The sequence below is a fragment of the Butyrivibrio sp. AE2032 genome, assembly GCF_000702965.1.
Genome location: NZ_JNLF01000005.1, coordinates 1,950,586 through 2,386,647, shown reverse-complemented (window position 1 = coordinate 2,386,647; position 436,062 = coordinate 1,950,586). Strand labels below are relative to the sequence as shown.

Genomic DNA, 436,062 nt, shown 5'->3' with positions numbered 1-436,062 from the left:
TTCCGTTATTGGCCTGTCTATGAGCCTCCCCTTTGTCCTGAAGATAAGCTTACTGTTGGCTTCAGACTTTAATGCCAAAGCCACGGGGATCATGAACCTCAAAGTAGATCCGCTCTCATTGCAGTTGAAGATAAGAGTCTCAGACTCAGTATCCAGAAGAGTCTTGAGGCAGGATTTTGTCGCCTTTATATCGTCGTTATCCTCTTCATTGTCATCGAGATAATCCCCTCTGGCGCCAAGGATGAAATTTATGATAAGTTCCCTGTGATAGACCGACTTTGAAGGCGGTGCTTTGACTTTCAGATCAACGTTGTTACAAGCTATTCTCATACAGACAAAAACTCCAGGAACTCTTCTTTTGTCATCTTCTTTATCTCGGCACTGCCGATCTTATTCACAAGTATAACCGATAAGGTGTCGCCGCGTTTCTTCTTGTCGTTCATGGCGCCTTCGACTATAACTTCGGGCGTGATCTCGTCACTTACCGGGAGCTTATACAGCCTTAAGAGATCCTTCATCTTCTCTGCGTCCTCAGCAGAAAGAGTTCCCGCTCTGACGCATGCATCCATGATGATCCCCATGCCCTTGGCCACGCAGATCCCGTGAGGTTTTGTAAAACCGCTGTCGCGTTCGATGACGTGTCCCACGGTGTGACCGAAGTTCAGCGTCTGGCGTCTTCCGTTATCGTTCTCGTCTTCACCGACGACGCTAGCTTTATCAGATACGTTCATATAGACGATCTCTTCCAGAAGTTCCTCGTCAACCCTGATGCTGCCGTTTGCTTTTTCGAGCTTATCGAAAAGATCAAGATCCATTATGAACGCGTGCTTTGTGACCTCACCCATGCCTTCGGTAAACACGTCATCAGGAAGTGTCCTGAGGAACGAGATATCCTCCAGAACGAGTGTGGGCTGCCAGAACGCGCCGACCTGATTCTTCCCCATCGGGATGTCGATTCCGGTCTTTCCTCCGACTGACGCGTCGACCATCGCCAGAAGGGATGTCGGTATTTGGATAACGCTTATGCCGCGAAGGAATGTCGATGCAGCAAAACCTGCCATATCAGTCGTCACGCCTCCGCCCAGACCGATTACGATGTCGGTCCTGGTAAAGCCCGCTTCAGCCATCTTATTCCACATTCCGGCGATCTCGGTGATGTTCTTATTCTGCTCACCCGCGCCGAAAACATAATCTGTCACTTCAAATCCCGCGCCTTCAAGCTGATCATTGACCGTATCAAGATATAACGGCGCCACATTGGTCTCGGAAACGACCAGGGCTTTCAGCGCCTTGGGGCAGAGCTTCTTCGCCTCCGCGCCCAGCGACCTGACGGCGTCTATGCCAATGAGCACATCGTATTCCTTGGATGCGGCGCTGACATGAACGGTCCTCATATGCCGTCGACCTCCTCTTTGATCTGTCTGCCTTCATCGAGCAGATCGCGGAGTCCGTCAAAATCGTCCTCGACAAGAGCCTTCCTGTACTTGGCAAGCTCCTCCTGAAGATGATCGATCTCAAAGATCAGATTGTCCTTGTTTTCCATGAAGAGCTGGGTCCACATGGTGGGATTGAGCCACGCGACTCTTGTCATATCCTTGTAGGAACCCGCCGAAAATCCCTTGTGGTTCCTTGCAGAAGGACTCTTTATATATGCGTTGGATACAAGATGCGCCATCTGAGATGTGAATGCGATCATCTTATCGTGTTCATCGGCATGAGCGAGATGGAAACTTCCGAATCCGCACGGAGCAAGAAGATCTTTTACCCTGTCCAAAAGGAACATGTCGTCAAAGACGGGCGGAACGACGACCATGGGCGCGCCCTTGTACATGTCGCCTCTGGCATGCGTCATTCCCGAGAACTTCGTTCCAGCCATGGGGTGACAGCCGACGAAGAGGAAACCGTTCTCTTCAGCCATCTTGAAAGCCTTCTCGCAGACAAGTCTCTTCGTGCCGCAGGCATCTATTACCATGCCTTCTTTATTGAAGTGCTCCTTGTGGTTTTCCATCCATTCGATGGTGGCTTCCGGGTAAAGCGAGAGTATGACGAGATCGCATTTCCCGAGGTTCTCATCCGTCAGTTCATCATCGATGATGCCCTGCATCTGAGCCATCTGCGTAATACTCTTCGTACGGTTCCAGCCATAAACTGTGGCTCCCTCACCGTTCTCCTTATAAGCCTTTGCAAACGAGGCTCCGATAAGGCCTAATCCTACCACGCCGACTGTTATCTTCATTTGATATGCACTTCCTTTTCGAAATAATATACGTTCTTTAAACAAAAAGACGCTGACATATATCAGCGCCTGATCTATCACAGTATGCTTCTTGCTTTTGCGATAGCTTCCATTACTTCTCCGAACTGTACGGGTGTGAGCTGCTGAGCTGCATCGGAGAGGGCCTTTTCGGGATTGCAGTGAACTTCGATCTCGAGAGCATCCGCGCCTGATACTACAGCAGCCATGGACATCGGCTTGATGAGATTCGACTTGCCCGTAGCATGTGAAGGGTCACCTACGACAGGAAGGTGCGTGATCTGCTTCAATACTGAGATGGCACTTACGTCAAAAGTATTCCTTGTGTATGTCTCGTATGTTCTGATACCTCTCTCGCAGAGGATGACGTTGGGGTTGCCTTCGCTCATGATGTACTCGGCGCTCATGAGGAGTTCCTTAATGGTAGCCGAGAGGCCGCGCTTTAAGAGGATCGGCTTGCCTGTCTTGCCGAGGGCCTTTAAAAGGTCGAAATTCTGCATGTTTCTTGCACCGACCTGAAGGAAATCAACCTCTTCGAAAACCGGGATCTGCTCAGGGCTCATGATCTCGGAGCAGATGGGAAGACCCGTCTCCTTCTTAGCCTCAAGGAGAAGTCTGATGCCCTCTTCGTGAAGTCCCTGGAAATCGTAAGGTGAGGTTCTGGGTTTGAATGCGCCGCCTCTAAGGATCGTTGCTCCTGCCGCCTTAACGGCCTTTGCCGCGCTCATGATCTGCTCCTCGCTCTCTACCGAACAGGGTCCTGCGATGACTGCGAAATTCCCGCCGCCTATCTTTACTCCGGCTACATCAACGACTGTATCCTCAGGATGGAACTTCCTGTTTGCCTTCTTGAAAGTCTCCGAAACTCTCGTTACCTTCTCGATGATATCCAGACCCTGAAGCATGTCGATATCGATCGTCGACGTGTCGCCTATGAGACCTAATACCGTGCAAAACTCACCCTTGGACTCATTGACCTTAAGGCCTTTGCCCTCAAACCATGAGATGAGGCTCGAGATCTGTTCCTTTGTTGCCGTGTTCTTCAATACTGCGATCATGTTATTTATCTCCTTTTCAGGATCCTTACATCCTGTTTTTTAACTTCTTCATGCCTTGAACAAAAAACGCTGCGGGGTTATTTGCGTACCCTGCAGCGTTATTCAGATCAAGTGTATTGGTTCTTTTTGGCGCTAGCAAAAGTCGCTTTAGTTCGTCTCCCTAAAGTAGTAATAGTAGCTATACGCATAAAAGAAAACCGCAGTCTTCATAAGGATTCTCCTTAATTCAAAACTGCGGTTATTAAATCACACCTTCTTGCATATTGCAATAACTAATACCGAGCCGATAGGTATTATGCGAAATCTTCAAGTCCGGTCTTCTCGTGGATCAGCTCGACGACACCGTCAGGTTCCATGTCGAGCGCCACCGCGATCTCGTTGTTCATCCTGCTCCTCGCATCCGCAAGGGCACGCTCATCCTGGGCATTCAGATGCTTGCCTTCCTTGGCGAGCTTCTCGGCATGTCTGTTGATCAGGTATATCAGTCCGACGATGTCCTCCCTGCTGCCGTTGACGATAATGTCGGTAAATGCGATCTTGCGCTCATTGCGGTCTTCGATCCAGCTGCAGTTATCTATGGGGAGCTTGTCGATCAGAGCGATGGCCTCCTTCTTCGAAGCTACGGGTCTGATCCTGCTAACCTGAGCCTCGTTGTTGAGAGGCACGTATACATACTGGGATCTTGTTACAAAGAGAGGCTTTAGAACATAGTATTTCTGAGGTTTCTCTTTGAAAAAACTAATGTCTTTTATGTCGTCTATCTGGCAAACACCGCTGCCTGCATAAACAATATTGTCGCCTATCTTAAAGCCCATACAAACCTGCCTTTCATTAAAATTTCTAAAAAATTTTATACATTTTTCGAAAAAAGTATTTGTAAAAAATGGAATATGGTATATACTACTAGATTTATTTTAGCACGGTTATTTCAATCATGTGGTAGGCATTTTCTACAAAAATCGCTCTATTCAGAGGACTTTGTTTGACTTTGCCCAGGTTTTGCCCCACTCCCGGCAGGAAACCGGTCCGGAATTACAAAACCCAAACAAAAAACTCCGGCCCCGAACATTAAGTCCGGAGCCGTGAGCCGAAAGTCTTTTCAATTAGCCGTTCGCGTCAGTCTTTGTCGCAAGCTTCCTTGATGCGGTCGATAACGATCTCAAGAGCCTTGATGCGCGCATACTTCTTGTCGACGGATTCCAGGATGTACCATGGCGCAAACTCTGTCGATGTCTTCTTTATCATCTCGTCGATCGCCGTCTCGTACTTGTCCCATTTCTCACGGTTGCGCCAGTCCTCATCGGTGATCTTCCACTGCTTCTCGGGATTTGCCTGACGTTCCTTGAAACGCTTGAGCTGCGTCTTCTTGTCAATCTGGACCCAGAACTTGATGACGACCGCGCCCCAGTCGGTCAGTTCCTTTTCGAACTCGTTGATCTCGTTATAGGCGCGCTGCCAGTCGTTCTCCGAACAGAATCCTTCGATGCGCTCGACCATGACCCTTCCGTACCAGGTGCGGTCGAAGATCGCAATGTGGCCTGTCCTCGGGAGCCTTGTCCAGAATCTCCACAGGAAGTGTCTTGCCTTCTCGTGCGGCTCGGGGCTCGCGATCGGGAGCACCTCATATCCTCTCGGATCGAGCGCGCCGGTGATACGCTTTATGTTGCCGCCCTTTCCTGCCGCATCCCATCCCTCATAAGCGATGATGACGGGGATCTTCTTCCTGTAGAGCTTATTATGCAGGTCTCTTAATTCGTCCTGGAGTTTATCGAGTTTTTCTTCGTACTCTTCGTCTGTAAGCTCTTTTCCCTTCAGATCGACTTCCTTGAGCAGGGGCGTCTTCTTGAGCGGGAAAGTGTTCTGAAGGATCGGAGCTGCAAGACTCTTGTTCTTCAAAGCCGTCTCGATGCCCTGATTCAGGAATTCGAGAACCTGGAGTTCTGCAAACTTCTTGTCCTTGCTGTCGATGATGTACCACGGAGCCGTCGGATTGTTCGTATCCTTCAGATACTGGTCGTAAACATCCATGCACTCGTCGTAATGCTTGTTCTCATAGAGGTCGCCCTTGTCGACACGCCACTTGGTATCCTTGTCGTCCATGAGCTTCTCAAGTCTTTCCTTCTGCTCCTTCTTCCCGATCTGGAAGAAGAACTTCATTACGAGATAGCCGTTATCGACGAGGGTCCTTTCAGTCCTGTTTATAGACTCGATCCTCTCCTCGTATTCCTTGTCGCTCAGGAGATCCTCCATGACCTCATCCGTTATCTCCTCCATCCAGAAGGTATCGTAAAAAGCAAACTTGCCCTTTTCCGGGATCTCCTTCATGTATCTGTACAGGAACGGATACCGCAGATCTTCTTTCGACGGCTTAGGGAAAGTCTTTACCCTGAAGAATCTCGGATCGATATTCTTTATGATCTTACCGAGCACGCTGCCCTTTCCTGCCGCGCCCCAGCCCTCGAAAATTACCATTACGGGAAGTCCGGCTTCCTTTATCTTCATCTGTGCCACGAAGAGCTTTGCCCTTTCCTCTTCCAATCTCTTGGCAAATTCCTCGTCGTCCGGTTTCTCGACCTTAACAAAATCCTTGAGCATATGAGACCTCCGTTCCTGCGGCGCAAAGCCTTTATTCTATTGCTTCTTTTACTATAAAAACTCAGCCGCCGATTTTGAAGATGGGATTTGCATACTTTTCACGCCGGGTGATTGTGCATTCGGTGCGGTGACAAACAGTTTTCCGTAAATAGCACATACTTTCCGGGTGTGTTAGAATCCAAAATACCTGATAAGATAAGGTGACTTCATCCATGACACATAGTGGCAGTACCGCAAAAACCAGAATCCGTTTCATCGATACCGCACGCGGGATCGCCATCATCTGCATCATTTTGGGACACCTCGGCAGCGCATCGATAAACCGCGTTGTCTACACATTCCACATCCCGCTGTTCTTCCTTATCACGGGCTATTTCATCAGCACAAAGGCCTCTTTCTCCCGGTTTGCAAAGAAAAAGTTCCGTTCCCTCATATTGCCGTATCTTTTGACTTCGGCAGTAATAGTTTTGCTGGCGGCAGTCAAAGGACTGCTCACGGACGGAAACCTCACCGCCCCTCTTAAAGCATGGACCTTTGCAGCCTTATACGGTTCAGGCAACAATTACCAGGGACTGATCCAGATAAAGGGGATTGGCGCGATCTGGTTCTTATGGGCATCCTTCATCGCCGTCCTGATAATGAGGCTCCTTCTGAAAGCCGACTACAGGATCAGGATATTGGGTGTAATTACGGCATTTAACCTGGGATATCTGACCAGCCTTTACTGCTGGATGCCCTTCAGTTTGCAGCCCGCCCTATGCTCAGTCATATTCATCTATCTGGGATATGCATACCGCGGGATGGAAAGCACCCTGAAAAAACTTAACAGGGAACTGATCGCCGTCTTACTCATCCTCGCGCTCCTTATCTGGGTAACTTTCATCACAGGTTTCAGGTCATTTTGGATAGTCGACTGTGATTTCGGCAGAGGCATCATAGACATGATCGGATGCATCTGCGCATGCGCCGTTGTTTTCGCGGTCTCATATTTCACCGACAGATTCATAAGTCCGGTCTCCGCTGTATTGTCATTTCTGGGCGAGAACAGTCTTTTCATTCTCTGCGTCCACACTGTCGAACAGAACCTGATGCCGTGGAGCAGCATCCTCAACCTGATACTTCCGGGTGCGGCATCTCTCCCCCGCCTCCTCGTGCTGATCGCTCTCAAGCTCACGCTTGATACCGGTCTGGGCTGTCTTCTGTCAAGGATCCCTGTTGTCAGAAAGGCATTCGGAGTCTGAAGCCGCGGGGCACAAGATTGTATACAGAGTTTATGCGGGCTCCCGCCGTGTGTGCAAATGGCAAAGGGTGTTTGATTATGTTAGAATTCAGACACCCAAATCAACTGCAAAGAGATTCTCATAATGGAAACAGCGGCCCTAACTGCAGACAGATCTTCCAAAACCAGAACGCGGTTTATCGATATCGCCCGCTGTATCGGCATCATAGCGATCATCGTGGGTCATACGGGCGATCCCGGTATCCAGAGAATAGTTTACACATTCAACGTTCCGATCTTTTTCATGATAACCGGGTACTTCACGAATGATAAAACTCCTTTTCCCCGTTTTGCCAAACGCAAATTCCGGACTTTGATCGTCCCTTATCTTCTTACCTGTTTGGTTATGATACTGACAGCCCTGCTGACTGCTTCCCTGACCGGCAATGATGTCATCGGCGAAGTCAAACTGTGGCTATACGCTTCATTATACGGAGCAGGATACAATTGGACCGAACCTTTCTTCATTTCCTCCATCGGTCTTGTCTGGTTCCTTTGGGCCACTTTTTTCTCCAGCATATTTCTCAGACTTCTTCTCAAGACCAAGAGCACGATCCGCATCCTGCTGGTCATCACGGCATTTGCCGTCGGGTTTATCTCCAGTTACATAGTCTGGCTTCCCCTGAGCTTTCAGGCTGGTCTGTGCGGAATACTCTACATGTACGTCGGTTATCTTTTCGCAAATGCGAAGGACACCGCGGCAGGGTTCGGCAAAGAAACAAAAGCACTGCTGATTCTGGCTGCCTTTGCAATGTGGATCGCTTTCATCATTAATTTCAAGGGATTCTGGTTCGTTATCTGTGACTTCGGCAACGGAATACCCGACATCTTCGGGAGCATATGCGCCTGCATAGGCGTCTTTACCATTGCATTCTTTATAGAAAAGTATCTGAAGCATTCATCCAGGATACTTTCCTACATCGGCGAAAACAGCATCTTCATAGTTTGCGTGCATGCTGTGGAACAAAACTTCATGCCCTGGGATAACATAATCAATCTGATCTTACCCAATGCCGGCAAAGCGCTGAGCCTTTTTTTGCTCTGCATATTCAAACTCGTGCTGAGCATCTCTCTGGGCTGCCTGATCTCCAGGATACCGTTGATCAGAAAAGCATTTGGAATGAAATAAGCCCTGATCAGCCTATCCTGATCTCTTCGAGCAACGTCTCATAATCGAACTTCTCGAGTTCGATCTCTTCTCTTATTGATTCAGGATTAAGGGCGGGCAATACGGTGATGCTGTGCTCTCTCTTTTCACTGTGTTCGATCGAAAAAGAATTATCTTCCATAACAGAATCACCTTATCAAGTTATTTCCCGTATTCTACTACTACTTTTCCGGATTTTTACAAGAATTTTTGAAAAGTAATGCAAAGATAATATTACAGATCAGAACCGGTTTGCTAAAAAACTCCCGGAAGAACTTTGCCTTCCGGGAGTCATTCTTTTACTTGTTATAAGGCATATGCTTAAGATTATGCCTTGATACCCTTGCAGTCGTTTACATACTGTCTGATGGGGCCGATGTCGGTATACTTCGTGACGCCCTGGCCGTCGGCATCAGGGATAACGAGCACGGGCACATTGACTATCTCGAACTTCTTTGCGAGCTCAGTTTCGTCATCTGCATAGATGAGCTCATAGTCGAAATGCTGTTCATCGAACATTGCCTTTACAGCCTTGCACTTTGCGCATGTGTGTGTCGTGAAGAGCATCGGCTTTGTTACCTGTGCGCCGTCAATGGGCTTCAGCTCCGGGAGTTCCTTGGGCTCGGAAGAGCTTATCGTAACGGTAGCGGTTCTGGGCTTCATGTTGGAGTTGCATGTGTCATATGTCTGTCTGTCCTTGAATTCCTGGAGCTTACCGTCGTTCCAGTTCTTGATCGGACGATAGTAACCTGTGATACGGCTGTATGTCTCTGTAGCCTCACCGCACTCGGGGCAAGCCTTGACCTCGCCGGGGAGATATCCGTGAGCCGGGCAGATGGAATATGTGGGTGACAGAGTGTAGTAAGGCAGCCTGTAGTTCTCGGCGATCTTTCTTACGAGAGAAGCTGCAGCCTTCCAGTCAGGGAGACGCTCGCCCAGGAATGCGTGGAATACGGTACCTGATGTGTAGAGAGTCTGGAGATTGTCCTGAACGTCAAGAGCATCGAAGATATCAGCTGTATAGCCTACGGGCAGGTGTGAGCTGTTGGTATAGTACCATACGCCGGATGCATCGTTTGCAGTGATAATGTCGGGATACTGAGCCTTGTCGTGCTTTGCAAGACGGAAAGCTGTGGACTCTGCAGGTGTAGCCTCAAGGTTGTAGAGGTCGCCGTACTTCTCCTGATAGTCGGAGAGCTTTTCTCTCATGTGATTGAGAACGTCAGCCGTGAAGCGCTGTGCCTCCTCATGAGTGAGGTCCTTTCTGAGCCACTTGGCATTGAGGCATGCCTCGTTCATACCGACAAGACCGATTGTCGAGAAGTGGTTATTGAATGTTCCGAGGTAGTGCTTTGTATAAGGATAGAGGCCTTCCTCGAGGAGCTTCGTGATCATGTTCCTCTTGATCTTGAGAGATCTTGCGGAAACATCCATAAGATGGTCGAGCTGTCTGTAGAAATCTGCCTCATCAGTTGCAAGATATGCGATACGGGGAATATTGATCGTAACTACGCCGACAGAACCCGTGGACTCGCCTGAACCGAAGAAACCGCCGGACTTCTTACGGAGTTCACGAAGGTCGAGACGCAGACGGCAGCACATCGAACGTACATCGGAAGGCTCCATGTCGGAGTTGATGTAGTTAGAGAAATAAGGGATGCCGTACTTTGCGGTCATCTCGAAGAGGAGCTTGTTGTTCTCTGTCTCTGACCAGTCGAAATCTCTTGTGATGGAATATGTCGGGATAGGATACTGGAAGCCTCTGCCGTTGGCATCGCCTTCGATCATGATCTCGATGAATGCTCTGTTGACCATGTCCATCTCGGCCTTACAATCCTTGTACTTGAAGTCCATCTCCTTGCCGCCGACGATACAGTTCTGCTCTGCGAGGTCGTTCGGTACAGTCCAGTCGAGCGTGATGTTCGTGAACGGGCTCTGCGTACCCCATCTTGAAGGTGTGTTTACGCCGTAGATGAAGGACTGGATGTCCTGCTTTACCTGCTTATAGTTCAAGTGGTCGACCTTAACGAAAGGTGCGAGATATGTATCGAAAGAGGAGAAAGCCTGAGCGCCTGCCCACTCATTCTGCATGATGCCGAGAAAGTTGACCATCTGGTTGCAGAGTGTGGAGAGATGCTTTGCAGGAGCGGAAGTGATCTTGTTCGGGATACCGCCCAAGCCTTCCTGGATGAGCTGCTTTAATGACCAGCCTGCACAGTAACCTGTGAGCATGGAGAGGTCGTGGATATGGATATCGGCATTTCTGTGTGCGTCTGCGATCTCTTTGTCGTAGATCTCAGAGAGCCAGTAGTTTGCCGTGATGGCGCCGGAGTTGGAGAGGATCAGGCCGCCTACGGAATATGTGACTGTGGAGTTTTCCTTAACACGCCAGTCCTCGATCTTTACGTAGCTGTCTACGAGATTCTTATAATTGAGGAGAGCGGAGTTCATGTTACGGATCTTTTCGCGCTGTGCACGGTAAAGGATGTAAGCCTTAGCTACATCGTCGTAACCCATCTTCTGGAGCGTAACCTCGACGCTGTCCTGGATGTCCTCGACGCCTACCTTGCCGTCAACAGCCTTCTTCTCGCAGTCGGAAACCGCATTCAGGGCGAGCATATCGATAATCTGTGCGTTATACTCTCTCTTCTGTGCTATAAAAGCCTTCTCTATGGCTCCGCTGATCTTACTTAAGTCAAAGTCTACGACTTTGCCGTCTCTTTTTACGATTTGATACATGTTCCTCTCCTTAACTCTCTCCGCGTATCTTTGATTGCGGTATTATTTTTCTCGCATTTCCCAATGCCTTTTCCAATTCTCCGCGCGGCATCTCACCCAAACCTTCACCGTTCAGAAGATCTCCCGAATCAACGAAGTTCTGGAGGAAGTACTTCTCAGATCCTTCCACCTGCTTCGCGATCGTCTCGAAATCGTCCGCAGTGTGCAGGGGCGATACCACCGTCGTGCGGAACTCGTGATCGACTCCGCTCTCCTGTATCAGCCTGATGCTCCTCTTTATAAGAGAAGTGTCGAAGCCGCTGATACCGACTGTTTCCGCATACTTGTCAAAGGTGTTCTTGAGATCCATCGCAACATAGTCTACGTTCCCTTCAACCAGGATCTGTCCGAGCCTGTCAGGGAATGTGCCGTTGGTATCAAGCTTTACCTTGTAGCCAAGCGACTTGATCTTTGCGATAAACTCACCGATGTCAGAATGCAGAAGCGGTTCTCCGCCTGTGATCGCAACTCCGTCAAGGATCCCTTTCCTCTTGTTCAGGAAGGCGAAAAATTCTTCTTCGCTGATCCTGTAACTTTCCGGAGGGTTGTTCACCAGTGCCGGGTTGTGGCAGAAGGGGCATCTCAGGTTGCATCCGACGGTGAACACCGTACAGGCTACCGTCCCGGGGAAATCCAAAAGTGTTAGCTTCTGAAGTCCGCCGATGATCATGTCCCAATACCTCGCTCTTGAATTGAAAAATAGGTGCGAATGCGCTTCGGTTCTCTCGAAACGCTCTTAAAGATTACCTATATGTTGTGGTCGTGTCAACAGCAAAACCCAATATATTGTGCTTGTAATGTGATTGTAACAAAAAGCAGAAAAACTTGACAACCACTAGGGGTTCAGGGTTTTTCCGCATAAAAAAGCTCCCCGGAGGGAGCGAAAATGTAATATTACAATATCCTGAAACTGTCCCCAAAAGCGAACCCAAGATCAGATATCTCAGGTGGCGGGCACAAGATTCCATGTCGTTTCCGGATGTTCTTCAATGAACTCGTCATAACCTTCAGTATCAAACAGGAATGTATATTCGATGAAGTCGCCGGCCTTTATGCCTCCCTGCTCAGCATCCGAGACCAGGGCCCTGGACTGGCCGTGACATACGGAATACGTGCCGTTCTTATTTTCGAGAAGGACAAAGACCTGTGAATCATCGTAGGAAAACCAGTCGATCTTGACGCTGCCGTCAGAAACCGTCAGGAAGATATCATCGATCACGTCATCGTTTATTACCCTCATTCTGTATTTGCCGGCGTAACTGCTGATCTCGACAAGCAGTCCGTCGCCTTCAAAACCGCCGGCAGCGGGCTTCAGGTAATATCTGCCCTCACTGACCGGATTACGGGTACGCGGCAGCACTTCGCTGTAATATGCTTTGTATTCGTTTTTCCCTTCGACGAGAAGCTGTCTCAAAGTTCCGAGACCTGCCGCTGCAATGAGGAATACAAACACGCCGGCTATAAAGAATACCATCGCGGAACCACTTACGGTCATCTTGGCTTTTGCGGCTGCCTTCAGATCGATCTTCGACATCTTCTTTATCAACGCGGTAAGTCCGGCAACACCTGCCGGGATCATTACGGTCATATAGGAAAGCGTGTAGAAAGGTGCAGCTTCCCAGATAAGGTGGAACACATAGCCTCCGATAAATGTCAGGAAGAGCAGCATTGCGGGCGAACCGTTCCTGCTGCGCGCACTCTTTACCGCAAAGGACGCACCGCCCAGGAACATAAGGATCTGGAACACCTTAAGGAACGAAGCAGCGATCCTGATAACCGAAGGATCGGCCAGGAACCAGACAAAAGGAGAAGCATTGCTGTCCAGATAAGCATTCCTGCTGAAAAACTCAAACGCGCAGTGTGTCGGATCGGACCACTGGATAAGTATCTTTCTTGTATAGAATCCGATCGCATACTGGGGCTCGGCGAAAAACATCTGAATGCTCGCGGCAATATCCTGCTTTGCCGAAACGGCCTGAACGGAAGCGTCAAAACCGGATTCCGCATACGTGAGCGCATTATATCCGTTATACATTCCGGCCTCTTCCTGCATGCCCATGGCGATCCAGGAATACTTGGACGCGCCCGACGATACAGGTGTACCGGCAACGGCACCCACTATAAGATTCAGACCGGAGTTCAAAAGGACCGACGCAGCCAGTACCGCAACAGGTATATAAAGCTCTTTGAATCTGCGCTGCTTAAGGAGCTCTGCCGCAAGATATATCGTAACCGCTATGGAAAAGATAATGAAGTTATTCTTGATCACACACGCAATGGCGGCAAATGAGACCGCAACGGCAGTGCTCTTTACCCCGCCTTTCTTCGCAGCTATGGCGGCCGCATGCTTCATCGCCCTTACGGCAAAGAACATTCCGGGAATATCACCATATATTATCAGCACCTTCGCCTGGAATGGCAGGAACAGTAATCCGGCCGCCATCACCATGATCTGTGATTTTTTGGATAACCCGAACCTTCCGCCGATCTCGGCAAGATCGGAATAGATAAATGGGACCAGCACGGCATTTATCAGCATAATCAGCGCATTGTTGTAATGACCAGCGATTCCGCTTATCAGATACAGAACAACAGCCATGCCCGTGTTGTTGGGATATATGCCGAGATATCCGGGCGGAGTGAACGTTTCCTTCTCGCCCCACGAAAAACTGTATGCGGCTCTCTGGACTTCCAGCTGATCTTCTCTCTGCCCCATACCGAAGATGCCTACGGCAAAGATCATGCATTCGGCAAAGACCAGGATCTTCATCAGCCTCATTGCACGGTCGAAAGTTTCCTGCCCGTCTAACATGGATATCTTTCCCATCGCAGACGGCGACTTAAGAATCAGGATGCCGCATGCAAAGACTGCCGCCACCGCAACAAAAAGGAGCAAAAGGGGATTCAGGAACATTACACGTGCATAACCGATATCCGATATCAGTCTGTACGTGCCGGCAAAACACACAATCAGGAGATAAAAGCAGGCGGCAAAAGCCAGGACCGTGATCACGGTCTTATAAAAAGAAAACAGTTTGCTTTGACTTCCAGATTTGCCCATATACGAGGAATAATAAGATAATCAGGGATATATTGCAATTTTACACATCAGAAGACTTCAGTTTTTCTTCTTCTCTATCCGGTTGAACTGGGGTCTTACCTCAACTTCCGTGACAGCCGCACCCTCGCGCATACCGATAATGTTCTTCACGCACTCGGCAACATCTTCGGGGAGCAGGTAGCACCCTTCCTCTTCAGACGGTTTGAAATCCGCATTTCTGTAGAGTTTGGTGCCGAGCGTAAGATCCGGACAGACCGTAACGACTCTGACACCGGTCTTTCTCACTTCTTCAAAAAGGCTCCGCCCATAGCTCCGGAGTCCCGCCTTGAGCGCACCGTAAGCTGCGCCGTGGGTGTTGATCCTCGTCGACGTGACCGAGGCGATGTTTATCACCATGCCCTTGACGTCCTTGAGCTTCGGCAGGAGCGCCGATGTCAGTATCAGCGGAGCTTCCAGATCCACCCTGCACATTTCCTTTATCTGAGCCGGAGTATTGAACTCGGCAAGTCCGTAGTACGCGCTTCCGGCCGCATTGACCAGAATATCCACCCTCTTTATCTCCGATACCTTCGACAGTAGGATGTCCGTATCTCTCAGATCGAGAGAAAGTCTCTGTTCGAAGAAATCACAGCCTTCAGGGAATATCCTTCCGATGCCGTAGACTTTATAGCCTTCTTCGCTCAGCATCTTTGCTATCGCAAGACCTATTCCGGAGGAAGCTCCGGTTACCAGTGCCGTTTTCAATTCCATGTGAATATCTTCTCCCTTCCTATGTGTTCCCCCAGAAGTCCGCACATGAACTCCTGCATCTCCTTATCGGTATCAGGCTCATACTGGGCAACGCCGTCCCTGATAACATAAGGATACCACGCTGCCTCCGAATCAGGGTAAGCCTTTCTCATCTTGGACAGGAAATCCGCAGATATCCTGAACGTTCCGACACTGACGTCCGTAAGCTTTCCGGGATCTAATACCGACACCGTCTCATCCACAAGACGCTTATATGCATCTTTCCAGTCCGGTACCTTCATCATGGGATCGAAGCAGAGCCTTACTTTCGCTCCGTTTTCCATGGCTTTCGCAGCCGCGTTTATCCTCGCCCTGACAGGAGCGGCATTCTTCTCGTAACGCGTGACCACCTCTTCAGGCGACAGGGTAAACGCATAGATGACGTTCGATATGTTGTCCTTTATCTCCGGTGCGGCTTTTGTCCTGAGCTCGACCAGCAGATCTTCATGAGCCAGCGCCTCTTTTTTCCAGAAATCGGCATGTCCCGTCAGACCGTTCATCGCGATAAGATCGGTGTCGTAAGAGGCGCATACGTACATCGGTCCGTCTTTGAGTTTCTCCTCCACATCCTTTTCGTAATCATCGAGATTTACAAAAACGACAATATGGCCGGAAGGATACATTCCCTTGAGATAACAGTACCCGCAGTCAAACGGGCAGTTCATCATCGAGCTTGCATAATAGAAATTCTTCTGGCCGAAAGACTGACAGACCGGGGCTCCTTCGAACAGCCTGTTGCCGTCCCTTACGGCGATTATCAGCGCCTGATGCTCTCTTTGCAGAACGGCATTCTGCCTCTTTCTGTCGAAAACATCCTTATAGTGCTTTATCCGGATCACATGCACGTCCGGGAGCTTATCCAAGATCTCACGTGTCAGCGGGTAATCTTCCGCCCTTTCCTCAACGTAGACGCGAGTAAATCTCATCGAGCACCTCCCTTCCGGCCTTCCTGTCTCTGACAGGGATCCTGCCATCATTTCTCATCCTGTCCAGGATGCTCAAGAGTTCATCTTGCCTTCCTGCGGCAACGCAGTAATGCTCGATGTCTCTGAGTTCGTTTCTCATGTATTGGGAGAGTTTCAGTTCTCCGGCAACGCTCTCAGGCAGGAACTCATACGACTTTTCCGTGCTGAGCCCGGACATGATCTCCGCGATCTTTTTTATCTCACCGGAATGTCTGCCCATCAGTTCCGTTACTTCTTTCGGTGACGGGAAATCATCTCCGCTGTCCGAAACCACTTTATAGATGACAAGATTGGACGGCGGTATCACCTTCAATGCTTCTTCGCAGATCAACGCCGCTTCCATGTCGTACAGCATGCCTTCTTCAACCACGGTAACGACTTTATCCGAAGTGGTAAGCGGCATCTCTTCCGCATCCGTTTCAAAAAGTATGTCCGGATAGAACCGTCTGCCCGTTGCATCGGAGATCACCTGATCGATAAGATATCCCCTGCCCTTATTTCTTCCGGCGCAGATGCCTGCATTGAGGACAAGATCATTCGCTTTAAGTCCGATCTTCGATATCCTGTCCGAGGCCCGTCCGCCCGCGCCCGTTACGATCACCTCGCCCCGGATGCCGTTCAGTGCCGCGGCTTCGCATTTAAGAGCCGTAAGGATATATAACATGCATCTGACCTCTCTTTCTTTTGTAAATTATATTATATCGTGTTAATATTAGTCGTCTTACAAGACAACGGAGGTTTAATATGGACAGATTACTTACGGGCCTTCAGCCCAGCGGTTCACTTACGATCGGAAATTATGCGGGCGGTATCTCGCAGATCGTTAACTATCAGAAGGATTACGAGACATTTCTTTTTGTTCCCGACATGCACGCCATCACGGTCCCCCAGGATCCCGAGGCTCTTCACAGGAACATCATCAATGCCATTGCCATGTACATCGCATGCGGCGTCGATCCGAACCTCGAGAACATGCATATCTACATTCAGTCGGAGAATCTCTATCACGCAAATCTGTCCTGGATCTTCGAGTGTCACACGCCTCACGGCGATCTGACGAGAATGCATCAGTTCAAGGCCAAGTCAGCTCTTCACGAAGCTTTCACCGAAGGCCTTGTCACATATCCCGATCTTATGGCTGCTGACATCCTGCTCTACGACCCCAAGTACGTTCCCACGGGCATCGACCAGAAGCAGCACGTTGAGCTTGCCAGAAACCTCGCCATCAGGTTCAACAACCGTTACGGCGAGCTCTTCAGGATACCTGAGCCCCTCATCCCCACGATCGGAGCAAAGATCCGCGATCTTCAGAATCCGGAGCAGAAGATGAGCAAATCCACCGACAATCCGAAGGCTTCAGTCTTCCTTTCCGATCCCGAAAAGACGATCAGAAAGAAGATCATGTCCGCTGTCACGGATTCCGACGGCATCATAAAGTTCGACGAGGAGAACAAACCCGGCGTATCGAACCTCCTTACCATCTACTCCGTATTCACGGGTTCTACAATCGAAGATGCAGTCGCAAAGTTTGAAGGCGGCGGATACGGCGACCTCAAGAAAGCAGTTGCGGAAGCAGTCGTCAGCAAGGTCGTTCCTTTCCAGGATAAATACAACGAAGTAATGAACAGCGGAATCATCGATGACATCCTTGATGCAGGCCGCGACTACACGATCGAGATCGCGAGAGAAAAATACGAGCTCGTAAGAAAGGCAGTCGGTTTCGGCCGTATCTGATCCTTTCAGCAGATGAAAACAACAGCGCCGGGGTTATTATCTCCCCGGCGTTTTAATTTGCTTTGTTTTTCCAGATATATCCGCTCTTTATCACCGTCTCTATGTGATAACTTGCATCTCCAAGTGACGCGCGGAGCATTTTGATGTATGTATCCACTGCCCTGTCGTATCTTGCGAAATTCATTCCCCAGACGGCATCAAGTATCCTGTCTCTCGATAAGATCTGCTCCCTGTTTTCGACCAGGAACATAAGAAGATCATATTCCTTGGGAGATATCTCGATGCGCTTGCCCGATACGCTCACCTGTCTTTTCGCAGGTTCGATCTCTATCTCGTCCACCACTATGCGTCCGCTCTGCACGAGCAGTCCCCTGTAGCGGTTGATCAGGGCATTGATCTTAAGCAGAAGGAGCTTCATCGAATATGGTTTTGTAAGGTATTCATCAGCTCCGGTCTCATATCCTTTTTCAATGTCATTCTCGCTTACCAGTGCAGTAAGGAAGATCACCGGAACATCATAGCGGCTCCTTATAAACCTGCAGACTTCCCTGCCGTCCTTGCCTGGCATCATTATGTCCAGGATTATCGCATCATAACGGTTCTGCATGACCATCCTGCATGCGTCATCCCCGTCCCCCACCTGGTCGACTTCAAATCCGTTCTTTGTCAGGAACGCTGCCGTTATCGTCCTTAAGGACACTTCATCTTCCGCGATAAGAAGTCTGTATTTGCCTTCCGCCATTACTTAGCCTTTTTCATCTCAAACCAGAATGTGGTCTCTCCCGATCCGCTCTCTGCTCCGAACTTCGCCTTATGGAGCTCCAATATGCTCTTGTTGACTGCAAGACCCACTCCGTTGCTGCCCATACGGTCCGTGCGTGCCTTATCCTTCTTATAGAACAGATCCCATATCTTTTTCAGTTCTTTGGCACTTATGGTCTCGCCGTCATTGCTGATCCTGAATACCACATTGTTTCCTGAAGCCGAGACCTTGATCTCCGCCTTTTCCTTACCGTATTTTATCGCATTGGAAATGAAATTCGAGATGACCATGTTCATCATGTCCAGATCAGCCATGACATATAATTCCTCATCACCCTCTTTCGTGAATCCGAATCTTATCCCGCGCTCACGGGCAATGTGCTCAACACGGTCAAAACATGCTTTCGCAAACTCGAAAAGTTCCACTTTCTCAAGATTCAGTTTAACGTCACCGGAATCCATCGCCGAGATGTTCAGGAGCGTGGTAACCATCTTATTCATGTGGTCCACTTCATTGCTTATCTTCTCAGTTACTTCCGCACGGTCCTTTTCTTCCACGAGCTCCCAGTTCTCGATATAGGCCTGAGTCACGGCAAGCGGTGTCTTAAGCTCATGCGCAAAGCTTCTCGTGAGATTCCTGGTCCGCGCTTCAAAGTTCATTCTGTTGATGTACATCCTTCTCATCATGAATACAGTAAGCAGCATCAAAGCCACAAGCATGACAAGGATCAGGATATACACGTGTATGTAATTCGAGAATACGTAAGCCAGCGGATGGAACACATAAGCATCATATTCATATATGTCTATCTTATTTTCCGTGAGCGGAACTTCAAAAGATGAAGTTGCGATCACTAATGCATGCGATGTGATAAGACCGGTTTCAAATGCCGAGACATTATCGTTTGTGCTGTATTCATCTATCAGTTCATCGAATAATTCTTTTGCCTCACTGTCCAGTTCACTTTGTCTTTCGGTTTCTTCCGTGATCTGAACATCAGGTTCTTCTTCATCCAGAACCTGCGTTACTGTCATTACCGGTCTGGTAACGACGGTCACGTTATTATTCACTGTACTGACAGAGTATGCAATAACTGAATCCCCGACTTCCGTAACCACGATCTCTTCACCCAACAGAAAGACATCCATATCGTCTGTCACCGGCTCATTGCCGTTCACCTCTACGCAGAAACTGACCTGATGTACGTCACCTGCATTATCTGCGTCAGACGGTGTTCCGTTGTTATATACATAACGGCCGTAGTGTCCGATATCAGGATCTGTCCTGCTCGAAAGGTATCTGAATCCGTCGAATACGACCAGCGTATTCTGGCTGTCTTCGGTCCTGTCGATCTCTATCCGGCTTACGTCGAAATCTTCATCGTTACCGGTGACTTTGCTCACAAATCCGCTGTTTGCGTCATTCACCACGATCATTGTAAAGAGGATGCCGCCAAGCGCTGTTGCGACCAGAATCAACACACAAATCAATGCCGTGATCTTAATATAACTTTTTCTCATTTTCCCATTACCCCCTTGCGCTTGGCGTTTCCCATGCATCACTCGATATTTTGAGTATAAAACGCCGATGTGTAATCTTTATGAAAATGAGCAATATTTTTTATCAAGATCAAGGCCGTCCCGCTTTGCAGAACATGCAGGCGGGACGGCCCATCTTTTTTCTTATCCTATGTATCCCCTATCTGTTTACTCCACATGCCAGAGTCTTGCTCTGTCATATTCTTCGGGCAGCGGCTCCCAGTCTCCGTCTGAAACTTCGATGTACCACTGCATCTCGGAGCTGTCCCATTCCATCCAGCCGTAATCACCGTAATCGGAGGAGATGCCTTCGTACCAGTACTGCCAGGTATGGGTCTTTGTTGTGTTGTTGTACCAGAAATAGCAATCTGTTTCCGCGTCGTAGTAGCACTCGTACTTATCATCCCATTCGCAATAGCGACCGAGAGATCCAACATAATATCTATCCTGTACGGCTGTCGCTTCGTACGCACTCTGCCTTTCTTTCTGATCATTTAACTGCTGAACAAATTCTGCCGGCATGTCAGGAAGTCTGGCCAAAAACGCCTTTGCTTCTTCGGGATCGCAGGTACCCTTCGATATGATGAAGAATCCGAAAAATCCCAGCATCAGGAGCAGAATGGGAAGTTTGACTAAGAGATCGAAAGCATTGAGCTTTCCGGGATTTCCGCTGCCTGAACCGTAATCGCGACCGTTGTCTCTGAAATCATAATGAGTGGATGAACTTTTCTGTGAAGGTGGCATTGATCTATCCTCCTTATTCCAAAGGGCTTGACAGCCTGGGCAACGCGGCCCTTATCTCTGAGGCCCCGTCCCCTTTTCCTTACTCCACTTAAATTTTAGAAAACCCCTTGAGCACTGTCCATCTTTTTCGTATATACCAAATCGACAAACCGGATTTATCCGCAGATAATCCGGTTTGTCTTTAGTGCACTAAAATATCTTTGGCCGGTATGCTTCAGCTGTCCAGCAGTGAATACAATATCTTATATAACTGCACCGCATCTTCCTTTGAAAGTCTCACGCACGAGCCTACCTTCTCCGGGATGTCTTTTGCCTTGTTGTATAATGCCTTTCCTTCTTCAGTCAGCGTGACAACGACGACACGCTCATCCTCTTCGCTTCTTGTCCTTTTTATCAGACCCTGTTTCTCAGTATTCTTCAGCATGGGAGTTACGGTTCCCGTATCGAGCCTTAACCTCCTGCAAAGGTCGCTTACCTTAACGCTGTCCTCTTCCCAAAGTACAAGGAACATTATGTACTGGGTGTATGTAATACCCAGAGGCTTCAGATATGGCGTGTACAGATTCACCACTTTCCTTGCGGCCGCGTAGAGCGGAAAGCATAACTGTGAATCAAGCTTCATCGATTCTTTCGTCTTCATTCAGATTACCCCTTGTCTTCAGATAAGACTCTCGACAAATTCCCTGACTTCCTTCATGTCGGCTGTGGGTTCAAATCTCTTTACGACATTTCCTTCGCGGTCGACTATAAACTTCGTGAAGTTCCACTTGATCTCCGGATTGTTCTGATAATCCTTGTCGATCTTCTTGAGCATTGTATTCATGGCGAATGCCTTAGGACCTTTTCCGAAACCTGCAAAGCCCTGCTGTGACTTAAGGAACTTGAAGAGCGGAAGAGCATTCTCACCATTCACGTCGGATTTCTTCATCTGCGGGAACTTCGTGTGGTATTTGAGCTGGCAGAACTCTGCAACCTCTTCATCTGTTCCGGGAGTCTGGCCCGCGAACTGGTTGCAGGGCACGTCGATGACTTCGAATCCCTTGTCGTGAAGATCTTCATACATCTCCTCAATGGGCTTGTAGTGCGGTGTGAATCCGCAGCCTGTTGCGGTGTTGACGATGAGTATAACCTTACCTTCATAATCCTTAAGAGAGATCTCTTCTCCCTTGGGTGTTGGAACTGAATAATCGTAGATGGACATAACTGCGGTCTCCTTCCGTGTTTCATTTGATAAAATTATATTGTGCCAAATATAAATTGTCAACACTTTTTCTGCAAAAAATAGCGGGCATCCCGTTTTTCGGAAAGCCCGCTACAGTTATTGTAATATCTTTTAATTTAAGAAGCGCTAGTTCTCGTTCGGATAGACGAGTCTCCTGTCGGTATCAAACCACTCGGCTATCGTCCTGAAAGCCTCAACTATGAACTTGCCTCTCGGCGTGATCGAATATGTGCCGTCAGCATTCTCCTCGATCGTGCCTGTAACGATCTGCTCGTTGAAACGCTTTTCGAAAGCACCATAGTCTTCAACATATTTTGAAGTGAATACTTCTCCAACCGATTCCTGGGTGAATGTCTGATCGGAATTCTCCTCCATATAACTGAGCATGAAAACCGATACGGAACGCTCGACAGTAACCGGAACCAGCGTGAAGATGACCATATTCACGCAGCAAAAGATAACGAACATCATGATGATGTCCCTTATGGTGATAAAGCCCCAGAACTTTCTTACGATGCCCATGACGACCGCAGCGATGAGACCTGTTATGACGATGAACACGACGCCTCTGTACATGAGGACTTCCATGTTCTTAAGGATACCCGTATGGAATAATCCGATGAACATCGCCGAACATACGATATAGATGAGCGCGTATATTCCTATAAGCGCCGCTATACTTCCTGCATTACCGCTGCCCTTGCCCGTCTTAGACATTTCCATTCGCCCCGCTCTTTTTCTTTATTTCTTCCGCAGCCAGAGCCCTCGCCTTCTCGATCGGGTCAGCTATATATGCAATACCGCCGCTGCTGATCTGGATCGCAGTTCCGCAGAACTGGCAGAAACCCGTCGAATTTCTTCTGATGCGGTTGCCTGTTGCACCGCAGTTAGGACACTCGACCGCAACGCTGTCACGGGCGATCTCGTCTTCCAACATTGTTCTTCTGCGTCTTTCATTCTCTTCGGCTGCTTTTTCTCTCGATGCCTCAGCCTGAAGTCTTGCTCTTTCAGAAGCCGTTCTTGAACGCTCGATTTCCTGCTGCTTCAGGATGTGATCGCTTACTCTGAAACCAATCTTGATGAGATTGTTCAACCCTATCCCAAACATGAGCTTATCCTCCTGTTAATCTATTCTTACTCCAAAGGATATTGTACCATGTATGAGATCTCTCTTGCCAGTCTTGCGACAGGCAATCCGACAACGTTTGAGTAGTCTCCGTCGATCTTCTTTATCAGAAGAGCTCCCTTATCCTGTATGCCATATGCACCGGCTTTGTCGTAAGGCGAACCGCTTTTGCAATAATCCGAAATAAGCCACTTCTGGTAAAGATCCAGCGGGTTGAATTCGACACTGGTTACTTCGGTAAATGTGTTTTCGCCGTTGGCCGTGATAAGAGCAACGCCCGTTGCGACCACATGAACTTTTCCGGACATCGAACTGAGCATCCTCTCGGCATCCGGCCTGTCAACAGGCTTGCCGTAGATTACCCCGTCAAGGATTACCGAAGTGTCTGCCCCGATCACCAGATACCGTTCCTGTTCTTCCTCTGAGAGGAATTCGAAAACGGCCCTCGCCTTTAACAGAGCGAGATGTTCACTGACCTTAAGGACAGGAACACCCTTTTCCTCCATCTCGATCTCAGCTTCACGCTCATCAATATCGGCAGTGAACACTTCAAAATCTTCGGTGATCATAGACAGCAATTCGCGCCTCCTGGGAGACGCGCTTGCTAAAATAATCTTTTTGTTTTCTTTAAATATCTTACTCATTATCAGTTACCGGGCTTCGGCGGAGGTGCAAAGATCCCCGGAGGAACAACAGGTCCGGAAGAAGGAGTGAATGCCTCGATCTCGGCTTCGAGATCATCTATATCGGCATTGGAAGGTTTCATGGCAGCTGCGGGTGCTGCAGATACTGCAGGCTGAGCTGACTTAAACGGACTGGGTTCTGAAGCCTGTGAAGACTTGAACGGACTCGGATCAGCAGACTGCGCTGACTTAAACGGACTCGGTTCGGAAGACTGTGCCGACTTGAAAGCTGAATTTATGGGCTGGGCAGCAGGCTCCTTCGCTGGAGCGGAAGCTGCGGGCTGTGCAGACTTGAACGGGCTCGGCTCAGCAGACTGGGCTGTCTTGAAAGGACTCGGTTCGGTAGACTGTACAGGCTTGAAAGCCGAGTTTATCGACTGACCGCCGGCAGGCGCCTTGGCGGGAGCGGCTGCCGAAGGCTGCATTGCTGCTCTGAAAGGTGAGTTGCTGGGCTGCAGTTTCTCTTCACCGGAATCCTGTGTGCCGGACAGTGTTTCAGCCGGCTTTGCCAATCCGGAAGAAGGTGTGGCGGCAGCTCTGGGGAAACCTGAAGAAGGTGTTGCAGCGGCTCTCGGGAATCCTGACGAAGGAGTAGCGGATGCTCTCGGGAAACCTGACGAAGGTGTTGCTGCAGCTCTCGGGAATCCTGAAGATGCGGGAGCAGCCTTGGGAGCTTCTTCCTTCTTCTCTTCAGCCTTCGGTGCTTCATCAGCTTTAGGTGCTGCGGGAGCGGAAGGCGTTGCAGTTGCCTTCGGGAAACCTGATGAAGGAGTTGCTGCAGCTCTCGGGAAACCTGATGAAGGTGTTGCTGCGGCTCTCGGGAATCCTGAAGAAGGTGTTGCTGCAGCTCTCGGGAATCCTGAAGATGCGGGAGCAGCCTTGGGTGCTTCTTCCTTCTTTTCTTCAGTCTTCGGTGCTTCAGCTGCCTTGGGAGCTTCCTTCGGAGGGATTATGGACTTAGCAGGCTCTGCCTTGGGTGCGAAAGGTGTGGGCTTTGCATCATTGGGCTTTGCCTGAGGGATTATTGATTTTGCAGGAGCGTTATTCTGAGGCTGGACTGTCGTGAACTTTGCAGGTGTTCCGCCGAATCTGAATGTCGTCTCCGTATTGAGTTTCTCCTCTTCATCTGGCTCTGACATCAATGCATCAGGATCCTTAAGTGAAGACTGGGGAATGATGGACTTGTTCTCAGCTTCTTCCTTAACCTCTTCTTTAACCTCTTCCTTCTTTGCCTCTTCAACTGCTTCCTTTGCGGCTGCGGCAGCCATGGCTGCTGCAGTGGCAGGTCTGGTGTTGGCGGGTCTTGAAGGTGCTTCAGCGGGTGCGGTGGAAGCGGAACTTGCCTTTGATGTGACACTCTGCTGCTGCTTGAGTCTTGCTTCCATTGCTTCTGCGGAGGACTTCTTCTCGGACTTGCTCTGAGGAGCATCAGAAGATTTCTTATCCGACTTGGGCTGTACTGCAGCTGCAGCCTGGATGCCGCCGTGCTGTGCGCCCTTGATCGTATCGTTGAGTGAATCCTTAAAGCTGATAGATGTCTCGGGAAGGATGCCATTGCTGTCGCTCTCGAATCTTGCGTCCGGATTCTCGCTGAACAATGTATAAGCCTGTCTCGGATTCTCCTTGTGTGTGATCTTGTAGTAGAAGTCGACGAGCTTTGCAAGAGACTTGCTCATGACGAGCTTCGAAGCTGTCTTGACCGGTGCGTCGATACCGCTGATCTCATTAACATCCTTGAAGAACTCGCCACTGGTCTTGTAATCGCCGGCAACGATGTATCCCGCACCGGGCTCGCCCTTGTCTGCGAGTGTGAGCATCGCGTTTGCAACGTCTCTTACGTCGACGAATGCACGTCCGCCTTCCTTCGGAGGGATCGTACCGTTATTAAGATAACTGTTAAGGACCTTGTTGATCTCGTAATCTTCAGAATAGCCGGGGCCGATGATGAATGTCGGAAGTACCATAACGGCATTGAGCCTGTTGAGAGCCACCTTCTCCATTACGTAAGCGGCAGCCTCTGCCTTTGACTTAGCATACTCGCCGGCAACCTTGTTGCGGTCGAAGTGGATCGTGATATCCTCACCCTTTACTTCAGGATTGAGCGCATATGCCGAACTCAGATAAACGAGCTTGCCGACCTTGCGCTTAAGGCACATGTCAACGACGTTCTCCGCGCCGATAACATTAACTCTTCTCATCGTGAGATTCGTCTCATCAGACAGCGATACATACTCATCTGTGTGGAAAAGAACAGCCGATCTGGGATCTTCGAGTTCGAAAAACTCTCTCATGGAATCTTTGTCAGTGGATATACCATAACAGATCTCAATATTGGGATTATTCCTATACATTCTGGTATCAGAAAGCTCACTCATGAGGATCCTGACTTTTTCTCCGCGCTGGAGAAGCATACTGATAACAGTTTTTCCAAGTGCGCCTTCCGCGCCCGATACAAGATACTTAACCGACATACAATCTCTCCTTGATAATGCGTATGCTGTTGATAACCTATTTTAAATATAAGTATCCACGTTAATCATTTTACACTTTCGGAAACCTATGTGCAAAAACAAATGGAAAATGATTGTTGACATTTCTGTAACGCAGATATATTCTTATGTCACATTTCTGCTATGAAATGCGAACAATTGAATAACTCTAAAGGCTGTGACGAAGAAAGCCGCAGAGATTCGTTCAATACAGAGAAGTGCTATTTGCTGAGAGGCACATGACGATATTTGCAACAAGCTATCCCTTCCGAGCCGGCATTCCGAAAAGGATCTTCCCTAGTAGACAGTGCCCGTGATGCTGCGTTAATGCAAAGGAGTTGTTAGACTTCGTAAGTGGCAAACAGAAATGTTTGCAAATTGAGTGGTACCGCGGATTTTATTCGTCTCAATGTCCAAGAAGGATGTTGGGGCATTTTTTTTGCCCCGGCAAGGAACAGACAAGACAGATTGACAGAAAAGGAGAAAGCTTATGTCAACACAAAACAACAGCAGCGTGGAGTTCAAACTCCAGGAAGTTGCAGACAGAGTTCACGGCTTAAGACTCGACATGGGTCTAACACCTGAAGAGGTTGCATCCAAACTTGATATTTCGGCAGAAGAATACCTCAAGTTTGAAGAAGGCACCCAGGACTTCAACTTCACATTCATTTATAAATTTGCCAATCTTGCGGGCGTTGAGATCTCGGACATAATGGAAGGATCTTCCCCTTCCCTTAAGGAATACGCGGTAACCAGAAACGGTCAGGGCAGCCCCATCACAAGACGCACGGGCTACAAGTACCAGCGTCTTGCATCCAGGTTCAAGAACAAGCTCTGCGAGCCCTTCCGCGTTGTCGTTCCTTATTCCGAGGAAGCTTTGAATCCTCCCTACCACCTCGTATCACACAACTACCAGGAAATGAACATCGTCGTAAAGGGAACATTGAAGGTCATCATCGGCGATTCCTCCGAAGTCCTTCACGAAGGCGACTCCATCTATTTCGACTCCACTCAGCCCCACGGCGAGTTCGCTTTGGGCGGCGAGGACTGCGTATTCTATGCGATCATCCTGAATCCCGAGGCATGGGGCAAGGGTGAAAACTACACCACGCCTTACAATTCAGAAGAGATGCGCACCGACAACGTTACAAACGTTGATGCAGCAAACCTTGAAGATGCTGTTTACACACACTATCTCAATGGCATCCTTGACGAGAACGGCACACTGGTCGATGTCGACGTAAACGTTCCCGCATGCAAGAAGTTCAACTTCGCATTCGACTGCGTTGACGCTATCGCTGACAAGAACCCCGACAAGCTCGCAATGCTTTGGGTCGCAAAAGACTGCGTAACCGAGAAGAGATTCACCTTCGCTGACATCAAGAAATATTCCAACATGGCAGCGAACTACTTCAAGTCTCTGGGCATCGGCAAGGGCGACAAGGTCGTTCTCGTTCTTAAGCGCCACTACCAGTTCTGGTTCGCCATGATGGGCCTCGAAAAGTTAGGCGCCGTAGCAATCCCTGCCACCCACCTTCTCCGTGACCACGACTACGAATACCGTTTCAACGCTGCAGGCGTTAAGGCAGTATTTGTTACTGCAGATGACGATGCTGCAGACGAAGCAGAGAAGGCAGCAAAGGCATGCGGAGTTGAGACACTCATCCTCTGCAACGGTTCAAGACCCGGATGGCACGACTTCAACGAGGAGTTCAAGAACTGCTCTGACGTATTCGAGCGTCCTGCTGATTATGCATGCGGCTACGATCCGATGGTAATGTTCTTTACTTCCGGTACATCAGGCTATCCTAAGATGGCTCTGCACTCATATATGTATGCAATAGGTCATATCCCGACAGCCAAGTACTGGCAGAATGTTGATCCTAACGGTCTCCACTTCTCCATCTCTGATACAGGCTGGGGTAAGGCACTCTGGGGCAAGCTCTACGGTCAGTGGCTCTGCGAAGCACCTGTCTTCACATTTGACTTCGACCGCTTCAAGGCAGAGGAGATCCTGCCCATGTTCAAAAAGTACAACATCACTACATTCTGCGCACCTCCGACGATGTTCAGATTCTTTATCAAGGAAGACCTCTCCAAGTACGATCTGTCTTCACTCAAGTATGCCGTTACTGCCGGTGAAGCTCTAAACCCTGAGGTTTTCAACAAGTTCATGGAAGCTACCGGAATCAGGCTTATGGAAGGCTTCGGTCAGACCGAGACAACTCTCGTTATCGCTAACCTCGTTGGTTCGAAGATCAAGCTCGGTTCCATGGGCAAGCCCAACCCGCTCTACGACGTTAAGATCCTTGATCCCGACGGCAATGTATGCAAGCCGGGTGAGACAGGCGAGATCTGCATCAATACACAGAACTATCACCCGAAGGGACTCTTCCTCCAGTACTACCTCGCACCTGATCTTACAAACGATGCATGGCACGACGGCTGGTATCACACAGGCGATACCGCATGGATGGATGAGGACGGATATATCTCATATGTCGGTCGTACGGACGATGTCATCAAGTCTTCCGGTTACCGTATCGGACCCTTCGAGATCGAGAACGTCATCATGGAGCTTCCTTATGTACTCGAGTGTGCTGTTACCGGTGCTCCCGATCCGCAGGGCGTAAGAGGTATCGTCGTAAAGGCCACCATCACGCTCGTTAAGGGAACTGAGGGTACTGAAGAACTCAAGAAAGAGATCCAGCACTACGTTAAGGAGAAGACTGCTCCTTACAAGTATCCCCGTATAGTTGAATTCGTTGATGAACTTCCTAAGACATTCAACGGCAAGATCATGAGAAAGGCTATCAGAGCTGCTGAAGAGCAGAAGTGATCAGCAAAGCCTTTAAGAAGCTTTTAACCAGAGCGGCTCTATCGCGGAGCCGCTCTTCTTTTGTCCGGGTATGTTCCTCACGTCAAAGCGGCTGTCCCTTACAAACGGCCATAAGCAGTTATATGCCTCGACCGGGTCCTTGAATTCGGGCATCGGGAAATCGGATATGTCGAGCAGCATATTTTGTCCGGAGCAGCGCTCGAGAAGCAGGCAGTGCCTCTTGTCATAGATGATGAGATCGTCTATATCGCGCCTGTTCAGAACGGGTTTTCTTATTATCGGGAGCACGGAATTGTGCGGATCTATCACAACGCACGAGGCCTCCTCCCCCATATAAAAATCCAGTTCCTGTAAGACGGACTGCGCTTCCCGGTATAGATCCCTTATCGCCATCTGTATCCCATTCATCATGGCGCTCGAATAATCCTCTGCTATCCGGGCTCCGTATTTAAGAGCACAGAAGATCATCTTGTAGAGATTTATCTCAAGGCATCTGCTGTCCGTCAGGAAATAATCTGCGGTCATCTGCTGGACCTCGGCGCTGCTCCTCGCCGAGATTGTGGAAAAAAGATACTGCGCATCACTGAAACTGGTCACGATGTTGACTGCTCCGTCATCCGGGCCGTATGCTCTGCGGTCCGTTATGGAGGCAGGCACACGGCCCGACCTGAGAGCCGCGAGCACCGCGCACAGATAACCCTCAAACGTACCGTCATATGTATATCTCATGCCCTGCTCCGCCATGATCAGCACCTCCTGTTTTCCTTAGGTGCCGACATTCTATCACCGCGAACATATGTTTGTAAATAGTATTTTCCGTCCTTTTTTGACACGGTCCCATTATTCGTACAAGGCCCGGAAAAGGCGCAAAATAAAAGCCGTCCCACGAGCGGATCACCGCATCGGGACAGCTTTTCCTGACATGTTATTTATCTGTTTTACGGTTTGGGGAAATCCAGCTGCTTCAGCACATTCGCGATCTTTTCCTTGTCGCGCTTGCTTCCGTCAACGGAATAAGCCTCTATATAAACATTCTTGTTTACGTATATCCCGCCGTAAAGTTCGGTATCTTCTGCGAAATAAGTCTTATACATGTCACCGGCATTGAAAACGCTTAATTCCCTGCCGTCACCGAGTTCACCGTCAAACACGATATAGCCGCGCGTCCTGGACACGGAGCGCAGGTTATTACCGTCAAAGTCCCTGTTTTCGATGGCATCCTCAAAGTCTTTATAGAACTCCGTGAAATATGTCATCGCATCGTCTTTATCATTGAATCTGATATATGTAAGGACTATATCGCCGTCATCGTATGCGATAAGGTACTCCGTCCTGCCTCCGGAGATCTTTGCATTCTTTTCGCTGATCGTCTCATCTTCTTCAACGCCGGCAGCCTTATCAAGAACATCAATGAAGACATTCTCATCCTCTATGGGCTGAAATGACGCACAGCCCGAAAACAGGAACAGCGTTGAGCATGCAACAGCAGCAATAGTAAGAACGTGATGTCTATTCATGATCTGCCCCCTGTTATGAATGAGAATAATTTGATAATACGCCTCAAAAGAACCCATTTCAACGAACAGAACATCCTGATACCGCATCCGTGAAATGACAAAAAAAGGAGCTGCCAAATGACAACTCCTTATCAGATACTTAGCTATATCAGAAATATCAGGCGAGTTTTAATCTGTGATAGTTCTTCTTGCCCTTACGAACGATAGCCTCTCCGTTGGCATCGAAGTCGGATTCCTTGAGCTCATAGAACTGATCCTCAACGACATTATCGTTAAGGTATACACCCTTCTGCTGGATCATTCTCCTTGCTTCACCCTTGGACTTCATGAGACCTGCCTTAACGAGAGCATCGGCGATCTGCATGCCGGCATTAAGCTCATCGTTCGTGATCTCAGTTGTCTTCATGTCTTCAGATCTTCCTGCGTTCTCGAAAAGATCCTCTGCAGTCTTCTTTGCAATATTTGCTGCCTCTTCGCCGTGAATGATCTTTGTAACTTCGTAAGCGAGTCTCTTCTTTGCCTCGTTGATAGCTGAATCCTTAAGCTTTGCATACTCGTTGATCTCATCCATCTCGAGGAATGTTAGGAGCTTCATACACTTGATGACGTCAGCATCATCAACGTTTCTCCAGTACTGGTAGAAGTCGAAGACAGGTGTCTTCTCGGGATCGAGCCATACAGCACCCTTTGCTGTCTTACCCATCTTCTTGCCTTCGCTGTTTGTGAGAAGTGTGAATGTGAGACCGTAAACGGATTCACCCTTCTTACGGCGTACAAGCTCCATGCCTGCGAGAATGTTTGACCACTGGTCGTCGCCGCCGAACTCAAGATCGCAGCCGTACTTCTCGTGGAGGTAGTAGAAGTCGTAGCCCTGCATGAGCATGTAGTTGAATTCAAGGAATGAGAGGCCCTTCTCAAGTCTCTGCTTATAGCACTCAGCAGTAAGCATTTTGTTTACTGAGAAATGTGCACCGACTTCTCTTAAGAACTCAATGTAGTTAAGATTTCTGAGCCAGTCTGCGTTGTTAACAATGAGAGCCTTGCCGTCAGAGAAATCAACGACCTTGCCCATCTGCTTCTTGAAGCACTCAACGTTGTGGTCGATGGTCTCGACTGTCATCATCTGACGCATGTCGGTACGTCCGGAAGGATCGCCGATCATACCCGTGCCGCCGCCCATGAGAGCGATAGGTCTGTGGCCTGCCTTCTGCATGTGGCTCATAACCATCATCTGAACGAAGTGGCCTACGTGAAGTGAATCAGCTGTCGGGTCAAATCCGATGTAGAAAGAAACACCGGGCTTGCTCAATAACTCGTAGATCTCATCTCTGTGTGTTGCCTGTGAGAAGTAACCTCTCTCTTCAAGCACGTCGAAAACATTTCTGTACATATATTCCTCCAACAAATTGTTATCTCTTTTATCAAACACCGAGCTTGATATAGTCTATCGCAGCAAGTGCCGCAACCGCACCGTCAGCGCAGGCCGTCGTAAGCTGTCTTACCTTCTTGACTCTCGCATCGCCTGCAGCAAAGATTCCTTCGACATTTGTCTTGCAGTTCTCGCCTGCTTCGATGTATCCGCCCTGCAGTGTGACTAGATCCTTGAAATCAGCTGTCTTAGGCTCCTGTCCTATGGCAACGAAGAGTCCGTCAACATCGATAGTCTTCTTGCTGCCGTCTTCCTTGCTGATGACCTCAACGCCTGAGAGCTTGGGATCGCCCAAAAGGGTCCCGATCGTATAAGGCGTTACGATCTCAAGGTTCGGAAGCTTCTTTGCCGCTTCAACAAGCACATCCTCAGCCCTGAATTCGTTTCTGCGGTGTATAAGATATACCTTGTCCACGATACCTGCAAGATATATGGCATCTTCTACAGCAGTATTTCCGCCGCCGTTAACCGCAACTGTCTTGCCCTTATAAAACGAACCGTCGCATGTGGCGCAATAGGAAATGCCTTTGCCGAGAAGCTCGTCTTCCCTGGCGATGCCGAGATGACGGTTCGAAGCACCTACCGCGAGGATCACTGCCTTACAGGTATCGGTCTTTCCAGATTCGAGCGCAACTTCAAAGCCGGTTTCCGTTTTCGTGACCGAAGTGACCTTGTCAAACTCGAGCACGGCACCGAGGTTCACCGCCTGGTTGTATAAGTCCTGTGCAAAATCAAAGCCTGAGATCTTCGCAATGGCAGGATAGTTCTCGACTTCGGGAGTGTTTACGATCTGGCCGCCGTACATCTCGGCCTCGTAAAGAACGGTATCCATTCCGGCGCGTCTTGCATAGATCGCTGCCGAGAGTCCCGCCGGACCTGCACCTACGATGATGATGTCTGCCATATGTCAGCCTTCCTTTCCGTTGACGAGCATATCGAATCTCGCATGAGCCTCAGGATTCGTTCTCTGAAGCGAGAGCACCTTTCCCTCACGGCTTATGAAACAATGCTCGCTCGTTCCCGTACATCTTACCTGCTCTGTCTCCTTGTCGAAAACAGTGTATTTGATATCGAATCTCACACCCGTATATCTAGTGATCTCGGCCCTGATAACGACCGTATCACAATACTTTGCCATTGTCTTATACTTGGCGGTCAGACCTACGACGGGGCTTATGATCCCCATCTCTTCCATTCCCTTATATCCCAGACCAATCTCCTCAAAGAGCTTGGTCCTCGCTTCCTCGAACCACCTGATGTAATTAGAGTGATGGGTGACTCCCATCTGATCGGTCTCGTAGTACTGCACGAGATGCTCGCAATCGGTAATCGCAGCCATGCGAAAATGCCTCCGCCTATATAGATTTAAATATTTTATTTATGGGAGAGGCAACTGTCAAATATTCGCGGGCTTCTCAGGAAGAAGAAAACATATATAATTGCATCTATGGATACCGAACTCTTCATCTTGATCACGGACATAATAGGCACTGTCGCATTTGCAGTGTCCGGCGCCATGGCGGGCATCCGTAAAAAGATGGACATCTTCGGTGTCAACATCCTCGCGCTCCTCACGGCAACCGGCGGAGGCATAATCAGGGATATCGTAACGGGCTCCACGCCTCCGACAGCCTTCAAGAACCCTTTGTTTGTAATCATAGCGGCTGTCACCGCCAACATAACCTTCATATTTGTCTGGTGGGAACACAAGCACAAGAAGAACGTTTCGGAAAAGACACGCGCGATCTACGACAAGGTCTTTTTCTGGTTCGACACGATCGGCCTTGCGGCATTTACGGCTGACGGTGTTCACACCGGTCTTTTGGGACCTTTTGCTGGCAATGCCTTTCTCGTCATCTTCCTCGGCGTCGTAACAGGCGTCGGCGGCGGCGTCTTAAGGGACGTCCTCTCTTTGGAGATGCCTTACATCTTCGTAAAACACATCTATGCATGCGCCTCGATTGTCGGTGCTGCGGTCGTATATATCATCTACATGGTCACGGGATCTTCTGAAGCGGCGATGCTCGCCGGCTTTTTCTTTGTCTGTGCGATCAGATTCTGCGCGGCACACTACGGCTGGAATCTGCCGAAAGCATATAAAGACTGACCCTTAAAATTCAGGACCGGTACTAAAAGAGGTTATCTCACCACAGGCAAGATAACCTCTCCGTTGTTTTATCTTTGATCGCCGTATTTACGGATTTGTACAGTAACCAGACTTATCGAAATTATAGTTCTTTCCGTCGATCTTCCATGTCTCGTTCTTTGCATACCAGCCGTTCGAGTCGCCATACCACCAGCCCTTGGAATCCTTCTTCCAGGATGCCTTGTAAGTGTATGTCCACTTGCCGTCAGCATCGAGACGGTAACCGCCGCAGTACTCATTTGCGGCCATAGCGCCGTTTGTTTTGAAGAAATAGTACGTTCCGCTGATCTGTTTCCAGCCGGTTACCATCGCGCCTGATGATTCGAAGTAGTACCAGGTACCGCCGATCTGCTGCCAGGAGGTTCTCATCTTTCCGTTGCTGCCGAAGTAGTACCACTTGCCGCTGATCTGCTGCCAGTCCGTGCGCATCTTTCCGTTAGTTCCGAAGTAATACCAGACGCCGCCGATCTGCTGCCAGCCCGTACGCATCTGACCATTGGAACCAAAGTAATACCAGGCACCGTCTATCTGCTGCCAGAACTTGGCCATGACGCCGGTAACCGTATCCGCATAATACCAGCAATTACCGTCAAGGAACCAGCCTTTCTGAAGCACATTATCGGTGTAGTAATAATACTCACCGTTAGTGAGATACCACCCTTCCTTAACAGGTTTATACTTCATTTCCGCACCGTTAAGCGCCCACATCTGAAATCTGTATTCACCGTTAACGTAGAATTTCGTGTCATTGAAATCAGTCTTATAACCGTTTTTGGGTATGACCATCACTCTGAGGGCATAAGTCTTACCCTCTTCGAAAACATAGTCAGAGGTAAGATGCCAGTACGGATATTCATAAATATACCAGTAACAGAATACGACTTTGTATTTTGACGTATCGCTCGATACAGGAAACATATCAGGGCTTGCACCCACTACAGGCTTGGTTATGGTAATGTTTACGGAAGGCAGCAATTCCGTCTTCGACGTCCCGCAGGTAAACAGCGATTCCAGGGGTTCATAGTCATCAAGACCCGACCCGTATTTGTGAGCGATGTCGCCATTGATGTAAAAAACAGTATTATCATCAAATTTGTATCCATCCTTAGGATAAAATTTGATCCTGACAAAATATTCCTTGCCTTCTTCGAACCGGTCCGTGGATTCCATATGCGGATAGGGGCTTTGTCTGGGATACCAGTAATCAAGTTCAACATAATACTTATCAAGATCACACGCCACAGGCTTCATATCCGGCGCAGTTCCGTCCAAGGGTAAGTTGACGGTACATCCTGCGGTTGTTATCAAAATATCTGCCGTTTTCGCATTAACGGTATTGTCACCCGAAAGACCATGTATCAGAGCCGCACTCAACGCTGCAGTCAGAACAGCTGCAGTAATCTTTTTCCATAGAGACTTCGCCTTCATCTTATACCCCCTTAACATCATGTTTGTTTTATTATGCCTCAGATGATCCTTCATCCGGAACGGCCGTTATCTGATATGAAAAGATCAGTTGGAATCCGGAACTGCCCTGATTGCAGCCAGGAGCTCGTCAAACTCCTCGAAAGCCGGGATGTCCGGGTTGTCGGCAATGATCTTTTCGGTGCTCTTGAAAAGGAACCCTGCCTTCGATGCCTTGATCATGGCAAGGTCATTATATGAATCGCCTGATGCGATGGTGTCGAAACCGATCGACTGCAGCGCACGTACAGTGGACAGTTTGGAGTCAGTGATCCTCATCTTGAAGTCCTCGATCATGCCGTCTTCGCCGACTATCAGCGAGTTGCAGAAAAGAGCCGGATAACCGAGCTTTGCCATCAGAGGCATGGCGAACTGCGTGAACGTGTCGCTTATGATGATGACCTGCATGTCCTTCCTGAGTTCATCAAGGAATTCCTTCGCGCCCGGGAGAGGATCGATCTGGGCGATAACGTCCTGGATCTCCTTAAGACCCAAACCGTGCTCTCTTAAGATCCCGAGTCTCCAGTGCATGAGCTTATCGTAATCAGGCTCATCCCTGGTCGTGCGCGTAAGTTCGGGAATACCTGTTTTTTTCGAGAACTCGATCCATATCTCAGGTACCAGAACACCTTCCATATCAAGACAAACAATGTTCATGTTTAAAATCCTCCTTCGTCAGATCCTGGCGTATATAAATGAACCGGAATCATAGCCAAGGCCATACATTCCGAATATCAACGTTGCAACTACGAGCACCATAAATGCTGCCCACAAAAGAACTGTTCCCTTGCTCCTTAAGAAAGCGATGGCCGACTTGGGCTCGGCGTCTTCACTTGGAACGTACTTATATGCATCAACTGCGGCAACGAGCAGCACGGCAGCAATAAGCACGATGAGGTTTGAGAGGTTCATGCCCGAAGAGGAGAAATTCGCCCAGTTGAGAGCAGCGCCTCCCCTGCGGAAAATAGCGACATACATGTCGAGTGCATCCATGACCGTTGCCGACCTGAAGAATACAAAGCCCGTGAGCATAAGTATAAATGTGCGGACGGACTGGAATATCCTGAAATAGAGTTTGTCAGCACCGATCTTAGGACGGATGTTCTTGAAAAGAGGTTCGAAGATCATGCCGAGCACTATATAAATAAAATGCAGGATACCCGAACCGATGACATAGTTCCAAAGACCGCCGTGCCAGTAACCGACTGCGAACCAGAGGATGAACAGGGCAATATATGTTGGTACTTTCTTGCCGTTCTTCTTGCCGAACTTTGCCTTCGACCAGTCGCCAATCTTTATCAGCAGCTCGCTCTTGAGGATCGGATACATGAGGTAGTCACGGAGCCATGCTCCAAGCGTGATATGCCATCTTCTCCAGTATTCCTTGACTGTTTTCGAGAAGAACGGACAGTTGAAGTTCTCGGGCAGTTCTATGCCTAACATGTGGGATACGCCAATGACGACTTCCATGCATCCAGAGAAATCGCAGTAGAGCTGGATGGCGAAAAAGAACACGCCGATCGGCACATACCACCCGGTAAAGACCTGGTGGTCGCCGAAGACCATGTTGACCACGATCGCAGCGCGCTCGGCTATTACGAGCTTTTTGAAGAAACCCCACGCCACCCTGACGGCTCCGTCGGCGATGCGCGAAAAGGAGAACTTCACTTCCTTCGCCTTCTCGAACTCTGCCGAAAGCGAAGCATACGTATTCATAGGACCCGACATGAGCTGCGGGAAATATGTCGAGAACAGGAGCACCTTGAAGAAGTTCTTTTCGGGCGCGATCTTCTCCCATCTGCAGTCCAGTATGTAGCCTGTTGTCTGGAGGACGTAGAAAGACATTCCTACGGGGACCGCATAAAGGAAGAATGTATTCGTATCCTTTGTCGCGCCGAAAAGGAGATTTAATCTCTCAGCCGCAAGCCCGATTACGTTGTAGTACTTGACGGCACAGAGCAGCGCGATGTTTATCACCACAGTGATCACGGTAAAGACATTGCGGAAAGCATTGCTCTTCGAAGGACCTGCCAAAAGCCCTCCGATATAGCAGAGAACCGCGGATATCAAAACAAAGACCAGAGTGTAAAAGCCTAAGAATCCCGCAAATGCGAGGCTTGCCAACAACACCACCCAGATACGGAAGTTCTTGGGTACGACGTAGTAGAGCAGCAGTACTGCCGCGACAAAGACCAGGAAGAGCGAGGATACCAGCGACATCCGTGATTCCTTATGAGAGATGGGCGATTATCTTGTCTACCATCTCGCCGACGTTTTTTAGTCCCGTTGTCTCGCCCATCGTGAACTTGATGCCGAAGCATCTCTCCACAGCAACGATCAGGTTGATGTGCTCAAGCGAATCCCAGCCGTCGACATCGGATGCGACCGTGGAATCGTTTACCGTGATTTCCTCATCGTCGAAAACATCCTGAAACACTTCGTTAAGCTTGTCGTAGATTTCTTCTCTTGTCATTTCCTTATCTCCTTGCAAAGACGTTTTCCGTCAGTTGACCTTGATCGCGATGTTGCCGCTCTTGTGCGGTTCAGCGAGATCCAAAAGCCACTCCGTTGATCCGTCTTCTGTCTCGTTTATCTTTGTAAAGCCCTGGAGGGCGTAAAAATCACTGACCATTTTATTCTTTGCTGTCGGATAATAATAGCCTTTGATCTTTGTGATATTTCTTGATTTTGCCTCAGAGATGAGCTCATCCATCATTGCAAATTCCATACCGCGCTTTAACACCCTGCAGCTCATGAGCCACAGATCGATATGAAATACGCCGTCTTCCTCATGGCCGAAAGTTACCGCAACGACGCCGTTGTCGCCGAACTTGTCCTCGAGCCTTCCATAGAGCGTGATATATGAAGGGTCTGAAGCAAAAGACTCGATCTCGGCCTGGCTGCAGCGTTTTGTCGTAAGGTTGAACTGGTTGCTCTTGTTGGTAAGCTCTGCGATCCTCGCCATGTATACGGGTGAGAATGGCTTGATCTCGGCCTTCATTTCGAGCGACTTCAGATAATCGTCGTAGTTATCAAACGTTGCGGAAGCCTTTGCGCGCTCCATGTTTGCCTTGTACATTCCGCCGCGCTTGAGGTCTTCTTCTGATATCCCAGTGACCTCAAAGAAACCGTTCGAATCGATAACATCGATGTATGTCTCGGGAGCACCTACCTCTGGAACGGAAATGCCCGGGATCTGCGTCTCCACCAGAGCCCTCTCGACGGGGTTGTCGTCAACGAAGACGAAGCTGTCGGCGCCGATGTTGAGCTCCTGAGCGATATTGGAGATATTGCGGTCCTTGTTCTCCCAGTTGGCCTTAATGAGGATGAAGTCATCCTGCTTCAGCGTGGAATCGGGCCTTGCAAGGCCCGCCAGGGCATTCTCCTCGTCATTCTTTGAAGCGACGGTAAGAAGGATGCCCAGGTCCTTATGCGCCTTGATGTACTGCTGGAATTCGGTGAAGAGCTCGGACTCGGCATCCTCGTGACCTACCTTGATGTTCTCGGGTCCGTCATCTCCCACGATGCCGCCCCACAGGGTGTTGTCCATGTCGAGCGCGAACGCCTTCTTGTTCCGGCCGTAGACCGCCTTGATTATGTGAGCGAGATTGAATGCAAAGTCAGGTATCGCAGATACGCTCAGCGCATACTTATATCTGTACCAGTCGCCGGGATCTGCCCACTTCTTTATGCCGTATACGGCTGAGACGTAGTTAATGTCGTTGATGAAGAAATTCTGATGCGCCTGGGCGTATGAACAGAACCCCTCATTAAGCCTGTTTATGAAGTTGAGCCTTCCGTGGATATTCGTAAAGTCGCTGTTTCCGAGGAGCCTGTAAAACGGCTGCTCGAAATTATTCTGGATGACCGTGCACTTGTAGCGCTGCTCAAGAGCGCTCCAGATCTGCTCGAACCTTGCCATCGTCTCTTCGAGGAGTGTGTCGATCTGCTCGGCTGAATCCGTTACCTGAGGGAACCTTGCGATATTCCTTGTCGTTGTATGCACGAAAACGAGGTCCGGCTTGAACTCATCGAGTTCGGGATTGCCGAAAACGGCATCCTCATAGTATTTGTTGTATTCAGACTCATAGAACTCGGCCTTGATGCCGTAGTTCAGGAGGAAAAGCTCTAATATCAGTTTGATGTCGCTTGTCGTCGACCCGCCCAGTATGGCGATCTTCTTTTCGATATACCGGATCCCTTCCCTTGCCAAAAGCTCTCTTCTGATCGCCTTCTTCTTGCGAAGGATAAAATCGGAATCGTAAGGATATTCAAGCTGTTTCATCAAATGCCTCCGCCCTTAAGACCTTATATCAGGTCATGGATTGACACCATATAATAACATTTTTACGCCTTAATCACCTTATTAAAAGAAGAAGTTTGTATAATATGCAGTCTGTTGCATTATTTTTTGCGTGTTATAACTAGTAGCAGTGCAGATTTCCGGCAACTTTTTGAACACTGATTGGGAGTGACAGTTTTGGAAAACCTTTCATTTTTACTTGATATAGCTCTGATACTCCTTACCGCAAAGATATTCGGTATCCTGGCAAGGAAGCTCCACGCCCCTGAGGTCGTCGGAGAGATCATCGCAGGTCTTCTTATAGGACCTGCCGTTTTGGGCTTTGTCGACCAATCCGACTTCATCAACAAGATGGCCGAGATCGGCGTCATCATGCTCATGTTCGAAGCCGGTCTTTCCACCGACATGAAGAAACTCAAGCAGACGGGCCTCAAGGCAACAGCCATCGCCTGTGCAGGCGTCTTCGTTCCTCTCGTGCTCGGTGCACTTCTCTTTATGTGTTTCTACGGCTTCGGCCCTATCGGTTCCGAGCAGTTCATCAAGGGACTTTTCATCGGAACGATCATGGCCGCCACATCCGTCAGCATCACGGTAGCCGCACTCAAGGAGCTCGGTAAGCTCAGCAGCACCGTCGGTACGACCTTAGTAAGCGCAGCCATAATCGACGACGTCATCGGTATCGTCGTCCTCACATTCGTATTGAGCGCAAAGGGCTCCGGCTCTTCCGTATGGATCACGATGCTCAAGGCCATAATGTTCTTTGCGATCGCAATAATCACGGGCTTTGTCGTATACAAGGCCTTCAAGTGGCTCGATGCCAGATACGAACACACCAGGCGTATCCCGATAGCAGCACTCGTTTACTGCATCATAATGGCTTATGTCGCAGAAAGGTTCTTCGGAATCGCAGACATCACGGGCGCTTATGTAGCAGGTGTTGTCCTTTGCAACCTCCACGACGTCAAGTATGTTGAGCGCAAGGTCGACGTCAGCTCCTACATGGTATTTGCGCCTATATTCTTTGCAGGCATCGGCCTCAAGGTCTCCTTTGAGAGCATGAACCCGATGCTCCTGTTCTTCTCCGTTGCATTCGTTTTCGTCGCATGCATAGCAAAGATCATCGGATGCGGCACCACGGCAAAGATCTGCAGGTTTAACTGGAACGATTCTTTGAAGATCGGCATCGGCATGATGACCAGAGGCGAGGTCGCGCTCATTACAGCGCAGAAAGGTCTCAACGCAGGGCTCATCACCTCCGATTATTTCACGGCAGTCATCCTCATGATCCTCGTAAGTTCGATCCTCGCACCGATCCTTCTCAAGGTCCTTTATAAGCCAAAGTCAGCCTGAAGTAATATGTTAATATAGTTGCTATGGGAAAAGATGAGATAAACAGTTCGGCACTTGTTCCGATAGTAATACCCTCCTATGAACCTGATGACAGGCTCATTACATTGCTCAATGCTCTTAACGGAAAAGACATGGGTCCCGTTATCATCGTCAACGACGGCTCTTCTGAAGAGTACGATCACATTTTCGAACAGGCCGAAGCTCTCATCAAGGAACGCGGGGGCAGGCTCATATCATACCGCCCCAACCGTGGAAAAGGCAGAGCGCTCAAGACCGCTTTCGAATATATCCGCGACAATATGCCCGGCGCTTTAGGCTGCGTTACCGCCGATTCCGACGGACAGCATACTCCCGGATGCATCTCAGAGATAATATCATCACTTAAAGAACACCCTGACGATCTTATTCTCGGAGTAAGGGAATTCAATAAAAAAGAGATCCCCTGGAAGAGCTGGTTCGGCAATACCATCACCATCAAGGTCTTCGCCTATGTCTCCGGAATGAAAGTCAGCGACACCCAGTCAGGTCTCCGCGGCATTCCCTTCAAGTTCATGACCGAGCTCATCGACTGCAAGGGCGAAAGGTTCGAATATGAGACCATGATGCTCCTCGAGTGCGCCGGAAGATACGGACTCACGGAGATCCCGATCAAGACAGTCTACGATTCAAAAGAGAACCACCAGACTCATTTCGATCCTTTCAAGGATTCGATAAGGATATACAGGATACTGGGAAGGAAGTTCATCAAGTTCGTCTTTGCCTCCCTGTCGTCCTTCATCATTGACATTTTGCTTTTCCACCTTTTCGTACTCTGCTTCAAAGAAGCCTTTCCGCTGCTCTTCGTCTCCATCGCGACGGTCGGTGCGAGGGTCATTTCGGCAGTCTACAATTATCTGATAAACTATAAATTCGTATTCAGGAGCCGCGCCTCAAAAGGCGCTTCGCTCACCAAGTATGCACTTCTTGCTATCATCCAGATGTGTCTGAGCGCAGGGATCGTAAGCCTTATCGTCTTCCTTCTCCCGGTCATCAATGAGACGGTCATCAAGTGTATAGTAGACACGTTGCTGTTCCTCGTCAGTTATACGGTACAGCAGAAACTGGTCTTCAGTTCCAAAGAGAAGTGAGGGGTAATAGATGAAGATATTTGCCATAGCGGTATTCGTACTCATGTACGTGCTCATGATAATCCTGCCGAAGCGCCGTGCGATCGTTGCGCTGGCAGCGGCCGCCGTCATGCTGATCGGTCAGGTCCTGCCTTTGAGCAATGTTCTCCCGTCGATCGACTGGAACGTGCTCATGATGATATTCGGAACCATGGTCATCGTGGACTACTTCATCGAATCCAAGATGCCGAACAAGATAGCTGAAGCGCTCCTGAGGCTCTCTCCCAACGTCATGTGGGTCACGATCATAATGTCACTGTTCTCCGGCATTATTTCCGCATTCATCGACAACGTCGCCACCGTTCTCATGGTAGCGCCAGTCGGACTGGCCATTTGCAAAAAGCTGAAGATCAATCCTGTCCCCATGATAATCTCCATAGCCGTATCTTCGAATCTCCAGGGTGCGGCAACGCTTGTCGGCGACACCACCTCCATCATGCTTGCGGCAGCTGACCATATGAACTTCAACGACTTCTTCTGGATGGACGGGAAACTCGGAATGTTCTTTGCCACAGAGTTCGGAGCGCTTCTCACGATCCCGATCATGATGTTCCTCTTCAGGAAGAACCGCCAGCCGGTAACGAGCGACGAGCACACGAAGGTTACGGACTACATCCCCACGATCACGATGCTCGGACACGTCGTCCTTCTCATCATCGCCTCCTTTATCCCTGACACTCCGCCCACGACAAACGGCATCATCTGCATGGCATGCGGAATCCTTACGATAATCTGGGAACTCTTCAAGCAGAAGTCCACCAAGGGCATGGTCCATTCCCTCAAGGCTATGGACTACGATACAATGCTCCTGCTCCTCGGCCTCTTTGTCGTTATCGCTTCCATAAAGGAAGTCGGACTCATAGATGACCTCGCTAACCTTATCGCAGGTGTCGGCGGCAACAACAAGTTCGTCCTCTTCACGGTGGTCGTCTGGGGTTCGGTCATCATATCCGCTTTTATCGACAACATCCCTTATGTGGCAACGATGCTCCCTCTCCTCGCGAGCGTAGCTGCAGCCATGAACGTAGAACCTCACTTCCTGTTCTTCGGTCTCCTTGTCGGCGCCACATTGGGCGGCAACCTGACTCCGATCGGAGCATCCGCCAACATTGCCGGTGTCGGCATGCTGCGCAAGGAAGGCTATGAGGTAAGCTTCGGTGACTTCATGAAGATCGGTATCCCCTTCACTCTCACAGCAGTCCTCACAGGATATCTCTTCGTCTGGTTTGTCTGGACGCCCGTATAAGCCGGACCATGTAAAAAGGGTTATCTCAACACCGTTGAGACAACCCCTGACTTAAATACCGTTTTTCCTAAACTGTTCTCAGCCTTCCTCACCGTAAAATGCTTCATATGCGGCTTCAGCAAGTGTACCGCTCGAATTCGAGATAACGGTGCTGTCGGGAGCCAGGAGCCTGTAGCTTCTCTCACCCAGGGAGCCTATCGGCATCTGTCCGTCTATACCGAGGAGAATGTTATAAAAACAATCGGTAAGGACCGAGTCAAAGACTTCTCTAAGGAGCTCATCGCTTGCTCCGGCAGCCTTTAGTTTTGCGATCTGTTCGCCGGCAGGAGTATCGGCGCTTCCGAGATAATTCTCAAGGATGGCATCCTTTTCTTCCCTGGCAGCCTTGGCAAATAATAAAGCATCCATGATCGGTATCCTCCGATTTCACAGTTTTATATATTTTATCAAGAACCCGCCCCAATAGCAAAGATACCGTCAAAGTCCGCCCGGCGGAGTAACCTTCATGGCATCACAGACGGGACCGGTGTTCTTATCCAGATCTTTCTGCTCCGTTCCGAAACCGTAAACATAAAAAACCGTCTTGTCTTTGAGATAGACTCCCGTATTGGTAGTAAGGCTTCCGCTCTTGCCCTGCATGAGCGTATATGTGATGCCGTCCTCTTCAAAGGACTCGCAGACAAGGTCATCGTCGACCGAATCGATCTCGCCTAACATGTCGGACCACTCGTCTACAATTGCGGGATCCACGCCGAGATTTTCAAGTTCTTCTATCATCTCGTCACGGAGTCTTTTCATCTCCTCGTCATTTTCGAAGATCTTCTCTGCAAGCGCGGCGGAATAATATGAGATCTGGTCATAATCGACAGGAATGAATTCGGAATGAACAGAAACAGCTGATTCATAGTATTCTTCGGCATCTCTTTCCGAGCCGAATACCGCTGACACGAAGAAACACTCATAAACGCGTGAATCACGCATATCGCCGGTAACGAATACTGTCGCCTCTTCGATCGTATCAGAATAGAACATCGAGACATCATCAGTATAATCAAGGGCCTGTCTGACGTCTTCTTCGCCTTTTACCCTGATGCAGAAGCCATCGTCAAGGCGTGAGAGATCACCGTAAGTGTCGTTATAACCGTGTGAGAAATCGCGTGCGTTACCAAACATCCGTGCACCGGACTCTTTGGCATATTTCTCAAGCGAAGACGGACTCATTGGATCACCGGAAAACTTAAAGCAGCCGTTCAAAGACAGCATCACAGATGCCGCAAGGATAACCGATACCGCCGTCCGGAGTCTCTTCATCGTATTACTTCCAATCGTCAGCTGAGATTTTCCAGAAGCTCCAGCATAAAATCGCAGGATATCATGCCGATATAGGGCTTGGCGAGAAGCTTGTATTCTATATCCTCGGTCGCGATGTAACTGTCGTTTGAGAGCACCACGATCGCATCATCGACAAATCCCGTAAATACGGAAACGTACTCCTCCTCCGTTATCTCGGTTCCGTCCTTAAAATACTTATATGTGACCTGATATGTGTCATTATCGTAATCGTAGTCGTTATGGACTTCGCGGAGATACTGCGTGGTCTCATTCCACTGGTGATCGTATACGGAGGTGTAGTAACCGTACAGAACGTCCTCTCCGTGGATCGAGGAGACGATGAACTCATCATCAGTTACATAGAGCAGCGACTGTCCGCCGCTTCCGGCCATATAGATAACATTAGGGATATGGACCACTTCCATGGCTTCGCCAGCGTATTCGAAATATGAATACACAGAGATCTCTCCTACGGAACCGTCGCTGTCAGGCCTTTCCATCAGCACATAGAGTTCCGGGATGCCGTCACGGTTAATGTCGTAGAGTCCGCACGTCTTATCGGTACTGAAAGTATTCTCGATAGCCTTTATGGAAGCGCCGTTCTCTTCCAGGATCTGTATATATGCTTTTATCGCCCTGTCATAACTGTCGGAGAATGCTGTGCCGTCAGTTTCCGAAGGCCATGTGCCGGTAGTATCAGTCGGATCTGTTCCGGAAATGACCGGGAGTGAATAGACAAAACTGAAGACTTCACCGATATCCTTGCTCTTTGAGACTTTCCAGACACCGTGTTCATCAGTCTCAAATTCGATCTTTCCCTTGATCTCGATCGTATCCTCTGACGCTTTGAGGTCATCCATGACTTCGTCATAACTGTAATGCGTCTCGGCAAAGATGCTCTGCCAGTCGACCAGCTCGTAGGTTACCTTGGCAGAAGCCGTCTTATTCTCCATGTCGATCTTTATGTTTTCTTCCTCATAGCTGAACACGATAGTAGATGCTATGTATTCATAGATCTGGGCGACATCGCTGCCGGCTTGCTCAACATAAAAATCTTTATCCAGGAGCCGGGACAGATCTTTGTATTCCTGATCCTTTTTACTCCAGGTCGTATTTTCGCGTGCCTCATCCGGATCAAAAGTGATAACGCCGGCGATATAATCGTTCATCGACCTCTGCACCGAGAAAAAGGCATCCCTGTAAGCTGCTTCGTCATTGTTTCCCGTACAACCTGCAAAGACCGTCATGCAGAGGATCAATGATATTACCTTGCTTATCTTCATGGTTATCTCCTTCGAAATCAGTCCTGAACCCGTCAGATCAGCGACTCAAGATATTCTATGGCCTTGTCGTAGGTCATCATGTTCAAACGGGGTTTGGCGTTGAGCGGATACTCAACATCCTCGGCAAGAGGAGAATAGTTACTTGCGACCACTACCGTCGTTCTGTTGACGAAGTCCTTGAATATCGCGTTGTATTCGTCCTGTGAAATCGCAACGTCATCGTTCATGTAATACTCGTATGTGTTTATCTCGAGATCGTTAACGGGATCGTATTCATAATAGACATCACGTCTGTAATGGTCCAGGAGCTCCCAGTTGCTGAGCGAATAAACATCAGATTCGACATGGAAAAGGGCCTCCTCGCCGTGAGTGTAAGTAAGGATAAGTTCATCTCCGGTAATGTAGATGATGTAATATCCGCCGCCCTGCGCCTGATAGATGACATCGGGAATAGATGCACGGATGAATACCTCGCCCGAATAATCGTCATAAGTGCAGAAATGGAATATGCCGCTGTAATCTTCCGTATGCTCGGTGATGTAATACAGCTCGGGGACTCCGTCACCGTCGAGATCATAGATGCCTACAGGCTCAGTATTAAAAGAGTTCTCGATCTTCTCGATTCCGTATCTGTACTGATCGAGATACCAGAGATATTCCTTGACCGCCTGATCGTATATCACGGAGATATCCGCAGACTGTGTATCAGTCGGTTCAGTCGGGTCGGTCGGGTCCGTATCGGTGGGATCAGGATCCACCGGATCCGGCTGCACATCGATATAGGGGAATGTCTGGGTATAGGCAAAAACATCATAGAGATCATTGATCTTGGAGATCTTCCACTCACCGTCTGTAAGTTCGAAACTGAGCTTACTGTTGAACGACAGGATGTCTTTCGACTTCTTTACGTTCTTCAAGGCCTCATCGTATTCATAGTCCGAATCTTCATAGATGCTCTTCCAATCAGCGATCTTATATGTAACCTTAACCGAAGCTTTGGTGTCATTTATCTTGATGTCTTCGCTTTCATACTCAACGGAAACGGTCGCAGCAACGGCCTTGCAGACCTTGTATGCTGTCTCTCCGCAAGAATCTTTGTAGAAGCTTCCGTTCAGGAGCCACGCGGTCTCAGTATAAGCCGTATCATCCTCTTCCCAGTTCGTAAGCGCGGTTACGGCTTCGCCGTCAAAATTGCTCAGCGCCTCCGCATAATCCGAGATCAGACCTTCGATGGCCTCCTGGGATTTCTTCGAATCGTCACAGCCTGCAAAACCTGCCGCAAGAGCGACACACAATACCGATGCAATGATCTTTCTAAACTTCATATCTCTCTCCTATATCAGCCGAGTTATACCAATGATGTAATATATTCTACCGCAATTCCATATCCCCACATACTGTTTGCGGGTTTGGACATGAGTCCGTACTCCGGATCAGCAGAGCTCAGGACGAACTTGCGTCCTAGGACCATCTCCGTTCTTTCCGTGTAGTCCTTCATCGATGACATATATTCATCTTTCTGAATGTCCTCTCCGTTCAGAGTGTACCGGTAAATCTCAGCGCTCTCACCGGTATCGGGATCATATTCCTCTTCGCAAATGCGTTCAAATACCGCCATGCGGCTGAAAGCGGATACCTGATCCCACCTTGTATCATATACTTGGGAAACAACATTCAAAGTAAACGTCTCGCCGTGCGTCTGCGTTACGATAAGTTCGTTTCCTGTGGAATATAATATGTATTCTCCGCTTACCTGTCCGTTGTTAAGGATACCGGGAACACTCAACACTTCCAGTGCCCATCCCCTGTATTCACTATATGCATAGATATGGAGTGTTGCGGAATCAGAGTTATCCTTATCGTCATCAGCCGCGAAAAAGTAGAGTTCCGGGATCGTATCGCCCGTAATGTCGTAAAGACCAACCGGATTGATGCCGTAGATGTTCTCGACCTTCTGAATGGCTTCTCTGTTCTGCTCCAGGACAGCGATATAATCATCGGCTGCTTTAGAAAGAGTATCGGCAAATACAGTTCCCGTTGGATCGATCCCCGTCGGCGTTATGTCCGACGGCTCCGTATCAACAGGTTCTGTCTCAACGATATCCGGCTCGGTGGGATTTATCTCGGGTATTACCGGCAGTGCTCTCGTAAACTCAAAGAGCTCTGAAAGATCCGAGATCTTCGATATCTTCCAATCATTATCAGTCCCGGTGAAAGTAAGTCTTCCCACGTAACTGACAGTGTCTTTCTGAGCCTTAAGATTATCAATAAGCTCATCCATGCTGCCGCAGGGAACATCAAATACACTGTCCCAGTCTACGATCTCATATGTGACCCGAAGAATGCATCTGCCTTTATTGACCGTAAGATCATCGCTGTCGTAATCCATGGTGATGGTGGATGCGATATACTCGCAGACAGGCAGCAGATCGGTGCCCCATGTCTCTTTCGAAAAATCCGGATCCATGAAGCGTTTTATGTCTTTATATTCTTCATCATCCTCTTCGTAAGATGTAAGACCGAGAACTGCATCCGCATCAAAATCATTCAGGGCATCCACATATGCCTCAGTGAGCTGCGCAAGATCAGGTTCGCTGCTCTTAAGCACATAATTGCCGTAACATCCTGCAGAGCCTGCCGTCACGAGGACGCAGAGACATGCAGCTGCTGCCTTTTTAAGATCCATTTTTACCCCCATGCATACTTTAGCCGGCCTTAAGCCTGTTTAAGAGCTTTCGGCCGGCGTCAAGTCGCTTATTTACTTATGTTCATTGAGCTTGGCGATTATGTTCGGAAGCTCTGCATCCACCTTGTCATTATCGAGCTGGCAGGTACCCGCATTGGTATGTCCGCCGCCTCCGTACGAGAGGCAGAGCTCGCCGATATCGGTGGTGCCGTTCTTGTTTACGATGGACTTTCCGATCATGACTGCCGTGTTCTGTTTCTTGAAGCCCCACGCAACGTGGATGCTCATCTCCACCTCGGGCCACATGGCGTAGATCATGAACCTGTTGCCCGTGTAGATCGTCTCAAGAGGTCTTAAGTCGAGGACGGCAACCTTGTCATAGATCTTGACGTTCTCCTCAAGCTGCTTCTTGAAAAGCTCCTGCTGCTCGAAATACATGTCCGTGCGCTCTTTGACGTCCGGCAGCGCGAGAACCTGATCGATAGTGTGATTAGTACAGAAATCAATGAGCTCCATCATGAGCTGGTAATTTGAGATCCTGAAGTCATGGAAACGTCCGAGACCCGTTCTTGCATCCATGATGAAGTTCATGAGTACCCAGCCTGTCGGATTAAGGATCTCATCGACCGTAAAGTCTGCCGAATCGCCCTTGTCAACTGCTACCATGATCTCTTCCGTTACCGTCTTGAATGTCTCTGCTCCGCCGTAATAGTTATAAACGACTCTGGCAGCCGACTTCTCGCAGATGCAGATGTATTTATCGCCGAAAGCTTCCTTGTTGTTTCTCAAAAGTTCGCTCTCGTGATGATCGAAAGCAAGTCCGACCCTCGGGTCAAAGGGAAGGTTTGTCGTAATATCATTCTCGGTGATATCGACCTTGCCATCCTGAACATCCTTAGGGTGAACGAACTTGATGTCACCGATAATGTCAAGTTCCTTGAGGAGCATTGCGCAAACAAGTCCGTCGAAGTCACTTCTGGTAATGAGTCTCTTCTTTTCCATAAGGCTTTCCTCCCTGATCATTCCGGGGCCTGGCGGGGCTTCAGTTTATAAATGAAATTTTACAAAAAACCTTATTAAAATTCAATGCGGCGGGGCCTGCGGACAGCCCATTCCGCCCAAGATTTACAGTATATTAACCTTGACGCAACACTCTGCGGTAAGTATTGTAAGATTATTAGAGCATATAAGTTATTACCGGATGAGGGATAAAGACATATGAACAAGACATTAGCAAAGACCCTGACAGCTGCCCTCGCGGCGGCGGTCCTGATCCCGCTCCTGTGTTCCTGCTCGCTGTTCAGGAAGAACAAGCTTCTTCAGGCCGCAACGCTATTCACTGATTCGTTAAGATTCGGCGACTCCACTGAGATATTACGCAAGACAGACGGCCTCGGACGTGACTTCAAGAAGTCCTTCCGGGAAATGCTCGATGTCAGCACATATACCGATGAAGAGCAGCTCTATGCAGCGCATGTCATGAGTACGATCGTTGCCGGCATCGACGGCAGTTCCGTAAAGCTCGAAAAGGACAAGGCTTCTGTCGATATAAGCTACACGATAGCTGACGTGGCTGTCCTTGAGGGCGGCAATTTCGACGATGCCCAGGCTTTGGCTGATGCTGTCGACAAATGCGCCACAAAAGAGATAACCATCACAACTGAATTTGCTCTGGTCGAAAAGGAATGGTATGTGACAAACCTTGACGATAAAGGCTACACCGAGCTCTTCTCCTTCCTGGGCCACATGCCTGCGATCGGCAGGAATGCCCTCATCAACACGGCTAACCAGATCGCCCTGTCCGTAACCACGGATGACATAGCGCTCGCAGTAAACAACTCCGCTTCCGTCTCATCGCCAGACATGGTCAACATCCCTGAATACATGGCCGTACTTTTCGATGTCAACGGCGAACCAAGCGAGGAAGACACCGTATTCCGCGATGCCGTTCTCGACACCATGGAATATGAAGTTGACGAGTCCACCCTGACGATCGACGGCCTCAAGGGTTCCATAGTCATGCACATAACCATGGCGGACTATGAAGTCCTTGCGGGAAAGGAATTCAAGAAGATCATGGACATACCGGATGCCGTCAAAGCCTGTGACACCAAGACACTGTCCTACACCTGCGAACTCGTAAGGAACGGTTCGTCCTGGTATGCGGTAAATCTCGAATCAGAGGAATTCGCCGCTTTCCTAAGTTACAAGAAATTCTCCATTAACCTCAAATCAGTCGACGGAACCTACGAGGCTACAGTCGACATCACCGACAAGTTCGTGGCATATGTTGCCAAGGAATTCAACGTCAGCATGCCCTCCGATCTTGAAGGCAAGATCTATATCACGGCTACTCTCGAGCTCCAAAAAGGCGATTATAAAGTCACCATCGACCGCGATGCCTTCGTCAGCAACATCAAGACATTCGTGGAGACGAACATCGACAAGATCATCACCAACACGCTCGGAACAACTTCTTCCGTGAGCCTCAATGCAATGGCCAAGTTAGCCGGCTACAAGGACTATGCCGATATGAGACAGCAGATACTGGACCAGGTTACAGGCAGTCTTGAGACGGTCGATACATCCGGCCTTGAGAGCTCAGGCAAGTTCACCTTGAACGATGATGTCATCACCCTGAAGTCCGGTGCAGACATCATGACCGGCAACATCGACAACTACGGAGTCATCACCGTCACGGCACCGGTCAACGATGCAGATGCAAAAAAGCTTCTCGGTTCGGATACTATCAGCCTGCCGTTCAAAAAGGTCTGAAATCCCGTGGCGTTGAAAAAACTTATTTTATCGGGTCAGAGTTTTTCGGTAAGCCTGAAGATATCGCAGAAATGGTCATGTTCTTATGCTCTGAGAAAGCAGGATTTATAACCGGTGAAAACATCTGCATAGACGGCGGCATGACAAAACTTATGATCTACCATGGCGACCACGGATGGACATATGAAGGATAAGCAGTAAGACTTACATAAGGAAGCTTGCACCAAATAACGCCCTTTCAATAAACTGCCTGAGAGTTGCGGTCAACCCTCAGGCAGTTTCATCAGCAAGTCTTAATATAGACTGCGGTTATTCTATCCAATAACCAGCTGCATTAAATGTGTATTCAACACCGTCGATCTTTTGTGTGCCATTCTTAGCATACCAACCGGAAGTATCGCGGTACCACCAGCCTGTGGAATTATGCTTCCAGCTGGCTTTATAAGGATATGTCCAGGAACCGTCAGCGTTTAACCAATATCCTTCACGCCATTCAGAAGCTGCCATAAGGCCATCCTTCGCAAAATAGTAATACTTGCCGTTTATATACTGCCAGCCTGTCACCATTGCGCCGGAGGATCCGAAATACAGATATGACCCTTCGAATGACATCCATCCGGTGAACATCGCACCGTTCTCCTTGAAGAAATACGTTTTTCCGCCGTCTTTTAAGAATTCTGTATGCATCTTACCGTCGGAATCGAAATAATACCACTTTCCGGAGATCTGCTGCCAGCCTGTCTTCATGGCACCGTTAGTACCGAAATAATACCAAATGTCAGCAAAATAATATGTCTTTCCGATCTTCTGCCAGCCGGTCGCCATTTTGCCGTTATCCAGCGTATAGTACATGGTATTGCCGCCCTCGACCCAGCCCTTGTGCATTAATCCGTCATTCTCAAAGTAATACCATGAACCGTTTATCTTTTCCCAGCCGCTGGCGGGGTTACCATCCTGATCATAATAATACCAGTCACTGCCTGCACTGACCCAGCCTGTCTCGATCATCCTCTTAGGTGCTCCTACAGATGAAGGAAAACTTGCCATGTCCGTCACATATTTACCATTGTCATTCTCGGCTAAAATATATACAAAGTAGTCATCACCCCAGCCATTGATATCAAATCCTGAAGGCAGATCGAATGTTCCGTAGTTTACGATAGGCTCATAATCATAAGGGGTTGTATAATCATACTCTCCGCTTAAGGAACCATAGTAAAGGATATTAGCATTATTGGCATTACCGAACTGATAAAGCCTGTCTGTTATAAGAACAGACATGTTGTTTACTTTATACGCGTCATCTCCTGACAGAATATAGTATAAACCCACTGTTCTTCCTTCCATGACGGGTTGCCTGGTTTCTGATACTTTGACCTCGATATCATTATTTAAAACAGTGAGCTTATACTCAGCACCTATCTTGCCGGCTTTGCCTGAGACTGCTGTGGAAAAGAGTATGGAGTCCTTTTTGATATTTAAAGCGGGAGAGACATAGACAGAATCTTTATCCACATCACAAACATATATGGAAGAGTCTGCATAACCGGCCTGATTGGATTTCTGAGGAAATGCAGATCTGATCCACCAGAGTCCAAACTGATTATCAGAACCCTTAACAGACTTACGGTGATTATTAGCTGACCAGGTCTCATAATCAAAAGCTCGCCATGAAGCTAAATCCCACTTATTTCCATACAGCTCCCAGCCGGACTCCGGCGAATATCCGTAATCCTTATTTAGAATATCTGCTGCATCCAGAGCGAAAACATAATCACCTTTAAGACCAACCGTCTTCCCGTAAAAGAACGCTTCGAAAGAATCTTCGGGATAAGCTTTGCCGCCATCCTTTACGCTAAATGCGATTGCCCTGCTCTCATAATACGAAAAGGCTTCATCTACAAATGCATTATTCAGATAATAGCTTAAGCTGCTGTTTTCCCAAACATTGGATTTGCCGCTGTCAAAAGGCATCTTAAACAGGCATTCATCGCAGTCGAGAAGCATGGTTCTCGAACCGTAATCCGTTGTATCGGGGTCGAGCACCCTGAACCTGACCGGATAGCCTTCTTCATTACCGAAGTAAACATAGCTTCCTGCCCAGCCGGCATTCCTGTCTTCCGGTCTTACGGGACTTGCCATTCCATATGTCCCGAGCAGTGTATTTTCACTGTTCTTGCCCGGAGCTGACTGGTCTTCCCCAAGAGCCAGGACAGGCAGACCGCCCACGAACGAAAGACTCATCGCTGCCGTCATCACACCTGCGCCTATTTTTATTCCACGCGTGATCTTATTCATTTACTATACCTCCGATCAATATCCGGATATCAGTCTGATCAGCTGCAGCCGGATCATACACTGATATCAAACCTTGCAAAGGTTATCAAATAAATAATAATCAATCAGAGAATGGATTTACATCACCTGTTTGTACCATTTTTATCTGTTTCCACATATACAGACAGGATTCGTTTTATTTTTGCGTATAGTCAATAGCGGCTGGACGGAGTTTCTTAAGACTGCGTGGATCTATATATGTGCAGTACCATTTATCTTTATAGCTGTATATTTCATTGTGGATTATAGCCGTAAAATGAAATGCTTTGCTAAAGGAGAGTTTCAAGCCACTAATGTGACAGTTTCCGAGAAGGCATTCAACCGAGAATACCGCAATCACTATTATGCGGTTTATGTCAGTGGATTGTATGCAGATAACAAAGCAGTCAAAAAGAAGTTCAAGGTCTCAAGATGGATCTATAAATATGTGGAGTCCGGTGATAGAGCTTTAGTCATTAAATACAATTATAAGAAGTTGAAAGACCCCCTTGCTGATTTGGATTTCATTCCTGATATAGAGGACTGATTCAAGAGATTCGATTTATGGATTTGATATAATTCATTAGTAAGTACAGCATATAATCAGTTATATTTACAGAGGAATGCCAAAATGAATATTGAAGGTAATAGTATAAAGCGGATAGATTGCAGCGAGATTCAGAATTGTTTTTCATTTTGGGATTTCGAGAAAAACATAGAGAAAAGAAAAAGAATAGAGTTCGAGGTTGAGAACAATATCCGGATAATGTATGCCTATATTTTGAATAAAAGATATATTGCAGGCATGTCTTTGCGTCCGATGGATAATAGAACGATGTACTTATCATATCTGGCCGTGAATGAAGAATACCGTAATCAAGGGATAGGAAGCGAAATGATAAGGTATGCTTGTCAAACAAGTAAAAATATTGGGTTTTCTTATTTAATACTGAATGTGGATCACGATAATACAAGAGCCGGAAGTTTATATAAAAAACTCGGATTTTCCGAATTTAAGAACGACGGCAAAACGATCGTAATGTGTAAACAGCTTGATTAATCACGAATATTAGAATTAACCTACTGAACCTGAAAACAATTCCGGTACTTAAGCTATTCATCTCAAGCCATATTAAAAGAGGCATCTCAATCATTCTGAGAAAGCCCCCTTAATATTTTTAGTATTTTCCCGGATTATTACTTCTTGATGAGAAGTGACTCGCCTGTCATTTCCTTAGGCTGGGGAAGTCCCATGATCTCAAGGAGTGTGGGAGCGATGTCGCAGAGACGGCCGCCCTCGCGGAGGGTGTACTCGGGATCGTAGTTGTAAAGGATGAACGGAACGGGGTTCGTTGTGTGAGCCGTATGAGGCTGCATAGTCTCAAGGTTCATCATCTGCTCGGCATTGCCGTGATCAGCGCAGATGAAGAGAACGCCGTTCATCTTCTTAACTGCTTCAACAGCACCGCCTACACAAGCGTCAACTCTCTCTACTGCTGCGATAGCTGCTTCGAGAACACCTGTGTGGCCGACCATGTCAGGGTTAGCGAAGTTGATGATTACTACATCATACTTGTCAGAGCAGATAGCTGCGTCGAGTTTCTCGGAAACCTCAGGAGCGCTCATCTCAGGCTTGAGGTCATAAGTAGCAACTGCGGGAGAAGGAACGAGTGTACGATCCTCATCCTTGTTGGGTTCTTCGATACCGCCGTTGAAGAAGAATGTAACGTGAGCGTACTTCTCTGTCTCTGCGATACGGAGCTGCTTAAGGCCGTTGTCTGCAAGATACTGGCCGAGTGTATTAACGATCTCTTCCTTCTTGAAAGCGACGAACTTGTTGGGAATAAGCTCATCGTAGTCCTTGAAGCATACATATGTGAGGGGCATGAAGCCGTTTGCTCTCTTTAAGTACTTGATGCACTTTGTATCGGAAGCGTCACCGGGCTGAGCTGCGATATCCTCATCGGAGTAGCAGAAAGCCTTTGTGATCTCTCTCGCACGGTCAGGACGGAAGTTGAAGAAGATGACGGAGTCGTTGGGCTTAACAACGCTAACGGGCTTGCCCTCACCGTCAACGATGACGGTAGGAAGAACGAACTCGTCCGTTACGCCGCCGTCGTAAGAATCCTGCATAGCCTGAACGGGATCTGTTGCCTTGACGCCCTCACCCAGTACGAGTGAATCGTAAGCTGTCTGGATCCTGTCCCAGTTATTGTCTCTGTCCATTGCATAGTAACGGCCGGAAAGTGAAGCAACCTTACCAACGCCGATCTCAGCCATCTTGTCTACAAGTGCCTGGAGATAATCCTTGCCGGATGCCGGAGGCGTGTCACGGCCGTCGAAGAAAGGATGAACGTATACTCTGTCGAATCCTTCTCTCTTGCAGAGCTCAAGGATCGCATAGAGGTGTGTGTTGTGGGAGTGTACGCCGCCGTCGGAGAGGAGACCCCAGACATGGAGGTCGGAATTATTCTCCTTGCAGTTGTTGATTGCTCTTAACAGTTCTTCGTTCTTGAAGAAGACACCGTCTTCGATGTACTTTGTGATAAGTGTGAGGTCCTGGTAGATGATTCTTCCGGAACCGATGTTCATGTGTCCTACCTCGGAGTTGCCCATCTGTCCGTCGGGAAGTCCTACGGCAAGTCCGGATGCGTAACCCTTAACGAAAGGGCACTCAGCCATAAGCTTGTCGATAACGGGAGTATTTGCCATTGCAACGGCATTGTATTCCTTGTTGTCTGAAAGTCCGAATCCGTCAAGGACCATAAGTACTACAGGTCTGCGTTTCATATATGTTCTCCTTCGCAAAATTATTTTTTGGTGACAAACCGGTTGAGTCCGCCGTCATAGACAAAACCTGCATTTTCCAAAGTCTCCTTGATAGCCTCCTCATCTTCACCAAGCGAGGATGCAAGCTCGGACAAATCCGGGTAATTGTCTCTCAGCTGAGTGTTGATGTAGCTCAAAAGCATGAAAGGATCTTTGGGCAGTGCCATATGAAAACACCTCTAATCGTTTTTGCCGGCGCCATTATAGCACGATATCAGGTAAGTTGCTTATTTATAACAGGGTACATATTAAATAAAAAAGGAACCGGTTTCGGTTCCGTTTTAGGCTCTGATGATATACCGGACTCCGGTGGAGAACTGCCGGGTTATCAGGCAGCCCAGTTCTCGACAATAAGGCCTTTTACCCTCGAAAACTCTTCAACGTTATTCGTTACAAGCGTATAGCCCAAAGCTTTGGCATGCGCGGCGATCATTGTATCCAAGGGACCGATTGGTGTTCCTTTTTTCTCGAGATCAGAACGTATTATCCCGTATTCGTCTGCCGCAACATCATCAAAACTGACTATATCGATATTTGAAAGAAGCAAAGACAGCAAGGATAATAACATGAAAAAACAGTTGTAAAAAGATCAGGACTTGGAAAAGAATTCGGAATGTCGATGCTGTGGTACTGGATCAGTTATACGGCAGTAACTCTCATAGGAGTCGGTCACACGATCTTCAACGTCGCCGTCCTTCACATGGGTTCGATGGCTCAGGGACCCGGACTGGGAGAAGGCTACGAGATGACCAAGCCCTGGCACCCTCTCTATAACATCATCCTCTTCACGCTCTTCGGCTTCATCTATCTTCGCGGCCTCGCAGAGCCCACTTTCAAAAAAGCCCTCACCACCGGCGCTCTCTGGTCAGGCATGAGCATAGTCTTTGATCTCGTCGGCTGGGTCCTTATCAAGCATCCGTGGAGCCTTACGTTCAGGCAGTTCTATGTCGAGTATCAGCCGTGGATCACATTGGTCTACATCGCAATGTTCGTCGCACCTCTGCTGGGATACCGCATCCTTAAGGGAAAAGCCTCCAAAGCCGGCAGCCGCGAAGCAGTCAGCGTCAGCTGAAAACAAAACTAGGCTCCCTCAAGACCTTGGTGTCTCAGGGAGTCCATCCGTTTTCCAAAGCTTCGTTGAGCCTTGTATCGACTTCTGCCTGGGCTGCATCAAGGAAGACCTGTGGCTTGCAGTCCTGATATGCCAGCATGTACGAATCCCAAGTGGATTCGAAATTGCTGCTCATTATGACTTGGGGAAGCCACTGATGTTTGCATTCACCCATCTTGTAGTACGCAAGACCATACGGCGTATCCATTCCAAGCGTATTTGACCAGCTCCACATGGGGAACCATGGATATGATTTTTTCTCAACCGAACCGATCATATCAACAAAGTTTCCGGCACCGTATGCGTCAAGACAATTCCTTACAGGCTCCGGCAGGCCGGCCTTGTATTCACCCGGCTGGTCATCAGGCTTCATGCAGTTGATCCCGTCACTGCTCATGCCTCTCCACTGGGGCATGTATGCATACTCACAGATGTGATCTGTCTTGTATTCTGGATCCTTCCACTTCGCCCTCATCTCTTCGGTCCTGTAATATGTAAGATCGTCGTCAACATAGTAGTCAACGCCTTCGATGCCCCAGAAACGCAGATCGTGGATCTCCTGGCTCAAAAGATCGTTTAGGAATCTGAAAGCCAGATTGGGATCAGAGCAGCCTTCCGTAACGGCAATACCTCCCGAAACATTTATCTCCGCTCCGTATGAATGCCACAGCTGGTCCATACCTTCTTCAACGACAAGTCCCAGCGGCACATAGTCGCAGCCAATGTCAGACAGTTTGAAGGTGGAACCGTCCTCCGCTCTTCTGAGCTGGCCAAAACTGTCTCTGACGGAATAAATAAAATCCCACTGCTGGTCGCATAATCCCAATACCCTGCCGGTGCAAAGCTTGCTTACATATTCATCGTATGTCTGTATGGCAAATTCGGGATCCAAGACGCCCTTGCCGTATTCCTCGTTTAGCTTTTTGAAATACATCTTTGCCGCATCGGATGTATTGTAATCCATGACCTGCGGTTCGAGCGGCCCGTTAGATGTATCCACTATCACGCTTCCGTCGTTCGGGAATCCTGCAAGAAACTGCGGAGCGCTCTCCAGGCTGTAATATCTCCAGCTTTCGCAGATACAGGTATAAGGGATCACCTCTGTTCCGTCAGGCAGCACGGGATTTGCTTCCGCATATCTTTCAAGAAGATCGAAATACTGGTCTAGCGTCTCCACCTCCGGATAACCTGCCCATTCAAGAACGCGGGCCTGGATCCAGAAAGCCAGATAGTTGTGTTCGGTAGACGTGTCTTTCTGATTAAAGTTTTCGAAGACATTGGCCCAATAAATGTGGCCGTCATCTTTCCTGAACTTATCCCACTGCGCCTCCGAATAATAACTCTTCAGGTTTGGGTATATCTCAAGATATTCATCCCACGGGATGAGCGAACCGTTCTCGTAGAGAGCCTCGATCTCATCGCCTGCATAGACATAATCAGGGAACTCATCCGAAGCTATAAGGATATCTATCGCTTCTTCCGCAGTAAGTGCGGGCAGCCATGTCTCTTCCACACGGACGCCGGTCTTTTCGGCTATGAGTTCCTTTATCTCGTTACCGTATTCCTTTTTGGCGCCGGAAACAGTTATGAACATCGAGAAATCGGTGATCTGATCATCAGTTCCTGAGGTCGGCACAGCCGTAACATCCGGATCCGGAGGTTCTGACTGACTGCTGTTCCTGTGTTCGGGTTTAGTCCCGTCGACGTATGTGCGGCCGCCCTTTGAAGGCGTTGAGCAGGCGCATGCAGACAACGCCGTCGCAAAAACCAGAACGCCCGTGATCAACCTGCGGAATCTCTTCATAAATTATCTCCCGTTTATCCCGTTAAAAATCCTTTTCCCTCAAAACAGGATAACAAAAAGACATTACTTCCGCCACATCAGCTGCGGCCGGCAAGTTCCCAGAATGCGACCGCGCTCGCTGCCGCAGCATTTAAGGAATCCACTTCGTGGGACATCGGGATTATGACCTTGTAGTCAGCACTTCCGATAGTCTCAGATGTAAGTCCGTTACCCTCATTGCCTATCAGTACGGCAAGACGGGGCTCATCTTTGAGCCGGGGATCATCCAGCGTTATGGAATCCTCCACGAGCGCCAGAGCCGCAGTCTTATATCCGAGTGCTCTCAAAGTGCCGCAGACATCCTCTTTGCCAATAAACGTCCACGGGAGCTGGAACACCGTCCCCATGGAAACTCTCATTGCCCTTCTCTCCAGCGGATCGCATGTTCCTTCGGTAAGAAGGACGGCGTCGATGTCGAATGCCGCCGCACTCCTGAACACCGCGCCTATGTTGGTGGGATTAACGATATTTTCGAGCACCGCTATGCGCGAGCGTGAGCCGGATGAACTCTCCAGCACAGATGAAGCTGAAGGAAGTTCCGGTCTTGTCATGCAGCAGAGGATCCCGCCCGTAAGATGGTACCCCGTGATGTCCTCCATCACATCGGAAGGCGCACGGTATACTGGCACATCACCTACTCTCGAGAGCAGTCCTGTTACCTCATCCTTATCAAAAACGCTGCTGCTAACCAGCACCGACTCGGGCTTCATCCCTCCGTCCAGCGCGCGCCCAATCACCTTGCAGCTCTCGGCGATGAAAACACCTCCTGAAGGATCCCTGTAATGCCTCAGCTGAGGCTCTGACATGGATATATAGACGCTTATCGATGCATCATCGGAACTTGTGATATCGGTTATGTTCATGCCTTATTATTTCCATCGTTTTCTTCATCTGCGGATGCCTTCCCGGAAGCACCCATCAGCATGTCATAGGTAACACCGTATTTTTTCGCGATGTCCATCGCATAGCTAAGTCCCTCCGGAGGAGCTGTCTCGAGTCTGAAAGAACGGTTGCCGCCCTCGCTGTTGACTATGAGCGATGCCGCCTTATACACGGAATCTTTGGAGAATTCCGCAGCGTCAATACCCAGCTTATGCATATGCGTGTTGTAGATCGTCCGTGCGCCTTTTGTAAGAAGCGCCTTAACGGAATCGCAGGCTATGTAATAGCCCTCTTCAAAAGACGTTGTCGAGAAGGTCTCGTTCATGAGGAGGAGACTGTCTGACGTGATGCCCGTGAATATCTCCTTGAAACGGACGCACTCCTCGCCCAGACGACCTAGATCCATCGTCTTGTCCTCGTCTGCCGGGAAGTGTGTGTAGATGCAGTCTGCAGGCGCGAACTCAAATGAATCTGCGGGCACGTAAACTCCGCCCTGTGCGAGCGCGAAGAGCAGACCTATGCCCTGGGTGGATGTGGTCTTTCCTCCCCTGTTGGCACCCGTCAGGATGTAGATCGTGTGATCGTTGTCAAAGTTCAGGTCGTTTGCCACGATCTCCTTCGGGTCGGTCAGGTTCAGCGCGAGCTTGAAGTTATAAAATCCCTTCGCACACATCGACACATCGCCCTTCGGGATTGCCCTGGCCCTGCTGAGCTTGAAACCCTTTGTTTCCAGTCCGTTCATGAACTCAGCGAATCTGATGTAATAAACGAATTCGGGGATGATGTCGGCAATGATGCCGATAGCCATTTCCGAATATTTGTCGAGTGTCTTTCTGAGGTTTTTAACCAGAGTGTCGAGCATCCTGTTCAGGATGTTATCGAGGTAGAAAGTCGAGCTGGCTCCAGCATCGCCCTGCGTCAGCTGGGATATTGTCTGGTTGCGGACAAGGAAGCCGCCGCTCGTGGATGCAGCCTGGAACTTGGCAAGTCCCATAAACTGGTTCACGATGCCGCCGTCCTTAGCCGCATCGACCTGACGGTAATGCATGTCGCCGTTCCATTCGTTTCCTTCGTGTATCTTGTCTCCGCCCGATAAACTGTCGGCAAAATTACTTACTATGTTCGACTTCTTAAAAGGCTTGTTGTTTACGGATACCAGACCCATGCTTATTGCTTCGAGCCTCTGGTTTACGTTCACGCCGAGCGTTACGCTCTTGATCTCCGATGTGTCTATGCTCAGCTTTTCCAGGTCCTTTTTCAGTTCATTGAAATGAGCATCGTCATAGACCTCATCTATATATTCCTTAAAGCCTTTGAGACCGTCGGACTTTATCCTCTCGTCACTGAGACAGTCCTTGAGCGCGTCAACACAGGTGATGTAGTCACGGTACTGGTTCAGACGGTGCATCAGAAACCAAAGTCCCTCTATCTCGTCCTTGGATTTCCTTATGCCACCGAAATTCTTGTTGAAATCGATCTTGTCGAACAGTTCGACGAGTTTTTCCTTTACATCGGGAAGGTTCTTCAGGTCTTCAAATACAGCCTGCCTGTAGTTAGTCACTTCGGGAGAAGCGGTAAGATTGGACAGTATCTCGGCTATTACAACCTGCTCCTTGGGTTCTGATGTCACCTCTTTGCATATGACGTCGAGTCCCAGGTCGTGGAAAGAAGCGTCATCGAGTTTCTTCAGACTGTACTCTTTACCTCTCGGAAACAAGAGACTGAATTTGCGGTTACCGGACATGGCTGCCCCCCTTGGGATAAAAGATTATACAGGCGGCTTAACCGTCGCCCATATGCTTATAATACTCCTCCAGCCGAGGTCTTGCCGCAACATAATACCGCTCGAGCCTCTTATCGAAATGTTTCCCGAAGCTCTCCATCATGATCCTGTCAGCATCGTCAAAAGAGAACTTGTCCTTATAAACGCGCTTGCTTACCAGGGCATCGTAGACATCAGCGATCGCCATTATGCGCGCTTCGATCGGGATCTCCTCTCCCTTCAGACCTTCCGGATAACCGGATCCGTCCCAGCGCTCGTGATGGTAGTGGGCGACATTGACGGCAACCTTGTGGAACGCATCGTTATCCGTCCCCTCCAAAATAGAGTTGACGATCCGCGCACCTTCGGCTGCATGCTTTTTCATCTCTTCATATTCCTCGGGCGTAAACCTGCCGGGCTTTCTAAGCACCGCGTCATCGACGGCTATCTTTCCGAGATCATGCATAGGAGCAGCCTGGATAACGTTCTTACAGAACTCTTCGGTAAACCCTTCCCTGCCGAACAGCATCAGGATATTCTTTTTGTCTGAAGGCGCTTCCTTCTTCATCTCATCTATGAGAATACTTATTACATCGCTCGTACGCCTGATGTGGCCGCCTGTGGAATTGTCGCGGCTTTCAACCATGGTCGCCATTCCGAGGATGAGCCTGTTATGCATCTGCACTATGTGTTCTGTCTTCTCCGTTACCTCTGCCGACAGCTGATCGTTATAGTTCGAGAGGAGCTTCATATACTTTCTCGAATCGGTGTCATCGGTAATGAGGAACTGATAGCCGACCGTATGCTTTCCGTCGTACAGATAACTTATCGTAATAAGATAGATCTTGTCATCTGCTTCATAGTAAATACGGTTCTTGCTCTCGTCTCTTTTAAAGTCCTCGAGCCACTTGAGCGCCGTGTTCTTGATCTGAATGTATCTTCCGGCATAAGAGTCGACATTGATGTCGTTCAGCATCGGAAATACTTTTCTGGCCATCTCGTTCGAACCTAAATAGTTATCGTCGAAGTCGAATGACATGAATCCCGTGTCACCCTTGTTGACCAGCGTATCAACGCCAAGATCGGTAACATCGTAGAGCGATAATCTGTGTACGATAATGAGGTATATCACCTGCGCGAAAACATAAGACAAAGGCATCGCGTCGATTCCTTCAGGCAGGGACTTTCCAAGGAAATAACTTAAGAAAGAGATCGTCACAGGAAACATCAGCAGGATACTCGTTTTATTCGAAACATCCTTCTTTTTCACAATGCTGTATACCAGCACGATCGCATTGAGAATTACGAATAAAGATATAACTACATAGGTCAGCGTGTGGCCCCAGCCATATGTCTTGGTGAGCACACCCATTCCCTTATAGATGTCAAACGATACATTCTTATAAAACATCGGTGAATTGCCGATCGAGAGCACGAGCGAAAAGCTTGCAAGACAGATGAACGTCATCAGGGCGCTCATCCATCTCTTAAGATTTATGTGGCACAGTCCGAAAATGCTCTGGGTAATGAAGAGCGTTAAAAAACACCCGCCGATGTAGGCAAATTTCGTGGCCGCCAGCGCGGTGTCGAGATTTCTTGAATGGGCTAGAACCGCATAAGCAAGAGTCGCGATCGGGATGAACGCGAATATGAGTGAGATATGCACATCAAAATGCTTGTGCCAGATTGCGATATATATCAATGTCAGTATTACCGACAATCCGAATAATATCTCATAATACGCTGCCATTCTGCTGCCCCTCCGGTTTGAAAAAGTATTGCCTCAGCATCTCTTTTATGCTCCATGAAATGCTAAAGGAATAATGCCTTTTCAACTTTTATATTTTATCATTTTGTAAGCCTCAACGGCTTGTTTTTAATGCTTATTTACAAAGTGTTTTTGCGTTATATACACGCAATTAATCTGTCATGTTCCCAGGAACGCCTTTACGTCCCCGGCGATCCTTTCTGCTTCAAATTCGTATACGTAATGTCCGTACTCGAGCTGGACATATTTACCGTTTGCCGAAGCTGTTTTGTATAGCGCACTCCATTGTATCCCTGTATCAGTCAGCAAGTCCTGCCAAAAAACTTCTCATCGCATCTTCACACTTACCGGGTTCATTGATGTAAACGGAATGTCCGCAGTCGAGCTGAACCGTTGTGACATCAGTGATCTGAGCGGCATAGCCGTTCTCAAATTCAATCCATCCTTCCGTTACGGTCCCGTCTGAAACAATTAAAAGTGTAGGAACATCAGGAATTGCCTGGCTCTCGATAACCGTGCGGTCATGAACGATGTAGTTTGCCTCATTTGCAAATGTTTCATTCGAAAACCTGCTGCAAATAAGTGCCATTGCGCTCTTTGCTTCCTCATCCGTATAACCTTCAGGGATCGAAGAGCCTGCAACAAGTCTTGCGATCCCCGCATCCCTTACCACTCTCATCCAAAAATATGATTTGGATTCCGACGCTATCTGCTTCTCGTCATACATATCGTATGCGGCAGGGACTGCCATATCGAGACCGATTATCGCTTCCACTTCTTCAGGGAAGTTCTGCGCCCAGTAGACCGTCTCAAGTCCCGAATAGGAGTGCGGGCAAAGGATATAAGGTCCTTCAACGCCTGCCTTGATCAACGCTTCCCTGTCCTGCTCAACTCTCGTCTTGACGTCTCTTGATCCTTTAAAACCATCACTGTAGCCATACCCGAATTTCTCGATGACAACAACTCTGTAATCCTTCTCAAAACGGTCAATGAAATTCTTGTAATTGATGATCGGTGCACTGTCTCCCGAACCTGCCATGAATACCAGTGTGTGTTCGCCTTCACCTGAGACATATATACTCATGTCGTGACCGTCGACTTCCACCTTCTGTCCGTAAAGTTGGTTTTCGAGCAAATCCTTTTCGGAGGCCGAACAGATCCTGTTATATACGAATGTTCCGGCCAGGAAAACAACCAGGACCGCAACGATTCCGAGTATGACTTTTCCGATTACTTTCAATGCTTTTTTCATGTTATTTCTCCAAAAAATTACAGCCGGACAAATGCCCGGCTGCTTTTTTCTTAAACTTTCCTTTATTCCGAATCCTTATTCCCTGTTTTTCGGAGGCAATCGCCGAGCTCCCCCGAAAACACATCCAAAATCTGATCTCGGGGACATATGCTTGCACCTCCGATCTAAACTAACTGAGATTATCCGGACCGAAACTTTCCGGAAGGAGTTCACCTAATGTGAATTCCTTATAGTCACCGGCACTTTTGGTCAGGTATATCTTGAAAGAAGGTTCGCAGAATTCCCGCATCACCTGCCGGCATACGCCGCAAGGTGCGCAATACTGCAGCTCCCCGTCCCGCTTGCCGCCTGCGATCGCAATGGCAGCAAAATCCCTGTATCCTTCGCTCACAGCTTTTGCTATCGCTGTCCGCTCAGCGCATATGGAGGGGCCGAATGCGCTGTTCTCGATATTGCAGCCGGTAAAGACTTTACCGTCTTTCGTGAGGACCGCACTGCCCACGAGGAAATCCGAATATGGAGCATAACTTTCAGATCTCATGTCGACCGCCTTTTGGCAGAGACCGGAAATTGCATTTGCGTCGTTCATCTTTGAAGCCTCCTTAGAAGATATACCCTGACCATGAGTCAAGTGGCTTATGTCTATCCCTGATTCCATCCGGTGCGGCACCTTACATAAGATGCCGCCACCATCAGGAAGATTGCTTATCTGATCTCAATATTGCCTGCGTCGCACTCTATCTTGATAGTGCCTGCGCCTGTTCCTTTTGAAGTGTATGACTTTGAAGAAACGTTGCCGCCTATCTGGATCGAACCGAGATCGATCTCGCAGTCGATATCGTAAGAATCAATGTCTTCCACGTCTCTTACTACGACGTTACCGAAATCCGTCTCAACCTCAAGGTTCTGGAACTTTGTTGTTCTGATCTCGATGTTGCCGGCATTGGCTTTGAGCTTCATTACTGCTACGTCTGAGTCGCGGACTTCGATGTTTCCTGCATTTGAATCGATCTCGATCTTTGCGAAATTGCACTCTCTGAGGACGATGTTGCCTGCATCGAAATCGCCGTAGAAGTAATCTGCAGTAAGTCCGTTGATCTTTACGTCGCCTGCGTTGACGTCCATCTCGATCGAGCTTAAATCAACGTCAGTTCCGAGTACGATGTTAAGTGTGGGCTCGTTGATGGAATCTCCGATGTTCCATGTAAAGTGTGAGCCGCTCTGTGTAATAACAAGCTTGCCGTTCTCAAAGCTTACTTCAGGCTTAAGTTTTGCGTTGCCGCTGTAGTCAACGTTGATGAGTCCTGAACCTTCCCGGACTTCGAAATTTACGGAGCATGCAGCAAGGTTCATCTTGATGGAATCGATCTCATCATTCTTGCCGGAGTTGTCGTCCATTACATAAGTTGTTGCGACTGTCTCACCGCTATCTCCCTTGATGAATACGCCTGTGACGAGCGGGATCGCAAATCTCGTGAAGAATGTGAGTCCTACTACGACTGCTGCAACGATCGCGCATATGATGATGGGGGTCTTATTGACTCTTCTGTCAGACTTCGGAACGAATTCCTCGCTCATCTTTCCTGCTTCATTGAGCTGGAGAAGTCTGTCGTAACCGTCCATCTTTGTGTTAGCGGATGTAATGAGGAACACGCCGACAGCTACGAAAGCAAAGAACATTGCTGCTCCGAAATCCGAACTGACGTAAGGGATCTTATCGAATATGATCGGATTCAATACGCTCAGGATGCAAAGTCCGATACCAAATGAGGACATAAGTCCGTAAGAATGCTTGAAGTGCTTGCGCTCGTTTCTTACATACTCTGCGCTCTCAATGCTGAGCGAGCATTCTTTTTTCCTGACTTCGGCAAACTGCCTGTACATTGAACCGGAGAAGATGAAGAGTCCTACTGCAGCTGCGATCGATATAAACATTGCGCTGACTCCGAAAATATCTTCCGGAAGACCCAGTGCCTCTGCAAGGATGACGAAACCTACGCTGAAGATGCAGAGTGCGATTCCCAAAGGAGTGAGGATCGATCTCTTGCTCATCATTGTGATGTATTCCTTTACTCTGTCCATAGAGAGCATCGGCTTGTCTTCGTCGGGATTCTCTGTTACGGCTTCCTGGATCCCCAGTGACTCTGCGAGCTCATCGAGATTACCGAACTCTGAGATTACGATGCCGACTGCCTCGTTCTCCGTCTTGCCTTCGCTGATCAGCTCCTCATACTTGTCTTCCATCATCTGGAGGAGCTCTGATTTGGCTCTCCTGACTTCTTCCGTGTTAGGAAGATTGCGGAACATATTGTCCAAATAGTTTCTTATAGCGTTCATACGTGTCTCCCCTCATCTGCAATAAACTTTTCTATAACTTCCTTTGTGAGTGTCCACTCCTCACACTTGGCGCGGTAATGCTCCCTGCCGGCCGGTGTGATGCGGTAGTATGTCCTCTTCTTTCCACCTGCGAGATCATCATCCACGAATGATTCGATGAATCCGTTCTTCTCCATTCTCGTAAAAGCTGAATAGAGCGTGGTCTCTTTGATGATGTACTTGTCTTCGGACATGAGGCGGATCTGCTTTGAGATCTCATATCCGTAGGACGGGTCAGTCAGAAGCAGATATAAGATAATTATGTCGTTATATCCTCTGATGACGTCGCTGCTGATCTCTGCCATAATCTATCTCCTTCCATTTATTACGACTGTCGTTGCTACGGCTGCCGTTGCTATGACTGTCGTACTACGTCTGTCGTGGTAACTATAACACCGCCCGAAAATGATGTCAACAGGAAATCCGAAAATAGTCAGTTCTCTTTTCGGGACCACCCTGAAAGCTTTGCAACACTTATATCCCAAATCTTTATATACATATTTCCCGCGCGTTGTTATATTAAGTCCATATTCAAAAAAAATTGCGAAAAGAGGTACCGCCATGGAACTTTACGTAGACATCAGATTCCTTAACAACTCAGGTGACGGCACAAAGGAAAAGCCGTTCGGGACCATTTCCGAAGCAGCAGCGATCGCTAAAGCAGGCGATACGGTCCATGTGGCACCGGGTGTATACAGGGAATACGTTTCACCCGCAAACGGCGGTACTGAAGACGCGCGCATCACATATGTCAGCGACGAACCTTTAGGAGCAACGATCTCCGGCGCGGAACAGATCTGCAACTGGAAGCCCTACGACGGTGACGTCTGGGTATGCAGAGTCGATAACAAGATCTTCGGCGACTATAACCCCTACACGACTTTCTGCTACGGCGACTGGTATTTCGCAGGCAAGAACAGACACGTAGGATGCGTCTATATCAACGACAGAAGACTCTACGAGGCCGCTTCGGTCGAGGAAGTCATGAAGGCCCAGATCTACAAGTGCTCCTGGGTTCCCGAGGAATCAAAGTACAAATGGTATGCCGAAGACGAAGGCACAATGACGGCCATCTATGCCAATTTCGGCGGTCTTGACCCGAACAGCGAGATGGCGGAGATCAATGTCAGAAGAATGTGCTTCTTCCCTGCAGAAACCGGCAGGAACTATATCACCGTAAGAGGCTTCAAGATCTGCAAGGCAGCCACAAACTGGGCTCCTCCGGCGGCATGGCAGGAAGGCATGATCGGCCCTCACTGGTCAAAGGGCTGGATAATCGAAGACAACGAGATCTATTTCTCCAAGTGTTCCGGCATCGGTCTCGGCAAGTACTTAGATCCCGAGAACAACCACTACTTCACATACCAGCATCTTAAGAGCCCCACGCAGATGGAGCGCGACGCCGTATGCAGAGGCCAGTATCACGGCTGGCTCAAGGAAAACATCGGCAGCCACATCGTAAGACGCAATAACATCCACCACTGCGAACAGGGCGGCATCATCGGCAGAATGGGCGCTGTCTTCTCCATCATCGAAGACAACCACATCCACCACATCAACAACATGATGGAATTGGGCGGAGCCGAAGTTGCAGGCATCAAGCTCCACGCCGCAATCGACGTTGTAATGAGACGCAACCACATCCACCATTCCGTAATGGGCATCTGGACAGACTGGGAAGCCCAGGGCACGCGTATCACGCAGAACCTTCTCCACGACAACCAGAGACCGGCTTACGCTGCTCCTTTAAACGGCGGCATGGGCAGTGAGGATATCTTCGTAGAGGTAGGACACGGACCCACGCTCATCGACAACAACATTCTCCTTTCCGACGCATCTCTCCGTATCGCAACACAGGGTGTCGCCATGGTCCACAATCTCATCTGCGGCGCATTCACGTCCGTAGGCGCAGGCACGGACTGGCGCTACACACCCTACCATTTCCCTCACAGAACAGAGGTCATGGGCTTCATGACGATCCTTCACGGCGATGACAGATTCTATAACAACATCTTCTTCCAGAAGCATCCCAAGGAATCCCTTGTTTCCCGCTTCGAAGACGGCAGGATCGAGGAAGAGGAGCGCGTTGTCGGCACGCACGTCTGGGATCACTACCCGCTCTACGAGGACTGGATCAAGCAGTTCGACCTTGACAGCGACACGCCCGACATGATGAAGATCGCAAGAGCTCATTTCGACAAGCTCCCCGTATGGATCGAAGGAAACGCCTACCTGGGCGGTGCCCTGCACTTCTGCAAGGAAAAGAACTACCTCATGGACGACAAGAGCGAAGTATATGTCAACATCAGAGAAGATGGCGACAAAGCTTATCTCGACACAAACCTCGGAGATGTTATCGGCTCCTTTACCGCTTCCCTCATCGAGACGGACACACTTGGCAAAGTCTTCGAACCCCAGCAGAGATTCGAGGATGCCGACGGCAACGACATCGTTTTCGACACCGACTACTTCGGCGAGAAGCGCACAGATATAATCCCCGGACCGTTCGCCTCACTGGATCTCAAGGATAAGAACGTAGTGCTGTAACAAGCTGAACGCCGCCAATCTGGTTTATTCTTCCTTTTTGACGGTATGACTGGCACTCCCAATCTGAGCGAATACCGCCAGTTCATTCATTCTGGAGGCTTTAGCGGTTGGAAAACAGTAAGATATTCCGACTGCGGACCGCCATTTGTTATTAAAACACTGGAATGGCGGTTTCCGGAGGACAGACGATGGATAAGAAAACCGCCATTCTGCAGAATACGAGCAGAATGGCGGTTGTAAACTGATATTCTTCTTGAAAATATACCGTCAGATTGTTTAAAACATTCGGATTGGCGGTTCGCGAGGTGTTACCTTGGAGATAATCATCAGTTACAGTTTTATAAAGCCACACCAGAATACAAGTTTTGCTTTGAATTACGACTCCAACTTTCTTTTTGCGAATTAAGTCGAAATGCAGAGAGGGAAAATACACCTGAAACGCTGAGATTTTCGACTGATAATTCCTTTTTTTGAGAATAGTCGAAAAATAAAGGGCAATGAATCCGATTAAGAGACCAAATACACCTCTTGAACATCTCAATACAAGAAATCTTCATCGGTATCTTCGACTAAATTATTGCGTTCTTCGATTCAGTCGAAAAAAGTCTCAGAACAAGTCTATAACAGGCCTTCATTTTCGACTAAAACACTAACTTATAAAGAAAAGTCGAAAAATCTGCAGCACCTGCATTCTCACCGTCAAGCCACGACATATTCTTGTTTTGGCGGACAGTCTCTAATAGTGACCGGCCAAAACCACCTCAGGCATCCTGATATCAGTGGTTGCTGAAGACTATTATCTTATCCTTCGGGCCTATCTTAACGTTAAATGCAGTCTGGTCGCCGCCGAAAAGGACGATCCTGCCGTCCTGGTCGACCACACCGAGCACCATCGTGATATTCTGTTTTTCAGGCGGCTGATCCGGGTCGTATGTGGCATTGAAAACGCCCCTTATCAGCTGGTCTGCCGTGCATTCGCGCGGAAGCTCGCCGAAGAAATCCTTCGCCTTCTTTATGTATACTTCCTTGCTCTCGAAAGCGTCGCCGCAGTCGGTATCGTATACAAGGATATCCTGATAGAAATTGTAAATTGCGTCCTTCTCGCCTATCTGCGTGATCATCTTGCTTATGTATCTGTTGCTGATGACGACGTTTTTTACGCTGTAACTGCTTACGACGTCGTGGTGTTTAGGGTCATTGATCTCGGCGATGACGTCGATGCTTCCGACATCGAAATCAGGATCCGCCTCTACCTTATCGTTTATGATGTCCTGTACATAAACGAGGTTCGTGAGCATTCCGGCGTCGATCTCATCCTCGGGAACAAGATCGTCAGACAGTATGAGAACGCTGACGTCCTCTTCATTCATGCGGAGGAACTCATTGATCGAATCACAGATGAGGTCCTTCTCGAAGAGTTCCGCGGCAACGGTCTTTATGACAAACGGATACTGCTTGTAATGGTTCATCTTCTCAAGGTTCTTCTCGTCATCTATTACCACGATGCTCAGGAGCATCTCATCGGAATCCTTGTAGCCCCACTCCGAGATAAAGGATGCAAAGCCATTCATTATGTCGATGCACTTGCTGTTATGACCCAGGATAAGGATCTTTTTCTTTTCGAGCCAGAAATTCCTGTTGATGCTGATCGGAATCCCGGAGAGACTCTTTCTGGACTTCTCATTGATATCGCGCTCGTCCAGAGCCATGAAATACCTGTAATCCCTGCCGTTGTCGTTCCTTATGGTCAGCGGTATGACATTGTCGTTTTCTGCCAGGGTCTTTCTGATGAAGTCCACTTCGTCCTCACCTGATGAAGGCGCAGTGAAGAATGTCGCACCCTTATTGGAGAGCAGTTCGTTATAGACGATATTGAGCTCCGGCATCAGCGAGAACTGCGACATCAGTTCACCGAGGATCTGGTTGACCCTTATCGGCACGATATTGCACTTGCCGTCCACCTGCTTGCTCCTGATGATCTTCTGTACGAGATCCCAAGTCCAGTCGTCGGTGATCTCGACGATTATCCTCTGGTTATCCTCCGAGAAAGAAGCCGAGGTGATGTCCGAAACCTGCATCAGCGTCTTTATGGTCAAGGCATTGCCGTTGCCGTATTTGTCGATCTTCTCGCTGATGTTGTATTTGCATACCGTATCATTGATCTCTTCACCCAGGATTACGACGGCTGCCGCTCTCTGCAGCGAGATGTCGAAAAGCTGCTTCGAAGAGAATACATCTCCCTCCCTTACGATTATCGTAAGTTCATTCTTAAACCTGTGTCTGCGGCAGTAAAGCTTGCGCGACAGGAAGGATCTGTCCATGCAGCTCTCTTCCACCTTGATGTTCTCGCGCTTTACGGTCTCATGGAGGCGCTCGTCTATCTGCCTCTCCACTTCTTCTTTACCTGAGCTTACGAGCACTACGACTCTCTTGCAGGATCCGCTGTAGAGCATGTCGTTTACTATCTCGAGAGCCCTTGAATTCCAGTTGAGGATAACGAAATGATCAGAGATCTGAAGCCTGTGGTTGCCCGCGTTCGAATCTTCGATGAAGCTCGAGATATAGTTGGACATATAACCGATTACGGCACCGGTGAAAGAGATCATGCCGATGATGACGATGATTATGCAGGTGATCGCGATTATCGCATTCTGCGGGCCTATATCCTCAACTACATAAGCAATGCCGCCCGCATCGAGGATCATGTTGACCGTGTAGTACGCGGATTCCAGGAAACCCAGGTGTTCGGTACCCGTAAGCGACATGCGGCTGATGATAAACGCGGACAGAAAGATAAAAAGGATATTGAAGAACAGTATCGACAACAGTACGATCTGTCCCGGATTCTTAGCGAGTCTTATGCTGAACCATTCCTTCAATCTGCGCATAACGGCCACCCTCTATATATAAATTTTCACGGACTAAGTATCCGTCATTCTCTTAACGAGCATCTTCCTTATGTTAAAGAGCTGTCCTGCCTGCTCATCATTTTCGCTGTACATATCAAGTTCGCGTTCGACATCAGTATAATCGGTCTTAAGTTCCTCATCTGATTTGATTCCGTATTTCTTGCACATATCAAGATAACTGATACGGGCTATGAAGTATTCATATGAAAGAGCATTGCGGACGGTAATATTATAACGTGAATTCTTCAGCCATGCGCCTCTGATGCGGATCGCCTTGTTGTAATATGCTTCGGCCTCTTCGACCTCTCCTTTCTCAGCATATACCCTCGCTATGTTATACGTCAGAAATCCTGACCAGATCTGCAAAGCCATATCCACTTTGGAAGTAAGTTTAGAAGCTTCGAGAAAACAGTCAAGTGCCTTTTGAAGGTCTTCGGACTTCTTTTCGTATCCGTACAATCTCAGATAAACAAGTCCGAGATAATCGTAATAGACAACTGCCATCAGAGGGTTAATGTCCTTATGTTCCTCTGCGCGTTCGGAACTCAGATCCCTACGTATCTTTTTGAAACGGGATAACCTTTCCTGGTCACCGATATCCACCGTCTTAGCATTGGTGTATGCCGCCACACAGGATACCAGGTTCCTTGCAAACTCCAAAATTCCCGCATCACCATAGTATCTGATATCGGATCTGTGGTAATTATCGGTAAGTGCATCGACTTTGCTCAAATAATCAGCCGCTGCACGGGTCTTTCCGAATATCGGAAGAAAACCAATCCTTTCAAGGATATGGATACACTTCTCATCGTAATTCGGCAGAGCCTCACACTCCTCTTCCCAATATTTCAGGGTGTCCTTATAAAAATCCCATCCCTCAGTCGCAAGAGAATCCGGTCTGTTGCTGAAGATATTCTCATAATCGATCAGATACTCATCGCGTCTTAACAGGTTGTTGTAGCACGGGATATCATCTGACGTTGTTCCGTAATTTATTGATGATTTGCTGAAAGACAGGAGCTTTTCGATGACACTTCCGCAAACCGAATCAAACGAATCCTCATCAAATCTCTTGATCTCAAGGCTGTGCATATCCGACGGGAGCTCAAAATCCGCCTTGTTAGGATCAAAGTCGCTGAGAAGGATGCACCGTTCTCTTCCTATCTCAATCAGCGCCATTCCAAGCTCAAAAACAACATTCTGCCTCAGTCTTTGCGTTTTCCCGCCGTCCTTGTTGATGCTGAAGTCATCCTCGGTGAGAAAAGCAACACAGAATTCACTCCCCTTAAAGAGCGAGGTAACCTCAGCCAGCAGTTCACATGTCAGGATGCGTTCGTTTATGATCGTGGGCTTTATCGGATATCGCTTCTCTTCGGAAAGCTTCAGTATCCTTTCATTCAAGGCATCGGCATACTTTCTTCCGTGACCGCCGTAGATGATTGAGACATTCTTATAGGCCTGTATCATCTTTTCACCTCTTTGGAGGTCTTCTGTCCATCGTTCTTTTTACCGGCTTTTTCTGCTTTATCCTTGCCGTCATCATCACTTCCGGCATTCTCATCATTCTCGCCGTTTTCCTTATCTTCAGTATCCGAAGCTGCCTTTTTGTCCTTATCCTTCGCGTCATCCTTGCTGTTCATGATGCGGTCAAGAACACCCGAGAAATATCTGCCAAGCGTCTTGTCGATCTCGAAAACCTTGATTGCCTGGATGATGATGATCGCGAGCACGGGTCCCAAAAGGAATCCGGCAGGACCCCAGATGTATACGCCTGCCGCCATGGCGAAGAGCGTGACCAGAGGATGCATGTGCATCGATTTGCCGAGGATCGGCGGTTCTATGAAACGGCGTACCACCGTCATGACGATGAAACCGATGATGATAACCGCCGCGGAGATGTATTCTCCGTGGATAACAAGGTAGATGATCACGGGGATCATCGTGGCGCTGACGCCCAATACCGGCAGGAAGTCGATAAGAGCCGTGACGATGGCGAGTACGATGGCGTATTCGCGGAGACCGGCCAGATAGAATACTATGAACGATTCGGCCGCAGTTATGACGAACAGCACGAGATAACCTCCGAGCACACGGAAGACCATATATGCGAGTTCGTTAAGGAGTGTGAAAACTCGGTTGCGGAATTTGCGGTTCGGAGTATTTTTAACAAAGAACTTCATTACGGCGGGCCCGTCGTTGATGAAGTAGAAACCGCTCAGGATGATGCTGATAACAAAGAAAACGCCATAAGGAAGATTGCCGACGAGCTTCCAGAGCGCTGAAAGCGAGGAACTTATCAGCTGGGGGATGTTCTTTACGACCGTCTGTCCCATGTTGGTGACATTTTCCCTGAGGGATTCGGCCATCTCGGCCGTGAGGAAACCTCCGTTCTCGACACTGAAGCGGCTTATTACCTGTGTATCCAGTACCTCGGCGGGTTTGAATGTCTTTGAAGCCTCAGCTATGGCTATCAGCAGGCTGTTGGCCTGATATACGAGACCGATGCATGTGAGCACTATCAGGATGCATACGAAGATGTTGAGGATAACGTATACGACGAGAGCGGTCTTGGTGTGTGTTGACTTCTTCTTACCCGGTTTGATCTTGGTCGCATCCTTGTCGAAGAGCTTTGAAAGCGGCTTCGCGATAATGACCGACGTCTTGGCCAGAAGGAAACCGATGAGGAACGGCACCAGTATGACCACTACTATCCTTCCCACGTAAGCGAAGGCGACGATTATCGCCACCATTAGGATGAACTTGAGCATCGACATGACCGATGCGCGGTCTCTCCTGTATCTTTCTATGTCATTCATATACAATTATCCCTTTTATATTCTGACCCCGTCGAAAAGAAGCACCCAGAAGACCACACACACTATGATCCCCAGCACAAGTGTCAGATTGAATCCTTTAAAGAATCCTCCTGCCTTGCCTCCGTCCTTTTCATCGGGGAATTCGTTATCGCCGTAAACATCGGCACTGTATGCATTATGAAATTCCCCCAGCGCCTTTCTGAAGAAGGCCAGGAGGATCGCCGCAACGAAGATCGCCGGTACCGACGAATAGAAAAAAGTATTCGGAATATCGCTGTAGACTCTTATGGTCGTAAGATCGAGTTCGCCGACGATGCTCTCCATCAGGATCCCCGTAAATCTCGATCCGAGCAGCGCTAAGACCGGACCGTATATGTTCTCGGTGTTGTTGCGGAGTATGCAGAGCCACATGCCGATGAAGAATATTCCGACGATGTCCATGAAATCAAAGGAGAAGAGTGCGATAAGCAGAGGCACTATGACGTATGCCCAGCGCTTGTTCTTCTCTGAGAAACCCTGCCAGACAGCCCCCAGAAAGAAAAGAGAGATGCCGAATGCGGGAACTATAGTGTCTATGAGGATCGATAAGGCCAGAGTAAGCCCGTTTATCTCTTCAAGGTGGTAAAAAGCCGCCGGGAATACGATAGTGCCGCCGGTCCTGAGCCAGAGGGCGACCAAAAGGTTGTGGCATGAAGCCTTTATCAGATAAAGAGGCGCTCCTGACAGGAATGCCAGTATGAGCGCTCCGATGCCCGTGTATCTTCCCGTTATGTAGAGCCCGCCCTTTTCCGCGATCAGCACTGAAGGCAGGACAAATGCCATCATCACGAGCACCAGCACGATCACAGCACAGCCGATAAGTGATGTGGATGAGAACGGGAATACACCCGAGAAAAGGAATCTCAGCAAAAAGAATGCCAGAGCCATGCCGCATGAACCGAAGAATACCGGATATCCCCAGTTATAAGGCTTGGGATATTTGAATGAGTTAACGAAAAAATCCTTTACTGAACGAAGGACGTCCATCAGAAATACACTCCGAACAGGTTGATCGTCTGATACATCTTCTCAAAGAAGAACGGTTCCATGATGGCGAAAACGGCACATCCCAAAGCCAGGAAAGGTCCGAAAGCCATGTAATCCGGGTCTTCCGCGAAATGTATCTTCGCTTTTTCGCGCTGGATCTTGAGTTTTTCAGCCCTGGGATCATCAGCTTCGGCGATCCTCTTCTTCTCGGCAGCTATCCTCTTAGTCTTCCTTACAAGGAGCGGGACCGCAAAAATGAGAGCGGAGAAGATCGATACATAGATAAGTACTATAAGACCGTAGCATCCGGTGATGAGACCCGTAGCGACCAGGAGCCATACGTCTCCCATTCCCATGCCTTCCTTGCCGAGGAATGTTATCGAAAGGAAACCTATGAGCCAGATGACGCCGCCTCCGACCACGGAAGCTATAACCTTGTTCAATACCGGGATCCACCATTTGACATCGGGAGAGAACCATACCGATCCCTCAAGGACGTCGGCTGCAACCGACAAAAGGCCGCAGAATCCGATAAAAATGGTGAACTGGTCGGGGATTATCCTGTTGAGTTTGTCCGACATCATTACGAGGTTAAGAACAGGAACAACAAGGAAAATTACCGTCAGATGCATGGGTCTGAAAGTATCAATATAGACCTGCTTGCAGAAAAAAACTGCTACACAATAGCATATCGTGCAAAAACAGCATGCTATGAGACCCTCCGGGAAAGGTCTCATCCTCTTGGAAGGCCTGTAATCAGGATCTTCCGGGGTTACACCGTAATCCTGCAGCCATTTATCGGGAAAGATCCCGAAAAGATATGTGATCAGCGCACCTGCGAGCACGCCTGCCACTATGGCAAAAAGATAATAAAATGCAATATTCATAACATTTGAAGTTTAATATACCGTGCGGAAAAATACAAATATATGAAGGGAGCTGTAAATTAACAGTAAATTTCCTTCATTTTTGTTTGATTTCTCATCATGCCGTTGTCAAAAAAACACGCTGAAACAGGGCTTTTCAGGCTTATTTTGGCTAAAAAATCGAACTTATGTCAAAAAATTGCGAATGATACCCAATACTGATAAAATCAGACGTGAATTATCAGGAGGAAGTAGGTGTCCCAAGGATAAAAAAGGCACCGAAGACTTATCAAATGGCAACAATTACAGCAAAAGCTCTCGAACAGATGATGCAGTCACACGTCAGAGCTGAGACAGGTATGAGTCTCGAACAGGCAACACCCCGCGATTACTGGACAGCACTCTCAAAGAGTATCGTCGAGATCATCTCGGAAAACTGGATCGCAACAAGACACAAGTACAATCAGGGCCGTCAGGCTCATTATTTCTCTGCTGAGTTCCTCGAAGGCCGCTCGATGCTCAATAACCTCGTAAACTTAGGCATCTACGACCAGGCGAAGGACGCGCTCGCTTCCTTCGGTCTTGATATCACCGATATCCTTGAGGAAGAGACAGACCCGGCCCTCGGCAACGGCGGTCTCGGACGTCTTGCGGCATGTTTCCTCGATTCATGCGCAACACTCAACCTTCCTGTTACGGGTTACGGCATCCTTTACCGTTACGGCCTCTTCAGACAGGCCATCGAGAACGGCTTCCAGAATGAGTATCCTGACTCCTGGATGGAGCACGGTTACCCCTTCATCCTTCCCAGATACGACAGAAAAGTTAAGGTTCACTATTCCGATATCGACGTTTGGGCTATTCCCTGCGACCTTCCTATAACAGGTTACGGCACAAAGAACGTCAACCTCTTAAGACTCTGGAAGGCTGAGCCCGCTCAGGAATTCAACTTCAACCTCTTCAATTCACAGAGATTCGACGACGCCGTCATCGAGAGGAACAGAGTTCAGGACATCTGGAGAGTCCTCTATCCTAACGACACTTCATACGATGGTAAGGTTCTCCGTGTAAGACAGCAGTATTTCTTCGTTTCCGCTTCACTGCAGGACATCATCTACAGATATAAGAAGTATCACGGCGACGATCTCCACGATTTCGCAAAGTACAACACCATCCAGCTCAACGATACGCACCCCGTTGTCGCCATCCCCGAGCTCATGAGACTCCTCGTTGACGAGAACGGCATCCGTTGGGAAGAAGCATGGGAGATCGTTAAGGAAACATTCGCATACACCAACCACACGATCATGGCAGAGGCACTCGAGAAGTGGGATATCTCCATCTTCCGTTTCCTCTTCCCCCGTATCTACGAGATCATCGAAGGCATCAACAACCAGTTCCGTGCACAGATGTATGAGGCAGGCCTCTATTCCGAGCTCATCGACCGTATGTCTCCCTTGGGCGACGGCAAGATCCACATGGCTTGGATGGCTATCTACGGCTCCCACTCCGTAAACGGCGTTGCAGCCCTCCACACCGACATTCTCAAGAACGAGACACTCAAGGACTGGTACAACATCTATCCTGAGAAGTTCTCCAACAAGACAAACGGCGTTACCCCCAGAAGATGGCTCAGAACCTGCGATCCCGAGCTTGCAGCTCTCATCACAGACCTTTTGGGCAGCGACAAGTGGGTCACCGACCTCGATCAGCTCAAGCAGCTCGAGAAGTTCAAGGACGATGACAAGGTAATGAAGAAGTTCATTGCCATCAAGAAAGCCAATAAGAAGAACCTTTCAGAGTATCTGGAGAAGACAAAGGGCATCAAGCTCAATCCCAACTCCTGCTTCGACGTTCAGATCAAGCGTCTCCACGAATACAAGAGACAGCTCCTCAACGCCCTCTATGCTCTGAACCTCTATGACAGGCTCAAGGAAGATCCGAAGCTCGACATGCCCCCTGTTACGATCCTCTTCGCTGCAAAGGCTGCTCCGGGTTACTTCAGGGCAAAGGCCATCATCAAGTTCATCAACGAGATCGCAAAGCTCATCGACAGCGATCCTGACATGAAGAACAGGCTCAAGGTCGTATTTGTCGAGAACTACAACGTTTCCGTCGGCGAGAAGATGTTCCCTGCAGCTGATGTTTCCGAGCAGATCTCAACAGCAGGTCTCGAGGCTTCCGGTACGGGCAACATGAAGTTCATGATGAACGGCGCCGTAACCCTCGGTACTCTTGACGGAGCAAATGTCGAGATCGCAGAGTGCGTCGGAGACGACAACATCTACATCTTCGGCTGCCGTGCACAGGATATGGCCGCAACAAAGGCTTACTACAACCCGAAGTGGCAGTATGAGAACATCCCCGGCCTCAAGAAGTGCCTCGACAGGCTTGTCGACGGCTCATTCAACGATGAGGGAACCGGCATGTTCAACGACCTGTTCAACGGTCTCATCTACGGCTCCAACTGGCAGCCGGGCGATCCTTACTATGTATTGGGCGATTTTGACGACTACAGAAAGCAGAGAGACCGCCTCTACAAGGATTACCAGGACAACCTCGAGTGGGCAAGAAAGTGCTGGATCAACATCTGCAATTCCGGCAAGTTCTCTTCTGACCGTACGATCAAGGAGTACGCATCAGGAATCTGGAAGATCAAGCCCCAGAAGATCTGATCCCTGCAATAAAACCGATTTTAAAGGGCGTCCTCCGGGGCGCCCTTTTCGCGTCACAAATCAAAATTCCTTAAAGTATTATAAATAATGACATTTCGCACCGTTTTGTTGTATAATCTTCTTTAAATCTTTTAAGGAGGAACTTAAAATGCCCATATTCCAGGATGCGAAGGGAAAGAATATTTCCAACTTCCAGAAGATGATCGATGAGAAGAAAAATACTATCCGCAAGTATTACGATGAGATAGGTCACCTCTATTACGGACAATATAAGGACGTCAATGTAGACATGACCAAGGATATCAACGCCAGGTGCGAATCCATATCCAATCTCTACATCGAGATCGAAGACTTGAATGTTAAGATCCTCCGCGAGAGAGGCCTCAAGAAGTGTGCGGTATGCAGCACGGAGAACAACCTCTCCAACGCATTCTGCTTTAAGTGCGGCGCAAGATTTGACGATGCAGATGCGGTTCCTGCAGACGTCATAGCTCCTCCGAACGCTTCAGCAACCCCCTCACGCGCCTCAGATAACAAACCTGCTCCTGCAGCCACACCCGTTGAGGCCCAGACAGTAGTTACAGATGCGATAATCGAAGCACCCAAGGCTATCGAAGATACAACAGATGACAACAAGGAGGAATAAGGGAAAACATGGCACAGATCTTCGAACAGGAATCAAGAACATTTTCAGAGTACCTTCTGGTACCTAACCTCACAACAGAAAGAAACACACCGGATCAGGTAGACTTGTCCGCCCCTGTAGCAAAGTACAGAAAAGGCCAGGAAGAGTCCCGCCTCAAGATCAATATCCCCATGACTTCTGCCGTAATGCAGGCAGTAAGTGACGACGGAATGGCCATTGCCCTCGCAAGATGCGGCGGTCTGTCATTCATCTTCCAGTCACAGTCCATCCAGTCGCAGTGCGACATGATCAGAAGAGTCAAGAAGTACAAGGCAGGCATCGTCGAGTCCGATTCCAACCTCTCTCCCGAGGACGACCTCGCAAAGGTTATCGAGCTCCATGAGAAGACAGGCCACGGTACTGCAGCCGTTACAGAAGACGGCACAGCCGAGGGCAAACTCTTAGGTCTTGTTACGACACGTGATTACCGTGTAAGCAGACTCTCACTCGATACAAAGGTCAAAGAGTTCATGACCCCCATCGAAAAGCTCGTTACGGCTCCCGAGGGCACTTCCCTTAAGGAAGCTAACGACATCATCTGGGACAACAAGATCAACCAGCTCCCTATCGTTGATTCCGAAGGAAGACTCGTAGGTCTCGTTTTCCGCAAAGACTATGAATTCCACAAGGCTAACCCCAATGAGCTCCTCGATGCGGAAAAGAAGCTCATCGTAGGTGCCGGCATCAATACAAGAGATTACGAAGAGAGGATCCCCGCTCTGCTCGAAGCAGGCGCTGACGTTCTCTGCCTCGACTCCTCCGACGGTTTCTCCGTATGGCAGGAAAGAGCTCTCAAGTGGTGCAAAGAGCATTATCCCGATGCCATCATCGGTGCAGGCAATGTTGTTGACGCAGAAGGCTTCAAGTTCCTCGCTGACTGCGGCGCAGACTTCATCAAGATCGGTATCGGCGGCGGCTCCATCTGCATCACACGTGAGCAGAAAGGTATCGGCTGCGGCCAGGCTTCCGCTGTTCTCGCAGTTGCCGAGGCACGTGACAAGTATTTCAAAGAAACAGGCATGTATATCCCGCTCTGCTCTGACGGCGGTATCGTTCACGACTATCACATGGCTCTGGCACTCGCCATGGGAGCAGATTTCCTTATGCTCGGACGTTATTTCGCAAGATTCGACGAGTCCCCTACGAGAAAGCTCCTTGTAGGCGGCACATATGTTAAGGAATATTGGGGCGAAGGCTCCAACCGTGCACGCAACTGGCAGCGTTACGATGACGGCGGCAAGGGCGGCAAGATGGCTTTCGAGGAAGGCGTTGACTCCTACGTTCCTTATGCGGGCAACCTCAAGGACGGTCTCGACGTCTCACTTGCAAAGGTCAAGGCAACAATGTGCTCATGCGGATCTTCCTCCATCGAGGAATTCCAGCAGAAGGCCCGTCTGGTCGTAGTATCCTCCACATCCATCATCGAGGGCGGCGCACACGACGTTATCCAGAAGGAAAACGACAGAACAGCAAGATAATTAAAACATCGATATAAATCTATATAAAACGAGGAGACACAAAATGACTGAAGAAATCATCAAGAAGCAAATTACCAAGGAAGGTTACGACGAACTGCAGAACGAGCTTTCCGAGCGTAAGACAACCAAGAGAAGCGAGATCGCCGCAAGGATCGAAGATGCCAAGGCACAGGGCGACCTTTCAGAGAACTCCGAATACGACGAGGCGAGAGCCGAGCAGGGCGAGAACGAGTCACGTATCGAAGAACTCGAAGCTATCCTCAAGGCTGTTGAAGTTGTTGACGATTCCAACCTTTCAACGGACAAGGTATCCCTGGGTTCCACAGTAACCCTCCAGAACACCGCTACAAAGCAGGAATACAAGTATAAGCTCGTAGGTGAATCCGAGATCGACTTCAAGAAGAAGAGGATCTCCGAGAACTCCCCTGTAGGAAGAGCAATCTCCAACCAGAAGAAGGGCAAGACAGTATCCGTCTCCACACCTTCCGGCATCATCAAGTACAAGATCATCAAGATCGAGAAGTAATCCTGTACACCGCATTTTCGAAAACTAAAAAGATTAGAGAGTAACTATGGCTAAGAAATTCGTACCTCAGACAGAACCTTTAAGTGCAGAAGAGATCCAGGAACAGACCAGATTCCGTATGGAGAAGCTCAAAGCCCTCCAGGAAGCAGGCAAGGATCCTTATGAAGAGCTTACATACGACGTTACAAACCACTCGACAGAGATCACCGGCGACTACGATTCTTTCGCAGGCAAGACCGTCAGAGTTGCAGGACGTCTCATGTCCAAGCGCGGCATGGGTAAGGTATCTTTCTGCGATCTTTACGACCGCAGGGGCAAGATCCAGATCTTCACAAAGATTGACAACCTTCCCGAGGAAGAGTACAAGGCGTGGCAGAACCTCGATATCGGCGACCTGGTCGGTGTTGAGGGCGAGGTCTACATGACCGAGAAAGGCGAGGTATCGATCCTCACCAAGTCCTATAAGCTCCTCGCCAAGTGTCTCCATCCCCTTCCGAACAAGTATCAAGGGCTCAAGGACACTGATATCCGTTACCGTCAGAGATACTTAGACCTCATCGTTAATCCCCAGGTTAAGGAGACTTTCGAAAAGAGATCAAAGGTCATCAAGGAGATCCGTAACTTCTTAGCTGACAGAGACTTCATGGAAGTTGAGACTCCCCTGCTCGTTACCAACGCAGGCGGCGCAGCTGCAAGACCATTCACGACACACTTCAACGCTCTTGATATCGACTTAAAGCTCCGTATCTCCTTAGAGCTCTATCTCAAGAGACTCCTTGTAGGCGGCTTTGAGAGAGTCTTCGAGATCGGCAGAGTTTTCCGTAACGAAGGTATGGACACACGCCACAACCCTGAGTTCACTCTCATGGAGCTCTACCAGGCATACACAGACTACAACGGCATGATGGAACTCACAGAGTCCATGTTCCGCTATGTAGCAGAGAAGGTATGCGGCACAACGCTCATCAAGTACGGCGACCTTGAGATCGACTTCGGCAAGCCTTTCGAGAGACTTACAATGAATGATGCGATCAAGAAGTATGCCGGAATCGACTTCGATACCGTCGATGGCGACGAGGCAGCGAAAAAACTTGCTGACGAGCACCACATCGAATATGAGACATGGCATACCAAGGGTGATATCGTAAACCTCTTCTTCGAGGAATACTGCGAGAAGAACCTTCTCCAGCCGACGTTCATCATGGACCACCCTATCGCCATCTCTCCTCTTACCAAGAAAAAGAAGGGAGAGCCCGAGAAGGTCGAAAGATTCGAGCTCTTCATCAATACATGGGAAATGTGCAACGCTTACTCAGAGCTCAATGACCCTATCGACCAGCGCGAAAGATTCGCCGCTCAGGACGCTACAGCCGAAGCAGGCAACGATGAAGCAGACCACACAGACGAGGACTTCCTCAACGCTCTGGAGCTCGGTATGCCCCCTACGGGCGGTATCGGCTACGGCATCGACCGTCTCGTAATGCTCCTGACAGACAGCCCGAGCATCAGGGACGTCCTGCTTTTCCCGACAATGAAGGACATCAGCAAGTAACAAACCCGCAAATGCCCTAATTCATTGCGTTTGCAGATGTTAGTTATGACTAACTTACACCAAACTTACACCATTCGTACACCAATGTACCGGATTAAGGGCCGTTGACAGAAAAATTCGCATATTTGACTTTTTTCCAAAACCCTGAGATTCACGTCTCAGGGCTTTGTTTTGCGTTTTTTCAAGGCTTTCGCTTGGAAGTTTACGGGGTTTCATTTACTACCGTCTCGGTTTTTCCCGTGAAAGTAGTATTCTAGTGCCATTTTCTGATCCTCCCGTTTCCAAAATCGCACATTGGACGTCTCCTACTCTTCCGCCTATCCTTATGGTGAGAAAATGGAGGTATTAGTCATGGTCATCACATGGGCCGGGACTCTGGCAGTTCTCCTGAACAAACTCTGGAGAACCATATTCAGACCCGAGAGAATAGAAGACAGCTTTGAAAAAACGATCAAGCGCTACGGCGTCTATTACTTCTGCATTGACGATCTCCCGCTATGAAACGAGGAACCGTGGCTGAGGAAAGACCGGAACTTGTGCGCCAGTGGCACAGAAGCAACACCGTCTCCCCTGATAAAGTCTCCTGCGGCTCTCATATGAAGGTCCGTTGGATCTGCGACAAAGGTCATGAATGGGAAGCTGTCGTTAAGAACCGGACTCTTCTTGGCAGCGGATGCCCATACTGCGAACACCGGGCTGTCCTGAAAGGCTACAACGACCTGTCTACGGTCGCTCCGGATCTCGCCAAGTCCTGGTCACCCAAAAATTCGACAAAACCGTCCGAATACGCAGTTTCTTCTAATACTGTGGTCCTTTGGGTCTGTGAGAACGGTCACGAATGGAAAGCACGCATAGCTGACAGAGCTGAAGGACACGGCTGCCCTTACTGTGCAGGTCACAGAGTCTGGAAAGGATACAACGACCTCTCTTCCACTCACTCTTCCCTTTTATCCGAGTGGTCCGATAAGAATAAGCTCTCCCCTGATGCCATTACATATAAGAACCGTTCGAAGGTCTGGTGGCACTGCAGCAAATGCGGTAACGACTATCAGGCTGTTATCTACGCCAAAGCAAACGGCCGTGTCTGTCCTTACTGCGTAGCCGGAGCGATAAAGCGTATCAGAGAAAAGAGACAGGCTGAAAAGAAGATATCCAAAGATTTCGGAAATCTCCTCCCTCAACTTGCTGTCATCTACTATGCCGGGAAGCGCGAAATGAAGGTCGTAACAGACTCCGAATACCCTGTAGGGATACCGGTCAGCACTTATATTCCCAATCTCAGCCTGATAATTGACGTCTGTGATTTTCCTAAAGAACTCTATATTAAGGAATATATATGTAAGGTGAACGGTATAAAGTATGTAAGCATGCCTCGAAAACTACCTGAAGAAGAGATAATCAGCCGAGTCATCAAGGCTTTCTATGATTCTCATATCCACGTTCATGTCTCCCCTACCGAAGACTTGGAAACTATAAGAAAGAGTTATAAGCAATGGAGCCAAAAGCTTTAGAACGACAATCAATACGTAATAACAGTATCTTTCAGCTGATCAAAGGCTCTCTTGGCAATCTGTCTTACATCCGGATCAGAATCAGCAAAAGCAAGCTTCTTAACATACTGCTCGCAATGCTTAGCTTTTATCTTGGCAGCAGAGTCAGCAGCCGTAGCTCTAACTCTGGGTACAGGGTCACGTAAGAGCTCGATCAGACCCATGCCGGACTCATAAGTAGGGATCATGCCCAGAGCTATGGCAACAGTCACTCTTACTTCATCGCTGGGGTTGCTGCTATATTTGAGTACGCCGCCGAGTTTCTGCTTAGCACCCAGTTTCAGTATCTTTTCCTTTATAGCGTCTTCGCGTGCCATGGCCTATCTCTCTATTATTTGGTAATAGATATCATTAATTACTTGCGAAGCAAGGAATTAACTGATAAGCGTAGATTATCAGTTAATTACTTGCGAAGCAAGGAATTAACTGATAAGCGTAGATTATCAGCGCCTCAGCCAAGTCGAAAAATACCAAACAAAATACTCGAATAATACCAAATAAGCCCCTAATTTCTCAGAGGCCTTGGATCGTTATATTCAAGATTATCCCAACAATTATATTGTTCACTGAAATTTGTATCTATAATCCGGTCGCCTGTAACATTGCCATTCTCAACAGAATGGATCTTAAACTGATCAGGTTTCAGATTGCGACTCGATCTCGTACTTTCTCTTGGCTATCCTGTCTTCAAAATCTGCCACAGGAAGAGGTCTGTCAAAGTAATAGCCCTGAGCGATATCACATCCGTTACTTCTCAGAGTGTTAACGTGTTCTATGGTCTCGACGCCTTCAGTAATGCATTCCATTCCCAGCTGATTTGTCATCGACACAACATGCCTGAACATTATGTTGCTTATATCGTTGTCTTTACCGTATCCGTCAGGCAGAAAACTCTTATCAATCTTTAATGTATCCCACGGAATATCCTTGATCAGATTTAGGGAGGAATAACCAATACCGAAATCATCTATCGATATCGAGAAGCCCATATTGCTGAGTTCAGTCGCCATCCGCTTTAAGTCACTGAATTCGACCTCGGATGTGGATTCGGTGAACTCGATCTCGATCAGTTCATGAGGCAGATCGTAACGGTCAACGATCTCAGCAATCGTCTCCGGGAGATATGCGTTATAAATGTGCTTTCTTGAGAAATTAATAGATATCCTTATCAGTTTTCTGCCTTCGTCTGACCAGCGCTTCATGTCCCTGCATACGCATTCGAGCATATGGAAATCAAGCCTGCATATCTCACTTGTCTGCTCAAGAACAGGTATAAACTCCGCAGGCGGTATGATCTTCCCTGCATGGAACCATCTGCAGAGAGCTTCGGCACCAACGAGGCTGCCGTTTACCACATTGACCTTAGGCTGATAGAACGGGATGAATTCGTTTCGTTCGAACGCTTCAGGGAAATACTGCTGGACACGCATGCTCTTTTCCTTTTTTTCTAGGAACTTCTCATCGTAGAAAACGATATTATCCATACCGCCGGTCTGCGCGATACGATAGGCATTGATAATGCTGCCCATGATCTCATCTGCCCTGACTTCATGATCACTCGGAATACGGAAAAAGCCGGCACTGGTTGAAATATTTACAACCATGCCTTTGGGTGCTTTTGCTTCTGTCTCTGTAAGATAATTGATCACGGTCTTCGTCTTATCCACAGAACACATTCCCACGAAATTGTCTCCGCCAAGACGGGCAAGCATTCCGTCCTCGCCGATGATCTCTTTGAGTTTGTTGTAGTGATCTAACATGATGACATCACCGGCACTTCTCCCGAACTCGTTGTTAATCAGCGAGAAATGCCTCAGATTATAACGGAATACCAGCTTGTTCGCTGTCCGCTTATTTTTTACAACATCATCGAGATATTCTCTCCAGTTACGGAGGTTAGGATACCCTGCTTCATCATAATAAGCAAGTTCATAAACAATATCCCTCATCCTGTTGCGGCTCACAAAACTAAGGACCGTCCTCATTACAAGTTCGACCTTTGACCTCTCCTCTTCAGTCAATGGTTCTTCGTCAGGCGCCATATATGTGGTAATGGTTGCCCTGGACATTACGCTTGTAACAGTCCGCAAGGTAAGGATCTCGTTACCTTCTTTACCGGTATCGAAACAACATAACGTCTCGCCTGTACCTTCCTGCTCTTCCTGTTGATTCTTGTATACTCTGGTAACCGCCTTAGAAAGCCTGAACATCGAACATATCTCAATAAGAAGATTCTCTATATGTTCAATATCGATATTGTCTATATCCGTCATGGCAGATATTAGACGTTCAAACAACATTAAGAAATGGCATTCTTTATCCGAAACAGCGGAATGGATACACGCATCAGAAAATTCAGGAACATACCTATTCGTCCCCGTTGCTCTAGGAGCCCGTTTTGTTTTATCCGTCTTTTTATCAGTCATAAAGACCTCAGCGTCTTCTTACGAGTTTAGTCTTCTTCTCTCCGCTTCATCCATAAATTAATACTAACACAGAGAAACGTTGAAATGTTGTTTCTACAAAACCATGACCGATTATTCTTATTTGTATATACCAACTGATAACTGGCGAAAACCATAACTGTTCACAGATTTCAAAGTGACTAAATGAGAACTAAATTCTTTGTTTTCTTCGAGCTTTTTTTACAAGATACATTTCTGCATCTGCCTGTTGGATGAACTCAATCAGTGTATCAGACTTGTCCGGGATCGCATTTATAAAGCCGACACTTGCCGAAAGCTCATATGGCTTATTCATCTCTTGGTTTTTCCTTTCGAGTTCAGCATCAAATCTTTTCTTGAATATATCAGCAAAATTATCCCCACGGCCTATGATTACGAATTCGTCTCCGCCAATTCTTCCGCATACATCCATAGAGCCGCATGACAATTCAATAGTCTCTGACACGGATTTGATCGTAAAGTCACCCTCAGAGTGACCATAAGTGTCATTAATTATCTTGAGACCGTCAACATCGATGAAAATAACAGAGAGTGCCGCTTGAGCCTGAATACATTCTTCAAATATATATCCGGCATTGATATTAAATCCGTTTCTGTTATAGATTCCACACAGAGGGTCAAGCACATTCAGTTTGGATATAGTTTCTATAGCGTTGCCTATACTCATTGTTATTGTATGACAGTGATTGCTGTATATAGGAAAATCTGTGTTCGACATGATGTAATATCCTAATATACGTGGGCCAAAATGAAGCGGAATATAGTAACTGACCTTGCCGCTGGTCAATTGCTGTTCAGGATGGAGTTGTTTGCTCGGGAAGGATTTTACAGCACTTCTTTCGCCGTGATCCCAAATAAGCGGAGCAGTCATTGCTTCAGGATAATTACCGCCGTCGTCATAGGAAAGTGTGTTATATGTCTTCTCCCAGTTGCTTACAAGACACAGAGAAAACTCTCCGCAATCTATTGCTTCTAGCCATTTACAGATAGCATCAGAACATTCATCGATGTTCTTTGCGACAGCTAATGCTGCGATCAGTCTGTTAAGAATATGGATACCCATATATGTCCGTTCGATCTTTAATGCTGTCTCTTTTCTGAATTCCAGAGCGTTATCTCTGTTGTCAGGATTACATCCGCAACTCTCGGCAAAGACCGGTTCTGCATCCATTATCGTGCTGCGCGGACTCTTTTCTCCCTGCATAAGGGAATACAAAACCTCGCAAGCTTTTACACCTGAGGCATACAAAGGTCTTTTCACGGTTGTAAGAACCGGGAATGCATTACGAGCATTGAAAGTGTTATCGAATCCGGTCACTGCAACATCTTCAGGCACTTTAACACCATTCAACTGAAGCTTATTCATTGCAGTCAGAGCCATGCTGTCGTTAGCACAGACAAAAGCATCTGGCAAACTGATTCCGGAATGCATAAAGTCATCTATAGCCTTAATTCCATCATAGCTGCGGAATTGACCTTTATGAAGGCGTCTTTCATCAAATTCCAAACCGTTCTCAGAAAGAGCGTCACGGAAAGCTTTGTATCTCTCCTGAGCCTCAGGATTGGTTTCAGGGCCGGAGATATAATTGAACACTTTATAACCATGCTCATTTATAAGATGCTCCACCAATCTTTTCATTACGGCATAATTATCAATACTTACATCGTGGAACTCCTCATAGTCATTGCACTCGAAAATAACTGTAGGAATGTTTGCAGCTTTAACCTTATCAATGATCGAATTCCTTATATCCAAGTTTGAAAAAGTGTTTGTCAAAAGAAGTGCACCATCAAAACTCGCGAGCTGTGCCAGTTTGTATATGCTGTATTCTCCGTCATCAAATGAACTGTTTTCTACAACACCGCCGAAAGACGCAAAATACGAAATATTGATTGCATGATTTCTGGCAAATTCATTGATGCCTTTTATTATCTGATATGGGTATTCCTCATCCATACCGCAAACAAAGGCTGCTACATTAAATATCTTTTTCATATCATGCCTCCTAATCTAATCAAACCACTGCTTTTCAAAACTCTCCAGATCAACCGGTTTTGAAAAGTAGAAAACCTGATACAGCTTGCATCCCATAGCATATAATCTCTCAAATTGTTTTGCTGTTTCTACGCCTTCTATGAGAGTATCTACACCAATCTTCTTTGACATGTCTATAATACTGCGATTTTTCTCGACAAAGGATCCCTGCTGTATACTTCCTGCTCTACTTTTTCATTTCCTTAGGAATGCTGTAAAGCTCTTTATCAAAATGTTTCGCGGCATACAGGCTGTTGCCGGTTCCTGTGAAATAGAAAATCATATCTCCTCAGTCTTATCTGCTCATCTGCATTCAAGAATGATCTCTTTGATTTCTTCCCGTGACAGCTGACGGGCATTGGTTGTGGTGACATTGCATGTCGCCGCAACCGCGGAAGCTGTTTCTTCAGTCACTTCGATTCCTGCTTCAGAGAATGTCATCGGCAGTTCAAGACATTTTATAAATTCACGCAGTTTCGCAATGCCTTCCTTCGCGGTTTCAAGCTGTGTTTTTCCTTCCGGATCAACTTCCATGACATTGACCGCAAAGCGGGCAAACATTTCAGAACCAGCTTCAACAATATGGTCATAATAGACCGGCTGCAGGATTGCCAGCTGGCGTCCGTGCGCCGCATGGGTATAAGCTGCCAGCATGTTTTCAATGCCATGGGCCTGGAAATCGCCGGGCTTGCCTGTATAGAAGCTGAACGACTGGATCAGGGAGGAATCCCACATCAGATTGGAGCGGATCTCCATATTGTCAGAATCTTTCATTAATGCTCTTCCGTTGCGGATGATATTCTTCATCAGGGATTCATTGATCTCATCCCAGACGTTTGTTCCCTGGCCGAAACAGGTTTCCATGCAGTGGCTCAATGAGTCAAATACACCCGGTGTAAAGGTGTGAAGCGGAACTGACATCACATAGGCAGGATCCTCAATGACAAAGTCTGCGTACGGACCGACGAATGTTTTCTTTTCATGTGTCTTTTCGTTTGTACACGCTCCGAGATGGTCCATCTCAGCGCCGGCGCCGGAAATTGTCAGGACAACTGCATATTTTCCCATCTTTTCTGGAATATTGTGTCTGATCATCTCTTCGTCCCAGATATCTCCCTCAATCTCTGCGCCGGCAGCCATGATCTTGGTGCTGTCAACAACTGATCCGCCGCCAAGGGCAATCATGAGATCAATGTTTTCTTTTTTATACATTGAGATTCCTTCCAGAATCTTTTCATAGGAAGGACTGGAAGCGACTCCGCCGAATTCAAACACAGTCTTGCCGCATTCTTCCAGGGTTTTTCTGACTTCATCCAGGATACCGTTCCTTTTGACGGAACCGCCGCCGTAAACGATCATTATATTCTTCCCGTATTTTTCCATTTCCTTAGAAAGGTATTTCTTTACACCGCCTTCCTCGAAATAGACCTTGACAGGCATGTGATAAATAAAATTCTGCATTGCTGTTCCTCCTTTTTCAGTTACAGTACACTGTAGTGTACAGCTAGACCCTTTTTGATATTCTTTATGGGTTAAAATTATCTCTCTGTTTGTCGACTAAATTCGTGATTTATTCTTCCATCAAGAATTATGTATTACATTTCTCTTTCCACTATTGGCAGTTCCTCTTACTTCTTCGTGGTAAAAGTAATCTACGATTGTTGGATGTCCTTTCTCTACTCTCTCATACGGAGTTTCATTATCAACAAACCTGCAATCATACTTTTTAGCCAGCTCTTCTGCTTTCTTTTCCAACGCTTCAAAATAGCTGCGGTTCTTTTTGTTATAAATTTCGTCATACAGCGGCACCAGATCCGGATGTTTATCGGAAATGTATTTCATGATATCTGCCTTAAAACCTCCGCGAAGATTCAGATTCTCAAGCCATACAAGGTCACACTGATCTTTTGTCCTGTCTATGATTGCTTCTATATCCGTAATCCCCGGGAAAACGGGTGAAATGAAGCAAATTGTACGAATGCCTGCCGCATATACCTCTTTCATTGCAGCAAGCCTTCTTTCTATGCTTACTGCCGCATCCATATCATCTTTAAACTCTTCATCGAGAGTATTGATTGACCATGATACTGTAAGTCTGCTATTTTCATTGATCTCTTTTAGCAGATCCAGATCTCTTAGTACAAGGTCTGACTTTGTGCAGATAAGTATGTCCGCACCACTGTCCTTTAGTTCTTCCAGAAGTCTTCTTGTATTTTTATATGTTTCCTCTAGCGGATTATAACCATCCGTAACTGTTCCAATGATTACCTTCTGGCCGGCATACTTCTTTGGATTCTTTATTTCAGGCCAGTCTTTCACATCCATGAAAGTTCCCCATTCCTCCGTATGCCCTGTAAAGCGTTTCATAAAAGATGCGTAGCAGTATTTACAGGCATGGGGACACCCCACATAGGGATTCACCGAATATCCTCCAATAGGAGTATTCGATTTTGTCATTACACTTTTTGTTTCTATATGATTTACTTTGATTTCTGGTTGTTCCATATCCTCTGTTCCTCCAGCACTTTGTTAAAAGCATCCGGCATTTCCTGTATCATTTCTTCTCCCATAATCGGAACAAGATCTTCTTTCCAGAATACAGGAATGTTCAGTTCATGAGCCTGTTCTGTCAATGAATAAGCCCACCCGGGATCTGTTTTAACAGTCCTGCTCTTTGCACCTGTCATGGTTCCCACCACAATCCAGTCAATGCCTGTAAGATCAACCTTACCCGGATCATCGAACAAAGGCTCAAAGGTAACATGATATTTTTTTGCCTTCACATTGCTCCGCAGTGCATCAATACGCCATAACTCAGACTTTCTCGTAACTGTAACGCCAAACCATGCATTATCAAGATCTGTTTCAAAAGACAGAAGATCCGGTCGTTTGGTAAGAAAAAGAAACTGGTGCTGAGGATTCTCTGCTATCTTTTTAAAGACTTCCTCTCTCCATTCCTCATGCCAGCCCGAGAGATCGCTCATGCCAGTCAGCAGAAAATTCTGCGGCTTTTTCTTTTCCATCATACGAAGCTTTCCTTGAAAAAACTGTGGCTTTTCAAAATCATCTATGATGTGATAACGCCTCGTATTGTTTCTGGCATAGCAGTACGGACATCCAACAGTGCACCCTATAACAAGATTCATGTTCTGAATCTGATCTTTAATACAGATACTCATTTGTCACTCCATTCCTCAAGGTTTACCCTGATGCGGTTAAGATACTCTTCAAACTGAAGAATCTCTTTATCCGTAAAATCACGATAATAAATATTCCCCATCTCATTGGATACGAAGTCATAAGCTTCTTTAAGTTCTTTGGCTTTATCTGTGAGGAACAGAAGAGTTTTTCTCTTATCAGCTTCATCCGTTTTGCGGCTTATCAGTCCGTTTTTTTCCATCCGCTCAAGCATGGTCGTAAGTGAAGTAATTGCAAGTCCGCTTTTCTCGGAAATAGTTTTAATAGGAACACCATCTTCCTGCCATAAGACATAAAGAATCCTTCCCTGAGCTCCGTTAAATGCATCAATGTTTTTTTCTGCCAGTATCCTCTCAAATATACGATCACCCAGCTGTTTTATTTTTGTAACAAGAAATCCACCATTTGTCTTCATAATTTAATACTCCTATATCGTAGTTTATACTACGATATAGGAGTATTTGTGTCAAGCACACATATCATAACTTCCGGTATAACGCGCTAACACATTATCTCTACAAACTTGAATTTGTCAGCCTAATCAAGCGTTTTTCTCATATATGCAAATGAAAGATCGCTGGGACCTTGCTCCACCTTATATATCTTATAGCCTAGCTTCTCGTACAAGTTGATATTGATATAGCTTTTTGTACATGTATAAAGCTCAAAAGCTTTTGCCTGTGTCAGTTCTTCAACTGCTGTCATCAGGGCGGTCGCTATACCCCTGTCCCTGTGTTCCTGCGCAACCATAACACGACCGATTTCGATGTGATCGCCGTTCTCCCTGCATCTTACAGCACCTATTATTTTCCCTGAATCATCCCTCTTGATCAGGACTGTCCAGTTGATGAAGTCTGCGCGGTTCTCCTCATACGACTCCATCAGGGCAGGCACATTCCTGCTGTTGATCATCTCAGCTTCGCTTTCAAATGCACGCAGCTGGAGATCATACAGCTCTTTTATATCCTTCTCTTTAGTATACTCATAGTCCATTTTGTTTTCTCTTAATAATCCTAATCCGGTCTCAATCTTAGCTCTGTATCATCAGGAATCCTGATCCTGGCTTTTCTCCCGGTCTTTCCAGTCCATATCCATAGCCCCTACAAACGCCGATTTGTCTTAGTCTATTATCCTGTGTATTATCTGTACCAAGGACCGCCCTTGGATACGGTCATTATAACATGCCTATTCAGGCAAGCCTGACATCCCCATCTTAACCGTAAGATCGCCAAGGCTCTTATCAAATTGGGCTTTGGAGATGGCACCACGCTCCAAAAAAGCCTCAAGAGTTTTCTTCTGTTCCAGATATAACTGAATCTTCTTTTGTTCAGGAGAAAGCCTCTCCCATTCTGCCTGTTCCATATAAATATATTTCCTTAATAACAAATATCACCGGGAAGGTATTATAGCACCCTGCTGGAACCAATAATGACCCGGATATCCCCTCTGAAAGTGCCTAAACGGCACTTTTTTTATGTCTATTTGTCAGATTTAAGACTACTTATGTCAAATTTCAGACTTCTTCCAAAACGACCGTGCGTTTTTGCCCTCTCCCATTCCTTACGGGTGAAGGAACGCATAAAGCGAACCCCTTCACCGTACATTGACAACTGAATAAAAAGAACCGAAAGGTACGTTACTTGTATCGGCGTTAAAATACCAAGCCAAGTTGACTCCGACCTCGCGATGACCTCCCCCTCCCGGGGAGAGAGCGATAAAGGGGATGAGTCAGAATCGGGGTTGCACCCCGAGGGAGGCGATGACAGATACAAAGTGATAATGATACTTCTTCGTAGTCACAGGCCGAGCGTCGAAGCGGGGTTCTCCCCCGTGATCCGTCACACCCAATGAGCGAAGCGGGGATAAATTCCACCGGGTGGGGGGCCCTTAACCCCTCCCATGATCTCGTAGCCAGCAATGCGAGAGCCTCAGGTTTTCAAACTTTTTAAGAAATCTAATTCAAAGGAGGATTATTCTTTGGAAGATAAATGCAAAGTAATTGCCATCGCCAATCAGAAGGGCGGCGTCGGCAAAACAACTACTGCAGTCAACCTTGGAGTAGCCCTGGCGAATACAGGAAAAAGAGTACTGTGCATCGACTGCGATCCTCAGTCCAGTTTGAGCCGCAGCTGCCAGATAAGCGACGATCCTGATTCGCTCGACGTAACACTTTCGGAGCTCATGGAATATGAGATGACCGGAGAAGATAAGGATTATTTATTAATTAATAATGCTATAAAGCAGTTCGAGAGTATCGACCTTATCCCATCCAACATCAGTCTTTCAGGTACCGAGACCGCTCTGTTCAACTGTATGAGCAGAGAGTCCGTACTGAAAAGGACCATCGAGCCCCTCAGAAAGAATTACGACATTATCCTAATTGACTGCATGCCCTCACTCGGCATGATGACTATCAACGCGCTGGTCGCAGCTGATTCGGTCATTATCCCTTGTGAACCGTCGTTTCTGTCGGTAAAAGGTCTGGACCTTCTGCTTCATTCGATAGCAAAAATTAAAAGACAGATTAATCCTACCCTTCAGATCGACGGCGTACTCATGACCATGGTCGACTCCCGCACGATCAATGCCAGGGAGATCACAAGCGCTCTGCGTGATGCGGTCGGTCATAATATTAATGTATTTAATATAGAGATTCCCCGATCAGTCAGAGCAACCGAATGTCCAAATATGGGTGAAAGCATATTCGTCCATGATCCCGGCGGCAGAGTAGCCATGGCCTACGAAGAATTGGCAAAGGAGGTGATCAGCCTTGAGAGAAAAGCCCAAACTAAACTTAGGCCTCACGGCATACGATGATCTCTTCAAAGACAATCAGGAACTTGCTGAGGGCAAGCTTCCCAAGATCTATGACATCCCTATCGAGCTAATTGATGAATTCCCTGATCACCCGTTCAAGGTGAGAATGGATGAAGATATGGATCAGCTGGTAGAGAGTATCAGAGAAAGAGGTCTTATCACTCCGATTACCCTGAGACCAAAAGAAGACGGACGCTATGAAATAGTATCCGGACACAGAAGAAAGAAGGCTTGCGAAATCGCAGGCCTTTCTTATGTAAAAGCAGATGTCAGAGAAATGAGCCGCGACGAAGCCATAATCCTTATGGTTGAATCGAATCTGCAGCGCTCAGTGATTTTACCCAGCGAAAAAGCATTCTCATACAAGATGCGTTTGGAAGCTCTAAAACGACAGGGAAAGAGAACCGATTTAACTTTGTCTCCAGTGGAGACAAAGTTACGAAGTAGCGCTGTTATAGCCAAAGAAATGGGAGATAGCAGAGCTCAGGTTGATCGTTATATACGTCTCACCGAACTTGTCCCTGATCTCTTAGATTTAGTAGATGACGGGAAGATCGCCCTGCGCCCCGCAGTTGAACTATCCTTTCTTTCACATGACGAGCAGCAAATGGTCTACAAGCAGATAGAACTCTGCGAATGCACTCCGTCGCATGCTCAGACAATCAGAATGCGTAAGATATCGGAGAATGGCGGACTTAATGCGGCCATGATCGAAGACATCATGCAGGAAGAAAAGCCTAACCAGCGGGAAAAGGTATCTGTTCCCTACGGTCAGGTACGCAAGTTTATACCGGAAAGCATACCTTTCGAGAAAACCGGAGACTACATCGTGCAGGCTCTGGAGTTCTACCAGAAGTACCGCTCCAAGGTTCCCAATCTAAATAATAAAAACAAAACGAGGTAATTAAAAATGGAAAATCAGGAAATGTATGAAGTATCAGGCAACAACACTGAGCAGAAGGCCGTTGAGATGGTCAAGATCACATTTGCCCGCAAGCTCGCCCGTCAGTTCACTTCCAAGAACGACAAAGAGATGGTAGCTGTTGCTATCCCCAATGCGGATCCCAACGACAAGAGTCCCTGGGAGGAATTCGTTGTTCCCGTGACAATGGTCCACAGCGATCATTATGGCAGCAAGGCATTATGGGTCAAGCTCCCTGCCGACGGTTCCACTACACTTTCAAGATCCGAGAAGCCTTCCGCAGAGAACGGCGAATGGACAAGAACGGAGAGAACCGTTGACAACAAGACCTTGAAATCAATGGTCGAAGCTTACAAGCTCAAGCCTAAGACTCAGAACGCGAGATGACGAAGCAAAGGGGCGGTGCCAATAATAAACACGTGTAATGATGTGCGTGTGTGTTTATTAGCGCTCCCCTTCCTTCCCCCCATACCCCCTAACTAACCCTTTCAAGATTTATAAGATTAACCAGCTAAAAGAGAAAGTGTTAAGTCCTACGTAAGACAGCAGTAAACTTAGAGTATCAGGTTAGAAAGTATCCTGATGGTAAATCGCACATTTAACCTTTTGTGATTGCTGTTTTAAGATGCTGGTAACAGGTTATGAGATTGACAGACTTGAAGCATGAAATACTTGAGTCTTTAACTCTTATTAGCCGGGTATTCTTAAAGAAAAGGGGAAGATCGATATGAAGACCAGAGTAAAGGCGATTATCGGAATAACAGGAATTGCTCTTGTTGTAGGTCTTACGGGATGTAATGAGTATGATACACCCGAAGTTTCTTCTTTTAGCACAGTCATTACACAAGATAATACTTCAGAGTCTTTAAGAGAAAACGATGCTTCAGTTTCAAACGATACGGCTGAAACATCTTCTCTTATTTTGCAGGTAAACGGATCAGAATCGAAAAAGAACCCGGAAGTTAATAAACCGGATAAAACAAAAGTCACGGATACGGTTGAAGCTACAGAACCGACTGCTAATAATACCGAACGCGCAAGTAACACGCGTGAGGATGACACCGGTTCCTCACAAACAAATACGCGGACTACTGCAACTCCTTCTCCGAAACCTACCAAGGTTCCCGATGTCACAAATACGCCCAAGCCGACAGTGCGTGCAACTTCGACACCTACACCAAAGCCGGTTAATACGAACAAGCCTACGGCAACGCCGAAACCGACTTCGGCCCCGAAAGTTACAAACACACCTACGCCAAAGCCGACTGCGACATCAACACCCAAACCTGCTGCAACAAACACCCCGAAACCGACGGCAACTCCTACGCCTAGAGCTACGGCTACACCTAAGCCGACTGCTTCTCCGACACCAAGGCCTACGAATACGCCTACACCCAAACTGACGGCGACACCTACTCCGGAACCTACCACCACACCGACCCCCGAACCTACGGCTACACCTACACCGGAGCCAACCGCGACTCCGACACCTGTACCCGATCCTGATCCAGTAGCTGCTATCGTTGAAGTCAATTACACGGTCAGCGGTTATGACGATGACGGCAACGGAGACTTTGTTAAAGTGACCTTTACCAGAGAATACGTTGTTCAGCCGCTTTCAGACACGGAATATCATTCATACAATCCCTACGATTATGTTCTCTACGACTATCAGGAGGATATTGACGGTCTGTATGCGGAGTTCTACAGCGTATATCCTACGGGTGTCGTTTCAGGGTACTCTTCTTCACCGCACATCATCGGTTTTGTCGATGACTGATCAAAAGCTTATAAGTCCCGGCCGCTACAGACCGGGACTTATTCATTAAACCCAAAGTAAACCTCGCAATCTTTTGCGGGGTCTTTTTATTTCAAGAAAACAAGGAGGAAATCAGAATGAAGGATTCAACAAGAAAGATCATCCTTCTCGCTAACAAGGCCCGCAGCGCCATTGCCGGAAACCGCATCGCAAGGCGTGCCGTTTCCGCATTTGTCGCACTCTCGTTAGTCATCTCCCCACTCACGCCTGAGCTTGCAGTATATGCAGCCGAGAACGTGACACCGGACGAGACTATCGAGGAACAGACATCTGAACAGTCTGAGCCTGATGTAACTGAGGCTATCCTGCCTACAGAATCACTGGTCCCGGACTTTTCAGACTATGCCGTAGACGAGCCTGTTATCGTGGAGAATGATGAAGACATCGATGTTACCGATCCTTCGGACAGCATCGATACCACCGCTCCCCCCACAGAGCAGACAGAAGAAACTTCCGAGACATCTGCTGAAACATCAGAGTCAGCAGAAACAACGGAACCGTCTTCTTCTGAAACGACTGAGGTTACAGAGACAACACAGCCTGAGCCAACCGAAACAACAGTAGTTGATCAGCCTGTTGAGGAAACAAAGAGCAACATAATCAAGGCAGCTTCTGCTGACGAGTATTATGACCTCGTTTCCAAGCTCCCTGAAGGCTATCAGAGACTGATCGTCGACACTAAGGCTGATCTCTCTTCCCTCGTTTGCGCTGACGGTGTCTACTACGACGGCACTTATATCCTTGTCTTCGATGACTCAGACACGACAGCTTCTGCAATCGTTTACTGCGACAAGATGGGATACGAGTATGCAATCGACGGCACTCTCGGTGTTTGCGGTAATTTCGGTCCCGTGATCTCTTACGGCGCCATTAATCCCGCAGCAAAGACAAAGGTTGCCGTTATTGACACAGGTTCCAACCTCGCAAATGAGAGATACTCCGTTATCGGTGATGATGTTGCTGACCACAACGGGCATGGTACAGCCATGTGCGACTTCATCTTAAACGAGACAACTGATGCTTATATCATCTCCATCAAGGCGATCGGTGATGACGGCAGAGGCAATATGACTGATGTTTATGCCGCCGTACAGCTCGCAGAAGATCTCGGCGTCAGTTATATCCTCATGGCGATCTCTATCAGAGACAACGGTCAGTACGATGCATTCAGATCCCTGATCGAAAGCACAAAGGCAAAAGTGTTCGCATCCGCAGGTAATAACGAAGCAGATGCTTCCGGTTATCTCCCCGCAGGCGTTAAAAACGTAATGACCATTGGTGCTGTAAACAGCGATTCCATGCTGACCTTCTCAAATTACGGCACCTCAGTTGATTACTTTGTCATGAGAGCGAACTCTACTTCAGAAGCGGCAGCAACAGCTTTGGGCTGGTATATCAGAGATGCCGCAAACATGAAGGATATCCTTGGCTCTTACAGAGCATATAAGCCTTCAGGTGACGGATACTGCTATTACGTCGGCTCATCCGAATACTTCGTTACGGATTCACCCAGTTCAAGCGGTTCCGGTTATGAAGTCTATTCAACTGTAGATGGTTCAACAAGCACTTCTGACGATGACAACTGCATCGTTTACTACGACGACTATATCTCAGGTTGGGATAACCCGAACCAAAGAAGAATGTATGTCTACTACGAAGGCTCAAGCAATTACGATACCTGGGATAAGTCCGTATATTGTATTGAGTGGGACCAGACAAGTCCTGCAAGCGGCAAGGCATACTACAACTGCCACCCGAGCGTATTGAACCAGACAGTCAAGGTTGGAAGCTATACCGTTACAAGAGAGCAGTACTTACAGGCTATCTTCGCTTTCGGTCCCGGCGGCCGTTTATCAAGTTATGCAAAATCCTGGCTTGATTCGCACGACAAGTCCGGTGCTCTCAAGGATCACGGCACATACGGCAGATATATCCTGACTCATATCCTGGCTGATATGGCATTTGACGGTGAGACAACGACATCCTGGGGTTCTACCGCATGGATGAACCTTGTTGCAGACTATGCAAAGTATATCGTCAGTGTACGCATGGGCGGAACAACATTGTATTCTTCCGGTCATCCGTTACAGCTTACCGGTTGGTGGGTTCAGGTATGTGAGGCCGGACAGTATCCAGACAGTTTCCAGAAGATGGCGTTCGGCAACGTAACACTCACACCGATCAACACGCCTACTCCGACAAGCAGTCCCACACCGACTCCCACGAACAGCCCTACTCCTACACCTACAAACAGTCCGACACCTACACCGACCAATAGTCCTACGCCGACACCTACGCCTAAGGCATATGTTGCTGCAAGCAAATCTCTCGGCACGAACTATCAGCTCCTGAGGAACAGGACATACACGTTTGTACTCCGTGACAATACGGCAAATGCACAGGTTGCAACGGGTACCGCTAAATTCGATGCAAATGCTACGAACAACACGACTGTATCAGTAACATGGTCGAACATCGCTAGCGGATATACTTCCGCATCGAACAACAGAGTACAGGTCGTTCCCGGACACACATACGAAATTCGTGAGACAGTTACAAGTGTTGAAGGCCGTGCTCTTGATACACCTTCAGGCTGGTCAAAGAGCAGTGACGGCACATACTTCTACAAGACATTCACGGTAAATGCCGACAACACAACCACCATCACGCTTACTAACGACACGACAGTTCCGCTCACTCTTACAAAAGCGTCAACCGACACTTCCAAGACAAACGGAAACAGTGCTTACAATCTTGCAGGAGCAAAGTATGTGCTTGCAAAAGACACCGCGTTCTCAGCTTCCAGCACAGTCGGAACTTTCACCATGAAGGCGGACGGTTCTGCTGACAAGAACATCAATGTGGTATGCGGTACAACCTACTACCTCAAGGAGACAGAACCTGCTTCAGGCTATGATCTTGATACGGCTGTTTACAAGATCGTGATCGCCGCAAACGGTACTGCAACAGTTTCCGTACAGTCAGGCACTGCACCAAAAGCACCGACTTGTACTAACGGCAACCCCATCGTTATCGGAATCTTCGACAGACCGAAGGATACGCAGATCAGTCTTACCAAGGCTTCTGCCAACCCGGGTGTAACGAATAACAATAGCTGCTACTCCCTGAACGGTACAACCTATAAGCTCTATTCGTCAAAGGCTGATGCCAATGCGAACACCAACGCTTTAGCAACGTTCACGGTTAACGCAAACGGAGTTACTACAACAAAATACACGGTTACTTACGGCACTACCTACTATCTCAAAGAGACCGCAGCCGGCAAGGGATATGACCTCGACATGAATATCTATACCGTTACGGTAAGCACGGCTGGCGTTGTTTCCGTTGACAGGGGTGTCAAAACAACAAAGTCCGGTGATGTTTACTATATGAATATGACGGATATCCCGGGCCGTGACCCTCTTACCATTTCCTTAAGGAAGGTCGATAAGACAGGCAACGTTGTTCATAACGCATCTTTCTCCGGAGCCAAGTTCAGGATCTCCTACTACGCTCAGGACCTTGGTGCAAGCGGTAACAGCAATGCTGAAGCTACCGTAATTTATGAGTACACCTTGAGCGGAAGTTCCGCAACGATCAAGCTTTCCGATCTCCAGGCACTTACACCTGTCGGCGGAAACGATAAGAACTACCTCAAGAACCTCTCAGGCACACAGTATCCGTATGGCACGATCCGTATTCAGGAGATCGAAGCACCTGCCGGATATATGCTGAACGATCAGATCGTCAGGATCCGCCTCTTGGATGACGGAACTACTCCCCGTTATGTTGAGAACAACTCATCTTACGGCACGGGAAATAAGATGTACTGGGAACACCTCGCTGACGGAACAATGCAGCTCACTGAGCTTCCCGAAGTCGGATACTACTCTCTTACAAAGTCTCTTGAAGACAAGACTATCCGCTCTTCCGTCGCTGGCTTTAAGTTTGAACTCTACAACATGAGTTCTCAGGCAACTCCCGTACAGATCGCGACCGGTGTATCACAGTCAGACGGAAAAGTCCTCTGGACATATACGGTACCGAACTACTACTCCAACACCGATACGTCAAAACTCTTAACAGGAACAACGACATATAACCTCGAACTTCCCGCAACAGAGAAAAATGCTTCAGGTACTGAGGTAAACATTCAGTATCAGGTACGTGAGATCAAGAGTTCCGTTGCCATCGCATACGGAGCATCCGGCATTCCTTATACCTACTCAATTCCTGCAGGCTGGAACAATGCAGCCGATTACTTCTACAAGGCAGTAACGGTCAACAGCAGCTCCACGGTTAAACAGGACGGTATAGTAAACAACTACGAGTACACAGGAATCAATGTTAACAAGGTCGTACCTTCGGGCAATCCTTTCGACATGACCAAGGTCACCTTCAAGCTCTACAATACCGACAGCAACAAACTCATTGCCAATGGTTCTGTAGACAGCAAGGGCAACGTTACCTGGAACAGAGTCGACAAGACAGGTTTTGGCATCACTCCCGCTTCAAGCGTAAATGTCATAAACTTCCTCCCTCTCGGCCACTACCGCATTGAAGAGACCTGGGATAAGGAATATGTTGACGGTGTCCTCATTGAGGAACACAACAACAGCGGCTGGACAAAGACAGAAACGGCTACTGCTTACACCTATTCCAAGACACTCGATCTTACGGCTAAATCAAATAACGGAAAGATCACTGCTTTGGCTGTAGAAAACGAAAAGGACGTCCAGAAGTTCAACCTCACCAAGCAGGTCACTGCCGCAGGTGATGCTTCCACTGTTACCGCACAGCTTTACAAAGTAAACGGCGGCACTGAGACACTCATTGCTACGGGTACTGCAAAGACAAACGGTATTGGAACTTACGGTTTCACATGGACCTATTCCGGTAAACACACGACAGAAGATGGCCTTGATACTCTCATACTTCCTGTCGGAAAGTACCGAGTAGTTGAGCTCTGCCCTGTTACTTACTACAAGAACACGCAGATTCCTTATACCTACAAGACACCTGAGGGTTTTGCTTCCAGAACAGTCAACGGCAAGCTTCAGTTCTACAAGGACTTCGAGCTTAAGGCAGGAAGCTATGCAACTCTCAAGTCGACAGTAACCAATGTAAGGACTGAAGGCTCATTCAAGATCGTTAAGATGGAGCGCTCCGGTGAAGGCACAAACAAGACTTTCACATTCGAAGGAATATGAATACTATTTTGTTAATACTCAATTTGAAGAATACGGTGAAATAGTAGAAGCTCTTTTCCTAAAAGGACCAGGCGAACTATATGGTAACGCTTATGTCAAAGAATAAGCAAAGGTAAAGCTACACCTTATGTCCGAACATGATCAGCATGAAAACTTATTCTTCGCAATGGTTTTCGAGTTATCATATGAAAGATTCTTCGAAATAATTGAAACTTCAAAAGAGCCCCTTTCCTATCTCAGGAACGGGGCTCTGTAATTCAGTGTAATCCCCATTTTGCTGAATGAAAGCTTTACGGGTTTTAGAATTGCTTCATATTGATTTTTAAAGGAGTACCGCACTTTCTGCAATAGTTTGCATTCTCATTGTTTAATTCGCCGCATTTTATACAATTTGGCATCTCACACCTCCTAAATTATGTGCTATTCAATCGAAAAACGGTCTCTCTGTTAGAGGATAGGAACCGAGGTTTTTGTACACTCCTGAACTAAATTATGCAATTATATCAGCACCACTACGCCACATCTGAGCCCAGACATATGGGTCATGAGATTGCATCCACGTTGATTGGCTTTTGGGTGCAACCAGATCCCAATATTCCGGATAGACTGTTGGATTGTTTTTAATAAACGATTCCCGCACAGTATTTCTTTCATTATATATAGCACTGATATCTTTGTTTATTTGATCTTCATCTGAACCCCCACTCCTAACTTGTTGAATCTGTTTTTCATATACGGAGAGGATATTGCTTTCATCTAAAGCCTTGCGTAATTCTTCTACCTTTGGCCAAATTGCATCACAAATGTTCACAACATTAGCAAACCTTAGTTCAAAACCCTTGAGAGCATTCGCTAGTTCATCATTTGAAGCACGGACTTTTTTTACATCTGGATCCGACTCAGATAAATCAAACATCTTTATTTGTTGCTCAAGCGTAATAAATGAGTTTAAGACTACTCCTCTTTGTTCGTTATAGAAACTAATAGTCTTTCGATTTTGTTGAATCTCATCAGTATAAGTGATGTTAGGTAATGGCGGGATGACTTTTTTGCATCCACATTTACCGCAAAACGCCGTAATACGAAATTGTTTACATGTAGGGCAAATCCAAATCTCGTTCATAAAGACCTCCTGATAATAAGCATTCTTTAATTGCATTAAAATAAAAGCAGGTAAGCTGCAGCACATGCCCCATCTATGTCACCCTCATATTGACCTATCTGAGTAGCTGTAAAACCAATGCCCTCATAAATAAATCCGTTCTTACAAAACCCAATTAGTGTTCTGCAGGGACCGATGCCTTCGTATATCAATCCATTCGAATATGTTCCTTTTATGGTGTTAAACCAGCCTACACCACAATATATGGAACCATATAGATACTCGCCAATAGCAGTCTTATAGCATCCTACACCTTGATATATAATACCACCGTCAAAGGAACCTATTTCAGCAGAGGAGAAGACACCTGCCCCTTTCTTGATAATACCCAAGATAGTGTACTCTCATCGAAATAAAACTATTTGGCATAATAAGCATTGCAATCATTGGCTGCACTGGGATAATAGTACTCTCCATATTTGTTGCAGTACATTTCATTTCCTCTCCAAGAACCTGAACCATAATAGCAATTCTCACAACTATATGTTCCTGCAAAACACAGATCCTGTGGAAGTTTAATCTCTTTCGTTGTTTCATTCTTTTTCATTTTATCGTCCTCCTGATTTTGTTGTCTTTGGCACACGAAGTACGATGTTATCATTAAGCACTTCATACCAAACGATGATTTGTTTGTTAATGATATAAATTGGCATCAATATGCTGGGTATGTTATTCAGTTCTAACACTCGTCTAGCCATATTTACATCTTTTTGAGATAGTTCTCCACATCTCAAATGACTGTGAATAATACCTCTAAACTCAATTTGTTCCTTATTCCAAATCGATAGTTGGTGTTGAAGCTCATCAACATTTGGAATATAATCGTGTCTTCTTTCCTCCTTTCCTTTGTCATAATAAAATGAATCTATTACATTATCTTCTTTACTACCAATTAATCCGCCAGATTCATAGCATGAATTACTAAAGGAAGAGTAAATATCGCAGATTATATTTTGTGATACCAATAAGATTGCATTAGTTGAATCGTTACTCATTTTTCTCAAGTTGCTATGCTTTGGCGATTAAAATGTTCATTTCAATCTGTCAGATGATTCCATTTCTTAACTCTATCATAGATTTTATAAGATCATCCCAATTCCCTAAGGTGTTTGCCTTTTGATGTGCTTCGATTGATACATTAACTACATCACGTGCCTTTTGATGATTGCCTTCAAATTTGTATATATTACAAAGGTCTTCCATCGCAGTTATCATAAAATTCCATTCCCAAGCATTAAGAACAGAATTACCACTATACTTCTGGACTACTGAAGAACAATAATCGATGTTTTCGACTATGGATAAACCGGGTTTTGCCTCGCGTAAAACACTGTTTACAACGATCGGATCGTTACGTCCATGTCTATTATCGTAAATTTGTATAAACAAAGCTCTGCGGTTACAAGAAATCCCCCTCATAGTCTTGAATCTGCCTTCAGCAAACTGTTTAGCTACAGCTTCACATTTTCTCAAGTACTGGTAATATGCATCTCGTTTCTTTTCATCGTATTCCTCTTCCTTGTTTTCTGTTAGATAAAGAATACTTGCACAGTAGAAGAATGCAGTATTACTATAGATTTCATTTACTACCCTTTCGTCTATATCATATTGACGATATGTGGGCAATTGCTTCTGAAGCCAGTTGGCTCTTTTGTTGAGTTTTTCAAATCTCATCATTAACTCATAGTAGTCATTCCAAACACTAGAAGCATTATCATTATATTGCGCTCCTATTATCTCCTCATACTCTTTACATACATTGGAGTATTCTGCCTTATACTTCGCATATTCAATCTCAAAGGAATACTTTTTAATTCTGGACGCTGCCTCATCCAAGTAAGACTTGAATAATGGAATATCATTTCCGGTATCCTTATATTTTTGAGATAATTTGTATGCTTTATTTAATTGCTGAGATAGAGATGACCACTGGTTCTTTAATTCTTCTGGCGAAGCAGAGATATTGTCATTTGTGAGATGACTCCAATCATTAATAACACTGTTTTTGAGAGATTGATACTCTGCATTAGATTCCTTTTTTCCAAACAAACCCATATAAACACCTCTTTCAAAAGAAAAAACATACCCGCATCCGGGTGGAGCGTCTTTAGTAAACTAATCTTTATAGATCTAAATGAATATTAACTTTTCTTTATATATAGAAAATGTCTGAATAGTTAAGAAAATGAAAAATGTTCACGTATTATCTATTTTGTTAAAGACTAATAGCTCGATAGAGTTGCAAGGACACATTTTTAATATGTAATCAACTGCAACCTTAGCCATATAGATATCCTTTGCCGACAATTCTTCTTTATCCCAATGACTATGAATAATGCCCATAAATGCTATTTGCGATAGATTCCAATTAATTAGCAGTCCATTTAGCATATCGATATCAGGATTGTATTCTTTTGTATTGCAACACCTTCCCTCATCAAAGTGGAAGGTATCTATCAGTCCACATTTAGAACTCCCTAACAAACCACCAGTTTCAATCTCAACTGCACTCATTGATATAATAATTTCATCGAAGGCTTTACGCGATACACTTATCATAGAAATACTACTTTGTTTAAGTTTCGGTTATATTCAACATTTAATCCACATTGCCGGTCTGATACCATTATAACCATCAGGGGAACTTGTTCCTTTTCCAACCTCTCCTGTATATCCTACCCCCTTAACACTGTATGAATCGGTAGTACGAAGCATCCATGAACACCCCTCGCAGATTCTTTCTTCATCTCCGGTAAAATACGATAAAGCTTCTTCCTCTGATAGCAAAAATACCTTATCATTTGTGAAATGCGCTTCAACAATTGAATTATCATATCTTTTTATATTGCTATTAGGATTGTTTGTAACTAAAACTCGCTTCTTTTCTTCTTCGGTCAAAAAATTATCAAAGAATTCTCCGTTTAGCCATTTCCTAATATTACAATTCTCCCACATTGGGACATAATCAGAATCGTCTTCTGGCTTTATATCAAATAACCTTTCCCTAAATATATCTTTGGAGATAATAAGTGCACGATCATCTTTGACATCGAGAATTCTCCATTTTATTGAACCTCTGTGGGGATCAAAACCATACTCAATCTCATTTCCTTTTTTATAATCCGATATGTTTTCTTTTGTGTTCTCTCGAGTAAATCGCTGAATCCCAGAAGTGTCTACCCAAATAACCGGTCGAGCCGAAGGAGATTCAACAATCCCTTTCCTATTAACTAGTTCTCCGATATAATCGACCTCGTTACTATAAAAACATGCAGAATAATCAACATAACCCGGAGTTCTAAGCCACCACTTTCTCTTCTTACCGTAATCATTGGGAATTAAACGTGAAGCTTCACTTGCAGATAATATGAACACCTCATCAACTGTTGAATCACCACCAGTTGTTCCAAATAAGCTATTATCCTCAGATATAATTTCGGTGCTAATTATTCGGTTGCGTTCTTCTTCAGAGAAAACATTATCAATAAACTCTTCATTTAAAAATCTTCTAAGAGAGCACTTATCCCATGTTGAAGGAACCAATTCTTCATTATATGGCTGGCGATCCAAGAATGCATTGTATCCGGCATGACATATGGCCTCTATTTTCCCTTCTTTAATATCTATTACTCTCCACTTTATTTGACCATATGGAGTGAAGCGGCCATAAATGAACTCATCACCAATTTTTAAATCTGGAATAGCTTCTATATTCAGTCGTGCTATGGTCGGAGTAGATGCATTAAGATAATTGAAATCAAAGCTATTAGATTTTAAACCACACTTAATGCATTCAACGTCTTTCACATTATTAGAGTTAACAACAATTCTTGAACCGCAATTTATACATAAAAAGACATTTTCTTCTTTAACATCACATTCACTAAGTGTTTTATCAACACTTTCAATATCAGCTTGTTCAGGGCATTTGCTTCCGCATTTGGGACAATAATTTCCGTCGCATTCTTTTCCGCATTTGCATATCCAAGTTCCCATTTATAACCTCCTTTGGCTAATAAACTACATACACTGCTTTCAATATTCACCTTACTGATACTTAGAATACTCCTCCTGTAAAACCTCTGCCCAATGCTTTCTGGTTATATGGGAGTATGCAAATCTCAAAATGTTCATAGCAAATTCTATATTTCCGTCCTGCCGAGCAATATCAGACATAAAAATAGCCGATAGAGCAAAAATACCATCATCCATATAATCTTTTTCGAAATTAATATAGTCAGCATCATTGCAAGCTATATTCCAAGCATCAATAAAGTTCTTATTATCGCCAAAATTGTAATACAACAAACCTCTTAGCAGTTTGGCTTGTGTTTGATCTTCAACCCTTGGACCTTTAAGAATGTCCAAAGCTTTTTTATATCCATCTTTATAATTTGAATAATACTTATGAATTCCGGAATAATTTCCATCTTCATCTGGTTCGCTAAACCCCAAATAATCAATTGTAAAGTATTGTCGTGCCAACTTGTACCTGACATCAGAAAATAGTTTTTTGGCCACGTCATCATTCAAATAGTTTATTTGAGGATTATTCTGAGCTACACATAATAAGTCATAAGCCTGATGTTGAAGCTCAACTCCACATTCGGAAATAATCATACCTCTACTATCAAAAAAATATCCCAATGTCGTATATATATTGGAAAGCATAATACACAATTGATATGCATATCTGTCTTTTCCCGTCTTAGCATATATTGTTAACCATGCCAAGAACCCCATATCGGGTCTTTTAGAATCTCTTCTAATAGCCTCAATAAATTCCTGCTTTGAAGAATATTGTTCTCGGGGGTTATACCATGTAGAAAGCGGATTATCCCATTCATCTGGTGAAGCCTCATCATAAACAAACAAAGATATTCTTTTATAGTCTCCTTCACGCTTGGCAGCTGCTTCAAAAGAATAAACGGTTGCTAAACCTATTATTGAGTTTTGATTTGCAAGCCTAAGCATTAATTCATTTGCTTGTATTTGTTCAAAGCTTTCTGTTTTCAGCATGATTTGTATAATAGTAGCGCTTTTATCGATGTCAGATTTTGCTAACTCAACTATATTTGAATTGCAATTATGACATGCTACTTCCAAAGGATTAGTAGGTTTTCCGCATGCAGGACATTTTACTGTTTCAACGAAATTGCCACACTTATTGCAATACTTAATACCATCTTCATAAACCAGCCCACATTTAAGACATACCTTTGTATAATTACGGATATTGCTAGCACCGCATTTCATACAAAACTTATCTGTAGTTTTCATCTGCGCACCGCATTTTTTACACAATTGCATAAACACCCTCCCAATACAATTATTGAGTTATCAACAACAAAGAAAAATAAAATTTTTTTTCTTTTTGTAGTATAACAACAGAAAAAATAAAGATAAATACGTTTGCTCTATCATGTGGAGCATATAGGCAATTATTTACAGCATATTCACAAAGAGATAACCTAGTATTCATGTAATTAAATTGTTGTTTCATATTCATTCAATTATTTGCCACTTTTCATAATTGCCGGTATTGCCGTTTCTAACTGAATTTATATAGCACCGTTTGTTAAGCTCTACTAATTGTTTAATATGCCAATCAGGCATCAACAAACCAAATTCTCTACAAATTACTTGAAAAATAAGCCAATTGGGGTGGTAGAAAGGATTTTCCCAAATCACATTATCGTCTTTTCCAGACATTCTGAGAATGGCGGCAGCCACAGCAGGACTTCTTGATTCGCCAGCATCACAGCAAATATACAAATCTTGAATACAAATTGGAAGATTCTTTATAAAGCCTATTATTTCATTTGCCTGTTCTGAAGTTATTGCATTTGCCTGATTTCTGATTGTGGTATCAGCAAAAGGAACTACTATCGTATTATCCGGTAATAATTGCTTATATAAAGCGTTGTCATCAGAACAAATAATAACAGCAGTTGTTGTTAAATCAGTTTCAAACAATTGCCTTTTAAGAATAGCTTTAGGAAGAATATGCATATAATATTTGCTAACTTGTTTCATACTTCTTTTATTCTTTAGTTTTTATCACATTTATTTTTTCTGAGTCTGTTCCTAAATGATTTGCTCAATTTTATTGTATAGACAAGTATATTTATTGTCGATTGTTTTATCACGATGGTAGTGGCCAAAATACCAGTGTTTGAAACTCAGTTTGTAATTGAATTCCAGTTGATCAAAAAAGCATGTAAGATCGTCCGAATCGTAATGAAATGATAACAAGCAAGGTAGCAGAGATGTACCACAACAATGAGTAATAACATAATCAATTGTCATATTAATCCTCTTTAGGTTAGCTATTGATTCTTCAAGTTCTGCATCTGATGGCATTTCTTCTGGCCACCAAGATTGTCCCTCTTCTCGTCCGTATCTGTCAGTGGAAACAGCACCTCCCAAAGTGAAAAATGTCTGACCCTCTATAGTGAACATTTGTCCCCTCATTAAATGGAATACAGAACTTGACAGTTGATGAACCTTTCCTCCATGCCACTCTGTAACAGGATAAGAATTTAAAGCGCGGTGATTATCATGATTCCCATCAACAAATAACGTAGTGAAAGTTTTATCACTATACCAACCAATCATATCCTGATCCCGTTTTGTAAGTGTCCCGTCTGTTTGCGAATTATCCCAGCGAATACCTGTATCCCCTGCAATAATGAGATAATCATTCTTGGTTAAGCAATTCTGAACAGGCCAGTTTTCACGCTCCAGTTTTGAACGATCAACATAACCGTGTGTATCACCTGTAATAAATACGCTTGCCATTTTCTACCTTAAAAACTGTTTTTAATCATCTTCATTTATCCCAGGCCTTGCTTTGTATTCTTCAACATATGTTTTGTGTTCCTCTGTAAAACCAACATCGTCAAAGGATAAAACATATTCAGGATTATACTTAATACCCATTGCACGAGCGTATCGTTCCACAAATCTGTATACTGACACTGGTGGAAGGCACCGGCCAATTACATATTCTATAGAATAACCACCTTGCACATCACGCATTACTATAATTGAAACATACGGCTCATGAATACAAGAAACCCGACGCATTAGCAGAATCATAACATTACCGTTTACAAAACTATCTATGGAGTTAATCAAAGATAGCTGTAGTGCCACAGATTCGTCGATAACTTCTTGAACATGGGTTGCATTTAGAACAATATAGTCTGAGTCACTATATACCCAATTTTGATCTGCGTTATGCTTTTTTATTAGATCATCAGCCAATTTTATGTTTTCTTGATAATTGCGTATTGCTTTTATATGTTCGACTATTTCATTTATATAAACAGGCACAGGCGTTGAAATAAGACTTTTCGTTTTGATTTGTGATCTCACATAATAAAATTCCTTATACAAGGCATTTAATCTTTCATCTCCATATTCTCCCAAATACGAGTACAAGTCTTCATTAAAACTCTCGGTAATAGCCTGTCCATCATCAGAAATGCCGCGCAAATAGGACCATTGGCATGGCAACATGTTGACATTGACATATTCAGGAAATAATTCATATATGTTTTTAAACATAGAAATTGACTCATCAGAAAACAAATATTGAATCATAAAAGGTTTGTTCAACACCCTTATATTATCAATAGACAAATTTCGGCCAATAATTTCTTCCGGCGTTTCTGAAAGCAATGAAATTGATGGTATATGGTTTATATTTTCTGCAATTGTCGTAAGGTTATACCTATAAAACACTCCCTTGGGGCCAGATCGATGAGAGGCATAGTATATGTGTGATAGCAATACCCCAATTTGTTCTTTTGTATAATTTATAACTCCCCACGCAGGAAATACATATTGAATCTTTTTCAGAAACTCTTTGTATGCATCCTCATCACATTCGAGTTCAGAGTTAGTATACTTAAGATAATCTTCTTCTTCGCTCTCGCTCATACGATATCCCTGACGAATAATGAATCTTTTTACCGGATTGTCACTATTAAAATCCCATATAAACACAACAACATAATTGACACCCTCACTATTTCTGCATACGAACAGGAACACATAGATTTTAGTCGTATCCATTGTAGCGATGGCATACATATACTCCCCAAGGGCTGGTGAGCACTCCGAATATGTTGAAAAGTCGTTGCTATCTATCTCAGGACAGTCAAACAATAATCTGATGGGAATTATAATTGGTTTCATTTTATCTCTCCTTCAGTTTACGTTCTGGCATCAAACCAAGCTTCTCCCCCTGCTTCAAGAATGCTAGTCTTAAAAATAATAGCGTCAATAAGATCATCAAACACAACAACTACCGACTTATGCTTTTTAAGCATTTCCACGTTCTTTTTGATTGTATCCCCATTCTTTTTAGCTATAAGCTTAGCTATATTTCTTACCTTATCCTCCTTTTTGCAAGCCACATACACATGATGTAACTCCTGGTCCTTTTCGTAATCAGTTTTATTAATCTTGTCTTCATTCTCTCCTGCTTTTTCAGTTTCAGTAATAGCAGCAATCTGTTCATCAATTCGTCTGATCAAATCATCTATATTCTCGACTTCATCCAATTCATGAAGACTGTCTGAAAAAGGATTGTCATCTTCATTTTCAATAATACTTTGCTTACCAAAAAGAGATACGAATGGATCAAACTTAATGCTGACATTTTTACTTTCAACTTTTTCCTTTTGAATCTTCTCTGCTTTCTTTCTCCTTAAAAGCTTATGGTCGGCTTCTTTTATAATGTATTTTCCTTCTCCAATAACAACAATCTCTTCAGCATCAATTTCGTTTATAAGAGATTGCACCTTAGCTCTTGTTGCCGCATCACGGAGAATAGACTCTATAAGCCTATTACCAAATTCCGTGTTACCTTTTTTGTGCAAAAAGTCTCTCATATTGTCATTAACGGAGACCTTAATGTCCATCGAAGCGGAAATCTCATCAAGCCTCATGTCAATGATTCTGTCAATCGCATCATAAGAAAGTGGACCGTAGTTTACAATCAAGCCAAAGCGTCCTAACAGCTCAAAGGATGCACCTAACGCAATAATATCTTCTTTAGTAATCGGAGCGTAATGTTCTTTAACATGATCCGTTCTTTCAATACCAATGCCGAAGTGTTTTTCGAGATTTCTCTTCTCTCTTATCTCGTTAAATGAACCCATACATATAAAGAGTGTCTTGCTTGTATCAACATTGTCAATAATACATCCTTCAATTGGAAGAAGAAGCTGTCCCTGGATTTCTCTATTCACATTGTCACCATGGCTGGAATAGATTGGTGAAATTCTTTTATCGAATTCATCACCGAAGAGTATTCCTATTCCTTTTGATCTACCGCGCTTAAGACCCTGCACAAGAAATTCCGTATTATTTCCTGAGAAGCCTTCGCAAGTGATCTGATTCATATCAACAAGATCAACAACAAGCTTCGGAATTTCTTTTTGAAAGTATCTCTTGAGACATCTGTATGTCTCCGTTTTTCCAGAACCGGACGGACCTGCAAGAATAGCACTCTGCTTATTAAGCGGGAGATCCTTCGCAATATTGTACAGATAGTTATAAACACTAAAAACTATAAGACTAACCTCGGGCTGTCCTTGTACTACGCTTTCGACAGCCCTCATAAAGGAAATAAAAGGTGTTCTATCCACCCAAGACTTGATCTGGTCAATCAATTCAATTTCATCACTTAGCATAATAGACCCCAGCAGTTTCTCTATATCAATATCTTTTTCAGTATTCGTTTGGATGGAGAACTCGTTATTGTCAGAATGTTCATTGTGACCCATCAATGTAACCTCCATCATTTTCAAACACACCTTTTTATGTGTATGCCATTCTTGTTCTAACGGGAGCGATTTGTTATCTTATTTGATAGTTCTCCAAGACCCCAACCAATCAGCGCACCTACCCCAGCAAACCCACCGCATATTGCTGAATACCAAAAAACAAATCCGAGTGCTGCACCTAATCCGCCGATTAATCCAATTGGAATAGCAATTATTACCTCAATAAAAACCATCATCCCAATAAAGAAAGAAATATTTGGCATTTGTAATTAAATGGCATGAGCTTTTATCCCATCTGACATCATATTACTTATAAGAACCATCATGATCATACAAAGAAACTAAGCGGAATAGTCGCAGAGTTTCACCATGACTTTTCCACCAGTTTCTTATAATACGAGTACTGAAGAGGTGTATCCTCGTTTATCTTCGTATGACGAATTTTTCGATTAGTTACTTTGGCTAAAGCTTTGATTTCCTTTCTTGAACTCAACTGAAATACGCGGTTACAGTGCATCGGAATAGCACCGTGAAGAACTCTAACATCCCCTCTTTGAGAAAGGTAAACATGCGTAATAGGATTGATACTATAGTCGTCGTGAATATCCAAGGCAACATACCATCCGCTCTCAGGTCTGCAGCCATATAATTCTGTGAGATCCATTGTAGGCTTCTGAGAAAGAAATCTACGTATAAGCTTCTTCTTATGTTTCCGATTCCTGTTCCGTGCGGACTCCCTGTTTTGATTACAAACTCTTTTAGGTTCATCTTCACATACCCCTTCATCATCCAGTATTTTCTTTTCAAGGTACAAAGGATTATTGTCAAGGTTGTCCAATGAAGCCACGAAAACGGCCAATGTAGTCATGTCCAAGTTACCATCTTCCATGTGCTATTTCCTCCCTGTTTTTGTGTTTAGTTAAGTCATTAACTCTTACAACACAAATTATCTCAGCAGTTTAAAATCTATTTGTATTTGCGGAAGAAACATTCAATAGGTCACACATAATACACATTGCTATTTAATTTCTAGTGTAACAAGCGAATGTCTGATTAGTCAGACTCATCAACATATTATATGTCTGACTATCAAGATGGTAAAAAATCTAGTTTATTCATTTTATATAGAATATTATTCGAAAATGATTACTAATGGCTATTTGCTTAGCAACACTTTATCTAAATATCACTTTCTCAGGTGGAATTTGAAATCTGTTCAAATCACTTTGGATGGTTCGAAGAAACGATACGAGAGTATAAAAAGATATGGTGATGACAATTCTTTTGATGTTGTAATTAACAATATTGCTGATGCTCTCAATTATGGTTTGCATGTAATTATTAGAATTAACTATCACTACAATTCAACATGTGACACAATTGCATTGATCGAATATCTAAAGGATCGGTTTGCGAACTCAACCAATCTTTCAGTTTATGCAAAACATATTTTCCTATCTTCAGCTATGGATAGTCAAGCCGCTGAATTAGCTGACATTACAGTCTTTGAAACTCTGTATAATAACGGATTTGTTAAGGATATTCTTGCATCTATCCCCGACAGGAAGTACAAATGTATTGCATACTTAACGAATACATATCTTATCTATCCGGATGGAAGGGTAGGTAAATGCTCACAGGCTATGTCAGAAGGTGATTTTATTGGAGATATTACTCATATTGATTTTATGAAAATGGGGAAATGGTGCAACAATCAGATTAGCGATAAGTGCAAGAACTGCAAACTGTTTCCTTTATGCAATAGCGGGTGCAGATACGAGGAATTGCATAATCGCAAAAACTGCATGATTGATGAGACTATTTTTTTACATAAGTTAAATATGTATCTGAATCAATATCTATAATTGTCAAAACACAAATTTAGACATCAAGGCCTAGGATCTGATCCAAGGCCTTTTTTGTTACCTGTTTAGATACATTACTTTTTAAACAACGTGAGAAAATACAAATATGTTGATAATACAACAAACAAATTTAAAGGAGGCAAAAAAATGAAACTCTTACAGAAAGCATTTAAGCGCAAGAGTAATACTCAGCCTGACTACACTAAAACTAGTAATGTAGCGAACACTCGAACAATTATTAACGAAGCTCCTATTAACTTGGATCTGGAATTGATTTCCGAACGCCATGTTGCCTGTGTTTTCCTTCTTGATACATCTGGTTCTATGAATAAGGATGGCGCAATTGATAAACTTGCAGCAGGAATCAGGGCATTTAGAGAGCAGACATTGAACAATCAGAAAACTGATGAGGTAACAAGAGCTTGCATTGATATCGCTTGTGTTACTTATGGCGGAGATGTTAGCGAGATTCAGCCCTTTACAACAGTGGACAAGATGATAGTCCCAACTTTGGTTGCTAGCGGTGGAACCCCCATGGGAGAAGCTATCAATAAAGGTTTGGATATGATTACTGCTCAGAAAGCAAAATATAACGAATATGGAACACCCTATTTTCGTCCATGGTTATTCAACATTACTGATGGCGGACCTACTGATGATTATTCAGGAGCTACTTTAAGACTCAAGAAGATGGAGGCAGAGAAAAAAGTCCTCGGGTACTGCGTGGGTGTCGAAAACTTCAACAGAAATGCCATGGCAACAATATTTGAACCGGAGAGACTCTTCGAGCTTAAGAATCTTAATTTTCCTTCACTCTTCCAGTTTGTTTCAAGTAGTCTTTCAGCCGTTAGGAATAGCGATCCTACAGCTGGCAACAGCATCGAAGTCGAAGCACCTGCTGATTTGCATACCGTTAATGTGTCATTCTAAGAAAGGATATGCTTTATGCTAGGTTATTATCAGATGTCAATAATTGGCAGAGCACACAAATCAAAAGATGGTGTGTGTCAGGATGCAAGTGCAATTGATAAGCTTGAGAACGGATGGGTTCTTGCTGTAACTGCCGATGGGCTAGGCTCTGCCCCGAATGCAAAAGAAGGGGCAGAGACAGCTGTAAAAGTTGTAAGAGAATTTGCTAAAGAAAACTACCCATCTGTATGGCATGAAGAAAGTTTAATTTCTTTTTTGAGGGTTGCTTTTCACAAAGCTTTAAAATCACTCAAGAATTTGGCAATTAAGAATAATAACAGTTTAAGTGATTATAATACGACGTTAACTATAGCAATATACAATGGTATATGTCTCGTTCATGGAAATGTGGGAGATGGAGGAATCATTGCACTGTCTCCATATGGAGATTTTTCAATATTAACTGAGGCTCAAAAGGGAGAATCTTTTAATGAGACTATTCCACTTCAAGCAGGCCCGGATTATTGGAGATTTGGTGTATCTTCGGAAGAAGTTTGTGCTTTTTCACAGATGACTGATGGAATCTTTGATGTTGTTTGTCCATGGATATTATCAAAAACGAATCAGCCTATATATATAAACTTCGTGAGACCTTTTATGGATGAGAATCTCTTGAATGTTTCAACAGAAGACGATTTTGCAAAGACACAAGAGGAAATTGAGATTTTTCTTAACAGTTCATGTTGCAAAAGAATTACAGATGACAAAACTATTGTTGGTGTTATTAACACCGATGTTATCCCTGAAATCAAACCTGAAACATATTATGCTGAACCAGATTGGATCGCATTAAAAAAAGAACATGACGATAAGTTATATAAAGTCACAGAGAATAAGACTAATAGCATAACCACTAGTTCAAAAAAACAAGACTCAAAGCCCAAGGAAAGAAAACTACCTGGCTTTATAAAATTTTTAATCTGCAAACGGCATAAAAAGGATATCTAATCTTGTTAATTGGGAGAGTTCAGGCATGGCTGATTACTTAGGACAATCAGGAAAACTATATAGAATCAGTGATAAACCTTTCGATGGTGGAGGCGAAGGGGATATTTTCGATGTAATAAATAAACCAAATATAGTTGCAAAGATATTTAATGCTAACAATCGCACAATTGAACGCGAAAGGAAAATAACTATTGAAGCAGCTAACAAACCATGCGATATCGATCAATATGCCTGGCCTATTGACGTTCTCAATAGCAACGGCAGATTTGTCGGTTTCATTATGCCTAGAATTAGCAATAAGAGAAAACTGCGTCACATATACATTTATGATAAAAGAACCGGGTTGCCCTGGTCTCTTTTTATTGCGATTGCAAAAAACCTATCAGCAGCAGTAAATAATGTTCATGAAATCCACCAAATAATAGGTGATTTAAACACTGATAATATACTTGTCGACACTAATGATGGTACAGTTGCTCTAGTCGATATCGATTCGTATCACATTTCTGACTCGAATAGAACATATCGTTGTGCTGTTGGAATGCCGGCTTTTGTTGCGCCTGAATTACAGGGTATTGCTTTCGCGTCTGCTCCCCTTCCAACATTCACAATAGAATCAGATCGGTTTTCTTTAGCGGTTATTATTTTTTTATTACTGTTCAATGGAGCTCATCCCTTCTCATGTTCAATGATTCAAGGCTCTTCTTCAAGATTTCAGCCTATTGATAACATTGCAAATGGAATATGTGCATTTTTTAAAGATAGGTGTCCCCAAAATATGGAAATACCTAAGTATGCACCAGATATTAATATGCTGCCTGATTACATGCAGAACTTATTTAGGAGAGCTTTTGTAGACGGACTCATAGCGCCAACAAAACGTCCCTCTGCTGAAGAGTGGTATTATGCATTAGAAAAACTTGAAAATGAGTTAAGAGATTGTATTGATTCAAAGACTGGTGCTGTAAATGCTCTGCATATATATTATAAGGGTGCGAAAGAATGTCCTTGGTGCAGGGTTAATGAGAAAATGCAGCATATCAGAAAACCATCTCAGCCAGTGGTTCCATCTTCTCCCATGCAGGCATATGTTCCTAGCAGCCAAAAAGCGCAAATTGCCTCTGTTTCAACAACGGCATCAGCCTCGTTAGCTATTCCTTCAACGCATTCAGTAAACAATGCACAGGCTCAATCCGCTTCTGCAACAACTTCAAAGAACAAACTGTCAATCAAGGCCAAATTGATGGTCTTAACAATGTGCATTGTCACTATCCTGGCTTTCTGTATTTACGACTCAATCAAATGGAACATCAAGATGACCCCAGAGGGTTATAAGAATTATTCAAATGAAATACATATAACCAGTTCTCATTGGCCCAATAAATATAGCTCTTATTGGCCATACGGATACAGTTTTGTCGGAACATTAGAACCCGGTGCGACAGACGAATATTTAATAGTCACAGAATCAAATTATCTTTCGATGGCATTCAAAACTCATACAAGTGATAACCATGGTGTAGATATTACAATCATAAGAGAAGATGGGTATTATATGACTTTCAATTCTTCGAATTCAGGCCAGTTATTCTTCGTTGGTGATTATGTGGAACTCCAACAAAAAGGCAAGTATAAAGTGCTAATCAGTAGTTCCTACAAAACTGACTATGTAGTAACTCTAGATGGATACATAGATTTAACTGGAGGTAATTGAGATGCGTAGTTTGGGGAAAATAATACCAATATCTGTAATAGTTGTAATTATTCTATGTATGAATATAGATTCCAACATAAAGAAAACAGTCATGAAAAACTCTATAGATGAAGAGTTGGTGAAATATTTGATAACTGGATCATACATTGATCTTTCAGGTAATTCAGATATTATTCTCACTAATGATAGTATTGAATCCGTAACTATAAATGATGTTTATATTTCCTCCAGCATATTTGGAACTAGTGCATCGGTGTCCTATACCGTAGATATTTCAACTAACGAGTTATATGTATTTACTAACGGATTACTAAAACTTACCTATTCTCCTAATTCTCCATGTAAATGGGGCGTCGATAGTAGTTGGATCAACAAACACATAGATTTAAGCGAATAATGTTTGATACTATGAACGTAATAATTCGAGAGCTATCATATCTCTTAACGTGTCTTTTCGAAAAACATAATCTTTGGTACACGGATAAATATCCGTACTTTTATCATATGATAAATTAGTGATCCGATTATGAATACGATTGGCTCCTATGAAAATATAAGAAGAATTATCAAAATCCAACAATAAATATGTTCCTGTATATCCCGAGATAGCAATACAATTTTCACTGCACGAAATCGGAATCTCAGAATATTTTATATCGGGATGTTTTTTATTACATAATAGTCCATAATGGTGGGTTGTGTCCCAAGAATCAAATACATTGCTCAATACTAATTCAATTGTCCTTTTGCTAATAATGGCTCCGTTTAATAGCGCGTTAGCAAATACAGATACGTCTTTAGCGCTTGAAAATAGCCCTGCGTGACCTGTATATGGGATAATTCTTGCCTTAGAATCGTGACACATCCCAAGTGGAGTGTTGATTTCTATAATCTTGTCATCTATGCATCTATACTCGGAATCATAGTTTTCAATGTTTGTATTATTGGAATCTATGTCTTTCCACCAACATGTATTTAGTGCACCGATCTTTCTTAGTATTTCATATGTATAATTGCGAAAGTATAAATCTGAATGATATAAATCATTTATTAGCTGGACTACGACCATGATTCCAATATCACTATACTTTGTAGTTTTGCTCTTTATCTGTGCACTGTGCAACAGATTCACCGCTTCGGCATATGATTTGCACGCATCTATTCTTGAACCAGTGCTCAATTCAACGGAAAAATTTAATAATTCATATACATACAGTTCAGACAAATCTATATAGTTGTTAGTATAATCTTTTATCTTTTTCGTAATATCAAATAATCCTTTTTCATGTAAAGAAAGGATAACAAACAAAGAATATATTTTTGTTACTGATGCAAGATCCCAAAGCCTGTCTCTGATATCATCCCCTGAAGGTGATATTATTGAATTGTATTTGGTACAGCCATAAGCAGAAACTATATTAGCAACCCACTTTTCTGATATAATCCGTTTTTCTTCTTCTAATATTTCACTATTCATAAAGCTTTTCTCCATCTCTCCATAAACTCTTCTCTCGATGGCATTTCTTTTTGTCCAAAAGCTTCTTCCATTATTTTAACTTCATTACTATATTTATTGAGTATCTCAAACATATCATCCAAATCTTCTTTATTTAGCCTATTAATATATGATTTATAGAGATGTGCACAGGCCCATGCGCAATACACATCATAAAACCCATCATGATAGCTTTTGAATGCTTCCCGAAAATTAATATATGCATTATCAGGATTAATAGTTGAAACAATAGTCAGAGGATTTTCTTGATTAGGAATTTCTATTTTAATTCCCTCTAGATAGAAGCACCCCAGTTTGTTAGCGGCCCAGGCATCTCCAAGAGTAACAGATTTTTTCAAAAGAGCTTCATACTTTCGTATATGCAATTTTTGTTTTTGAGGATTGTCTTTTTCTTTGATTATCTGCTTCATTTCTTCGGCAGCAAGATTATTATTGGCATAGACGTAACCGTTATCTGCTGCAAGAGAAAAATAATATGTGCACTCCCGCAAATGCTTTTCTTTCTTAAAAGCATCTATACCCTTGCATCCCGGATCTTCATCGGTAAACCGAGCAACTTGGCCTAGTACATTGGCTGCTGCTGGCAGTTTTGAAATGCTGTATGCCTGAGAGGCCCGTACATATGCGATTTTTATTCTGTCTAAATAGCTTAATTCTTCAATTTCATCGATTTTTTCATCAACAGCCAAAGGAATATTCATTCTTGAAGTGTGATAGTTAAGATAAATATACGCCAAAGACCAAAGCGCCATAGGGTTAGCATCAGTAGCTATTTCGGAATCGATGCAAGCAGCACGTTTATATGTCTCAAATGCTTTATTAATGTCGTGATCTATACCTTCTGCATTTCCATAGTAGAAAAGATCGCCATATTCATAAAGTGCAACTGTATTGGGTGGTACCCTATTTGCGAGTTTTACTATTTCTCTAATTGCAAATTTAGATGTCATGCCATATTTTCTAATAACGCTGTCGGAGTATTCTTCCAAATCTCTTTTTGTGCGCTCATTTACTGAAAAGTCATCAGGAATGGAATTGTTTAAAGCAAAATAAATGTACCATTTAATAAAGTGAGATAATTTAAATAACTCTCTATCGTTACTAATGTGATATATTAATCTTTCTTTAGCCTTACTATCATAAACGTGAGTTTTTGGATTCTTAGAATTGATTTTGGTTTTATACTCATTTGTGTTTTCTAAGTTCGATACTAGCTTATCTAGTATCTTATCTTTACTAAATCCACACTTAGGGGGTTCAATAAGTATATCTAAATCAGTTTGTACATCTTTCTCAAAATCAGGATCAGCAATATGTTTATTTACTATCTTTTTATTTTTGGGAGTAAGCGCATCATCATCGCGCAAGTGGCTCCAATCAGTAGGGCGCGACATTCCGCTAGTAAATCCAAGCCAACGTTCTTGGAAATAATGTAAAGGTTCATATTCATTGTAGCCATTTGTTTCGTTTCTAAGTTTTTGAAAAGATTGACCTGGAAAAGTTTGATGGTACAATTTTCCTATTAAACCATAGTCTTGATTATCCATTAATCATGCGCCTTTCTAATAAAATAGAAATATAGTTTTGTATTTCCTCGATCTTTACTCACAGTTTTTCAAAAAATTATCGGAAAACTGTGATCTATAATTATTTTCCTTCATCTTATACTGCTAATCAAGAGAAGACAAAGAATTTGCGAATGCGGATTTACTAGTAAAAAGCCGATTTGCCCGCGCTTGTGTGTGCATTCACATATTCATTGCTTCATTCAAATTATACATTGTCAGCCTTGAAGCAAGCAAGAAACGGAGGCGAAAATTATGCGAAATTATATAAAGGAAGATGAAATTATTTCAATTCTTGAATGGTATAAAGCACGCTATTTTTCTTCAAAATCGTGGGAAACAGTTTGTAGAGAGGCCGGTATTAGCCGAAAGGCATTTTATGCTATAAGGAACTCTGAAGAACAAGTTAAACGTTCAACTGTGATAAAGCTTTGTAAGTCTCTTCATATGAACTATCGGGACTTCGTTACTGTATATGAATTTAATGGGTTCACCATTCGCCAATTTAAAAGACAAGAAAACGAAATAATGCTTATGTTTCTTGGCAATGACAACGGCAGCGCCCATCGTTTATCGGCTTGAACATTCACACCATTAACAATCATTAATGCGCGAGGTAACTTGTTATGCGTACGAAAAAAAATTTAACTCCAGCAGAAAAATCGTTGTATGAAAAATTAAATGCATATCGAAGCAATATTCTTCCTGAACTCCGCTCTTGGACATGCATCTCAGCTATTGTCGGCCTCACGCGCCAAGCATGTGAGGCCTCTTACAGCCAAGAAGCTGATATAGATCGCGATTCTGTAATATTAATTGCTCTTAGTCTTGAGATGACCCTTGATGATCTCGATTATTATTTGGCTTTTAATGGATATTGTGGTCTGAGGGTCTATATTCCTAGAGACCAGATAATTATCGAAGCATTTAATAACAAAGAATATGATTACGATTCTTTGAATAAGAAGCTGATAGATGCTAAAGAAAAGCCGTTTTCTAATTACAAAATTCTTAGTCTGAAAGAAGCAGTTGCACTAACAGGTATTGGCGAGAAAAAACTTATACAAATGTCAAAAATACCCGGTTGCAGCTTTGTCATTTATGTTGGTTCAAAAAGGATGTTCATAAGAAGGCAACTTCAGGAGTATCTAGAATCAAACTATTCTGTGTAAAATACATTCATTCCTGAACAATAAGTCCATTGGTTTAAGTGCCGAACATATATATCTTAAATGCCCAAATATGTGCGAATCCTTTCATATTTACGCATTAGAAATCGCATATTGGCATGAATACCACAAATTAGCCATTTCTTACACCATTTGCGAACTGAGCTGTGCGCACCAGAATTGGAGATTTGTCGTACCTTCACTTTTAAGAGAAGTGAATTCTTGGAGTTTAACGTGAAGATACGTGAATCTAAATACATGGACTGAATCGTCCCGACGCAATGAAGCCGCTTAATAGATAAGCACTATAAACTCATTAGTTTGAGGACGTTATAAACGGGATTTGCGATCGATTTAGAACAATATAAAAAGAACAAACTAGAAATTAACGGCTGGATCTAAAATCTGACCGTTTTTTCATTCTAGTTGCTTTAACACGCAATTAACCAATTTGGTTGAGACGTTTTTCATTTCGTAATATAATGCTTACAACTTAATCATAAAATCAATTTCTTAGTGATTGAATTGAATAAAATTGCTCTCGTATAATTTGCGTATCAAGGGAGAGTCGTAATCCTTTATATAAAAATATAAATAGGAGGTTGATTGAAATGAAAAAAATTTCCAATATAGCTGGAATTATCAGTGGAATTATCTCTATTGTATTTTCTTTTGTTATCAAAAGCATGAGCGCTGGCTCATATGAGCGAAGCCAAACCTATGGTGGAGATGCCTATACTGGAATCCAAAACGCATCCGCGCAGGCTGCTAATAACGTGAAGGACTTAACGCTTTTGGTGCAGTCAGGAATATTTGCGTTTTTGCTCGTGTTCGGCATTGCACTAATCTGTTTCTTCCTGTCACGGCTGTTTGAAGAAACGCATACCATTGAGAATATGACAGCCAGCACATTACTGAATAAGACTGATGCAAGCACTGTCCCAACCTCTCCCGTAGCAAAACCTGAAATTCCCTCCGCAAAGGAGAATACGGAAGAAAAGGTACGCGGTGTTGAATAGTCGGTGAACCACAAATCAAACCAGATGAAATAGGGTATGTAAACTAACGAAAACCGTATTTTGTTGAAATCGTATTCTTTAGTCAATACAGTTAAATTCCTATGAAACCTTATTGAAGTGAACCCCTGAAGTTGGTTGATTTAAAATGAGTATAAGGACTGATTCCTTGCCTGGCAAGGAGTCAGTCCTTTCAATTTGACCTGATTTCTCTCGTTGTTATAGTACTACACCGATGCACGAACAGCGCACAAAATCACTGAAAAGCCTCAATGATATAGGGTTATTGGCATCTAAGCTTTGTTTGGTTAATTAAACACACTGATACGAAAGGAGGTCATAATGGAAACTAATTGAAATAAATACCAACTTACAATAAACCACCCACTTGAGAAAGGTTACCAGCACGAACATATCCAAAGAGTCCTTAGTGAGCATTCTAAACTACTAAGCTAAATCAAAAAGTTCAAAACATCATCAATGGATAAACCCGGGTAAACATTCCCGGGTTCTCCATTTTTATATCTTCTGTAGCATTCACTTAATAAAATATTTGCCGCTTTCCATGACCGTTCTTATTAAAGAGGTCGTACTTAATTATTATTTATACCCTGTTCTTCAGGTAACATGTAAGGAGGAAAAACCTCAACAGCATAAATGCCATACGAATCAAAAACAAAATAGGTAACTGTTAGCGGAATATCGCATCCAACATCATAAGTCCATTTGCCTTTAGCTATATCCTTGGAAATTAGTTCAAAATGAGCATCTAGATAAAGCATGTACTTGCCTAGGTATTCCCCCGTGGTACTAGGGGTACTATAAAAATACATAAAGTGGTCTTTTTCGGAATATAGAGCTTGTTTATTATATTCACAAATATATTCAAATCTGACCGCATAACAATCTGTATAACACATTTCCACAATCAGATCTTTGACCTTATTGAGAATTTCAATACCCTCATCCGGAGTTATAATTCCGAATTCCTTTTTTATTTCCTCAATGTTATTTTCATAAGATAGTTTCTTCATATCCTCGAGCATAGGTATTGTTTCATCTATCAAAGAGACAGTCTCTGCCATATTAAGAGCATCGAATTGCTCGCTAATCTCATCAATCTTATCAGCAATGATCTTATTCTGATCAACATACCAATTCAAATGATCAGCTCGAATGGTTTTGAGCTTTTCACAGCCTGGAATGCTGTTCTGCAATTCAACAGGAAGTTCATTAACTACTGCTTCATATTCAGATATCTTTGCATCTAATGAAGCCGACATTTCCTCTTGGGATAGTGTATCAATTTTAGAATCAAACAGAGTAATTAACCTAGTTTTTGCATCCTCAATGTCTTTATTCTTAGAGTCCTTTTCTGATAATGTGGAATATTTCAAGAACGCATTCTTAATTGCATCCAAAGAGTTTTCATCTGTTGCGTTCTCAGCCACTCCAACAGCATCAACAAATTGCTGCTGATATTCATTTAAACCACATCCACACAAAGAAAATACGATAGACAAAACTAGTATTATAGGAATAAGCATTTTTATATAGTTTTGCTTTTTCATAATTGTTATCCTCCTGTTTATATTTTTATATTCGCATTTTATCGTTCGCACATTTTGATAGTGTTATTGAAGTGTTAATCCAAAGTAAATAAATTTGGGATGATAAAACCCGCTTGTTCGCACTTCCTGTATATTATCTGATCCAAGGACCATCCTTGGATAAAGTCATTATAACATGCCTACTCAGCTAAGCCTGACATCCCCATCTTAACCGTGAGATCACCAAGACTCTTATCGAACTGGTCCTTAGAGATGGCTCCGCGCTCCAAAAACGCCTCAAGAGTCTTCTTCTGCTCCAAATATAACTGTACCTTCTTTTGTTCAGGAGATAGCTTCTCCCACTCATACTGTTCCATCGAAATATTCCTCAAAAACTTCATTACCGGGAGGGTATTATAGCACCCTCATCCTCGAAAATTTTGAAGAAAAAATCGAAAAATGGCAAAAAACATTTTCAAAACCATCGAAAAAACCATTGAAACCTCATTTAAGGCTACTTTTCTGACAAGCGGAAGTTAATGTACCAAACTGAACCAATACTGTACCAATCAATGCACATAAGGGGTGCAGCGATCTACTGAACCAATCGGGCTACTGTACCAATTACTTAACCAAAAAGTAGTGACGCGATAACGCAAAAAGCAAGGAAACGTGAAGGCTGCGAGGTAACATCCCTCATAAAACGTGAGGACAAACACACCTCCCGTTAGAACTCGTTCACCCGCGACAATTAACTCCCGACATCAATCTATCTTCCTTGTTGATGAAAATAAAACCTGTGATACCCTCAACTGCAATATTACTCCAGCCGGCTTCTTCCTGTCTTCTATACTCATCAAGGAAGGCATTGTAGACTTCATCAATCATGGGAATCGTTCTTATACCGCTCTCTGTTTTGGGTTCAGAGATATGGTACGGACAGCCAACTGTGGATTCCCTTAACGTAACTATAGAATGGTCAATGGTTATCGTCCTTTCTTCGAAGTCGATATTATCCCAGAGAAGGCCTAAACACTCTCCGATACGCATTCCTGTACCAAACAGGATAATGAGCAGGTTACGCCACAGTGCGCATTCCGGGGCATTTCTGACATAATCCAGAAAAGCCGTTTCCTGTTCCTCTGTCAGAGCATGCCTGATGCCGTGATGAAGGTTGTGATTCTTTCTGAATTCTTTCAGCGCATTGTTCGCCGGATTGAAACTTAAGATCCCGTCATCCACCAGCATCTGGAATGTCGGGTAGATCAGTGTCTGGATATTGTCCAGAGTGCCTATTGATATTCTGTTATCGTATAACGACCTGTAGAAAAACAGAATATCCGTTCTTTTGTATTGATTCACGATTTTCTTTCCGAACCGGTCCCTCACAAAATGATCAAATGTGTAATGATAGTTGTCGATTGTCGTTTTTCTGAGGCTTTTCTTGGTTCCCATATAGAAGTCAAAAGCTTCATTAAGAGTAATTATTCCGCGGTTATAGACATCTGAAATAGATTTCATTATCCCAAGGAGATCACGTTCTTTGCTCCTCAGCTCATAAATATCCTTCGCATAAATACTACACCGCTTTCCGGTAGAATCCTTATAACGATAGACATATAGATGGTCTTTATTTCGAAAACCTTCACCTGTATGCAACTGATTTCCAAAAGGATCATATCTCAGTTTTTCAGACATAAATATACCTCCCTCATATAATGAAAAGGAGTATTGCACATCGCGAAAACCATGTCCGCACAAAATATTAGGAGTCCGGATTAGTTACAAAACTTATAAAGTCATCAAAGGAAAACCCAAGAACATGTTGTATGACCATCAGATTCAACCAATTGGTTGCCACTCGGCCGCGTTCTATAAGCAAAAGTGTATTCCTGTCCATATTCAGATTGCATCCTTTGTCTATCAATCTAAGTAAACCTTCTTGCGTTATCCCGTTCTTTTTCCTCGCATTTACTATAAATTCCCCTGCTCTTTCCAAAAGTAATTCCTTGTCCAGTCCTGCATAATTCATCATTACATCACATCCTCCTTTTCTCAAAATAAGGAAAAGGATAGGATTTCTTTTTGCCAGAACACTGGTTTCATTTATAAATTCGAGCCAAATACTTCCGTATATCGATAAAAAGCGCCGCTAGACATTTTGCAAATTCGTTAATCTATTCCTTATATATTTCGTTTCTTCATAATAAGCTTTTACGACCAAACATAATTTGCAACATAGGTTAACAATATTAATCTCAAGGGTCCTTTCTGAATCTGAAAAACTATTACGTGAGACCATACTGCTGCCACCATTTATAGCATTTGCAACAATTAGCGTGAAATGCGTTACTTTGCATTGAGGCTCATGTATTTTTGCTTTTTCTATATTAGGATTGCATTCCTGAAAATATTTATTGCTGTTGATGCCCTGAAGATCAGCAATATTATCAAATTCGCCAGCACTATTTATTTCATCATATAGTTATCAGACAACCATTAAATAATTTGTCGAGGTTAATGGATAAGTCATATGATATGACTATAGTATGGACGGAACTCTGCATTGAAATGGTAACTGCAAGACAGGTGATGACCGGATGACTCATAAAAAAGGCTTTTGCGAACAGAAATTCAGTTCCATGTTGATATCAGGTACATTCACCAAAGCGGTCATGTATCTGATGCTTTTAAGCGACAGTATCATCGCAGGGTATTTTATCGGTGCATCAGGAGTTGCCGGAATCAACGCTATCACGCCGGTGACCGCCATTGTTACCTTCTTCGGCGATCTGGTTTCCACGGGCGTCGGCATCGTATTTGCCAGAGAGACCGGAGCCATGCGGAAGGACCGTGCGGATAAGATCTATGGACAGGGACTCATCATCAGCATCGGCATGGGACTGCTCTCGGCACTCTTGATCTTCGTGTCCAGAGACATGTATTTTGCCGTGAGCGGCATTACGGGTGACATATTAAATAACGCTCTCGAATACTATCGTCTGGTTCCGATAAACGCATTTCTGACCATAGTGATTTTCTATCTGGAACAGATGGTATACAGCGACGGAGATGAGCTCTGTAATAATATCTGTTACGGCTTTCAGATCGGCGGGAATGTCATTCTCTCCATAATACTTACCAAGTTTTTTGGAATGACCGGTATCATTCTCGGTTCTGTAATCGGAAACGCGCTCGGAATCCTCGTCTGCTGCTGGCACTTCTTCCGTAAATGCAATACGCTGCACTTTGTATGGCATCTTTCTATTAAGGATTTTCTTCTGACTTCACGTTACAGCATTGTGGATTCTTCCGTATATATCTGTTGGGGATTGATGGACTATGTGATGATAAGCCATGTTTCCGGACATTATGGCGAGAACGGCCTGATCACCCTGGCTGTGGTGGTCAGTCTTATTGAGTTCGGCGTCGTAATGGATGGCGTAGGCATGGCCATGCAGCCTCTGATAGGAACCTATTTCGGTGAGGGTAATCCCAAGCTCATCAAGAGAGTCATGAAATCCGGCATCAAGGCTTCGATCATAGAAGGAGCAGCAGCGACCCTTCTCATCCTGATCTTTGCAAAGCAGTTTTGCGCTCTGTTCGGAATCACCGACGGGGAAGCACTTGCTCCGTCAATTGCTGCGATCAGGATCGTCTGCCTCGGATTTGTTTTTTGCAGTCTCGTTTCCCTGACGACCTCATATTACATGCTTATCGACCGTATCGGAATGGCAACCGCGATCGCCTGTTTCCAGAACGGTCTGCTCTACATTATCCTGCCCATAACCGGTTCCCTGCTTTTCGGTTTCTACGGAATGTGGGCAGGCTTTGTCGTAGCACCGGCTGTGGCACTTACCACGGCGATGCTCTTTGTATTCTTCAGGTTCAAAAAAGACAATTTCCCCTTCCTGCTCAAGAGTCTGGAATCAGACATTGAGGTCTTGGACGGAACACTTACGCCCGATGCTGCAGTTGCCCTCTCGAAAGAAGTATCAGACAGCCTCCTTGCCCGTCAGTATCCCGCAGGAGAAGCCAACCGTGCGGCTCTGTTTGTGGAAGAAACCGGCCTGACCATCCTCGACATGAACAGCAATTCAAAGAAACCTGTTCTGATGGAGCTCTCCCTTTTCTTCGAAGAAGATTCAGTGCTTATCATTGAACGCGATTCGGGCAAGCTGTTTGACTTAACGGATCCGGATGTTCAGGTTAAGGGGCTAAGCGGATTCATATTAAGCGGTCTTATGGCGTCACATCAGGAGAAAGCTTACCTGGTTACCACAGGCTATAACAGAAACATGCTGCGATTCTCAAAAGGAGAAAAGCTCCGGGAGACTAGTGAATGAACGTATATGATTTTGACGGAACAATATTTCCCGGCGACTGTTCAATAGGCTTTGCCTTCTGGTGCCTTAAACGCCATCCCAAGCTGTGGGTAACGTATCTTCCTGATGTTTTGAAGCATGTGATCCAGCACAAGAGAGGCAAGGTACCAAACTATCTCATGCAAAGGAAAATGTTCAGTTATCTGACGATGATTGATGATTTTGACGAACAGATCGAAAAGTACTGGAACAAAAATGAGAAGAAGATTGCTGCCTGGTATCTTGCTCAGAAAAAGCCGGATGATCTGATCATCAGCGCTTCTCCGGCGTGCATCATCGGTCCGATTGCAAACAGGCTTGGTGTAAAATACATGGCAACGGATTTTGACCGTGAATTTGGTGTTTTTGTGGATAACTTAATGTATGCAAAGGAAAAAGCCAAATACATGATCGACCATGGTTTTCCCGTAATTGAAAATTTCTACTCTGACTCGCTTGCAGATACACCGCTTGCTTTGTGCGCTGAGAAAGCCCATTTGGTAACCAAAAATGCAAGCACCGTAGTCGACTGGCCGGAACTTGACTCAGAAATGATGAACAAGGTTAAGAATAAGATCGATACCGGATGGAATATCCATCTGAAAGAGGATGACTAAATGCATGTTATCATCTATGACTTTGGTACAAGCAGTTTAAAAACATGTCTGTTTATGATCGATACCCAAATACATCTTGTGGCAAGTTCCACTGCCGGTTATGGTCTTTATACTTCTGATGACGGCGGAGCAGAACAGGATGAAAATGAATGGTGGGAAGCTTTGTGTTCCACTACACGGGAACTGTTTCAAAAATCAGACGTGAAACCTGAGGAAATCAGCGGCATGGCTGCCTGTACGCAGTTTCAGGGATCAATATTCGTGGATGAACATGGCAACGCCTTAAGACATCCCATGAGCTATCTGGACCAGAGAGGCATAAAAGAATACAAGGAAGGCATGTGCGACGGTATCATCAAAGTGTCCGGATGCAATCTGTTTAAGCTTGTCAGAAATCTCAGGGTAAATTATGCTGCTTCCGTCAGCGCCAAAGACCCTGTATGGAAATATAAGTGGGTCGAAAATAATGAGCCGGAGGTGTTTTCTAAAGCCTATAAGTGGCTGGATGTCTGTGACTACCTGTTGGCACGCCTGACAGGCAGAATTGTCAGGACCGCCGATTCCGCATTCGGAACCTTCCTCTATGACACCCGTAAAGGAAAAGAAGGCTGGAACGAGAGTCTTCTTAAAATGTACAAGGTAAACCCCGCTCATATGCCGGAACTCATCGAAAGCACGGATCTTGCAGGAGAACTGACAGAACAGGCAGCAAAGGATCTGGGACTTGTAAAGGGAATTCCTGTTTTCGGAGGAGGCGGCGACACCACCTTTGTCAACATCGGTGCCGGATGCACAAGGCCCGGTGATACCCATATTTATGTCGGAACCTCGGGATGGGTATCCACCTATATGGACAGCCAGACAGTCGACCTTGATGCGATGATCACCGGTGTTCTTTCAGTAAAACGCGGATACTTCAATTATTACGCAGAACTGGAAACAGCCGGAAAGTGCTTTGAATGGGTCAAGGATCATCTGGCATTGGATGAGACAGGAATTTATCTGAATCAGATTAAGATCACAGACGTGGAAAGCAAATACATGAGTCTTTATGACTACCTTTCCGAGGAGATCAGTAAAGTTCCTCCGGGAGCTAACGGCGTGATCTTTACTCCGTGGCTTCACGGTAACCGGTGCCCGTTTGAGGATTCAAATGCTGCAGGCATGTTCTTCAACATCAGGATCGATACAGGTAAAAGAGATATGATTCGTGCGGTTCTTGAAGGTATTTGTTATCATCTACGCTGGTTATTAGAATGTGAGAGCCGGAAGGTAAAAACCTCAGACACGATCCGTTTTGTCGGCGGAGGGGCTTCCTCACCGGTTACCTGCCAGATGCTTGCAAACATCACGGGACGAACCATAGAAACAGTCAGCAATTCGCAGGAAGTGGGTGCCGTCGGGGCAGCCCTTGTTGTTGCGGCCGGTATCAAAGGTATGGATGTATTGGAATATGCGCATGACATCGTCAAAGCAGAACATGTATACACGCCAAATCCTGATAACAAAGAAATTTACGAACGCAATTACATAGTATTTAAAAAGCTCTACAAATCTAACGCAGAGAATTTCAAAGCGATAAACAGCTGATAATGTCAGGACCATTTATTCATCTCCAATATTACTATGTAAATTACAGAATAAAATAATTAGCCCTTTATATCATTCATCCCTTGTATTTCTTATTCTCAATTTATTCAAACCCATAATCCATACCATGATCTGTATTATCTGAACCATTAGGAGCTCATTCAGTCATATCAAATTTATAAAATAATGTTTGATACGATCTACGTTCTTTTTGAAATTCCTCTGTATCTTGTGGATAAGAAAATGCCATGCAAGATTTACTTCCTTTCAAATACATTCAAACTTCCAAATCACTTACATCAAGCTCACCTGACATCATTATCGGAAGACTTCTATTCGTTCAGCGGTATGTTTTCTTTAATACGCAATTGTTCCAAATTATAATACAAATATTCTTTAGTTTTATAAAAGAGTACTCAAGGTTGGTAATCATGTTATTTCTTTGTCGGTTATATTCCTGATTTTTACGGTTCTTTAGATGAGTACTCTTCTTTTGTATAATGATTTCAAATATGAACACAGTATTAGGATAATACTGCATTCGGGCTTGGATCCTGACGGGTAAACGGAGCGTAGAGTGCCTGAAAACAACGGGTTTTCTGAAGTAAACGATGCATCGGTTGAATCCATCAGACGGACGGGGTTAAGATGCAGTCGGAGGTGAGATAAATGGATGCGAACAAATTCGGTTGCTTTGTGGCTGACCGCAGAAAAGAGCTTAATATGACTCAAAAGGAATTGGCTGCAAAAATACACGTGACCGACAAAGCTGTCAGCAGATGGGAAAGAGGTCTGGGTTTTCCGGACATCAATACGATCAAAGAATTAGCTGATGCTTTGAATGTTTCCATAACAGAATTAATGACATCGGAAAAGGCTGATTCCGAGAAGACGGATGCAGTCGTAAGCGATGTTATCCACGTAGCAAAAGAAGATATCAACGAGAGGCAGAAGACTATTCTTTATTCTTTTGCCGCCACAACAGCTTTTCTGTCTGTTCTGCATGTCCTTTTGACTATTGATTGGAACTCAAAAGGAATAGGAATGTATTTTGAGTTTCCGATGATCGCGGTTATTCCCGGCATTGCCCTGATCCTGAACGGTATCATCGGGTTTATAAGAGGCCGGAAGATAAAAGGCATGATACCTATCGGACTGATCCTGGTGATATTACCTGCGGTAGTCAGTTGTACGGCCTATCTGATCTGCGGAATAGTGAACAGCTGAAACAAGAAATAGGAGTCCGGATAAATGAAAGAAATCTATGAGGCTTCCTCCAGAATGGGGGAAGTGAGTGAAAGTGCACTCAAAACTTACGGGAAAGATAAAAAAACGAATAACAACCTGTTCATATCGATAAGCAAAGCTGTCGGATTATTCTTTGCATCTCAGATGTTTTCAATGATCCTGATAACAGTATATCTGGTGCATACGAATTTTACTAAAAAAGAAACGGCCGAGGGTGTCGGCTATAATTTCAGTCTGGGAATGTCTGAAATATTAAGCACTAACAGCATCTTGATCCTTCTGTTATCTGAGATATTCATGATAGCGATTTTCGTGCTATATGCCAGATTCAAAGAGAACTTGAGCTTGCAATCTCTAGGTTTCGTCCGGAAAAATATGCCCATGTCTTATCTGGCAGGTGGAGCAGGAGCGGCATTGAGCATGCTCGTACTGGCACTGATCTGCAAGGCAACGGGGGCAATGGTGTTTACACATGATGCCGCAAATGTTCCCCTCCTGATCCTGTTTGCCGTGGGATTCGTAATACAGGGACTGGCCGAAGAAGTAATGTGCAGAGGTTATCTTATTGCACATATCACCAGACGTTATTCCGTAAAGACAGCAGTTATTGCAAGCAGCATCCTTTTTGCGCTGCTCCATGCTTTTAATCCTTCAGGCATTTCGTTTGTGGCACTAATTAATCTGTTCCTTTTCGGTGTGTTTGCTTCACTGATGTTCCTGTACAGCGAAAACATCTGGCTATGTGCCGGATTCCACACGATATGGAATTTCGTACAGGGAAATGTCATCGGCGCACCTGTCAGCGGCATTCCTATTCCGTCAATCTTCAAGATGAATGCCAATGAGAACATGTCTATCATCAACGGCGGGGTCTTCGGCCTGGAAGGCGGTATCCCTGTAACAGTCATATTGGTTACCGGCTGCGTAATTCTCTATTTCCTTATCAAGAGAAAAGAAAAAAGAACGCAAAGAAACCGTTCAGTGAAGGGGTCTCTGCAAACTCAATAAAATGCATCAGCCCATCAAGACTTTGATCTTGATGGGCTTTTCCATGAAACTTACTCAACCGAAATGTTTAATACTCTTGAACGGCCCTGCGAGAATAGCGGATTATTCATTGTATCCTTATATCGGTTACTTATACTGATAATTTACAATGCTGCTTCTACTTACTAGATCCTTTTCAATAACACATTCACATTATTTCAATCTATAAATTTCTCAGCTTCATACCCATCAAACGGATAATTTGACTCATCTTTCAACATCATCTCAATAAATACATCAATGGTTATCGGCATATGTATATAGATATGATCAAAGTCTTTAAAGTTTCTCTCCCATAAATCATCATGATAAGCATAACCGACTGTCGACTTTTGAATATCTACACATAACAGATCTCCGTTAGCGCCATCACCTATAATTAAGTATCCGTTTTCAATACATGGTTTGTTATATTCTTCAAATGCTTCTTCCATTATTGTTTTGACGCTATATAGCCGAGTCGCTGCTACGCCATTGGGAGAAACATAGAAAGACAAATCCCTTCCCATACAAGATAAGTATTCAATAACAGCATCCGATATGCCCAATTCTAGTAATTGTTGGGGAACAATAACGTTTTGAAAAGATACACTATATTTTTCGAAAATGTCTTTTACCAACTACATGCCTCCATAAACAATCCTGAAGAGGAAAACTATTATTACAGTTTTTCCAGTTCGACTAATCTGTATATCTTCCTGATAGTTTTCCCGGCTATGAGGTCTTTCCCTCATACCAGTTAATTATACCATCCGGGTAAGGGATTCTTCAGGGGTTCAGAATACTATGTTGGGGTATAATATCGAAGAAGTCTGGATGATTATAAAAGGCAAAGACAGCAGAATAAAGGTGGGATTAATGAAACACACAAAAACAATTGCGAGCGTTCTTTTCGCTGCAGTTATCACAACTTCTTTTTCCGGGTGCAGCAGGTTCATAGCTGACGCCTCGTCAATATTTGAAGAAACGTATGAGATAAGTTATGCGGGCGAGGTATCTCAAATGGAACGCTCTGAAGAGATGATGGATAACGTCATCTCATACATCAATGCCGATGATAAGGCCGGTCTTAAGAATTTGTTCTCGGAAGTAGCTATCGAAAGAGCCGAGACGCTGGATAGCGACCTCGATTACCTTTTGAAGAATTACGATGATATCAAGGCCACAGGAGAGATCAATTGCAGTGCTTATGGTCAGGGCGGCGATGAGGGCTGGTTTTATCTGTCCTGTTATTGTGACATAGAGACTTCCCAGGGTAAGATGAGACTTTCCTGGGAGGATTGCCCGCGCAAAGTTGATGAGAGGTCTTGTGAGGGATTATATTCTCTCGCCATCATGGATATAATCGAGCCTTTCTATAAGACAGCAGGTGTTTACACGCCGGAACTTCAGAACTATATGGTCAAGGGAAATGCTTTCGTCAGAGCTAATGGTGTCAGATTCCATGATGAAATTGAATACGTAAGAGAATGCCTCTCGGATGATTGCTTCGCAGATCATGACGAAGAAGAACTTCTTGCTCTGGAGTGGCTTCTCTCATGTCACCCTGTTACCAATTTTCTGAAATGGACAAAAGAATCCGGAGATACCGTATATGTCTTTATTGAAATGTATCTGAACCATAACTCTATTGTTCTATGTGCCGGCTACGATAAAGAAAATCCTAATTTCATAACGCATATATCAATAGTCGCTTCTGATAAGGACAAAGTTCCGCCGGCTGATACTCATTCAAGTGATACGATAATCAATGCCGGATTAGGTGATGTTCTTGATCTATACCGGAAGTCTCACGATTAAGGAAGCCTGAAAGCAGTTTTCTTCTTACATAAATATATATCCGTTCATGTGGTATGTTTTATTCCTGATATAACCTACAATCGTATCATCCACACAAACTTGAAGTTGTCATAATTCGTCTTTGGGTACGTATATTTGTTTTCTGTTCATTTACAGTGTGTTAACTTGATAAATCCTATAATTTATCTATACAGATATGTGAAAGGAGAGTTTTCTATGTCAGATGAAAAAATGAAGGAATTATCTCTTGATGATTTGAATGGTATTTCAGGCGGAGTAGGTTTCGATGCTCCATGGGAGTTTCTGGATTCGATTCCAGATGAGAAACTTAGAAAAGCATGGGCGGTAGCATTTTGTATTCCTCAGAATTTCTCTTCTTGGGCCGAATTTGACAGCTATTTTGCGAAGCCCAACTTTGCCAGTGCCTGGATGGAGGCCGGTGGAGTAACCGGTATTTCTGAAAAGGAGTTCAAGAATATTTGCAGACAGGCTATAAAGATACAGCAGGGCAAGATGGATTATCCAACTTTCTAACATAATTATCAGAATAGTTGCTAATAATTATACCGCGCTAAGGCTTCCATATGGTTATTACTGAATTTGTGAGCTGCTGTGTAATCTGTATAATCCAAGTTTAAGTTTATTCGGGATAATCGATCTTTATCTGTGATATCCCGGCCTCCTGTCTTGTTTTCGTTATGATATCTGATGATTTAAACGACCACTACACTTGCATTTTCGTAATAGTTTCAGTTCCTCTCAATCACAGATAAAGATATCCTTCAAAAGCCTGATAGTATGCATCACTTCGAGTGATGATTTAATTTACTTTCACTAAATATCCAAAATAAAGTAGCCAATAATACAACACTGAATACTCCTACCAGACCTATCTTCAGATCACTTGAAGCAAAGCGTTCTTTCGAATATATGAAATCGGGCAAATTAGCACATATATGAGCTATTATGCAGATTTGCAGTGATTTGTATTTATACATCAATAATCCGAAGGCCAATCCCATTATTGTTGCACCTGCAACAAGTATGATTCCGCCAGCCATAAAATGCATCAGCCCAAACAATACAGCGCTTACAATTATCGCTACTATAGGTTTTAGTTCCTTTTCAATGCGCGTATAAACGATTCCTCTTAATGCTAACTCTTCAGCAAATGGCGCAATAACAAGAAGATTAAGGATCATAAGTACTGTTCCCAAAAACGGTACCATTGATGAATAATATTCTGCCGAAGAAGCAATCAATCTTGAATTCTCAATGTCCGCATTTAGTGTCAAAAGGGAGAATACACTTGATAAGGAAAATGTCAGCACACATGGTTTTAAAAAATCTCGAAAAGCAAAGCTGTTCAGCTTCCATTCATTCCTGATATCTTTCTTGGGAAGCTTAAATATAAGATACAAGAACAAAACGGTTAGTATTCCTGACACAATTGTCATGCCCAGGATATTCTTATTCGCAAAGTCCTCTATCTCTGCCTGTCCGGTGATTCCTATACCGGCTGCGATTTGAATGATAAGAAAAGACAGCGCAACTTGAATAACTATGGTAAATACCATGTATAACAAAAAATATCCTATTCCTCTAAGTAATCCCTTCATCTTTTAATACCTAATACATTTTTCCCTTATGTAATTAGATTATTTAACTGTCTATTTTCTCATCTAAGGGTTGCCCCTCAGTCCTACAAAGTAATCTAACATCGTAATGCAAGCCTTCTTCATTTCTTATCTGTGTCCTTGTTCTTCTTGAAGGCTCCGACGAAAAAAACAGCATAAAGAAAACTCCAGAAGGTGTAATCCAGAACACAAAGCAGTGCCAACCATTTAATTGGGCTGATTAGGCCTGCTATCAGGATATGGATACCGCCCAAGAAAGGAATCCCAGACACGTGATGATCCGATCCCTCTTTCTGAAGATTGCGTGAAGTTAAAATCGCACCTATGTTAAACACCAGATAAAAGAGCCCTATGCCGCCGAGTATGGCAGGGAATACCCAAGGATGCATCTTAAACCACATTTGTGCAGTCTCCTGTTAATTAATCAATCTATTTTTTCTTGTAAAACGGCCATCCAACAAGATTGCCGACAAGTGATATTACTGCATATGCTACTACATTCTTATTGACTAAGACACATTTGGCATCAGGTTGTTCTTTGCCGACTTTGATATCCAGCTTTCCTTCTGTACAAACGAAGAATTGCATCATGGCATGGCGATGGATTGTTGCGTCCATTACATCTGTCATAATGGTTATCTTATCTACGTCCCAAAAAATATGATTCATAGTTTAGAATCCTGTTGATTATATGTTCCATTATACAATACGAGCTAGGATTGCTCCTAGCTCGTACAATTCAGGATAAGCAACTCTTGGACAAGAATCTGTTGCTTAAGCATCAGATCAAATTGACTATACTGATTGTTTGCTTTCGTAGCTTCTGTGATAATGAAGCCATCAAACATAACACAACAGGAGGACAATGTGATGGATAACAAATTCATACCGTCAGATGATATTAAGGCAAAGATTGAAGATATCGCCAAAAATCGTAGTAATTATGAACCGCTGAGTGCTAAGGAATTAGACGAAGTATCCGGCGGAATCGATGGTGATGACGTTGTTAATGTTGATAATATCAGGATAAACGGATGGTCATATAAAGAGTTGTACAAGATATTGTGCTGGACATATGAATCTTATTATATCCCCGGCGAATCTTGGGATTATGCCAAAGGTCTTACTGTAGATGTTGCAGAGAGCTTTATTCCTTCAGTCAGGTGGAAACAGTGTATGTATTTACCTTATCCCCAATTTATCCAGGAAGCCATGCGAAGGATCTGGCTTAAGATTCCGACTTGATAGAAAGCTTATTCACGGTAATTTTATACTCAAAGAATCAGGAGGAATTCAAAACAGATTACTTTCTTTTTTCACCATAGGTATCTAAAATGACTTTCTTACATGCGTCACACATATAAGCTTTAGTCAAGGCTAAGCCAAACGCATCAAATTGATCCGCATGTAGTCTTAACCCGTTACTCGTTAGTCCGGCTTTGTTTTCATCGTCATTCCAATAAAGAAATCCACTACCAGATCCACGGGTTATAAGCCCGGCACGGGTTGCTCCGCTACGGACAAAACCTTCCTTCATCTCTTCTGAACAAAATGGACATTTCATAGCATTCATCTCCTATCGCACAACAAAGGATCGGTCACGATCATGACCAAATGCCTTTCTTTTCAACAAGGGAATCTGCTACGCCTTTCATACATGCTTTACATAGCCAGAATGACATTTTATCGAACTCGAAAGGTTCTATTTCTTTCCAAGACTTTCCAAAATACATAGCACCCTTTTTCTTATATCTGAAATCAGGTATATTTCTCAGAGGCTCTTCCCCATCCGGATACCATGGAAAACCTTCTCCTTGATTAGCATATAAAAAGCCATGCTCCATCTCTTTTCCACAAAATGGACATTTCATATTATTCAACTCCCATATCCCATATTCATAAACAGACAAAGGACCTTCCTTTGTCATAGGTATTATATCATGACCGTAACGTCAATAATTCAGTCATACCAATGACGTGGTCTTCCGATACCAGAATCACGCTTCTTGCGTTCACTATCCATCACAGCCTCGGCTTCCTCTTTGGTTGAATAGAGACGATACTTCTTAAGCCTTATACCGCTGCCATAGTTTTGTACATAGCGAAGAGTGTAGAAATCACCGGTAATCCGCATGATCTCCATCTCCATAACATACGAGTTGTTGGAGATTATAAAAACATGCTGTCCTACACTGTATTTCTTATCTTCCATCTGGATTGATCACACCTAATTGCTGCTCATTCCCATCTTAACAGTCAGATCACCAAGACTCTTATCAAACTGAGCTTTAGAGATGGCTCCTCGTTCAAGAAAGGCCTCGAGTGTCTTCTTCTGAGTCAAATATAACTGCTTCTTCTTTTCTTCGGGAGTAAGCCTCTCCCACTCTTCTTGTTCCATTTACAATCCTCATCCGAGACATATCTCGGGCGAGGGCCATTTTAACACGCCTAAATATAGAATTGTTATTTCTTAATTATGTTGTCCCCAAAAGCAAATCAAAAATCAAAGGAATCTAACTTTTGTCTTTGAGTTATCCCCGATTCGTTACAACTAGAGGGGTCAAATATTACAAATTCAAAAAACGCCGAAAAAAACATGTGAAAAAACGCCTCGTTTGTCCAGTAAAGGTGAAGGGACATTTAAGGAACCCCTTCATCGAATCTTGACAGTTTAATAGCAAACCGTGAGGTACGTTCACTTGTATCGGCGTTAAAATACCAAGCCAAGTTGACTCCGAGCCCGCGAAGACCGGTCGAAAGATCGAGAGCGATAAGGCGGATGAGTCAGAATCAGGGTTGCACCCTGAGGGAGGCGATGACAGATACAAAGTGGGGATACTTCTGTGTTGAGCAGCGGGGCGTATCAGCCACCGGGATGGGACTTCAATCCCTACCCATGATCTCGTAACCAGCAATACGAGAGCCTAACGGTTTCCCAATAGAGAAATCCAAAAGCCAAAAAGGCTAGAGGACGACTCTACCGCAGGGGGATTGCGCGAGAAATACTGCGGAATACATTTTGCGAAGGCGAAGTGTTCAAAGCAAACGGCTAACAGTTTTGTTAATTGGAACCACAGTCTTCGCGGGTGAATAACGCAAAAGGAGGAAAAGCATTGGAAGACAAATGCAAGGTTATCGCCGTCGCCAAGGATAGATAAATCGTGATATAATTTTATTATTCGGGATGTCTCCCGGACTGGGAATTGCATTGACTGCTTTTTGTTTTGGGGATAGATATGAGAAAAGCAACAAACATAATCAGCATAGTTCTGATATTGCTGTATATTGCATTTTTAGTGATCGGATGGAGCAGCTTTCCTTCAGAGCTGCCTACTCATTTTAATGCTTCCGGGGTCGCAGACAATTTTGGGCCTAAGAGTTCGCTTCTTATTGATCCGGCAGCAATGATCGGATTATTTCTGCTTTTGGCTGTCGTAGAGACTTTCCCTAAGATATGGAATATACCGGCTGAGGTAATAGAAGATAATGAAGAAAACGTGTTGAAAACTTGTTATATGATGTTTGGCATTCTTAAGATAGCAATAATACTTATTTGTGCTTTTGCCGGTTTTATGTGTATATACTCTGGATTTCCGTCATGGCCCATGTATTTTATGATCGGGGTAATATTATTAACAATAGTGATAAGTGTTATCAAGATATATGGAAACAAATTGGTTTGAATAATAAACAGTATGTTGTCCCCAAAAGCAAATCAAAAATCAAAGGAAGGGAATTGTTAAATTACCTTCTCCTCTGTTAGGCGTAGTATAACAGGCGTTTTTGAATGGAAGCCGGGCATGAAATAGGCCCCTGATTTCCTCAGAGGCCTTGGTCCATTTTATTAATGATTTTCCTTTTCAGTGATTATATCTGATGACAGACATAGTCATCATGAGGATTCCCACTATCAATCCAATCGTCATGGGGATCCAGCTGAACATATCAATCGTAAACAACATGCATATTCCGGAAACAACCATACCGATTCCGAGGATAAAAATACCTATTCCGAAAAACTTACAAAAGGCTTGCTTATTCATATCGCTGACTTTGTCCATGTGATGCCTGATGATAAGATCGATTCTCTGCTTTTTCCATATCGAAAGACCAAGCCAAAGAAACACCAAGCTTAACAAAATAAACATAATACCAATAACAAGAGACCAAACAAAATCATCCATAACTACTCCTTTAGCCATTTTTTGTTTTGTATGGGGGTAAGAACTCACAGTCTGACCCAATTATGTCAACCCGGACACCATTGCCACAACAAGATCCCGCGGCGCTACTCCGGATCACCTTTCTCACGATCGAGCCTGCTTTTCAGCCACTCATATATCTCACCATATCGTCTGTGTTTCAGATTAGGAAAGGCTTTCAAGATCCTTCCACGTCCGTAGAAGGCATGAAGCGTCATATCTTTGCGCAGTGCCTCCAGCTTAATCTCAAGTTCAGCCCGGCGCTCTTCCACCTTCTCCTTACTCTCATCGAACTTGCTGACTGTCCTGATGGTACCGCTTGCAATCACCTCGCTCATTCCGTCGCTCACCTTGAGGATAGCATTTCGCAGGTCGGACATCTGCTCTAGCTGCTTATTGAATTTCAGCACAGACAGCGTCGTCAGGATTATATCGATTACAAAAACAATATATAGTACAGCCAGTATAATGTACCCAGCCACCGGAGGGATCTTCGCCACCAGTCCTGCCACCACAGGCTGCACCACCCTCAGCACGAAAGCGATCGCCAGCCCCCAAACAATACTGAACGACAAGCAAATATACCCGTTCAAGTTGAATTTCTCATTGCTGTAATCCCACCACCTGGCATGAAAAAGCTTATCCAGCATAAATCCCGCGACAAGCTCGGCAAGCGTGGCGAGTACTATCCCCACAGCGAAAAGGACCAGCGGATTACTCGTCTCGATATTCTGCCTGGCCAGCCCCTGCATAACGACCAGTACCAGAGACACTCCCACTCCATAGACAGGACAAATAGGGCCGTTAAGGAATCCCCTGTTAACGACTTTTCCCATTGTGACAGCATGATAAGCAACCTCTATCACCCAGCCTGCAAATGAGTAGATCATGAAATAGAACAGCATTGACCTAAAGTCCATAGATCAGTCCTCCCGAAGTTTATTATACAACTGAATTTGATGGAGGTTTTGTATGGGCCCATTAATGGCGTGATGCCGTTATCTAAACCTGCTATACTGAAATCACTATAAAGAGTGCGTGAGAGACAAGCTCGATGATCGTACAGCAACCTGCTGAAGAAGCAAGGTGCTAAAGCTTGAACGATGGTAAACATTACCTCTTAATGATCCTGTCGTTTAAGCCGCCAGGATCATTTTATTATTAGCCATTACGATTGAGTCTTAGTAAATTATATTCCTGAATTTTCATTTAACTGTACGATATAAGATTTATTGCATCTACTATAGTTTCATGCCAGATATTGGAATCTGACATTATTCTTGAGGGTTGTTGTTTTTAGTAAAAGCTTCTATCTCATATTAGACTGAAGCCATATTATATGAAAAGGGCTCGGAGATGTAAGCCCCGAGCCTTGTTCATTGTTCTTGTAACTGTTCTTTAGCCTTCAATGGCGATCGTTGTGTTGGAAGGAAGAGCCTTAAGTTCCTTCTTCGGGATGCAAAGCTTTAATACACCATCTTCGAACTTTGCCTTAACGTCTTCAGTCTTTACACCTTCACCGACATAGAAGCTCCTCTGCATGGATCCTGCGTATCTTTCCTGACGAATGACCTTGCCATGCTTCTTTTTCTCACTGTCGTGCTCCTTAGCGGCACTGATGGTAAGGTAACCATTCTCAAGATTGATCTGGATCTGATCCTTCTTGAATCCCGGAAGATCCATATCCATCTCATAATCTTCTTCGTTCTCGTGGACATCGGTCTTCATGAGGTTCTGCGCATGTTTTCCGTAAAGCTGCTTGTCGATATTGGCAAGCTCACTTGTAGGGAAACCCCAAAAATCATCAAACAAATCTTCTCCAAATAAACCGGACATCAACATACTGATCATCTCCTTTGAATTGTTGTTATCCGAGCAAGAGGTGGAGGTCTGATCTCTTCTTTGATCCTCGTTCCTTTGTTCTGACTACATTATAGTCCGTCAATTAGCACTCGCAAGAGATGAGTGCTAATCATTTTTGACCATCTTTGACTTTCATTTTTGTGCAGTTTTTGATGAGTCACTCTTTGATAACGGGACTATAATAATGGGGGTTGTGTATTACTTACCTGTTTAACCAAATCTAATGAATAACTAACCACAATATTTAATCCCGAGATTTGCTCCCGGGCTTAGTAGGTTTTATTCCGGATTAGGTGGCCCAAGGAATAGATCTTGATACTTTTCAGTTGATCGACGAGGATTAATATGAGCAACGCTTACTTATTAACATGGAATCCCAATAAGTGGAATTTTGAAGGAGGGTTTTACTCATTCCTTCAACAGGTAGAGAATGGAGAAAATCCAATAATAGAGTGACCTCAAACGCAATACATTTGAAATCAGTCTCTAATATCTTTAGTCAACTTTTTTATGTGTATTTATTTGCATTAATGATTTAACATTGCTCTGTCTGACACATTCGGTTAAGCAGTGTTATGAAAGGCATTTTATACAATATCCTCTTCATTTCTTTATCTCCTCATTCGTTGGTTTTATAAGGGTTGCGAATATTCTATCAAAACCAAAAACTTTGCCTAATCTCGAAAACATATATGTAGTTATAGGGATTGGCTATTAAGAAAAACAGCCGGCGGAAATTGCCGGCCGTTTCTCTCTTATGTCCACTATATATATAAATTATTACTGTTATACGCGTATTCTGTCGAACAGCTTTACATAGGTAAGAGGGATAGCGCCGATTATTGCTGCAGCTGCCTGAATAAGATTAGGTACTACTGAACCTAATGCGGCTTCTACTCCATACATAAAAGGCAAAGATTCAAACCCGAAATACCCTGCCACCATTATCAGTTCGGCAACTACCGCTGCTGTCAGTTTGCGCACTAAAGGAACTTTGTTCTCACCGTTGCGCTTCATCAGAAGTCCTGCAACAAGTCCCATGATTCCTTTGATCAAAAACGTTGGTATTGCGTATTGCGGATAACCGGCAGTAAGATCTGCCAACATTGAACCAATCGCACCTGCTATCGCCGAGAAAGGACCCAGGATATATGCGGCTACCAATATGACCAGATCGCCGAGATTAACGTGTCCTATCGCAGTCGGAATATGAAGTTGAGTACCAATATAAATGAATGCTGCCAGAACACCTGTATATGCAATCTTTTTTATTATCTTTTTGTTTTTCTCATGATCGCTCATCGCCTTATATCTCCTGAAGAAGTTGTTTTCTGAATGACACTATGGTACAACTTATCTGAATATATTAAATATCCAGAACAGGAGTTTTTTATATAACCAGATGAAAAAAACAGACGACTCCGCATACATGAAATTGTATAAGCAGATCAAGAAAAACATTGTTGATGGAGTATATCCTTACAATACAAAGATTCCTTCTAAAAGGACCTTGGCTTCCGAAGCAGGCGTAAGCGTTATATCAGTAGAGCACGCTTACGATCTTCTCCGCGACGAAGGATATATCCGGAGTGTCGAGAAGAGCGGCTACTTTGTCGACTTCCGCGCCACAGACGGTTTCTCATCTTTCCCTGAAGAAATGCAATCAGTCAACACATCATTTAACAGCAATTCAGACCGTCTGGTCTTCCCTGTATCCGTCTTATCAAAAACAATGAGAAACATCCTTACCAACCGTCAAGATGAAATACTCCTGAAATCACCTAATGCAGGCCTTCCCGAATTTCGTGAAGCCATTTCAAAATATCTTGCAAGAAACAAAGATATCCATATCGATCCTTCGGCAATCGTGATCGGCTCAGGTGCCGAATACCTTTATAATCTCATCGCAGGTCTTATCGGAAGTGACAGGATATTCGCATTAGAAGATCCTTCTTACGAAAAGATCAGAAAAGTATATAAAAATGCGAATGTTAAATATGAATTGCTCGCACTCGGAAATGACGGAATCGAAAGCAAAGCGCTTAATAAGACAAAAGCTCAGGTTCTGCACATTTCTCCATTCAGAAGTTTTCCCACGGGAATATCAGCTTCTGCATCCAAACGTTATGAATACATAAGATGGGCAGACTCTTCTGACAGGATAATCGTTGAAGATGATTTTGAATCTGAATTTTCCGTTCTGGGCAAACCCGTTGAGACACTTTTTTCGATGGCTACAAAAGATAATGTTATATATCTGAACACCTTCTCAAAGACTATTTCTCCGGCTCTTCGTGTGGGCTATATGGTCCTTCCCGAACACCTGATCGATACGTTCAATAAGAAACTGGGATTCTATTCATGTACGGTTCCAACATTCGAACAGCTCGTCCTGACTGAACTTATAAACAACGGCTCTTTTGAAAGACACATAAACAGGATAAGAAGGCAGCTGAGGTCAAGGCAGACCAATCATGAGCAACAGTGATTTTTCTAATACCCTTAACAGCTTTTTTCTTAAAAATCTGATGCCGTTAATTAACGTTTAGTTCGATATATTATCAGTAAACGGTCTGTATGTTAAATTTGACTGCGATGAAAGGCAGGAGTGCCAATTGCGGTGAAAAAATAAAGAAGGTTATTTTTTAGTCGGATATGATCTTAGAAATTATATATGCATTTGAAATTGCAAAAATATTTACAGCTAATATTTTTATTGTTCCGCTCACAGGCAAGGATATCCTCAGATAAAGATATTATATCCTTATCCTCTCTCATCCAGAATTTTCTGAACTCTGTCCTGAGCGATCTTAATCACTTGATCAAGGCTCTTCTGACCTGAGAAATATGCCGGCATTTCTTCTATAAGAACTATATTGATATCAGCATCTTCCGTCGTGGCAGAAGAACAGTTCAATATCGTATTTTCGAGAACATCAATGTGCTCTTTTGTGTACTTGACCCTGTTTTCAGGGGTATTTTCAAAGTACCCTCCGAAAAGACTGCTGATAGTGGTTTGGTTATAGTATTCGATCGCTGCTTCTCCGGTCGATCTGAAGTATTCACGGTTCAAGACAAAGCTGCCGTTCAATGAATATTCTTTCTGAATTTCATCAGACACAAGAAGTTTTACGAAATCTACACAAGCATCGACATCGTATGACTGAGTAGATACGGCAATCGAAGAAGAAACAACTGTCACTGGTCCGTGTCCGTCTAAGGACGGCAATCCGAGTATGGAATTGCCGGATTCAAGCTGCTGCAAAGTGATGAGATAATCAGCGAAATTTTTGCTTGTGGTATATATGGCCGGTTCGGTATATTCAAACATTCCGGCGCCGTAAGAATTAAAAGATGAACCGGTTCCATCATCCCAGGTTATGGAATGTTCAGGGACGTTATTCTTAACAAATTCTGCAATCGCTGCAAATTCAGGCACCGAGAAATCCGCCTTGCCATTCTTGATAAACTCATTTCTCGCTGCGTTAAAAAGACATGTGAAATAGTACGGCTGACCGTACGAGATAACATCTTTTCCGTTAAGCGGACCATTCAGGAAATCTACATATTCATCTGTTGTAAAACCAAAACCTGATGCACCTGCATACGCACCGTCAGTGTAAATTCCGCTGATACCGAAACACAAGGGAAAGTTATATAAATTCCCGTCAACTTTTGCATTATCGACAATGTTAGTGAAGTATTTATCCGGATCAAGATTTGCAATATAAGGCGTAAGATCAATAAGATAGCTGCTGTTATTAAGCCGGTCTATCCGGCTTATATCAAGGAACATATCCGGTCCGTCTCCGCTTAGTATATCCATGGACAGCTTATTTGAAATGGCAGAATCCCGTTCGTTATCTGACCTGGAAAGCTCATCATCGCTGTTTATACTGTTGAGATTCTCAGAGCCGCTGCTGTAACGGTCTGTGACTTCTATAAAATACTTGTCATTTGTCTCGTTGTATTTCACCAGCGCATCACACATGGCCTCATCCAAATAACCGCTTGGCGAATAGAGCTCAAGGATCCTTTTGCCTGCATGAGGATTTTTACCGGCCTTGGTAAACATAATGATCTCAAACCCTGATGCACTCCAGTCATTGAAGCTTGCAAAAGGTGTCGGCTCGTATTTTTCGCCGTAAAGGATGAACGAGTCTTCACTGATCTGACCAAGACTGTAATTTGCAAGAGAATTTCTGTTTACCGAACACCAGCTGTAGTTGAAGATCTCTTCTTTAGTCTTATTCTTAATATCGATCTTGGATATTCCCGTCGGTGTAGAAGAATAGATATTTCCGTCTGAACCGCCAGTCATGTTGGAGATGGAATAAGAATCAAGCCAGTCGAATTCTTTCGGATTCAGCTTCTTTAATTTTCCGCTCTTCAGATCCAGTTCAAGATAGTCGTAACCGATATCAGCACCCAGGAAAACAATGGCTTTGTCTTCACCTTTGGGAATAATATTGTCAACAGAATAGATGGTTGTATTTCCGTCTTCGATCTTGATCTCCTTTTCATTTCCTGCAGGATCTGTCACATAGAGATATCCTTCCGGAGGATCCGTATTCCAGTTCATCGATACCTGTATCTGATAGTCGCCGATACCAAACACTTGTGATGCCTGCTTATAAGACTCTTCATTGGTGACATTGAGGATTTCGCCGGTAAGAGGATCTATCGTATATTCTTTGATGACCTGCAGATTTGTTGCTGTATCAAATGAACTGGCGTCGACTACGATATTGCCGTTAAGATAGATAATACCTTCCGGGAATTCCCCGTCTTCGAAAAAATGAAGAAGATCAATGATGTTTTTGGTCTCGCCGCTTTTCTTATTGACGACAACAACATTTGAGATAAGCAGTTTAAGATAGGATTCATATTCCCAGTCGTAATCTTCCGGATACTCATAATTGCCCTGTGTGAGAAAAATATAGTTGTCTTCGTCTGAACCTGCCAGTTGTGAGTGTATATATTGAGTTTTTCTGTCAGGGTCCACACCATTGTCGATCTTGAAAGTTTTTGTTTCAAACCACGGCATATCTTCTTCGATCAGTTTGCCGCTGTGACTGCTTTCCGTTTTTGGTTTCGTGCCACATGATCCAATCGAGATCATAAACGATACGGCAAGTACGGCAGCTGCCATCTTGCGTATTAAATTTTTTTCAATTCCTGCTTTCATATTCTGTAGATTAATTGTCTCATCCCCAAGTTAGCTAACCAAAATGTTTTATTCATAACCATACCTATCTTTATCTCGATATTCACGGTGATAATCAGTCAGATCAGTTCCGAATTATTCGAAACAGCCTACGAAACATAGACCTCATAACGGTCGTAATCCGCTACAGGAGTAAAGTAGCGGATTCCTATTTGTTTTGTTCTGGAAACGAAATCAAATTCGTCGAAACCGAATCCGACGATCTCATCGTCTTTATAAAAGATCATGTTTAACTTGAACTTTTCGCCCATAACATCACCCAACTGGCGGTCATTGCCGTAAGTGCACCTCGTCTCAAACAGGACATTTTTTACGTACCCGTTATCATCCAGGGTTACCTTTCCGGGACTAACAACTTCATATGTGTTCTCCTGCCCCGGAAATCTTATGTGATAGATGTTGTAATTGATCTCACATTTTACGGAATCCCGGAAAATATCGCTGCCGCTTCCATGACTCTCGTCGTAAAACTCTATGACAACAATACTTGTCGACTCTGCTTCAATAAACCATTCCACCTTAGCAGTCTCCAGAGGATTCAGCTTATCACTTCTGTAGAATAACAATTCCGGCTTGTAAACACGGAACGGATTAGGATTGGTAATCTTTGCAACAAAATATATATCGTCTCTTCCAAACTTTGCTTCCGAAAAATATTTTATCTCTTCCAGTTCCAAAGGCTTGGCTGTCTTAGCCGTTTCAATACAACGCTTGCGGTCTTCAAGAATTTTCTCACACAAAGGATGTTCCCTTTCGCTTCGTTTGTATGTTCCTTTGCTGGAATTAGGATGCCTGTTGACGATCGAATTGTTAGAGTATTCGAACTTATCATAATTATCATTCAGTATTTCAGACAAAGTCCAATGCCAAGCAGGGCCCTGCTCGGTCCTGTCATAATCTTTAAGCGCATTTATAATGACCCTGGATCCCTTAACTTCTATATCGCATATCTTGTAAGAGTACCCGATATTCCTTTCCGAGGCGCTCATCGTCTCTTCATTCTCATTATCTTTTTTGAAAAAGAAAACATCAATATAATCATCCTGAACACTCATAACGTAGTGTCCTTTATCTATTTCCAATTCATACCATCCATAGATATCATCTTCAGAAGGCTTTTTTCTGCCTAATCTGAAACAGGAAGTAACAAGGCAGCATAATGTCGCAGTCATGACAATTGTAATAACCGCAACCTTTATCCTCACTTTATTTCTTTCACTTATAACTATCATTTCTTACCTGCTGATCTATACTTACAGTTTCTTACTCAGGAACAGCTCCGTAGGCTGTTCGAATCCCGGATAGAAAATATCGAGATTCCCGCAATCTTCATACCCCAGTTTTCTGTAAAAATACTGTGCTTCCTCATCTTCCCGGGTAGATGTAAGTAACATTCCGTAACCCATACTCTTCATATCGTCTTCCCAATGTTTCATAAGGCTGCGGCCATATCCGCATCCGTGTTTATCATTCCTGATATATAGCATAGTGCAGAATGGCGTGTTGTCCCAAAACAGGTTATATCTCAGTATTCCGACAGGCTCATTGTCCTCGAAAAGAACATATCCCTGTCTGTCGCGGACTTTCTTCTCAAATTCGGCTTCCGGTAAATGCTTGTCAAGTTCAAACCAGAACCGCTTATCTTCATTTGTCACATATCTTATTGTTATCATTTTCTATTCCCATTAGTAATCTATACTGATGATTATCCTATCTAAGGGTTGCCCCTCAGAAGAATTATAACACGGCAATAAAGAACCTTTGACATTTTCCTTAGTGAATTGCCAGATTACTATATGATGATATAGTTGCGTTCTGATTTGGCACTCTTCTTATCAGCAATCATTTCCTGAACCTTCTTGCTTCTGTGTGCAAACTGGATCAGATCTTTATTGATAATCTCATATGAGAGCTTTCCACGTCTCCAAAACTGATGATAAACCGGACTATCCAAACAACTTTCTAATATCCCTCTCCCCATATAATTTCGAGGGCAATACCGTGCATCGGTCCCAAAACAGTTCTTCACATATCCTAAGCTCAAGGTCCTGCCTGTGAGTCCAGTGCCGGACTAAGCCGTCTTCGCCTTCAAGGCCAGTTCTGACTGCATGAGGACTGTTGTTAAAATATTCACAGAGCATCGAAAACCAGACCTCATTGCCTTTATCATCGACCCGGGTCTGCCGTGCTGTCTCAAGATTCCTTCTGATATCATCCGTTTCTGCCTTAAGATAAGCTATTTGGATCTGCTTATCGCCTATAGCTTTCTTAATATCTCTATAGAAATCTATGATGTCTTCATCCGGCATATCCCGGAACAGTATCATGTCCTCCACGATATTTTGGAATAGAGCGCATTCTGTAATCAGAGGTGCCCCGTCCCATCTGCCGTAGCGCTTTAAGACAATGTCTTTGAACCGCTCAAAGGATACCCGGTTGTTATATATCTCGTATTTTTCCATTGCCTGGTAAAAGTTCCGGTCATCAGTCCGGATCTTTGTATAACAGACAACCGCATGATCATCTTCAAAATGGGTTTTCGCTTCTATATCCGGCCTCAGGGAAGTATGCTTTTCCAAAGCGGCCCGATAGTCTTCCATGCCCATATATGCGCACCAAGCAAGTTCTACCGGAGAATAGTCACCTTCTTCAAGAACTTTATGGTCCGGACATTTCTCCGACAATAACTTTACAAGAGTGCTCTTACCGCTTCCTTGTATACCTTCAACGAAATATGTCATCTTCATATTACCTGCCGCTTTCCCAGATCCTTTTCCCCAAAACCTATTTCCGTATTCTCTTAATCACTTTTCCTGATGATTATTTTGACTTCATAAGATGTCCAATGAACACCTTTTTCATGGGCTTGTATCTTAATATATTATGACCTGCACATTCGCATTGCCCAGCTTGTCCCAGATAATATCCGGAACAAGTCCGCCCGAGAGCGCATTGTCGATATATTTATCGACATCTATCTCGTCATCCGGAGTATCCGCAGAAATGTCAGGTATATCAACTGCACTATATACTTTCTTGTCAATATCCGGATCGAAATAAAAGAACCATATCGTGAAACTCATCCCTTCCGGATATATACCCATCTCATCCGTCTTGATACAGATGTCGCGCAACTGTCTCAGGTATTCGTTGACTTCGCTGCGCTTCTCCTCCGAAGATTCAGTAGAAACATATATCCTGATTATATAATTACAACTCGCCATTCTGCGTCCCGAGTTGTCAATCATTGTGTTGTCGAAATCATGCTCTTCAAGGCAGGACTTCATCTCGTCATAGTACGGGTGCTCGTTTAAAATGTACCAGCATTCCTCGGTTTGTGAAACAGGTTTAGGATTGTTTTTCCTGTCATTCACATAGACTATTCCGAGTGCGACAGGAGCCATTATCAGTATGGTTGAGAGCACCATATTCACCACTGCCCAGATGCTCTTGCGGTTCTTTACTTTCGCCGCGATCGCTAAAGCGAGGCTCGCGATGGGCCCTAACGCGCATGCAGCCGCAATGAGAAACGCCGTGTAAAAAGTATCCCCGACAGCACCGAAACCCATCGCAAGGATCATGACAAAGAGAAACGGAATGGCAAGTACGCCAAGAACCATCAGCACGTTCGATATGATGCAGAAGATCATGGCGGTCTTTTTGGACTTCCTGGAATTGACGGCAGAAGGAGCCTGCTGATACGGAACGTTTTGCTGATACGGAGCGGGCTGCACGGAAGGACCGTACTGAACCGGCGGATAAGGAGCGTTCGGATATGCAGAGTTTGGATACGCCGCGTTGTTCGGATCGTACGGGTTGCTTTGCACACCATACTGATTATTCTGAGCACCATATGGAGCGTTCTGCCCGTACTGGTTATTCTGCCCGTACTGGTTATTCTGCCCGTACTGATCGTTCTGCATCAGGAAGACCTCGTTTTCGCACTGCTGACTCTTTATACTGATGATTATCACGTCCAGATATCCTTGGCCGTGTATCATAATTATATCATCGTTGTTCAAGAGCTCTTATTATTTCCGAACTCTGCTTTATTCTTATCGATATTTCTCAAGCTTGTCCGCATACTTTTGGAGCCAGTAGCCATTATATACCGGTTTATATTTACTCCACATGGGCTCAGTCTGTGTAAATTTCTTCACCAAAAGCCACAGTTCATAGGCCGCACCTTCGCGGTCGGAATAGATCTTTGTTGCTTCATCTGTCATGAATGACGTAATGAACAGCGCCCTCTTTTTCTTAAGGTAAAGTGCTGATGCCACAACGGCTCCCCAAAGAACAAGCCCCATCATTATGAAGAAACCCGATACAACGATCACACTTGCAACATTATTATCTGGATCCTGGAGTAAATTGATCATCATCATGCAACCCATGAACACGAAAAAAGCACCAACCAGTGTCCCCATGACCTGGAAGATCGTCCATCCTCTTTTCTTGTTTGATATGTGCACTACATGTGTCATCTGATATACCTGCTCAATATTCCCGATTATTATATAGATCCACTATCTCATTAAGTTTAACAACTATTGGATGGTCCGGAAGCCAGCACGCATCTGCTATACCTTTTGGAAAGTACGGAAAAACTTCTCAGGATCTCTGATGCGGACCATTCTGCATATTTCGCTTTGAACATCTCTTAGCTGGTCATAGGTCATATAGGAAGGCCTGATGTCATGATTCCTGAGCAGGACTCTTATCTCGTTTTTTGTTTCTTCTATAAGTTCATCAAACCTGGCCATATATTCACCATTCTTATTCTTCAACAAAGTACATATAAATCCCCATCGAGTATTCCTTGGCAGCAAACACCTTTTTCTGACCATCTATTTCAACTTCATATTTGAATGCCTGAAACTTCTGATGATATCTGGGTTCTTCTACAGTTACCGTCTCTTCAAGAAATCTCGTTGGATAATTTTCAATATTTACACCGAAGACTTTCGCCTTCGAAGTATCACCACCACACCATACCATTTTCCATTTTTTCATTGTTTAGCGCTCACTTTTAATCATGTGACTGACATCAATGTGTCTCTATTAGCCTACAAAGATTTACTGATGATTTTTCTTACCACTTATAGATTATCATTTTCCGTTTATGGTAACTGGTAATTATCAAACTTTAAGAATTCATCATTCCCAGATCATTATAATTCTGAATAGTTTTAAAACCTGATCTTCATCTCAAACACGCTGCGATCGCTTTCTTTGATCTTGATATAGGTTCCTTCAGCTTTATCGCATCTCAGGATCTTCAGATTTTGGCCCTCTTTGCTTTCTCCCGTATAGTGCACTTCAAGTTCGCGAACCTCATGATTTAACAAGTGTTTTTCCGAGAATACGTTTAGTGCAAACTTGATATATTCAATATTATTGAGATGATGAGACATGTCGATATTAGAAGATCTTATGATCTGTTCGTAGACTTCTTCATAGTCCTGATCAGGTACATCAAACTTCTCAAAGTCTTCAGTAAACACTTTCTCAGGAAATCCATCCTGCGGATACGGAACCTTTGAAAGCGGAACCGGGCGGTGCTTCTCAATATCCAAGACACAAGCCTCCTGATTTGCAACCAGAAGTGTTTCGCCGTTCTTATCCTTAAATATGCTGTTGACGTTTGTTCTCAACCCCGAATTTTGAACGGTAAACGTTGATGCTTCAATCGTTTCACGCCAATGAGGCCTCTTAAAGAACTTGAATTTTGACTTCGTAAACACCCAAAAGTAACCCAGTTCTCTATAGTAGATACCGTCGCAATTCATCATGTTAAAGCATTCTGTGAGGTTATCCTGAACCATAAGAACAGCCTGAGCTATACCAAGTTTCAATCCTGAATCAATATATGCAGAGCTGATGCTCCGTTCTTGTGAATAAATCTTATCGTTAGTCATGGGTGGTATTATATCATTAAACAAACTCGAAATTGTGCTCCCGGGCATTGTCTGTTTAATTCCTGATATATACAGCTTAACAATAGTTTAAGTCAGATTCTTTATTAGCACAATCTATGATCACCTTCATACATTTCCTACACAGAAGTGCCTTTACCGCTGAACCTTTCATAAGTGACAGTTTAGAAAGAACTAATGAATCTTCATGGAATCCGGCCCTCCCGAATGCCGGTCGTTTGATTCCTTTTTTCCATGAAAGCTCCTGTGGACTTTGTATTATTCCTTCTTCCATCACATTATTGCAATACGGACATGTCATTGATTACACCTCGCAATTATCTAAAAAAACATATGCATTCCTCATAATCTCGTTTTTATCTGACAATATCATATAACGTATCGATTGCTTCTTCCCCTGAGCATGGATAGTCAGGTTCAATATAGTCGCCTTTCGACTGATCTATTCGTGTGTAGTAGGCAGTCGACAATGCAAGCCACATTCCGATGTCATCGAAATAGAACTGTGTGAGTTCACCGCAATGGTTGCAGGTCTCCGCAGGCGACTCTCCTATTACCTTTCCGAGTCCATTATCAACTACCATCTCAGTAAAAAGCATAGCTGATGAAAATGTATCCTCGTCTGTAAGTACATATACTTTCCCATCAAACTCAAGCTCAGCATTTTTCTTATTCTTAGTCACCCCACTCTGATCAAAAGTCAGAAAGTTCCACCTTATCTTTCTGAAATTGTCTCCCTGGTAATATGTATCTACAGGCAGATATTTAAACAGTTCATTTACGACATATGTGTCACCGCCACCATTTCCTCTTAGATCAATTGCAAGATTCTCAATGTTTTTCTCTTTAATCTCCGTAAACATTTCACGAAGGACTTCCCTGTAATGCTCACTTATCCTGCAACGCTTTAGCGTAAGTATGGCCAGACTCTTTTCTCCGTCTATCTCATAATAAACATAATCATTATTATCTGATGGCAGGTACTTATCCAGAAGATCATAGTATTCATCATCAGTTATAAAGTCCTCGCGGCTATAAGTGCGGGATTCCTCGTCTCCGTCCTCGTTCTTCCACACAACCTCAAAAGGTGCCTCAACTCCGCATAGATCCAGATTAAACAAGTTTTCCATATCAACAGTAATTTTACGCGGTGTTTCATAGGAATAGTAAGGCTCCATAAGTTCCTTCATCCGGTCCTCCGTTATTCCATTTACAGAATATATGCTATATCCTTTGCTTTCCATCTCAGGACCATCCGATATTAGCATTTTGTCCCATGAGTTAAATGTTGTATGTGCATCTTTTATCTCATGAAGGATACTTCGGACTCCACGAATAAACTCTATCCTCTTAACCGTATCCTTTGTCTCAAAATCCGCCTTAACATCCTCATACTTTGCCTGAACCTCAGGTGTCAGTCCATCCACAAAAGATACGTGATATTTTCTCAGATAGTCCATAACCTCCTCAAGATCATCCAGTGCCTCTTTCTTTGTAAGATCTGAATTCTCATAATAATGTATCGGTCTATTAGACTTGTGGCCATCACTATTCCAATACGGACATGCATATGCAAAAAGCACACACAAAGCTGTAAAAATACACGTGATAGTTACTGCAATTATCTTAGCTGCTTTCCCGGAAAATGTCTTCCCAGCTAAAAGCAAAACAACCACTATATCCACTACTGAAGCGAGTATCATAACCCACTGCGGAAAATTCTTCCAAATCAGCAGTATATTCAGTGGAAATATGCCCAACACCAAAGCATTCATTAATATTATTAAAACAACTGCGCCAAACTTTTTGAATCTGTTCATTGCAAGTATTCTTTTTCCTTTAAGTAATTATTCTGTTGATTTTGCATATCATCCGTTTACGCTTTTTGCGCATTCCTTAACAGATCCAGAAGGCCCTTTTCCTTGATTATCGCAAGCCCCTGCCCCTCATCGCCAAGTATGAGAACGTTGTCGCCGGGATTGATGTCAAATATCTTTCTTGCCTTTGCCGGAAGCACGATCTGGCCTTTATCACCTACCTTGACCATGCCGAAGATATGCTTGCCTCTGGGAGGCACTCCAAATCCAAGATTCCCTCCGCTCTTCTTATCATAATTCAGAAGATCGTCTATGGATACACCGAAAGCATCAGCTATAAGCTTACACTTTTCGATATCAGGCAAAGACTCGCCGGTCTCGTATTTCGAGAGGGTCTGCCTCGAGACACCGATCATATCGGCAAGTTCCTCCTGTGAGAGATCATGATACTTTCTAAGTTCTACAAGATTATCCTTGAACATTTTTACTCTCCTTCTTCTTAGATATACCCAGCACTGCCCATCTGAAAAACGGTATCTTCGAGATGACGAAATACAATATATATGACAATCCAAAACCTGCTATTGTGCTCAGGAGATAGCATCCCCACGCCGGGACAAGACCGGGCTTAGCAAGATAAAGTGCGACCATTGAGATTCCCAGATAGTGGAAGATATAAAGTCCCCAGCTGTGAGATCCCATCCACTTCGTGAATTTATTCGTAAAGTCGAAGAACTTTGCAAAACCGCCTACCATTGCAACACAGCCGAACCATCCGTACAAGAGGAACAGCGGTGAACGGTATACCGGATCATCAGCATAATTCTGACCGAAATATACGATGCAGAAAGCAGTGCCAAGACCAACTGCGATAACAGCAAAGAGCGGGAAGTACCTCTTCGTTACTTCTATAACTTCGTCATGCGAGAAGACGAAGTATCCCAGAAGATATGCCAGGAGATAAAGTCCGAATCTGTAGCTGACGATAACCGGTGTGTTAAGGATCTGTCCGGCGCCCCAAAATAGCACTGCTATAAGGATCAATACCCAAAAAGGCGTCTTCCTGCAGATATTCCAGAAACGGTCTTTGTCGATCTTCTTTATAAGGACGATTACAAGAGAGAACAACCAGAGCATCTGAATATACCAGAGCACGCCGATTCCTGAAAGACAATATATAATGTATTTTACAAACCCGGGAGCCTCGATAGAGCCCGCTTCGCTGAAAGATACATTGATATATCCCTGTATAAATTGGAAAACAAAGAGTCCGATCGTTGACGGCACAAGAAGCTTTACGGTTCTGCTCTTTATGAATTCTTTTCCTGTGTGCCTTTCAATATAGTATCTCGCACTGATTCCTGAAACGATGAAGAGAAGTGCCATAAACCACGGATAAACGATGTACTGATACAAATCGAAATACTGGACTTCCAGATCTGTGATCTTTCCGAGCGTGCCAAGGATCCCCTCAGCGTTATACATATAAAAGACATGATAAAAGATGACCAGTACGACTGTTACCCATCTCAAGTTGTCAATGTATGACTTTCTCATATATGTACCACCTTTGCTACAAATCTTAACATGATTCTATATGGCATAAAAACAAAAGACCACCAACCGCAATTAACAGCCGATGGCTTTTTATGTTAAAAATCGTTGCAAACACATTCTGTAGTTCAATGGCATATTTGCTATAATATCCCGTTCAATTCATAGTTGCGCCAGTATTCCTTCTCTTCTTCAGTTAATGTCTTACTGTCTACAAGCTTTCCTACAGCCGTAAAGATGCCTCTGGGCTATTTAGTGATGTAAGCACAGTCTTTCATGTGTACTCTGTAATATTTCATTTTCATCTCTCAGTCAGTTATATTCAAAATTTACTGTTCAAATATATAAAGCATAGTTTCTTCCCATAGGGCTCATAAATGTTATATTTCATAAGGCTTTAATCTCCTTGAACACTTCCTTGCCACCTGCATCAAGTTCCCTTATTTCAACACTGTCAGCCTCAGAACGATGCGCAACATTGCCATTTTTAAGATAGGTTTGGATCTGACGCACTCCGCCGTGTTCAAAGCTGCCTTCCTGAATATTGATTTCCGGATCAGCGTCTCTTTTATAAGCTTCTTTTTCTTCTTCCTGTATCCTTCGACCTATTTCATCGATGTGCAGTTTTTTGCGGAACTCCCACTGTTTCTGACAGTTTTCCTGTTTTCTGTAGAATAAAATTACCTATACCAAAGGAATCACTCCCTCAGACAAGACAATTATATCATCCGGGTAAAGAGCGCTTCGGCAAAGTAAATCTTATATAGTGGCTTCCGTTGTAACAAAAAACCGGAATGCGATGCATTCCGGGTCTGTGATCCGTCTAAGATCTGCTTACTGTCAGTCGAGCTTTGCACCGCAGCCATTACAGAAATGCGAATCTCCTAAAGTGTATGGACGGCCGCAGTTCTTGCAGTAAGCTGTGGCACCTTCTGCAATAGGGGCTGCTGCCACGGGAGCTTCTGCAACAGACGGCGCGGGTCCAGGTGCAGCTGCAGGTACTGTGTTGATGTAGTTGCCGTTCGCATCGATTGCGAAAGACTCACTGTGACGAAGCGGTGTGCGGCACTTGGGGCAGTACACAAAGCCGTCTGCATACCAGGGTCTGAAATCCAGTTTCTCATCTGTGTACTGAATAACAGTCTGACACTTATTGCATGTCAGCTTGTAGGTAAGTCCGCTGTGCCAAAGTGCTCTTTTGAATGCCATGAATCCATCCTCCTTAATTCCTTAAGTAACAATATTTTACTCTAAATTGCTCAAGATTTCTTTAACGGATTGTTAATATCCATGCTTTTCAACTTAACGCTTCTGCCCGAGTTCTTCTTGAAGTATTTCTTATACTTCTTAACCTTTATGTTCTTTATGGAAGAGCCCTTAAGCGACTTATTGACACCTGCCTTAGGAGACATGCTTTATGTCAATTCAACTTTCAAAATCCCAATCGTCTTAGATAATATGAAATGACCTCACATTTGTAGCATCGTGGATTTACCTATATGCTTAAAGTTGATGCTAAAGCTATGGGATTTACCACATACAAAGGAGGTCACTATGAACAGAATACTAAAGATAGGAATGGATGTCCACAGCACAAATTACACCTTATGCGCAATGGAACCTGTATTCGGAGCTGACGATAGGATCTATGCCAAAATTCAGGTCGCACCGGATTATAAGAACATATTGATGTTTATAGAGAAAGTGAAACAGAAACTTGATCCTTACGATACCTATGACATTGAATGCGGATACGAAGCGGGATGCTTGGGATATATCTTGTACAATCAGCTTACTTCCGCAGGTGTCAAATGCGTAATCTTGGCCCCTACTACGATGCTTACCCAACAAGGAAAGAGGACTAAAACAGATAAACGAGATGCATTAATGATTGCACAATGCCTATCGTATGGCGGATACCATCCTGTGTATATTCCTACAGAAGATGACGATTCCGTGAAGGAATACCTGCGAATGCGTGATGACCATAAACTTGCCCTGAAAAAAATCAAGCAACAGATAAACGCATTCTGTCTTCGTCACGGATACTACTATCCTCAAGGTAAATGGACTCAGATGCATTTGGACTGGCTATCAGCAATAAAACTGCCACCTTTATATCAGGAAACTCTTGATGAGTATATGGCCACATATTTTGAATTGACTGACAAGATAGAAAAATACGACACTCGCATCGAGGAAATAGCTGCACAGGAAAAGTATGCGGATAAGGTAAAGAAACTCGGTTGTTTTATTGGTGTTAAAACACATGTCGCATTATCTCTGATAGTTGAGACTGGAGATTTCAAAAGATTTGCAAAGGGTAATGCTTATGCAGCATATCTTGGTCTGGCACCAGGTGAACATTCAAGCTCCGATAAGATAAATCGACTTGGGATCACCAAGGCAGGGAACAGTAATCTGCGAAGGCTTCTTGTAGAAGCTGCTTGGGGAATATGTAAAGGTAATATCGGGTACAAATCAAAGGACTTGAAAAAACGCCAACAAGGAAACAGTGTTCAAGTTATATCGTACGCAGATAGGGCAAACAACCGAATGCGCAGTAAGTACTATAGGTTGATACGGCATGGAAAGAAGAAAAATGTCGCGATAGCAGCCATAGCAAGAGAACTTGCCTGTTTTGTTTGGGGAATGATGACAGATAACATTGAAGAAAGGGTAGCTTAATGAGAAACATAGCTGACGATATTTGGAAGGAGCCAAAAACACATGACGGTTGAGCCAGTTGCGGACGAACTATGTGCGCACCTGATCAGGTGATCCACGATCTTAGATAGCAAGGCTCTCGACGAAACCATTAGCCTGTCGGTAACCAATCCACGAATAACAGAGTGGCTACTTGTCGGAGACTGTTATATTGGCTCTTTCCAAATGTTGTTAGATGAAAGGTATTGATATGAAGAAAAAATACTACTTGACGAAGGTCATTTCATAACAGCTCGTTATATTCGTGATATTATCTTCCAAGATAACTCATCGTCAAGCATCAAAGCTTCTTGGTTCATTATAAAAGATTTCATCAACCGATAAAATCTAATGCGTCAAGAAGATCTTTTATGTCCGTAACACCCTCGGGAACAGCCTTCCCGGATCTGTTCAGCCACAAAGTCCCGATTCCCAGAGCAGAAGCGCCTTTAACATCACTGCTTATTGAATCACCGATGTGAATAACTTCGTCAGGCATAAGCCCGGTATTGCTAAGTGCCAGTTCAAACAGTTCCCTTCGAGGTTTATATGATCTTGCATCCTCGGATGTAAAAACGCCGGCCGGATTGAGACCATGGTATTCGATTGCGCACATTATGTCGGATGTATCAATGTTGGAAACAATGTAGACCGGGATAGGACATTTGCTGAAAAACTCTTTGGATTCTTCAAATATCGGCGGCCTCATCCAATGTTCAAACATCATGTCACTTAACTTTGAAGCATCCGCCGAAGAATGAAATTTTTCGATTGTATGTTCCAATGATTCTCTCTCGAGATCCCTTTGAGTCTCAAAAGCAATGCCAAATGAATTAAGGAACATCGTCTGGAAATCAGTCCACCAGAATGAACCGATATCAGATGTGTCAGATCCGTCACCGGTATCTTTGATCATCTGAGTAATAACCTTAATGACTGCTCCATCTTCATGAACAACAGTACCATAAAAATCTACAAACAAAGCCTTGATCATTGTTTCTCTCCAAACGGGTTACTGTCTATTATTTGTTCCATCCGCTTGTACTTACAGGATCGCCTTCTGTTTCCCACTGTTCAAAAGGAGGTTCCGCTGCATATGAAGGATCATAATAGCTTCGGATATATTGTGCGGCTCTAAACTCTGCCTGTTTGTAATTCGTCACACCTGCTTCGTCATATTCAAGATTATTCATGAAAATGATGAAGACCTGTTCTGCAAAAGAGCTCTCCTCTTGAAGATCGCTAACATAATCTATACCGTTCAACAGTCCTGATCCGATCGTTCCGTGTGCAAACCAATATGCAAACTGTCTTACTGCTCCTTTGACAAACTTATCAACCTTCATGATCATTCCCCGCCGCTGTCAATTATTCTGCTGATATTCTATACTCAAACAGACTCTAGGACCATCTTGATATTATTCTCATTCGGAATGATGATGTTTATGTCTATTTCCGGGTGATCCTTAACGTATGATCTAAGAAATCCCATCAGGTTATCTTTTGATTCCATGTAATCGTCGATGACCGTCTGATCGCTGTATCCGAGTTTCTTTAAGATAAGCGCCGATACAACTCCCGTCCGGTCTTTTCCTGCCCCGCAGAAATACATGACATTACTTTCTGCCTTCATTATGGTACTGACGATCTTATCCATCTGTTCATCCAGCATCCCCAGATAAGTCTTAACCACAGCCTCAGGAGACTCCGGAGTATCTCCGCCGCCTGTCACCGGAAGATGATAGTATATAAAACCCTCTTCATTTTCAAGTCTGCACGGCAAGGCAACGTATTCTTTTTCTTCACGAAGATCCACGATGGTCGTGATATTTTTTTCGAGAAGCCACTTAATCTCTGAATCAGACAGATTTCCCGGAAAATCACTTCTTACATACCGCATAGATCCAACAGGCAAGGCCCTCGTATTAAGAGTTGAACCCAATAATGAACTCATAGTATCTTCCTTCCATGCACGATCCGTAATACTGTTGATTATCTTGCCTAAAGGTTTCCCATTTTGTCTTTCTCACGACTTTTCGATGTTTTATATTTGAATTTGCTATAAATAGCCCCATCTATATCTGAGAAGTTCCCATAACCTGCATATCAACACCGTTTTCCCTGCAAGATTATGGAAAGCGGGAAACCGCAATTCTCAATTATAGGTGTTATCTTAACTGCCATAATAGTCTTCGGTCCGGTCATTTTTCAAACTTACCATAGAAAGCAACTGCCTCATCTATGGTCATTTGTCCCGTTCCGACGCAATAACATGCCTGCCTTAACTGAAGCACCGCATCATCAGTCACACCTATCACTTCCGGCGAAAGAATCCGTGACTCCGGAACCATTCCGAATGCAGCATACATACTGTTGAAAGACAGGTCTTTTGTCGGCGACATGAGGCCCTTGTTTTTCGCCATCTCATTCAGTTCACTCTGTGTGACAAGGAATCTCATGAATTCATTTGCCATTTCCAGATTCTTACTGTCTTTGTTTACCGAGAACTGAAGATTTGCCATATCAACGAAAACAGCACCGTCGTCTGACATCGGAACAGGTACAAAAGTGTATTTAAAAGGGTTCGCGATAAATTCCTCTGAACGGCTTTCACGCTTCTTTGTTCCGGAAACGGTGTCACCGGAGCATACCATCATCGGCACGTCACCTTCGAAAAAGCGGAGGATCACAGCATCATAATTGTTCTCGATCTCATTGCAGGATTCGAGATTCACGCAGCCGTCGTTCATGAACTGCGTTATCTTCTCAAGTGAAGGTCGCATATATTCGCCTGCCGAAGCATCAAGCGAATTGAGTTTTTTGACTGCTTCAGGGTCATTCGCAACCGTTTCGAAGAAGAAAGGATAGATCGTCAGAGTGAAGAGTGAGGTCGTTTCCTTTTGGGTGAATCCCATCATCGGGTTTTCATAGCCCTTTTCACGGAAAGCAGAGCACACTTTCACCAGTTCCTGATAGGTTGTGGGAGTTTTCAGTCCTTCCTTTTCGAAAAGGCTCTGGTTTATGAGCATACCGTATGTGTTGGAAAAGACAGGTACCATAGGAAGCGTTCCGTCACCGGTCTTGAGAACGATGTTGCCGCGAAGGCAGTTAAGATCAAGTCCAAGCGCAGGATCAGCCAGATTCTCAGCATGATCAATGGAAGATTGGTATTGCTCACGGCCATACATCCAGGAGTAATTGACATAGATATCCGGTGCATCGTTTCCGTTCAGAACAGTACCGATCATGTTGTTATAGTCATCGACTTTTGTATATTCCAGTTTCACATTGGGATAATAAACGTTGAATCGTTCAAATTCGGTCTCGAGGGCCTCGAAATTGTCATAACCGCCGGAAATCCTAATGTTGCAGCTGGCGGAAGTGTCCAAAGCCGGCTTGAATTCCTTCTGGTCCTGCGCTTTCGGTTCCGACGTGCTGCAGGAGGCCGTTCCAAGCAGCATAACCGCTGATAATAACATGCATATCGTTTTTTTCATAACTATACTCTTTCCTCCTTTATCCGGCGTATTTCCTTGATAACCAACTTAATATCCACAGGCTTGGCAATATGTCCGTTCATTCCGGCATCCATGCACTCCATGATGTTCTCAGAAAATGCATCCGCCGTCATGGCAACGATCGGGATGGATGCTGCCCACCGGTTTTCAAGTTTCCGGATAGCCCTTGTTGCATCAAGGCCATTCATTTCAGGCATCTGCACATCCATAAAGATAAGCTCATACCTGCCCTTTTCGGCTGAACGCATCTTATCCACACAGATCCTGCCATTCTCAGCCCGTTCAGTAGTTATTCCAAACATAGCGAGCATGGCAGATATGATCTCCCAGTTGATATCATTATCTTCTGCCACAAGAATATTTAGTCCCTTAAGATCGGAATAATCATCCTCCGGCTCGATTGCGGCGGACTCTTTTCCTATCAGATCGTTGATCTTATCGTAGAGAGTGGATCTGAAAAGAGGTTTGCTTACAAAGCCGTTTGCACCTGCCGCTTTTGCTTTATCCTCTATATCAGACCAGTCATATGCTGAGATCAGCAAGATAGGGGTCTTTGTTTCAATCTCGGAACGGATCCTGCTGATCGTCTCAAGCCCATCAATGTCAGGCATTTTCCAGTCAATTATGATGACATTGTAGTCCTTTCCGGAGAGATGCCTGTGCTCGATCATTCCGAGCGCTTCCAATCCGCTATTTGCCTGTTCAACCGATGCACCCATGGATGTAAGTGTATCAGCAGCAGTCGTGAGCATCGTCTCATCGTCATCAACTATCAGTACATCAACGGATTCAAGCTGCATATCTTCCCTCTGCCTGTCAGCTGCCGGTATATCGAGAGTTACAGTAAATGTTGTTCCCTTTCCCTGCTCGCTCTGACATTCGATCGTTCCTCCGATCAGTTCGACCATCTGCTTTGTTATGGCCAAACCAAGACCGGTTCCCTGAATGCTGTTAACACGGCTGTCCACCTGCCTTGAGAACGGTGTATACATGGTCTCCATATATTCGGGGCTCATTCCGATACCAGTATCAGATACAACATAAGTCAGCCTTATGCAGCCCGGCACATCGCTCTTTTCCTCACGCAGATCGACACTTACACTGCCTCCGGGTTCAGTGTATTTGATGGCGTTGGAAAGGATATTGATATATATCTGATTCAGACGGAGCTGGTCTGTATACAGATACTCTTTTTCTATCTGATTTATGTGGAAACTGAATTCGATATTCTTTTCTTTGATCATAGGCTGCGAGATGTTAACAAGGTTCTCGACAGTTTCCACGATAGAGAAAGTCAGCGGACTAAGTTTCAGTTTTCCGCTTTCAACCTTGGAAATATCAAGGATGTCGTTGATCAGCGTCAGCAGATGATTGCCGGCAAGACTGATCTTCCTTAAACTTTCCTTAGTTGATTCCTCATCGGCTGTATTCTTCTCGGCAATTGCAGTCAGACCGATGATCGCATTCATCGGAGTACGGATATCATGAGACATCGTGGAAAGAAAATCAGTCTTTGCCTTATTGGCAGACTCGGCTTTTCTGGCTGCGGCCTGAAGACGCTTATTAAAATACAGTATATAAAACAGGTCGCTGATAAACAGGATAAACAGGCCAAAAGAAACAACCCCAACCAATGCCAGATCTCCAGTCTTGGAATTAAGATCATAGGCAGGAACAAGACTTAACATCGTCCAACCGTCTGTAGCTGCTACAGGAGTAAAGGCAAGTATGCATTCCTGTCCGTGCGAGTCTATCATGGAAACCGTACCGGTCGATGAAGTAACACGTTCATATAGTTCTCTCGACGATTCCGGATCAGTCGCATTATATGATTCGTAGAACTCGAAAAAACTGGAATTTTTAAAACTGTATCCTTTTAGGATGTAACCACCGTTAGCATCGATTAAGGAAATTTCGGCATTTACAAGTTCTGTCTGAGGGAAGACCCATTTCTGTTCAAGCTCCGATATCGGAATTACACGAAACAGGACCGCTTCCTTTTCGCTGCCGTTCTCCTGATCAAAGAGCAAAACTTTGTTGCAGAAAGCAAGTGACTGCTCGCCATTCATAGGATTGGTATAAGCGCGGGTTATGTTGATTGAATCTCCTATTTCAGAGATCCACTTCACGTCATTCAAAAGATTCAAGCGTTCATAAGAAACAGCAAAGTCATCTGAAGTACCCAGTCTCGGGCGCGTGGAAAGACCGGTAAGAGTATCAAGCAGGATAATATGCGCCGAAGTGTTATTAAGCACATGAGAAGCACGGATATAATCTGCTGCCTCTTCCAATGTCATGCTTTTGCCGTTGATGTACTGTGCCCATACATCGCATATCCGTTGCTCGCCTTCAAGATAATTGGCAGTCACCTGTTCCATGGTAACCGTAGTGTCTTCAAAATGGGCTATCTGCCTGCGGTAAGAATCCCTGTTCTCGAATCTGGAATAAAGCACAACGAAAACCAGTATGCCAGCCATAATGATCACGTTGACAATAACAACTAAATATTTTTTCAAGTTCTTAGCGGATTCCATCTCGTTTTCCTTTAAAAATATTTGATAAGTCTAATTATACCAAGATTTTATATAAATGAACTCATCACCTTTGATCACGAAATAACAATTACAAATGCATAGATGTAAGTAACAATAATGGCTAATCCAAAGTACAACCGGAGATTAGCCATTTTGATTCAGTATCAACGAATGACAATTCCCCATTTCAAGGCATTCTCCTCACAAACCCGACTTCCTCGAGTTTTTTCATATAAATGCAGAGCCTCTCATATAAAGGTTCTGCCTCTTCCCTGTACTTTTCATGAACGAGCTGTCCGATGTCATAAACAGAACGCTTGCCGTCAACACAAAGGAAAATAAAGCTTCCCATCCCTTCGAGCGTGATATGTGAGACTTTAGGCTGCTTGAAGAATTTTTGCGCAACTTTATTGGTAAAGCCTCTATTCTCCATGTCAACGACTACAGTGCCGTTATCTGAACATGAATATATGAGTCCTTCCGGAAGCCCGAAAACATAATCCAGATAGTTCTCACTTTTTGCCATTTTTCGCCTTGCCGGAAGAAGCATTCTTTTTGTTGTTTGCAGCAGCGAAATAAACCACACCGCAGATCAGTAAAAGCAATATTATGGCAGTTATGTTGTTTGACGGAATCTTAGAGCTGAGATCGATGACATCAGTAATTCCGGTTACGGTCAGAATGGCCAGAACAACACCGATGATACCCTCTCCTGCGATCAGACCGGAACAGAATAGGATTCCCTTGCCCGAATCATCATTCTGCTTTCCGTTTATCTTCTCAACAACGAACTTGATCAAACCGCCTGCCATGATCGGAACTGAGAGTTCAAGCGGCAGATAAAGGCCAATAGCGACCGGAAGCGCAGGAACGCCAAGAAGTTCGATGACTATTGCAATAAAAGCTCCGATAAGAATCAGTGCCCAAGGCAGATTACCGCTCATAACTCCTTCAATGATCATCTTCATCATCGTTGCCTGGGGAGCAGCAAGCTTATCGGTACCAAATCCGAATGCGGAATCAAGGAGTATCATAACGCCGCCAATCGCTAGCGCTGCGGCAACTGTGCCCATAATCTCGCCGATCTGCTGTTTCTTTGGCGTAGCACCGAGAATATATCCGGTCTTCAAGTCCTGGGATGTATCGCCGGCCATACAGGCAGCAATGCAGATCAGGGAACCTATAGCAATCGCGCCCTGCATACCGTGAGCGCCAATATCTCCGGTAAGCTTAAGGCAGAATGCAGCGATAAGAACAGTAGCAATGGTCATTCCTGATACAGGGTTATTTGAACTGCCTACAAGACCAACCATTCTTGAACTGACCGCACTGAAGAAGAAACCAAATATCACGACAAGTATTGCGCCTGCAACTGTAACGGGAATTGCAGGAATGAGCCAGATCATGATGATGAGGACTGCAATTGAGATCAGGACAAAACGGATATCAAGGTCGATATCTGTACGGAGTGTGGAGGTCTTGTTTTTGTTGCTTTTCGAGACACCTTTCAGAGAAGCTGAAAACGCCTTGACGATTGTAGGGAATGTCTTGATAAGACTGATGATACCGGCTGCAGCAACTGCACCAGCGCCAATGTATTTGATGAAGCTGGACCAGATAGCAGAAGCTCCGCCGGTTGCATACAGTTCAGCGACCGAAACAGATGCCGGATAAATAACAATATCAGTACCAAAAGTGACTATGGCAGGAATAAGAACAAACCATCCGAGAATACCTCCCGCAAACATATAAGCAGATATCTTCAGACCGCAGATATATCCGACAGATACAAGTGCGGGATATATCTCAGAAGAAAACTCAGTCTTGAGCGATGAAAGCTTGAAAGTGAAAGCGGATTTTACAAGGCCAAGACCGTCAGTAATGAATTTGACTACTGCACCTAAAGCCATTCCGATAAATACGGACTTAGCAGAAGATCCGCCCTTCTCACCTGCCAGGAGGACTTCAGCGCACGCAGTTCCTTCAGGATACGGAAGCACACCGTGTTCCTTAACTATCAGCGCACTTCTTAATGGCACCATAAAGAAAACTCCAAGTAATCCGCCGAACAGAGCAATGACCGTAATCGTAATCAGCGAAGGCTTATCCATAACGCCTTCTTTTGCCCATATGAAAAGTGCCGGCATCGTGAATATCGCACCGGCGGCAAGCGATTCACCGGCCGAGCCTATGGTCTGCACCATGTTGCTCTCAAGGATGGAATCCTTCTTCATGATTATTCTGATAACAGTCATTGAGATGACGGCTGCAGGTATTGAAGCAGAGACTGTAAGACCGACCTTAAGTCCCAAATATGCATTTGCCGCACCGAAAACGACCGCAAGAATAATTCCTATGATTATGGATGCCGGTGTCATCTCGGATGTTACTTTGTCTGCAGGAATATAGGGTTTGAATTCTTCTTTCATAAAAGGCACCAATATATTTAAGAGTTTTGCGGAAACTTATCTGTATTATATCAATATATTCTTATAGGATGGTACTTTTGTAGACCATCATGAACAATGAAGATCTGGCCGAAATCCTTATGCGAGATGACCTCTCAAGCGGAGCAAAAGTATCATTTGAATTCCTGTATGGTATTAATCCTGATATTCATCTTTGAATAACTGTTGTATTATCTGTTCACGTTCACTGATAAACATTTTAGTGACCTTAAAACTGTCCGTTTCCTCGTATTTACATGGTTTGATGCTCTCCCCGTCAAAACTCAATATCTCTGCTTCGGGAAAACCAAGCAATACAGGAGAATGGGTAGCGATAATGAATTGGGCTCCGGTTTCCAAACAGCGCTTGATCTCAAGCATAAGTGTTAATTGCCGTTGTGGTGATAATGCTGCTTCAGGCTCATCTAAAAGATAGATTCCTTTGCCTTGAAACGATTCACGAACTAGTGCCAAAAAGCTTTCTCCATGTGAACGTTCATGATAGTGCATCGGTCTTCCACCTTGTCCCCTGCTGTATTCATCTTCCGCCGTTGCCACATTATAAAAACTCTCTGCACGCAAAAAATAACCGCTTCGGGCCTGTTTGTATCCTTTGATCAGACGGATCGCATCATACAGATTCGAATGCGAATCATAAGTTGAAAAGGAATAATTCTTTGACCCGCCTTCCGGATTAAAGCCAAGGTTCACGGCTATAGCTTCAAGGAGTGTCGATTTGCCGGTTCCGTTTTCGCCGACAAAAAAGGTCACTTTCTTAGTAAATTCCAGACGCGTAAGGTTGGCTATGACCGGGATTTCAAACAGATAACTTGACGGTTCAAGCCTTTCTTTATAAAACTCTAATCCTGAAACATATAAATCTGAAAACCCGTTCATTACTTCTGCTTCCTGCTGATTCAATCGACTTATTCTCATCTTACCAACATTTATATCGCACATTGGTGCTTAAACAAACAGGATAATATAAAATATAATCAAAATCATTCTGGAGGCAGTTTCTATGGCTAACATGACAAGCGAACTGAAAGCAAAATTCTTTGCCGCGAAAAGCGAAGAGGAAGCCGTTGCGCTGCTTAAGGATGGCGGTGTGGACGAAACGATGGCAAAAAAAATGTGGTCAGAGCTGACGCATAAGCGTGAGGCAAACGGCGGGACTTTATCTCTGGATGAACTTGAGTCTGTCAGCGGGGGCTACGACAGAGACTACCTGAAGGACGGATGCGCCGCTACGGTTGAGCCCGACAGCGATTGCTGGGGTACCGACTTGTGCGGTCTGTGGCCGGTCACTTATATCAACGAGCCCACCCGGCGTAAATGCCCGAACTGCGGCAAGAATCTTTGCTCTTGGAAAACGGAGGAAACGACCTGGAAAACAACGTACTATTATCAGTGCCCGCATTGCGGCCGCTACTTAAAAAGCATTAATGCCTCCGAATACGAAGAGGTAAATCCGTAAATAGCATAGCGAGATCATAAAATCAGGAGTTTTGGCGATCCGCGTCAGTTTCTCTGTTTTTCGACGTTCTATCGGACATCTGTTGCTTAATCAACGGAACGGCCCTACATTACTGATTGGATTGCCGTCAGTCCTTGTAGATAATGAAGCCATAAACAAAACATTATCAAACAGGAGGACAGAACAATGAAAAACACAGATATGAGAGAAGTAAACCTTGAGGAACTCGGCAGCGTATCCGGCGGATATCTCTACACGGAACACCATTGGATCTATGTTTTAAGAGACCGTGACGGAGAGATCTTAGGTGTTATAGACAATATAAGCGGTTCCGTCGAAGGTAAGAAACTGGAACATCTTCTGGATAATCCTATGTTCCGCGGTGCATCACATACATGGATAACATTAGACGAATACATTGATTTATACCGTCCTGAACTTAAGGGAAACACAGTGTGAATCGGCAGGGTTTGAACAAACTTCTTTTCCTTGCGATAATATAACCAACAATATATACATTTCAGAAAACGTAGGATAGACAACATGGAAAATACAGAAAACACGAATATAAATATCAGTAACAAGAGCCTCTGAGAAATCAGGGGTTCTTTCATATTCAAATGTGGGTGCCGACGCACTCAGGCAATCTGCTCCTTTTGTATAAATTCTTGTTTCATAAAGACTTAATCCCTATCGAAAAAGATCAGACTGACTGGTTGATCGTTCTTAAGAGCTCGTCTTTCTTTTCCTTCCATCCGTCTTTGAAATATCTACATGTCAGTTCATCTTTGGCAAGATAATCCGTAGGATGGTCACGGACCGCTATCGCACGGCATCCGCCGCAGCAAAGAGACCTGTATTCGCAGGTCTTGCATTCCGGATTGTGTTCCATAAAATCACTTACACGGTAATTAACGATATCCATGTAGAGCGAATCTGAATCAAGTATTTCTTCAAGAGGCGTCTCGAGCATATTGGGGAACTGCTCTTCAATAGGACCTCCGACCATCGACATGCAGGATAAGACATTTCCCTTAGGGCTGACATACATCTCACGTCTTACATGTCCGCACATCAGTGCCTTGCCGAATTTGCTCTCATCTATGCCCCTTTCATTTAATGCACCGCATTTACCGCGCTGAATATCGTAATTAAAGAAACCCTCAAGTCCGATGGTGAGGGGTTTTCCGTCCTCAAAATAGTGCGGGATATATTCCAGGAAAGCCTCATAAGTCTCTTCCTGCGTGAGGTAGTGCTCAGGCTGGTCTTTCCACTCGCCCTGAGGTGATGCGTTGCCTACCTTCAGATAACTGCATCCTAAAGAGGCCAGGAGATTGACACTGTCACGGATACTGCCCTTGCTCTCCTTGAAAAGGACCATTGACGCACCGAATCTATAGCCGCGTTCTCTGCAGCGTTTCATGGCATCGATGACGGATTTCTCGGCGCCGTCTATTCCTCTCATCCAGTCGTGATATCCGACACCGTCAAAACTGAACTGAAATACAGGCTGGATGTGTCTCTTATCAAGTTCAACGAGGAAACTGTCGGTAATAAGATATCCGTTTGAGTAGAGATTCGGGATCATCATGCCGCGCTTTAAGATCTCATCTACCAGAGGCCAGAAGTCCTTCCTTATCATCGGCTCGCCGCCGGTAAGGTTGATGCCCTTGATGCCGCAGCGTTCAAAGCTGCCTAACATCTGCATGAGCTGGTCCCAGGTAGGTTCGCCCTGTGCCGCATGAGGCGCTGACATGAAGCAGTGGCGGCATTTATAGTTGCACTTACCGGTTATTGACCACTGCACGCTCTCCTTGAAACGCACATTATAGTACCTGTATTCCTGCAGAGGCATAAGACGTTCGCCCTCTCCTGCCGGCCTGATGAACCCGCCCTTGAGCCAATGTTCATAGTATGATCTGTCATCTTCTGACAAGTCGTCCCAGCAGATATCAGTCTGTCCGTCGCATACCTTGAACAGTTCCCATTCGTGCTCTCTGAAGAACTCGGTCTTAGTTCCGTACAGATGCTGAACGGCATAAGGCAGGAGTTTCCATCCTCTGAGCGAGTAATATGGCGTAAGAATATAGCGCCTGATATCTTTCATGTCTGTCTTATATGGATACTTATAAATTTAAATCGGCAAGCCGACACTTCCGCCGCACTTGTTGCATCTCATTCTTAAATGCTGAGTGTTGGGTTCAAAGTATCCTTTATAAACGCAGCCCTTTTCACCGCAAACACCGCATTCCTCATCCGGAAGGAGCTCAAGTGACACAAATACCCAACTCTCATCGATCCAGTCTCCGGGAGTCCACTGCCCGGCTGAAACGGCCTCAAGATTCTCCAGATCAAGCTGCTTGTTATTGTCACACATATCATTGACCTCCTTTAATTTTTTCTTTTTAACACGTTCAGTTATAATATTGCCGCATAAGGTACATGTATATTTGGCATATACTCCATCGATTTTTTCGTCATGTAGGCGCCGCATTTAGGGCAGATACTCTTGGGATTATTTTCATAAACAACATCCCATTTGACGCATGCATCATCTGACCAGCACCAGCTGTCGGGCTCTGTGCCTTGAAGAGACGGGACTTAAGTTCTCCGTCAATTTTGAGATTATCTGCCATTTTAAACACCTCCTTTTTGGGGTGGCTTAATGCGCCTTCACGTATTGATCTTCCTGGGTATATCCGCATCTCGGACATTTGTAGACTTCACGTTTTGTGGTCGACTCACTGATATAAAGATTAATCTTGCAAGTCGGGCACAAATACCTTCCAGGCTTGTGTAAGTATGTAACTTCTCTTGAGTGGCATGCATCATCTGACCAGCAGCTGCTGCCGTACTCTACCGTTGCAGCACAGCCGTCCGTGAGCCAGTCACGGTCAGCTCCGCCGCTGATTGCCTCCAATTCTTCGGCAGACAGTTCGGAGCCGGTCTTATGAGTCCCGATTTCTTTAAAGAGCCGTTCTGCTGCTTCTGCCGAAATATCCTGCCCGGAAGTTTTCAGCAGTTCTTTAACCTCGTCCAAGCTCTTCGCCTCGATAAGCTTAGCCTTCAGTTCATTAGTTATAACAATTCTGTTTGCCATAGACGACACCTCCGTTTTGTATTTATTCCGAAAAACCTGATATAAAAGGGGTACCGATCACCATTCTCAAATCAAATTGATGTTTATGAAACATTATTAGGCTAAAGTTTCACCAAATGCAATATGCTTTTGAAAATGTGATCGTTTCCGACCCGGATCATCCGTTAGTTTTATATTGAATATAATAGACTAAGGCTCAGAGCGATTTGAGCCTTTTTTAATCAAGTTTACAGAGAGTTAATGTCTTATTGATTATTCGGCATAAATGCTAACCGCAAAATAAATATCATGTCAGGATAATTATCAGATAAAAGCATTTTCAACGCATTGGCTGAAGAATATCCACAGCTCTATTTAGATCCTGATGTTGGAGGAAGACGGATGACACCTCATTTCAAAACGGCTCGCTGTCCCTAAACCGGTTCAGAATTCGTCTGCAATAAACCACTGATCCATGGCGGGACCCGCATCTTCGTTCGGACGCACCCTGAAACCGAATTTCTCGTAGAAAGGCTCTTTGCCTTTTGCAGAATTCAAGGTCAGCTTCACTTTATATCCGGGCTTCATGTCACCCTTGAGTCTTTCGATACAGGACTCCACAAGCTTTCTTCCGATCCCCTGTCCCTGATATTCAGGATCGACTATGACATCGGATAAGAAAGCGATGTATCCGCCGTCCCAAAGGAGCCTTACGACACCGATGGCTTTTTCATCATCTCTGACGCACATGACCATGTATGCATTGTCGATGCACGCCTGCGCCTCTTCAAGCGGAAACTGGACCCAGCCCACCATTTTCCGCAAGTTCATATATTCTTCTGCCGTAATGTCATCAACGTATCTGATCATATTTCCTATCCTGAATCTTCAGTTTCTTCATAAAAGGAATCATATATTTCAATTCCGCAAATGACAATACCTCATCAGCCCCAACCTCAAGTGCGATCAGTCTGCTTTTTCAATACATGTATATTCCGGCGGTATAAACGCAAGAATTTGTCCCTAACCCAAGTATAAGACCAGCGGCAAGCCTTATATCAACGAGGATCCGGACGGAGTTAAAGACGGTTTTTATTACAAGACAGAAGAGAATCAGACTGATAACTTCATCGCCTACAGAGACAGTAACGCCCCGTAACCGTTTCTTCGGTATTAAACGAAAATAAACAATGCAAATGTCAGCAGCAAAACCGCAATCGTTATCGATGACATTACCGTCGCCGCCTTCGAGAAGCCCAGTCCTCTGACGGGCCCGTCAGCTGCCGCCTGCTTTAAGCCTTTGATTCCCAATATAAGTCCCGTGACCGCCAGCGCGAGCGCAATGAACACCGTAACAAAAGCAAACTTGCCGTTGTTAAGAAGATCGTCCTTCCAGCCTTCGAAAGATGAGATATAAAACTCGCTGCACATTGCCACGACCGTAACAAATATCGACACACCCGCGCAGATCGTTGCCGGAATCCCGATCTTGATAAACGGCATTTCCCTGTTATTTAACTTATCTGCAGTAAGACGACCCTTCGGATTAAACCTCAAGATCAGATTGCCGAAATTCTCGCCGGCCGCGATCGCCTCCCGGACCTGCCGGCTCTCTACAAAGTACACTAATCTCGCTGTGGCTAACATCGGAATGCGGAACCTGTTGTTGCCATGATAGAACTCGAAAAATACATATCTCGTTCCGCCAAGCGGCGCTCTCTCATATCCCGATCTGACCTTGGACAGCTCCTTTGCTTCTGCCATCTGGAACTTGAACGGATTCAGCGCAGATGTATACGCCACCCTGCCTGTCTCCTCATCAATGCAGAGCATCGACTTGATCCTATGAGTGCCGTTGCTGAATAACGTGGTTGTCTTGCCGAAATTGTTGGCCCTGAGACCTTTCTCCATCGTTCTTTTCGCGATCGGGAACATGATCAGATTAGTCACGTCTGTGAAGCCAATAAATAAGATCGACAGCAGGAGCAGGGTGATCACGTTAATAAACTCCTGGTGAAGAAACCAGCCGCACACGGCGCCCAGCAGAATACCTGCCGCAAGATAGCTTACGATCAGAAGGATTATCGTCGGCACACTGTTTCTCTTCATGTGGCGTTTCCTTTAGACTTACTTCAAAACGATCTCATCAACCTAGAGCCAGTCCCATATTATACAAGCTCAACACTTCGATCAGCAGAAAACCCATGAAGCCTGCTAAACACCCTAAAAATCCTAAAAGCCATATTCCTTTATGCTTACGGATCGTTTTTCTGATTATCAGTGAGAAGATCATGCCCACAACAGAAATGACCGGCAAAGCTACGATCAGCATTGGCAACGATCTGGAATGATATCCGTCCCATAGAGATATCCCCACAAAGGCAACAGATAAAAGTCCCAAGACAAGCGGAAATATCAATGATCTTTCTTCGTTCATAAATCCTCTCCCCCGGTCGTGCTTGCTTCTGATCTTCTTATCCGGGATAAATCCCCGGATACAATAATTATACTATGTGTGTAAAGCGACTTTCACACTTACCGCAGGCAACCGGCAAGCTCGTTAAGATCTCTTCTCCCGGTTCCTTATTATCGAACATGCCCGTTTAGCATCACGGAAATCATTCTCATCTACGCCGTAATCCCATAGTTCCGGCAACACTATTTGTTTGTACGCGTCCAGTCCTTCCTTTGAGAATTCCTCGAAAATAATATAAGTTCTGGCATAATCAAAAACCAAAGGTGCCAATCTGGCATTAATCCAATCAATTATTATGAAATCATTGCTTTCCTTTGGAAGCATAATATTAAGGAAATGCATATCCAGGTGGCATACGCAGGATTCCATCTTATTTGATAACCGTGATATTATCGAAAGGACTTCCGTCTTGTCATCATCATCTAAACCCATTCCGGCAGTATCCGAGAAATGTGGAATGTTTATATTTGACGCATTCTTACCATGTACAAACCGGAATGCATCTGAAAGCGTATGAAAACAACTGATATCACCGGACACAGCCCGTTTTTCGAGCGTATCTCCATCGATGTAATCCATTTTTATAATATGAGGATCTTCCGTGTCATAATACTTTACGTTACAGAGCTCTGCGTCATTTATCGCTTTCTGCTGTTTTTTTTCAAATTCTATCCACTCGACCGGATAAGATGATCTATAAACCTTATACGCAAAGCCTTTATACAGAAGCACTTCCGCTTGCGCACCATATCCTATTCTTGTTTGTGAACCGTCAAATATCATTTAATCCTCATATAACTGATCCCACAAGGCATTTTCAAAAAGTGCGCATCTTTCAAATATCCTGCACAATTCATCTGCCGTCTTGTCGTCTATGCCGGTGCCCAGTTCATCCAAAAGATCTATCCATATCTGATTGGTATCAATATAACTCTTACAGGAATATGCTTCGAACCAGGATCTGTATTCAGACTCCGCAATCTCTTCAGAATACTTGCTCATACAGATCCCGCATATATACGCATACACCCAGGAGCACTGAAGCAGGCTCGTAACGCCTCCCGGAAGGCCATACATCTCAACGCTTGAACGCATGAAATCCACATACTCAGTAATAACGGAGAACTTTTCGCTCTTTGTAATATCATCACCGGTTATCCCGAGTCTTTTCATGCCCGCGAGATGAACGCGTTCCGTCTCATCGACAGTGCCGTCGATGATCTTTCTCAAAAAATCCGCAGTCTTCTCATCTTCAGCAATATCCAACATCTGCTTCAGTATCCCGATATAATCCTGAAGATACAGATAGTCCTGCAGCATATACCGCTTGAAAAGACCGCTGTCCAAAGTACCCTTTGCCATTTCAATGACAAAGGGCTTGGATGCAGACTGGTCCCATAGATCTTTTGTTTTCGAGAAAAGAAGTTCTGACAGTTTCATTTAAGGTCCTTATTTCTCCGCGATGATGGCAACATAACCGCCGCTCTTGTATCCTTCGATTACTTCTTCGGGTTCCTCATTAGTATAAAGCGGATTCTTAACAAGTGTCTGATAGAAATTGAACTTGCTGATCCCAAGATTCTTTAAGACATTGATCTTTTCCTCAGTCGTATGCCAAACACCTGATGACGCAAGTGCCAAAGGATAAGGCAGTTCGGGCATAGCACCGGCAAGATATTCATGATCGTATGTGTTAAGACTCTTTCCAAGCAGATACATGAAGCCGAAAGCACTCTCCTTCGGAACATCAAGAAGAATGAGTCGTCCGCCGGCCTTCAGTGCCTTGAGGCATTTTGCATATACAGGAACAAGGTCCTCCATATAGCTGGAGCTGCCGTTGAAATAGATAACATCGTATTCGTTATCGGGAAGATCAACGTCTTCGATCAGACCGAACTTGATGACGTTTACTCCACGCTTTATTGCAATGTTTCCCATGTCTTCCGAAGGCTCGATTCCTTCAATGTTCGAGCAGTCGATATAACTCTCAAAAAGTCCGCTGCCGCAGCCTACGGACAGAAGTTTCTTCCCTGAAATATCGCCGAGCACCTTCTTGAAAAGTCTCAACTCACTGATGAAGAGGTTCTCGTTCTTCATGAACCATTCATCGTACTTTGCTGCATATCCGTCAAATTTTTGTTTTACTTCGCTCATATTATTTCTCCTGGAATTTGTTGATTTAATTTACAGTATCGCGTAATTGTGGCACAGAGGGCCGCTGCCGCTGCCGAGGTCCAGCATTGCCGCAAGTGCGCCGGAAATGTAATCTTTAGCGTTCTTGACCGCACTGTCCATATCCTCACCCTTTGCAAGGTTTGAAGCTATCGCGCTTGAAAGAGTACAGCCTGTTCCATGGGTGTTAGGATTATCTATCCTTTTACCCTTGAACCATACGTAACCGCCGTTACGGTAAAGCAGGTCATTGGCATCGTTTATCTGATGACCGCCCTTGCAAAGAACGCTGCATCCGAATCTTCCGTTGATAGCCTTTGCCGCATTGACCATGTCTTCTTCATTTCTGATCGTCAGGCCTGAAAGCACTTCCGCCTCAGGAATGTTAGGCGTGATGACGTCAGCCAGAGGAAGAAGCTCCGACTTTAACGTCTCGATCGCATCATCGCTGATAAGCTTTGCGCCGCTCGTTGCTACCATGACCGGATCGACTACGATGTTCTTTGCGTTGTACTGTCTGATCTTTTCCGCAATGACCCTGATAAGATCACTCGAGGCGACCATTCCGGTCTTAACCGCGTCCGGATAAATATCCGTAAATACCGCATCAAGCTGTGCAGCAAGGAAATCCGGCGTGACCTCCATGATACCTGTTACGCCGGTAGTATTTTGGGCAGTAAGAGCTGTAATGGCCGACATGGCATAAACGCCATTCATCGTCATAGTCTTAATGTCTGCCTGTATACCGGCGCCTCCGCAGGAATCGCTTCCCGCGATCGTTAATGCTGTCTTCATAGCATTTACCTTCTTTCGTAAATATGTTTTCGCATTACTTTTATATAGCGGCATAAGGTGGTGCCCCCGGTATACCGCTTCTAACAGATCTCTCTGTTATAGACTATTTAATTGTTTCAAATACCGCGGGAAACTCATTAAGTTCAGTAACATAATATTTTCCCGTGTTCTTTACTCCCTCCCGGTCGGTCTCTCCTTTTATGTCGTATACTCCGACGGTTACAAAACCCGCATCGTCAGCCGTCTTCAGAGCATATAACGAATCCTCGAAGACAAGAGTCTCTTCGGGCTTTGTACCCATATATGCGGCAGCCTGCTCGTAGATCTCCGGAGAATGTTTGCTCGCACCAACCTCGGTGTTTGTGAAGATCCTCTCCAGAAAACCAAGCATGCCGTTTCTCTCAAGCGCTTTTTCCACATGAATCCTCGGACTCGAAGTGGCTGCAGTCATCCTTATCCCCTTAGCCTTCATGAATTCCAAAAGTTCTTTTGCGCCGGACTTCGGCAGCACTTCATCGAAATAGAAAGCCTCGATCATCTTAGAGATTCCGGTAAGTATCTCCGTATCAGTCTTTTGCAGCCGGTAGTGTTCATTAAGATATGCGGCGCCCTGTTCCATGCTCATCGAAAAGAGTATCTCATTCAGTCCTTCCTCAGGCTCAACTCCGATACTCACAAGATATCTTGCTCCGAGATCATCCCAGATTCCCAGTGAATCGAGAAGCACTCCGTCTATGTCGAAAATGACGCCTTTTATCATTTGGACTCTACCATCTTTACAGTAGCTGCCTTTAAGTCTTCAGCAGCTTTCTTTATATCTTTCTGCGCATATATCGCACTGATAACTGCAATCCCGCAGATGCCGCTTCCCGCAAGTTCAGATACATTCTGCTGAGAGATGCCTCCGATAGCGATTACGGGGATCGAAACAGCTTCGCAGATAGCCTTAAGAGTCTCGTGAGGAACATCTATGGCGTCATCCTTCGAACCAGTCGGAAAGACCGCTCCTACGCCGAGATAGTCGGCGCCTCTCTTTTCCGCGAGGATCGCTTCCTCAACGGTTCCTGCAGATACTCCGATGATCTTGTCGGGTCCGAGCTTTGCACGGACATCACCTGCCTCCATGTCGCTCTGTCCGACATGAACTCCGTCAGCGTCCATTGCGGCAGCGATATCGACATTGTCATTGATGACGAAAGGCACGTTATATTCCCTGCAGAGCTTCTGAAGTTCTTTCGCTTCCTCCAGAAAGGTCTCCTCATCGAGTGTCTTCTCACGTAACTGAACGAAGGTAACGCCGCCGTCGAGGCTCTCCTTTACCACTTCATAAAGAGTTCTGCCGTTAAGCCAGTGGCGGTCGGTTACAGCATAGAGCAAAAGATCTTTCTTATCGCACTTCATACTTTGCTCCCTTTTCAAGAGTGTCACTATCCATGTTGTAGATCGCATCAATTATGCGGTTACGGTATGTTGAGTTGCCGTCACCGGGCTGCATCTTTGACCATCCGATCTCGCCTGCAAGACCCATTGCGCAGACAGACGCTGCTGCTGCCTCTAACTCGTTGCCCGGATTTGCAACGATGAATGCGGTCATCATGCCGGAGAGCTGACAGCCCGTACCCGTGATCTTTCCCATCTCAGGACGGCCGTTTCTGATCACGTAGCATCTCTCACTGTCGCTTACGAGATCGATAGCACCTGTGACAGCAACGATCGATCCGGTGTTTTTCGCAAAGCTCTTAACAAATGCTACTGACTGCTCCAGCGTTTCTTCGGTTACCGCATCAGCCACATCCGCATCAACACCCTTTGTGGTTCCGCTTCCGAGTGCGAGCGTCTTGATCTCAGAGATATTTCCTCTGATGACGGTAAACCTGATCTCGTCCATGAGTTTTACCGCTGTGTCTGTACGGAGAGCAGATGCACCTGCTCCTACCGGATCGAGCAACACCTTATGCCCCAATTCATTTGCCTTTTTTCCTGCAAGGAACATTCCTTTAATGCTGCTCTGATTAAGAGTTCCGATATTGATATTCAGACCGCCGCAGATGGAAGTAATGTCTTCAACATCAAGGGGTTCATCCGACATGATGGGACTTCCTCCGCATGCAAGCAATATATTTGCCACATCGTTGACTGTTACATAATTGGTAATGTTGTGTACCAAAGGTACTGACTTGCGCACATTTTCCAAACAAGAACCTAACATTTTTCTTTTCCTCCTGTGAAATAAAAATAAAAAAACAGATATATCTGCTCAAGATATATCTGCTAACTGATATTATTTTTCATAATTTTTCCCTCCGTTGGCATTATCCAAATCAGGTTTAAGGGTCCAGAATATGATTCTGTTCTCAGCCTGTCACACAAGCTCCCCATTGTATCGTTAACACGTATTCCATTGGACACGTAATTAAAGTATGCACATTATAGTTCTATAGTCATGGGATTTCAATACATAAAAAAACGCAAAAATGGCCTCAGGAATATATAGCGTTATTAAGCGTGCCTCTTTTTTCTTACAGCAATAAATACGGCAACGCATGTTGCTGCAACAATTGCAGCGCCGATCCCGATGCAGAGATTTCTGTCTGCTGTCTTATACTTCGAAATGGTGATGTCGAGCGATACGATATTGCTTGCCAGATCCGTCTTAAAATCGCCGTTACACTGTTCGGAAAAGACTAAGATCTTGTAGTTTCCGGGTGTCAGATCTGCCGGGACATTAAGTATCGCTTTGCCTGAATCCGCTGCGTCGCTAGATCTGTTGTCGACGATATTTCCATAGTAAAGAACGGTGCCTTCCGCATCTTCGATCATCACAGAGACAAATTCATTCGCGCCTGCCTTAGCGCCTGTGTAACTGAGCTTTACAGCACCGTCTTTGAGGATCGTCACAGGACCCGAAACGGAAGCTTCGAAAACAGGTCTGGTATCATCCTTTACAGTAAGTTTCCAATCACTGCCGGTATAAGAACCGACTTCTTTCACTGCGTCTGCACCTGGCACGCCTGAAGTTTTGCCTCCCTCGGCAGGTGATGTGAAAAGCACTTTTGAAGTGTCGATATTCATTGCGGGACGCACTGCGAAAATATAGTTAGTAACGTTGCCGCCTCTTACGAAAACTTTGCCGGAATTAAAAACATTCGCCGCATTATTGGCGTCACCGGGCGTCCTGAGCCACCACGCGCCTGACATGTCGTTGCCGGTCAGGGCATCCTTGCTCTTGGTGTATTCGGTGTTAAGCGCGACGCGCGTGCCGCCCTCGTCCTTCCAGTCAGTGGGGAATCCCAGGTCCGGATCGATCACTTCATAAATGGATAAAAGATAGATCTTGTCATAAGTATCGGCACCTGCTTCAGAGCCCTTCGCGCCGTCCTCATTTACGACGAGGGATTCAAGTACAGCGCCCTGCTCCTGTGCGGTGAAGGCCTTATCAATGAATTTGCTGTTGAGCCACTTTCTCAAGGAACATTCTTCCCAGGTGACTGTTTCGGCTGATGAATTATATGCGACGCAATCAAGGTTCTGATCCGATACGACGAAAAGGTTGCCGTCGTTTGCGAGAACTCTCCACTTGACGGGCTCCATGTTGCTGTCTGTCGCATCTTCATTCCTGACAGACTGCCAGTAGTTTCCGAAATAGATATTGCTTTCCATCGCGCCGGAAATATAGGCCGTTCCGCTCCTGATCGCTTTGCCGGATTTGTCATTTGTGTCTGATCCTGCCAGGAGAGTTTTTGGGAATGCCGAAAATGACAGTAATCCTGCCATCAAGATTGCAGCCATGCTCACAAAAACTCTGCGCAAATTCATGTCAGATCTCCCTCTTATCAATGCACAAAGGAAGATATCGAATGTCCATCATAATCAGCCTCTTTGCGATTTCATATTTTATCATGATTTTGTCTTTAATCAGATAAATAACTCAAAAGGGTTGCCCCAATTTTGAGACAACCCTCGTATCCCCATATGCGGCCGAAATTCTTTACTTCAGATCCGATATCTTCAGAAGTTCCCGCTTAATCGTCATTACCGGTATTATCCGTATTTTCAGTAGAACCGACCTCATCAGTAACTTCGGCGCCTTCCGTATCGGCAGATGTTTCCGTACCGGCAGTTGTTTCCGAGCTGACAGTTGTTTCTGTACTGACCGTTGTTTCCGTGCTGACCGTCGTTTCTGTGCTGTCAGTTGCATCCGTGTCATCAATGATTTCATCATCATATGCTGTATCGGCGTCAACCGGGTTATTTGCTTCTTGGGTCTTGCCGTTTTCCATAGCACGGTTGATCTGGCTGCTGATCAGCTGCTTTGTAGCATCATCTGCAGCGTCTTTATCGTAGCAGAAGATCTGAACAGCATTGTATGTGTATTCTATTCCGTCAGTTGTAATGTCTGTTTCCGGATACTGATTGGCAAAAAGACCCAATGACCTTGAAGCCGTAGTCCCGTCATTAAACGTGACTTCGATCGTTATCTCAATATCCTTTACCAAATAGGTATTTGCCACACACCAGTCGTCATGCCAGTCTTCACTTCCCTCGTAAGATAACACATAGTAAAGATCCATTCGGTCTGTCAGGACATTACAAATGTTTAAAAGATATTTGGAATTATGAAGCGTGCCGTAATCTGCGCTGAACGAATCGTAATATCCTACTTCCGTCTTGCCGATAGGATGTCCGCTCATGTCATAGCCATTAACATAAGTCGAGCTGAAATCGTCGAGCGTTTTGGGTGAACCGCTTTTTACAATGGAAGGACAGTCGATACTTACGACTTCAAAGACCGCGTTGTCCGCTTTGAAGGTCACTTCCGAGATGTTTTCACCCTCGACCGAAATGGGAAAATTGATCTGATAATTTACACAGCCTGTCCAATCATAACCATAACCATATGCTTGGTTGCTGACATCCATACTTATCGGGAGCGGAGCTTCAGGCTCAAGCTCTGCCGCGCAAACCCTGATCATAAACTGATTGCTAATAAGCTGGTTGCTTCCTTCGGGTAATTCCGGTCCTTTGTCGCCAAAATACGCTATCGCAGTGAAGAATACTGCTATGGTTATGGCCGCAGCAACCACTGCCGATGCAATCTTTATAATCGTTGCTCTGGCTGATCTGTGTGTCTTTTGAGGCTTTTCATCAGGCTTATCCTGACAGGTATAAATCGTTGCGAAAGCAGCATTTGCTTTCTGCTGTACGACATCCGGGATCTTGGCGTTCTTCTCGAAAATATTCTTGTTTTTCATGTCATTCTCCTATTAACTCTTAGCTGCCATAGTACTTTGCAAGCTGCTCTCTGCCCCTTTGGAGCCAGGTAGTTACCGTGCTCTTTGGGATATGGAGCATCGAGGCAATTTCTTTGGTGCTGTATTCTCCCAAGTAATATAGAGTGATGACCGCTCTGTACTTTTCATCGATAGAAGATAGAGCGTCCTTGAGTTCGACATTGTATTCGTCAGTTACAGAAGGCTCTTCCCATTCTTCCAATCCAGTCTGACGCTTCCTGACATCCAGGATCTTATAGCAATTGTTTATGAGGATCCTCGTCATCCATGTTTTGAAATACTTGTCTTCTCTCAGTGTGTTCAATTTTTCAAAGCAATTAAGGATCGTCTCACTGACGGCATCGGCAACGTCCTCGTCATTCATGAGGATTGCCAGCCCGACTTTGTACATCTCCTGCATATGTCCCTGCATCAGCTCGGCAAAGGCAAGCTTATCGTGCCTTTTCGCGAGTTTTACAAGTCTTGTCGTTTCATCAATCTGCATTACTTCTCTTTCCTTGTGTACACAACCGAATGGAGATCTGTTTTCCATTCTCTAACCATTAGATGGACAAAGATGCCGTTTGGTCTCAACTAATTATGTTAAGTCACAAAAAAGTTATCAAGATAACTTAGATGCAATATCGTAATTTGTGTTAAGGGGCAAGACTGAAAGTTAAAATATATGTAGAGAGAGAAAGAGATGAGAAACGCCGGAACCGGCACAACAGGAATGTCTAAGCATTTCATATCAACTCTGGTTACTCGTTTTCAGTTTATCTTTCATTACAAAATCACGGCAGGATGTCCTGATACAATCCGAGAGTTTATCTGCTTCAGTTTCAAGGCTTCTTATTTTCTCTTCGACCTGAACTAATTCAGTTTGGAGTACTTTGAGGTATTTGTCTATTTCATTTACCCCTATCACTTTTGGGAAAATAAAAATAAAACTGCAGCCTGCCAAGATGATGCCGGTTATGACACAGAACCACGCTATCCCCTGTGTCACATCGTAAGTTTCAAGATTTGCGTGCAAAATAAAAAACGGCAGACTCAATAAAAGCATGCTGCCACCGACAATCACTAAAGGGAAAAATGTTACTTTGGGATCTTTCATTTGGCCGTGTTTGTCCATGACATAGTACAATTCACGATCTCTGTTGTGGAGAGTGATTTGAGACTGGATCCTTTTTTGCTCCTCCTTCAGGGAATTGATCTCATGGTTCAGATCGTAAAGTTTCTTCTTGTCAGAAAAGATCCTGCCAAACTCCTTAAAGTACTCCCTGTCTTCTTCTGAAGCACTTTCAATGGCTTCGTTGATCAGGACTGCATTATAAGCGAAGCCTTTTCTTTTATCCTCACGGGCAAGTTCATCCATGTCCGCCAGATGAGTTGATGCAAGCAGCAATCCTCTGAGCGCAAAGAAATCGTGAGGGGCCTTTTCCAATATGCTGTTAAATGAATCAACAGCGGCCAAAAACTCTCCTTTGGAGAGTTGTGTCTCACCCGTCTCATGCATCTGGTGTTCTTCGATGTTGATCATTTCCTTCCTGCTTTGGTGATTACAATTATGTAAAGGTCAGTCGTGTTTGCTGCAGATATAATGTTCCACTCATTTTAACAGTTTCAGTCCCGCTCCAACATCACGATATATTCAGGAGTACCTTCTTCCAATCGTCTTTTCCCGTTAAGCTTAAATCCATGCGCCTCGTAAAACCGAATGGCGTCTTCGTTCTTCTCCAGGGTCCATACGAACTTAGCATCAAACTTTTCTTTTGCAAATTCTACCAGCTTAGATCCGATGCCCTCTTTCCAGAAGAAGTAATCAACATATAATTCAGCGATCTCCTTTTCCTCCAGATGGATCATTCCCTTAACTATACCGTCATCGTATACCCAGACTTTATCGATGAGTTCCGGATCCTTGAATTCATCGGCGACCTTAACTACCTGCAACCCGTTAAAAGAGTATTCATCGTTATGAAAGATCGACCGGTATTTCATTCTTTTTGTAAACACCAGGATCTCGGCGATCCTGGACAGGTCTTTTGGTTCTGCTTTTCTTATCACGTTTCTGTATCCGCCTTAGCATTTGATGCGTTATGCTGAAAAATTATGTTCCAATTATACAACAAAGCCGGAAGAGCTATCCCCTCCGGTGTTTATACTACGGTTATACTCCGTATTCATCAGGCAATTAACATAAGAACAGCCCGGAACACTCCGGGCTGCAATGGTATCTTAATGTATTTAAGGTCAGAAATCCATTGACCAGGTAATCGGGATCATCATCAACAGGACCAACACATACCTTTCCGAGAGGACCGGCTGACATGCATATTATTATCATCCTGCAAACACATGGTGCCGGATGAAAACGCGTTGATATTATTTCAAGCATGACGGTAATCGCAGAGGACTTGTATTCTCAATTTAGAGCCACAAGTTTTAAGCGCTATTCTTTCAGGATTTAACCGACGAGCCGACATCCGTTTCCTGCCGAGATCAGTTTCTTTTTAAGGAGCGCAAAATCGCCCTCCATCTTCTTTAGCTGAACCAGTGCAGGATAAGACTTGCTGACAAGTTTCTGTCTTTCCTTCTTGTAATTCTCATCATAATTTGCTCCTGCAAATGCAGTCGCATAAACATCCGCTTTTGTTTCCATATCGGAAACCTCTTTCTGCTGTGCTTCAAGCACTTTTCGGGCTTTCATGTAAGGCTCAAAGAAATCGATCAGTTTGACCAGATCCTTGAAGAACTGACGGTCGTTATCGGCGGCATGCTGTATAGCTTCATCAAGCCGAAGATCAACTTCCTGAATATCTGACTGTTCATAATCAGAAGAAAGCCTGATATCGCTGACATTTGTCCATTTTCCTGCGCAGAGTATCCTTCCGAGAAGCGCTTCGAAATCCGAAGGGTTGACCATGAGAAGATGTGCAAATCTCTTTTCAGCGTCCGAATAGTCTCCGGTATTCAGAGCATTAAGCGCCTTTTCCATCGGAAGTCCGAAGAAAAGAGAAACACCGTAAGCAACACCGCAGTGGCTGCATTCATATACACGTTTTTCCTTATCAAGGCTTAATGACGCGCCGCATTTTTCGCAGATTATGTCCCGGTCGGCATTGATGTCCGTATCTGCTGAGGCATCACCCTTGACCACGCTGTCAGCTTCATTTTTCTCAGCAGCGGCAGAAGAATAGATCTTCTTCAATTCTTCGCATGAAACAATATATTCGTTTTCGTATTTTTCTATTTTGTGATCCAAAGCGCTTTTGTAAATATTCCCGGGCTGATATGCCTCATCATGAAGAGCATCAGCTTTATGTATAAAGTGGATTATCAGTCCTACAGCGACAAAAGATCCCACCATAGTCGCAATAACCACCACCAAACTGCCCGATAAAGTTGATAAAGGCCAGACTATTCCGCAAAACAAGCAAAAACCCATTATTATCCAAAACCACGGAAGATCGAGTCTGTCTCTTAAGCGGTCATCCTGATAATTAGACACCATCTTTTTGTTTATCTTTTCTTTGGTGTCTCCGGACTGCAATGCTCTTATCTCTTTATAAGCCGCAACTATCTTTTCGTAATTCCCGATGACTTCAATAAACTTGGAAAAGTACCCGGCCTTCGCATTAACAGATGATCTTTTGGCATTTATCAGCACCTTCTTAGCTTCGGTAATATCACAGCCGGAAAGGTTTTCATAGTTATACAGCTCTTCAATTGAAGAGAGATTGAGCACGCATAAAACAGATCCCAAAAGAGCTTCGAAATTTTCCGGATCATTATCCAAGATCTGATCGAATTTTTCCTTGGCAGCCGAAAACGACCTTTGCTCAAGGCATGACCTTGCCTGGCTCAATACCTCATCGGCATGGAAATCAACTATGTCATACTTGTTCCCGCAGAAAGGACAATCAAAGAATTCCTGGTCCGAATCGAACACCAGGATCCCTGCGCACTTTGAACATGTATAACTCTTTAACGTGGCCATATAGATAAATTTCCTATGTGGTAATTATAATCCATCGTTGACCGCCAGAGGTTTTGTTTTGGACAGTTCCTTGATCTCGTCTTCCGAGAGTTCCTTATCGGAAAGATATACGCTCCACTCTATGTCTGATCCGGTATTGTTTTTCGATGACCAGAAGAAATAAGCGCTTGAGAATGAATCATATTGAACTGCGTAATAACCCATTTCGAAGATATCCTCATTTGAAATATCGAATCCCATTCCCTGCGGAGGTTCGTGGTCCATATCGTCCGGCATATCAGGTGCCTTAAAGTTCGACGATCTTGTCGAAACTGCAGACGTGGAAACTAGGGGTTCGGTCGCGTTCGAGCAGGCAGGCAGAACGAAAATAATACCTGCAATAAGGAAAAATATCAGAACATGTCTTTTCTTAAGCATTATAAATATCTCCCGATTGAGCGATAAACAGAGAAATAATTTCCGGATTAACAGTAACATTTCCTGCATCAGGAACTATTCCTTTTCAATGATTCTAAAGCCCCATATCTCATAGCGCGGGTCTTAAGAACAGTCATCTTTACCCCGTCAACCCGGATGTGAGAATGCTGTCTCTTACCGCTACTCACTTAAGTCTTCCCTCTCACAATGAATTATGTTTTTTGACCACGACTCCCCCGATCAATGAGTTTTTCATGAATCCGGGGAAATACAGGAAATATACTTCAGTTCCTTTAAAATAGATTGGATCAAAAATGGTTCTGCTGCAGTATTCATCGTCCACTATATAATAAAAATCCCAGCCGAACGGAATCCACAATCTCTTTTTGCGTGTGAGACGGCCTGCGTGCCACCAGAAATCCTTTTTATCGATCTTGGAAACAATTATCAAACCATAAATGCAGCGTGGGATCATATAGATTGCCACCCCCAGGCTTAGCACCAGCAGGATAATTAATGCGTAATCAATGATAGCAGAAATCGTATACCACTTCTGGCTTTGGCCGATAATCCAAAGCACGAAAACAACCACCGCAATAAAGATCGCGATAAGAGGAACAACGACAATCCTCTTAAAATACTCATCACGGATATTCTTAAACTCGCTGCTGTCCAGATCACACGCTTTTTTGAATTCCGATTCCCGCAATTTCACTTCTTCAAAATGATGTATTCTTTTCTTTTTGTTATCGGTATTCTGTTCCATATTTATTCTCCTGTGTTGATTATAACATGCTTTATGTAACAGCAGTTTTTCTAAACCTGTTCTCAGATAGTGGCGTAATACTCCCTGCCTATTTTAAAAACATACATCTGTTTGCCTTCTTCCATGCTTTTAACAAATTTTGCATGGGCTTTTGCTCCATCCCAAAAGAACACACCATAATATGTCGTGCTTCTGTTTCTTCTGTGGTTATCAAAAGTAATCGTAACTTCTTTTTCTATTCCGTTACAATACAGATACCTGCATTCACACTCCCCTCTTTTAATCTTGTTCACCCGAATAAATGGCATCCTGAAAACTTTTGAAAGCAGGAACGAAAATCCTAATGTACCGATTACGATAATAGCTGTAATCCATATTTCAGTTTTATCTCTGTAAGATTCATAGAAAACATTAGGCAAACCTAAAAGAGGAAGAAATGTAAAAAGGCCAGAAATAATAGTAAGAGGCAAATAATTAAGATGGATCTGCTTACAGACCTTATCTATTATTTCTTGAGGCGGCTGTATTTGACCATTATATTCATCCATATCTTCTACACCTGTGACCGGTTTATCCAAACTGTTTCTTATCTCGTCTGTTTCCGGGTTTTATTCGAAAAACTCCGTGATGACCTTGTAATCGTTACAATTAGTGATAATTATGTATTTGCCGGACGGATCCATGTACACATCAAAGCCTGAGCCGGTTGAAGATTTCGCCGGTGCGTAAAATGTAACAACCATATATCCTTCTTTAAATATAATGTTGCCCATGCCTTCGTTTTCTAACCAGTCAGAGAAATGGTTGCTTCTGACAATAAGGAAATCATAATCCTGATACTTTCCCCGGATGGTATTCTCACTCTCATTGTCTATAGTCTGCAGTTTGTCTTCAGCATATGCCCTGAACTGATTTTTGCTGACGCTGGAATTTAAAGAGCTTAAATTGAAATCCTGAGAGATCTTATACTGACGGACATCATATTCAGTATTTATTGCCTGAGTGATACCATCCATAGCAAACAGATCACTTTGTTCTTTCTTTTGAAAAGTGTCGGTTAAAAACGATAGGAACACATATCCGAATAAGAAAACGACCAAAGCAATAACCGCATAGATTACCGGCAGGATAATTCCCGCTATGCCAAACCCTTTGCCCTTTCTGCCCTTTTTCCGGGCGGTGACAAGCCCCGCTATCGAAAGGATAAGTCCGGCTAGAGGCAATGATATATATACTCCTACCGAGATCCATAGGCCTGTTTTGTCAAACAACTTAAAAAGACCGGTTTTTGGCATTACTATCATCAATACCGGCAGCAGAATTGAGAGCAAAAAACCTGCCAGACACAGTTTGCTTATCTTTTTCTTCTGTTCAGACATATATTCTCCCTTTCCGTTCTCATTACTTACTGTGTCACATATCTTATCGAGATCATTTTCTGTTCCTTTAGATGAATTATCCCTGCTCAATCTTCTCAAGTGTATCTTCCAGTATCGCATTTCTTAATTCCGTAAGCCATTCCGAGAATGCAACCGTATCGAAAGCATATGTCTTGTTCAGCTCGTACTCGTTGTCTGACCACGTGCTCAAAGGAGATTCATTGTGCTGTATCAGGGCTTCAAGTTTATCTAAAGCCTTATACACCTTGGCTTCCATGGTTTCCTGTGCATCCATTTCCCTGTACAGAGCGGAAAGATCTGAAGAGATTTCTTCCGGGAGCGACTTAACCCATTGGTCTAACAAGGAATCTTCCACATCACGGTCTGAATCAGTCTTAACAAATGCCGGAATATCTCCGGTAAAGCACTCTCCAAGATCGTGAATAAGACACATATTAACAACCTTATCCGTATCAAGATCAGGAAACTCATGCCTCAGGAGCAAAGCCATAAGAGATATTCTCCAGCTATGTTCTGCTACACTCTCCGTTCTTCCGTTTGTGGTAGTGCAATGGCGGGGTGTATCTTTAAGCCTTTCGGCCACATGCAGTATTTCCAAAAATTCTCTCGCATTCATATTCTTCAGATCCCCATTCTTCTCAGTTTTTCCTGCCGATCATCAGTTCTATTATACAATAGCGCCTCAAAAGGAAACTTCTCCGGCTTCTTTCTCCATCTGACACCTTTTGCCAGTTCAGCCATATATGTGTAAAATCAGTTCTATGAAAGACGTTATTATCTTATTTGTCATTTGTCTTCTCCTGACAGTAATACTGGAAGAAGGGGCTGCGCTGATGATCGGTATCCGAAAAGGATTTGACCTAACCGTTATCCTTTTCGTGAATACTCTTACAAATCCGATAGTCGTCTTAACGGGATTATTGATGGCGGCGTATACCACGGTTCCCAGGGCAGTATATGTTACTGTGCTTGAACTTGCCGTTTTCTTTGTCGAAGCACTGATCTACAAAAAGCTTCTTTATACAAAGAAACCGTCGCCGTTTATCGTTTCGCTCATATTGAACGGCGTCTCGTTCTTCATAGGAACGACCGTCAGCGGACTGATATTCAAACTGATACTTTGACCGGAAGGAGTCATCTTGACAGTTAAGAGCAGAACCACAAAAGCCGCGTTGCTTTATTTCGTTATCCACATGATGAATGAAGTGGTGTGCTATTTTATGCTCTACCGGATCTTTAAGGATCCGGTGTTCATCACAATTGTAGCCCTTGTATATAATTGCGTGGCTTTTGTCCCCCAGTTTTTCTGGGGAGCTCTTCGTGATCTCTTCGAAAAGTTCAGACCGGGGATTTTTTCTGTCCCGCTGCTCCTTTCAGGATTTATCCTGTTCTTCACTACAGGAACTGAAGGAATTCTGTTTTGGATATCGCTGATCCTGCTTTCGACTGGCAATGCCATGATACATGTCGCGGGAGCAGAACTTACTGTCAGGACATCCGGCGGCAAACTGACGCCGGTTGCGGTATTTGTCAGCGGCGGTTCTTTCGGCGTTATCCTGGGTCAGGTACTTGCTTCGACTGATATGTCATTCTGGTGGATAGCGCTTATCTGCGCATGCATGATGCCGCTGGTTATCGCTGGAGAAAAACTCTACAAGGACAACCCTGTGGATGCTGACGGATGCATGGGTTTTGATTATGTCATTTCAGGCCGGAATGCCATTATCGTGGCACTTGCGGTATTCTTTATAGTCGCAGTCAGGTCCTACATCGGATACGGGATACCGATGGCATGGAAGAAAACTCTTGTCGAATCGGTTCTTCTTTATGTGTTCATGGGAATAGGAAAAGCTTTGGGAGGAATACTGTCTGACAGGATAGGCATACGCAAGACGGCTTTTATCTGCATAATAGGTGCTCTGCCTTTTCTCGTCCTCGGTGACAAGATAATGATAGTCTCACTGATTGGCATTACGTTTTTCAGCATGACAACCGCGGTTACACTCGGAATGGTCATCTCAGTAATGAAGGTCGCACCGGGTGCGGCATTCGGAATCACAACGATAGCGCTGTTTGCTGGTGCAGTAATATCCTGGTTTGTCAGGAGCAGCAGTCTTACCGTGAATATTCTTATACTTGTGATCACATCAGCAGTGTGTTTTCTGCTGTCTTTGTATATACTGAAACCAGATAAGGAGGTTACTTGATATGGATTTATTGTTATTTGATGTTATGGGACCTGAAGCGGCTCCGGCTATTTTGGGTGTCCTCGCAGCAATACTCATCATAATATGTGTTGTTGTCGGTTTTGTTGTCGCGAGCATAGTCGTTCTTGTAGTACTGCTGAAGAAAAAGAAAAGAAGGAATCAGGCCGCAGAGCAGAACAAACAGAGTTAAGCTTTGATGCTTTTAACTTTTGGGGATTCAGGGAATAAAGATGAGATACGATCCGGAAGATAAAAAGTATTATTTCAGTACGGTAATGGTTCCTGATGAGGCCGAGACCCGTGCGGGTTATGATCACTATAAGGCCTATCAGCAGGACAGCCTCTCTCATCCCGGTACATGGGCCAAAAACATGATGAAGGATGCCGACGGCAATACAAGCACCGGAAAAACGGCAGCCGGATTAATTATCAGTTTTGCTTTTATTGCGTGTATTGTGGCAGCGATCCTCTGCATCCCGGTCAAGCGATATGATCTGATCCCCTGGTTTATCGGCGGTCTTATGCTGTTTATCGGTTTGTACACACTCATAACACCGGACAACAAAAAAACAGCGGGGTTTGCTGAAAATGCCATATTCCGGCGTATCGGAGGCGTGATCTCACTTTTGGGCGGAATTGGTCTTTTTGCGGTCAGCCTCATTTATCCCAAGGAAAACATAACGTTATACGCGATAGCACTGTTTTGTGAGATCGCGGTCGTGGTTTTCCTTGCCGTGCTGGTAAAGCTGATCGGTTACATAAATGCCCCTAAGAGTGTTTATACCAAAGAGGTTGAGGCAACATGTATCGGTTATGTGAGAACCTACATGACCAGTTCATATGGCGATTCCATCCCTGATGAGAATCCGTACTATTCACCTGTATTCGAGTACCATTACGAAGGTGAAAAGTATCAGTCTTTCTACGATGTTCTGTTAAACGGCACAAACGGAACGATCCCGGCAGGTTCCAAAAGCAAGATAAAGATAAATCCGGATTCTCCCTCCCAGATCTTTGGCGGACGGGGTGACAGCCTGTCCGGACCTTTGGCATTCACCCTTCTGTCGTTTGCCGCATCTGTGGTATTGATCATCTTGCTTGTCAGGTTCTCGTAACCTGACAATTTTCCGCAAACCGGGAAATGAACCTTTTACTCATCTCATACATAATGAGCGTGTAAGCAGGAGGACTTAAAGCATGGAATGGATCGAAGCATTACAAAAAGCCATCACATACATGGAGGAGCATCTTCTCGAGGAGATCAACTATGAAGACGTAGCGAAACAGGTGCACACGTCGAGCTACGAGTTTCACAGAGCTTTCAGTTTTGTGACGGGCTTAACGGCCAACGCATATATCCGGAACCGCCGCTTGTCTTTGGCGGGAAGAGAACTCGTTGAGACCGATGCGAAGATCACGGATCTGGCGCTGAAATACGGCTACGAGACACCTGAAAGCTTTACCAAAGCCTTCACAAGGTTCCATGGTGTCTCACCGAAAACCGCCAGAGAAGAAGCCGGCAAACTGGTGCTTTTCAATCCGCTTACGATTACATTATCCGTGAAAGGTGGTAAGAGTATGGATTACCGTATTGTTCAAACTAAGGAAAAGAAGTTTATCGCACTTGTAAGGGAATTCAGCAACGCGATCATTAACGACGAAGCCAACCACGACGTGGCAGACTTCTGGGGCGAGGTCAACAGCAAGCAGATGCTCTCTCCGGTCTGGATGCTGAGAGAAGACGGAAAGCGTGATCTCTATGGTCTTTGCACTCCGACAACAGAAGGAAAGGACACTTTCGAGTACGGCATCGGGATCATCATCGACGGGGACACCAAAGAGTTCGATCAGGCTGATCTGGAAAAGAAAGGCTTCCGTATCTGGGACGTCAATCCCGGCACCTATGTGGTCTTTGACTGTGTTGGCGAAGATGGCGACTGCATAGCCAAAACATGGGAGATGTTCTACAAGGAATTCCTGCCGCAGATGGGCTATGAGGCATCAGAGGAGACAGACTACGAGCTCTACTTCGACGGCACAAGGCCTGAAGTATTCTGCGAACTGTGGATCCCTGTAAAGAAAAAATAAGATATCCGGGTTTTTAAGTCCAGATAAAACAGATGAGGGTTGTCTCAAAATGAGATAGCCCCTAACTGTTTTCGTAATCGTGGCAGGTGCTGTAGATTGCTTTACCTGAGTTTTGCCTACTTTTTGATGCTGAATGTTTTTCCCAAAATCCTACAATCATCCTGATATAATATGCCGGAACCTGAGGGGGACATATAATTGAAGAAGATAGCCGGGAAAAACATTTCCATATTACTTACCGCTTCGTTGATGACGGCCGTTGTCTTTGTTTCCGTTTTTGCGGGCGGATGCACGGATAAGAACGGAAAAAGTTCACTTGTGGATGAATCGGGGCTTGTCTTAAGCGGCAAGATGCCGGATAAGCTTCCTGACGGGCTCTCCTGGTACGACTTCACCGAAGACACGGCACTCTTTGATTATCTGACAGAAAAGGTCGGCGGATACTTCATGTCTGACATCACCTGGTACGCCGGCCGCACTTGGGTCTTCTTTACAGAGACCGAACCGCAAAAACCTGTCAATCACATAATGTCGTTTGATGAGAATTATACGGCGGACTGCGATTATGTCATCAAGGACGAATTCGGCGATAATATCAGCCTTGACCGAATGGTCCTGGGAGACCGCCTGTATATTGAGGCTTTCGATTTCGGTACACACGAACAATACCTTTATCCCATTGATGAGAACACAGGAAGCATTTCGCCCGGGGACAAGATCGTTTTAACCAAAAGCTCACAGGAAAATGAATCATCCAGCAGATTTGCATTTGTCGGAAACGATGTTGCCGTCCTTAAGCAGGAAAAGACAACAAGCATCGAACTTGTTGACCTGTCTTCCGGCACCGTAAAGCAGAAGGTATCCCTGGATAATCTTGCGAGCGATTTCTATATCAGATATCCGGAGGGCATTCTTTGTGCCGGAAATAATAAGGTCATCATCTGGGGCAATACATCTGCCAACTATAATTTCGGCCAGATCAGATACTGTCTGGTCGACCTTGAAACAGGAAATATCAGTGCTCTTGATGAGATGGAATATATTAATATCCCTCTCCGCAATCTCACTTACTGCAGCGGCATGCTCATAACTGTAACAGACGGCGGTGTTTACAGCATCGATACGGATGCCGGCACATGCAAGATGATCCTGTCGTTTAATTGCTCTGTCTGCAACAGATTCCTTGTCAACAATTCGGAATTAAAGTATGCAGATGAAGACAGACTTCTTTTCAGTTATACATCAAGATACGTAGGTGCGAACCAGATCAGTTTTGCACTCTGCACGTTCACTAAGACAAGCGAATATCCCGCAGCAGGAAAAAACATCCTTACTGTAGCATCAACCGAAGACCTTGATTACAGCATCTCAGAAGCAATAATGCGCTTTAACCGGGAGAGCAGTACGTCATATATGCTGTTCGATAACCGTTATAAGGCAAACAACGAGATCGACTATGCAAATACCGACGACACAGACCGTGCAATGCTTTCCAGCCTGAATTCCTATGCGTCAGTCTCAGACCGTCTGGCAATGGATATTCTCGCCGGAGAAGGTCCTGACATCCTCATAACAAACGGAGCAAACGAGCAGCTCTCCAATAAGGATTATTTCATTGATCTCTCCGGCTATCTGCAGAACGAGAGCGGGATCAATGAATCCGATTACTTCATGAATGTTATTGAAGCATCGGAATATAACGGCGCTCTTTATCAGCTCCCCATAGGCTTCTACGTTGATTGTCTTTTGGCTTCGGGCGATGATCTCGACTCCGGGAACGGATGGACTTTCGAAGAATACAAGTCCATGGTAAAGACAGTCTGCAACGGAACTGATCCTTTATACGATCACCAGTTATCCTTCTCAAGAACAGAAGTAGCGACCAGACTTTTCTCAAACGAGAGCGAAAAATTCATAACCGGCGGAAAGATCGACGTAAACTGCAGTGATTTCAACGAGATCCTCGACTACTGCAGTGAACTTCCCTCCAAAGGTTTTTACGAAGGCAAAGACGTTGATTCCGAATGGGAAGACCTGATGTTATCACAGGAAAAGATGCGCGTTCAGCCTGCCACAATTTTCGGGTTTTATGAATTCGAAGCGTTCTCGATGAATTTTAATGATCCCGTGATCTGCGGCTACCCTTCCGTTGACGGAAGAACTGCTGCGGTCGGTTCAAATATCGCTGTATCGATCTCTTCACACACAGGAGATGAAAATTCATGTAAACAGTTTTTGAGCATACTTCTCTCGGAGGATATCCAGAAAACCCTGTTCACGAATATCCCGGTAAACAAGAAGTGTGCTAAGGATATCGCTCTTATGGAGATCACCGAATACAACAAAAACGTTGCCGCAAGTGAAGGTGTAATGTTCGCAAAAACGGGAAAGGCTATCGACCCCGCAATCGCCGACAGATATATCGGGCAGCTCTCTACGGCAACAACATCGGGTTTTGTCTATCACAGCATCTCGATCATTATCTATGAAGAGATCCCTGCATATTTCGAAGGTCAGAAATCATTTGAAGATGTAGCAAAGGTGATCAATGACAGAGCGCAGAAAGTCCTGGACGAGAGGAAATAACAGCCGGTCTAATTCAAGATTGACCAATATCATTGTTTTGATTTCCACCAAACTGACTTTTGCTCAATATAGATACATTGATCCACACAATCCTTCAAATACATATCTGAACCAACCGGCAGAAGCACCATACAATCATGAGAAGTTAAGTAGTTTATCATTAGCTTCAGTCTTGCATTTGAAGAATAAAAATTGCTGGAATTATAAGGTGCATAAAACACCTTCTTTCCTGAAGCATATCCGACAGCAGCCGATGCGCTCCATCTCTCGCCGCTCAACTGACTTAACTTACGGTCATACCGCTCCGGAGTCAGGCAAAAGCCTTCAGCCAATTGTTCAAACGATTCTTCCACGAATCGGTTTTTCAAGGCTTTCTCTATAGACTTCCTCACGATAAGGTTCTTGTATGATTCATAGTATGGTTCGAGATTCCAGCTGATACCTTTTAACGTTTCCTGAGTGATCCCGGTGTCATCCAAATAGATCTCCAAGCCGTCTTTAAAACCTATCTGGCCTCCCAAAAGGTAAGACAGATACATGCATCCCTGCTGATATTCGCTGATCAGTGCATATGATCTGCCGGTTTCAAAAGCAACGTCGGAATAATACCAAAAGTCTTCCATCCCATTATTAAAATGGGAGTAACCCTGTAAAATAGATCTGCATTTTGAGGCATCAGTTCTGATAATCATATCTAAATAATAACAGAAATATTGGGGTTTTCTTTCTGTCTGGTCATTTTTAACAGGCCTCATAAACGAGGGTCTACACATTTGACGCAAAGGAATTCTAGAGAAGGTTGCTGACAAACAACACCGTCAGCTCATGGTATGCTGCGCCTGCAGTCAGCATGTTGTCGGTGGAGGTTCCAACCATCTGTGTGCCGTCCCAATAACTGATGGCCTGCCTTCCGCCCATAATGCCGGTCAGCCTGTCCTTATATTCCTCCCACTTGTCGATCTCATATTTCTTTATGATCTCGTAAGCCGGCTCAAGAACACTGACCGGGATGAACCTGAACTCGTGACCGTTTTCAAGAATAAGCCTGGTATCATCGAACTTGTAGACTCTGAGCCAGGCATTTCTGGGAGGTATAGCCGTCGAAAATTCCGATAAAGAAAAGAGCAGGAATTGTTCGATATCGGCACCGCATTTCGAGCACTTGGTGTCGGTCTCAAATTCCGATCCGCACTCGGGACATGTCCATCCGGCAGCGGGTTTTGGTAAAGGTTTAACATTGTTACAGGCCTCAATTTCAGCTTTTGCTTCCTCTTCTTTCGCCTCATTAACCGAAGGAACGGTATATGCTTTTCCGCAGTTGGGACAGAAATTGCTTACAGGACCGTTATATCCGCATTCACACTGAAAGGAACCCGTTTGAGACATATGTGACCTCCGAGAAATTGTTTTTTATATTTTACCCAAAAAAGCAATTGCAGTTTGTCTCAATGCTTATTGCTTGGTAAGATATCTTTGTTTAAGTTATAACGACACTCTGTGTATTTCGAAAGGATAAATGATATGGGGAACGGGAAAATGTATTTTAAAAGATTGCTTGTGCTGATCCTTACTGTTGTAATGACGGCATCTGTCATTCCTATGACCGTAATGGCGGACGGCGGTAATACATATCAGCAGGCAGCCAATGTCACGTTTGATCAGAAGTATTCAGGCAGCATGACAAAATCGAATGACACTGACTGGTATAAGCTCACACTCAGCACATCAGGAACCATGACGCTCAAGTTCCATGCGGATTTCATTTCTACGCAGATCTTTATTTACGGAAGTAATGACCTTAAGTCAGAAGTGCTTATCCTGTCCCCTGCCTGGGATTCCAATCTTAAGGAAAGCAATGTGACATATGTATATGCTCTTAATGCCGGAACATATTATCTGAAGATCAACAATTACAATCCGAATTATTACAGCGGGACTTATAATTTCACTGTCAGTTTCTCGGGTTCAGGAGAGTCATTTACGGATTCATACAATGGTTCAAATAACGAGATCTCAACCGCAAGCGCCGTTAAGACAAATACAAATTACAACGGATTCTTTGCTTATAACGACAAGGCGGATTTTTACAAGTTCACATTGGATGCTGATGCGGAAGTTGCAATATCCGTAAAAACACTGGTTTTCCAGTCATCTTTCGGTGTCTGCACTTCTTCCGGAGTCAAGATAAGGGATGCCGGTAATTTGGATGTTGAATATATTACGTGGAATGACAGCACCAAGGTCGGAAACGGCGTGTTCAAATACAAGCTCTCAAAAGGCACATATTACTTCTTTGCCGAGAGATCCTCGATCGTCGACAAGTATCTGGGCAAGTACAGCTTCAAGATCTCCGTACCCGGATGGCAGAAGGATTCTGCCGGCTGGTGGTATCAGAATCCCGACGGGTCCTACCCTAAGAACCAGTTCAAGTCCATCGGAAACCGCTGGTATTATTTCGACCAGAACGGATATATGGTAACCGGTTGGAGAAGTGTCAGCGGAGTATGGTATTACTTCAATTCCGACGGCTCAATGCATACAGGCTGGCAGCTCGATGCGGGTCACTGGTACTACTTCAACAAGGACGGAGCCATGCTGACCGGATGGCAGTATATCGGCGGCAAATACTACTATCTTAAGTCAAACGGCACCATGGCATCGAAAGAATACTGCGGCGGTTACTGGCTCAATGCCGACGGCACCTGGACATATAAATACAAGGCTTCCTGGAAACGGAATTCCACAGGCTGGTGGTACGGAGATGATTCAGGGTGGTTTGCCAAAAACGAGACAATTAAGATCGACGGTAAGAACTACAACTTCAACGCAAGCGGTTACTGTACGAATCCATGAGCTGAAAAACAGGATAAGATCTGCCGGTTCGTTCATTGACCAAAAGCATTCGTTTTATATGGGGAATGGTTATGAAACAGAAGAAAACCGCACTGATAATTACTGCTGTAAGCCTGATTGCCGTTTTGGCGGCAGTGGTCTTTGTGTTGTTTTTCCTTAACCGGTCAGAGCCTGCAGTTTCTTCAGAAACGATCCTGAAGGATTGTCCGTTTGAACTCTCGGACAATGCAGATTGGAAATTCTATCCTTCGGATAATCTGGCAGGACTCGCGGCGTTAGCCAGGGATCATGATGATACGGACCAGACTTTCGTCCTTGTATTCAGCCATTCCCCGGAACAGAAAGAAGCCGATAATGTCATCATCAACGGTGATCTTATCTTCCAATGCTTTTATGACTCCATTGATTTCAATGATCAGGAGATAGTCGAATGCGGCAACCTGTATTATATGAAGATGAAATGCGATAAACGGATCACCGTCGTGTCGTTCGTATTCAATCTAGAAAACGGTGATATCCGCGAAGTTGTCAGTGTAGAGGTCCTAGGCTATGATTCTGTCCCGAAAATGAATCTGCGCTATTCACGCTTTGATTACAGTCTTCCGCCGAAAACGGATAACATCAGAAAGACACAGATCTTTAACGAAGAGACCGGAAACTGGGAAGAAATCGCTGATATAGCGGAAACGACCGACGACGATGATTACAGCGAATACGTCACCTGGACCGAACTTCAGGTCGATGAAGAGGCAAATGAACTTTACGTCACCCGTGGCGGTATAACCGTCGGAGTGTGCTCATATAATTACACCTATGCCACTTACGACGTATACCAGGAACCAAAAGACCCCCAGGTCACGACCATCCGTTTTCTTATAGCCACTGACAGTGATGCGGGTGTCGAAAGCATAGAAGAATTCGATATCAACAACATCAGCACGGATGAGATCAGGCTTTATGTCAAAGAAGGCAGTGAATATGTGGATATCACGCCCGGTGATTTCTATCTTGAGACGGCTTCATCGAACGAAAAAAGGATCGGAGATTCAGATGTTTGGGTCGAAACGTGCCGTTTCATCAATCTTAACAGTAACGAACTGGGTGAACTCGGCGAGCACGAATACAGACTGGTGATCATGGACTATACCATCGATTTCACACTCAGGGTACAGACTTTCGAGGCATGGTAAGCGGATATTCCTGTTTCAGTTCAGAAGATCTGCCAGAGTATCTTCTGTCTCCACAGGCTGCCAATGACCTTCGACACAGGTGACAGCGCCTGTCGAACGGATCTTTTCAGCCAGGTCACCTGACAGTATCCTGTCTTTGGTTCCGTTTGGAAATTGAGAACAGGCTGCATCGCCGACAAAAAGAGTATTATCTTCGCACACATAAACAAGTGTTGAATCATCTGTGTGAGGAGCCGGTGTCTGCAGGAGCCTGACCGTGCATCCGCCAAGATCGACCGTCATGTCGCCATCGAAAACGATATCGGCAGGGACAACGATCACTTCCCTGCCGCCTTCATATTCTTTCCTGATGCTGTCGTACATGTTCAGGAAAACATCCGGGCCGTTCATCTCTATCTTTTTCATGCATTCCAGAAGATGACCGTTCGTGCGTTTATTTGCCATGGTAAGACCGTTTACGGCGTGCATCGCGAAAGTGTGATCCCAGTGCCAGTGTGTAAGGACCGTGAGGGTCGGGAGAGGCAGGCCTTCCTTTTGGAGAAGCCCGTAAAACTCCCTGACATGCGCTTCCGAGTGTCCGGCATCGATTGCCAAACACAGCTTTTCGCCCCTGACATAGCCCAGGTTCGGACGGTCGCGCTCTTCCTCAAAAGGCATATACCATATATGTTCTGATAGTTTCTTAAGTTCCATTCGTCAGTTCCCCCGTTATGGATAGTTTCTTCTGTCCTTTTCCTGCCCCGTCAAAACTCTATCATATAGATGTCGATCTTAGCTATTTTTTCCGTCTTGGCATAATTATACGGGTATGATTTTCGGACGTAATCGAAGAAATCACCTTTCACGTCCATTTCATGCATTTCAACATGCTTATAATCCTGATTCGTACTGTTGGTTTCATAAAGGACACTTACATAGAGCTTATAAGTTCTCCCGTCTTCTGCCCAGAAAAGCCTTTCCATGCAAAAACAGTAGTACGGACCCATGTCGACATACTCGTCAGCGTAATGATCGTAAGTGCTGTAGTTGAACGTGCCGAATTCAAGCGTATACATGTCTTTGTCTCTGGTATCTTTGCATGATTCATCAACAACATCGATTATCTCAAGCAAAGACATGTCCTCGTTAATGTTATCCCTGAGGAAAACAACCTGTTCATAATTATCAAAGAATTCGGGACTCCTCGGTTCTTCCACTGTTTCCTCAACCGTCTCAACCGTCGTTTCAATTGGCACGGCTGCCCCTATCCCTTCGAAAAACTCCGCGATGATCTTATGATCGTCACAGTTGGTGATGATTATGTATTTGTCAGACGGATCCTTGTACACTGCAAGGGGATAGGATCTGATCGCGGCAAATTCCCAGTAATCCCCATATTCGACGCTTGCATTTCCGTTATAGTATTGGATTCCGCGCGGACAGTTATTATCCAGCCATTCATCGATACAGTCACTTCTGACAATGAGGAAATTATAATCCTGAAATACACCCTTGATACTCTTATCACTTTTTTTGCTTATTGTCTGCAGCTTGGATCCGGCATATGTCTCAAGCTCTGCTTTGCTGACGGTTATGTTCAATTGATTGAATTCATACCCTTCAGGGATCCGGTACGGACTGACATCATATTCAGTATTTAAAGTTTCTCCCATTCTGCCCAATGAATACATTTCATTTTTCTGTAATCTACTGGTTGTGCTTGCATTTGCTGCCAAGACATATATAAGAATCGAGGCAACAACAGTTATACCAATGCCCGGTATAACTGCTCCTGCTATACCAAATGCCTTGCCGCCTTTGCCTTTTCTCCCGGCAGTGACAAGGCCTGCTATCGAAAGAATTAATCCGAGCAATGGCGACAGAATTAAACCGGCGGGCAGCACTTTCTCGACGTAAAAGCCCCTTTGGAAAAAGAAACACAATGATATCAAAGCCAAAGGCAGAACCGTAAAAATGAAACCGGCCAAACACAACTTGCTGAGTTCTTTCTTTCGTTCAGACATATAGCACCCGCGCTAATCCTTTTTGATCCTGTTGTCCGTAAACTTCTTCAGCCTGATAAGACCGGTCATTCTTACAGAGCAATTATATCATGTCATATAAGTATCCATTACGGGTATCCTTAAAGTAGTCTTCGAGCAGATACTCATCCGATCATTTTCATAGTATCGTTATTCATTTTCTTTTCCTCCGTATATGAAAGTTTTCTTGGATGGCTTCATTATCCATGGAGGCAGGAGGCCAAACAATCAGTAATGCTGTAACAAGATGGTGCTTAATCAACACATTCCTGATGGAATGTCGTAAACAAAATTACACCCCTGATTTCTCAGAGGCGTTGGATCAAATAATTCCTTACATCATTTAGCGGTCAGGTGTTTCTTTCAACAAAGGAATCCATCGTCCGGTGCTTGAGTGCATGCTCAAGAAGTTCCGGCAGTTTTTCCGGCGGACAGCCGAAGCATGGGATATCCATAGCTGAGATCCTTTCTGCCAGCTGATGGTCATAGACAGGCTTTCCGCTGTCAGAAATAGCAAGCAGTACCACTATGGTCACGCCGGACTCTTTCAGATCTGCAAGACGCTGCAAAAGGCCTGCACGGTTGCCGTTCTCATAAAGATCCGTCACCAGGAACATTGTCGTCTTTGCCGGAGCCGCGATCAAACCGCTGCAGTAAGCGACAGACTTCTCGATATTGGTTCCGCCACCCAATTGTATGCCGTAAAGCAATTCAACAGGATCCTCACACAATTCCGTGAGATCCGTGACCTCAGTATCAAAGGCTACCACATGGGTCTTTACGGAGCTGATACTCGCAAGAATACATCCCATTACGGAGGCATAGATGGCCGATTCACCCATGGAACCACTCTGATCGATATCCAGAACGATCGTCCTTGAAGCGCTTCTTGCCGTAGATGCATGTTCAAAGAAATAGAACTTCTCAGGATAAAGCGATCCGGTGCTCAGGTCATAATTCTTAAGATTTCTTCTTATAGTCAATTTGTAATCAAGAGCACTGGCCGAAGGGATAGGAGAATGTTCTCTTTTATTTACTGCCGAACTGACACACCTGCGCACATCATCTGCCAGGCGTTTGTTGATCTCTTCAATGATCTTGCGGATATACTCCCTTGCCTGTTCCTTTGCTTTCTTCGGTATCTGGTCCTTCATCATCAGGAGAAGCGAAGCCATGGAAACGTCCGGAGCAAGTTCCGACAGCATCTCAGGTTCGAACAAAAGCTCTTTCATTCCCATACGTTCGATCGCATCGTTCTGGATCACCCGTATCTGCATGGGCGAGAATAGTGTCCTGAGATCTCCGAGCCACTTCGTAAGCACCGGTGAAGCCATCTTTCCGCCCCCGGCGCTGCCATTCTCCTTATCCCATCCGTAGATCTGTGAAAGCGCCTGATCCATCAGCATCTCTTCTGCCGACATCAGACCCATGCTTCCTGCCGGGAAACCGCTCTCGCTCTCACTTCCGAGCAACAGACGCCACTTCTTCAGCTGTTCTGCGGTATCAGTTGTCTGTGTAGTTGTCAGATCAGTATTATTCTCCATTTCGCTTCCCTGTTGTCATTTAATCCCGTATCATGCGTTAAATATCAAAGTCAAAATCGTCCACATCACCAATGGCACTCTGTTCCGCTTCATGCACCGCCTTGCTCTCTTCTTCCGTCAGGGTGCCGTTCATGTAGGCGGCAGCGGAAGTTGCATTTACGCCAAAGATCTCGCAGATATTTTCTGCAATGTCCAGTTTCTCCGCCGGCGAAAAAGTAGAGAACGTCCTTCTGAGACAGATCGCAGCCGATCTGAATTCTTCCTCGTCCAATGAACGGATATAGGCAGCCAGATGCTCCCAGATGCCCAGTCTGGCGATCAGGGCTCTGTGATTCTTCTCTGCCAGTCCTTCAAACCAATATGCACCGTCTGCTGACGGCATGCCTTTTGCAAGATGACGTTCCATCAAGGAATAGAGTTTTTCCGCATCGATATCACCGCGTTCTGCCAAGGCTCCGCATGCAAATCCTGACAAGAGCGGATTAGCCATATCATCTTCCGCAAGCTCCATAAACGCGTGTACGAGCCTTTCTTTATCAAGAAATTCATGGATCTGCACCGCATCCCATACCGTTGCGAGTGCCGGAAGGATCTCTTTTGCTGCCGCTTCATCGCAGACACATTCTTTTCGGAGATTCAGACAGAATTTCAGGAACAGTCTTTCCATCAGCGGTTCGATCCCGGACAGATCCATGCGCCTTATGTTACCGAAGCGTACCGTCATGGAAAGATCTCCGATGGCACAGCCGACATCCTGGATAGCTTCATTTCCTGCCGCGCTGTTTTGTACTGCATAGATGGCTTCCCGTACGCATGCGGTCAGTCCTGCCTCGAGCGCTTTTGCCAGGATCTCCGATGTCTGCTTCACATTCTCCGCAGCGCGCAGCTTCTCCCCGAGTACAGTCACTGCGGCCTCTTCTAATGTATCTCCTTTAAGGGATGCCTCGACGATCCGTATCTCGGTCTCCGGTGTCCACTGAAGGCTCCATTTCTCCGCCCATGTAGCCGTATCCTGCCGGTATCTTTCCTGAGTGCAGAATCCGGTCTGCAGGACTGACATACGGTGCAGGAAAAATGAACGGTTCAGATCAAGGAACGCCGCTTCCTGCGATTTCACGCGCAGATTCTCACGCAGATCCAGATCGAGTTCCTGCCGTTCGCTGCTCCTGAATCTTTCCAGCTTCAGCACCTTCAACTGACGCAGAAAATCTTCCTGTACGGAGGTGCATACCGTTCCTTCCGGCATCTGACCGATCCTGGTTCCGATCTCGGTATTGGCTACAGCAACCGCAATCTCAGCAAAACTTCCCTCTCCGATACATGTAATAGCAGAAGAACGGAGATCCGCCAGTGCAGGATATTTTCCGCCGTTCATCGCAGCCAGCTCATTTGCAAGCCTGAGTGCCTCGATCACCTGGGCTGATGACGCCATTCCGCCGTGCAGTCTCTGATAAGCTGCCACTCTGGTCAGATATTCCGAAGCGGCCATATCACCGCCCGGAGCGCCTCCGGATGCATTACGGCACCTCCACAGGATCTCGAAATAATTTGGTGCCTTCGCACCTGCCCCGTAGCCGGAATGTTCCGACAAACGGTAATATGAATACGGCATAAGAGTCGCATTGCAGTCCTTCAGATTTTGTTTACCGGCAAGAACAGCGTCAGTCTTTTTGCGGTCATCTTCCGAATACGCTTTCTTTACTGCAGCCGTATGAAATGCACCGGTCACCACCACGATGCTGCGGTCCGGATCTTCCAGAACAGCCTCCGCTATCATGCGGCGCATATGGCATTCACGAAGCTCCTCGTGCTCAGCCTTGAAGCTGTCTTTATCCGCCTCCGTAAACTCGCGCAGAGAAGCACCGTACGTATCCATTGCAGCAGCCAGCTCCTCGCCGCTGCCGCAGCCTTCAAAGGTATATTCCCAGAAAGAATCATGCGGTATACCGGTCAGCTGTTCGATCTGTTCGTATACGGATGTTTTTTTATCCTGTCCGGAACTTCCGCTGTCCGGTTCTTCCTTGCCCCCGCCCTTATCAATGCTTTTGGGGGATCTCATCTCTTCTTCCGCGCGTCCTCGAAGTTCTTTGTAGTATCCGAGTTCAACACTGGAAGGAAGATCTATAAAGCGTGCTTTGACGCCCTTTTCCTTCGCCCAGAGAATGGCCTGATATTCCGGCGAAAATTCCGCGAAAGGATAGAGCACCGTCTCTACAGGCGGTTCTTTCGTGTATGCCAGGATCGCTGCAGGCAGTTCTGCTTCTTCCGACACGAGACCGTCCATCAGACCGTTTAAGTCCGACGGTCCTTCGATCAGTACAAGCCCCGGTTCTTCATTCTGCAGCAATTCCCGGAGATAGTATGCACATACCGGCGATAGATGCCGGATTCCGAAATAAGTGATCTTTCCCAATTTAGAGCAGGCTCCTGCACTCCGAATAAAGCGTACTGTATTCCCTACCGCGCTTGCGCATCACGTTCTCAAGATATTCTTCCCATACCTTGGCATCTTTCTTATCGTCTTTCACGATCGCTCCCTGCAGCGCGCTCGCAAGTTCGGCATCCGTTACCTTGCCGTTGCCGAAGCTTCCAGCCAGAGCCATGCTGTTCACGATCAGTGAAATCTCTTCTGCCGTCGAGAGCACACCGCTGGTCTGTGCCAGCTTAACTTTACCGTCGATAGTCTGTCCTGCACGCAGCTCGCGGAAGATGGTCACAACTTTTTCCACGGTATTTGCATCCGGCATTGAGGCACGAAGTTCAAAATCATTAGCCAGTTTGGCTGCTCTTGTCTGAACGATCTCCATCTCCGCTTCGATAGATGCCGGTGCCGGCAGGACCACGATGTTGAAACGGCGCTTCAATGCGGAACTCATCTCATTGACACCTTTATCTCTTGTATTAGCGGTAGCTATGATGGAGAATCCTTTTTTCGCGGCCAATTCCTCAGACAGTTCAGGAATGGCGATGCGCTTTTCAGAAAGGATCGAGATCAAAGCATCCTGTACTTCGCTCGCACAGCGGGAGATCTCCTCAACGCGTGCGATCGCTCCCTCCTCCATTGCCGTATAGATCGGGCTCTTGATGAGACTCTCATGAGACGGGCCCTTGGCAAGCAGCATCGCATAATTCCAGGAGTAGCGGATCTGCTCCTCAGTAGTGCCTGCCGTACCCTGGATAACGCGTGATGAATTGCCGTTGATCGCGGCACTTAAGTTCTCCGAGAGCCATGACTTGGCCGTTCCGGGATCGCCTATCAGAAGCAGTGCACGGTCCGTGACCAGTGTTGCAATACAGATCTCGACCAGACGCTTATCACCGATGTACTTCGGTGTGATCGTCTTATTGCCCGCTTTGCCGCCACAGATATATGTAAGCACCGAACGCGGCGACATCTGCCAGCCGGCCGGTTTGGGATCTTTGTCTGCTGCGATCAGGGCATCGATCTCTTCTTTGTAGGTGTCTTCTGCGGAAAGCCGCAGGATCTCGTTTTGATTCGCCATTTTACTACCCTCCGTATATTCAGATCATTTCATCTATAACCCGCATGATCTTCTGCCGGTCTTCATTTCTGACCTTTGAGAACATCTTGTTCAGCTTGTCTTTTGCATATTGGTATTCTTTAACCATCTGCTCATGATCAGGGATCTCCACACGCATGCTTCCGTACCAGCCGGCTCCCGGTGCGACACTCGGCCTTAAGCTCTGCACTTCCGCATTCTTGCAGACGAATTCATAGTACAGATCGACTCTTCCCTTTTTATCCGTGATAAGTTTGTGAACCGGCGTACCATAATATACCGACGGGTGTGCCTCTATAGCCTTTTCCAGGAATGGTATTGCAGCTTTCATGATCCGCTCATGTTCCCATGGTCCGACACTGTATGCACCATAGACAGTATCTTCGCACAACTCCCTTGTTGCCGGATCACTGCTCAGACAAAGCTTGGAAAGACTCACGCAGCATTCCGCCGCAGCATTGAAGCTCTTAAGCGCTGCCGGATCTGTCAGTACATCCAGTATCGCCTGCGGAAGCTCTGTGCCGATCTTCCTGGTAAGGAAATCATACCCGCGTGTCCACTCGACACGATACTCGCCGGAAGCCGGAATCAAACGGATCTTCCGGAGCATTTCAGATGTAAACTTGTAACGGGCAGGGCATTTATCATCCTCACAGTAATTGCCTGTGATCATGTCCTGAACGCGCATCAGATCAGAAACTTTCAAAGTGCCATTTACCAAACCGCTATATGCGTACGCTCCCGAAAATCTTTCAGGACTTTTTGCATAAAGCCGTTCGATAAGTTCATCCGCACCGGGAATGCCTTCGATCAGATTGCTGATGAGGATCGATGTCCCCACATTCCTTCTGACGCCTTTATTCATCAGCTTCAACATTCTGAGGAACGCTTCTTCTGCAACCGGTCCCGTCTTTCTCTCCAACAGGGTCATTTTCGGCGGCTTTTTATGATCCGCCTCACATAATTGAACATACTTCAAAACACACGCCGCAGCAGTTTCTGACGGAGATACCCTTATCAGCTCCTCATCAGATGCGGAGAAATCGTCTTTCGCAAGCATTTTCTCGAAATAGTTCTCGATCCCGGCTGCCCCCGCACGGGCCAGAGATTCAAGTGCTGCCGCTTTGATCTTACCCTTACCGGTCTTATATAACTCCATTAGGACATCTTCATTAGCGGTGCTGCAGGAGAGTGCATTTATAGCCTCCAGGCGGACCTTCTGTGATATCGATTCGTTCTTAGCAAGTTCCTGATACCAGTCATTCTCTTCGGCACCATATACACTTGCTATCACCTTTATCTGTCTTCCCTTTGCCGCTTCATCATTCAGATCCAGGCTGTCCTTATAGATCTGCTTCAAACCGTCACCGCAGATCTCCAGAACAAGTGCGGCAAATCTTTCTCCATATTCCGAGGCTCTGCCATTCAGTCCGTCGGCTACAGCCCTGCCAAAGCGTATGTCAGTGAGCACTCCGGGATACTTATCAGCGATCTTTATGGTATTCTCGCTTCCCTTACGCAGCAGTTCCAAAGCTTCCTGCATCTCTCTGTAAGTAACATTACCCACCGGAGGATCCTGCTCCCAGATTCCTGCTTTTTCCTTCTGACCTATGACTTCACCGCCTTCAGGCTCTCCGTTCTGTCCGAGCGTTACCGCGATCGCATCAGCCAAAGCTATGCAATCCGCCAGAAGCGATGATGCATCTTCTCCTGCTTCAAGAAGCTTCTCGCATTTTTGTTTGAGCGCAGCAAATACCTTGCCCTTCTCAGCAAGTGAACCAAGGTCCTCCACGGCACGCTTTAAGCGGAAATCCTCAGCAATGATGCTGCTGCCGGCCAGCGCCGCATTATATAACCTGTCACGCACTTCATAAAAAACTGCTATCTCCATATTGTCCTCCGCTTTCCTTTTTTCGAATCCGCCATCGCTGCTTTATATCAAACGCAAAATCGCAGACCGTGTAACCACGGCAAGCGGCACCATGTAAACTTTTTTATCTTCTGCCGAATACCGGATCTCACCCAGGACTGCGCCTTCTTTGCAATAACGTTCCGGGAGATGTCTTAATGTCTTAAGGCAGCCTTCATATTCGGAGGATTCGCGCAGTTCTATGGATTCTTCTCCTTTCCTGAGCGCTATCACGCCTTCCGGCGAGACGGTTATGCAGTCGAATGCGATCAGCATTGCGACTGAATCGTCTGACAATGTATTCTTCAGTTCGTTCTTAGCTTCTTTTACGGCGGCATTGATCCCGTCTCTTGCAAAAGACATCACTTTACCCGGTATTTCCGGACCGCAGGGCTCGCTCACGGCCTCATCCCAACGGATACGTCTGTTGATCCCGCCGGGATAGAAATACAGTTTCTTCACTTTGTACAATTCAAAAGCGCTGTCATCGGCACGCACATATTTCTTTGCTTTCACCGGACGGATATTCTCAGTCTTGGAGATCACGCCGCCCGTCAGATCGATCCAATATGCGGTATCTGTCTCGGTCTGTGCAGCCTCATCCCACAGCACAGTAAAGGAGAGCTGCACAAGTTCGGCATTTTCTTTATAGAGACCGAGTTCCTCAAGCTGGTCTAAGCGCCAGATGCCTCCCAGCTGCTCGTATAGAATGTCGTCCTTCGGTCCGAAATCGCCGCTCTCGAGCTGTTTCTCCAGCCATGCCCTGCATTTCTTAGCCGCCTGGTCGAGCTGAACCAGTTTCTCTACAAGTTCCTTCTCTCCGTACTGACTTCTGTCTGCCTGCACCGCCAGAATGAAACGCTGCAGCAACAGCTGCAGGCCGTTCAGATAGTAATCACCCAACTGCTTCGCGAGATCCTTATATTTGCTGACAGAACCGCTGTTTACTGTACCAAGTCCCGCACTAAGCATCTCATTCGTAAAATCGGAAACCAGGGAAAGACCTTCCATCTGGCGGGCGATCTTTTTCTTCGCTGCCGCATCAGCAGAAGCTTTCTTTTTCTGTGCTTCTTTCTGAAGTTCTTCTTCGGACTTCGGTGCCGCATCAGCAGAAGCTTCCTGCTTAGCCTTCTCTTCGCGCTTCTCGATCTTTTCGCGCTTGCGTGCTATGTCCTCAGGTACATCGCCAGTCTCAAATGTCCTGCCTGATGCAAAGTCCAGCATCAGTGCCAGCGCATGCTTGCACGGGAACTGTCTGCTCGGGCAGCTGCAACGGCTGATCACTGAATCTCCTGACACATCAACCGAAGTATGGTACGGCTCCTTTCCGGACCCTTTGCAGTCACCGTAGATCAGCGTCCTGTCTGCGGTGATCTTTCTTCCGGTAAAATCCCCTTTCGATGATATCTTGCGTGCATTCGCCAGTGCAGAAGCATTCACTGCATTCCGCTGTACATATTCTTCTGTAAGTACTGAAATATCCATAGATCTCCCTTTCTTTCCCCGACATCAAACAGCCCTGTATTTTGAATTATAACATTCCGGCAAAGATTCTCGGCATACGAGACAGTTTGCGGGAAGCGTGATGTGAAAAGTTCAATTCTTTTAACTGCTTGGTTTTATGTTCCATCACATATTATCTATGTACCAATCAATATCCAGATCAGCCCTGACTTTCGAACAAAAGTCTATTACATCACCCCGACAGACTTGAAACTGTTAATCCATTCTCGACAGAACAAAATCAGGTGCTTCTCCTATAATTACTGAATCTGTGACATCAATCACTTCATACCCGTCTTCTTTATACCGATCTATAAATAACTGCTCACTTTCAAAAACAATTTCTTTCCCATACCAGGGCTTTCCGGATTGAGGTGTCAGTTCCAAATATATAACTTTGTTTTCAAGATAAAAGGTCAAAATGGTATGGAACTTTCCGTTTTGTCTGTCATGTAACAGCCAAATCCTGCTTGGAACACTGTATTCATCGAGAATGGATCTCATCAGCACAACCGCATCATGGCAAGTCCCGACTTTAGCTTGCTTTGTATCTTGCGGATCTTGAATGCGGTATTCTTTCAATAAAAGTTCAAAGAATTCATTATCAAAACCCTGTGAAAAATCGGGTTTGTACGTTACCCCATTCAAATAGAAACCGTATTCATAACCATTATCCATCAGTTCTTCTCTTAACAGATCACAAGCTTCCTTAATTGTCATTTTTTAACCCCACAACTCCAGATTTACCATCATCTATAAAACCGATCATAACGTTTTCTATAGTATTTATGAACCCGATAAGGCTTTGAACAAATCCAAAACTGCCATTGTTGAAAATAAAAATACCCCTGATTTCTAAGAGGTATCGGATCTTTTAATCGGAATCTGTTTATGCGTGTGACAGATCCGGGAAGTACAGCTTGTCGCGTTCTATAGATTCAAGCTCAGATCCTCTGTAGAACAGCCGGTAATCGTCTGCTCCGTCGTAGAGCAAACAATCACAGAGTGCCTCGTCTTCGCCAAGAGGGACAAAGCCGAGCCATAATCTGTTTCTGACATCGATGCGTTTTATGACTTCCGCAAGGCATGCCTTTTCCTTACAAAGAACGGAACTTAAAACAGTATCGCCGTCCTGCTCCTTTACGATGAAGCAGTCAAGATCAGAGGAGTAGTAAACGCTGTCCATTCCGGATGTGTAGAACATCTGGAGACCAAACTTGTTTATCTGTTCGAATGCTGAATGCGGACAGCTCCGGCGAACGAGTCCTCTGTACTTCTGTTTTATGTCTTCGCCCATTTCGCTGACGGGTATGAACGGCTCACCGGTTTTTCCGCTGTTGCAGAATTCCTCTTTGACGAAATACCTGTACTGGTTCGCGATGACAAAGCCCATCTTCCTGTAAAAGCCCACTGCGCTGAGGTTTCCGAAAAGATATATGCCGTCGCACTTGTCCTCATACTCTTTGATGACGTGCTGCATCAGCTTTGCGGCAAGGCCCTGTTTTCTGTAGCTTTCGTCAGTCATGACTGTGCCTAACTGAATGTAGTTTTTGATGGCTCCGTTCTGCGTGAACCTCATCTTATTGGCGGAAACATTAGAGATCATCACACCGTTTTCCACCAGGGAATAGGGAATGTAATCCCCTTCAAAATATCCGTTTGTAACCCATCCTTCAAAATCAAATCCAAAAGTCTTCCGGGTCAGAGCATTCAACATGTGACGTGATTTTTCGTCTCTCATGTAGCCGCTTATTAATTCCATGATCAATTCTCCCGCAGGCTGTAGACTATTAATCAGTATGTCTTATTATTTCCGGTTTCTTGCCGTTGTTTTCCGCTTCCGCAGATATGCGGTGAACGGCACCAACCTGTTCCTTGGAAATATCATTTACTTCAAGCGATGAACCGCAGTGATTGCAGAAACGCATATCCTGTTTTGCATCCGAACCGCAGTTCGGGCAGTTGTTGTAATACCACTTTTTGCTCAGCATTGAAGCAATGGATCCCTCTGTAAGCATCCTCTCAAATGCCGCATTGTTATCTTCAACTATTCTCAGTGCGCACTTGTGCAAAAGATTGTCTCTGACGAGTACAAGAACATAACATGAGATCGCGCAGAGCAGTGTAACTCCTGCCGGGAAATAGAAGACCAGTTCGTCAATAAACGCGAACGCCTCATCGGTCATTTCCATATGCTCAAAATATGGAATGACAACCTCATAAAAGAACAGCGTCGAGATTCCGGAAATGATGCCGATGATAAGCCATACAATAGATCTCATCCAGATGATCTTCGGAGTCCTCTTGATTAGCTCTTTTACTTTCCTGATGTTTTCTTCGCCGAAATCCCTGTCATAGAAAGCTATGCGGTATTTGTTGCCGGACTTCGCAGCCCAGGAAACCTTGTCACTTACAGAGCCACCCGGAGCATAGTTTTTATAATCCGCCTTCCATACCTGAACCTTGGCAAATCCCATGGTTCGATAGTTAAGGTTATAAATACCGGTGATCCTGTCGTGCTCTTTCAATGAAAAATAATAGAGAAAAACACTCAGAGCAAATATACCGAGGTTAATAAGGTTCATCCCGGGCACATAGCCCATTGCAACCGAATAACCGAAGTAGCCGAGACCGACAAGTACCAGGACGGCTATTCTGACGATCGTATCTTCAGAATCGCCGTCGAAACCTCCACCATAATAACCTCCGCCGTGGTATCCTCCACTATGAAAGCTTCCGCCTCCAAAGCCACCGCCGTGAAAACCGCCGCCGCTGAAATGATGTCCGCCGCCGTGGAAACCGCCACCGTGATGTCCGCCTCTTGCCATTTTACTATCCCCTTTCAAGAATAGATTATAAAGTATCGGGGAGTTTTGTAAATGACACTTGATTTGAAAAGCATGAGGCACGTTATATCAATCCGATTCTACATGTTATAATCCCACTAATAGATGAAAGCCATTGTTTATTATCTATGGTTCCTGGCATATAAATATGGGAGTAACAGCATGGACAATTCTACCGGAGACAAGATCAGTTTAAGAAAGGCAACAACAGAGGAAATTGAGTATTTAAAAGCAAAAGCCTCAAAACGTGACAAAGAACAGCGCAAAAAACTCATACCGATCTTTGTGTTTGTGCTTTTGGTCTATCTGGGTTTGACTATATACAAACACAATATCCTTAATATCTGCATATTTGCATTTGGAATTGTTGCTTTTTGCATATATCTTTTTGTTCTCAGTAATGCTTTTTCGAGACAGATCACAAAAGGAAAGTTCAGCGTACAACGCGGCACTATAGTTGACAAAAGAAAATCAGAGTTTAGCGATAACGAAATATATCCGAAAGTCGTTTTTGAATCTGATGACGGTATAAGAAGTCTCATTGCCGTCGAAAAACTTGACTATCCCAACTTCTCTGAGGGTCCTTGTATCGCTATCAAATGGGATAATTATGAAGATACGGATGTTTATGAGATCGTTATGCTTGATAATGAAAAATAAGACACAAGGATGAATAAAAATCTACAAACAAAGCCTTGGTCATTGTTTCTCTCCAAACGGGTTACTGATCATATTCAATACCAATTCATCCTGCAGTTTCTTTCGTGAGATTCTTAAGCCAGATGTATTTATTGTATCTCCACTTGATGAAAGGCACCTTTACGATCTCATCCAGACACATGACCACATATATAACCATTACCGGAAGATGCAATACAAAGCAGGCTATAAGCGCCAGCGGGATCGCAAAGCACCATGTCGCGATCAATACACTTATCCCGTCATAAATCGAATCTCCGCCTGCCGGAAAGACTCCGCAGGTAAAAATGGTATTGTATGCGAAAGCAAACATATAAAACGCAAGGAATATAAGCATCTGTACCAGGTATTGCTTTGCCTGGGGTTCCAGCACATAGAATATGTATACAAGCGGACCGACTATGCATACCAGCCCTACATTTATGATTCCCAAAAGCAACGTCACTTTCCAGCTGCGAGCACCGTATCTTTTTGCCTTATCGAGTTCATTCCGTCCAAGGAGCTGTCCTATCATGATTCCTATACCGGTTGCGAAGCCGTGTGTAAGTCCCTGTATCAGCTGCTGGGCAACCGTGGTTACAGATGCCGCAGCTGTGGCATCCGTTCCGAGATGTCCCAGAATGAATGAGTGCATTGTTATACTGAGTCCCCACGACAATGATGATGCCAGCATTCCCGGGATGATCTTCCACATATCCCGCTCATATTCCTTCGAGAAATAGAACAGTGTGTCTTTCTCGATCCTGATCTTCTCATTTCGCTGAGTCCATATAACACACCAGGTCAGGGCAATGATCTCCACAACGATCGTCGAATAAGCAGAACCGTTTGCGCCTAAGGCGGGAATCTTTCCAAAACCATAGATCAGGAAGAAGTCGGCTGCCATGTCCACCGTTACGGTAACGACAGAGATCCATACGCTCAGCTTCGCATGTCCCGAGACCTTCATGATCATCAGGAAGCTGCTCAATACAGCTGTTAAAACAAACGAGAAGCATACTATCCTCAGGTATTCCGAACCGATCCGGATCAGCTCCTGTTCAGGTGATAATATTCCAATGATCTGCTCTGCGAAAAAGAAAGCACCTAATGTGAAGACCACGCCGATGCCTACGGCATACCGTATCGACATTGCCAGAAATCTTCTTACGTTCAGATAATCACCTTTGCCCCAGTATTGTGAGACCAAAACGCTGGCCGCTACAACAGTAGCGCCATAAAACAGGGACATTACAAAAGAAACCTGATTTGCAAGTGATACCGCAGCGATAGCATCCTGCGTCAACCGCCCGAGCATAAGAGCATCCGATGCCCCGACAAGAGACGTAAGAAGATTCTGTACCGCCAAAGGCACCGCAAGACTCATAAGCTGCTTATTGAAATCTTTCTTTTCATCCAAATCCATCAACGCAACTACCTCATTAGTCGATTACGATGCCTGTCTCCTGACCCATTATATAACAGAGCCGGAAGAGATATCTCATCCGGCTCATATCTTTCCTGATAAAATGGTCTGCCAGACTTATTAGATTCAATTAGAAAACAGAGATCTTCCCGTGTCTGTTTTGATCGGTATAGCTTATATGTACCGCATGTTTAAAATTGTATCTGGCAAAAACGTCGCTTTCGTCGTCCGGAACGTTTGAAAGACTGGGCTTCTCATCGGAAATCTTGGGGTCAGACCAACCGATCCGTTTATGATGTTCTTTAAAATCGTCCAGATTGGTTATGTTATCCGAACTGTAAATAGAGACTGTAAAGCCAAAAACTTCATTTTCATTGCATACAGGTTTAAAGTCTTCAAAACTCTTATCACTCAGGTCCTCTTCGGGATCTATCTTTCTTCGACAATGTCATAAACAAACACTTCATGTATTTCTTCGCTATAGCCTTCATAAAACCCTTTAGGCATTCCCGCAACGATCTTTGCTCCCCTGTTATATAAGAGCAGAAGCTGTCTATGGTCCTCATCAAATGTCAGACCTTCGATCTCACCCTGTTTTATCACATCATCAAATGCTTTTTCAGGAATGACTTTCCCGATGTCTTTGTCACCCGAAATATCTATCCTGTACATATGGTCCGGTTCATCATTATCCGCATTTCCGTCATCACACGTCACATACAGGCTTCCGTTAAAACAGGCTATGCCCTGCAGCCATTGCGGGACGGGATCCATTTTCAGTTTGCCCTTGTAATCTCCCGTATCAAGGTCGTACATATAGAGATAGCTGCTGGATTCGTCATCGATCCATGAGGTCATATACACGGTCCGTGAAACGGGGTCCACGGCAATTCCGCTGCACTCAAGCTGACCTGTGTCGGAGCGGAACGGGAATACTCTCTTGAGTTCCAATGTGTCACCGTCATAGACTGCGACCTGTATGTTTTTCCCTTCACCATCCGAAAAGTACTCGACTCCCAGATACAGCTCATTGTTATACACATCGATATCGCCGATATGGTTGACTTCCAGCGTGTAGCCCTCAAACGGCTCCGTATTTTCCGATATGAGATTCCAGCTGCTGTCATATTTTGTCAGCGTAGTGGATCCGCTTACCCAATAGCAGCCTTTCTCAGAACAAACGCCCTGCCGGCCTGCAACAGGATGAACATCCGCGAGTTCGTATTTAAAACCGGCTTTTGTTTTGCCGCATCCGATAAGCATTATCGAGCTGACAAGGCTGAGTATCACTAACAGTTTTTTCTGCATTTTCCCTCCACAGCAGGCTCCAAAGTGCGATTGTCTGATAAGCGTAGATTAGCAATTAACAGCAAATGAATCAAGGAATTCAGCGTACCGGCCTACCGTTCATATATCCAAAAACTACCGCTTGTGTCATTTCTGTTTATCCGCAGATCCCGGCACGGTAAGATCGGCTCAAATACAACAAAAGGAGTCTGGAATATGGGATATGCAATTAAGACAGAAGGACTGACGAAGACCTTCAAGGACAAGGTCGCGGTAGACGGACTCACGCTGAGCGTGAATGAGGGCGAGCTGATAGCGCTCCTCGGTGTTAACGGTGCGGGAAAGACGACGACGGTCAGGATGCTCACGTGTCTCACAAACCCCACCGGCGGCAAGGCCGAGATCCTGGGGCATGATGTGGTCAGCGAGAGAGACCTCGTAAAGAGTCTGGTAGGCGTGTCACCGCAGGAGACGGCAGTTGCAGAGAACCTTACGGTAAGAGAGAATCTGGAATTCATAGCTGCGCTCTATCTGCCCAAGGATAAGATAAAGGCGGCAGTCGACCGTACGATAAATGCTTTCGGGCTTAAGGAATTCGAGAACAAGAAGGCAAAGCTCCTCTCGGGCGGATATAAGCGCAAGATCTCCATAGCGATGGCAACCATCGGCGGGCCTAAGATACTGTTCCTGGATGAACCGACACTGGGTCTCGATGTGCTCGCCAGAAGGCAGCTGTGGCGCGAGATCGAGGTCTTGAAGAAAGACACGACGATCATACTTACGACCCACTACATGGAAGAGGCACAGGCGCTGGCTGACAGGATCGTCATAATGACCGAAGGCAAGGTAAGGGCGGTCGGAACACTTGACGAGCTTGAGGCCATGACAGGTAAAAAAGGACTTGAGGATGTTTTCGTAAGCGTTGCGGAAGCTGAGGTATAAGGAGATATTATGATGAACAAGACATTAGCTTTTTCAAAGAGGAATCTGCTGGAAATGGCAAGGGATCCCTTAAGCTGGATCTTCTGTGTAGCGTTTCCGCTGGTAATGCTGATAATAATGACGGTAGTTAACACGGCGATCCCCAAGGAAGCCGGAATGACGATCTTCAGGATCGATAATCTTGCCGGCGGCATCGCCGTCTTCGGGCAGATGTTCGTTATGCTCTTCACGGCGATCGGTCTTGCAAAGGACCGCGAGAGTTCGTTCCTCGTAAGACTCTATTCTTCACCGATGAAAAACAGGGATTTCCTCATGGGATATCTCCTGCCGATGATCGTAACCGCAGTCATTCAGGTAACGGCATCATTCATCGTTGCACTGGTGATCGCGCTTATCACAGGCTATGAGATCAGTGTTTTGGGACTTCTGCTCTGCATCGTAATGGTCATTCCTTCCGCACTGATGTTCTCATCGCTCGGACTGCTGTTCGGCACTCTCCTGAATGAGAAAGCAGCTCCCGGCATCTGCTCGATCCTTATCTCTGTCGGCTCGATGCTCGGCGGCATCTGGTTCGACGTGGAAGGCGTCGGCGGCATCATGCAGAAGGCAGCAAAGTGCATGCCGTTCTACTATGCAACCAGGATTGCACGCTCTGCCATCGATCTGGACTTCGGCATGGACACTTTCATCTTGCCGCTCATAGTTATGGTCTGCTGTGCCCTTGTCATAACGGTACTTGCAGGTGTGGTTTTCGGTCACAGGATGAGGAGCGATCTGAAGTAATGGTAATGCCCGGATGAAACCGCGTTCGGGAGCCGGATACATGTATTTTCAAGTGTGTAACATTGTTAAATAATGCTATACTCGGGTTATGAAGATCAGCACGGATATCGACAGCAAATATAAGGAGCTCGAGCTCAAAGTCTGCAGCGGAGACATGACCGGTGAAGTCAGGTCCGTTGTAAACGAGCTCCATGAGATATTCGACAGGAACCTGACCGGAACCGATGAGAAGGGCAACAAGAGGATACTCCGCAGGAGCGAGATCTTCTCCGCCTATTCGGAAGGTCAGCGTGTGATGATACTGACTATCGACGGCCGCTTTGTTGTGCCGCAGAAACTCTATGAACTCGAGAACGAACTGCAGGAGGCTGACTTTATCAGGATCTCCAAATCAGAAATAGTAAATATAAGGAAGATCAGATCACTCGACATGAGCATCACGGGAACGATCAGACTCGTCATGAAGAACGGCTACGAGACATACGTCTCACGCCGCAACGTCGCAAAGATCAAAGAACGGTTAAAGAAGGTCAGGGAGGAAAACTCATGAAAAGCATGCTTAAAGAGTACCTGACCAGGATCGCCATAAGCTTCTCAGTCTCGGCATTCATGGGTATACTGATCAACCTCATTATTGACGCTGTCGCGAATGCAACAGGTTCAGAAGGTTTTATCTCGATGTCGCCCCAGTACGTCGCGCTCTTCCCCACCCCGGTCATCGCCGCATACTGCAACGTGCTGATCTACGGGCTCATCGGCGCGGTATTCTCAGGCGCGACAGCCATATATGAAGTTGAACGCATCGGATTTGTAATCCAGAGCCTCATCTACTTCCTGATCACCGCTGCCGCCAGTATGGGCATCACAGTCGTGCTGTGGCAGCTGCACCGCTATCCCGCGGCCTTCATCAGCACAATGGCCGGTTATCTCGCAACACACATCATCATGATCACTATCGAGTACAGGAAAGTCAAAGCCGACATCAAAGCGATAAATGAGCTGACGGAGTAAGAAATATTAACAGATACCGGCACCCTTATTTTTCAGAGTAATACTGTTCTCGTTCCCTGGCTTCCTCTCTGCTCTGCTTACCGAACGCAACCATAAACATGATCACGAATATAGCGATTGCGGCGAATGGAAGCATAAAACCTATCTGGAAATACCAGAATCCCAAATTAAGGAAAGCGCCTATAAGAAAATATGCCAGGAACAATAGCGGGACGATTATGAATTTCGCTATGGATACGGGTCTGTTGCATTTGCCTCTGCCGTTCGTACCGCTTGCCACGACATTGTATATCTTGCCGCCGTATCTGCAGCCGGCCAGATATACGGGAACAAGAACATATCTGAACTTGACGTTATAGTACTCGGTCGAACAGATAAGATTCGAATAGCAGTCCGCGTGTTCATGCTCACGCGTGGATTCCATGATCTCCTTTTTGAGTCCGGTTGTCTTGGCATAATTCCATGCCTCGTCGATGCCTATCGTATAGATCTCTGCTGCCATGCCGGATAATGTTTCGGGCGTGTACGGCAGGCTCTCACGGCTCTTAAATGAAACCACGGAATTTAACATCCTGTCGTTAAAAAACTTCCTGCTTCCGCAGACATTAAATTCACTGATATGCTTTTCGGCTATGCCGGTCTTCTGATACATGTTTGTCCTCTGACTGTCACCGCTTCCCACCGTAAATCCGAACCTGCCGGAGTATGTTGTTACCGCGTCTGCCTCAAAGGTCCAGTAAGGGATATAGAGCGGAACCAAATCCGATAAGAATTTCCCTTTTCTGAATTTTTCCGGTGACCAGAATGCGAATTTGTTCCATCGGTAGAACTTCTCCGCAACCTGCTCCTTCGTAAGCGTGAAAGGAATTATCGCACTCGGAGCGACGCCGCAGTCGGCATCTTCTGCCGACAATACGACTGCCGAACCGCAGTAAGGGCACATGCCTGACATCTGGTCCGAATCATAGAGCATCTGCGCACCGCAGCTCTTACATGTTACAAGTCTTCTGGTTACGCCCCAATTGGTGCCTGAGCCTCTTAAAGCTGTCGCAAAGTCGAATTCTCCTATTACAACGCCTTCTTCGGGCCGGTGGAGACGCTTTACGGTTCCGCATAGATCACATACCAGACCATAGCTGGCAATATCATATCTCAGTGTTCCGCCACAGTTGCTGCATTTCATAGACAGTATCCTCCTTATCCCGCATCTATTAGATTATAGATTATTATTCTTTCTCAAACACCAGTAATTTGCCGCGTTCAAGGCTTTCGAAAGTAACCCCGCCCTTTTGTTGGTAATAAGGGCTGTACACCTTCTCGAAATGTATCCCCTGCAGATCCTTTTCGATGTATCTGAATCCGCATCCGCTTATTTCTCCGATCAGTTTTTTATATGTGTACTTGCACTTCTTTTTATCCTTATCCCGGAAATTCGACAGATGGAAAGGCAGGACCGCAAGAATGCCGCCATTCTTCAGAGTCCTTTTTGCTTCTTCAAGCATCACAAAACGGTGGAGCCCGTTATATGTTTTTTCTTCTCCGTGAAACATGTCCGCATAGATGACAAGATCGAAAAAGCCATCTTCAAAATCATGACGGTAATCTTCTCTTCCCTCGGCCGGAATAATGCAGCCGAACTTCTCATCCTTTGCCTTCCCGCTTACATAGTCAAGGCACTGCTTATTGATATCCACGGCATACACTTTGCATTTCTGACCGAAAGCATATGATGCCGCAAAAGAATAGTTGCCGGCACCGCATCCGTAATCAAGGATCACCGGATCGCTCACATCGAGGATCGCGGAAAAGATATCCGCTCCTTCCTCTTTCTCCCATTTGTTTACATCATCGAAAATACTCATATCTTTTCACCTGCATACGATTATACGACACCGCTTTCCGTAATCCTGAATCTTAAAGAATCTATATCCAGTTCGGCTTCCGCGCCGTATGGCAGGATAAACATCGGCGAAGAATGCCCGAAGTTCAGTCCGCCCATTACCGGAAGATCTGCACAATGGTATTTATCAGTGACAACTTGTCTTATCCTTTCAGCATACGGCTCAAACCCGCTTTGCATCCTCATCTTTCCGATGATCACGCCTTTAAGGATCTGCAGGTAACCTTTCACGCCAAGCCAATCGAAAAAATCCGCCATATAATCCACGGTACAGAATTCCGGTATATCCTCAAAGAACAGTATGCTGCCGTCCATATCTTCCCTGCGGACGATCTCTGAACCGTCGGAATTTCTTATGGTTCTGAGATCTCCATGCCCTCCGAAAAGCCTGCCACTTATTTTTCCCTTGCCTTGAACATAACAGTATCCGCTGTTATCCGTATATGTCTTTCTACAAGACTTATCCGTGAGATTGTCTTTGCTGAAAGACCAGTCCTTTGAAGCAGTTATCTCTCCTATGGGAGCGCTGTCAAAGAAAACCTTCTCAAACCAGTACCGGCTGTATGGATGCCACCCGCCCGTTTCCGCGACAGTCGGCAGAAGATTGTCTCCGTAAAATGTCATCAAGCCTGCCCTGAAACAAAACAGATGCAGTGCCATAACATCAGAATAGCCGCAGAAGATCTTAGGATTACAGGTTATTGTTTCCGCTGATAAATACGGCAAAAGAGTTGCAGCATCGTTTCCTCCGATCGCCGCCATTACCGCCTTTATCTCCTTGTTCCTGAAGGCCCACATGATATCGTCCGCTCTTGACTGCGGATTATTCTTAAGATATTCCGTACCTCTGAGAGCATTGGGTGAAGGTACCACATTCAGGCCCAATTCTTTAAGTCTTTGACAGCCCAGGTGATATTTCCATAAAACGCGTGGAGATCCGGCACAGCCCCATGAAGGACTGATTATCGCTATGGTATCGCCTTTATGAAGTCTTCCCGGTCTGATCATTTCCTATTACTTATCCTGATGGTAAACGGAACTTAAGTCATTCGTCGTTGCTCAGAAATTCGATCTTGCCGTCACGGCCGACTTTAATGGCTGTACCACAGAACTTACAGATACCCACGGTTCCTTTGCGGATCTTGTTGCCGCTGCCGCCGCAGTTAGGACAGGGAATGGCCATGTACTGGGTTTCCAGTTCATCCTCATACTTTTTGCGGTCGAGATCCGCCTGTTTCTGTTCGGCGATGGCCTCTTCCTTGCGTGCTTCCTCTCTTGCCTTAAGAGTCTTGTGGTAAGCAACGTTTTCCTTGCCGCTCCTTCTGATGGAAGCGATGCAGATTACCGCGATGATGACCAATGCTCCGACGACAATGATCGCATATGCATAACTCTGGAATGACTGGTCTATCATCATGGTGTCGGCAGCCTTAACAAATGCATCGCCAACAGTACGGCCGGGATGAGCACTGGCAGGTTCGTACATGTAGCTTAAACAATCCTTAAGAATCTGTTGGGCCTCTTCATCCATTACCTGCTGCTTTGCATTCTCGCCCGGAAGACACTGCCAATAATATATTCCGTTGACTTGAGTACTCTTACTGATTGCAACTATAACATGGCCTCCGTCAGACCCGAAGAGTTCTTCATACTTATTAGTCATGAGCTGCATTGTCGGTTTCTTTGTGGTTGATGCCTCCAGTGTGGCGGACATATAGGTGACAGGATAATATGTGACCCAAAGAAAAGGCTGAACGCCGGTCTTCTCATAGAAATATTCCATCCCGCTGATGATATATTCTTCCTCACCGTTTGGAAAGCAATTACCTGCATCATTCAGGTACCAGATATCGCTCCTCTGGCACTGATCGGCAGGCAGTGCTCTTCTCTGGATCGTCGATTTGGTCAGCCAGCTGTCTTTGCTGGTTACTATATGAAAGACAACCCCGACCGTGATCAATGCCAGGATCGCGGCTGCTATAATTACCTTTTTCTTGTTGAGTTTTGTTTTTACGGTATCTTTGTCCCGTCTTTCATTTCTACATATCTCAATCTTCATACTAAACCGTCCCTTATCCCAACTCGAACGGACATTTCCGTATAAATGGATTATATCAAATATTATTGGAATGTGGCGGATAATCGGTTTCGGGCAACTGACCCTGATCCTTCCCCGTCAGATACTGACAAATCGTTTTTCTCTTGCAACTTTTTCTGAAACCGGACTGTATTTATGGCAGAAACGTTCAAAAAGGAGAAATGAATATGAACAGATTGATCAGAAAGATAGCATGCGCCGTAATGGCATTTACACTTATTGCAGGTGTTTTTACAGGCTGCAAATCAAGTGTTTCTTTTTCAGGTGCTTTAACAGCAGATCTGCCGGAGTACACTTCAGTAAAAGACCCGTCCGGCAGCCTTCCCGAAAAAGGAACTGTCGGAGACATGGAATACCGGATACTCGGGAAGGATCAGTTCGGCTGCTACAACAAGGACAGAGGTTATTATGTTGATATGCTCGATCAGCCAAACTCACCTTACTTCATAGTTATCAGTGCAGGAACAAAGACAGCCTCCGGTGCGGATATCAGGTTCTACGATTTCGGAATGCAGGATTCAACGCTCGTTATAGTGGTCGAAGAATATAAGGATTCCGGAATCGAGTACACAGGTCTTGAGTGTCCCTGCGCCGTATTGGAATTGGACCATATGCCCGCGGATCTTCTTATCGTCAGCACAACAGGTGAACAGTTCAACGAGATCTCACTCTGATACAGTAATGTTCACCTTCGGTTTCATGCCTGTTCTTAATACTGCTGATATGAAAGCATTAATGCGTTCTCTTGTCCGAAGCTAACTCATAAGCCGTATACTCATGATCGAATTCATAACCGAATTTTCCAGACAATCGAACCGAATACATATCGTGTGCATCCCAGCTCGGGTATAGTCCTTCATCAAGACAGGCAAGTATCAATGCCGAACATACGATGCTTGCCAGACCCTTGCGGCGCTCAGCAGGAACGGTATCCACTTCGATCTCGATGCCTTCTTTATATCTGGTATAAGAAGATGCTCCGGACACAAATTTGCCGTCCTTGAGGATCACCAGCCCGCGTCCCAGTTCCAGATACTTTTCTTTGCTCCCGAAAGCAGACACAAAATCAGCCGTTACCGGATCTTTCACACACAGATCGTAGATATCTGAATCTATCTTTTTGAGTTCATAACCTTCGGGTAACAGGGCAACCGTTTTTTCGAGCTTATCCCTGTCGAAAACTGTATCTTTCCTGATGGCATAACGTGTAATTTTTCGCGCGTCAGGGAAACATTCTTCGATAAGCTCAGACCACCTGTCATTCTGAGGAACCATGATCACAAAACCGTCTGGCTTCCCGAGCAGCAGTTCCCTGTCCGGCTCACCTGCCGGAAAAGCAAAGCATCCTACGAATGCCATTGCCGATTTTGGGTTTCCGGTATCAGTAACATATACCTTACCCATTACTTTCTGAATGCAGGAATATATCAGTGTTATTTCCCATCCGGCAAACAGTGATTCAACCTTTGACGTGTCTTCCAATTCGAATACCATTGCACGTAACCCCCTTAATAATATGCCAAACCGCAGACAGCAATAATCACCGCAACCGACAAAATGATCCTTCTGATTATTACTATGCTTTTCTTCATTGTGTTTTTCATTTTTGTCCTTAGTTTTCCAAAGAGCTGTTCGGCATTACATAAAAAACGCCGTTATCGCAAAACAGCAGGCTTCTATTGCCGCAAGCGGTGTCATCACGTATTTCTCTTTTTTACTTGGAGAAATGATATTCATGACTGTGTTTACTGCAAAGAATCCCGCAAAAACAAAACAGATGATCTTTGTCACTTTGACGGCAAACCACATGTTCATCAGCCCTCCGCCCTGAATGATCATTGCGGCTCCGAAGAGCTGGAGTATTACAGATGATGCGGCTAATATCCTGTACACCGGAGGCAGGACTTTATATCTTCCTCCCATGGTAAACTCTCCCAACGGAAGACCTGCTATCAGAAGGATTTCCATTACCGCAACTGCCAGAAGCAGTATTGCTCCGGCTACCGAACATACAGTTGAGATCATATCAGTTCCCCTTCTTTGCTATCTTCTCCGGATCGGCGCCTTCATTAAGAATGAAAGCATCGGCAGCATTGTTGATCATTTCCATCATCTCTTTTTCGGTTCCCTTTAGGACTCCTGTCGCAAGCATCGTCGCAATTCCGTGGGAATAGATGATCGTATTCCTCACAAAACGGATCACCTGATCTTCATTAAGTCCGGTCTGTTCTGCGATCCTGGCGATCATCTCTTTATTCTTTGCAGCGCCGATGTCCTTAAGGTTATAGGGCTTGCCAACCGGATTCTCACCCAGATAAAGGAACTTGAACAGATTCGGTTCCTTTAATGCCATCTTCACATAGGCTCTTCCCAGGAACTCGAAGCTCTCCAGTTTATTCTCATAGCTTGAAGCAGCCTTTTTTGCCGCATAAGCCATTGCATATTCTGAAAGAGCCTGCCTTAATCCGCCCATGTTCTCGAAATGCCAGACGATAGGCTGAGTCGAACATCCGATCTCCGATGCCAGAGTTTTGACATTAACCGATGCATATCCGTCCCTGATGAGCATCTTTAATGCTGCTTCAAGAATGACTTCCTTTGATATCGTGGTTTTTCGTGCCATAAGTTTTCCTTTGTATAAACATGTTTATATAATTACGTTTATATTATACTCCAAGCAATGAGTTGTCAATATCACTTGCACAGAAGCAGATCAACGTCTCAAATGATTCGGCAACTATGCGGCAGTGCCGAATCATTTGCCGTATTTTTCTTCAATTAACCTGGAAAAATCTTGCAAAAATATGGCATAGCCGAATCTCTGCCGATTTTTAGTGACCGTATTGCTCTCTAAACCCCGGTTAAAACCTCGGTTACTGCCGGTTTTTTAGCCGGACTTTTTGATAATGTCTAAGCATTTCACGGATGATGTAATGCGGGTCAGCCTTTCAACCCTTCATCGATAAGTTCCTGGATATCGTACCTGCTGTATAGATCTATGCGGGCGTAGATGTGACCGTGCGCGCTGAGATCGTCAACAAACGTGTGGTAATTATCGCGGTCAGGAACATCCGGCAGCCGCAAAGGATACCAGACATCAGAACCGCCAAACAGCACGATCACATATGACTCCGTCGTCTTAGACCAGGTGACAAGGTCATCATGCAGCGAGCGGTCAAAAGACAGCGTCTCCAGGACTTCAGGATAGATGAACAACTTAAGGCTCAGCATGTCTTCCATATCTTCGGTAACGGCAAGTTCTGCCCCGCTGCCTTCAGCCTCAAGCGCATTTCGCAGGTATGAAAAGTCGACGCGGAAGTAACCGAGTTCTTTCATGCACTGAACATAATACGGATAGTAATCATAAGAAAGCGGCTCTGTTCCCTCGTTAACAACGTAAGGATTGTCACCTGCCGGCCTGTCTCCGGTCAGGAGATAGTAGATCTCATCAATGTAACCTTCTTCCCCTTTCATATCGAGCGCAGCACGGATCGAATCAAAATCCTGGGCATACTGCCAGGTGCGGATCGCAAATCCGTGGACAAGGAAATCATATATGACCTCAGGGGTTGCAACTTCGGTGTAGGTCTCACCGTTCTTCGCGAGGTATTCACAACATCTGTCCTGGAGTTCACCGCGGTTCTTTATGGCTTCAACCTGCAGTTCCAGGACCATCTGACGGTATTCCGCGGCCAGCTCGGGACCGTATCTGTCGTCACCGATCGTCTCGTAGATGTTTTTCATAAAGCAGTCTTCCTGCGGACTCGACATGACCGGTGCTATCTGAGGAACAAAAACGTTCGCGTCTTCAGGGAAATACATTGACTGGACCATCGTGGCGATGCCGCCTTTGCTCGCGCCCGTCATCATCCATTTGGCGGGCATTACCTTTTTAAGTTCGGTTATGATGTGGTGGAAATCACATGCCGCATTATAACTCGTCAGGTATTCCCAGTATTTGGGATCGTGATCGTCCAGATCCTCAGGCTTTGACTTTCCGAAAAACCTATATTCGGCACTGATGAAATTCACGACGTGACTTGCAGCATAAGCGTCCATTAAACTGGCGTAGACCAGCGTGTTGTCGTTCAGGAAATACCCTCCGACATAGAACTCGTTAACGCCGGCTTTGGTGTAAGTAAGCGAGACTCTCTGCTCAAAAGCGCCTTTGGACGGATCGTTCCAGTCGAGAGGCTGCTCGAAATATATGACATAATTCTTCTGGTCACTAAAGGTAATGTTTTGAGAACCCGTATTAACATCCGGCGAGATGGAAATATCTTCGACGCGGGCGACCCCGTCAAGTGATTCAAGAGCTTCGACGGTCAGTTCCGGGATCTGCTCTTCTGTTTCAGCTGTTGTCTCAGTTACGGTTTCAGTTTCTGTTTCAGATGTTTCAGTCTCCTGTTCCGGCTGCGGCCGGGAAGCGCAGCCCGTCAGGTTGTTTACCGCAATAACAGCCACTGCGCCTATAGTGATTATCTTTTTAAGATCATATATTTTTTTCATGGACTTATTTCCTTTTGCACTAACAATCCGCGCCGTATCTCCGGAGCAGCTTGAGGTTATGTTCCCTGCGCCTTGCAAGTTCCTCCGTTGTCTGACGGCGTATTCCTTCATCCTCCATAATGTGGATTATCTCATTGTTGACCAGACGGATATAATAAGGCTGTTTCAGTTTAGCTCTTACAAAACCCAGCGGCATTAAAGCCTGTCCGAAGATCTCATCAAAAGCCGATATAACTGCCGCGTCCGTTTCCATATTCCCACCGCTTGTTATCATTTATTCCACATACATGACAGTCTCTAATTCATCAAATCCGTAGTGCCTGAATGCTATTCTGTAATCAGGATGCATTTCGAGAACGAGGTCAGCCAATGTGACAAAGTCTTCGAACTTATGGTAGACGGATATAGCCATTCTCGGACGGTTTTCCATGATAAGTTTACGGGCGCCGAGAAGAGCTTCATACTCCGCGCCTTCGATATCCATCTTGATGAAAGTGATCCTCTTGCCCTCAAGCACATCATCAAGGGCTACCGTCTCGATCTCCTCAACACCTTCAAAGTTTCTTTTTTCAGCCTCTTCCCTGCTGATGATGCATGAGGTCTCAAAAGCATCGGCAGCAAAATAAACCTTCTTATTTACATCAGAAGTACCATAGGGATAGAGCTCGCATTTTCCGAGCGGCGCCAGGACTTCCCTGCTCGTCTCATAATTCTTCGGATCAGCTTCGAAAGAATATATGTGGTCAAAACCCTTACGGCCGCACCATCCCGCAAAGTTGTAACAGGTGGCGCCGTCATAACAGCCGCAGTCAACAAAGACTTCATTTTCTTTTGCTTCGAAATAATCGAAATACTGTCCCTGGTTATTGCGCCAGTCAAAGATTCCGCTGCGGATATTCTTTTCGTCTATTCCGACATCTTCGACAAGACGCTTCTTTACCTCATCAGCGACAGTCTTTACGGAATAAGAAATGATGAATGTCTTATCGCCATAAAGAGTCTTGTTCTCATTAAGCTCCTTCTCGGTAATTACCTTGATCCCGGTCTTTTCATCAACAGGGCCTTTGCTCTCATCCTGGTCAATGAACGCATCGACCTTCACGCCGAAACGCTTAAATCTTCCGGCAAGATAATGTCCCGCAACGCCTGTGCCATAGATCAGGCAGTGCGAACCTTTTTGGAGCTTCTCAACATACACCTGCATGTCACTGTTCAGATTTCTGTACTTTGGCTCAAGACCCGTTATATAACCCACATCGCCCGTCGAAGCATATAACATCCTGGCATCGAAGATCTTCTTTGATATCTCATCGTTAAGATGTGCATATACGTTTCTTGCCATCTCCAAAAAACGGGTATCCGCATTGCCGGATTCTCTGAGTGCCTTTTGCTTGTCAGCAGTCTCGTCAGAACCGTATCCGACGCGCTTTTCCTTATCAGATGTACTCATTCCTTTATCCTCTCTGTACACATTACGTTTGTATAATTCCATAACATACTATCACTTACATTACTGCTTTCACAAACAGAAAATCAGGTTTATGATAGAGTTCATCTGAAAGAAAACGCTCAGCATTGGAAACAGGCAGAAAATAAGCATGAATAAGGAATGGTCTGAACAGAATAAACGAATGCAGTCACTGATCGGTAAGGCTGACACATTCGAAGACGGCAAGGTGGTTCTTTTCGGGCTTCGGAATGATCTTATGGATACACTTCTCTCGTTTAAGAAAGATCTTAACAGAGAAGCATTTGATGCCATGCCTTTTATGAATGCAGACGGATATCACAGCAAGAATATCACTTACTCCATATGGCATGTTTTCAGGATAGAAGATATCGTTGCGCACACTCTTGTTAAAGGTGATGAAGAGGTATTGTTTTCCGGGAATTACCAAAGCCGCACTGGCTCACCGATAATCACGACAGGTAATGAACTCGTTAATGAACAGATATCTGATTTTACAAAACATCTGGACATTGATGAACTGTATTCGTATGTTGCTGATGTAAAGAAAAGCACGGAAGAGATCATACGCGATCTGAAATACGGCGATCTTAAGACCAAAGTTCCGGCTGAGCGGAAAGAAATCCTGCAATCATCAGGTGTCGTAAGCGATGACGAAAATGCCGTCTGGCTGATCGATTACTGGTGCAAAAAGGATGTTCGCGGACTCATACAGATGCCGTTTTCCAGACACTGGATCATGCACATAGAAGCATGTCTCAGAATAAAGAATAAATTGAAATAAGGGTAAAACAAGAATGATGTTAAAAAAAAGAGCCGGACTCCTGACCATCACCGCCGCACTTATGGTTTCATGTATCGTCATGACAAGCGGCTGTTCGATTTATGACAAGATCACCAACAGATGGAATTTTGACCGCAAAGAAGTGGCTGAGGCAATAGCGGATAAGAATGCAGGAGATCTTTATGAACTCATGTCTCCTTATATGCTGGATGAAAACGATCTGACCGAAGATGACCTTCAGGACTTTCTCGACAGATGTGACATAGAGAATTCTTCGTCCAAAGACATGGAAAGATATACTGCATATGAATTCCTGGGCGAGCCGTTCGATCCTGAGGGAAACCATTACAGGCCGGACGGGAATAAATTTACTTACACTATGTACTACGTTAACGATGACGGTGCCCGTATTTTTGTCAGCGGCATTCTCGCCGATTCAAAAGACAAAGATAAAGTCGGGATCTATTACATAGAATACCTGGAAAAAGATCCTGACACCGGCAAGTATAAGACCGTAGAAGAATTTGGAGAAAGAGAGAATTAGATATGGAATGCACGGGAAGTAAGAAAATAGCTGTTGTTTTTTTTGTTTTGGTTTTAACTTTGCTTTGCAGTTGTTCAGGAACGCTCAAGGCTCAAAAAATGGACAATATAAAGACAGAAATTACAAAAGTCGGTTATAGGCAGGATACCTTTGCCGAACGTCGTGGAGATATTTCCACAATCGGATGCCTTCTGGATAACGGATGGACTTTTTTCTTTTATGATTACGGGAAAAATAAATCCGGCCTCGATAATTACCTGGCACTGATGGATCTTGGCGGCGATACCGCTGTTAAAGATAAAGGTTCCAATTATGTAATCTACGAAGGTTCAAACAATATCAATTATTGGATATATGCGAGGGTTGATAACACTTGGCTTGAGATCTTCGGACCCAAGGGGGATAAAGAAGATATTAAGAAATTTGTTACAGGATTAGGTTATTACAAGGAATAAAATGCAGACTTAGTACGCAATAAAACTGCGCCTTGCGAGTATTTCACAGGGCGTTTTTATTTGCCTTCTTTTCGGGAGTTGCCATCGGATAGTAGTGATTGAGCATCATGCCGAAGCCTTGACAGCCCCTCCTCTGTGTTCAGTGACACAACACGAGACTCAACGCAAAATATAACACGAAAACAAACACTATATCTATAACATACAGCAAAGCATACCATTCTATCTTTACCAGAAAAAACGTAATAATCGAGCATATTAACAGGCCGCACAGTATCGCGGCTATTCCGGGACCTATATTCTTTTTAATGACCTTTTCACGGTCAGCGTTATATCGCTGCTCAGCCTCTTGCCGCAGCTTCTCGAGCTGATCCTGTTCTTCGAACTCCTCGTATGAAGTGCTGAATGACCATTCATCCAAATACCGGAAATGAACTGTATCTGACGAAACGTGTTCAACCTTAACAACCGTCCCCGCCGGCACCGTGACCGTCTCATCGCGGAACGTCTCGGTTATGTCTTTATTCAAGGTAAGCTTATCGGGTCTCTCAATAAATAACCCGTAATGATGCAGCTCATTTTCTATGCGGGTATATACAGACCCGCATATAGCGAGAACATCAACTATCAGTAATAAGACAGCTATCACTGTTTTTATGTTGATCTGTTTAGTGCTCATACATCCCGTTTCGACTTGATAAGACATCACCGGTTCCTTATAGCATTTTCTATCATTTCCCCGGATCGTGCAAATCTTCTGCTTTCGGCATTGCCGTCATAACCAGCGGCATATCCGCCCGAGACATGCAAGGAATCATCGGTTTATTAAGGATATACATGAACTAAGCTTCCATGATCACATCGATCACATAAGCTCTGATATCTGCTGAGTTTTCGAGAACGTAGTTCTTAAGGATCAGCGGATGATAGTCTTCAGAGCCGGTGCCCGTTTCTTTAATCTCTGCCCACTTGGAGGTCGAGCCGAGATGTGCGGAGATGATAACATTGCCTTCCCTGTAGTTCATCCAGACAATAGATGCATCCATTACACCGGGTTCTTTCGAGAGGAACCAGTCTGTTCCTTCTTCCCAAAACCTGCCTTTATCGAATGCTTTGGATTTGTCGTAATAACCCTCATATGCTTTTTCCGCATCTTCTTCGGAATCGTATACCCAGAAGAGAAGATATTCTATATCAGTTTCCCTCTCGTGGAACCCCGAGTTGGAGATCTGAAGAAAGATCATGCCGTTTTCCTGTCTTTTCCAGATGCTCCAGTCATCGAAAAAGTCACTCTTCTGATCCTTAACATCAATGGGATAATCCGTGGCATATCTTCTGCTGCCGTCGTACGTGTTAACCGTTTCCACGACCGTTGTATTTTCGGTTTCCGGATTGGAAACAACGGTCGTATCATCTGTTTCACTGCCTGTTGTGTCTACGGTTTCCGGATCGGAAACATCGGCCGTATCATCTGTGGTCTGCCTGGTGCTGTCAGTTTTGCGGGTTCTGTTTCCGCTTGTTCTTCCGGAGCAGGCTGTGACCGATCCTGCAGCCAGTATCAACGACATTATTACCGCAGCTGCCTTTGCAGCACGTGATGAACGGTTCATCTTCATATGTATATTCCTCCGCATTATGCATCGTATTTCTTAGCCATATACCATTTATACAGTTGGTCTGCCATTATTGTTGCAAAGATGACGTTGCTTGTATAGATATATGGAAATGCATGCGGAGAAACCGCTTAATCAATGCCAACGGTAATTTTCTTCAGAGCTGGTATCCTCGTAGTAACGTCTGGCCGCATCGATGCTCGGAGCACGCTTATGCTTGTTGTCATAGTAGTAAGTCAGCCAATTCGCTTCGTCCATGGATATATCTTTTCCGTATACCTGTAACCGTCATTGTAGAACCAGCCGGGACCTACCACAGTAATGCCTGCTTCAGCATACTTCTCATCAGTATAAGCTGAGAATAATCCGCCTCCGGAGATCATCTCAAGCTCATTAAGATCCAGTTTCATATTTGCATTTTTCATTTATATATCCTCCGTGATTCTTACTTTTGATGTCATTATTTTCACAGGAGGCTTAAAGCCAAACAATCAGTAATGTTTGGCCGCTTCGTTGATTAGGCAACAGAATTCGGGGGCGGTGTTGCAGTTACAATATCTTCAAGGGTTGGTATCAACTCTCCACTTCAGCATTGGGATAAATGCTGTGCAATACTTCAAGTTGTTTTTTCGTCAAAGTGCCGCCGTTCTTGAGAGTTATTTTTCCGACATCTTCAAATGACCGGTAAGACGGAACATCCTCCGGAACCATAGACGCAGTTATTTCGAGTTCTGTAACAGATGTATCAGGCAGGAGGATAGTATATGAGGCCTCATAATTTCTTACTGAACCGACGGAATCGTCTCCGTTATAGCCGATATATATATTCAGCTTGTAATCATCGTAAAAAAAGCTCTCAGGGTGCTCGCTGAGATACCCCTTGATCACCTTTACTATCTCATCACTTGTTTCGATCTTCGGTACTTCCGAAAAAACAAACGTGGCATAGTTATCCGTATGTCCCTTGGTTACATTGACGGTAATCAATTCAGAATCATCAACCTGATGTGATCTGTAGTAAGAGACAAGCTCATGGATCTCGTCTTCATGCTCTAACGGCTCCTGGACCTCCGGTTTATAATGGGTTGCATCGATCACCTTTTTCCCCATAATGTGCACTTCCAAACCGACCCTGTATATTATCGGCGAAGGCCAATAAAGGTATTTAACACCATCAATGAAAGTTTGCCCTCCGTGTATCTCATGGCAAAACCTGATATCGTAATAGTTATAGTTCCAGAAAGATACTAATCCCATTGAACCGCCGTCAGTCATGGAATAGGGTGACGGCAATAATACGATTATGAGTACAGCAGCTGCTAATATTATTACGATTTTTCTAATGTTTTTGGATTTTTTCTTTTCCATGTTTTGATACCTTGAGCAGAACGGACAACCTCAATCCCACACCCTGTTTCAATTTATCGGCGGCAGTTCATGGATATCGTAGTTGTCATAATAAATATCAAAGGCTGTCGTCATATCGCCGGAAAGCTCGATCAAGGCTCCCGCCTGGAACATGGGCGAAAGATACCCTGACGGGGCATCCCACGAAGCATTTGATATGACCTTAAGTTTTTCTTCTCCCGGAACGCCGGAACGCAATACAGCTTCCGCGCTGAATAAAAGCTCACCTGTCGCAATGTGATAATCACTGGACACTATCGCTATATACTTAACCGAAGGATAATCAGACGTCAGAATGTCATATGTATAGATCGCATTCTGAGCCGTGGTAAGCGAATCATCCTCCACGATCACCCTTTTCGCATCAATTCCCTGATCGATAAGCCACGAGGCCATCATCCCGGCTTCAGTTGCAGACGCGTTTCCGGACGCAGTCCCGCCGCCCGTGCAGACAATATACGAATCCGGATATTTGACAGCGCTGTTATAAGCAACATTCAGACGGTTGATCAGCTCATCTTTCATCGATCCGTCGGGATTAAGCTGAAAGCCAAGAACAACTATGCAGAGCTCGTCAGTGTCTGGTAATCCGTCCGGAAGAACATCATAATTAAGTGGCTGGCCAAGGTCCTCCGAACGCCACAGATCCATTATCGTTGTCCAGCGGATCCCTGCATCCGTATCTTCCGAAGAAAGCTTGCTTAAGAGTTCATCAATTTTACCGTCAGCATCTTCTCCGTATGAACCGTAATCAACAACCATCTCCTCAACATATTTTCTAATGGTCTCAGGATCACCGGTAACGGTTTCCGGTATCTCAGAAGTCTCTGTAATCTCCGCAGCGGTCGTTTCTACAGTTGTTGTTGTAGCTTCAGTTGCCGGTGCGGGTTTACTGCTTTCAGACGTTACCGCAGTCCCGGGTTCTGCATTACAGCCGCAAAATGTAACCATCATGCAAGCGGCAACGGCAGATGATATTTTACGCAGAGCAGATCTGCCGGTTCTTTTATTGATCATAAATCTTCTTCCAAAATCTGCTTATATTTTATAGTGCCGGTTCACGTAAAACGCTGATCGTCTTATTCAAGGATGCACCCTGAATAAGGTCATTATATCATTACTGCTCAGCCAAGCCCGTCATACCCATCTTAAGGGTAAGATCACCCAGACTCTTATCATATTGAGCTTTTGAGATGGCTCCGCGCTCCAGAAAAGCTTCCAGAGTCTCCTTCTGTTCCAAATACAGTTGAATCTTCTTTTGTTCGGGAGAAAGATGCTCCCATTCCGCCTGTTCCATATAAACACTTCCCTAAAAAAGCAATTACCGGGAGGGTATTATAACACCTCCCGGCAATCTTTTTACAACAATCCGGTGAAAGAATGATATATGAATACCGGTTATCCGCGCTCGTCCAATACTTTCTGTGCCCTGTCCTGAGCGATAGATACCACTTCAGACAGTTCCTTCTGGCCGGAGAAATACGCCGGCATCTCTTCAATCAGGATGATATTGATCGGAGCATCTGCCGAATAACAGTTGGAGCAGCTCGCGATGATATTCTCCATATCATCAATGGTCTTATCCGAGAACGTGATCTTTCTGTCAGGTCCGAAGTCATAGCCGATATAGTAATCGTAACCTTCGCCGTTGTAGAATTCGACAGCTGCTTTTGCGCCTTCCCTGAAAGCTTCACGGCTTATTACAAGGTTATCCTTCATGGCAAGGTCGAGCTGGACTTCGTCGGACAGGAGCATCTTTACGAACTCGCAGCATGCATCCACGTTATATGCCTGTGCTGAGACTGCCACGGAAAGATAAGGCGTCGCCAGCGGGCCGCGGCCGTCAGAAGAAGGAAGACCCAGGATCGCTGTGCCTCCGCTGTAGATGTAGATGTTCTGAAGATAATTTAAGAAACCGTAGCAAGATATGTAACCTGCAACCAGAGTATCGTTCAGGGGCATGTCTCCCTTCATGATGACCGCGCCTGCCATAGGAGAATCATCAGAATAATCATCCCAGTTTCTTGCACTCTCCGGGACGTTGTCCTTAACGAACTTTGCAAGCTTCTCAAATTCAGGACCCGAGAGATCGATCTTGCCGTTAGCGATAAAATCATCACTCATCGCGTTATAAAGCTTCGCGAAATAGTATGCCTGACCCAGAGTAATAACATCCTTGCCGTTCATCGTGTCTTTAATGAATTTCTCATATTCTTCTGTAGTAAATCCGACTCCTGATTTTCCCGCATTAGCGGCATCTGTCTGAATACCATCCACCTCGAAACAGATCGGCAAGTTATAAAGCTTTCCGTCTTTCTTTGCTGAATCAACGACATTTGTAAAGTACTTATCAGGATCAAGATCCCCTATATAAGATGTAAGATCAACTAGATAGTTACCGTTGTTAAGCTCGCCATATGAAAAGCAGTTCATAAGGATGTCAGGCCCATCGCCGTTAAGGATATCCATGGCAAGCTTGGTACTCGCCGCAGCATCAGCATCCAGTTCCACTTTCTGGAAATCGTCATCGTTGCTGAGATCGGAATAATCGGCATTATCAAACTTCGAATAGCGGTCAGTGACTTCTATGAAGTAATCACTGTTGGTCTCGTTGAACTTGAGGATCGCATCGGAGATCTTTTCATCCGTATATCCGTAAAGCGAATAAAGTTCAAGCACCTGCTTGCCTGCGTTAGGGTTCTTGTCCGCCTTTGAAAAGTCGATTACCGTAAAAGTTGATTCAGTATTAAGAGAATAAGGATTTCTGCCGTAGATATCACCACAGACAAGAATCGAATCTTCCGAGACATCAACGATATCCACATCTTCCAGAAGGCTTCTGTTTACGTTGCTCCAGCTGAAATTAAATACGGTTTCGCATGTTTTGTTTTCGAAATCTATCTTTGAGATACCGGTCGGTTCTCTATAGAATACGGTGCCGTCTTTTCCCGTGAACGGAGAATAGCAATTACCGATATCCAGCCATTCGTAATCCTTTGCATCCTCTTGCGTTATTTTTCCTGTTTCCAGATCCAACCCGAAATAAACAGACCCGGCATCCGCGCTTACCGGCACTAAAGCCGTAGTCCCGTTTTTAGCAATGATCACGGGGATATCATAAAACTCATAGTTGTCGTCCTTAAGTTCAACCGTCCTGGTCTCACCGTCAGGGCTGTTTATGTGAAGGTAGTAAGCCGATCTTCTCCCGCTCCAGTTCAATTCTGTTTCGACTCTGTATTTTCCGAGATTAAAGGAATGCTCAATATCCCCTGCCACTTCACCGTTCCGGTCTTTCACATCAGTGATCTCCCCGGAAAAAGGATCGATGGTTAATTCCTTGTATTGCACTTCAAGTGATTTCGAGCTGTATGAACGGACAGCTGCAATGAGCTTACCGTTTTCATATCTCGTGTTGTCGACATGGCCTTCATCACCCATTTCAGGTGCAAGATCAATATTTCTGACCGTTTCGCCTGTCTTTCTGTCGATTACGGAAATAACCGACACTATATACTTGGAGTAATCAAAAGTCTCCCAGTCGGTCACACCGTCATCAGGCATCTTATAAAAACCGCTCGTGTAGATGAAGATGTTATTCTCATCAGCTCCCACTGCTCTGCTGTTTGTGTAATCGGTCTTTCTGCCCTGATCGACGCCGGCCTTTACTTCAAATATGTTGCTGTTGTACCACGGTGTATCCGCAGTGATCTTCCTGTCGCTCTGACCCTCGCCGTTCCCGGCATTTTTATTATCTTTCTTACATGCAGCCAAAGATGCCGTCACCGAAGCAGCAAGCAATAAAGAAATCACTTTTACTGATAACCTTTTCAATTGTCTGTCTCCTTCTATTCACCATTATGTCTTTACCCGGAATAATTGTAAAAACGCCGGAAAAACAATCAGCATCAAAAATCAGGCAAATTTCAGGTAAAGCCATCGCAGCCTTAATTCACTTCCCTTCATCTGCAATAAGAAAACAGTGTTTTAGCTTAAACACGGGCGTTTCCTGTTATGTCAACACAACAATTTTGATGTTATCATCAATATTCGTATAAACACCTTCTTTTGTATTTGGCAAAATCCCTCTATTTTTAAGGAAAATAGAAATCGTATTGAAATCAAATACAAAACCTCTATCGGGATATGTGAATATGTCAGAAATGTTTTTAATATCTTTATTCGGCTGTACCTCAATATCAACTGTTTTATTATCAAAATCGATATAAAACCTTGAGAATACATTCATTCCATTGAAAATTTCAACAAACATATCCACACCTCTCCGAATAATATATTATCCTGCTGTTTTCCCTGTCTCTTACCCGCATTTAACGGAATCCAAAAGAGTATGAGCCTATCACTTTATACAAACTTTACTTTGCATTTGTCCTCAAGATCTGTTCATCAAAATCCTTCATTCTTTCTTTGTATTTCTCTGTCCCATAGTAATTCATGTTTTCCCCATTCGCTAAGATTCATTTACAAGCTTGCCCGTCATATGCTCGGGAATAAGTTCAAGGCATTGAGCCTTCGGAAGTGAAACATTAACTTCATGCTGTATGTATTCTTCATCATCCGAAAACTTACGGCACAGGTTTGTTCCTATTTTCGTTATCAGATCAGGATCAGTAACAAATCTGATCCTGCCAAACACAACAACAGAGGTTATATTGAGAGCCCACTCGCCTTCCTTGCGGAAACCCTCGTCCATAACACAAAAACTTACCTTGTCGCATTTGGTAATTGAATCGATCTTATGGCCTTCCTTTGCTCCATGAAAATAGAGCCTGCCGTCTTCTTCACAATACCAGTGGTCAAGCGGTATGCCGTAAGGATATCCGTCATCACCGATCATCGAAAGGACACCTCTGGGCTGCTCCTTAAGGATGCGGATGCATTCCTCATCAGATATCTGCTGTTTGAATCTTCTCATCTTTCTGAACATATCTTGTCTTCCTTTTCACGATATCTCCCTGCCGCAGTTCGGACAGAATCTCCTTGCCTGTCCCCTGTACCCGCAGGAACACTGATATTCACCTTCGGCCAGAGGGACCTCCTCATCTTTGACTCTCTTAAGGACTAAATCTTCCTTATGGCCGTCATAAAGATCCATCATCTCCAGGTGGAGTTCTTCGCTGCCATACCAGGCGTCTGAAACTCTGTATAACGTCTTATCTCCCTCATAAACGATACGGTTGTTCAGGGTGATCTTTAACTCTTCACCGTCGTGGATCGTGTATGTCATTGCAGTCATCATTCCGCCGCCCTGATTCAGCATAAGCTGCATGGCTTCAATAACACTGTATGAAGAGGCAAGCTTTCCTGACGCATAACTTATCTCTATGCCGGCACCGCTGTTAAGAACCGCCTCACATAAACCTTTCTCATCATTCCATGTGCCTTCGAGTTTTTTGTAATACTTAAAACCCGGGTTTGCAATCGATGTCATTTTTCCTATCCTTCCATTTTTCCGGCTGACTGCCGGGCCGAAAAACATTATACAATAAAGCCGGAAGAGATATCTCCTGCGAAATAAGCCTGAATCTCTTCTCTCATGATTATCATCACATAAGAATCAGTCATGTTTTTCCTGTCAGCGGAATAAACAATACTACGGTACAGGTCCAATACAGTGTTATTTTTTGTTATCGTTTATTTTCTGGGACTCCCGCACTCCATACAGAATTTGCCCTTATTCTTTGCACCGCATGCAGAGCACATCCACTCGTCAGCGCCAATAATTGCCGGTTGCGAAGAAGCCGGATTGACCTGTGCGGCGGCAGCCTGCTGAAACATGCTCTGAAAACCCATAAAGCCGTTCAATCCGTTGTTAGGCGCGGCAGCAATGCCCTGTGGCAATGGAATATCCTTTTTTTCTTTGAAAACACTTTTCGCAGCGATTTCTTTGAGAAGCGCCAACGTATTATCCGGATCAGTAAATATCCTCTCGGAGTCGTCTCCGAAATATATGAAAGATTCCCAGTTACCGACCTCAACATAGGCTTCGGCCGGCTCTCTGCAGAGCTCTCTTACCCTGTTTTTTATCTCCGGCAAAAGCTCTGACGGAACATCATACGTGGTCTTGGTCTGGCCTTCGCGCACTTCAACGGTAATGCTGCCATTTAAATCAATAAACGAACTAGTTTTCCGGTCACGCTCAGGCATAATAACCGAAGGCGGGGTGTTATCCGGCGCATAGATCTGATGGTAAATGCTCTTCAGTTCAAAATCCCCTTCCGGCAAGGAAGGATTGGGATAGCAGTAATTGATAAGTGCTCTTTTGTCCGTAAGTTTCTCCGATTCAGCCTTCAGGCTGTCGAGCATCTTAAGAAGGAGCTCTTCATCGAAATCATAATAGACACGCTCACCGTCCCCGGAGACCTCAACAACAGCTGCGGTCTTCTTGCCGTTATGTTCACGTATCACGGGAAAGGAGCCGGGATGCTTTTCGGTGGAACCGGAAATGACTTCATCAACAAATCTCTCCGCCCTTTGCTTTGCAACGGCATAATTGCCGTCAGAAGATGTCAGAAGGTAAACATCATCCTTGACCGTAGTAAGTCTGTAATCGTTATTTACGGGTACGCCGCCGCATTTCGAATGCTCAAAAAGGTATTCTTCCAGATTTCTGTAAGCTATATAAATATGCATATGCTCCTCCTGTGCTTATTTGGCAACAAAAGTAACAGATGTATCATCCGTGATGTATACCGTCAATGAATTACCTTCAATGATTACGGTAAGCGGCTGACCTTTGCCGTTGTTGGAAAGCGTATATGTTCCGTCTTCATTTGCCTCTATGGTTCCCGAATAAGTCTTTCCGGACACAATGCAGAATGAAAATGTATTTCCGTCAGTAGAAAACTGCGGAAGATTCTCATCTTTGTCAAACATGAGACGCGGAACGTCATTCCCCTTATTAACGGCATGGTCAAATGTCCATTCGGAAGTGATCGGCGCCGTATCTGCATTCACATCGACTTTGCTCTTCATGGCACATGAGGCACAGCAGATCAGAACAGTCAGACTGATAACCAGCACGATTACTTTCTTCATTCCCTTAATCATATAAGCTCCCTCAAAATGTTTTTCGAAAGATCAGGATTGTGACGAAGCCACATCCTTTTCTTTTTTGTTTGTAATGATGGCCAATACCAGATATACGATCGCCATTATCAGGGCAACGGCATAGAGGGCATAAAGCAACATGACATTATCATCTTGATATAAGGAATTGATACCGATAATGGGGAGTACGGTTATCAATGCATCAATAAGGACCATGATCGATGCTGCTGTCCTGAATGATCTGCACTTCGATGCAGGTCTTTTTGCGGTTATCTTAGTACTTATGGCATTAAACACGATCGACACTACTGCTACATCTATGAGCAGAAAAGCGCCACAACATGCCAGAAGGCCGATAATAATGATGTCCTCGGAATTGTTTGCATTGAACATCATGGCGAGCGGACCTACAACAAGCATCAATCCGCCCATTACCAAAGCCGGTCCATTCGCAATCATGAGCAGGATACACGAAATAAGTCCGGTAACAAAACATGCGCGTCTCGGGCCGGCCTTTACATTGGCGGGCGCAGGAGCAACAGGCTGAGTTACCAGCCGGGGTGCTGCCTGAACAGGCTGCTGATAGACAGGAGGCACGGCCTGATATGCAGCAGGCTGCGTTGCCGGCGCAGGTTGATATGCTGCAGGTTGGTACGGCACAGGCTGCGGCGCGGGCGCCGGCTGATACGCTGCGGGCTGCTGAACAACAGGAGCCTGCTGCGGTACGGGTGACTGGGCAGCGGGGGCTGCCTGAACACTTACAGGCGTTCCGCACACACTGCAAAACTTTTCCTGATCTCCTACCGGTGCACCGCAATTAGAACAAAACATAAGCAAACCTCGCTTGTCAGCATTCTTTTATATCGGACATTTTACCACGAATATCAGACATCCATATCTTTGACGATGTAATGGTCTTCCGTGCTGTTGTCATGGTAGTCGACGTATATGTTGGTAATGTGGTTTTTCTCATACATGACGAGCTGAAATCTTACGGAATAGTATTTGTAGATGTCATCGGCAGCCACATCGGCATATCCGGCATCCACATAGAACAGATCCAGATCGTATATTTGGTTTTCGTCATCGATCAGATCGAGAAACAGCTCCTTCATCTCCTCGTCACCGGGGATCTGTGATTCATCATCGTAGAACAGGATAACTCTGCAGCGGTAATTCATATAGTTCTTAATGAATTTCTTTGCGCCGATATCTTCAACGGGATAACCCTTGTATGAATCCTGGCTGCTTTGATCTATGACAATATCCGAACAGGGGAACCGGCCGTCTAAAACGCGGTACAGCTCGTCATAGATATCTTCCTCATATGCGTAAGCCAGATAATCAGTGTAAAGCTCGCCGTTTTCCTTCCATATCTCGATGTAACAGTCAGGATACAGCTCGGATGCAACCTTCACTGTGCTGTAGTCTGTTCCGGTGAGCTGATGTTCGGGATGGCCGTCATATGTGAATGTATCTTCAGGGAATTCTTCGCCAAGTTTTTTTATCCATCCGTTTTGCTGCATCTTCCCGATCGGCGTGCACGAGGAAAGCAGTAAGAGTGCTGCCAACGCTGAAGCGATTACTGATGCTGCATTAAATTTTTTCATAAGACTCACCGTATACCTCTCACTTGAATAAACGTCAGATCATTGTTTTTTCCAGAACGAAAAATGGAATCCTTTTCCGTATCCTATTTTCTCATAAAACGGATCTCCGCCACCAGACATGTGCGTTGCACCGAGAGATTTCATCCTGCGGTAATGCTTTGTGAGCGCGGCAGCAGCAAGACCCTTCCTGCGATGTTCAGGAGAAGTGCACAGCGGTTCCATATAAGCAAGCTTATTCTGCGGTATCCACCACATTCCGGAAAAGCATACATACTCGCCGTTTTCATCCGCGATAACAACGTCATATTCATGCGTTGAATGAGGTGACGGCGCCATAAATTCCGCTACGCAGTCTTTATGTGATTTCGCAGGAGTCCAGTCATTACTGTCATCATACTTATCCCAGTCTGCAAATTCCCTGTCCCCGCCATGGTCGAATCCGTACCAGCAGAGCCTGGAAAGTTTAAGAACATCGATATCCTCAGGTTCAACAAAATGATATCCTTCCGGTAATTCGTAATTCAGTTCGTTCTCAAAATCAAACACTCGGCTCTCGTATTCAAATACCTGGCTGTATCCGAGCTTTTTGGCAGCCTCCATTAAGAATTCCTGTCCGTTGAAAAGCACGAACTGCTGTTCGCCGCCAAAATCAGGCATGGTCGAGACTGCATAATCCGTCAATTCACCGGCAAGATACTCGTAACCTTTTCGGACTGCGAAATATATATCCGTTACAGGTGCCTCATAATAGACAAAAGCCACGACCTTATCCCCGTCAAACCAGAGTCTGTCCAGGTGCGAATAAGACGCATCCATCCAGGATGCACGGATCGCATGCTCGAAAAACGGAGCCGGCATACCGCTTCCGTTCTCCCGGTCATAGATATCGACCAGAAAATCCCACACAAGGTTTATGTCAGTCAATAACTGAAATTGTTTTGTTGTTATCGCCATTTTTAATTCCCCTCGAAAAAATCCCTGACTTCATCAGAGGTGATATTGTTCTTTCCCATGGAACGGTGTCCGGTGATATCATCACAGATATTTATCCTGTGCACATAGCCGAGTTCGTTCAGCTTATCGATAAATCCGCAAAGCTCTTCCAGTTCATCATCTGAAGCCACACGGAATTCACCGTAAACATAAAGATTCTTTCTGAGTTCAGATTCCTCACTTACGATATCTTCACTGGGAAGATAATGGATATCGATATCTGAAAGCGGATATTCAGAAACCATGTCTTCCAAAGACTGTTTCACTTCTTCCCCGTACAATACCGCGTAAAAAGTATCCTTAAAAGCGCCGAAGCTCTTAATTCTAGATTCCATATAAACCTCGGTATCGAACTCAACGTCATAACCGTCCAGAACACATCTGGCTTTTGCGGGATACGTTCCCCTGTTAAACCACGCCTGATTCTGACCTTTGCTGAGGTCATATACCTCAAAGAGTTCATCAGAAGATGATCCTCCCAAAACGTCAGCATACTTATCGTTCAGACAGGTCTCCATGTATTCCGTAACAACGGCTTTTTTCTCTTCAAGCTCTGCTTTGTTTTTCGCCTCAAGTTTATCAGGATCATAGAAACATCCCGAAAGCATGACAGCCAGTATAAGCACGGGGCAGAGCATAGATCTCTTCGCTATTTCCATCACAAAAAACTTCCTTTTCCCTTATCCGCTTTTATCACACTAAAACAGCGGTTACAAGTCCTTTATCACATATTCCACATCTACGGTACCGCCTTCCCCGTAAATTGTGTCGAAGAAATAATGGTAGTCAAATGTGATCGTTGCTTCAGATCTGGAATGATGTTGCGGTTGTTTCCGTCTGGGTTTCCGTTTGTGATTCCTCAGGTGCCTTATCACATGATGTCACAGCCAGCAACATACCGGCTGCCAGAAGAGCTGCAATTTCCTTTTTCATTAATCTTTACCCTTTTATTATTCTCCGGGATAACTTATCTCATTATCCCATCCCTTGATTATATCGAAGAAACCGTCAACCTGCATCAGTCCGTATGACCACAGGAAGGCCCTGTCCTTTTCGCTGATCTCATCAAGTCTCATCCACAGTACTTCCTTAAGAGGATCATCCCCGCCCTCAAATTCAGGATCAGAACCCGTTACCGCAACTGCATCCGCAGGTATTTCCACCTCAAAAGAATAATCGGTACCCCCACCGCCTTTATGCTGCACGGTCAGAAGCCTGATTATCTTACCTTCAAGTCCGGTTTCTTCTTTTAATTCCCTGAGGACCGCCTGTTCGGGAGTCTCGCCTTCTTCTATGCCGCCCCCCGGGAGAGTGCAAAAATCACGTTCGAAGAAATGCACCTTTTCCATCAGGATCTTATCACCCCTGACGATCACAGCCACGCTCCGGCTCCGTTTTCTGCCATAAAATTCTTCCGTTGTCTCTGTCATCTTCCCGGTCACCTTCTATATCTTCCAAATCCGGAATTAATGTACTGTTCTTATTGTATCAATCCTTAACGCCGGAAAACGACAGTCCGGTAACGAAGTATTTCTGAAGGAACGGATACAGGATCAGCATGGGAAGCATCGTCAAAAGGGATGCTGCCGCTTTTACCGGTTGTGGTGTGGGACTTCTTGTTGACGTGCCCATAGACGTAGTCAACTCAGAAAAAAATTTCCATAGTTCAAACTGCAAGGTGGTGTATTCAGGTTTAAACCTGTTATATATGAGAACATCGAAAACAGAATTCCAATGAAAGGTGGCGATGAAAAGTGCCGTTGCGGCATAAACAGGTTTGCAGACCGGTGAAATGACACTCCAAAAGATCCTCAAATAACCCGCCCCTTCAAGCTGCGCCGCTTCCTCCAACGAATCCGGAATATTTTTCATGTAAGTTCTCATGGCCAATACATACATTACGCCTACCAGGTTGGGAATAATGTATACCCAGAAGCTTTCATGTAAGCAGAGAAATTTGTAAAGAAGATATGTCGGTACAAAACCGCCCTGTGCATACATCGTGAACACCCAAAAAAGTGATAGTCCCGATCTGAAAAGAAACTTCTTACGGCTGAGAATAAATGAAAGCAGAGCGTTGGATGCCAAAGCACAAACTGTTCCTATCAGTGTTCTGGCCAGAGTGGTCAGCACACCGCGCCTGAAACCGACGTATTCCTTGAACAGATCAGCATAGTTTTCCAATGACCAATGACGCGGGATCAGGCTGATTCCATAATAGCCGGCTTCCAAAGGTTCATTTAACGAATATAACAGCGTGCTGATGATCGGAAATAAGATTATTACCGCGAATAATGCCAGCAGAAAATAAATAACCGCATTAATGATCAGGTCTTCTTTCGAGATCTTCTTCCTGCGTTTGACCGTTCTTAACGGAATCTCCCCAATGCTTTCCATATTATCCTCCAGCCAATAAAAACGCGCTTTCAGAATCCCCATATGAACGATTACAGATTAGCACGGTAATCCGGCCGGCAACACTGGACAAACTCTGACAGTTTTACCGCCACTTTATTGTTCTTAAACGTCAGCCCGTCTTGGCATTAATCTGTATTGGCAGATATGTTCCACTTCGTAGTCTTCGTTATTCCAGTTATCAGTCATCTCACGGTCTCTGTAATAAGACCCGTCGACGTTGACAATAAAATCAACACCCTTTATTCCCCAGAAGCGGAGTTCCATTATATCTTCAGAAAGTATGTCATTTATGAATTTGAAAGCGATATCCGGATCCTTACAGCTTGTTGTTACCGCGAAACCTGCTTTATAAGTTAATTCACTTCCTTCTATGCGCGCATCGGAACAGACAAATCCGTCAGGGATATTGACTGAATATATGTGACCGTCTGCCTGCCTTAACATGTCCCATTCTTCTTCGGTGTAAAGATTCCTGATATTGGGATATTGCTCGATATATCCGTCCCAGGCTACGAGCAGACCGCGTTCATAGAACTCATCGAGTCTTTCGTTTACATAGATATAATCCGTCAGTTTCTCAGATTCCAATAATCCGTCAATGACATTGCGGAAATACTGCCCTGTCATCCATATCTCCGATACTTTCACACCGGTCTTAGAGGCGATCAGCTCACGGATCTCGTTATCATCTTTCTTTTCTTTATCGGATTCCATGGCGAACATGGTCAGTTTCACGGGCTGTTCAGTGATCTTCTTAGTCGTCACAGATACACTTTCCGAAACACTGACTGACCCATCCCCGGCAGCAGTAACAACGCCCTGGTCCGAAGAACATGAGCACATCAATAACAGCATCGAAAAAACAACCGGCAGCACCGCCAGTTTTAAACGATTGCAGATAAATGGATTTCCGTGCCGTTCTGTTCTCATTTGATTCATTTATCCCCACTTGTATCAATATTAAACTATCACACTATACAGGCGGGAAACAGCGGACAAACTCTTACATAACAGCCGTCAAAATGCTGACATTCCATATAATAATGTATAATACTAATTGTGGTGTAGGAATGCCGGTGGATTCCGGGGGATTTAGGATTGACGGGTTGATCGGAAATGGCGTTATTAAAAAGTTATTCCTGTGTTAAGTGCGGCGGTGTCCTGAACTTTGATGAGGATCAGGAGGTTTTCGGCTGTCCTTTTTGCGGCGGTGAATATGCGTTCACCGATTTTCACAGAGGTGACCTGATCAAACAGGGCAAGATGAGCCTTCTGAGAGGTAATTATTCCACTGCAAAAGACAAGTTTCAGGCGATCCTCAAAAGGAATCCCAGAGACTTCGAAGCTCTGCAGGGGCTGATACTGGCTGAAGGTCAGATCCCGGCAGTAAACCGTCTTTGCCGTATAGATTATCTCGAAAACGCAAAACTGCAGGAAGCTGTTCAGGCTGCAAAGAATGCACAGGAAGCCTTGAAAGAAGAAGCTGAGTATTTCGGCCTGCTTACCAGGATGCTTGAGCTGGCTTATGATTATCACAAGAACAGCGATGAGGCAGATGAAGTAACAAAAGCACAAAATAAGCGTTTCAGAGACATGAGTTATGAACTCATGGGCATCGAAGAGGAAGAGGAAGTTGCCGTTGACAATTATTTAAAACTGATCAGATATATAGCTTTAAGAGGTCTGATAATCGTATTGGCTGCATCTGCCGTTATGGAAATCTGGTGGGTAACTGCCATCTATGTCGGCTTCTTTGCTCTTATAGGAGCCATCATAAAACTCTATTATTACACAAAGAAAAAGAAGGTCGACAGGCGTCTGAGCAGCGAGATGAAACAGCAATATGTTAAAGATGACGGTGTTGCTGTCAATCTGCAGGATATCAGGCATGACTACATGAACACTTATATCAAGCTCAAGAGGATCGTTCCCGATCCCAAAGCTTATGAAAAGCCTTTACCGACCGCGAAAAGCGATGCTCCCGCAGCAGACGATCCTTTCATAAGCATCGAAAAGAACGTCATCTGTAACAAATGCGGCGGCCAGCTGACCCTGGACAAAGAGAAAAAACTGTATGAGTGCAGATCATGCGGTGTCGCATACGGCGCCTCCCTGTTCTTCGGAGACCCCTTTGAAAAGGCTTCGGAGGCACTGAAGGCCAACGATTTTACTGAAGCCGATCAGAGGTTTTCCCATATCCTTATGATGGATCCTCATGCTTTTGACGCGCTGCTCGGAAGGATCCTTTGTGCCGGCAGATGGAGAAGCATCAATGACATAGCCTTGACTGATCACGTCATCCCGGCTGCGCGCATGAGTGAGCTTTCGGAGAGGACGGCTGAAGCCGTTGCTCACGTAAGTGAAGAGAACATCTCTTTAATGGAAGATATCAAAAAGCTTATCGAACTCTATTGTGAATACATGAGGCAGCTGCAGGTTTCAAACACCTACAACGATCGGCTTGAATATATCTCGAAGAACAGGCAGACACTTCTTGCCCATAAGAATGATAAGTATTCTCCGCTTAAAGATGAACCCGAATACGTTCAAAAGAGAAGAGAAGCGAATGCCGCAAAGCATAACGCGAAAGTGGAATTTGAGGAGCTGAAACCAAAGATCCTGCGCGCCAACGCTAACCGGTTATCCAAGGGATGATCAGATCCGGCATCGGCTACTTCAAGATCATTTTCACAATCACTCTGATAAAACTGACCTTAATGAGGCATCTCTATTATCAGCAGAACAAATCAAAATAATCGAGTATAAGATCATTCGTATTGAACCCGGCTATCTCTTCTTTCGGCCACTCATGCACGCCGTCTTCTATCTTGACTGACCAGACCTGCGTCTTGGAGGAGCGCGCTGTGATTTTTGTCAGCTCTGATTTGTCCGACAGAGCCTCCACGCTTGAAGAATCCAGGCCGTTTGCGGATGCCCAGTAATCCATTACTTCTTCTATCGCCGGATGCGGTGATTTTGCCGCGGTGCCGTTCCCGTTCTGCGGAACGGCGTCGTCTTTCGTGCCGTAGATCTCAAGGACACCGATATTCAGCTTGTCCTGCCTCTCGTTCCATACCAGCGCAGTCATCGTGCCGGCGACAGATGCCCCAGCAAGAAAAGTATCAGACCCTTCCATGGCGACCCTGTGTATCATGTACCCGCCGTTACTAAAGCCTGCCGCGAAAGCTTTCGTTTTGGACAGGCCGTATTCATCCTGAAGGTAGATAACGAGATTTATCAGGTACTCGAGGCTGTCGACCTCCCCCGGTTCTAAAAGGCCGCAGTCCCAGCCCCATCCGCCATTGCCCTTCGCCGGCTGGACATAACAGACGGCATATCCTCTCGGGCAAGCATCCTCATCCATGTGTGTCTGGAGTCTGAATCCGGAACTGTTGTTACCCTTACCCGTAAGCATGAGTATGAGCGGAGTATTTTTGTCAGTCTTCTCGGGAAGGAAGAGCATGAACTTGAATGTCTGTTCTTTGAACTTACACTCGTATGCGTTCTCATTTGTCTCCACGACATCCGTGATGAGACTCTGCGGGCGCGGTTTAGACTGCGTGCAGGAACATAAACCCAGCATAAGCGACAAAATGAGGGTAAGAGTAACCACGCGTACGGCATAGTATCCGGTCATATTGCGCGATGCCAGCCCTTTGATGACTTTCTGTGCAAAAAAACCGTTACGCTTGAAGCTGTTGTCGTTCATGCTGCTGTCCTCCATTACAGGTATCTGTATTCAAATTCTACCATAGTAATAAGTTTGCTGGTAAATAGCCACCCTGAATAAGGTCACATCCAAACGTTCTGACGCTTTAGTAACAACTCGGACCCAATGTGTTGCCAAACACTATAATTATTCCGGTTTCTTGCTTCCGCACTCCGGACAGAAGATGCCGGAATTTTTGCTCCCGCACGGGCATATCCAGAAACCATCCGGATCAACAGGCGCAGTACTTGCAGTCTTCTCCAACACTTTCTCGTATTTCATGATCTCGATTACAATGGGAATGCTTGCAGCCAAGGTCGTTTTTATCAGCATCGGAGTCGGTCCGACTTCATCGTAAATAAGCTTTATAACGGCATTTTTCTTATCCGCATCATCGCCGGCTTCGGTCAGTTCGTTTTTGTACTGCTCTCCCAGCGCTTCCGCTTTCTCTCTCCATGCGGTTGCCGCTCTGATGTCATCATCAGTAAAAGGAACCTGTCCTGCTTGAGGAATATTCATAGCTAAACCCTTTCCATTATGTATCTCAACAAAGTGACTCACATTCTTGAGACAATATATTTAACCTGTTACCCGCTTATTTCCGGAAGCGTATAGACAAAGCGCATGACTTCACCCAGTTCGGTAATCCTGCATAGCCTCCAGTCATTCTCCCCGTCAACGTTCTCGAAAACTACAAAAGCGTCAACAGAAGTTTTATCCTGACAGTTCTTAAGATCTTCCAGGACTTCGTCAAAGCTGTCATGGGGCTGCTGATAGACCTGCTGCCAATCCACCATCTCATATTTCACGTCCAGAGTTGCGCGGTTGCTTTCGAGCCGCACCGCCGTGACGTCAAACTTGATGTTGATCGTGGAAGCAATATATTCAGCACAGGACACGAACCCTTCTCCGGCGGTATCGCCATAGTATGATGTGTCGAAAACCTCCTCTATGGCCGTGTAGTCGTTATCTGCCTCTGTCCAGTCCGTCTGATCTCTGGCGGTTTCATAATCCAGTTCATTAAGTGCTTTGTTGAATTCTGTAAGCCTGCCATGCATTACGCCCATGCTCTTGCGGACTCCAAACGCATCACAGCCAGCAAAGCCTGCGACCATTACGACACTCAGCACCACTGCCGCAGCTCTTTTAAAAACGTCTTCAAAAATCTTTTTCATTGACTTATCTCCATATCAGGCAGATATATTCCAAAACTAATACAACTCGAAAGGAATACCGTGTTCCTCTTTCTCCTCTTTTTCATCGTCTTTCCTGTTCGTCTCGCGGCGGACAAGAAAATCATCGACCTTCAGCTTCGTTCCGCGTGACGTATCAAGATAGGAATCCATTCCCGGCGCCTTGTCGAAATCATTCACCGTATCAACGGACTTATGGATCCTGGAAGATGCACGGTACCCGATCTTGCGCAGCACAGCCAGCACAACCGCAAAAGCAATGAGCAGCACCTCTATAAAGCAAAGAGCCAGGAGCAAAACAACAAAGAACAAACTGGTATTACCCGAGACAGTTATCAGGAACATACAGACAGGCAATATGACTGACACAGCCAACGGGATCCATCTCCAGTTGCTTCTTGAGAAGCTTACGACTCTGTCCATAACATCAATAGCTTCGTTCGTGGGTGCCTGACCGCTCGCTTCACCCGTCTGACCGTTAACCGCAAACTGATAGATCCTGTCACCAAACTCAACTGTCATGAACCATACGGGGAGCAGACAGTACTTGATGCTGAGCTCGCTCATCCAGGTAAAGTTCTTTTCGGGACTGGGCTCATATTCATCATATTTTGCAGCTATGGTGTCCGTCGCATCCAGTGAGATCCTGTCCATTCTCTTAATGAATCTGTCCATCATCTCAGTCGGACGCTGGTCGTATTTGTCAGCATAGAAACCCTGCAGGTATCTGTTATCGAACTTTACCATCTCGCTGTAATCGAATGGTTCGATAGCTTCCATCAGTTTGTTTGCTATCTTGAGAGAAGCATCAAACGGTACACCTTTTACGTAGTATTTGGCATCTGTCTTGACTGAGAATACTGCAACTCTTTCTGTGTCGATGTATTTCTTACCTGTACCGTACATATCAGTGTTAACGGCACAGTCCAGGATCCAGAACGGCACATAGACAGGCACCATCTTGGTAAGACGGCTCTTCGTCTTGAAGCCTCTCGGCGTCATCTTTCTTGTCTTTAGCCACTGCCTCATGTTATTCTCGGCAGTCTGCTTGTCGATCTTGAACGGTACGATATAATCCGGCTTGAATTCTCTTGTCATTCTTCTCGTGATCAGCGCCGGAGAACCGCAGAAAGCGCACATCGTCGACATCATGTTCTCGTCAGCGATCATTGTGGCGCCGCAGCTGTTGCACACTATTTCATGACGCTTTTTGTCGTCCTCGGAGATCTCATTGTCACCGGTATAATCGTGTTCTATGCTGTACCCCAGCGAACCCATTTTCTCAAGTGTCGTCGGCTTGTAGATGTTACCGCAGTTACGGCACACCATTCCCTGCACTTCAGGCTGATAAAAAATGTTCGATGCGCAGGACGGGCACTTTGCAGATTCAGCTAACAGTTGCTCCTCGCTGCTCTTGGCGGTATTCCGTCCAAACGGATCCGGATTGTCAGAATTAAACGGTCTCGCCTTCCACATGTATTTCACCCCTTATTCCCATAGAGATGCACATATTATAACACGGTTGCACGGGCACCATATTCAGGTCTGTCCCGTCTGTCCGTACGCGCTGCATAGATGTCGATATAGGTGTTTCCTCCGGTCAGATCAGTTATCAGGAAATGCTAAGCAGCGATTCGGCGAGCAGGACAGTCTCTTCCTGACTTCTGTTCTCGTCCCTATAGATTACTTTAAAGCCGGAATTTTCAAGTTCGTCGTAGCTTTCCTTCGACATGATCCTCGTGAGTATCTCGCGGTAATTATCAAGTGCCGCCTGAGGGTCAGGTTCTTCCAGCATAAGCTGATATAAAAACTGTTTTTCGGGATCGGGCCGGTCAAAGAAACGGTGGACGCCTATTTCCGGATCAGCCAGCATCACCAGTACATGTTCCATATCTGAGATCTTATGAAGGGTATCAATGCAGATGTTCGTGTCAACGAATATCTTCTTATCCTGCACTTCAGGCTTTTGAAGCAGTTCCTCCAGGATCTGAAGTTCCACGGTCTCACATTCCTTCTTGACATTGTTTACCCAGGTCACATACTCATCAGGTGTTCTGCGGATAAACTCGTGCCAGTCCTCAAGGTCACGGGTATAAGTTAGACTCGGAAACTCTTTGCTGTCGAGCTCAGGGAGCTTTTCGTCATGATAGTTTTCCTCGAGCGCTATCCCATTATGTTTTTTAGCCAGATTCTTTACGATAGTCGATTTACCCGCATAGGATGTTCCTATGACAAAATAAACGTTACTAAGATCCATTATTATCTCCCAATAATTCTTTCAGCGTTTTCATGATAGCCGGAATATCATATGGTTTTGCCAGATGTCCGTTCATGCCGGCTTCCATGGCAAACTGACGGTCCTCATCAAAAGCATTCGCTGTGACTGCAACGATCGGAATACCGGCTTTCTCTTTGTCATCCAGCGCACGGATACGGCGTGCAGCCTCATAACCGTCCATTTCGGGCATTTGGATATCCATAAGGATAATATCATAGTAACCCGCGGGTTCTGATATCATCTTCTCCACTGCCTCTGTTCCGTCATTGGCGATGTCGACTGTAAGTCCGACATTCTTCAGGATGTTTTCCGCGAGGATCTGGTTCAGCTGGTTGTCTTCAGCCAGCATGACACGCTTCCCTGAGAAATCGGGCAAAGGCTCCGTTTCTTTCTTTTCTTCCGGCTTATTGTCGTGAACTGCCATAAACGGCTGCTCCATAACCTTTCTCAATTCAGACATGAACAGCGGTTTTGAACAGAATGCCGTTACACCGGCTTCCCTTGCCTCGGTTTCTATGTCTGCCCAGTCGTATGCTGTCAGGATGATGATCGGCACGCTGTCGCCTATCACCTTCCTGATCCTTCGAACCGTTTCTATGCCGTTCAGATCAGGCATCTGCCAGTCGATGATATAGACCTTGAATTCGTCCGCATTATCCATCGCATCCTTCGCACGTATAACGGCCTCTTTACCATAGTTCGTCCAGTCAGGCCTCATTCCGATCTCGCGCAGCATGGAGCAGACGGAAAGGCAGGTATCGGTATCGTCATCAGCTACGAGAGCGCGAAGTCCCTGCAGTTCCTCAAGGGGCTCAAACTTTGCGGATACGCTGCTGATCTTACACGGCAGTTCGACTACAAACTCGCTTCCCTTACCCTCAACGGAATTCACCGTGATCACGCCGCCCATCATATCCACGATATTCTTCGCGATCGCCATACCCAGTCCCGTACCCTGTATGCCGCTGACAGTACTGGTCTTTTCACGTGAAAACGCTTCGAAGATCGTCTTTTGGAATTCTTCGCTCATGCCGATACCGTTATCTTTTATGCGGAATTCAAAATCGGCAATGTTATCGGCAGGCGACGGTTTCTCTATAACACGGAAACTTATCGTACCTCCCGCAGGCGTAAACTTAATGGCATTGGACAGGATATTCAGCAGCACCTGATTCAGTCTGAGTTTATCCGCAATGATATCCTCGTGCTTCACGTCCTGCGTATCAATAAACAATTCCAGCTGCTTTGATGCGATATTCGACTGGATAATGGTCCGCAGATCGTGGATGACGTCCGGCAGATGAACCTCTGTTTCTTCGATGGTAACCTTGCCGCTTTCAATGCGGCTCATGTCCAGTACATCGTTGATAAGCGACAAAAGGTGCTGGCTGGACACCGAGATCTTACCCAGATAATCCTGCACCTGCTCCTTATTATCGATGTGTGATGCCGCCAGTGCCGTGAAGCCGACGATGGCATTCATCGGAGTGCGGATATCATGGGACATGTTATTCAGGAATGCGGTTTTCGCGCGGTTGGCATGTTCCGCTGATATCAGCGCGTCAGACAAAGCCTTCTGGCTTTCGGCAAGTTCATTGTTCTTAGCCTCGAGATCCTTACGGGCTCTTTCCTTTTCCTCAACTTCGCTTTTCTTGCGCCTTACGTCACGCACCAGCAGGAATACGATCACGGCGGCGATTATGAGAATGGCCGTACCGACCAGAGCCATATGATCACGCAGTGCATCGATAAAACTGTAGGAATATAGTCCGCCCGTATACCGGTAGGATATGCTCGGCGCATAATCCTCTCCGAGAACATTTACTCCGCGGTTGAGGAGCTTTAACAATCCTTCATTACCGATCTTAACGCCAAAGCATCTGGCATCGTTGAAACTTGTCTGGTAGAGAGAAAGGCCATCGTATTTTTTGTTGCGGAGAATATCGTTCGCCCTCAGTCCGTTCAGCGTGACACAGTCTGCTTTGCCTGCAAGTACCGCAGCAAGGCAGTCCTCGCTCGACTGATAGAATGTGATCTCGGCATCGGGATAATTCGTCATCACAAAGTAATACTGCATCCGGTTATTCTGATTGACGGCAAAATGCTCCGTCGTCTTTTCACTGAATTCACCTTTATAGACCAGTTCCGCAGGAGATGAGGATACGGGATTTGACAGATAGATACCGTTTTCTTCCGAATAGTACAATCCGCCTCCGACGGGGAAAGCCACATCGACCTCTTCCGAACATACTGCGGCGATCATGTCATCGTAGCTCTTGTATCCTCTGTACGTAACCGTATATTCCTGCATTCCCAGTGCGTTCATGATGTTGGGAACGATATCTTTGACGATACCCGTCACCTCACCGTTTTTATCCGTATCACTGTAGGGCAGATAGTTTTCGAGATAACCTACACGGAGCGAGGTGTGTTCATTCATCCATTCCCGCTCAGCCTGGGAAAAAGCCCTTGCCGTAACACTGACGGAATAGTATTTCGCACGCAGTGAATTAAGATAATTGGGTTCTTCCGCGGCCAGCAGTGTCTGCGCGGTATTCAATTCAGCCAAAAGATCCGGGCGGTTGATATTTACGCACAAGTAATAATCCGAAGTTCCGAAAACGGTCAGCACCTCAGAATGCTCCCTGCCGTGGGCACCGTCGCTTTCTGCAGCAAGTACATCGACTTCACGCGAATCGAAAGCGTCGAACAGCTGGGTATAATCAGAATAAGTCACCACCTCGGCAGTAACATGATTGTCTTCGAGATACTTTTCCAGAACCCCGACCATCGCGCTGTCCAAAACGCCGATCCGGCGTCCGTTCAAAGTGGCGGGATCAGCCGTGATGTCCGCACCTTCATCGTACTTGACGAGGTAGTAGGATTCGTTGCCCATTACGGCATTCGGATAGCCAATTATCGAAGCCCTGTCTTCTCTCCAGGCAAGACCCGCAAGCAGATCGATCTCGCCGTCGAGGAGCATCTGATAGAGCTCACCGAACTCGCCGTATACGTATTCATATTCCCAACCGGTATATTCCGAGAGCTTACGGTAGTATTCATAGGCGTAGCCGTTCTTGACCTCACCGTCCTGCGCGCCCTCCTGGAAGACTTCATTCTCGTAATAACCTACCCGGACAACTTCCGATCCGTCATCAGCAAAGGCGGCAAAGGGAAGGCTGACGGTCACTAAAATGACCGCAAAGGCAAGAACGAAAAACCTGCACAAAGGTGTCCTGCAATGCTTGTCCGAAATAAACCCCATTGAATATCTCCGTGTCTTCTGAAAGTGCTGAGGGCCGATACAGTCAATTATCTTTCTATTATATCAAATATATTTATCGGGCGGAGCCTTGGGGATAGTGCAGTTCTTTATTCATCAGGTGTCCGGAACTGCCGTGATCAGAACATTTCGGCTCTGATAATCTCCAGCACGCGCTTTTCCCTGCCGATCATCACTTCATTGAAAAAGACTTCGCTCGTATATCTGCCATTGACTTCTATCGCCTCGTCAATATCGGCATATACGAGCATAAAGCCATCTTCTTTCTCATATTCATCGAGGTTCTGGCTGCCCGGGACGTCTTCCGTTTCACACAGATAGTAATAGTTCTCCTGCTCGAAAACGGTATCCTCATCCCTGTCGCTCTTCTGTCTTCTGAGAACGCTCCCGTATTCGGTTATGCTTCCGGGAATGACATTAAGGCCGACCTCTTCCTTTACTTCACGGATCAGAGCCTGTCTTTTATCTTCGTCATCATGGATCCCGCCGCCCGGGAATTTATAGTATTTTTCATTGGCTGCATAGACCAGGGCGAGCTTACCGCCTTTAATGATTATTGCCCTTGCTGACGGCCTTCTGAAGACTTTGGAACAGCCTTCGTAATCTTTCAGATCAACTTCAAATAAACGTCTCATACTCCCCTGCTCTCATTAAACGGCACCGAAGTCCGTCAAACCACGTGAAGTATTATAACATGGCAAAAAAGCCAACACTTAAATCAATTCATTCGTAAAAGCAGAATCTGTTTTCCGCATCCGCTTTCGCTCTGTACATGGCGATATCGGCTTTTTTGAAGATCTCGGAATAGTTCTTCTCAATGCCGTTATAGATCGCAATGCCGATACTGACACTGACTTTCCGGTCCTTATCCGGAAATGAAATCTTCTCATATGCTTCCCTGACAATGGACTCCGCAGCTTTGGCCGCAGCTTCAGGATCATCGGAATCCTTGATGAAAACGATGAACTCATCGCCGCCAAAGCGTCCGGCAATCTCACCTTTGGAGAACATTGCACCAAGCAATTTGCCCAGTTCTTCGATAACCTTATCTCCGACATCGTGTCCCAAAGTATCGTTTATTGACTTGAAATGATCGACATCCATGAGGAACATGATGCCCTTGTTCTTCGTTCCGTCCTCAAGAAAAGCATTGATCTCTCTTGTCAGGGCTCCCTTGTTCATCAGACCTGTCAGCTCGTCGGTGTCCTTCTGGATATTGATCTTTCTTGTCAGGACAAACTCCTTGATGCGGATCGAATTTGCAATGATGTTCAGGATTATTCCGACAACGGTGAATATGACGACATTAATCATATCCATCTCCCATATCTCATAGGGCTTTACTTTATACATCCAGATGAGGAATACCGCCGATGCGGCAGAAAGTTCGAAAGTCATGAAAAACGGCTTGTCTATCATGAACATCGGCGCGATCAGGAGTAGCACGATAAATGTAGTGGCAGGGATCTCGGGCTTATTCTGAGTGATAAGGCAGGCGAAAACAAACATCAGGGAGATCGACAGATAGATTATCAGCTGAGCCAAAAGAGAGTCTTTCTTCAGGATAAGGAAAAGACAGCAGGCAAATACGGAATAAGCAAGACCAAACAGATAGAATGTTTTGTTTGACTCCAGAAGAGCATTTACGAGAGAACTCAGGTAAAGGAAAGCAAAGGCTGCAACCATGACAAAATGGAGTATGCGCCATACAAAATAGTTTGAGATATATGCATCCTTTTTTACGGCTTCGTACTCTTCTTTTTCGATGCCGCTGTAAAAGAAATAATTGCGCAAGATCCTTAATGCTCTCATCCGTGTACCTCTATGCTAAAACCCTGTCGGGGCGGTATTTTCGGGATAGCATTATACACTACCGTCTACGGCTCATGTGACAATTTTATTTGCTGTTTACAGTGAAAATGCGCCTGATCAAGGAAATTCCAGAGTGATCACAAAAGTGCCGCCGTCCACGGAAGCGGACACGTCTATTCCGAGGATGTCCGCAAACTGCTTTACGATCGCAAGCCCCAGTCCTGTGCTGCCTGAGGTTCTGGAAGTATCCGTGGTCCAGAACTCGTCAAAGACTTTGGAAGTGTCGATCAGTTCGCCTTCCGGAATATCATTGCGGAAGATGAGTCTGGAGCCCTCACGGACTATGTGAAGGTCTCCGGTCCCGTGCTTGAGGGCATTTGATATCAGATTATCTATTATGCGGGAGAGCATCATGCGGTTGCTCATAACTTCATAGCGTGGTCCGCCGAGCTCCGGCTCTATATGGCGGCCCCTTGATTCGTAGGCATCGTAAAGGCCTGACACGGATTCCTCAACGACTGCGACAAGGTTCAACGGTTCCATGACCGGAGTCTTGTCCTCTGATACGATGCGGGAAAACTCAAAGAACGAATCTATGAGTTCCTGGAGCCTTGCGAGGCGCTCGGCTATGATCTTAAGCTCTCTCTCCTCCTCTTCCGGTGACAGACCGCCTGAGCGGATGATCTCGAGGTAACCGACCGCTGATGTCAGCGGGGTGCGGAGATCGTGAGAGATATTGGTCATCATGTTATCAAGTTCGTGCCTCTTGCGGCGGTATTTCCTGCTCTCTTCACGGAGGCCGGTAAGAAGAAGATTGATCTCGCTTATGAGTTTATCAGCTTCTTTCGAGCCGCCCGACGAATGAACGGTCCGATCTCCGGGATTCTCGCGGAGTTCCTTAAGCGTTCTTGTGATATTGTTAAGTTCGCGCTTCTGAAGTATCAGCAGCACGGAAAGCACAACACATATTACCGCCAGGATGACCACGACATATATCATTTGATCTCTCTTTTTCTGAAGAACAGATAACCTCCCGTCAAGGATACTGCTGTTAAGATAACACATATCAGGATGCTGGTGATGAGATACTTAACATATTCCTCATCATTCGTACAGGTCACACCGCTGTACATGGAACTAAGGAAGTACGTGATAAGGCGTACGAACTTCGTATCGCCTCCTCCCAGCATGAAAGACAGACTGACAAAAAGATTGCTCGCAAAAAGTGCCGTGCATATCGTTGCAAGACAGAACGGGAGACTCTTCCTGATCAGGAAAGCCACACAGTGGACCAGAGAAACAAATGCCGTAAGAGGGATAAGCGTCAGAAAGGTATATAGTATCAGCGTCCCGAACGGGATTGCTCTTACCGCACCGTTTATGATGATATTGCTGATCCATACGGAAAGATTTACCGCTATGAGCATTACAAATGACAGCATCATGATGGCCGCATATTTGGCGAAGAAATAAGTCTTTCTGTTTACCGGTGATGACAATGTGTTCTTGATCGAATGGATCGAGAAATCGCGTGTGACAAGAAGCACCTCGAGAATAATTATCATCTCGAAAAGCGGAATATAGGCTCCGCCTATTATGTTGATGTCGGTCTTATAACCGTCGAGGGAGAATACGATCTCACGGTACTGCGCAGTGGTCAGTTCATACGCATACTCCACGCCGTAATCGGGAAGGCGCGATTCAACATATTCATCGAGATAGACACCCTGGTCGTACATCGAAAGACCGCCCATGCCGGACAGTGTATAAGTACTCGGGATCGTGAAGACGATAAGTACGACGATAATAACGGCGATCCAGAGTTTATCTTTTGAGATCCTGAAAAGATCGGCTTTTATCAGATTCAGCATTACGATTTACCTCCCGCTCTCCGGACGGTCGCCGACGATCATCCTGAAATAATCCTCGAGCGAAACGCCCTTGCTCTCGACACTTAAGATCTGCATGCCTTCTTTTTCCAGGGCAGCGCGCAGTTCTTCCTCCTGTGCGGGATCGTATATCTTTATGGTCCTGCTATCCGTTATCTTATATTCTTTTATTCCGAGATATCTCTCGAGAATGGTCGATGCCTTTGACGTGTCATCACAGGTAATGTTCAGGCTGACACGGCATTCATCGTCGAGTTCCTCCTTGGACAAAGACTTAACGATGCGACCGCTGTCGATGAAGATAAATCTCGTGGCCAGACTGTCGAGTTCAGGAAGGATATGGCTTGAGATCACTATAGTGATGCCTGCCTCCTTATTCAGTTTTCTGAACAACTCGCGCATGTCGGCAATTCCGATCGGGTCAAGGCCGTTTATCGGTTCGTCGAGGATCAGAAGTTCCGGCTCGTCCAGAATGGCCAATGCTATCCCGAGCCTCTGCTTCATGCCAAGGGAGAAATTGCGGTATTTCTTTTTGCCGGTATCGGTGAGGCCAACGCACTCAAGGGCTTTTCCTATCTTGGTAAGATCGGTTATGCCCTTTAAGATGCAGTAATATTTCAGATTGTCATATGCGGAAAGATTGCCGAAAAAAGCCGGCGAATCGATGATGCATCCAATCCTCGTCCGTTCCTCTTTTACATCGGCTTTTCCGAAAAGTTCGAACGTTCCGTTATCCACACAGGTAAGTCCCGTAATGACCTTCATCAGGGTGGTCTTGCCTGCTCCGTTCTTTCCTATCAGGCCGCAGATCTCGCCGCGGTTCACCGTAAGATCGATCCCGTCAAGTGCCTTCTGCTTGCCGTAGCACTTGGTCAGACCGCTTGTCTTAAGTATCGTCTCTTTCATAGATCCTCCGCTTTTGCCGGTTTTATGATCTTATCCTAACCGATAAGTCTTACACGGAAATTAACGGCAACCTTACATTTACCTTAACGGCCGGACTTCATCCTGTAGCCGACTCCTCTTACGGTCTCGATATATTCAGTCTCCGGATCGATATCCTTAAGTTTCTTCCTGATCCTGCTCATGTGCACGTTAAGGGTGTTCTCGTCCGCTTCCGCCGCATAATCCCACACTCTTTCAAAAAGCGTGCTCTTCGTAACGATCCTCCCGCAGTTTTCAGCAAGGATGAGAACGATATCGTATTCGTATTTCGAGAAAGGGATCACCACGCCGTTCAGGCTGACGGTATGCTCGTCCGTCTTTATGACAAGCCCTCCGACGCTTATCTCGGATACCACCGGTCTGTGTTCCTTGAACCTGGCGTTGATCCTGGCAAGCAACTCCTCATTATGGAAGGGTTTGGTGATATAGTCATCCGCGCCTTTGCCGAACATGTCGACTTTGGAACTGATGTCACTTACCGCACTCATGACTATCACGGGAACGTCATTCTTCTTCCTGAGATCTTCGATGATATCCCTGCCGCTTTTCCCCGGGAGCATCAGATCGAGAAGGATCAGGTCAACATTTTTGCCGTGCACCAGAAGGCCCTCGGTTCCCGAATAGGCACTCAAAACACTGAATCCGTTCCTGGTAAGGAATATCTTCAGCATGTCCTGTATCACGGAATCATCCTCGATGATAAGAATAGTCTTCATGAATGCTCCTTTTCGACTTCGACGGTATCGCCGACGGAGTTGGTAACAGTGACGGTCTCGAGTATGTCCTCCCAGTCATCGGGGAGCTTGTTGGTCTTGTTTACAAGAACAAAATAATCGAGGCCGGGTTTCGGTGCCTCATACTGCACCGTGGCCTCGGTATAAGCTTCCGGATGGCTCATTACCGGCTCCGTGGTCTCAGAGGTGGTGCAAGCCGTGAAAGCAAAAAGCATCAATCCCGTTAATGCCAGACAGACAGTCTTCTTTATATCTTTCTTCATATTCTTTCTCCGGTAACGCATCTGTATGATCATTCTTTCAGATTACCCTTCCGTATGTTCTCACGGATGATCTGATCCGTAATCTCGTATATCTTTTCGGAACCGAGCCTGGTCTTGGACTGGCGGCCGTAGACCTGTGCCGACGACACGCCGTGCTCCTTCCAGTCTCCCCCGTTATTGCTGTTGTTCAGGATTAGAGGCTGGAAATTGTCCATGGCATGGGCATATTTTGATTCAGGTGTGCTGTATTCCTCGAATTCATCAAACAGACTGATAAGTTCTGCCTTCTGATCTTCGGGAAGCAGAGAGAATATCCTCTCCTTGGCAAGATCCTCACGCTCCTTCTGCGTCGCAAGACCTTCACTGTCGTAGGCATACGTGTCCCCTGCATCTATCTCAACGATATCGTGGATGAGGCACATCAGCATGACCTTTGTGATGTCGACTTCCTCGTTGGCATACTCGCGGAGCAGGTATGCCATTATGGCCATATGCCATGCATGCTCGGCGTCTGTCTCGTTCCTGCCGTGTCCGGACAGATGTGTCTGGCGGGTTATGTTTTTTTCTTTGTCTATCTCAAGCGAAAAAGCTATCTGCTTCGAAAGTCTCTCGTCCATTTTCATTGCTCCCTGGTTCCGCGCATATGACAACATGTCTTACTGCCTGAAATCTTATTCGATTATATAACAAAGCTTTTCAGGGTGACTTCTCCGCCTCATTAACAGAAAGAATAAAAATCTGTTTAAATAGCCCCCCATTTCCGCTATCATATATGAGAGACAGCGGACAGGAGATTCTAAAAATGGATATGAAAGTACTTGCCGAGAACTTAAAGAAACTGAGGGAAAAGCATTCGCTCACTCAGGAAGCATTGGCAGAAGCTCTCAGTGTCACGGCAATCATGGTTTATATGTGGGAGGCGGGCCGCCTTCCGATCGATTATAAGATGCTGGTCAGGATCGCGGATTTTTACGACGTTACCGTTGAATCATTAGTGGGAGAGGAGCCGGCTGAAAGTCCCAAGACTTCCACAAATGATAAGATAACCTTTAACTGTAAAGTGTGCGGCGGAAAGCTGATCTACAGTTTTGCAGATATAACCTGCAAGTGTGCAAATTGCGGAAACAAGTGGGCCATTGCAGAGCTCTATCCCAAATATTCCCGTATAAGCACTATTATCAGCAAAGCCAACCTGATCCTGGACACCAGGACGGATATGGCTGCGGCAGATGAAGCCGATCTGCTGTTCAGGCAGGCCATGACCGAGTGCGGCAAGTTTAACGATACGATCGCGTCCGAACTTATCAGTATCTGTAAGCAGGGACAGGCAGAAGCGCGCAAGCTGGAGATCTACTGCAGGGGCAAGCATTTCTTTGACAACAAGTCCTACAAAAGCGCCTTGATCGAACTCGAAAAAGTCCGCGGTTTCAGGGACGCTGATGAGATGATCAGGCGCTGCAAAAGACAGCCCTGAATTAACCTGCGTTCCAGGGAAACAGCAGCCTGTTAAAGGAAAAATCTCGGATCACATGAAGATATATTTCGCCCCGCTCGAAGGCATTACAGGTTACATATTCCGCAATGCATACAGCGGGATCTACGGTCACGTCGACAAATTCTTCACGCCGTTCATCTCCCCTTCCGAAAAGGCTCCGATGACATCAAGGGAGCGCAGGGATGTCTCTCCCGGGAACAACACCGGGATAAACCTGGTACCCCAGATCCTTTCGAACAGTGCAGACTGCTTTATCAAAGCGGCAAAGGAGCTTCAGGAGATGGGTTACAAAGAAGTGAACCTGAATCTCGGATGCCCCTCCGGAACCGTCTGTGCAAAGGGCAAGGGCGCGGGATTCCTTCCGGAAACATTGGCTCTTCAGAGATTTCTGGATGACATCTACGTCTGGTCTGAAATTGAAAACATGAAGATATCGGTCAAAACGAGACTCGGATATTTCAATCCCGATGAATTCTATGACCTTATGGATATCTTTAACGGCTTTCCGTTAAGCGAACTGATCGTACACCCGAGGATCAGATCCGACTTTTATAAAGGTGAACCCCGTAAGGAATATTACGTCTACGCACTGGAGCATTCAAAATGTCCTCTTGTGTATAACGGGAACATCTTCACCCGTAAGGACTACGATAAATTATCAGGTGCGTTCGGCGGCAGTCCCGATACCATAATGCTGGGCAGAGGCCTGATCGCAGATCCTTCTCTGGCTGACAAGCTTAAAGGTTTCACATCAGAAACCGATCCCGGACAATTCAGTAAACTGCATGACGCCGTTTATCACGGCTATCAGGAAGTCATGTCACCCGATATCAATGTCCTTTACAAGATGAGGGAACTCTGGTCTTACTGGCAGACTCTTTCTCTTTTCGACGGCAAGGAACGAGACATCAAAAAACTGATGAAGGCAAAGAAATACGCAGAGTATGAGGATATCACATACCGCATCCTGCAGGACTGATTTTTCTTTGGAAGGCTTTCAGATGCTTACTTTCTCGCAACGTATATGTACCTTGCCATATTACGGGCAAACTCTTCGAACGGATCCTTAACGCATTCCGTCTGGAGCATCAGCAGATCAAACCATTCTTCATTGCCTTCTTGCTCAAAATCCTTTTGATGAAGGAGTGCCGCCTCTCTCTTCCTTTTGAGCAATTCGTAGGTTTCAAAGGTTATATCTTCGACTTCGTATTGAATATTGCATTTTTCGAAGACCTGTACGAGGACTGTGGTTTTCGGGCTTTCAGTCTTCGGCATGACATCGCCTTCCTGGTAACCTGCAAACAGCACTCCGTCTTTCTTCAGCCATCTCATTATCTGCAGGACGAACTTCTCCATATCGGGTGCAAAATACATCGAATCCATGGAGACAACCAGATCGAATCGTTCAGAAGGATAATCTATTTCCCCGATAGCTCCCTGTCTGAAATCCGCTTTGGTCCGGAACATTTTCCTGGCTGAATCAATCGCATTTCCTGAATAATCAAATCCGTGGATATATGCACCGGTCTTTTCCTGCAGATACCCGAGCATCTTCCCGTTGCCGCATCCGGCATCAAGGATATGAACATCTTCTCCTGCGGGAATATGGCTGATGATACGGTTTACCTGTCTTATATCGCTGAACCCGTCCTGAGAAAGATCCTGCCCGAAAGCATCCCTGCAAAAAGCTTCAAATGCCTTTGAACTGCCGGTCATCTTATAAAACTGTTCATACTCATCGAAAAACAACAGCTTCGAATTATCCATATAACCCCATTGACCGGCTTAGCCCTGCCCTATTCCATATGCGAATATCTCAAACCACATAAACATAAGGAAGACAATTACTATAATCAATGAGATCCCCAGTTTCTTCCTGCCCTTTTCCGCATCGGAAGAAACCGTTCCCATGACCGCAAAGACCAGACCTGCCAGCAATAAAGCTGCCTGGATGTAAGTATCTGCTTCGCCAAACAAATATTGAAAAGTCATATTTCGCCATACCCCCGGATACGGACATTATACCATTCAGGAACAGACAAGCCGGAAATCCGCTTTTGCAGCCCGTATCACGGCATCCCGGCTTATTTTTTCACTATATACGCGACACACAGTGACGTATGTGTTGCCAATGCAACGGATCGCCCCTTGATTACTGATTGTTTGACTTATAGCCGCCAGTGATAATGAAACCATAAACAAAACACCACCAACCAAGGAGGACAGAAAAATGAAAAACTTCGAAAAGATGGAACTCGATATGGTTCAGCTCGACACAATAAACGGCGGCGGGATCGGCCAGGTAGCAAATGACAGCAAACTTCTTCATGATCTTGGTCTAAACGACGAGATACTCGGAGACATGTATGTAACGACCCACTGGGATTACTGTTCTGCAAAGATAGACGAAGCCTGGGCAAAGATCGGTATCACCTGCGTCAGTCACTGCATCTATGATAATGAATACTTCTATCAGGGCCGTTCCATTACATGGGAAGATGCAATGAAGATAGCTAAAGACCTCATGATCAAGGGCCCCAGGATCGCGTAATATAACACCTTTATCATTGAGAATCCGTAAAAGATATGAAGGTAATACAAAAAAACACTAAGGAGCTGTCTCAAAACGGGATCAGCTCCGTTTTAATTCTATGATATTGGCAGTTACAGTGGATTGCAGTATTCTGACCCTCTGAGAGGACAAAAAGGGTTGAAAAGATGCAAATTCAAAAGGATTGCAGAATTCTAACCCTTTTAGGGGGTGTAAAAGGGTTGAAAAAATGCAAAAGGTAGTCAGCATATCGGCAGATCACAATTGGTCTGCCAATTAACCGGGATCGGTAACCGTCTTACAAACTCAATTTACCGGCATGGGCGGACTCTCGTGTAAGAACAGGACACAAAACACAATAACTGCAACCCACATAATCAATTGACAGATTACGATTCCGATCACACTTAATGCTATGCCTCTCCTTTTCTTTACGGCACAATGGATGATCCCAATTTCTGAAACAGTATGCGCAGCCTGGGAAAACCAAAAGCCTATAACCGACCATAAGAGCAAAACCGGAAAACCGTCATCGGGATTATTCGTGACATACATACTCACAAAGAGCAGGGACAAAGGCGTAATAAAAGAGAGCAGAAATCCGATCAGAGACACTTTGCAAATCTTTTTACGCTCTTTAATCATATAAGGCCTTTTATAATTCTTTAACCATAAGATACGAATCGACCGTGCGCCCGTCCCTGTATCTCATACTGTTCGGAAGCTGGCCGTACTTAACAAACCCGAGAGAGTCGTACAGGTGAACGGCGCCGGTATTTTCCGTGACCACCTCAAGTTCCGCCTGAGTGTATCCGGTCTTTTTCGCGACATCCAATACCTCCCCTAGCATTATCCTTCCGATGCCTCTCCCGCAGTATTCTTTGTACAGAGCTATCGCGATGCTGCATCTGTGCTTATATCTTACTGAGATGCCGACGCTCATGAGCGAGACGTTCCCGATATGCCGTCCGTTCTCAAAAGCCAACAGAAGAAGCTCTCTTTCCGCAGCTTCTTTCCTTTTTATGATCTCGATTTCCTGCTCAAGGCTCAAAGTAATCTCTTCAGGCTCGCAGATAAGATACGGCGACTCGGCATTAGTCACCTTCAAATATTCGATAAGTGCCCCGGCGTCCTGAACGTCGGCATTCCGGAGTTCGATCTCTTCGCCTGTCTTATCCTTAACTGTTATGCTCTCAAATCTCATCCGGTATCCTTTCTGACCGTTCGGCTTTCCCTTTTAACGCACCGTTGCTGAATAACCAATTGTGATCTGCCCTGCCGTCAGCCGGTCGAGCCTATCAGGAGCATCGGGACGAGCGTAAACAGCAGTATCACACCTATGCAGATGGTTACGATGATGAGGACAAGGTTCTTTCTGATCTTCGACTTAAGCTTGCGCTGCAGGGTCTGAAGGCGGGACGAAGTGTAGATGAGGCTCGAAGCCAGTGCCGCGTAGACCAGGATAAGGGCAACCGACGCGATGAGCCTGCAGATCATGCTGTCAGAAGAGCCAAATGCCCTGATCAAGCCGAAGATGAACATGCCGCAGATCCCGGCTATGGCGTAGATCCTGGCCTTTACGGCCATCTTCTCCTTCTCTTTGTCGGCATATTCGGCCACTTCTTTGAGGTTTGAGCCGTCATCCGGGGCCACAGCGGCATTTCTCTCACCGTTCAGGATCTCTCTTACGTCAAGCTGATAGTAGTCAGCGATTTCCACGAGGATACCGATGTCCGGCATGTTGCTGCCGGTCTCCCATCTTGAGACCGTCCTTGCCGACACGTTAAAAACGTCGGCTAACTGCTCCTGAGTGAGGTTTTTCTCCTTGCGGAGTTCCCTTAAAAAGGCTCCGATCTTGACCGTGTCCATACTTTTCTCCCATATTTTCCGTTTCACCGGATATTCTACCACAAAGTGTAAGAATGCCCAATTTATAAGGCTTCCGGGCCACCCGACAACCTTGTCTGGCAGAGTTTTTTACCCTTCAGTCGCTTCATGTCGTGTATCTTGGCAGTCCGTTTTGCTATGGTCAGGGCATCACACAACAACCAAGGAGAAACGGACATGAACACAAGCGAAAAGATCAAGAAAGTTTTAGCAATAGCATTCTCACTCTTTATGGGTAACGGACTGCTCATTACATTAAAGGCAATCTTCCCCACTCAGTTGAAAGCCATCTTACCAACAAACGGGAACTACAGATCTTTTGTGATCGAAGCTATCGGTGCACTGATTACCGTAGGACTTATTTTCCTCTTTAAAAAGATAAACGTACTTAAGATCACGGGAAAAGGTCTGGCGACGGGTCTTGTCTGCGGACTGCCGATGCTCATCACATACACGCTCCTGATGTTGGCAGGCTTTCTGGATCTGCCCGGCAAGACACTCATCCCTGCATTAGAGATTGTACTGGTCATAATCAGGTGGTTCCTTATAGGCGTAGCTGAGGAAGGCCTTTTCAGAGGCGTCATTCAGGAGCTCTTTATGGACTTCTTCGGTTCAAACACCAGAAAAGGCGTGATCTTATCGATCGTATGCACGGCAACGGTATTCGGACTCAATCATTTTCAGAACCTCCTCGCAGGCGTATCACTTACCTTCGTACTCATTCAGGCAGCAAACGCAATCGCTTTGGGTCTTGTATTCGGCGCGATCACATACAGATCCGGCAGAAGCATCCTGCCCACGGTACTGATCCATGCGCTTATCGACGGAGCGAGCTTCGTTTACAACGGAATGCTCTGGGGTGCATCTGACGTAGATACTATCAACCGCCTTGATTTGAGAAGCCTCGTCCTGGTCCCCATCTTTACCGGAATCTTCATTTTCCTCATGAGAAAGAGCAAAACACCGGAACTCGTCAGCGCGAACAAGGCTGCAAAGGCTATTGCATAAGAAAAAACAATCTACTAAAACCACAACCCTTGGTTTCTGAGGACATGGCCATCCGTTGTGTGAAACCCATTTTTCAGGTCATGTTCCCGAAAAATCAGGCTCCGGAAAACGACCCCGGAGCCTGTTTATGTGTCAATTTTTTAGTTTTCCTACCGGAAACGGGACAACCCCGAAAGCCCTACGGCTGAGCGGATGTAACAGTGTTACTTGCGGTCAGGGCTCCCCTAAACTGCCATGCCGGGCAGTCAGGATCAGCCGGCAACGTAGCAGGCAAGTTCAAGAGCTATTTCGAAATGTCCGGGATCATGCTGTGAGTGTTTCTTTTGCCCCTTCTCCATCCGCAGATCCCACTTCGGGGCATCCAAAAGGTCGCCGGAAGTAAAAAAGCAATAGGCATCCCATCCCCTGAGATCACACACGGCCTGAACCGCCGCGCATTCCATCTCGACTGAGATACAGCCTTCGCTCTTCCTTTTCTCAAAATTGCCTCTGGTCTCGCGGTATAATGCGTCGGTAGTCCAGGTCCTGCCCTTAACATATGGAAGACCAGCCTGTTCCATAAACTCAGCGACTTTTTCGCTGTTTTTCACTCTTATGTAATCGGAAGCCGGCGCGTAGTGATATGAGGTTCCCTCATCACGATAGGCTTCCGTGGGAACCATAACCTTTCCTCTGGCTATTTCTTTGTTCAGGCACCCGCAGCCGCCGAACTCTATAAATTTATTCGTGCTTATGACGGATACTGAATCTTCCATGTCGCCAACGCAGCCCGGAGCGCCAATAAAGGACATATATACCGCGAATTCTTTTCCCTTGTATGTGAACCCGTAAACAGGCTTTGCTCCGTTCGCGGAATAAAGATCGCCGATTTTGGTGCAGTCATAAGCTTCAAGGACATATTGCAGGATCTCATTGGAGAAAGTCAGAATGCAGGCATCGACCTTTTTTGCCTCTTCATTCTTATACGGCTTGCATATTGCCTCAGTCGCGTTATCAAATGATCCGGTAATCATCACGATGTTCCTCCTATATCCTGTTTTCCCGAGTAAAACGATTATACCATTGATGCCTGTCCGGTTAATGCAAAACGGGATGTAACCTGCTGCGCATTCACAAATGGTATAATTATTCAGTCTTCCGTTTAAACCACGGAATATTAAGGGATAAAGGTGAATAAAGAATGATACTGGTAATCGAAGACGATCAGACGATAAACTCCTTGCTATGCGGCATCCTGAAAAAGAGCGGCTATGAGGTCGACAGCTGCACCGACGGTCTTACTGGCCTTAACATGGCTCTCGAAAAGGACTATAAGATGATCCTTATGGATCTCATGCTCCCCGTGAAGAGCGGAGAAGAAGTTTTAAGATCTCTCAGGGAAGTCAAGAAAACACCGGTAATAGTATTGTCTGCAAAAAGCGACGTCCATAACAGGATCGAACTGTTAAGGCTGGGCGCTGACGATTTTATCTGCAAACCGTTTGACATAGACGAAGTCATCCTCCGTCTCGAAGCGGTCCTCAGAAGAGTTGAAGACAAGAATGAGAATCTGTCTTATAAGCAGATGAGGATAGAAAAAGATTCAAGAAGGATCTACATAGGAGATCAGGAACTTGTCTGTACCGCAATGGAATATTCCATCCTGGAGCTGATGCTGGGCAATCCGGGCAAGATCTTTTCGAAGCGTAATCTTTTTGAGAGCGTGACCGGAAGCAGTTACATAAGCGAAGACAATACCATGAACGTCCACATGAGCAACCTCAGGAAAAAGATCGCAAAGCTCACGGACGAACCTTATATCGATACCGTATACGGCATGGGTTACCGGATGGCTGACTGATCATCAGGCTTTGGAAAAAGCAAGCCTTATCTCAAATGTTTTGCCGTCCTGCACGGCCGAGATGGTTCCGTCCATCATCTCCACAAAACTCTTGCAGATATAAAGACCCAGGCCCGCACCGCCTTTGTTCCTGGAAGGATCGCTCTGATAGAATCTGTCAAAGATCCTGTCCGTATCTATTTCTCCGGATGAATCGGTGATTATGCTCAGCGTTACTTTCTGAGGATCATCTTCAACTATCCTGAATTCCAGCCTTTCTTCCGAATACTTCACGGCATTGGAAATAAGATTCTGTATAACTCTTGCAAGCTTCTTTTTGTCAGCTATTACATAAATATCCCGGTCAGACTGTTCAAACAACGGAACTATGCCTTTTCTGTCGATCTCCGGACTCTCGGCAAGTATCTCTTCACAGATCGTCTCTGAGAGATTCACCTTCTCAAAACTTATCTCAACCTGTTCGGATTCTATGAGGGAAATGTCGAAGAAATCATTAACGAGATCATTCAGATAGCGGGCTCTCTCCAGAGCTATCTCAATGTTGGCATTCTTTTCATCCGCGTTATCCGCTCTCTCTGCGACCTGAAGATATCCGATGACGGAAGTCAGAGGTGTTCTCATGTCATGAGAGATCATGGAGATGGATTCCCTTATCCTTCTTTCCTCATCCTTACCCTCTGCCTTTATATGCATGATCTCATCGTACAGAGCGTTAACTTCAGTGATCATGTTCTGAAGATCCCCGTCGATAAAATCCATGTTCATATGGGCTTTTGCGGGATTATTCTTCATCTCTTTTGTAATGCGCTTAAGTTCCTTTTTAAGCAGCAGTAATCTGACAAATAAAAAGAGGACCAGTATTATAAGGATGATGATCACATATAACATTTCCGGTCCTCCGATTATTCAGAATGACTTAATTGGCTACATCTTTTTTATTGAAGATAAATGATGCGGCAAATACAAGTGCGATAACCGCTATTATTGCACACAGGGCACAGGGTATCAAATCAGCTGCCGATGAGCTTTTCGCCAGACAGAAGAACGAGTGCTCATATATGTAGTTGCCTCCGAGGTAATTCCTCAATACGTTTCCGGCCAATGTGGATACGGTAACGCAGGCGAAAAGAGCCGTGTAAACATTTCCGCAGACGACGGTGATCAGCAGGTAGAAAGCGGTCATCGCGGCGATCTGAAGCGTGACGACACCCAGCCATAACAGATCACGTACGGAGAATCCCTCGAAAGAATAACCGAACTGCCTTCCGAATACTGCAGTCTGCCCGACAATTTCCAGGAAGTGGATGATAAATACCATCAGTCCTGTCGAAATAAGCTTGGCAACGATTATCTTCCACCGCTTATTGCCCGAAACGATTGCTCTGTGCAATGTCCTGTTGGTAAAATCTATTCCCGCGAACCAGGCAATGATCATTCCGTACAGGAAAGAGAACGAGCAGTCCTGAACGCCTTCGGCAAAACCGTCGTGCATGGTCGCGAAATTGCTTAAATCTATTGCCTCCTGCTTCAATCCCTGGAAAAACCAGTCAATTCCCATCAGGATTACTATTCCCAGACAGATGTATAAAGGTATAAACTTTCTCGCCTTGTATCCTTCGATCTTCAGTAGATTGATCATTCCTTTGTTCCCCCTGTGATACTGATAAAATACTCTTCGAGTGACATTTCCTTTTCGGCAAGCTCTGATATGACTATCCCGGCCTTCATCAGATATCCTGACAGCTCAGGCATGATCGCGGAACTGCCGAAAACCTTGACGGTATCATCCGTCTCCACTTTGTATGCGGTACCGGGAAAATGCTTTTCAAGGATAGTCACCGTCTCGGGGATGTTGCTGTTCCTGATCAGGATAAACTGACTGCATTTCTCTTCCAGCTGTTCATGTGTCAGCGTCTCGATTATCTTTCCCTTATGGATGAATATAAAATCCGTCGCCAGAAGATAGAGTTCACTTAAGATATGGCTCGATACGAAGATGGTGCAGTCGTTATCCTCGTTTATCTTTTTAAGCATGCCCCTTAAAGTTACGATATTCTTGGGATCGAGACCGTTTATGGGTTCATCAAGAATCAGGAATCTCGGATTGCCTACCATCGCCATTGCGATGCCGAGCCTCTGCTTCATGCCCATCGAAAGCTTTTTGGCCTTTTTCTTTTTGCTGTCTTCCAGTCCGACCAGTTCGATCACTCTGTCCGTTGCGGACTCATCGGGATTGCCTACAAGAATCCTTTGGAGCTCGACATTCTGTCTGACAGAATAGCCAGGATACAGATAAGGTCCTTCGATCATCGTTCCGGTGCTCTTGCGCTTCTGTTCGATTGCCGCAGGATCCGTCTCCCCCATGAATGTCATCTCGCCTGACGTGGGGAATATGAGACCTGCCATGATCTTCATCAGCGTGCTCTTGCCGGCACCGTTCTCACCGATAAAACCGTATATGCGGTTTTTCTTTAAGGAAATGCTTACATCATTAAGAGCATACTGTTCTTTGTATTTCTTCGTAAGATTCCTTGCTTCAAAAATTACATCATTCATCGCGCTTATTCCTTTCGCTTTGATGATGTAAGTATAAAAAACGATCTTAAGAGAATCATTCACCAAATCTAAAGAAAAACTAAAGATTAGGACCGCCCTTGTTTGCCGGGAGAAGCTGCTGCCGTATTATCCCTGTCTCTCTGTGTTTTTATCCTGTATCTCTTTGATCAGTCTGTTCTGCTTTTTGGCTTCGGAAAACACCCTGAAGTAATAAAACCCAGCCAGGAATATATAAGGTATGGTAAACGAACGGTAAAACTCAAACCATCCGCGCGGGGTGATGGGACTTACAAATCTGCTTACCAACAGGAGCATCAGTCCTACCAGAGCGCACGCGACAAGATACTGTATGATGATCATCGCAAGCGGGCTTACGCCGTCAAACAGCTTGTGAAGGAAAAGAACGAAAGTAGCGATCGCACATGTTGCAAACATGATTAGCACATTAATATTGTTCGTCTCCGTTCCCGCGATGATATTGACGACCGCGCCTGTAACCGACATGAAAGCATAAACACAGCAGAGCTCTAAGAGATACTCTTTTATTTTTTCCGTCATCAGCTCATCCTCCTCATTCTCCGGAGATATTCGTTGAAGCTTTTCTTGTAGCTTCTGTTGATACAGATCCGCTCCCCGTTATCAAACAGTGCATAGACCTTCATGTTTAGATCGGGTTTTAACTGGCTGATCTTGTAAATGTTGATAAGATTCGATTTTGACACCCGGACAAAGCCGTAGTTCCATAACATCTCTTCGCATGCCGCGAGGGTATTCATAATGCGGAACACTCCGTTCCTGGTATAGGCAAACAGCTTGCGGTCAATGTGGTCCAGATAATAGACTTCTTTGGGATCAAGCAGGATCTCTTCCCCGTCATCCAGATCCTCATCAGCCGGCCGGCCCCGCAGCGACGGACGTTCCGAGTTGACCGTATCAACAAGCTGCCTGATCAACGGGCGCATGTTGGCATAATATATGTCCACATGTTCATCGGTATTGTTCTTATCTTCGTACAGATTGAGTTTCATTCTTCAGATTCCGGTTCCGATCAAAAAGCTTTCCACACTGTTCATATAACCTTCGGGATCATCGATAATGCCTTCGATATGAGCACTGTCAACATGGAGGATCATCTTATTTCCGCACGCTATATTATCATAAACCTGCATAACCTGGTCAGGGAGACAGACCTCATCCTTATCGGAGACAATAATCATTGTGGGAATGTAATCATTTTTAACCACATTGATGGTATCGCCGTCATCATAATCGATTCCGTCCACAACCTTCATGAAGACCTTGCTGGTACCCGTAAGATAGCAGGCAACAAATGAATCCGTATCTCCGTCACCGAACATTTCCTTAAGGACCAGTTCCATTCCGGGAACGGGGCTGTCGCAGATCACCGCGTCTGCTGCCTCAACGGTACCCGGTGTTACATTTGAAGCGTAGATCGCCGTTGTCTGTGCACCCATCGACTGACCGTGGACGATCACCTTTTCCGCACCCAATTCTTCTCTTGCGTACCTGACCATTGCCTTAACATCAAGTTCTTCCTTTATGCCGAATGTGACCCTGTCGTCAGGATTTGTGCCGCAGCCTCTCTGATCGATGGCGATGACATCAAAACCGTCTTCGATGTACTGTTCTGCAAGAGGATATGTGCATACCCTGTCTCCTCCCGCACCGTGAACGAGGATGACAACCTTATCGCTGCCATTATCGAAATATGTTCCCGGAACTTCATTTCCGTCTTCAGCTACAGCCCTGATCTCTGAACCTGTGTATGTGTTAATGAACTTTTCCGTATCGTATCCCCATACTTCAAGCTGTTTAATGCTGTTATCCTGCGTATCCTTATCGCTGTTCTGATGAAGGATCCTGTCTGCTATATATCCGCCCATCGCAACGGATCCCGCTGCTCCGATAAATGCGATAACGCCCAATGTGATTCCCAAACCCCTGATGATCCTGTTCTTTTTCATTTTCCTGAAACTCCTTTTGCTTTGCTTGATGAGCTGACTATAGCAAAAGCGTATCCGCCGTGAGGGCAGATCCGCACAAGTTGCATTTCAGGTTGTTCAGGTTGCAATTATGTCACGACATACCCTGGAAATAGGATCTTATGTCAGCATTGCATGCCGGACAGTATTCAAGAGGTTTCTGCAAAGGCAGCGGCGTCCCGCAGAACGGGCAGGTCTCAGGACCCGTGACGCTTTGTCCTCCGAAGGCGGAGACTCCGTTTTGAATGTTGCCGGCCACGGTACCTGCCATGCCCAAACCCGCAAAACCTGTCATGGCTCCCGCGGGATTTGATGCGGCGGAATTCATGGCTTTCGTGAGGCCTAAAGCTACAAGTGCCTGAAGAGCGGCAGGATCGTCGGCAAAGATCTTTGCCGAGTCGAACTGTTCCACACGCTTTCTGGATGCTTCATCGAGAGTCAATCCGGTCATGGCTATCGACTCGACGACCATTCCGCGCTGCTCGTACCATACTTCAGATATCGTTTCATTAACGGCATCTTTCAACTTGCTCTTATTTGATAGAAGCTGCGGAAAAGGCACTTTATCGCGGGAACCGCAAAGATTGAGCGCCTCCTCCATGTGATCCTGCACTTCCGTAAACGGCTGTTTCGGTAATGCGGGAGAACCCATGTAATCGTATACGGTGGTGGCCTTACCTGTCTTTTTGAAGAATCTTACGGGGTCGACGATGCGGAATGAAAACATTATCTTGAACTTGAAATACAGAGTCCCGTAGACCGGATCCGGATAAGGCAGATGAAGAGATTCATTGCTGGTCTGATTCATTATCTCGAGTCCGTTGACGAAGTATATCCTCTGGCTTTTCGTGACTTCGCCTGCGAATCTGAACCTGTCGAAAACATCCCCCATTACACTCTTTACTCCTCCGGACAGAATAGATCCGGAAGATGAATTCTCCCATGTATATATGCCGGGTTCCGTAACGCTGTCGACGATCTTACCGTTGTCGATCATAAGAGCGTAGGTGCCCGCAGGGATAATGACCTTTGATCCTGCCGAGATGATCTCGCTGCTGCCCTGGTTGCGGCCGAAGGAATTCTGCCTGACTGCGCGTTTAACGAGTATATCCTGACCTAAGGAATCTGTTCTGAAAGTCTCTAAGTGCTGGTCTTTGAGTTCCGAACTTATCGAATCTGACAAAGTACCGGTGACGTTGCTGATGAATCCCATATTTCCCCTCTGATATATGATCTTTCTTAAATTATAGCATTAACAGATTTGATAACAGGATCCGCACCGAACGAAACGAAGCATTGCTCCAATATAAGATATGGGAAATAATTAATCTGTATCACTGAATTTGTGATAGATTAACTTTGTCAGATGTTGTATGCTTGTATGGAAGATAAAATATCGAGGTTTTGCGTATGGACTTTATCATCTCTTCGATCGGAATAAAAAACAAAAACATCGAGATCGTATGCGGCCGTGACACATTAAGCGGTGTCAGAAAGATAGCCGGAAAAGTAGCAGGCGATATCAAGGCGGTATTCGGATACGAACCGAAGGTCGTGGAGTCTTCCGTGTGCAAGTCTCCCGTCTGTGTCGGTGTCACAGGCGATAAGCTGATCAGGGATATCGGCGTTGACACAAGCGGCATAGACGGAAAGCGCGAAGTATATAAGATCGAAGTTATCGGTTCTGCCCTTGTAATAACGGGCAGTGACAAGCGCGGTGCGATATACGGGCTGTTCAAGCTCTCGGAGATGCTCGGTGTCTCCCCTTTCATCGACTGGCTCGATATCAAGCCTCCGAAAATGACGACCTTCAAGATCCCCTCAGATTACTGCATGGTATCCAAAGAGCCTTCCGTAAGATACAGAGGCTTCTTCATTAACGACGAGTGGCCGGCATTCGGCAATTTCTGCATGCACAACTTCGGCGGTTTTAACGCAAAGATGTACGAGCATGTTTTCGAGCTCCTGTTAAGACTTAAGGGCAATTATCTCTGGCCGGCCATGTGGGCGGAGATCTTCCCCGACGACGGTCCCGGACTCGCAAATGCCGAGCTCGCGGATGAACTCGGTGTCGTTATGGGCATGAGCCACCACGAGCCGTGTTTGAGACAGGGTGAGGAATATAAATACTTAAGAGGTCCCGGATCCATATACGGAGATGCCTGGAACTTCTTAAAGAACGAGAAAGGCATCACGCGTTTCTGGGAGGACGGCCTTAAGAGAAGCGGAAAGTTCGAGAACGTCATCACCGTCGGAATGCGCGGAGAAGCTGATACAGCGATCATGGGCAAAGATGCGACGCTCAAAGACAATATCGATCTGCTCAGAAAAGTACTGAAGACGCAGAACAAACTCATCCGCAAATACGTAAACAAGGATCTCGACTCCGTACCGCGAATGCTCGCTCTTTATAAGGAAGTCGAACCGTATTTCTATGGCGATGACAAGACACCCGGACTTATGGGCGATCCCGAACTTGACGGAGTAACACTGATGCTCTGCGATGACAATTTCGGAAATCTCCGTACAGTTCCGACGCCTGAAATGCGGAAGCACAAGGGCGGCTACGGCATGTACTATCATTTCGACTACCACGGACTTCCGATATCTTTCGAGTGGTTCAATACATCGGCTCTTGCCAAGACATGGGAACAGATGACCACCGCATATGACTTCGGCATAAGAGATCTCTGGATAGTCAATGTCGGCGATATCTTCAGCAATGAATATCCGCTGTCGTTCTTCCTTGATCTCGCATACGATTTCGACCGTTGGGGAACATCAAATCCCGATGCGGCCGTCGAATATACCAAGCACATAGTTGACCGCATCTTCGGTTCGAACCTGTCCAAATCTGACAAGAGCGCGATCTGCGGGATGCTCAGAGGCTATACCCGCATCACGACGGCACGCCGGACCGAAGCCATGAACGACCGTGTCTATAACGCTTTTAACTATAATGAGACTTTCGATCTTCTTGATGAGATCGAAGAACTCTTGAATAAGTGCAGCAAAATGAGAGAAAAACTCAAAGGAAACACGGAGTTCGGTTTCTACGAGTTCTTGTGGCTCCCTCTTACAGCCGGCCTTAACATTCAGCGCATGTGGCTCCTGACCACTTTGAATCACGCATTTGCGGACTTGGGAAGCACTTACGCCATGACACTTGCTGACGAGATTAATAAATGCATCGTATATGACCGCATGATCGTTGATGAACTTCACACGACACATGGCGGCAAGTGGTACGGCATGGGCTTGTCAGAGCACATCGGCTTCAACAACTGGTGTGAGGAAGGCTGCAGGAATCCCGTTATCTGCACATTTGAGCCTGCCAACAAAGAAAGACTCATCACCACCGTTAAAGGCTCATGCCAGAGCACCGAAGGCAAGTTCTGGACAGGCCGTGTTCTCCTTATGGATCAGTTCCTCGATCCTTCCTGTGACGAAGCTTCTTTGTTCTTAAGCACTGCATGCGGTAAGAAAGTTAAATACACGGTCGAGAATCCTTGCAAGGGACTGAGTTTCTCTTCAACGGAAGGTACGGTAAAGCCTTATTCGCTTTACGAACTGAAGGTTAAGATCGACCGTTCCGCCATAAAGTGCGGTGATGCTGCAGAATTCTGCATTCACAGCGCCGACGGCTATACCGTCGTCAAGGTCCCCTTCAACAGAACATCCTCCTTCAAGGGAGAAAGCGTTTATCACTGGACCGGACGGAAAGATTACGGAGAAGATCAGATCAAAGCCAACATCTTTGACAGATCCCTCGAAAAGAACGCTTTCGGGATGAATTACATCTCGATCCCGGCCACAGGATACAGCAGATGTTTCTCTTCTCCTTCATCCGCATCTTTCCGCATCATTCCCGACTACAGCCGGGGCATGGATGCAGTCAAGGCATACCCTCAGGATAAGGTTTTCGGCACAAAGAATGCTCCTTATCTTGAATACAGGATAAAGGTCCCTGCAGCCGGCAGATATGAAGTGACCTTATATACCAACCCGAGCAATCCTTTCGGCCGCGAGCCCAGGATACTTGTCGGCGTCAGCGTAAACGAGGGCAGCATAAAGAAGATCAACATGATCCCTGAAGGCTTTGCTGTCGGAGACGGCAATCCGTACTGGTCACAGGGAGTTCTTGACAATGTCCGCAAGACAACTTTCACGGTTGAGCTTAAAGAGGGAATGAACACTCTGAACATCCATGCGGTCAACCCGAATCTCGTCCTGCAGAAGATCGTGATCTGCGAAGAAGGCGCAAAGATACCGGAATCGTATCTGGGACCCAAGCCGACTTACAGAACATAAGCCATATGAAGTAGACAATGAATCGGCAAGAACACTTGTTACGAAGGTCAACGACTGGAGAACGAGCGGAGATGCCTGGTTCCTGGACGACAACGGCAATAAGACCCAGGCCGGGAAAATGAAGGCTCTTACATACGACTACGATCTCGAGCAGATCGCATTGCAAAGAGCTGCGGGACCGCGTTTTTACGTATCAGATCTGCAGTGAAATTTTTATTTATATGAATTTCGAAAACGCGACACAGGTCTCCGATTCCACAAAACCGTTTCTCTTATAGAACTCATATGCGGGTACATTTGTGTCGGTCAAAAGGAATATCTGCTTAAGCCCGAGTTCCTTTACAGCCTTCCCGATCTCATTTATGAAAAACGTCCCTGCTCCCGTCCCCTGCCTCTCGGTCTTTATACACAGTTCATTAATGATGTATTCCGTGCCGGTATACCAGTGCTTGATATATCCCAGGGACAGGCCAATCAGTTCATCCGCGCCATCGTACAGTCCGTACGTCAGGGAGTAACCCTGTCCGACCAGATCGCAGATATACATGTCCAGCTGCTCTTTGTCAGACCAGTCATCACACCAGGGTTCCTTAGTAAAAACACCTGTAAACACAGCCTTTATTTCTTCTTTATCTTCAATTCCGAGCCTTTTAAGTTTATACATGATCCTGATCTTCTCACTCCTCAAATCTCTTCAGATATTCCTGCTTTTCCCCGGCTATCTCAATAAGTCTTTGGCAGGCCTTGTCCGTAACAGCTTCGGAATATGCCTCCTGATATTTTTTATCTTTGTGTTCTCTGTAAACCGGCAAAAACACAGGAACACATAAAGCTATGACAAAGAAACCATAAAAGGTTACAAACAAAACGACACTCCACGTACTGTGCGTAGTCTTAAAAAACTCTATTACCGGATGGGCAAGGATTATAGCGGAAGCTAAACCGGCAACGGCCAAAATAACAATAACGCTTTTTTTAACTTCAGGCTCTTTTTCGTATTTTTTCAGTCCGGGAACCGCGTCATTCCTCTCGGTTATGATCTTCGTTTCTTCCTCGACGAGTTCAAACCACTCAGGATGCTGTTCCTTCATAACCTTGGACATGCTCTTACCCACCCCGCAATCAGGACACTTGGCCAGTTTCCTCCCGGGATCGACTCTGAATGCTTTTCCGCACTTTTTACAAGTAACAGGTAATGTAGCCATAATTTGTCCCCTCTTATCCGCCTTTTTAAACTGTTTCCTGCCACACATCCGTTTGCGCCAGTTTCTTCGAAAGACATGCCAGGTATGTCTGATCGAAGCTGTTTTCAAACTCCAGTTTCTGTGCCGAGACCCTGAGCATCCCGGTTACCGTGACATGTCCGGATCTATCGATCTCCAAAGCCATGAAACAGTGATCGCCGTACGGTTCCATGATCCCGGCTTTGCCTTTCAGATCTTTATTCATATTCAACACATCACGGATGAACCCGTCAAGTTCACCGGAACCGACTTCCATTTCCATCGTTCCCGCAAAGCCATTGCTATCAACCTTCACATACAGCAAAACGTTATTAATGACAGGATCGCCTTTATAGATCTTTGCTCTCAGTTCCAGATGGAAATCACCTGCATCAAATATCATGCAATTCTGTTCTTCTGACATTTTCAAGTTCTCCCGTAATCCTTTTCTCCCCGATATTACCAATCATAACAGAAAGAGCCTGTCTCCGGATTGGAAAAACCGCCTCAAATATCTTAAAATATTATATTATCCTTAAGCATCCGGACGAGGCACAGGACAATGAAAAAGACCGGTTCATTCTTTTCTTCGATAAGCACAAAGCTGATGATGCTGATCATCAGCGTTATCTTCGTGCTTTCCGCATGCCTTATGATCATATGCATCCTGTTCATGGGAAATGTGCTCACCCAGGGTGCCGTAACACAGATGAATCTGTTCTGCGATGAGAGAGGCTCTGATCTTGATACGGAACTTCTCAGGATAGAAGATGCCGTCAACTCACTGTCGAAATGGACCGAGAGCAGGATCCCCGATCTGGATTCGATCAGAGAAGACGAATCCCTGCGTGCCAGGATAATCGACGAATCGGATGACCTTATCATGTTCATGACCGAGAGCAATGACTTTATCCAGAGTGCATACATTCACTACACCATTGACATAACAGGCCCGGTCGACCGTGATGAAGGCACATATTACAGCCGCGACACGGACGGTACTTTTAAGACGATACCTTTCACACAACAGGAGATAGCGGAAGATCCCGTCTCGGAATTCTGGTATTACGCCCCGATCAAAGCCGGGAAAGCAATTTGGACAAATCCTTATTATGACGGAAGCATCGACGATTATCTGATCTCATATGTACAGCCTGTCATTATCGACGGTACTCCCGTGGCTGTCATCGGCATCGATGTCAGCTTTTCGAGACTGCTTACATGGGTCGACACCTTAAGTTACGGCGAGACAGGCTACATGTATCTCAAGGAAGCGGACGGCAGTGCCCATTACCATATCGATGATCTCGGCAAAGAGCATCTGCACGGCGATGCTGAGGACGAACTGGTCGAGCACGGCGAACTCATGACACAGGACAGGACCACTGATACATTGATCCGCTACAATTATCTCGGAAGAGACCGTGTCATGGCCTTTGTCACATTGCGCAACGGCATGAAGTTTGTTCTCTGCGACGGACATGACAGCATCTACAGGGAAAGAGACCGCGTAGTAATCCTCATGGTTGTGGTATCTGTCATCATGGCAGGCGTCTCCATGGGTGTCGCCGCGTTCATATCACTCAGGATCACAGATCCTTTAAGAAAGATCGCTTCTGCAGCCAACGAAATCGGAGAAGGCAACTACGATGTCGTACTGCCGCCCGAAAAGAATGATGAGGTCGGCGAAGTCTCGAGAAGCTTCAGACTTGCCATAGATAAGATCCGCTCCAGATCCGAAAATATAAGAGCGCATGTGGCTGCACAGAATGAGAGGATCGAGAAGGACGCGCAGACACTCAAGAAACAGGAAGATGACCTTGTTTCCATGAGAAACCTGGCATACATCGACTCTCTGACGAATGTAAAGAACAAGCATGCATTTGAGGATACGGCCAGCTATATAGATGAGCAGATCAAAGCGGGAACTGCGGAATTCGCGGTCATCATGTGCGACCTCAATTATCTGAAGCTGATCAATGACACGCACGGACATCAGGAAGGCGACCGTGCGCTTAAGAAAGCCACAAAGATCCTGTGCAAAGCCTTCCCCATGAGTACGGTCTTCAGGATCGGAGGCGATGAGTTTGTCATCATCCCGTCCATGCTCGAATACGCAAGGATCGCAGAACATCTCAGCACTCTCAAGATGATGCTCGAACAGCAGAGGAAATCTTCAGACGACATCACCAAGCGCATCTCTATATCTTACGGAAGCGCCATATTTGACCGCGATTACGATCATTCATTCCAGGAAGTCTTTGAGAGAGCGGACAAACAGATGTATGAGCAAAAGCAGAAGATCCATGCCCAGGATGGTTTTAAGGGAGACAACAGAACGGCCCGGGACACGTAAACCGGCCGTTTACCTGATCATTTACCGATCTTCCCTGCAATATCAGTTTTCCTGTTCCTGCTGAAAAACAATCTGCCGACCAGGCTTATGGCAGGCCCTAAGAATACGGCCATTAATATGATTCCCACAACAGGTGTCCCTCCAGCAAGGATTCCGACCAGGATGGCAGCAAAATCCCAGGCCATGCGGATCAGCATCTTGGGGATCTTCGGGAACCTGTCAGTCACCTTTTGCGTGATGATCTTCGGAAGCGCGTCATAAGGAGCGACTCCCATGTCGGAATTGATGTAAACAGCCGCGCTGATGATAAAGCATAAAAGTGCCCCGAGAAAGACCGGCCAGCGGGTAACATTATCGGTAAAGATGTGAGCGGGTATGGTCTTGCTCCAGACCCAGTCAAAGAAGTCGACATAGTAACCGACGAGCACCATGTTGAAGACAGTTCCGAAGCCCAGGCTCGATCTGTCCCAGAAAATGACGATAAGCAGCATGACTGCGTTGATTATCAGCTGCCATGTGCCGAACATCATGCCTATCCTAAGAGAGATCGATTTGTTCATGAAAGAACACGGATCCGTGCCGAGTCCGCACAGCATCAGAAACGAGAGAAAAAATCCCATTCCGAATACTGCAAGAAAACAAACTATTATCCGCTTAATGTCAAGCTTGAACTTCATCCCGCGCCTCTGTCAGTGCAAACTGCACCACCCTTTTTTGACCGCATCATTCTAACTATTCCTCATAAGGATTTCCACCCGTATGTTCTGATCTATCTTTCCGTCAGGATCAGAATCTGCCGTAAATCCCGTCACTTCGTTACCGTGATGATACACAAACGTCAAAAAACAGTGATATTATTCTTATAATTGTTTATCTATGGGGGAAATGGGATGAAAAGGATAATAGCGACAGTATTATTGTGCTCGCTGGCGGCCGGACTGGCGGCAGGCTGCACAGAGGAGATTCCGGTTATTCCGTCTGAAACTTCGGAAACGACAACAGCGGGACCGGTCCGTCCCCAGGATGATTATTACAGATATATCAACGGTGAGAAGCTCGCCAATGCCAGGTTCGAATACGGGGACAGCATCGCTGCCGACGCATTTAATGACAAGATGATCACAGAACAGGTCGAAGGCATCATCTCGGATATCGCATCAGGTTCCGGCTACTCAAAAGGAAGCGAGGAAGATGTCATCAAGACTGCCTACGATGCTTTCCTTGATTATGATTTCGCGAATGAGCCGATACCTGAAGACCTGGTAAAGATGATAAATGACATCCAAAACTGCAATACAGTGGATGAACTTATGAAGATCGATGCGGTACTCTTAAGAGACTATGGCCTTTCAGGACTTCTGCATCTGTCGGTATCTTATGATTTTTTCAACGCGGGAGAAAAGATACTTTTATTCAGTCAACTGACGTCCGTAATGGATGTCTCTTTCGAAGAGATGCGCGAGGACAATTTCGCTGCAGACAATGTGGCTGAAAACGCATCCATCATTATGCAGACATTAGATCATGACAAGGACTCTTCCGACGAATGCGGCGTAAAGATCGCCAATCTTGCGATAGAACTCTATGGTTCCACAAACATGGACATCATCGACACGGACTGGGATTACATATACATGGAGATCCTTTCCAAAGATGAGATCGACAATATTCTGACCAATGTCGATCTGTCTGAATATGTTAAAACGGTGGGATTTGACGGAGAGCACTGTGACCGGTTCTGCGTGATCGACAAAGGGCAGCTCATACGTCTTAACGAGGTCCTGTCAGATAAAAATATCGAAGCTCTCAAAGTGTGGGAGATCAATGATCTCTACGGCAGATATATGAGATTCATCGCTCCCCATCACAAGCTCCTCGCGTATTATGTAACTGACAGCTATGACACGCCTGAAAAGCAGGCCGTAAATGAGATCAGTCATACCTTCTATCTTGAGACTGATCCGGTCTATGTGGAGCGTTACTACACCAAAGAGACTGATGATGCGCTCATTTCCATGTGTGATGACATCAGGAGCGGTTACAGGGAGCTTATCGCAAATGCTTCATGGCTTACTGAAAACACCAGAAAAGGCCTTCTCGCAAAGCTCGAAAACATCGTCTATATCACAGGCATGGACCGTAAAAGACACGATGACACCAAGTTTAAGGACTTGAGCGGTAACTACTTTGAGATATTAATGCAATACCAGAAGATATTAATGAAGGACAGCATTGACAGCCTCGCTACGCCCGTAAACCGCAAAGAGATCGCAATGCCGATGCAGATGTTCAACGCGTGCTATGACCCCACAGCCAACACCATAACGATAACGGTAGCCATTACCAATGCACCGTTCTTCGACGCTGATGCGGATTACTACACGAACCTGGGAGGCCTCGGATCGGTAATAGCTCACGAGATGGGTCACGCTTTCGACAGCAACTGCATCGTTTTCAACGAGAACGGTGTATACGATCCTGACTGGATCACTCCCGAAGACATGGAAAGCCTCACCGAGAGAAATAAGAAAGCCGTCACTTATTTCGAAGACAATTTCACTGTTTTCGGTGTTTACCATGTTGACGGTGAACAGACTTTAGGCGAGAACTATGCCGACTTGGGAGGCATGGAGTGTGTTACTTCCCTTGCAAAAACAAATGAGGATCTTGAGAAGATCTTTGCAAATTACGCGGCCGTCTGGTGCCGCAAGAGAGTCGACTCTACGATCATCAATCTGCTCGCATATGACGAACACAGTCCGGAGATCATAAGGACTAATGCGATCCTCTCCACGCTGGATTGTTTCTATGACGTCTATGATGTCAAAGAGGGCGACGGCATGTATATCGCACCTGAGAACAGGATCTCAAGATGGTATTGATGAGGGGCCGGGATAATGAACATAGTACTTAAGAATTCACTCAAAAACATATTCGGCAAACCGTTCCGCACCCTGATGGTCGTGTTTGCGATCTTCGTCTGTTCAGTTTGTGCGATGCTCTGCTTTGACCTGGTATCGTCCATAGAAAAATACGTTACCATGGTATTCGGCAATATAACATCAGGAGACATCTTCGCCCTTGTCGATGACTACTCCGTAAAAGGTCTGCCTGACGGATTTCCGGAAGCGAAGATCGTGGAGATCAATTCCAACAGTGACATGCTCTACAATGACATTGAGGGCGAATATGCCTTCGTATCGACCCAAAAACTCAGCATCCTCGGCGTAAATGTCGACGATGCAGTCGACATGGGCTTCATGGATCCGATCGAGCTAGGCGAACTGGAAGCCTACTGCACTTATAAGTTGTCCGTTGATTACGGTTACAAAGAAGGCGATACGATCACGGTTCATGACAGGAGCGGAGAAGAAGTCGAGATAAAGATCACAGGTGTATTTCCGAGGGACAGCAAGAATACTCTTCTTACCGGATACAAGCTCCTGGTAAATCTCGACACGGCAAGGATCATCTCCTGCGGCAGACGCGATGTCGGCGTCCTCATGATCGACATAACCGATGACACAAGTGTCAGGGAAGCATGCGATATGCTTGAAGAGTACTATCCTCAGGGAACCGTAATATGCCTCGCTCTTACAGAGGAAGAATCGGCAAACATCCAGGATACGACGGCAGTCTTCTATCTGCTCTTTACTATAGCATTCCTTCTGGTGATCTTCGTAACTGCTTCCATCTGCAACAGGATCGTAAGCGAGAGAATGCCGATGGTTGGAACTTTAAGAAGCCTTGGAATGAGCGCTGCCGGGACCGGACTCGTACTCCTGCTCGAAAACGTTCTCTATGCGTTATTGGGAAGCGTTCCGGCGGTGTTATTCTATACGCTCATCAAAACACCGGTCTTCAACATGATATTCTATATGACCGACAATGACGGAAATCCGGTTCCGATGGACGTGGATCCGGTATCTTGGGTGCTTATAGCAGGCGTTATCGCCGGCTCCATACTGGTCGAATGTCTCATTCCTTTGAAAGCGATACTGAAAGCGATAAAGACACCGATCCGTGACATCATCTTCGATAACAGGGATACAGAATACAAATACAGCAAGGCAGGTCTTGTTGCAGGCATCGTATTGCTTGCGGGTGCGGCCGCTGCTTTCTTCTTCAGAAAGCAGTTTGCGGGAGCTACCGTATGTCTTCTGTGTACAGTTGTCGCCATCGCGTTCCTGTTCCCGTGGATATATAAGCTGATAGTCACGTGCTTTGAAAAACTTGCGGAAAGATCAGGCAGTACCACGTGGTCTCTTTCACTGATCGAGGCCAAAACGAGAAAGAGCACTGTCTCGAGCGGTGTGCTCTGCGTAACCGCGGCAGCAATGAGCGTAGTCATTTTCGGAATCGCCATGTCCCTGTTCGACATGCTGAGCGGATACGACTTTTCGAGCGATGTCATCGTTACATGCTCAGGCAAGCTTAAGGATTTCGAATTCATCGATAAGCTCGACAGCGTTACGGATACCGAAGTGATCTACCGTGAAACCATGGACATAAGGGTAAACGGCAATGAGAAGAGCATATACGGTTACTTCATTGCAATGCCTGACAACGGATTTAAGTACTATAACATCTTTTCGGAACTTCCGGATTCATTGGAAGAAGGTTCGGTCTTCGTTGACGAAAACTATGCCGTGAAGCAGGGAATAAAAGCCGGCGATACGATAACGGTTATATATGACCCTGAAGGTGTCGTCCCGATCATGCGTGAATACATTGTCCAGGACCTTGTAAAGTTCAGTTCTCTTTCCGGCCCGAACGGAACATTTCTGATGACCAAAAACGAATTCAGAGAGATATTCAGAGACTCCGTCAGCTATTACCTCGTAAAATGTGACGATCCCGACAAAGTAGCGTATACGATCAATAAATATACCCTCGACGGTTACGCTGATGTTCAGACCTTTGACGAATACAAGTATGAAGTCGACAGTGAAGTAACGCGCCTTACGGCGATACTTATGACAGTCATAACCGTCGGACTCGCAATGACATTCGTCGGCATGGTCAGCAACCAGCTGATAGGCTTTGACGGCAGAAAAAAGGAATGCGCCGTAATGCTGTCGACTTCAATGAACAGGGGCAAACTCTCGGGGATCCTGTTTAAAGAGATGCTGGTAACTTCCGTCACTGCTTCAGTGACAGGTACCCTGACGGGTCTGTTCCTGTGCAGCGTGATCGGCGAAGCCACAAAGAATTCGCTGGATCTCGAACTGGTGATCGATCCTGACCCTGTCAAGTGTCTGATATTCTGCATCGTGCTCATCCTGGTCTTTACCGGAACGGTACTGTTCCCGCTGAAGCACTTAAAGAAGATGAATCTCTCAGAGACGCTCAAGTATGAATAATCTGGCGGAGGATAATAAGATGAATAAAGTGATCGAAGTAAATAATGTCAGCAAGACATTCGGTAAGAACACAAACCTGAACCGCGTTCTGGACGGGGCGAGCATGTATGTCGAAGAAGGAGAATTCGTCTCGCTCATGGGTGCGTCAGGATCAGGCAAATCGACACTCCTGTACCTGATCGGCGGTCTTGACCGTGATTTCGAAGGCAATATCTCGTTGTGCGGGAAAGACATCGGTTCGCTTAAGGATAAACAGTTATCCGATCTCCGTCTGAAGAACGTCGGATTCGTATTCCAGTTCTATAACCTCGTAATGAATCTCAAAGTCGAAGACAACATCCTTCTGCCCCAGACCATAAACGGCAGATCCAAAGCATCTTTGAAAGAAGAATTTGAAGAGATACTGGAGATCACAGGCCTTACCGAAAAGCGGAATGCAATGCCCGCGACATTGTCAGGCGGCCAGCAGCAGAGAGTTGCCATCGCAAGAGCTGTAATGGGAAGTCCTTCCGTTCTCCTCGCAGACGAGCCGACCGGAAATCTCGATGCTAAATCTTCACTTGAGATAATGGAACTCTTCTCGAAGCTCAACAAAGAAAAGGGGCTTACCATCCTCCAGGTAACGCACTCCGAGAAATGCGCATCCTACGGAACGAGGATAGTCAGGCTCGAGAACGGGAAAACGACCTGATAGAGCCTTTGGCTCAGAATCCCCACATGTTCCACTGGGTACGGCCGCAATATTTGCACTTCATCTCATAATTCGGCCACAAAGAACGGAAGATCGCGCCCGGCTTTGTCTTGCCCGTAAATTCCAAATCACAGTGTCCGTACTCTCTTCCGGGACATGATTCGCCATTATCATAATTTCCGCCTGAAAGGGCTTTCAGCTGCTCGGGAGTAAGTACTATAAGCTCGTCCGTAACAGCCTTCTTTTCGTTGTTTAATGTGTAAGTCTTCATTTTTGATCCCTCCTGCGATATGTTTTACATCCACATTATCCGCAGAGATGAAAACGCAAACAATCAGTAATTCAGGACCTTTCCGTTGAAAAAGCAACACTTACCGGCCCGCATGTTTCCAAACGATGCGGGATAAAAACTGAACACGTAAACTGTAAATAAAAAAGCCTCTTTCTCAGCCTTTCTGCTTTCCGCCCATTCCCCAATTCTCGAGCGGAGGTTCATCTATCAAAATGAAAACATCCGACGGGTCTATCGCAAGACTGCTGCTGAGATTGCCTGTTATTTTTTCTATCAGGCCGGCCTTCTGTTCCCCGGTCCTTCCAGGGAATAACTTCATCTCTATTATCATGAAAGCATCCGACTTAAATGACGGGAATTCGAAGTCGTCTCTGTCATACTCGCTTATGCGCTGGAATCTGTCCCAGTCCTCTATCCCGATCGAATCGACCAGTCCCTGATGGATACAATCAAGAACAGTTTTCTTATAATCCTGAGACTTTCCTCTCAACATAATGACATTGACTAATGGCATTTGCTTTTCGCTCCTGTAAAACTTTTTTCTATTATATCCTGTCAATGTATTCCCTGATGGTTTCTTTTACATGCACAGGATCATCCTTCATGCCGCGGTGCACCCACAGTGAGATGACATTCCATACCGCTCCCACATTAAGGGCGATCAGATAATCGGAGTCGAGTCCTTCAAACAGCGGCGTGAAAGGATTGTTTTCTGAAAGCTCACTGTCACGGAATGAAGGAAGATACTCGTTCATGCATTGAAGCGCAACATGAAGCATATTATGCCTGTCAAGCAGCATCAGAAGTTTCCTGTTCTTATCGGCAAATAGGAATATGTTGGTCAGCACGTCGCCTTTTCCGGAATTGATCACGCTGCAGTAATCCGCCAGCGCTTTTCTGGTTATATAAACGAGCACGTCATCTTTGGAACTGAAATTCCTGTAAAAGGTCTTTCTCACCAGATCAGTCTCCAGGATGATCTGCTTTACCGTGATCTCGTTATAGGGATACTTCTCCATAAGTCCGAGAAGTGCCCCGGCTATCTCATTTCTTGAACGGACCGCAGACGGATGGTCAGCACTGTTCATTGTATTCTCCTTCCGGGAAAGTACACAAAATCGCGTGTTTGTGTATCTTTTGCCATATCTGTTTACTTAACTCCGTAACCATAGTAGCATCTTCCATGAAATACACAAGTGTGTCACTTATATCAGGAGGAAACCCTTGAAGATCATCGTGATAAACGGGAGTCCCAGAAAAAACGGACTGACAGCTTCCATACTTCATGCTGTGGAAAAAGAGCTGATATCTCCGGGAATCACCGTAGAATATTATGACCTCATAGACCTTGAAATCGGACATTGCCTGGGATGCTGTTCCTGCTATAAGACAGGACATTGTCATATCAATGACGATGCGGAAATGTTAAGCGAAAAGATAAGGCAGGCAGACGGGTTGGTACTCGGCTCTCCAACATATGCAAGTAATGTATCTGGGCTGATGAAAGACCTCATCGACAGAGGTCATTTCGTGATCGAACAGCTGCTGACCGGCAAACGCTGCATCACTGTGGCCACCGGAGAAAACTACGGCTTTAGGAATACTGAAAAGATATTGAATGATCTCATCCTGTTTTCGGGCGGTATCCTATGTGCGCACATCGCGCTGAAAGCCCCTTTTAACGGCAAGGACAGCCGTAAGGAAAAGATCTGCTCATTAAGCAGAAGAGCAGCAAAAAGGCTGGTGCGTAAAAGGGCGTGTATCTTTCAGAAGCTGTATCACCATATTATCTTCAGTTTCGGGATCAGGCCATTCGTTAAGCGAAAAGGTGAACTGTATAAAGGCGTCACGTTGCGCTGGTCGGATATGGGAATCGGATGAAGGAGATGTATTTATGAGAGACTATATACTTTTGCTGCCGTTGATATTCATATTTCATGATATGGAAGAACTTGCGGGATTCGGCTGGTTCTTCAGGAAAAATCCCTGGTTGTTTGAGAGATATCCCAAAGTAATGAACACATACCGCGGATTTACCAACGAAGGCTTCACTTTGGCAGTATATGAGGAATTCATACCCTTTTTCGGAGTAAGTCTTCTCGCGTACTATTTTCCGTGCAGTTTTCTCTATGGGCTCTGGTACGGAATATTCCTCTCACTGTTAGGACACTTCTTCATCCACATCGGTCACACGGTATATATACGGAAATATATCCCGTGCGTGGCAACGAGCATAATATGTCTGCCGATCAGCGCCTTCATCCTGGTAAGATGCGCGGCATTCATGAATGCAGATGCCGTTACCGTCCTTGCAGCAGCCGGAGGCATCGTCCTCATGCTGGCGAATTTCCGTGTGGCACACGGAGTGATGCACTATGTGAACAGGAAGATCAACCTGTCCGGAAACTGATCCAATGTCCTGTCACATCTGTCCTATCTCTATATTTCCGGTAGCTACATTTATCTTTATCGAATTCGGGATGGAGTTCGTATTTTTACCCTTAGAGCTGTACTCTCTGCCCGAAATATCCTGACCGGCTTTAACGGATCCCGTTTTAACTTTGCACTCGATGTCGTATTGTTCGAAATCCTCTTCGATATCAAACTTTACGCTTCCGGCTTTTACATCTGTCTCAGCCTTGTTGAAGTTCGTGTTTCTGAAATTCACGTTTCCGGCCTTTATACGGAACTCGGCCTTAAGGAAATTGCCGTCGCTGACTGACAGATTTCCCGCATTGATAACTCCCGAAAACCAGTCAGCGGTAATGCCACTGACGCTTACGTCGCCGGCGTTTATCTTAATGTCAAGATCATTCAGGACCGTCTCCTTCCCTACCGTTACGGTAAGGCACGGTTTGTTGATCGCCATGGCGCCATGGAATATGCCTCCGACAGAGTTCTGCGTAACCGTAAGCTCGCCATTCTCAAATGATATCTCAGGCATGAGTTTCTTATCGCCCGTGTAGCCTGTGCTTTTAAGTCCGCAGCCGTCTTCCGCAACAACACTGACCGAACAAGCCTTAAGGTCCATCTTTATTGACTTAACATCACCGCTGAAACTTTCCATCCTTATTCTCCTTATAATTCAAAAATATAAAACGACTCCGGATATCCCACGTTCATCACAACAAAATCCTGTTCATGTTCTGAGAGTTTCCCGCCCCATGACTCATATACTTTTCTGGCTTTGAAGTTATTCTTCAAAACACCTACGACAAACCTGTCCGCATTTTTGCTCTTTGCCCATTCGACGAATATGTCTTTTAAGGCAGTGCCGATGCCCGTTCCCTGGTAATCGGGATATACATAGAGAGCTACCAGATCAGCATAGTCGTTTTTGAAGTAATCGTAATCCGAATCCAGCGTTCCAAACATCAGACCCACTATCTTCCCGTCATGTTCTGCCACATAAGCGACCTTTCTGTCACCGAGAAATTTCTCTTCCGTAAACTCACGTGCTTTGCCTTCTATGGCTTTATCACGCTCATCAAATACTTCTTCAGGGAAAATGTCACAGTACGCGGTGCGCCACACTCTGCTCAGGAGTGTATACCATTCATATCCGTCTTCTTTGCGAACTTGCCTGTAACTTATGTCCATAAGTGCTGTTCCCATTCCCCTGCCGTCAGTAATAATGCAATTATATCACGGCTGAATCTCAACGCATTTCCGCCCCGTTGTCGTAAAACTGTAAAAAAATCATGAAACCGCAAAAATCTGCAAAGAAAGCCTTGTTTTAAAGGCATTTGATTTATATAATCGCTCATATCGGTTATTCGATAACATAATTATTTTTCGGAGGTTCTATTCATGAATAGACAGGAATTAGTTGACGCAATGGCAGCTAAGGCTGGCATTTCCAAGGCAGCAGCAGATGCAGCAGTTAAGGCTTTCATCGAGGTAGTCGGTGATGAGCTCCAGAACGGCGGTAAGGTTTCTCTCGTAGGTTTCGGTTCTTTCGAGACAACAAAGAGAGCTGCAAGAACAGGCCGTAACCCTCAGACAGGCGCTGCTACAAAGATCGCAGCTTGCACAGCTCCTAAGTTCAAGGCAGGCAAGGCTCTTAAGGATCAGGTTAACACAAAGCCTTCCAAGAAGTGCAAGAAGTAATCCTTATTCACTGAACATAGGTTAAATCGGGGCTGTCTCAGAACAATGAGACAGCCTTTTTAATTTATTTTCAAAATAGTGACAGCTGCTTTTGAATGAAAATGCAAATGGTAAATATCAGTAAATCGGAAGATTACAATCGGCACTCCAAAAAGACTGCGTCTGTTAGACAGAGTTCTGGCGCTGTCGGGTTTGCAGGATGAATCAGGTATAAGAAAAATCGGCAAAGATTCGGCTATGCCGTACTTTTGCAGGATTTTTCTAAGCAAATGCTCGAAAAATACGGCAAATGATTCGGCAGCGCCGCATAGTTGCCGATTTTTTGAAGTGGTGACTTTTCAAATGCAAGCTTTCTGCTTCCCTTTCCTCCGGATCTGCCGGTATTCCCAAAGAGAATTATTCATATTCCGAGAAAGTATGCGCGGATCATGCTGTTGTCGGTATAATGCTTTTATTAAGGAGAAGCGTCAATGAGCAAACTTAAACCGTTAGTAGGAGTCATGCCGCTTTGGGATGACGGCAAAGAAAGCATATGGATGCTTCCGGGATATCTGGAAGGTATACGCAATGCAGGAGGTATCCCTGTCATCCTGCCTTTTACCACAGATACAGACGAGCTCGGCCAGCTGGCTGAAATGTGTGACGGTTTCCTGTTTACAGGCGGACACGATGTATCCCCGTATATCTATAACGAGGAACCTCTCGATGATTCTGTTGTCTGCTGTAAAGAACGCGATGATATGGAATCCTTTTACTTAAGGTTTGCCATGACTTCGGATAAGCCCGTTCTCGGCATATGCCGGGGAATCCAGTTCATTAATGCCGCTTTAGGCGGCACGCTGTATCAGGATCTTCCCACTCAGCACCCTTCTGATATCGAGCATCATCAGAAACCGCCCTACGATATACCTGTCCACAGCGTTATCATCGCGGAAGATTCTCCACTTGGAAAGCTTCTCGGTACTGATCAGTTGCAAGTCAACAGTTACCATCATCAGGCTGTAAGAAAACTCTCACCCAAACTATTGACTATGGCAACATCACCGGACGGATTGGTGGAAGCGGTCTATATGCCCGGGCACCGTTTCTTATGGGCAGTGCAATGGCATCCTGAATTCTCTTATCTTTCAGACGTCAGCAGTCAGAAGATCTTCTCTGCCTTTGTGGAAGCCATGAAATAGTTTTTGAAGTGCTGCCCGACACACTCATTCCGATCTGTTGCTTATGCATCACTTCTTACCTGCATTACTGATTGTTTGGCACGGAGACCCCGGTGATAATGAAGACACAAACAAAATTCATCTATCACAAGGAGATACGGACATGACAAACGTTAATGAGATCAGAACAGCAGAACTCGATCAGGTTGCAGGCGGCGGATTTTACGATGATGAACCGGCTGAAGTGATCTTCGAAGAGGCTTACAAGACTGCGGCTGAGTGGAAGAAGAGCGGCAGACCTTTGGACACGGCATTGGGAATGCTTACAAGATATTTCTGTGTTCCGGGACGTGTCGAAAGACAGCAGCTTTTCCCGGTAGTATATTCAGCTTATGAAGAAAACTGATTGAGACTGTGATATAAAACAACACGATATGTGCTGAGTCGGGTATGTTTCCCGGATCAGCACTTTTTGTTTGAGTTCGTGTGCGCCGGATCAGTCTATTTTCTGCACCTGAAAAAGATAAAGTCCGGCTGATGAACGACACCGCCGAATCTGTCGGGATACTTTGCAAGAATGTCATCAGGCACTTTCGACTCCCGGCATTCCTCGATCACAAAACCCGCACCGGCAATGCAGTTTATCAGCGTCGATATCATTCTGTGATAAACTTCGTAATCCTCAACAACCCACTTAAAGTGACGCTCCCCTTCAATACCGTAGTTATGGAGATTTGCGTAAAGCCTTACGCCGTCTTCTGTCCTCGTGTATCTGTCATAAACGCCGTCGTATGCAGTCGATATGGGGTGAGACGTCGAGAATACAAGATAACCGCCGTCATCAAGAAGCGCGTATATTTCCTTCATGAGTTTTCCGAAGTCCTCTGAATAATCGAATGCCAGTGAACTCGTTATAAGGTCAAAACGCTCGTCTATCTTTTCAAGATCCTCAAATGCGAGACGGCGGTATGCGATGTTATCCGCACTGTTATTCTCTTTTGCAAAAGCAAGCATCTTCTCGGAAATGTCGATACCTAAAACAGATGCCGCACCGGCCTTTGAATACTGCATCGCATGCTGACCCATTCCGCACCCGATATCCAGTATCTTCCTGCCTTTAAGATCAGGCAGCATGGCCGTTATTATCGGCGATTCGATGACCTCATTGAAATTGATCTCATCACTTCGAAGACCCCTGAAATTTTCGAAAAAAGTATCGTTGTCGTATATGTTCTGCTGCATTTTTATCCCCTTACGTTTCTGCTGACCGATAAACTCACAATCATTATACATATCATTCCGATCAAGTGCCGTCCGGAGAACTGAAAACCTTTCACAGTTCTTTTTCCAATTCCAGAGCCCTGTCATATAACCTTTGGGCTTCATCGGGAGACAATTCTCCAAAACAGGCATCATAGTCACTCTTCATGTCATGGAAACCGCGGTTGTTCGTCATGTCATCTGCGGAAAAACCGTTCTTGAATCTGAATGTGTAGTAATCAGTGCCGTATTCCTCTTCGCCGTCTTTGTCCGTGAATAAGACCGGTCTGGAAAAGATGACTGTCGCCCTGTTCCTGCCCGTGCGTGTGATAGTAACCTCAGTCGTATAACCGGCCTCATGCGCCTTTTCCTTAGTCGTGGGAACATTTACTACGATCTTATCCAGTTCAGGTTTTAAGAGACCTGTCTTGAAATAATATTCAGCGCCGTCTTCGGTGATAAGGATACTGTCATCACTTACCCATTCCACTTCATATCCTTCATCAGCCAGTTCATTTACGGTCTTGCTGCTGATCCTTCCGCATCCGCTCATTCCTGACAATATGCAGGCACATAAAATGACCGACAATAATTTCTTTATCTTATGCATGATGTATTTCTCTCTCCTGCCTTTACGGATCTGCCAGCATATGGAGATAGCCGGCTGCAAGGTAAATGGCTGCCGCTATGAGCGCAATCCCCATAATAACCGCTATGGTCCCTATAGCTTTACCGCTGCCTTTGCTTAAGACCTTTCCGCCTGTTATAACGGATGCTATGCCTTGTAACGGGAAAAGCAGGATCATGAGAGGATAGGAGAACAGAGAAGAATTCTCGAGATCACAAAAATCGTCTCCGAGCTTGATGTCATTTACGATGTGGGTTGCCGGATTAACAGTGGAAAGGATCCGGAAGAAACTGTATAAAAACAGGCCGAAACCCGCCAGCGCGGCTAACACTCCCGGTATCGAGAAACCCAGAAGGACATTCCCGCATATCTTGCGCGTCCTGTCCTCTGACCGTCTCATGACAAGGGCAATTGCAAAAAACAGCGGACAGATGATCCACATCCACCAGCAGTTTTCGAATACAATATCCCATTCCATCACGGAACTTAACGTTTCCATATCTTTGATCCTTATCCCTATCCTTTTCCTTATGCAAGGAAATCTTACCATTGTTTCAAAAGATAATTTAGGAATGTTTGCTGTAATTTATCTCATACTTGTATTCAAAGGCTTCTTCCGGTGACGATCTGTTTATGCGTCCGCCGGATTCTTTAACCCTTTTCATACCGAGCTTTTCCATCAGTCTGAAAGATGCAGTATTCCTCGTGTCACAATATGCGCAGAAGTATGTGATCCCCATTTCTTCCGCGAAATAATCCATTACCGCTTTTGCGCTTTCATAAGCAAATCCCCTGCCCCAGTATTCCCTGTTTATAATCCAGCCGAGAACGGGTTTGCCGTTTTCCATATGAACGCTGATCCCGCCTATATGCTCACCGTCATGGATTATTGCAAACTCATAAAACTCCGGGTCTGGTTTTGACCATTCGGCTTCCGCCTTCTTAAGGAATTCCAGTGACTCCTTCTCATCTTCGCTTGGAAGAAAACACATATATCTCGCATTTTCGACATTCATGGCATACGCATTATAGGTTTCCAGATATTCCGGTCCCAATGGTCTTATCAAAAGTCTTTCCGATGTTATCTCCATAAGTTCCTGTCCTTAATGTCACTCACAAGCAGTTTTCTTTCAGCCAATGAGCCACTCCGTCCTCATCGTTTGAAAGCGTCATCCCGTCAGCTGCAGCCACAGCTTCCGGAACCGCATTAGCGACCGCTATCCCTTTGCCGCACAGCTTAAGCATCTCGACATCATTGCTGTCATCTCCGAATGCAACGATGTCATCGATAGCATTCCCGCTGATCTTTGTCAGTTCGGCAATCGCGGCCGTTTTCCCCGAACCCTGAGGCAGAAAAGAATACCATCGCTCACCGCGGTAACACTGGAGTCTGCATCCCACATCTTCTGATATCTTCCGCGCGACAGCCTCATCAGGCAATTCGGCTACGATCTTGTTAGCTCTGATGCCGAGCGGCTTTGAGTAATCGTTATATATTGCTTTATGGAGTTTCTCGGATTCGGCGATATGAAGGCTGTTCCAGTAGACATCCTTTCCGTGTGCCACGGTGATCTCTGTTCCCGGGACCATTTCAAGAATGCTTCTTACTATCAGTTCCGTATCATCCTCCGAAAACTCACAGGAGTACAGGCAGCCTCCGGCTGAATGGATCAGTGTACCGTCTGTGGTTATCTCATAGTCAGGCTTCAAAAGGTCGATATATCTCTCGGCGCCGATCCAATATCTTGCTGTCGCGATCGCGAAAAGGATACCTTTGCTCCTGCACTCCTTCAACACATCAAGAGTATTAACGGATATGGTCCCGTCCTGTCTCAATAACGTATGATCAAGATCTGTTAAGATCATTCTTATCATTATCTGTTCACTCTCCGGTCACATTACGTTTCTTACCAAGTCCTTACTCCTGAACATTCAGGATATTATTCCACATGATACATAATTCTCAGCCTCTGAGCCTCATTAGCAGAGAACCCGAACTTTTCATAGAATGGAATCTTATCCGGCATGGCACACAACTCGACAAAAATGTGTGTATCAGGAACTCCGTGCTCATTAATATATTTAAGCAATTCTTCGATCAGCATTCGGCCAATACCTTTTCCCTGATATTCAGGCAGAACTATAACGTCTTTAATATAGTAACAAAGCCCCATATCTCCAATAACTCTTGCCATTGCCACGATCTTATCCCCATCAAATATCGAGACTCTGAACAAGGTATTATCCATAGCAAGCTTTGTCTGTTCCAAAGACGGTCCTTTGCCCCATACAGATTCCCACATCTGAACGAATTCTTCTGCTGTTAATTCATCATGTTTAATTATCAGATCACTCATATTGCTTTATCCTATTTTTTTCTGTTCATTTTCCCGGCTAATTCAATCTCCGCAAGGGAAACCGCCATTTAGTTAAGAATCCTGATGTTTATCTTCATCAGATAAGGAAATTATACCATCCGGGAAAAAGTAAACTTCATCGGGTACAAATATAATTATTCCCGGCGTATGGCAAACGTCTTTCGAGTTCATGCCGACGCAGTTGGAATACTTGAAGACAATATATTTGGAATTATGAATGATCGTAAGTCTGTTGTTGTGCATGCCGTTGACGACTGCATGAAATGCAATATATTCCCTGCGTTTTACGACCCTCAGTCTGTAAATGAAGTTCGTCAGTGAATATGAAAAAATCGGCAATCCGAATATCAGTATAAAAAAGAACACGAATCCGGCGCGTCCCTCTGTTCTGGAAAACCTGGAGTGTAAGGCAACATATCCGTTGAATACCAGAAGCACGATGGGAGCTACGATCATGACAATAGTATTCAGGAGCTGTTCCTTAAAAACCGCACGGGAGAGAGCTTTGTGCAGAACGGACGGATCTTCCACCACATAAAACTCATCGTTTTGCGGGAGCCTGGGCTTGGTGAAGATCCTTCTCCACCCCTTAAGGTCCTTTAATGCATATTTCACCGCATTAACTGATATGATGAGGCTTCCTGAAGGAAACAGGCCGATCCCGGCAAACATCATGGGCATATCATCGTTGTCCGCGCCATCTATCCAGAGAAAAAATGCAGCAATGTACCACACTATCATCAGCACGATCAGAACGGTATTCAGAACCCGCTTTTCTTTTTCGTGCGTCTTTTTCTTAGTGTGCTTATAAAACCGTTTTGCTTTCATTTGTGACATGCGTCATATTATTTGCTTATCCGATATCAGGCTGAATTCATCCTTGAATCTTGCCAGGATGACCTTGTCTCCTATGTCGGGTTCGTCATCCGGTTTCAGTTTTTTGATGTAACCGAATACGTGAAAATCCAACCCTTTTATAACGTAACCATTCTCGCTGCGATGAACGAGTATACCGGAATAAAACTCTGTATCATCTTTACGGATCGAACCCAAGACCGAGAATAAATTATAAACTGCATAGAAGGGAAATAACAGACATGCCAACAGGAAAAAACCGACTCCGACACGATGCAAAAAAAATATGCATAAATACAGGATAACGGCCGCGATCAAAGCAACAAGAAGTGATTCGGGAATAAGGACAAGTGCTTTATTTCGATGAAAACCGGTAAACCTCTTCTTAAGATCTTCGTCAATGTTTACCGGTGTCAGGTGCTGCTCTTTCACAGCTTTTTCCACGGCATAAACCACACCATTCCCGGATACTATCTCCTTCGGTGAATCATCAGGTGCCATTGGACTCTTTTTCATCTTAATGTATTCCACTTTGGGGTTATGCATCAGGCAATGGTTATGGATTATCTTCGCGGAATTTTCCGCATCCTGCATGCTCTCGGACAATACGATATATTTGAACTTTTTCGTTCCGACTACGATATTATAAGTGTAATAGTCCTCATAGTGGCCGCTGTATTTCGACCCTTTGCGCCTGGTATGCCAGTGCTGTATAACCTGCAATGAAGATATGTCTTCATATGCAACGGCGGCTACACCGGCAGACACACCGATCAGCATATCCGGTGCAAGAAAAACACCTACGTCACGCAGATATTTAGCGTTTTTTGCGTTTGCCTGTTCGTCCACCTGGGCTCTGGTAAATCTCTTATCACCGCAAAAGGGAAAGAAACTTTTGATTACCTCCAGATCCTGGTCGGTCTGAATACCGATCCAGGAGAAAATGAGACCTGTGATACCAAATGCCAGATGCGGAACATAGTAAACATCATCCGTGCATCTTATCCTGTTGATGAGACCGATCACGGTGAATACTAACGACACGGCAAAAATCCCGAGAGTAAAAGCCATTAACACGCCGTTCTCGTTAACGAAACTGCTGAGCACTGCATTGGTATACCAGTTGCGGCGGGGCGGGATCTTAACTCCGTTAAAATAAGCTTCGATCACCTTATTGAGTTTTTTCTCGGAACCCACAAACAAAAGCCCGTGAGCCTTGCAGATATCGCTTAGTTCATCTCTGCACCAGCGGTATTTTTTGAATTCCTCGTAAGTCTTAATGCTGTCAAAATCAGGTCTTTTCATGGTAGATAATATACGGCGTGCCCGAACATTATACCAATACGTTTCATATGGGCGCTTCGCGCACATAGCCGAACAATCCCTTCTTATGTCATCCTTCTTTGCGGAACTGCGAGATAAACTTCCAGGCATTCTCGATGCTGTGCTGTCTGCATTCGTGAACCTGGTTGCTTACACTTGAGAAAGCGGTCCTGCATACGCCGTCCTCGCTGTCGTAATAATGGATCGTCAGCGTTGCGTCTCTCTCGGGATCGTAAACCTTCTCGATGCGGTCGCCCGGAATGCCCCAGATCGGATCTTCCCAGTTGTCCTTGTCGTCGAAAGAAACGTCTGCAAAAGACTTCTTAAGCTTATTGACCTCAGCAACGTATTTTACACGCTCAAGCGAAGTATCGGCATGGAAAGGAAGTTCGGGCAGATGTGATTTCTCTCCGCCTGAATAGAATACGGGAACGGAAACCGTCTTATTGAGCCTGTCGGTAACGGGTTTGCCGAAGAAGGTCGTATATACGGGGAAAAGCGCACTCGCCGGCATGATGCCCGCAAAGATCTCCGGATACTCCTGATAAAGATCCCATGTCTTGCCGCTTCCCATCGAGAATCCTGTTGCATAGATCCGTGACGTGTCAACAGGATAACGTGTTTTCAGCACCTCGATAACGTCCTTTGCTTCCGTCGCGGTGACAAACTGGTGATTCTCGATCGCGACATAAAGGAAGTTATTCTTTCTCGCGACGTCCCACCAGCCGGCAACATATGTCAGATACATTGACGAGTCACCGCCGCCGTGGAATCCGATAACGAGAGAAACGGGACCGTTATCCAAAAGACCGTTATTGTAATATGCAAAATAACCGACCTTATGATCGGGAGTCTTTTCCGGAAGAAAGTCGTTGTCAGGCGACGTCTTGACGGTGACAAAGCCGACATCCTCGGTCATGCCGAGTTCCTTGAAATCGGGCTCCAGTTCGATATGGCCGCACCACATCTTGAACTTCTTTACAAAGGCATCGAAATCATTTACATAATCAGCTTCATCCTTTATGAGAAGATTCTCACAACCGCTGAAAGCAAGGTTTATCTCATCGCTGTTTCCGACACTTAATACCGCAATATCTTTCCTCTCAACTTGAGGAACAACGCTCAGTCTTTCCATGGAGCACATTGCAGGCGTGATCTCACCCGGACCCCAAAGGTATTCGCCATCAATCTTCTTAAGGAGATTTGCCGCAACGAAGTCCGCTGACTTGCCGTAGCTGTATATGTCCGTGCGGAATTTCGCGCCGCGCGCATAAAAACCTTCAAATGTATGAGTGAAGAAATTGAAATCCTCAACGATACCGTCTTTGTAGACAGTGATCATCTTGATCTCCGCGATAACATCAGCATAAAGAGAACTGTCTGCACCATCCCAGCCGCCTTCCGCAACGGGATAGATAAAAAGAACGCTTGAATCATAGCTTGCAGCGATCTTTGAAAGACCCGTCCTTTGCGCAAACTCCACCGCGCTTGCCATATCCTGTTTTTCCTCTTCGAAAACCAGCAGGAGCGGCGCCCTGAATCCGTAGTTGTTCGTCTGTCCGTCAAGATCGTTATCAGGCACAAAGACCTTCATGACGAATGATCCGAATTCATGTTCCCAACATTTTCCGCCGTTGCAGTCTTTTATGGCAGGTCTCTCCATCATAGGCATATTCCGTTTATCTCCTTAAATAATTATTTGATGCGCTTTCCGTGGATCTCGCAATCCTGTATTCTCGTTCCGTCTTTTCTGATAATAACATTTTCCCAGCGGAAACCGTCTGCTGTGATATCGGAAAATATCCAGTAGACGTCCTCCTGGTCCAGCACCTTACCTACGAGCTTATCATCTTCTTTGGTGAAGCAGAGCCTCTTACGGCCGCCAAACTCATCGTAATAATCACAGTCCCAGTCACCGATAAGCGGCGCAAACCAGTCATATCCGTCAGGGATCTTATCGGTCTTTTCACTCAACAACGCGTCAATAAAACTGTCCATTTAAAATTTCCCTTTCCGTGTTTACGGTATCCCCTTACGGCCCCGTCAGTCCCCATTATCGTTTTATCCCTGACCGGACTTTTACTGGAGATATTATAATCCAAGAAACTTTAAATCTTTTAGTTTTTGCTTTCTGAAACGCAATCAGTTCAGATACTTCTCCTGATAGGTGGTTCCTTCAGACGCGCATTCTCTCAGGAGATCCGAAAACTGTTTTGTATAATCGTCTTCACACAACGCATAGAGCTTTGCGAAATAACTGTTGAAACCGGCTCCGCCTCTCAGTTCGTACCCTCCGATCATGATCTCATTTCCGTCCGCGTCATAAAGGATGATGTATCTTGAGGTTCCGTCAGTCATGTTTTCATCCTCTTTACCCACATTCATGTTGTAGACTTTCGAGGGCGAAAAGAGTTTTCTGATCTCATTTATTCTTTCTTCGGATAACTGCTCCCGTCCGATTTCATTACCACGGTAAAGGACTATCAAAGTCCCGTCACTTTTTAATGTGTATCCCAGAGATTCATATATCCACGGCTCGCTTACCTTCAGCGTGAACATCGTTTCCCCGCTGAACTGCGGAGTATCTTTTGCCTTGCATCCCGTCATACCGAACGATGCGATCAATGAAATAACCAGCACAGATATCAGCATCCTGATCCATCTGAAGTTTTGCCCCTGTTCTTTTTTTACGTAAGTCATAGTTTCCCCCGTCTTTTATTAATCTGTCATAAATACAGATAGGAGAAAACAATTGTTGCAGGTCGCCGTCCTTACGGATCAGTCAAGCAATGTATCATCAAGTCTGTGACTGGGAAGTTCCAGTTCACGTCTGAGAAAGGCTCCCATGTTTTCTATCTTTCCGTTTCTGTATATTCTCATCTCTGATCCGGTTAATATGACTTCATCATTTATCCCGTAATCCCCATAACAGATGTGAATACTGTAACTGTGGAATACAAAACCTTCATCATCCTCGGTAATGAATTCGCCGAAACATGTTTGAACATCATCCTCTGCCTGAGTCGACCGGTACGCAAAGAAGTGCCTGATGTTTTCTTCATTCAGTTCGAAATAAGCTGTCCCCGTTTCTTCGTCGTAATAACTCTTCTTGTAAACCATCAAAGTTGCTCTGAACGAGAATGCATCGTCATAATAATAATCGCTTGCAAAAAGCCAGTATTCGTCATTCTCGCCTGCAAGACGGATATTGTGGTACGAACTCTTTAAATGATCTTTCCAGGTCTCCCGGCAGATGCCCAATGCCTCATCGTAATCAGAAGCAGAGCGCTCTGCGCGCCTCCACAGCTGTTCATATCCGTCCTCTTTACTCAGCCCGAAATCTTCACCCTTGTGGTCAGGAGTCCTTACATCCACGATCTTCCGGTCAAGCTGGAGCATTCCGTACTCCTCGAGTTTCTCATCCGACATGTTCAGGATCTCTTCTTCAGTCGACGGAGGATAGACCTTCTGTTGTGACTGTGTCTGTTCTGCCCCAGTCAGCTCTTCATCCGTTGTCGTAATCTCCGAAGTCTCCTGCCCGGATGAATCCGTCATGACGCACCCGGCCAGACAGGACAGGCCCAGCAGGACCGTCAGGCCTGTCACAGATATGCACTTTTTCACGTTTATTAATAACATAACCGGCTCCTCCCCATATGCTTTTTCATCAAGCGCCTTTTTATCCGGTCTGCAAAACGATCCTTAATCCTGTTTTTTCACATCCCTGATGCTTCCGTCGGGATACTTTATCTTCATGCTGTCAAGCTGGGCGGACAGGTTGCCGACCACCAGGGCGCGGTATTCGTTGCGGAGCCTGGTCTGTTCCGCCTTTTCCGCTTCACTTAGTCCTTCCGTCTTAGATTTCCTGCTCAATTCATTTATCCGCTTGATAAGCTGATCGAATTCCATGACAATTCCCCGTTTTTCCGTATTTCGATTTTTCAATCATACTATACACGAATAAACGGGGAAAATGGTGTCACTGAATCTTTTTCGCGGCGTCAGGCTGCGGCAGCCTTAGCGGAAGGTTTTGCCGCGAATGCGATGAGCAATGCTGCGGCTGCATATCCGAGAAGCGCTATAACCGATGATTCGGCTCCGAAAGCTCCGCCTGTAAGAACTGAAGATCCGGAATCGATCACATATGTCACGAAAGATTCCTGCGACGGAACAGGTGCTATCGTAAGCAGACCGCCTGCCATGAAGAGATTCCAGACTGCGTGGACAACGGCTCCGTTCCATACCGAGCCTGTCTTTATGGCGATCAGGGAGAACATGATGCCGACAGCGGTTCCGGTGATCAGAAGACGTACGCAGTCTCCCGCGTCAAACTGTTCCATCTCCGTGATATGGACGGCTGCGAACAGGACCGAAGGTACTACGGCAGCCACGACCTTGTTCCATCTCTTTTTGAGAAGGCCGAACATTACACCCCTGAAAAGGACCTCCTCGACCACGGGTGCGGCGATGCAGTTGTAAACAAGCGAAGCGAGCACGGTGAGCTTTGCCTCGGTATCAAGTCCGCCCGGCACGAATCTGCCATGTGTAAACAGGATGAAGCTTCCGCATACGGCTACAGGCAGTAAGACTGCCAGAATAATATATCCCGGTCTGACGGCGCCCTTTGCCATTCCGATCTCCTCTGCTTGGCATTTAAACCCTTTTCCGTAGATCAGCTTTACGGCCAGAAGGGCTATGACAAGATGGAGTACGCCCCAAAGGATTATGCATACCCACATCGGCACATTAAGGAGCACCGGAAGGCCCGAAATTATCGAAGAAAGAATGCTTGATACGATCATGATGACAACGGCAAGGATAGTGCCGGAAACGGTTTTTACGGTATTCATTGATAAGTCCTCCTTTCAGACAGGCAATCCGTTGATCAGGAAAAAGATGATCATCGAGATAAGATCGACCGTGAGCAGCGCGCCAAAACCTATCAGCACCCACTTAAGGACACTCTTTGTACGCCTTTTATTGTTATCGGTAAGTATCTTCTGATCGATCACGTCAGCCATTGTCTTGTGATCTTCTTTATTAACCGGTTCTATGCCCTTGAGCAGATAATCCGTGGTGACACCGAACAGATCACTCATGATTATGACTTTATCTATATCGGGTGTTGCCTGTTCGCTCTCCCACTTTGACACTGCCTGGCGGGATACTCCGACCGCATCCGCAAATTCTTCCTGTGACATGCCTTTTGATTTTCTAAGGCTCTGTATCCTGTCTGAGATCTTCATTTGTTCACCTCCAAGGTTTGATGGCCTGAGATTAGCAGGACAGGCATTTACAAAGCCACCAACTGCACTTTGAAGTTTGTCAACCTGCGGTTGCATCCCTGTATTTTCGGGCAAAACAGGGCTTTTTGAGCACCTTTCTCAAATTATTCATACTTTTTCAACAGGATAGTCACAAGGCCTTGCAATAATCGTATTAACCACAAAACTGAAGGAGGATAATTCGATGAGTGATATAGATAAGCTCTTTAATAAGGAACTTTCGATAGAAGATCTTGAAGGTGTAAACGGCGGTACCAAGGCTGAATGGCATGTCCTCGATGTAGTCTTTAACGGGGCAGACATGTGGGATGCCAAGGACCTCGATCTCCATGGCAGAAGCAAATTGGAAGAAAAGATCACCAAGATCACGGGGTTTAAGGTCAACTACGGTATGCTCAACCTGAAAAAAGACATTGTTCTTCAGGCACCGGACGGCACTCTGATGGATCTTTATGAATTTCTCGATTATCTGCAGGAGCATTACACGATGGATGAAGTCCTTACCTGGTCGCAGATGTGATAACCGCCGGCCAATGCCGGCCTGGCAAGTAGTATAATTATTTAGGGGGCAGTCTCTGAATGTCGGGACGCCCCTTACTTTTACCGGATCGGCGGGGTACTAATCCATGGTTGCCAGGAACGCGAAACACAAGACCAGACGGATCGTCATACCTGTAATGATCGCTGCCGTCTTCATCTGCCTGGCCGTCATCCCTTTCGCGCGCGCAGGAAAAAATCCCAATGTCACCATAGTCTCCCCGGTAATCCCACTTTATGAGGTAAAGGACACACATATCCCGCTGCCCTATTCCGACGGAGCGGCGGTGGTAACTGTCTATTATGATTTTCACCTTCTGAAACGCGACATATATATCCTCGGTCTGAACGTCTCGACAGAAGCATATACCGTGAAAAACGTGAAAAACGGCGAAAAGACGAAAGTCACCGATATCGAACGGTACCGTTCCATCCTGGACAAATTCTGATCCGGTCTCCGCGACTGCAAAATAATGCCTGTAACATTGTTACTTCGCACTGTTTATATAGGATTGGGCTGTATTCCGCTCGCCGTTCTTTTAGGTATCTCTCAGAAGCCCAGAGCATCATTTACAAGGATTACGTGGATCCTGTCTGCATGTCTTGAAAATCTGGTGATAAGGAACTGACAGCAGATCGTGTCCGGAGACTTACAGTTCATGCAGGCACCCGTCTTTGTGCAGGGCGTATCAAGGCCGAATCTCTGCGCATTGATGGGGGCAGCAACATTTCGGGCCCTCTTCATCGCGCCGTCCTCATCACTGCAGACTTTATTCATTCCGACAATGAAAAGAACTTTTTTGGGTCCCTGGGCGATCGCAGATACCCTGTTGGCGTTTCCGTCGATGTTTATGAGGACTCCGTCTTCAGTTATGGCATTGCAGCTCGAAAGGAAGAAATCGGCATCGTATGCCGCGAGCATCGCAGCACGCTTGTCTTCGACTGCATCCCTGTCTATGAAATCATAATTGCCGGCTTTAAGAGCTTCAACAAGACCCGTCTCATGCACGCTCATGCTGCCGCCCATAGTAACCGTGGCTCCTTCGGGGATCAGCTCTAATGCGATCTTCTTCGCCTCTTCTGCAGAGGATGCATAGTAGCCGCTCATATTTCGCGACTGAAGTCCCTTGATGACCTTCTGAGCCAGTTTCTCATTGCGCTTGGTGATGTTTTCGTTCATTGCTCTTCCTCCCCGGTCTCTAAACCTGATCAAATGTCATCACCATTATACCCGATAAAAAAAGCCTGAGGCTCTTACTGACATATCCGCATTCAGACCGGGTGTTCATAGGCTTCACCATTTTTCAGACCGGTGTAAAATTGACTTCTTTTTTCGCATATACGAAAATGTGACAGACTTGTTAGTTTTGCGTAAGCAGATGCTAAGGAATGGATCGGCCTGTAATCCTATACTGAAGCCACAGAACATGGAAAGGACAATCGAATTATGAGTCTGCTTGAAGCAAAGAATATCAAAAAAGTATACAAGACAAGATTCGGAGGTGCCTCTGTCGAGGCACTGAAGAATGTAAGTTTTACGGTTGAGAAGGGTGAGTATGTCGCCATCATGGGCGAGTCCGGATCAGGCAAGACGACACTTCTCAACATACTCGCCGCGCTCGATAAGGCGACTGAAGGAACGGTCATCCTTGACGGCATGGATCTCTCGAAAGTAAAAGACAAGGACGTCGCCGCATTCAGAAGGGATAACCTGGGTTTTGTTTTCCAGGAGTTTAATCTCCTGGATACATTCTCGCTGGAAGACAACATATATCTCCCTTTGGTCCTGGCAGGCAAAAAGCATGCCGAGATGAAGCAAAAGCTCGATATTATTGCCGGCACCCTGGGAATATCGGATCTGCTAAAGAAATATCCTTATGAAGTATCCGGCGGACAAAAACAGAGAGCCGCGGTTGCCAGAGCACTTATCTCCAACCCCAGGATAATCCTTGCGGATGAGCCTACGGGAGCTCTCGATTCAAAATCATCCGACGAACTTCTCTCGCTCTTTAAGAAAGTAAATCAGATGGGACAGACGATCCTCATGGTCACCCACTCGACCAAGGCCGCTTCGAATGCGTCACGTGTCCTGTTTATCAAGGACGGCGTGATCTTCCACCAGATATACAAAGGCGAAAACACCGATCAGCAGATGTATCAGAAGATCAGCGATACGCTGAACCTCCTCGCCCAGGGAGGTGACAGGTAATGAAGACCGGCTTCTATCCTAAGATGGCCGTCAGCGGAATGCGCAAGAACGGCCGGCTTTATCTGCCGTATATAGCGGCATGCATCCTGATGGTTGCGGTGTTCTACATCATGCATCTGCTGGGCTATTCTGAGATGCTCGAAGGCTTCGAGGGTGCCGGAACGGCAAGAGACATGCTAAGGCTCGGCACGATCGTAATGGCTGTTTTCGGGACCATATTCCTGTTCTACACGCAGGCAACGCTCATCAAGGGAAGACTTAAGGAATTCGGCCTTTACAGCGTTCTCGGAATGAGCAGGAAAAACCTGGGGAAAATAATCTTTTACGAGACGGTCATCACATGGTTCGTATCTGTTACGGGCGGAACCGCGATCGGCATCGGTCTTTCCAAACTTGCCGAACTTGCATTTCGAAAGATGATCGGCATCGGATCGAGCTACAGGTTTATCATCAGCGGCGAGTCCATACTGGTTACGGTTATCGTGTACAGCCTTATCTTCTTCCTGATCTTCCTTAATGCGGCAAGACAGGTAAGATTCTCGAGAACGATCAATCTCATCAATTCCGACAAGGCAGGCGAAAAGCCTCCGAAGGCAAACTGGTTCATCGGTATCCTCGGACTTGTCATCCTCCTGTCAGGATATTTCCTCGCACTGAAGATCGAACAGCCCTTATCGGCTCTCCAAGTCTTCTTTATCGCCGTCATCCTCACTATCATCGGAACTTATCTTGTGCTGATCGCAGGTTCCGTCGTGCTTTGCAGGATCCTTCAGAAGAATAAGAAATACTATTACAAGACCAATCATTTCGTATCCGTATCCTCAATGGCATACAGGATGAAGAGAAACGGCGCGGGACTTGCCTCGATCTGCATCCTGCTTACCATGATCCTCGTAATGATGTCTTCGACTTCCGCGCTTTATGTGAACAGAGAAGAAACACTGAACAATCACTATCCGAGACAGATCAACTGCACCGCGAGCAATGACGGTTTCTCCGGCAGTTACGGTGAGAGAATCGAAAAGATAAAGGCGGATGTAGATTCAAAAACAAAAGAATATGGTGCCGAGATCAGGGACTGTTATTACTACACCACATGCTATGTCAGCGGGTATTTCGAGAACGGCAGACTTATTCTTGATGTCGATGCACTGGATAATATACTGAGGATAGATTACGACAATGTCATACAGGTATATTTCTTCGGCATTGACGATTACAACCGACTGACCGGTAACAACGAGGTCCTGTCTTCTGGCGAAGTCCTGGTCGGTGTTGAAGGCAACGTTGCTTTGGGCGATGAGATCACGATCGGTGACGAGTCTTTCAGGGTCGCGAAAAAGATAAACTACAGACAGGGCGACTTTAAACACACGCTCGTCAGCACGATCGTATCAACTCTCTTCATCATCGTAGACGATCTCGGAGACGTGGCATCACGCTATAACGGTTTATACGACTATAAAGGCAATGAGATGCTCACATGGGAATGGCATTATTCTTTCGATACGGATCTTGATGAGGATAAACAGATGGAACTCTCCGGTCTGCTCAGGGATCATATCCGTGATGAACTGTATCAGGAAGAGTACTGGGGCGTCCGCTGCGAGAGCAGGGCTGAACAGCGTAATGATTTCGTCAGGACATTCGGAGGACTCTTCTTCCTCGGCATCCTCCTCAGCGTGATCTTCCTCGTATCCTGCGTACTCATCATCTACTATAAGCAGATATCCGAAGGATTCGAAGACCAGTCAAGGTTCGGCATCATGCAGAAGGTCGGCATGACAAAAGAAAACATCAGAAACAGCATCAACTCGCAGATGCTGACTGTATTCCTGATCCCGATCGTTGTTGCGTGCATACACCTTGCAGTGGTGCTGCCGATCATCCACAAGCTCTTAAAACTCTTCGGCCACAACAACATGCCGCTGCTCCTCGCATGCGCCGGTATCTGCGTACTGATCTGCGGAATATTCTATGCCACGATCTACAAGATCACATCCAACGCGTACTACAAGATAGTATCGTAAGATACTTTTTCCCAAGAATAAAAAAAATATATAAGCCGCCTGTTCATGGTCACAAAGACCGGACGGGCGGCTTTTTACTGACGCACTTGTGCCGAGTTTTTCTCTCAATATTGATGGCGTTTTGATGTTGAAATGAAGACTATTTGAAAACCCGGGGTCTTAACCTTTAAACGTAAGCAGATGCCGGATCCCTTGTTGCGGCCGGCAGGAAAGTTTAAAGAGGAATGGAAAATGAACTCAAATCTTTGGTATCTGACTGACGATAATAACACAGACAGCAGTTATACTGACTTTACATATACTGACTTCACTGCGGCAGGCACTGTCACACCTGTTCAGTACAGTGGTGTCAGAAAGGCAGCCTGCACCGGCGCACCTGCCGGACACAAGGGCGTACGAAAAGCGTCCGTCCGCAAGGCAAAGGTTAAAACCGGCAAAAAAAGATCCGCAGGAAAGATCATTCTCTGCATAATCGGAGTAGTAGCCATAGCTATAACATCCGTTCTGGTAAATGACGATGTAGTCGCAGCATGCTCCAAGCTCATGAACGAGGAAATGTTCACTGATACCGTCGAAAACGACAAAGCCGGCCACATACACCAAAAGCATTCCGAACCCGCTTTTCAGATAACCGCGGAACGCACTTCCTACGACCAGACATCTCCCGCTTATGAGATCGCGGAAGATCTGTTGGCAACACTCCGCTGCGACAATGACGTGGATACCGCTTGGGAGATCTTCAACTGGGTACATTCGAACATCTATTATCAGATCATGACCTCTTCCATGACCTTCGAAGAAGCGGCTTTCAGAGGCTTCACAAGAAAGACGGGCGACTGCTATGTTTATTTCGCATGTGCAAAGATGCTCCTCGACTGTGCAGGGATCCCCAATCTTATGATAGAAAGATATCCCGTGATCAACAACAGCCACTACTGGAACCTCGTGCAGCTCAACGGTGAATGGTATCACTGCGACGCCACGGTATTCAGAGATCATACAGACATGTTCTTCATGTGCACAGATGAGGAGATCGACGACGGTCATCACTCATTCGATGAGTCACTCTATCCTGAGCGTGCAAGCTGGAATACAGACTTTCAGGGTGTTTGGGGACCCGGAGCAGGATCAGGTTTCTGGATCGATCCTTATACAGGGTACGATAATTACTATGATGACTATGATGAATATTACGACGGGTATGAAGATTACGACGACTATGATATCTACGATGATTATGACGACGGGATCTACGACGGATACTATGGATAAGATGTATTGAATTCAGGCGGGCACTATCCTTAAAAGATCACCTGGCAATAAACATCCCGTATTCCTTCGGCACGGTCAGCACTCCGTCCTTCATGTGAGAAGAAAGCGTTGCTCTTATACTGTCTCTGGGAATGGAACTTAATGCGGTCATGCTCTGAAGAGAATAGATGTAGTCGACAAGATCATCGACGTCAGTTACGGCGAGAGAATCTTCGTAGTCTTCCCGTCTTACATCGGCAAAGACTTCACCCAATACCCAAGCACCGTTCTGGAGAGTGAATGATCTGTCCGTGTTGTCCTCTACCCCGTAAACGGACAATATTCCCGAGAGATACTCCATTATCCCGTGGATCCCGAACGTGGCACAGTAAAAAGAGCCTGACGGCTTCAGCACCCTTCTTACCTCTTTTAGCCCCCTCATAATGTCGGGAACATGGTAGAGCATCATGTTGGCGATCACCGCATCGAAGGACTCATCCTCAAAGGGAATATCCATTATGTCGATCTGCTCGTATGAGACGTTCGGATACTCCCCTACCGTCTCTTTCGCCTTAATGATCATAGCCTCCGAAAAGTCTGACATGACAAGTCCGGAACATAAACGGATAACATCTTCGTGACCGGTCCACATGCTTCCGGTGCCGCACCCGAGTTCCAGGACTCTCATGCCGCTGCGTATGTCGTAATTTGAGAATATCCAGTTGCCGAACCCCTGTTTATTGGTCGAATATTTGTCATGGATAGAGATCCTTGTGGTAAGGCCCGCAGAAGAAGAATACTGCTTCTTAACCGTCTTCTCATCGTTAATGCTGTTTGTCTCAGAACCTGTATTCATATCACACCCCGCTTCCGGAACTTCATGCCGTCAAGCTTTCCCGTATTTCGCAAATTCGTCTTCATTTCCGCTGAACACGTTCATGTCGATAAATCTTTCCTTGCCGTCATAACCTTTGAGCCTGTGCCTGTTCGAATACTGCCAGAAAACCCAGTCAACGTCATCAGGCAGATCCGAATAAACGCTTCTGTACCACAGGCCGCAATCGGTAAAGGCATCCTTGACGATCGTATTATATGTTTCTTCACTGACGTATATCACGGGCTTTATGCCGTACTCTTCAGTAAGGATGTCGACCATCACTCTGAGTTCTTTCCTGACCGCTTCAACATCGATCGTTTCTACAGAACCGAAACTGCCGTAATACTCGACATCTATTACGGGCGGCAGCATATTGTCCACAGGTGTGACCGCATTTATGAAGTTCTGTGCCTGCGTATCGCCTCCAGATTCAAAACTGAAAAAATGATAAGCGCCTGTCCTGATACCGGTCTCTGAAGCTTCCTGCCAGTTCTGACGGAATTTCGGGTCCTCAAAAGAAGAACCTTCCGTTGCCTTTATGAACGCGAAATCCAGATCCTGCGATGCCAGCAAAGACCAGTCTATGTCACCCTGATAGCATGAGACGTCAACACCCTTTACGGTAAGACCTTTCATCTCCGGGTGATTGATATGGATCACTCCGTTATAGAGCAGATATGCCGTGATGATCAGGAGCGCCGTCAAAGCCCCTGCCACGATTATGGCTGTCTTAAGTTTCCTGTTCATACAGCAAGCATTATACCATTCGGGATATACCGGAATATCTCCGGCCTGATCAATGCGTATGCTCTGGGTCCGGGTTCTTCTTTTTCAACATCAGGAACAGGCACAATACCGCTATCAATATCAACGGAATATATGAAAGAGCAGGTATCCACAATGGAATCTCGACATCCTGTTTCATGAATAATAACAATACACTGGGCATAGAATTATTCACAGCATGCATAAAAGCTGCCGGCCATATCGAATTGGTCTTTATGGTGACATAAGTTAGTGCGGTTCCCAATGCAGTACACATAATACACATCAGGATTATTCCCACATAAGGAAAACCCGGATAATCCATTCCGAAATTGTGTCCCACACAGGTAAGAGGCGCATGCCACAAGCCCCAGATAATTCCTCCAACAATAATTGCTTGGGGAATTCCCATCAGTTCAATAAGCTTGGGCATCATATAGCCTCTCCAGCCGAACTCCTCACCGAAGGCAGCAAACGATAAGACAACACCTTGCACGACCGCAATCAGCGGATATATGATCACAACAAATAAACTGACTTCAGCTTCACCAAAAGCGTCCGGACAAAACAGCCATATAACGCCGTCTCCAAGCGTTGAGTATACGACCGGAAGGAACATCGCAAGCAGGATAAATACCCATTTCTTTCCCTTCAGGTCGATTCCGAGCATCATGGATTTTTCGCCGGTCAGTCTGAAACCTTCTTTGGTGATCTTACGGGTAATTACATGCGCAATGGCCGGAGTGAGCATTCCGAGACTTACAAGCGATAACATCTCCGGCGTACTGCCTGTCCATGTGTGTCCCGTGAAGATAAAAATGAAGAATATGAGCCATGCCATCCCGAACGACAGTCCGAGATAGATCAATAATCTTTTCTTTGTGATATTCATGTCACGCCTCCTGACGTGCTTTAAAGAAAACCGTGATCCCGTAAGAGAGATAGAAGATAAACAGATCTAAGACCGGCGACAGATAAGATGCCAGTGTGATCTCCGTCTGATACTTCATGTACCAGTTAATGAATTTAACAAGGAACTCCTGCCTTTCCGATAACCAGCTCACATCTGCGAACAGCATAAACCCGATAAGAACAAAGACAAGCAAGAGTGCAATTGCGACCTTTGCAAGATTTCCCTTCTCCCTTCCAAGAAGGATATATAAAGGCAATTCTACCGATGCTACTAATATAAGCAGCGATGTAACAGGAATAACCATTACTTCAAACATTCTGAGAATATCCAGCACATATCCTTCTTCCGCAAATGCCGCCAAAACGATACCCGTAATGCTCAGCAAAGAGATCAAAACATATGTGGCTATGGTAACGAAAACATATTTGGAAGCAACATAACTATTTGCTGAGACAGGCAGCGAAGATACATAATTCTTTATTCTGGAACTTGACTCATCCGCTTCAGATAATCGTGCGCACCACATATCGATAAAGCACACAATTGTGAAAATGATACAGATATAGAGCGTTACGAACATCAGATCCAGCATATTAATTCTTATGCCCTGATCATTCATGAATACCATTTCCAATCTTTCAGCCATACTGCCCGGAAAGATCACACGCAGGATACAGAGAAGCGCAATGGCTGACAGCAGGATGATACAGATCCTTTTGCCTTTTATTGCAACGAAGTCTTTATACATCAATCCGCCCATCAGATCTCACCCCTCTTTCTCTCCGCAATACCGGCCGATACAAAGTATGAGACAAGAAGGCAGACTGCTGCCGAAGCTGCTAATATGAACCATCTGTTTTCCAAAAAGAGCAGACCGTCCGTGATAAGTTCCGTAGGCTTCATGGCACGTACCGCACCGATTATCCTTCCTAATGAACAAAGAATAAAAACTGCCGACATTATAAGGAGTGAGATTATCCTGACATAATCGGTATTTTTCATCTTCAGTAAAAAGATAAGCATCATCTCCAAAGCCGAGAAGATCAGAATCAGTGATGCCGCTGACAGCACAAGCCCTGCAAAATCACCGAGAGTCATGATGTCGGTGAACAGAGATAATATAAACGACAGCGCAAGACTTATAACAGTGCCTGTTCCGCATGTCAGGAACAGCGTTATAAATCTGGCGGTGACGCGTTTCTTTACTGATAACGGAAGCGCACCTGCAACGTTCGCAAAACCTGAATTCTTATCGGCTTCAAAAGCCAGTGTCAGTGAATCTCCGATCGAAGCCAGCGGTAAGAGTACCATAACAGCTACCGCATACCAGAGCACATGAACAGGCGACATCGGCATATCGGTTCCGCCGGCAAGATACTCCTGCTCGGCAAGTGCAATGTTGCCGCAACGCGCAGATATCAATGCCATGACGGTAATAACAAATGATGACACTGTCACGAAAACAAATGTGGCACGCATCTTCCTAAGACACATGAGATCTTTTATGATCAAACCCTTCATAGCAAGTTACCTCCTCGCAGAAGCAACATAGAAGAGCATTATCTCCTCAAGACTTGTTCTGTCGATCACAAGTTCCGGATAAAGCTTTGCGGCGGCCTTCATGTCGTTGATCAACACATCAACGCCGAAAGCTCCCTCCTGCACTCCGACGATCAGAGACTTGCTTATACTGTCTATCTCATCTTTTCTGCATTTGAGGATGCCGTGTCTTTCCAGTATCTCGTCCTTATTTCCTTGCAGGAATAATTTGCCGCCGTCGATGAAGACCACTTCATCCGCGATCTTTTCGAGATCTCCGGTAATGTGAGAGGAAATAAAGATCGAGTGATCCTCTTCAAGAACAAACTCGCGGAAGATATCGAGGATCTCATTTCTTACTATCGGGTCGAGTCCCGCTGTCGGTTCATCCATAACCAGAAGTTTGGCATTGTGTGACAGCGCAACAGCTATCTGAAGCTTCATTCTCATGCCTCTGGAGAAATCGCCGCACTTCTTTTTCGACGGGAGCGAAAACTTTTTCAGATAATCAAAAAAGACTTCCTCATCCCAGTTCTTATAAATGTGCTTCATCATGATGTTGATGTCTTTTCCGGTCATGAATTCATGAAAGCCCATCTCGTCATAAACAACGCCGATATCTTCTCTGAGCCTCGGTGCATTGTATTTTATGTCTTCACCGAAAAGCTTTATATCACCGCTGTCCGCCTTTATGACATCCAGCATGAGCCTGATCGTAGTAGTCTTACCCGCTCCGTTCTGTCCTATAAAGCCGCAGACAGATCCTTTGGGAACAGAAAAACTTATATTGTCGAGCTTAAAATCACCATAATCTTTTACGACGTTATCAAGCTCAATAACATTCGTATAACTATCCATATAAACCTCTAATTAATCCGCTTGCTTCTCATCGTACAGCAGGTCGATCATTTCCTTGAGCTCGTCACGTGTGACTTTGCCGATGACAGCTTTATCGCATGCCTTATCCAGGAGCTCCTGGATCTCAAACATCATGTTCTCTTTGACGATGTCGCTGTTAACGGCTTTAACAAAGCTGCCTTTGCCTGTAACAGATTCGATAAAACCGTCACGTTCGAGATCCTCATAGGCTCTCTTTGTCGTGATGATGCTGATCTTCAGTTCCTTCGCAAGGACCCTCATTGACGGCAAAGCCTCGCCTGCCGTCAATGCTCCTGTCATGATCTGACTCTTGATCTGCTCCTCGATCTGCTCATAGATGGGCACACCGGAAGTATTGCTGATGATGATATCCATTTCTGCCTCTTTGCAACTGCGCTCGTTGCGGCGGATCGGGCTTCTCCCGCGCGCCGAGAGTCTTCACCGCATAAACTAATTAGTGTATATACACATTATATACACTTCAACGGTGATGTCAATTATGAATTTTGAGATCAAAAAAGCGCTTAGACAAAGGCAGGATCCGCCCCGATCTCTTCGAGGAACATCCGGAGATAATCTATCTGAGTCGGCATGATGTTATCGGGCAGCGCATCTAAGGCAAACCACTTGAGATCAACGCTTTCAGAGTCGTGGCGCAGCTCTCCGCCGTACTTCGTGACCACATATACAATATCTGTATAGTACATCTCATCCTGGTTCGGATAGACTAGGTGGATATTGGCTTTTACGGTAAGGAATCTCGGTTCATATATATCGAGATTGGTCTCTTCCTTAACTTCCCTGGCGAGTCCCGCTTCGGCATCTTCGCCGAGCTCAAGAGCACCTCCCGGAACACACCACTGCCCGTTGTCCGTCCTCTTTTCGAAAAGAAGGCCCTTTTCCTTATCGTATATGATGCACACTGCGGCAGTCGCCATAAGAGGCTGATGGCCTACAAGTTTTCTTAAGTCAGATATATAACTCATTTGAATCTTTATTCCTCATTTCCCGTCAGGATCCTCTTCCTGAAGAGTTGATCCGTGCTTCCGTATATCGTATCAATATCACCGATCTTTTCAAAACCGTATTTTTCATACAATCCCTCTTCGCCGCTCAGGATATAGACATACTCATAACCGTTGCCTGCTGCATATCCGGAAGCAGCTTCGATCATCTTCTCAGACAATCTTTTTCCCCTCGCCTTTTCATCCACGAAAACAAATCCGATAAAGGGTGTGTAGTCATATATGTCAGGCAGTTCGTCTTTTTCCGACAGCGTGCAGAAACCCAAAATATCATCACCTTCGCATGCCGCGATGACGCGTTCGATGCCGCAGATCTTTCCCGAGCGCATCATATCGGCAAGGAATGGACCCGCTTTCCAGGAACATGCCTGTGCGAAGTCTGCCGTCTTTTCCCATAAGGGATGTTCTTTATCCATTACATAAATATCCATCAGCTGTTTACCTTATCCTGATATTGAAATATTTTTGCGCACCATCATCAGTTGAATCCCAACGGACAGAAAATGACCATGGAATAAAAAAGTGCAGCCACCACCGGAATGATGACTGCACATATGATAATCGAAATCTCTGTATAATGCTCTTCGTTTCAGCAGATATATCAGACCTTAGCCTCATAAGTATTCAGGAAATACTTGCCGGACTGGCCGAGGCTTACATTTGCTATGCCCGTTCCGCGCTTGGTAAGAGACTTGTCGCTCTCTGCCTGAGCGGGAGACAGTGAATAATACTTCTTAAGTCCTGCATCATCAAGGCTTTCAAAGACGTCGAAATCGATATTGTAGATAGTGAAATACAGTGTTGCCGTACCGTCAGCGTTATACTCGATGCAGTCAACGATGCCGATATTCCTGAATGTGTCACCGTCGCCCGTAACGAACCAGATCTTGCCGTCCTCATAGAAGGGACCGAAAGAGAAATTATCCAATTTGTCCGGAGGAGCAGGCAGAGCCTTGCAGTCTTCCTCTTTGAGCATATAGCTCATGTATTTTCCAACAACACTTGCTGCCTTCTCATAAGAGACGGTCACATAAGAGCATTCACCCTTCTTATCGTTTTCGAATTCCTTATATGCATTGATCTTGATGTGGTAATATACAAAGCTCAGTACATCCTCGATCTTGGCATTATAAGCTTCAAATCTGCCTGCCTCAGAAAACATGAAAAAATTCTGTTCCGCGAAGTTGGTAATGAACGTATTTGCGTATGTCTGGTCATCACCGCTCAGAGCTTCCATCTTAGATGGCTCAGTCGTTCTTTCCGTTTCCTCAGAGTTTTCCGTTGCCTCGTTCGATGCTTCAGTAACCTCACTTGCAACTGTCTCACCACTGCTTGCCGCAGTCTCGGCGTTACTTGCTTCGGTCGCGTCAGTGTTTACTGTTGCCTCAGCGGAAGTCGCCTGTGTTGCCTGTGTATCCTGTGATCCTGAAGTGCCGTTTCCTCCGGCACAAGCCGTTAATGCTGACAGCGCCATTACCGATAACAATACCGATGCGCAGATCTTGATCTTCTTCATATATGTTCCTCCATTATTTTTTCGGATTATTATTTCCGTATTATATCCCAAAAGCACTTATACGCTTTTTGAAACTATTAACCAAATTCTCAGCGGTTTTCACCTGATCATGGGTTATTTCGTCTCCGGCACAGCGCCTTTGTTTTACATGCACATTATGAAACTGAATAAGAGCACGGACAATCAGCAATGCACGGCGGAACTGATGAAAAAGCAACACTTTCGGACCCGGATGTTGAATACCGTTCAATAATTCTTTCATTACGAACGGCCGGCAATGGGAAACACTTTTTTCATGCAATGGCCTTGTGCTCTCAGGCCCGGTCACAGTCCCGGCTTGACATTGGACGAACTGAATATATAATTGAGAACAATTCTCAATTTCGACATCAGGGAGCATGATCATGTACCCGGGATCAACGGACACAGTCAAACATACAGGTTCGGTCAAAGGCATACCGGCGGTCAGGAAGGCCGTTGCCGGGTTCCTGAGCCTTGTTGTGCTCTTCGTGATCTCGTTTTCCATATGCTATGTTGCCCTGGAAGCAGATCACGACTGCTGCGGCGAAGACTGCCACATCTGCGCATGCCTGGACGAATGCGGAAATACCCTTCAGCTTTTACGCTGCGGCTACACATCTGCCCTGCCGGCATTATCTGCCATCAGTTATCTGCTCATTGCAGGCGCAGCATTGCTGCTCATACATGTTTTTCAGAAAGAAACACCCGTTACTGACAAGATCCGGCTGAACAATTGATATTCCTCAAGTAATGAAACCATTTCGCTTATCAGGCCGAAGGGGCTGTGCCTCATGGCTTGATCTTCATTACGGAGGATTATTGATTTGAAAAGAATAACAGCTTTGGTAACTGCTGCTGCCCTCATGACAGGATGCATTTCGGCATGCAGCGTAAATAAAGAACAGGTCTTGCCCGCCGAAGGCAAGATGCATATCGTAACCACGATCTTTCCCGAATACGACTGGGTAATGAATATATTAGGAGACAATCCGGCCGGTTTCGAAGTAACCCTGCTGCTCGACAACGGCGCGGATCTTCACAGCTTTCAGCCCACGGCGGCAGATATCCTGAAGATAACGACGTGCGACCTTTTCATCTATGTCGGCGGAGAATCCGACGAATGGGTCGATGACGTTATGAAGGAGGCAACAAACAAGGACCTCATATCCGTCAATCTGCTTGAGACCCTTGGTGATTCCGTTAAGGAGGAAGAGCTCGTGGAGGGAATGGAAGGCCATGATCACGATCATGAAGATCATGAGGAAGAAGATCATGACCATGACGAGCACGACCACGACCACGATCACGATCACGAAGACGGAGAAATTGAGTACGACGAACACGTCTGGCTCTCGCTGAAAAGGTCTTCCATCCTTGTCTCGGAGATATCAGGAGCCATACAGAAGATAGATCCGTCAAATGCCGGAACATACCGTTCAAACACTTCCGCATACCTGGAAAAGCTGAATGCGCTCGACAGGGAATACCAGGCGGCTGTGGAAAACGCGTCGCGCAATACGGTCTTATTCGGAGACCGCTTCCCTTTCAGGTATCTGACAGACGATTACGGGCTGCAGTATTTCGCCGCCTTTGCAGGCTGCTCTGCGGAATCGGAAGCAAGTTTTGAGACCATAACATTCCTCGCCAAAAAGGTTGACGAGTATTCGCTCACGGCAGTCTTAACGCTCGAAGGAACGGACCACAAGATAGCAGAGACCATCATCGGTAATACGGCTTCGAAAGACCAGAAGATACTATCAATGGATTCGATGCAGTCCACGACCATCGCAGATGTAAAGAATGGAAAGACATATTATTCCGTCATGGAGAAAAATCTTGAGATACTCAAGCAGGCTTTGAATTAAATAAACGTGCTCCCCGGCGCCTGCATATTTACAGAGGTGCCGGGGATCCGGATCAACAGACAAGGAGGAGTAAAAATGAAGAACAAAGGATTGGCATTATGCCTTGCGGTTTTGCTCATGCTCAGCGGCTGCAGCAACGGTGAAGCTTCAGTCAGGACGGCAGGTCAGACTGCGGGAGTAAAAGACGTTCTGGAATCCGGCATAGCTGAGGAAGACGGCAAAACTTCGGGATCAGGTTCCGCAGCGGATGACAGCGGCAACGGGCTTCAGAACGGTGCAAACGACGGCACTACCGCATCTGATACAGGTTCCGCCGCTCCAGCTGATCCAGCCAACGGAATTGATGTCGATCTGACTGTTCTTTCATCCAACATGGTATACGCAGAAGTATTCAACATGGTGTATTCGCCGGAAGAATACATCGGAAAGACCATTAAGATGAAAGGTCAGTTCTCGCTCTTACAGGATGAAGCGACCGGCAATCTCTACTATGCCTGCATAATCGCCGATGCCACCGCGTGCTGTTCTCAGGGAATCGAATTCATCCCGGCAAACGGAGCGGTCTACCCTGACGATTTCCCCGAGATCGGAACTGAGATCTGCGTAGCCGGCGAGTTCACCACTTATCAGGAAGGCGGCACCACATACTGCACTCTGGCAAATGCAAGATTCATGCAGATATGAGTTTTTTATGTTATCCGCCGTCATATAAAAAGGCTGTCTCCAAATGTTTTCCGCATTTTGAGACAGCCTGCTTAGTTATTTATCTGTTTAGTTTTATTTATTTGTTCTGCACTTGCATCATTATCAGGACGGATAGAAGAGCTGTTCGTATTTACATTTAAGCTCGAAATCCTGAACCTTTACTTTTCTCGGATACCACTTTGCCACGAAGTCAACCAGAAGCTGATGATCGCCGAATCTGTAGAATTCCCTGCAGATGATCTTTGTTGTCTCTGTGATGTCATTTGTGAGTCTTACTACATACATTCTGTAGTAGATGTACTTGCTCTCTTCGAGGCTGAGGCTCAGCATGTCCTTATCTCTGATCTTCTCTACATTGCATCCGGGACCGCCACCGGAAACCATATCCAACTCTTCCTTACCGATCTCTCTTTTGTCTAATCTAATATCTGTCATTGCCGTATCCTCCGTTTTTCTGTGTTTTTGTTTGATGGCTTCATTATCAACGGAAAACGCAGCCCTAACAATCGTTAATGCATCGGCGGTTTGTGGCTTAAGCAACACATCAGAGACGGAGTGTTGCTTAAAGGAAAATTTTTTCGGTTTTTTTCAGGACACGGTCAAAAAAAGCCGGATTTAAGATCCCGTCGGCTCAACGGTCTCCCATTTATAACTCATGTCAGCCATTACGTTGAACTCGGCATAGTAGTTGTTGGCACCGTCACCTATCCCGCAGCATGCGATACGGTAATGTCCGGGATACAGTTTTCCGCCATAGGGATAGAGACTGTATGTCAGAGCATAGCTCTGTCCCGGCTGCAGTTCATGACCAAGATCGTGCACCACGTTCTCATTTACCATCGGCACGTAATACCAGACCCCATCGATAAACACCTGGATCGAATAATACTCACCGTAACAGAAGACATCATCCGTGAGGTTCTTTATCTTGACGGTAATGTCTTTACCTTCGTTATGGTCGACCGCGAAAACAAGGATACTATCCCTGCCTGCATCCTCATTTACCGGTACAAGATCTTTTTTCTTATAACCATTGACTTTGCCGCATGAACAGAGCATGAAGCAAACGATCAGACAAATAGCCGCGACAGAAAACAAACGTCTCATAACATCAGCTCCTTTCACAAACTCATACGCAAACAGGCCTGATCCTGCCAGCTACTATATATACAGATAAAGACTGACAGATGTTGCGTTTGTTCATCCTGCTGATCATGTCACTCCCGGTTCCAGTATCTCTATTCCGGGAGCATCACAGTCTATTTCCATCAGCGCACCTACGGGGAGAACCGTCATCGGAGTTCTGTGGATGTAATCGACATTTTCCATTATGACCATGTCCGGTCTGTGAATTTCCTTATGCATAACCTTCAGAATTGTTTCCCTGCTTTCATCATCCATGGGACCGGTGATCACAGCCTTTGCCTTATCAAATATACCTGCCGCAGCAAATGCACGCAGCTCATGCAATCCGGCCAACTTACTGCCATAGATACTGCAGTGTTCCATCGCAATGATGGAATCTTCCCAGACATCGGGATCCGGAAAAAACTTCGTCCCCATTATCTGCCAGAGAGGGCCTCCGCAGACCGGGATAACATGGCCTCTGACTTTTCCGGAGCCCTGCAATACCTTGTAGCCGGTTCCGTCTTCCCATGGGATCGGATCCTTCAGGTCCTCGATCTCATCATTATCCGGGAAACGTTCATACTGCACCCCTTCGATCGTGTATGTGGTCGTCCAATCGATGGGTGTGTTCTTTTCCGACGGTTTGATCACGCCTATTACCTCATTCGAGAACAAAGTCCGTCTGATCGCCTCTTCCGTATATTCATCAAGTTTTCCGGGCTGTGCTATCGGAGTCAGAACGGTGGGACCGTAATAAGCACGGACACCTGCATATGTGAAAACCGCCATCCAAGTGGCAATATCGGAGAAACCCATGAACACCTTCGGATTATCATGAATGACCTGCGGATCGATATACGGAAGAACGCGGTAGGAATCATCTCCGCCCTGATTACAGATGATACCTTTGATGGAATCATCCTTCAGTGCCCACATCAGATCTTCGCCTCTTTTCTCGGGATGCTCATAAAGGTATTCACTTCCCTTAAGCGCATTGGGAGTTTCGACGACTTCCACATTAAAGATCTTTTCGAATCTTCTTTTGCCAAGCTTGTATCTTGGAAGCATGTCCTCATCTCCGGCGCGTCCGCCTGAGATCGAGATAAATGCGACTTTATCGCCCTCGTTCAATTTTGATGGAATTATCAGTTCTTTCATTTCGCTTCCTCCATATATCCCGTTTTGTCTCAGTCATTCATCGTGCAGGAATAATTAATTACAGATCCTTCTCCTCGTATGGTTTGTCCCAGGATCCGATCTCTATCAGATTTCCTTCGGGATCGGCAATGTAACATGTCCTCTGTCCCCACGGTTCCGTGACCGGCGCAAGCACAGGTGTTGCTCCCTGTCCGGTAACACGTTCGTACACGGCATCCACTTCGTCAAAGGTATCAACATAAAGCGCAAGTTCGAAATGACCGTTCAGGCCTCTTACATACTCATATTTCCGGCTGGTCATGTTCTCGAAATCCTTGCGGCCGTAAAACATGAAAAGCGTACCGTCCTTCACCAGATATACATTCGATGTATCTTCGGTTTCCTTGATCTCAAACCCGAGAACATCTCTGTAAAAACGAATCATTGAAGCCATGTCTTCAACAAAAATACCGAAACCGTCTAATCTCATAAAATCATCCTTTCCGTCAAAACATCATGTCGATATTCTTAGGTATAACCGAGCGGTAATCACCTTTCAGATTGGCCATAAGGATAATATAGATCCTCTTGCCGTCCCGTTCGATAATATAATTGCTTGTCGAGAACCTGGGAACATCTCCGCAATGGTAAACGAAGCCGTCTCTGATCTGCCAGCCGCATGCATATCCGTCAACAGGTGTGAGGAGTTCATCCATTGACTTCTCATTAAGGATATAACCGCCAAACAGCGTCCTGTCGAACTTCAGCATGTCGGCCACATTCGAGCGGATGCCGCCCGCGCCCATCTGAAACTCCGGATCAGACAGATAATCCAGCTCCTCCGAGTATTCGTAGGATGCCGTAACCTCAACGCTGCTGTCCGCTGATGTGTTTTTCATGTTGCAAGGCCCGAAAACTACCTCATTTAAGTAATCCTCAAATGCCTTCCCGCTGACCCGCTCCACTATCAGGGCAAGGAGATGATAATTCGTATTGTTGTATACAAATTCCACACCGGGTTCACTCAGCGGTTCAAGAGTGAAAAGACGTTCCAGAAACAATTCATCATCAAACGCGGCTTCGATCATCCTGTAGGCTTCCGCATAAACAAGATTATTTGCAGGATCGGGGCCGCAGATCTCATAGAGTATTTCCTCCCCTATGAAATCAACAGGGTCATTCACATAGTCAGCAAGCCCTGAACGCATATGCAAAAGATCGGAGACGGTAATTCCGGATATCTTCTCATAACTTGGATATGAACTGTACTCAGGAAATAATTCCCCTATGGTCTTATCCATCGTAAGTTTCTTTTTTTCGATGAGGCTCATGATACAGACCGCGGTAAAAGATTTTGTGTTGGAACCGATCTCATACGTCGTATACGGAGTTGCTTCATTGCCGTCAACATCAAGAAGTCCTGTACCCGCCGCAAATATGATCTCATCATCAGTGGCGGCGATCATGGAACCCTTGAAATCAGATTCGGTCGCGATGTATTGGAGATAATTTGCTATTGCCTCATAATCCTCATTTCCGGAAACATAGATATTCCGTTCAACATTATTGAGTTTGGAGATCTCGTCCTCAACACGGATATGAGAATTCAGATTAGTCTTGCACGAAGCAAGTCCTAATAACATAGACGCAATAACGGCAATGCTGATAAAGTTTTTGATCCTGTGCGTTTTTCTTCTCATCATTAATAATCCCAATTCCCCGGTGTTTACTGCTCAAAAACAGTTTCGACCTGTTCTATTAATTCAACGCAGATTCCGTGGTATTTTTCATCCAACGGATATTTATCATGATACTGTTCGATAAGACTTGTAATGCCGTTCTTATAGTCACTTTCCTTAACACGAGAACTGTCACCCAGAAATGCGGCGATCTCATTAGCCACACTGACTCCGGCCTCTTTTTTGCCTGCAAGATATTTGATCAGGCTGCGGTGAAAGAGACGTGCCGTCTGATAAGGCGGATCGTTTCTCATACAGAATTCCCTGCAGATACTGCCGTTACGGACAAATCCATGCGCCTTGATGTCTTCCAAGTGGAAGAACCTGTTATCCGTGACTTCCACAGATCCTATCACTTCAAGATCGACAGCCACGCCGTCCTCATAAATGACAATGATGATCCCTTCGGGATTAGTCGTATAAGAGATATATACCGGCTCCCCGTATCCGCAGATGAACTCTCTTAAGGTGTCTTTTTCCATCAGCACACTTATGTCCACATCCGAAAAAGGCGTCGGGTTGCCGTGAAGGAAAGATCCGCCCAGCCAGATATGATGCCTGTTTGCTTCGGCATATTTCTCAACATAATCGATGTATTTTCTTTGATCGTGCTTCATGCTTACAATCCTGCTTATGTCTCTGGCCTCCGGTCAGGAGATCCCGAGTATATGCTTTTCCATGCTGTTCAGAAGATCGTGTGAATCGTCATCGATATGGGACAGATAAGTAACGATAATGCCCCGGGAAGGCAGGACATAGCACTTCTGCTTGCATTTGCCGTTGATGCTGTAACCGTCGCGGTATTTCCAGACATAAAAACCGTAGCCGCCCTCTCTGTTCATCTGCTGAACCGAAGTCGCCATCTTAACATATTCTGCTGAGACGATGCGTCTGCCTTCATATACGCCTTCATTCATGAGAAGAAGTCCGAACTTGCTCAGATCATGAACAGTCATTTTCATGCCCGATGCACCGTAGAAATACCCCTCGGGGCTGCGCGAATATTCATAATCCATAATGTCCAAAGGAACAAGGATCTCATCTTCTATAAACCTGCCCAGATCCGAACCGAGCACATTCGTGAGCGCTACACCCGTCAGATAAGTGCAGATGTTGCTGTAATTAAATCCGCGTTCGTCAGGATCGACATCACAGTTAAGTGAGAACTCAATCCAGTTATCGCCTTCAGCTCTGAACGGAAGGCCTGATACTGACATGGTAAGGAGCCGCCTTAACGTGATCTTCTCCCAGCCGGGTTTTGCAGGCACTGATATGTATTTCAGGATGGGATCATCAAGACCGATAAGTCCTCTGTCATACACGATGCCGAAAGCAACGGACAAGACCGTCTTCGTCGCGGAATAAAGCTCGTGAAGGCCATCCCGCGTGTCTCCCCATGTATGTATCAGAGTGCCGTCTTGGTACACCTCTGTTCCGAAGACATTCCACCCGTTCTTTTCGATGTCATTAACAAATAAACCGAAGTCCATTATTTCCCCATATGCCCCGAACTCTTATTATAACTTCCCGTTATTCGAACAGTTTCTGAAGAGCTTCTTTCTGTTTGAATATCTCCTCAAGATAAGGTGAATAATCGATCTGTTCCCTGTGACGGAGCAGCTCGGTTATCTCGAGCATGGGCTTCAGGATAGGGGTAAGTTCCAGATTGCCGAGTACGCCTTTCAGGCTGTGCGCAGCTTCAAAAGCCTTGTCCAGATCACCCTCGGCGATGCCTGAAGCCAGTTTCTCAAAATTGCCGTCTTCAAACACTCTGGGGACAAGAGCCAGATAGAATGATTCATTTCCCATCAGTCTCGAGAGCGCTTCGTCCGTATTTGCACCGTAGTTTTTAAGATCTTCTATAGTAGGCATTTATCTTCTCCTTTATTGCAGAAACTTTTCGAATTCATCAGCCGGGACAGGCTTTGAAAAATAATAACCCTGTATTACCGCGCATCCCGATTCCTTAAGCTTAAGGAACTGTTCCTCCGTCTCAACGCCTTCGGCTATGGCAGGGACTCCAAGACAATCGGCTATATCGATAACTATGTCGAGCATCTTCATCTTATTACTCTTGAAGGCGCTCCTGATGAAGAGCATATCCAGTTTGAGAGCATCGATCGGAAGTTCACCGATCATGTTGAGGGAGGAATATCCGGAGCCGAAATCGTCCATCTCGATGAAGAAACCCTTCTGTCTTAGATCCTCAACGCGGTCGATTATCATGCTCGAATCACTGACATATGCTGATTCGGTTATCTCAAGATGAAGATCTGATACCTCGATGCCGTTTTCCTCAACGATGTTGAGAAGCCTGTTGGCAAGATTTGGATCGTACATCTCAGCTCTGGAGATATTAACGGAGACCGGGATCTTCTTATCGAACTTTCCTCTCCACGCCTTTATCATCGCCGCGGTCTTATGCCAGACATAATCATCGAGCTCGTAGATAAGACCGTTGTTCTCGAACAGAGGGATAAACAGACCGGGTGAGATAAGATCAAGTGTCGGATGACGCCATCTTACAAGAGCCTCGGCTCCGGCGATGACAGGCTCTTCACCTGTGATATCAAACTTGGGCTGGAAGAAGACCATGAACTGCTCTTCACTGACGGCCGTCTTGAAATCAGCGCAGAGTTGCTCTTCGAACAATGTCTTTTTAAGGATCTCGTCGTCGAAAACTGCGATCACGTCGTGATAGTTACCCTGCAGCTTATCGTATGCCATGCGGGCTCTGACAAACCTGTTCCTCAGTTCGAGGTTCTTGTCTGTTTTCTCGTATATGCCCATCTTCAGTTTTACCCCGCTGAAGATGCAGTCAACGGAATGGCTTATCTCCTGGAGTCTTTCCTCATGACCTTCTTTATGGTGGCAGTATATGAAGAAAACATCCATCTCCTTGTGGCAGAGAATGGACTCACCGTTCGGATAAAGCTTTCTTAATTCCTCCGCTATCATCGAAAGGAGCTCGATACATCTGTCTTTGCCGTATCGCTCGAGCAGTACATGATAGTTGTTGATCCCAAGAACTATGGCATCCATGTCCGTATCCGGATGATACTTGTCAAACGTCTCGGCATACTCGTAAAAATATTCGCCGTTATAAAGGCCGGTAATAATGTCATTTTGGGTGTCGCTTATTATCTGGCGGTTCTCTGAAAGTTCTATCGCCCTGCGGATCCTGGCCTTTACAACGCTCTGTCTGGGGTACGGCTTCGGAATGAAATCGGATGCGCCCGTGTTAAGACTGACGACCTCTGATTCCTGATCCGTAGTCAGAACGATAACAGGTATGCTTGAAAACTCACTCTGATTCTTGATGGATGACAGGAGTTCCAGGCCGCCCATCTTAGGCATGATCAGATCAAGAAGGACCAGCGATATCGTCTTGCTGTGTGTCTTGATGATCTCATAAGCCTGTTCACCGTCTTCGGCTGTGATGATGTCATAATCATCCTTGAGCATCTCGGAAAGAATCTCTCTGTTTATGAACTCATCATCAGCAACGAGTATCGTCCGTTTTCCGTCTTCAAATAGTGATACAACAGGGTTTGTCATAAGTCACCGCCTTTCAAAGATACGATTCCAAAGTCTCGAAAAGTAATTCCGGCTTTATCGGTTTTGTAAGATGTGCATTAAGACCGGACTGCAGGCTCCTCTGAACATCTTCGTCAAAAGCGTTTGCAGTCAGAGCGATTATAGGGATGTTCTTTGCATCTTCACGGTCAAGACCGCGGATGATCCTGGTCGCCGTAAGTCCGTCCATCTCTGGCATTCTCATATCCATCAGGATGGCAAAATAATGGTCTGGTTCACTGGCGGAGAAAGTATCAACCGCGATCTTTCCGTTAGGAGCAAGATCGGTCTCTATCCCGCGTGTCTGAAGTAGCATCCTGATGATGTCGGCATTTACTTCAACATCTTCCGCGAGAAGTATCTTCCTGCCGGACAGGTCTTTGTCTTTAACTCTATTTTCTGTTCCCGGATTCTTGCGTCTGAACGCATTCTCGAATTCTTCAAGGATATTGGCGGCAAAGATCGGTTTGGCAATGAAACTGTCGACACCGGCATTAACAGCTTCATCAAGGATGTCATCCCACTTGTATGCAGTCAGGATGATGATAGCCGACTCCTTTCCTACAAGCGAACGGATCCGTCTCGTAGTCTCAACGCCGTCAATCCCGGGCATCTTCCAGTCGATCAAAATGAGATTATAAGGTTCACGTCTGCCGTGCCTTAATGTAACCTTCTCGAGGCCCTCCTCACCCGAAAGCGCTATATCGGCAGTTATGCCAATCTTCCCGAAAACAAGTCTTCCGTGCTCGCATGCGACAGGATCGTCATCGATTATGAGAACGGACATATTGTCCGGTACGACTTTCGTTTCGTGTTCGGACATCTCCTGCTTGTCCGAATCTTTCAGGGTTACGCTTACAAGGAAAGTGGTTCCTTCGCCCTTTACGCTCTCAACTTCAATGCTGCCGTTCATCATCTCAACGATGTTCTTGGTGATGGCAAGTCCCAGGCCGGATGAACCGTATTTATTTGTATATGTGGCATCCTCCTGGGCGAACGTGTCGTAAATGTGAGGAAGGAACTCTTTGCTCATTCCTATGCCGGTGTCGCTTATCTCGAACTGCAGCGTGGTCCTTCCGTCAAACTGCGCTTTCTTTTCTATGATAAGTCCTATCTTACCGCCTGACGGCGTGAACTTGACGGCATTGCCGAGTATGTTTATCAGGACCTGTCTGAGCTTCATGTTATCGCCGATGTAGTAATCGTCGATATCGCCTTTTATGTGGCAGCCGTAATCGAGGCCCTTTTCCAGACACTGTCCGCTAAACATCGTGTTAATGGATTCGAGGAGCTTGGAAAGTGAGAATTCCTCCTGCTTAAGGGCCATCCTTCCGGACTCGATCCTGGACATGTCAAGGATATCGTTTATAAGCGCGAGAAGATGCTCGGCGGAAGTTCCGATCTTTGTAAGATAATCCCTGGTCTTTTCGGGAGTATCAGGATCGTTCAGAGCTATGTTGTCCAGACCGATTATCGCATTCATCGGAGTCCTTATCTCATGGCTCATGTTTGAAAGGAATGCTGTCTTTGCCTTGTTTGCCTGCTCGGCAGATTCCAGAGCGTCCTTCAGAGCAATCTGCTGAGCCATGTTCTGTCTCATCTCAGCATCGATTATGGTAAAGCCCAGACCGATGGCTCTTACCCTGTCTCCGCCACGCTCATCGATGTGTCTGACGCCGGCAACGCGGATCATCTCGTAGTATTCCCTGCCGGCGCGTCTTGCAAGATAACGGTATGCAAGTATGGGTTCGGTATCAAGCCCCTTGCGGATGTTATCAGGATCTATGAAGCTCTTAAATCCTTCACGGTATTCTTCGGCAACGAAATTTTCCGCATACCAGTTGAAACGTTCGCTGAACGGGAACGGTACGCCTTCTTTTGTCTGATCCTTATCTTCGGCATCGCCTCTGTAACAGATGCCCTCGTCCTTTTCGAGATTGACATAATAAACGCTTCTGTAATCAGCCGACATGGCCGTGATCATATTGTCCTGCTGCGTTCTCTTCTTTTCTTCCTCGAGCAGTTTCTCCTGAAGCTTTATGCGGTGTTCCATCTCCTCCTGCTTAACGCGGTTCTCGGTCTCGGAAGTCTCTTTCGCGATCGCAAGCGAAGCATTCTTCCTTACCTGGATGATGATGAAAACAAACATCGCGATCAGGACAAGCGCTGCAAGAACTGACTGAATAACGCTTTTTACGACAATGCCGCTCGAAATGGAGCTGATCTGATCTGTGATGACCTTTTCTCTAATGAGATAGGTAAGCATCCAGTCCGTACCCTCGACCGGAACATAAGCCAGTGTCTCTTCGGTCCCGCTATATGTGAAAGATACAGAACCCCGCCTCTTTTCCCTAAAATCATCAAGAACCTTCTGATATGAACTTCCTTCTTCAAACTCGGCATGTCCCAAAGCGTCAAGGAGATTATCCTCAACGGCAAGACCGCCTAAGACTGTATTGCTCAAGGCTATTCCGTTATCGCTGTAGATATTGCAGAATGTGGCATCATTTTCGCCCGATGACATCGATACGCCCTGAAGCATTACATCCATATCGATCTCCATGAAGCAAACAAGGAATTGCTTGCCGCAGAATTCGATATTGTCTACGGGGATCGCGATGATGACCTTCTTGTCCAGGCTCTCGAGATTTAAGATCGATATCTCAGGCGAAGAGATCGTCTTGTAATCGAACCCGTAATCGGCGATGTTGTCCTGATTGCCGAGTGATGTGTATATGATCCCGTCCGTATCGACAAATGCGAATTTCTCAAGTCTGTAGAGTTTTTTCATTCTGGCCTGGAAAGCCTGAAGATGTTCCGTATCTGAAAGATCCGTCTCCGTAAGAAGTCCGACGGCAACCTGAAGGTCTTCGATCTCCCTTTGGAGATTGGATGCAACGACCCGTTCACGTCTTCCGGTCAACTCGTCCAGATAAAGATTACTTACGGAACGGACTGCCTTTCCGGTATCCCTGTGGGCAGTTCCGCCCATGATGATGGTTCCGACTATGAAGATCGTGATTACGATGATCCCGCCGATGATCCCGACAACTATGGCCGGGGTGCGGTTTCTGCCCTTATTTGAAGATCTGTCTTTCATAACTGTGTACAGTTCCTCTCAGAAGTAATCACTTCGGTTTATCCGGATGACTGAAGAGCAGACGGCAACGATGACACCGGTCAGCAAAAGTCCGCCGAATATTCTTATTATAACACGCGTATAAATTATAATTGATAATTACGCGGTAATCTGCTTTTGCTCCACAGATAAGTCTCTTAAGTTCCGGTCCAGGTATTTGTCTGCGACAAGATCAGCCGATCCAGGTCACCTGAGGATAAGTCTGCATGCAGAGCACTCCCGCCCCGACACCGAATCTGGTGGCAGTCTTGATGTCATACGGAGTCTCAAAGCAGGCAGCATTATAGAACCCGCCGATGACGGTCGAACGCGTAAACTCCTCCCACGAAGAGAAATTTTTCTTGCATTCGTCCGAGAAAAAGATGAACGTCTCTCCGAATTCAGTGTTGCTCAAAATATCGCAGGCATAGGCCAGACGGGCGAGAGCCAGTACCGTGCTGTAATCCCAGGCGGCAACACCTGCTTCAGGAAGAAAATCCTTCATATAACTGATGATGAGATTCGTCGCGTCATAACGGACCCTTCCCGGGATCGTCAGACCTTTTGTCGGAAGCTTTTTATTCTCCTTCATGGCAGCCGTCATCCTGGCGAACTGATAAGCATTGCGGTTGTTTGCATACCACTGGCGAAGGCTTTCGATATCCTTGACACCGTACACCTGTTCCAGGAAAGCTTTTACCCTCGGCTTGTCAGCCTCATCGCACTTAAAGAACATCTTATCCAGGGGAAGCTTGATGCCGAGCCTCGACGGGATGAACGACGCTTCGACCAGCGAGATATAAGGCAATGCATCCTCAACGTCCAGTTTGAGAGGGTTTTCCGCTTTTTCAATGGCATCTGAAACATCAGGAAAAAGTTTTGCAAAAGCATTCCGTGCAGTTTCCAGATCCTTATTAACATACTTCAAGCTGTTGTCTATAAGTTCCTGAACACCCTCAAATTCAGGATCGAGTGACCTGGTATTGCGGTAGCATTCGACGGCCTTCATCTCACAGCCGGTGTTATCGTATATATATCCCAGCAGATAGTAGAGTCTGGCTACTTCATGCGGTTCCGTGCACTTGTAGGATAAAAGTTTGAGCTCTTTCTTGGCCTCATCAAAGCGCGTCAGATTATTGAGGGCGCTTATCTTGCGGAACAGGAGTTTGTTGCTCCGATCTTCTTCGGGGATCTCCTCGATCTTATCCAGGATCTTCTGGTATTCATCCTCGTTGTGCCACTGCTCGAGCTGTTCGAAAATAGGGTCATTGTCACTTATCTGTGCCATTTATTATTTCCTCCCGGATATTTCATTATGTTTTCTTCAGGCGATCCGGATTCACTCTTCAAATGCCTGCGATATCAATTCGTTTATGTGTATCTCTACGCTGTCAAGACAAGGGACCGGGCAATTGCCTGAGTTCAAAAGAAGCGGAAGCTCAGTACAGCCGAGGATCACGGCTTCGATCCCTTCTTCATGCTTCATCTTCGTGATGATCTCCTGAAATTCTTTGAGTGTGGACTCTTTAACGATGCCGAGTTCGAGTTCTTCATATATCCTCTTTGCTACAAGATCCCTGTCTTCTTTACAGGGAACGGCAACATTGATCCCGGCTTCCCTGAAATCCTTTTTCATATAATCCTTTTCCATCGTAAAGATGGTCCCCAAAAGACCTACCGTCTTATATCCTTTGCTTTGAGCCTCTTTGCAGACCGCCTTCGGTATGCTGACCAGATCAGCTCCGGTCTTTGCGGTAATGTCATCCGATACGACATGCATCGTAACGGCGGTCAGCGATATGACTTCTGCCCCGCACTTTCTGAGGTTCTCAGTCTTCTCCGACAGATAGTCCGTGAGAAGGTCGTATCTTTCATCAACGACATATCTCCAGGCTCTGCGGAAATCGACACTGTCGATCACGATGTCGGGCATGGCCTTACCGCCGGTCAGCCTGTCGATCCTTGAATTAAGTTCCTTGTAATACATCTGTGTTGACTCAGGTCCGGTCCCGCCAACCAATCCGATCTTTTTCATATGTTATCCTCCGTTACTCCCTGATATAGACCGGCATCTCAAGATAACCGCGCTTCTCCTTAAAGAACCTTCCGGTCTCAACGATGCGCCTGTCGCTGCCGTCTGATGACACCCATGTGCCTTCAGGCAGATAGAATTCCACCATGCCGTCTTTGTCGAAAACAGGCGCAACCAGGATCTTGTCTCCCAGCATATACTGCCTGTCAAGGAATGCGCATACCGGATCATCCTGGAATTCGAGTATCATGGGTCGCATGACCGGCAATCCGTATCTTTCAGCCTCATCACGTGCAGCATTGATGTACGGCATGAGGGATTTTTTCAGTTCCACATAATGTCTCAAAACGTCTACCGACTCCTCGTCATAGTTCCACGGCACCCTGTAAGAAGTGCTTCCGTGCAGCCTGCTGTGGGAGCTCAGAAGACCGAATGCCGACCAGCGCTTATAGACGTCGGGCGTTGATTTGTCCTCGAAGCCTCCGATATCGTGACTCCAGTACGAGAAGCCCGACAGCATGAGCGAGAGACCGCCCCTGATGGTCTGTTCCATCGACGGATAATCCGAATGGCAGTCGCCGCCCCAGTGTACGGGGAACTTCTGGCAGCCGGCCGTGGCGCTCCTTGCGAACAGCACGGCTTCACCCTTGCCCTTCTCCCTTTCGAGCAGTTCGAAAACAGCCTTGTTATAAAGATACGTGTAGAAATTATGCATCCTCAAAGGGTCTGACCCGTCGGCAAAGACCACATCATCTACCGGTATCCTCTCTCCGAAGTCAGTCTTGAAACAGTCGACACCCATATCCAGGAGCGTCTTGAGCTTGCCCTGATACCATCTGACAGCCTCAGGATCCGTAAAGTCCACGATACCCATGCCGGCCTGCCAAAGATCGGTCTGCCAAACGCTCCCGTCCGTCTTCTTTATCAGATATCCGTTCGATGCAGCCTCATCGAATATCTCGGACTGCTGTGCGATATAAGGATTTATCCATACACATACATGAAGTCCCCTGTCGTGCAGCTTGGCAATGAGTCCCTCGGGATCCGGGAACATGTCGCTGTCCCAGAGGAAGTTGCACCAGTGACTGTCCTTCATCCAGAAGCAGTCGAAATGGAATACCGACAGATCGATCCCCCTGTCACGCATTCCGTCGACAAACGACAGCACCGTCTTCTCGTCGTAATCGGTCGAAAATGACGTGGAGAGCCAGAGCCCAAACGACCAGTCCGGAAGTTTGGGAACGCGTCCGGTAAGCCCCGTGTAGAGCGTTATGACATCCTTCATAGATCCGCCTGCGATGAGGAAATAATCAAGGCACTCGCCTGCCACGCTGAACTGTACTTTCGATACATTCTCGGACGCGACCTCAAAATTAATCTCTTCCGTGTGGTTTACGAAAACACCCAGATTATTGTCGGTGATGTAGAACGGAATGTTCTTGTAGGACTGCTCGGAGAATGTGCCGCCGTCTTTATTGACGATGTCGATGCTCTGACCGTTCCTTATGAAGTTTCCGAAACGTTCACCCAGGCCGTAGACATGTTCGCCGACGCGCAGATCCAGCTGTTCTCTCATAAAACAGCCGTGGCTGCCGTCGATATAAGCGAGCGCGCCTTCGCGCGATCCGGTTACCGTGCGGCCGTCCCTGATAAGCTCGTAGCCGTAGTTTTCCTTGTTTATGACAAGAGTGCTCGCGCCGCTCTTGACCGTGACAGTCTTTTCGTCCTCTTCGGCACTAAGGTCTGACGTGTCTTCTGAAATGCTGAAGAATGAAGGCTCAAGTGACTTGTCGCCTTTGAAATGATATGTCCTGATGCGGAAAATGTTCTCGGCAGGAGACGTGATCTCCATGGTTATATAAGGTCCGCTCAGTGTCATGCCCCTGACGTATATATGGAATGTCGGCATCGTGAGCGTGATCTTTCCGGTTTCTTTCCTGACAAACCTCACTTCCGAAGCCTTATGAATATCAAAACCTTCTGCCGTTCTCCATGCGCCGTCAGTAAATCTCATGTATGGTTCCTCCTGATATAAATCCGATGACCGGTAAGTTTCCGTTTAATCCGGAATGTAGGCAGTGTGTGTACCGGTATAAACAAATTTATCCGGATCACCTGTCATGAAGACATGCTTGTAGCCGGTGCCATACTGCACTTCACTCTCGTTAACCGTATAGAAGAGCAGCATTGCCTTGCCCGGCTCGGGATCGGTGCCGTCCTGGAACAGAACACCGTTGAACGTCTTATCGGTAAAGTCATATGACTTGCCGTCAGCGGTATATTTTACTTCGTCGATAACACCTTCCTCGTAGTACCAAGCTGAAGAGATGCCTGCTCTTTTCGCATAGTCCGAATCCATCATCTCATCAGTGATCTCAGTCCTGTTATCCGATGTTCCGCCGTTGATCTTTTCGACGATGGGATTCCATTCGGTCTCGACAGTCATGCCGGCTGCAGCTCCGGTAGAGACATATATACCCATTCCGACCGCCACGCCCAGACACAACACAGCCATGAATATCTGGAAGCCGATAGCCCCCGGATGTGTCGTTGCCGGTGACTTGATGTTCTCGGGATGCCTCGGGTCGATCCTGATCGTAACAGACTGTCCCAACGATATATCGGAATCTGCCTTAACCGTGAATTCATCCCAGACGGCTTCATAGGGAATCCCTCTGAAGGTATAACTGAACAGCGGAGAAGTGTGGATAAACGTGAACATGTGACCCTGGTGTTCTCCGGACTCCCTGCTGACATAGCGCACGTAGCCCGTGCATGTCGCTTCGGCTTCCTGGGTATAGAGTATCTTTCCCGACAGTGCCTTAAGTATGGAGATGACAATCAGAGCAAGCCCCGAGAAACCAAACGCAACGACTCCGAGCATAATGAAGAACTCCGCCTGTCCCATATGGTTTCTGAAGATAATGAGCAACAGTATCGATAAAGCTCCGAGCGCTATACAGATGCCCATGACCCTGTTTATCAGCGCCCTGCTGGTTGCTTCGACCACCTCGCCCTTGCCTGTCACAGCTATGGATATGCCGGCGAAAAGAAAAACGGCGCATGCCACATATCCGAAGATGACCAGCTGCTTAAGTATGAGAGATAAAACGAGCGACGAGAATATGAGCATGGCAGCGATGATGCCGAAGAGGGCCTTTTTCCGCTTTTTCTCCTGCTCTTCTGGTGTGCCCGTCTCCTTGACGCCGTAGAACTTCGCGTTCATGTCGCGGACATCTGTCCTGAGCATGCTCCTGCAGAGTTCGTTGTATTCATCGACGATCCTGTCGCGTTCTTCACTGCTGAGATACTGTTCCTGATTCAGCTGCCACTGCGGATTATCTTTGTTGTAAAGCATTATGTCTCCCCTTGATTCCCTTTACCGTTCTCCCTTTGTGACAGGGAGCGGCGGGTTTGCGAATACACTCCGGAATATCAGTCGTCTTTCTTGCCGCCTTTGCGGAACGGCTTTAACGCCTCTTTAAATTCCTTGGGGTTGTATTCGTGTTCCTCGGCATACTGATAGAGGTCGCTCTTGCTGGAATTGCGCAGAGCATCGAGTTCGCCTTCAGCCATTATGTGCCTGTCGGACATGCTGATCCGGAGACCTGTGATCTCATAAGGGATCTCTTCCTCCTTCGGCCTGGAATTCGGGAAAACGGTAAGTATGTCGCCTTCTATCCCGGCAATTACGTAATCCACAAAAAAGGTATTCTTCTTGCGCAGTGATTTGCGGATGAGCTTACGTATGCTGTCTCCGAAATAGATGGTAATGATGTCGCCTGTCTTAAAATTCTTTCCCATATCCTTATTCCTTTTTCCGTTCCCGGCAGTATCCGTCAAATAAAGTATCAGTCGGACTCTTCCGCCGGACGGTTTATCGAATCGATGTATTGGTGATATTTTTCCTTCTCGGCATACATGTACTTGTCGGCACGGTCGATGTAATCGTCGATCGATGCTTCATCGCCGGGTTCTGTCACGGCATAACCGATGCTCGCATGAAGGATGAATCCGAGATGCAGATTCTCAAATTCCTTGCTCATGGACTCGGAAATCTGCTTGATCAGCTGCTCGATGGCATCCTCTTCCGGACACGGTCCGACGGCGATGAACTCGTCTCCGCCGTATCTTCCGAAGATCCATTCCTTAGGAGAAGCTGTCCTGAACGCTTCCGCAGTGGCCTTTATCGCAAAGTCGCCCTTCAGGTGTCCGTATACATCGTTTATAGTCTTCATCCTGTCGATGTCGGCAAAGACGAGGAGTGATTTCTGATCGTTCACTTTCCGCGAAGCTATAAAGTCGTACAGGACCTTTTCACAACCCATGCGGTTGTACATACCCGTAAGAGCATCTGTCATATAGATCTTCTTGAGCTCCGTATTTGCGCGCTGCGAGAATATATGACGGCGCATGCTGAAAAGCTGGCTGTTCATGGTCTTGATAAACTTGCTGAGTCCGAGATTAAACAGGAGCGTCGGAGTATTCTTTATGGCGATATATCCGATGATGAAGCCGAGATAGTTCAGAGGTGCGAATATGTATATGTTCGACTTGCCTTCCTCATAGGCATAATCCGGATAAAGAATCTCGGAATCGAAATGGCTTAATGGTCTCCTCTTTCCTTCACGGAGCTCGTAAAGGATATCCATGTGCGAACCGTATCCGCGTATTCTCTCCGGATACTCGTCGTCACTCAGTTCGAAAAACTCGGGCTCGGTACACAGGCAGTAGTCAGGTCCGAGCTGAGGTATGTCGTTGGTGCTCTTTATACCCTTTTCGTAGAAATCCTCTTTCTTTTCCGCAAACGAGAGCGGCACCTGCATTCCCATGAAAAAGATGTCCATGATCTCCCTCTGGAGGTTGTCGAAATACGCATTCCTGATAGCGTTAAAACGGTTCTTCAGCGCCTCTTCAGTCGCCTGGCATCCGCAGCTCTCTGACGGAACGAAGAAAGACTTGTACTCTTCGTTAAACCGCTCATCCGGATGCTCCATCTGATACTTCAGCTTATCGTAAGCGATCTCACCGAATTTATCCCAGCCTCTTGAGACAGTCGAAAGGATCGGGAAAGTGTGCTGGCCGTCCTTTATCATATCGAAGCCGGTCAGGAGAACGTCTTCGGGCACGCTGTAACCTTTCTCGGTCAGTGCCGAGTTGACGCCGAGCGCCATGTTGTCATTTGCACATACGACGGCATCGGGCAGTTCCTTGCCGTCTTCCAGAAACCTTTTCATCTGGAGATATGCCGTATAGAAACCGAAATCACAGATAAACTCGTTGTAGAGCTCAAGTCCGTGCTCTTCAAGGACGTCTATGAGAGCCTGCCGCCTTATCCTGTTCTCGACGTTGTTCTCGACACCGTTTACATAGATGATCTTCTTCGCGTTATGGTGCTCGACCAGATGCATGGCCAGATCTCTTACGCCCTGGTAATTCTCGGTCTTGATGCATGACATGTTGGGAACATCGACTTCAAGAGAGAGCATGGGCACGCCCGCTCTCTGGAACCGTGCGCATACACGCTCCTGCTCATCGGGAAAATTGTATGTGTTGGTGAGCATGATGGCTCCGTCGAAATCTTCAGGATCGGGAAGATGGAAGATGTTGAGCTGGCACTTATTCTGCAGCTCATGGTCACCGGGACTGCAGTACGTGACGAAAACAAAAAGATCGACGGAGTCTTCTTTTGCTTTCCTCTGCAGGCCTGAGACAATATGCTCCACGAATTCATTGCTGAATCCGTTGGTGAATATGGCTATGCGGTTGTTCTTTTTCTTTTCTTCCACTTAAGAACGGCTGCCTTTTCTTATTCCATAAATTATATTTTATTATTATAACATCTCATACGCCCGGACGGCATACTTTATTTATTCTCCTGCTATCTGCTTTCCTGCTCTGTCCGCCGTCCAACGCACCGTTGGATTTTCCCCAAAAACGAATTGTTAGTATTCGCCCCACCGCTCTGATATATTGAGACCATCAAGGATGCATCGGAGAAATAATTTCGAGAGGTGAGAAATATGTCACTTGGAAACAACATAAAGAAATACCGTCACGATCTCGGCATGACCCAGGAGGAACTTGCAGGGATACTCTGCATCACTAGCCAGGCGGTCAGCAGATGGGAGAGCGGTGCCGGCCTGCCGGACATCACACAGATCGTTCCGCTCGCCAAGGCACTGAACGTGTCGACGGACGCATTGTTCGGATTCGGACAGGAAAGATATGACCGCGAATTCGCAGCAAAGGTCATCTTCGAGGCAAATACATTAAGGGATTCCGGAGATCCGGCTGAGGGAGCCCTCGCCGCAGCAGAATTCCTGGATCAGAAGTGCGATGAAAACATCTTCAACTACCGCATCTTGACAGGATACGTTCAGGCGGTCGCACACATGAGCCGCTTTGTAAACAGCGGAAACGTTTACTTCAAGGGACTTCTTGAAGACGATAAGAAGAAATGGCTGCACATGGTGAAGTCAGCCGAAAACAGGGCGATGCAGGTCATCCGCTATTCGGACGAAAAGGATCTTTCCGACTGCTGCCACTATGCGCTCGGATGGCTTTACTGGCACACTGCCGACTACGAAAAGGGGCGCGCCCACATCGATGCCCTGCCTTCGATCAGGAGCAACATGTTCCAGGAGACGCTTCTCCCCTACTATTTCGCTTCAACATCAGACAGCGGAATGGATGGCTGGCTCGCCCAGGTCAGGGACAACTATCAGAACTTCATCCGTGCGCTCAACAAGCAGATAGTCTATTCGGCAGAGAGCATGATGTGGACCCGTCCCTTGGATGAGGTCGAAGCCAACTGCCGCTGGGGACTCTCGATAATGGATACGTTCATGGAGAACGGAAAGATGAGGGCATACTGCCAGGGTTTCTACCGCGATACCTCAAAGTTCCTGATCGCCGCTTATCTGAGAAACGGAGAACCCGGAAAGGCGGCTGCCGAATGGGAACGTCTCTGCGGAAAGATTGAAGAATATACTGTCTTCTGCAAAGAGGTCTGCTCCGCCGGCAAGGAAAACGTCGTAAAAGACTACGGCGAACATGCCTGGGACAATATGGTCAAGTACACGGAAGAATGGATCGAAGGCAAGAAGCAGTTCATGCTCGGCCAGCTCAAGAGCTGGAGCGGCGGGGATGTGTTCGCGGAATTTGAGACGATGATCTGAGGATTCCGACCTGCACATAAAAACTCTGATACAATACGGAAGATAACCGGCCGTACAAGGAGTTCAAATGGAAAATCTGTTTTTGGTGATTCTGGTATTCATGCTGATGCTGCTGCCTATCCTGGCTGCCTTGGGCGTGATCGTGCTGGGCATAATAACCGGAGCGGGCAAAACGGAATCCGTGAGAATGCTCGGAATGAGTTTTATCTTCGCATCCATAGGCACGCTCACGACCGGTCTGCTGCAGTTTTTCGCCCACCTTCTTCCAATGGAACAGTATGTTTCATTATCTCAGGCAAACATCATAGTGACTGAGGCCGGCTCTTTCATCAGTCTGATCTTCGTCTGCATCTTCCTGCATAAGAATTACGGAAAGAAAATCATATACGTTCCTTTGCTCCTCATCCAACTGGCAGGATCAGTCATTCCGAGGATCACAGCCTACTTCATAAACAAGTTGCCCGAACTCAAGGGGATCGATCTTACCGTTGCGCTGATGATGAACAATCTGACGGGTTATCTGGTAACGGAAATTGCAGTTTCCCTGATAATCATCATTACTCTCTTCAAGAACAGAAAAGCCGAGAAAGTGGTCCCTAAACTCTGGGTATTGAAGATAATAACATTGGCATTTGCATTTATAAGCTTCGGCACAAATTCATTTCTGTACCTGAATCTTTTGAATGACCCGTACTTCCTGACGTCTTACGACTGGATGAGCTCTGTGATCACTCTGGCAGGCTCTTTGCTGATACTCCTCATACCGGTATATGTGACGGTCAAGGCCGTAAAGACCGCAAAGACAAAGGATCTTCCCGAAGCGGTATAATTCCGGAAAAGATCAATACTCGGTGCGCACCGTATCAATGCCATATGCCGCTTTGAATCTTTTCTCGTCTTCTGCTGATCTTATCACCATGACTTCGGTGAAATGACCGTCTTTTTTATTCTTAAATCCGGCGACTTTCTCGCCCGTGCAGATCGAACTTCTGATAACCGCATACTGGGTCGCGGGATCAAAACTGATCCCGTTATCCGGTTCCTTTTCATCATGAGATTTCCTGAATAGCGGCAGATGCAAGTCAAAGTCCCTTTTTCGCTGCCTTGTCCTTATACATCGCCTCGTCAGCACGCTTGATGACATCCGCGACTGTCTTGTCCGTGGTGCTGTCAAACTCAGAGATGCCGCATGCCACGGAGACATAATCATCAGGCAGCGGCATGGTGTCTGAATAGGGACTCATACGCTCATTGAAAAGCTTCATCTTGTCACCGCAGTTATCGTAGTCCTCACCGGTCAGCACTGCCAGGAATTCATCTCCGCCCATCCTGTAGACGGGGCTGTGCTTAAAGACATCACAGATGAGATGGCAGGCTCTGAGCAGATAAACGTCGCCGGCCTCGTGACCAAGTGAGTCGTTTACCATCTTCAGATTGTTCACGTCGAATACGACTAATGCAAACTTCACATTCGGATCGGAATTTATCTGGGACTGCAGATACTTTTCCTTATCCTCGTATGCCATACGGTTATTGACGTTTGTAAGCGGATCGCGTCCCATCAGGTCCAAAAGCCTCTTGTTGATGTGATCCAAAGTAAGTGCATGACGGAACTTGTCGAAAGCCAGACCCATGCGGTTGTAGTAATTAAACAGGAAGTGGTTCTCGAGCTTTTCGATGCAGTCCCTGAACACCAGGTATCCGTATGTGGAATCGGACTCATGAAGAGGCAGGAATACATAAAGATGGTTTTCACCTTCAGGGGCGTATCCTGGCACAAGTCCGCGTGAATCGAAATTCTCTCCCTTATATGGAACGCCGTCCTCGGTGGAATAGATGACTTCCATGTTCCTGCTATAGCCGCCGGAGTCCAGTTTTATATTGGAATCATAGATGGAAAGTCCGAAATTCGGTTCCAGGAGAACATGGAATGAATCTCCCTCATAATCGTGGTTTCCGGCCAGCAGATTGTGAAGGTTTTCCTTTAGTTCCAGGTATGTCAGGCACGGCAGGATTGTCGCGTCGATAAGATTGAGCTTTCTCTCAAAATACGTGGTCCTGGCGCGCTTGGCATATGTCTCGCGCCCCATGCGTCTCCTGAGCTTGTCGCTGTTCCTGAACTCGTAGCAGTTGCAGCTCTCACCGGGAATGAACCGGCAGGGTACCATCCTGCCCGAACCGCTCTTTTCCCCTTCAGACAATGCCTTCCAGAGTTTTACGGTGGCAGCGCCCATCTGATCGAAGCACTGGTCAACGGTCGCGATCGAAGGATCGAACACTTTGCCTCCGTCTATGTAATCAAATCCTGTCACCAGGACATCCTGCGGAACTTCATATCCGTTATTGGAAAGTGAGATACACGTCTCCATCGCAAGACCGTCGTTGGCGCAAATGAATACGTCGGGAAGATCTCCTGCCTTGCATATCTCATTGACACGCCTCGTGGCTGCGGCATTTTCCCAATTCGTATAGTAGACTTCCGTCAGATATTCTTCGCAGCCGTTCTCTTTCAGATAATCACGGACAGCATTAAGTCTCAGTTCCGAATCGTGGGAATCCTTTGTACCCGCAAAGAAGGTTATCTTCTTTACGCTGTGCTCCGTGACCAGATGCGCGCACAGGTCTTTAACGGCCTGATAGTTATCTGATCCTACAAAGCTGACGCCTTCTCTTCTGGAACCCTGGATAATGACAGGAATGCCCGCTTCGTTGCTCCTGTCGATTATATTATCGATCTGCTCCCTGTTGTCCAGACCGCTGCCGAAGATGACCGTACAGTCGAAATCATGAAGGTCGGGAAGGTTATAGATATTCATCTCGCCTTTACTCATCGCGGGACTATCCGTATAGGTGGCATAACAGAGGAACATGAAGATATCGGCCTCATCGCGATGAAGCTCGCCGGTCATGCCGGACAGGAACTGGCTCAGTATCTCGGAGCACCATCCGGTTGTAAATACTGCTATCTTTTTCTTCATTCAGAGATCCTCTAAATGCAACGATAATTACCCAACTATATAAACAATAACACATCCTGTCCTTCATTGTGTTGTGGAAGTGTAAACCATAAGAAAAGAAACAACATAAAAAGGACAGCATTACTCCGGGAGTGACTTTATCATCTCCTCGAGTTCGCTCCATGAGAAGATCTTTACGACATCGTCATGGTCATCCTGCTCGTAATCGAGCGCTCCCTTGTACCAGACGGGAAACATGCCGGCGTTTTTGGCTCCCGTTACATCACAGGCATAGTTGTCACCCGCGAACCAGACGTCTTCCGGCTCAAGTCCCGCCTTGAAGAGCGCCAGTTCGAATATCCTGGCATGGGGCTTGCGGAACATGTATTCACTCGTGGCGATGATAAACTCGAAATGATTATCCGGCAGCAGCCTGTTTATCCTCTCCTCCACAGCGTTTCCGCAGTATGATATGTTGCTCAGCACGGCTGTCCTGATACCGTTCTGCCAGAGGAATTCAAGAAGCTCCGGCATGCCGTCGGTGGGTCTGCCCGGTGAGGCATTATCCCAGAAAACGCGGTCGGTCTCTTCAGGCGTGAGATCGAGCTTAATGCCCAATGATTCGTACAGATAACGCGTAAACATGTGGTTGGGTATCTCAACTGTATTCAGTGCGGAGTACGTCGGATCGTACCTGTTGAGTTCCCTGTTTATGCGGTTTGCCTCCTCCTGCACCTGTTCAGGCGTGAGGTTTCTCCGGTTCTCAACCGCGTGACTCAGCACAGCTTCAGTACCCTTGATCCCGTCAAATTTCGCTTGCGAAATGATGGTCTGACCGTAATCAAAAATAATCATCTCAGGCTTTTTCATGATGTTTATCCCCTTATCTTTGTCCCTGTCTTTGAATTATAACATCACGTAAGGCCGTTAAGTTCCGCTATAATGTTTGACGGGGGATTAAGACCATGTACGATTTTGACAGCATAACAGACAGAAATACACCTGATGACATCAAGTACGAAAAGATAAACGGCATAGATGACCTTATCCCGATGTGGGTAGCGGATATGGATTTTAAGAGTCCGCCGGAAGTCATCAGTGAACTCGTGAGAGTCGCTTCGAACGGGATCTACGGCTATTCGGAAGCTGACGAGTCCTACGATGAGGCAGTGACCGGATGGTTAAAAAAACGGTTCGGCTGGGACGTTACGGCTGACCAGATCTTAAAGCTCCCCGGAGTCGTACTTGCGATCTCATATGCGGTCCGTGTGCTTACGGAACCCGGTGACCACATTATGATCTTTGAACCCGTATACGGTCCCTTCAGGCGCTGCGTTGAAGGCAACGGAAGAAAGCTCACCATAGAACAGCTTAAGACCGCCGGCGGACATTTCGCTGTCAACACTGCCGAAATGGAAAAGAAGATCATCGAAGACAACGTAAAACTCCTCGTCTGGTGTTCACCTCATAATCCGGGAGGCAGAGTCTGGTCTGAAGATGAACTCCGTTCCGTATCCGGCATATGTGAAAAGCACGGAGTCTTCATAGTAAGCGACGAGATACACTCAGACCTGACACTATACGGCAATAAGCATATCCCGATGGCAAAGATAGCGGGTGACAACTGCGTCGTCCTCACTGCTCCTACAAAGACTTTCAACATCGCGGGAATCCAGGCCGCCAACATAATTTCAACGAACAGGGATGTGCTGCGCAGTATCGACCGTGAAGCCGTAACTACGGGCGCTTTCGGCCTTAACAAGATGGGCATTGCGGCAACAAAGGCAGCCTATACTTACGGAGAACCGTGGCTTACTGAACTGACTGCATATATCGAGGGAAACATCGATATTCTGCGGAAAGAGCTTGAGGATACAAAGCTCGTCATGATGGAACCTGAGGGAACTTATCTCGTGTGGATCGACTGCTCCGCTTACGGTGATATCTCCAAAAAGCTCCTAAGGGAAGCTCATGTGCGTGTCTCCGAAGGAAGCTTTTTCGGCATGGGCGGAGAGAACTTCATAAGGCTCAATGTCGCATGTCCAAGGAGCGTTTTGAAAGAAGCACTTCGAAGGATAAAAGCAGTCCTGTAATACCGGGGCTTTCCGGGCAGATGACTATGTCAGCGAACTTCCCTGATAGCTGTAAACCTTTGTGTAGTCAGCATTGAAGCAGACGTCGACGCTGAACTTTTCGAGATCATAGACAGCTGACCAGCAGGCGCCCTGATTCACGAATTTAAGAACGCCCATGGCATCTTCTGAGGTCAGTGCGGAAACCCCGTCTATCTTCTTGTGGATCTTTGTATAACGCATGTCGTTATCGCTCTTGCCGGAGCAGAGAAGGAAATTCGTGACCGCATCATCCTCTACGATAACGAGCCCTCCTTCATCCCATTCGGCAATGACCGATCTGCCGCTGCTGTCGGTAATGAAGACGTGAAATGAATACGGCTTTCCCGAGTACATATCGTAGTTTCCGAGGAGATCTATGGCCTCCCCTGTGTTTGCGCATTTGTCGAGCAGCACACGGACGGCAACATAAAGCAGCAGATCGCCGTTAGACGTATCTTCTGCAACATGCTCATTGCTCAATTGGAGCAGCGAGACACCGAGTCCCTTCTCGTTTATCCCGTCACAGATGCACCAGGGTGCCGCCAGAAGGAGCGGGCGGCTGCTCTCATCGGTGATATCGTAATTGCCGCCGTTGCCAAGATTCATATGGGACATGTCGGCAATGCCGATCGAAGCATATCCGTCCTCAGGATCCGTCCTTACCACCAGCGCATCGCATTCATACATATCGTAATTGCGTCCGAAAAGATGATCGCCGCCGTCAGATACCGAAGCAAATGAGCTGCATCCCATTTCCGGAATGTCGCCTGTGGGAACCCCGTGCGTAAGATTAGTTGTCATCCAGGCGTCGAAATCCTCGACAGTCTTTATGTTCGCCGCCAGATATTCGTCCATCTTGTAGTCAGCGTAGTAATCGATGACATAGATCCCTTCCGCGTCGCAGGAAAAAGAATCCAGCGTCTTTTTCTCGTTTTTATCCGTACCGCCGGCCGAAGCGCAGCCGGCAAGCAATGAAGCGGTAAGTATCAGCGCTCCCGCAGTGATGATGTGTCTTTTCATAAGCCGTCCGATCAATTTAGTTCCAGTCCAATTATAGTTGACCCGGCGGCAGCATAAACGGGATAAACTCAAACGGATATGGGGTCAAAAAGCAGTTGTTTGGCATATCAGGCAGAAACCCTTTATTTTATTGGGATGTAACAATGTTACCCGTTATTTTCTGACCCTTGTTCCGCCGAAAGCGTGGATCGAACGCGTCCCCGCTTTCACTCTTCCGCCCTGAAGGCTCCCCTTCGGAATGAACAGCTCGTCACCTGCATGAAGGATATGCTCCTCGCCGTTTATCGTGACGGTATATTCCCCTTCGACGCAGAGCATGTATTCATCGTAGTCATGAACATGTTCCTTTGATTCCCTGTCAGCCTTATAGATCCAGAAAGCCATCTGGCTTCCGTCATTGGCGGTGTAATAGTAACCTTCTATGTCAGGCGTATTCTGCTGTGAAGCAGGGATACGGTTCTCTTCTTTAAACATAAACTCAGGGAAGTTCATCCTGCCCCTCCTGTCTCATGACAACGGCATGCATAATAGTCGGGATCACAGTCTTCAATGCCGCCATATGCACCATGCTGAAATATAAGACGAACAAAATAAAAAACAGGCTGCTCATCTGAAGCAGCCTGCATATTTCTTAATAGGTGATAACGTTGTCCTTAAGCTTCTCGAAAGCTCTCTTGGCAACTTCCCTGGCGTTGGGATCAGGATCCGCAAATGCCAGTTTTCTGATGTACTCTTCGCAGTTCTTTGCATGGATCTCCGAAGCGGAATTGATCGCCGTAGCTCTTACGATCGGAGACGGATCTCGCAGTAATTCGATCAGTCCCATACCTGAATCATAAGTCGGGATCATACCCAAAGCCATGGCAACGGCCATTCTTACGTCGTCGCTGGGATTGTCCAGATATTTGAGTATGGGAGCGAGTTTTTTCTTTGAACCTAACTTCAGTATCTTATCTCTTAAAGCGTCTTCACGTGCCATATAAAAGATCCCCCCGAAATTGATTACACAAGTATTATAGGGCAATCCCCGAAGACGTGGTTGAACAATTATTGCTTTGTTTTTTCGGGGTAAAATCCGCAAATCACCCGTCATTTATTGCTTTTTTATTCGAAGAAATCGCACGATTGGTTAAACGCAAGTTTTTTTAACATTTCGTTTTTGCGAATATCAAAAAATCGGGGTGCGAAATCATTCAGCTCCGGATGCAGGACCTCAGACCTGCCTGTTTATATACCTGGCGGTAACGGTTCCGTCAGGAGCGATCTCAAATCGCGAAACGGATCCGGAGGAGCCGTTGAACCTGTGCTTAATTCTCTCTTCCAAAGTTTGGCCCATCAGCATGGACTGCAGAAAACTCAGAGCCGTTCCGTGTGATACGATAAGTATCTTTTCGCGGTCAGAGGATGAGAGTTTCTGATAAAAAGGATACAGACGATCCCATAGATCCCTGTCTGATTCGGCATCGTCAAAGGGCCTGTAATCAGGATCGTAATGGTTTGGCTTAGGGATCTTGTTTGCATCAAACCAATCCCAGGGCTTGCCGTTGCCGCTGCCTGCATTTACCTCTCTGATGACCGGATCAAACTCAGGCTCAAGCAGGATAACCTTCCCGATCTCTTCAGCTGTCTGAGCAGCGCGCTTAAGATCCGAGGATATCATCAGCCATCCTTCACCGCACCCTTCGGCTTTCAGGAACAGACCTATCTTTCCGGCCTGTTCACAACCGGCCGCGGTCAGGTCCCAGTCTCCCCATGCGCCGGCGTGTCCGTTCGTATGATGGACCGACTGGGTATGCTGCACCGTGATTATTATTCTATTTCCCATTACAAAAATCCCGGGGAACGGTTAATTGCCGTTAAGCGTGGGATCGTCAAACGGATCTAAAAATGCATCTGCATAAGGATTGGCATTTTTATCTTCCGTATCCTTATTCTCCGTCTCAAAGGTGGGATAGAACTTTGTAAGGGCTCCGCAATAAAGACATCTTCCCATAAGAGGGGTCTTTCCTGATTCCTTGACCGGCTTGCCGCACTTTTCACAGGGTCTGGAATCCAAGACATAAGGCGGCTTGGAAAAATACTTTTCCGTACTTTCCACTATCTTCGCATTGATGAGAGAAGTATCTATTCCCTTCTCGACCATGAGTTCATACATCGCCTGGATTATGATCTCATGCTTTGCGACAGTGCTTATGAGGCTGTCGATCCTGATGTTCGCATCAACGATGTCTTCCTTATGACGGTCAAGACCGACAGGAATAAATACCTGGTTACTTCCGTGATTCATATGATCTATCCTCCATCCAAAAGCCAAAAGGCTGCCCTTAAACAACTATAATAAATTTTACCATTTAAAAGCGTCCGTGCATATTGCCACGGGGAATTCAAAAAGTCTCCTCAGATCTTCTTCATCAGCTCCCAGAAACTTATGGCGCTTGCTGCAGCGACATTCAGCGAATCCACTCCGTGATACATCGGGATCATGACACGGTAATCGCACGCGGCTATGACTTCTTTCGGCAGTCCCGTCCCTTCCGTGCCGAGCAGTACCGCGACCTTTTCATTCGCACGGATTTCATCGTTGTCGACGCTCGTCGAATCTTCCGTCAGTGCCATGGCCACTGTCTTAAACCCGTAAGAGTTGAGGAGCTGCAGTATGGTAAGACCTTCCGATTCTTCAAGCGGTGCCTGTGCCCACGGAATCTGGAAGACTGTACCCATGCTCACTCTCGCCGTGCGCCTGGTAAGTGGATCGACTGAAGCGTGCGTAAGAAGAACACCGTCCATACCGAGGGCTGCTGCCGAGCGGAAGATCGCACCGACATTTACGGGATTGACGACATCGATCATGACGGCGATACGTCTTTTATCCTTGCAGAAATCTTCAACGGAAACGGCAGGCTTACGGCGGAGCGTCATCCAAAGACCGCGGACCAGGTGATGCCCGGTCATGCTGTTTACAGTCTCCTGCTCAGCCACATATACGGGAATGGAATCGAGTTTGTCCCTGCCGCAGTATTTCGCGACCGCATCGAAAACGGGACCTGCCTCAACTTCCAGCCGCCCGGTCTCCACGAGCATCGACAGAGGTTCATATCCGTTCTCTATGGCGCGTAGGATGACATTGGCGCTTTCCGCGAGAAAGATCCCCTCTTCGTATTCGTCAGAGGTCCTGAGCTGCCGTTCAGTGGCTCTTGCGAAAACATCCATCTCAGGTGCGTTTATGTCATCGATCTTTATCAGGTTCAAGGGCATAGGACTCCCGTTTTCAAATATGTCTTATAAGACAAATAAAAAAGCACTGTTTTGAATAATACTCCAAAACAAGTACATTATTCAACTTTTTTTGAGAGAGGATTCTGATTCTTAGGAAAAAGCGTGTTATCGATCAGCCGTATAAGACGGCAGCCCGTCACTGCAGATTGATCTCGTTTACCGAATCAACAGGCTTGACCGTCATCTCGGCCCAGGCAGGGATCAGTCCGCTCTTGATAGCATTCCGGACAGACCTGATGTTGGACCACGCGGTACAGTAGAAAGGCACCTTGCCGCGTTCCGTGATCTCAAGAGCCAGTTTTGATGTTATGGCGGCAGCCACGCCTTTTCTGCGGAATTCGGGCAGGACATCAACACCGATCTGCCACATCTCGGCAGCATCCGCTGAACATCCGGCCAGACCTACGAGCTGATCTCCGTCGTATGCCCCGACCGCGAGCATGTCCAGGTGCTTTCTGTCGTAGCACAGAGCATTGGACCATTCCTTCAGATAAAGATCTTCGAACTCCCCTTTTTCCAATACCTTAAGTTCATAAGCGCACGGCAGGCTGATCAGCCTGTTCATGTCGGGAAGATAGTATTCGGCCATAAAGCAGACAGCCTGACCTAACGGTGCAAGTCTCTCGCTAAGCCAGTGCATGTTGGGAGTCTCAAAGCAATGGTAGAATTCAAACCTGGACAGGTATTCGGTCACTATGCCGGCGACCTCGTCAGTGACAGCGGCGACGGTATTGTTTCCGTAAGAAATGAAGTTGCACGTTATGGGCGGCTTATAGTATTTTTTCGCATCCGGAGCGGGATCGAAAGGAACGATCACGTTCTTATCCGCACGGAAATCCTCAGCCCTGCATCCGATATCCGCTGCAGACTGCTCCATGGCGATCCCGAGAATGTCGATATTTGTCATCATGCGCATCTTACCGCCGTGCTTTTCGCGTATTTCACCCTGTAGATACGATTATATCACTAGGGAAAGCTCCGCCAATTTACCATTCTCTTACAAGACCTTCACAGTTCCGTAAATCATTCACGGATTCCGGATGCTACAATTAAGTCAGTTTTCAATCCTCCTCAAAATGATGTATTTAGTAATTGACTAAGCTCCCGGTATTTCTCTCCTTTCTTACGGGAGCTTTTTCATGTCCGGACATAAACGGATAATTGCGCAAAGGTCCTTTCAACCGTTCATATACTTGCCGTGATTCTTGAAAACGATAGCGAAAAATGGTATTAGATATTGTTATTCCAAGGTGTTTCAGATGAGTAAATATAAGACACAGTTTGACATGATGACGCAGCAGCCTGTTCCGAGCCTGATACTCAAGCTCGGAATACCGACGATGATCAGCATGTTCATCACCACGCTGTACAACATGGCAGACTCATATTTCGTCGGCCAGATAAACACATCAGCCAGCGGTGCCACCAGTGTCGTAATGGGTCTTATGGCGATACTTCAGGCGATGGGCTTCATGTTCGGTCACGGAAGCGGAAGCATCATCAGCAGGAAGCTCGGCCAGAAAGACATCGAGAGCGCCAGAAATTATTCGGCCACCGGGTTTTATTCGGCATTGTTTTCCGGCTTTGCCATCCTGATACTTGGAGGCATCTTTCTCACACCGCTCATGGTACTCCTGGGCAGCACACCGACGATACTCCCCTACTCACGCACTTATGCCATCTGCATCCTCTGCGCCGCGCCCGCGCTTGTCTCGAGCTGCGTCATGAACAATATCCTCAGATATGAGGGCCGCGCATTCTTTGCCATGATCGGCCTTACTTCAGGCGGCATCGTCAACATCTTCTTAGATGCCCTCTTCATGCAGAAGATGAACATGGGCATCCTCGGAGCAGGTCTTGCGACCGCCATATCACAGTATCTGTCCTGGTTCATCCTGCTCACGATGTTCATACTGAAAAAGACACAGACTTCGCTCTCTTTCAAATACACAAAATTCAACATAACGATACTCGGCGATATAGTAACGACAGGTCTGCCGAGCCTCGCCCGCCAGGGACTTGCGAGCATCTCGACGATGCTCCTCAACAACGCCGCCGGCGCATACGGCGATGCCGCAATAGCCGCGATGGGAATCGCCAACAGGGTCAGCATGTTCATCTTCAGTGCGGCTCTTGGTATCGGACAGGGCTTCCAGCCCGTTGCGGGATTTAACTTCGGTGCAAAGAAATACGACCGCGTCCGTCAGGGTTTCTTCTTCACGCTCTCCTTCGGATCGCTCCTGCTCGGCATTGCATCCATTGCCGTATTCCTGAACGCGGGCGAATGCATAAGAGTGTTCAGAAACGATCCCGAAGTAATTACGATCGGAATACCCGCGCTGCACGCACAGTGCATCGGTCTGTTTTTCGTGCCGTTCCAGGTCTGCAACAACATGATGTTCCAGAGCATCGGCTACAAGTTCAACGCGACTTTCCTGTCGGCCTTAAGAAACGGTCTGTTTTTTATACCTGTGCTTCTGGCATTCAGCTGGATCTTCGGACTTGCCGGAATCCAGGTGGCTCAGGCGGCAGCTGACGTACTGACGTGCCTTGCATGCATTCCGTTTACGGTCAGTTTCTTCAGGAAGATCTCAAATAATTCATTAAAGTAACAACAGAAAGGGCTGCCTCACCATCTGAGACAGCCCTGTAACAATCGTCTTTTTCACCCTTGGATCAGTCCGGTTCTATCGCATTGGCCGGACAGATATAATCACACGCTCCGCATGAATCGCAGAGATCGGGATCTATCTCGTATCTTCTCCATCCGCGGCTGATCGCATCTTCGGAACAGGCGGATTCACACTTTCCGCAGCCTGTGCAGGCTCCTGTTATCCTGTATGCCATATGCCTTCCGCCTTAAGCTACGCTGTCCCTGAGAGAATCGAATGCCTTTCTGGCGACCTGCTTAACGTTCGGATCTGTTTCCGTAAAAGCCAGCTTCTTTACATACTCTTCGCAGTGCTTTGCATGAATGGCTGCAGCGGACTCGCAAGCGGCTGCTTTTACCTTAGGAGAACTGTCACGAAGCAGGGGGATCAGAGCCATGCCGGAATCATAAGTGTTTATCATGCCCAATGCTATGGCAACCGTAACTCTTATGTCTTCATTGGGATTTGTTACATACTTGACGATAGCTCCAAGTTTCTGCTTTGCTCCCAATTTCAGGATCTTATCTTTTAATGTATCTGTAAGTGCCATGATCTTGCCCTCGCTTTCCGTTAGATTCGTTTGTTTACATTTATTATATGAACGCAATTTATATGAGATAATCAATGCCGCATTAACTGTCTGTAAACTTTCTTGGTCAAAAAAATGAAAAGGCGCCGTCTGTAAGCTTTCGCCTAAGGCAGCGCCTGTTTTTTTCTGATTTTTTTTCTCGGTTTCTCAGCAGAGAAGATATGCGTCATCCGGAGTGATCCTGCACTCCTTCGTGAAGATGATCCAGTCCGTAATGTCAGAGAACGGATATGTTCCGGTATCGCCCTCCTTGATACCCGAAACGTAGTAAGGCTCCTGCGTTAACTGCGCCACAACGGAACCGTCCTTCACGTCCTTTAACTCGAACCAGATGTGCTCGTGCTGGGGCTTGCCGTCTTCCCAGTGTTCCTCGTCCGCAAGGAGTCCGATCTTTATTAGGATCGTGTTTTCTTTGTTTTCGAAAGCCTTGATCATATATGGAATCCTCTCTATGGCAAGGTCGCTCATACGCTTGGTCTCTTCGTTCGAGAACATATACATGGGATTCTTATCTAGGAACTGATCGAAATCCTGGACCGGTGTATAGATACGGTTTTCCTCGTCATGTGAATTCCTGTAGATCATAAGGACATACGTGTCTTCGTTATGAACGTCATCATTACGGTCTTCCTCCGTTCCGAGAGAAATATCAGGATAGTATTCAAGTGCCTCCTTCCAGTCGACGGCCGTAAGGGTCAGGATCTTTCCCGCAGCCTGTCCGATAAAGACACCGTCGCCCGGCTCGATCGATTCATCGTTCTCGAGCATCCTGACCGCAAATGATTCGATCATTTTGTAATGGTCATTGAAGGTTTCCTTCCTGGAATTCAATATCTCAAGTTCATACATACCGCAGCGCTTAAGGCCGTGCGTATGGAGCCACACTTCTTCACCGCCGTCCGATATCGCCTGGACCGTAAACAGATATCTGGGCGCGGGCAGAACTGATGAACCTGCTGCCAGAGCCACCCACTTGCCCGACAGGAGTTTTTCGGAAGGACAGTCCAGCACTGCCAAAAGCTCAGGGAACATTGCGTTTATAATTCGGAGCTGGTCATGAAAGCACTTGTTGTTGTCGCCTTCATAATCCATACAGACGCCCAGGCCCACGCGCGCCTCATCGAGTTTTCTGAACTCCTCCTCGGAGAAAGCATGCGCCGGACGGATAAAGTTCGGTATCTCCACATCCACGGGACCGATCTCGACCTCATACTCGTTATCGTCGACTTTGAAGAGGATCACCAGTCCGCGGTCATCATCAAAATGCATGTCCTTTATGCTGATATGTTCATTGTCCTGCAGGTTATCCGTAAAATTCTTCGGATCCTCAAGATCATTTTCATTCATAGGGATAACGATCATATAAGAAGGTTCTTTCATCGGGCTGCTCCTTTGCTTTTCTGCTTAGCGCTTGTTTGTCAGTTGAAGACATTATAACAATAATTGTAAAGTTCCTTTTTGAATGCGGGCACCGCCGCTCACCGCACACATCCTGAATTAACAGTCCGCAGCTCACACCCCAAAGCTTACTGCTCTTTGTAATATTCTTCCGGGATTTTCTTATCGCTTATGCAAAGATCGTGATCCGTCTTCTGCCAGAGCTTTCTGACAGTATCGGTCATGCCCCTGGCATCGCAGACATAAACTGTGGCATTTCCCAAAGCCGCATAACTGACCGCACCGGTGTATTCAAATGCCTCTTTGTAGTTGGGAAAATACTCCGAAACACAACGGTCGGCCGCAACTGTATAGTGGGTGCGGAACGGCGGCGACTCGATGAGATTGCCGTCGTAGTCTTTTATCGTGATAACGAACGGATCCGGGTTCAGACGGTCAGGTATGCCGAGCCTCTCGTCGACGGAATGAAGATAAGTATTCCGCTCGTGACCGACACCGATCAGAAGGACCTTTCCGTTCTCCTCATAGAGCCTGCTCAGGCAGGAGTTTACCGGCGCGGGTGATCCGCATTTCTCCTCACCTTTTACAAAATCCGCCGCATCCCTGCCGAATGCAACGGCCGAGTGGGTCGGATGAAGTGACCTTACACCGTCCTTGCGCGAAAATGCCACCATGGACAGAGTCCCGATACAGGGCGCAGTCGTCCTGACATCGTAATAGGGAGACTCCCTGACGACATCGTCCCAGGTGTGCGTCGGGATGAGCAGAAGTCCCTCGTTCAGATAAGAACACATGGCATCGATCAGTCCGTCGGCTCCGTTTTCGATGGGACCCACGGAACGGAGCGAAGCATGCACAACGACTTTGTCATCGTGCTTTATGCCGTTTTTTTCCATGAACTTTACGATATCCTGTTTAGACAGCATTTACTCACCTTTATGTCATCTTCAGCCGCGCGGGCAGAACCAACGTCATTCCTCAAAATCCCAGGGGGCTTCCCTTGCCGTGCCGTATACGAATACATCACCGTCGCCTAGAGTGTTTATGACGGTTGCCCTTAAGGGGCATCCGGTGATACCCCTTCTTGTAGTATCCAGAGGAATATCCTTTACGTGCAGCTCATCATCCTTTGTGTCCGCAGAGATCCAAAAGGTTTCCATTGCATCATAGTGATCCGTTCCGGCATCATACCAATAAAGCAAAACGGAATATTTGAAGTCGGTCGTCTTCTTATGGAATCCCTTTTCCTTCACACAGATGTCGCGGATAGCCCTGAGCATCGCATCGACTTCTTCGACCTGTTCATCGGTGCAGTCCTTATCAATATAGATGCTTATGTTATCACCTGAAAAGAAAAGGGATTCTTCACCTTTACTGTCCGTACAGTCACCGAAATGCACAAAGTCAAAACCGCGTCCTTCAGCCGTTTTTTCAAACTCCTCCTGCCAATAGTAGTGCACGGCCTCATCGTAGTAATCGCTGTAATAGAATTTGCCGGTGCCGTGCGCAAAACTTCCGTCGAGAGAAGTCGTACCTTCGAAGATATTGACGCCGAACTCGAGATCACGGTCAAGACATTTATAGGTGTATTGCGCGCCGGATGAGGAATCGACAGATTTGACCTTCTCACCGCCCGTAAGATCGTCCACGTATTTATCAAGGTTGTCGACCCGCTCCTGATAGTTCCTGCCTTTGCCTCCGATTAAAGAACATCCGTACATGCAGAACGGTATCACCAACGTCAGACCTGACGCGATAATCCTCTTAGCTGTTTCATTCTTTTCTTTTTTGTTTATGAGATCACGCATAGATAAACACAACCTTTAATTCGACATCTGAACGCCTGTACCGAGCCATATCAAACATATTATAAACAGTATGACACCTATCATTTCCAGCAACGAGATAACTATACCTGCAATGCCAAGTCCCCTGCCGCCTTTTCCGGACCTTTTCGCTGAAACGGTACCCGCAATGGAAAGTACAAGTCCTGCAAAGACCGAGAGACCTGATAAGCCTAAAAACGTCATATAGTACTTGTACCACTGTACGTTGTTGACTGCAAGGAAAAATGCCGTGACCGGAGCAAGCACCGAGACCGCGAATCCCAGAACGCATGTAATGCTCAGTTTCTTCTTTTCCATCTTTATCCCTGACTTCCTGCTTCCTTGGCAGGAGCAACCGGATCTTTGACACAAACCGTGTGCTTTGAGTTGTCATCGGGATCAGAAAGCGACCATCTCGGAGCTTCATAGACCTTCTTCTCTCTGAAGAGCTTGCCCTGTACCCACCCGGTGAGTTTCTGTTCCTTCATGCCGAAATAAGCTGACAACAGGATGACGCCGACCGCATAGAGCAGGAGATTGTTCTTTACGTCGCCTACGTTTACGAGAACCTCCGGAAGTTCGATGAACCTCAAAGAAGTGATGACCGCCAGGTTAACGAGATATGTGTGGAGCGAGTACTTGCCGAAGAACCTTGATACCGGGTTGCTCACGTGATACTTCATCATGAGGACAAATACCGTTAACGGGAGAGTCAGGAACAAAGGCAGTTGGCAGAAATACGTACAGACCTTGTCCGCGATCGCGGGACCGTTTCCATTCCACTCGGTCCAGTAGCCCCAATGTGCCTGACCGAAATCTGAAAGCTTGTAGAGAATTACTGTGATAATCAGCAGGATGTGGAACTTGAGTGCATACTTCTTTTTGAAGAAAGCCACGATCTGCTTCTCGTAATTAGCAAAAACAAGACCCGTAAGGAATGCCGGCGCCGCATTGACCCACCATTCGCCGCTGAACCAGAAGATCTGCTCACCCTGCCACCACTGCATCTGCGTCTCCCAGTAGTTGTCGTCCATCCACCAGTTCTCGGGACCGTACCACCATGCATAGTGTCCGGCAAAGCAGAAGACCATTGCCATGCCGATCATGAAAACGAAGATCACGGCAAAGCAGACCGGACGGTTCTTGATGAAACGGAAGCAGATATAGAAGACCAGGTAAAGGATCGAGAGAACTATCGGGAACCATGCATATCTGTTCATCATGGTGATGCCGAGGAAATTCGTTACCCATTGTGTTTTCTCGAGCGGCATCTTCGCGATGAACATAAGAACGCCGTAAACGATCACGTTTACATAGAAAGGAACGACGATTGCCTTAACGATCCTCTTTTTTATGAATCCCTTAAGATAGTCTTTCTTGGTATCGAAACTCTTTAACAGTCCGTATCCGGAACAGAAAAAGAATATCGCGACGAAATACGCGCCCGCATTGACGAATGCCGAGAGCACGCCTTCCTCCTGGAACATGAATTCCTGTGATGTGTGGTGGAGTATGACGCCGAGAGCGGCAAAACCCCTGACGGACTTCATCGCGTCAAGGCCGGTGAAGTCATCATTGAACTCACCTTTTCTGCCGAACTTGTTCGTGCCGCCCCATACAAAAAGGACGATAAAGAAAAAGCATAAGATCTTATCGAGGACAGTCCATATAGTTATGTTTCCGAAAAACTCTGCCATGATCCACCTCAGAACGCTCAGTTCGCCTTTCCGGCCTTGAGCCTTCTTTCCATCCTCTTTTCCTTCCTGATCTCCCTTGCGAGCTTTGCTTCATATCTGTCCCTGATAAGGAAGAAATAGATCAGTCCGGAGATAACGGCGGACATAGCCAGCAGGATAAGGCAGAAAGCGGAACCCCTGTCATAGGCGGATCCGAAACCGACCAATTTATCAAGATACTCACGCATGGTAACCGTTCTTCGGGCTGTATCATACTGATTGCCCAGCATTGACGCGGCATAATCGTCGGTCAGGCCGTCAACAACCGAGATAACTACGATGAAGAACAGGATCGGACGCATGCACGGGAGCGTGACGTGAAAGAATGTGTGGAGTCTCGATGAACCGTCTATCTCCGCTGCTTCAAATATCTCCACGGGGATACTTGTCATGCCGACAACGGCATAGATGAATGTGATGCCGTAGTGAAGGAAAGCTCCCACAACTATTATCATGAAACGGGAAGACATGAAGAATTCGAAGTCTTTCTCCGTTACTCCGAAACCGTTGATGGCGGCAGCCGTAAGGGAAAAAGCGGTCGAGCTTGCCGCAAATCCCAGAAATAACCAAATGATATTACTGCCTACCGTCGTTCCGATCATGACCTGGGGAAAGAAAAATGCGGTCTTGAAAAATGACCTTCCTCTAATCTTAAGTCTTCTGTCAGTCATCATAGCCGCAAGCCAGAATGCAAGGATCCATTCTGGTATGGTCTGCCAGATCCAGAAGAAGAACGTGTTCTTCACCGAGATCACAAACGTGTTTGTATCAAAAAGATCCGCGAAATTCTTATACCACGGCAGTCCCAAAGACATCAGGGTCTTCGGGGTTTCTGAATAATCACAGTGCTTCATATCGCAGAAGGCAAAGTAAAAGGTATTTATCATCGGCCAAAGCTGGAAAAGAATAAAAGCTATTAAGAACGGGATTATGAAGATATAACCCCATTTGTTATAGTGTCTCTCGATAGATTCCCTTTTTTCCATATATCCCCGGCCGCCGCGCCTTAACGCGGCAATTTTATATAACGAAAGTATTATACAAAAAAGGAAAATAAATATAAAGAGCGTTTGACACATTCAACGGATTCCAATAAAATTACGCTTGGGGATACACTTACAACAGTCTGCAGACAGATAAAAAGGAAACCGGTTTGAAGTTTAGAGGAATACACAGTTTGGCGGTCAGGAAGAATGAGATCAAGCTCAAGGCCATCGTCTATATCATCTCTCTGCTCCTGGTATTCCTGTCTGTCTACCCGATCCTGATCATGCTCATTGACTTCTCGGGATTCGAATTCAACAATCCCGCAAGAGTCCTGAAGATCATACCTAAGAGAGTGAAAGAACTCGGAGTCTTCTTAAATAAAAGGACAGTACGCGGTTTTTTTAATTCAGTATTTGTCGCTGCCGGCAGTACCATTCTGAACGTGTATTGCTCTGCTCTTACGGCGCATGCAATCTTCGCATATAAATGGAGATTCAGAAAAGTATTCAGCAATCTGGTCCTCGCTCTCATGATGATACCAAACACAGTTACATCGGTTGCTTTCATAAGACTGGCTTACAGTTACCACATGAACAATAACCTCGCAACACTCATCCTTCCCGCCATAGCGACTCCCGTTTCGGTAGTCTTTATGAGACTCTATCTGGAATCCTGTTTCTCAAAGGAGATCATTGAATCCGCAAGGATCGACGGAGCAGGAGAGATCAGGATATTCCATCAGATCGTTCTGCCGATCTTAAAACCCGCGATCGCCACACAGGCGATATTTGCACTTGCCGGCAGCTGGACTGACATGTTTTTGCCAATGGTCCTCATAACGGAGGACTCCCAGAGGACACTGCCTCTCGTTCTGATTCTGAATTACGCATTGGGTGATTACATGATACCGGAATTTGTCTCTGTCATTCCGCTGATAATCGTATACCTGCTTTTGGCAAGGCACATAGTTGAAGGCATCCAGTTGGGCAGCGTCAAATTATAAATGCTGAAAAATGTGCCTCAGGTCAGTCCTCAGGCTTGAGCGGGCGCCCGTATATGATCTTCTTGCTGCCGGTCTCCATCTTATCAATATTCTCACGTGCAAACAGGGCGACTTCGGGTATGAACCCCTCAGGATCTGCGACACCGGACGTGTCGGGATCGGGATAAGAATCGATAGAAAAATCCTTATAAAACCCCGTTTGGTATATGTCCGGTCCGTACTCCGCACGGTACTGCATAAGCTCAGCCTCCGCACCGTTAACATATCCGTGTGCCTGGAGAGTTATGTCATCGTAACCTGGATCATACATGTAATCATAAACAAGTATGTTTTCGAACTGCAGATCACCTTTTGACCGCAGGAAAATATGTCGTCCTGACGCTTAAAGAAAAGTTTGCCCTGTCCTCAGCGGTACCGTTCTTTACGAGCCCGATGAGATCAGCATACTCACTGTTTTCCGTATCTGCGTATGCTTCATCAAGATCCAAAATGATGCGGCCGCAATTATCTTTTTCATTTCACTTTCCTGCAGATAATGGTATCCATGCAGTGGAAGTGCGGGATGCCGCAGCTGTTATCTTCAAAGATAACCTCATCGATGCGCTCCATCTTCCAGTCTGCAAAATAAGTGAAGAGCTCGCCTGACTTCCACATCTTCTCTTCCTTATCCCAGTCTGGCGGAAGCTCAAGGAATGACTTCTCCACAAACACATTGATGAACACGATGCCGCCGGGCTTCGTGATCTTTTCGAGCTTTTCAAAAAAGCCTTTCTTATTCTCATCGAAAAGGTATTGGACAGTGCCTGTCGAATAGATGATGTCGTACTGCCCATCAACCTCAAACGTGTTGATGTCATCTATATATGCGTTTATCTTCACGCCTCTCTTCTCAGCCAGCAAACAGGTCTTCCTGATGCCGTTTTCGGTCAGATCGAAAGCGGTTACATCGTAACCCTGCTGAGCCATGTAGACGGCGTCCTTGCCTTCGCCGCACCCGATATCGAGTACTTTGCAGCCTTCAGCCGGCGGGCATAGCCTTATAAGTTCATCAAGAAAATCTCCGGGCTCCAGACCCCAGTAATAGTCTTCGCCCTCATACCATTTTTCGTAGTTCGTCCTGATGCTCATGCGTTATCCCCTCCGTATACAAAATTTCTGAAGACGGCTGTTCCGCCGGAACTGACAGTGGAAAAGCACGAAAGTGCGAATCTGCATCCGGTGAAATGATCGAGCCTGAAGCGCAGGTCATGAGGCGTGCCGATCTGCTTAAGACCTTCATCGTTCACGACAAAACATGTTGCCTGGTCCTTGGTAAAATCACATACGACCCTGACAGTCAGCCTGCTCCCGGAGACCGGTTCCTTTGCTTCCAAAAGCCCCTTCTCTTCACTCAGATCCCAGGGACCGCCCTTGCTCTTGTTGCTGAGCATTACCGCATGGAAACCTTCAGCATCCTTTGTTATGCCGATGAAAGCGTAATCTCCCTGGAATGCGGAAAGGCCGGCAAAGTCTCCTTCATTCAGATCACATGCATCTATCGTAACCTCTGCCTGACAGACAGGTCCCAATATCTTTTGAGTCAGTGTGTTCTTAGCGTGGAAAATGTTCCTTACGACCTTATCGGTCGTGATGTGATATCCGTTTTCGAACCTGATCAGGTTAAAGTCGGGTTCATGGTTGAACTGCCAGAAATCTTTGTGTCCGTCTGCAAAGTCATCACTGCCGTAAAGCCCTGTGAACTCACACTCTTCCACGGTGTTCTCCTCGTCGAAGACAGGTCTTCCCTCCTGCCAGTTAAACGGCACGATGACCGGAAGCCTTCCGACCGCGCCGCTGTCCTGGAACATTACGAAGTGATCGCCGCAGGGACCATTTACGATCCCTCCCTGAGCTATGCCGGAATCCCTTATCCCGAGATCGTTGTCGAAGATATCTCCTCCCGTGAACTCTCCTTCAAGGCTGTCAGCCACATACATGGCCTCGACTCTTCTCCATTTGTCACGCAGGGAATGGATCATAAAAAGATAATACCTTCCGCCGACCTTATAGATATGCGAACCTTCAAGTCCGAGCACCGGGTTGCCGCTGTCATCAACTATGACGCGGTCGAGCCCTCCCTCCCTGGGACCCGTCAGTTCACCGTTGAGTTCCGTAAGGTGAATGTCGGTATTGCCGTATACCAGATAGACTTTTCCACCGTCGAACAGCATGGAAAGATCATGGTAGAAACCACTGATCTCGCTGCGTTTCCACGGACCTCCGATATCTTCCGACCTGAACAGATATGTCTTTCCCATATCGTTTGAAGAAAAGGCAACGTAGAACATCCCGTCATGATATCTTATCACCGGAGCCCACATTCCTTTGCCATAAATATATCCGCTGCCCTCGAGCCTCTGATCCGGCGTACTTTCGAGCTTATCGAAAACATAAGAAAAATGCTCCCACTTCTTCAGATCCTCAGATCTCAATATCTCCCCGCCCGGGAAGAAATGCATGGTCGTCGTTATCAGGTAATAGTATCCGTCGTGATAGATCACGTCGGGGTCGGGAATATCCATGTAAAAATGAAAGCATCTGCCCATTTGATTCTCCTCCAAATAAGCCTTTACCGTTTTTTGAATTATACCAAACGCCAGGACTGCGTTTCCGCGAGGAAAGAGCTTTGTTATCTTCCCGAAAGCTCGAAATAATATGCGTTGCCGTACTCCTCATTGAGACAGATCGAAAGTGTCAGCCGGTCAAGATCGTATAGGCTGGACCAGTCGGTATAGCCTTCCTGTGAGACCGCGTTAAGAAGATTCCTCGCCTGCGCGGCAGAAAGTATCCCGCTTGCTTCCTCAAGAGTCTGCTGCAGTGTTGGGAGCCTCTCGTCAACGGATCCTTCACCTAAGTGCTCCGGCGCCAGAGCGGAATTAGTACATGCGTCCGCCTCGACCACGCTCATCTCATTTCCGAACCATTCGACGACGACCGCTTTGCCTGTTCTGTCACATATGAAAAAGTGGAACGAAACACCTTTATGGCTGTGCACATCGTAGTGTGATATCAGTTCCACCGCCTCTTCGACCGTCGCACAATGGTCAAGTATCGCCCTTTTCAAAAGGCAGCTGCCCGTAACATCCGGTTTTCCGTTATCCTGGTGTGTCTCCCCGATCTTAAGCTGAAGACTCGTTATCCCGAGACCCGCCTCATTTATACCGTCGTTTATGATGTACGGAGCCGACAGCATCAACAACCTGGCATCCGGAAGATCGGGATCGTAACCCTCCGTTCCGAAGACCTGGCCGAGCGGCACCGTTGCCATAGATGCATATCCGTCCGACGGGTGCGTATATACAATAAGCGTGCTGACACCGGTCTCGGGAGCATCGAAGTTAAATCCGAAAAGAATGCCGCCCTTGTCAGACAAAGAGGTAAAAGCCGAGCATCCGTTTTGCGGATCCTCATATCTGTACGGGAAATTATAGAATTCCTTTCTGCGTATCCAGTCAGAGAAATCCTCCGGTGTCATAAGGCCCGCATCAAGCGCCTGGTCGGTCATGGCATCCCCGTAATAAGTCATCGAATATATCCCGCGTCCTTCTTTCCTGATGGAAAACAGTGATCTGATCTTATCGCGCGCACTGAACGAAAAGAGCACAAAAAAGACGGTTATGCCCAATACCGGGATAACCGCTATGTGAGATGCTTTTTTGTGAGTAACGTACGCAATGAGCCTGACGAGAGATACAATTATCAGCACCCCGCCCGCGGTCCATACCAGTATCCTGACAACCGGTGTCAGAGGCAGCGCAATAATGCTGCCCGTTACCACTGCGCATATTCCGGCAAACAGCAGGACTGCTGCGGATGCTGTACTCTTTTTATCCATATGATACGGTATCCTTTATCCCCGAGGTCTTCTCAGGATAAATGATAACTGCCGGATATATCGTTCATGTATCGTTTAAGGATCAGTTGTCGAAAGGAGCTTCCAGATCCCAGCCTTCAGCAGTAAGAACATCATACAGGGAGGAAAGGTAATCCTTATATCTGTTGATGATCTTGGCAAGTTTTACAGGGTCCCTTTCTCCCTTTTTTTCGAAACCGTCACCGTAATCGGACAATTCATCTATTATTGCCTTCAGTTCATCGAATCCGCACGTATAAAATGTGCCTTCCCTTTTTTGGGAGATCACGTAAGCGTCATTGGACAGTGTAAATAATGGAACGATAATACCCACTACCATAAGACCCATTCTATCCGGTTTTTCGGCCGCCACATCAGAAAGAAAATCAATGAACTGGCCATAAACTTCTGTCATTTCGCCAAATATGCCTTCAACAAATTCGGCACTGTTCGGGTCCATATCCATAAACGGGGATTGATCCAATAAGTTCTCATCATCTTCCATGCTGTCTTCTCCTTGACGATCGTATAGTTCCGGCAGACCATTCTGCTTTCTGTTATTTTGGCATTGTTCCGCGATCACGAAAGTATGCCTTGCGGGATGACTTCTCATCTGCTAAATATCGCTGTGCAAAATACAGCCGCGTTATCAGGGATCTGAAAGTATGCCCATCTTCCCGACTTCCGCTGCGGCAAATCCGACATAATCATTGCATTTTCCGCTTAGGAAGCCGCGGAGTTCTGAACACTTCAGGTGCTTATACTTCTCCGTAAAACGCTTTTCAAATTCAGCCACGTCTTCTTCCGTGCCGCCCGCTTCCCTGATCACCTGCTCTGCCGCCAGGACAGCCCCGCATTTGCCTTCAATGGCTCTCGGGCGCGGTGCTTCGGTCTTGTTCGGATTATTGATGCCAAGCGCATCGTAAACAGCCGCCGCGCAGTTCATGCCGCTGCTGTGATTGTTTCTCGCGATTGTTTCGTAGTCGATCATAGGTCTCACCGTTCTTAAGATTATTCTCTATGAATATACCATTTCGGGAGCCCCTTTTGCGAACGGAAAATCTACCGGGAACTCCCTTTCCCTTCAAGTTCAAGGGTGTCCTTTTTGTCAACGACCGACTTTCCGAACCATTTCTTCTTATACCAGTAGTACATGACTATAAGGCCGCGGATACATTCATCCGTTGCGGTTCCCGCATAGATGCCAGCAACTCCGACGCCGAGCGCGACGCCTACTGTGTATCCGGTCGCAAGGCCGAGTCCCCAGTTGCAGAGGATGCCCATGATGAGCGGGAATATGTAGGCGCCCGCCGCCTTGAGACTGCTGACGAAGGTCATGTTGAGGCAGCGTCCCATTTCGACGAATATGTCGACGATCATGATCATCTGTCCCAGAGCTATTATGTTCTGGTTGTCAGTAAAGAGCTGCAGCGTGTACCTGCAAAGGAGCGCGTTGACCGAAGCCAGCGCTATCGTTATGGGCATCGATGTCCTTAAAGTCTTGAAAACTCTCTTATATGCCGCATCCTGTTTGCCGGCACCTACGAGATGTCCCGTGATTATCTGCGTCGACATCGCGGATGCGTTCGAGAAGATCATCGCGAAAGAAATAAGCGTGTTGCAGTAAGCCCTTGCATTTACCGCATCGTTGCCCATGGCGTTAACGAATGACAGGAGCGTCGTCTGATAAAGGTTGTAAGTAAGGTTCTCGCCTGCCGTCGGAAGGCCTATCTTGATCATCTTTGCAAGGAGCTTTCCCGGAAACGGTCTTAAGTAACGGAGTGATATCTTTCCGATCTTTGCAACGTAGAAGAATATTATGACTGCGATCACGGCGATAAGCCTTGCCGCAACGGTCGATATCGCAACGCCTGCGACGCCGATATTCAGGTATGCCAAAGGGCCGTACAGGAAAAGGTAATTGCCTCCGATGTTGATGACATTGATGGCAAGCGTTACCCACATTCCGATCTTCGGGTAGCCGTTGCACCTTAATATCTGGAGCATGACATTGAACACCGCCGTAATGAATCCTCCGCCTCCGACGATGTAGATATAGATCATCGAGTACGGTCTCATCTCCGGAGATACATGGAGGAAATCCATGATCAGAGGGTTGGCTGCGCAGAAAGCTCCGCTGAGGATAAAGCCTATTACGAGATTAACAGCAAAAGCGAGCGTGTAGATCATGTTCATCTTGCTGAACTGCTTTGCACCGAGATACTGTGCAACGACAACGCTCGTCGCAGTCGCGATGACATTAAAGAGGATGTTCATCATGAACATGATGGTGTTGGCATTGCCGACCGCGCCTACCGCATACTCGTCATAGTGGCTCAGCATCAAGGTGTCCACGTTGTTGAGCATCGTGTTGAGGAAGAGTTCAAGGAACATCGGCCCCGCCAGAATGAGCAGCGGAGTCTTCTCGTCTATGACAACTGTGCTTTTCTTATTCATTGTCCGTCCCTGTTATCTTAAAACCTTTGTGATCAATGCATTTCAACGGGCTAAATAATACTACACGACCGGATATGTATATATTAAAATGCAGTACATTTTTAGCTGATCCATTTCGCGAAGTGAGCAAAACGGGCGGGATCATGATCGTATAATTTCACCGTCAAAAAGAGGGCCGGAATTGCACAAAATCCGTTTTTCGTGCAATTTCGACCCATGAAAAAACCTGAAGATTATACAACCGGGGTTCAAACCGGTCTATTGTCCGCCGGTCAGTCCTCCTTAAGTATCCTGACAGGCTCGAGCTTTGTGATGCTTCTGCCGCTCAGGAATGCGGTGATCACTGCGCAGATAAGGATGATCGCTGCCGTTATTGCATACCACTTGGGGTCAGTCGAGAAGTCGTTCTGTCTGATGCCGAAGGATGACAGGCCAAAAAGGATTGAGCGGTTTGCAAATGCGATATGAAGCAGCAATCCGAGGATTACGCCGAGCGCGATGGTCGGCATGTTTGTCATCAGTGTCCTTCTGATAAGCTCGCCTGATGTGTAGCCCAATGCTTTGGATACGCCGAGATCGGTCCTCTCGCGGATGACCTGTGCTCTGGTGAGGAGGAGCTGCGTAAGGATAACCACAAAGCAGGTAGCGATGATGAATATAACGCAGATACCTTCCATAGCAGCTTTTATGGTGCTGATCGTTGAGCCGATGAGGTCATCTACCAGCGTGAACTGGAAGTCGGTATATTCTTTTTCCCACTGCTTTTTGAGTTCCTTTGCCCTGGAGCTGTCCTTAAGATAAACGAGTACTTCACTGAACTGGTAATCAGGATTCAGGCGCTTTGCGCCTTCTTCATTCATGACCGCCTTTTTGCCCATGTTGTTTATCTTCTGGTCGATGCCGCAGACGGTATAAGGGACCGTGCCGTCATCTGTAAGTGACTTAACGTTTACGATGTCTCCCAATGATGCGCCGATGTTTTCAGCCTCCACTGTTGTAAGTACTATCTCATTTCCGTTATTAGGCAGATGTCCTTCGAGGACGTACTCGTTTTCGATAAGACCGATATCAGAATAAACATCTATCCCGAGTGATGTTGACTTATCCAGGTAAGAAACTTCCATCGAAGAAATGGTTGACCATTTATTTACCTTTTCGACGTTCTCATCAGCCATCATGTCCCGGACGAATTCCTCGTTGCCGGGTGCATCCACCTGGATATCCGCGGCTTCGAATCCGACGAGTTTTAAAAGGGCTGACTGGTCAAGTGCCCAGTTCTGGAAGAGCGTGAATCCGAGACAGGTTGAAAATGCCAGGCCTGCGACGATTAGAGTAATGAATACGCTCTTCTTGCCTGAACCGAATATGTTCTTACCGGCCATAACGAGGCTCAAGGGAAGGCGGCTTGATTCAAGAGGAAAGTGGTTCTTCTTGAAGTTGTGTGATGTAATGCCGCTCCTTAATGCTTCCAGAACGGTGAGTTTCTTATATGAGGATGTTGCGATCAGGGAGCCGAGGAGTACCATGACCGGAATACCGGCAAGTGTCGAGATGAGCGCCGGGATGCAGATTCCGGAGAAACCCGACAAGCCCATCAGCGTTCCCGAAAGTACGGTTAACGGTCTGCTGCAGAAGATGCCGGCGATTACTGCTGCTGCAGTTGCGAAGAGTCCAATTATCATCTGCTCCAGAATGCATGCCAGACGGAGTTCCTTTGCCGTATAACCTGTTGCCTGAAGGAGACCGATGTTCTGCACGTTGAGTTCGATGAAGTTCTTTATCGAGAAATGCATGATGATTACTGACATGACTACAAGCATGACCGTGAAGATGAGGATAATGGAGCACGCAACATTCGACATTCCTGTTGTTGCGACATTCATGGTGGGACGGTCAGTCGTGGTGAATTTTATGTCACCGGGGAATGCATTTTGGACTGTTCTGTCAAATTCATTGATATCCACACCGTCTTTAACTTTAAAATTCACAGCCGTTCTGTTGCATGCGGGGTCTACATTTTCAGAGATCTCTTCGAAAACATCATGGCTTACCAGCACGTTGAATCCGGATATGTTCATTGATGTCGCGAAATACAGATTCTCGGTAAATCCTTTTACCTTAAATTCGTAGTCTTTATTCGTGATCTTGATCGTAAATCTGTCGCCGGCATTTACCGTATAAGACATGTAGTAAGGAAGTGTGATCTCATCGTCCTTAAGATCGTTAAACTCTTCCGGATATCCGTTGAGATATGTGGGTTTAGCCGAATCAAAAATATAGAACCCATATGAGATCGCATCTTCCGGCTCCATGTCGCTGTAGCAGTAATCGGCTCCTGTAATGATGAGCGGAACAGACTCTTTCATTTCATATCCTTCAATGGGATCCAAGATCTCATCAAGTCTGTCCTCATCCGTTATTCTCGCCACGACCAGGAGGTCTGCAACGTGGTATTTCTCATCGCACTCTTTTATCATGTTAGATCCTGAGAGTATGAGCGAGAGGCTTGTGAAAAGAAGTACTGCCGCGATGAAGATCAGCGCGAAGATAATTGCCACTTCACCTTTGTGCTTTTTAATGTTGTTTTTCGCAATGAAGAATAATGAATTCATGTTTACCACCCCATGTCTGTGAGGAATGCGCGAAGCTGCTTATGACGTTCCCTGTCCTGGCCCTCGTAAGGCGAGAGCGTGATCTCGTCGCAGATGACACCGTCTCTTAAGTAAAGGATGCGGTTGCCTCTTTCTGCTGCAGCGACGGTATGTGTAACCATTACGATGCTCTGTCCCCTTCTGTTCATTTCGGTGAGAATATCCAATACTGCTGCGGTATTCTGTGAGTTAAGAGCTCCTGTAGGCTCGTCCGCAAAGAGGATCTCAGGTTCATTAATGACAGATCTTACGAGTGCCACTCTCTGCTTCTCACCGCCTGATAACTGGTTCGGGAACTTGTTGTAGCAGTTCCCGTCAAGTCCTACCTGCATTAAGAGCTCCCTGGCACGTGCCGCGATCGCCTTTCTGTCTTTACTCTTAAGAAGACCTGAAACTATGATGTTGTCCAGAACGCTCATCGTGTCGTTTAAGTAGTTCTGCTGGAAAACGAATCCGCAGTGCTTTCTCCTGAACAGAGCGAGCTTGTCGTTACTGTAATGTGAGATGTCCTCGTTCCCGAACAGGATCGCGCCAAGGCTCGGACGGTCCATGCCGGAGAGTGCGTAAAGGAGCGTGCTCTTCCCTGCACCGGAATCTCCCATGATGACCGTGAAGTCGCCTTTTCTGATCTCGAGATTAAGGTTCTTTAAAACGTGCTGCTGAACACTCTCGTTGGAGAATGTCTTGCAGAGGTCCGTTGCTTTAAGTACTGTTGTTGCCATATTCATCTTTCCCTTTCGATTTGGTTTGTCAGAATTCTTACACTGCGATTCTATTCCTTTGCCGTGAAGAATACTTTACACAGACCTTGTTCAATCCTTAACTGTTTCTTACATGGTTTTTTAATATCTTTCGGCCATGGTCTGTTGTGCTATACTTCGAAATATGAATTATAACTGTTTAATAATCGATGATGAACAAGATCTTTCCCGCATGACGCAGGAGTATTTTGAGATGTTCGGCGTAACCTGCGCCGTTGCATCATCTTCAGAAGAATGCCTTTCTTTTCTGAAGGATAATACCGCTGACATATTCCTTTTGGACATCAATCTCGGAAACGAGAGCGGTTTTGCCCTCTGCAGGACACTGCGCGAAAAGTATGACACACCGATACTGTTTATCTCCGCCCGCCAGAGCGATGACGACGTGCTCGTGGCGCTCAACATCGGCGGCGACGACTATATAAAGAAACCATATACATTGAGTGTTCTTCTCGCCAAGGTTAAGGTTCAGCTCAAAAGGCTGGAAGCCGTAAAGCAGCTCAGCGGCCCGGCCGTTCAGGATGCCGGTGAGATATTCACGATCGATCCCGCTACGATGAGCTGCACGGTCGAGGGAAAGACAGTACAGCTGAAATCAAAGGAATTCGCTCTTCTGTCATGTCTTTATGCCCATAAGAACACCATTGTCACCAAGGAAGTGCTCTTTGACGAGGTTTGGGGAGATTCATTCTACTCTGACAGCACACTTAACGTGCACATCCGCCGTCTGCGCGAGAAGATCGAAGCAGATCCCAATGAACCGCGCTTCATAAAGACCGTCTGGGGCACAGGATACATCCTGGAGACGGATCAATGAAGATCCGGATAATAGCGATCCTCTATACAATAGTCATCCTCATATGCGGTATTGTCCTGTGGAACAAGATCGGTGAAAGCTCGTCTTATTCCATCGACATGCTCGACCTCAACACAAAGCGTGACGAGATCGAGGATAAGCTCTTATCCGGTGCTGATATACCTTCTCTCGAGAATGAATACAACTGTAAGATCGCGCTCGTTGCCGATGACGGATACGAGTCAATGAACAATTACTTCATAAAAGAAGGCATGTCGGTCTTCGATTACCGGGAAGACGGCGCTATCGCCGGCAAGATCGCATTCAATGCAAGAGAGGAAGAATTTGCGGCAAGGACGAGGAATTCGCAGATCCAGATGCTGTGGGTGCTCGGCTCGGTATATGCTGCCGGGGTCCTTCTGATGTTCATCATATGGTATTTCTATATCAGACCGTTCAATAAACTCTCGTCTTTTGCAGCCAGTGTATCAAAGGGCAATCTCGATGTTCCGCTCAACATGGACAGGCATAATTATTTCGGCGCATTTACCGAATCCTTCGACCGCATGAGAGAGGAACTTAAAGCATCTTCCGAGCGCGAGGCGGCCGCCAACAGGAGCAAGCAGGAACTCGTTGCGGAGATATCCCACGACATCAAGACACCTGTCGCGACCATCAAGGCAACATGCGAAGTAATGGAAGTTAAGTATAAGGATGAGGATATTCAGGAGAAAGTATCTGTCATCAAGTCAAAAGCAACATCTGTCGAGCAGCTCATCGACAATATGTTCCGCGCGACACTGGATGACCTGGATGAACTCAAGGTCACGCCCCGTGAGGAAAGTTCTCTCATTATCGAGGACATGCTTGGCGACCTCCGTTTTTACGGCACGGTCGAGCAGAAGGGTTCCGTTCCCGAATGTCTTATCCTGGTCGACAGATTAAGACTCGAACAGGTCATAGACAACATCGCGGGAAACTCGTTCAAGTATGCGGGGACGGCCCTTGAGGTCGAATATAGATCCGAAGAGGACAATATCCGGGTTATCCTGTCAGACAGGGGTCCCGGCGTTCCCGAAGATGAGCTCGCGATGCTCACGACCAAGTTCTACAGGGGCTCCGAAGCCTCAGATTCGGGCAAGGACGGAAGCGGCCTGGGACTTTACCTGGCATCACGCTTTATGGAAAAAATGGGCGGCGGTCTGGAATTAAGAAACCGCGAAGGCGGCGGTTTTACCGCCGAGATCGTCATACGCAAGGTCTGAAAGCATAAACGGCCGGCATTCGCGAACCCTAAAATTTCTTTTATTTGGAAAAGATCCGTTACCCGGCAAACAGAAACTTTGGTCAAGTGACCAAAACATCCCCAAATACACCCGTTTTGCCTTGTTTTCGGATCCGGCGATCCTTATAATACTGCCTTGTCGGTGCCCCAAAAGGGCTTATCCGGCAAAGTAATTAATCAACTTTATGGAGGATCTATCATGAATAGACAGGAATTAGTTGACGCTATGGCTGCAAAGGCAGGCATCTCCAAGGCAGCTGCAGAGGCAGCAGTTAAGGCTTTCATCGAAACAGTCGGTGATGAGCTCCAGAACGGCGGCAAGGTTCAGCTCGTAGGCTTCGGTACTTTCGAGACATCCGAGAGAGCTGCAAGAACAGGCCGCAACCCTCAGACAGGCGCTGCTACAAAGATCGCAGCTTGCACTGCTCCTAAGTTCAAGGCAGGCAAGGCACTCAAGGATCAGGTTAATACACCTGCAAAGAAGAGCAAGAAGTAATTCTTATCTACTGAATATGGGTTAAAGCACAGGGGTTATCTCAAAACTAAGAGATAGCCCCTGTTGTTTTGATAAAAATACTACCCGGTTGTATTGGCGGAAGAAAAACTCAGCTGTCCTTGTTGGCCTTTTTCTTCTCGCACTCGGGACAATATGCCATTGGCGTGATCGACAGGACAGATTCCTTCTTGTATCCGCACTTGGAGCAGATATAGACATACTTTGAAAAGACACTGCCCATCGTGGTGCTGACGAGCCATGTTCCCTTGGAATCGTCTTCCTTTTCTTCTTTCTTTTCTTCTTCCTTGGGTTTGTCTTCGGGAAGATGGATAAAGGACTCTCTGACAACGGGCTCACGTATAGGGGGCTTGGGGAGTTCTATGGTCTCCTCATCGAACCACGTGCCGGGTTTGGGTTCTCCGAAAACGCACTTGGTAACATAGAACGGACAGGCGCTGCATTCATCCTTATTGACACAAAGCCTGTAGATGCCTCTTAATAACTGATCTACCTTTTGATCTTTATTATCCGTACCCATCAGTTTTTACCCCTTGACGAGAGATTTGTATTTGCAAAAACAGCATAAGGACTGTTTTGAAATATATCCAAGCAGTAGCGTTTTAAAGCGTTTCAGTCAATTTTCATAACGAGATTATATCACGCTGAGGCGATATGTTCCATTGAGGCATGACAGATGGGGAACGGGTATTTCAGCTTTGGGATGCTAAGTGCTTCAGCACCGCGTCATAGTCGCCCAAAAACCGGAAAGTATTCATTCCGGCTTCTTTGGCGCCTCCCACGTTGTCTTCCCTGTCGTCGACAAAAAGGCACTCTTCGCCCTTCAGACCGTATTTATCAAGGAATGTCCTGTATATCTTCACATCGGGCTTGAGCATGAGATAATCGGAAGACACGAAAACACCGTTGAAGAAATCCAGCGGCAGGAATTTGGGGAAATATACATAAAACAGGTCGCTCGCATTAGAAAGGATATAGATGCCGTAACCGCTGTTCTTTACGCTCTCGCAAAACTCTCTTGCACCATCCAGCGGCGTCATGCAGACATCCCATCTGTCTGCGCAGTTCCTTAAGGCCTCATGGTACTTTTCAGGGACCCTCTCCTTCACCAGATCGAATCTGTCCTTGTCCTTTATGTCTCCCCTGTCTCCCATCTTCCATTCAGGACCGTTAAAGAGTTCCTGCATGATGATCTCCTTCTCCTCAGCAGAAGAGCAGAACTGGTCCAGCACAAAACCGGGATTGAAATCAAGGAGCACATTTCCCATGTCGAGAACGATATTTTTTATCATAAGATGTATATACCTTTCAGTTTTGTTCCTGCCCCTTCTGCACTGTACTCAGGAATGAATCCCTGTTTTCCATCTTGATCTTAACGCGGTAATCGACGTATTCGGCAGCGTCAGGCGCGCTTCCGATCGTTATGAGATCATCAAGCCGCATCGAACTGAACGCCCTTACCTCCGCCGGAATGAGAAATGGAACCGCCGGGATACCTGAAAGGAACAGGACCAGTAAAAATACTATCACGAAATAGCCGAATCCGAGACCCTGAAAAATACCGGAAGACAGCAAAGCTATGATCACGGCCAGAATGGTGGTGAACGCTCCGTAAACGAGAGCGGGCAATAAGGCCTTGAACTTTGCTTTGGCCTCTATGCTCTTTCTGCTCACCGGAAGCACTCCGGAAGCTTTTCCCGTCTGTCCGTTTACGGCGATGCTGTAGCTGGAACCTTCATATTCCACATTACTGTCGGTCAGAAGCCTGTTTCCCTTATCTCCTTTACGAGATTGGCCGCATAGGTTTCAGTTCCCAGGAGATTAGGATGGAGATTATCCAGATAATATTCTTCAAGATGCGGCACGAGTGTAAGACCGTCTATCACTATTACATTCGGATATCTTCCGGCAATTTCCTTCACCTTCTCACAGAATCCGTAAAAGACGGGCAGAGCTTCAATATTGTCTCCCCTCCAGATAGGCGATATGCAGAGTATGGGGATCTCGGTACCGTATATACCCGTAAGCACCTCATAGTATTCTTCGATATCAGTCATGGTCTCAGTGCCGTACTGATTGGTCCCGAGCGCCACAACTATCTTGTCGGGAGTGTACCCGGGCATCTTCATGAGAGACTTCTTGTCGTAGATATATCCGCCGATGCCCTGGTTTATGATGTCCCACTCAAGGCTTCTGTTTGCGATACTGACATATGTCTCGGAAGAACGCAGCGGTCCGTATCCCTGAGTTATGGAATCTCCGAGCCAGAGGACCTTCGTGTTCTTTACGGGGATCTGATATGTGGAATCGATGGCGAAATTCTTTATAAGGAGCGTCGCGTCCGCCGCAAGATAGATCACGATCCTGTGAGTTCCTTCGGGAAGAGTGAACTTAAGGCTGCCCTCCTCCTTCATGTCTTTAACATAGAATATCTGATGAGCCAGACCGTCGACATAAGCTTCCACAGAATCTTCCGAGCATTTCCATATCATCTTGTAGTCGAAAGAGACCTCGGATGCATCCGTCGTAAACTCGATCGTCTTTGCGGTGGAGGCATCGCACCTTTCAGCCCACATCTCCAGTGCGGAATCAAAATACTCCATCTGGGCTTTGGAATACTGGTTTGCCTTCAGGTAACCGTCCTCGGTCTCTTCAAATTCATAAGCGCCGAAATATATCTTTTTAAGATCTTCGTTAGTCAATATCATAAAGTGCCTGCCAATATTTTTTCGTCCGGTGGAAAACAGGGAAAAGAAAGATCCCGTCAGTCGTTCTTATGCGCTTCCCTCTTCATCTCGTACATAGCCTCGTCAGCCATGCGGAAGTATTCCTCGTTCTCCAGCGTGTTGTCGGTATCAATGATAACATAACCTGCGCTGACGCCAAGTCTGAACGGCATGTTCAGCTCTTCGGATACCTGTCTGGACTTCTTGATTATCTCGTCCCTGAGCGAATCAATATTACCGGCTTCATCGTAACTGCCGATTATTACGTATTCGTCTCCGCCATAGCGCACCGCTTTCCAGTTTACGGGAACGGTGTTCTTTATTACGTTAGCCACTGTCTTGATCGCCATGTCTCCGAAAAGATGACCGTGGAGATCATTTATCTCCTTCATCTTGTTGATATCAACAACCATGATCACGGACTTTATTTTCGAGCGGCGGAGATCGTCGAGATAAGGAATAACGATCTTCTCATATCCCATGCGGTTATAAAGACCTGTCAGTTCATCCCTGACGGAGATGTCCGCGAGGACCTTGTTCAGATTCTCGAGTCTGATGTTCTGGCGAGCCCTGGAAAGGCCTGCCGCGATATGTCTGTTCAGGGAATTGAGGTAGAAATCCTTGATCATCTTATGGTGATTTCTGCTTACGAAATATCCGAAGGTCTCGGCGCCGATGTGAAGCGGAACGAACAGGTATGTTGAAGTCTCCTCTGAATCCCCGTCGTAACCCGGAGCCAGATCAGACACCGGTACCATACCCCTGTCCAGGACTTTCCCGTCCTTCATGCCGAAGATGACATCCATCTCCTCGCTGTAGCCTTCAGTCCTGCAGTCCATGTCATTATGCATGGAATCGATAAAACTCTGATCAAGACAGACGTAGAACTCGTCGCCCTCATAGGAGTGGTCCTTCTCCCACAGCCCCTTAAAAGCCTCGTGTATATCGTCTACTGTCTTTACGTGGGCAACGGAATCATCCAGCACTATCAGATGCCAGTCGAATATCGTTCTTTCGACAGGTATGAGGAATGCCCTTTTTCTCGCCTCCTGCTGGATAAGAACGCCTTCATGTCCCAAGGTGCATCCGCAGCTCTCGCCAAGGTCGAACTTGGAATCATACACTTTGTCGCCGAAGTCGGGATCACCGTTCATGAGACCGATCAGACTGTCCATGGACTGATAGCTTCTCTCATCCCATCCGCGGTCAACGGATGTAATGGCCGGCGAGAAATGATTGCCGCTCATGAGATTGTCATAACCGGTGACCTTTACGTCCCCGGGCACGTTTATGCCGGCCTTTCCGAGGACAATACATGTGGCAAGAGCCATGTTATCATTCGCGCAGATAAACACATCCGGGAGTTTATCCATTTTGGCGATAACTTCCGGCAGCTTATCTTCAACGATCGCATAGCTCCAGTATCCGTTAAAGCTATTTGCGGGATTGAATGTAAGTCCGTGCTTTTCCATGACTTCGATCATGGTCTGATATCTCAATACACTGTCTTCGTTATCCTCGGGACCGCTGATCCAGAACACGTCCCTGACGCCATGGACCGTTATGAGATGTTCAACGAGTTCCTTCATGCCGTTGGTGTTCTCGGTCCTTATGCAGTTTATCCCGTCCAGAACATACTCAAGGCAAATTGCGGGAACCTTGGCCTTAAGGATCTTCTCACGGAGTATCATGTTCTCTCCGGCATTATTAAGTGTGTTCCCCAAGAGCAGCACACCGTCAAAATCCGCCAGATCGGGAAGATTCAATATATTAAGATCACCGGTTATGTCGTCTTTGGCTTTGTCGTAAGAAGTATAATCGAGGAATATGAAAACATCGATATTGTCTTCCGCCGCGCGCCGTCTTATTCCTTCAAGCGCGAAATCCAGATAATCGTCATTCCAGCCGTTCGTGAACACGGCAACCTTTTTCTTCATGGCAACCTCCCTTATCAGGGTCACAGATCACTCTTTCCGTTCCCGCCTGCACTGTAGACAATACTATCTTCTCACGGCAGACTTATTTTTTCTTTGTTTAAATGTAAATCATCCGAAAACAGTTTGAACGGGGACATCGTCACGCCGTTTATTTTTCGCTTTTGACGATCATCTCCATGCAGATCTTCTGCGGAACAAGACCAAGAGATTCATAGAACTTCATAGCACCGGGATTGCATGTCCAGACATTTAAGGTTATGTTGTAGAACCCTTCCTCTTCAGCATATTTCCTGACATGTTCGAAAAGCATCTCTCCTATATGCCTGCGGCGCATCTTCTCATCGACGCAGATATCGTCAACATATAAAGTTCTGATATCGGTCAGCACATTATCGCCCTTTACCTGCTTATGGATGCAGAACGCGTGTCCTGCCACGATGCCGTCATCATCAACGCAGACAAATACCGGCGTGAAATCATCAGCCACTATCTTTTTCAGTTCCTCTGCGTTGTATTTTGTGGCGGGGCCCTTAAACAGGTCAGGTCTTCCGATGTGGTGCACCATGTCGACCTGGACCAGGAGATCCAGGATCCCCGGGATATCACTCTCACATGCTCTTCTTACGATCATTCTTATCTCCCCTTTGAACTGAATACAGAAATTTTAACACACGTATGCAGGCCATCAGCCGCATCTACCCGTTACTCCTTAAAACCGGGGAACTCCTTAAGCTTCCTTTATTACGGAAGCCTTATCTGTCCATTCTGCTGAACAGGATACTGAGGCTGTGCCTGATACCCGGGCTGTGCCGCGGGCTGGGCCGACGGGGCGGGACATCCGCAGTTTCCGCAGAAATAAAATGCCGAAAGCGTTCCGCATCTCTGGCAGTACCAAGTGTTGAAAACGGGTCTCGCCCTTCCGCATTTCGGGCAGAAATTCAAAGTATTGACTGTTCCGCAGGCACATGTCCAGTTTCCCAGCATCGTCGTTTTGTATACTGTCTGAACATCTCCCGGAAGCGAAACGATGCAGAAATCGTGTCTTGATGACCTGACCACGAAGATGCAGGATACGACAAAGAGAGCCGTTACAAAAACGATCCAGAACAGGAAGCTGATGCCGGAAAGGACGACCTCTCCCGTAGCGCTGCCGCCCATGAGGATGGCATCGTAGATACCGTGTATGATGGTCGGGACGATTATCGCGAGGAACTTGAACAAAGCTGTGCTGCCCTTTTTATTTGTAAGTGACGCATACTTGGCTTTGCTGTAGAAATATCCCATGAAGACCGCATAACATGCGTGTCCCGGAACTGCCGTGACCATACGTACCAAAGCCGTGAGAACTCCGGTCGTGAAGACATAAGCTATGTTCTCGAGTGCGGCAAATCCCAATGAGACAAAGACGGCATAAACGATGGCGTCGTAACTGTAATTGAAATTTTTGTTCTTCCAGGTAATGATCCTCATGACCAGATACTTGCCGATCTCCTCGGCAGGACCGACGATGACGGTCGCAAGGATTACCGCTTTGGCTACCGATTCATACGGCATTGCCAGATCAAGTAACAGACCGCCGACGTTTTCCGCGATCAGGGCAGTCACGACCGTACCCATCCCGGCAAAGAAAAGTCCGATAAGAAGCCCGAACGGCTCCTTCTCCTTCTTGTCATTGAAGTAGATGAACAGTAAAAGTCCGATTACGGGTATCAGTGCCAGATATATATACACGGTTTTCTCCTATCCTTAATGGGTCGTATTTCTGATCGCGTTTAAGACCATTCCCTTTGCCTCGCTGAAACGCTGATGGTCGCTTCCTTCCTCATTGCCGGCATTATATCCTCCCGAACGGTGGACGGCATCCGAAGTATCGACCATTATGTAGTAACTCCCGGCATCACAGGTGCCTTCCGGATACGGCAGTTCCTCAACGAGTCCCATGAAATTTACTCTGGTAAGCACATTTACTATGCTCGTCCAGTCGTTTTCCGACATCTCATATTCGCTTTCCGTATAATAATCCTCAGGCGGAAGTTCGCCGGAAAGATAATCGTAATTCATATTGCCATCGGGATCGACGCTGTACAGTTTGATCTTATGGTCATATGTCAGCACCCATACATTCACATGCGGAGTGTCTCCCGAATATTCGACGTAGGTGACCCGCTTAACATCCAGAGGCCCCCTTTGATGTTGTTGTCCCATCAGTCCGCAGCCTGCCAGCATTACCAGACAAAGAGCGGCGGCAAGCCAGGCAGCGCCTGTTCTTATGATCTTTTCCATATTACCCTTTATATTCCTTCATGTTTATCTGGCCTGAAACCATCTTCCGGCCGATCCCCTAAATTATATCAACATGACAGGTATATACAAATTTTCAGTAAACAGGTACCGTGCCATGACAAAAATCAGGGGTTGTATCAAAATGCCGGTACAGCCACTTACTTTTGCTTTTTGGCTGGCATTTGCCCAATGCCTGCTTTTCTGCCGTGTAAAAACGGCGAAAAACTGACCCCTTGAAGTGGATGTGCTAATGACCAGCCATGTCTGCCGGAAGGCCAAAGTATCGAAATGTTTAAAAAACTTCCGTTTCCGATACCTGTCGAGAGTTCAACGTATCGAAATCCGGGGAAATCCTTTGTTTTCGATACCTCGGCTGAACCGCAGATATCGTTATTGAGATTTTTCTTCCGAAAACGATACCTTTGATCTTCCACTGATATCGTTTTAGAAGTTTTTTTCCCTGAAAACGATATCGTAGCTTTCCTTGCAGGCGATTTTATCCCAAACCGTGAATTATTGCCTCCGTGGGATAATTTTCAGAGGTGAATTTATCCCAAAAGCTTAAAAATGTTTCACTTGGGATAATTTTCAGAGGTGAATTTATCCCAAAAGTTTAAATATGCTTCACTTGGGATAATTTGCGGTCCGAATTTTATCCCAAATCGCAAGAAACCCTCATCTTGGGATAATTTCGATCTCACCTTTCAAAAGTCGAGGTATCGAAACGCAGATAATCACTTCGATTTCGATACCTGTCGAAAAGACAGGTCAGAATTCTGCAATCAACTGCAACTGCCACACTTGCTGAAACAATAAGGGGCTATCTCATTTTGTTTTGAGACACCCTCTCCGTTCTTTTCATGTCGCGTTTGGGGTGCAGACAGGTACCGTTTACAGGATGGTTACCTTGTTCCTGCCGTTCTGCTTGGACTCATAGAGAGCCTTGTCGATCCTGTTGAATGCTCCGTTGAAGTCATCGTCGGAATTCAGTTCGGTAACGCCGATAGAGCACGTGATGTGTCCGATCTCAGGGAATTCCTGCGCTTCGACGGTCTTTCTGAGGTTTTCGGCCAGTGCCAGGACTTCATCCGCATTCTTCTCATAGCAGACGATGACGAATTCCTCGCCGCCCCAGCGGCCTACGGCTGCCTTCTCCTCGACTGCAAAGTCTTTGAGGATCTTTGCAAATGACTTAAGCGTCGTGTCTCCGACGGAGTGTCCGTACGTATCGTTGATGTTCTTGAATCTGTCGAGATCGAGGATCATGATCGAAACCGGATCGTCGAACTTCTGGCGGAGCGTAAGCGCATTGTGGAGCTGCGTCTCGATCTCGCCGTGGTTATAAACGCCCGTGAGAGGATCCGTAATGGCCATCTCCTCGTATTTCTTCAGCGTGGAGAGGATCTCGATGGAATTCTCGTGGATATCCTGTACCAGGAAGACGAATCTGTAGTCTTCATCGTTATTTGTCTGTGCACGGCTGAAGATGAGCTTGACCCAAATGTACTTGCCCTCAAGGTTGCACATCATGCAGTCATAGGAGGATGTACGGCCGGGAGTAAAGTTCTTCTTAAGGTACTCCGGATCTGTTCTTCTGAGGAACTGCTCCTGGTCTTCTGGCAGGAACATGTTGACGATCATCATCCTCCACTCGGAGTACTTGAGGTTATAATTAACCACATCATCGGAGATCTCGGTTACGTTTATGCTGCTCGTGGTATCCTGCACCAGATCGATATACATCGAGAACAGGTAGGAACTCTGGATGGTGTTGATCTTCTTTGTGGTAAGGGATTCCTGGAGCGACTCGTTGTCGATAAACTCATCCAGAATGAACAGATACTTGCTGTTATCATCAAAAGGATAGACGGTCAGCTGAACCAGATGTGACTGCTCCTCGCCGTCGAGAGCGATCTTCAGCCTGCGGCTGTACTTGCAGTTAAAGTCGCCGGTATTGTCGGCAAAGATCTGATAATCTTCGGAAACCTTCTCGCTCGAATCGTTAAAATGGAACCAGAGGTCCAGGATAAGATCGTGATAGCTTCCTGTTTCTTTAAGGAACTTCTCGAAAAAGCCTTTGCGGGTAATGGTCTTATAACTGTCTATTGCCGGATCGACGATAATGATCGCATCAACATTGTCCAATAAAAGTTCGGGGACATCATTAATACCAAAATCAGACAGACTCTTATCCATTCAACCTTCCTCCTTGCAATCCGGGACATTCTCAAAGGCATAATAGCACAATAAAAAAGGCATTTGGCTCATTTCACATTTGTTTAACAGAATATTTCCACCATTGTTCAAGCCATGACTAATTTGCGTGACAACTGACCCGGGACTGACAGTGTTCCCCGCCTGCCGTCCCGTAAAATACAGGTTCAGATGTTACGATTCCACGCCTTTCGAAAATGAGATGTCGTATGTGTAGTTAATGCCGTCAGCCATATAATATGAGCTGTTAAAGTATTTTTCGTCACCGTAAACGAAGTCAAATCCGTTCTCCCCCCTGTCGAAACCCAAACTGTAGTCACCATTACCGGCAAATACCGTCACGGCATCATCTCCGATGCTCCCGATCTTAAAGAAATAGTATTCATCGTCATATTTCTCATCCGCGATATGAAACTCTCCGCCGAACCCCTCCAGGATGACATCACCCTCCTTAAGATCTGTCACCTCGTATTCGATAACCCCGCTTCCCAGGAAGTTGCCCGCCACGCCCCATCCGCTGTAATGGGCGCGGACATTCATGGTGACGGTCTTTTCGTCCTTGGTCCTGCCGGTTCCGCCGCAGGCACATAAAGACATTACCGTTGCAAATATCAGAAGTAACGAAGCCAGTTTTTTCATCTCAGCCACCTTTATTTCGCGCCCTTGTCAGTATATTCGAGAACGGTTTCCTTATCGCCCGGACCTACAGACGAATACCTGATGCCGAAAGTGCGGTCCGATCCTAGATCATATTCCGCCGATGCAGAATAATCGTCGTTATCCTCCAGCGGGTTCTGCGGTTCCGTCTTCCCGAAGCAGGTGTCGAGCTCAGCAGTAACGTCTCTATAGAACTGACACAGTTCTTCCTTGAATCCGTCCGTATTCTCATAACTCGAGGCCATATACTGATAGTTGCTGTTCGTGAATTCAACGTGAAAGACGGTCTCGTACTCATTGCACGAAAAGACGAACCGGTTGAACCTTATCCCGTCTTTTTCGGCCTTCATGAAGCAGAAGAAATGGATGATGCGCTCACCGTCCGGATCATCAATGTAATTCGTTTCCATACCCGTATATGAATCGGCGAATTCCGTGCCGAAGAACTCCTCCACCATATCCATCGCTTCGTAGATATCTTTGCCCGTGACGCTGTACATCAGTTCAAAGATCTGTCCCATCGAACTGTCCGTGAATTCAGGCACTTCCGGACTGACTTCAGCAACCGTGTCATCTCCATAACCGTACTCCCAATCTTCATTACTGTTAAGGACCGTGCTGAAGACGGTATTCAGAAAAACATCTCTTATGAAATCGTATTTCTCTTTGAGTTCTTCGGACATCGCCATGAGTTCGTCATAGGTCATATCCTTCTTGAATTCGATCTGGAAATCGCTGGTGATCTCCATATAACCTACTATCTCGGCACCGATCTTCTTACAGATCTTCTCCACATCTTTACGGGGAGTTCCGATATCGCAGCTGATGAGCAGCTGGTTTTTGGCATACTGCATTCCCGACTCCTTGTCGAAAACAACGTCATCAACCCCAACCTCTTTGTAATAGTTCTCGCCTATGTCTTCAAGCGGCTCAAGTTCCCGGTCCGTATCCGAAACATCCGTTGCGGTACTTGAATGAGTACTGTCTTCCTGACCTGCTGCATCACTCTTTCCGCAGGCAGCAAATGACAATGCCACCGTAACAGCTACTGCGACTGCAAATATCCTCTTCATACCGTTATCCCCCGCTGGCTGTATGTATTGTTGTTATGTACACCCGGGAACAGTTTGCCGTCCCTTATACCATATATACAGACGGGTCCGGAATAAAGTTGCAGTAAAACACTTTTTAGGGGTAAAGATCTTCTGTGCCGGCCTGCTGTCCGCTTACTCCCTGCCGTTTATGAATCCCAGATCATTATATGCGGGATGACCGTATGCGCTGTCAGCACTTTCAACGGCTCTGATGATAGCTTCGCTGATGACCTCTGCCGCCAGGGATCCGACCACTTCCTGATCCGCTTCAACATTACCCGCCGATACCGCAAAGATGCTGTCTCCGTCAAAGGATGTGTGGACGGGACGTATGGACCTCGCGTATCCGTCGTGACCCATTCCCGCGATCTTGCAGAGTGCTGCCTTGTCAAAAGCCGCATTTGTGATTATCACGCCGAGCGCCGTGTTGTCAGTAAACCTGTTCTTTATCTTGCGGATGCTCTCTTTTATGAACCCCGGCGAACTCCGGAACGACTTATGGTCTTCGGAAAGGAGGCCTGCGATCTGCTTTCCGTCCTTCCAGTCAAAAATATCACCGAGAGAATTGACTGCAACGACTGCCCCGATCTTCAATTCTTCGATCTGAACCGCATAACTTCCTATGCCGGTCTTCATGCAGTTTTCCATGCCTGCCACTTTGCCGGCGGTGCAGCCGCATCCGGCCCCGTAGTTGCCGTCTCTGTAGTTCGGTCTTTCCAATGCGTTCAGCGCGGCTTCATAACCCATTTTACTATCCGGCCTGACTTTGGAATCTCCCACCATAAGGTCAAAAAGGTCAGCCTGTGCAACGAGAGGCACTTTTGTAACGCCGACATCAAATCCTATATTTCTTTCCTCAAGACATTTCATAACTCCGCCTGCCGCATCAAGCCCGAAAGCGCTGCCTCCGGCAAGCACGATACCGTGGATGATCTGCGCCGACGTCAAAGGATTTAAGAGCTGGCTCTCTCTTGAGGCCGGACCGCCGCCTCTGACATCAAGTCCGGCACACATGCCCTCCTCGCAGATAAAGACCGTGCAGCCTGTACCCGCTTTGCTGTCTTCCGCCTGTCCGATCTTCACGGGACCTATGTCATTTATGGATATCTCTTTCATATGCCGGCCACCTGTTTTCCGTTTTTTTTATTATACCAAGTGTCCGGCGGGTGTCGGGAGTTAGAGCCGTGATATCATCCGGTGATTTTATCCCAATCTTTAGATTATAAAATGAACCCCCGAAGTTGGACAAACTTAAGGGGTTCATTTCAAGATCTGAGACAGCCTGAATTTACACTCAGGAAACCTACGTGCTTACCTGCACACAACGCCTTCCTTCTTGCAGATCCTCCATGCGGCATACTTGCCCTGTGCCGTTGCCGGGGGAAGTCCGCCGGAACCCATGAGCCACTGGCCGGCAAGGAATACGTTCTTAAGACCTTTGACAACACCGGGTGTGGTAACGGTCTTGGTGTCCTTATCGGCAACGAATGCCATATATGCGCCTCTGTATGCATTGAAACGTTTTGCGTAAGTAACGGGCGACCATGTGTCGAGGAGAGTTATCTTACCTGCCGTCCCGGGGCACTTCTTTTCTATAAGTGCCATCATCGCATTGGCGATCTCAGCCTTCTTTGCCTCATACTTTTCGCGGTCGGAAGAGAGTTCAAACCACTTGTCGACATCGTCGGCATACTGGAATATCTTCATCTGGAGAATGGTCTTGCCTTCGGGTGCAAATGCGGGATCGTAGTCGTAGCAGATAACGCCGACATCCTTTATCTCCTTGCCCCAAACCGTAAGGCCTTCACTCTCCCAATATGTCGTGTCGGGGATAAAGCTCGTCTTGCCGTCTACAAGGAAAGCAGCGTGAAACTTGCTGAATACCGAGAAATGATCCTTGTCGTCGAAGGACTTCTTAAGCTTCTTGGGCATGTATGATGCGGGAAGAAGTTTTGTGAATGTGTGGTTTGCGTCAGTTGCGCAGATGACATAATCAGCGGTGACTTCGGTACCGTCTTCAAGAACGACGCCGCTTGCAGTCTTGCCGTTGATCTTTACGTTCTTTACGGGTGCGTTCAGATGGATCTTTCCGCCGACATCCTTATATCTTGCTGCGATCCTTAATGCGGCTGCAAGTGATCCGCCTTCCGGGATATCGCCGCTTCCTGATGTGACCATCGCATAGGACATGATGAAGGAATAAGCCTGTGTCGTTTCGGGGTGAGTCATCATGACGGCACTCTTCAGTACGGGGCTCTTGAAGCTGTCGGACAGATCCTTGACGCTTACGCCCTTGTATGCCTTCTGAGCTGCGGGAACGTTTTTTACGAAGTCACCGAGCTTCATGAAATCCCTCGGGCCCATCTTATCCATCGGCTTGTCGATGGGCATGATCATGCTCTCCGCTCTTGTTACGTTCTCGAAAAACTTTTCGATCGCTTCACTGTCATCGGGTGAGAGTGCGAGCATCTCGCGCTTCGTTCTTTCCTTATCTCTCCAGAAAGTGATCTCGCCGCCATGGCCCTCATACTTGAAAAAATACTTCTTGCTGTACATCTTGACGTCGTCGGACAGCATTCCGATCTCATGCCAGAGCTCGTTCATGGCACTGCCCTTTTTGCTGCACATGAGGTAATCGATGCAGTTATCGATATAGACTCCGTCACGCTTCCAACCTGTGAGCTCGCCGCCCGGAACAGGATTCTTCTCGTAGATCTCGGTCTCAAAGCCCGAGTTTTGCAGGATGATGCCTGCAGCCATTCCGGAGATTCCCGCTCCGACAATGATCACTTTTTTCATCTGTTCAATTCTCCCTGAAAATGTTTGCGCCGTATTGGCACGCATGTAAGTATAACACTTTTGCCGTTCCGCAAAACACTTAAAGCAGAACGGTCAGGAAAGAATGAAATTACCGGAAGGGTCTTACTGCGGGATGTCGTAGATCCCTTTCGCGAGCCTTGCCTCGAATTCCTCAACGGGCAGCGGCCTGTCGAAATAATATCCCTGGGCTATCTCGCAGTTGTTAGCTTTAAGAACATTGAGATGATGTACCGTCTCGACGCCTTCAGCGATGCATTCGAGTCCCAGCTGTCTTGTCATGGATACAACGTGCCTGAACATTATGCTCCTCACATCGCTGCCGCCGTCAGACTCTTCAGGAAGAAAACTCTTATCAACCTTAAGCGTGGTCCAGGGGATGTCCTTTATGAGATTCAGCGATGAATAACCTATGCCGAAGTCATCTATGGATATGTCGAATCCGGTGTTGCGGAGACATGTCGCTATTCTCTTGAGGTCCTCGAATTCCACTTCGGAAGTCGACTCGGTAAATTCGATGTCGATCAGTTCATGCGGTATTTGATAGCGGTCGACTATCTCGGCGATAGTCTCCGTGAGGTAAATATTTAAAATATGTTTTCTGGAGAAGTTGATCGATACCGTTATCAGCTCCTTGCCTTCGTCTGCCCAGCGTCTCATGTCACGGCACACACATTCGAGCATATGAAAATCGAGCCTGCAGATCTCGCTTGTCTGTTCAAGAACAGGGATAAACTCAAATGGCGGGATCACCTTTCCTCCGCGGAACCATCTGCACAGAGCTTCCGCACCCACCAGTTTTCCGTTCTCAACGTTGACTTTCGGCTGATAGAACGGCCTGAACTCTCCCTTCTCAAGCGCCTCGGAAAAGTACTGCTGGATCTTCATGCTCTTTAGCTTATTATCCTGGAAAGAGTCGTCATAGAAGATGATATTATCCATACCACCGTTCTGAGCCACGCGGTACGCGTTGATGATGCTGCCCATGATCTCGTCGGTCTGCGCATCATGATCATCAGGTATACGGAAGAATCCGGCACTCGTTGATACGTTCACCGCAACGCCTTTGGGAGTCCTGATCTCCGTCTCGGTAAGAAAATCCACCACCGCTCTGGTCTTGGAGGAAGAACATATTCCGATGAAATTATCACCGCCCAGACGCGCAAGATATCCGTCTTCACCGATGATCTCCTTCAGCGTGTCGAAATGATTCTTCATTATCATGTCGCCCAAAGGTCTTCCAAACCTCTGATTGATCAGGGAGAAATGCCTGAGGTTATAACGGAAAGCGAGCTTGTTTGCCGTCCTCTTCTCTTTGACTTCCCCATCAAGGTATTCTCTCCAGTTTCTGAGATTGGGATAACCGAGCTCATCGAAATACGCAAGTTCAAAGACGACTTTCTTCAGCCTGTTGCGGCTGACAAAGCTCAGGACAGTCCTCATTACGAGATCGACCTTCCGCTCCTCATCTTCTGTCAGCGGTTCTTCATCAGGAACCATGTAGACCATGATCGTGGCACTGGTCATTACGCTCGTGACGACACGGATAGACTTGATCTCGCGTCCTTCTTTGCCTGTATCGAAACAGCAGAGTGTCTCGCCGGCGCCCTGCTGCTCTTCCTGACTGTTCTTAAATACTCTTGTTTCGGCCTTGGAAAGCCTAAACATTAGACAGATCTCTATGAGAAGATTTTCGATGAGTTCTACATCAATGCCGTTAGTATCGGTCATGGCGGAAACAAGCCGTGCATAGAGAGTATAGAACAGATAATCTTTATCTGCCTCATCATGCGGGATCGCACTGCCGGTAAGTTCTGTCTTAAAGACATCAGTACCGACCGATCTCGGAGTAATTTTGTTTTCCGGCATCCCGCTCTTCATGTTCCACCCGTATCAACGGTTAACCGGCCGTTGATATTAATAAACAACTCTTGTCTGCACTTTACCCTATCCGCTCAAATTTTTTTTAGCGGAATAGCATGATTATAACATGCGGTGCGGACAATTTGCATTAATGCGCGGATGGTTTGCAAAGAATTAACAATGCGGAAGGTCCTTACGGGACCGGTTTTCCGGTACGGGACCGGAGGTATCCTTACTTTCCTATCACACAGACTTCGATGAAATCGGGCTTGTCGACCACACCCTCAGGACCGCTGAAAGCCACCTGTACCGATCCTGTGTGATAGTCGACCAGGATCAGCTGCGCGCTTCCGTTGCCGTGAACATTATCGACCTTATACTGATCCACGGTCTCCTGTGTGATAAGGTCCTTGACATCCTTGGGAGAGAACTTATCCACAGCCTTCACCCACTCGTTGTACTTGGCAAATCTGACCGTGTTGTGCGCAACGCCCGTAAACTTGTCCTGGTTGCCTTTAGAAGTAAATGAATTGACGATGCAAAGAGAGTCCGGGCTGTCCCAGGAAAGTTCATCAAATATCGGTGTATCACAGTCGCGGAGTATCGATCTGCCCGCGCCCTGATCAGCGATCTGGCTTACAACGTCTTCCGCACAGAATGCATCATCCGCATCCGTGGTAAAGATGTTGTGGCACCATGTGAAATCACCGCTCTCTGAGACCATGAATCCGCCGAGCTCTCGCGCGGATGAATACTCTTCCAGAGCATACCGGAGTTCCATCGTATAACATTTCTTGCCTTCGTACACAAAAGCTTCCTTCTGGACGGAGCCGACATCGAGGATGGCTGCAAAAACGCCGTCGTCATTAATGCCGGATATGATGTCTAAAAGTCCGAGAACTGAGATGGCCGTAAGCGAACGTGAACCGTTCTTCATGTGGGTTACGGCGTTGATCATTCCCATCTGATTGCCGGAGCCGAGATTCCACTCCAGATTCCTTAATGAGATCCTGTCACCCGTAACGGTCTTGCTTCCCCACAAAGAGAGTGCGCTGCAGCATGTCGGGCGGAGAGCGTCGGGGATCATGTGCATGAGGACCGCCTCCTCATAGCTCAGCACGCTGTCTTCTTTGATGCCGTGAACACCGCCGGATATGGCCTCCGCGAAAGCGGAGATCTCTTCCTGATATTCAGGTCTCATGGAAGCGAAAAGTGTCTGCTGTCTGTTTTCGACTGCGTCCGCGGAGAAAGAACCGCCGTATGCCATTCTTATGTTTTCGAAAAGGTATGGCTCCATCGTTGCGATGAACTCAGGAAGCTTCTCTCTTATCAGCGAGCCGTATGCGGCGCCGGCTTCTGCCCTGCTGCCCTTCTCGTAATCCAGTGTGACATCGTAATAACTCGGCATCACCTTTATCTCGCAGAGTCCGTCATCAGATGTGAACACGGTCAGCGGTTCTTCGACGGTTCCCGCGTCAGTATATTCGCGCACCTGCTTTGTGTTGAATGAATCGACGGGAACCATAGGCTTATCCCCGTCCACCGCTATGGCAGTTGACGTACCGCATCCCGTAAGGAGCACGGATGATAAGAGCAATGCAGCTGATGTCTTTATAATGCTTTTCATTATTCGTTTCTCACTTTCCAGATCTGGATCCTGTCCGTGATCTTTGTTATCAGGCATGTTACTAGAGCAAGCCCGGTCATTACGCAGACGGGTATGATGATAAAGTTGCTTACGGGCAGAACCTTGAGATCAAATCCTCCACACTTCATGACGCTCTTAAAGAGGCTGCCAATGAGGAAATTTCCACCGGTCTGCATAAAGACGTAAGTGAGCGCCAGCGAGAATCCCGCAAGGATCATGAGCCTTAAGAAATGCCATGCGCGTATGACGCCCCTTCCGAATCCCATGCTCTTCAGCAGGGCTATATCCGCCGTCTCCTCGTCAATGAAGATGTTCTCGTAAAGCGCAGTCAGAAGTGCCAGAACAACTGCGCAGATAAGCGATACGATGAGGATTATCAGATTGAACATCTGCTGGTATCCGACAAGGAAGTAAGCCATGATCTCGTTGTTATACAGGAATGTTATCTCGCCGTCGGGATAGAGCGACTGCATCCTTTCGATAATCTCATCGTGCTGATCTTCAGGAGCATCTATCTTGCAGCTGAAGAAATCACCGTCCACTATGAGCGAACCTTCAAAATCGTCGCCCATATAAAGCCTGGGGTTGTTGTTTCCAAACCTGTCTACGAGCGCCGTTACTATAAACTCCTCGCTGACCTTATTAAACGTCGTGTGATCAGGTGCATACTTATCGTACTCAACGGTTATGGTGTCACCTATACTGATGTTTTTCTCAACGGCGTTGTAGTAACCTATCGCAACTTCATTTCTGAGCTTAGGGGCATTGCCCTGAAAAATCTGCATCTCCGATGTGGGAGCATCACTCCACGAGAGTTCGCATACCACCTCGCCGCCTTCGTATCTCATGATCGCAGTTCCTACATTCTTGACAGTTATCACCGCAGGAATGTCATTCGCTTTGAGATTCTCGTTGATGATGTCTATTGCACCCTGAAAGCTTCCCGAGCCGCTGTAAAGCTTTTCATAGTATGCATCATCGATCTCGAGCAGAAAATCAAGTCTCCCATGCTGGAAATATCTGTATGCATAATCCGTGGTCATGATCGTATCGTTGAGTCTTACCACGAACATAACGATGCAGATCCCCAGGATATACGCAAGGATCAGAAGGATATATCTCTTGAACCCTCTCAGGATGTCGCTGACCGCCATGAACAGCGGTACGGGAAGATGCTTCTTTTTGTTGAGCGACAATCCGGGAAGAGCAGAGAATCTCTCGCCCCTGTTCTCGCCGTGTATCGCATCGATGACACTGATCTTATTCATTCTTCTGAGAGCGAAGAAACTGAACAGTATGATGAGAACGATAGTTGCAAGACTTGCAGCCAATCCGATCACGATCATCATCTTCACGTCCGGATACATGATATGCATGACGAACCTGTTGAAGAGAAGTTTGCTCAAAAAGAATCCCAGTGGAAGTCCGATCACACCGCCTGCCGCGGCAAAGAAAAGATACTTCACTATGAAGAGCGTCTTATATGAAAGAGACCATACGCCGATCGCCTTCATCATGCCGATCTCGCGTTCCTCCCTCTTTATGGCGGACTTGAGACTGAAGTCTATCGTTATCATCGTCATTGCCATAACGGCAACTGCCACGACCAGCATGCATGTCGTAACTATGATCGCGAAAAGACCGTCATTATTGATGAAGATTACTCGCGATGCGTAACCTTCCGCATGATAATCCTCATATTTGAGTATCAGATCGGTACATGAATCTCTTAATGTGGTGACATAGTCCTCAAGTCCCGGAATGACAGAAGCCGTAAACACCTCGGTCTTGACGGGACATTCCGAATAGAACTTTTCCTTGTCACGGTCTGACAGATACATCCTGTCCACCTGAGTGGATGCAGGGTTCTTATAGATCACCGATATCACAAACTCATACGTGTTTCCCAACTGGGATGTGATCCTGATCTTTTCTCCAACTTTGAGATTAAACCTGTTTGCGAGGACCTGCGATACGGCGACGCATCCGTTCTGAACTTCGAAATAGTTATTGTCAAAATCTATCGGAATGTCATATTTATCAGGCATGCCGGTTATTATCATCTTTGAGGAATAATGAACATTATCCGCTATGTCATTGCCGATGAGTTCGATGTTCGCAAAGTTCAGCACAACTGCCTCGCTATATATGCAGTCTGTTATTATCGGTTTGCTCAGGATGTCATTCCTGACCCTCTCGATGTGTCCTTCACGGTCGGAAACACTTCTGTCGACCAGGAGCCAGACGTCGGATGATTTGCACTTCGCATAAGTATTTTTTTCGCCGCCGAAAAGCGCATAGATCAATGTCGATCCGACGACCATGAAAGTGACGGCCGCTATCATGAATATAAAGGTTACGATATTAAGACCCGGCTTGTCCTTAATATCTCTTTTCAACATCCGGAAATACATATTACCAGCCCATCTCTCCCAACCAGTTTCTTACCTTGCGTTCCCTCTCATGGAGATCATCGTCGCCTTTCTTTCCAAGGATCAGTTCTCCCTGGATATTGCCGTCCACCAGATATATGATCCTGTCCGATACCGACGCGACTCTCTCGCTGTGAGTAACCATGAGCACCGTCGTTCCCATTCTGTTCGCATCGAGAAGCCTCTCCATGACTTCGTTTGAAGCCTTGGAATTGAGAGCTCCCGTAGGCTCGTCAGCAAATATGACCTTCGGGTGATTTATCAGCGCCCTGCAAAGACATGCTCTCTGCAGCTGTCCGCCGGACACTTCCGTTATCTCACGGTCAGCCTCATCTATGATGCCGAGTTTTCTCATCAGTTCTTCGGCATCCTTCCTTACCTCTTCCCTGGGCTTTATCTTCGCCTGAAAACCGGGAAGGATGATGTTGTCGATGATGCTCAGTTTCTTCATCATGTACATCTGCTGGAAAACAAAACCCATCTTGAGGAGCCTTAAGCTGATGAGCTCCTTGTCCTTCATGGCAGTCAGCTCCTGACCGTCGAAGAACACGCTTCCCGCGGTGACATTATCCATTCCGCTGACCGTGTAAAGGAGCGTCGACTTGCCCGAACCCGAAGGTCCCATGACAGCGACGAACTCGCCTTCCTCAACCTTGAAATTCACGTTTTGAAGTACGTTATTGCTTTGTTTATTTACTATATAAGTCTTACAAAGATCCCTTGTTTCAATAACAGCGCTCATGCTGATACCTCCATTTATCATCTTCGAGCTCTATTCTGAAACTGAACTATTAAAAAATCCTTAAAGCGTCGAAAAAAATCATGTCCGGAAAAGCAGCTTCACTTACAGCGGAAGGAAAACTTCGAATTCCGTTTCTTCCGTCTCTTCGAGATAGCGCACTTCGATGTCGCCGCCGAGCTTGCGCGCAATAAAGGATGCCTCATATAAGCCGAGGCCGTTGCCCTCCACATCCGCGGCATTGGAACCGCGCCAGAAACTGTTGAACACATACGGCATCTCGCTGTCGGGGATGCGGCTTCCGGTGTCGCGCACCGAGAAGATGTAACCGTCTTCCGTCTTGTCAACGGTAATGGTGATGCCGCGGCCGTCACCATACTTGATAGCATTTTCCATGAGCTGCGTAAGGATCCTTGTAATGCCGCTTTTATCGGAATTTATCATGACCCGGCTCTTCGTCTCGATCTTATAGGGAATGCGGAGGACACTTAAGCGGTTATCGTATTCGCGCTTTATGAAATCCTCTATCTCCGTAAGATAGAATGCCTCGACCGAGGGCTCGAAAACGACGACGCCCTTTGATGCGCTGTCGAGAAGGTCTTTGACAAGACCCGTTATGTCGTCGGCATTTTTCGTTATCTTCTCGGCAACTTCGGCATCCTTTGCATCGGGAATGCCGTCTTCACGGTAAAGACCGCTCTTGATCGCTTCCGAATAGAGCTTGATGTTCGCGACCGGTGTCTTGATGCCGTGTGCGATCGTGGATACCAGTGTGAGCTGCTCTTTCTCGAGCTGACGGAGTTTTCTTGTGTCTCCGGACAGACGGTCACGCAGCATGTTCATGCCCCATATGTATCTGCCGAAATATCTGTTTTTCGACTCGGGAAGGGCATCCGCATTTTCGTTCCTGGCAATGCGCTCCGGATAGTCGGAAAGCCTGTTGAACGGCATTATCACTTTACAGTCGATATAAACAAAGAAAAGAACGGATACGATAAAACATGCCGCGATCAGGATCTCGCAGATGACTATGGTCATTGCGGCATGGTCATCTTTAAAAGAAAAAACCAGAAAACCTTTTATTTCTCCGTCTTCCGAAAGACTCCATACGGAATTACCGTTCAGAAGATTCGAATACGGACCGCTGACGTTTTCAGCCTTTATGAATCTGATGTCTGACGGCACGTTGTTCCTGCCATATTCGGCTTCCCAGTCATTTGAAGAGACGAGAGCATCAAGTTCCGCATCAACATCGGATAGTCCCTTGGATGAGAGATCACCTGCAACACGGTTCATCAGCGTATGCCTCTGCCCTTCAGTCCTGTTCTGCGACGAAGTGACAAACATAAAAGCCGCAATACCCAAAGCAAGGAATATTACCAGCAGCAGGATATACTTTCCGATATATTTGCGCATCAGTCCGAAGCCTCGCCGAACTTATAGCCGACACGCCATACCGTGTGTATGTATTTCGGCGCCTTCGGATCGTCCTCGATCTTTTCCCTCAGCCACCGTATGTAAACGGTAAGTGTTGAGATCTCTGAGATGCAGTCGGCACCCCATACGGCATTGAACAGCACTTCCTTGTGTATAACTTTGTCGGGATTCTTCAGGAAATATATGAGGATGTCGAGCTCCTTGCCGTTGACCTGTATGAGCTTATCGCCTTTGCGGACCGTCATGTCATCAAGATCTACCCTGATGTCTTTGTAGGAGAGTTCCTTGTGTTCTTCTTCAGCACCGTAGTTGCGGCGCAGGATGGCTTTTATCTTGGACGAAAGGACAGGGAAAGAAAACGGCTTTTCGATATAGTCGTCGGCGCCGACGTCGAGGCCCAGTATCTTGCTCTGGTCATCATTCCGGGCGCTCATCATGATGACGGGAAGTCCCAGGTCCTTCCTTAAGATCCTGAGGGTCTCATAACCGTCGAAGCCCGGCAGCATGACATCGAGGAGCATCAGACGGAACTTCCCGTTCTTCAGGGCATTGAGCCCTTCCTCTCCCGTGGTCTTCCAGATGACAGTAAATCCGTCACGCACCAGGAAGTCCCTTATAAGGGCTCCCAATTCCTCATTATCTTCAACGATCAGGATGTCTGTCATGTCTGTATCTCCGGCCGAAAACTGATTTTTCTGCATTATACCAAACAAAGAAACTCATATCCCGAAAAGAGATGTGCAGATTGACACGAGACTGTCATTGACAATAACACACGCCTCATGTTAAATTCAAAACGTGATTCCCATGGGGGAGTAGCAAGCGCCTTAAAAGCGTAGCAAGTCAACATACTGACCTTTCCGGTCTGGCTTGTTTTAAATTGCGAGACTCATGTATAGCCTAACTATACATGACGTTATATATCTTTCGATAACCCAGGTATAGTTTTGTTATACTTGGGTCTTTTGTTATTTCAGAGACTTTAGGGAATTTAAAAATCTATAAAGTCTAGGAGTAACAGTTATGGCAGACAATTTTCTGGTCATCAGGGATCTGATGAAGAGTTTCGGCACGGGAGGTGCCAGGCAGGAAGTCCTTCGCGGAATGACATTTACCGTGGCTAAAGGAGAATTTTGCGTACTGCTCGGACCTTCAGGATCAGGCAAGTCAACACTTCTCAACATCATCGGCGGTATAGACACGCCGGACTCGGGCTTCGTCAGCATCAACGGCGACAAATTAGAAGACATGAGCGAAAAGCAGCTCACGGATTACAGAAGAAAGCATTTGGGGTATGTCTTTCAGATGTATAACCTCATCCCCAACCTCAACGTGAAAGAGAATATCGAAGTCGGCGCATTTCTTTCGGACAGCCCGCTCGACGTGGAAGAGGTCATTACCATCCTCGGACTTCAGGAACACAAGTACAAGTATCCGAACCAGCTTTCAGGCGGACAGCAGCAGAGAGTTTCGATAGGACGCGCGGTAGTCAAGAATCCGGACATCCTTATGTGCGACGAACCAACCGGTGCGCTTGACTACAAGACGAGCAAAGAGATCCTCGCTCTCATCGAGGAATGCAACAGAGTTTACGGCAGTACGATCATAATGGTCACACACAATGAGGCCATCAGATACATGGCTGATCACGTGATCAAGCTGAGAGACGGAGTTGTCCGTCACAACGACATAAATACGGATAAGATCCCGGCTTCCGAGCTCGAATGGTAAGGAGGCGGCATCATGAGAAATCCATTGATAAAGCGGATCCCGAAGGAGCTCGCTTCCGACTGGCATAAATATCTGGTCATCATCCTGTTCATGGTCCTCATGATCGGCGTGATCTCGGGTATGTACGTCGGACGCGAGAGCATGATCGCCGCAATAGAAGCCGGCAAGACCGAACTCAATCTGGAAGACGGACGTTTCGAGCTGTCGCACAGAGCATCAGACGAATTGCTGGACAGCATAAGCACCGGCGAAAAGGCTGACGTCAGGCAGTATTTCATAGACAAGGGGATCGAAGAAGCCGACCAGAAAGTGGCTGACGCGGTCGAAGAGGAACTCCGGTCACAGGTTACAGACGCCATCAGCGAAGGGGTGCGCGCGCAATGCGAGGCGTTCGGCATAACTGATGAGGACATGATCCTGGCTCAGATCGACACTGCCATGGAGGAGAATTTCGAAGAGGCGCTTAACGAAGCGCGCAATTCCGATGAATTCAAAGATGCTGTTGCCGATGCGTATGAGGAAGCCCACAAGGAAGTTATCAAGGCAGTCGATGAGGAATGGAGCGAAATAGAGGAAGAATACAAACTCAACGATCCGTCCTTTTCTCCCGTCCGGGTAAAGATATACGAGCACTTCTACCACAATGAAACGGAAGACAACAACAATGACGGCGAGGAAGACTCGACCGTAAGGATCTTCAGGAGCGATTCGGTCATCGACATGGCTTCGGTCATCGAAGGACGCACTCCTTCTGCCGAGAATGAGATCGCCATCGACAGGAATCACGCCGAGACCGTGGGAGTCGGTGTCGGAGACAAGATCACCGTCAGCGGCAAAAGTTACGAAGTGGTAGGACTCCTTTCATTCGTCAACTATCTCACAATGCATGAGTCGAATACGGATCTGATGTTCGATGCATTCGGATTTGACGTTGCAATGGTCACGCCTGAGGCTTTCGAAAAGCTTACTTCCAGGATCCACTACAACTATGCATATCTTTATGAAGTCAAGCCCGACGGCAAGATCGAAGAGGCAGACTGGTCTGATTCCTTTTTGAAGTCACTCATCACACAGTCTCTCGTATACGATAATGAGATCAAGGATTACCTCCCGACATATTTAAGCCAGGCAAGGAATTTCGCACCCTCCGACATCGAGGGTGACTCGACCGGCACCGGCATCTTCTGCTATATCCTGATAGCGGTCATAGCATTTATCTTCGCCATCACGATAAGCAACACGATAGATAAAGAAGCATCGGTCATCGGTACGCTCCGCGCTTCAGGCTACAGCAAGGGAGAACTGATCGTCCACTATATGTCGATGCCCGTCATCGTTACGCTCGCCGGCGCGGTAATCGGCAACATCCTGGGTTACACGGCATTCCGCGGCATGGCGGTAAAGATCTACTACAACACCTACAGTCTTCCCGTACCGCGTCTCGTATGGAGTTCGTCGGCACTCGTAAAGACAACCGTGATACCGCTGCTCCTGATGTTCCTGATCAACCTTGCCGTCATCGTAAAGAAACTTCAGTTAAGTCCCCTGCAGTTCCTGAGGCACGACCTTGTAAAGACCAGACGCGCCAAGGCAAGAAGGATCCCTTCATGGTCCTTCCTCGGACGTTTCAGGTTAAGAGTGCTGTTCCAGAACATGCCTAATTACGCGGTGCTCATCTTCGGCGTCATACTCAGTGAACTCATGCTGTGTTTTGCATTCGGACTTACGGACTCCCTTGCTAATTACGGGGACAGGGCACCTGACATGATGTTCGCTGACTATCAGTATATGCTCATGGACTACAGGGACGATGACGGAAACATCATCTCGACAGATGAAGAGAGCGCCGAAAAGTTCAGCGCCGTTTCCCTTCTGTACCCGAAAGAAAAGAGCAGCTTCTCGAGATTCGACGGCATGGGCAGCGGCGGCGACGAGGGCGTTACCGTATACGGCATCAGCCAAAACAGCTCATACATCGATATCCCCGAAGGAATGCCCCGCGGCAGTGTATCGGTCTCGAGCGCATTCAGGGATAAGTTCTATCTGAAGACAGGCGACACCATCACGCTTCACGAAGAATACGAGAACAGGTCTTATGAGTTCACGGTAGACAACGTCGTCGACTACGAAGGCGGCATCGCGGTATTCATGAGCAATGAGAACTTCAACAGTATTTTCGACAGAAAGGATGATGAATTCTCCGGTTATTTCTCCAGAAGCGAGATCACCGACATCGATGAGCAGGACATCGCCACCATAATTACCGTCGATGACATCTCGAAAGTCACGACTCAGCTCATGCATTCAGTCGGCGGTTTTATCGAGATCTTCAAATACGCGATGATAGTCCTCGCGGCAGCGCTCATTTATCTGCTTGCCAAGATAATCATCGAGCGCAACGAGCACTCGATATCCATGGTCAAGATACTCGGTTTCAGGAACAGCGAGATCGGCTCCCTGTATATCATCCCCACCGCCGTCGTGGTCGTTCTTTTCACGGTCGTAAGTCTCGCGGTCGGATATCTGCTCATGATATGGATCTTCCATGTGTTCATGCTCCAGATGGACGGGTATTTCGCATTCTACATGAGCCCCGCATCCATGATCCTTTCCGTCCTTTATCTGCTCATCGGATACGCATTCGTATCGATGATAGACTTCTTAAGGATCAGGAAGATACCGATGGACATCGCGCTGAAAAACGTGGAGTAATAAGGGCGGCGTGAACAGTCTGCACAGTATTGGACCGGGGTATCGGAAATGAGTTATTTTTCGATACCTCGGCTTTTCACAGGTATCGAAAAAATGATTTTTACCGTTATTTCGAATACCTTGCAAATTATCCCGAAGGCCTTATTTTTCGCGACTTGGGATAAAATTTAAACGGCAAATTATCCCAAACTTTCAAAAACACTTCACTTGGGATAAATCCATGACTGATATTTATCCCAAACCGTCCAAAAACCTTTTCGCGGGATAATTCCATGCCCGTTTTTTATCCCAAAGTCTCGAAAAATGAATAAACGGGATAAATTCAGCATATTGCATCCTGACCATGCTTTTGCTTTTTCGAAAAGTATCGAGAATGAATAACTTTTCCCGGATTCCGATACTTTGCTTTTCCCAAGGTATCGAAACAAAGCACTTTTTCCCAAATTTCGATACCCTGCTGAACCGCAGGTATCGTTATTGAGATTTTTCTTCCGAAAACGATACTTTTGATCTCCCACTGATATCGTTTTTGAAGACTTTTTCCTGAAAACGATATCTTGCACAGTCAACAGATATCGTTATTGAGGACTTTTTCCGAAAAACGATATCTTTGCTCTCCCGTAAGTATCGTTTTTAAAGACTTTTTTCCGAAAACGATATCTTGCACAGTCAACAGATATCGTTATTGAGGATTTTTTCCGAAAAACGATATCTTCCCGAAAACAGTCAGATCATTCGCACTTCTTTTCTATCTTGACGGCAGGACAATTTCTCTCGTCGGAAACGAAATGCTTCACGGCATTTTCGGGATGAGACAGTTCGCCCTTCAGGAATACGGGATAAACGGTCACATCCTCTTCAGGTGAAACCCATCTGAGTTTCTCGTCGCAGAGATCGCCTTCGACAGGCTCAAAATCATCCGGCACTTTCATGTAGAAGAAAAAAGTTATCTCATAGACGAGCTTTCCTTTATTGGAGGGCGCGTCGCCGTAGAAATAGTTCTCGTTTACAAACCCGAGCCTGTCTATTTCCATCCTTACGCCTGTCTCTTCGAAGACCTCGCGGACAACGGCTTCTTCCGCCGTCTCGCCGAATCTGATCCTCCCGCCGACGGAGTAGAGATAGTCGAACCTGCTGCTCCCGACCATCAGGAACCTGCCGTCTTTCATTATGACGGCGCCTGCCCTGATGTTAATGAATCCATCATCACAACGGACAGTCATGTCCGCGCGCTTATCCTGCTCCATATGCCCGTATAACCCCGCTTACTCCTGTTCCAAATCCCATTCAGCCCTGCCGGCTCCTGTCCAAATCCCCGTATGGCCCCATTTATTCCGGAAGTTTCCAGAGACTCTTGTATATCTCGCACTGTTCGCCCTGGTATTCGCCAATGCCTTCGAAGACCGTATCAAAACAGCATTTGCGGAGAACGCATTTCGAGGCAATGTTACTGCTCATGCAGATGCCGTATACCTCAGAAGTTCCGACAACCCCGGCCATTACGGGCAGGAAAGCTTTGACGGCCTCGGTGGCAAATCCGTTTCCCGTGTACTTTTTCGCGACGTGGTATCCGATCTCCCAGAGGCCTTCGCCGACGGGAACGATCTGAACGTATCCGATATTGACGCCGCCATCTTTCATAAGCACCGGATGAACGAGCGGGCCATCAGTCTTGCCGTACTGTGACATAAGAAATCCGATCGTCTCGAGCGCGTCTTCAACGGTCTCGAAAACCTCGTCCGGCACAAATCTTCTGGTGTCTTCATCCAAAGAATTCTCGTGAACAGCCTGAGCCATGTCAGGCGTAAAATCCGTTATTATCAACCGTTCTGTTTCAAGTCTCATATTTGATCCCCCTGTTTTATGCGCGAACGCATTCTCCGCAAATTATAACAGAACAAAACAACACAAATAAAAACACCCCCGTTATATGGGATAAGTCCGTCGAAGTATGTGCTATAGTTAGGGCATATCTGACAGGAGGACGAACACGAAATGAGATCCATCACGCTCGGAAAAACAGGGATAACAGTCCCGCAGAACGCATTCGGCGCCCTCCCGATACAGAGGGTCAGCACAGAGGAAGCGGTAAGCCTTTTGAGAAACGCCTACGACGGCGGGATGAGGTTTTTCGATACCGCAAGAGCTTATTCGGACAGCGAGGAAAAGGTTGGAAAGGCATTCGAGGGAATGCGCGATAAGGTCTTCATCTCGTCAAAGACACAGGCCACGACCAGAGAGAAGTTCGAAGAAGACCTCTATACCACTCTCAAAAATCTCAAGACCGATTATATTGACATATACCAGCTGCACTGCGTTGCCAGATGTTATAACGAGGAAGACGACATCTACAAATGTCTCGTCGAAGCGAAAAAACAGGGCAGGATCAGGCATATCGGCATAACCGCGCACAAGATCGGAGTTGCCGAAGACATAGTAAAGAGCGGTCTTTACGAGACCCTGCAGTTCCCCTTCTCATATCTTGCGAGTGACCGCGACATCGAACTCGTGAAGAGCTGCAAGGAACATGACATGGGCTTCATCGCCATGAAGGGACTCTCGGGCGGACTCCTTACCGATTCGAAAGCGTGCATGGCTTTCATGAGCCAGTTCGACGCACTTCCCATCTGGGGAATACAGAGACAGTCGGAGCTCGACGAGTGGCTCGGTTTCTTTAAAGATGAGATCACCATGACGGATGAGATCCGCGCCTTCATCGAAAATGACCGAAAAGAACTCCTCGGTGAATTCTGCAGAGGATGCGGATACTGCATGCCCTGCACCGTTGACATCACGATCAACCAGTGCGCGAGGATGAGCCAGATGATAAGGCGCGCCCCGTCTCAGAACTGGCTTACGGAATTCTGGCAGCAGGAGATGATGAAGATCGAAAACTGCGTTGAGTGCGGACTCTGCATGACCAGATGCCCTTATGAGCTCAACATCCCCGAACTGCTCAAAAAGAACCTGAAAGACTATAAGGAGATCCTGGACGGCAAACCCGTCTGACAGTCTCCCCTGTTGTGCAAACAGCCCTATTCCGCCTGCGCCGGGCGGCGATAATTACTGCAGTATCGAAATGCGCAATGCTGTATAATCTCAATTGGTAAGGAACTTCTTTCCGGAAGGATGCCTCAATACCGCAGATATCTTCATGAATCTGACGGAGGGTCCTGAAAAGAACGTACTTGCCGCTGTAACTATATCCTCGTCACGAGGAATAATAACAAAGGAGGATTTTGTATGGCTAAGCAAAATCGCAAACAAACAATCAAGACAATAGCTGTCTTGGGCATCCTGATCGCATTGACGATCCTTATGGCGTTCACCCCTGTCGGTTACCTCAAGGTCGGCGCGATCTCCATCTCATTTCTCATGATCCCCGTAGCAATAGGCGCACTCGCAAAGGGTCCGTGGGCCGGCGCACTTCTCGGTACCGTTTTCGGCATCACGAGCTTCGTGCAGTGCTTCGGATCAGATCCTTTCGGAACATTCCTTGCGAGCAAGAACATCGTATTCACATTCATAATGTGCGTATTGTGCAGAGCACTCGCCGGATTCCTTGCAGGACTCGTCTTTAAGCTCGTCTCCAAATTCGTGAAGAACGCACCCGTAAGATCTTCCGTAACAGGTCTCAGTGCGGCATTGTTCAATACCATCCTTTTTGTCGGAGCCCTCATCGGACTCTTCGGCAAAGCAACCATCTCTGAAGCAACCGGCCTTGACCCCACGATGGGCATAATCGCACTCTTTGCCGCCATCGTCGGCATCAACGCGATCTTCGAGGCCATCGCGGCATTCATAATCACGGGAGCAGTCGGAACGGCTCTCTTCAAGGCAAAGCTGATAGAAGCATAAGCGGAGGAAACCACTATGGTACTTGCCATCGACATCGGAAACACCCATATCCTGCTCGGATGTTTTGAGGAACGCTCCATACTTTTCAAGGAGCTCCTTACAACCGACAAGACGGCCACGGATCTCGAGTACGCCGCACTGATCAAGTCGGCGCTCGAGTTCAACGGAGCAAGTCTCGATGCGGTGGACGGCGCGATAATCTCATCCGTCGTCCCCCAGGTGACAGCCAATGTAAAAAGGGCGGTCGAGAGATTTACGGACGTAACACCGCTGGTCGTGGGTCCCGGCGTCAAGACAGGTCTCAAGATAAAGATAGATAACCCGGCGCAGCTCGGAAGCGACCTTGTCGTTTCCGCAGTTGCCGGCATCAAGGAATACGGCGTTCCGCAGATCAACATCTACATGGGAACGGCCACCACATTCTCGCTCATCGACAAAGACAAGAACTTCATCGGCACATCGATCGGCGCCGGTATGGGGATCGAAGCGGAAGCATTGAGCAGCAAGACTTCACAGCTCCCCAACATCGCTTTCGAGACACCGAAAAAAGTCATCGGCACCAATACCATAGACAGCATGAAGAGCGGCCTCATCTACCAGAACGCGGCGCTCATCGACGGCATGATCGACCGCATCGAAGAAGAATACGGCGGAGCATGCGTACTTACCGCAACCGGCAGGTACGCATCGCTCGTTGTGCCGCTGTGCAGGCATAAGATAATACTCGACACGGATATGCTCCTTAAAGGCCTCATCGAGGTGTACTACAAGAACCTGTGAGAAGACTGTAAGTCACGCCGTTGACTGATTGTAAATTGCGTAAGACAGCTTTTACTCCTGTCTGTCCCCTGCCGACAGCGAAGCCTGGAATGCCTTGAGGTCGTCAGTCATCTTTTTCGCGCTCCTGATGTCGAGGAAGAAGCGGATAACATAAACGAGCACATAAACTACGGCAACAGAAACGGCGACCGTTATCATCAGAGGGATCTTCTCCACGGAAAACCCGGAGAAACCGAAGGTGAAGAACAGGATTATGAGCTCGATCGACAGGAGCTGGATGATCTCTCTTACTATCATCTGCTTCACCGTGAGTTCGCGCTTGGAATACATTACAAGTCCCGGGATGATGCCCAGGAGGCCGTCGATGATGGGAACCAGGAATGCCGTGTAGGTCAGGTTCTGTTCGGGCGCCATCAGCGAACCGCTGATGAAGATCACGATGTTTACCAGGGTTACGATGATGAAGAAGTTCATCAGATTGTCTTTAATGTGTTCTTTCATGACCTTATACCTTCCCGGAGATATATTCCTTGAACGTACTGACGTACTTGCGGGAGATTATGACCTCCTCGCCGTTAAGGAGTCTGCAGCTGAACCTGCCGTTGAGCGCCGGCTTTATTGATTCGACTTTCATGATGTTGAGGAGCACCGATTTCGATATCCTGAGGAAATTGCGCGTCTTTAGGACCTCTTCGAACTCATAGAGTTTGCGCGACGTCTCGTAGCAGTCTTTGGATGAATAGATAAACGTCCTGTTGTCGACCGACTCGATGTAGAAGATCTCCGTCACGGGGACCGCGTAACGCTTATCACCCTTCATGCCTCCGATATTGCCGTCCAGGCTCTCGACGAACCTGACGATGTCATCGACCCTTCCGTCGCGCACATGGCAGCCTATCTCGATGTATTCCTCTTCGCTGCCGCCGATCTTCTTAACGTTGATATTCATCATCCGACTCCCTGATAAGATGCTTCCACGGAGAACTGTCCCTCCCCCTTAAGATAACAATCGAAGAAACTGACCGCAAGCGAGTTGACCGTGTTCATCACGTATGCGTTGTCCACATCGCCCGAGCCAAGCATCTTCCCCAGGAAAGGCGAGAACATCGGAAGATCCGTGTAATCCATGTGGAGCGCGCCTTCGAAATATGTGCCGTAGTACACGTCGGCATTCTTCCTTATCATGTTGTTCGGATAAGGATACCCGGTCTGCTCCGCTTTTATGGCTTCCTTATGAGCATTCATGTTCTCGATCTCGAAAACGGGAACTTTGTATTCCATATCCTCCACAATGAACTTTCCGTCTTCCGCACCGGTGATCGAACCGAGCATCGTGCCGTCGATGTCAATGACCGCATCGATGTCGTCTCTTTCCTTTCCGACTTCGACAGATGTCGCGCCGCCCATCGAGTGACCCATGAGTCCTATCCTTTCCGTATCGGTCATGCCAAGCACCTTGAGCGTGTCTGCCTTAGCAATATCATCAGCAAACCAATAGTCTCCGGTATCGTTTTCATCCGCGCCTTTTATCAGTTCGTCGAGCGCGAAATTCATGTCTCCCGTTCGGATCTTCATCCATTCCTGAGCAACCTCAAATATCTCTTCTTCCGTACCCTCCTGGCCGGTCGTCATGACGCTGTTCATGAAGCCGCTGTCAACGATTATGATCTTTCCGTCCGTGTCCTTTGTGAAGAATGAATGATAAGGATGCTCGATGCTCACTACCACATAACCGTGACTCGCGAGCTCCATGTATGTCGAGACGTTGCTCTGATAGTATCCGAACGCGCCATGCGAGAATACTACCAACGGAAATCTCTCTCCTTCTCCAGCATCCGAAGGATAGAAGAAATACACGGGCACTTCCCTGAAAGAACCGTCATTCTCGAATGTCTCGGTCCTGTTCTCATCAACGAGGATCGCGTTGCATGTATCAACTTTGTAAGGTCCGTTCAGAGGCAGGCCGTCGTAGTCTGCGAAGATGAATGCCGGCATCATGGCGCCCGAGATGAGGATAATGCTCAGGATCAGACTGACTATCCTGCCTGACGTCTTTTTCGCGATGTCCTTCTTTCTGTTGATGAAAGCAAAAAGCGCCGCGAAAACGATCCTGACCGCGAGGAGTATCATGAGTCCTTTGAACCTGAAGCTTGTGTCGATCCCGGGAAAAGCCAGCATCAGCGCAAACAGTACCGCCTGTCCCGCATTTACGATCAATCTTCTTTTCGACCACCCGGCTTTGGATGACTTCCTTATCTGATCGAAAATGATGAATCCAACCTCTGCCGAAAATAATACCGCCAACAGTATGTATGCCATAACCATACCCGCCTTCCGCTTGTTTTAGGGTGAGTATAGTCAACGGAAAATGACCTCACAACAGAAGCAGAGGTAAGATACAAAAAAGCGGGGTGAAATGCACGGAAGCGTTAATCCTGCGGCAGCAGATCGTTGAATTCACTCCTGATGAACAGGGCGGCATACGGAAATCTCTGTGCGGAAGTATTCTCGTAATCGCGCCAGTCGTATGGCTGTAATTTAAGGTCGCTGTCATATTGCATGTCAACATTTTGGCCGAAGTCGCCGCCGAATAGCAGAACATCGTATTTCGCTGCAGGTTCATTGTCTGTGCCGTAGTATGAAAAACTCCCGTTGACCCTTGCTTCCCAGGCAGGATAAAACTGATCGTAGACATCCTGCGGAAGACCAAGTTCATCAGCCGTTTTATCCCTCATCTCCTCGTAAGTGATAAGCCTTCTGGTCTCTTCCGTAACGGGCTCATCCGACTCGATGCAGATTATGTTGTGCCGGTAAATAAAACCGACGGAGGCTTTCTCTATCGAATCGTAATTCATGCCTTCCGCGGTATCGCCGGGATGGTCGGCATTAAAGAATATAAAACCTTCATCCGTCTTCCTGTTCAGGAGACAGTCCTTGATGTATTCATCGGTCAGGTCCTTATTACAGAAGACGTTGAACTCCATCTCGACAGGGTCGTCATTTTCGAATTCCAGCGGGAATTTTATCTCGCGCATCTCATCGTAATGGCGTTTCCCGCATGTCTCACTGTAAAGATCGTAACCGCCCTCCTCGTTCTCGAATGCCATGTAATCGAGACCGTCAACCCTCGGAGCTATCGGAAAATTCACGGACCACCCGCCCACAGGCCTCAAGCAGCCATTCTCGAAAAGCGTATCGCAATCAATTTTCGTGCAGCTGTATACAGCAAGAAAATAAGCTTTCATTATTCCCGCAAACCCGCCTGTCACATACTGTACATCGTATTTTATCTTATACATCCCGCCGGGCTCGACATCACAAAGACCATCAGGATCGCACGCTAATGCTTTCTCTGCACTAACGGGGTAAAGCAGGACCCGGCCGTCTTTGCATCTGTACGCGATGAAATTATCGGTCTGTTTTTCTTCAGTCCTGTAATTGAATCCGTCAACGACGAAGTCGTCCGACCTGTTGATATAAGGCTTGCCGCTCCTTTTCACCGTGCTGCACGAACACATTGGCAGAACGACCGCCGCCGTCAATATTACCGCTATGATCTTTCTGAACATAAAACTTATCCCCTGACGCAAAAGCAAACGCGTTTCCTTTTCCTTTTAAAGGTTAACACGTTGGCCTTACACGCGACAGGGGACAAATTATTGCTTAAACACCGCCAAATAATGAAATTTGGATCCTTAAGAAAAGATGTCGCTTTACTTCGGGTTATAGCAGATGACGCTGTTCTCCGAACTGTATGTCTTCCCTTCTTCAAGAGCAAAAGGGTGCTGTCTTGCTTCGCCGCCGAACCAGGTGTAAGGCTTGTCGTCAGCAGTCTTTCCTTCACATATCTCATTTATGCCGTAGCGCATGCATCTCATGAGCGAGATGTCATCGAATCCCTGCGCATGACCGTGAAGGATAAAGTCCGCTCTTTCTTCAAGGAACATGATCCTGTCCAGAGCCTTTACCATATCCTCAAGAGGCGTGCACGAATCAAGCTGCATCCAGAGGTGGTGGTTTATGGAATCACCGGTAAAGAGGATCCTTTCCTCCCTGAGCAGTATTACTATCCCTCCCGGAGTGTGGCCGGGGAGCTCAAAAATCTCAAGGGTCTTTCCGCCGAGATCGATCACATCACCTTCATTTACGGGCTTGAACGGCGGCATCTTAAAACCGTATTTCGCGCACGCTTCCTTGAACTCGGGAAGATCTATGAAAGACTGTGCTGTCTCATTGTCTTTGGGATCGAGATATGCCTCATCGAAATACACGTTTCCGAAAATATGGTCCGGATGTCCGTGCGTGTTTATGACGATCACGGGCTTATCCGTAAATGTCCTTATAAAGCTTTTGATGTCACTGAAGCCGTTCATGGTGTCGATAACGCAAACCTTTTCGTCGCCGACGACAACATAGCCCGTCGCAAGGTGCCCCTCGTCGAGCAGATAGAGCCACGGTTTTAATTGCTTGGTAAATAATTCAAGTTTTTCTTCCATATTCTGATGTTCCCCCACGTTATTGTTTCACTTTTTTCGTATTATCCTGCACGATGTCTTACTTCCCGAACAACTTCGCGAAAAATCCCTTCACTGCCTTTTTGCGCTTTTTCTTATTGCGCCTCTTGGCATCCGCGAACTTTATCTTGCGCGCTGACTGCTGAAAAGCCTCTTCCTTTGAGACGCGCTTATATATGTCATTACCGACGGATATCACGGGTATCAGCTCGCTCTTCATAAACTTTTCGGACGCGCTGCCGATCTCCCTGCCGGGCGCAAAGAGCGTCTTGTGTCCGGGGAGCTGCCCGCATCCTAATACCGATACCGCGCCGGTCTGTCCGTTGACCATGAAGCGGATCTTCGGACCCGTCTCCTCCCTCTCGAGGAAATAGACGGGCATCATGATCATCTTCCTGTTGCGCACTTCGATCCTCGTCCACGGTATCGAACGGTCCTCAGACGGATACATCTTCTTCACGTCTTCGATGAGCTCCGGTCTCAGGACATAAGACATGTAAGCTCTCTCATGAGGTATGCCCACGCCCAGGTGAGTGTCACAGATGAAATCGCCTTCGGTAAGCTTTGGCGAGAACGGAATGATCTTTGAGAGGTCCCACGGACCTATGTCGTTGAAGAGATAATAGCTGTGTTCGTTAGACATCGACACAGGCCAGTTGACCCTGTCCTGAAAGAGCGTGACACGCCCGTTCTCGGTGATCGCATCGAAAAGAAGACTGATATCGCACAGATCCGTCGGGATATAGACTGTCCAGAGATTCTTTACTCTCTCCGCGAGATCTATCCCCGCAAATGCCTTCGGTCTGAGGGAAGCAAACTCCAATATCTTCCGCTGGGCATCCTCCCTCGTTATCTCGAACGGCATCGCGAAATGCGGAGTCCTGTCATCACCCGCATCAACGACTTCCATGACCTCATAGTTTCCTGCGGCGAGGATCTCCTCTTTTACGAACCTGTTGCCGCAGTATGTGCAGGCCCAGACATTCTGCGTCTCATAAGCCTGGACGTCGCCTCCGCACATCGGACATATGTGCCAGAACATCTTGCGCTTCGAGAAGTTTACCCTTTCGCGCCTCTCGAGATATGTCTGGTTCGAATACCATTTGTCGTTCGCCGACTGCTTCAGGAGAATGGGATCATCCAGCGTCATGAGCTTCTCAAGTCCCGTGAGATCGAAGACATCGCCGTTCTGCTTCAGCGGAATGTGCATCAGCGAAAAGCCCGTTTCCTCAACTCCGTCATTTCCCGTATAGGGATAGATGTTTCCGCAAAACGAACAGACAAAGCCGTCCGATCCCGTGTCGTAGTGCAGCGGTGAAGCGCACGTCGGGCACTGGATAACCTTATACTCTTTCCTGACATTCATCTTTGCCATATATATCCCCTGCCGGACCTTATGCACGGAACGGTTCCCGCAAAAAGGTCCTGATAATGTCCCATAAAGCCACTTGCAATTGCCGTTCTTTTTGCTACAATGCTCAGACCGACTGAATAATAATAACATTTGGAACGCGGAAATAAGAAATGACGGCAAAGAACAGCGACAGATCGTATATCAAAAAGCTCCTGATGATCGCCATCCCCATGATGGTCCAGAACGGCATCTCAAACTTCGTAAACCTTCTCGACAATCTCATGATCGGGCAGGTCGGTACGAACGCGCTTTCAGGCGTCGCCATCGCGAACCAGCTCATCTTCGTGTTCTATCTGGTCATCTTCGGCGCCACCGCGGGCGTAGGCATCTTCACCGCACAGTACAAGGGCAAGGATGACACCGACGGCATACGCTACACCTTCAGGTTTAAGATCGTATTCAATGCATTGATAGCCATTATCTGCACCCTGGTATTAGCGTTCCTCTCACCGGTCCTCATCAACCTCTTCCTTTTGGGAGAAGGCGATCCCGCGGATGCGGCAGAGACACTGGTCATCGGCGTCGACTATATGCACATCATTCTCATAAGCCTCGTTCCGATCGGCATCACGCAGGCATATTCGGGAACCCTGAGAGATCTCGGCAGCACCAAGGTGCCCATGTTCTCTTCGATATGCGCCATCTTTGTAAACCTTGTCGGAAACTTCCTTTTGATCTACGGACATTTCGGACTCCCCGCACTCGGAGCTGTTGGAGCAGCGATCGCCACCGTCATCTCACGTTTCGTCGAGCTCGGCATCCTGGTCATCTACACCGGCAAGCATCCGGATCTCTTCCCATTCATAAAGGGCGCATTTTCAAGATTCAGCATCCCGGGCAAACTGGTCCTCAGGTTTATCCTTAAGGCCCTGCCTCTCATGGCTAACGAGACTCTCTGGTCACTCGGAATGACATTCATCAACCAGTGCTATTCATACAGGAGCCTCGACTCCGTTGCGGCGCTCAACATCGAATCGACGCTCTGGAATCTCATGGGCGTTGCCTTCATCGCTATGGGCGAGGCAGTCGGCATCATGATGGGACACATCCTCGGAGCAGGCAAACTCGACGAAGCCAGGGAGAAGGCAAACAAGATGCGTTGGGTCACAGTATTGTGCGGCATCGCCTTCGCCCTTATCATGGCGGCCATAGCCCCGTTCTTCCCGCTCCTGTATAACACGTCAGAATACATAAGATCTCTTGCGACCGGCTTTATCCTGATCTCGGCTGCAACGATGCCTTTCTGCGCTTATTCGCACGCATCCTACTTCATCATCAGGTCCGGCGGAAATGCTCTCCTCACCATGATCTTCGACAGCGTCTACACCTGGGTGGTAACGGTCACGCTGGCCTTCTACCTCAGCAGATACACTGCGATAAACATCACTCTCATGATCGCGATCGTCCGCGGCCTGGAAGTCTTCAAGGCTCTTATCGCGTTCTTCTTCGTCAGGTCCGGCATCTGGATCAGGAACATCGTTAAGTAAAACGGTTGTGTTTTTTCGCCGGCCGCCCCGGTTCATATTTTCGAAAACATATCCCGGCGCAGCGTCTCGGCAGACAATATCCCGCCATTCCCTGCTCATGATATAATTGACATTTGGAAGGCGTTCTCCGGTGCCCGAAAATCGGACTGCGCTCTGATAAGGGAAAATATCTAAGAACAGATGGGGGTGATCTTATGAAGTGCAGCAACTGCGGCGGAACAATGAGATATGACGTGGCAAGCTTCGGCCTGGTATGCGATTTTTGCGGCCACACAAAACCTTTGCACAGACCTGAAGAGCAATATGTCTCCGAAGAGCGCGATTTTGAATCTGCTTTAAGAGAAAACACGGCCAGTTGAGGTACTGCAAGAAGACTAATCACCTGTAAGCAGTGCGGCGCTGCCATGCTCTACGATTCAGATCAGATGTCAGGCATGTGTCCTTACTGCGGTTCAACGATCGTGCTCACAGCGGGCGAGATGGACAACAGCATCGCCCCAAGTGGCATAATCCCATTCACGACCACAAAGGAACAGGTCGCGCAGAATTACTACAAATGGAATAAGTTCGCTCTCTGGTCACCCGAGAGATTCAGGAAAGGAAAGGTGCTCGGCAATCTCGTCGGAGTCTATGTTCCTTTCTGGACTTTCGATGCTGACACCGTATCGACCTACACCGGAGACTACGGTGATAATGTTACCGCCGGAGATTCAACGACCACAAAATGGCACACCGGAAGAGGCGTGATCGATAAGTTTGTAAACGACATGTGCATCTGCGGAAGCAGGCGCTTCTGCAGCAACAAGATGCTCAATTCGGTAGTCATGTTCAGACCTGACGAAATACTTCCGTACACACCTGAAGCACTGGCCGGATTTGCAGCCGAGAAATACACGATCAATATCGACGAAGCCTGGGAGATGGCGAAAAACTCGATACGCGGAAATCTCGAGAGCGCCTCATGTCAAAACGAACATGCCGACTACTACAGGAACGTAAAGCTCTCCACACAGTACAGCAACATCAAATTCAGGTATATCCTCTTCCCCGTGTGGCTCGCAGCATGTCCCTACAACGGGAAGATCTACTACGTCGTTGCAAGCGGTCACGACAACAGAGGCAACTGCGGCAGACCGGTATCCGTACTGAAGATAATACTTCTGGTGCTGATAGTACTGGGCATCTTTGCGACCCCGTACATCCTCTACATGATAATGGTTTTAGTGCGTCTTTTGGGCTAAATAAGGCAGGCAGAGTGATGCGAGTCTTTGCGCATTTGTGATGTCCCGGCTGTTAGTTTTTTCGCCGGAAATCATAATCTGATTCGGGCATCTGATGCGGCTCCAATTACCCCGCATAGACTTCGTGATATAATGTTTAATTAGAACGTTGCCATGCGTTCCATGGAATAATGGAGGAATTAATATGGAAAACAATAACTTTAATGGTCAGCAGCCATATCAGCAGCCGCAGTACCAGCAGCCGTATCAGCAGACACAGTATCAACAGCCTTATCAGCAGGCTCAGCCCCAGTATCAGTATCAGCAGCCATATCAGCAGTATCAGCGAAATGATCCCGCATATATGGCAAAGGCATCTGAATTCCTTAAGACGGCGATCATTGCCTGCGCTATAGGCTCCCTGCCCGTCGGAAGCATCATCGCGATCAACATGGGCACGAAGAACTGGAAAGCGGTCCTTGATTACATCGCCACAGGTGGTCTTCACACTCCCAGGATCAAGCTCTGCTCCTGCCTGAGCCGCGTTGCGCGTTATACGGGTATCGGATTCACGATCTTCTGGGGCATATATCTGTTGTATTTCGCCATCTCCATGATCGGGATTTTCGGTACAATATTGGCGAGCATCAATTGATATTAAACGTGCACAGTAGGGCACACCATTAACGGGGCTGCTGTTACAACGGCAGCCCTGCACCTTCTTTGCCCCGATTTTCCCACCGGGCTAATGGTATAATCACTCCATTATGTTTAACGGTGGTACTTATATGAAGAACAAGATAGCCGCATCCCTGCTTGCCTGCTGCATGCTCGTCCCACTTTCCGCGTGCGGCAAAGAAGATGTGCCCGCAACTGAATCGGAGACACAGGCAGAGACCAAAGCGACTGCGGAGCAGACGGAGACCAGACTTGATCCGGAGACAGCCTGGCTTGGCAGATGGGATGCTGACGATACCGATGAGTATTTCGAGATCTATGAGGTTAACGATACGGGACTTAAGGTCAGGTATAACCACTATACCGAAGGGAGCATAGAGCTCTTCGATTACGACATGGAATTCGAGAACGACGATCACACGGAAGTTTCCGAGATCGGCGATGCCGCTGACAAAGGCGGATGGGAATACGCATTCATTCTGGGTGACGGGATAATAACGGTCAAGTCACAGTTCCCTGATCAGATATTCAGAAAAACCGGGTAAGAGACATCTCTTACCTGTTCTTTTTCTTGGCCTTTTTCTCGAGATACATGGCTTTGTCGGCCTTGTGAAGGCAGTTCATTACCTCTTTCCACTCGGTAACTTCGCTTGTTCCGATGCTGGCGCTGAGTTCATAGGGGTTCTCGCCCTTTTTGTTGATGTCGCCTATGTTGCTCCTGACGTTCCTTATGAACTTGCCCACTCTTCCGACTTCGGAATCTATCAGGATGACCGCAAATTCATCACCGCCCATCCTTGCAACGAACTCGCCGGGATTAAGTGCGTTGTCGATGCATCTGGAGATCTCCTTGATGGCTTCGTCTCCGAAGTTATGGCCGAACGTATCGTTGATGTATTTGAGTCCGTCCATGTCTATCGAGACGATGGTAAGGTCTTTAAGCTTCCTGCCCTCTTTGTCGAACAGATCGGATATCTTTTTCTCGAAGCCTCTTCTGTTCAGTATCCCCGTGAGAGGATCCCTGATGTATAGGCTCATGACGTCGGAGATACCGAAGAGCTTCTCATAAAGCTCGAGTTTGTTTATGTTGAGGCCGACCTGGGTAAGAAGATACTCGATCTTATAATTGATGAATTTCGGCAGGTCAGTGTCAACGATCAGAGCAGCATAACCGTAGATCTCATTCTTGTAGGCAAGTGAGAAGAAAAAACGCATCCCCTGCTCATCGTTTTCGAGACCTTCGGGCATCAGTATCTCATTAGGGAAAGACACCGACACCAGTTTGCTCTCACCCTTGTCTTTAAAATACGCAGTGAGCTCCCTGTCGTTCTCGCGGAATCTGAATAAGTAACAGGACTTGACGCTGTCGACTTTCCTGAACTCGTCAAGGGCGACCTGTATGGAAGCCTCTTCTGTGAGGGCACCCTCGAAAAGGGCGTTTATTATAACGTAGTCTCTCGTGTCATCCATCGAAACGGAGGCGGCTATCTTCATGTCGCACAGAGCTTTGTAGAAATCTCTCTCGTCAACGGCATCGCCGGTGCTCTCACGGAAAATCATCTTGCCGGGAACATAAACGTTACGCGCGGGCTCTTCGCCTGAACAGGCTTTCACGAGAATGTCCATCGCAGCATCCACAAGATCGTTATTTGAGATCTCGATCGTCGTTATGGAAGGAAGGTGATCCTCGCCTTCGGAGGCGTTATCAACACCGCTGATAAGGATGTCCTGAGGTACCGAATACCCTCTTTGGATCAGAGCGTCGCTCAAGGCGATCGCCTCATAGTCGTTCGAGCATATTACCGCTTCAGGCAGTGAGCCGTCTTCGCCGGTAAAGAAATCAGCCATCTCATGGCCCTGGGTGATCCAGTAATTGCCGTGGAAGATCTTATCCTCCGATATCTCTTTCCCGGCTTCCTTCATGGCCTTTTCGAAGCCTTCACGCCTCTCATACGAATCGGCCAGGTCATCTCTGCCTGTTACAAAACCGATATTGTCCGTCTTGCACTTGGAGATGACATGCTTTGCTATCTCATACATCAAAGCCTTGTTATCGGGAATGACATTATAGAATCCGGATATCTCCGCTCTTATGCATACGACCGGCGGAGCTTCCATATCCGTAAGGAGCTCTTCAACAAGATCCTTTCCCATACCGTTGTGGATCAGGGTGTCGTAGCAGAGAATGATGCCGTCGTAATCGTGTATCGGCGGAAGCGAGAGGATGCTCTTGAATCCGGTAATGTGCAGAGGGCTGGTCGAAGTGATCGAACACAGGCCGAAAATATCTATCCTGTGCCCCTTTTCGCGGGCATAGTAATCCAGATGCTTGATTATGGAGAGAGCAAAGTCTCTGTACATGTCACCGATAAATACACAGATCTTCATAAAAATATAATACTACCTACAAAGACAGTATGCAAAAAGCCGTCCTTTACCCGGCAGCCTTTCTGGCAGCCTTATCTTTATAGAGGGCCTCATCTGCTTCGGCCAGGGCAGTCTGGAAGGACTTGATATCGCCTTTGTAACTTGAATAACCGATGCTGGCGGTCAGTTCATATTCGGCGCCGGCCTCATCGTTCAGCCTTACCAGAGTGGCCTTGATCGTCTCGCAGAGTTCCTTTACGAGAGCCTCGTCATCAGTCTTTGTGATGATAATGAACTCGTCACCGCCGTAACGGGCTATGAAAGTTTTGAGCGAGTTATCGGCGCATGCGGTCTTGAGCGCGTCGGCAGTCCTCTTGAGAGCGTAGTCGCCTTCAACATGACCGAACTGGTCATTGATGTACTTGAACTTATTGAGGTCGATCATGAGGACAAAACGCGTTACCTTCTCGGCACTCTGCTTTGCAGCCTCACCTGCAACGTACTTCTTGAGCTGCGTTCTGTTGTTCAGGCGCGTGAGCTCATCGAGTGATACCTGGTCATTGAGCGAGATGATATAGACGTAGGTCATCATGATGGCACATCCGAAACAGAACAGAGGCGCCAGAAACCAGACGGTTTGGATGATACCCGCAATCGTTATGATGACCGGATATATGGCGCAAACAAGATACTGGGTTCTGACTGCATAATTCTCTTTTTTGAATGCCCTCACGATCGATCTTATCGCGCTTAGCAAAACATAAAATGCCGGAACGGACAGGAAGACAAGCTTATAGAGCGCTGTAAGGTTTACGTTTTCATCGACAACTTTAGTGGGGAAGAATATGAACAGTACTATCATGACCACCGTCTCGAGCATTGCCGGTATCAGTACATAGAGGCGCATCCTCGATTTTGTTATATATATTTCTCCCTGCGACAGCTCGACATAAACAAACCAGGAACCGGTAATGGCACTGAGAAAAATGGCATTCGCCACATTGACCACGGAAACAGCCAGCCGGGTGGGAGGAATGATGCCGCCGATTATCAGCACCCATACTATATCGCTTACGAAATACAGCATGTGGCTTACCGTGATGTTGACGAAGATCATCTGCTTGGCCTGCCTGCCAACACTCCCGAGATCTCTCGTGAGCAGCAGCGCGAAGATTATGATGCAGACGACATTTGCCTCCACATAAAAGAATGTATAATCGAGTACCATAAGCCGATTATACAACGCTAAAAAATCTTTATTGTTAACTAAGTGTTAGAATATTTCATACAAAATATTTATTAAAAGGAATGCCCGAAATGCACTTCGTCGACGCCAAAGGGATCTTGAACAATAACGGCATGAACATCTACCGCGGGTGTACCCACGGGTGCATCTACTGCGACAGCAGGAGTCTCTGTTATCAGTTCACCCATCCTTTCGAGGACATCGAAGTAAAGCAGAACGCACCGGAGCTTCTCGAGAAAGCCCTGAGTTCCAAGCGCAAAAAGTGCATGATCGGCACCGGTTCGATGTCAGACCCTTACATGCACTGCGAGAAGGACCTGCGCCTGACCAGAAGATGCCTGGAGATCATATACGCTCACGGTTTCGGAGCCGCCGTTCAGACCAAGTCCGACCGCATCCTCGATGACATCGACCTGCTCGAAAAGATCAACCGCGACACCAAATGCGTCGTTCAGATGACGCTTACCACATATGACGACGGACTCTGCAAACTTATCGAACCCAACGTCTGCAACACCAAAAGGCGCATCGAGGTGCTCGAGGAGATGCAGAAACGCGGCATTCCAACCGTCGTCTGGCTCACGCCTATCCTGCCCTTCATAAATGACACTGAGGAAAACATCCTGGCCATCCTCAACGAATGCGCACGTGTTGGCGTCAAAGGGATAATATGCTTCGGCATGGGTCTGACCTTAAGGGACGGAGACCGCGAATACTACTATGCCGCCCTCGACAGGCATTTCCCCGGCCTTAAGGAAAGATACATCGCAGCATTCGGCAACTCCTACGAAGTTCCCAGTCCGGACTCAAAGCGTCTTTGGAAGCTCTTCAAGGACTTCTGTAATGAGCACGGCATCATATCCGACGCGGACAAATGCTTCGAATACATGCGCGAGTTTCCCGAGAATAAGAATCAGATAAGCATATTCGATCTTGACGGGTGAAGCTGAATTCAGGTTCCGTACCCGGCAAATACCTGAGCTGCCGTGTCCTCGACACTCCTGAGAGCTTTTTCGCGGTCCATGGAAGGCTCGATCAGGGGCGTAACACTGTTAAAACCCGCGTCGATACAGGCTTCCCAGCCTTCGCCCAGGATTCCCGTGATCCCCGCTACAACCTTGCCGTAACGCTTCCCGAGCTCCATTATCCGGTAGGGAGCCTTGCCGTTTAATGTCTGGCTGTCCATCCTTCCCTCGCCCGTTACGACGACGTCGCAATCCCTGATGAGAGATTCTGCTCCCGTCGCTTCGATCACGATCTCCGCGCCGGACCTGATGCGGGCATTCAGGAAATTCTTAAGCGCGAAACTCATCCCGCCGGCCGCGCCGGTGCCTTCCTCAAATGGATCTTTTCCCGTAAGTGCGGCAAATGACCTGAGCCAGCCGTCCATCTCTTCGGCCATCTCATATGTGGCGCCCTTCTGCGGTCCGTATACATGGCTCGCACCGTCAGGTCCGCATAAGGGATTGGTAACATCACTTGCAACGGTTATCTCCGGAACTCTGCCGTCACACCTGCTCAGGTCCACCCTGTCCAGATCCTTGAGTCCGATCGCTCCTGCCCGGATATCATTACCGTCTTTATCAGTCAGCCTAGCTCCGAGAGCCTGAAGCATTCCCGCCCCGCCGTCATTCGTGGCGCTGCCTCCGATGCAGATCACGAGTCTTTCAGCGCCATGATCTATGGCATCCTTCATCAGTTCACCCGTGCCGTATGAAGTCGCCCTGTAAACATCTCTTCTTTCCGCAGGGACGAGCGTGAGGCCTGAGGCCTTTGCCATCTCTATATATGCGGTTTTCGATGCCGGTTCATAAATATAGTAAGCGGTTACAGGATCTCCGAGAGGGCCTGTAACAACGAGTTCCCTTCTGCAGGATTTGATATAAGGAGCAATGGCATCTATCGTACCTTCACCACCGTCGGCCAAAGGGATCACGGTGACTTCAGCATCGGGAACTGCCCTCAGGATGCCGCGCTTTACGGCCTCACCCGCTTCAGTCGAAGTAAGGCTCCCCTTAAATGAATCCATGGCGACTGTTATCTTCATGATGCCTCCGGTACCGTTATTGTCTTTCCCGTATTATACAAAAACGTTCAAGGCGGTTATATTATTACCTGTATGGATGATCAGAAAGACAGAAATAAAGCCTACCTTGAGACGGAAACGCTCCCGACGGAAAAAGTTAAGTGAGTTCTATCTCTGCATAAACAATATCCGTGACATCCCGCAGGATGTCTTCGGGAACTTTCTCAACGAATCTGCATTTTTTTGCCGTCAGATTCAAAGTCCTTAAATGTTCGCACAAAACGACTCCCGTGGTCGTAGTGCGCCCGTCAAGCGGTATATGCAAAGGAAAACTGTTATTTGTATTCGTGATCGGACATACGATCGCCAGTTTGGTCCTCTTAATAAACTCGTCGTTGCTTATGACCAAAGCAGGTCTGAAGCCTGCCTGCTCGTGCCCCTGCTGAGGATCAAAGTTTACTTTGATGATGTCTCCCTGCTTTACCATACTTCTCTCCCCTCGGATCCGCCCCAATCAAATTCAGAAGGCTCGTATTTTCCCTTGAAACCTTCGAAAAGCTCCCTGATATTCTTCCTCCCTGACGGACGGGTCCGTTCGATCACTATCTTTCCGTCGGCAATAGAAATATCGACAGTCTCGTTCTCTGACCAGGAGAGATCATCCAGCATGTGCTTGGGTATCCTTATCCCCTGACTGTTTCCCCATTTTTGTATATTTACCGTCATGATCATCACCTCCACTTCGTTTATACCAAGTATATACACCAATTATACGTATTTCAAGACAATGGAAATCCGGTTATAGGACAATTCCGTTCAATTACATCACTGTTCCTCCCCATTATCAGCTGCGAAAACAGAAAGAGGAAAAACGGATATAATGAAAACTGTATCCGAAGACCTCATCCATCTGTAAGGAGTATATCCATGGCTAAAAAAGACAGCAGAAACACCGGGAAAACAAATAAGAGCAAAACTGAAAAGACATCAACTAAAGCCGTTCCGTCAAAAGGCGGAAAAACTGTTGTCCGGGATGATTCGGCCGGTGAAACGGAAACCGCAGATTCAGAAAAAGAAAACACACAATACATGACGCTCGAAGAGGAGCTGACTCTGTACAGAAACTTCATGGATGAGAAAGACTCCGATAAGCGCGAAGCAGCATGGAAAGAACTATCAGAGAAATTCGAAAGATTTATTCGCTGGATAGTCAAAAGATGCCTTTCCGAAAGATCCCAATACACAAGAACTGATCTGACTCAAGATGCCGTATTGAAGGAGGAATTATGGCAGTACGGAGAGGCTGCGCTTTACAAGGCAGTACTCAAATACGATCCGGATTCCCGTACAAAACTGACAACTTTTTCCCGTTTATGGATCTTTTATGATGTCCGCGATGAACTTGATTTCAGACTCGATCCGTCTGGTATTAAATTTCCGCAGGGGTACCATGGCAGGATGACACAGGTGGAACTGCCTGATGACCTCGTTTTTGAACAAGATACGGAAGTTCATATGCCTAAGACGGCTAAACCCCTTGGCGAATACAGTGCAGAACGTCTCACACTTCAGCTGCTCGAGACCCTGAGGCTTTGCAGCGATAAGGAAAACCCCGTTTCGACAAAAAAGCTCAAAGAAGATCTTCAGAATTATCTCCTCCACAAGCACAATAACAACACGGAACAAATGGAAGATGACAGGACTCTGAACAAAAGACTCGCCGAAATGATCTTGGAACTCGGCGGTAACAAGCTAATCGTTAATGATGAGAATTATTTCGGCAAGATCGGAGCTGATAAGGAAAAGCCGGTCAAACCAGTAAAGAAAGCTCCCAAGATCAAGTCTATGTATTACAACCATCTTTTTGACAGAGAGACGATGGACTCGCTTATACAGGCAGTCTGTGCTTCGGACGCTTTTTCAGCCGAAGATAAAAACAGGATCGTCGGTAAACTCATTTCGACAATGAGCAGTCACTATTACAATCCTCTCTGGAAAAACGGAGAGGTCAGGTTCGATCCCAAAGGTATCAGCGGACGCTACGGCAACCGCAGACACCTTACGGAAAACATCAAGATAATCCAGAAAGCGATCAACCACAATGCACAGATAAGATTCAGGTTCAACCGTTATAACGAAAAAGGCGAACTCGTTCCCACACGCGGCAAATATATTCACGAAACAAGCCCATACCACATCGTATGCTACGGAGATAATTTCTTCCTCGTTGGAATGGAGAGGAATTCCGATGAGGTCAAGCATTTCAGGATCGATCTCATGACAGATGTTGCCATCCGCACCTATGAGGAAACAGGAAGGTACATACCGATAGAATATACGGGAATATCAGACAAAGAACTGCTGAGGGACTATTGGGATCCTGAAAAATATCTTTCAGAGCATGCCTATATGGGCTATGGGAAACCGGAAAAAACCGTTTTCAAAGTCTCGCGGAAAGAGCCTACGATCTACACGCTCTTCCGCGAGTGGTTCGGGGATCATTTCGAAGTCGCAGAAGATCCGAACGACCCGGATTCGCTCCTGATCGCAGTAAATATAACCTCATACGGAGCCTGCCAGTTTGCTCTGCAAAACTATGACAAGGTTAAAGTCCTGAACAAAGACGTCAGGAAAGAGATCGCAAAAGCGGTCAATGAATTAAATAAGAAATACGGTAAGACTCAGAGCTGAACTTCAAAAACTGCAAAATCTTGCAGTTCTCATTTCCATAACAAAGGTGAACAACAAGTTCACACGGTTATGTAGGTGAAAACATGGAAGCCTTGCATCACCATTAAAAACTTAATACGCCGCTTAAGGATACAGGGTTCAGAAACTTTCTGAGCTCTGTCTAAGCGCGGCATCGGTAAAAACTGCAAAATCTTGCAGTTTTGTTTTCCATAACAATAGTGACAAACAAAAACTCAGTTCAAAAGGAGGACATAACAATGTTTGATCAGGTTAAAAAAGGCAGGGCAATCCCACTTAATGATTTCATTGAGATCGAAGGGATTGAATTAAGCTTCATCTTTGACGTCGGTGAGAGCACGGAAAAGAGCAGATCGATAGGTCTCGGCAGGAATCGCAAGTACAGGACATGCTACAGCGAAGTTTATCTGGTGCTCGAACCGGGAAAACCGGACCCGGAAAGGCCATTCACGGTAATCAGGATCGATGAGGGTGACATCAACCTCAGGGAGTTTCTCAGGAATAAGGGATACAGATCTACCGGGATCTATGGCCGCTCTTCTTCATTCAAATACTGCACCGCATTGATCTCGGATTACGGTTATGCGTTTCAGGAACATCTCTGGCTCGACTGTTGGATCTACAACTTCCGGGCAGTGATCAGAAGCGGCAGCGAAGATGAAGTCAGGGATTTTTGGGGAATCTGCACGGACGTGATGGAGACCATTCGTCCCCTGCTCTGCGAGGCACTGGCAGGTCCCGAAAAAGCCGGGAACACAATACAGAAGATCGACCGCGAACTCAGTCAGGCCGGGCTTATTTAATACCCGGCAAATCAAAAAGCTTTCAGTAATTTTTATAAAGAAGGAAGGTACAGAATATGTACAACAATTACGAAAAGACCAGAGAGGTCATTATCACCATGCACGCCGAGGCAAGAAATAAAGTTATCGATGAGCTCCTCACCAGAGAAACCGAAGGATTGACGATCTATACAAAAGGCGGACAGGGAATCAGGACCAGGGACAACGACCGCAGAGAATACTGCTGGATCAGGTGCTTCTACAGGGGCAGAGAGTATTGGCTTACGTTCTTCCATTCGGAGATAGACAAATGGTCAGGCAACGTGCACACACAGTACAGGCTGATGTTCGTGTACGATCTTGTTAAAAACTTGTCAAATACAACGTCACCGAACGAGATAACCGGCAGGGATATCACTGATGCTGACAAAGACTGCACGGATCTCGCCTTCAACAGCTACAAGTGGTACAACCCCGCAGAAGAGATCGAAGGCTGGAACAAGGGTTCGGTCACACCCGGAGACATCCTGGAATCAGAAGATGCCGAACTCACATCTAAAGTGGTCGACTGCTTTATCCGTTTCATCAGGAGAAAGCATATGCTTTCCGAGCTGAAGAACAACATCGCGGCTTACCTCCTCTCCGAGCCTCTGGCAATGGGCAATGTCTGCATCGGCTGTGTCTCGCTCACACTGATAACAAGAAGCGGAGAGCAGCTCATCGCAGACATCAATCCCGGAGAAGGCTGGGAAGAATTTAGGAAGGAATTCCCCGGTGTCAGAGACTGCGTATTCAACGGTCCCTGCAAAGACACAGAATTCGGGACCGCAGGTGTAGCTTTAGGCGCATCTGAAGATTACCCGTCAACGAAGATCAGATCAGGCTGGAAAGAGATCTGCTTTGAATACGGAAACCACTTTGTATGCCGTGAGGAATATGCAGATCTTTTCGAGGGGATCTTCGGGGCGATGGGACCGGATGACATCATCTTTGATGTGCTGGAGAGGATCAAAGAGATCGATATCGCCGCAAAGATAAGCGAAGCTGATGCCGCAGCCGAAGGCGAAGCCGTATAGAGTTTTCAAAATCTTTAAAAACAAACACCCGGAACGTCACATAGATATCAGTAGCAGAAAGCACTGATATCTTTGGCGTTTCCTTCAAGGAATAAGGATAGTTTTAAACGAGGTGATCACATGACGGAAAGGATTACAAACAAACCTGCAGGATTATACTGCGAAGCACTTTGGGAGTTATACGTCCTGCTGGAAGACCTTGAGAGACCATATCTTAAGATAACTGAGAAAGAAACGTTTCTCTGGTTCATCAGCGATGTGGAACTTACGATCGGAGAAAAGCAGTACGATTTCGATTCGATCGCAAACATCGATATCCCTTACCACATTGAGACGGTCACGATATGTCTCAGGCGTCTCGAGTGCGATGAGGAGATAACATGCGATCTGGAGATCAGCATGAACACTCTTTACCGGCGGGAAACAACAGCAGGACTGCTTCTGGAAAGACACCATGCATCTCTCCCGTCGGAAGAAGAGATTGATTCAACATTGATGAAGAACGGCATACCATTGACTTACATCGAGAAAGATCCGGTGCATGTCAAAAAGAGAAAGTCCTACAAACCGGTATCAGCAAGATATTCTGATAAGATTCAGTATCTCATGGACTCTTTTGACATAAACAGGATATCTTACAGGTTTGACAAAGAAGGAGACATCCCCCGCTTCACCATGATCTACGACATTTCCGGAATACCGGACGGACTGCTAACGGGAAGCATAAAGTTTCTGAAAGACCATGCCGAATTCAAGCTCTGCATAGCAGTCGAAGATATGGAAGCGGACCGCATTCCGGAACTGCTTAAACTCATAAATCACATCAATTCGGAAGCGGTCGTAATGCAGAACTGGAGCATATCGCGTAACGAAGATCAGATCTTCTACACACCGAGATTCTTTTTATCTGAAGACGATGATGGGACTGCCGTCACCGCATCTACTTTTATTAATTACTGTGTATGGGAAAAAGTGTGGACGACAAACGACTATATAACCAAGGACTGCCCCTCACTTCTGGCTTCTCTTGCACATCCGGTCCTTGGTTTTGCAAACGGTGAACTCACATTGGAGGAGGCAATGAAAGAAGTCGATGCTCTGACTCAGCAAACTGTCCCATTCTGATCTTTCACGAAATAAAAACACAGCGTGTTTGTTGTAGAATATTATTCGAAAAGCTAACTTAATTACCTGAAAGGAAAACTGATGATACAAAAGATCTATTTCGATATGGACGGGGTACTGGCCGATTTTGAACGCGGAGTTGCCGAACTCTGCAAGATAGAACCCCAAGACATAAACGGTGTCGAGGATCCCGCAAGGGACGACGCGATGTGGGCTAAGATCAAGGAGGTAGGCCACTTCTACGATAAGCTCGAGCTGCTCCCCGGAGCGAAAGAGATGTTCGATCTGATATATGGTGTATACGGTGACCGCTGCGAGATCCTTACTGGAATCCCTAAGGCAAGACGCGGGATCGTAACCGCTGGCGATGACAAGATAAGCTGGGTAAGGCGTCTCCTTTCAAAGGACATCAAGGTCAACATCGTATACCGCGAAAACAAACCCGATTACTGCTTTGGCAAAGACTGCATCCTCATCGACGACTTCGGCAGAAACGTCAGGGAATGGTGTGAGATCGGCGGCACTGCCATTCAGCATATAAGCCCTGAAGAAACGATCAGGAAGCTTAAGGAACTCGGTATCCTCTGACAAGACACAAGCAAATAGTAAGCCCCCGTGTGCCACATGCACCCGGGGGCTTTTTAATACTCAAACCTTTACCATTTTGAAGGATCTGATGCTGATGGGCAGTTATAATATTTCTGGCCATCACCACCTATTGCAATGCAATCCCATCTCCATGGTCTCTCATGATCACATTCAGGATTTCTTGCATGAGCTATCTCATGAAGTGCGACCAGGCGCACTTTTTCCCAATCACCTGTCTTTGCAACCACAGTACTTACTGCAACCACAAAATCTGTGTACTTTCCCAGGGGCACACTGTACCTGAAAGAACAATAGCCCATCCTTCTTGTACCTTTGAACCACTTGAAAGTTGTGCCTTCAGGGGCATACATCTTGATCAGTTCCTTTATCTTTGCTTCCATTTCTGCTTTTTCCATAGTGCTTATTCCTTTCATTATGGTGAGATCTTCGGCATTTGGCCCAGCCAAGGATGGAGATTATATAACAGCCGTTTTCCCGCAGTAAACAAGTTTTTGCAGCTGCGCGAAAAATGTAACATTTCGGGTTATTCCGCACACCGTAAAGCTTTGAAAAACTTTGGGAAGGCCGTCTGAAATTATGTATGTGACGTTTGCCGTTTTTGTAAACAGCCGGCATAAAAACGCACGCCCCGGCAGACCAACAGCCTGCCGGGGCGGAACGCAGAAAGGAGAATTAAACCATGGAGGTAAAATGGTTGTTTTATCGGGATGCGGGATCAGACTGCAAATCCGATCCTTGTGCCTCCCTTATTGCCGAGCGGTACCGGATTAAAGTCTCCGGCCTCAAGCCTGCACATTGTTTCTTTGGAAAGGTCAGTGACTTTTCCGGATGCGGAAGCCGAAGTAACGAGCCTGTTCGACTGACGCATTATTGCCTGCTCGAGGACATTTCTTACATATCTGCCGTTACCGAAATTTTCGACACGAATAGCCTGCTCGAATATCCCGCGGCACTTTTCAAGTGCTTCATCAGTAACCGTATACTGACGCTTCTCGCACATCAGCTTCATTATGTCCACGAGTTCCTCGGAAGAATAATCCGGGAAGTTGAGGTGGAAAGCTATACGGCTTCTTAAGCCCTCATTCTGCTCAAGGAAATCCTGCATCTTGTCAGGGTATCCCGCAAAGATGACGATGACCTGATCACGGTAATTCTCCATGAGCTGTGTGATCGTGTTGATGGCCTCGGCTCCGAAAGTATTCCCATCATCGACAAGGGAATATGCCTCATCGATGAAGAGGACGCCGCCCTGTGCCGCCTTGAACTTCTCGGCAACAGTCTTTGCAGTCCAGCCCACATATCTTGCAACGAGATCCTGACGTCCGCACTCGATGAACTTTCCGGACTTGACGATGTCCTCATCCTTAAGGATCTGGGCCAGAAGTCTTGCGACCGTTGTCTTGGCCGTTCCCGGAGTACCGGTAAAGATCATGTGCATTGAAGAGTTATCGGTGTTAAGTCCCATACGCTCACGCGCACACCTGACCTTTCCTGCTGCAATGACATCATTGACAACAGTCTTGATCTGCTCCAGGCCTATTAGCTTTTTGAGTTCATCATAAGGCTTGCTCTCGACCGGAGTGATCTCGACCTGATAAGACTTCTTATCCTTATAAGCCTTATAGATGTGGTTCTTGAGGCCGCTGCCGTACCATGCGTTGAATGCGCAGTAGATATCTGTAACTGAATACGTATCCTGCTTCGGAAGGAAACTTACGGCCTCTTCCTTGTCATCCACAGTAAACTCGACCTTGCCGACCAGATCGATCAGATAGTCTCTGGCCTGCTCAAAAGTGCCGCTGCCTTCTTTTATCTGAATGATGTCTGCTTTTGAAGTTATATTTATCAGAGCGTCTTCATTTCTCATGGACTCACCCATGATCTCGACGAATATGAAGAGCGTATCCTTCTTCTGATTGCTGAGTATGTTTCCTGTCACCTTCGTGAACTCATGAAAGTCAGTAGCGAAGATCCCCATGTCATCCTGGCTGTTTATCTCGATGATGACAACACCGCCTTCGGCAGCCTGAAGGATCTGCTTATAGTTCTCATCCCTGTATGTACCCTTGCGGACATTGCGGATGATGGTCTGTCTTCCGGAAAGGAGTCTGCCGTTGCTGATGAGAGCCCCAATAAGGAGGTCGGTCATGTCCATTGCAGCTCCCCATTCTCCGGCGCTGATAAGATAGTGAACAGGATGACCATAGTACTGTCTGCTGTTCTTTCTGGAATAGATCCTGGCAAGCTCATCCTTCATGGACTTTGAAGCAAGGATCTTTTCCGCCTTCTTCCTGCACTGCTCCTTTGTCATCTTTGAGCCTTCATACATCTGCTCTTCCTTGTCAAAGGGATATGCATCAAAAAACGAAGGATTTCTGTAATCGATATTGAGTGCGGAAAGTGTCTTGTTTGCGCCGTAGAACCTGCTGTTGCTCACTTCTCTTCTGAAGTCCGCAATGGTGATCTCCTTGCGCTTCGTGATAATGCATTCAGGGAATGCGCTCAGGATCCTTGCTTCGCACTCGGGATCATCGAAATACCTGATGTCGACCGCAACACAGAGTTCCATTGAACGGTCTGTCGTCCTGGATACATAGATGAGGAATTTGTTGTCCTTCTGATACTCGCCGCGGAATTCATCATTGATGTCGTTTACCTTGTCCTCGCGGTACTTTTCCTCGAACTCGGTACGCGGTTCGTATGCGTACACACGTCCTCTGCCGGAATTGCGGCCCGGCTTCTCATAGTCTTTCCAATCCAAAAAATACTGATAGTAGATCATATTATGAATCTCCCTTATTCGTCGCTCTTGATGTTCTTGTTAGTTACTACGCGGTCGATCAGTCCGTACTCACAGGCTTCCTGTGCGGTCTTCCAGTTGTCTCTCTCGACATCCGCACCGATCTGTCCGATATCCTTGCCGCAGTTTGCAGCCAGGATCTCATTAAGCCTCTGCTTCGTTCTTAAGATATGCTCCGCGGCGATGCTTATATCGGTAGCCTGACCGCCAGTGCTTCCTATCGGCTGGTGTATCATGACTTCCGCATTAGGAAGAGCGCATCTCTTTCCCTTTGCTCCGCCTGCCAGGAGGAATGCACCCATGCTCGCAGCCATTCCGACGCATATCGTCGACACGTCGCATGTGATGTACTGCATGGTGTCGTAGATCGCCATACCCGCCGTCACGGATCCTCCGGGGCTGTTGATGTAAAGATAAATGTCCTTATCGGGTGCCTCCGACTCAAGATACAGGAGCTGTGCTATCACCGAGCTTGCAACCTGATCGTTGATCTCGCCGCCTATGAAGACTATCCTCTCCTTCAGCAGTCTGGAGTAGATATCATACGCTCTCTCGCCTTTTCCGGTCTGTTCAATAACTGTTGGTATCAGCATAATTACCAACCTCCCTTTTTCCGTTTATCAAGTTGAATCTGAAATATTGAAAAGCTCTTCTGATTATCTGTATGTTACGCTGCACGCGGGTTGTCAACGGCGTCCCTCAACTTTTTGAGGGCACGGCCGATGATCTGGTTTGCATGCTGCCTGCTGTTAAGACCCATGATGTCAGCAACTTCCTGGTTGGTGTGCTCCTTACCGTCAAAGAAACCGAACATGATCTTGACGGCAAGCCTCTCTGTGCTTGTCAGGGCTTCTTCGATAGCATTTGCAACTATCTCCCTTGTATAGGCCCTCTCGATGGCCTCAAAACCGGTGATCTCGCTCTGGAACGAGTCAAGGTACTCTCCG

Annotated in this window: 439 protein-coding genes, 3 pseudogenes and 2 riboswitches (1 of these 444 only partly in view); of the genes and pseudogenes, 111 read left to right on the top strand and 331 right to left on the bottom strand. The window is 46.2% G+C overall.

Going from position 1 to position 436,062, the window contains the following annotated elements; all coding sequences use genetic code 11:
* From BO18_RS28295 to pap, 6 genes and pseudogenes are all read right to left on the bottom strand, one after another.
* A pseudogene (locus BO18_RS28295) lies at positions 1–330 on the bottom strand (hypothetical protein); the annotation flags it as partial.
* Complete coding sequence (aroB, locus tag BO18_RS28290; protein WP_034451292.1) at positions 327–1,394, bottom strand: 3-dehydroquinate synthase; 1,068 nt, start codon at positions 1,392–1,394, stop codon at positions 327–329. The gene aroB and the pseudogene BO18_RS28295, both read right to left, overlap by 4 nt.
* Complete coding sequence (locus BO18_RS28285) at positions 1,391–2,236, bottom strand: prephenate dehydrogenase (RefSeq protein WP_051689240.1); 846 nt, start codon at positions 2,234–2,236, stop codon at positions 1,391–1,393. The genes aroB and BO18_RS28285 overlap by 4 nt, the downstream gene beginning before the upstream one ends.
* A 77-nt stretch (positions 2,237–2,313) precedes the next feature.
* A complete protein-coding gene (gene aroF / locus BO18_RS28280; RefSeq protein ID WP_034451290.1) occupies positions 2,314–3,312 on the bottom strand; it encodes a 3-deoxy-7-phosphoheptulonate synthase in 999 nt (332 codons plus the stop codon).
* Between the two features lie 293 nt (positions 3,313–3,605).
* On the bottom strand, positions 3,606–4,127 hold the full coding sequence (locus BO18_RS28275; protein ID WP_034451289.1) for a CarD family transcriptional regulator: 522 nt from the start codon (positions 4,125–4,127) through the stop codon (positions 3,606–3,608).
* Positions 4,128–4,428: 301 nt separating this feature from the next.
* Positions 4,429–5,907, bottom strand: a complete 1,479-nt coding sequence (gene pap / locus BO18_RS28270; RefSeq protein ID WP_034451288.1) for a polyphosphate:AMP phosphotransferase — start codon at positions 5,905–5,907, stop codon at positions 4,429–4,431.
* 212 nt (positions 5,908–6,119) lie between these two features.
* Between pap and BO18_RS28265 the strand changes: the two genes are divergently transcribed.
* Both BO18_RS28265 and BO18_RS28260 read left to right on the top strand, forming a co-directional pair.
* Positions 6,120–7,148, top strand: a complete 1,029-nt coding sequence (locus tag BO18_RS28265) for an acyltransferase family protein (RefSeq protein WP_034451287.1) — start codon at positions 6,120–6,122, stop codon at positions 7,146–7,148.
* A gap of 123 nt (positions 7,149–7,271) precedes the next feature.
* Positions 7,272–8,315: an acyltransferase family protein gene (locus BO18_RS28260; protein ID WP_034451286.1), complete on the top strand. Its 1,044-nt coding sequence runs from the start codon at positions 7,272–7,274 to the stop codon at positions 8,313–8,315.
* Between the two features lie 7 nt (positions 8,316–8,322).
* Here BO18_RS28260 and BO18_RS35205 read toward each other — a convergent pair whose 3' ends face one another.
* From BO18_RS35205 to BO18_RS28230, 7 genes are all read right to left on the bottom strand, one after another.
* A complete protein-coding gene (locus BO18_RS35205) occupies positions 8,323–8,475 on the bottom strand; it encodes a hypothetical protein (protein WP_185752608.1) in 153 nt (50 codons plus the stop codon).
* A gap of 185 nt (positions 8,476–8,660) precedes the next feature.
* Entirely contained in the window at positions 8,661–11,072 is a 2,412-nt protein-coding gene (locus tag BO18_RS28255; protein WP_034451284.1) for a ribonucleoside triphosphate reductase, read from the bottom strand.
* A 10-nt stretch (positions 11,073–11,082) separates the two neighbouring features.
* On the bottom strand, positions 11,083–11,781 hold the full coding sequence (locus BO18_RS28250) for an anaerobic ribonucleoside-triphosphate reductase activating protein (RefSeq protein WP_034451282.1): 699 nt from the start codon (positions 11,779–11,781) through the stop codon (positions 11,083–11,085).
* A 273-nt stretch (positions 11,782–12,054) separates the two neighbouring features.
* Positions 12,055–14,172, bottom strand: a complete 2,118-nt coding sequence (locus BO18_RS28245) for a hypothetical protein (RefSeq protein WP_185752607.1) — start codon at positions 14,170–14,172, stop codon at positions 12,055–12,057.
* Positions 14,173–14,229: 57 nt separating this feature from the next.
* Positions 14,230–14,922 carry an SDR family oxidoreductase gene (locus BO18_RS28240; protein ID WP_034451278.1) on the bottom strand — a complete coding sequence of 231 codons (693 nt, stop codon included), beginning with the start codon at positions 14,920–14,922 and terminating at the stop codon, positions 14,230–14,232.
* Positions 14,913–15,887, bottom strand: a complete 975-nt coding sequence (locus BO18_RS28235) for an SPL family radical SAM protein (protein ID WP_034451276.1) — start codon at positions 15,885–15,887, stop codon at positions 14,913–14,915. The genes BO18_RS28240 and BO18_RS28235 overlap by 10 nt, the downstream gene beginning before the upstream one ends.
* Positions 15,862–16,590, bottom strand: a complete 729-nt coding sequence (locus tag BO18_RS28230; protein WP_034451274.1) for a hypothetical protein — start codon at positions 16,588–16,590, stop codon at positions 15,862–15,864. Before BO18_RS28230 ends, BO18_RS28235 begins: the two co-directional genes overlap by 26 nt.
* 80 nt (positions 16,591–16,670) lie before the next feature.
* Here BO18_RS28230 and trpS point away from each other — a divergent pair, with 80 nt between their 5' ends.
* The gene (trpS, locus tag BO18_RS28225) at positions 16,671–17,660 is read left to right on the top strand and encodes a tryptophan--tRNA ligase (RefSeq protein WP_034451273.1); all 990 of its coding nucleotides are present in this window, start codon (positions 16,671–16,673) and stop codon (positions 17,658–17,660) included.
* 52 nt (positions 17,661–17,712) lie between these two features.
* On the opposite strand, the gene BO18_RS28220 is transcribed toward trpS, so the two are convergent.
* The 9 genes from BO18_RS28220 to BO18_RS28180 all read right to left on the bottom strand — a co-directional run bounded on the left by BO18_RS28220 (position 17,713) and on the right by BO18_RS28180 (position 26,207).
* The gene (locus tag BO18_RS28220) at positions 17,713–18,402 is read right to left on the bottom strand and encodes a response regulator transcription factor (RefSeq protein ID WP_034451271.1); all 690 of its coding nucleotides are present in this window, start codon (positions 18,400–18,402) and stop codon (positions 17,713–17,715) included.
* Positions 18,402–19,943, bottom strand: a complete 1,542-nt coding sequence (locus BO18_RS28215; protein ID WP_034451269.1) for a sensor histidine kinase — start codon at positions 19,941–19,943, stop codon at positions 18,402–18,404. The genes BO18_RS28220 and BO18_RS28215 overlap by 1 nt, the downstream gene beginning before the upstream one ends.
* Before the next feature lie 186 nt (positions 19,944–20,129).
* Positions 20,130–20,705, bottom strand: coding sequence for a hypothetical protein (locus BO18_RS28210; RefSeq protein WP_034451267.1), 576 nt, complete (start codon positions 20,703–20,705; stop codon positions 20,130–20,132).
* A gap of 214 nt (positions 20,706–20,919) precedes the next feature.
* Positions 20,920–21,345, bottom strand: coding sequence for a MarR family winged helix-turn-helix transcriptional regulator (locus BO18_RS28205; protein WP_034451266.1), 426 nt, complete (start codon positions 21,343–21,345; stop codon positions 20,920–20,922).
* A gap of 18 nt (positions 21,346–21,363) precedes the next feature.
* On the bottom strand, positions 21,364–21,906 hold the full coding sequence (locus BO18_RS28200; protein ID WP_034451265.1) for a glutathione peroxidase: 543 nt from the start codon (positions 21,904–21,906) through the stop codon (positions 21,364–21,366).
* A gap of 147 nt (positions 21,907–22,053) precedes the next feature.
* A complete protein-coding gene (locus BO18_RS28195) occupies positions 22,054–22,650 on the bottom strand; it encodes a hypothetical protein (RefSeq protein WP_034451263.1) in 597 nt (198 codons plus the stop codon).
* Complete coding sequence (locus tag BO18_RS28190) at positions 22,637–23,035, bottom strand: hypothetical protein (RefSeq protein WP_034451261.1); 399 nt, start codon at positions 23,033–23,035, stop codon at positions 22,637–22,639. Before BO18_RS28190 ends, BO18_RS28195 begins: the two co-directional genes overlap by 14 nt.
* A 26-nt stretch (positions 23,036–23,061) precedes the next feature.
* Complete coding sequence (locus BO18_RS28185) at positions 23,062–23,697, bottom strand: Maf family protein (RefSeq protein ID WP_034451260.1); 636 nt, start codon at positions 23,695–23,697, stop codon at positions 23,062–23,064.
* Between the two features lie 2 nt (positions 23,698–23,699).
* Complete coding sequence (locus tag BO18_RS28180) at positions 23,700–26,207, bottom strand: NAD-dependent epimerase/dehydratase family protein (RefSeq protein ID WP_034451259.1); 2,508 nt, start codon at positions 26,205–26,207, stop codon at positions 23,700–23,702.
* Between the two features lie 508 nt (positions 26,208–26,715).
* Between BO18_RS28180 and BO18_RS28175 the strand changes: the two genes are divergently transcribed.
* Positions 26,716–29,064 (top strand): AMP-binding protein, encoded by a 2,349-nt coding sequence (locus BO18_RS28175; protein ID WP_034451258.1) that lies wholly within the window; start codon positions 26,716–26,718, stop codon positions 29,062–29,064.
* A 12-nt stretch (positions 29,065–29,076) separates the two neighbouring features.
* Here BO18_RS28175 and BO18_RS28170 read toward each other — a convergent pair whose 3' ends face one another.
* The 5 genes from BO18_RS28170 to BO18_RS28150 all read right to left on the bottom strand — a co-directional run bounded on the left by BO18_RS28170 (position 29,077) and on the right by BO18_RS28150 (position 33,349).
* Positions 29,077–29,808, bottom strand: a complete 732-nt coding sequence (locus BO18_RS28170; RefSeq protein ID WP_034451257.1) for a hypothetical protein — start codon at positions 29,806–29,808, stop codon at positions 29,077–29,079.
* A 194-nt stretch (positions 29,809–30,002) separates the two neighbouring features.
* A complete protein-coding gene (locus tag BO18_RS28165; RefSeq protein WP_034451256.1) occupies positions 30,003–30,581 on the bottom strand; it encodes a hypothetical protein in 579 nt (192 codons plus the stop codon).
* Positions 30,582–30,738: 157 nt separating this feature from the next.
* On the bottom strand, positions 30,739–31,971 hold the full coding sequence (gene tyrS / locus BO18_RS28160; RefSeq protein WP_034451255.1) for a tyrosine--tRNA ligase: 1,233 nt from the start codon (positions 31,969–31,971) through the stop codon (positions 30,739–30,741).
* 31 nt (positions 31,972–32,002) lie between these two features.
* Complete coding sequence (gene trxB / locus BO18_RS28155) at positions 32,003–32,914, bottom strand: thioredoxin-disulfide reductase (RefSeq protein ID WP_034451254.1); 912 nt, start codon at positions 32,912–32,914, stop codon at positions 32,003–32,005.
* A 3-nt stretch (positions 32,915–32,917) separates the two neighbouring features.
* Complete coding sequence (locus BO18_RS28150; protein ID WP_034451253.1) at positions 32,918–33,349, bottom strand: acyl-CoA thioesterase; 432 nt, start codon at positions 33,347–33,349, stop codon at positions 32,918–32,920.
* A gap of 108 nt (positions 33,350–33,457) precedes the next feature.
* Between BO18_RS28150 and BO18_RS28145 the strand changes: the two genes are divergently transcribed.
* The gene (locus tag BO18_RS28145) at positions 33,458–34,117 is read left to right on the top strand and encodes a trimeric intracellular cation channel family protein (protein ID WP_034451252.1); all 660 of its coding nucleotides are present in this window, start codon (positions 33,458–33,460) and stop codon (positions 34,115–34,117) included.
* 87 nt (positions 34,118–34,204) lie between these two features.
* On the opposite strand, the gene BO18_RS35855 is transcribed toward BO18_RS28145, so the two are convergent.
* From BO18_RS35855 to BO18_RS28120, 5 genes are all read right to left on the bottom strand, one after another.
* Positions 34,205–35,584: an N-acetylmuramoyl-L-alanine amidase family protein gene (locus BO18_RS35855; RefSeq protein WP_051689239.1), complete on the bottom strand. Its 1,380-nt coding sequence runs from the start codon at positions 35,582–35,584 to the stop codon at positions 34,205–34,207.
* An 84-nt stretch (positions 35,585–35,668) separates the two neighbouring features.
* Positions 35,669–36,277: a bifunctional phosphoserine phosphatase/homoserine phosphotransferase ThrH gene (thrH, locus tag BO18_RS28135; protein WP_034451251.1), complete on the bottom strand. Its 609-nt coding sequence runs from the start codon at positions 36,275–36,277 to the stop codon at positions 35,669–35,671.
* 18 nt (positions 36,278–36,295) lie between these two features.
* Complete coding sequence (locus BO18_RS28130; RefSeq protein ID WP_034451249.1) at positions 36,296–37,840, bottom strand: MBOAT family O-acyltransferase; 1,545 nt, start codon at positions 37,838–37,840, stop codon at positions 36,296–36,298.
* A 10-nt stretch (positions 37,841–37,850) separates the two neighbouring features.
* Positions 37,851–38,093, bottom strand: coding sequence for an acyl carrier protein (locus tag BO18_RS28125; RefSeq protein ID WP_034451247.1), 243 nt, complete (start codon positions 38,091–38,093; stop codon positions 37,851–37,853).
* 30 nt (positions 38,094–38,123) lie between these two features.
* Positions 38,124–39,905, bottom strand: coding sequence for an HAD-IIIC family phosphatase (locus tag BO18_RS28120; RefSeq protein WP_034451245.1), 1,782 nt, complete (start codon positions 39,903–39,905; stop codon positions 38,124–38,126).
* A gap of 186 nt (positions 39,906–40,091) precedes the next feature.
* Between BO18_RS28120 and BO18_RS28115 the strand changes: the two genes are divergently transcribed.
* Genes BO18_RS28115 through BO18_RS28105 form a run of 3 tightly spaced genes read left to right on the top strand, consistent with a single transcriptional unit; the run spans position 40,092 to position 43,685 of the window.
* Positions 40,092–41,273, top strand: a complete 1,182-nt coding sequence (locus BO18_RS28115) for a cation:proton antiporter (RefSeq protein ID WP_442856589.1) — start codon at positions 40,092–40,094, stop codon at positions 41,271–41,273.
* Between the two features lie 23 nt (positions 41,274–41,296).
* Positions 41,297–42,400: a bifunctional glycosyltransferase family 2/GtrA family protein gene (locus tag BO18_RS28110; RefSeq protein ID WP_034451241.1), complete on the top strand. Its 1,104-nt coding sequence runs from the start codon at positions 41,297–41,299 to the stop codon at positions 42,398–42,400.
* 10 nt (positions 42,401–42,410) lie between these two features.
* Entirely contained in the window at positions 42,411–43,685 is a 1,275-nt protein-coding gene (locus tag BO18_RS28105; protein ID WP_034451239.1) for an SLC13 family permease, read from the top strand.
* Between the two features lie 78 nt (positions 43,686–43,763).
* Here BO18_RS28105 and BO18_RS33755 read toward each other — a convergent pair whose 3' ends face one another.
* The 6 genes from BO18_RS33755 to BO18_RS28075 all read right to left on the bottom strand — a co-directional run bounded on the left by BO18_RS33755 (position 43,764) and on the right by BO18_RS28075 (position 49,988).
* Positions 43,764–44,093, bottom strand: coding sequence for a hypothetical protein (locus BO18_RS33755; RefSeq protein ID WP_051689238.1), 330 nt, complete (start codon positions 44,091–44,093; stop codon positions 43,764–43,766).
* A gap of 69 nt (positions 44,094–44,162) precedes the next feature.
* A complete protein-coding gene (locus BO18_RS28095) occupies positions 44,163–44,996 on the bottom strand; it encodes a hypothetical protein (RefSeq protein WP_034451237.1) in 834 nt (277 codons plus the stop codon).
* Positions 44,997–45,013: 17 nt separating this feature from the next.
* The gene (locus tag BO18_RS28090; RefSeq protein ID WP_034451235.1) at positions 45,014–46,300 is read right to left on the bottom strand and encodes a hypothetical protein; all 1,287 of its coding nucleotides are present in this window, start codon (positions 46,298–46,300) and stop codon (positions 45,014–45,016) included.
* Positions 46,301–46,332: 32 nt separating this feature from the next.
* Positions 46,333–47,625 (bottom strand): hypothetical protein, encoded by a 1,293-nt coding sequence (locus BO18_RS28085; RefSeq protein WP_034451232.1) that lies wholly within the window; start codon positions 47,623–47,625, stop codon positions 46,333–46,335.
* A gap of 23 nt (positions 47,626–47,648) precedes the next feature.
* Positions 47,649–48,986: a hypothetical protein gene (locus BO18_RS28080; protein ID WP_034451230.1), complete on the bottom strand. Its 1,338-nt coding sequence runs from the start codon at positions 48,984–48,986 to the stop codon at positions 47,649–47,651.
* Between the two features lie 72 nt (positions 48,987–49,058).
* A complete protein-coding gene (locus BO18_RS28075; protein ID WP_081861286.1) occupies positions 49,059–49,988 on the bottom strand; it encodes an exopolyphosphatase in 930 nt (309 codons plus the stop codon).
* A gap of 216 nt (positions 49,989–50,204) precedes the next feature.
* On the opposite strand from BO18_RS28075, the gene BO18_RS28070 reads away from it, so the two are divergent.
* Both BO18_RS28070 and BO18_RS34570 read left to right on the top strand, forming a co-directional pair.
* Positions 50,205–51,761: a hypothetical protein gene (locus BO18_RS28070; RefSeq protein WP_034451227.1), complete on the top strand. Its 1,557-nt coding sequence runs from the start codon at positions 50,205–50,207 to the stop codon at positions 51,759–51,761.
* 47 nt (positions 51,762–51,808) lie between these two features.
* Positions 51,809–51,955, top strand: a pseudogene (locus BO18_RS34570) (SDR family oxidoreductase); the annotation flags it as partial.
* A 115-nt stretch (positions 51,956–52,070) separates the two neighbouring features.
* Here BO18_RS34570 and BO18_RS33750 read toward each other — a convergent pair.
* Positions 52,071–54,059 carry a DUF6273 domain-containing protein gene (locus BO18_RS33750; protein WP_051689237.1) on the bottom strand — a complete coding sequence of 663 codons (1,989 nt, stop codon included), beginning with the start codon at positions 54,057–54,059 and terminating at the stop codon, positions 52,071–52,073.
* 181 nt (positions 54,060–54,240) lie between these two features.
* Here BO18_RS33750 and BO18_RS35200 point away from each other — a divergent pair, with 181 nt between their 5' ends.
* Both BO18_RS35200 and BO18_RS28055 read left to right on the top strand, forming a co-directional pair.
* A complete protein-coding gene (locus BO18_RS35200) occupies positions 54,241–54,624 on the top strand; it encodes a hypothetical protein (RefSeq protein ID WP_185752606.1) in 384 nt (127 codons plus the stop codon).
* Between the two features lie 84 nt (positions 54,625–54,708).
* Positions 54,709–55,137: a GNAT family N-acetyltransferase gene (locus tag BO18_RS28055; RefSeq protein WP_034451222.1), complete on the top strand. Its 429-nt coding sequence runs from the start codon at positions 54,709–54,711 to the stop codon at positions 55,135–55,137.
* Between the two features lie 137 nt (positions 55,138–55,274).
* Here the strand turns inward: BO18_RS28055 and gpmI are convergent, their stop codons facing one another.
* The 3 genes from gpmI to BO18_RS28040 form a co-directional block, all read right to left on the bottom strand.
* A complete protein-coding gene (gpmI, locus tag BO18_RS28050) occupies positions 55,275–56,867 on the bottom strand; it encodes a 2,3-bisphosphoglycerate-independent phosphoglycerate mutase (protein WP_034451221.1) in 1,593 nt (530 codons plus the stop codon).
* A gap of 20 nt (positions 56,868–56,887) precedes the next feature.
* Positions 56,888–57,073 (bottom strand): DUF4250 domain-containing protein, encoded by a 186-nt coding sequence (locus BO18_RS28045; protein ID WP_034451220.1) that lies wholly within the window; start codon positions 57,071–57,073, stop codon positions 56,888–56,890.
* 161 nt (positions 57,074–57,234) lie between these two features.
* Positions 57,235–57,474: a PIN domain-containing protein gene (locus tag BO18_RS28040; RefSeq protein WP_051689236.1), complete on the bottom strand. Its 240-nt coding sequence runs from the start codon at positions 57,472–57,474 to the stop codon at positions 57,235–57,237.
* Positions 57,475–57,519: 45 nt separating this feature from the next.
* Between BO18_RS28040 and BO18_RS28035 the strand changes: the two genes are divergently transcribed.
* Entirely contained in the window at positions 57,520–57,978 is a 459-nt protein-coding gene (locus BO18_RS28035) for a hypothetical protein (protein ID WP_207643584.1), read from the top strand.
* A 34-nt stretch (positions 57,979–58,012) separates the two neighbouring features.
* On the opposite strand, the gene BO18_RS28030 is transcribed toward BO18_RS28035, so the two are convergent.
* From BO18_RS28030 to BO18_RS27995, 8 genes are all read right to left on the bottom strand, one after another.
* A complete protein-coding gene (locus BO18_RS28030) occupies positions 58,013–59,821 on the bottom strand; it encodes a sugar ABC transporter substrate-binding protein (protein ID WP_034451219.1) in 1,809 nt (602 codons plus the stop codon).
* Between the two features lie 77 nt (positions 59,822–59,898).
* Positions 59,899–60,723 carry a TrmH family RNA methyltransferase gene (locus tag BO18_RS28025; RefSeq protein WP_034451218.1) on the bottom strand — a complete coding sequence of 275 codons (825 nt, stop codon included), beginning with the start codon at positions 60,721–60,723 and terminating at the stop codon, positions 59,899–59,901.
* A complete protein-coding gene (locus BO18_RS28020) occupies positions 60,720–62,486 on the bottom strand; it encodes a MutS-related protein (protein WP_051689235.1) in 1,767 nt (588 codons plus the stop codon). Before BO18_RS28020 ends, BO18_RS28025 begins: the two co-directional genes overlap by 4 nt.
* 37 nt (positions 62,487–62,523) lie before the next feature.
* A complete protein-coding gene (locus BO18_RS33745; protein ID WP_051689234.1) occupies positions 62,524–64,254 on the bottom strand; it encodes an HD domain-containing phosphohydrolase in 1,731 nt (576 codons plus the stop codon).
* 316 nt (positions 64,255–64,570) lie between these two features.
* Positions 64,571–65,524, bottom strand: a complete 954-nt coding sequence (locus BO18_RS33740) for an alpha/beta fold hydrolase (RefSeq protein ID WP_051689233.1) — start codon at positions 65,522–65,524, stop codon at positions 64,571–64,573.
* Between the two features lie 169 nt (positions 65,525–65,693).
* Positions 65,694–66,182 carry a cytidine deaminase gene (gene cdd / locus BO18_RS28005; RefSeq protein WP_255350996.1) on the bottom strand — a complete coding sequence of 163 codons (489 nt, stop codon included), beginning with the start codon at positions 66,180–66,182 and terminating at the stop codon, positions 65,694–65,696.
* A gap of 47 nt (positions 66,183–66,229) precedes the next feature.
* Entirely contained in the window at positions 66,230–67,861 is a 1,632-nt protein-coding gene (locus BO18_RS33735) for a DUF4097 family beta strand repeat-containing protein (protein ID WP_051689232.1), read from the bottom strand.
* A complete protein-coding gene (locus BO18_RS27995) occupies positions 67,858–68,205 on the bottom strand; it encodes a PadR family transcriptional regulator (protein WP_034451215.1) in 348 nt (115 codons plus the stop codon). Before BO18_RS27995 ends, BO18_RS33735 begins: the two co-directional genes overlap by 4 nt.
* A 256-nt stretch (positions 68,206–68,461) precedes the next feature.
* Between BO18_RS27995 and BO18_RS27990 the strand changes: the two genes are divergently transcribed.
* Positions 68,462–70,447, top strand: coding sequence for a right-handed parallel beta-helix repeat-containing protein (locus BO18_RS27990; protein WP_034451213.1), 1,986 nt, complete (start codon positions 68,462–68,464; stop codon positions 70,445–70,447).
* A 776-nt stretch (positions 70,448–71,223) separates the two neighbouring features.
* On the opposite strand, the gene BO18_RS27985 is transcribed toward BO18_RS27990, so the two are convergent.
* The 5 genes from BO18_RS27985 to BO18_RS27965 are packed head-to-tail and all read right to left on the bottom strand — an operon-like array spanning position 71,224 to position 78,085.
* A complete protein-coding gene (locus BO18_RS27985) occupies positions 71,224–73,335 on the bottom strand; it encodes a hypothetical protein (RefSeq protein WP_034451211.1) in 2,112 nt (703 codons plus the stop codon).
* Positions 73,336–73,368: 33 nt separating this feature from the next.
* Positions 73,369–74,823, bottom strand: coding sequence for a TIR domain-containing protein (locus tag BO18_RS27980; RefSeq protein WP_034451209.1), 1,455 nt, complete (start codon positions 74,821–74,823; stop codon positions 73,369–73,371).
* Positions 74,820–76,172: an AI-2E family transporter gene (locus tag BO18_RS27975; RefSeq protein ID WP_034451208.1), complete on the bottom strand. Its 1,353-nt coding sequence runs from the start codon at positions 76,170–76,172 to the stop codon at positions 74,820–74,822. Before BO18_RS27975 ends, BO18_RS27980 begins: the two co-directional genes overlap by 4 nt.
* A 15-nt stretch (positions 76,173–76,187) precedes the next feature.
* Entirely contained in the window at positions 76,188–77,198 is a 1,011-nt protein-coding gene (locus BO18_RS27970) for a CPBP family glutamic-type intramembrane protease (RefSeq protein WP_034451206.1), read from the bottom strand.
* On the bottom strand, positions 77,198–78,085 hold the full coding sequence (locus BO18_RS27965; protein WP_034451205.1) for a prepilin peptidase: 888 nt from the start codon (positions 78,083–78,085) through the stop codon (positions 77,198–77,200). The genes BO18_RS27970 and BO18_RS27965 overlap by 1 nt, the downstream gene beginning before the upstream one ends.
* Positions 78,086–78,357: 272 nt before the next feature.
* On the opposite strand from BO18_RS27965, the gene BO18_RS27960 reads away from it, so the two are divergent.
* From BO18_RS27960 to BO18_RS33730, 7 genes are all read left to right on the top strand, one after another.
* On the top strand, positions 78,358–80,739 hold the full coding sequence (locus tag BO18_RS27960) for a glycogen/starch/alpha-glucan phosphorylase (RefSeq protein ID WP_034451204.1): 2,382 nt from the start codon (positions 78,358–78,360) through the stop codon (positions 80,737–80,739).
* Between the two features lie 148 nt (positions 80,740–80,887).
* On the top strand, positions 80,888–81,385 hold the full coding sequence (locus BO18_RS27955) for a hypothetical protein (RefSeq protein ID WP_034451203.1): 498 nt from the start codon (positions 80,888–80,890) through the stop codon (positions 81,383–81,385).
* An 8-nt stretch (positions 81,386–81,393) separates the two neighbouring features.
* On the top strand, positions 81,394–82,902 hold the full coding sequence (locus BO18_RS27950) for an IMP dehydrogenase (protein ID WP_034451202.1): 1,509 nt from the start codon (positions 81,394–81,396) through the stop codon (positions 82,900–82,902).
* A 43-nt stretch (positions 82,903–82,945) separates the two neighbouring features.
* Complete coding sequence (gene greA, locus BO18_RS27945) at positions 82,946–83,428, top strand: transcription elongation factor GreA (RefSeq protein WP_034451201.1); 483 nt, start codon at positions 82,946–82,948, stop codon at positions 83,426–83,428.
* Positions 83,429–83,474: 46 nt separating this feature from the next.
* On the top strand, positions 83,475–84,980 hold the full coding sequence (gene lysS, locus BO18_RS27940; protein WP_034451200.1) for a lysine--tRNA ligase: 1,506 nt from the start codon (positions 83,475–83,477) through the stop codon (positions 84,978–84,980).
* Positions 84,981–85,331: 351 nt separating this feature from the next.
* Positions 85,332–85,481 (top strand): hypothetical protein, encoded by a 150-nt coding sequence (locus tag BO18_RS35195; protein ID WP_185752605.1) that lies wholly within the window; start codon positions 85,332–85,334, stop codon positions 85,479–85,481.
* An 11-nt stretch (positions 85,482–85,492) separates the two neighbouring features.
* The gene (locus BO18_RS33730; RefSeq protein WP_051689231.1) at positions 85,493–86,491 is read left to right on the top strand and encodes a zinc-ribbon domain-containing protein; all 999 of its coding nucleotides are present in this window, start codon (positions 85,493–85,495) and stop codon (positions 86,489–86,491) included.
* Positions 86,492–86,499: 8 nt separating this feature from the next.
* Here the strand turns inward: BO18_RS33730 and BO18_RS27930 are convergent, their stop codons facing one another.
* The 10 genes from BO18_RS27930 to BO18_RS35190 all read right to left on the bottom strand — a co-directional run bounded on the left by BO18_RS27930 (position 86,500) and on the right by BO18_RS35190 (position 95,590).
* On the bottom strand, positions 86,500–86,847 hold the full coding sequence (locus BO18_RS27930) for a HEAT repeat domain-containing protein (RefSeq protein WP_034451199.1): 348 nt from the start codon (positions 86,845–86,847) through the stop codon (positions 86,500–86,502).
* Between the two features lie 318 nt (positions 86,848–87,165).
* Positions 87,166–88,830, bottom strand: a complete 1,665-nt coding sequence (locus BO18_RS27925) for a putative bifunctional diguanylate cyclase/phosphodiesterase (RefSeq protein WP_185752604.1) — start codon at positions 88,828–88,830, stop codon at positions 87,166–87,168.
* A 316-nt stretch (positions 88,831–89,146) separates the two neighbouring features.
* Complete coding sequence (locus tag BO18_RS27920) at positions 89,147–90,991, bottom strand: GGDEF domain-containing protein (protein WP_034451198.1); 1,845 nt, start codon at positions 90,989–90,991, stop codon at positions 89,147–89,149.
* Positions 90,992–91,006: 15 nt separating this feature from the next.
* On the bottom strand, positions 91,007–91,207 hold the full coding sequence (locus BO18_RS34565; RefSeq protein ID WP_442856591.1) for an EAL domain-containing protein: 201 nt from the start codon (positions 91,205–91,207) through the stop codon (positions 91,007–91,009).
* Between the two features lie 126 nt (positions 91,208–91,333).
* Positions 91,334–92,491: an iron-containing alcohol dehydrogenase gene (locus BO18_RS27915; RefSeq protein WP_034451197.1), complete on the bottom strand. Its 1,158-nt coding sequence runs from the start codon at positions 92,489–92,491 to the stop codon at positions 91,334–91,336.
* 120 nt (positions 92,492–92,611) lie between these two features.
* Positions 92,612–93,535, bottom strand: coding sequence for a radical SAM mobile pair protein B (locus BO18_RS27910; RefSeq protein ID WP_034451194.1), 924 nt, complete (start codon positions 93,533–93,535; stop codon positions 92,612–92,614).
* Positions 93,511–94,209: a radical SAM mobile pair protein A gene (locus tag BO18_RS27905; protein WP_022762011.1), complete on the bottom strand. Its 699-nt coding sequence runs from the start codon at positions 94,207–94,209 to the stop codon at positions 93,511–93,513. The genes BO18_RS27910 and BO18_RS27905 overlap by 25 nt, the downstream gene beginning before the upstream one ends.
* The gene (locus tag BO18_RS27900; RefSeq protein ID WP_034451192.1) at positions 94,206–94,643 is read right to left on the bottom strand and encodes a radical SAM mobile pair system MarR family transcriptional regulator; all 438 of its coding nucleotides are present in this window, start codon (positions 94,641–94,643) and stop codon (positions 94,206–94,208) included. Before BO18_RS27900 ends, BO18_RS27905 begins: the two co-directional genes overlap by 4 nt.
* Before the next feature lie 122 nt (positions 94,644–94,765).
* Positions 94,766–95,221 carry a GNAT family N-acetyltransferase gene (locus tag BO18_RS27895; protein ID WP_034451191.1) on the bottom strand — a complete coding sequence of 152 codons (456 nt, stop codon included), beginning with the start codon at positions 95,219–95,221 and terminating at the stop codon, positions 94,766–94,768.
* Between the two features lie 192 nt (positions 95,222–95,413).
* On the bottom strand, positions 95,414–95,590 hold the full coding sequence (locus BO18_RS35190) for a hypothetical protein (protein WP_185752603.1): 177 nt from the start codon (positions 95,588–95,590) through the stop codon (positions 95,414–95,416).
* Positions 95,591–96,205: 615 nt separating this feature from the next.
* On the opposite strand from BO18_RS35190, the gene BO18_RS27890 reads away from it, so the two are divergent.
* The 5 genes from BO18_RS27890 (at position 96,206) to BO18_RS35185 (ending at position 104,999) form a co-directional block, all read left to right on the top strand.
* The gene (locus BO18_RS27890) at positions 96,206–97,045 is read left to right on the top strand and encodes a ParA family protein (protein WP_034451928.1); all 840 of its coding nucleotides are present in this window, start codon (positions 96,206–96,208) and stop codon (positions 97,043–97,045) included.
* Positions 96,999–97,949, top strand: a complete 951-nt coding sequence (locus BO18_RS27885; protein ID WP_034451189.1) for a ParB/RepB/Spo0J family partition protein — start codon at positions 96,999–97,001, stop codon at positions 97,947–97,949. Before BO18_RS27890 ends, BO18_RS27885 begins: the two co-directional genes overlap by 47 nt.
* A 6-nt stretch (positions 97,950–97,955) precedes the next feature.
* Positions 97,956–98,354 (top strand): hypothetical protein, encoded by a 399-nt coding sequence (locus BO18_RS27880; protein ID WP_034451188.1) that lies wholly within the window; start codon positions 97,956–97,958, stop codon positions 98,352–98,354.
* Positions 98,355–98,694: 340 nt separating this feature from the next.
* Positions 98,695–99,747, top strand: coding sequence for a hypothetical protein (locus tag BO18_RS27875; protein ID WP_034451187.1), 1,053 nt, complete (start codon positions 98,695–98,697; stop codon positions 99,745–99,747).
* Positions 99,748–99,863: 116 nt separating this feature from the next.
* Positions 99,864–104,999, top strand: a complete 5,136-nt coding sequence (locus BO18_RS35185) for a SpaA isopeptide-forming pilin-related protein (protein WP_034451186.1) — start codon at positions 99,864–99,866, stop codon at positions 104,997–104,999.
* A 299-nt stretch (positions 105,000–105,298) separates the two neighbouring features.
* Here the strand turns inward: BO18_RS35185 and BO18_RS36670 are convergent, their stop codons facing one another.
* From BO18_RS36670 to BO18_RS27800, 14 genes are all read right to left on the bottom strand, one after another.
* Positions 105,299–105,397, bottom strand: a complete 99-nt coding sequence (locus BO18_RS36670) for a zinc-ribbon domain-containing protein (protein ID WP_081861283.1) — start codon at positions 105,395–105,397, stop codon at positions 105,299–105,301.
* A 92-nt stretch (positions 105,398–105,489) separates the two neighbouring features.
* Positions 105,490–106,122: a hypothetical protein gene (locus BO18_RS27865; protein ID WP_034451185.1), complete on the bottom strand. Its 633-nt coding sequence runs from the start codon at positions 106,120–106,122 to the stop codon at positions 105,490–105,492.
* Positions 106,123–106,157: 35 nt separating this feature from the next.
* Entirely contained in the window at positions 106,158–106,493 is a 336-nt protein-coding gene (locus BO18_RS27860) for a hypothetical protein (protein WP_034451184.1), read from the bottom strand.
* Positions 106,494–106,519: 26 nt separating this feature from the next.
* Positions 106,520–106,708: a hypothetical protein gene (locus BO18_RS27855; RefSeq protein WP_034451183.1), complete on the bottom strand. Its 189-nt coding sequence runs from the start codon at positions 106,706–106,708 to the stop codon at positions 106,520–106,522.
* 1 nt (position 106,709) lies between these two features.
* On the bottom strand, positions 106,710–107,156 hold the full coding sequence (locus BO18_RS27850; protein ID WP_034451181.1) for a hypothetical protein: 447 nt from the start codon (positions 107,154–107,156) through the stop codon (positions 106,710–106,712).
* A 49-nt stretch (positions 107,157–107,205) separates the two neighbouring features.
* Entirely contained in the window at positions 107,206–108,216 is a 1,011-nt protein-coding gene (locus tag BO18_RS27845; protein WP_034451180.1) for a hypothetical protein, read from the bottom strand.
* A gap of 141 nt (positions 108,217–108,357) precedes the next feature.
* Complete coding sequence (locus BO18_RS27840; RefSeq protein WP_185752602.1) at positions 108,358–108,675, bottom strand: hypothetical protein; 318 nt, start codon at positions 108,673–108,675, stop codon at positions 108,358–108,360.
* A gap of 78 nt (positions 108,676–108,753) precedes the next feature.
* Positions 108,754–110,157 (bottom strand): DUF6273 domain-containing protein, encoded by a 1,404-nt coding sequence (locus BO18_RS27835; protein ID WP_034451178.1) that lies wholly within the window; start codon positions 110,155–110,157, stop codon positions 108,754–108,756.
* Between the two features lie 51 nt (positions 110,158–110,208).
* The gene (locus tag BO18_RS27830) at positions 110,209–111,471 is read right to left on the bottom strand and encodes a zinc-ribbon domain-containing protein (RefSeq protein ID WP_034451177.1); all 1,263 of its coding nucleotides are present in this window, start codon (positions 111,469–111,471) and stop codon (positions 110,209–110,211) included.
* Between the two features lie 195 nt (positions 111,472–111,666).
* Positions 111,667–112,197 (bottom strand): hypothetical protein, encoded by a 531-nt coding sequence (locus BO18_RS27825; RefSeq protein WP_034451176.1) that lies wholly within the window; start codon positions 112,195–112,197, stop codon positions 111,667–111,669.
* Positions 112,198–112,248: 51 nt separating this feature from the next.
* Positions 112,249–112,962: a hypothetical protein gene (locus BO18_RS27820; RefSeq protein WP_034451174.1), complete on the bottom strand. Its 714-nt coding sequence runs from the start codon at positions 112,960–112,962 to the stop codon at positions 112,249–112,251.
* A 21-nt stretch (positions 112,963–112,983) separates the two neighbouring features.
* Positions 112,984–114,366, bottom strand: coding sequence for a hypothetical protein (locus tag BO18_RS27815; RefSeq protein ID WP_034451172.1), 1,383 nt, complete (start codon positions 114,364–114,366; stop codon positions 112,984–112,986).
* Between the two features lie 17 nt (positions 114,367–114,383).
* Positions 114,384–115,961 carry an AAA family ATPase gene (locus tag BO18_RS27810; protein ID WP_034451170.1) on the bottom strand — a complete coding sequence of 526 codons (1,578 nt, stop codon included), beginning with the start codon at positions 115,959–115,961 and terminating at the stop codon, positions 114,384–114,386.
* A gap of 364 nt (positions 115,962–116,325) precedes the next feature.
* Entirely contained in the window at positions 116,326–116,850 is a 525-nt protein-coding gene (locus tag BO18_RS27800; RefSeq protein WP_034451164.1) for a hypothetical protein, read from the bottom strand.
* Between the two features lie 253 nt (positions 116,851–117,103).
* On the opposite strand from BO18_RS27800, the gene BO18_RS27795 reads away from it, so the two are divergent.
* The 4 genes from BO18_RS27795 to BO18_RS27780 all read left to right on the top strand — a co-directional run bounded on the left by BO18_RS27795 (position 117,104) and on the right by BO18_RS27780 (position 121,457).
* A complete protein-coding gene (locus BO18_RS27795; protein ID WP_185752601.1) occupies positions 117,104–117,826 on the top strand; it encodes an SPASM domain-containing protein in 723 nt (240 codons plus the stop codon).
* Between the two features lie 147 nt (positions 117,827–117,973).
* Positions 117,974–118,756 carry a vWA domain-containing protein gene (locus BO18_RS27790; protein ID WP_034451160.1) on the top strand — a complete coding sequence of 261 codons (783 nt, stop codon included), beginning with the start codon at positions 117,974–117,976 and terminating at the stop codon, positions 118,754–118,756.
* Between the two features lie 15 nt (positions 118,757–118,771).
* Complete coding sequence (locus tag BO18_RS27785) at positions 118,772–119,743, top strand: PP2C family serine/threonine-protein phosphatase (protein ID WP_034451159.1); 972 nt, start codon at positions 118,772–118,774, stop codon at positions 119,741–119,743.
* A 25-nt stretch (positions 119,744–119,768) separates the two neighbouring features.
* On the top strand, positions 119,769–121,457 hold the full coding sequence (locus BO18_RS27780) for a protein kinase domain-containing protein (RefSeq protein ID WP_034451158.1): 1,689 nt from the start codon (positions 119,769–119,771) through the stop codon (positions 121,455–121,457).
* 406 nt (positions 121,458–121,863) lie between these two features.
* Here BO18_RS27780 and BO18_RS27770 read toward each other — a convergent pair whose 3' ends face one another.
* Both BO18_RS27770 and BO18_RS27765 read right to left on the bottom strand, forming a co-directional pair.
* Complete coding sequence (locus BO18_RS27770; RefSeq protein ID WP_034451156.1) at positions 121,864–122,934, bottom strand: serine hydrolase; 1,071 nt, start codon at positions 122,932–122,934, stop codon at positions 121,864–121,866.
* Positions 122,931–124,520, bottom strand: a complete 1,590-nt coding sequence (locus BO18_RS27765; RefSeq protein WP_034451155.1) for a sel1 repeat family protein — start codon at positions 124,518–124,520, stop codon at positions 122,931–122,933. The genes BO18_RS27770 and BO18_RS27765 overlap by 4 nt, the downstream gene beginning before the upstream one ends.
* A 273-nt stretch (positions 124,521–124,793) precedes the next feature.
* Between BO18_RS27765 and BO18_RS27760 the strand changes: the two genes are divergently transcribed.
* The 3 genes from BO18_RS27760 (at position 124,794) to BO18_RS27750 (ending at position 126,726) form a co-directional block, all read left to right on the top strand.
* Complete coding sequence (locus BO18_RS27760) at positions 124,794–125,120, top strand: helix-turn-helix domain-containing protein (protein ID WP_034451154.1); 327 nt, start codon at positions 124,794–124,796, stop codon at positions 125,118–125,120.
* A gap of 44 nt (positions 125,121–125,164) precedes the next feature.
* Entirely contained in the window at positions 125,165–125,710 is a 546-nt protein-coding gene (locus tag BO18_RS34550; protein WP_051689229.1) for an excisionase, read from the top strand.
* A 608-nt stretch (positions 125,711–126,318) separates the two neighbouring features.
* Positions 126,319–126,726: a hypothetical protein gene (locus tag BO18_RS27750; protein WP_034451153.1), complete on the top strand. Its 408-nt coding sequence runs from the start codon at positions 126,319–126,321 to the stop codon at positions 126,724–126,726.
* A 140-nt stretch (positions 126,727–126,866) separates the two neighbouring features.
* On the opposite strand, the pseudogene BO18_RS36665 reads toward BO18_RS27750, so the two are convergent.
* The 5 genes and pseudogenes from BO18_RS36665 to BO18_RS27735 form a co-directional block, all read right to left on the bottom strand.
* Positions 126,867–126,941, bottom strand: a pseudogene (locus BO18_RS36665) (IS3 family transposase); the annotation flags it as partial.
* 375 nt (positions 126,942–127,316) lie between these two features.
* Positions 127,317–128,294 (bottom strand): hypothetical protein, encoded by a 978-nt coding sequence (locus BO18_RS27745; protein WP_034451151.1) that lies wholly within the window; start codon positions 128,292–128,294, stop codon positions 127,317–127,319.
* Between the two features lie 179 nt (positions 128,295–128,473).
* Entirely contained in the window at positions 128,474–128,650 is a 177-nt protein-coding gene (locus tag BO18_RS35175) for a hypothetical protein (protein ID WP_185752600.1), read from the bottom strand.
* Between the two features lie 361 nt (positions 128,651–129,011).
* Positions 129,012–129,971 carry a tyrosine-type recombinase/integrase gene (locus tag BO18_RS27740; protein WP_051689228.1) on the bottom strand — a complete coding sequence of 320 codons (960 nt, stop codon included), beginning with the start codon at positions 129,969–129,971 and terminating at the stop codon, positions 129,012–129,014.
* Between the two features lie 67 nt (positions 129,972–130,038).
* On the bottom strand, positions 130,039–130,308 hold the full coding sequence (locus tag BO18_RS27735; RefSeq protein WP_034451149.1) for a helix-turn-helix domain-containing protein: 270 nt from the start codon (positions 130,306–130,308) through the stop codon (positions 130,039–130,041).
* Positions 130,309–130,873: 565 nt separating this feature from the next.
* Between BO18_RS27735 and BO18_RS27730 the strand changes: the two genes are divergently transcribed.
* From BO18_RS27730 to BO18_RS33720, 5 genes are all read left to right on the top strand, one after another.
* Entirely contained in the window at positions 130,874–132,619 is a 1,746-nt protein-coding gene (locus BO18_RS27730; RefSeq protein ID WP_034451147.1) for an MATE family efflux transporter, read from the top strand.
* Positions 132,616–133,254, top strand: a complete 639-nt coding sequence (locus BO18_RS27725; protein WP_034451145.1) for a haloacid dehalogenase-like hydrolase — start codon at positions 132,616–132,618, stop codon at positions 133,252–133,254. Before BO18_RS27730 ends, BO18_RS27725 begins: the two co-directional genes overlap by 4 nt.
* Positions 133,255–134,844 (top strand): xylulokinase, encoded by a 1,590-nt coding sequence (locus tag BO18_RS27720; RefSeq protein ID WP_034451144.1) that lies wholly within the window; start codon positions 133,255–133,257, stop codon positions 134,842–134,844.
* Positions 134,845–135,513: 669 nt separating this feature from the next.
* Positions 135,514–136,071 (top strand): helix-turn-helix domain-containing protein, encoded by a 558-nt coding sequence (locus BO18_RS34120; RefSeq protein ID WP_066738466.1) that lies wholly within the window; start codon positions 135,514–135,516, stop codon positions 136,069–136,071.
* 24 nt (positions 136,072–136,095) lie between these two features.
* A complete protein-coding gene (locus tag BO18_RS33720; protein WP_051689227.1) occupies positions 136,096–137,100 on the top strand; it encodes a CPBP family intramembrane glutamic endopeptidase in 1,005 nt (334 codons plus the stop codon).
* A 197-nt stretch (positions 137,101–137,297) separates the two neighbouring features.
* On the opposite strand, the gene BO18_RS27705 is transcribed toward BO18_RS33720, so the two are convergent.
* Positions 137,298–137,759 carry a hypothetical protein gene (locus BO18_RS27705; RefSeq protein WP_034451141.1) on the bottom strand — a complete coding sequence of 154 codons (462 nt, stop codon included), beginning with the start codon at positions 137,757–137,759 and terminating at the stop codon, positions 137,298–137,300.
* Between the two features lie 238 nt (positions 137,760–137,997).
* On the opposite strand from BO18_RS27705, the gene BO18_RS27700 reads away from it, so the two are divergent.
* Positions 137,998–138,939, top strand: coding sequence for a DUF5104 domain-containing protein (locus BO18_RS27700; RefSeq protein ID WP_185752599.1), 942 nt, complete (start codon positions 137,998–138,000; stop codon positions 138,937–138,939).
* A 216-nt stretch (positions 138,940–139,155) separates the two neighbouring features.
* Positions 139,156–139,473: a hypothetical protein gene (locus tag BO18_RS27695; protein WP_034451137.1), complete on the top strand. Its 318-nt coding sequence runs from the start codon at positions 139,156–139,158 to the stop codon at positions 139,471–139,473.
* A gap of 269 nt (positions 139,474–139,742) precedes the next feature.
* Here the strand turns inward: BO18_RS27695 and BO18_RS27690 are convergent, their stop codons facing one another.
* Together BO18_RS27690 and BO18_RS27685 are read right to left on the bottom strand one after the other, a co-directional pair.
* Positions 139,743–140,558 (bottom strand): CPBP family intramembrane glutamic endopeptidase, encoded by an 816-nt coding sequence (locus BO18_RS27690; protein WP_081861279.1) that lies wholly within the window; start codon positions 140,556–140,558, stop codon positions 139,743–139,745.
* A 119-nt stretch (positions 140,559–140,677) separates the two neighbouring features.
* Entirely contained in the window at positions 140,678–140,977 is a 300-nt protein-coding gene (locus BO18_RS27685) for a hypothetical protein (RefSeq protein WP_034451133.1), read from the bottom strand.
* A gap of 469 nt (positions 140,978–141,446) precedes the next feature.
* Here BO18_RS27685 and BO18_RS27675 point away from each other — a divergent pair, with 469 nt between their 5' ends.
* Positions 141,447–141,821 carry a hypothetical protein gene (locus tag BO18_RS27675; RefSeq protein ID WP_034451129.1) on the top strand — a complete coding sequence of 125 codons (375 nt, stop codon included), beginning with the start codon at positions 141,447–141,449 and terminating at the stop codon, positions 141,819–141,821.
* Between the two features lie 58 nt (positions 141,822–141,879).
* Here the strand turns inward: BO18_RS27675 and BO18_RS27670 are convergent, their stop codons facing one another.
* From BO18_RS27670 to BO18_RS35170, 4 genes are read right to left on the bottom strand one after another with little or no spacing between them, the layout of a single operon-like run.
* Complete coding sequence (locus BO18_RS27670) at positions 141,880–142,140, bottom strand: PF20097 family protein (RefSeq protein ID WP_034451127.1); 261 nt, start codon at positions 142,138–142,140, stop codon at positions 141,880–141,882.
* A 40-nt stretch (positions 142,141–142,180) separates the two neighbouring features.
* Positions 142,181–142,504: a PF20097 family protein gene (locus tag BO18_RS27665; RefSeq protein ID WP_185752598.1), complete on the bottom strand. Its 324-nt coding sequence runs from the start codon at positions 142,502–142,504 to the stop codon at positions 142,181–142,183.
* 32 nt (positions 142,505–142,536) lie between these two features.
* The gene (locus BO18_RS27660; protein ID WP_034451124.1) at positions 142,537–142,788 is read right to left on the bottom strand and encodes a hypothetical protein; all 252 of its coding nucleotides are present in this window, start codon (positions 142,786–142,788) and stop codon (positions 142,537–142,539) included.
* A gap of 15 nt (positions 142,789–142,803) precedes the next feature.
* Entirely contained in the window at positions 142,804–142,974 is a 171-nt protein-coding gene (locus BO18_RS35170; protein WP_185752597.1) for a hypothetical protein, read from the bottom strand.
* An 838-nt stretch (positions 142,975–143,812) separates the two neighbouring features.
* On the opposite strand from BO18_RS35170, the gene BO18_RS33715 reads away from it, so the two are divergent.
* On the top strand, positions 143,813–144,259 hold the full coding sequence (locus BO18_RS33715) for a DUF1648 domain-containing protein (RefSeq protein ID WP_051689226.1): 447 nt from the start codon (positions 143,813–143,815) through the stop codon (positions 144,257–144,259).
* A gap of 177 nt (positions 144,260–144,436) precedes the next feature.
* Here the strand turns inward: BO18_RS33715 and BO18_RS27650 are convergent, their stop codons facing one another.
* The 4 genes from BO18_RS27650 to BO18_RS27635 form a co-directional block, all read right to left on the bottom strand.
* The gene (locus BO18_RS27650; protein WP_034451123.1) at positions 144,437–144,760 is read right to left on the bottom strand and encodes a hypothetical protein; all 324 of its coding nucleotides are present in this window, start codon (positions 144,758–144,760) and stop codon (positions 144,437–144,439) included.
* Positions 144,761–144,864: 104 nt separating this feature from the next.
* Entirely contained in the window at positions 144,865–145,698 is an 834-nt protein-coding gene (locus tag BO18_RS27645; protein ID WP_034451122.1) for a putative ABC transporter permease, read from the bottom strand.
* Between the two features lie 102 nt (positions 145,699–145,800).
* A riboswitch (SAM riboswitch) is annotated at positions 145,801–145,888 on the top strand.
* A 288-nt stretch (positions 145,889–146,176) separates the two neighbouring features.
* Positions 146,177–146,620 (bottom strand): Hsp20/alpha crystallin family protein, encoded by a 444-nt coding sequence (locus tag BO18_RS27640; RefSeq protein ID WP_028506622.1) that lies wholly within the window; start codon positions 146,618–146,620, stop codon positions 146,177–146,179.
* 807 nt (positions 146,621–147,427) lie between these two features.
* The gene (locus BO18_RS27635; protein WP_034451121.1) at positions 147,428–147,943 is read right to left on the bottom strand and encodes an ECF transporter S component; all 516 of its coding nucleotides are present in this window, start codon (positions 147,941–147,943) and stop codon (positions 147,428–147,430) included.
* Between the two features lie 127 nt (positions 147,944–148,070).
* Here BO18_RS27635 and pdxR point away from each other — a divergent pair, with 127 nt between their 5' ends.
* Complete coding sequence (gene pdxR / locus BO18_RS27630; RefSeq protein WP_242856611.1) at positions 148,071–149,129, top strand: MocR-like pyridoxine biosynthesis transcription factor PdxR; 1,059 nt, start codon at positions 148,071–148,073, stop codon at positions 149,127–149,129.
* A 276-nt stretch (positions 149,130–149,405) separates the two neighbouring features.
* Here pdxR and BO18_RS27625 read toward each other — a convergent pair whose 3' ends face one another.
* From BO18_RS27625 to BO18_RS35165, 15 genes are all read right to left on the bottom strand, one after another.
* Entirely contained in the window at positions 149,406–151,688 is a 2,283-nt protein-coding gene (locus tag BO18_RS27625; protein ID WP_185752596.1) for an extracellular solute-binding protein, read from the bottom strand.
* Between the two features lie 269 nt (positions 151,689–151,957).
* On the bottom strand, positions 151,958–153,100 hold the full coding sequence (locus BO18_RS27620) for a hypothetical protein (protein WP_034451118.1): 1,143 nt from the start codon (positions 153,098–153,100) through the stop codon (positions 151,958–151,960).
* Between the two features lie 21 nt (positions 153,101–153,121).
* Positions 153,122–153,541: a GNAT family N-acetyltransferase gene (locus tag BO18_RS27615; RefSeq protein ID WP_034451117.1), complete on the bottom strand. Its 420-nt coding sequence runs from the start codon at positions 153,539–153,541 to the stop codon at positions 153,122–153,124.
* A 273-nt stretch (positions 153,542–153,814) separates the two neighbouring features.
* Entirely contained in the window at positions 153,815–154,615 is an 801-nt protein-coding gene (locus tag BO18_RS27610) for a deoxynucleoside kinase (protein ID WP_034451116.1), read from the bottom strand.
* Positions 154,616–154,741: 126 nt separating this feature from the next.
* Positions 154,742–155,869: a DUF3824 domain-containing protein gene (locus tag BO18_RS27605; RefSeq protein WP_034451115.1), complete on the bottom strand. Its 1,128-nt coding sequence runs from the start codon at positions 155,867–155,869 to the stop codon at positions 154,742–154,744.
* Between the two features lie 54 nt (positions 155,870–155,923).
* Positions 155,924–156,352 (bottom strand): hypothetical protein, encoded by a 429-nt coding sequence (locus BO18_RS27600; RefSeq protein WP_034451114.1) that lies wholly within the window; start codon positions 156,350–156,352, stop codon positions 155,924–155,926.
* 96 nt (positions 156,353–156,448) lie between these two features.
* Positions 156,449–156,631 carry a hypothetical protein gene (locus BO18_RS27595; RefSeq protein ID WP_185752595.1) on the bottom strand — a complete coding sequence of 61 codons (183 nt, stop codon included), beginning with the start codon at positions 156,629–156,631 and terminating at the stop codon, positions 156,449–156,451.
* Between the two features lie 13 nt (positions 156,632–156,644).
* Entirely contained in the window at positions 156,645–156,881 is a 237-nt protein-coding gene (locus BO18_RS27590) for a hypothetical protein (RefSeq protein ID WP_185752594.1), read from the bottom strand.
* A gap of 176 nt (positions 156,882–157,057) precedes the next feature.
* Positions 157,058–157,786: an acyl-ACP thioesterase domain-containing protein gene (locus BO18_RS27585; protein ID WP_034451921.1), complete on the bottom strand. Its 729-nt coding sequence runs from the start codon at positions 157,784–157,786 to the stop codon at positions 157,058–157,060.
* 76 nt (positions 157,787–157,862) lie between these two features.
* Positions 157,863–158,105 carry a PF20097 family protein gene (locus BO18_RS36660; protein ID WP_034451111.1) on the bottom strand — a complete coding sequence of 81 codons (243 nt, stop codon included), beginning with the start codon at positions 158,103–158,105 and terminating at the stop codon, positions 157,863–157,865.
* A gap of 55 nt (positions 158,106–158,160) precedes the next feature.
* A complete protein-coding gene (locus tag BO18_RS27575; protein ID WP_034451110.1) occupies positions 158,161–159,624 on the bottom strand; it encodes a S41 family peptidase in 1,464 nt (487 codons plus the stop codon).
* A gap of 56 nt (positions 159,625–159,680) precedes the next feature.
* Complete coding sequence (locus BO18_RS27570; RefSeq protein WP_034451109.1) at positions 159,681–160,103, bottom strand: helix-turn-helix domain-containing protein; 423 nt, start codon at positions 160,101–160,103, stop codon at positions 159,681–159,683.
* Positions 160,090–161,178 (bottom strand): acyltransferase family protein, encoded by a 1,089-nt coding sequence (locus BO18_RS27565; RefSeq protein ID WP_034451108.1) that lies wholly within the window; start codon positions 161,176–161,178, stop codon positions 160,090–160,092. Before BO18_RS27565 ends, BO18_RS27570 begins: the two co-directional genes overlap by 14 nt.
* Before the next feature lie 837 nt (positions 161,179–162,015).
* On the bottom strand, positions 162,016–162,384 hold the full coding sequence (locus tag BO18_RS27555) for a hypothetical protein (RefSeq protein ID WP_034451106.1): 369 nt from the start codon (positions 162,382–162,384) through the stop codon (positions 162,016–162,018).
* 50 nt (positions 162,385–162,434) lie between these two features.
* Positions 162,435–162,587, bottom strand: coding sequence for a hypothetical protein (locus BO18_RS35165; protein ID WP_185752593.1), 153 nt, complete (start codon positions 162,585–162,587; stop codon positions 162,435–162,437).
* Between the two features lie 142 nt (positions 162,588–162,729).
* On the opposite strand from BO18_RS35165, the gene BO18_RS27550 reads away from it, so the two are divergent.
* On the top strand, positions 162,730–163,863 hold the full coding sequence (locus tag BO18_RS27550) for an IS110 family transposase (protein WP_034451105.1): 1,134 nt from the start codon (positions 162,730–162,732) through the stop codon (positions 163,861–163,863).
* A gap of 352 nt (positions 163,864–164,215) precedes the next feature.
* On the opposite strand, the gene BO18_RS27545 is transcribed toward BO18_RS27550, so the two are convergent.
* The 8 genes from BO18_RS27545 to BO18_RS27510 form a co-directional block, all read right to left on the bottom strand.
* Positions 164,216–164,875 (bottom strand): HAD family hydrolase, encoded by a 660-nt coding sequence (locus BO18_RS27545; protein WP_034451104.1) that lies wholly within the window; start codon positions 164,873–164,875, stop codon positions 164,216–164,218.
* 28 nt (positions 164,876–164,903) lie between these two features.
* Positions 164,904–165,227, bottom strand: a complete 324-nt coding sequence (locus tag BO18_RS27540; protein WP_034451103.1) for a DUF7677 family protein — start codon at positions 165,225–165,227, stop codon at positions 164,904–164,906.
* A gap of 44 nt (positions 165,228–165,271) precedes the next feature.
* Positions 165,272–165,835, bottom strand: coding sequence for a tyrosine-protein phosphatase (locus BO18_RS27535; RefSeq protein ID WP_051689224.1), 564 nt, complete (start codon positions 165,833–165,835; stop codon positions 165,272–165,274).
* Positions 165,836–166,082: 247 nt separating this feature from the next.
* Positions 166,083–167,378, bottom strand: coding sequence for an ABC transporter substrate-binding protein (locus BO18_RS27530; RefSeq protein ID WP_034451102.1), 1,296 nt, complete (start codon positions 167,376–167,378; stop codon positions 166,083–166,085).
* 2 nt (positions 167,379–167,380) lie between these two features.
* Positions 167,381–169,933, bottom strand: a complete 2,553-nt coding sequence (locus BO18_RS27525) for a response regulator (protein ID WP_034451101.1) — start codon at positions 169,931–169,933, stop codon at positions 167,381–167,383.
* Positions 169,934–170,120: 187 nt separating this feature from the next.
* Positions 170,121–170,459, bottom strand: a complete 339-nt coding sequence (locus BO18_RS27520; RefSeq protein ID WP_034451100.1) for a PqqD family protein — start codon at positions 170,457–170,459, stop codon at positions 170,121–170,123.
* Positions 170,446–172,362: an OPT family oligopeptide transporter gene (locus tag BO18_RS27515; RefSeq protein WP_051689223.1), complete on the bottom strand. Its 1,917-nt coding sequence runs from the start codon at positions 172,360–172,362 to the stop codon at positions 170,446–170,448. The genes BO18_RS27520 and BO18_RS27515 overlap by 14 nt, the downstream gene beginning before the upstream one ends.
* 174 nt (positions 172,363–172,536) lie before the next feature.
* Positions 172,537–173,277, bottom strand: a complete 741-nt coding sequence (locus tag BO18_RS27510) for an AAA family ATPase (protein WP_034451099.1) — start codon at positions 173,275–173,277, stop codon at positions 172,537–172,539.
* Between the two features lie 124 nt (positions 173,278–173,401).
* On the opposite strand from BO18_RS27510, the gene BO18_RS27505 reads away from it, so the two are divergent.
* The gene (locus BO18_RS27505; RefSeq protein ID WP_034451098.1) at positions 173,402–173,857 is read left to right on the top strand and encodes a hypothetical protein; all 456 of its coding nucleotides are present in this window, start codon (positions 173,402–173,404) and stop codon (positions 173,855–173,857) included.
* 186 nt (positions 173,858–174,043) lie between these two features.
* A complete protein-coding gene (locus tag BO18_RS27500; RefSeq protein ID WP_034451097.1) occupies positions 174,044–174,316 on the top strand; it encodes a hypothetical protein in 273 nt (90 codons plus the stop codon).
* 244 nt (positions 174,317–174,560) lie between these two features.
* Here the strand turns inward: BO18_RS27500 and BO18_RS27495 are convergent, their stop codons facing one another.
* From BO18_RS27495 to BO18_RS27380, 25 genes are all read right to left on the bottom strand, one after another.
* A complete protein-coding gene (locus BO18_RS27495; protein WP_051689222.1) occupies positions 174,561–175,964 on the bottom strand; it encodes a radical SAM/SPASM domain-containing protein in 1,404 nt (467 codons plus the stop codon).
* Between the two features lie 27 nt (positions 175,965–175,991).
* Positions 175,992–176,234, bottom strand: coding sequence for a hypothetical protein (locus BO18_RS27490; protein WP_034451096.1), 243 nt, complete (start codon positions 176,232–176,234; stop codon positions 175,992–175,994).
* A gap of 100 nt (positions 176,235–176,334) precedes the next feature.
* Complete coding sequence (locus BO18_RS35160; RefSeq protein ID WP_185752592.1) at positions 176,335–176,493, bottom strand: hypothetical protein; 159 nt, start codon at positions 176,491–176,493, stop codon at positions 176,335–176,337.
* 26 nt (positions 176,494–176,519) lie between these two features.
* Entirely contained in the window at positions 176,520–176,957 is a 438-nt protein-coding gene (locus tag BO18_RS27485) for a hypothetical protein (RefSeq protein WP_034451095.1), read from the bottom strand.
* Positions 176,958–177,380: 423 nt separating this feature from the next.
* Complete coding sequence (locus BO18_RS27480; RefSeq protein ID WP_034451094.1) at positions 177,381–177,806, bottom strand: GNAT family N-acetyltransferase; 426 nt, start codon at positions 177,804–177,806, stop codon at positions 177,381–177,383.
* A 303-nt stretch (positions 177,807–178,109) separates the two neighbouring features.
* Entirely contained in the window at positions 178,110–179,045 is a 936-nt protein-coding gene (locus tag BO18_RS27475; RefSeq protein ID WP_034451093.1) for a hypothetical protein, read from the bottom strand.
* 37 nt (positions 179,046–179,082) lie between these two features.
* Positions 179,083–179,373 (bottom strand): hypothetical protein, encoded by a 291-nt coding sequence (locus tag BO18_RS27470; protein WP_034451092.1) that lies wholly within the window; start codon positions 179,371–179,373, stop codon positions 179,083–179,085.
* Positions 179,374–179,496: 123 nt separating this feature from the next.
* Positions 179,497–180,195, bottom strand: coding sequence for a phosphotransferase (locus tag BO18_RS27465; RefSeq protein ID WP_034451091.1), 699 nt, complete (start codon positions 180,193–180,195; stop codon positions 179,497–179,499).
* Positions 180,196–180,852, bottom strand: coding sequence for a hypothetical protein (locus BO18_RS27460; RefSeq protein ID WP_034451090.1), 657 nt, complete (start codon positions 180,850–180,852; stop codon positions 180,196–180,198).
* A gap of 9 nt (positions 180,853–180,861) precedes the next feature.
* Positions 180,862–181,566, bottom strand: a complete 705-nt coding sequence (locus tag BO18_RS27455) for a class I SAM-dependent DNA methyltransferase (protein WP_034451089.1) — start codon at positions 181,564–181,566, stop codon at positions 180,862–180,864.
* A gap of 30 nt (positions 181,567–181,596) precedes the next feature.
* Positions 181,597–182,379: a bifunctional hydroxymethylpyrimidine kinase/phosphomethylpyrimidine kinase gene (thiD, locus tag BO18_RS27450; RefSeq protein ID WP_034451088.1), complete on the bottom strand. Its 783-nt coding sequence runs from the start codon at positions 182,377–182,379 to the stop codon at positions 181,597–181,599.
* A 103-nt stretch (positions 182,380–182,482) separates the two neighbouring features.
* Positions 182,483–183,139: an HAD family hydrolase gene (locus BO18_RS27445; protein ID WP_034451087.1), complete on the bottom strand. Its 657-nt coding sequence runs from the start codon at positions 183,137–183,139 to the stop codon at positions 182,483–182,485.
* The gene (gene thiE / locus BO18_RS27440) at positions 183,136–183,780 is read right to left on the bottom strand and encodes a thiamine phosphate synthase (protein WP_034451086.1); all 645 of its coding nucleotides are present in this window, start codon (positions 183,778–183,780) and stop codon (positions 183,136–183,138) included. The genes BO18_RS27445 and thiE overlap by 4 nt, the downstream gene beginning before the upstream one ends.
* Positions 183,767–184,588 carry a hydroxyethylthiazole kinase gene (gene thiM, locus BO18_RS27435; RefSeq protein WP_034451085.1) on the bottom strand — a complete coding sequence of 274 codons (822 nt, stop codon included), beginning with the start codon at positions 184,586–184,588 and terminating at the stop codon, positions 183,767–183,769. The genes thiE and thiM overlap by 14 nt, the downstream gene beginning before the upstream one ends.
* A 72-nt stretch (positions 184,589–184,660) precedes the next feature.
* A riboswitch (TPP riboswitch) is annotated at positions 184,661–184,766 on the bottom strand.
* A gap of 112 nt (positions 184,767–184,878) precedes the next feature.
* The gene (locus BO18_RS27430; protein WP_034451083.1) at positions 184,879–186,195 is read right to left on the bottom strand and encodes a DUF6273 domain-containing protein; all 1,317 of its coding nucleotides are present in this window, start codon (positions 186,193–186,195) and stop codon (positions 184,879–184,881) included.
* A 206-nt stretch (positions 186,196–186,401) separates the two neighbouring features.
* Positions 186,402–187,631 (bottom strand): hypothetical protein, encoded by a 1,230-nt coding sequence (locus BO18_RS27425; protein ID WP_034451082.1) that lies wholly within the window; start codon positions 187,629–187,631, stop codon positions 186,402–186,404.
* Between the two features lie 19 nt (positions 187,632–187,650).
* Positions 187,651–188,154 carry an RNA polymerase sigma factor gene (locus tag BO18_RS27420; protein WP_051689221.1) on the bottom strand — a complete coding sequence of 168 codons (504 nt, stop codon included), beginning with the start codon at positions 188,152–188,154 and terminating at the stop codon, positions 187,651–187,653.
* Between the two features lie 246 nt (positions 188,155–188,400).
* On the bottom strand, positions 188,401–189,192 hold the full coding sequence (locus tag BO18_RS27415; RefSeq protein ID WP_034451081.1) for a hypothetical protein: 792 nt from the start codon (positions 189,190–189,192) through the stop codon (positions 188,401–188,403).
* 83 nt (positions 189,193–189,275) lie between these two features.
* Entirely contained in the window at positions 189,276–189,719 is a 444-nt protein-coding gene (locus BO18_RS27410) for a GNAT family N-acetyltransferase (protein WP_034451079.1), read from the bottom strand.
* A gap of 400 nt (positions 189,720–190,119) precedes the next feature.
* Positions 190,120–191,652: a tetratricopeptide repeat protein gene (locus tag BO18_RS27405; RefSeq protein ID WP_034451077.1), complete on the bottom strand. Its 1,533-nt coding sequence runs from the start codon at positions 191,650–191,652 to the stop codon at positions 190,120–190,122.
* Between the two features lie 24 nt (positions 191,653–191,676).
* The gene (locus tag BO18_RS27400; protein WP_034451076.1) at positions 191,677–192,069 is read right to left on the bottom strand and encodes a hypothetical protein; all 393 of its coding nucleotides are present in this window, start codon (positions 192,067–192,069) and stop codon (positions 191,677–191,679) included.
* A 202-nt stretch (positions 192,070–192,271) separates the two neighbouring features.
* Positions 192,272–192,835 (bottom strand): hypothetical protein, encoded by a 564-nt coding sequence (locus BO18_RS27395; protein ID WP_034451074.1) that lies wholly within the window; start codon positions 192,833–192,835, stop codon positions 192,272–192,274.
* A 62-nt stretch (positions 192,836–192,897) separates the two neighbouring features.
* On the bottom strand, positions 192,898–193,383 hold the full coding sequence (locus BO18_RS27390; RefSeq protein WP_185752591.1) for a hypothetical protein: 486 nt from the start codon (positions 193,381–193,383) through the stop codon (positions 192,898–192,900).
* A gap of 60 nt (positions 193,384–193,443) precedes the next feature.
* The gene (locus BO18_RS27385) at positions 193,444–194,313 is read right to left on the bottom strand and encodes a hypothetical protein (protein WP_034451071.1); all 870 of its coding nucleotides are present in this window, start codon (positions 194,311–194,313) and stop codon (positions 193,444–193,446) included.
* A complete protein-coding gene (locus tag BO18_RS27380; protein WP_034451070.1) occupies positions 194,291–194,851 on the bottom strand; it encodes an HD domain-containing protein in 561 nt (186 codons plus the stop codon). Before BO18_RS27380 ends, BO18_RS27385 begins: the two co-directional genes overlap by 23 nt.
* A gap of 145 nt (positions 194,852–194,996) precedes the next feature.
* Between BO18_RS27380 and BO18_RS27375 the strand changes: the two genes are divergently transcribed.
* The 6 genes from BO18_RS27375 to BO18_RS27350 all read left to right on the top strand — a co-directional run bounded on the left by BO18_RS27375 (position 194,997) and on the right by BO18_RS27350 (position 201,116).
* Positions 194,997–195,359, top strand: a complete 363-nt coding sequence (locus BO18_RS27375) for a hypothetical protein (RefSeq protein ID WP_185752590.1) — start codon at positions 194,997–194,999, stop codon at positions 195,357–195,359.
* Positions 195,360–195,374: 15 nt separating this feature from the next.
* The gene (locus BO18_RS27370; RefSeq protein WP_034451066.1) at positions 195,375–196,442 is read left to right on the top strand and encodes a hypothetical protein; all 1,068 of its coding nucleotides are present in this window, start codon (positions 195,375–195,377) and stop codon (positions 196,440–196,442) included.
* A gap of 1 nt (position 196,443) precedes the next feature.
* Positions 196,444–196,632, top strand: coding sequence for a hypothetical protein (locus tag BO18_RS27365; protein ID WP_034451065.1), 189 nt, complete (start codon positions 196,444–196,446; stop codon positions 196,630–196,632).
* Between the two features lie 40 nt (positions 196,633–196,672).
* On the top strand, positions 196,673–197,557 hold the full coding sequence (locus BO18_RS27360) for a hypothetical protein (protein WP_034451063.1): 885 nt from the start codon (positions 196,673–196,675) through the stop codon (positions 197,555–197,557).
* Between the two features lie 82 nt (positions 197,558–197,639).
* Positions 197,640–198,530 carry an AraC family transcriptional regulator gene (locus BO18_RS27355; RefSeq protein ID WP_034451062.1) on the top strand — a complete coding sequence of 297 codons (891 nt, stop codon included), beginning with the start codon at positions 197,640–197,642 and terminating at the stop codon, positions 198,528–198,530.
* A 198-nt stretch (positions 198,531–198,728) separates the two neighbouring features.
* Positions 198,729–201,116: an extracellular solute-binding protein gene (locus tag BO18_RS27350; RefSeq protein WP_034451060.1), complete on the top strand. Its 2,388-nt coding sequence runs from the start codon at positions 198,729–198,731 to the stop codon at positions 201,114–201,116.
* A gap of 29 nt (positions 201,117–201,145) precedes the next feature.
* On the opposite strand, the gene BO18_RS27345 is transcribed toward BO18_RS27350, so the two are convergent.
* Both BO18_RS27345 and BO18_RS27340 read right to left on the bottom strand, forming a co-directional pair.
* Positions 201,146–201,925 carry a hypothetical protein gene (locus BO18_RS27345; protein ID WP_185752589.1) on the bottom strand — a complete coding sequence of 260 codons (780 nt, stop codon included), beginning with the start codon at positions 201,923–201,925 and terminating at the stop codon, positions 201,146–201,148.
* A complete protein-coding gene (locus BO18_RS27340) occupies positions 201,906–202,502 on the bottom strand; it encodes a hypothetical protein (protein ID WP_034451059.1) in 597 nt (198 codons plus the stop codon). The genes BO18_RS27345 and BO18_RS27340 overlap by 20 nt, the downstream gene beginning before the upstream one ends.
* Before the next feature lie 150 nt (positions 202,503–202,652).
* On the opposite strand from BO18_RS27340, the gene BO18_RS27335 reads away from it, so the two are divergent.
* Together BO18_RS27335 and BO18_RS27330 are read left to right on the top strand one after the other, a co-directional pair.
* Complete coding sequence (locus BO18_RS27335) at positions 202,653–203,969, top strand: N-acetylmuramoyl-L-alanine amidase family protein (protein WP_034451057.1); 1,317 nt, start codon at positions 202,653–202,655, stop codon at positions 203,967–203,969.
* Positions 203,970–204,040: 71 nt separating this feature from the next.
* On the top strand, positions 204,041–205,159 hold the full coding sequence (locus BO18_RS27330; RefSeq protein ID WP_034451055.1) for a hypothetical protein: 1,119 nt from the start codon (positions 204,041–204,043) through the stop codon (positions 205,157–205,159).
* Between the two features lie 15 nt (positions 205,160–205,174).
* On the opposite strand, the gene BO18_RS27325 is transcribed toward BO18_RS27330, so the two are convergent.
* The 10 genes from BO18_RS27325 to BO18_RS35155 form a co-directional block, all read right to left on the bottom strand.
* The gene (locus BO18_RS27325) at positions 205,175–205,852 is read right to left on the bottom strand and encodes an MBL fold metallo-hydrolase (protein ID WP_034451052.1); all 678 of its coding nucleotides are present in this window, start codon (positions 205,850–205,852) and stop codon (positions 205,175–205,177) included.
* 50 nt (positions 205,853–205,902) lie between these two features.
* The gene (locus BO18_RS27320) at positions 205,903–206,811 is read right to left on the bottom strand and encodes a hypothetical protein (RefSeq protein ID WP_185752588.1); all 909 of its coding nucleotides are present in this window, start codon (positions 206,809–206,811) and stop codon (positions 205,903–205,905) included.
* Positions 206,812–207,530: 719 nt separating this feature from the next.
* On the bottom strand, positions 207,531–208,724 hold the full coding sequence (locus BO18_RS27315) for a VWA domain-containing protein (protein WP_051689220.1): 1,194 nt from the start codon (positions 208,722–208,724) through the stop codon (positions 207,531–207,533).
* Between the two features lie 37 nt (positions 208,725–208,761).
* Complete coding sequence (locus tag BO18_RS27310) at positions 208,762–211,137, bottom strand: DUF5682 family protein (RefSeq protein WP_034451048.1); 2,376 nt, start codon at positions 211,135–211,137, stop codon at positions 208,762–208,764.
* 1 nt (position 211,138) lies between these two features.
* On the bottom strand, positions 211,139–212,227 hold the full coding sequence (locus BO18_RS27305; protein WP_034451047.1) for an ATP-binding protein: 1,089 nt from the start codon (positions 212,225–212,227) through the stop codon (positions 211,139–211,141).
* A gap of 19 nt (positions 212,228–212,246) precedes the next feature.
* The gene (locus tag BO18_RS27300) at positions 212,247–214,136 is read right to left on the bottom strand and encodes a hypothetical protein (RefSeq protein WP_034451045.1); all 1,890 of its coding nucleotides are present in this window, start codon (positions 214,134–214,136) and stop codon (positions 212,247–212,249) included.
* Between the two features lie 42 nt (positions 214,137–214,178).
* Positions 214,179–215,639: an SWIM zinc finger family protein gene (locus tag BO18_RS27295; protein WP_034451044.1), complete on the bottom strand. Its 1,461-nt coding sequence runs from the start codon at positions 215,637–215,639 to the stop codon at positions 214,179–214,181.
* A 234-nt stretch (positions 215,640–215,873) separates the two neighbouring features.
* Positions 215,874–216,377 carry a hypothetical protein gene (locus BO18_RS27290; RefSeq protein WP_034451042.1) on the bottom strand — a complete coding sequence of 168 codons (504 nt, stop codon included), beginning with the start codon at positions 216,375–216,377 and terminating at the stop codon, positions 215,874–215,876.
* Positions 216,378–216,546: 169 nt separating this feature from the next.
* On the bottom strand, positions 216,547–217,419 hold the full coding sequence (locus BO18_RS27285; protein WP_034451041.1) for a GNAT family N-acetyltransferase: 873 nt from the start codon (positions 217,417–217,419) through the stop codon (positions 216,547–216,549).
* A gap of 28 nt (positions 217,420–217,447) precedes the next feature.
* On the bottom strand, positions 217,448–218,485 hold the full coding sequence (locus BO18_RS35155; RefSeq protein ID WP_034451040.1) for a zinc ribbon domain-containing protein: 1,038 nt from the start codon (positions 218,483–218,485) through the stop codon (positions 217,448–217,450).
* Between the two features lie 180 nt (positions 218,486–218,665).
* Between BO18_RS35155 and BO18_RS27275 the strand changes: the two genes are divergently transcribed.
* Positions 218,666–219,163, top strand: coding sequence for a hypothetical protein (locus BO18_RS27275; RefSeq protein WP_034451038.1), 498 nt, complete (start codon positions 218,666–218,668; stop codon positions 219,161–219,163).
* A gap of 85 nt (positions 219,164–219,248) precedes the next feature.
* Here the strand turns inward: BO18_RS27275 and BO18_RS27270 are convergent, their stop codons facing one another.
* A complete protein-coding gene (locus BO18_RS27270) occupies positions 219,249–220,607 on the bottom strand; it encodes an MATE family efflux transporter (protein WP_034451037.1) in 1,359 nt (452 codons plus the stop codon).
* Positions 220,608–221,036: 429 nt separating this feature from the next.
* A complete protein-coding gene (locus BO18_RS27265; protein ID WP_034451034.1) occupies positions 221,037–221,915 on the bottom strand; it encodes a YncE family protein in 879 nt (292 codons plus the stop codon).
* 195 nt (positions 221,916–222,110) lie between these two features.
* Here BO18_RS27265 and BO18_RS27260 point away from each other — a divergent pair, with 195 nt between their 5' ends.
* From BO18_RS27260 to BO18_RS27245, 4 genes are all read left to right on the top strand, one after another.
* Positions 222,111–222,836, top strand: coding sequence for an ABC transporter ATP-binding protein (locus BO18_RS27260; protein ID WP_034451033.1), 726 nt, complete (start codon positions 222,111–222,113; stop codon positions 222,834–222,836).
* 12 nt (positions 222,837–222,848) lie between these two features.
* Entirely contained in the window at positions 222,849–223,619 is a 771-nt protein-coding gene (locus BO18_RS27255) for an ABC transporter permease (protein ID WP_034451031.1), read from the top strand.
* Positions 223,620–223,707: 88 nt separating this feature from the next.
* Positions 223,708–224,169 (top strand): LytTR family DNA-binding domain-containing protein, encoded by a 462-nt coding sequence (locus tag BO18_RS27250; RefSeq protein WP_034451029.1) that lies wholly within the window; start codon positions 223,708–223,710, stop codon positions 224,167–224,169.
* Positions 224,166–224,630, top strand: a complete 465-nt coding sequence (locus BO18_RS27245; protein WP_034451027.1) for a DUF3021 domain-containing protein — start codon at positions 224,166–224,168, stop codon at positions 224,628–224,630. Before BO18_RS27250 ends, BO18_RS27245 begins: the two co-directional genes overlap by 4 nt.
* Before the next feature lie 25 nt (positions 224,631–224,655).
* Here BO18_RS27245 and BO18_RS27240 read toward each other — a convergent pair whose 3' ends face one another.
* From BO18_RS27240 to BO18_RS27225, 4 genes are read right to left on the bottom strand one after another with little or no spacing between them, the layout of a single operon-like run.
* Positions 224,656–225,813, bottom strand: a complete 1,158-nt coding sequence (locus BO18_RS27240; protein WP_034451026.1) for a TFIIB-type zinc ribbon-containing protein — start codon at positions 225,811–225,813, stop codon at positions 224,656–224,658.
* A gap of 43 nt (positions 225,814–225,856) precedes the next feature.
* Positions 225,857–226,492: a class I SAM-dependent methyltransferase gene (locus tag BO18_RS27235; RefSeq protein ID WP_034451024.1), complete on the bottom strand. Its 636-nt coding sequence runs from the start codon at positions 226,490–226,492 to the stop codon at positions 225,857–225,859.
* Between the two features lie 20 nt (positions 226,493–226,512).
* Complete coding sequence (locus BO18_RS27230) at positions 226,513–227,538, bottom strand: S66 family peptidase (RefSeq protein WP_034451022.1); 1,026 nt, start codon at positions 227,536–227,538, stop codon at positions 226,513–226,515.
* A gap of 37 nt (positions 227,539–227,575) precedes the next feature.
* Complete coding sequence (locus BO18_RS27225) at positions 227,576–228,589, bottom strand: hypothetical protein (protein ID WP_034451020.1); 1,014 nt, start codon at positions 228,587–228,589, stop codon at positions 227,576–227,578.
* A 206-nt stretch (positions 228,590–228,795) separates the two neighbouring features.
* On the opposite strand from BO18_RS27225, the gene BO18_RS27220 reads away from it, so the two are divergent.
* Positions 228,796–229,302, top strand: coding sequence for a hypothetical protein (locus BO18_RS27220; RefSeq protein ID WP_034451018.1), 507 nt, complete (start codon positions 228,796–228,798; stop codon positions 229,300–229,302).
* A gap of 58 nt (positions 229,303–229,360) precedes the next feature.
* Here the strand turns inward: BO18_RS27220 and BO18_RS27215 are convergent, their stop codons facing one another.
* From BO18_RS27215 to BO18_RS27190, 6 genes are all read right to left on the bottom strand, one after another.
* Entirely contained in the window at positions 229,361–230,122 is a 762-nt protein-coding gene (locus BO18_RS27215) for a GNAT family N-acetyltransferase (protein WP_034451016.1), read from the bottom strand.
* Positions 230,123–230,266: 144 nt separating this feature from the next.
* Positions 230,267–230,653 (bottom strand): hypothetical protein, encoded by a 387-nt coding sequence (locus tag BO18_RS27210; RefSeq protein ID WP_034451014.1) that lies wholly within the window; start codon positions 230,651–230,653, stop codon positions 230,267–230,269.
* Position 230,654: 1 nt separating this feature from the next.
* The gene (locus BO18_RS27205) at positions 230,655–231,251 is read right to left on the bottom strand and encodes a TetR/AcrR family transcriptional regulator (RefSeq protein ID WP_034451012.1); all 597 of its coding nucleotides are present in this window, start codon (positions 231,249–231,251) and stop codon (positions 230,655–230,657) included.
* Positions 231,252–231,568: 317 nt separating this feature from the next.
* The gene (locus BO18_RS27200; protein WP_034451010.1) at positions 231,569–233,137 is read right to left on the bottom strand and encodes a S28 family serine protease; all 1,569 of its coding nucleotides are present in this window, start codon (positions 233,135–233,137) and stop codon (positions 231,569–231,571) included.
* Positions 233,138–233,156: 19 nt separating this feature from the next.
* Positions 233,157–233,390, bottom strand: coding sequence for a hypothetical protein (locus BO18_RS35150; RefSeq protein ID WP_185752587.1), 234 nt, complete (start codon positions 233,388–233,390; stop codon positions 233,157–233,159).
* A 21-nt stretch (positions 233,391–233,411) separates the two neighbouring features.
* Positions 233,412–234,587, bottom strand: a complete 1,176-nt coding sequence (locus tag BO18_RS27190; protein ID WP_034451006.1) for an FkbM family methyltransferase — start codon at positions 234,585–234,587, stop codon at positions 233,412–233,414.
* Positions 234,588–234,735: 148 nt separating this feature from the next.
* Between BO18_RS27190 and BO18_RS27185 the strand changes: the two genes are divergently transcribed.
* Genes BO18_RS27185 through BO18_RS27175 form a run of 3 tightly spaced genes read left to right on the top strand, consistent with a single transcriptional unit; the run spans position 234,736 to position 236,388 of the window.
* Entirely contained in the window at positions 234,736–235,389 is a 654-nt protein-coding gene (locus BO18_RS27185; protein WP_034451005.1) for a hypothetical protein, read from the top strand.
* Between the two features lie 13 nt (positions 235,390–235,402).
* Positions 235,403–235,933 carry a hypothetical protein gene (locus tag BO18_RS27180; RefSeq protein ID WP_034451004.1) on the top strand — a complete coding sequence of 177 codons (531 nt, stop codon included), beginning with the start codon at positions 235,403–235,405 and terminating at the stop codon, positions 235,931–235,933.
* A gap of 2 nt (positions 235,934–235,935) precedes the next feature.
* Positions 235,936–236,388, top strand: coding sequence for a hypothetical protein (locus BO18_RS27175; RefSeq protein WP_034451003.1), 453 nt, complete (start codon positions 235,936–235,938; stop codon positions 236,386–236,388).
* A gap of 139 nt (positions 236,389–236,527) precedes the next feature.
* Here BO18_RS27175 and BO18_RS27170 read toward each other — a convergent pair whose 3' ends face one another.
* From BO18_RS27170 to BO18_RS27080, 21 genes are all read right to left on the bottom strand, one after another.
* Positions 236,528–237,067: a hypothetical protein gene (locus tag BO18_RS27170; RefSeq protein WP_185752586.1), complete on the bottom strand. Its 540-nt coding sequence runs from the start codon at positions 237,065–237,067 to the stop codon at positions 236,528–236,530.
* A 163-nt stretch (positions 237,068–237,230) separates the two neighbouring features.
* Positions 237,231–238,004, bottom strand: coding sequence for a hypothetical protein (locus BO18_RS27165; protein WP_034451001.1), 774 nt, complete (start codon positions 238,002–238,004; stop codon positions 237,231–237,233).
* 132 nt (positions 238,005–238,136) lie between these two features.
* Positions 238,137–238,259 (bottom strand): hypothetical protein, encoded by a 123-nt coding sequence (locus BO18_RS36080; protein ID WP_255350993.1) that lies wholly within the window; start codon positions 238,257–238,259, stop codon positions 238,137–238,139.
* Positions 238,238–238,426, bottom strand: a complete 189-nt coding sequence (locus tag BO18_RS27160; protein WP_034451000.1) for a hypothetical protein — start codon at positions 238,424–238,426, stop codon at positions 238,238–238,240. Before BO18_RS27160 ends, BO18_RS36080 begins: the two co-directional genes overlap by 22 nt.
* A 148-nt stretch (positions 238,427–238,574) precedes the next feature.
* Positions 238,575–239,369 carry a hypothetical protein gene (locus BO18_RS27155; RefSeq protein WP_185752585.1) on the bottom strand — a complete coding sequence of 265 codons (795 nt, stop codon included), beginning with the start codon at positions 239,367–239,369 and terminating at the stop codon, positions 238,575–238,577.
* A gap of 48 nt (positions 239,370–239,417) precedes the next feature.
* A complete protein-coding gene (locus tag BO18_RS33710; protein ID WP_051689219.1) occupies positions 239,418–240,425 on the bottom strand; it encodes a YdcF family protein in 1,008 nt (335 codons plus the stop codon).
* A gap of 100 nt (positions 240,426–240,525) precedes the next feature.
* Positions 240,526–240,705, bottom strand: a complete 180-nt coding sequence (locus tag BO18_RS27145; RefSeq protein WP_034450997.1) for a hypothetical protein — start codon at positions 240,703–240,705, stop codon at positions 240,526–240,528.
* 101 nt (positions 240,706–240,806) lie between these two features.
* Positions 240,807–243,239, bottom strand: coding sequence for an ABC transporter substrate-binding protein (locus BO18_RS27140; RefSeq protein ID WP_034450995.1), 2,433 nt, complete (start codon positions 243,237–243,239; stop codon positions 240,807–240,809).
* A gap of 178 nt (positions 243,240–243,417) precedes the next feature.
* A complete protein-coding gene (locus BO18_RS27135; RefSeq protein ID WP_034450993.1) occupies positions 243,418–243,678 on the bottom strand; it encodes a hypothetical protein in 261 nt (86 codons plus the stop codon).
* A 198-nt stretch (positions 243,679–243,876) separates the two neighbouring features.
* A complete protein-coding gene (locus BO18_RS27130; protein ID WP_034450991.1) occupies positions 243,877–244,353 on the bottom strand; it encodes a pyridoxamine 5'-phosphate oxidase family protein in 477 nt (158 codons plus the stop codon).
* A gap of 15 nt (positions 244,354–244,368) precedes the next feature.
* Entirely contained in the window at positions 244,369–244,857 is a 489-nt protein-coding gene (locus BO18_RS27125; RefSeq protein WP_185752584.1) for a hypothetical protein, read from the bottom strand.
* A 203-nt stretch (positions 244,858–245,060) separates the two neighbouring features.
* A complete protein-coding gene (locus BO18_RS27120) occupies positions 245,061–246,059 on the bottom strand; it encodes a hypothetical protein (protein ID WP_034450988.1) in 999 nt (332 codons plus the stop codon).
* 15 nt (positions 246,060–246,074) lie between these two features.
* Positions 246,075–246,476, bottom strand: coding sequence for a hypothetical protein (locus BO18_RS27115; protein ID WP_034450986.1), 402 nt, complete (start codon positions 246,474–246,476; stop codon positions 246,075–246,077).
* 30 nt (positions 246,477–246,506) lie between these two features.
* Complete coding sequence (locus BO18_RS33705) at positions 246,507–247,307, bottom strand: zinc ribbon domain-containing protein (RefSeq protein WP_051689218.1); 801 nt, start codon at positions 247,305–247,307, stop codon at positions 246,507–246,509.
* Positions 247,308–247,360: 53 nt separating this feature from the next.
* Entirely contained in the window at positions 247,361–248,086 is a 726-nt protein-coding gene (locus BO18_RS27105) for a hypothetical protein (RefSeq protein ID WP_034450984.1), read from the bottom strand.
* A 39-nt stretch (positions 248,087–248,125) separates the two neighbouring features.
* Entirely contained in the window at positions 248,126–249,040 is a 915-nt protein-coding gene (locus tag BO18_RS27100) for a GNAT family N-acetyltransferase (RefSeq protein WP_034450983.1), read from the bottom strand.
* Positions 249,041–249,042: 2 nt separating this feature from the next.
* Positions 249,043–249,738, bottom strand: coding sequence for a hypothetical protein (locus tag BO18_RS27095; RefSeq protein WP_034450981.1), 696 nt, complete (start codon positions 249,736–249,738; stop codon positions 249,043–249,045).
* A gap of 145 nt (positions 249,739–249,883) precedes the next feature.
* Positions 249,884–250,012, bottom strand: coding sequence for a hypothetical protein (locus BO18_RS36075; protein ID WP_255350992.1), 129 nt, complete (start codon positions 250,010–250,012; stop codon positions 249,884–249,886).
* A 17-nt stretch (positions 250,013–250,029) separates the two neighbouring features.
* The gene (locus BO18_RS27090; protein ID WP_051689217.1) at positions 250,030–250,509 is read right to left on the bottom strand and encodes an NUDIX domain-containing protein; all 480 of its coding nucleotides are present in this window, start codon (positions 250,507–250,509) and stop codon (positions 250,030–250,032) included.
* A 58-nt stretch (positions 250,510–250,567) separates the two neighbouring features.
* A complete protein-coding gene (locus tag BO18_RS27085; protein ID WP_051689216.1) occupies positions 250,568–251,476 on the bottom strand; it encodes a carbohydrate ABC transporter permease in 909 nt (302 codons plus the stop codon).
* Between the two features lie 123 nt (positions 251,477–251,599).
* Positions 251,600–252,427: a hypothetical protein gene (locus tag BO18_RS27080; RefSeq protein ID WP_185752583.1), complete on the bottom strand. Its 828-nt coding sequence runs from the start codon at positions 252,425–252,427 to the stop codon at positions 251,600–251,602.
* Positions 252,428–252,613: 186 nt separating this feature from the next.
* On the opposite strand from BO18_RS27080, the gene BO18_RS27075 reads away from it, so the two are divergent.
* Complete coding sequence (locus BO18_RS27075; protein WP_034450977.1) at positions 252,614–254,152, top strand: tetratricopeptide repeat protein; 1,539 nt, start codon at positions 252,614–252,616, stop codon at positions 254,150–254,152.
* Between the two features lie 79 nt (positions 254,153–254,231).
* Here BO18_RS27075 and BO18_RS27070 read toward each other — a convergent pair whose 3' ends face one another.
* The 14 genes from BO18_RS27070 to BO18_RS27005 form a co-directional block, all read right to left on the bottom strand.
* Positions 254,232–255,206, bottom strand: coding sequence for an alpha/beta hydrolase family esterase (locus BO18_RS27070; protein ID WP_034450976.1), 975 nt, complete (start codon positions 255,204–255,206; stop codon positions 254,232–254,234).
* Between the two features lie 147 nt (positions 255,207–255,353).
* Positions 255,354–255,725, bottom strand: a complete 372-nt coding sequence (locus BO18_RS27065) for a hypothetical protein (RefSeq protein WP_034450974.1) — start codon at positions 255,723–255,725, stop codon at positions 255,354–255,356.
* Positions 255,726–255,793: 68 nt separating this feature from the next.
* A complete protein-coding gene (locus BO18_RS27060) occupies positions 255,794–256,381 on the bottom strand; it encodes a hypothetical protein (RefSeq protein ID WP_034450972.1) in 588 nt (195 codons plus the stop codon).
* Positions 256,382–256,417: 36 nt separating this feature from the next.
* Positions 256,418–257,875, bottom strand: coding sequence for a hypothetical protein (locus tag BO18_RS27055; RefSeq protein WP_034450970.1), 1,458 nt, complete (start codon positions 257,873–257,875; stop codon positions 256,418–256,420).
* A gap of 136 nt (positions 257,876–258,011) precedes the next feature.
* On the bottom strand, positions 258,012–258,656 hold the full coding sequence (locus BO18_RS27050; protein ID WP_051689215.1) for a hypothetical protein: 645 nt from the start codon (positions 258,654–258,656) through the stop codon (positions 258,012–258,014).
* Positions 258,646–261,942 (bottom strand): response regulator, encoded by a 3,297-nt coding sequence (locus BO18_RS27045; RefSeq protein ID WP_051689214.1) that lies wholly within the window; start codon positions 261,940–261,942, stop codon positions 258,646–258,648. Before BO18_RS27045 ends, BO18_RS27050 begins: the two co-directional genes overlap by 11 nt.
* 137 nt (positions 261,943–262,079) lie before the next feature.
* On the bottom strand, positions 262,080–262,595 hold the full coding sequence (locus BO18_RS27040) for an NUDIX domain-containing protein (protein WP_034450969.1): 516 nt from the start codon (positions 262,593–262,595) through the stop codon (positions 262,080–262,082).
* 88 nt (positions 262,596–262,683) lie between these two features.
* Complete coding sequence (locus BO18_RS27035) at positions 262,684–263,772, bottom strand: GGDEF domain-containing protein (protein ID WP_034450968.1); 1,089 nt, start codon at positions 263,770–263,772, stop codon at positions 262,684–262,686.
* Between the two features lie 117 nt (positions 263,773–263,889).
* Positions 263,890–264,771 carry a sensor histidine kinase gene (locus BO18_RS27030; RefSeq protein WP_034450967.1) on the bottom strand — a complete coding sequence of 294 codons (882 nt, stop codon included), beginning with the start codon at positions 264,769–264,771 and terminating at the stop codon, positions 263,890–263,892.
* Positions 264,768–265,643: an ABC transporter permease subunit gene (locus tag BO18_RS27025; protein WP_034450966.1), complete on the bottom strand. Its 876-nt coding sequence runs from the start codon at positions 265,641–265,643 to the stop codon at positions 264,768–264,770. The genes BO18_RS27030 and BO18_RS27025 overlap by 4 nt, the downstream gene beginning before the upstream one ends.
* Before the next feature lie 6 nt (positions 265,644–265,649).
* A complete protein-coding gene (locus BO18_RS27020) occupies positions 265,650–266,567 on the bottom strand; it encodes an ATP-binding cassette domain-containing protein (RefSeq protein ID WP_034450965.1) in 918 nt (305 codons plus the stop codon).
* 83 nt (positions 266,568–266,650) lie between these two features.
* A complete protein-coding gene (locus BO18_RS27015) occupies positions 266,651–267,322 on the bottom strand; it encodes a response regulator transcription factor (RefSeq protein WP_034450963.1) in 672 nt (223 codons plus the stop codon).
* Entirely contained in the window at positions 267,319–267,603 is a 285-nt protein-coding gene (locus BO18_RS27010; RefSeq protein ID WP_034450961.1) for a hypothetical protein, read from the bottom strand. Before BO18_RS27010 ends, BO18_RS27015 begins: the two co-directional genes overlap by 4 nt.
* Before the next feature lie 29 nt (positions 267,604–267,632).
* Positions 267,633–268,220: an HD domain-containing protein gene (locus BO18_RS27005; RefSeq protein ID WP_034450960.1), complete on the bottom strand. Its 588-nt coding sequence runs from the start codon at positions 268,218–268,220 to the stop codon at positions 267,633–267,635.
* Between the two features lie 185 nt (positions 268,221–268,405).
* On the opposite strand from BO18_RS27005, the gene BO18_RS33700 reads away from it, so the two are divergent.
* Both BO18_RS33700 and BO18_RS26995 read left to right on the top strand, forming a co-directional pair.
* A complete protein-coding gene (locus BO18_RS33700; RefSeq protein WP_051689213.1) occupies positions 268,406–269,077 on the top strand; it encodes a helix-turn-helix domain-containing protein in 672 nt (223 codons plus the stop codon).
* 55 nt (positions 269,078–269,132) lie between these two features.
* Positions 269,133–270,077: a tRNA-dihydrouridine synthase family protein gene (locus BO18_RS26995; protein ID WP_034450958.1), complete on the top strand. Its 945-nt coding sequence runs from the start codon at positions 269,133–269,135 to the stop codon at positions 270,075–270,077.
* Positions 270,078–270,103: 26 nt separating this feature from the next.
* Here the strand turns inward: BO18_RS26995 and BO18_RS26990 are convergent, their stop codons facing one another.
* Both BO18_RS26990 and BO18_RS26985 read right to left on the bottom strand, forming a co-directional pair.
* Positions 270,104–270,865 (bottom strand): class I SAM-dependent methyltransferase, encoded by a 762-nt coding sequence (locus BO18_RS26990; RefSeq protein ID WP_034450956.1) that lies wholly within the window; start codon positions 270,863–270,865, stop codon positions 270,104–270,106.
* Between the two features lie 18 nt (positions 270,866–270,883).
* Entirely contained in the window at positions 270,884–271,090 is a 207-nt protein-coding gene (locus BO18_RS26985; RefSeq protein WP_034450955.1) for a hypothetical protein, read from the bottom strand.
* Between the two features lie 238 nt (positions 271,091–271,328).
* Here BO18_RS26985 and BO18_RS26980 point away from each other — a divergent pair, with 238 nt between their 5' ends.
* Positions 271,329–271,649 (top strand): hypothetical protein, encoded by a 321-nt coding sequence (locus BO18_RS26980; protein WP_034450953.1) that lies wholly within the window; start codon positions 271,329–271,331, stop codon positions 271,647–271,649.
* A gap of 655 nt (positions 271,650–272,304) precedes the next feature.
* Here the strand turns inward: BO18_RS26980 and BO18_RS26970 are convergent.
* A complete protein-coding gene (locus BO18_RS26970) occupies positions 272,305–272,853 on the bottom strand; it encodes a GNAT family N-acetyltransferase (RefSeq protein ID WP_034450950.1) in 549 nt (182 codons plus the stop codon).
* A 77-nt stretch (positions 272,854–272,930) separates the two neighbouring features.
* Positions 272,931–273,518 carry a helix-turn-helix domain-containing protein gene (locus BO18_RS26965; RefSeq protein WP_034450949.1) on the bottom strand — a complete coding sequence of 196 codons (588 nt, stop codon included), beginning with the start codon at positions 273,516–273,518 and terminating at the stop codon, positions 272,931–272,933.
* Positions 273,519–273,713: 195 nt separating this feature from the next.
* On the opposite strand from BO18_RS26965, the gene BO18_RS26960 reads away from it, so the two are divergent.
* Positions 273,714–274,544, top strand: a complete 831-nt coding sequence (locus tag BO18_RS26960) for a CPBP family intramembrane glutamic endopeptidase (protein ID WP_034450947.1) — start codon at positions 273,714–273,716, stop codon at positions 274,542–274,544.
* Between the two features lie 251 nt (positions 274,545–274,795).
* Here BO18_RS26960 and BO18_RS26955 read toward each other — a convergent pair whose 3' ends face one another.
* A complete protein-coding gene (locus BO18_RS26955; protein WP_034450945.1) occupies positions 274,796–275,557 on the bottom strand; it encodes a nucleoside phosphorylase in 762 nt (253 codons plus the stop codon).
* Between the two features lie 167 nt (positions 275,558–275,724).
* On the opposite strand from BO18_RS26955, the gene BO18_RS26950 reads away from it, so the two are divergent.
* Positions 275,725–276,384, top strand: coding sequence for a response regulator transcription factor (locus tag BO18_RS26950; protein WP_034450943.1), 660 nt, complete (start codon positions 275,725–275,727; stop codon positions 276,382–276,384).
* A 3-nt stretch (positions 276,385–276,387) separates the two neighbouring features.
* Here the strand turns inward: BO18_RS26950 and BO18_RS26945 are convergent, their stop codons facing one another.
* The 7 genes from BO18_RS26945 to BO18_RS26915 form a co-directional block, all read right to left on the bottom strand.
* On the bottom strand, positions 276,388–277,272 hold the full coding sequence (locus BO18_RS26945) for a sensor histidine kinase (RefSeq protein WP_034450941.1): 885 nt from the start codon (positions 277,270–277,272) through the stop codon (positions 276,388–276,390).
* 28 nt (positions 277,273–277,300) lie between these two features.
* Entirely contained in the window at positions 277,301–278,023 is a 723-nt protein-coding gene (locus BO18_RS26940) for an ABC transporter permease (protein WP_034450940.1), read from the bottom strand.
* Complete coding sequence (locus BO18_RS26935; protein ID WP_034451898.1) at positions 278,020–278,940, bottom strand: ABC transporter ATP-binding protein; 921 nt, start codon at positions 278,938–278,940, stop codon at positions 278,020–278,022. Before BO18_RS26935 ends, BO18_RS26940 begins: the two co-directional genes overlap by 4 nt.
* A gap of 126 nt (positions 278,941–279,066) precedes the next feature.
* Complete coding sequence (locus BO18_RS26930) at positions 279,067–279,498, bottom strand: DUF6608 family protein (RefSeq protein ID WP_034450938.1); 432 nt, start codon at positions 279,496–279,498, stop codon at positions 279,067–279,069.
* On the bottom strand, positions 279,498–279,968 hold the full coding sequence (locus tag BO18_RS33695; protein WP_051689211.1) for a LytTR family DNA-binding domain-containing protein: 471 nt from the start codon (positions 279,966–279,968) through the stop codon (positions 279,498–279,500). The genes BO18_RS26930 and BO18_RS33695 overlap by 1 nt, the downstream gene beginning before the upstream one ends.
* Positions 279,969–279,971: 3 nt before the next feature.
* Entirely contained in the window at positions 279,972–280,925 is a 954-nt protein-coding gene (locus tag BO18_RS26920) for an alpha/beta hydrolase (protein WP_034450936.1), read from the bottom strand.
* A gap of 112 nt (positions 280,926–281,037) precedes the next feature.
* Positions 281,038–282,156, bottom strand: a complete 1,119-nt coding sequence (locus BO18_RS26915; RefSeq protein WP_034450934.1) for an SPFH domain-containing protein — start codon at positions 282,154–282,156, stop codon at positions 281,038–281,040.
* Positions 282,157–282,353: 197 nt separating this feature from the next.
* Here BO18_RS26915 and BO18_RS26910 point away from each other — a divergent pair, with 197 nt between their 5' ends.
* Complete coding sequence (locus BO18_RS26910; RefSeq protein ID WP_051689210.1) at positions 282,354–285,254, top strand: glycosyl hydrolase 115 family protein; 2,901 nt, start codon at positions 282,354–282,356, stop codon at positions 285,252–285,254.
* Between the two features lie 217 nt (positions 285,255–285,471).
* Here the strand turns inward: BO18_RS26910 and BO18_RS26905 are convergent, their stop codons facing one another.
* The 3 genes from BO18_RS26905 to BO18_RS26895 are packed head-to-tail and all read right to left on the bottom strand — an operon-like array spanning position 285,472 to position 286,901.
* Complete coding sequence (locus BO18_RS26905; RefSeq protein ID WP_034451892.1) at positions 285,472–285,918, bottom strand: GNAT family N-acetyltransferase; 447 nt, start codon at positions 285,916–285,918, stop codon at positions 285,472–285,474.
* A 13-nt stretch (positions 285,919–285,931) separates the two neighbouring features.
* Positions 285,932–286,459 carry a hypothetical protein gene (locus BO18_RS26900; RefSeq protein ID WP_034450932.1) on the bottom strand — a complete coding sequence of 176 codons (528 nt, stop codon included), beginning with the start codon at positions 286,457–286,459 and terminating at the stop codon, positions 285,932–285,934.
* Between the two features lie 25 nt (positions 286,460–286,484).
* Positions 286,485–286,901, bottom strand: a complete 417-nt coding sequence (locus tag BO18_RS26895; RefSeq protein ID WP_034450931.1) for a hypothetical protein — start codon at positions 286,899–286,901, stop codon at positions 286,485–286,487.
* Positions 286,902–287,039: 138 nt separating this feature from the next.
* Here BO18_RS26895 and BO18_RS26890 point away from each other — a divergent pair, with 138 nt between their 5' ends.
* Positions 287,040–288,833, top strand: a complete 1,794-nt coding sequence (locus BO18_RS26890; RefSeq protein ID WP_034450929.1) for a sensor domain-containing diguanylate cyclase — start codon at positions 287,040–287,042, stop codon at positions 288,831–288,833.
* Positions 288,834–288,850: 17 nt separating this feature from the next.
* Here the strand turns inward: BO18_RS26890 and BO18_RS26885 are convergent, their stop codons facing one another.
* Positions 288,851–289,510, bottom strand: coding sequence for a YczE/YyaS/YitT family protein (locus BO18_RS26885; protein WP_051689209.1), 660 nt, complete (start codon positions 289,508–289,510; stop codon positions 288,851–288,853).
* Positions 289,511–289,723: 213 nt separating this feature from the next.
* Between BO18_RS26885 and BO18_RS26880 the strand changes: the two genes are divergently transcribed.
* Genes BO18_RS26880 through BO18_RS26870 form a run of 3 tightly spaced genes read left to right on the top strand, consistent with a single transcriptional unit; the run spans position 289,724 to position 294,887 of the window.
* Complete coding sequence (locus BO18_RS26880) at positions 289,724–291,715, top strand: M13 family metallopeptidase (RefSeq protein WP_034450927.1); 1,992 nt, start codon at positions 289,724–289,726, stop codon at positions 291,713–291,715.
* Positions 291,716–291,730: 15 nt separating this feature from the next.
* Complete coding sequence (locus BO18_RS26875) at positions 291,731–294,196, top strand: ABC transporter permease (RefSeq protein WP_034450926.1); 2,466 nt, start codon at positions 291,731–291,733, stop codon at positions 294,194–294,196.
* Between the two features lie 19 nt (positions 294,197–294,215).
* The gene (locus BO18_RS26870; RefSeq protein WP_034451887.1) at positions 294,216–294,887 is read left to right on the top strand and encodes an ABC transporter ATP-binding protein; all 672 of its coding nucleotides are present in this window, start codon (positions 294,216–294,218) and stop codon (positions 294,885–294,887) included.
* Between the two features lie 13 nt (positions 294,888–294,900).
* Here BO18_RS26870 and BO18_RS26865 read toward each other — a convergent pair whose 3' ends face one another.
* The 3 genes from BO18_RS26865 to BO18_RS26855 all read right to left on the bottom strand — a co-directional run bounded on the left by BO18_RS26865 (position 294,901) and on the right by BO18_RS26855 (position 296,267).
* Positions 294,901–295,158 carry a hypothetical protein gene (locus tag BO18_RS26865; protein ID WP_034450924.1) on the bottom strand — a complete coding sequence of 86 codons (258 nt, stop codon included), beginning with the start codon at positions 295,156–295,158 and terminating at the stop codon, positions 294,901–294,903.
* A 175-nt stretch (positions 295,159–295,333) separates the two neighbouring features.
* Complete coding sequence (locus BO18_RS26860) at positions 295,334–295,693, bottom strand: tautomerase family protein (RefSeq protein ID WP_034450923.1); 360 nt, start codon at positions 295,691–295,693, stop codon at positions 295,334–295,336.
* A gap of 31 nt (positions 295,694–295,724) precedes the next feature.
* Positions 295,725–296,267 carry a TetR/AcrR family transcriptional regulator gene (locus BO18_RS26855; protein WP_034450921.1) on the bottom strand — a complete coding sequence of 181 codons (543 nt, stop codon included), beginning with the start codon at positions 296,265–296,267 and terminating at the stop codon, positions 295,725–295,727.
* A gap of 136 nt (positions 296,268–296,403) precedes the next feature.
* Here BO18_RS26855 and BO18_RS33690 point away from each other — a divergent pair, with 136 nt between their 5' ends.
* Together BO18_RS33690 and BO18_RS26845 are read left to right on the top strand one after the other, a co-directional pair.
* Positions 296,404–297,060, top strand: a complete 657-nt coding sequence (locus BO18_RS33690; protein WP_051689208.1) for a flavodoxin family protein — start codon at positions 296,404–296,406, stop codon at positions 297,058–297,060.
* Positions 297,061–297,073: 13 nt separating this feature from the next.
* A complete protein-coding gene (locus BO18_RS26845; RefSeq protein ID WP_051689207.1) occupies positions 297,074–297,589 on the top strand; it encodes an HXXEE domain-containing protein in 516 nt (171 codons plus the stop codon).
* 12 nt (positions 297,590–297,601) lie between these two features.
* Here the strand turns inward: BO18_RS26845 and BO18_RS26840 are convergent, their stop codons facing one another.
* Complete coding sequence (locus BO18_RS26840; protein ID WP_034450919.1) at positions 297,602–298,246, bottom strand: DUF4097 family beta strand repeat-containing protein; 645 nt, start codon at positions 298,244–298,246, stop codon at positions 297,602–297,604.
* An 11-nt stretch (positions 298,247–298,257) separates the two neighbouring features.
* On the bottom strand, positions 298,258–298,794 hold the full coding sequence (locus BO18_RS26835; RefSeq protein WP_034450917.1) for a GNAT family N-acetyltransferase: 537 nt from the start codon (positions 298,792–298,794) through the stop codon (positions 298,258–298,260).
* A gap of 195 nt (positions 298,795–298,989) precedes the next feature.
* Between BO18_RS26835 and BO18_RS26830 the strand changes: the two genes are divergently transcribed.
* The 3 genes from BO18_RS26830 (at position 298,990) to BO18_RS26820 (ending at position 300,855) form a co-directional block, all read left to right on the top strand.
* A complete protein-coding gene (locus BO18_RS26830) occupies positions 298,990–299,289 on the top strand; it encodes an HU family DNA-binding protein (RefSeq protein ID WP_034450916.1) in 300 nt (99 codons plus the stop codon).
* Positions 299,290–299,759: 470 nt separating this feature from the next.
* A complete protein-coding gene (locus BO18_RS26825) occupies positions 299,760–300,470 on the top strand; it encodes a gamma-glutamyl-gamma-aminobutyrate hydrolase family protein (RefSeq protein WP_034450914.1) in 711 nt (236 codons plus the stop codon).
* A 142-nt stretch (positions 300,471–300,612) separates the two neighbouring features.
* Entirely contained in the window at positions 300,613–300,855 is a 243-nt protein-coding gene (locus tag BO18_RS26820; protein ID WP_034450913.1) for a hypothetical protein, read from the top strand.
* Positions 300,856–300,950: 95 nt separating this feature from the next.
* On the opposite strand, the gene BO18_RS26815 is transcribed toward BO18_RS26820, so the two are convergent.
* From BO18_RS26815 to BO18_RS36365, 15 genes are all read right to left on the bottom strand, one after another.
* The gene (locus tag BO18_RS26815) at positions 300,951–301,691 is read right to left on the bottom strand and encodes a class I SAM-dependent methyltransferase (RefSeq protein ID WP_034450911.1); all 741 of its coding nucleotides are present in this window, start codon (positions 301,689–301,691) and stop codon (positions 300,951–300,953) included.
* Positions 301,692–301,782: 91 nt separating this feature from the next.
* Entirely contained in the window at positions 301,783–302,319 is a 537-nt protein-coding gene (locus BO18_RS26810; RefSeq protein ID WP_034450910.1) for a hypothetical protein, read from the bottom strand.
* A 22-nt stretch (positions 302,320–302,341) separates the two neighbouring features.
* A complete protein-coding gene (locus tag BO18_RS26805) occupies positions 302,342–302,836 on the bottom strand; it encodes a hypothetical protein (RefSeq protein ID WP_185752582.1) in 495 nt (164 codons plus the stop codon).
* A 67-nt stretch (positions 302,837–302,903) separates the two neighbouring features.
* Positions 302,904–303,428, bottom strand: a complete 525-nt coding sequence (locus tag BO18_RS26800) for a GNAT family N-acetyltransferase (RefSeq protein ID WP_034450907.1) — start codon at positions 303,426–303,428, stop codon at positions 302,904–302,906.
* A 22-nt stretch (positions 303,429–303,450) separates the two neighbouring features.
* Positions 303,451–304,212 carry an HAD family hydrolase gene (locus BO18_RS26795; RefSeq protein ID WP_034450906.1) on the bottom strand — a complete coding sequence of 254 codons (762 nt, stop codon included), beginning with the start codon at positions 304,210–304,212 and terminating at the stop codon, positions 303,451–303,453.
* Between the two features lie 65 nt (positions 304,213–304,277).
* Positions 304,278–304,694, bottom strand: coding sequence for a GNAT family N-acetyltransferase (locus BO18_RS26790; RefSeq protein WP_034450904.1), 417 nt, complete (start codon positions 304,692–304,694; stop codon positions 304,278–304,280).
* Between the two features lie 72 nt (positions 304,695–304,766).
* Entirely contained in the window at positions 304,767–305,543 is a 777-nt protein-coding gene (locus BO18_RS26785; RefSeq protein ID WP_034450903.1) for a hypothetical protein, read from the bottom strand.
* Positions 305,544–305,555: 12 nt separating this feature from the next.
* Positions 305,556–306,875, bottom strand: coding sequence for an SAP domain-containing protein (locus BO18_RS26780; protein WP_034450902.1), 1,320 nt, complete (start codon positions 306,873–306,875; stop codon positions 305,556–305,558).
* A gap of 88 nt (positions 306,876–306,963) precedes the next feature.
* On the bottom strand, positions 306,964–308,565 hold the full coding sequence (locus BO18_RS26775) for a hypothetical protein (protein WP_034450900.1): 1,602 nt from the start codon (positions 308,563–308,565) through the stop codon (positions 306,964–306,966).
* A gap of 23 nt (positions 308,566–308,588) precedes the next feature.
* Positions 308,589–308,891, bottom strand: a complete 303-nt coding sequence (locus tag BO18_RS26770) for a hypothetical protein (protein ID WP_034450898.1) — start codon at positions 308,889–308,891, stop codon at positions 308,589–308,591.
* A gap of 144 nt (positions 308,892–309,035) precedes the next feature.
* Positions 309,036–309,593 (bottom strand): hypothetical protein, encoded by a 558-nt coding sequence (locus BO18_RS26765; RefSeq protein ID WP_034450897.1) that lies wholly within the window; start codon positions 309,591–309,593, stop codon positions 309,036–309,038.
* A gap of 78 nt (positions 309,594–309,671) precedes the next feature.
* Positions 309,672–310,532 (bottom strand): hypothetical protein, encoded by an 861-nt coding sequence (locus tag BO18_RS26760; protein ID WP_034450895.1) that lies wholly within the window; start codon positions 310,530–310,532, stop codon positions 309,672–309,674.
* Between the two features lie 63 nt (positions 310,533–310,595).
* On the bottom strand, positions 310,596–310,802 hold the full coding sequence (locus tag BO18_RS26755) for a DUF896 domain-containing protein (protein ID WP_034450894.1): 207 nt from the start codon (positions 310,800–310,802) through the stop codon (positions 310,596–310,598).
* 92 nt (positions 310,803–310,894) lie between these two features.
* A complete protein-coding gene (locus BO18_RS26750; protein WP_051689206.1) occupies positions 310,895–311,743 on the bottom strand; it encodes a CPBP family intramembrane glutamic endopeptidase in 849 nt (282 codons plus the stop codon).
* A gap of 15 nt (positions 311,744–311,758) precedes the next feature.
* Positions 311,759–312,139, bottom strand: a complete 381-nt coding sequence (locus BO18_RS36365; RefSeq protein ID WP_081861265.1) for a helix-turn-helix domain-containing protein — start codon at positions 312,137–312,139, stop codon at positions 311,759–311,761.
* 223 nt (positions 312,140–312,362) lie between these two features.
* Here BO18_RS36365 and BO18_RS26740 point away from each other — a divergent pair, with 223 nt between their 5' ends.
* Both BO18_RS26740 and BO18_RS26735 read left to right on the top strand, forming a co-directional pair.
* On the top strand, positions 312,363–312,698 hold the full coding sequence (locus BO18_RS26740) for a hypothetical protein (RefSeq protein ID WP_034450893.1): 336 nt from the start codon (positions 312,363–312,365) through the stop codon (positions 312,696–312,698).
* Between the two features lie 106 nt (positions 312,699–312,804).
* The gene (locus tag BO18_RS26735; RefSeq protein WP_034450892.1) at positions 312,805–313,164 is read left to right on the top strand and encodes a hypothetical protein; all 360 of its coding nucleotides are present in this window, start codon (positions 312,805–312,807) and stop codon (positions 313,162–313,164) included.
* A 101-nt stretch (positions 313,165–313,265) separates the two neighbouring features.
* On the opposite strand, the gene BO18_RS26730 is transcribed toward BO18_RS26735, so the two are convergent.
* The gene (locus BO18_RS26730) at positions 313,266–313,895 is read right to left on the bottom strand and encodes a lactate utilization protein (RefSeq protein ID WP_034450891.1); all 630 of its coding nucleotides are present in this window, start codon (positions 313,893–313,895) and stop codon (positions 313,266–313,268) included.
* 267 nt (positions 313,896–314,162) lie between these two features.
* On the opposite strand from BO18_RS26730, the gene BO18_RS26725 reads away from it, so the two are divergent.
* From BO18_RS26725 to BO18_RS26715, 3 genes are all read left to right on the top strand, one after another.
* A complete protein-coding gene (locus BO18_RS26725) occupies positions 314,163–314,924 on the top strand; it encodes an ABC transporter ATP-binding protein (RefSeq protein ID WP_034450890.1) in 762 nt (253 codons plus the stop codon).
* Positions 314,924–316,954 carry an ABC transporter permease gene (locus BO18_RS26720; RefSeq protein ID WP_034450888.1) on the top strand — a complete coding sequence of 677 codons (2,031 nt, stop codon included), beginning with the start codon at positions 314,924–314,926 and terminating at the stop codon, positions 316,952–316,954. Before BO18_RS26725 ends, BO18_RS26720 begins: the two co-directional genes overlap by 1 nt.
* Positions 316,955–317,185: 231 nt before the next feature.
* Complete coding sequence (locus BO18_RS26715) at positions 317,186–318,226, top strand: transglutaminase domain-containing protein (RefSeq protein WP_034450887.1); 1,041 nt, start codon at positions 317,186–317,188, stop codon at positions 318,224–318,226.
* A 37-nt stretch (positions 318,227–318,263) separates the two neighbouring features.
* Here BO18_RS26715 and BO18_RS26710 read toward each other — a convergent pair whose 3' ends face one another.
* The 10 genes from BO18_RS26710 to BO18_RS26665 all read right to left on the bottom strand — a co-directional run bounded on the left by BO18_RS26710 (position 318,264) and on the right by BO18_RS26665 (position 325,719).
* Complete coding sequence (locus BO18_RS26710; protein WP_081861263.1) at positions 318,264–319,061, bottom strand: class I SAM-dependent methyltransferase; 798 nt, start codon at positions 319,059–319,061, stop codon at positions 318,264–318,266.
* A 30-nt stretch (positions 319,062–319,091) separates the two neighbouring features.
* Entirely contained in the window at positions 319,092–319,829 is a 738-nt protein-coding gene (locus BO18_RS26705) for a GH25 family lysozyme (RefSeq protein ID WP_034450885.1), read from the bottom strand.
* Between the two features lie 49 nt (positions 319,830–319,878).
* Positions 319,879–320,739 carry a CPBP family intramembrane glutamic endopeptidase gene (locus BO18_RS26700; RefSeq protein ID WP_034450883.1) on the bottom strand — a complete coding sequence of 287 codons (861 nt, stop codon included), beginning with the start codon at positions 320,737–320,739 and terminating at the stop codon, positions 319,879–319,881.
* A 1-nt stretch (position 320,740) separates the two neighbouring features.
* Entirely contained in the window at positions 320,741–321,520 is a 780-nt protein-coding gene (locus BO18_RS26695; RefSeq protein ID WP_034450881.1) for an ABC-2 transporter permease, read from the bottom strand.
* Complete coding sequence (locus tag BO18_RS26690) at positions 321,520–322,281, bottom strand: ABC-2 transporter permease (protein WP_034450880.1); 762 nt, start codon at positions 322,279–322,281, stop codon at positions 321,520–321,522. The genes BO18_RS26695 and BO18_RS26690 overlap by 1 nt, the downstream gene beginning before the upstream one ends.
* A 6-nt stretch (positions 322,282–322,287) precedes the next feature.
* Positions 322,288–323,157 (bottom strand): ABC transporter ATP-binding protein, encoded by an 870-nt coding sequence (locus BO18_RS26685; protein ID WP_034450878.1) that lies wholly within the window; start codon positions 323,155–323,157, stop codon positions 322,288–322,290.
* A gap of 12 nt (positions 323,158–323,169) precedes the next feature.
* Positions 323,170–323,553, bottom strand: coding sequence for a GntR family transcriptional regulator (locus BO18_RS26680; RefSeq protein WP_034450876.1), 384 nt, complete (start codon positions 323,551–323,553; stop codon positions 323,170–323,172).
* A gap of 149 nt (positions 323,554–323,702) precedes the next feature.
* On the bottom strand, positions 323,703–324,164 hold the full coding sequence (locus BO18_RS26675; protein ID WP_034450874.1) for an NUDIX hydrolase: 462 nt from the start codon (positions 324,162–324,164) through the stop codon (positions 323,703–323,705).
* An 8-nt stretch (positions 324,165–324,172) separates the two neighbouring features.
* Positions 324,173–324,619: a GNAT family N-acetyltransferase gene (locus BO18_RS26670; protein ID WP_242856610.1), complete on the bottom strand. Its 447-nt coding sequence runs from the start codon at positions 324,617–324,619 to the stop codon at positions 324,173–324,175.
* A gap of 185 nt (positions 324,620–324,804) precedes the next feature.
* Positions 324,805–325,719, bottom strand: coding sequence for a hypothetical protein (locus BO18_RS26665; protein WP_034450871.1), 915 nt, complete (start codon positions 325,717–325,719; stop codon positions 324,805–324,807).
* A gap of 404 nt (positions 325,720–326,123) precedes the next feature.
* On the opposite strand from BO18_RS26665, the gene BO18_RS26655 reads away from it, so the two are divergent.
* The 3 genes from BO18_RS26655 (at position 326,124) to BO18_RS26645 (ending at position 328,289) form a co-directional block, all read left to right on the top strand.
* A complete protein-coding gene (locus tag BO18_RS26655; protein WP_034450867.1) occupies positions 326,124–326,477 on the top strand; it encodes a hypothetical protein in 354 nt (117 codons plus the stop codon).
* Between the two features lie 87 nt (positions 326,478–326,564).
* Positions 326,565–327,605 carry a metal ABC transporter substrate-binding protein gene (locus tag BO18_RS26650; RefSeq protein ID WP_034450866.1) on the top strand — a complete coding sequence of 347 codons (1,041 nt, stop codon included), beginning with the start codon at positions 326,565–326,567 and terminating at the stop codon, positions 327,603–327,605.
* A 75-nt stretch (positions 327,606–327,680) separates the two neighbouring features.
* The gene (locus BO18_RS26645) at positions 327,681–328,289 is read left to right on the top strand and encodes a hypothetical protein (protein ID WP_034450864.1); all 609 of its coding nucleotides are present in this window, start codon (positions 327,681–327,683) and stop codon (positions 328,287–328,289) included.
* Between the two features lie 123 nt (positions 328,290–328,412).
* Here the strand turns inward: BO18_RS26645 and BO18_RS26640 are convergent, their stop codons facing one another.
* The 16 genes from BO18_RS26640 to BO18_RS26565 all read right to left on the bottom strand — a co-directional run bounded on the left by BO18_RS26640 (position 328,413) and on the right by BO18_RS26565 (position 346,829).
* Positions 328,413–328,745, bottom strand: a complete 333-nt coding sequence (locus BO18_RS26640) for a hypothetical protein (protein ID WP_034450863.1) — start codon at positions 328,743–328,745, stop codon at positions 328,413–328,415.
* 180 nt (positions 328,746–328,925) lie between these two features.
* Positions 328,926–329,417: an immunoglobulin-like domain-containing protein gene (locus BO18_RS26635; protein ID WP_034450862.1), complete on the bottom strand. Its 492-nt coding sequence runs from the start codon at positions 329,415–329,417 to the stop codon at positions 328,926–328,928.
* Positions 329,418–329,522: 105 nt separating this feature from the next.
* Positions 329,523–330,596: a S66 family peptidase gene (locus tag BO18_RS26630; RefSeq protein WP_034450860.1), complete on the bottom strand. Its 1,074-nt coding sequence runs from the start codon at positions 330,594–330,596 to the stop codon at positions 329,523–329,525.
* A 58-nt stretch (positions 330,597–330,654) separates the two neighbouring features.
* A complete protein-coding gene (locus tag BO18_RS26625; RefSeq protein ID WP_034450859.1) occupies positions 330,655–331,065 on the bottom strand; it encodes a VOC family protein in 411 nt (136 codons plus the stop codon).
* Between the two features lie 16 nt (positions 331,066–331,081).
* Entirely contained in the window at positions 331,082–332,278 is a 1,197-nt protein-coding gene (locus BO18_RS26620; protein WP_034450858.1) for a serine hydrolase domain-containing protein, read from the bottom strand.
* A gap of 23 nt (positions 332,279–332,301) precedes the next feature.
* Positions 332,302–332,931, bottom strand: a complete 630-nt coding sequence (locus BO18_RS26615; protein ID WP_034450856.1) for a nucleotidyltransferase domain-containing protein — start codon at positions 332,929–332,931, stop codon at positions 332,302–332,304.
* 33 nt (positions 332,932–332,964) lie between these two features.
* Positions 332,965–333,804 (bottom strand): serine hydrolase domain-containing protein, encoded by an 840-nt coding sequence (locus BO18_RS26610; protein ID WP_034450855.1) that lies wholly within the window; start codon positions 333,802–333,804, stop codon positions 332,965–332,967.
* A gap of 40 nt (positions 333,805–333,844) precedes the next feature.
* Positions 333,845–334,186, bottom strand: coding sequence for an Hpt domain-containing protein (locus BO18_RS26605; protein ID WP_034450853.1), 342 nt, complete (start codon positions 334,184–334,186; stop codon positions 333,845–333,847).
* A gap of 12 nt (positions 334,187–334,198) precedes the next feature.
* Positions 334,199–335,872 (bottom strand): EAL domain-containing response regulator, encoded by a 1,674-nt coding sequence (locus tag BO18_RS26600; protein ID WP_034451874.1) that lies wholly within the window; start codon positions 335,870–335,872, stop codon positions 334,199–334,201.
* Positions 335,873–335,885: 13 nt separating this feature from the next.
* Complete coding sequence (locus BO18_RS33685) at positions 335,886–338,990, bottom strand: hybrid sensor histidine kinase/response regulator (protein WP_051689205.1); 3,105 nt, start codon at positions 338,988–338,990, stop codon at positions 335,886–335,888.
* 211 nt (positions 338,991–339,201) lie between these two features.
* On the bottom strand, positions 339,202–340,296 hold the full coding sequence (locus BO18_RS26590) for a DUF1266 domain-containing protein (protein ID WP_034450852.1): 1,095 nt from the start codon (positions 340,294–340,296) through the stop codon (positions 339,202–339,204).
* Between the two features lie 51 nt (positions 340,297–340,347).
* On the bottom strand, positions 340,348–341,043 hold the full coding sequence (locus BO18_RS26585) for an aspartate/glutamate racemase family protein (RefSeq protein WP_034450850.1): 696 nt from the start codon (positions 341,041–341,043) through the stop codon (positions 340,348–340,350).
* 13 nt (positions 341,044–341,056) lie between these two features.
* Positions 341,057–343,054, bottom strand: a complete 1,998-nt coding sequence (yicI, locus tag BO18_RS26580; protein ID WP_034451870.1) for an alpha-xylosidase — start codon at positions 343,052–343,054, stop codon at positions 341,057–341,059.
* A gap of 45 nt (positions 343,055–343,099) precedes the next feature.
* Entirely contained in the window at positions 343,100–344,398 is a 1,299-nt protein-coding gene (locus BO18_RS26575) for a hypothetical protein (protein WP_034450848.1), read from the bottom strand.
* Positions 344,399–344,475: 77 nt separating this feature from the next.
* A complete protein-coding gene (locus tag BO18_RS26570) occupies positions 344,476–344,844 on the bottom strand; it encodes a hypothetical protein (protein ID WP_185752581.1) in 369 nt (122 codons plus the stop codon).
* 47 nt (positions 344,845–344,891) lie between these two features.
* Positions 344,892–346,829, bottom strand: coding sequence for a diguanylate cyclase domain-containing protein (locus BO18_RS26565; RefSeq protein ID WP_034450843.1), 1,938 nt, complete (start codon positions 346,827–346,829; stop codon positions 344,892–344,894).
* 234 nt (positions 346,830–347,063) lie between these two features.
* On the opposite strand from BO18_RS26565, the gene BO18_RS33680 reads away from it, so the two are divergent.
* On the top strand, positions 347,064–348,221 hold the full coding sequence (locus BO18_RS33680; protein ID WP_051689204.1) for a helix-turn-helix domain-containing protein: 1,158 nt from the start codon (positions 347,064–347,066) through the stop codon (positions 348,219–348,221).
* A 67-nt stretch (positions 348,222–348,288) separates the two neighbouring features.
* Positions 348,289–349,050, top strand: coding sequence for a hypothetical protein (locus BO18_RS26555; RefSeq protein ID WP_034450840.1), 762 nt, complete (start codon positions 348,289–348,291; stop codon positions 349,048–349,050).
* 12 nt (positions 349,051–349,062) lie between these two features.
* On the opposite strand, the gene BO18_RS26550 is transcribed toward BO18_RS26555, so the two are convergent.
* The 3 genes from BO18_RS26550 to BO18_RS26540 form a co-directional block, all read right to left on the bottom strand.
* Positions 349,063–349,302, bottom strand: a complete 240-nt coding sequence (locus BO18_RS26550) for an aspartate dehydrogenase (RefSeq protein ID WP_242856609.1) — start codon at positions 349,300–349,302, stop codon at positions 349,063–349,065.
* 1 nt (position 349,303) lies between these two features.
* Positions 349,304–351,199 carry a diguanylate cyclase domain-containing protein gene (locus tag BO18_RS26545; protein ID WP_034450839.1) on the bottom strand — a complete coding sequence of 632 codons (1,896 nt, stop codon included), beginning with the start codon at positions 351,197–351,199 and terminating at the stop codon, positions 349,304–349,306.
* A 120-nt stretch (positions 351,200–351,319) separates the two neighbouring features.
* On the bottom strand, positions 351,320–352,033 hold the full coding sequence (locus BO18_RS26540; RefSeq protein WP_242856608.1) for an HAD family hydrolase: 714 nt from the start codon (positions 352,031–352,033) through the stop codon (positions 351,320–351,322).
* Positions 352,034–352,143: 110 nt separating this feature from the next.
* Here BO18_RS26540 and BO18_RS26535 point away from each other — a divergent pair, with 110 nt between their 5' ends.
* Entirely contained in the window at positions 352,144–353,271 is a 1,128-nt protein-coding gene (locus BO18_RS26535) for a MalY/PatB family protein (protein WP_034450835.1), read from the top strand.
* A 24-nt stretch (positions 353,272–353,295) separates the two neighbouring features.
* Here the strand turns inward: BO18_RS26535 and BO18_RS26530 are convergent, their stop codons facing one another.
* From BO18_RS26530 to BO18_RS26500, 7 genes are all read right to left on the bottom strand, one after another.
* Positions 353,296–354,312, bottom strand: coding sequence for a carcinine hydrolase/isopenicillin-N N-acyltransferase family protein (locus BO18_RS26530; RefSeq protein ID WP_034450834.1), 1,017 nt, complete (start codon positions 354,310–354,312; stop codon positions 353,296–353,298).
* Between the two features lie 153 nt (positions 354,313–354,465).
* The gene (locus tag BO18_RS26525) at positions 354,466–354,804 is read right to left on the bottom strand and encodes a cupin domain-containing protein (RefSeq protein ID WP_034450832.1); all 339 of its coding nucleotides are present in this window, start codon (positions 354,802–354,804) and stop codon (positions 354,466–354,468) included.
* A gap of 139 nt (positions 354,805–354,943) precedes the next feature.
* Positions 354,944–355,291 (bottom strand): HEAT repeat domain-containing protein, encoded by a 348-nt coding sequence (locus BO18_RS26520; protein WP_034450830.1) that lies wholly within the window; start codon positions 355,289–355,291, stop codon positions 354,944–354,946.
* Positions 355,292–355,525: 234 nt separating this feature from the next.
* Positions 355,526–356,137, bottom strand: coding sequence for a histidine phosphatase family protein (locus BO18_RS26515; protein WP_051689203.1), 612 nt, complete (start codon positions 356,135–356,137; stop codon positions 355,526–355,528).
* Between the two features lie 21 nt (positions 356,138–356,158).
* Positions 356,159–356,599 (bottom strand): hypothetical protein, encoded by a 441-nt coding sequence (locus tag BO18_RS26510; RefSeq protein ID WP_034450827.1) that lies wholly within the window; start codon positions 356,597–356,599, stop codon positions 356,159–356,161.
* A gap of 110 nt (positions 356,600–356,709) precedes the next feature.
* Complete coding sequence (locus BO18_RS26505; RefSeq protein ID WP_034450824.1) at positions 356,710–357,567, bottom strand: TrmH family RNA methyltransferase; 858 nt, start codon at positions 357,565–357,567, stop codon at positions 356,710–356,712.
* A 157-nt stretch (positions 357,568–357,724) separates the two neighbouring features.
* A complete protein-coding gene (locus BO18_RS26500; RefSeq protein ID WP_330379646.1) occupies positions 357,725–358,498 on the bottom strand; it encodes a GNAT family N-acetyltransferase in 774 nt (257 codons plus the stop codon).
* A 349-nt stretch (positions 358,499–358,847) separates the two neighbouring features.
* Here BO18_RS26500 and BO18_RS26495 point away from each other — a divergent pair, with 349 nt between their 5' ends.
* Positions 358,848–360,200: an MATE family efflux transporter gene (locus BO18_RS26495; RefSeq protein ID WP_034450822.1), complete on the top strand. Its 1,353-nt coding sequence runs from the start codon at positions 358,848–358,850 to the stop codon at positions 360,198–360,200.
* Between the two features lie 64 nt (positions 360,201–360,264).
* Here BO18_RS26495 and BO18_RS26490 read toward each other — a convergent pair whose 3' ends face one another.
* The 8 genes from BO18_RS26490 to BO18_RS26455 form a co-directional block, all read right to left on the bottom strand.
* Positions 360,265–360,435, bottom strand: a complete 171-nt coding sequence (locus tag BO18_RS26490; protein WP_034450819.1) for a 4Fe-4S binding protein — start codon at positions 360,433–360,435, stop codon at positions 360,265–360,267.
* 12 nt (positions 360,436–360,447) lie between these two features.
* A complete protein-coding gene (locus tag BO18_RS26485; RefSeq protein WP_034450816.1) occupies positions 360,448–360,789 on the bottom strand; it encodes a HEAT repeat domain-containing protein in 342 nt (113 codons plus the stop codon).
* Between the two features lie 186 nt (positions 360,790–360,975).
* Positions 360,976–362,208: a DUF4026 domain-containing protein gene (locus BO18_RS26480; protein WP_034450815.1), complete on the bottom strand. Its 1,233-nt coding sequence runs from the start codon at positions 362,206–362,208 to the stop codon at positions 360,976–360,978.
* A 146-nt stretch (positions 362,209–362,354) separates the two neighbouring features.
* On the bottom strand, positions 362,355–363,152 hold the full coding sequence (locus BO18_RS26475; protein WP_034450813.1) for an AAC(3) family N-acetyltransferase: 798 nt from the start codon (positions 363,150–363,152) through the stop codon (positions 362,355–362,357).
* Between the two features lie 45 nt (positions 363,153–363,197).
* Entirely contained in the window at positions 363,198–364,034 is an 837-nt protein-coding gene (locus BO18_RS26470) for a hypothetical protein (RefSeq protein WP_034450812.1), read from the bottom strand.
* Between the two features lie 15 nt (positions 364,035–364,049).
* On the bottom strand, positions 364,050–364,370 hold the full coding sequence (locus BO18_RS26465) for a hypothetical protein (protein ID WP_034450810.1): 321 nt from the start codon (positions 364,368–364,370) through the stop codon (positions 364,050–364,052).
* 2 nt (positions 364,371–364,372) lie between these two features.
* Positions 364,373–365,749 carry an acyltransferase family protein gene (locus BO18_RS26460; RefSeq protein ID WP_034450809.1) on the bottom strand — a complete coding sequence of 459 codons (1,377 nt, stop codon included), beginning with the start codon at positions 365,747–365,749 and terminating at the stop codon, positions 364,373–364,375.
* A 17-nt stretch (positions 365,750–365,766) separates the two neighbouring features.
* Entirely contained in the window at positions 365,767–366,774 is a 1,008-nt protein-coding gene (locus tag BO18_RS26455; protein WP_034450807.1) for a carbohydrate ABC transporter permease, read from the bottom strand.
* A gap of 167 nt (positions 366,775–366,941) precedes the next feature.
* Between BO18_RS26455 and BO18_RS26450 the strand changes: the two genes are divergently transcribed.
* The gene (locus BO18_RS26450) at positions 366,942–367,778 is read left to right on the top strand and encodes a carbohydrate ABC transporter permease (RefSeq protein WP_185752580.1); all 837 of its coding nucleotides are present in this window, start codon (positions 366,942–366,944) and stop codon (positions 367,776–367,778) included.
* Between the two features lie 22 nt (positions 367,779–367,800).
* Here BO18_RS26450 and BO18_RS26445 read toward each other — a convergent pair whose 3' ends face one another.
* From BO18_RS26445 to BO18_RS26405, 10 genes are all read right to left on the bottom strand, one after another.
* Positions 367,801–368,016 carry a hypothetical protein gene (locus tag BO18_RS26445; RefSeq protein ID WP_185752579.1) on the bottom strand — a complete coding sequence of 72 codons (216 nt, stop codon included), beginning with the start codon at positions 368,014–368,016 and terminating at the stop codon, positions 367,801–367,803.
* 106 nt (positions 368,017–368,122) lie between these two features.
* Positions 368,123–368,266 (bottom strand): hypothetical protein, encoded by a 144-nt coding sequence (locus tag BO18_RS35145; protein ID WP_185752578.1) that lies wholly within the window; start codon positions 368,264–368,266, stop codon positions 368,123–368,125.
* Between the two features lie 25 nt (positions 368,267–368,291).
* Positions 368,292–368,906, bottom strand: a complete 615-nt coding sequence (locus tag BO18_RS26440) for a class I SAM-dependent methyltransferase (protein WP_051689202.1) — start codon at positions 368,904–368,906, stop codon at positions 368,292–368,294.
* Entirely contained in the window at positions 368,903–370,363 is a 1,461-nt protein-coding gene (locus tag BO18_RS26435) for a glycoside hydrolase family 43 protein (RefSeq protein ID WP_034450802.1), read from the bottom strand. Before BO18_RS26435 ends, BO18_RS26440 begins: the two co-directional genes overlap by 4 nt.
* A gap of 83 nt (positions 370,364–370,446) precedes the next feature.
* On the bottom strand, positions 370,447–371,652 hold the full coding sequence (locus BO18_RS26430) for a carcinine hydrolase/isopenicillin-N N-acyltransferase family protein (protein WP_034450801.1): 1,206 nt from the start codon (positions 371,650–371,652) through the stop codon (positions 370,447–370,449).
* 82 nt (positions 371,653–371,734) lie between these two features.
* Positions 371,735–372,175, bottom strand: coding sequence for a hypothetical protein (locus tag BO18_RS26425; RefSeq protein WP_034450799.1), 441 nt, complete (start codon positions 372,173–372,175; stop codon positions 371,735–371,737).
* Positions 372,176–372,319: 144 nt separating this feature from the next.
* Positions 372,320–372,661, bottom strand: a complete 342-nt coding sequence (locus BO18_RS26420) for a C-GCAxxG-C-C family protein (RefSeq protein ID WP_034450797.1) — start codon at positions 372,659–372,661, stop codon at positions 372,320–372,322.
* Positions 372,662–372,732: 71 nt separating this feature from the next.
* Positions 372,733–374,127, bottom strand: coding sequence for an MATE family efflux transporter (locus BO18_RS26415; protein WP_034450794.1), 1,395 nt, complete (start codon positions 374,125–374,127; stop codon positions 372,733–372,735).
* A 272-nt stretch (positions 374,128–374,399) separates the two neighbouring features.
* Positions 374,400–376,739: an ABC transporter permease gene (locus BO18_RS26410; protein WP_034450790.1), complete on the bottom strand. Its 2,340-nt coding sequence runs from the start codon at positions 376,737–376,739 to the stop codon at positions 374,400–374,402.
* 2 nt (positions 376,740–376,741) lie between these two features.
* Positions 376,742–377,500, bottom strand: a complete 759-nt coding sequence (locus BO18_RS26405) for an ABC transporter ATP-binding protein (protein WP_034450787.1) — start codon at positions 377,498–377,500, stop codon at positions 376,742–376,744.
* 136 nt (positions 377,501–377,636) lie between these two features.
* On the opposite strand from BO18_RS26405, the gene BO18_RS26400 reads away from it, so the two are divergent.
* The 3 genes from BO18_RS26400 (at position 377,637) to BO18_RS26390 (ending at position 380,116) form a co-directional block, all read left to right on the top strand.
* On the top strand, positions 377,637–378,356 hold the full coding sequence (locus tag BO18_RS26400; RefSeq protein ID WP_330379645.1) for a response regulator transcription factor: 720 nt from the start codon (positions 377,637–377,639) through the stop codon (positions 378,354–378,356).
* Entirely contained in the window at positions 378,353–379,600 is a 1,248-nt protein-coding gene (locus BO18_RS26395; protein WP_051689201.1) for a HAMP domain-containing sensor histidine kinase, read from the top strand. The genes BO18_RS26400 and BO18_RS26395 overlap by 4 nt, the downstream gene beginning before the upstream one ends.
* Before the next feature lie 192 nt (positions 379,601–379,792).
* Entirely contained in the window at positions 379,793–380,116 is a 324-nt protein-coding gene (locus tag BO18_RS26390; RefSeq protein ID WP_255351003.1) for an HU family DNA-binding protein, read from the top strand.
* Between the two features lie 109 nt (positions 380,117–380,225).
* Here the strand turns inward: BO18_RS26390 and BO18_RS26385 are convergent, their stop codons facing one another.
* The 19 genes from BO18_RS26385 to BO18_RS26295 form a co-directional block, all read right to left on the bottom strand.
* Positions 380,226–380,654, bottom strand: a complete 429-nt coding sequence (locus BO18_RS26385; protein ID WP_034450778.1) for a hypothetical protein — start codon at positions 380,652–380,654, stop codon at positions 380,226–380,228.
* A 172-nt stretch (positions 380,655–380,826) separates the two neighbouring features.
* Positions 380,827–381,426 (bottom strand): HAD family hydrolase, encoded by a 600-nt coding sequence (locus tag BO18_RS26380; RefSeq protein ID WP_034450776.1) that lies wholly within the window; start codon positions 381,424–381,426, stop codon positions 380,827–380,829.
* A gap of 16 nt (positions 381,427–381,442) precedes the next feature.
* Positions 381,443–381,880 (bottom strand): hypothetical protein, encoded by a 438-nt coding sequence (locus tag BO18_RS26375; RefSeq protein ID WP_034450773.1) that lies wholly within the window; start codon positions 381,878–381,880, stop codon positions 381,443–381,445.
* An 11-nt stretch (positions 381,881–381,891) separates the two neighbouring features.
* Positions 381,892–382,842, bottom strand: a complete 951-nt coding sequence (locus BO18_RS26370; RefSeq protein ID WP_034450770.1) for an SGNH/GDSL hydrolase family protein — start codon at positions 382,840–382,842, stop codon at positions 381,892–381,894.
* A gap of 56 nt (positions 382,843–382,898) precedes the next feature.
* Positions 382,899–384,797 carry a diguanylate cyclase gene (locus tag BO18_RS26365; RefSeq protein ID WP_034450767.1) on the bottom strand — a complete coding sequence of 633 codons (1,899 nt, stop codon included), beginning with the start codon at positions 384,795–384,797 and terminating at the stop codon, positions 382,899–382,901.
* A gap of 148 nt (positions 384,798–384,945) precedes the next feature.
* Positions 384,946–385,428, bottom strand: a complete 483-nt coding sequence (locus BO18_RS26360) for a GNAT family N-acetyltransferase (protein ID WP_034450765.1) — start codon at positions 385,426–385,428, stop codon at positions 384,946–384,948.
* 110 nt (positions 385,429–385,538) lie between these two features.
* Positions 385,539–386,528 carry a PrsW family glutamic-type intramembrane protease gene (locus tag BO18_RS33675; RefSeq protein ID WP_051689200.1) on the bottom strand — a complete coding sequence of 330 codons (990 nt, stop codon included), beginning with the start codon at positions 386,526–386,528 and terminating at the stop codon, positions 385,539–385,541.
* Between the two features lie 15 nt (positions 386,529–386,543).
* Positions 386,544–387,080, bottom strand: coding sequence for a hypothetical protein (locus BO18_RS26350; RefSeq protein ID WP_034450763.1), 537 nt, complete (start codon positions 387,078–387,080; stop codon positions 386,544–386,546).
* An 891-nt stretch (positions 387,081–387,971) separates the two neighbouring features.
* Complete coding sequence (locus BO18_RS26345; RefSeq protein ID WP_034450761.1) at positions 387,972–389,276, bottom strand: GGDEF domain-containing protein; 1,305 nt, start codon at positions 389,274–389,276, stop codon at positions 387,972–387,974.
* Between the two features lie 192 nt (positions 389,277–389,468).
* Positions 389,469–389,933: a hypothetical protein gene (locus BO18_RS26340; protein WP_034450759.1), complete on the bottom strand. Its 465-nt coding sequence runs from the start codon at positions 389,931–389,933 to the stop codon at positions 389,469–389,471.
* 11 nt (positions 389,934–389,944) lie between these two features.
* Positions 389,945–391,024, bottom strand: a complete 1,080-nt coding sequence (locus tag BO18_RS26335) for a hypothetical protein (RefSeq protein WP_034450757.1) — start codon at positions 391,022–391,024, stop codon at positions 389,945–389,947.
* A 153-nt stretch (positions 391,025–391,177) separates the two neighbouring features.
* Entirely contained in the window at positions 391,178–392,161 is a 984-nt protein-coding gene (locus tag BO18_RS26330) for a P1 family peptidase (protein WP_034450755.1), read from the bottom strand.
* A 195-nt stretch (positions 392,162–392,356) separates the two neighbouring features.
* Positions 392,357–393,844 carry a phytoene desaturase family protein gene (locus BO18_RS26325; protein ID WP_034450752.1) on the bottom strand — a complete coding sequence of 496 codons (1,488 nt, stop codon included), beginning with the start codon at positions 393,842–393,844 and terminating at the stop codon, positions 392,357–392,359.
* A 123-nt stretch (positions 393,845–393,967) separates the two neighbouring features.
* Entirely contained in the window at positions 393,968–395,731 is a 1,764-nt protein-coding gene (locus tag BO18_RS26320) for a putative bifunctional diguanylate cyclase/phosphodiesterase (protein ID WP_051689199.1), read from the bottom strand.
* 226 nt (positions 395,732–395,957) lie between these two features.
* Complete coding sequence (locus BO18_RS26315; protein WP_034450750.1) at positions 395,958–397,352, bottom strand: C45 family autoproteolytic acyltransferase/hydolase; 1,395 nt, start codon at positions 397,350–397,352, stop codon at positions 395,958–395,960.
* Positions 397,352–399,787: an ABC transporter permease gene (locus BO18_RS26310; RefSeq protein ID WP_034450747.1), complete on the bottom strand. Its 2,436-nt coding sequence runs from the start codon at positions 399,785–399,787 to the stop codon at positions 397,352–397,354. The genes BO18_RS26315 and BO18_RS26310 overlap by 1 nt, the downstream gene beginning before the upstream one ends.
* Before the next feature lies 1 nt (position 399,788).
* Positions 399,789–400,547 carry an ABC transporter ATP-binding protein gene (locus BO18_RS26305; RefSeq protein WP_034450745.1) on the bottom strand — a complete coding sequence of 253 codons (759 nt, stop codon included), beginning with the start codon at positions 400,545–400,547 and terminating at the stop codon, positions 399,789–399,791.
* 102 nt (positions 400,548–400,649) lie between these two features.
* On the bottom strand, positions 400,650–401,960 hold the full coding sequence (locus BO18_RS26300; RefSeq protein ID WP_034450743.1) for a sensor histidine kinase: 1,311 nt from the start codon (positions 401,958–401,960) through the stop codon (positions 400,650–400,652).
* Positions 401,960–402,646 (bottom strand): response regulator transcription factor, encoded by a 687-nt coding sequence (locus BO18_RS26295; RefSeq protein ID WP_034450742.1) that lies wholly within the window; start codon positions 402,644–402,646, stop codon positions 401,960–401,962. The genes BO18_RS26300 and BO18_RS26295 overlap by 1 nt, the downstream gene beginning before the upstream one ends.
* Positions 402,647–403,004: 358 nt before the next feature.
* Here BO18_RS26295 and BO18_RS26290 point away from each other — a divergent pair, with 358 nt between their 5' ends.
* Entirely contained in the window at positions 403,005–403,712 is a 708-nt protein-coding gene (locus tag BO18_RS26290; protein ID WP_034450739.1) for an ABC transporter ATP-binding protein, read from the top strand.
* A gap of 12 nt (positions 403,713–403,724) precedes the next feature.
* Positions 403,725–406,424, top strand: a complete 2,700-nt coding sequence (locus BO18_RS26285) for an FtsX-like permease family protein (protein WP_034450737.1) — start codon at positions 403,725–403,727, stop codon at positions 406,422–406,424.
* A 731-nt stretch (positions 406,425–407,155) separates the two neighbouring features.
* On the opposite strand, the gene BO18_RS26280 is transcribed toward BO18_RS26285, so the two are convergent.
* Together BO18_RS26280 and BO18_RS33670 are read right to left on the bottom strand one after the other, a co-directional pair.
* The gene (locus tag BO18_RS26280; RefSeq protein ID WP_051689198.1) at positions 407,156–407,671 is read right to left on the bottom strand and encodes an NUDIX hydrolase; all 516 of its coding nucleotides are present in this window, start codon (positions 407,669–407,671) and stop codon (positions 407,156–407,158) included.
* Between the two features lie 82 nt (positions 407,672–407,753).
* Positions 407,754–408,269 (bottom strand): GNAT family N-acetyltransferase, encoded by a 516-nt coding sequence (locus tag BO18_RS33670; protein ID WP_051689197.1) that lies wholly within the window; start codon positions 408,267–408,269, stop codon positions 407,754–407,756.
* A gap of 150 nt (positions 408,270–408,419) precedes the next feature.
* On the opposite strand from BO18_RS33670, the gene BO18_RS26270 reads away from it, so the two are divergent.
* The 3 genes from BO18_RS26270 to BO18_RS26260 all read left to right on the top strand — a co-directional run bounded on the left by BO18_RS26270 (position 408,420) and on the right by BO18_RS26260 (position 411,062).
* Complete coding sequence (locus BO18_RS26270) at positions 408,420–409,433, top strand: aldo/keto reductase (RefSeq protein WP_034450736.1); 1,014 nt, start codon at positions 408,420–408,422, stop codon at positions 409,431–409,433.
* 234 nt (positions 409,434–409,667) lie between these two features.
* Positions 409,668–410,282, top strand: coding sequence for an ECF transporter S component (locus BO18_RS26265; RefSeq protein WP_034450734.1), 615 nt, complete (start codon positions 409,668–409,670; stop codon positions 410,280–410,282).
* Between the two features lie 15 nt (positions 410,283–410,297).
* Positions 410,298–411,062, top strand: coding sequence for a type III pantothenate kinase (locus BO18_RS26260; RefSeq protein ID WP_034450733.1), 765 nt, complete (start codon positions 410,298–410,300; stop codon positions 411,060–411,062).
* 51 nt (positions 411,063–411,113) lie between these two features.
* Here the strand turns inward: BO18_RS26260 and BO18_RS26255 are convergent, their stop codons facing one another.
* The 6 genes from BO18_RS26255 to BO18_RS26230 form a co-directional block, all read right to left on the bottom strand.
* Positions 411,114–411,563: a hypothetical protein gene (locus BO18_RS26255; protein WP_034450731.1), complete on the bottom strand. Its 450-nt coding sequence runs from the start codon at positions 411,561–411,563 to the stop codon at positions 411,114–411,116.
* A gap of 4 nt (positions 411,564–411,567) precedes the next feature.
* The gene (locus BO18_RS26250) at positions 411,568–412,014 is read right to left on the bottom strand and encodes a LytTR family DNA-binding domain-containing protein (RefSeq protein ID WP_207643583.1); all 447 of its coding nucleotides are present in this window, start codon (positions 412,012–412,014) and stop codon (positions 411,568–411,570) included.
* Positions 412,011–413,381, bottom strand: coding sequence for an alpha/beta hydrolase family protein (locus tag BO18_RS26245; protein ID WP_185752577.1), 1,371 nt, complete (start codon positions 413,379–413,381; stop codon positions 412,011–412,013). The genes BO18_RS26250 and BO18_RS26245 overlap by 4 nt, the downstream gene beginning before the upstream one ends.
* Positions 413,382–413,491: 110 nt before the next feature.
* On the bottom strand, positions 413,492–414,631 hold the full coding sequence (locus tag BO18_RS26240) for a hypothetical protein (protein WP_034450728.1): 1,140 nt from the start codon (positions 414,629–414,631) through the stop codon (positions 413,492–413,494).
* 144 nt (positions 414,632–414,775) lie between these two features.
* Positions 414,776–415,558, bottom strand: coding sequence for an MBL fold metallo-hydrolase (locus BO18_RS26235; RefSeq protein WP_034450727.1), 783 nt, complete (start codon positions 415,556–415,558; stop codon positions 414,776–414,778).
* A 58-nt stretch (positions 415,559–415,616) separates the two neighbouring features.
* A complete protein-coding gene (locus tag BO18_RS26230; RefSeq protein ID WP_051689196.1) occupies positions 415,617–416,951 on the bottom strand; it encodes a hypothetical protein in 1,335 nt (444 codons plus the stop codon).
* A 149-nt stretch (positions 416,952–417,100) separates the two neighbouring features.
* On the opposite strand from BO18_RS26230, the gene BO18_RS26225 reads away from it, so the two are divergent.
* The 5 genes from BO18_RS26225 (at position 417,101) to BO18_RS26210 (ending at position 420,920) form a co-directional block, all read left to right on the top strand.
* Positions 417,101–418,477: an MATE family efflux transporter gene (locus BO18_RS26225; protein ID WP_034450725.1), complete on the top strand. Its 1,377-nt coding sequence runs from the start codon at positions 417,101–417,103 to the stop codon at positions 418,475–418,477.
* Between the two features lie 194 nt (positions 418,478–418,671).
* On the top strand, positions 418,672–418,836 hold the full coding sequence (locus tag BO18_RS35140) for a hypothetical protein (protein ID WP_185752576.1): 165 nt from the start codon (positions 418,672–418,674) through the stop codon (positions 418,834–418,836).
* A gap of 45 nt (positions 418,837–418,881) precedes the next feature.
* Complete coding sequence (locus BO18_RS26220; protein ID WP_034450723.1) at positions 418,882–419,718, top strand: hypothetical protein; 837 nt, start codon at positions 418,882–418,884, stop codon at positions 419,716–419,718.
* A gap of 184 nt (positions 419,719–419,902) precedes the next feature.
* Entirely contained in the window at positions 419,903–420,352 is a 450-nt protein-coding gene (locus BO18_RS34115; protein WP_066738461.1) for a hypothetical protein, read from the top strand.
* Between the two features lie 133 nt (positions 420,353–420,485).
* A complete protein-coding gene (locus tag BO18_RS26210; protein WP_034450721.1) occupies positions 420,486–420,920 on the top strand; it encodes a hypothetical protein in 435 nt (144 codons plus the stop codon).
* A gap of 10 nt (positions 420,921–420,930) precedes the next feature.
* On the opposite strand, the gene BO18_RS26205 is transcribed toward BO18_RS26210, so the two are convergent.
* Together BO18_RS26205 and BO18_RS26200 are read right to left on the bottom strand one after the other, a co-directional pair.
* Entirely contained in the window at positions 420,931–422,763 is a 1,833-nt protein-coding gene (locus BO18_RS26205; protein ID WP_034450719.1) for a GGDEF domain-containing protein, read from the bottom strand.
* Positions 422,764–422,809: 46 nt separating this feature from the next.
* Positions 422,810–423,970 carry a GGDEF domain-containing protein gene (locus BO18_RS26200; protein WP_034450717.1) on the bottom strand — a complete coding sequence of 387 codons (1,161 nt, stop codon included), beginning with the start codon at positions 423,968–423,970 and terminating at the stop codon, positions 422,810–422,812.
* A gap of 89 nt (positions 423,971–424,059) precedes the next feature.
* Between BO18_RS26200 and BO18_RS26195 the strand changes: the two genes are divergently transcribed.
* Complete coding sequence (locus tag BO18_RS26195) at positions 424,060–424,932, top strand: SPL family radical SAM protein (RefSeq protein ID WP_034450714.1); 873 nt, start codon at positions 424,060–424,062, stop codon at positions 424,930–424,932.
* Between the two features lie 8 nt (positions 424,933–424,940).
* Here BO18_RS26195 and BO18_RS26190 read toward each other — a convergent pair whose 3' ends face one another.
* The 3 genes from BO18_RS26190 to BO18_RS26180 all read right to left on the bottom strand — a co-directional run bounded on the left by BO18_RS26190 (position 424,941) and on the right by BO18_RS26180 (position 426,740).
* Positions 424,941–426,035, bottom strand: a complete 1,095-nt coding sequence (locus BO18_RS26190) for a glycerate kinase (RefSeq protein ID WP_034450712.1) — start codon at positions 426,033–426,035, stop codon at positions 424,941–424,943.
* Between the two features lie 136 nt (positions 426,036–426,171).
* Positions 426,172–426,501 (bottom strand): type II toxin-antitoxin system PemK/MazF family toxin, encoded by a 330-nt coding sequence (locus tag BO18_RS26185; protein WP_034450709.1) that lies wholly within the window; start codon positions 426,499–426,501, stop codon positions 426,172–426,174.
* Positions 426,495–426,740 (bottom strand): AbrB/MazE/SpoVT family DNA-binding domain-containing protein, encoded by a 246-nt coding sequence (locus BO18_RS26180; protein WP_051689195.1) that lies wholly within the window; start codon positions 426,738–426,740, stop codon positions 426,495–426,497. Before BO18_RS26180 ends, BO18_RS26185 begins: the two co-directional genes overlap by 7 nt.
* 201 nt (positions 426,741–426,941) lie before the next feature.
* On the opposite strand from BO18_RS26180, the gene BO18_RS26175 reads away from it, so the two are divergent.
* The 5 genes from BO18_RS26175 to BO18_RS26155 all read left to right on the top strand — a co-directional run bounded on the left by BO18_RS26175 (position 426,942) and on the right by BO18_RS26155 (position 432,294).
* Entirely contained in the window at positions 426,942–428,705 is a 1,764-nt protein-coding gene (locus BO18_RS26175; protein WP_034450706.1) for a WYL domain-containing protein, read from the top strand.
* 257 nt (positions 428,706–428,962) lie between these two features.
* Positions 428,963–429,526 carry a hypothetical protein gene (locus BO18_RS26170; RefSeq protein ID WP_034450704.1) on the top strand — a complete coding sequence of 188 codons (564 nt, stop codon included), beginning with the start codon at positions 428,963–428,965 and terminating at the stop codon, positions 429,524–429,526.
* A gap of 56 nt (positions 429,527–429,582) precedes the next feature.
* Positions 429,583–430,581, top strand: a complete 999-nt coding sequence (locus BO18_RS26165) for a hypothetical protein (protein ID WP_034450702.1) — start codon at positions 429,583–429,585, stop codon at positions 430,579–430,581.
* Between the two features lie 120 nt (positions 430,582–430,701).
* Positions 430,702–431,706: a hypothetical protein gene (locus tag BO18_RS26160; RefSeq protein ID WP_034450700.1), complete on the top strand. Its 1,005-nt coding sequence runs from the start codon at positions 430,702–430,704 to the stop codon at positions 431,704–431,706.
* Positions 431,707–431,787: 81 nt separating this feature from the next.
* Complete coding sequence (locus BO18_RS26155) at positions 431,788–432,294, top strand: 5' nucleotidase, NT5C type (RefSeq protein ID WP_034450699.1); 507 nt, start codon at positions 431,788–431,790, stop codon at positions 432,292–432,294.
* A gap of 68 nt (positions 432,295–432,362) precedes the next feature.
* Here the strand turns inward: BO18_RS26155 and BO18_RS26150 are convergent, their stop codons facing one another.
* The 4 genes from BO18_RS26150 to BO18_RS26135 form a co-directional block, all read right to left on the bottom strand.
* Positions 432,363–432,710, bottom strand: coding sequence for a hypothetical protein (locus BO18_RS26150; protein WP_034450697.1), 348 nt, complete (start codon positions 432,708–432,710; stop codon positions 432,363–432,365).
* A 320-nt stretch (positions 432,711–433,030) separates the two neighbouring features.
* On the bottom strand, positions 433,031–435,097 hold the full coding sequence (locus BO18_RS33665; protein WP_051689194.1) for an AAA family ATPase: 2,067 nt from the start codon (positions 435,095–435,097) through the stop codon (positions 433,031–433,033).
* Positions 435,098–435,111: 14 nt separating this feature from the next.
* On the bottom strand, positions 435,112–435,711 hold the full coding sequence (clpP, locus tag BO18_RS26140; RefSeq protein WP_034451846.1) for an ATP-dependent Clp endopeptidase proteolytic subunit ClpP: 600 nt from the start codon (positions 435,709–435,711) through the stop codon (positions 435,112–435,114).
* Between the two features lie 71 nt (positions 435,712–435,782).
* On the bottom strand, positions 435,783–436,062 hold the 3' portion of the coding sequence (locus BO18_RS26135) for a sigma-70 family RNA polymerase sigma factor (RefSeq protein WP_034450696.1). It continues 509 nt past the right edge of the window; only the last 280 of its 789 coding nucleotides appear in the window; its start codon lies off the right edge, out of view; it ends in the stop codon at positions 435,783–435,785.

Excerpts from the sequence above, each read along its gene's own strand:
- aroB (WP_034451292.1), bottom strand. The coding sequence starts at position 1,394 with ATGAGGACCGTTCATGTCAGCGCCGCATCCAAGGAATACGATGTGCTC.
- BO18_RS28285 (WP_051689240.1), bottom strand. The coding sequence starts at position 2,236 with ATGAAGATAACAGTCGGCGTGGTAGGATTAGGCCTTATCGGAGCCTCG.
- aroF (WP_034451290.1), bottom strand. The coding sequence starts at position 3,312 with ATGATCGCAGTATTGAAGAACACGGCAACAAAGGAACAGATCTCGAGC.
- BO18_RS28275 (WP_034451289.1), bottom strand. The coding sequence starts at position 4,127 with ATGGGCTTTAAGATAGGCGACAATATTGTTTATGCAGGCAGCGGTGTT.
- pap (WP_034451288.1), bottom strand. The coding sequence starts at position 5,907 with ATGCTCAAGGATTTTGTTAAGGTCGAGAAACCGGACGACGAGGAATTT.
- BO18_RS28265 (WP_034451287.1), top strand. The coding sequence starts at position 6,120 with ATGACACATAGTGGCAGTACCGCAAAAACCAGAATCCGTTTCATCGAT.
- BO18_RS28260 (WP_034451286.1), top strand. The coding sequence starts at position 7,272 with ATGGAAACAGCGGCCCTAACTGCAGACAGATCTTCCAAAACCAGAACG.
- BO18_RS35205 (WP_185752608.1), bottom strand. The coding sequence starts at position 8,475 with ATGGAAGATAATTCTTTTTCGATCGAACACAGTGAAAAGAGAGAGCAC.
- BO18_RS28255 (WP_034451284.1), bottom strand. The coding sequence starts at position 11,072 with ATGTATCAAATCGTAAAAAGAGACGGCAAAGTCGTAGACTTTGACTTA.
- BO18_RS28250 (WP_034451282.1), bottom strand. The coding sequence starts at position 11,781 with ATGATCATCGGCGGACTTCAGAAGCTAACACTTTTGGATTTCCCCGGG.
- BO18_RS28245 (WP_185752607.1), bottom strand. The coding sequence starts at position 14,172 with ATGGGCAAATCTGGAAGTCAAAGCAAACTGTTTTCTTTTTATAAGACC.
- BO18_RS28240 (WP_034451278.1), bottom strand. The coding sequence starts at position 14,922 with ATGGAATTGAAAACGGCACTGGTAACCGGAGCTTCCTCCGGAATAGGT.
- BO18_RS28235 (WP_034451276.1), bottom strand. The coding sequence starts at position 15,887 with ATGAGATTTACTCGCGTCTACGTTGAGGAAAGGGCGGAAGATTACCCG.
- BO18_RS28230 (WP_034451274.1), bottom strand. The coding sequence starts at position 16,590 with ATGTTATATATCCTTACGGCTCTTAAATGCGAAGCCGCGGCACTGAAC.
- trpS (WP_034451273.1), top strand. The coding sequence starts at position 16,671 with ATGGACAGATTACTTACGGGCCTTCAGCCCAGCGGTTCACTTACGATC.
- BO18_RS28220 (WP_034451271.1), bottom strand. The coding sequence starts at position 18,402 with ATGGCGGAAGGCAAATACAGACTTCTTATCGCGGAAGATGAAGTGTCC.
- BO18_RS28215 (WP_034451269.1), bottom strand. The coding sequence starts at position 19,943 with ATGAGAAAAAGTTATATTAAGATCACGGCATTGATTTGTGTGTTGATT.
- BO18_RS28210 (WP_034451267.1), bottom strand. The coding sequence starts at position 20,705 with ATGCCACCTTCACAGAAAAGTTCATCCACTCATTATGATTTCAGAGAC.
- BO18_RS28205 (WP_034451266.1), bottom strand. The coding sequence starts at position 21,345 with ATGAAGACGAAAGAATCGATGAAGCTTGATTCACAGTTATGCTTTCCG.
- BO18_RS28200 (WP_034451265.1), bottom strand. The coding sequence starts at position 21,906 with ATGTCCATCTACGATTATTCAGTTCCAACACCCAAGGGAGAAGAGATC.
- BO18_RS28195 (WP_034451263.1), bottom strand. The coding sequence starts at position 22,650 with ATGGAAATGTCTAAGACGGGCAAGGGCAGCGGTAATGCAGGAAGTATA.
- BO18_RS28190 (WP_034451261.1), bottom strand. The coding sequence starts at position 23,035 with ATGTTTGGGATAGGGTTGAACAATCTCATCAAGATTGGTTTCAGAGTA.
- BO18_RS28185 (WP_034451260.1), bottom strand. The coding sequence starts at position 23,697 with ATGAGTAAGATATTTAAAGAAAACAAAAAGATTATTTTAGCAAGCGCG.
- BO18_RS28180 (WP_034451259.1), bottom strand. The coding sequence starts at position 26,207 with ATGTCGGTTAAGTATCTTGTATCGGGCGCGGAAGGCGCACTTGGAAAA.
- BO18_RS28175 (WP_034451258.1), top strand. The coding sequence starts at position 26,716 with ATGTCAACACAAAACAACAGCAGCGTGGAGTTCAAACTCCAGGAAGTT.
- BO18_RS28170 (WP_034451257.1), bottom strand. The coding sequence starts at position 29,808 with ATGGCGGAGCAGGGCATGAGATATACATATGACGGTACGTTTGAGGGT.
- BO18_RS28165 (WP_034451256.1), bottom strand. The coding sequence starts at position 30,581 with ATGAATAGACATCACGTTCTTACTATTGCTGCTGTTGCATGCTCAACG.
- tyrS (WP_034451255.1), bottom strand. The coding sequence starts at position 31,971 with ATGTACAGAAATGTTTTCGACGTGCTTGAAGAGAGAGGTTACTTCTCA.
- trxB (WP_034451254.1), bottom strand. The coding sequence starts at position 32,914 with ATGGCAGACATCATCATCGTAGGTGCAGGTCCGGCGGGACTCTCGGCA.
- BO18_RS28150 (WP_034451253.1), bottom strand. The coding sequence starts at position 33,349 with ATGGCTGCGATTACCGATTGCGAGCATCTCGTGCAGTACTACGAGACC.
- BO18_RS28145 (WP_034451252.1), top strand. The coding sequence starts at position 33,458 with ATGGATACCGAACTCTTCATCTTGATCACGGACATAATAGGCACTGTC.
- BO18_RS35855 (WP_051689239.1), bottom strand. The coding sequence starts at position 35,584 with ATGAAGGCGAAGTCTCTATGGAAAAAGATTACTGCAGCTGTTCTGACT.
- thrH (WP_034451251.1), bottom strand. The coding sequence starts at position 36,277 with ATGAACATTGTTTGTCTTGATATGGAAGGTGTTCTGGTACCTGAGATA.
- BO18_RS28130 (WP_034451249.1), bottom strand. The coding sequence starts at position 37,840 with ATGTCGCTGGTATCCTCGCTCTTCCTGGTCTTTGTCGCGGCAGTACTG.
- BO18_RS28125 (WP_034451247.1), bottom strand. The coding sequence starts at position 38,093 with ATGACAAGAGAAGAAATCTACGACAAGCTTAACGAAGTGTTTCAGGAT.
- BO18_RS28120 (WP_034451245.1), bottom strand. The coding sequence starts at position 39,905 with ATGAAACAGCTTGAATATCCTTACGATTCCGATTTTATCCTTCGCAAG.
- BO18_RS28110 (WP_034451241.1), top strand. The coding sequence starts at position 41,297 with ATGGGAAAAGATGAGATAAACAGTTCGGCACTTGTTCCGATAGTAATA.
- BO18_RS28105 (WP_034451239.1), top strand. The coding sequence starts at position 42,411 with ATGAAGATATTTGCCATAGCGGTATTCGTACTCATGTACGTGCTCATG.
- BO18_RS33755 (WP_051689238.1), bottom strand. The coding sequence starts at position 44,093 with ATGGATGCTTTATTATTTGCCAAGGCTGCCAGGGAAGAAAAGGATGCC.
- BO18_RS28095 (WP_034451237.1), bottom strand. The coding sequence starts at position 44,996 with ATGAAGAGACTCCGGACGGCGGTATCGGTTATCCTTGCGGCATCTGTG.
- BO18_RS28090 (WP_034451235.1), bottom strand. The coding sequence starts at position 46,300 with ATGAAGATAAGCAAGGTAATATCATTGATCCTCTGCATGACGGTCTTT.
- BO18_RS28085 (WP_034451232.1), bottom strand. The coding sequence starts at position 47,625 with ATGAAGTTTAGAAAGATCATTGCATCGGTATTGTGTGTCGCTCTTGCG.
- BO18_RS28080 (WP_034451230.1), bottom strand. The coding sequence starts at position 48,986 with ATGGATCTTAAAAAGGCAGCAGCTGCATGTCTCTGCGTCCTCGTGACG.
- BO18_RS28075 (WP_081861286.1), bottom strand. The coding sequence starts at position 49,988 with ATGGAAAAGAAGAGACTCATTACCAGAAGTGACTTCGACGGACTTGTT.
- BO18_RS28070 (WP_034451227.1), top strand. The coding sequence starts at position 50,205 with ATGAACAAGACATTAGCAAAGACCCTGACAGCTGCCCTCGCGGCGGCG.
- BO18_RS33750 (WP_051689237.1), bottom strand. The coding sequence starts at position 54,059 with ATGAATAAGATCACGCGTGGAATAAAAATAGGCGCAGGTGTGATGACG.
- BO18_RS28055 (WP_034451222.1), top strand. The coding sequence starts at position 54,709 with ATGAATATTGAAGGTAATAGTATAAAGCGGATAGATTGCAGCGAGATT.
- gpmI (WP_034451221.1), bottom strand. The coding sequence starts at position 56,867 with ATGAAACGCAGACCTGTAGTACTTATGGTCCTTGACGGATTCGGACTT.
- BO18_RS28045 (WP_034451220.1), bottom strand. The coding sequence starts at position 57,073 with ATGGCACTGCCCAAAGATCCTTTCATGCTTTTGAGCTACATCAACACT.
- BO18_RS28040 (WP_051689236.1), bottom strand. The coding sequence starts at position 57,474 with ATGTTATTATCCTTGCTGTCTTTGCTTCTTTCAAATATCGATATAGTC.
- BO18_RS28035 (WP_207643584.1), top strand. The coding sequence starts at position 57,520 with ATGTCGATGCTGTGGTACTGGATCAGTTATACGGCAGTAACTCTCATA.
- BO18_RS28030 (WP_034451219.1), bottom strand. The coding sequence starts at position 59,821 with ATGAAGAGATTCCGCAGGTTGATCACGGGCGTTCTGGTTTTTGCGACG.
- BO18_RS28025 (WP_034451218.1), bottom strand. The coding sequence starts at position 60,723 with ATGAACATAACCGATATCACAAGTTCCGATGATGCATCGATAAGCGTC.
- BO18_RS28020 (WP_051689235.1), bottom strand. The coding sequence starts at position 62,486 with ATGTCCGGTAACCGCAAATTCAGTCTCTTGTTTCCGAGAGGTAAAGAG.
- BO18_RS33745 (WP_051689234.1), bottom strand. The coding sequence starts at position 64,254 with ATGGCAGCGTATTATGAGATATTATTCGGATTGTCGGTAATACTGACA.
- BO18_RS33740 (WP_051689233.1), bottom strand. The coding sequence starts at position 65,524 with ATGAAAAAAGCATTGAAAGTAATCGGAAAAGTCATACTCGGAATCGTT.
- cdd (WP_255350996.1), bottom strand. The coding sequence starts at position 66,182 with ATGGAATCAGGGATAGACATAAGCCACTTGACTCATGGTCAGGGTATA.
- BO18_RS33735 (WP_051689232.1), bottom strand. The coding sequence starts at position 67,861 with ATGAACGCTATAAGAAACTATTTGGACAATATGTTCCGCAATCTTCCT.
- BO18_RS27995 (WP_034451215.1), bottom strand. The coding sequence starts at position 68,205 with ATGGCAGAGATCAGCAGCGACGTCATCAGAGGATATAACGACATAATT.
- BO18_RS27990 (WP_034451213.1), top strand. The coding sequence starts at position 68,462 with ATGGAACTTTACGTAGACATCAGATTCCTTAACAACTCAGGTGACGGC.
- BO18_RS27985 (WP_034451211.1), bottom strand. The coding sequence starts at position 73,335 with ATGCGCAGATTGAAGGAATGGTTCAGCATAAGACTCGCTAAGAATCCG.
- BO18_RS27980 (WP_034451209.1), bottom strand. The coding sequence starts at position 74,823 with ATGATACAGGCCTATAAGAATGTCTCAATCATCTACGGCGGTCACGGA.
- BO18_RS27975 (WP_034451208.1), bottom strand. The coding sequence starts at position 76,172 with ATGAATGACATAGAAAGATACAGGAGAGACCGCGCATCGGTCATGTCG.
- BO18_RS27970 (WP_034451206.1), bottom strand. The coding sequence starts at position 77,198 with ATGGACGTCCTTCGTTCAGTAAAGGATTTTTTCGTTAACTCATTCAAA.
- BO18_RS27965 (WP_034451205.1), bottom strand. The coding sequence starts at position 78,085 with ATGAATATTGCATTTTATTATCTTTTTGCCATAGTGGCAGGCGTGCTC.
- BO18_RS27960 (WP_034451204.1), top strand. The coding sequence starts at position 78,358 with ATGGCAACAATTACAGCAAAAGCTCTCGAACAGATGATGCAGTCACAC.
- BO18_RS27955 (WP_034451203.1), top strand. The coding sequence starts at position 80,888 with ATGCCCATATTCCAGGATGCGAAGGGAAAGAATATTTCCAACTTCCAG.
- BO18_RS27950 (WP_034451202.1), top strand. The coding sequence starts at position 81,394 with ATGGCACAGATCTTCGAACAGGAATCAAGAACATTTTCAGAGTACCTT.
- greA (WP_034451201.1), top strand. The coding sequence starts at position 82,946 with ATGACTGAAGAAATCATCAAGAAGCAAATTACCAAGGAAGGTTACGAC.
- lysS (WP_034451200.1), top strand. The coding sequence starts at position 83,475 with ATGGCTAAGAAATTCGTACCTCAGACAGAACCTTTAAGTGCAGAAGAG.
- BO18_RS35195 (WP_185752605.1), top strand. The coding sequence starts at position 85,332 with ATGGTCATCACATGGGCCGGGACTCTGGCAGTTCTCCTGAACAAACTC.
- BO18_RS27930 (WP_034451199.1), bottom strand. The coding sequence starts at position 86,847 with ATGGCACGCGAAGACGCTATAAAGGAAAAGATACTGAAACTGGGTGCT.
- BO18_RS27925 (WP_185752604.1), bottom strand. The coding sequence starts at position 88,830 with ATGTTGTTTGAACGTCTAATATCTGCCATGACGGATATAGACAATATC.
- BO18_RS27920 (WP_034451198.1), bottom strand. The coding sequence starts at position 90,991 with ATGAAAAAGATATTTAATGTAGCAGCCTTTGTTTGCGGTATGGATGAG.
- BO18_RS27915 (WP_034451197.1), bottom strand. The coding sequence starts at position 92,491 with ATGCAGAATTTTATTTATCACATGCCTGTCAAGGTCTATTTCGAGGAA.
- BO18_RS27910 (WP_034451194.1), bottom strand. The coding sequence starts at position 93,535 with ATGGAACAACCAGAAATCAAAGTAAATCATATAGAAACAAAAAGTGTA.
- BO18_RS27905 (WP_022762011.1), bottom strand. The coding sequence starts at position 94,209 with ATGAGTATCTGTATTAAAGATCAGATTCAGAACATGAATCTTGTTATA.
- BO18_RS27900 (WP_034451192.1), bottom strand. The coding sequence starts at position 94,643 with ATGAAGACAAATGGTGGATTTCTTGTTACAAAAATAAAACAGCTGGGT.
- BO18_RS27895 (WP_034451191.1), bottom strand. The coding sequence starts at position 95,221 with ATGGACTATGAGTATACTAAAGAGAAGGATATAAAAGAGCTGTATGAT.
- BO18_RS35190 (WP_185752603.1), bottom strand. The coding sequence starts at position 95,590 with ATGGAACAGGCAGAATGGGAGAGGCTTTCTCCTGAACAAAAGAAGATT.
- BO18_RS27880 (WP_034451188.1), top strand. The coding sequence starts at position 97,956 with ATGGAAAATCAGGAAATGTATGAAGTATCAGGCAACAACACTGAGCAG.
- BO18_RS27875 (WP_034451187.1), top strand. The coding sequence starts at position 98,695 with ATGAAGACCAGAGTAAAGGCGATTATCGGAATAACAGGAATTGCTCTT.
- BO18_RS35185 (WP_034451186.1), top strand. The coding sequence starts at position 99,864 with ATGAAGGATTCAACAAGAAAGATCATCCTTCTCGCTAACAAGGCCCGC.
- BO18_RS36670 (WP_081861283.1), bottom strand. The coding sequence starts at position 105,397 with ATGCCAAATTGTATAAAATGCGGCGAATTAAACAATGAGAATGCAAAC.
- BO18_RS27865 (WP_034451185.1), bottom strand. The coding sequence starts at position 106,122 with ATGAACGAGATTTGGATTTGCCCTACATGTAAACAATTTCGTATTACG.
- BO18_RS27855 (WP_034451183.1), bottom strand. The coding sequence starts at position 106,708 with ATGAAAAAGAATGAAACAACGAAAGAGATTAAACTTCCACAGGATCTG.
- BO18_RS27850 (WP_034451181.1), bottom strand. The coding sequence starts at position 107,156 with ATGAGTAACGATTCAACTAATGCAATCTTATTGGTATCACAAAATATA.
- BO18_RS27845 (WP_034451180.1), bottom strand. The coding sequence starts at position 108,216 with ATGGGTTTGTTTGGAAAAAAGGAATCTAATGCAGAGTATCAATCTCTC.
- BO18_RS27840 (WP_185752602.1), bottom strand. The coding sequence starts at position 108,675 with ATGAGTGCAGTTGAGATTGAAACTGGTGGTTTGTTAGGGAGTTCTAAA.
- BO18_RS27835 (WP_034451178.1), bottom strand. The coding sequence starts at position 110,157 with ATGGGAACTTGGATATGCAAATGCGGAAAAGAATGCGACGGAAATTAT.
- BO18_RS27830 (WP_034451177.1), bottom strand. The coding sequence starts at position 111,471 with ATGCAATTGTGTAAAAAATGCGGTGCGCAGATGAAAACTACAGATAAG.
- BO18_RS27825 (WP_034451176.1), bottom strand. The coding sequence starts at position 112,197 with ATGAAACAAGTTAGCAAATATTATATGCATATTCTTCCTAAAGCTATT.
- BO18_RS27820 (WP_034451174.1), bottom strand. The coding sequence starts at position 112,962 with ATGGCAAGCGTATTTATTACAGGTGATACACACGGTTATGTTGATCGT.
- BO18_RS27815 (WP_034451172.1), bottom strand. The coding sequence starts at position 114,366 with ATGAAACCAATTATAATTCCCATCAGATTATTGTTTGACTGTCCTGAG.
- BO18_RS27810 (WP_034451170.1), bottom strand. The coding sequence starts at position 115,961 with ATGGGTCACAATGAACATTCTGACAATAACGAGTTCTCCATCCAAACG.
- BO18_RS27800 (WP_034451164.1), bottom strand. The coding sequence starts at position 116,850 with ATGGAAGATGGTAACTTGGACATGACTACATTGGCCGTTTTCGTGGCT.
- BO18_RS27795 (WP_185752601.1), top strand. The coding sequence starts at position 117,104 with ATGATTACTAATGGCTATTTGCTTAGCAACACTTTATCTAAATATCAC.
- BO18_RS27790 (WP_034451160.1), top strand. The coding sequence starts at position 117,974 with ATGAAACTCTTACAGAAAGCATTTAAGCGCAAGAGTAATACTCAGCCT.
- BO18_RS27785 (WP_034451159.1), top strand. The coding sequence starts at position 118,772 with ATGCTAGGTTATTATCAGATGTCAATAATTGGCAGAGCACACAAATCA.
- BO18_RS27780 (WP_034451158.1), top strand. The coding sequence starts at position 119,769 with ATGGCTGATTACTTAGGACAATCAGGAAAACTATATAGAATCAGTGAT.
- BO18_RS27770 (WP_034451156.1), bottom strand. The coding sequence starts at position 122,934 with ATGAATAGTGAAATATTAGAAGAAGAAAAACGGATTATATCAGAAAAG.
- BO18_RS27765 (WP_034451155.1), bottom strand. The coding sequence starts at position 124,520 with ATGGATAATCAAGACTATGGTTTAATAGGAAAATTGTACCATCAAACT.
- BO18_RS27760 (WP_034451154.1), top strand. The coding sequence starts at position 124,794 with ATGCGAAATTATATAAAGGAAGATGAAATTATTTCAATTCTTGAATGG.
- BO18_RS34550 (WP_051689229.1), top strand. The coding sequence starts at position 125,165 with ATGCGTACGAAAAAAAATTTAACTCCAGCAGAAAAATCGTTGTATGAA.
- BO18_RS27750 (WP_034451153.1), top strand. The coding sequence starts at position 126,319 with ATGAAAAAAATTTCCAATATAGCTGGAATTATCAGTGGAATTATCTCT.
- BO18_RS27745 (WP_034451151.1), bottom strand. The coding sequence starts at position 128,294 with ATGAAAAAGCAAAACTATATAAAAATGCTTATTCCTATAATACTAGTT.
- BO18_RS35175 (WP_185752600.1), bottom strand. The coding sequence starts at position 128,650 with ATGGAACAGTATGAGTGGGAGAAGCTATCTCCTGAACAAAAGAAGGTA.
- BO18_RS27740 (WP_051689228.1), bottom strand. The coding sequence starts at position 129,971 with ATGTCTGAAAAACTGAGATATGATCCTTTTGGAAATCAGTTGCATACA.
- BO18_RS27735 (WP_034451149.1), bottom strand. The coding sequence starts at position 130,308 with ATGATGAATTATGCAGGACTGGACAAGGAATTACTTTTGGAAAGAGCA.
- BO18_RS27730 (WP_034451147.1), top strand. The coding sequence starts at position 130,874 with ATGACTCATAAAAAAGGCTTTTGCGAACAGAAATTCAGTTCCATGTTG.
- BO18_RS27725 (WP_034451145.1), top strand. The coding sequence starts at position 132,616 with ATGAACGTATATGATTTTGACGGAACAATATTTCCCGGCGACTGTTCA.
- BO18_RS27720 (WP_034451144.1), top strand. The coding sequence starts at position 133,255 with ATGCATGTTATCATCTATGACTTTGGTACAAGCAGTTTAAAAACATGT.
- BO18_RS34120 (WP_066738466.1), top strand. The coding sequence starts at position 135,514 with ATGGATGCGAACAAATTCGGTTGCTTTGTGGCTGACCGCAGAAAAGAG.
- BO18_RS33720 (WP_051689227.1), top strand. The coding sequence starts at position 136,096 with ATGAAAGAAATCTATGAGGCTTCCTCCAGAATGGGGGAAGTGAGTGAA.
- BO18_RS27700 (WP_185752599.1), top strand. The coding sequence starts at position 137,998 with ATGAAACACACAAAAACAATTGCGAGCGTTCTTTTCGCTGCAGTTATC.
- BO18_RS27695 (WP_034451137.1), top strand. The coding sequence starts at position 139,156 with ATGTCAGATGAAAAAATGAAGGAATTATCTCTTGATGATTTGAATGGT.
- BO18_RS27690 (WP_081861279.1), bottom strand. The coding sequence starts at position 140,558 with ATGAAGGGATTACTTAGAGGAATAGGATATTTTTTGTTATACATGGTA.
- BO18_RS27685 (WP_034451133.1), bottom strand. The coding sequence starts at position 140,977 with ATGTGGTTTAAGATGCATCCTTGGGTATTCCCTGCCATACTCGGCGGC.
- BO18_RS27675 (WP_034451129.1), top strand. The coding sequence starts at position 141,447 with ATGGATAACAAATTCATACCGTCAGATGATATTAAGGCAAAGATTGAA.
- BO18_RS27670 (WP_034451127.1), bottom strand. The coding sequence starts at position 142,140 with ATGAAATGTCCATTTTGTTCAGAAGAGATGAAGGAAGGTTTTGTCCGT.
- BO18_RS27665 (WP_185752598.1), bottom strand. The coding sequence starts at position 142,504 with ATGACAAAGGAAGGTCCTTTGTCTGTTTATGAATATGGGATATGGGAG.
- BO18_RS27660 (WP_034451124.1), bottom strand. The coding sequence starts at position 142,788 with ATGGAAGATAAGAAATACAGTGTAGGACAGCATGTTTTTATAATCTCC.
- BO18_RS35170 (WP_185752597.1), bottom strand. The coding sequence starts at position 142,974 with ATGGAACAAGAAGAGTGGGAGAGGCTTACTCCCGAAGAAAAGAAGAAG.
- BO18_RS33715 (WP_051689226.1), top strand. The coding sequence starts at position 143,813 with ATGAGAAAAGCAACAAACATAATCAGCATAGTTCTGATATTGCTGTAT.
- BO18_RS27650 (WP_034451123.1), bottom strand. The coding sequence starts at position 144,760 with ATGGATGATTTTGTTTGGTCTCTTGTTATTGGTATTATGTTTATTTTG.
- BO18_RS27645 (WP_034451122.1), bottom strand. The coding sequence starts at position 145,698 with ATGGACTTTAGGTCAATGCTGTTCTATTTCATGATCTACTCATTTGCA.
- BO18_RS27640 (WP_028506622.1), bottom strand. The coding sequence starts at position 146,620 with ATGTTGATGTCCGGTTTATTTGGAGAAGATTTGTTTGATGATTTTTGG.
- BO18_RS27635 (WP_034451121.1), bottom strand. The coding sequence starts at position 147,943 with ATGAGCGATCATGAGAAAAACAAAAAGATAATAAAAAAGATTGCATAT.
- pdxR (WP_242856611.1), top strand. The coding sequence starts at position 148,071 with ATGAAATTGTATAAGCAGATCAAGAAAAACATTGTTGATGGAGTATAT.
- BO18_RS27625 (WP_185752596.1), bottom strand. The coding sequence starts at position 151,688 with ATGCCGTGGTTTGAAACAAAAACTTTCAAGATCGACAATGGTGTGGAC.
- BO18_RS27620 (WP_034451118.1), bottom strand. The coding sequence starts at position 153,100 with ATGATAGTTATAAGTGAAAGAAATAAAGTGAGGATAAAGGTTGCGGTT.
- BO18_RS27615 (WP_034451117.1), bottom strand. The coding sequence starts at position 153,541 with ATGATAACAATAAGATATGTGACAAATGAAGATAAGCGGTTCTGGTTT.
- BO18_RS27610 (WP_034451116.1), bottom strand. The coding sequence starts at position 154,615 with ATGAAGATGACATATTTCGTTGAAGGTATACAAGGAAGCGGTAAGAGC.
- BO18_RS27605 (WP_034451115.1), bottom strand. The coding sequence starts at position 155,869 with ATGATACACGGCCAAGGATATCTGGACGTGATAATCATCAGTATAAAG.
- BO18_RS27600 (WP_034451114.1), bottom strand. The coding sequence starts at position 156,352 with ATGACACATGTAGTGCACATATCAAACAAGAAAAGAGGATGGACGATC.
- BO18_RS27595 (WP_185752595.1), bottom strand. The coding sequence starts at position 156,631 with ATGGCCAGGTTTGATGAACTTATAGAAGAAACAAAAAACGAGATAAGA.
- BO18_RS27590 (WP_185752594.1), bottom strand. The coding sequence starts at position 156,881 with ATGAAAAAATGGAAAATGGTATGGTGTGGTGGTGATACTTCGAAGGCG.
- BO18_RS27585 (WP_034451921.1), bottom strand. The coding sequence starts at position 157,786 with ATGACTAACGATAAGATTTATTCACAAGAACGGAGCATCAGCTCTGCA.
- BO18_RS36660 (WP_034451111.1), bottom strand. The coding sequence starts at position 158,105 with ATGACATGTCCGTATTGCAATAATGTGATGGAAGAAGGAATAATACAA.
- BO18_RS27575 (WP_034451110.1), bottom strand. The coding sequence starts at position 159,624 with ATGAACAGATTCAAAAAGTTTGGCGCAGTTGTTTTAATAATATTAATG.
- BO18_RS27570 (WP_034451109.1), bottom strand. The coding sequence starts at position 160,103 with ATGTTCAAGGATAATCTTGTAGAACTTAGAAAGTATCATGATCTCTCA.
- BO18_RS27565 (WP_034451108.1), bottom strand. The coding sequence starts at position 161,178 with ATGAGAAAGTCATACATTGACAACTTGAGATGGGTAACAGTCGTACTG.
- BO18_RS27555 (WP_034451106.1), bottom strand. The coding sequence starts at position 162,384 with ATGGCATTCAAAAGAGCACTTTGGCACAGCGGACTTACCTACAAGCTG.
- BO18_RS35165 (WP_185752593.1), bottom strand. The coding sequence starts at position 162,587 with ATGTCTCCTAAGGCAGGTGTCAATAAGTCGCTTAAGGGCTCTTCCATA.
- BO18_RS27550 (WP_034451105.1), top strand. The coding sequence starts at position 162,730 with ATGAACAGAATACTAAAGATAGGAATGGATGTCCACAGCACAAATTAC.
- BO18_RS27545 (WP_034451104.1), bottom strand. The coding sequence starts at position 164,875 with ATGATCAAGGCTTTGTTTGTAGATTTTTATGGTACTGTTGTTCATGAA.
- BO18_RS27540 (WP_034451103.1), bottom strand. The coding sequence starts at position 165,227 with ATGAAGGTTGATAAGTTTGTCAAAGGAGCAGTAAGACAGTTTGCATAT.
- BO18_RS27535 (WP_051689224.1), bottom strand. The coding sequence starts at position 165,835 with ATGAGTTCATTATTGGGTTCAACTCTTAATACGAGGGCCTTGCCTGTT.
- BO18_RS27530 (WP_034451102.1), bottom strand. The coding sequence starts at position 167,378 with ATGAAAAAAACGATATGCATGTTATTATCAGCGGTTATGCTGCTTGGA.
- BO18_RS27525 (WP_034451101.1), bottom strand. The coding sequence starts at position 169,933 with ATGGAATCCGCTAAGAACTTGAAAAAATATTTAGTTGTTATTGTCAAC.
- BO18_RS27520 (WP_034451100.1), bottom strand. The coding sequence starts at position 170,459 with ATGGCAAAAAGTGAGAACTATCTGGATTATGTTTTCGGGCTTCCGGAA.
- BO18_RS27515 (WP_051689223.1), bottom strand. The coding sequence starts at position 172,362 with ATGAAAGAAGAATTCAAACCCTATATTCCTGCAGACAAAGTAACATCC.
- BO18_RS27510 (WP_034451099.1), bottom strand. The coding sequence starts at position 173,277 with ATGAACGGGTTTTCAGATTTATATGTTTCAGGATTAGAGTTTTATAAA.
- BO18_RS27505 (WP_034451098.1), top strand. The coding sequence starts at position 173,402 with ATGGCTAACATGACAAGCGAACTGAAAGCAAAATTCTTTGCCGCGAAA.
- BO18_RS27500 (WP_034451097.1), top strand. The coding sequence starts at position 174,044 with ATGAAAAACACAGATATGAGAGAAGTAAACCTTGAGGAACTCGGCAGC.
- BO18_RS27495 (WP_051689222.1), bottom strand. The coding sequence starts at position 175,964 with ATGAAAGATATCAGGCGCTATATTCTTACGCCATATTACTCGCTCAGA.
- BO18_RS27490 (WP_034451096.1), bottom strand. The coding sequence starts at position 176,234 with ATGTGTGACAATAACAAGCAGCTTGATCTGGAGAATCTTGAGGCCGTT.
- BO18_RS35160 (WP_185752592.1), bottom strand. The coding sequence starts at position 176,493 with ATGGCAGATAATCTCAAAATTGACGGAGAACTTAAGTCCCGTCTCTTC.
- BO18_RS27485 (WP_034451095.1), bottom strand. The coding sequence starts at position 176,957 with ATGGCAAACAGAATTGTTATAACTAATGAACTGAAGGCTAAGCTTATC.
- BO18_RS27480 (WP_034451094.1), bottom strand. The coding sequence starts at position 177,806 with ATGATCAGATACGTTGATGACATTACGGCAGAAGAATATATGAACTTG.
- BO18_RS27475 (WP_034451093.1), bottom strand. The coding sequence starts at position 179,045 with ATGAAGAGAAACAGTGTGCCGACGATAATCCTTCTGATCGTAAGCTAT.
- BO18_RS27470 (WP_034451092.1), bottom strand. The coding sequence starts at position 179,373 with ATGAACGAAGAAAGATCATTGATATTTCCGCTTGTCTTGGGACTTTTA.
- BO18_RS27465 (WP_034451091.1), bottom strand. The coding sequence starts at position 180,195 with ATGATATTTGACGGTTCACAAACAAGAATAGGATATGGTGCGCAAGCG.
- BO18_RS27460 (WP_034451090.1), bottom strand. The coding sequence starts at position 180,852 with ATGAAACTGTCAGAACTTCTTTTCTCGAAAACAAAAGATCTATGGGAC.
- BO18_RS27455 (WP_034451089.1), bottom strand. The coding sequence starts at position 181,566 with ATGAGCGAAGTAAAACAAAAATTTGACGGATATGCAGCAAAGTACGAT.
- thiD (WP_034451088.1), bottom strand. The coding sequence starts at position 182,379 with ATGAAGACAGCATTAACGATCGCGGGAAGCGATTCCTGCGGAGGCGCC.
- BO18_RS27445 (WP_034451087.1), bottom strand. The coding sequence starts at position 183,139 with ATGATAAAAGGCGTCATTTTCGACATAGACGGAGTGCTTCTCGATTCA.
- thiE (WP_034451086.1), bottom strand. The coding sequence starts at position 183,780 with ATGAAGTGCGATAAGAAAGATCTTTTGCTCTATGCTGTAACCGACCGC.
- thiM (WP_034451085.1), bottom strand. The coding sequence starts at position 184,588 with ATGTTAGGTTCTTGTTTGGAAAATGTGCGCAAGTCAGTACCTTTGGTA.
- BO18_RS27430 (WP_034451083.1), bottom strand. The coding sequence starts at position 186,195 with ATGAATTTGCGCAGAGTTTTTGTGAGCATGGCTGCAATCTTGATGGCA.
- BO18_RS27425 (WP_034451082.1), bottom strand. The coding sequence starts at position 187,631 with ATGAAAAACAAGAATATTTTCGAGAAGAACGCCAAGATCCCGGATGTC.
- BO18_RS27420 (WP_051689221.1), bottom strand. The coding sequence starts at position 188,154 with ATGCAGATTGATGAAACGACAAGACTTGTAAAACTCGCGAAAAGGCAC.
- BO18_RS27415 (WP_034451081.1), bottom strand. The coding sequence starts at position 189,192 with ATGATCAACATCGAAGAACACCAGATGCATGAGACGGGTGAGACACAA.
- BO18_RS27405 (WP_034451077.1), bottom strand. The coding sequence starts at position 191,652 with ATGGCCACGTTAAAGAGTTATACATGTTCAAAGTGCGCAGGGATCCTG.
- BO18_RS27400 (WP_034451076.1), bottom strand. The coding sequence starts at position 192,069 with ATGCTTAAGAAAAGACATGTTCTGATATTTTTCCTTATTGCAGGTATT.
- BO18_RS27395 (WP_034451074.1), bottom strand. The coding sequence starts at position 192,835 with ATGGAACAGAATACCGATAACAAAAAGAAAAGAATACATCATTTTGAA.
- BO18_RS27390 (WP_185752591.1), bottom strand. The coding sequence starts at position 193,383 with ATGGATGAATATAATGGTCAAATACAGCCGCCTCAAGAAATAATAGAT.
- BO18_RS27380 (WP_034451070.1), bottom strand. The coding sequence starts at position 194,851 with ATGAATGCGAGAGAATTTTTGGAAATACTGCATGTGGCCGAAAGGCTT.
- BO18_RS27375 (WP_185752590.1), top strand. The coding sequence starts at position 194,997 with ATGAAAGACGTTATTATCTTATTTGTCATTTGTCTTCTCCTGACAGTA.
- BO18_RS27365 (WP_034451065.1), top strand. The coding sequence starts at position 196,444 with ATGGATTTATTGTTATTTGATGTTATGGGACCTGAAGCGGCTCCGGCT.
- BO18_RS27360 (WP_034451063.1), top strand. The coding sequence starts at position 196,673 with ATGAGATACGATCCGGAAGATAAAAAGTATTATTTCAGTACGGTAATG.
- BO18_RS27355 (WP_034451062.1), top strand. The coding sequence starts at position 197,640 with ATGGAATGGATCGAAGCATTACAAAAAGCCATCACATACATGGAGGAG.
- BO18_RS27340 (WP_034451059.1), bottom strand. The coding sequence starts at position 202,502 with ATGTCTCAAACGGGTTCCTTTCAGTGTGAATGCGGATATAACGGTCCT.
- BO18_RS27335 (WP_034451057.1), top strand. The coding sequence starts at position 202,653 with ATGTATTTTAAAAGATTGCTTGTGCTGATCCTTACTGTTGTAATGACG.
- BO18_RS27330 (WP_034451055.1), top strand. The coding sequence starts at position 204,041 with ATGAAACAGAAGAAAACCGCACTGATAATTACTGCTGTAAGCCTGATT.
- BO18_RS27325 (WP_034451052.1), bottom strand. The coding sequence starts at position 205,852 with ATGGAACTTAAGAAACTATCAGAACATATATGGTATATGCCTTTTGAG.
- BO18_RS27320 (WP_185752588.1), bottom strand. The coding sequence starts at position 206,811 with ATGGGAGAAACTTTAAATACTGAATATGATGTCAGTCCGTACCGGATC.
- BO18_RS27315 (WP_051689220.1), bottom strand. The coding sequence starts at position 208,724 with ATGGAGAATAATACTGATCTGACAACTACACAGACAACTGATACCGCA.
- BO18_RS27305 (WP_034451047.1), bottom strand. The coding sequence starts at position 212,227 with ATGGCGAATCAAAACGAGATCCTGCGGCTTTCCGCAGAAGACACCTAC.
- BO18_RS27300 (WP_034451045.1), bottom strand. The coding sequence starts at position 214,136 with ATGGAGATAGCAGTTTTTTATGAAGTGCGTGACAGGTTATATAATGCG.
- BO18_RS27295 (WP_034451044.1), bottom strand. The coding sequence starts at position 215,639 with ATGGATATTTCAGTACTTACAGAAGAATATGTACAGCGGAATGCAGTG.
- BO18_RS27290 (WP_034451042.1), bottom strand. The coding sequence starts at position 216,377 with ATGACAATTAAGGAAGCTTGTGATCTGTTAAGAGAAGAACTGATGGAT.
- BO18_RS27285 (WP_034451041.1), bottom strand. The coding sequence starts at position 217,419 with ATGGAATTAATAAGCGGCTACATGAGAGACGAAAAATCACGTCACATG.
- BO18_RS35155 (WP_034451040.1), bottom strand. The coding sequence starts at position 218,485 with ATGGCAAGAGGCGGACATCACGGTGGCGGTTTCCACGGCGGCGGACAT.
- BO18_RS27275 (WP_034451038.1), top strand. The coding sequence starts at position 218,666 with ATGGACAATTCTACCGGAGACAAGATCAGTTTAAGAAAGGCAACAACA.
- BO18_RS27270 (WP_034451037.1), bottom strand. The coding sequence starts at position 220,607 with ATGGATTTGGATGAAAAGAAAGATTTCAATAAGCAGCTTATGAGTCTT.
- BO18_RS27265 (WP_034451034.1), bottom strand. The coding sequence starts at position 221,915 with ATGCAGAAAAAACTGTTAGTGATACTCAGCCTTGTCAGCTCGATAATG.
- BO18_RS27260 (WP_034451033.1), top strand. The coding sequence starts at position 222,111 with ATGGGATATGCAATTAAGACAGAAGGACTGACGAAGACCTTCAAGGAC.
- BO18_RS27255 (WP_034451031.1), top strand. The coding sequence starts at position 222,849 with ATGAACAAGACATTAGCTTTTTCAAAGAGGAATCTGCTGGAAATGGCA.
- BO18_RS27250 (WP_034451029.1), top strand. The coding sequence starts at position 223,708 with ATGAAGATCAGCACGGATATCGACAGCAAATATAAGGAGCTCGAGCTC.
- BO18_RS27245 (WP_034451027.1), top strand. The coding sequence starts at position 224,166 with ATGAAAAGCATGCTTAAAGAGTACCTGACCAGGATCGCCATAAGCTTC.
- BO18_RS27240 (WP_034451026.1), bottom strand. The coding sequence starts at position 225,813 with ATGAAATGCAGCAACTGTGGCGGAACACTGAGATATGATATTGCCAGC.
- BO18_RS27235 (WP_034451024.1), bottom strand. The coding sequence starts at position 226,492 with ATGAGTATTTTCGATGATGTAAACAAATGGGAGAAAGAGGAAGGAGCG.
- BO18_RS27230 (WP_034451022.1), bottom strand. The coding sequence starts at position 227,538 with ATGATCAGACCGGGAAGACTTCATAAAGGCGATACCATAGCGATAATC.
- BO18_RS27225 (WP_034451020.1), bottom strand. The coding sequence starts at position 228,589 with ATGAAGATTGAGATATGTAGAAATGAAAGACGGGACAAAGATACCGTA.
- BO18_RS27220 (WP_034451018.1), top strand. The coding sequence starts at position 228,796 with ATGAACAGATTGATCAGAAAGATAGCATGCGCCGTAATGGCATTTACA.
- BO18_RS27215 (WP_034451016.1), bottom strand. The coding sequence starts at position 230,122 with ATGGTATTCGAATTGGAAGACACGTCAAAGGTTGAATCACTGTTTGCC.
- BO18_RS27210 (WP_034451014.1), bottom strand. The coding sequence starts at position 230,653 with ATGATCTCAACTGTATGTTCGGTAGCCGGAGCAATACTGCTTCTGGCA.
- BO18_RS27205 (WP_034451012.1), bottom strand. The coding sequence starts at position 231,251 with ATGGCACGAAAAACCACGATATCAAAGGAAGTCATTCTTGAAGCAGCA.
- BO18_RS27200 (WP_034451010.1), bottom strand. The coding sequence starts at position 233,137 with ATGAAAAAAATATATGATCTTAAAAAGATAATCACTATAGGCGCAGTG.
- BO18_RS35150 (WP_185752587.1), bottom strand. The coding sequence starts at position 233,390 with ATGGAAACGGACGCGGCAGTTATATCGGCTTTTGATGAGATCTTCGGA.
- BO18_RS27190 (WP_034451006.1), bottom strand. The coding sequence starts at position 234,587 with ATGAGTACATCTGATAAGGAAAAGCGCGTCGGATACGGTTCTGACGAG.
- BO18_RS27185 (WP_034451005.1), top strand. The coding sequence starts at position 234,736 with ATGAATAAGGAATGGTCTGAACAGAATAAACGAATGCAGTCACTGATC.
- BO18_RS27180 (WP_034451004.1), top strand. The coding sequence starts at position 235,403 with ATGATGTTAAAAAAAAGAGCCGGACTCCTGACCATCACCGCCGCACTT.
- BO18_RS27175 (WP_034451003.1), top strand. The coding sequence starts at position 235,936 with ATGGAATGCACGGGAAGTAAGAAAATAGCTGTTGTTTTTTTTGTTTTG.
- BO18_RS27170 (WP_185752586.1), bottom strand. The coding sequence starts at position 237,067 with ATGAGCACTAAACAGATCAACATAAAAACAGTGATAGCTGTCTTATTA.
- BO18_RS27165 (WP_034451001.1), bottom strand. The coding sequence starts at position 238,004 with ATGAAGATGAACCGTTCATCACGTGCTGCAAAGGCAGCTGCGGTAATA.
- BO18_RS36080 (WP_255350993.1), bottom strand. The coding sequence starts at position 238,259 with ATGGACGAAGCGAATTGGCTGACTTACTACTATGACAACAAGCATAAG.
- BO18_RS27160 (WP_034451000.1), bottom strand. The coding sequence starts at position 238,426 with ATGAAAAATGCAAATATGAAACTGGATCTTAATGAGCTTGAGATGATC.
- BO18_RS27155 (WP_185752585.1), bottom strand. The coding sequence starts at position 239,369 with ATGGAAAAGAAAAAATCCAAAAACATTAGAAAAATCGTAATAATATTA.
- BO18_RS33710 (WP_051689219.1), bottom strand. The coding sequence starts at position 240,425 with ATGATCAATAAAAGAACCGGCAGATCTGCTCTGCGTAAAATATCATCT.
- BO18_RS27145 (WP_034450997.1), bottom strand. The coding sequence starts at position 240,705 with ATGGAACAGGCGGAATGGGAGCATCTTTCTCCCGAACAAAAGAAGATT.
- BO18_RS27135 (WP_034450993.1), bottom strand. The coding sequence starts at position 243,678 with ATGTTTGTTGAAATTTTCAATGGAATGAATGTATTCTCAAGGTTTTAT.
- BO18_RS27130 (WP_034450991.1), bottom strand. The coding sequence starts at position 244,353 with ATGTTCAGAAAGATGAGAAGATTCAAACAGCAGATATCTGATGAGGAA.
- BO18_RS27125 (WP_185752584.1), bottom strand. The coding sequence starts at position 244,857 with ATGACATCGATTGCAAACCCGGGTTTTAAGTATTACAAAAAACTCGAA.
- BO18_RS27120 (WP_034450988.1), bottom strand. The coding sequence starts at position 246,059 with ATGCATATTTATATAGCTTACAGAAATCTGGAAGAATACCTTTTTGAG.
- BO18_RS27115 (WP_034450986.1), bottom strand. The coding sequence starts at position 246,476 with ATGATTAAGGGAATGAAGAAAGTAATCGTGCTGGTTATCAGTCTGACT.
- BO18_RS33705 (WP_051689218.1), bottom strand. The coding sequence starts at position 247,307 with ATGTTTTGTTCTAATTGCGGTGCACCGGTAGGAGATCAGGAAAAGTTT.
- BO18_RS27105 (WP_034450984.1), bottom strand. The coding sequence starts at position 248,086 with ATGAAAAAATTTAATGCAGCATCAGTAATCGCTTCAGCGTTGGCAGCA.
- BO18_RS27100 (WP_034450983.1), bottom strand. The coding sequence starts at position 249,040 with ATGGCGATAACAACAAAACAATTTCAGTTATTGACTGACATAAACCTT.
- BO18_RS27095 (WP_034450981.1), bottom strand. The coding sequence starts at position 249,738 with ATGGAAATAGCGAAGAGATCTATGCTCTGCCCCGTGCTTATACTGGCT.
- BO18_RS36075 (WP_255350992.1), bottom strand. The coding sequence starts at position 250,012 with ATGAAAAAGGAAATTGCAGCTCTTCTGGCAGCCGGTATGTTGCTGGCT.
- BO18_RS27090 (WP_051689217.1), bottom strand. The coding sequence starts at position 250,509 with ATGACAGAGACAACGGAAGAATTTTATGGCAGAAAACGGAGCCGGAGC.
- BO18_RS27085 (WP_051689216.1), bottom strand. The coding sequence starts at position 251,476 with ATGGAAAGCATTGGGGAGATTCCGTTAAGAACGGTCAAACGCAGGAAG.
- BO18_RS27080 (WP_185752583.1), bottom strand. The coding sequence starts at position 252,427 with ATGAGAACAGAACGGCACGGAAATCCATTTATCTGCAATCGTTTAAAA.
- BO18_RS27075 (WP_034450977.1), top strand. The coding sequence starts at position 252,614 with ATGGCGTTATTAAAAAGTTATTCCTGTGTTAAGTGCGGCGGTGTCCTG.
- BO18_RS27070 (WP_034450976.1), bottom strand. The coding sequence starts at position 255,206 with ATGAACGACAACAGCTTCAAGCGTAACGGTTTTTTTGCACAGAAAGTC.
- BO18_RS27065 (WP_034450974.1), bottom strand. The coding sequence starts at position 255,725 with ATGAATATTCCTCAAGCAGGACAGGTTCCTTTTACTGATGATGACATC.
- BO18_RS27060 (WP_034450972.1), bottom strand. The coding sequence starts at position 256,381 with ATGAAAAAGATTTTTGAAGACGTTTTTAAAAGAGCTGCGGCAGTGGTG.
- BO18_RS27055 (WP_034450970.1), bottom strand. The coding sequence starts at position 257,875 with ATGTGGAAGGCGAGACCGTTTAATTCTGACAATCCGGATCCGTTTGGA.
- BO18_RS27050 (WP_051689215.1), bottom strand. The coding sequence starts at position 258,656 with ATGGATCTTAGTAACGTTTATTTTGTCATAGGAACATCCTATGCGGGT.
- BO18_RS27045 (WP_051689214.1), bottom strand. The coding sequence starts at position 261,942 with ATGGGGTTTATTTCGGACAAGCATTGCAGGACACCTTTGTGCAGGTTT.
- BO18_RS27040 (WP_034450969.1), bottom strand. The coding sequence starts at position 262,595 with ATGAGACGTTTATTTGAAGTTGATCTGAAAGATTACGAAGGCTGTTCC.
- BO18_RS27035 (WP_034450968.1), bottom strand. The coding sequence starts at position 263,772 with ATGAGAGCATTAAGGATCTTGCGCAATTATTTCTTTTACAGCGGCATC.
- BO18_RS27030 (WP_034450967.1), bottom strand. The coding sequence starts at position 264,771 with ATGATATATGTCGTGGTCATCCTGGCGGTAATATGTGTTGTGCTTTCC.
- BO18_RS27025 (WP_034450966.1), bottom strand. The coding sequence starts at position 265,643 with ATGCTGAATCTGATAAAAGCCGATCTTTTCAGGATCTCAAAAGATAAA.
- BO18_RS27020 (WP_034450965.1), bottom strand. The coding sequence starts at position 266,567 with ATGAAAGAGACGATACTTAAGACAAGCGGTCTGACCAAGTGCTACGGC.
- BO18_RS27015 (WP_034450963.1), bottom strand. The coding sequence starts at position 267,322 with ATGAAGACTATTCTTATCATCGAGGATGATTCCGTGATACAGGACATG.
- BO18_RS27010 (WP_034450961.1), bottom strand. The coding sequence starts at position 267,603 with ATGAAGAAAGATATAAAGAAGACTGTCTGTCTGGCATTAACGGGATTG.
- BO18_RS27005 (WP_034450960.1), bottom strand. The coding sequence starts at position 268,220 with ATGGACGAGAGACTTTCGAAGCAGATAGCTTTTTCGCTTGAGATAGAC.
- BO18_RS33700 (WP_051689213.1), top strand. The coding sequence starts at position 268,406 with ATGGATATGAAAGTACTTGCCGAGAACTTAAAGAAACTGAGGGAAAAG.
- BO18_RS26995 (WP_034450958.1), top strand. The coding sequence starts at position 269,133 with ATGAAGATATATTTCGCCCCGCTCGAAGGCATTACAGGTTACATATTC.
- BO18_RS26990 (WP_034450956.1), bottom strand. The coding sequence starts at position 270,865 with ATGGATAATTCGAAGCTGTTGTTTTTCGATGAGTATGAACAGTTTTAT.
- BO18_RS26985 (WP_034450955.1), bottom strand. The coding sequence starts at position 271,090 with ATGACTTTTCAATATTTGTTTGGCGAAGCAGATACTTACATCCAGGCA.
- BO18_RS26980 (WP_034450953.1), top strand. The coding sequence starts at position 271,329 with ATGAAAAACTTCGAAAAGATGGAACTCGATATGGTTCAGCTCGACACA.
- BO18_RS26970 (WP_034450950.1), bottom strand. The coding sequence starts at position 272,853 with ATGAGATTTGAGAGCATAACAGTTAAGGATAAGACAGGCGAAGAGATC.
- BO18_RS26965 (WP_034450949.1), bottom strand. The coding sequence starts at position 273,518 with ATGGACACGGTCAAGATCGGAGCCTTTTTAAGGGAACTCCGCAAGGAG.
- BO18_RS26960 (WP_034450947.1), top strand. The coding sequence starts at position 273,714 with ATGAACACAAGCGAAAAGATCAAGAAAGTTTTAGCAATAGCATTCTCA.
- BO18_RS26955 (WP_034450945.1), bottom strand. The coding sequence starts at position 275,557 with ATGATTACCGGATCATTTGATAACGCGACTGAGGCAATATGCAAGCCG.
- BO18_RS26950 (WP_034450943.1), top strand. The coding sequence starts at position 275,725 with ATGATACTGGTAATCGAAGACGATCAGACGATAAACTCCTTGCTATGC.
- BO18_RS26945 (WP_034450941.1), bottom strand. The coding sequence starts at position 277,272 with ATGTTATATGTGATCATCATCCTTATAATACTGGTCCTCTTTTTATTT.
- BO18_RS26940 (WP_034450940.1), bottom strand. The coding sequence starts at position 278,023 with ATGATCAATCTACTGAAGATCGAAGGATACAAGGCGAGAAAGTTTATA.
- BO18_RS26935 (WP_034451898.1), bottom strand. The coding sequence starts at position 278,940 with ATGAATGATGTAATTTTTGAAGCAAGGAATCTTACGAAGAAATACAAA.
- BO18_RS26930 (WP_034450938.1), bottom strand. The coding sequence starts at position 279,498 with ATGACGGAAAAAATAAAAGAGTATCTCTTAGAGCTCTGCTGTGTTTAT.
- BO18_RS33695 (WP_051689211.1), bottom strand. The coding sequence starts at position 279,968 with ATGAAACTCAATCTGTACGAAGATAAGAACAATACCGATGAACATGTG.
- BO18_RS26920 (WP_034450936.1), bottom strand. The coding sequence starts at position 280,925 with ATGAAAAAGAACAGGATCATCAGGGGTTTGGGAATCACATTGGGCGTT.
- BO18_RS26915 (WP_034450934.1), bottom strand. The coding sequence starts at position 282,156 with ATGGGATTCATCAGCAACGTCACCGGTACTTTGTCAGATTCGATAAGT.
- BO18_RS26910 (WP_051689210.1), top strand. The coding sequence starts at position 282,354 with ATGGACTTTATCATCTCTTCGATCGGAATAAAAAACAAAAACATCGAG.
- BO18_RS26905 (WP_034451892.1), bottom strand. The coding sequence starts at position 285,918 with ATGTATAAACTTAAAAGGCTCGGAATTGAAGATAAAGAAGAAATAAAG.
- BO18_RS26900 (WP_034450932.1), bottom strand. The coding sequence starts at position 286,459 with ATGGCTACATTACCTGTTACTTGTAAAAAGTGCGGAAAAGCATTCAGA.
- BO18_RS26895 (WP_034450931.1), bottom strand. The coding sequence starts at position 286,901 with ATGTCAGAAGAACAGAATTGCATGATATTTGATGCAGGTGATTTCCAT.
- BO18_RS26890 (WP_034450929.1), top strand. The coding sequence starts at position 287,040 with ATGAAAAAGACCGGTTCATTCTTTTCTTCGATAAGCACAAAGCTGATG.
- BO18_RS26885 (WP_051689209.1), bottom strand. The coding sequence starts at position 289,510 with ATGAAGTTCAAGCTTGACATTAAGCGGATAATAGTTTGTTTTCTTGCA.
- BO18_RS26880 (WP_034450927.1), top strand. The coding sequence starts at position 289,724 with ATGAAAAGGATAATAGCGACAGTATTATTGTGCTCGCTGGCGGCCGGA.
- BO18_RS26875 (WP_034450926.1), top strand. The coding sequence starts at position 291,731 with ATGAACATAGTACTTAAGAATTCACTCAAAAACATATTCGGCAAACCG.
- BO18_RS26870 (WP_034451887.1), top strand. The coding sequence starts at position 294,216 with ATGAATAAAGTGATCGAAGTAAATAATGTCAGCAAGACATTCGGTAAG.
- BO18_RS26865 (WP_034450924.1), bottom strand. The coding sequence starts at position 295,158 with ATGAAGACTTACACATTAAACAACGAAAAGAAGGCTGTTACGGACGAG.
- BO18_RS26860 (WP_034450923.1), bottom strand. The coding sequence starts at position 295,693 with ATGCCATTAGTCAATGTCATTATGTTGAGAGGAAAGTCTCAGGATTAT.
- BO18_RS26855 (WP_034450921.1), bottom strand. The coding sequence starts at position 296,267 with ATGAACAGTGCTGACCATCCGTCTGCGGTCCGTTCAAGAAATGAGATA.
- BO18_RS26845 (WP_051689207.1), top strand. The coding sequence starts at position 297,074 with ATGAGAGACTATATACTTTTGCTGCCGTTGATATTCATATTTCATGAT.
- BO18_RS26840 (WP_034450919.1), bottom strand. The coding sequence starts at position 298,246 with ATGGAAAGTTTCAGCGGTGATGTTAAGTCAATAAAGATGGACCTTAAG.
- BO18_RS26835 (WP_034450917.1), bottom strand. The coding sequence starts at position 298,794 with ATGGGAACAGCACTTATGGACATAAGTTACAGGCAAGTTCGCAAAGAA.
- BO18_RS26830 (WP_034450916.1), top strand. The coding sequence starts at position 298,990 with ATGAATAGACAGGAATTAGTTGACGCAATGGCAGCTAAGGCTGGCATT.
- BO18_RS26825 (WP_034450914.1), top strand. The coding sequence starts at position 299,760 with ATGAGCAAACTTAAACCGTTAGTAGGAGTCATGCCGCTTTGGGATGAC.
- BO18_RS26820 (WP_034450913.1), top strand. The coding sequence starts at position 300,613 with ATGACAAACGTTAATGAGATCAGAACAGCAGAACTCGATCAGGTTGCA.
- BO18_RS26815 (WP_034450911.1), bottom strand. The coding sequence starts at position 301,691 with ATGCAGCAGAACATATACGACAACGATACTTTTTTCGAAAATTTCAGG.
- BO18_RS26810 (WP_034450910.1), bottom strand. The coding sequence starts at position 302,319 with ATGCATAAGATAAAGAAATTATTGTCGGTCATTTTATGTGCCTGCATA.
- BO18_RS26805 (WP_185752582.1), bottom strand. The coding sequence starts at position 302,836 with ATGGAAACGTTAAGTTCCGTGATGGAATGGGATATTGTATTCGAAAAC.
- BO18_RS26800 (WP_034450907.1), bottom strand. The coding sequence starts at position 303,428 with ATGGAGATAACATCGGAAAGACTTTTGATAAGACCATTGGGACCGGAA.
- BO18_RS26795 (WP_034450906.1), bottom strand. The coding sequence starts at position 304,212 with ATGATAAGAATGATCTTAACAGATCTTGATCATACGTTATTGAGACAG.
- BO18_RS26790 (WP_034450904.1), bottom strand. The coding sequence starts at position 304,694 with ATGAGTGATCTGATAATTAAACATGATGAATTAACAGCAGAAGAATTC.
- BO18_RS26785 (WP_034450903.1), bottom strand. The coding sequence starts at position 305,543 with ATGAAAGCAAAACGGTTTTATAAGCACACTAAGAAAAAGACGCACGAA.
- BO18_RS26780 (WP_034450902.1), bottom strand. The coding sequence starts at position 306,875 with ATGAAAAGACCTGATTTTGACAGCATTAAGACTTACGAGGAATTCAAA.
- BO18_RS26775 (WP_034450900.1), bottom strand. The coding sequence starts at position 308,565 with ATGCCTATGATGGAGAGACCTGCCATAAAAGACTGCAACGGCGGAAAA.
- BO18_RS26770 (WP_034450898.1), bottom strand. The coding sequence starts at position 308,891 with ATGGACAGTTTTATTGACGCGTTGTTGAGTGAAAAGACCGATAAGATC.
- BO18_RS26765 (WP_034450897.1), bottom strand. The coding sequence starts at position 309,593 with ATGACTTACGTAAAAAAAGAACAGGGGCAAAACTTCAGATGGATCAGG.
- BO18_RS26760 (WP_034450895.1), bottom strand. The coding sequence starts at position 310,532 with ATGTTATTAATAAACGTGAAAAAGTGCATATCTGTGACAGGCCTGACG.
- BO18_RS26755 (WP_034450894.1), bottom strand. The coding sequence starts at position 310,802 with ATGGAATTCGATCAGCTTATCAAGCGGATAAATGAATTGAGCAGGAAA.
- BO18_RS26750 (WP_051689206.1), bottom strand. The coding sequence starts at position 311,743 with ATGAATACCGTAAAAACCGTTTCCGGCACTATCCTTGCCGTTGTCATC.
- BO18_RS36365 (WP_081861265.1), bottom strand. The coding sequence starts at position 312,139 with ATGAAGATCTCAGACAGGATACAGAGCCTTAGAAAATCAAAAGGCATG.
- BO18_RS26740 (WP_034450893.1), top strand. The coding sequence starts at position 312,363 with ATGAGTGATATAGATAAGCTCTTTAATAAGGAACTTTCGATAGAAGAT.
- BO18_RS26735 (WP_034450892.1), top strand. The coding sequence starts at position 312,805 with ATGGTTGCCAGGAACGCGAAACACAAGACCAGACGGATCGTCATACCT.
- BO18_RS26730 (WP_034450891.1), bottom strand. The coding sequence starts at position 313,895 with ATGAACGAAAACATCACCAAGCGCAATGAGAAACTGGCTCAGAAGGTC.
- BO18_RS26725 (WP_034450890.1), top strand. The coding sequence starts at position 314,163 with ATGAGTCTGCTTGAAGCAAAGAATATCAAAAAAGTATACAAGACAAGA.
- BO18_RS26720 (WP_034450888.1), top strand. The coding sequence starts at position 314,924 with ATGAAGACCGGCTTCTATCCTAAGATGGCCGTCAGCGGAATGCGCAAG.
- BO18_RS26715 (WP_034450887.1), top strand. The coding sequence starts at position 317,186 with ATGAACTCAAATCTTTGGTATCTGACTGACGATAATAACACAGACAGC.
- BO18_RS26710 (WP_081861263.1), bottom strand. The coding sequence starts at position 319,061 with ATGAATACAGGTTCTGAGACAAACAGCATTAACGATGAGAAGACGGTT.
- BO18_RS26705 (WP_034450885.1), bottom strand. The coding sequence starts at position 319,829 with ATGAACAGGAAACTTAAGACAGCCATAATCGTGGCAGGGGCTTTGACG.
- BO18_RS26700 (WP_034450883.1), bottom strand. The coding sequence starts at position 320,739 with ATGAATATCACAAAGAAAAGATTATTGATCTATCTCGGACTGTCGTTC.
- BO18_RS26695 (WP_034450881.1), bottom strand. The coding sequence starts at position 321,520 with ATGGGCGGATTGATGTATAAAGACTTCGTTGCAATAAAAGGCAAAAGG.
- BO18_RS26690 (WP_034450880.1), bottom strand. The coding sequence starts at position 322,281 with ATGAAGGGTTTGATCATAAAAGATCTCATGTGTCTTAGGAAGATGCGT.
- BO18_RS26685 (WP_034450878.1), bottom strand. The coding sequence starts at position 323,157 with ATGGATAGTTATACGAATGTTATTGAGCTTGATAACGTCGTAAAAGAT.
- BO18_RS26680 (WP_034450876.1), bottom strand. The coding sequence starts at position 323,553 with ATGGATATCATCATCAGCAATACTTCCGGTGTGCCCATCTATGAGCAG.
- BO18_RS26675 (WP_034450874.1), bottom strand. The coding sequence starts at position 324,164 with ATGAGTTATATATCTGACTTAAGAAAACTTGTAGGCCATCAGCCTCTT.
- BO18_RS26670 (WP_242856610.1), bottom strand. The coding sequence starts at position 324,619 with ATGGATAAAGAACATCCCTTATGGGAAAAGACGGCAGACTTCGCACAG.
- BO18_RS26665 (WP_034450871.1), bottom strand. The coding sequence starts at position 325,719 with ATGAAGAAGATCAAGATCTGCGCATCGGTATTGTTATCGGTAATGGCG.
- BO18_RS26655 (WP_034450867.1), top strand. The coding sequence starts at position 326,124 with ATGTACCCGGGATCAACGGACACAGTCAAACATACAGGTTCGGTCAAA.
- BO18_RS26645 (WP_034450864.1), top strand. The coding sequence starts at position 327,681 with ATGAAGAACAAAGGATTGGCATTATGCCTTGCGGTTTTGCTCATGCTC.
- BO18_RS26640 (WP_034450863.1), bottom strand. The coding sequence starts at position 328,745 with ATGACAGATATTAGATTAGACAAAAGAGAGATCGGTAAGGAAGAGTTG.
- BO18_RS26635 (WP_034450862.1), bottom strand. The coding sequence starts at position 329,417 with ATGAGACGTTTGTTTTCTGTCGCGGCTATTTGTCTGATCGTTTGCTTC.
- BO18_RS26630 (WP_034450860.1), bottom strand. The coding sequence starts at position 330,596 with ATGAAAGAACTGATAATTCCATCAAAATTGAACGAGGGCGATAAAGTC.
- BO18_RS26625 (WP_034450859.1), bottom strand. The coding sequence starts at position 331,065 with ATGAGATTAGACGGTTTCGGTATTTTTGTTGAAGACATGGCTTCAATG.
- BO18_RS26620 (WP_034450858.1), bottom strand. The coding sequence starts at position 332,278 with ATGATGAGAAGAAAAACGCACAGGATCAAAAACTTTATCAGCATTGCC.
- BO18_RS26615 (WP_034450856.1), bottom strand. The coding sequence starts at position 332,931 with ATGAAGCACGATCAAAGAAAATACATCGATTATGTTGAGAAATATGCC.
- BO18_RS26610 (WP_034450855.1), bottom strand. The coding sequence starts at position 333,804 with ATGGACTTCGGTTTATTTGTTAATGACATCGAAAAGAACGGGTGGAAT.
- BO18_RS26605 (WP_034450853.1), bottom strand. The coding sequence starts at position 334,186 with ATGCCTACTATAGAAGATCTTAAAAACTACGGTGCAAATACGGACGAA.
- BO18_RS26600 (WP_034451874.1), bottom strand. The coding sequence starts at position 335,872 with ATGACAAACCCTGTTGTATCACTATTTGAAGACGGAAAACGGACGATA.
- BO18_RS33685 (WP_051689205.1), bottom strand. The coding sequence starts at position 338,990 with ATGAAAGACAGATCTTCAAATAAGGGCAGAAACCGCACCCCGGCCATA.
- BO18_RS26590 (WP_034450852.1), bottom strand. The coding sequence starts at position 340,296 with ATGGCACAGATAAGTGACAATGACCCTATTTTCGAACAGCTCGAGCAG.
- BO18_RS26585 (WP_034450850.1), bottom strand. The coding sequence starts at position 341,043 with ATGAAAAAGATCGGATTGGTTGGCGGGACCGGACCTGAGTCAACACAG.
- yicI (WP_034451870.1), bottom strand. The coding sequence starts at position 343,054 with ATGAGATTTACTGACGGCGCATGGAGAACGGCAGAAGGTTTTGATATT.
- BO18_RS26575 (WP_034450848.1), bottom strand. The coding sequence starts at position 344,398 with ATGCTTTACAACAAAGATAATCCGCAGTGGCAGCTGAATCAGGAACAG.
- BO18_RS26570 (WP_185752581.1), bottom strand. The coding sequence starts at position 344,844 with ATGGGAAAGAATTTTAAGACAGGCGACATCATTACCATCTATTTCGGA.
- BO18_RS33680 (WP_051689204.1), top strand. The coding sequence starts at position 347,064 with ATGTCACTTGGAAACAACATAAAGAAATACCGTCACGATCTCGGCATG.
- BO18_RS26555 (WP_034450840.1), top strand. The coding sequence starts at position 348,289 with ATGGAAAATCTGTTTTTGGTGATTCTGGTATTCATGCTGATGCTGCTG.
- BO18_RS26545 (WP_034450839.1), bottom strand. The coding sequence starts at position 351,199 with ATGAAGAAAAAGATAGCAGTATTTACAACCGGATGGTGCTCCGAGATA.
- BO18_RS26540 (WP_242856608.1), bottom strand. The coding sequence starts at position 352,033 with ATGATTATTTTTGATTACGGTCAGACCATCATTTCGCAAGCGAAATTT.
- BO18_RS26535 (WP_034450835.1), top strand. The coding sequence starts at position 352,144 with ATGTACGATTTTGACAGCATAACAGACAGAAATACACCTGATGACATC.
- BO18_RS26530 (WP_034450834.1), bottom strand. The coding sequence starts at position 354,312 with ATGAAAAGACACATCATCACTGCGGGAGCGCTGATACTTACCGCTTCA.
- BO18_RS26525 (WP_034450832.1), bottom strand. The coding sequence starts at position 354,804 with ATGAACTTCCCTGAGTTTATGTTTAAAGAAGAGAACCGTATCCCTGCT.
- BO18_RS26520 (WP_034450830.1), bottom strand. The coding sequence starts at position 355,291 with ATGGCACGTGAAGACGCTTTAAGAGATAAGATACTGAAGTTAGGTTCA.
- BO18_RS26515 (WP_051689203.1), bottom strand. The coding sequence starts at position 356,137 with ATGGGAAATAGAATAATAATCACGGTGCAGCATACCCAGTCGGTCCAT.
- BO18_RS26510 (WP_034450827.1), bottom strand. The coding sequence starts at position 356,599 with ATGAATCACGGAAGTAACCAGGTATTTATTCCTGTCGGTCTTGACCGT.
- BO18_RS26505 (WP_034450824.1), bottom strand. The coding sequence starts at position 357,567 with ATGCCCTTGAACCTGATAAAGATCGATGACATAAACGCACCTGAGATG.
- BO18_RS26500 (WP_330379646.1), bottom strand. The coding sequence starts at position 358,498 with ATGATGACAAATATCGACATTCTCGGGATCGCCATGGAGCAGTCTGCA.
- BO18_RS26495 (WP_034450822.1), top strand. The coding sequence starts at position 358,848 with ATGAGTAAATATAAGACACAGTTTGACATGATGACGCAGCAGCCTGTT.
- BO18_RS26490 (WP_034450819.1), bottom strand. The coding sequence starts at position 360,435 with ATGGCATACAGGATAACAGGAGCCTGCACAGGCTGCGGAAAGTGTGAA.
- BO18_RS26485 (WP_034450816.1), bottom strand. The coding sequence starts at position 360,789 with ATGGCACTTACAGATACATTAAAAGATAAGATCCTGAAATTGGGAGCA.
- BO18_RS26480 (WP_034450815.1), bottom strand. The coding sequence starts at position 362,208 with ATGAAAGAACCTTCTTATATGATCGTTATCCCTATGAATGAAAATGAT.
- BO18_RS26475 (WP_034450813.1), bottom strand. The coding sequence starts at position 363,152 with ATGCTGTCTAAACAGGATATCGTAAAGTTCATGGAAAAAAACGGCATA.
- BO18_RS26470 (WP_034450812.1), bottom strand. The coding sequence starts at position 364,034 with ATGCGTGATCTCATAAACAAAAAAGAAAAGAATGAAACAGCTAAGAGG.
- BO18_RS26465 (WP_034450810.1), bottom strand. The coding sequence starts at position 364,370 with ATGGAAAAGAAGAAACTGAGCATTACATGCGTTCTGGGATTCGCGGTC.
- BO18_RS26460 (WP_034450809.1), bottom strand. The coding sequence starts at position 365,749 with ATGGCAGAGTTTTTCGGAAACATAACTATATGGACTGTCCTCGATAAG.
- BO18_RS26455 (WP_034450807.1), bottom strand. The coding sequence starts at position 366,774 with ATGGAAAAAAGGGAATCTATCGAGAGACACTATAACAAATGGGGTTAT.
- BO18_RS26445 (WP_185752579.1), bottom strand. The coding sequence starts at position 368,016 with ATGCAGTACCGTGCGGAGTACGGACCGGACATATACCAAACGGGGTTT.
- BO18_RS26440 (WP_051689202.1), bottom strand. The coding sequence starts at position 368,906 with ATGAGCATCAGGACGAACTACGAAAAATGGTATGAGGGCGAAGACTAT.
- BO18_RS26435 (WP_034450802.1), bottom strand. The coding sequence starts at position 370,363 with ATGGGCAGATGCTTTCATTTTTACATGGATATTCCCGACCCCGACGTG.
- BO18_RS26430 (WP_034450801.1), bottom strand. The coding sequence starts at position 371,652 with ATGGATAAAAAGAGTACAGCATCCGCAGCAGTCCTGCTGTTTGCCGGA.
- BO18_RS26425 (WP_034450799.1), bottom strand. The coding sequence starts at position 372,175 with ATGGAAGATGATGAGAACTTATTGGATCAATCCCCGTTTATGGATATG.
- BO18_RS26420 (WP_034450797.1), bottom strand. The coding sequence starts at position 372,661 with ATGATCGACTACGAAACAATCGCGAGAAACAATCACAGCAGCGGCATG.
- BO18_RS26415 (WP_034450794.1), bottom strand. The coding sequence starts at position 374,127 with ATGAATAAGAAAAGCACAGTTGTCATAGACGAGAAGACTCCGCTGCTC.
- BO18_RS26410 (WP_034450790.1), bottom strand. The coding sequence starts at position 376,739 with ATGAATTCATTATTCTTCATTGCGAAAAACAACATTAAAAAGCACAAA.
- BO18_RS26405 (WP_034450787.1), bottom strand. The coding sequence starts at position 377,500 with ATGGCAACAACAGTACTTAAAGCAACGGACCTCTGCAAGACATTCTCC.
- BO18_RS26400 (WP_330379645.1), top strand. The coding sequence starts at position 377,637 with ATGGTCTGTTGTGCTATACTTCGAAATATGAATTATAACTGTTTAATA.
- BO18_RS26395 (WP_051689201.1), top strand. The coding sequence starts at position 378,353 with ATGAAGATCCGGATAATAGCGATCCTCTATACAATAGTCATCCTCATA.
- BO18_RS26385 (WP_034450778.1), bottom strand. The coding sequence starts at position 380,654 with ATGGGTACGGATAATAAAGATCAAAAGGTAGATCAGTTATTAAGAGGC.
- BO18_RS26380 (WP_034450776.1), bottom strand. The coding sequence starts at position 381,426 with ATGATAAAAAATATCGTTCTCGACATGGGAAATGTGCTCCTTGATTTC.
- BO18_RS26370 (WP_034450770.1), bottom strand. The coding sequence starts at position 382,842 with ATGATATTGACTAACGAAGATCTTAAAAAGATATATTTCGGCGCTTAT.
- BO18_RS26365 (WP_034450767.1), bottom strand. The coding sequence starts at position 384,797 with ATGAAGAAAAAGGTTGCCGTGTTCACGAACGGCTGGAATGACGATTAT.
- BO18_RS26360 (WP_034450765.1), bottom strand. The coding sequence starts at position 385,428 with ATGATCGTAAGAAGAGCATGTGAGAGTGATATCCCGGGGATCCTGGAT.
- BO18_RS26350 (WP_034450763.1), bottom strand. The coding sequence starts at position 387,080 with ATGGAAAAGATCATAAGAACAGGCGCTGCCTGGCTTGCCGCCGCTCTT.
- BO18_RS26345 (WP_034450761.1), bottom strand. The coding sequence starts at position 389,276 with ATGGATAAGAGTCTGTCTGATTTTGGTATTAATGATGTCCCCGAACTT.
- BO18_RS26340 (WP_034450759.1), bottom strand. The coding sequence starts at position 389,933 with ATGAAAAAACTGGCTTCGTTACTTCTGATATTTGCAACGGTAATGTCT.
- BO18_RS26335 (WP_034450757.1), bottom strand. The coding sequence starts at position 391,024 with ATGAAGAGGATATTTGCAGTCGCAGTAGCTGTTACGGTGGCATTGTCA.
- BO18_RS26330 (WP_034450755.1), bottom strand. The coding sequence starts at position 392,161 with ATGAAAGAGATATCCATAAATGACATAGGTCCCGTGAAGATCGGACAG.
- BO18_RS26325 (WP_034450752.1), bottom strand. The coding sequence starts at position 393,844 with ATGAAAAAAGTGATCATTGTCGGAGCGGGAATCTCCGGAATGGCTGCA.
- BO18_RS26320 (WP_051689199.1), bottom strand. The coding sequence starts at position 395,731 with ATGCCGGAAAACAAAATTACTCCGAGATCGGTCGGTACTGATGTCTTT.
- BO18_RS26315 (WP_034450750.1), bottom strand. The coding sequence starts at position 397,352 with ATGAAAAGCATTATAAAGACATCAGCTGCATTGCTCTTATCATCCGTG.
- BO18_RS26310 (WP_034450747.1), bottom strand. The coding sequence starts at position 399,787 with ATGTATTTCCGGATGTTGAAAAGAGATATTAAGGACAAGCCGGGTCTT.
- BO18_RS26305 (WP_034450745.1), bottom strand. The coding sequence starts at position 400,547 with ATGAGCGCTGTTATTGAAACAAGGGATCTTTGTAAGACTTATATAGTA.
- BO18_RS26300 (WP_034450743.1), bottom strand. The coding sequence starts at position 401,960 with ATGCGCAAATATATCGGAAAGTATATCCTGCTGCTGGTAATATTCCTT.
- BO18_RS26295 (WP_034450742.1), bottom strand. The coding sequence starts at position 402,646 with ATGACAGACATCCTGATCGTTGAAGATAATGAGGAATTGGGAGCCCTT.
- BO18_RS26290 (WP_034450739.1), top strand. The coding sequence starts at position 403,005 with ATGGCAGACAATTTTCTGGTCATCAGGGATCTGATGAAGAGTTTCGGC.
- BO18_RS26285 (WP_034450737.1), top strand. The coding sequence starts at position 403,725 with ATGAGAAATCCATTGATAAAGCGGATCCCGAAGGAGCTCGCTTCCGAC.
- BO18_RS26280 (WP_051689198.1), bottom strand. The coding sequence starts at position 407,671 with ATGGAGCAGGATAAGCGCGCGGACATGACTGTCCGTTGTGATGATGGA.
- BO18_RS33670 (WP_051689197.1), bottom strand. The coding sequence starts at position 408,269 with ATGAGACTTGAAACAGAACGGTTGATAATAACGGATTTTACGCCTGAC.
- BO18_RS26270 (WP_034450736.1), top strand. The coding sequence starts at position 408,420 with ATGAGATCCATCACGCTCGGAAAAACAGGGATAACAGTCCCGCAGAAC.
- BO18_RS26265 (WP_034450734.1), top strand. The coding sequence starts at position 409,668 with ATGGCTAAGCAAAATCGCAAACAAACAATCAAGACAATAGCTGTCTTG.
- BO18_RS26260 (WP_034450733.1), top strand. The coding sequence starts at position 410,298 with ATGGTACTTGCCATCGACATCGGAAACACCCATATCCTGCTCGGATGT.
- BO18_RS26255 (WP_034450731.1), bottom strand. The coding sequence starts at position 411,563 with ATGAAAGAACACATTAAAGACAATCTGATGAACTTCTTCATCATCGTA.
- BO18_RS26250 (WP_207643583.1), bottom strand. The coding sequence starts at position 412,014 with ATGATGAATATCAACGTTAAGAAGATCGGCGGCAGCGAAGAGGAATAC.
- BO18_RS26245 (WP_185752577.1), bottom strand. The coding sequence starts at position 413,381 with ATGGCATACATACTGTTGGCGGTATTATTTTCGGCAGAGGTTGGATTC.
- BO18_RS26240 (WP_034450728.1), bottom strand. The coding sequence starts at position 414,631 with ATGTTCAGAAAGATCATAGCGGTAATATTGACGGCGGCGGTCGTTCTG.
- BO18_RS26235 (WP_034450727.1), bottom strand. The coding sequence starts at position 415,558 with ATGGAAGAAAAACTTGAATTATTTACCAAGCAATTAAAACCGTGGCTC.
- BO18_RS26230 (WP_051689196.1), bottom strand. The coding sequence starts at position 416,951 with ATGGCAAAGATGAATGTCAGGAAAGAGTATAAGGTTATCCAGTGCCCG.
- BO18_RS26225 (WP_034450725.1), top strand. The coding sequence starts at position 417,101 with ATGACGGCAAAGAACAGCGACAGATCGTATATCAAAAAGCTCCTGATG.
- BO18_RS35140 (WP_185752576.1), top strand. The coding sequence starts at position 418,672 with ATGAAGTGCAGCAACTGCGGCGGAACAATGAGATATGACGTGGCAAGC.
- BO18_RS26220 (WP_034450723.1), top strand. The coding sequence starts at position 418,882 with ATGCTCTACGATTCAGATCAGATGTCAGGCATGTGTCCTTACTGCGGT.
- BO18_RS34115 (WP_066738461.1), top strand. The coding sequence starts at position 419,903 with ATGGAAAACAATAACTTTAATGGTCAGCAGCCATATCAGCAGCCGCAG.
- BO18_RS26210 (WP_034450721.1), top strand. The coding sequence starts at position 420,486 with ATGAAGAACAAGATAGCCGCATCCCTGCTTGCCTGCTGCATGCTCGTC.
- BO18_RS26205 (WP_034450719.1), bottom strand. The coding sequence starts at position 422,763 with ATGAAGATCTGTGTATTTATCGGTGACATGTACAGAGACTTTGCTCTC.
- BO18_RS26200 (WP_034450717.1), bottom strand. The coding sequence starts at position 423,970 with ATGGTACTCGATTATACATTCTTTTATGTGGAGGCAAATGTCGTCTGC.
- BO18_RS26195 (WP_034450714.1), top strand. The coding sequence starts at position 424,060 with ATGCACTTCGTCGACGCCAAAGGGATCTTGAACAATAACGGCATGAAC.
- BO18_RS26190 (WP_034450712.1), bottom strand. The coding sequence starts at position 426,035 with ATGAAGATAACAGTCGCCATGGATTCATTTAAGGGGAGCCTTACTTCG.
- BO18_RS26185 (WP_034450709.1), bottom strand. The coding sequence starts at position 426,501 with ATGGTAAAGCAGGGAGACATCATCAAAGTAAACTTTGATCCTCAGCAG.
- BO18_RS26180 (WP_051689195.1), bottom strand. The coding sequence starts at position 426,740 with ATGACGGTAAATATACAAAAATGGGGAAACAGTCAGGGGATAAGGATA.
- BO18_RS26175 (WP_034450706.1), top strand. The coding sequence starts at position 426,942 with ATGGCTAAAAAAGACAGCAGAAACACCGGGAAAACAAATAAGAGCAAA.
- BO18_RS26170 (WP_034450704.1), top strand. The coding sequence starts at position 428,963 with ATGTTTGATCAGGTTAAAAAAGGCAGGGCAATCCCACTTAATGATTTC.
- BO18_RS26165 (WP_034450702.1), top strand. The coding sequence starts at position 429,583 with ATGTACAACAATTACGAAAAGACCAGAGAGGTCATTATCACCATGCAC.
- BO18_RS26160 (WP_034450700.1), top strand. The coding sequence starts at position 430,702 with ATGACGGAAAGGATTACAAACAAACCTGCAGGATTATACTGCGAAGCA.
- BO18_RS26155 (WP_034450699.1), top strand. The coding sequence starts at position 431,788 with ATGATACAAAAGATCTATTTCGATATGGACGGGGTACTGGCCGATTTT.
- BO18_RS26150 (WP_034450697.1), bottom strand. The coding sequence starts at position 432,710 with ATGGAAAAAGCAGAAATGGAAGCAAAGATAAAGGAACTGATCAAGATG.
- BO18_RS33665 (WP_051689194.1), bottom strand. The coding sequence starts at position 435,097 with ATGATCTACTATCAGTATTTTTTGGATTGGAAAGACTATGAGAAGCCG.